Consider the following 461,373-nt stretch of genomic DNA (forward strand, 5'->3'; position numbering starts at 1 on the left):
CGAATTTTCTTATGCGGCATGCGAGGTCCTTTTTACGAAGTCTTACGATCATAAACTGAGTTTTTATGCTCGCTCATGGTCTTCTTACGTGATCAATGAGAGTGGATAAATCAAGATTTTAGCAAAGCTAATACACTATTAGAGTATCTTAATAGTATACATCGATGATGGAGTTTACTTTAATAGTAACTAAGGGGTTGCTACACTTTTTTAACAACAGTGTAAGAATAATGATATAGACAGAAATCTATCATTTTGCAGGTGCCATTTATAAAACAGCATTTTATAAAACAACGTCGTGTTATTTTTAAATTAAATTTTAGCACCCATAAACTGAGCCACATAATCATCAGCTGGGTTGTGGCGCAATTCACTGGGTGTATCCGTTTGTACCAAACGCCCACCATTTAAAATACTAATCCGCTGACCGACCTTAATCGCTTCATCGATATCATGAGTGATAAAGACGATGGTTTTATTTAGCCGTGCTTGTAGCTCAAGTAGTTGGTCTTGTAATTGGGCACGAATGAGGGGATCAAGGGCAGAGAAAGCCTCGTCCATCAGCAATATCGGATTATCGGTTGCTAAGGCACGCGCCAGCCCGACACGCTGCTGCATCCCTCCTGACAGCTCATCAGGGTAACTTTTCTCCAAATTTGCTAGCCCAACTTCATTGAGCCAATGCCGAGCAACCTCGTGGCGTTCTTTGATACTCATTTTTCGCACTCGCAAGCCGTAAGCGACGTTTTGCAGCACCGTCATATGTGGCACCAAACCAAAATGCTGAAAAACCATACTGAGTGTCTGCTGGCGATAATGCTGTAGCGCTTTATCATTTAGCTCTAAGATATTAATAGCAGGCGATGATTTTCCATTTTCTAATAAATCAGCAGAGGGTTTAGCATTAGTCGAGGGCTTAGTACTAGTAGACGGCTTAGCATTAATAGAAGTATCAACCCATATTTTACCGCTGGTTGGGTCAATCAAACGATTGATATGGCGTATCAAGGTTGATTTTCCTGAACCTGACAAGCCCATAATACAATGCAGCTCACCTGCTTTAACGCTTAAATTGATGTCATAAAGCCCGACCGAATAGCCTGTTTGTTCCTTTACCTGAATACTATCCATACCTTGTGCTAGTAATGCCAATGCAGACTTTGCTTGCGAGCTATTGGCATTATAAATCTTGCTGATATTTTCCAATTGAATATGATTCATGATGGCTCTCATTTTTATTTTTCTAGTTATCATTATGATTAGGGCGTGTTGAACATTCGACCATGGCATTGATAATTAACCAATAGGATGCCTGCCAGCATCGATGGTTTTTTGCCGAGCACGCTTGCCTTGACCGAACGCTTGGGTGATACGGTCAATGATAATGGCAACGATGACAATCGCCGTGCCTGCTTGCAAGCCCTGACCGATATTAAGCGTTTGAATCGATTGCAACACATCTTCGCCGAGCCCCGGTGCGCCAATCATAGACGCGAGCACCACCATAGAGAGCGACATCATCACTGCTTGATTCACGCCCGCCATAATACTGGGTAATGCTTGCGGCAATTTAATCCAAATGAGCAGCTGCAAGTGTGTGCTACCGAACGAGCGCCCTGCTTCGACCATCTCATGATTGACTTGGGTAATCCCCAATGTCGTCAGCCGAATCAGTGGCGGCAAGGCATAAATAATAGTGGCAAATAGCGCAGGCACTTTGCCAATCCCAAATAACATCAATACGGGTATCAAATAGACAAAACTTGGCATGGTCTGCATCACATCCAGAATCGGCGTCACAACCTTGCGAAGAACTTTACTGCCCGACATAGCAATGCCTATAGGAATACCAATCACGACGGTCACCAACACTGATACGATGAGCAGTGCCAAAGTATCAATTAATGCGCCCCATAATCCAAATGCGCCAATGAGAAACAATCCGGCGGCGCATGCCAGTGCAAACCAGATTTTACGGATGCCAAACCATGCCAATACGGTCACAAGCGCAATGATGAACCAAGGCGGCATAGTGGTTAATAGACGCTCAATCGGTAGCAATAGATAGGTTAACGCTATGGTACTGACAGTACGAAACACATCGCCATAATTTTGGACAACGCTTGCCAATGTATTATTAAGCGGCGTCTCAAGTGACCAAGAAGGAAAGCTCGATAATGAGGTCGCTCGATTAGTGCTAGAGGCGGTTGCATCTGCAGTGATAGCCTCGCCCGTTAAGCTGATGCCTAGCTTAGCCGCAAGGTTACTGGCTGCTTCATCAGACAACCATGCTTGCCAGACGCTCGGATATTTATGCAAAAATGCTAGTGCTTGCTCATCACCACTGCGTTTATTTTCACTCATCTCCAAGATAGCGCCATTGAGCTCATCGGAGCTAAACTGAACTTTTTTAAAAACATCAGCAAGCTCTGGATTGGATTCAATAAAAGGGGTAGATACTGCGATACCTAAAGGTGAGATAGGGAATCCAGACACACAATCGGCGGTGCCATCCGCTCGTAATAAGTCTTGCCAACAGGCATCTTTATGATCTGGAAACGCCAGAGGCGCAAAGTCATATTTTGCCATCAAGCCCGTAGGCTGCCAGTAATAAAACAGTAGTGGCTTATGTTGCTCAAAAGCAGAGGCAATCTCGGCGTCGAGCGCCGCCCCAGTGCCGGGATGGGCATTATTAAAGATACTGTCCAAACCTGTATTCTTCAGCAAGCGAGTATTGAAAATCTCACACGTCCAACCAGACGGACAATTCATAAAGCGTGATTTGCTAGGGTCTTCGGGATCTTTAAACAGCTCAGCATATTTAGGCAAGTCTTGATAGCGGCGTAGACCTGGGTTTTCTTCTAATACATATTCGGGTACATACCAACCTTGAGTTGCACCGCCTTTGAGCGTATCGCCAATGACCGCCACTTTATTCTGCTCGATGGCTTGTTCCATGATTGGCGAGCGTCCAACCCACTGCTCCCCAATCACTTGAATGTCGTTTTGTGACAATGCCGTTTCGAGAGCAGGACCAGCACCCGGCACCTCTTCGATCGCACAATCGTAGCCATCTTCAGCGATGTACTTAAGCACCCCAGAGATAAACTGACCGCTCTCCCATGTCAGAGCGCCAAATTTGATTGGTGATTCGCAGGCTGCTGATGCCGATACTGGCAGTAACAACACGCTCATGCATAGTAAACTTAACGCAATCCATTGGCGCATAAGATGTCCTATTTATAATTTTTATTATGGAAATTAACGCCCAAGTCAACAATATTATTGCTTTACGCCAAGCGTGTACTACTTATGACTCATTCAGTCGTTGAAGACTAGGCAACGTCTTCATCTAAAACTAATACTACTATCGTTTAGGCTCACTACAAAGTGTAGCGATTTATAGACAAGATGACAAATGCTCATTAATTTTTTATGGCTTACTTTTATACAAAAAAATAGCACCTATTGAAATAGATGCTATTTTTTAGCGTTGCTTATATGATTGCTCACAATGATTAAGTATTTTTGTTTGCTTGAAAGAAAGCTATGTCAACTTTGCCCGCTTTAGCATTTGTTATTTTAAAAACATTGCCATGGCTTTTTTAAACAACCCGCCATAAGGTGGCAACAACAAATTCAACCCATTCAGCTTGGATTGTACAAATACTGGTTTCATATGACTAAGACGCTCGAATCCCGCTTTACCATGGTAAGCACCCGTTCCTGAGTCACCAACCCCGCCAAACGGTAAGTCATGCTGGGCAACATGTATCAGCACTTCATTAATACATAGGCCACCAGAGACCGTATTGTTACGTACTTTCTCTAGGGCGTTATAGTTATCACCAAAAACGTATAATGCCAGTGGGCGTGGTCGCTCGTTGACAAAATGAATGGCATCATCAAGCGTATCGTAATGCATCAATGGCAAAATCGGCGCAAAAATCTCGTCCTGCATCACATCACTATCAGGGGCAGGCTCACTCACGATGACAGGCGGCATTAGACGCGTTTCGATATTAGACTCAGCATCAGTAAGCTTATGGATCCCATCGCTCGATAATGCATCTAGATAGCCTTTGACACGCTTAAATTGCTCGCCATTGATAATACGTGAGTAATCTGGATTGCTCTCAATATTTGGATAGTGCTTTTCCATCCACTCTTTTGCTAAACGGATAAACTCTTCATGATATTGGCGCTGAATCAGTACATAATCAGGGGCAATACAGGTCTGACCCGCATTTAGTGTTTTGCCCATCATCACACGATTGACAGCGTTTTCTAAGTTTGCGCCCTCTAACACGACGACCGGTGATTTACCGCCCAGCTCGAGCGTGACAGGTGTTAAGTTAGGAGCTGCCGCCGCCATGACTTTTTTGCCCACAGCCGTAGAGCCCGTATAAAGCAAATGATCAAAAGGCAACTCACTAAAAGCAACCGCAATGTCTACCTCACCCAGTACGACACAAATCATGTCTGGTGAAAAATAACGAGCAATCGCACTGGCAAATGCTTGAGCGAACTGCGGTGCCGCTTCACTCATCTTGATCATAACTCTGTTGCCAGCAGTGAGTGCATCAATCATCGGTCCTACTGCTAAAAATAACGGATAGTTCCAAGGCACCATGATACCAACCACGCCCAATGGCTGAGGCTGGATTTCATTATGAGCTGGCATATACAGCGCTGAAATAGAAGCCCGCTGAACTTTCATCCATTTTTTACCGTGCTTTTTGGCATGACTGATACCAGTAAAGCTAGGAAACAACTCGGCAAACTGGGTCTCTGATTCGCTACGATAACCAAAGTCGGCACTGATCGCTTTGGCGAAACTGGCTTGATTATCGCTAAGCATGACTTCTAGACTGTCTAGTTGGGTTTCACGAGTGGCCCAGTCATTGATTGGCTGCGTGCGACTGAGTGTTTGTAAGCGTAAAAATTGCGCTCGCATCTCATCAACCGTATGAGCAATACTAGGCGATTTTGGCGCAGGTTGCTGCAACATATCCGTGTCGATTGAGGTCTGCTCATTCATGTTTTGATTATTATCTGTCATTTATCTTCCTTGTCATCTGCGTTGGAGTCAATATACTCTATTGGGTTAGAGACTCTGTATTTCTAGGGCTTGTCCTCATTTTAAAAATGGTGATAAACATGAGATAAATTGCCGTCAAACAAGGAAAGTAGCGCAAATAATATCGAGATATTAAGAAGCTATTTGACAATGTTTGGCAAAATTTAGCCATTTTTAGCCCATTTAGAAAGCAATCGATTGAATTGAGGACACGCCCTAGTCAGCGGGTTACATCGATGGTCACCCCTGAATATAAGTAATGCGATTCCATTCATTGCACTTTAATGTAGCGCATCAACGAATCAATGAACAGCACATTAAGTTGACTCCTGCGTCTGTATGAAATAAGTGTCTATAAACACGCATCACAATGCTAGAAATTTCATATTAAGCACTGAAAATTTTTGCTTATTATGGCTACTCCGTTAGGGCATTTATCAGTGTTTTGATTGTTGAGTTTTACAGCGTGACCAGAGATAATCTTGGGTACCAATCGCAAAAACTGCTACACTCACTATCGATATCACGACTAAATATCAGTGATACACCTCTTCGAACCAGACCACAATAAGACTGCGACTCTCATGCAAAACACCACGCAACAGCTTAATGACACACTGATCAGCAAATCTCTAACAACAGCCGATTACGTTCCCACTCTCGATGCGATGCTAGCACGTACACTTGCACGTATTGACTTAAAAAAACAGCAAGGACTGCGCACACCTGACGAATTATGGATTGTCGATCACAATGATGTGTATACTTTAGGGCAAGCAGGTAAAGAAGAGCACATCTTGCAACGTACCAATACGCCTATTATAAAAACGGATCGCGGCGGTCAAGTGACATGGCATGGTCACGGGCAGCTGGTTATTTATTGGTTGTTCGATTTGAATAGCTTGGGCTGGAGTGTGCGCAACTTGGTCTCGCATGCCGAGCAAGCAATCGAAGACGTTATCAATGACTGTTTGCAAAATTCTGCTTCATCAAACACAACAGCCATCAGCGCCCATGCGCGCCGTGACGCACCCGGTGTTTATCTATATGCTGATACTTCTGTAGCAGATGATAAAATTATGCTTGGAAAAATGGCATCGTTAGGCTTCAAAATTAAACATGGATTTAGCTATCACGGTATCGCGCTTAATTTAAATTGTGACTTGTCCGCATTTAATGCGATTAATCCGTGCGGCTATGCAGGGATGCAAATGTTACGGTTATCCGACTTTGTGGCTATGCAAAAAGAGTCAGATGAACAAACTGGTGAAGCCTTAAGCTATGAGCAAGTGACCCAAAAACTTATTGATAACATTGCTAAGCGTCATGCCGGACTCATTGAGCTACGTGCACTCGTACCCAAGTGAGTTCTTTGAGTCCATTTTTGCATAATCTTTTTTTGCATAATATCGTGCACGCTTAGACTTAAGCATTGTGAGAAAATTTAAGTCAAACTTGTTATAATCGCAGGCGGCACATATTGGGCACAGTGATAATATCGCAGTGCCGCGACGTTATTCTTTTATCATCACTTATTATTCAAGCACTTAAAACAAAAGCAAATTGGAGTACTTTATGGCAGATTTTAACAAAATTTTGGACGCAGGCGATGTAGACGGCGGCATTATCAACGTAGTAGTAGAAATCCCAGCTGGTAGCAGCCATAAAATTGAGTGGAATCGCGAACTGGCGGTATTTGAGCTTGATCGTATTGATCCACAGATTTTTGCCAAGCCTTGTAACTATGGTTTTATCCCGCAAACGCTTGACGAAGATGGTGATGAGCTTGACGTGTTATTGCTGACTGAGCAGCCGCTACCAACTGGTATTTTCCTAAAAGCCAAAGTCATTGGTGTGATGAAGTTCGTTGATGATGGCGAAGTCGATGACAAGATCGTCGTTGTACCTGCTGACGACCGTGATACAGGCAATGCTTATAACAGCCTAGCGGATCTACCAAAACAGCTAATCAACCAGTTAGAGTTCCATTTCAGCCACTATAAAGATCTGAAAAAACCAGGCACTACGGTCGTTGAATCTTGGGGCGATGTTGCAGAAGCAAAAGAAGTCATCAAAGAGTCTATCCAACGCTGGAAAGACCTATAGACCATCAAAAATTGGTAGAAATACTAATAAAGGATAGCTATTAAAATGCCGCAGTCATTATCGTGATTGCGGTATTTTTTTGATTGAATATTACTGCTGTAAAATGGTTATAATAATCAACACTATCGATGCCTATTTTTCATATCGCCATAAGGACAGTCATGTTTAACCCCGACCCTAGCTCAAAATCAGTCAATCCAAAGCTGCCAAGAGACGTCATCATGATGATCGAAAAGAATAATTTAGTGATGGCGATCAAAACTTTGGCGGCAGATGAAGACATTAGTATGGATGACGCCAAGAATAGGATTGATGCCTATGAGACACAACTAAAGGTGAATCAGCAGCAAAAACTCAACACTATCGCCAGCAAGCAAGGCATTCCTAACCATGCTATTAGCTTTGATAGAGAGCAAGGTGCTGAGGATGAAGCTGGACAGCTGATAAAAAATCGCGTCAAAACGACTAAGCAAAGTCGAGGATTCAAGAGCCTGCAAAATGGTGTGGACAGCCAGCTTAATGATTTAGGCTATAAAAAACCGCTGATGCCCTATTGGCTGAAACGGCTATTGGTGATTGCCATTATTATGGCTGGATTATTTTGGATATTATGGCAGGTATTTGGTTAACTAGGACAGGATATTGTCGTGTTAATTTTTTATAGTCTGTTATAGGTGGTTCCATTATAGCAGTCTATTTTAAGTAGTCTACTAATACGCATGAGGGCTGAAATAACTGGTTCCTTTGAGGTATACCTATTTTTTAAACTTACTACATCTTATAGTGCTTTTTTAAAATATCTATAATGGGTGCATACTCTTCTTTAAAGAATATATAGTTTTCTTCAGCTAGTGACATAGAGCTTCTCATCTGCGGTTGGCATTCTAGTACGCAGCTTACTAAGTCAATATCTCCTGTAATAACGCTCCTTTCAAGTAAGTTTCTACTATAATTATCTAAATTCTCAATATCATAACCCTGCTGTAAAGCACGCTCTAAAAGCTTTAAATCTTTTTTATCAAGAGCCTCATCCACGGTATTTTCATATACTGAAATATCTTGAAGGTCGAATAGAGAGCTGCGAAATTCTGAAAAGGATTGTGCCAGCTTGATACATTTAGTGCCTATAGTATCTTTATCATAGAAATAGACTTCTCCAAAACTATCTGCCGCTAGACTTAGCATGATGTCGTTACCTACATTGTCATCGGCTATGATTAAAAATTTTCGTCCTTCCTCATGATCTATGCTTTTTCCATTCTTGTACGAATTAATTAAATCAAAATAATCATTGTCATTGGAAATCCTACATACATGATGAATAATAGAGTATTCACCTTTAAATACCTCAAAAGCATTTTTCTCAAAACCCATACCATTATGCTCTAGCAAATAACCTCTATAGTCTTGAGGGAGTGTTACACCTAAAACATCTTCTAGGGTCGCTAATCTTTGCGTATCCAACGGGGAAGTAGTTTCAATCATTCAATCGATCTCTATTCATGTTAAAGAATATGACGTGTACTATTGATTTTATAGTTATCAAGTTCATATCTACCACTATCAGATCGACTCCTATATAGCGCACCAATCACGAGTAAATACAAATGAGCTTCAATTTTTACGCAGTATCTAGATTTAAGGATAGCGAAGCTATTTTTGATGCCAAATGGACTAACATCGCTAACTTTATCGAAAACATTGGTATCGAAAACATCAACGATTACTTAACTGTAGAAAACGATTTTATAGACTTTTTAAGAATGTTTTACACTGATAGCTCAACAATTCCTCAAGAGAAATATGGCTTAAGTTTACTGGGGTTTTGTATAAATGTGCATGATTTAAAAATTTTCAGTGAAAAGCATTTTTACGGTTTAAAGGATGTAAAAACAAGGCTGTATGCGTTAGCTAAATTAAACATTAGCTATATATCTGAAAATGATTTAACTTTCTTGCTTAGATGCTGGGTAAGAGATTTATGCTCGATTCATTTCTTTGATGTCAGTACAGGTAGTTTATTGAGATCATCAGACGAAAGTTTTACTTTTACTATGATTTTACGTGAAGATGTAGAGATTTCAGATATCTTTGAGCCAGTTGATAATGTATATATACATGAAGCTTTAGATCCAGATAGATAATAATCTGGATTGTAATACACTTAGCGATAAGTGCTATCCAAGGTTTCTTGAGCTTGAAAAACTAACGTTCTGTACACCATTAATTATACTGTGAATATTTCAGTGAGTTAAAACCTTAATATCATTAGCCTACAGCCAAAGACTCAAGTCCTCACTAGGGAACCAAAGCCTTAAATTTTTCTGAAACTATTTTTTTAGACACATGTTTTTTTAGACTGAAATATGCATAAAAAAATAGATAGGACTATATGTAATTTATTTTATTTACTCTGTTCAAGATCTTTTAGTATGGCACAATCGGCGTTTGCATCACCTGAGCAATGATCAGCAGAAACCTGTAATAAGCTCACCATATCTTGCAATTGAGCTATTTTTTGGTTCAAAGTTGCGATATGTTGCAGTGTCAACTGTTTAACATCAGCACTCTGCCGATCTGTATTTTTCCGCAAATCAAGCAACTCTTTCATGTGTTTGGAGGAAAAACCTAAATCACGAGCCTGTCTCAAAAAGCATAAGTCTTTTATATCTTGTGTAGAATAGATTCGATACCCTGAATTCGAGCGTTTTGCGGCAGCAAGCAACCCGATCTGTTCATAATAGCGTATCATTTTGGGAGAGATTCCTGATTGCTCTGACGCTTGACCGATATTCATAACTTTCCTCCTGATATAAAAAGGGTTAAAGCCAGACGGCTACTTTAACCCTATCTTAATACAATCTATGCTTTGATCACGGGCACCTGAAAATACTTTAAGCGTAAGGCATTACCTAGCACAAAAACAGAAGATAGCGCCATTGCCCCTGCTGCAAAAATAGGTGACAACAAAATTCCAAACGCTGGATATAAAATCCCTGCGGCAATTGGAATCAGAGCAATATTATAGAAAAATGCCCAAAATAGATTTTGTCGAATATTTTTGATGGTGGCCTTACTTAAAGCAATCGCATTAGGAACCCCTTGTAAACTACCTGACATCAACACCACATCTGCTGCCTCAATCGCTACATCTGTCCCTGTCCCAATTGCCAGTCCGACATCAGCTTGAGCAAGAGCGGGTGCATCATTAATACCATCACCAACAAAAGCCACTCGTCCATATTGTTGTTGCAGTTGACGTATCGCATCTACTTTTCCATCAGGCAACACTTCTGCGATCACTTGATCAATATGTAATTTTGCGGCAATCGCTTGCGCAGTATGGCGATTGTCGCCTGTAATCATTGCTACTTTTAAGCCCAGTTGATGTAAACCTGCAATAGCGGCATAAGTGGTGTCTTTAATAGGATCTGCAACGGCAATAATAGCAGCCAATTTCTGATCAATCGCGACATATATGGGGGTTTTAGCTTCTTGTCCTAAGTGCGCGGCTTCGTCTTTAAAGGGAGTAACATCAAGTCCTAATTGCTGCATATAACGATCAGCACCAATATGAACGGCTTGACCTTCAACTTCTGCTTTGATTCCAAATCCCGTCACAGAGTCAAAAGTGGTAATCGGTAATAAGCTAATATTCTGTTGCTCTGCGGCCTGAACAATGGCTAGGGCAATAGGATGTTCAGATTTTGCTTCAACCGATGCCACAATACGCAAGACTTGCTCACGTTCGAACCCTGGTTGGACATAAAATTCTGTCAAGGTTGGTTTGCCTTCAGTCAATGTGCCAGTTTTATCGACCGCAATGACTTGAACGTCTTGTAAAGCTTGTAATGCTTCACCTTTACGGAATAAGACGCCCATTTCTGCACCGCGACCTGTCCCCACCATAATGGATGTAGGGGTTGCCAAGCCCATTGCACAGGGACAAGCAATGATTAGGACGGCAACGGCGTTGACGAGACTAAACGTCAAAGCAGGTTCAGGACCAAAAATAAACCAGACTATAAAAGTTAGCATTGCCAAGAGCATGACTATGGGGACAAACCACATAGTGACTTTATCAACCAATGCCTGAATCGGTAATTTAGACCCTTGAGCCTGTTCAACCATGCGAATGATTTGCGCCAATACCGACGATTCTCCAATGGCAGTTGCCCGAAAATTTAAGTTTCCATTCTGATTAACCGTGCCTCCTACCACTTGATCACCGACTTGTTTTTTGACAGGAACGGGTTCACCTGTAATCATGGATTCATCAATATAACTTTGACCTTCAACGACTTCACCATCGACTGGAACACGCTCACCGGGACGAATCTCAACAATCGTTTCTGTGGTCACCTCTGCAATCGGCACTTCAACCACTTGCCCATTGTGGTGAACACGTGCTGTTTTTGCTTGCATACCCACTAGGTGTTGAATGGCTTGAGAGGTACGTCCTTTAGCTTTTGCCTCAAAATAACGCCCTAATAAAATTAAGCTTACAATCACAGCGGCTGCTTCGTAATAAACATTCACAGTGCTTTCAGGTAGAACTTGTGGAATAAATGTTGCGAATAGTGAAAAACTATAAGCCGCCAGTGTGCCCACAGCCACCAATGAATTCATATCTGGAGCAAAGCGCCATAATGCTGGAATACCTTTTTGATAAAAACGTCGCCCTGGAAAGATGAGTACCAGCGTGGTCAAAACACATTGAATCAGCCAGCTTTGTTGCGTGCCGATATTGTCCATGACCCACATATGAAAAGCTGGAATCATATGTGACCCCATTTCTAGAATAAAAACAGGCACGGCTAGAATTAAAGAGATCATTAAATCTCGTTTCAGCTGCTGCTGTTCCGTGGCTTTTTTATCCTGTTGAACACTCACACTTTGCTCAATCTGCTTAGCTGTATATCCCGCTTTTTTAACGGCTTGAATCAAATCGCTGCTCTGTACTTGAGCGTTGCCTTGTACCCATGCTCGTTCGGTAGCAAGGTTGACGTTTGCTTGTTGTACGCCCTCAACTTTTTTTAATGCTTTTTCTACCCGTCCAACACAGGAAGCACAAGTCATACCTTCTATCGACAGCTCAATCGGCTGAGATGCCAAGATCTTATAACCGGCTCGTTCTACGGCTTTGGTTACTGCGATAAGGTTTAAAGGTTGAGACGAGGAAATCATGGCGTTTTCAGTCGCAAGATTCACCTCAGCATTTTCAACACCTTCAACTTTTTTTAATGCTTTTTCCACCCGCCCCACACATGAAGCACAGGTCATACCTTCAATGGGCAATGTTTCATTGTAAAGATAATACTTACTATTTTCTGAGTTCATAACACCCTCTATCATGTTCAATCTGTTATCAACAGCATAGAGGTTGACATGATGGTAAGGTCAAGCGTGTTTTTTAAAAATGTGTTTGACCTTGCCATCATGACAAGGCTTAAGCTTAGTGATGAAATAAAACTTATTTGGAGAAAGATTATGAAACTATGGATTGGAAACATGAAATGTGGTGGCTGTGCTCGTGGTGTGACAGCAATTATTCAGGACATCGACCCAAATGCCAAAGTTGATATTGACTTAGCAGCCAAAGTGGTCAGTATCGAAACCATCGCAAATATTGAGCAGATAACGGCTGCTTTAGCAAAGGGTGGCTTCCCTGCACAAGTGCAATGAATGAGCCTGACAGACACGCAGCCTAGACGATTAACAGAAAGGACGATGGGCTTAATAATTTCGAGATTGTTAAGTCCTTGAAAAAGCTGGGGTGGGATGGGATACAAAAAATTGTATGAACAATGCTTAAGTAGGTAACGGCATCTTAATGATGTGTTTGCCCCTTAAGATGGGCTAGATGTCAAATTTTAAGTATGAAAAGTGGTGGTATTACCTTCATTCACCTAGATCGGGTAAGCAATCATCATTTAACTAAATTATTTGCTAATAAAGCCAGAAAAAACCTTTATCTATGACACGAATTATCGGCAAGCGCATGCAATATTCCGCAGGATTCAGCTAGCGCTTCACTGGCGCATTTTTGCCGCAACGCTAGTAGATGTTGCTTTAATTGTATCAGCTCTTCCATACGTGTCTCTACCGCATCTATATGCTCATCCAATAGTACATTGACTTCACCGCAGTTTTCATCAGGTTTGTCTCTATATTGAAGCAGGGTTCGTACTTCATCCAAAGTCATATCGAGCGTACGGCAGTGCAGGATAAATTGTAAACGCTCAAAGTGTGCTTCATTGTACAAACGATAATTGCTTTGGCTGCGCGTAGGCTCTGGTAATAACCTCTCTTTCTCATAATAGCGAATGGTTTCGACCGTCGCCCCTGTGCGCGTGGCAAGCTCGCCAATTTTGATTAGCATATGTATCTCCTTAAATAGTATTTTCTATTATCTAAAACAATAAAGTAACTATAAGGTTTACTGATAAAAAAACAAACCTCTTTGTCGTTAAAAGCCTTGACCCTGAAGCTACTATAGAGTTCATAATATCTTTAATAAGAGGATAAATAACTATGCAATATCATATTGAAGGTATGGACTGTGCCAGTTGTGTTGGCAAAATTGAGCGGGCGCTCATACGTATGCCAGGCGTCTCTGGTGTTCAGTTAAACTTTTCGACTCAAAAGCTAGAGTTAACTCTAGAACCTGATACAAGTACTGACGTTAAAGATATCGAAAAGACTATTAAGCGCTTAGGGTTTGGTGTATCAGCGTTAACAAGTCAACAAAATGAGATGGGTATTGATGGTAGTCAAGCAGCGGTAAACGATCAGCGCTGGTGGCAAACCATAAAAGGCAAACAGGTTATTGGTACTGGGCTTTTGATGAGTGCCGCATATATTTTGTCTTTAATTTTACCTGAATATGGCGCATGGGTTTTTATTGCCGCTGTGGCTATCGGAGTCCTACCATTTGCCCGTAAAGCTTTTGCACTGGCGTTAGTAGGTTCGCCTTTTTCAATTGAAATGCTCATGTCTGTTGCGGCTATCGGCGCCCTTATCATTGGAGAGGCAGAAGAAGCTGCTGCCGTGGTGTTCCTATTTTCGGTTGGTGAGCTATTAGAAAGCGTCGCAGCTGATCGTGCGCGCGCTGGCATCAGAGCGTTATCATCACTAGTGCCAAAGACGGCTATTTTATTGGACGCGCAAGGACAACAATGTCAGGTGGCAGCGACTGCATTACAGATTAACGATAAGGTGCTTGTGCGTCCCGGTGATAGAGTTTCTGCTGATGGGGTGATTATTCAAGGGATATCTAGCCTTGATGAGTCACCTGTGACAGGAGAATCTGTTCCTGTTGCCAAAACCATAGGCGCTGAGGTCTTTGCTGGATCTATCAACGTTGATGGGGTACTACAAATACGCGTAGAAAAAACAGCGGCAGATAATACGATTGCGCGTATTATTGAACTTGTGGAGCAGGCGCAAGCGTCCAAAGCACCGACTGCACGCTTTATTGAAACCTTTAGCCACTACTATACGCCTATCGTTATGGCGATTGCAGCGCTGGTCATTATTATCCCACCTCTACTGATGGGAGCAGAATGGGGAATATGGCTATATCGTGGTTTAGCGCTATTATTGATAGCTTGTCCTTGTGCCCTTGTGCTGTCAACACCTGCCGCTATTGCGTCAGGTTTGGCGGTCGGCACGCGCCATGGACTGCTTATCAAAGGCGGTAATGTCATGGAGTTGGTGGGTCAGGTCAGTACTGTCGCTTTTGATAAAACGGGTACTTTGACTGAAGGAAAACCACGCGTAACCGATGTTATTGGTTTTAAAACAGCGCATACCACTGCTGAGGGTCACGATAAACTACTGTCACTGTTTGCAAGTGTTGATGCTACCTCTAGTCATCCACTTGCTAGAGCTATTGTGGATCATGCCAAAGCCGCTAAGGTAACTATACCTGCTGCTTCTAATGCTTTCGCTACGGCAGGCAAAGCCGTTCATGCAACGGTTGCTGGACGCTCTTTGGCCATCGGCTCACCAGTCTACGTCGCTGAGAAAGTGATGTTGCCAGCTGAGCAGCAGATTCAAATTGAGATGCTACAAAATGATGGTAAAACGGTTTCTATTTTGTTTGATGAGCACACGAGGGAGGCGCTCGGATTGGTCGCTCTACGTGATGAGTTGCGAGAAGATGCACAGCAAGCTATTGCGCAGCTCAATAAGATGAACGTGCGCTCTGTCATGCTCACAGGTGACAATAGCCGTACGGCAAAAGCGCTTGCTAGTCAGTTAGATATAGAGTGGCAAGCTGAGCTGTTACCTGAAGACAAGCTACGTCTACTCAGAGAGATGCAAAGCAATAGTAAAATAGCGATGATTGGTGATGGTATCAATGATGCACCCGCTTTGGCAGCGGCAGATATTGGCATTGCGATGGGCAGTGGCACGGATGTGGCTATCGAAACGGCTGATATTGCCCTATTAAAAAGCCGCGTAATGGACGTTGCTAATCTTATTGCCTTATCCCGCGCCACCATGAGAAATATCCATCAAAATGTCATATTTGCACTTGGGTTAAAAGGCATATTTCTGATAACCACTGTGCTCGGCGTGACAGGACTTTGGATTGCTGTGCTAGCGGATACTGGTGCTACAGTACTGGTGACGCTGAATGCATTGCGTTTACTACGTTTTAAAGGAGTGTCTTCCCGTTAATGATAGTTAAAGAATAAAACGGTTATGGCTACATCAGTGGCCGTTTTATTACCTCTCTCTGACCTATAATCAGTCAATGTGCCTACCTTTAAAAAATCATTGCCTAAACCTATCACGCCTTATTCGAATTAAATCTACGTCGATACTCACTTGGTGTCAACCCAACAATGCGCTTAAATATCTTACGAAACGCACTGACATCACTATAACCAACTTTCCACGCAATTTGCTCAACAGGAGACGACGAGAACTGTAAAAAGTCTTTTGCCGCTCCGATGCGTAATCTCTGACCGTATTCTGTCGATGTCATACCCGTCGCCTTATGAAAACGACGCAGAAAAGTACGCTCCTCTAACTGCGCACAATTGGCTAGTGTGGACAAATCAATATCTTGCGCCTCTGTTTTTTGCAGCCAATGCTGTACTTTCAATATGGCTGCGTCACCATGGGTGAGTATTGGCGAAAACGCGCTGTAATAGCATTGTTCACGCCTTGAAGGGTCAATTAATAACATACGAGCGGTCTCATTCATCACCTGAGAACCAAGAAAGCGATCAATCATCCTAAGCCCCAAATCTGTCCAAGCCATCGCGCCACCAGCGGTCACAATATCACCGTCTTCGATAATAATACGATCCACATCAAGCTCCACATCAGGGAAACGCTGCTTAAAATCCTCTGCATAACCCCAATGCGTGGTTGCCTTTCGCTTGGAGAGTAGTCCTGTTTCGCCCAATAAAAAAGCACCGGCGCAGACGGACGACAGTATCATCCCTGTCGAATGCTGCTCTTTTAGCCATTCTAGCCAAGGTTCTGCCGCTTGCTTTGCAATCGGTGCTTCTAACGTGGGTGGAATGATGACGGCTGTTAATCTTCCTACGCTATCAAGATTGCTCGAAAAAGTGCGCTTAGGCTGCTGCTTAACGCCGCTAATCTCCCAGTGACTTACTTGTAGAGGCAGATCGGTTGTATCTTGACGTTTGGCGGCGAGTTTACTGGCAACCGTCAGTAAATCAGTCAGCCCCAGGACAGCCGCCATTTGTGCTTTCTCATAGACGACCAACCCAATTTCAATCGTATCTTTATGACTCATATGTCGTTATTAACCTCTTATGTGTCGATGTAGCCACTCGTTAGTGTAGCACAGTGCTTGTAAAATATACGCTTATACAGTCAATTCCATAAACAAAAAGGCATTATTATGAACACACAAGCACTGATCGTTGTCGACATTCAAAATGAGTATTTTCCACAAGGTAAACTTGCACTCGTAGGTATTAACGAAGCCGCTGATAATGCTGCTTTGGTGATTGCGTCTGCGAGAGAAAAAGGTCATACCGTCATTCATATCCGTCATGAAATGCCTGCTGACGCACCGCTCTTTACGCCTGGTAGCGATGGTGTAGCAATCAATGAAAAGGTAAAACCTGTAGAGGGTGAAGCCGTCGTTGTGAAGCATTACCCTAATTCATTCCGTGAGACCAATCTGAAAGAGTTATTAGATCAACAAGGTATCAAAGAAGTGACTGTGATTGGCGCCATGAGCCATATGTGTGTTGATGCAACGGTTCGTGCGGCAGTAGACTTTGGTTATACAACCACTACGGTTCATGATGCCTGTGCCACGCTTGATCTTGAATTTAATGGTACGAAAGTACCTGCTGCTCAGGCTCAGGCCACTATCATGGCCGCGATTGAGTTTCTATATGGCGAAGTGATTGATACTCAAACGTGGATTGCCCGTTAATCCAGAGTTGTTAATCAAATCATGATTTAGTCATGAAATAGACTTTTAAACCCTATTCCCATTAAGAAGAATTTCCTCAATAAGGTAACTATTATGAATATCGCAAAATCACTGACCGGCACCACACTGTTAAGTGGCGTCATGTTGTTAACGGCATGTACCACCTTTGCCAGTCCAGCAGCAAATTCTAACGCGGTAAAACAGACAGCTACCAATACCGTTCAATTTCAGCAAATCCGTAATGCCACGATCAAGCTTGATTATTCTGGCACCACGTTTTTAGTGGATCCGATGCTAGCAGCTAAAAACGCTTATCCAGGGTTTGATGGCACAGTAAATAGCCAAATACGCTATCCAATGGTGGATTTGCCGATGACTGTTGCCGAAGCGCTTAAGGCGGATGCCATTATCTTGACGCATCTTCATGCTGACCATTGGGATGATGCCGCACGCAACCTCGTGCCTCGTGACATGCCAATTTTCACCCAAGATGCAGCCGATGCGGCAATCGTACGTAAAGATGGTTTTACTGATGTTAGAGTATTAACCGAGCAAGGCGTTGTGTTTAAAGGCACTAAAATCAATAAAACCATCGGACAGCATGGCACTGATGAGATGTACAAAGTGGCACCATTAGCTGAACTACTGGGCAAAACGATGGGGATTGTATTCCGGAAACCAAACTATAAGACGGTCTATGTAGTAGGGGATACCGTTTGGAATAAAGACGTAGAGAATGCACTCACTCGCTATAATCCTGATGCCGTCATCCTGAATACAGGCTATGCCAAGCTGACTACCTTTGTGGATGACTCTATCATCATGGGTAAAGACGATGTATACCGTGCGTATAGATTCTCTCCTAACGCGCAGATTGTTAGCGTGCACATGGATACGGTGAATCATGCCACCCTCACCAAGGCAGAGCTGCGCCGCTTTATCGAAGAAAAGCACTTAGACAAGCAGCGTGCACTTGTCCCTAATGATGGTCAAACCTATAAATTTTAGTGCTTGATGGTTGGGTCTTTAAATCTTCCCTGTGTGGCAATACCCAAAGTGTGTTGCCATACATCATCAATACGGTATAACTGAGATCGTTTATGAATATGCCAAATCATTCAGGCAACACCCCTTTCGTTCTTTCGGTGCTCGACAACGCCTTCACCAGCGTTGGTCACACGGTAGAGGACACCTTTAAAGAGATGATCGCGCTTGCGAAATTGGCTGACAAAAGAGGCTTTCAGCGGTTTTGGATGTTTGAACATCATGCCATGCCTGGTGCTTCGGTGCCTTCACCGCAGATGATGGTGGCTCGGCTTACTGGGGAAACTGAGCGAATTAGACTTGGTGCAGGCGGCATCATGCTACCGAATCATGTGCCTTTGGTCATCGCTGAACAATTTGGTATGCTTGATGCGATGGCACCAGGACGAATTGATCTTGGTTTGGGACGGGCACCGGGTACGGATGTCGCAACCGCTTCAGCTTTGCGTCGGCATAAGGCAGCAAACGATGAATTTCCTCAGCAAGTTGCAGAATTGTTGGGCTTTTTAGAAAACAGCTTTCCAAAAGACCATCCTTATAGTGAGGTTCATGCGGTGCCAGGTCCGTGGCAAGCTGAGCAAAACCGAGTGCCACCATCAAAGACCGCTGCTGATGTTTGGATCCTGGGGTCATCGACCTATTCAGCACATATGGCAGCAAAACTTGGCAGACCTTATGCCTTCGCTTTGCAGTTTGGCAGTGCTGATGTTTTAAATGCGATGCGCATTTACCGAGAGAATTTCCGCCCATCACAATTTCTAGCTAAGCCATACTGCTTAGTCAGCATTGGCGCGATTGCAGATGAAGATCCTGTAGAAGCACGCCGCCAGTCGACTTCGTCTGCCATGGCGATGTTGAGAATGCTCCAGCGCAAGCCTTTTGCTTTACTGCCTCCTGATGAAGTGGCGGCCTTTCAAGGCAATATGCAAGAGCGCCAGATTATTGAGCAATATACCGATCAAATCATTCATGGTACTGCTGATGAGGTAGCAAAAGGTTTAGAGGATCTTCAGGAGCAGACAGGTGTCGACGAGGTCATGTTGGTTGTTCAAGGTTATTCGCGCCGCGCCCAATCGCGCACTGTTGAGCTAATCGCAGATCACTATGGTATGCCAAATCACTAGATCCTGTTGAGACTAGCAATATTCAAAGCTTAGCAAAGAGCTTAATGCCTAACTATTAGGCTTGATTGGGCTCGTAAGCTACCCAAATGCATTGCACCGATGTAATAACAGCAACATTCAAAAGACACCGATTCTCATCCAAATAGTAGCCCCTGTGTAGATAATGGCTTTTGAAGAAGTAGCGCATACAAGTGCGGTTAGCAACCAAGATAAGCCGTGATATAATGCCCCGATAATTGATATTTTATGAAAGGTTTACATTATGGCTCGTACAGCTAGCGCATTACACATTTTAGTAAAACACAAAGAACAGGCTGAAGACATTATTGCCAAGCTTCAAAAAGGCGCTAAGTTCGATGTGCTAGCGAAACGACATTCAACCTGCCCATCAGGTAAAAAAGGCGGCAGCTTGGGTGAGTTTCAACAAGGCGACATGGTACCGCCATTTGATAAAATCTGCTTTAGCGGCAAACTCTTCACCCCACATTTGGTAAAAACCAAATTTGGCTGGCATGTGGTCAAAGTACTTTACAGGACATAAGTGTTAAAGGCGGAGATTTAATGATAAGCCAACTGACATATGCCTTAAACATTATCCTGACTCATACAGGACCTAACATCATGGCAATCACGATTTTTGAGTTGAAGACACTTTAGTTCCCATAAAAGTGATGATGATAGACAGTTATAAATAGGTTTTGATCATAATAAAGCGTTAAGAACAAAAGGCTGCTACTGCCCTCTCCTCTTTTGTATCAACATTAATAATTTTTAAGGCATTAAAAAAGGACGCCTAAGCATCCTTTTCTCAATGAGTTTTTAAAAATTCTAATGATGCTCACCAGGAAGTATTCTGGCAAAGGCACGCTGAGCAAGGTTTGGCTTCTTATCGGTAGTCAGTCCAGCGCGGGTGCTTGGAAAAATACGATAACCCATCGACTGAATACCAACGTTGATTGCTGGTGCCAGTGAATAAGTAGCTGACGCAAATTTACCCATGTTGCTGGCAATACTGTTTGGTTTATGGACAATCGCTTTGGCAACCATTATCGCGGCTTCATCAGGCATTAACGCAGGCATGTAGCGGTACAACTTAGTAGGCTCAATCATAGGCGTACGCACCAATGGCATAAAAATATTGGTGATCGTCACATTATCGCCTTTCACTTCAGCAGCTAAGCAGCGGCTAAAAGCATCCAATGCCGATTTTGAGGCAACATAAGCGGCAAAACGCGGACTGTTTGCCAATACGCCAATAGAGGAGATATTCACAATTTGACCAGTCTGACGTTCAATCATCGTCGGCAAAAACCCAAGAACTATTTTGACCGCGCCAAAGTAATTGATATCCATAGTACGCTCAAAATCATGGAAACGATCAATAGACTCGTGAACCGAACGCCGAATTGAACGACCAGCGTTATTGACCAAGACATCAACATGTCCGAAATCTGCCAAAATTTGCGTGCTAACTTTTTCGATATCATCCATATTGGTCAAATCACAAGGGTAATAACTGGCATTGCCACCAAGCTCCTCGATACTTTCTTTAACGGCTTTTAGTTTGTCTTCGGTACGTGCTAATAAGATAACATGCGCACCGCATTCACTAAGTAAATACGCTGTACGCTCACCAATACCGCTTGATGCCCCTGTGATAATGATATGCTTATCTTTGACCGCTTTGTTGATTGCTTTTTTTGAGGGATTGGCCATAAAAAATCCTTTTTGTTGTTTCTATGCCTATGAATGTTCGATTACAGCATAGCAAAAAATTATGGCTTAAAGTGAACAAAACCGCCGTCTCAGCCAGATAATTTGCCGATCATAAGGATCGATAAACGTATAATCGCAGTATTTTTCAGACTTACGCTTTTCACCGAGCATCGATAAGGAGTATCTATTTTGATTGCAACTCTAGCTCATTACATTGATTTAATTGCTAAGATAGTCGAGGTCATTGGCGTACTTATTATGTTTTTTGGATTGTTTTTTGCTTTTTATCGAGGGATTCGCCTAACCAGTGGGTTTAACCATGAGACCTATATCGAAATCAGACAAACCGTCGGTAAATCTATTTTGTTAGGATTAGAAGTCCTCATCGCCGCTGATATTATGGCGACTGTCGTCACAGAACCGACGTTACGCAGCGTCCTAGTACTAGGTTTTATCGTACTCATTCGGACTTTTTTGAGCTTGTCACTACAAGTAGAATTAGAAGGCAAATTTCCTTGGCAAAAAGAAAATACAGTGTTCAAAAAAGAACCACATACCGCTAAAGTGGACGAGCTTTAAAGCTTTTTTATTATTTAACAGACGCTTAGCATGAACCCTCTGCTCACTTACTATTCGTGCGCCTGCAAAAAATCTTCGACCACGCGAAACTGTCCAGCGGTACTTTCTTCGCCATACATCGCTTGGCGAAAAGCATTAGAGTTTGGAATGCCCGTGGTATACCAAGCGATATGCTTGCGAGCGATACGGCAGCCAGAGTACTCACCATAAAAGTCATATAGCTCTTCTAAGTGTGCCAATACAATCTCTTTTATCTGGCTTACGCTAGGTGCATCGAGGTGCTCGCCAGTGCGTAAGAAATGCTCGATGTCACGGAATATCCACGGTTGCCCTTGAGCAGCACGCCCTATCATCACCGCGTCACAGCCTGTCAATTCATAGACACGCTGAGCTTTTTGCGCACTATCGATATCGCCATTGGCAATCACAGGGATACTGATGCTTTCTTTGACCTCACGTATCAGCTCATAACGTGCCTCGCCGGTATACATATCTTCGCGCGTGCGTCCATGAATAGCAATCGCCGCAATACCTGCTTGCTCAGCGCGCTTCGCCACACGTAAGATATTTTCACGACCATTCTCATAACCCAATCGCGTTTTTAAAGTCACGGGGGCATTTACGCTATTTACCGCCGCATCTAACAAGCGTGCGACCAAATCTTCGTCTTGCAATAACGCAGAACCTGCCAGTCTACGGCAGACTTTTTTGGCAGGGCAGCCCATATTGATATCAATAATTTGCGCGCCATTATCAATCTGATAGCGTGCCGCTTCTGCTAATTTATCAGGCTCAGCCCCTGCAATTTGCGCTGAAATAGGCGCAATTTCATTGTCAAAATTGGCACGATACAAGGACTTTTTGCGCGCGTAAAGCGCCGTATCAGCGATAATCATTTCACTCACTGCATGACCGGCACCAAAGGATTTACACAATCGCCGAAAAGGATTGTCCGTCACGCCAGCCATAGGAGCAACCATGAGGCGGTTTTCAATCGTCAAGCCGCCGATATTCAATGGCTGTAATAATGGATGGTCAGATACGGGCAAAGACGACGGTAAATCAGGGGAATCAGTAGACATAAAAAACGGCTTGCCATTAATTAAAATAAGATAATAAAAACAAGCCGTTATTCTAAGGAATCGTACGCATAATGCAAGCTATTAACATGAATAACTTGCATTAAGAAACACGACTCTTTCAACAGTGCACCCTTACTTATCAAACACACTGCCCTGCTCTAGTGTGATGTCATCATCATGCTCCTGCATACGCCACGGCAAACTATCTGGCGACACATTTAAGAAGTGTAGATATTTTTCGAACTGATCAATAATATCGTTAATCACCGACTCTGATTGATAGCCATATAAATCATAGGTTTGACCACCACGGCGCAAATACACCTCAGCACGATGATGGTGCTCTTGTAATAATTCATTGGCCATATCTTCCGTATAATAGTCAGGAATTTCATGCTCTGACAAACGAACTTCATACCAGAATTCTACATTATCACCGCGTCTTAATTCCAATACAGCACGGTTATTGACCTCATCATAATTTACATCAGGCAACCAGCCTGTTTCGGCAAACTTCTCTGCCACCTCATGCATCGATGATAAAACCGTACCTTTGATATAACCCAGCACTTTATCTCGCGTTGGTTGATTGGTGATATAGTCAATACGATCACGCCATGCGTCAAGCTTAAGTAGATGCGGCGGCAAATGATTGTCATTGGCTAGGCTTTGATTGCGATGTCCTTCAATACGTAGCGCGCGCCACATACCAAATGTCGAAATCAATATAATGATTGCAAACGGCAAAGCACTAACGATAGCCGCTGTTTGTAGTGCACTTAGACCGCCTGCGATAAGTAGAACCGCCGCGACCGCCCCCTCGGTGACCACCCAAAACGAGCGCTGCCACCAAGGCGTATCACTACGTCCACCTGCGGCGAGCGAGTCAATCACTAATGACCCTGAGTCCGATGACGTGACAAAAAAGGTAATAATTAACAGTACTGTCAATGATGAGACAATCTGCGTAAATGGTAAATTCTCTAGCAATTTAAATAAGGCAATCGCTTGGTTGTTTTGCACTTCGCTAATCAGCGCGTCGTAACCATCGACCATAATCATATGTAGTGCCGTATCGCCAAACACCGAAAACCAAAAGAAGGTAAATAGCGTTGGCACTAACATGACGCCCAATACAAACTCACGAATGGTGCGACCGCGACTGATTTTGGCAATGAACAGACCCACAAAAGGCGCCCAAGCAATCGTCCATGCAAAAATAAATAGTGTCCAACTACCGATCCAATCACTCGATTGATACGCTTGCAAGCTAAAAGTACGCTCAACGATATTGCCCAGATAGCTGCCCGTGTTTTCCATGAAAGCATTGAGAATAAAGATCGACGGACCAACGATAAAGACAAATAGCATGAGTGCCGTTGCCAATACCATATTTAAGATAGACAAGCGCTTGACGCCTTTGTCCATACCTGCCAACACGGACACCAAGGCAGCTGCTGTTACTAAAGCAATGATAATAACCTGCACGGTCGTATTAACTGGCACCATCTCTGGTAGCAAATAATTTAGTCCTGCATTAATTTGCGCCACCGATAGACCCAAACTGGTGGCGATACCAAACATCGTACCCACGATCGCAAACACATCAACAGTATGTCCGATAGGGCCATAGATTTTGTCACCGATTAATGGATATAGCGTTGAGCGTACCGACAATGGCAAGCCATGACGAAAAGAGAAATACGCCAGCGACAAACCTACTACACCATAAATCGCCCAAATATGAAAACCCCAATGAAAATAGGCAATTTGCATGGCTTCTTTAGCAGCTTCAATCGTCTGCGGCGTGGAAAGTGGCGGACTGGCAAAATGCAATACGGGCTCTGCTACGCCATAAAACAATAGCGCGATACCGTAGCCTGCGGAAAAAAGCATGGCAAACCATTCCAGAAACTTATACTCAGCCTCCGCATGGTCAGGGCCCAATTTAATACTGCCATAAGGCGAAAATGCCAAGGCGATGATAAACATCAAAAATATGGCGACTGCCAACATATAAAACCAGCCGAAAGTGTCAGTCGTAAATGCCAAAACTTTGCTGAACAGCTCGCCAGCAGCGTCAGGGTTGATGGCTGTGCCGATCACCAATAACAGCATAATCGCTGCTGCCGGTACAAAAACTGGCAACAAAATAGTGGAGCGAGGTAATTTACTCATAGAAAGTGATATCCCCAAAAAGTAGCAATGAAAAATAATCTTCGATATCAAGATTAATAATCAGAAGGAGCAGTGCCTTTTTTATAAAAAGTGACTCACAAAGGCGAAAATGCATCAGTTATTATTAAATAAATACAATTTTTATCACACTATTTGCAAAAACCCCAGACAAGCACCCAACTTGTAACATGACTTTAACGATTGTTACATGACTATTACCAAGTAATAAAAAAGGCCGCTTGTTAGCGACCTTTTTATTTTATTCTGGAACAATTTACGTTTTGCTTGTTAATTCGATAAACATCTCTTTTTTTTTATTATTAAACAGTAATGGCAGCAGCAAGTTGCTTTGCCGTTTCAGCCAGTTCTGTGTGAGCAGCTTGGGTCACTGCATGTCGACCGAGCTCATGAATACTCGATGGAATGAGATGCACGTGATAATGAAAAACGGTTTGACCCGCCTCGCTACCATTTAATTGCATCTGAATAATACCTTCACGCGCAAATACTTGACGCTGTGCTTGCATGACTTTTTTAGCGGTCATTAACACCGCGGCGGCATACTCTGGTTCAAGGTCCGCCAAATCAACGGCTTTTTGCTTAGGAATCACCAGCACATGCCCCTCTGCTTGTGGCATGATATCCATAAAGGCAAGGGTTTTATCATCTTCATAGACTTTGTGATATGGGATGTCACCGTTTAGCATTTTGGCAAAGATATTGTTATCGTCATACGCGGCTTGCTCATTGGCTTGGGTCATTGTTTTTTCCTTTACTTGTTTGATTATTGGTTGCTCGACAGCTTTTAGAAGGGATGGAATAGCCTGTAATATAGTGGACGAAATGTCGTTTAAGCACAAGTTGCGATAGCACTCGTTATTGAAAATTAGCGATACATAAGCTAATCACGATAGCTCACCAATTTGGTTGGCGAGTCAGGCGCTTTAAATGTTATATTAACCCTCTACTTTAACAACGCTACGTTTATGGATTCGTCTACTTTGCCGACTCAATCAAATATGAGTAACATTTACACAGAACCTGCTCAAGCAGCGCAAACGTCTGTCACAGCTGGCTCTGTATTCAATAATGAAAAACAACCAAGCAGCGCTGAGACTGAAAATGAGACTCAAGCCCCCACTCAAAGCATTGAGCCTAACGCGCTCATTCTGGCCGAAGCACTGAGCGACAAGACGATTGGTTGGAAGATACACAATTGCAAAATCACTAAAAAGACGGTCACACAGGATTTACCACTACCGTTTTTATATCATTACGACAGTTTAAATGATGCGATTAAGCAAGCAAATCCGCTCACACCTGCCCTCCTGTCACAGTTCAATACGCCCATGAGCGCTCATGAAGCAGCCAAGCTGATTGGTATTAACGAAGCACTAATCACCAGCCCTTGGCATGTCAAAATCGTGGGGTCATTGGTGGTTTTTAGCGAAGCGTTGCAGTTAGCCGTACGCTTGCATTGGACCAATACAGGCAAAGACACCCAACAGCTTTATACCCAGAATGAAGCAGATGCTATTACAGCCGCTTTTAAAGATTGGCAGTTTTTTGGTCGTATCGATGTACTCTACAAAAATAATAAGCAAACCTTAATCAGTATAGATGAACAAGCTGAAGGCAATGAGCAACTACTTCGTATTGAAGCAAACGCTGATTATCAATGCTTGCCAGCGACTCATGCGTTAGTGGTTATCGCTAAATTGGAAGCGGACAAAATAGAGCTACCTTGGTTCGAGGCGGCGATAGTAGAGCGCGTCGAATAACACCTTATCTTCCAAATACTTACGATGTTATGACTACTATTGACTTGGCATTATCAATGAATAGTTTTCAGTGACTCATATCTAATGGTATGGTAACGACCTAGTATTATTCACTAGTCCTCGCATTTTATAAAAAGCACACTATCAATATTAAAATTGAGGGTGCACATTTTCACAAACCTCGCCTATTTGTAAGGAATATCACATGGATTATCGCTCAAAAACCTCTACTGGCGGCCGTAATATGGCAGGCGCGCGCGCATTATGGCGTGCAACTGGCATGACTGATGGCGACTTTGGTAAACCAATCATTGCGATTGCCAACTCATTTACCCAGTTCGTACCCGGCCATGTGCATTTAAAAGACTTGGGGCAACTGGTCGCACGTGAAATTGAACAAGCAGGCGGCGTGGCTAAAGAGTTCAACACCATTGCAGTCGATGATGGTATTGCCATGGGTCATAGCGGCATGTTGTATTCGCTACCCAGCCGCGACCTAATTGCTGACTCTGTAGAATACATGGTCAATGCTCACTGTGCGGATGCGCTAGTGTGTATCTCTAACTGCGATAAAATCACGCCGGGTATGTTGATGGCAGCCATGCGCCTAAATATTCCAGTAGTGTTTATTTCAGGTGGCCCAATGGAAGCGGGCAAGATTTTAGCCAGCACAGTTGGTAAGAGCCATAATACCGATGGTAGTGACAGTAGTGCGATTCGTAAGCTTGATCTTGTCGATGCCATGATGGACGCTGCTGACGACAGCATTAGTGATGAAGATGTAGCCGCTATCGAAGCCTCTGCCTGCCCAACTTGTGGTTCGTGCTCTGGTATGTTTACTGCTAACTCAATGAACTGCTTGACCGAAGCGTTGGGCTTGGCATTACCGGGTAATGGCTCGTTACTCGCCACCCATTCGCTGCGTCGTGAGCTATTTTTAGAAGCAGGACGCACCATTGTCTCTCTTGCCAAACGTCGCTATGAGCAAGATGATGACTCAGTATTGCCACGCTCCATCGCTAGCAAAGCGGCTTTTGAAAACGCGATGACCTTAGATATCGCCATGGGCGGCTCAACCAATACTATTTTGCATCTGTTAGCGGCTGCTAACGAAGCAGAAGTCGATTTCAAAATGTCAGATATCGATCGTCTAAGTCGCGGTGTACCTTGCCTTGCAAAAGTCGCCCCTGCCTCGCAAAAATACCACATGGAAGATGTGCATCGTGCTGGCGGTGTCTTTGCGTTATTGGCCGAGCTTGATCGTGCTGGATTACTCAAAACTGACGTGCCGACCATACATAGTCCAACGATGAAAGCCGCTATTGATAAGTGGGATATCATGAACCCTGATAATCAAGAGGCTCGCGCACGCTTCCTTGCAGCACCGGGTGGCATACGTACCACTGAGGCATTTTCACAATCAAAAGAATGGTCAAACCTCGACGTCAACCGTGAGTCAGGTTGCATCCGTAGTGCCCAACATGCCTATTCTACAGATGGTGGTTTGGCCGTATTGTATGGCAATATCGCTGAGCGTGGCTGTGTAGTCAAAACCGCAGGTGTGGATGACAGCATCCTAGTATTTACTGGTCGTGCTCGTCTATTTGAATCGCAAGATGATGCTGTCGCTGCAGTATTGGCTGACGAGATCGTGGCAGGTGATGTGGTTATCATCCGCTACGAAGGTCCTAAAGGCGGCCCTGGTATGCAAGAGATGCTCTATCCAACGACTTACCTTAAGTCTAAAGGCTTGGGTAAAGAGTGTGCCCTACTCACCGATGGTCGTTTCTCTGGTGGTACCTCAGGCCTATCAATCGGTCATGCCAGCCCAGAAGCAGCTGAGGGTGGTGCGATTGGTTTGGTTGAAGAAGGCGATACCATCCATATCGACATTCCTAATCGTACGATTAACATGCAAGTCAGTGATGCCGATTTGGCCACTCGCCGCGAGGCGATGGAAGCTCGTGGCCGCGATGCGTGGAAGCCTGTAAGCCGTGACCGTCATGTGACCCCTGCGCTACGTGCCTATGCTGCCATGACTACCAGTGCCGATACCGGTGCGGTACGTGACGTGAGTCAAGTTGAGCGCTAAGCCTTAAACTATTAATCGTTAAAGTATATTGGTAAAAATCTATTAAGCCTGCGCTATGCAGGCTTTTTTTTCACCAAAAAACAACGCATATGTCGTTTTGATAACGATTTTTTGCGGTAATAATTATTTTTTAGCGTCATTATAATGGACTAGTAAATATGGCCTCACTCTAACTTTTTAAGATAAACATAACAGCGTGCACCTACCTTATGATTGAAAACTACAATTTATTTTTATTGGTCTGCGGTATCGCTTTTTTACTGGGGGCGTTGTTCCCCATTATATTTAAGCGCACGCCTATCTCTTTGCCTATGTTGCAGGTTAGCTTTGGGCTGCTGATGGGGTACTGGTGGACGACCTTATCATTTTTAGACCCTATGAATAACGGCTTAATTATCGAAAAATTAACCGAAATTGTGGTGCTCGTATCCTTGGTTGGTGCTGGTATCAAAATTGATACGAAGCTGTCTTGGCAATTGTGGCGACCGACCGTGCGTCTGTTGCTTATTACCATGCCGATTGGCATCTTTGCGATGGCGGTGCTAGGCTACTATGCATTTGGTCTCAGTCTGGGAGCTGCTATATTGCTGGGCGCAGTACTGGCTCCAACCGATCCCGTATTGGCTTCTAGTATTCAAGTAGGGCCACCCAATACAGGTCGCGAAGACACACCTCGCTTTACATTAACGTCAGAAGCAGGATTGAATGACGGACTGGCTTTCCCATTTGTTTATTTGGCCATAAAAATAGCGGAAGCTTTTAGCCAAGGAAATTCCTTTACTCTCGAGATGCTCTGGTCATGGTTCACTCATGATGTCTTATGGAAAATTGGTGCTGGGCTGGTGGTGGGGATTTTCGTTGGTAAAATTATGGCTAAGCTGGTATTTTCAAAATACGGCCAAAACACCACTATTTCTCAAGGCTATGTGGTCATTGCGCTAACGTTAGTGGCTTATGGACTTGCCGAATTTGTACATAGTTATGGGTTTATCGCCGTATTTATCGCGGCATTTGCCTTTCGCCGCTCAGAGCATGAGCACAGCTATCACCACAAGCTCCATGATTTTGCAGAACAATCAGAAGGCTTACTCATGTCTCTAGTGCTGGTCACTTTCGGCATGTTTCTTGGTCAAGGATTGCAGTCGGGCGTTGAGCTAACATGGCGTGTTTACATCGTCAGCTTCACCTTCCTCTTGTTGATACGTCCCATTGGTGGGTTTATTGCTTTATCAGGACTAAACCTACCACACACTGAAAAATATGCCATCTCTGCTTTGGGCATCCGTGGTATTGGTACGCTATACTATTTATCTTATGCGCTCAACCAAGGTTTTTTCGGTGATGAAGATGCGCTTAAACTGTGGGTCGTCTGTTCAATTGTCATTTTGGCGTCAATCTTTATCCATGGTCTTAGCGCCACAAGGTTGCTTAAAATGACGCCGAATAAATCACATTAACCTTATTGATAGAGCTATCTAGCGTTTTGAAAGCTCTGAATCGACTAAGTTAAGTACCGCTTCCGTTAGTGCAAACTGACGGACATCATTCAGCATCGTGGTGTCAAAATTATGGATAAAGGCAAATGACAACTGACGCTCTTGGTCACACCAAGCAACCGAACCGTTATAGCCCATATGCCCAAATCCTTGCTTGTTTACATCAACTTCTTCACTGTCTGTATGCTGACAAAGACTAAATAACCGATGATAACCCAAGCGCCAATCCATGTTTGCTGGCATAACAGCATCTAGCCCTGTGACTTGCGGTTTGGATAGTTGCTCAAAAGTGGCGCTATTAATAAACGTGTGTCCTTGCCATGTTCCGCCATTGGCTAACATGGCATAGATGGTGGCCAATGCCTGAGCTGAAGCGACACCATTTGCTGCTGGAATAATGGCCTGTAGTGTCTCACGACTGTGATAATCGATCGCTTGTTTGCCAGCAGGTATGAGTGCTGCCTTATAATTTTTTAGATTAAGCTGACTGGTATTGAAGTACAAACGATTAATATGAGCCGTGTCTAGTATCGGTAAAGTGTTTTGCTCATCATCTGACCTTAGGTCTGCCGCTTTGCCATCCATTAAAGCTTGCTGCTGCCAGCAAGCATAACTAGGCAGACTAGCATAAGTACGTAAAGTACTTTGTGAGTCGGCTTTTAGCGTTGGTTTATGACGTTTATTACGCAGTTGTGAGCCAGCCTCATTTGATGTTTCGAAGTCTTTGGCCAGTCTTGCTACTTGGTTGACTTTATTCTCTGGTACACCAAAATAGCAACTATCAGCAATACCTAAAGGCTCAGTGAGATAATGGCGCAATGCCTCAGCTAAAGACATTTCAGTAACGGCTTCTATCAGACCGCCCAACACCCAACCATAGACCAGAGCACTATAAGCGCTGTCATATAACTCGCCATGGTCTGGTGCTGTGATTGGCATGGCAGCAACTTTATTGAGCATTTGATCCCAATCAAGCAAAGTTTCGCTATCCGCAACGATACTCTGAATTGAGAATAAGTTGGCTTGATGCGACATCACGCTACGTAGCGTAATATTCCCTTTATTCTGTGCAGAAAATGCAGGCCAATAATGGGCAATAGGCTGGTCATAATCAAGCATCTGCTGCGAAACCAATATATGTACAAGCGTCGCCAATACACCTTTACCCGTCGAAAAATTAATCGCCAAAGTATCAGGCTGCCATGGCATCTCTGGGCGTACCATCCCCACACTCGCCTGTGCAATGCATTCTCCTGCCAGATAAACAACCACAGCACCACCAGCTGGTGCATCATCAAGCTGTAAGTCGGTGAGTATTTGCTGCAAACGTTGTTGCAACGTTAGATTTATCTGTTGATCAAAAATCTGTGTGGTTTTATTATTATTGTCGATCATGGCTACCCTGCTCCATTTCTATAAAACAGCTAAACGGTAAGAACTATTTAGCCCTTAATATTAAGTGTTCATATGATAAAAAATACATTATTTGCTAAGGCGTAACTGTTCAATATTAGCAAGTTATTTTTTCGTTTGCTTAGGGCGTGTCCTCATTTTAAAAATGGTGATAAAAATGAGATAAATTGCCGTCAAACAAGGAAAGTAGCGCAAACAATATCGAGATATTAAGAAGCTATTTGACGATGTTTGGCAAAATTTAGCTATTTTTAGCCCATTTAGAAAGTAGTCGATTGAATTGAGGACACGCCCTAGAACTTTTATCCTCATTTTAAAAATAACAACGCGCCTTAATAAAAAAGGCAACCTAGTGGTCGCCTCTCTGTCATGCAATGCTGCTTAATAATACGTTGTCATCTTTATGTCTTAGCGCGGTACCAACAGACGATTATGAACTTCTTGCTCAAGCTTCGTTAATCCATGACTGCGCCCACGTTCCATAGCGGTGTCCATTTTACGTCCACGTAACCATCCTGCGCGTAGCGCCATTGCGGCACCCACTCTATTGCCTGAGCCACAATGCACTGCCGTTTTTTTGCCATGATGTTGGCGCAATATATTATCAAATGCCAATATATTAAGCTGCTTTAAGTCTACAGCACCATTAATAGGCAGATGCTCATAGTGCATGCCAGCTCGCTCGACCGCTGCGGCCTCATCAAAGCTCAATTCATCATCTGGCTGTAAGTTAATCACTAGCTCAACCCCAGCTTTCGCTAAGGCAACCACTTTTTCGTCATCGAGTGCACCGCATACAATGGTAGTGTCATCAGGACGAAAATAAGGCTCAAGAATAGTACTAAGATCAACGCCATTGTCTAAAACGTTATTGCCAGCATTCGATACTGTGTCAATAGCTACTGAATGATTCAGTTGATCTGAGTTTGGTACGGCGGTATGTGAAGTCATAATTATAAATTTGTTCGTTATATTGACTATGGTCAATTCCAGTTAAAATAAGTACAAAGCAACCGCGTGTCGATGTATAAGCAATACTTCAAGCGAGGTTAGCGCTATCACTTTTCTATCATGAATCGACCATATTGAGATATTTTTTAGTTAAATGACAGTCGTTCTACTGGCTTTTACTCATGGCCACTCTGTAATTTAACCGTACCTGCCAAATGCGGCTTGTCATTTTTAGAGCTAAATAAGCCAAACTCACAGGTATCGTCTGTGTCTTCAAGTGCAGCCACCGGATCAGCGATAAGCTCTACTTCGGCTGGCAAAAAGATAGGCAGTTTAAATGACACATCAACCGTACAAGCATCCGGCAACTCGTCCATCATAGCAAGGCATTTGGCCTTTGACCACATGCCATGAGCAATCGCTTTAGGAAAGCCAAACGCACGCGCAGATAATGGATGGAGATGAATGAGGTTAAAGTCACCTGAAACAAAAGCATAACGACGACCGATATCTTCTGGCACTTCAAAGATACTATGCACGCCTTCTGGGTTGACTGATGGCTTGACCGTTATTGGACGTGGAGTGCTTTTTTTGTCTTTGCTGCTGATTGGTTTTTTGCTGCGTGACAGATACGTCGAAGTACCTTCCCAAATCACCTTATCTTCTGACTTGACCGTCGTCACAAAATCAAACTGCTGACCCTGAGCATGGTCACGCAAATTATCAAAGGTGACTGACATAGCAACCGTTTCACGCTCACCGATAGGACGATACTGAGTCACACTATTATCGACGTGCACTAGACCCAACATAGCAAATGGAAATGGCTCTTTGACCATCATATTCATTTGCAGCGTTTGAGACAGCACTGAAAAGTAAGTAATAGGTACTTTGCCATTATCTGCAAAACCACAAATTTTACGATAATCGTTTAAGTTACTTTGGTCAATGTGCAAATCGTCCACATAGTAAGTCGCTTGCGGCAATTGGTCTTTACTGATTTTGCCGTTATTACCAATAGGCAATAAACTTTTAACGATATTGGCATAGGTCGTATGCGCTTTCGGCAACGCATCATAATGTTTGTCTGACATAATAAATCCTAAGTGGGGCTTGAGCAAATTTTCTTGGTGTATCTAAAGATGCTATGACATTAGTGGTTACAGCCTATCATTGAGCAATGCCACCAGTATTATGCCTAAATTAGGCACAATCAATAGGCGTGGTTTTAGACAATGTAAGCAACTCTCACAGCAAAAAACAATTTGGCTACTGGTTCTCTGTGTTTTTATCATAAAAAAGCCACCCTTGGGCAGCTTTATTACGATTTATGAGCAATTTTTTCGTAAGTATATGTGAGGAAAATTAAAAATACTGATTAATATCAACCATTTATCATTATCTAAATCATCATTTACACTTACTTATAATTGACACTTACTTATAAAGTAATATTAAGCACCCAATAAGCTTTGACCACAAACGCGAACGATGTTGCCATTTAAGCCACCAGAAGCAGGGGATGCAAACCATGCGATGGTCTCAGCCACGTCTACTGGCAAGCCGCCTTGGCTCATAGAGTTCATACGGCGACCCGCTTCACGAATAGCAAATGGAATGGCTTCGGTCATTTGCGTTTCAATAAACCCTGGAGCAACAGCGTTGATCGTCATGCCTTTGGCGTTGTCTTCTAACTGCTTGGCAGTGGCATTCACCAAACCAATCACCCCTGCTTTAGAGGTAGCATAGTTGGTTTGACCCAAGTTGCCAGCGATACCTGAAATCGATGACACACAAACGATACGTGCATTGTCTTTTAATACGTCGTTGTCTAGTAAATAGCGGTTCAGCCTAGCAATACTAGCTAGGTTAATATCGATAACCATGTCCCACTTTTTCTCGTCCATGTTTGCCAATGTCTTATCACGAGTGACGCCAGCATTATGGATGATTGAATCTAATCCGCCACGCTTTTGTGCAGCTTCGGCGATTTGTTTGCCAGCGTCATCACTGGTGATGTCGACGGTCAATACTGAGCCACTAATTTCGCTAGCGACTTTTTGTAGGTCTGCTTGCTGCTGCGGTACATCAAGGCAGATAACGTGAGCGCCTTCGCGAGCCAATACACGAGCAATTGCTTCACCAATACCGCGGCTTGCGCCAGTTACCAGCATGGTTTTACCGCCAAGAGGCTGTGTCCAATCGACATCGACATTGCTACCCTTACTAACGCGTACGACTTGTCCTGAGACATAAGCTGAACGAGCTGAGGTGAAAAAGCGTAAAGTCGAATCTAGATTTTGCTCTGCGCCGTCTTCCACATAAATAAGCTGTGCAGTAATACCGCGTTTGAACTCTTTACCGACAGACTTTACAAAGCCTTCAAGCGCACGCTGAGCCAAAGCTGTATCAATGTCAGTGATATTCTCTGGTGGGCGACCAATAATAATGACGCGACCAGACTTTTCTACACGACGAGCCACAGTATGGAAGAACTCATACACTTCTTTTAATTGATCGGCATTGCTAATATTGCTGGCATCAAAAAACAAAACTTTAAATTTATCATCGCCGCCCGTATTGGCTTTTGCTTCCACGCCTGCATCAGCAAGGGCATCTTTGATATCATCACTGCTGTTTACATAAACATCAGCATGTACGTCTGACAAAATTCGCGCAACAGACTCACTGACGCTTTTATCATCGCCATTAGCACGACCAACCAATACGCTACCACGTACTAAAGGCTCACCGCTTTCGAAGCGATCAAGGGTAACAGGTAACGGTAAACCCAAATTTTTGGCCACTTTTTTGCCAATAGAAGACTGAACAAAATCACCATAACGGTCTGACATAATATAATCCCTATAACGAACGGTTAGAATAATAGTAATAAATGTAATGTGCCTATTATATAGACTCAACAACCTCATAATTATTGATATTTAGTAAATGAGTCTAAAGCTGGCCTAACTATACACTGCCATCTTAAACAAGTCCAAAAACCGATAATGTCTACAACAATCTGTAAACAACTCAGTATACAAGACGGTCACTTTTTCTGGATTTAAAAATCACCACATTGTGCTAAAATCAGACCTATAAGTTATAGCAAATGCAATTATCGATAACAATATATTATCAAATCTATCGTTATGCAATGCCAATAATTGATACTAGCCAGTCTACGAAAGTCATATTGATGTCTTTCAAAGCTGATACCGACCTTAGATAAGCGTCACATAGTTTGCCAAAGATATACAGTAAGGTCGTAAAAACGTCTTATCATAAACAGTTATGCTGCGTAATAAGTGATAATATTTGCTTCTTGTTTATTTTCGATTATTGAATTACTTAATATAATCATTTTTATTATTAGCTTTACTATTGTTACCCTCTTTTCTTCTGCCCATATTTTTTAAGGATAATATTATGAGTAATAAAAACAATCACCCTGATAGCCCTGTTGTTGAAAGTACAGTGGTAAAAGCCAGTGCGTCAAAATCTACTGATAATAAATCAGAAAACGGTAAAACAGAAACGGCTGTTAAAAAAGCTAAAAGCACGACAGCAACAGACACGTCTAATAAAGAGTCTTCTAGTAATAAAGAGTCTTCTAGCACCACAGAAGCAAATGATAAATCACCAGATTCTACTACGAAAAAGCCAGCATCTGCTGCCAAAAAAACCAGCAAAACCAAAGCCGTTGCTGGTCAAAATCGTGTGGCTATCTTAGGTGGCAACCGTATTCCATTTGCACGCTCGAACGGTTCATACGCTGACGTTAGCAACACCGACATGTTGACAGCTGCATTAGATGGCTTGATTGAACGCTATAATCTACAAGACGAAGTGTTGGGTGAAGTGGTATCTGGTGCCGTCATGAAACTAAGCCGTGACATCAACCTAACTCGCGAAGCCACGCTTAACACAGCGCTCAACCCACATACGCCAACTTACGATATCTCACAAGCTTGCGGTACTGGCTTGCAAGCGACTTTTGCTTCTGCCAATAAAATCGCACTGGGTCTTATCGACTCAGCCATCACTGGCGGCGTAGACACGACCTCTGATGCACCGATCGCGATTGGTGATGGTCTACGTAAAGTACTGATCAAACTGGGCGCGGCTAAAGACAACAAACAACGCCTAAAAGCGTTAATGGGGCTAAATCCAAAAGACTTAATCGATTCGCCACAAAACGGTGAACCACGCACTGGTCTATCAATGGGCGACCATCAAGCCATCACCACACTTGAGTGGAATATCAGCCGCGAAGCACAAGATGAGCTTGCTTTTAACAGTCATCAAAACCTAGCGCGCGCTTATGATGAAGGATTCTTTGACGACCTAATCACTCCATACAAAGGTCTGACGCGCGATAACAACTTGCGCCCTGATACCACTTTGGAAAAACTGGCTAAATTAAAGCCTGTGTTTGGTAGAAAGAACGCCAACCCAACGATGACAGCAGCCAACTCTACACCATTAACGGATGGTGCCTCTTGTGTCCTACTAGGAACCGATGAGTGGGCAAAAGAGCGTGGTCTTAAGCCATTGGCTTATATCGTTCATCAAGAAACGGCCGCCGTTGATTTCATTGGTAAATCTGGCACCACAGAAGGCCTATTAATGGCACCTGCTTATGCCGTACCGCGTATGCTTGAGCGTGCAGGTCTAACACTACAAGATTTCGATTTTTATGAAATCCATGAAGCCTTTGCATCACAAGTGTTATCAACACTAGCTGCTTGGGAAGATGAAAAATTCTGTGAAGAGCGCCTAGGACTAGATACACCACTAGGCTCTATCGATCGTAACAAGCTAAACGTTAATGGCTCGTCGTTAGCTGCGGGTCATCCATTTGCCGCAACGGGTGGTCGTATCCTAGCCACTGCAGCGAAGCTATTGGATCAAAAAGGCTCAGGTCGTGCACTAATCTCTATCTGTGCAGCTGGTGGTCAGGGCGTGACTTGTATCTTAGAGAAATAACTCTTTGACTGCTATTATTTGATTGGTATTATCAGTCAATAGTTGGCATTAATACTGTAAAGCACTCTTTAATCGATGGATTAGAGGGTGCTTTTTTATGCCCATTCACTACTCAAAACTGGATGTTAGTCATGGTCTTGCTAACAACACAATAATGAAACGTAGCCAACGCATAGCTCTATCGGTAGTTATGCTAAAGTAAGAGGATAACCAATAAAAATCATAACAACACTGATTAGGAGTTTTTTATGGGTAAGATACCTTCGTCCATCAATCCCAAATCCCTCACGCCACAAGAGCGTCAGGAACTTAGCTCACCTGAGCAACACAGTTTTATCGAGCGTATGGATAAGGAGGTTTTTAATGATCAGTTGCGTCGTAAGATGCACGAAGACCTCATCGATACTTATGATGAAGAGCTAGAAAACGAGATAGATGATTATGTGCGTGATTTTCGTTTTGATGGGCGCGAAATGAGTGAGCAAGAAAGACTTGATCGTCGTATGTACTTTCAAGAGTTGGTAAGGCTACAGCGCGAGCTAATTAAGTTACAAGACTGGGTCGTTGATCGCGGTGAGCGTATCGTCGTCATATTTGAAGGTCGTGACTCGGCGGGTAAGGGTGGCGCTATCAAGCGTATCACGCAGCGCTTAAACCCTCGTGTGTGTCGAGTGGCTGCCCTACCTGCACCGACAGAACGTGAGCAATCACAATGGTATTTTCAGCGTTATGTTGCCCATTTACCTGCTGCTGGTGAAATTGTGCTGTTTGACCGCAGTTGGTATAACCGTGTGGGGGTTGAGCGTGTGATGGGTTTTTGTACCGATGCACAGTATGAAGAATTTTTTCAGTCGGTGCCTGAGTTTGAACGCATGCTAGTCCGCTCAGGTATTCGCTTGGTGAAGTACTGGTTTTCGATCACTGATGATGAGCAGCATTCACGCTTTATGAGCCGTATTCATGACCCACTCAAGCAATGGAAGCTTTCAGCCATGGACTTACAATCACGCCGCCGTTGGGAAGACTATACCAAGGCTAAAGAGACCATGTTTGAGCGAACGCATATCCCTGAAGCACCTTGGTGGGTGGTTGAAGGTAACAATAAAAAACGCGCAAGGCTAAACTGTATTGCTCATCTACTCGAACAAATTCCTTATAAGGAAGTGCCACGTGATGAGGTAGAATTACCCGATCGTAAACGTGATGACGAATACTACCGTGAGCCTATTCCAGATGATATGTATGTGCCACCGCGCTATTAAAAGATATGGTGGTTTTACGTAGGCCGTGACCTCAGTTCAATCGATTGTCCTCTAAATTGGCTAAAAATGGTTACATTTTGCCAAACATCGTCAAACAGCTTATTGATATCTCGATATTATTTGCATTACCTTCATTGTTTGACGGCAATTTTTATCACTATTTTTAAAATGAGGACACGCCCTAGTCTTATGCTCATAAAAAAAAGCCACCTTATCGATATATAAGGTGGCTTTTTCTATACTGTTTATTTAAAAATAGTCGTCTAATACTTATCAAAACCATTATAAGTACAATAAATAATTACATGGTATACGTGGACTGCAAACCATCTATTTTACCCGCCAATAATCGCTCAACTTCGTTTTTAATTCTTTGACCTGCAATATCAGTTCCAATCTGTACCGCAAAACCTGCCGGTCGACCACCTTGCGTTTTGGCGTTAATCCAAACCACTTTGCCATTCATAGGCAAACGCTCGCTAGAATTGGGTAAAGTGATGGCGATAAATACCTCGTTACCTAGCTGCTGAGCGTCATTGGATGGCACAAATAATGCGCCATTACTGACAAAGGACAAGTAGCTGGCATATAACATTTCGATATTTTCAATGTGGCAGGTTAATATCCCGCCGCGTCCTGGCATGGCCATAGTCAGCTTCCTTCATTAAGTTTGGTATTTTTATTTGCTATCAAGGCAGATTTTCTTATAAACAAGCCAATTCTTGCATTAGCTTATCATAGGCAAATTTTTCTTGCACATTTTGTTGTAGGGCGATTTTTGTCTGCTGTAAGCTATTAGAAAAAAGTGCTAGACCATTATTATCAGGTGGATATTTTTCTAAGGCAGCGGATAGATTGACGTCTTTTTGAAGCTCATTAAGCCCTAAGCAAACACGGCGCATATCAAGTAGCATCAGCTCAGAAAGCTGAATAAATTCCGTGATAATCAGTTGGTTTTGCCAATAGTCACTGGCTGCCACACTACTACGTTTACCACTACGCAATGCCTGCCACGTCGTCAACCATAATGCACGTTTGCTATACCATGGCGCTTGTGCCATGGCTATTGCTGCCAAAGGTGCGCCATTTGCCAATTGGATAAGCTGCTCAATCGCAGCCGTTCCGACCGCTTCACGATTGACCGTAGAGCCAAGTGCCTGTGTCACATAGTCAACGGCGATCACAGGCTGAATGGTCTGTAATGGCAACTGCTGCACTCGACTTTTAATAGTGGGCAGTAATTGTGCTGGAGTATCGCTGATCAAAAATAAATGGACTTGAACTTGTGGTTCTTCCAAGGTTTTGAGTAGCGCGTTGGCCGCGGCAATCGTCATTTGCTCTGCATGGTCTAACACACAGATACGCATTCCTTGACCACCTTGGTAGATAAAAGGCTGCAAGTTACGGATATCATCCACTTTAATCTTAAAAGCACTGTTATTGGCTGTTTTGGGTGATTTTTTATCCTTTGCAGCGTTACTTAATTTCTCTTTATTATCAGCATTGTCTGCACTGATCGGCATACTGATCAGTGGCAATACCTGTAAGCTTGGATGCGTGCCAGATCTTAGCCATTGGCAACTTTCACAGGCGCCGCAAGCCCCTGTGGGATGGCTATCACGCTCACGGCATAATAGCCAAGCGACCAAACGCCATACAAAAGCCCGTTTGCCCATACCTTGCATACCAGCAGCTAATAGTGCATGTGGCAAAGATTGCTGTGATGTCAAAACTCGCTTGGTCAATTGCGACCATAGATTTTGCTGCCATGGCAATAACGCGGCAAAATATATGTAGTCTGTAGTATCCATTGTGCCTGTATTTTGCGTCTTATCACTCATAGCTAACGTCCTATCACTTCGCTTGATTATTCAGGATATAGCGTATTCATGACGCTTTAGGTGAAATATTTTTGCTTAGGCTATTCATCCAATGGGGTTCTGAAATTCAGTCAAACTCATGGCATTTAAGCGGTCTAAATCTTCTTGGGTATCGACCCCTGCAGGTAGATGACAAGCGGCAACTGCAATAGCAATCTGCGCTCCATTTTCTAAAACGCGTAACTGCTCTAGGCTCTCAAGTCTCTCAAGTGGCGTTTGCGGCCAATGCACAAACTGCTGTAATAAACGGACGCGATAAGCATATAACCCTAAATGACGATAAGCATTTTTTGGTGGGTTTCTATGACCATCATTGGACAATACGACATCACGATCACAAGGAATGGGCGCTCGACTAAAATATAGCGCTCGCTGCAAGTCATTAGAGTGTTGACTGACAACCTTGACCACTGATGGACGCATAAAGGTCTCATAGTCGTCGATAGACTCACACAAAGTCGCCATCACGCTGTCATTGTCTGCTACCAACAGCGCCTTCACCTGCTCTAATAATAGCGGCGGTACCAACGGTTCATCACCTTGCATATTGACCACGATATCATGGTCAGCCCACCCTTTGATGGCGGCAACTTCTGCCAAACGGTCAGTGCCTGAAGCATGCTCGCTACTGGTCATCACCACATCAAACCCTGCATCTATGCATATCTTGGCAATATCGTCATCATCCGTGGCAATACACATATCATCAGCGAAGTGCGCTGTTTGCGCCTTTTCAGCAACCCAAAGAATCATCGGCTTACCATGTATCTCTAGTAATGGCTTGCCAGGTAGCCGCGTGCTCTTAAAACGAGCAGGGATAACAATATGAGTTTTGGCGGGCATAATCACTGACGACATGGGGTTTCCTATAGCAATTTTTATACGGTTTAAAGCATCATCTATTATTTGCTTTGGTACTGTTATTGGTATTGTCATTATTTGCGATATCAATACCTAGCTTTTTTAGCTGCTGCTGCAGATTATCATAACAGCTGTCAGAGAGTTCAGCAGTTACTGGCAGCACCCATAGTCTGTTTATCAGCGTTTGATACTCGTCATTTAGCGCTTTATCAGTAGTGGCTTTCGATAGCAACGCTCTTATTTTTACCGCATCTTTACTGGTTACTACGATTGGATATTCGGTATACAGCAATAATTCCGCCAACTCAAAATCATAATGATCAGGATAAGCATGTCCAACGACATCGAAGCCCAGCGAACTTAAAGTATCAAAAAACCGCTGCGGATAACCAATACCGCTCACCGCATGCACTCTACAACCTTTTTTAGGCATATCAATTTGAGAATAAGATAAAGTAGGTTGCCATAAGAGTTGCAGAGCATCCGCCTCTAAGTGCATCGTCAAATGATTGGCTCGGTACAGATTGCTGTTATCTTTGTCGTTGTCCACTGAATCTGTTGTTAGTGGTTCATGGTAGATGACAGTTGCACCCTGCAACCGCGACATGGGCTCACGTAAAAACCCTGTTGGCAGGAGTTGCTGATTACCAAAGCCTCGTGCTGAATCGACCACAATCCATTCAATGTCACGTTGCAGTGCATAATGCTGCAAGCCGTCGTCGGCAATAATAAATTGCAAGTCAGGATGGGCAGCTAACAAGGTTATAATCGCCTGCTTACGATCAGGACATACTGCCATGGGTGCATTTGTCATATTGACAATCAAACAAGGCTCATCCCCTACCACGTTGGGCAAACTGGCGGCATCGACCAAAGCGGGCATTTGACTGGTGTCGCCACCGTAACCACGGCTGATAACCCCTACCTTTACTCCATGTTCTTTTAGATAATCAACCAAGGCAATAATCAATGGTGTTTTGCCACTACCGCCCACGCTAATATTGCCGATCACCATAACGGGAACAGGCGCACGATAACTTGCTAACAGCCCAGCTTTATAAGCTTGACGACGCAGCGTGGTGATAAGTCCGTACAACCAACTAATAGGTAGCAATAGCCATAGCCAAGCGGCTTGACGTTGCCAGGCACGCGTCACTGTCGTTTCAATACTCATGATAATTTGACCACTTACCTATTCAGCTAAACTTTAACTTAGCACGATTTGAACGTCAAAGCTGCTCAAAGAATAGTCCAATAATTTTATTCAAAGTCGCGTTCATACATTTGCGCATAATGACCTTGCAATTGCATAAGCTCATCGTGCGTGCCCAACTCGACGATTTGACCGCTGTCTAACACGGCGATACGATCGGCTGATTCAATGGTGGTCAGTCGATGTGCAATGACTAACGTGGTACGATCTTTCATCACATTATCAAGCGCTTGCTGAATGTAATACTCTGATTCATTGTCTAACGCACTGGTTGCTTCATCTAAAATTAAAATCGGCGCATCTTTTAATAGCGCACGAGCAATCGATAAGCGCTGACGCTGCCCGCCAGACAGCTGCAAACCTTCAGCACCAATTTCACTTTGATAGCCGTTTGGCATTTTCATAATAAAATCATGAGCAAAGGCATCTTTTGCGGCACGCTCAACCTCCGCTTGGGTTTTATTGGCTAAGCCACCATAAGCAATATTGTTAAATACCGTGGTATTGAACAGGACTACTTGTTGATTGACCATCGCAATCTGCGCCCGTAAGCTCTCAAGCTTAATGTCTTCAATCGGTATACCATCCAAGGTAATTTGCCCAGAAGAGGTCGACAAGGTGCGCGTCAATAAATTTACTAAAGATGACTTACCAGCACCACTTCGCCCTACCAATGCAACCGTCTCACCCGCTCTTACATCTAACGTAAAGTCACGCAAAGCGACCGTTGAGTCAGGATAAATCAGGCTGACATTATCCAGCTTGATTTCGCCCGTCAAAGTAGGGCTAAGCACACCAGTATCTGTTTCTTCTGGCTCATCCAACAAGGCAAAAATCGACTCACCTGCCGCGATACCTTTTTGTAGTTTTTGATTGATGTCAGTCAATGAGCGTACCGGCTTGCTGAGCAAACCTGCAGCCGCGATATATGAGATAAACTCACCCGCTGAGATATTGTCTATCACCGATGGGCGTAGTGCGAGCCAAACCACAACTGACATGGCGACAGCCATTAGCAGCTGTACTGCTGGCGTATTGATACTGTTGGTCACCACGACCTTCATGCCTTGGCGTAAGTTCTTTTTCGATGTTTTATCGAAGCGTGCGGCTTCGTATGCTTGACCGCCATAGTTTTTGACAACCTGATAGCCACCAATCACTTCATTGGTAATATGGCTGACATCACCCATCGTCTCTTGAATACCCTTAGACAACTTTAGATAACGCTTTGAGGCGATGCGAATAAGCCACAATATTGGCGGTAGCACAACGAATAAAATTAACGTCAAACGCCAATTGCTATAAAGCAAGAAACCTATCAAGGCGACGACTGTCAAACCATCCCGCAGTAGCGTCTTCATAGAGTCTGTACTAGCGGCGGTGACTTGCTCAACATCAAATATCAGCTTGGATGAAATGGTACCAGCAGGATTGGCTAAGTAAAAAGAGCTTGGCAGACGAAGCAATTTATTAAAGACTTCCACTCGCAGCTCATATACCAAATTACGTGAGACCAGAGCAGAATAATAATTACCCAAAAAGCTACCAACACCGCGGACAAAAAACAGACCAATGATCAATAATGGAAATAAATCCTGTTTGCTTTGATCGTTCTGATTAATGGCATCGGTGATGTATTGAAGTAATTTGGCAATCCAAATCTCTGTCGCCGCATTAATCGCAAAGCCCAACACAGTAAGCATTAATGCCCACCAGTATGGTTTTAAATAACTCAGCAAACGCAGCAAGGTCTTATGTTTAGGTATGTTTGACGGCTCTGCTGATAGTTTTTTAGCAGCAGTTTTTGCAGAGTCAGGTTGATATGCTTGGCTCATAAAAGCCTCAATTTGGGGGTCATCATATGAATGGACTGCGTTAAAATCACAGTTTTATAAGAGCATCTATCAATGGCATTAAAGTAGCTATAGGCTACTGCGGTAACGGCTGACCAAGTGGCACGACCGTACTGATATTAAGATTCAAAAATCCCAGTTTACCCGCAATATCCATCACTCGCACAACCGATTGATGGGTGGCATTGGCATCCGCAGCAATAACAAATAGCATGTCACGATTACTACCAGCTTCTTGTTGTAGCATACTGGTCAACTCTGCCTCATTGCTACTAGCAAGCGTAATACCGTTCACCAGATAACTGCCATCTTCTTGTACTGCCACTTCGATACTGTTTTTCTCTTCTGTCAGCGCGACACCTTCAGCTTCAGGAAGAATAATATTTAAACGACTAAAATGATTAAACGACGTTGCTAATAGCAAAAACACAATCAAAAACAACAAGCAGTCAATCATCGGGGTCAAGTTAATTTCGAGCGGCTCAACAGTCGGTTTTCTAAAGCGCATATCACTCTCTTTAATTTACTGAATACTCATGTGCTTGATGGATTATTAGAGCCTGCTGAACAGTCACAAATACTAAGAAATAAATGCTAAAAAATAAATACTAAGAAGTGACGGCAACACCATTATTTGAGCTTAATCCATCCACTGCATACTCGTGATCTACAACGTCAGCCGATGTCGCACGATGTGCAGGCACATTCAAGCCAGCAGTAGACGTATTTTCTAGCAAATGATAATCATACAACTCTTGAATCATTAGCCCCGCTTGCGTCTCAAACTGGGCATTAATATCGATAATACGGCGCTGAAAATAACGATAGGCAACCAGTGCTGGAATAGCCACGATCATACCAGCAGCAGTCGTAATCAACGCTTGTGACACACCAGCAGCAAGCATCGTTGGGTCTTGCATCGCCCCATCGGTAATCGCCAAAAATGACGAAATAATGCCTAACACCGTGCCTAACAAACCGAGTAGTGGCGCAATCGCTCCTATGGTCCCAAGCATATTGATGTTTTTTTCTAACTGATGCACTTGTACGCTAGCGCGGTTTTGCATATGCATCGTCATCGAATCTAAGCCATATTGACGATACAGCAGCCCTGTCGCTAAAATATCTCCCAAAGGTGTTTTTTCTTTGACATTCATCAACTGTGTACGACCAATATCCCCATTCTCACGTAAGCGCGTGATTAGCTGTTCGCGCAATCTACTCGGAGCAACTTTATTAAACTGTAAGGTATGACTACGCTCGATGATGATAACCAATGCCAATATTGAGCACACCACGATAGGTGTCATCAACCAACCACCCGCTTTTACCAACTCCCACATATTGACTCTCTTTTATATTTTTATAAAAATAGCGGCTATCAAAATATCTTAAATTTACAGCATCATGACAAACTCGTTAGCGATATCAAGCCTGTGCTTCTATGTGCTTAATCAAAGCTGCTAACTGATCTTGGTTATGGAAAAATATCTCAACACTACCCTGGCCATCTTTTTTGTGTTTGAGTTTGACTTCAGCCCCTAACATATCTGTCAGTCTTTGCGTCAAGCGCTCAACCTCACGAGATTGCGTTTGCTCAGCACGATTAGCTTTCGGTGCAGGCTGCAAGATCGATTTAACCAACTTTTCAGCATCGCGTACCGTCATACCGCCGTCGATAATTTTTTGCGCGATAATCGGCTGCTGCTCAGAGGATAATGCTAAGAGCGTGCGCGCATGACCCATATCTAGGGCGCTATTTGCCAAATGATCTTTGACTGTATCATGCAGCTGATTGAGACGTAGCAAGTTTGATACGGTGGTGCGCGCCTTGCCAACGACTTCGGCAATCATTGCATGACTCATACCAAATTCAGTATGAAAGCGTTGTAATGCGGCGGCCTGCTCAATCACAGACAAGTCCTCACGCTGGATATTTTCAATCAAGGCCAGTGCGATGGCAAGCTCATCAGATAAAGCACGTTCAATCGCTGGAATGACAGATTTTCCTGCCATTTTTGCCGCACGCCAGCGACGCTCACCAGCGATGATTTCATGGGTAACGAATGCTTCACTCTTGTCTTCATTGGCCAATAACGGACGGATAACAATCGGTTGCATGACACCGTGCTGCTCAATCGAAGACGCCAGCTCTGCAAGCGCCGTTTCACTCATATCACGGCGTGGCTGATACTTACCCGCTTGCAAACGCGTGACATCTATTTGCACCAAGCTGATTTGGTCTTCAGAGGCAATGGCATCTGTTCCATTAACACGACTCTTATTAACCGTACCTTTGTTTACCGTACGCGGCGACCGTGTGCTACGACTACTGGCCATGGTGTCAGAGGCGATAGCTTTGGTCGTTGGTTTTTCACTGGTCTCATTACTATCAGATTGAGCAGGCGTGCTAATATTTAATCTATCAGCGTTTAGCGTTTCAGCTGGCAAAGTACTCTCACGCGCCGCCATATCGTCTTGCAAGGCAGAGGCGGTGATTTGCTTTTCTTTTTTGATTGACCCCAATAAGGCATCTAAGCCTCGATTGGCAGCCAACCCTCTTTTCTTCGCCATGATTACCTATCCTCTAACGCTAAAATAAAAGCCAAATAATTATTAATACAGCTTACTCATTACTCATAAATACAATATTCAATATCTGTTTGCACGCTTGTGCTTACAGTCTATCATTGGTGCTAAAAAACATGCATACATGCGTATTAGTCACTTTGTTTCATGACTTCAGCCGCCAATTTTTGATAAGCGCGCGCACCTTTTGACCATCTCTCGTAAGCGATAACTGGCAAACCATGTGCTGGCGCTTCTGCCAAGCGAATATTTCTTGGAATATGGGTTTTATACATAATATCGCCAAAGTGCGCTTCAAGCTCGGCAGACACGTCGCGAGCCAGTGTATTGCGTGTATCAAATAATGTTCTCACTACACCACGAATGTATAGCTTCGGATTCAACTCGGTTAAACGCTCTATCGTCTGCGACAAATCAGCCAAGCCTTCTAATGCATAGTATTCACACTGCATCGGAATAATGACGCTGTCTGTAGCAACTAACGCATTAATCGTCAGCAAATTCAAGCTGGGTGCACAGTCTATAACCACATAATCGTAAGCAGGTTTGTTAGCAGCTAGCTGATCATTGACCAATGCCACCATTGCTGTCTTAAACAGCTCATGGCTATCGGTCTTATTCATTAGGGTGATATCCATGCCAGCCAAATCACGATTGGCGCCGATCACATCAAACCTCGCCGGACTAGTAACAATAGCATCAGATAACGACACCCCATCCAATAGCACGTCCGCTATTGTCAGTGCCAATTCATTCTTATCGACACCCGTACCACTGGTCGCATTACCCTGTGGGTCTAAGTCAATCAGCAGTACATGCTTGCGCTTCGCAGCCAAGCTGGCGGTCAAATTTACTGCCGTCGTGGTTTTGCCCACGCCGCCTTTTTGATTCGCAATTGCTATGATTTCCATACACTCACTCAATTTAATTAGGGTCTATTACTGTTATTTTACTTTTGGCTTACACAATCAATTTTTCGCTAAACTTTGCATAGCATCATACTCATAAGTGTAAACAGTACGAGTATCTCTATACAATTAGCACTATCTGTATCACCATATTTTGAATATCTTGCCATTCAGATATCAACAAAACCATGTGTCACCGACATGTATCATTTAAAAGGTGTTCATAGCTTAGACATTTTTATAGGACAATTCAATTAAATGACGACTATCATGTAAACGAGGCACTTTAAGCTTAATCGTCTTAATATGCCAGTCATTGTCTAGTGCTTGTAGTTCTTCATCGCTTGGCGCTTTGCCTTTCATCGCGCATAGGTAACCGTTATCTGCTAAGCGCGGCTGAGCCACTTCGACAAAATCGATCAAACTGGCAAAGGCTCTAGAAGTCACAACGTCATATCTGGCTTCATGCGCCTCGATACGAGAAGCAATTGGCTGCATATTATTCAAGCCAAGCTCACTGCTGATTTGCTTAATAAAACGAATTTTTTTCTGATTACTATCAAGTGCGGTGCATTGACGCTCTGGCTGACAAATCGCAATGATAACCGCTGGCATCCCTGCTCCTGTGCCAATATCTAACAGTGACCCTGACGGTAAATGCGTTATAATAGCCAAACAATCAATTATATGTTTGATTAACGCCTCTTCTGGATCAGTGATGGCGGTCAGATTATACGCTTTATTCCACAACAAAAGCTGGTCTAAGTACAATAATAATGTGCGCTGCTGCGTCTCACTCAAGGATAGCTTGAGCTCATTGACCGCTTGAGCCAAGGTATTCGCCAGCGCTGGCAACTGTGCGCCAAGCTTTACGAAGCCAGTCGGATCAATACGGATATTGCCCGTGTTAGCAGAGGATGAAGATGTTTTAGTAAAGTCTGACATACAACGAGTTATCCAGTTTTGACATGTGAACCGTCTATTTTATCATGCAGTCTGCCCATTGAATAGTTGCAGATTGCGCCAATGTGAGACATCTTATACTATCTGAGCCTATATTGAGGCGTTATTGTTCTTTAATCACGTTAAATGGATAATGAATGATTGCTTATATAGCCGTTTTTAACAGAGCCTGCTAATGATACAAAACTGCTTTTAATGATTTATTTAAAACACCGTTTTATCTTGTAAGATGTTTTTATGAACGATGCAAATTAACTAGAAAAAGCCAAGTATTAGCACTCATTAGTAAACTTAATAACACTTAATAACACTTAATAACTACGCCACTTTCTACAAACGATATAATTTATACCTATGACCAAACAGCCACACATCCCTACCTCTCAATTATCAAGAGATGCTAATAAAAAAGACGCTAATAATATGGCAACACCCATCATTGAATTAAAAAGCACCCAATCAGCAACAGCGGATGCACCGCATCCATGCTTTATTGATATCAAGCAGCGCTGCCTTGTCACCGCTGAGCAATTAAAACGCTATAGCGACCCTGATGAATTACCCTCGGATACCCGTACGGCACCAGATCTAGACGTGGGCTTTGGTCAGCAGCGTGCCCTAAAAGCCTTACAAACAGCTTTGGATATCAAAGCCAGTGGCTATCATGTGTTTGCTGCTGGTGAAAATGGTTTGGGCAAACGCACCGTCATCAGCCGCTTGCTAACGCGTATTGCCGCCGATGCACCCACACCTGACGACTGGGTATATGTGCATAATTTCACCGATCCACGCACCCCTTTAGCGCTGCGACTACCTGCGGGGCAAGCCTCTTTATTGCAGCAGCAAGTCAATCAATTATGGCAACAAGCCAAAAAACGATTGAGCCAACGCTTTCGTAGTGACCAATATCAAAGCAAAATCGAAGCCATCAAAAATGACACGCATCAAAAAGAAAGTCAGGCTTATGATGTGCTCAATGCGGAAGGCAAACAATATGATTTGGCGTTGACGTTTCGCTCCTTTGATAATAAAGCGGTGTTTGTCCATCCCAGTCAACTCGCGATAGAAACTAGTGGTGGTGGTGATAAATTATCTGCTAGCCATAAAAATAAATCCGTGAGCGATAATAGTAGCAAAGCGAGCATTTCTAGCACCGAGTATAACGATCCTATTAATGCAGAGCGGAATGAAAACAATACTGAATACGGCAATAGTGAATACGAAGCGGAGTTAAATAACTTTGTCCAAAAAAACCATATGCAAAAACGCTTAAGTCAGTTGACCATCGCGTTAGAGCAGTTAGAGGACGAAGCCAATGATGCGATAGAAGCCCTGCATCGCAATATTGCACGTCGTGCATTACAACCGTTATTTGCCCCTGTTTATGAGCAATTTGCCAGTCACCCACTGGTCGTTGATTATCTCAAGACCGTATTTGCCGACATGGTTACGCATGTCGAGCGCATCGTCAATGGCGATGACGAAGAATTTGTGACAGCAGTTTTGGCCACGACCCCAAGTCGCTATGCGGTCAACGTCATTGTCAATCACACCCCAGAAGATGGCGCACCTGTCATCTTTGAGGACTTACCGACGCACTTGAACTTGTTGGGTCATGTCGAGCAAATCACCCAATTGGGCACGGTCACCACTGATGTCAGTATGATTCGAGCAGGTGCTCTACACCGTGCCAATGGTGGTTATTTACTATTAGAAGCGAGTCACTTACTTGAGCATCCGTATGCTTGGCAGGGTCTCAAGCGCGCACTACAATCACGCAAAATCAAACTCTCAAGCCTTGAACAAATGCTGACCCTAACAGGCAGCTTATCGTTAGCACCTGCCCCCATTGACCTTGATGTTAAAGTGATTTTGCTTGGTGAAGCAGACTTATATTATGAGCTGTTAGAGCTTGAGCCTGAGTTTGATGCGGTATTTAAAGTACGTGCAGATTTTCACGATGATGTGCCTCGCAGCAGTGAGCACGAATTGGCGTTAGTCGCGAAAATGACTGATATCATTGACTATGCCAATCTCTATCCGTTTGATCGTAGCGCGCAAGCTGCCCTACTTGAGCATTTAAGCTTACAAGCAGAAGACCAAGACCGCTTAAGCTTGCACAGTGATTTATTAATCAAGCTGTTGCATGAGTCTAACCGCCACGCGCATTTAAGCGGAAAAAACATTGTCAATGCCTATCATGTCACACAAGCCATCGATGATATGGACGAGCGTTCAGGATACCTGCGTGACCTCTATTGGGATGAGCTAAAAAACGGTCAGCAGCTTATTCAAACCACAGGCAGCGCGGTCGGACAAGTCAATGCGCTGACAGTGGTCAGCTATGCCGATAGCGAGTTTGGCATGCCCGCCCGCCTGACTGCCGTCATTCAACCAAATATCGGTACCGGTGAGATTCTCGATATCGAGCGTGACGTAGATTTGGGCGGTAGTTTACACGCCAAAGGCATGCTGATTATGACCAGCTATTTGCGCGCATTATTTAGCCAACATCATGCGCTCAACTTTAGTGCTTCACTCGCTTTTGAGCAAAGCTACGCCCACATCGATGGCGATAGTGCCACCGTCAGCGAAGGCTGTGCGCTGCTATCTGCCTTAGCAAACGTCCCGATTGATCAATCATTTGCCATTACTGGCTCTATGAACCAATTGGGTGAAGTGCAAGCGGTTGGTGGCATCAATTCTAAAATCGCTGGATTCTTTGATGCATGCCGCGAGCAAGAATTGACTGGGCAGCAAGGCGTGGTCATTCCTATGGCCAATGTCAAACAGCTCATGCTGCGTGACGACATCATTGCTGCCGTTAAGGCGAACGAATTTCATATTTATGGTGTCTATACACTGAGCGAAGCATTGACACTGATGACTGGTTTACCTATCGATACCATGAACAAAAAAGGTCGCTATCGTAAAGACACGTTGTTTGGTAAAGTCTTAAGTCGTCTGATGTTATGGGATGAAAATCAAGATAACAATGACGATGGTATGGATGATAAAAATTCCAAAAAGAAAGATAAAAAGAAGCAGAAAACAAAACGTCAGAAAAAACAGGGCAAGAGAAAAAAAGAAAAATGTAAAGACAAGGCGGAGCATAACGAAGTCAGTATCAATGAGGATCAAGGTATCAACCAAAGCATCAATCAAGGTATCGATAACAATGCCACTAAAACGCCCATTGACGCCATATAAGCTGATTTATAGTGAAATTTAGCCTTGTCAAAACCAATCAATAAGTCAGTGTGCTAATTTAAGACATGCCCTAGACGCTACGATGCTTTTCTGCGATGATGAATGGTTAATACTCCGCTAAGCTATACAAAAGCCAACTCGTAATTTCATAAAGGTTATCGCTTAATGACTGTACATTCTACTGACGCCGACCACTCTCATGCTCAAACGAACTCTGTTGAGCAAGCTAATACTGTAGCGGCAGCGGACAGTCATGTCTCAGGAGATAGCCACGTCTCAGGAGATAGTAACGATAATCGCCATGGCGCGGCGACAACGGCGCGCCAGTGGCAAGTGCTATCGCAACTACAGCGCAACCGCTGGGTGGGCACAACCCATATATACGAGCAGCTGATGATGGCAGGCTTTGACATCAGCTTGCGCACTGTTCAACGCGACTTAAATGCGCTGGCAAAACGCTTTCCCATAGAAAAAAACAACGCCAACCCACAAGGCTGGCGCTGGCGTGATGACGCGCCACTCCAAAGCTTACCGCACATGAATCTATCGCAAGCAGTCGCCTTTAATATGGTTGAAGCCAATCTAACTCAGCTACTACCACCTGTTATTTTAGATGAATTATTCCCGTGGTTTGACTTGGCAAGGCGGCAGCTAAAAAACAGTAAAGTCACCCATTCATGGATCGACAGAGTGCGTATTGAGCCTGCCACTCAGCCACTAATCGCGCCGCATATTGACTTGGATAGCAAAGACAATATTTACCATGCGCTATTTTATCAATTACAAATCAAAGCCAGCTATACCCGCAGCAATAAATCACAGGCCAGTGAATATCTTTTGAATCCCATCGCTATTATCCAGCGCGGTGTGATTATTTATCTGCTGGCAACTCGTACTGATGATCCAAACTTTACCATTCGTACCTTTGCCCTACATCGATTTACTAGCGTTGATATTCTTGAAAGCGCCGCACAAACACCTGAGAGTTTCCAACTCGATACTTATTTGGATGCGGGTGGTATGGGCTTTAGCCACCCCTTATTCGGTGAGCTGCCTAATCATGGCAAAAACACCGCTATTGAGCTACAATTCACCAAACAAGCGGGCAAAAGCCTGACTGAAAGCAAGCTCAGTGACGATCAAACTGTTACGTTGGATGATGACACGCTGACCATTCAAGCCACTGTCAACCTAACTTCACAACTGGTTTGGTGGTTACGTGGTTTTGGCAATGGTTTATTGAATGCCAAACCAGCATTGTTACATCAAGCCGTATTGGATAAGTTTTTTGATCATAAATAATAACTGCGGGTAATGACGCTCAAATGTAACCGTATTCAGACGATTACCACTATTTAAAAATGAAGAACGAAAGTAGATAAGGAATGTTATGCCGACCACTGCCTCATTGCCATTATTGTCAGACAGTTTAAGAGAACTGGGCTTAGACGCGGGAACCTTATTTTTTGCGCTAAACTATGAATTTACCAAGATTGAGCCAAAAGGCATGTTTAAGCGCTTTAAAAAAAACCAGAGCGCTATTGATATTGATTTGGCTTGCGTACTATATGACGACAATTGCACCATCAGTGATATCGTTTGGTTCAAACAATTGCGCGATAAAGCGGAATCAGTGAAACATCAAGGCGACAGTCTCAATGGCAAAGATCGCGGCGAACAAGCGATGTATTTGGCACCTCTTGATCAAGAGCAAATCAGGCTTTACTTAGATAAAATTCCAGCACACATCACCCACATTGCTATGATAGCCAACTCTTACCACGGTCATCCGTTTTCAAGAGTCAAAAAAGGCGAGATTCATCTAAGCGATGATGAAGGCAATCGATGCTTTGAAGTCAATCTAAAGCAACTGCCACGTGATTGTACGACGCTGTGGGTGGCACATTTACGCCGAGAAGTGGATGATTGGCATCTCACACTGCAAAACTTACCCCTTCCTGCCGAAAATTTAGCAACGGCGGCGCAGCAAGTCGCCCATGAATTGGCACGTGCACTACCCATTCCACAAGCTATCTAAATACCATAAAATATCTGTTTATTGCTAATAAAAAGGGTGCAACGTTCTGATAACGTTGCACCCTTTTCTTACATATCCATTTTTTGAAACCTAAAGTAATCACTATAAAAGACTTACAGTGGCTCACCGCAATGTGGGCAAAAATTCTTTTGTCGTTCTTCCACTTCTCTTTCGCGGCGCTCAAGCTCTTGTTCGCGTAATACCTGTAATACGATATTTTGCGCCTGCTCTTTATCCAGTCCCAGCTCACGGCGAATTTTATCGATCATCATCTGATTTTTCACCAAATCAAAATCACTGTCAATCAGCTGCGCTCGAAAGTCCTGTTCAAGCTCTTCACGGCGCTGAGCAAGCTCATTTGCCAAACCAGTCGCTAAAATACCTGCAGGTAATGCCGCCAGACCCACACCTAATATGGTAATAACCGCACCCAATATTTTACCCGCATTGGTAATCGGCGTGACATCGCCATAGCCCACCGTCGTTAGCGTCACCACCGCCCACCACATCGCTTTAGGTATCGACTCAAACTCTTCTGGCTGGGCATGGTTTTCAACCAAGTAAATGCCGCTAGATGCCGTCACAATCATAATTATTAAAATAAAAATAACCGCTTGGAACGAGCCTTTTTCTTTGCTGATGACCACCAATAAGATGCGTAACGAAGCAAAATAGCGGGTCAGTTTGAGAATGCGGAATAAACGTAATATACGTAAGAAGCGTAAATCAATCGTAACAAAGAAATTCAGGAAAGCTGGCGCAATGGCGACTAAATCAATCAACGCAGAAGGACTTTTCAACCACTCCCAGCGCTGACGCCAAGTGGTGTCATCTGGTTTTTCCTCGGCCACACTCCACAAACGCAGCAAATACTCAATAGAAAACACTACGATAGAGAAATTTTCAAACCAAGTAAAATACTCCTGATAAGGGTAATACCAACTGTCAACCGACTCAGCAATGACCGCTGCTACATTGGTCATGATTAAAAATATTAAAAAATAGTCAACGCAACGGCTAAACAGCGTATCGTGCTCATCATTTTGCAGAATATTATAAACGAAAAGACGCAAGCGCCGTATAGATTGGAATAGCATGCCGTCCCTATGCGGTGAAACACCGGTCTTATATTAATATAATAAAGCAGTCATCACAGAATATGACATTAATGCTCGGTCACCATCAGTATTTCATACCCATCACTACTTAGCGATATAGTGCTCTTAGAGTATTACTAGTGATAGGACTGGCTTATTTAGTATGAATCATGATCGATGATTATACTAAATTTAAATAATACATGTAGGCAAACAAAATTAGCACCAGCACAATGGCGATGATAGCGAAGCGTAAGAATCGTTCATCAGCGCGTAATTGCTGACTGATATCTTGAGCAGGCAGCAAAAATAAGTTGCATTCAGGACAGCAAGAGTCCATCCGATCCAATATCGTTACAGAACGTGCGTTCGTGCAGCGTAGAGGAGAATTACTACAATAGCCAAGCATAATATATTACCCCTCTTTTCCCACTCTCATTATTCATTCGAAAAGTAATGAGACTATCATTACCGACTCTAAGTTTTTGACATTTTAACATTCTAAAAATATCAGCGAGAGTTTAGCATCATTGACTATCGACCAAATTCTAATGCCATACCTCTGTATAACATCAGCATGAAGGAATCTAAGTCTTGCTTCACAAATGCTAACTGTCCTAAGTAATGTTTAATTACCTCAACAAATATACCTTTTACGGTAAATTTATGCCATAAAAGCCATTAATGTGCGTTTAAAACCTTACAGTAAATATGGTTTTGTATTATAATAGCGTTGTAATGTTACAGGTTAGTCAATAATCATAACATTGTGTATCGGTACCTAATGTCATCCCTCGTTAGATAGCCACCGATAATCTTCTATCACGTTAAGGAATCAAATGATGAAACTACAATCCCTAGTTTTAGCCACTGCTGCTGCACTTACTATGACCACAGCATTTGCTGTACCAGCTGGTACTTGGTCTGTCGCTGCTGGCGCTCACATGGTTGACCCAAAGAGCGATAACGGTACTCTGGCAGATGGCACTATTGGTGTCGACGTAGACAGTGATGTTCAACCAACCATTAGCGGCGAATATTTCGTTGCCAATAACATTGGTATTGAATTACTAGCGGCTACACCATTCCATCATGACATTACCTTAACTGCTGGCGATGCTACTATCGATGCTAAAACTCAGCATTTACCACCGACTCTATCGGTACAATATCACTTCGATGGCTACAACATGCCTATGAATGTGAAACCATTTGTTGGTGTTGGTGTGAACTATACGACTTTCTTTAAAGAAAAAATCTATAGCGATGCTTTCGAAAAATTAGAACTTGATGACAGCGTTGGCGTTGCTGGTCACATCGGTCTTGACATACCTTTTGCCCCAACTGAATACTTCCGTATTGATGCTCGCTATATGGACATCAAAACAGACGCCAGCGTAAAAGCTAATGGTGAGACCATTGACCTTGGTGAAGTTGACATCAGCCCTTGGGTATATGGCGTTGCTTTTGTTAAGACTTTCTAATATAACATAAAGTAATGTGAATAAAAAAAGCTGGCTTAATCGCCGGCTTTTTTGTGCTTAAAGCTTAAGCGGCAATGATTATAGATAAAAATATTATAGATAAAAACGATTGTGCTACAGTCATTAACTGCTAAAAATCTGGTGACTATTAGTATCAAATTTTAATCATAAAAAAAGACCATCCTAAGATAGTCTTCTTTTTTCAGATCCTTTTAGTACAAACGATTCTTACAGCAAAATACGGCGCGGATCAGCCAGCAACGTTGCGATATAGCGGGTAAATACGGCAGCATCTGCGCCATTAATCACACGGTGATCGTAAGACAATGATAATGGCAACATGAGACGCGGCTCAAAGCTTTGCTTCTTAGCATCCCAACGTGGCTGCATACTTGCCTCAGACACGCCTAAAATACCCACTTGAGGCCAATTTACTAATGGCGTAAAGGCAGTGCCACCCAAGTTGCCTTGGCTTGATATGGTAAAGCTTGCGCCTTGCAAATCTTTAGTAGTGAGTTTTTTGTCACGCGCTTTTACCGCAAGCTCACCAATTTCAATGGCGATTTGCTTCAGGCCTTTATCCTGCACATTCTTGATAACAGGTACGATGAGACCATCATCCGTTGCCACCGCGATGCCCATATTGACGCTTTTACGTAAGATAACTTGCGTATTGTCGTCGCTTAAATGACTGTTAAAACGTGGATGCTGTGTTAAGGCATAGGCCGTCGCTTTGACCACGAACGCTAAAATCGTGAAGCCGATACCTTCAGCTTTCATGCTACCTTTTAACTCGCCGCGCAGTTTTTCTGTCTCAGTGATATCAGACAAATCAAACTGGGTCACTTGTGGCAACAAGGTATTGTAGTTGAGCTGCGGTATCGAGACTTTTTGTAGACGGCTAAGGTCTTGGGTTGTTGTTTCACCCCAAATCTCAACGTTACTCATATCAGGTAAGCTTGGCAGGCTAGCGCTGGCTACATTGCCACTGGCAGGTGCCGCTTTTTGAGTGCTTAGGCTTTCTTTAACATGCGCAAACAAGTCTTCTTTTAGAATACGATCATTTAGCGCCGAACCATTCACTTGGGTGATATCGACACCTAACTGACGCGCCAGCTTACGTACGGCTGGACCTGCATATACGTCAACCAACTTTTCATTGACCTGTGCTTCAGTCAACTTATCAGCTGGCTTACTAGCGACCGCATTAGGCGTTGTAGATTTTTCTGCCTGTTTTGGCTCACCCGTTGTTTTAGCAGCAGAGTTCTCTTCTGCTTTGGCTGGTGCTGAAGGCTTTGGCTCAGCGCTATCTGATGTAGACTCACTTTCATCAGCAGCATCTGCACCACTACTCATGATAACGATAAAGTCTTGACCATTAGCAACCATGTCACCTGTTTCAACCAGTATTTTTTCAATCTTACCAGCGACTGGTGCGGGTACTTCTACCGATGCTTTGTCAGATTCAATCAATAGGATTGATTGATCCGCAGTCACGATGTCACCAACACTGACCATGATTTCAGAAACTTGCGCTTCATCAACACCTAGATCAGGTAATGCATAAGTCGTGGCTTTGCCAGCGTTAGACGCAGGTTTTGCACTAGGCTCTAATAGCTTTGACTCAGTTGCAGCAGGCTCAGCCTTTGTTTCTGGCTTAGCATCTGCTTCTTTCTTTTCATCAGCAGCGCTATCGTCATGATTATCTACATTGCTTTCTGCACTATCTTCTACATTGTCTTCTGCACTTTCAAGCTCAATCAGCACCATACCTTCACTGACTTGATCACCAACAGCAACGCTGATTTTGGTGACTTTCCCAGCAGCGGAACTTGGTACTTCAACCGAGGCTTTGTCAGATTCTAATAGAATGATGTTGTCATCTTTTGCGATGACATCACCCACTTCTACCATAATTTCGCTGACTTCGGCGCTATCAACACCCAAATCGGGGGCTTTAATATCCATGATTTATCTCCTAGTCTTATGATTATTATTCTTTGACATCACCGTTATTAAGTAAAGTCGCATCCGCTTGATCTTCAGCCCGACCCTCATTGCTGATTTCATCATCATCTTCAGCGACAAATTCAGGGACAGGATTTGGATTGACATTACCAGGTGCTGGTGCATCGGGAGAATGATCATAATAAGGCTGTTGTTGCCATGCAGGTGGCTGATCCACATCGATGCCTAAACTTGAGATGGCATCTTTCACCAAACGCATCTCGACTTCACCCTCATCCGCTAGGCGTTTGAGCGTCGCAACCACGATATGTGCGGCATCAACGTTGAAGAAACTACGCAAATTTTCACGAGTATCAGAACGGCCGTAGCCATCAGTCCCTAGCGTCGTGTAAGGACGATTGTCTGGCAACCAAGCACGGATTTGCTCCGAATAATTGCGCATATAATCCGTCGCGGCAACTACGATACCTTCGTGCGGTGCCAATTGCTCAGTCACCCAAGGCACTCTCTCTTCATCCATTGGATGTAAGCGATTGTAATCATCACAAACCATACCGTCACGCGTCAACTCGTTAAAGCTGGTCACGCTCCAGACGTTGGAGGTAATATTAAACTCATCTTTTAGAATCTGCGCCGCTTTTTGTACTTCACGTAAAATAACGCCAGATCCTAATAGCTGCACTTGGGTTGAACCATTGTCTTCGAGCAAATACATACCGCGCTTGATACCTTCTTCGGCACCTTCTGGCATCTCAGGTTGCTCGTAGTTTTCGTTCATTAGCGTTAAGTAATAATAAACGCGTTCGCCTTCACCATACATACGGCGTAGACCGTCGTGCATGACGACTGCTAGCTCGTAACCGAAGCAAGGATCATAAGTCACACAGTTAGGCACAACGTTAAATAGAATCTGTGAATGACCATCTTGATGCTGCAAGCCTTCGCCGTTCAAGGTGGTACGACCAGCTGTTGCGCCTAGCAAGAAGCCCTGTGCTTGACAATCGCCTGCCGCCCAAGCCAAATCACCCACACGTTGGAAACCAAACATCGAGTAATAGATATACATCGGAATCATTGGTAGCGCGTTCACAGAGTAACTGGTTGCAAGCGCAATCCACGTACTCATTGCGCCTGCTTCGTTGATACCTTCTTCTAGCATGTGACCGTCGATGGCTTCTTTATAGCCCATTAAAGCTTCACTGTCTTCTGGCGTATATTTTTGACCAACAGCTGAGTAGATGCCCAATTGACGGAACATACCTTCTAAACCAAAAGTGCGTGCTTCATCAGGTACGATTGGCACGACGCGATCTTGGATGTCTTTGTTTTTTAGCATGGCTGACAATAAGCGCACAAATACCATCGTCGTTGATTGCTCTTTACCATTGCTGCCTTTTAATACCCGATCAAACATTGACAGTTCAGGAATATTCAATGGGATATGCCCACTGCGGCGATTTGGTAAATGACCACCTAGCGCTTCGCGGCGACCTTTAAGGTACTTCATCTCCGCTGAACCTTCTTCAGGGCGATAGAATGGTAGCGTCTCTAGCTGCTCGTCAGTAAATGGCAAATCAAAGCGATCGCGGAAATACATCAACGCTTCTTGATCGAGTTTCTTAATCTGATGTGATTTATTAACCGCTTGTGTTTGAGCCGATAAGCCATAGCCTTTAACGGTTTTGACTAAAATAACGGTTGGCTGACCTTTGGTTTTCATCGCTTCACTGAATGCAGCATACACTTTCATTGGATCATGACCACCACGATTCAAGCGCGAGATATCCTCATCAGATAGCGCATCGGCCATCTCTTCTAACTCAGGATATTTACCAAAGAACTCTTTGCGAGTGAACTCAGCTGTACGGGCTTCGTATAGCTGATACTCACCATCGACCACTTCTTCCATACGATGTTTGAGCACGCCCGTTTTGTCATTGGCAAGCAAGCTGTCCCATTTACCACCCCAGATAACTTTAATCACTCGCCAGCCAGCCCCGCGGAACACAGACTCTAGCTCTTGGATAATTTTACCGTTACCACGGACTGGACCATCAAGACGCTGTAAATTACAGTTGACGACCCAGATTAGGTTATCTAGCTTTTCACGGCCAGCGAGAGAAATCGCGCCTAAGCTTTCTGGCTCATCCGTTTCACCATCACCCAAGAACGTCCAAATCTTACGACCTTCTTTCTCTAGCAAACCACGGTTTTCCATATAGCGATGTACGTGGGCATGATAGATAGACATGATCGGACCAAGTCCCATCGATACGGTTGGGAACTGCCAGTAATCTGGCATGAGATATGGATGCGGATAGCTTGATAAGCCTTTGCCACCGACTTCACGACGGAAATTATCCAGCTGATCCTCAGTCAATCGACCTTCTAAATAAGAACGCGCATAAATACCGGGTGCTGAGTGACCTTGATAATAAATCATGTCACCACCGAAATGATCGCTGGCAGCACGGAAAAAATGGTTAAAACCTGTCTCGTATAGCGTGGCACTAGAAGCGAACGTCGCTAAGTGACCACCCAAATCGTCGTCATTTTTATTCGCGCGCATGACCATGGCCAATGCGTTATAGCGAATCAAAGCACGGATTTTTCGCTCAATGGTTAGGTCGCCAGGGTACATCGGTTCATCTTCAACGGCGATGGTATTGATATAAGCGGTATCAAGACGATTGAACGGCAGGCCTTCTTGAACTGCCATATTGTATAAAGCTTTTAGCAGAAACTGAGCACGATCTTTGTCTGCATGTTTGATAACAGATTCAAACGCTTCCAGCCACTCTTGGGTTTCGGTGCTATCAGCATCCTTATAATAATTCATCACTATTGTCCTTTTTTATCAGTCAGTCCTGCCCGAAGACAGGATATTATTAAATCAAAGTGTTACTTCAATATTGTCGTGCGGGAATAATTTTCTCAATGACTTCCTTGTTAATTTTAAGAAGTGAGATTTATAGTAGGGTGCGGTTATGCAGCAGTATTTGACCGACTCATCATCTGGAGCAGCCTCACATAGCCAAAATAAAAACAGTGCTACTATCCATCGCATATGAACTGAGTATTTAAAAGTGGTTAGATAATAAAATGCTAACCCAACTTTTATAGTCAATTATCAAATGATAATAACTCTTTATTATAGGCTCTTATGCTGCAGTTGTTTATAGCTGTAAAGAAATGGTGATATGACAAGTATTTTTGAAATAAATAATCATTAGATTTTTTAGAAATGTTTCAAAGAAATATAAGGATTGTTTGCTAACGAGCTAACATCTATAACCAGATACTGTAGCTGGTCATGAAATATCTGCCATTCATCCATTTCGTAGGACTTTTACGAAATTATTGCTTAATATGTTAAGTTACGTAATATATACATTAGTTTAGTTAGTGAAATAATTAAGAACTAGTTAAACGCTTATAGCAAGTTTTAGCTTCTTATAGGGATAACCATATGCATAAAATGCCATACGTTCTAAATTCAATAATTTCACAACTATTCAGTGAATACATATATCGGGTACTGGCATTGATAGCCGCTATGAGCTTAATGTTGGTTAGTAATGTATCTTCTGCTTTTATGATATACCACACTGCTAACGATATGCCTTCATATCGTAGGCACTTGCAACAAATGTTAGTTATAGTAGGAGTTTTGCTGTTTTCTTTGGCTAGTGGGTCTGCTTTTGCTTTTGAAAACAACCCTGGCTCTAATGCTGTTTGTCCAGCAGGATCCACCAAAGGCTTTTTGAGCAGTGGTAGTTATAGTGATGTTTTGAATAGTTTTAATTCAAAGGATTATAAAAATGTGTCAAGTCAAACTACATTTTCAGGTAATACTACAGCAAACATCTCATTAAAAATAAAAATGAGCATCGACGATATTGGGATAGAAAACTCTGGTAATAACACGACTATTTCAGGAACTACTACTAATCCTGCTATTGACATTAATAGAAATTTTAACAGTCCGGCATCTTACTCGAATATTACTTTAGAGTTTCAGGACAGTAAAAATGGTAAAGTTACTTATCTAGATAAGGTAGCATTGAGCGTATTTGATATTGATAAAAGTGTATCAAGTCGTACAGGATGGGATGATTTAATAAAGATTACAGGAGTCACTGAAAACGACGGTATCATTGAAGGTACACTTCAAACCATACCTAATTCTATTGTAACCAAACTCACAAATGGTTTGCAGACATCTTCTACTAGTAACAGCTATAACTGTACTTCTTCTCTTCAATCAGCCTGTCAAGGATCTGTATTATTTAACAAACCTGTTAAGTCAGTGACTTTAATATACGGTAACACGAACAATGTAACAAGTCCCACTACTCAGAGAATTCAACTTCGCTTAGATAGCTATTGTTATACTCCTCAGTACACTTTCACTGGTTTTGTATTTAATGATAACGGTGGAATTCCTGCTATTGAAAACACTAGACAAGATATTACTAGCACCTTCACTAGCAACTCTAACTATTTTAATGGTATTTTTGACAGCAGCGGTAACAATAGAGACTCAGGTATTGGTGCTACTGGGTTACAGGTGCGGTTGACAAACTGCGGACCCAATGGTGGCACCAACATTACTGGTACGACAGCACAAAATATATTGGAAACATCAGTACCTTTGGGTCAATATAAATTCATGGTGCCCGCAAGTTTATTAGTAGGCGTAGCGAAAATTTGTATCGTACAAGTAGAGCCAAATAATTGGGAATATAATGTCGATACTACCTCTAATGTTCGCGAAGTAAACTTAGTAGCTAATGTGTTTGACTACAAAACAGAAAGTGATGGTTCACGCAACTTAGACTTTGGAGAAGTTCAAGCTAATAATGCTTCATTAGTCTTAATTAAGTCGCAGTATGGTCATAGCTGTAATATTAACTCCAATTATAATGGCACTAGTGGTACTTCTTCACAAATACCTGTATTTAGTATTGCCGAGATAAAAGAAATAGATTCTGGTAAATGCATAGCTTATAGAATTGAAGCTTATAATCGAGGCCATATTGATTTAAAGGATATTCAGATCACTGATACCTTGCAAACCGCTCCAATTAAATCTGTATTTGTTTCACCTCTTCCTTTAGGAGATCCAATTACTATTAACAATAACGTCAATACATTGCCAGTAGACAAAATAGTGTCAAATAAATTCGACTTATTAAAGACTACTAGCTCATCTCCCACAAAAGCTACTCTGTATTTCAACACCAAATACGGCACTACTGTGAATCCTTAGTAAATATTTCCCCTTGCTATATTATCAACTCTAAAGAATATTTTTTACTGACAAAAGCCCTATCTCTGTAGATAGGGCTTTTACCGTTTGTGTACTCCAAAATACCATTTGTCATTTTTGTGGTGAATATTTGTATTGTTTGCGTGACAATCACATTAAGGAACAATTCTAACTTTATCAGCATCTCTTATTCATAGTTGATTGCAGTTTTTATATTGCATGGGACGAAGTCAAGATTGACTTGATAATAATGGTTTAAGCAAGGAATACGATATGAAAGGTTTTAATTTTTTACGCAGTGCCATATTAGCAAGCTTAGCGTCGGTAATAGCACTAAGTGCTGCTCACGCCAATGATGCTTTAAAAATGGATCTAACAGCCAATCAAGTCACCAAAAACGCCGAAGGTAAGATCTCTTATCTACCAGTTCGTAATGCTCCAGCGGGTACGGTCATTCAGTACAAGGCAACATACAGCAATATTATTAACAAAGATATCCAAGATCTGGCGGTCGTATTGCCTATCCCTGCCAATATGGCTTTCACTGGTGAAGCTAACCCTACCAGTGCTCAAGCCAGTATCGATGGCAAGAACTATGCCGATATGCCACTGATGCGTAAAGTCGATGGCAAAATGGTCAAAATTCCGTTTTCTGAATATCGTACCCTGCGCTGGAATATCAAGTTATTACCAGCACAGAAATCTGCCGCCGTAGCGCTTAACACGATCGTCAACTAGACCTCTCCTTCAACTCACAAAATCTTGCTCTTCTAATTTTAGGATATCTATATGAAATCAAATAATTTTAATTATAGCCTGTTAGCCGTTGGTGTTGCTGCGGTAATGGGTATCTCTACTGGGGCTAATGCTGCCGTTAGTGGCACATCAACGAAATCTCCTACTATTGTTAACGTAGCTGAAGCTACCTATTCTGTTAACAACGTTGAACAGCCTAAAGTCAAATCTAATGCTGTTACTGTTAATATCTCAGAGCAGATTTCATTCTCACTTTTGGCGCAAAATTCTGGTAATGCGGATGATATAAATTCTGGTGGCAACGTAACTCCTGAAAAGGTGGTAGCGTTTGTACATAGATTAGAAAATACTGGTAACCGTACTGATGAATACACGGTCAATTTAAGCAATATCACTAATGGATCTGGTGATCAGGCTGATTACGACCTTGGTGCTTCTACAGTTTCATACCAGTTATTTGAAGCTGGTGGGACTGCGGCTACTGGTTCAGGGACATCTGGCACTGATATTCCTGTTAACTCAATACTTACTGGCACCAATAATGTCTTTACACTGACAGCTGGTCAGTATGTTGTATTCACTATCAATGCTAAGACGAAAGGCAATAAAGGCGGAGATACTCAAAAACTCACTTTGACCGCTACGAGTACGGCTCTATCAACGAATACACCAGCAGGCGTTAGTAAGACATTAACCAATACAGATACATCAAGTACAGTTTTGCCTGTTTTTGGTATCGTAAAGTCGATAACTGACACGCTTAACCTTAATGACTTAGATGATACCGCTACCTATAGTATCAAAGTCACTAACGATGGCCGTGCAACTTATGCTGCTGCTGCAACTGGTATCACCGTGCGTGATACATTACCTGCTGGTCTAATATTAGTAACAGGTTCTGTAAAATCAACGGATGCTACTAGTGGTGCTTCTGTTGTAGAAACCACGACTGGTACTAGGGCGTGTCCCTAATTCAGTTTGCAATGAATCATAGTACAAGCTAGATACAGCATAGACTTATAATTACGAGCCAATTTTTCGTATCTAGTCGCAATACTACGGAAGTGCTTTAGCCTTGCAAACGTGTTTTCAACTAAGTGTCGTAGCTTATATAAATAGTGATCAAACGCTACATCTGGTTGTTTAGCATTTTTTCTTTTAGGGATGACAGGGCTTATGTTATCTTGCTTTAGCCTAGTTCTAATGGTTTCAGAATCATAAGCTTTATCAGCAATAAAGTAGGTCGCATCCGTTAGCATCTCTATAATATCATCTACCGCTTGGCTGTCGTGGACGTCACCCCCAGTGATTTTAAAATCAATCGGGTTTCCATGCGAATCGACGGCGAGATGAATCTTGGTAGTGGTTCCACCTCGTGACTTTCCAGTGGCTCGAAGCTCTCCTCGTCTTGCGCCGCTTGAATGCTGATGACAGCGGATATAGCTTCCGTCTGCGAATACCCATTCTTCATCAATACTTGCTCGTAGGTCAAAAAAATTGTTCCCACAACCCCTTTTTTGACAACCTATTAAAACGGTTGTAGGCCGTTTTCCATGGGCATAGCTCACTCGGTATATCACGCCATGGCGCGCCTGTACGAAGTTTCCACAATATGGCTTCCATGACTTGTTTGTCGTTTTTCCAAGTATGACAGCCATGAGCCTTCATGGTACTTTGGAGTTGTTCCCATGTATTATCGGTGAGCACTGTTCTTGCCATAATTTAGAGAGCCCTGTTTGAAATAGTCTCTTTATTTTAAAGCCTTTATACTTACTTTTACAGATTAGGGACACGCCCTAATCAAGGCTTTGTGTATTCAGGTATTGATCTAGCTGTTGGGGCTAGTGTAACGATCACCTTTGATGTCAAACAAGACCCTAATGTAGCGCCTGTCAATGGTGTGATCAATCACGCGCGCGTTGAAGACACTTTAGATAGTGGTGTGACTATTATTGATAGTACCAATAAAGACGATGCTGCTGAAAATACGAAGACTTATTACCCTACCGATGATGATACAGAGTATACCAATACTGCTGAGCCCGGTACTAAAGGTGGCGATTCAGCTGCGGCTCTAGAAGTCAATAAACGTAGTTTAACGATCTCTAATGGTGTCGATAATAAAGGCACTTCTAAAGAGATTGCTGTAGACGGTACTACTATCTTCACTAATACCCTTACTAATACAGGTGATGCACCTGAGGGCGGCACCAATCGTCCTATTACCATTAAAATTACTGATCCTGATGGTAAGACACCCCTTGGCATCATAACTGACACAGCTGCCACTAATCGTCCTAGCTATAAATTAGCTAATGGCACAACAGGATATTTAGAACCTACTAGCACTGCTGGCGAATATCGTCTTCCAATTTCAGTGATTATTGCATCAAAGGGCACTGTTGATATTATTTATACAGTCAAGTCTGATGGCACAGGTGCGCTAAATAAGACTGAAAATAATATCGTCACTATCACACCTGCTGGTAATGATCCTTCAGCGCCAGCCATTGCTACTAATACCACAACCATCAAAGGCTTAACGCTAGCTAAGTTACAAGTACTTGATGCTAATTGTGATGGTACTGCTGAGGGTACATTTGTAAATACTGCTATCGATGCTGAACCAAACCAATGCGTTATCTATAAGATTGATGCTACCAACACATCCACTACCGCACTAGGCTTTGATATTACAGGATTGACCATTTTAGATCCTAAATCTAAATTCGCAGCCGCGGCAGACTATGTAGCAGGATCTGCTACCACACCTGGAGTGCCAGCCACTAATATCACCACAGCAGCAAATGATGATGGTACTAATATCAATACAACAATCACTACTTTGTCACCTCAAAGTACTGCAACTCTTCAATTTAGAGTCAAGATAAAGGACGCTCCTAAATAATCTCAACCTTAATAAAAATAACTATTTATCGTTCCACTGATTCTACAAGTACATCAAGTGCTTGTAGAACTACCCTTACCCTCACTGATATTTTATTGGATAAGCGACATATGACTCTATCTACCATGACACCGTCTAATCGTACTGCATTGTGTTCAGCGAAGATCTCTGCGCTGTCATTGGCAATGTTGCTTATGCAATCAAATATCGCGATTGCAGCTGATGCAGCAAACCCTAATCTGCAAATCATCAACAATATTGCAAATGCTAGCTATAACGTCAATAACCAGACTGACGTCACAATATCTAGCATCTCAAACCAAGTACAAGTCAAAGCCTCAGACCTTCCTGAATACGGTATTGAACTCACTCAACAGCCGTTACTCACCGTTATGCCTAACGCCTTGGTTAACTGGGTAAATGTCCTAAGCAATACCAGCTATAGCAACCAGACTGTTGAGCTAACATTAGCTGTATCTCCAACGCTCTCAAACTTAAAAGTCTATCAAGATCTAAATAGAAACGGCGTCGTTGATAATGGTGATACTGAAGTTATTTTCGATAATTTAAGCGCACAAATCAAACTTGGACACAGTGAAAGTATCCAGTTTATCGTGCAAGCTTTATCAGATGTTAACGGCAAAAGTGGCGATACTGCAGATATTAAAATTGGCGCTGTCGTTCTGGAAGACCCATCCGTATCGAGTGTCAACGCAACGGATAGACTAATCATCGTTGAGCCTGAAATCAAATTTACAACGCCTAAGTTTGACGAAAACAAAACCACCTCGCAAATCGAGGAAAACGTCTATATCGATGCCAGCTATGCGCAGTGTAACGTTCAGCTAGATAAGCCAGATCAAGTATGGGTCACGATTACCTCTTTGTTGACGGGTGACAAATACGCATTGAAAGCGATTGAGACGGGCAATAGTACTGGTAAATATCAGCTATCAGCACCAACACAAAACAATGCCAACGCTATCAATGACAAATTTATTCAGACTCTAGCAAATGACACGTTGACTGCAAGTCTAGATGCCTGTATTGCGCCTTCTGTCGGTACTGGCGCTGAGCAGCTACCAAGCGAAGGTGACTTCACCGTACGTATCGATGACTTAGATACACAAATCAATATCGTCGATGATAGCCCAAGCTTAGTCGTCACCAAAGAAAGCGACGTTAAAAGCGCTGAATTTGGTGATTATGTTAGCTACACCATCAATATCACCAATAGTGGCAACTCTACCGCTTACGATGTACAACTAAAAGACGCCCTACCACGTGGTTTTGCTTATGTAGATGGTAGTGTACGTATCAACCAAACTGCTGATATCAATATCGACCAAGTACAAACCACTGAGTTTAAAGCTGATGGTAAATATCAGGTGCTAAATTTAGGTAATATGGCAAATGGCGAAAGTAAAAAAATTACTTACCGTGTCTTAATTGGTGCCTCATCATTGGGCGGTGATGGCATCAACCGCGCGACTGCCGTCGCTAGCAATGAGCAAGGTAAAATCTTAGTTTCAAGAGAAGCACAGTGGAAAATTGAAGTAGAGCGCGGCGTCATGAATACTGATGGCATCATCATCGGTAAGGTCTATCACGATATCAACCGTGACGGCATTCAACAAAAAGAAGATGGCGAACTTGGCGTTGCAGGCGTGCGTATCTACATGGAAAACGGTAACTTTGTCGTGACTGATCCTGAAGGTAAATATAACTTTTATGGTGTCAGTGCCAAAACTCACGTCTTAAAAATTGACCGCACCACCATCCCTCACTCAACCGAGATGGTCACCCAAAGTAATCGCAATGCGGGCGATGCTGGCAGCCGTTTCGTTGACTTAAAATATGGCGAATTACATCGTGCCGATTTCGGTATCGTGGTCGGTATGGGCGATAGCACTGAGCGTTTGAATACAGAGCTTGTCGCTCGTAGCAAATCAGTGAGCGCTAAGAATGATAGCCTTGAGCAAGCAGTAAAAACCGAGCTAACCCTAGACCCTGACTACAATCGTGACTACGATGATAATGTAGACGCCAGTGGCTGCAACATCAATGGCGACTTAGATCTGGGCAGCAACTGTGACTCTGCTATCGTCAATGAGATGATCAATCCAGCCGCCAATCGTGTTGATATGACCGTCACTACGGTAGCACCGCCAGTAGAAAAAGAGCTGGAAGAATATCTCAAAGAAGTGGCTAACAATGACGTGGCTTTTATCAATTTAAACGAAGGTCAACAGCTCAGCACTTATAAACAAATGGTACAGGTGCAAGCGCCACTGGGTTCAATATTTACACTATATGCCAATGGAAAAGCAGTACCAGAACAACAAATCGGCAAAACTGCTGAGCAAGAAAAACAGAATGTGACTGCCTTTGATTACTATGCCGTCGACTTAAAACGCGGCAACAATATCTTGCGCGGTGTCGCTACTGACGTGAATGGCAAAATTATCTCTGAGCAAACCATTAAAGTATCAACGCCAGACAATTTACAAGCCATTGACTATCGCACTCAAGCGCAGCTAGTACCAGCAGATGGCGTTAGCGATTATCAAGTCGTTATTAGCCTAAAAGACCGTGATGGCCGTCCTTATATCGCCTCAACACCTATCACTATCGATACCAATATCGGCCGTATCAATCTTAATGACAGCAGTAAAGATCAAGCTGGTACGCAAGTTATTGTCTCAGGTGGCGAGCTACTCATACCCGTGACTGCACCAAGTGTACCGGGTAAAGGTGACTTGGTCATCGACACTGGTAGCAGTAAACAGATTATCCCGTTACAATTTACCGCGCAATTACGTCCTCTCATTGCCGTCGGCATCGTCGAAGGCGCAATCTCACTTAAAGACTTTGATGGCAGCAGCATTACTGACGCCCAAGGCGCTTTTGAGCAAGAGCTCAATGATTTCGCTGGTAACGATGACTATACCGCTTCTGGTCGCGCCGCGATGTTCCTTAAAGGCAAAGTACGTGGCGATTATTTGCTCACTTTGGCTTATGACAGTGACAAAAAAGGCGAGCGTCTGTTCCGTGATATCGAGCCTGGTGAATACTATCCTGTCTATGGTGATTCATCAGCCAAGGGCTTTGATGCGCAATCTACCAGCAAACTCTATGTGCGCTTGGACAAGGGCCGCTCATTTGCTATGTATGGCGATTTAAAAACTCAAATCGATAACGATGAAGGTATTAAATTAGGTCAATATAACCGTACGTTGACTGGCCTGAAAGCCCAGTATGAAGATAGCAATACTCGCATTACCGCCTTTGTCGCGGAGACGAGTACCAGCCAGCGCGTCAATGAGACTCGTGGTCTTGGTATCTCAGGCCCTTATCCATTGGCTGAAAACTTTGATGCCGTATTAGAAAACTCAGAAACTGTCGAAGTGATCACTCGTGACGCCAACAATCCAGGCTTGATCATTAGCCGTGAGACCCTTACCCGCTTTGCCGATTATGAAATTGACCCTATCAGTCGCAGCTTATTTTTAAAAGCCCCTATCGCTAGCCAAGACATCGATGGCAACCCTATTTATCTACGAGTCACTGTAGAAGTCGATGAAGGCGGCGAAAAATACTTGGTCGGTGGCATTGCTGCCAAGCAGCAGTTGACTGATAAAGTCGCCATCGGTGGTAGCTATGTCAACAGTGCTGATCCTCTTAACAAAGAAGAGCTTGCTAGCGTCAACAGCGTTATCAAGTTTAACGATAAGCTAAAACTGGTCGCTGAATACGCGATGAATAAAGCTGAGAATCCAAATTTTCAGCCAAGCAATCAAATCAATGCGACAGAGTTAGACGGTCAGGACGCAGAAGGTAATGCCTTGCGTATCGAGCTTGACTTTGATAACCAGAAAAACACTCGTGCCAAAGCTTATTATAACGATACTGACGAAGGTTTCGTGACTGGTGCCTCGCCGCAGACTGCTGGGCGCGCTGAATCGGGCGTCGAAGTCACTCATTTAATTAATGATAAAAAGACCGCGCTAAAACTAGAAGGCGTACGTACAAAAGATCATACCACTGATGCTAGCCGCCAAGGTGCCTTAGCCAGTATTGAACAGCGTTTGAGCACCAACATCGTTGGCGAGATTGGCTTACGTTATTATAAGCAAGATGCGACGGCAGCTTCACGCAATATCCAAGCGGTAACAGACGTCGTAGATGTGACTGATAACACTCTCTTTAATGACGATATTATCAATCAATCGGCGCTAAATAATGTCAGTGATTCTGAAAAAGATATTGAAGGTACTACCGCCCGCGCTCGTATCACGGCACGGTTACCCAAGCTCAATGACTCTTTAGTATTTGCAGAATATGAGCAAGATATTGATAACAGTAATCGTAATGCCACCTCCATCGGAGGCGAGACGCCGCTAGGTGGTTTAGGTCGCCTATACGCCCGTCATGACTTGATCAACAGTCTATCTGGTAGCTATGGTCTTGATGATACTGAAGAACGCCAGCGTACCGTATTTGGTTTTGATGCCGCTTATATGAAAGACGGCAAAGTCTATAGCGAATACCGCATGAGCGATGCTATCAGTGCCCGCGAAGCTGAAGCGGCCATTGGTCTTAAGAACAAATGGTATGTCCAGCAGGGTTTAACCATCAATACTTTATTTGAGCGTGTTGAATCATTAGAGGGCGATACCGAAAATACCGCAACGGCAGCTGGCATTGGTGTAGAGTATCTTGCGAAAGAAGATTACAAAGCCTCGGCGCGTTTTGAGAAGCGTTGGGGTGAGACCAGTGACACATTGCTAGGTAGCGCTGGTATTGCTTATCGCTATACCGATGATGTGACTCTGTTGGCCAAGGACATCTACTCACGCGTCGATTATGACGATGGCAATCGCACGATTAATCGTTTCCAGCTAGGAGCTGCCTATCGTGATTATGATAGCAATCAGTTAGACATGTTAGCCAAGCTTGAGTATCGCTTAGATGATAACAGTACTGGCGATGACGCCTATCAAAAAGATGCCGTTATTTGGTCATTGAGTGGTAACTATCATCCAACGCGTCCGTTGACGTTATCGGGCCGTTACGCGGGTAAATATACTCAGTTTGATGCTGATAATATCAGTAGCGACAATACAGCCCATGCGCTTTATGCTCGCGGTCTATATGACATCAGTGAGCGCTGGGATGTGGGCTTGCAAGCAGGCACTTATTGGAACAAACAAGCAGATGATATGTCTTATATGCTGGGTGCGGAAGTAGGCTATAGCCCGATGACCAATCTTTGGTTGTCACTAGGTTATAACTTCATGGGCTTTGAGGATGAAGACATCGCTTATGACGATAGCACTATGGAAGGCGCTTACTTTAGATTACGTTTCAAGTTTGACGAAGACCTATTCAAACGTGATGATCCACGTAAGAACCAGCGTTTGACGACTCACTCTACATTGTAATTTATCCCCATTGTCGTGTTATCATCTGACGACAATGCGGGCGTTATCGCGCTGTTCATCATATTATATGACAGATATATTTTAATAAGCGATGAGATCAGCGCCGAAAACCGCAAGTACCAATACTAATATTGATACTGATCCGCTTAATATGAGGTTTTGCATCATGCCTAATCCTGCCAACAAAGCAGCCTATTATAAACAGCCTATAAAAGCTTTATTATCAACCGCTTTCTTCCTGACAATGACCTCGGTTGCATCGGCGAGTCATCATACGCCTAAAGTGGCAGTAACCCATGACGCTACTCACTGTGCCAATGATGTTCAAACTCAGTCTCACCACTCAAAATACCAAAGTACGCGCCAACGTGCTATGAACTGTATGTTGACAGAGTTACAAGCGTATCAACAAAAAAACATGAGCGCACGTCAACAATACTTTGCCTATAAAGCTCAGGCTTGGCTCAACTATGCCCTCCATCAAGACAGCATGAATAGTCGTTCACCTGCTGGACAGCAAGCAGCACAGGCAGCAGAGACGATTTTGACTACCTTAAAAAATGGCAAGGAACAAGATCTCAACCTTATTCAAGACATACCATCAAACTCTGCTCTCATGCGCCCCGATCTATGGGCAACCTTAAGCGCGCTAAAAGATAGCGGTGGTATCGAGTCAGCACCACGAGAGATAGCTTTCAGCGAGGTCGCTTTAATTTGGGCTGCTACGAACCAATGCGAGCGCGGCTGGCGGGAATCAGGCATCCATTTTCGCATGGCAGATCGTTGGCTTGAACAAGCCCGCGAAGCTTACGTCAATACCCATGATTCACAGACCAACGTCGCTTTGGAAGAGCTGATCTTCAGCTATTATAAGCAATATGAGACATTAGATACGAGTGCTGATAGTTGCCGTGGGCAAGTATTAACGCCTATCCGTTAAGTCCATTATTACCACTGCTCATCAAGGCAGTAAATACAAAAAAGCCGACATATGATGTCGGCTTTTTTGTATTTACTTAACAGATATTAGAGCATGTTAACCATGCCCTAATGTCTATATATCATCTAAATAGCGAAAAAACTAGCGATTCTTACGCGGTAGCTTTTCTGGTAGATAGCAACGCAAATAAGCGATAAACGCAGTGTTTGCTTCTTGGATGTATTCATTGGTAATGCTTTGGTGACGACGATAAGACAATGTAAATATCGCATTGATAATGCTATAAGCAATCAATAGTGTGTCTTGAATATCGTGGAAACTCGGCATCTCATAGCGCTCTGATAAACGCTTATAAACCAAATCGACGATTTGATGATCGATATCTTCACCAAAACTATCACCTTCAAAATCAGGCGTGTTCGTGTCATAAATGAGCTTAGCTTTGGTTTCGTCGTTATGGAATATCGTCACACAATTATCAATAAGTGCCGTTAAATAGCCCTGCCATCTGTCATAATTACCAATATCGACTGTTTCTACTATTTCTAATATTTCGATAGCATTCAAAAAACGCAATGCTAAAAATATCGCTTCGATGTTAGGAAAAAAGTGATAAGCAGAAGCTCTTGGAATGCCTGCTTCTTCACATACAGCCGCCAAAGTAATGTCATTGATAGGTTGTGTTTCACTTAACTTCTTAGCACCAGCCAAAAGTTTTTGACGGCGCGCACGGCCTTGTTGGCTGGTAAACTTAAACTTATTCGGGACCAGTTTTTTTGCCAGTTCCGAATCTACCAACACATCTTCAATCTTTTCGTCTTTATTTTCGCTCATCATAAGTCTCTTAATGTTACACCCTATTTTATAAATATAATCTTCAATAGATAGTATTCGCCCTAAATTGAAGAATTACATCCTATTAGCTAATAATGTAGCACTGATATTAGCGCTACTATGTCTAATGGAGAGGCATCATAAACGCTTGTACACTATCAAGCAAGGGAGATAAATGGGTTAAAAAATAATGTATAGGTCAACCATTTAATAGCGTTAACCACGTAATGTAAAAAATTTAATCTTTGAGTTTAATTTTCGCTCTTATAATACCATGATCGATGACCCTATCTGTATAGTCCCACTTTAAATGGTCATTGAAATAGTCTACTCTTTCAACCTGACCCAGTGAAAACTTGCTATCAGGAAGAAACTCTTCTGAAACAAATAACTGATCAATCACTTCTGGCATACCTTGATATATATGGGTATATGCCACATCTTTCATCCAACCATAGCGTGCTTGGATACGCGCAGCATCGAATAATGCAACATCGCGCATACCTTTGTCATAATTAACTTCACCAGTCTCAGCCATCAATTGGGTAGTGACGCTACCAGTGACATCGTTCATATCACCTAACAAAATCAATGGCTCACGAGTATGACGTAAGCGCTCTATAATAGACATGCGAATAGAAGCTGCTTCTGCGGCGCGCATACATAAGCTACGAAGCTTGGCACGGACTCGAATATTTGGATCGTCCATGTCTTCTAACAAATTGCCACTTTCATCACGCAAGAAAAATGCCCGTTTACTTTTTAGATGCGCCGTAATAATCGTTATCGGTTGACCAAAGGCATCGACCCGTACTACTAATGGTGGACGATTAAAGCGCTGGTAAGGACCAATATCAGGGATATCAATCACCGCTTTTGGTGCAATCTCTTCAAGCAAGCGGCTTTCTAATTGCTCAAAGCGACTAATAATACCAACGGCAGGAGTATTTTGTGCCCCTTTGCCATGGGTATAAGGGCTTGAACGGTCGTTGCTTGCCAACGGAATAACAACATGCTCGGGCTTAAATCCCAACGACACCGCCAACGCTTCAAGCGCATTACTATCCCAGACTTCTTGCACCGCAATAATATCAGCATGTGCTTTTGCTAATAAATCGGTGATGCCGCTTAGCTTGTGCTCGTATTCATCGTTACTGTAAGCTGGCGCATTGTCATAATAAATTCGGTTAGGGTTGGCAAAATTGAGCAAGTTAGCAGTGGCGATATAAAATTGTCTGGCGCTTTTAGCTTCCGCATTATTGTTCATAGATTACCTATTATTTTTATTCTAGAATATTGCTTCCAAAGATGATTGGCTATTTAATATATTCATACTTAGTAATATACAGCAAAAAAGCCTCCAAAGAAATCTTTGAAGACTTTAAAATAGCATAAATTGAAAGTATTTAGTCTATCAGCAGACCCAAGTCTACAATCAGACTAAGCCCAGTGATAAGGTAGTAAGCTTATATACTGTCTACTTACTTAAATAAAATGTGCTGTTAGTTTCGCTTATTACGATACACGATTCCATGCGTCATACGATGCTTTGCGTGCTTCTTCCCACTCCATGCGTGATTCACCTTTTACTTCATGCCATGAGCGCTCTAATTCAGCTTCATGGTCTTCAAAACGTGCATCCGCAGGATAACGAGCACGGTTGGCGTAACCTACTGCATAAGCTGGATGTAGATCACGGTCGAAGTCATAACCTTCTTTGTAATAATCAACATTTGCATATTCTGCACGCCAGTAAGCTTCTTCACGTGTTGGATCAATCGCTTCTGCTGCTGCATGTCCTGCACCGCCACCAACGATAGCACCAATCGCACCACCAATGAGTGTACCAAGTGGTCCTGCCATTGTACCGATTGCTGCACCCGCTGCTGCGCCGCCAAGACCACCAATGGCTGTACCTACTGGATGCGAACCTGGCTCACCTGTGATAATGTCAGCATTCAGATCCTGCTTAGCTTCTTTTGACATATGCTTTACTTCACTGCGATCAATACCGTCATAGTTACTCATAATTTTATCCTTAAATTAATTTGTTATATTTTAGATTTATTAAGTGCTAAAAATTAGCGGTCTTACTCGATTCATGTGTTACTTGAGTCGCCTAAAGTATAGAAATTTATGGATAACAACAGATAGATAGGTTGTGTAAATTGTGTCCAGATTGCGATTGTCTTGCGTTACAGCCTGTATCTTTATAATGATTTTGTAGGACAGTGAAGCGTTTTAAGTAATTTTTCATTGAGTTGTTACAATATTTTAATGTGTCTGTTCAATACTTATAAGGATGTCAATGCTCTATCGATGACTCGTTGCCACTTATTAAGATGTTGTTCACGGATATCACTGGACATTTGGGGCTCAAAAACGCGATCGACTTGCCATGATGCTTGCATCGTCCCTTCATCATATAGCCCCGTTTTTAAACCTGCGAGCAATGCTGCACCTTTGGCAGTAATTTCTGTATCTCTCGGACGCAGGACAGGCACATCGAGTAAATCAGCTTGAAACTGCATCAATAAGTCATTGTTAGCCGCGCCACCATCTACTCTTAGCTCAGTTAATGGATGAGGGCTGTCTTTTTGCATAGCAATGAGCACATCATAAGTTTGATAAGCAACCGCCTCTAACGCAGCACGAGCAATATGGGCTTTAGTCGTGCCGCGGCTCATACCAGTAATACTCGCGCTGATATCGGAGCGCCAATAGGGTGCTCCTAGTCCTGTGAATGCAGGCAGTAACACCACCTCTTCACTGCTATCAACTTGGCGGGCTAAATCTTCGACTTCACTGCTGTGTTGAATCATACCTAGATTGTCTCGTAACCATTGGACAATAGCACCTGCCATAAACACACTACCCTCCAAGGCATAAGTGACTTTCTTTCTGGGTGGCTGCAACATGCGTTTGCCTGACTCTACAATTTGATCGAAAGATAAATTGTCTGGACGAGTCGGTGTGGATTTTCGTTGCCAAGCGATTGTCGTTAGTAGTTTATGCTCGCTCAGTTTGGGTTTTTGACCAATATTCATCAGCATAAAACACCCAGTGCCATAAGTGTTTTTGGCCATGCCCGCATCGAGGCAGCCTTGTCCAAAAAGTGCCGCTTGCTGATCGCCCAATACCGCTTGAATAGGAATTTGTTTGGCAAATAGTCCTTTTTTGGTTTTACCAAAGTCACCATCAGATGCTAGGACTTTAGGCAAAATATTCATGGGTATCGCAAAACGGGCGCACAGCTCTTCTGACCACTCAAGCTTGTGGATATCATATAATAAAGTACGGGAAGCGTTGGTCACATCAATGACATGCTCACCACCAGTTAGCTTATATATGAGCCAACTGTCTATAGTACCAACCGCTATTTCTCCTCTACTGGCTCGTACGCTCAATTTCGGATTGTGCTCTAGTAGCCAAGCGATTTTGCTGGCACTGAAATATGGATCTAAACGTAGGCCTGTAATACGTTGCACTTCGCTTGTCACATCATCATGGCTGCCATTCATCATGCTACTGGTACTCTCAGCTGCGAGTGTTTTACAGTAGACCGCCGTACGGCGATCTTGCCAAATGATGGCAGGGGCTAAAGGTTTACCCGTTTGCTTATCCCACATGACAATAGATTCACGCTGATTGGTGATCGCGATACTGGTGACGTCGGTAGCAAGCAGCCCTGCTTGATTAATCACATCATGGGCACAGCTAATCTGCGTTTGCCAAATTTGTTGCGCGTCTTGCTCGACAAAGCCCGCTTTTGGGGTTTGTAAAGTGGTGGGCTGCTGTGCCATTTTTATCGGACGCGCACGATCATCGTACAATATCGCTCGACTCGATGTCGTCCCTTGATCCAAAGCCAAAATATATCCTGCCATTACTCACATCCTATTTTGTCGCATTCATTTTTTACATTTATATTTTATAGCCGAGTCTTTATTGATAGCACGTACTTTTTGCGAGCAACGCTTATCACAATAGCCAGTTTTATTTACATTAGCACTGCGCCAATGAGCAACTGCCGACGGTTAAAATAAATGCCGTTCATTTTAATCTTGCTCAATGCTATAAGGTGCTGAAATATAGCACACACCACTATTATGTATAGTTTATAAACTGCTTTGTAGTACAACAATCATCACTAACCATCATTATCGCTGACAGCTTTTAAAAGTGATCTAAAATCGATTTAAGTGCTAATGACTTGATAAACCTTTTATTATTAATTAACAAATGATGTTATTATTTGTCTTAACACCCGACCTCTAACATAAAATCATGGCTTATTCAACGCACAGTAAGCAAATACTGAGCATTGACCCGTCACTATTGTGCCACTACAGTGTAGCGCTTGTTATCCATAACAAAATATTGGTTTCTGTTAATGGTTGACCATATTGAACTGTTTGAACAGGGTTTGACCATAACAGTTGATATTTTTGATACTTTTTTGCCTGACTCTAAAATACTTTGCATTCTAATTAATGGCTTATGTGACTTATGAAATTTGCTTTATCGACTCTGTCTACTGCGGTGATGACGATTACGTTCATGGGTTTAGCGGCGCCTGTTTTTGCAAGCGCTACGGATCATAATATCGAGTCACCGAATGAGGTCACAGCCGTTGCAGTGACGCAAATTATCGACGCTGACACTCAATACAGTACTCAAAGCAGTATTCAAGACATCGCTCAAAACAACGCTCAAAAAAACGAGATTCAAAATAAAAGGTCAACGATAGATACAGATATGGGTCAAGCCGAACAAAAAACTGGCTTAACAACGCTTATCGATCCCATTACCCATAAAAGTATTGATAATAGTTATCCATTAGCAGTATCTAGCCTGTTAAGCCTTGAGCAAGCTCAAAATATCTTATTACAAGTGTCACCGAAACTGGCCGCCAATCAAGCGGCGATTGCGGCTAGTGAATATCAAACGGATGCGCTCAAAACCTTAGACAATCCATTGGTGTTTGCCCAATTATCAGCCAACGCTTACAACTTAGACGCGGATCTTGACTTATCATCATTGAAAAACGGTATTGTTAATGACGTTAACAATGGTGTCGATAATGTGATTCCGCCTATTCCACCGCTACCAGATTTGCCGAATTTTGGTGAATTGGTCGGCGAGCGTATCCCAGATTCTTATGAGTTAAAGCGCTCAGGCTCAACGGCTGGTGCAGGTCTGGGCGTGGTTTGGCCCATCTATACTGCTGGACGTACCAACGCTTTGACAGGTGCTTCCAATGCCCGTACCCAAGAAGCCGTCGCAGACAGTCTATTGGATAAAAACGAGCTTTATAACACCCTGATTGAGCGTTATTTTAAGGCACAGCTGGCCATCATTGCCGCTTATTTACGCGAAGATGCTTATGATACCTTGCAGCAGACTGACCATATGGCGCAGCGGCTTTTTGAAGAAGGTTTTATCTCACGTGTTGATCGCTTAGAAGCACAATCTGCGCTTGCCGATGCAAAAAGTGAGTCCGTCAATGCCAATAACGATGCTCGTCTTGCGATGATGGCTTTACAGCGGCTATTGCGTACCGACTATCGTATCAAACCCACGACACCGTTATTTGTCTCTAGCCGTCCTTTACCCGATGTAAACTATTTTCAAAATTTATCACTCACCAATCACCCAGGTCTACAAAAAGTCGCCGCCAAACGCGCACAAGCTGAGCAGCTACATGCGCTATCAGATACTGGTCACAAGCCTACCGTTATGCTCTATGGCTACGGGCAAATTGAAAAAGACCCCAGTTGGGTAGCCGGTATATCAGCCAGCTGGAAGCTGTGGGGTGGTCTTGATAAAAATGCGTCACTCGCGTCGAGCAATGCCAAAATACGCCAAGCGGATCTGTCTGAAATCGAAGTCAGTGACAATTTATTATTACTGGTCGAAAAAAACTGGCACGATGTTAATAATGCCCAATCTCGTTATCAGGCATTACAAAGTAACGTAGATCTAGCCGCAGAAGTCTTACGTTTGCGCCAGTTGGGGCTACAAGAAGGTGTAAATACACCGATTGAGGTAGTCCAAGCACAAACGCAGTCGCTTAAAGCACGTACTGAACAAGCGCAAGCGGCGAACAGCTATGTACAATCGCTGGCCGCACTCATGCAAAGCTGTGGTACGCCTCTTGCCTTTAATGCCTATCTTAATGCTGCTGATATTCGATTACCGACTTTGTATACTGAGTAATGATTTAATTTGAAAATGATAGATAGTGTGGATAAGCGTTTATATAGTCGATTCGATTTTAAAGTATGACAAGGAAGCTGAGCGAAGAGGTATATTTGATACCTCAAGCGAGGTTAACGCCACAATACTATTACAGTAGCCTGACCATACTAATTATCATGAAGCTGCCATTAACCATACTATTGCTAACTCTATTGCGAATACTGTTTTATGAAAAACCCGACTTCTAAATTAATAAATAACTGGCTGCAGCCTTCATTAAAGACGTGGCGTATTGCGAACAACTCTAATGTTTGGGCACACTGCGCGAGCGTGGGATTTTTTGGTTTTTTATCAATTTTTCCAGTAATGGCGGTGTTTGTACTGCTTTATGGTCTCGCGTTTTCACCAGCTGAGATGCAAGAGCAAATCTCGGTTTTGCGTCCGTTTATACCTGATACGGTGTATGAAGTCCTCAATTCACGCCTAAGCGCATTGGTCTCTAATACCACATCCGCGCTCACGTTTAGTCTTGTCTTATCGACCTTACTCGCCCTATATGCTGGCTCTAAAGGTGTTAAATCTTTAATTATTCTGATCAATCTTGCCTTTCATATCACTCAAGAGCGAAGCTTCATACAAGGTAACATTTTAGCAGTCAGCTTAACCTTTGGCGCGGTAGTAATCTTGATTATAGCGGTCTCTTCTATTGCTATTATTCCTGTAGGGGCAGCCTATTTCCCCTTCCCGCAAATAGCTAAAACGATTGCGCTTTGGAGCAGGTGGCCTATATTGGCTGGTATCATATTTTTAAGCTTTTTAAGTCTCTATCGCCTAGCCCCAAACCGTGACGCCGTCGCGCTAAAAAAACTGGTGCCAGGAGCAGCTCTGGCGACCATTCTTTGGATTGTATTGTCTGTGCTATTTTCGATTTATGTGCAAAACTTTAATAACTATAGCGCTGAGTTTGGCGCGCTTTCAGCTGCCGTGGTCATTATGCTTTGGCTTTATTATTCAGCATTTATCGTCGCTTTTGGTGCGATTTTTAATTCTGAAGCCTTAGAAAGCGCCAAACCTTATGCTGTCCGAATGTACTAATAACATACCCTTTATCCTCAATTTTGCTGCTTTAGGAATCTCACTGTCATGACTGAATCTACCAACGAATCAGACGACTCGCGCAAGTTAAACGACTCAGAGCAATCTACCGACTCAGTCAATAACCATAACGATCAAGAAACTGATGCTGAAAATGAGCAAGCAGTGCCTACTTATAAGCGCCATGCAGAAAAAGCGGATGAATCTGCCATGATAAAAAAGGCACTTCTGGCGCTATTGGTTCTGATTGTATTAGGTGTTATTGCCTATGGTCTATATAAAAGCAATCAGCATAGCGAGCCTGAAGTCGTGACTTTGCAAGGGCAGATGCAGATGCAGCAAACCTCCATCGCGGCAAAAGTGCCGGGACGTATTGCCAAAATTCTGGTCACAGAAGGTGATGCGGTGACGGTCGGGCAACAGCTGATTGAAATGGACTCGCCTGAGATTAACGCAAAGATTAATCAAGCGCTGGCTGGCAAGCAAATGGCACAAAGTCAGTTAGATAAAGCCGAAAATGGCGCCCGTCCACAAGAGATCGCTCAAGCAAAAGCGGCGTGGCAAGCCAACAAAGCTGCTTCTGATTTGGCAGAGAACACTTACCAGCGTGTCAACCGCCTTTATGAAGAAGGCCTTATGGCACGGCAAAAACGCGATGAGGCATATGCGCAATATCTAGCCACTCAGGATCAAACTGAAGCGGCGCGCTTGCAATACGATTTGGCAAAAGAAGGCGCACGCAGCGAAGATAAATCAGCGGCGACAGCGCAAGTAGCACAAGTCGATGCCCAACTAGAAGAAGCACTGGTGGCAAAAGAAGAAGCCAATTTAAAAAGCCCTATTGCAGGCATTGTGGACAATGTCATTGTCAGCGCGGGTGAAGTCATTGGACAAGGCGTGCCTATCTTGACGTTGGTCAATACCGATGAGCAGTGGGTCGTACTTAATGTCACCGAATCCTACTTAAACCAGTTTGCGATTGGTCAGCAATTTACTGGTACGATTCCTGCGCTGTCATCAGCAAATAAGCCTTATACCAAACAGTTTACCGTTTATGCTACGTCAACATTGTCTGACTTTGCCACTTGGCGGCCGACCAATAATGATGATGGATTCGATGTACGTACCTTTGAAGTAAAGGCACGTCCGACGACTCCCGATGCACGTATTCGCTCAGGTATGAGCGTTATTGTACGCGTCAATCCAGCACTTACTAATGCAAGCCAAGAGTAAGCCATGCACCCGATGAAGTTAAGTAAGGCTTTTTTGCGTAGTGCTGCCTATGAGCGACGGTTTTTGACCAAAAATCCGTGGGACTTCAGTATGGTGGTCTGGATACCACTGGCAACGGTTTTACTGATTTGGTGGATATTTTCACAAACACAGATTACGGATTTGCCCATTGGGGTGATAGACCAAGACAATAGCCCGATTGCCAATACCGCGGTACGCTATTTGGAAGCCAGCCCTACTCTAACGGTTAGACAGCTTTATTACTCAGAGGCTGAGGCAAAAGCGGCTATTTTGCAGCGTGATATTTACGCTATTGTCATTATCCCTGAAGATTTTTCTCGGCATATTTTATCTGGTAAGCCTGCTCCATTAATTTTACAAGTAAATGCTCAGTACGGCACACATTCGGGCATTATCCAAACCAGCGTTCAAGCGGTCGCTGGGACGTTATCGGCAGGCGTTGAGATACAGCGTTTAGTCAAACAAGGCATGGCACCGTCGCAAGCTGCGATTGCTTACTCACCGATTGGCATACAGCGTATCAGCCTGTTTAACGCGGCCACCGATTATCAGCAGTTTTTGGCTTCAACCGTCATACCCGCGCTGCTGCATATTTTAGCGATGGTGATCGGTGCAACGACGATTGGTCGTGAGCTGCGGGATAAACGACTCGGCCACTGGTATCGCTTTATCAGTACAGGTCATCCTGATTTGACGCGAACCACGCAAAACGAGTCAACATCAGGGAAAATATTAAATGCCGTAGAAAACAACCAAGACTTGAGCAAAAACGATCAAATCTCAGTCTCTAGCCATGCGAATGAAGATATGACGGAAAGTGCAAACGTTTTAGTATTATTGTTTGGTCTGTTAGGCAAATACTTTTGGCCGACATTGGCCTTTAGCATGTGGGCGATGTTGGCTCTATGGCTTGCCACGCCGCAAGAATCCATTGCCATGAGCTCAGTGCTTGCAACTTATGCTGGTTTGATATTATTAATAATGCTATCGTTTTGGCTGGGTGCTATCTTTACCTTAGGCTCATTTTCATTACGCATGGGCTTGTCTGCTACTGGTTTTATTTCAGCACCTTCTTATGCCTTTGCTGGTGTGACCTTTCCTTATATTGCTATCAGTGACAGTGCTCGGCATTGGTCAGATGCACTGCCACTCACTCACTATCTAAAACTACACATTGCACAATTACAGATGCAAGCGCCTGTTGCTGTGTCATTACCGATCGTTTATGGTCTGGCTATTGCCACGACGATTGCGATGACCCTGACTACTTTATTAACCAAACGCGCGCTGGCGCATCCTGAACGTTGGGGGGCGCGCTAATGTCATTACCACCAAAAGACCATTTATCTTCGACAACGTCAGATTCAACCAAGCAGTCTTCAACACCAAGTTTCTTAGCTAGTTTTTTACAAACTATTAAGGACATCTTTTCTGATAAAGGTGTGCTATTACTCTTACTGATTGCCCCCATTATTTATGGCTTCTTTTATCCTTGGCCTTATTCGACAGAAGTGGTCAACCATGTACCTGTTGGTATCATTGATAACGACAATAGTAATCTATCACGAACCATCGTTCGCTATGCGAGTGCCAGTCCGCAGTTAGACACACAGCTTTTTCTCAACGAGCAGCAGGCTAAAGAGGCCATGTGGTCAGATGAAATCGCTGGATACATGGTCATTCCAAGTGGGCTTGAGCAGCAAGTACTATCAGGAAAAGCGGCGAGCGTCAGCGTATTGGGTAATGGCGGCTACTTTCTATTAAATAAAAACGTGCAGATGGGGTTTTTAAAAGCAGTCAGTACGGTATCAGCAGGGATTGAAGTCAAAAAAAATGTGGCACAAGGTGCTTATTCAGCAACAGCGGCTGCTAATACTCAAGCAGTACCATTAGTGATTGTCCCTCTATACAATCAAACAGAAGGTTATGGCGCTTACGTGGTGCCAGCGGTCTCTATTCTAATTTTGCAACAAACCTTATTAATCGCCACAGCGATGCTGATTGGTACGTGGTATGAGCAGCGGCGACATGCGACGAGTATCCGTGGTTGGCTTGGGCGAATTGCTGCGCTCAGTATGTTCAGCTTCATTATTGGCTGCTTTTATTATGGCTGGACATTTGAGCTCCACCACTATCCGCGCGGGCAAAACATGCTTGGCAGTTTACTGTTCCTTCTGTTATTTTGTCCAACCGTAGCGACACTTGGTTGCGTGCTTGGACTCTGGTTTCGCCAGCGCGAACGTAGTATGCAAATCCTGATTTTTAGCTCACTACCGATGTTTTTTGTCAGTGGTTATCCGTGGCCAGCAGATCAGCTGCCCACATTTTTACAAATCATACGTTGGTTCGTACCCACGACACCGGGTATCAATACCTCCGTCCAGCTTAATCAAATGGGAGCTAGTATCTCCCAAGTTTCTACTGGATTTTATGCACTAGCCGCCTTATGGGTGTTTTACTTTGCGCTACTTATGTGGGTGCGCTGGCATGACGCGAATAAAGCACTTAAAACAGTGTCCTAAAGCAAAAGACGATTGCATGTCATTAGCGACTGCCATCAATAAAAGCCAAATCAATAAACCTGAATCAAAAAAAGCGCCTGCTAAATAGTAGGCGCTTTTTTATTTATAACGTTTTAAGATTCTATCACTTAAAAAACACGATTAAGACCATTTAGTGCCGCCACGCGATACGCTTCTGCCATCGTTGGATAGTTAAAAGTAGTATTCACAAAGTACTCAAGTGTATTATTACTCTTACACTTCATCACGGCTTGACCAATATGAATAATCTCTGAAGCATGGTTACCGTAACAATGGATCCCTAAAATCTCCAACGTATCACGATGGAACAAAATCTTGAGTACGCCTGAGCGTTCACCAATGATTTGTGCTCGTGCCAAATGCTTGAAGAATGCTTGACCCACTTCGTATGGGACTTTTTCGTCGGTTAGCTCTTGCTCAGTTTTACCGATACAAGAAATTTCAGGAATCGTATAGATACCAGTTGGCACGCTTGACACTGGTTCCGCATCGCTATCACCAACCATAAAGGCCGCCGCACAGCGTCCTTGGTCATAAGCGGCAGAAGCCAAAGATGGCCAACCAATCACATCGCCTGCGGCATAGATATTTTCGATTTCAGTACAATAGGTATCATCAACTTTTAATTGACCACGGCTGTTTGCTTTTAGACCAATCGCTTCTAAGTTTAAACCTTCCGTATTACCTGAGCGACCATTTGACCAAAGAATGGCATCAGATTTGATGCGCTTACCACTCTTTAGATGCAAGACGACATAATCGTCATGCGTTTCAAGATGATCAATCTCTTCATTACTACGAATCAATACGCCAAATTGTCTAAAGTCATGCGCGATAGCATCGCTAATCTCGCTATCGAGATAACTGAGCAATTGATTTTGGTTATTAATCAAATCAACCTTATAACCAAGACCCGTAAAGATAGAGGCATATTCACAACCAATCACGCCCGCACCATAGATGATAATTTTTTTGACCACATAATCCATTTGCAAAATTTTATCAGAATCAAAAACGCGCGGATGGTTAAAGTCTAAAATTTCAGGGCGATAAGGACGACTACCAACCGTTACGATGGCTTTATTAAAGGTAATGGTTTCAAAGACATTGTCATCGGTTTCAACACGCAAAGTATGAGCATCAATGAAACTTGCCCAACCTTGAATCACTTCAATGCGATTGCGTTCATAGAATCGGGTGTGCGTACTAACCTGATTGCGAATGACTTTTCGGGCATTGGCAAGCACTCTATTTAGAGGAACTTGCTTGTACTCCATCGCCTTGGTAAACATAGGATCACGGCGAAAGTTAATGAGGTTAAATACCGATTGGCGCAGTGCTTTACTTGGAATCGTACCCACATGGGTAGAGTTACCACCTACCTGATCACGTGGATCAATGACCACCACTTTTTTGCCAGATTTAGTCAGTTTCATAGCTGCCGCTTCGCCAGCAGGACCTGCTCCTAAAACGACCGCATCATACTCATACTCGTGATTATCGCCTTTTAAGCGACGTGAATCTTTCGTATAACCAGACTTGATATCGATTCGCGTATCATCGAGCGGATTAATAAGATCAGGATGGTGCATGACATCATCAGTGACCTGCTCATGGGTTTGTTCAATATTTTGTTTTTTATTTTTGCCTTCAGTATGTTCAGGATTCGGCACGCGACCGCTTTCTTTATTCGATACTTCGGTATGAATGTCTTTACCAATATCATTGGTCGCGTCGCTTGGTTTTTTAGTTCCCATCGTGTCCTCTTTACATTTACTTATTTATTTGATTTTTAGACTGTGTATGAATCAATAATTGCTTGAGTCAAAATCACACGACTAAGGCGTGCCCACCATACGTTGTGACACAATATTTTGTAGTGTCCAATGCCCAGTCGCGCTTTTCTGTCCCTCGTCAATCTGCGGACGCGCGCTAATCACATATTCTGTGCCAAGGCTTGGTTTAAAGTCATCAATCCAATCATAAGGTACCTGAAACACGCTGCCATCTTTACTTGATTTGGCCAGTAAACACTGCATCGGTAATGCCGAGGCGCAGGCCACACGATTGGGCATGATTGTTAGCGTTTGCGCTTCACCCAATACAATGGTTGGGATATAACGTGGCTCAGGCACTGGCTCACGTGAAAAAGGTGACGTTTGGCAAGCACTCAGTAAACTGACCGCACTCAGCAAGCTGGCCAATAATAAAGGGGTCTTGCTAGACTTATAAGATGAACTCATAATATTCTCTATGTGATAATGAGATGGTATTAAATGATGATTATTAATAGTGATGCTTTAAATAATGGTTCTTTTTTGAGCAATCGTTATTGCTAAATCGTTATTGCTAAATAATTAATTGATTCAAGCAATTCATTGATAGCTCATATTTTATTAGCCGATACGGCGTTTGAGACCCGTCATCTGCAAGATGCGCGTAGCGATTTCTTCAACGGACATCTCAGAGACATCAAGGCTTGGAATACCATGCGTGATATAAATCCCTTGTATTGCCCGCTGCTCTTGCTGACATTGCTGATAGCTCGAATAACGACTGCCCGCACGGCGCTCTTGACGGATTTTCACCAAGCGATCAGTATCAATCAATAGACCGAACAGCTTGTCTTTGTGCTCGCGCAATGCTTTTGGTAATTGATTATCGTACAAGTCATCTTCGGTCAAAGGATAATTTGCTGCTCGAATACCGAACTGTAAGGCTAAGTATAAAGAAGTCGGTGTTTTGCCTGAACGTGATACGCCCACCAAAATAATATCGGCCGCATCATAATGACGCGTACGCGCACCATCATCATTGTCTAAAGCGAAATGCACCGCGTCGATACGTTCTTTATAAGTCTCAGAATCCACATCGTCGTGTGCATGACCCGAATGTCCGTCAGGCTCCACACCCGTTTCTTCAGCGACGCGACCTATCAAACCCTCATACATATCCAAGTTACAGCTTTGGGCAGAATTGATCTTTTCACGAATATCAGGGTTAACAATCGTATCAAAGACTAATGGCAACAAGCCATCTCGCTGATACGCCATGTTGATTTGCTCAACGGCGTCTTCTGCACGCTCTAAGCTATCGACATATGGCAACACTCGTGTTTCAAAAGGTACTGAAGCAAACTGACTCAAGATAGCGCGGCCAAGCGTCTCCGCCGTAATCGCTGTGCCATCTGAGATAAAAAACGCGGTTCGAACGGCTTGAGAGCTGTCTAAGTTTAACGCGTTGCGATTTTGAATAGTGGGATTCAGTTGTTCAGCTGGATTACTTGAGTACATAACGTTGGCACCTCGATTGAAAACACAATGGTAATCTTCATTTGGCTTTTATTTTTGATCGGCTTTAGACTTGATTTTCAGACGTAATTTTCGTTTTGTATAAGCGCTAATATTGCACATTTATATCAGGATAAACCGCTACTATTTATGCTCTACATTATACGCATAATAGCGGCCTAATAGAAATCAATGTTACAGGCGTACACTTAGAAAGCCACAGTGCCCTTAATCTTATCATGCCGATTAATAACCATTATTGTGCTGACTGGTTACTCATACTAGCGCAGCATTACCTGCTATATATAAAAGGCAAATATTATAAGAATACCCTAAAGTTCTTCTGCTATTTATTTTAAATCCTCTATTTATCAGCCGACTTATAGGTATATTTTGATAATTATAGTTATCTTTACTCGCATTTTTACGTCATCTCAAAAATAGAAAAATGAATAACCTTCTATTAATTATGTAGCAAACCCCACAATTTGTATCTTTTTGACAAAAATATTGGTTCAACCCCTCGAAATTCTCCAAATATAGCGGTATAATTCACCGTTATAATCTTTACTAAATAACCTTATTTTCTGGAGTTATCATGGCAGCGCAATCTACAGCACTTGTAATCAATCTTGATCAGCTAGGAAAAGACGACATTGAAATGGTCGGCGGCAAGAACGCATCATTAGGTGAAATGATCAGCCATTTGTCTGATTTGGGTGTTAGTGTTCCAGGCGGCTTTGCCACCACATCAAATGCATTCAACCGCTTTTTGAATGAAACTGGCCTGCTTGACAAAATCAACAGCGAACTAAAAACGCTAGATGTTGATGATGTCAAAAAACTTGCAGAAACGGGTAAAAAGATTCGTACTTGGATTATTGAGCAAGAGCTGCCAAGTGATCTTGAGCAAGAAGTGCGTCAATCGTTTGAAACGATGAGCGGCGGCGAAGACATCGCGGTTGCTGTCCGTTCTTCTGCGACTGCCGAAGATTTGCCAGATGCGTCATTTGCGGGTCAGCAAGAGACTTTCTTGAACATTCGCGGCATTGATAACGTCCTAATTGCAATTAAAGAAGTATTTGCATCACTATATAATGACCGTGCCATCTCTTATCGTGTCCATAAAGGTTTTGAGCATGAAGGCGTTGCCTTATCTGCTGCTGTACAGCGTATGGTTCGCTCAGAAACTGGCGCGGCGGGTGTGATGTTCACGCTAGATACCGAAAGCGGTTTTGATCAAGTGGTATTCATCACCTCAAGCTATGGTCTAGGTGAAATGGTTGTACAGGGCGCGGTTAACCCAGACGAATTCTATATTTCTAAGCAATTGCTAGCCAATGGCAAACCATCGGTGATTCGCCGTAACCTAGGCAGCAAGCATAAGAAAATGGTTTATGGTGATGAAGGTAGCACTACTAAATCAGTAAAAACTGTTGATGTTGAGAAACAAGATCGTATGCAGTTCTCATTATCAACTGAAGAGCTAACCTCTCTTGCTAAACAAGCCGTAACAATCGAAAAGCATTATGGCCAAGCGATGGATATCGAATGGGCAAAAGACGGCGACACTAACGAAATCTTTATCGTTCAGGCACGTCCTGAAACGGTTAAGAGCCGCCAAGACAGCAATGTCATGGAACGTTATATCATCGACACCACTAACGCTAAAGTATTGTGTGAAGGTCGTTCAATCGGTCAACGTATCGGTTCAGGTAAAGTCCGTATCGTTAGCAACTTAAATGAGATGGATAAAGTACAAGAAGGTGATGTACTGGTATCAGACATGACGGATCCGGATTGGGAACCAGTCATGAAGCGTGCTTCTGCTATCATCACTAACCGTGGTGGTCGTACGTGTCACGCAGCGATTATCGCTCGTGAGCTAGGTGTTCCAGCCATCGTTGGTTGTGGTAATGCGACTGAGCTATTGGTTGATGGTCAAGACGTAACTGCTTCTTGTGCCGAAGGTGATACTGGCTTCATTTATGAAAGCCAAATCGACTTTGAAGTACAGACTAACTCTGTTGAGTCTATGCCAGAGCTTGCATTCAAAGTAATGATGAACGTTGGTAATCCAGATCGTGCCTTCTCATTCACGCAAATGCCAAACGAAGGGATTGGTCTTGCGCGTTTAGAATTCATCATCAACCGTATGATTGGTGTGCATCCAAAAGCACTACTGAACATGAACAGCTTGCCACGCGAAATTGCCCAAGCCATCCAAGAGCGTATCGCTGGTTATGCCTCACCGGTAGATTTCTACGTGGATAAGTTGGTCGAAGGTATCTCAACCCTAGCCGTTGCCTTTATGGATCAGCCAGTTATCGTTCGTATGTCAGATTTTAAATCAAACGAATATGCTAACTTGCTTGGTGGTAAATTATACGAGCCATCAGAAGAAAACCCAATGCTTGGTTTCCGCGGTGCCAGTCGTTATGTGTCTGACAACTTCCGTGACTGCTTTGAGCTTGAGTGTAAAGCACTAAAACGCGTACGTGATGAGATGGGCTTGACCAATGTCGAGATTATGATTCCATTCGTTCGTACCGTTGGTGAAGCCAAAGAAGTCATCGAATTACTTGAGAAAAACGGTCTAAAACGTGGCGAAAACGGTTTACGCGTTATCATGATGTGTGAGCTACCAACCAACGCCCTATTGGCAGATGAATTTCTAGAACACTTCGATGGTTTCTCAATCGGCTCTAACGACTTGACTCAGTTGACACTTGGTCTTGACCGTGACTCAGGTATCGTCTCACATCTATTTGATGAGCGTGATCCTGCGGTTAAGAAACTATTGACCATGGCGATTGATGCGTGCCGTAAAGCAAACAAATATGTCGGCATCTGTGGTCAGGGTCCATCAGACCATCCAGATCTCGCGTTCTGGCTCATGGAGCAAGGTATCAGCTCAGTGTCGTTGAACCCTGATTCTGTACTAGATACTTGGTTCTTCTTAGCTGGTGAAGAAGCGAAGTAAGCCCTAACGTTCAGTCACAGCAGTAATTCACACAGTCATTAAAGAAACAATGATCAGGGTCTATTTGAAAAATGTTAAATAGACCCTAATATTATGTATCATATATAGTGACTTAAGATATGACTAACTATGCAGGCAATTATGCAGATTTTCCTTGCTCGAAATAACGTACAAGCTGGTCCCTACAATTTGGAGCAGCTAAATATCATGTTGGCATCTGGTGAAGTACTGCTGGATGATTTGATGTGGCATGAAGGCTTAGACCAATGGCAGCGTGTCGGTAACTTGACCAACAATCAAACGGTTTATAGACCTACCAACCTTGTCAAGCCTCAAGTTAATGACTCTATTATCAATAATGTAACTGTTTTTTCTGAAGACAATGCTAGCAATAGCTCGGATAGCAAATCAGTTTCATTAGATAGATTGTATGGCAAGCCTGAACGTCCGAAAGACACGGATAAAAATGTGAAAGCTGACATGACAACCAATCGTCAGCACACACCGCACAATAATGTGTCACTAAACAAGTCTAATAGCAATAAGGCTGCGTCTAGCAAAGACAAAGTCGTCGGCAATGTGGTACTTGCACCGATTATGTCGCGAGTATTAGCAACGGCCATCAATGGACTACTCTATCTACTCGCTATCTTTCCGCTAGTGATGGCATTGACAAAAATGGATGTGGATTATACCAAATTCCAAAATATCCAAGACATGGATGCGGCTTATCAGTATTCAATGACACTGATGGAGAGTCTTCCTAGTAGCACATTGATGATGTCGCAAGTGATGGTATTTGGCTTATTTGCGCTGCAATTGGTATTTATCACACTGCGTGGTCAGTCACTCGGTAAGCTGATTACGGGTATTCGCGTGGTGGATCAAACCACTCATCGGTTGCCCTCTTTTACCAAGCTTATTGGTGTGCGTACTTTGTTATTGTTTATTATTTATAACTTATTGTTTTCGTTTACTAGCTTCTTAGGGTTCGTGATTATTGCTATTCACTATTACATGGCATCGAAAAGCCCTGAAAATATCGGCTGGCATGACAAATTGGCCAAAACTTTGGTGGTAAAAGCAGATAGCAGTCAGCTAGTGAAAGAACCAAAAATAAAATAGCTTGTTTATTAACAATCCATCTTATTGTTTTGATAAAAAAGCAGCGTGATATCGCTGCTTTTTTATGGACCGAGCATTTCTAATTATTGTTATAATTTATTAACGGTGGCTCAGTGATTAACCTTTGTGTTAGTTGCTAAGTACTGTTATAATACGGCGCTTTATAAACTAAGCTTATTTCTTATTATTTTTTATAATAATAGCTAGAAATCGGGCTTACCTTATAAATCTCCTTGCTATTAACATAGGGTTAATAGCTACTAATCCGTAAGGAGTCATAATGCGACATTACGAACTGGTGTTACTTGTACACCCAGACCAAAGCGACCAAGTGGTCGGCATGGTTGAGCGCTACATCAAGTTAGTTCAAGACAACAACGGTGTTATCCATCGTTTAGAAGATTGGGGCCGCCGTCAATTGGCATATCCAATCAACAAGATTCACAAAGCTCACTACGTTCTTTTCAACATTGAAACTGACGGTGAAACTTTAGCTGAACTTGAAGAATTATTCCGTTATAACGACGCGATCATTCGTAGTCTAGTTATGCGCCGTGACGACGCTGTCACTGAAGAGTCGCAGTTAGCCAAGAATGCCGATGAAAAACGCGCACGCAAAGCAACTACTCGTCGTCCAGACAGTCGTGAAAACGATAATGACGACAACGACAACAGTGAAGACTAATTAAAGGAGAATACTCATGGCACGTTTCTATCGCCGTCGCAAATTCTGCCGTTTCACTGCTGAAGGCATCACTCACATCGATTATAAAGATGTTGAATTGCTAAAACAGTACATCAGTGATAATGGTAAAATCGTACCAAGCCGCATTACCGGTACATCTACTAAATATCAGCGTCAACTAGCTACTGCTATCAAGCAAGCTCGTTATTTATCGCTACTTCCATACACTGATAACCATCAGGGTTAACCGTTAATTTTAACTAGGAATGACTCATGCAAATTATTTTGTTACAGCGTATCGTCAACCTTGGTAAACTCGGTGAAACTGTCGATGTGAAACCAGGTTACGGACGTAACTTTCTTATCCCTTTGGGTAAAGCACTACCTGCTACTGCAGCTAACATTGAAAAGTTCGAAGCACGTCGTGCTGAGCTTGAAGCTGAAGAAGCCAAAGAAGTAGCTGTTGCTCAAGAACGTGCTGATGCGCTAACTGACGTTAATGTCATCATGCGTGCTAAATCAGGCGACGAAGGCAAGCTATTCGGCTCTATCGGTACACGCGATATCGCTGAAGCATTGACTAACTCAGGTCTAGAAGTAGACCGTGCTGAAATCAAGCTTCCTGAAGGCACTTTACGTCAAGTTGGCGAATACAATGTTGATATTCAGCTACATCATGACGTCACCGCTACTATTCTAGTTACCATTCTTTCTGAAGATGGCGACAACGAAGAGTCAGCAACAGAAGTAGAAGACGAGAACGAAGATTATTCAGAAGAGTAATTTTTTGAATATCTAGATCTAGTCTAAAAAAGCCAGTAACGTCATGTTGCTGGCTTTTTTGCGTTTTGCTATTGCGCTTAATTGATGATTTTATCAGGTATCTTGTGCAGTGATATATTCTAGCAACTATTTGTAATAAATAGCTTGGAAAGCCTATACTTAACAATAAGATACTACCTATAAAGTCATCTTTATTATTGTCACCTGAGTTGATATGCTCGTTGTATTTGATTGATAGATTTTATTTAGATAACGATAGGCTGCAATGACATGATAAATACTGACGACAAATTACGCTGTACCCAAGGCAATCACTTTTATAGCGAAGGTGAAATTTATAAGGTGGGTAGAATCGTTAATAATAAATACTTTCAAATCCTAACCGATAACGATGCAGACCATTGGTACGCAACACTGGATGTTAGAGGCATTTATGTGAGCTTTGATTCGAACCTAGGATTAGCAGAAAACGAGAGAGCCTACTTTGAAAAAATCGATGAGCTACAAGCTGAAAGCTAGCAGCCTCCTAAATTATTCAAAAGCACTCAAAAGCATTCAAAATTTGAGAACGGTCAACATAAGGGCCGTTTTTTTAATTAAATATCAATACGATTACAGGACAGATATGCGACAGAGCGCGGCCACTCAGCGGCTGTTTTCGGCACTTCTTGGTCAGCAGCCATTATCTTGGCGGCATTTATCCAGCCTGCATGACCGATGACTAATACTGGGCTATCTTCTTGTTCAGCTGAAACCTTAACCAACCAACCTTCAACACGCTCAAATAGCTGCTGCAAGCTCTCTCCATGACTGGGCGCAAAATGGGTAAAATTGTTACACCACTCATCAATCTCTTGCTTGGTGATTTGCGCCCACCGACATCCATCCCATTCGCCAAAATGAATCTCAGCCAATTCAGGCGCGACTCGACACTCAAAACCACATTGCGCTAATATTTGCCCGACCTTTAGTGAACGTTGTAAGGGGCTAACCCAAATTGTTTTTGGTAATTGATGCAAACGCACAAAGCGCTCGATTTTATTGGCAAGACGTTTCAACTTACGTTTATCGACGCCGATATCCGTTTGTCCAATACAAATTCCTTCAGTATTCATCGGTTTGGGATGACGCCAAATATAGAGAATCATGAATGAGTATTGTCCTTGTTGACGATTTGATTTAAATAAAGGGTATAGAAGCAGCCAGTCCGATATAAATAGCAATTTCACTAAGCTGCTGCGTCGCGCCGAGCCCATCGCCCGTGTAACCATCCAAGCGCCTGCGCAATAAACGTCGCATGTAGTCAGTGGCTATCAGCGCCAGTATCATGGCTAACAACCATCGAGCAAGCCCAATCTGCTGCAGCGTATTGGGGAATATAAGGGCGACTAAAATAATAGCCAATATTAGCCAGCCACTGCTATATAGCCCTTGTATTGGCGTCAACTGCTGCGCCATCGGCTTGGCTTTTGCGTGTTCAATCTCGCCGCCATAAGGCAGTAAAGACAGCAGGCTAATGCAAAGTAAACGCGACGCGGTATGTCCTATGATAAGCGCGATGACAGCTATCGGTATGGGCATCGAGGCAAGTAAGCTGATTTTGAGTAATAGCGCCGACACCAAACCTAATACACCATAAGTACCTAGACGTGAGTCTTTCATAATAGTCAGTGTGCGCTCGCGAGTCAGACCACCGCCGAGACCGTCACAGCTATCCGCCAGACCATCTTCATGAAAAGCGCCCGTCAGTTTAATTCCAAAAGCTGTGCTCAGCGCTGCAGCAACTAGGGGCGTAAATAAGAGACTGCCCAGCCAAAACAAGCCAGCACAGAGTAAGCCCACCAGTAAACCGACTGCGGGAAAATGGCGACTGCTTTGATGCAACCATTGCGGATCATAATGCTTAAATGACGGTACAGGTATTCGGGTTAAAAATTGAACAGCAACCAGTAACAATATCCATTCATGCTTTATCAATTGAGCAAGGGTTCGTCTAGGCGAGGATGGCTGATTTGATGGTTTGTTTAATGATTGTGACATCAGTTGTTTTGCTCACTGATACCGGCGTCACTAAAGCTTGCCATCTCATTGATAATGGCGCAAGCGGATTGCAACAATGGATACGCGAGCGCAGCCCCGCTACCCTCGCCTAAGCGCATGCCCATATTAAGTAAAGGCTCAGCATTTAGTGATTTCAATAAATGCGCGTGCCCCGGCTCAACAGAATGATGAGCAAAGACCGCGTATTGAGCAACACCGGGCGCTAGGCGTTCAGCCACCAATAATGCGCTACTGGCAATAAAACCGTCAATCAGGAGAATACGCCGTTCACTAGCAGCCTGAATCAGCGCACCCGCCATCATGGCAATTTCAAGCCCGCCCAATGCAGCGAGTACATCAAACGGTGCTTGTGCCTGTTGATGACGCTCTAATACTTGCGTCAAAATATCCGTCTTATGCTCTAATCCTGCATCATCAAGACCGGTACCGCGACCGATACAATCAGCAATAGATAAGTCGCCCAGTCTTGCGAGCAAAAGACTCGCTGCTGAAGTATTGCCTATGCCCATTTCACCAACAATCAACAGATTACCCACTAGATTCTTAACGACTTTCATGCCGTTTTCTAGCGCTGCTAAACACTCTGCTGCTGTCATTGCAGGCTCTGTTAGCGCGTCTCGGCTACCATGGCGAACTTTATAATCTAGCAATTTCGGATGAAGAGCAAAGTCGGCATCCACCCCAGCGTCAACAACCTTTAACTCAATATTATGCTGGCGTGCCAGTACGTTGATGGCAGCGCCGCCTTGCAAAAAGTTATGAACCATTTGCGCAGTGACAGCACTAGGAAACGCTGAAGTACCATGCTTAGTCAAACCATGGTCTGCCGCAAACACTCGTATTTGCGCTTGCTCAATATGCGGTGTGATCGTTCCTTGAATCATGCCCAACTGCACAGCGAGTGCCTCTATTCGCCCAAGCGCGCCCAGCGGCTTGGTTTTTAGGTCTATAATCTGCTGTAGCTGCAGACGTAATTCATCATTTTCTATATTGGCTATAGTAGGCGCGGTAAATATGGTCAAGGTAGGCATCCTGATAATAGTACGTGTGAAGCAAAAAGCACATACTAGCAGAGTATCTAAGCTTTACCATGAATAAAATCAAATATGAGCCGAATAGATTCCCTAGCAGCTTGGATTTACTATAGAATATGCCCCTTTAAAAATCCATATACCTATTGATGCTGCTATTAATGAAATAATAGCTCAGTAGCAGCATCCACAATTATCGCTATCAACCCTACATGTAGAGACAGTAATGATCGTATTTTGGCTTGTGCTGACCATTCTTTTTATTATTTTTGCCACAGCAAAGTTAAAGTGGCATCCTTTTTTAGTATTGATATTATCAGCCTTTTTAGTAGCGCTATTTTACCAAGTACCGCTTAATACCGTTGCTAAAACCATCTCTGATGGCTTTGGCGGTATTTTAGGTTACATCGGTCTGGTTATTGTCTTTGGTACTATCATCGGGCTAATCCTTGAAAAAACAGGTGCCGCCATTGTAATGGCAGAAACGGTCATCAAAGTTTTGGGACCACGCTTCCCTACTTTGACCATGTCTATCGTTGGTGCTGTGGTTTCAGTGCCAGTATTCTGTGACTCTGGTTATATTATTTTAAACTCATTGAAAGAAACATTGGCCGAGCGTTTACACGTATCCAGTGTGGCGATGAGCATTGCCTTAGCGACAGGCTTATACGCAACTCATACCTTTGTACCGCCAACCCCAGGTCCAATTGCCGCAGCAGGTAACTTAGGACTAGAGTCCAATTTAGGTTTGGTCATCATGTTCGGTGTGGTGGTGACAGCGGTTGCTGTACTGGCTGGCTGGTGGTGGTCTAATCGCTTCTTGAATGTCGCTCCCGACAATATCGATGCACTGGATGCGCCAGCAGCGACTTTGCCTGAAAACATGAAGACACGCGACGACTATAGCAACATGCCATCCGCAACAATGGCGTTTTTGCCTATTATTGTCCCTATCGTATTGATTTGCTTATCGTCTGTTGCTAACTTCCCAAGTGCACCATTTGGCAGTGGCACGTTGACAGATATTTTAGTGTTTATCGGCAATCCACTCACGGCATTACTGATTGGTTTATTCTTGTCTTTCTTATTGATTAATACTGAACAAAAAACGCAGCAAATTAGCGACAGCATCTCACAAGGTTTGGTTGTGGCAGCGCCTATTCTCTTAATCACTGGCGCTGGTGGTGCATTTGGTGCCATGCTAAAAGTGACACCAATCGGTGACTATTTAGGCACGACATTGTCTGCGTTAGGGCTTGGTATTTTTATGCCATTCATTGTCTCTGCTGCTCTAAAAACGGCACAAGGCTCAACCACAGTCGCCTTGGTCACCACCTCTGCGATGATCGCGCCGTTATTGGATCAAATTGGTCTCGACAGTGAGCTTGGTCGCGTATTTTGTGTGATGGCCATTGGTGCAGGTGCCATGACTATCTCGCACGCCAATGACAGCTTTTTTTGGATTGTCAGTCAGTTTAGTCGTATGAGTGTGGCGCAGGCTTACAAAGCCCATTCTATGGCAACGGGTATTCAAGGCGTGACCAGCATCGTCTTTATCTGGCTATTAACCTTGGTATTTATTTAAAGAGATTCAAAGAGACATTCATGAAAATTTTAATTGCTCCCGACTCATTTAAAGAAAGCTTAGACGCACTGGATGTTTGCCGCGCCATTCAATCTGGCTTCAGCCAAGTGTTTCCAGAGGCTGATTATAAGCTACTGCCGATGGCTGATGGCGGCGAAGGCACATCTGCGGTACTGTCTTATGTATTGGGTGGGCGCTGGAAAGAAGTAGTGGTCAATGATCCACTGATGAGACCGATAACGGCAAAGTATTTGTTATTGCCCGACGCTACGGCTGTCATCGAAGTTGCTCAAGCGTGCGGATTACATCTACTGACAAGCGATGAACGCAATCCTGTGATTGCTAGCAGTTACGGTGTCGGCGAGCTGATTGCTGATGCGTTAGAAGAAGGGGCTAAACGTATCGTGATTGGTCTAGGTGGTAGCGCAACCAATGATGCAGGTCTTGGCATGCTAATGGCATTAGGCATCACATTTCACGATATCAATGACACTCTACTCACTCATGGTGGTGGCGCACTTGCCAGCCTACATAGGCTTGATAATATAAATCTTCATGCAAAGGTATTAGACACAGTATTTGAAGTCGCTTGTGATGTGACCAATCCATTATGTGGTCTTTTGGGTGCGAGCGCAGTATTTGGTCCACAAAAAGGCGCTTGTCCAGAGCAAGTAAAAGCTTTAGATAAAGCACTCAGTCACTTTGCCACCATGTGCGGTCATCACGGTTATGAGGACTACCAACATGTCGAAGGCGCTGGAGCAGCTGGTGGTCTTGGCTACGCGATGATGACATTCTTTCAAGCTAAGCTAAAATCAGGTTTTGACACAGTTGCTGAGGTGGCTCATTTGTCGCAGCATATTGCAGAGGCTGATCTCGTTATCACTGGCGAAGGTAAGCTCGATGCGCAAACAGCCATGGGTAAAGTGGCAGGTGGTATCAGTCAAGTCGCCAAGGCTATCCATACACCTGTTATCGCTATCTGCGGCAGTGTTGACGGACTCAAACCTGCGCAAACCAGCCAGTTCGAGGTCATCATGCCCAGTATTCAAAAAGTAGATACCATCGAAAACGTACTGAGTCAGGCTTATGGCAATATTGAAACCACAGCTGTCAATATCGCTGCGAGTATCAAACTTGGGCAAAACTTGAAATAACGATAGTCTATTAAATAAGCGGCTTCTATTAAATGCACAGCTATTTAACCTTTGATAGCTTTGATAGCTTTGATAGCTTTGATAGCTTTGATAGCTTTGATAGCTTTGATAGCTTTGATAGCTATGCATTTATCATTCATTTTCAAAATATCTATAGCCATTTCGTTACTTCATCAATGACAGTATGCAGTCTATTAGAGAGTGCATGCCGTCGTCTTACCGCAAGATATAGCGTCTCGCTAACGGCAACAGGCAGATGATGGCTTTTAATCAGCTCAGGCTTTGGATAAGCAGCCACTGCATGTGCAGGTAGCACGGTAAAGCCTATACCCCTACTCACTGGCTCTAAGATTAAACCAATCTGATTAGAAAAGCCTTTTTTCTCAAAATCATTGATATGCTGGAATTGCTCATAATTGGCAGTCAGTAGCATACCTGCATGATGTGCACCATCTGGATGATCAATAAAACCAAGCTCGGTGAGATGCTCCCAGCTAGGCTCTACCTTAGTTGCAGGTGTCACTAATATTAGCGCTTCTTGCGCCATAGGTTTGCAACTAACCGTTTCATCATCTGAGACATCCGTCATAAAACCAATGTCAATCTCATGATTGGCAAGCGCCTTCTCTATATCAGAATTTGGGGCAAAGCGATAATCAATCACTAGCTTTGGATGCTGCTGTTGTAAGGTCAAAAGCTGCGGATATAGCTTGAGTCCCACACTACCCGGTGACATCAAACGCACCAATCCTTCGTAAGGCGGATCTTCACCGATACGCTGCTCCAGATTTGATAAGCGCTGCAATATCTCCCCTGCTTCTTTATAGAGCTGTTCACCTGCATTGGTCAGTGAAAACTGCTTTCCTTGACGAATCAGTAAGTCTGTGTCCAACTGATCTTCTAGCTTACGCATATGCTGACTCACGCCAGATTGGGTCATGTGTAAGCGTTCAGCCGTACGAGTGAAGTGCCCGAACTCGGCAAGCGCACAAAAAGTGCGCAACCATGTGATATTTATCATTACGATACATAATTATTTATATAATATTTGATAATTTTACATAATAATCGTATGTTTGTATACTGGCCTCACGTTAAATAAGAGTACAACTAACAGGAGCAAAAGCTATGAACAACGTTTATCCAAGGAGTTTTTCGCACATCGGCCTTTCAGTTCCCGACCTAGAAGCCGCCGTAAAATTTTATACTGAAGTGATGGGTTGGTACACCATCATGGAGCCTACTGAGATTGTTGAAGATAATAGCCCGATTGGTGAGATGTGTACTGAAGTATTCGGTTCAGGTTGGGGCAGTTTCCGTATTGCTCACCTATCTACTGGTGACCGTATCGGTGTTGAGATTTTTGAATTTAAAAATCAAGAAAACCCTGAAAACAACTTTGAGTATTGGAAAACAGGTATCTTTCACTTCTGCGTTCAAGATCCAAATGTTGAAGAGCTGGCTGAGCGCATAGTTGCAGCAGGCGGTAAAAAACGTATGGCAAAACCACGCTACTACTACCCTGGTGAAAAGCCATATCGCATGATTTATATGGAAGACCCGTTCGGCAACATCGTCGAGATTTATAGCCACAGCTACGAGCTTATCTATAGCGAAGGCGCGTACTAAGCTTAAGATAAATACAGCTTAATACAGCCTTGACTTGTATCTAACTGATAAACCAATAGCGACCTCAGAATATGAGATCGCTATTTTTATTTGTCTGCTTTCTACATGAGCAACCTATTATATAAGAGGTAAGCCATGCTACTATTTAGGTAGCTATACATAGCATCTACCAAACGAAACAACCCATTATCAAGGATGATAAATGACAAACTCTGACGTTGCCTTAGACATGGATGACTTTCCCGTTATTAGAAAAGACGATAGAAAAAGTGGCGTGGTCACTCTCACCTTAAACCGACCAAAGCAATTCAATGCCTTATCCGTTGAGCTACTCTCTGCGCTACAAGCGGAACTGGACAGTATCGCTCAAGATGACAATATCCGTGTAGTCATCATTGCAGCAAATGGTAAAGCGTTTTGTGCCGGTCACAATCTAAAAGAGATGCGCGCACATTCAGATGAAGCCTTTCAGCGCGCCCTATTCCAACAATGCAGTCACATGATGCTCACTATTAATCGTATGCCGCAAGTCGTGATTGCAAAAGTGCAAGGCATCGCGACAGCAGCAGGGTGCCAACTGGTTGCCGCCTGTGATTTAGCCGTTGCCGCTGATGAAGCCAAATTTGCCACTTCAGGGATAAACGTTGGGCTTTTTTGCTCTACGCCTGCCGTTGCAGTCAGTCGCAATCTACCTCGTAAGCAAGCGTTTGAGATGCTAATTACTGGTGAGTTTATCGATGCACATACTGCTTTACAATATGGCTTAATCAATCGAGTAGCCCCAGCGGAACAATTAGAACAAGTCTTGCAATCGTTGATAACGGCGATTACTACCAAATCTCCAGTAGCAGTAAAAACTGGCAAAGACATGTTTTATAAGCAATTGAATATGAGCGTCGAAGATGCTTATGACTATGCCAGTGAAGTGATGACTTGTAATATGATGGCAGACGATGTGAGTGAAGGTATTGACGCCTTTATTGAAAAGCGTCAAGCCGTATGGAAAGGATGCTAACTGTTTGACGAAAATACTCTGACTAAAGAAAGATGACGTTGCTATTATTATGAAGCCATCAAAGCGCCCACAATCATAAATGCAACGGCTATGAGTGATCTCAAAAATGGTGAACTGCACTCTGCCCAGCGAGTGATAATAAAGTATAAATTGGCAAATGGAAGAAATAGATATAACAGCCCACAGAGTACCGACTCTTGGAAGGCTATAATAATTAACTTAATGCTATAAATAATGCACATGATACTTGCGATGACAAGTAAAATAACACCTATGAATTCCACGTGAATTTCCTCAAAATGTTCAATAAGAAACAAACTATTATTAATTTAAAAAGACATTGAAAATATAACTACCAGCAGTTTGCTTAGCCATCAATGCTAAAAAATGATGGTTTTGAGAGGCTGTTTATTATCTCAGAACTGTTGCTGGCGTATAATAACAGGTAACGTGAGAAACACATAATATTATAAACATAAGTTGAATAAATATAGCTTAATCTACTTTGATAGCTTATAAAAATATACTCACAACCAATCTATGAGAAAACAGGAAAACAAAAAAAGGCCATGATAGCGATATCATGGCCTTTTTTAAACAACTACTACCATCAATCTGTTACTTACTCAGCGGCGATAGCTATCATCTCAACCAACAGCTCAGGACGTGCCAATGCAGACTCGCCACAAGCACGAGCTGGCGGCTGAATACCTTCAAACCACTGGTCATAGACTTCATTCATAGCAGCAAAGTCAGCCATGTCTTTTATCCAAACCGTTACTGATAGTAGTTTTGATTTATCGCTACCCACTTCTTCTAACAACGTTTGGATTTTTTCCAAACAAGTCAATGTTTGCGCTTTGATTTCGTCTTCTGCATTACCTACCTGACCACATAAATAAATAGTCTGATTATGGATTACAGTTTTGCTCATACGTTGATTGCTATGCAGCTTCTTTATCATGTTATATACCTTCAATTTATTAATTTAAGTCTGTGCTAAATCTGTCAAATGCGCTGTTAATTAGAAAAACGCTGGGCACTGAATGGCGCAACATCTACTAATAATGGCTTGTCATGAATCATCTCTTCAACGAGACGTCCTGTCATAGGCCCTAAAGTAAAGCCTTGATGACTGTGACCAAAGGCAAACCATAGTTTTTCATGCTTGTCTGCAGGACCAATAACTGGCTTCATATCAGGCATACAAGGACGTGATCCTGCCCATGCTTCACTCTCAACCGCATCTTCTAATGGTAAGATTTTTCTTGCCAGCTTCAGAACCGTTTTTAATTGACCAAAGTTCTTTGGTGCATCCATCGTAGTCATCTCAGCACCAGTCGTGATACGGATGCCTTGCTGCATTGGACCCATCACAAAGCCTTTGTCCATATCGAACATGCTGTGATTGATGGTATTTTTTTCTGTTACTTTGAAATGCTGATGATAACCACGCATTGGGAACAATGGCAGATTGTAACCCAGTGGTCTGATCAAGTCATTCGACCATGGACCCGCTGCAATGACCAACTTATCACTATAATAAGTGTCATTATCAGTGATGATTTTCCAACCTTCACCATCTTGTACGATTTCTTTTACATCGCTCTCTTTAATTGTACCGCCCATCTCTTGGAAATTTTTCGCATAGGCTTTTACGAGGGAGCTTGGGTTTGACACTTGCCAAGAGTTTTTCCAATGAATCGCACCAACGAAACCTTCAAAATTAGCGCTAGGCTCCATGGCTTTTAGCGCTTCAAGGTTTAGTACATTATGCTCCACGCCTTGATTGCGCGCATCAATGGCTGATGCTTGTGCTTCTTTGAAGGTGTCTTCAGAACGATGCAATTGCAACCAGCCATCACGAGTAATTAGCTCGTCAGCACCAGAGGCTGAAATCATCGTTTGATGTTCACTGGTACAATGCGCGATCAACGTCTGCCATTCTGATTCTATTTTTTTGACCGAAGCGGGCGTAGAGTATTTCCAGTACTGTAGCAGCGCTTGGTGATAACGCAAAATTGCTGGGATACGATAGCGAATATCAGTGCCTTGGTTCGGCAATACTCGGATCATCTCAGTCAGTTGACGAGGAAAAGGATGGGTATGAATGGCTTCGCGCTGAATCAATCCTGCATTGCCATACGAGGTCTCTGACCCTGGCAACTTCTTGTCTAACATCAGCACTTTTGAATTATTTTTTTGTAAATGCCACGCGACTGACGTGCCAACCATACCTGCACCGATAACGATCACTTCATAGCGCATAACCTATCCTTTTCTTATGGTGTTAATACAAAGTATCAAATATGAGGGTCTAACGGAATAAGGTGGTAATAGTAACGCATTGAGCTGAATATTAAACCCCAATCTCATAAATATTTTTGCTATTAAATACTTTTGGTTATGGGGTTTTTGAAAAGGTATTTTTGATAGGAATAATGAGAGTTTGGTTGATAAAATAGTAATGATTAGCCATCATTTTTAAAAATACTAGATGCGACTTAGTGCTATCAATTTCTGTGCTATAGTTTGGTCTTTTTTTAATTTAGAAATGATCAGCCGCCTAAGCATTTTAATTATAAAATTTGATAAACAGTATTTATGATGTGCCAGTGAGGTCAGGGCTAATATTTTGATGATTTAGAAGGTTTAACAAATGAGTATTTACGCACAAAGACTGGCCTCTCAAATTGAGTTCATCAAGCAGTGTGCTTTGATGAAAAAAGCGCCTACTCAAGATTTTGCTAAACACAGTGATTTCACTTGTACTGAGGAGCAATTATTAGGCTTGCCGGGTATCAACCTTAACATCGCCGACGATACCTCAGAGGACGTTTGGCTTCGTTTAGAGCGATTGCGTGAAAACTCAGCACCTAAACCTAGTAGCTCACTGTTAGCACATTGGTTAGTATTTCCAGCCAAATTTAACGAACCACCGTCACTAAAAGAAAAGACATCTGTGCAATCATTCATAGATGATGGTCTGTTGTCCTCGGGCGCTACAGACGTATTCACTCCGTTTGAAGTTGAAAATAATTATACAAATGAATCATTAGAGGTAGAGGAGCCATTACAAGCAGAGATTTATTTAAGAGATTTTCCTGCAAGAGATGCTGTACGAGATGAATTCAATACATACCTCAAAGACGTTTGGAAACCTTGGCTAGCAGAAGAGAAACTCGTTCGCCAAAGCATTGCTTTGTATTCCAGTCTATTCATGCTTAACCAACAGCTTCAGGGCAATCTCGCTGATGCACAGTTAGAGTTGGTGTGGGGTGTGGGTATTGCCATACAAAAAAGCACGGACGATGAGCAAAGTAGTAAACAGATAAAGTATCCACTATTGACGCAATCTGTTGAAATCACATTAGATCAAAAGACAATGGCATTACTCATCAAGCCTACCTTATCTGCTCCCACGCTTGAAACGGAGCCTTTTTCTATAGAAGAAAATCAGGGTTTGGCTAAGTTATTAAAGAACAGCAAAGATTTTTATGATTCAGAAGATGTGTCCTTAAGTCCTTTTTTGCCAAGTAGCTATGAGCCTATCTTAAAGTCAGCCGTTACTTTGCTTGATTCCTCTGGCGTTTATCAACCAGATCATACTAGTGCAGATGATCGAAAAATCCCTAAAGCGCAAAACAACCTGATTGTTACTGACACATGGGTCATTATGGCGCGTCCTAGAAGTAACAATATCTTTTTGCAAGACTTAAATAACTTATCCATTCAGCTAGAATCCGTCACTGACATTGATTTACCGAGCGCCCTTAAGGCAATGCTGACAGAGCCTGCTACAGAAAACAAAGAATATATACTGCCTGCTTATCGTGGTTTGTCTATGGTGAGTGGCAGTGATAGCTATATCGGCACGCCAGCCGAGCTATATTTCCCCAAAGCGTTCAACGATGAACAAGTACAAATCATACAGCAGCTAGATGTTCACGATGGGGTGGTCGTTCAAGGCCCGCCCGGCACAGGTAAGACCCACACCATTGCCAATGTCATTTGTCATTACTTAGCGCTGGGTAAGCGAGTATTAGTCACGTCGATGAAAGACCCCGCGCTAAAGGTACTACAAGGACAACTGCCTGAATCTATTCGCCCGCTCGCCGTTAGCCTACTGACCAGTGAAAACGAAGGGTTAAAGCAGTTTGAACATACCATCAAAAAAATATCGAGCGAAGTATCTAGTATCAATCGCGAGGCCTACAAAAAAGACATTGTCATGTTTGACAATCAAATTGACACCATTCATGCACAGCTCGCAAGCACTGATCATAAAATCACGGCTTGGGCACGGTTAAACCTTGATGACATCACTATCGACAATGAAACGATCAAGCCCATAGATGCTGCGACTGAGGTTGCTCAAAACAGACAGCTTACCGAAAGCTTTCCCGATAAGTTGGGTATCGAAGAGACCTTTAAACCTCGATTTACTCATGCTGATATCACAGCGCTAAAAGATGCAAGAGTAAATCTCCGCAATGATTTGGGTTATCTTAATAAAAAAATTCCTGACATTGCAGACATGCCGCCTACCAACGCTATCAAGCAACTTCATAAGGATTTGAGCTATCTCAATGAGTCGCAAGCAGCTGAACAGCAAGGAGCGCTACCAAGCTTAATCAATGATAGTGCTAGTACGATAAATATTGCTCAGGAAATCACTGCTAGTACATCTCGTTTGACTGACCTGCTACAAAAAATTGTCGCGGCTGGGCAGGGCTGGACGACGGATATTCAGCAGCATCTAGCTAACGAGACTAAGCAAGACATCATCGCTCATCTCACTATACTGAACGATGAAATCAAAGTGCTTTTTGATGAGAGAACCATTTATTTAACCAAACCTATTACAATGGCTGATGCTTTTGATAAAAATCCAGAGCTCGTTGACGCGGTGAAAAATTTATCTGAAGGCAAAAAGCCATTTGGTCTCGCTGGGATTTTTGGCAAATCTGCTGAAAAGAAAAGCCTTGAGTCTATTACGATAGTCTCGTCAGCACCATCAAGTACGGCAGACTGGCAGTATATATCTAGCTTTATAGCGTTTAGAAAAAAATCTCAAGCACTTATCCTTCGATGGAACGCCCTATCAAATGAGCTTTCCTTACCAATATTTGAGGTATTACCTAATAATCTGTCTGCGTTACATTCAGCCGTTCATCTATACGATGAAATCATTGATAGTAACAACTTACAACACAGTATCAAACAGGCCTTAAGCACTATATTCACAGATTGGAGTGTTATTTCTGCAGCATCTTATGACACAGGTATTTTGGCTGAGATTGAAATTGTTCTTACACAACATTTAAAAAGACATAGTCTGGCTGAAAGTCTCACGTTAAAAGAGACCTTACTTAATAAACTCGCTGACTGTAAAGGCAATATTAGTGAAAAAATGACGGCTTTTGTCACTCAAAATATTGGTGATCCGAGTTTATCTGACGATGAATTACAAACAGACTATCAAGAGCTGCTGAATGAGCTGCAACGCGTGAATAACCTTGCAATAGACTTACAGACAGTCACTGCTGTTACTCAGCTTATAGAAGACAGTGGTGCGCCACTTTGGGCAAAGAAATTGCGTTATGAACCTTGTCATAACCCTCAAGACACATATATGTCGGATAACTTGCAACCTGACGACTTACTGCCTGATAACTGGCAGCAGATTTGGCGAATTGCTAGATTGACCAGCTTTATAGACAGAATCGATGGTCGCAAAGAGTTGGTTCAACTGGCCAAAACTCGTGGCAATTTAGAAGTAAACTTAACTAGACTCTATCAAGAAGCAATTACCAAAAGAGCATGGCTAAAAGTTGCAGAAAATGCGACACCAAACGTGAGAGCCTCTTTAGAAAAATACCGCTCTGCTATTATGCGTATCGGTAAAGGAACCGGTAAAGGAGCGCACTATTATCGCAGTGAAGCGCGCGAAGCCTCTGCAGGAGCAAGTGCTGCTATCCCGTGTTGGATTATGCCGCATTATCGCATTTCTGAATCCTTGCCAGCAGAATTTGGCAGTTTTGACTTGGTTATCATCGATGAGGCCTCTCAATCTGACTTAACGGCATTGCCAGCCATTATGAGAGCCAAAAAAGTGCTAATCGTTGGTGACGATAAGCAAGTGTCGCCAGAAGGCGTCGGTCTCGATATCGAAAAAATTCGTAACCTGATGGCACAGTATTTGAGCAATCAAGTCCCTGTTTATCGCTCACAAATGTCACCTGATCGTTCAATCTACGATTTATTCAAAGTCGTTTTTGCAGATAGCAGTGTGATGCTAAAAGAACATTTTCGTAGTGTGGCACCTATTATTGAGTTCTCAAAACGTGAGTTTTACAATCATGAGCTGATACCTTTGCGTAAAGCCAAGCCCTCAGAGCGCTTAGACCCACCATTGATTGATGTTTATGTCACTGACGGCTATCGTCTCAAAGGCTCTGATATTAATCCTTCAGAAGTCAGATTTATTGTCGATGAAATCAAAACCCTCGTCTCTGACCCAGCTTACAAAGGTAAAACCATCGGTGCTGTCTCATTGCTAGGCAATAAGCAAGCACATAATATTATGGAAATACTCAACAAAGAACTAGATGAAGCGGTAATGACGGCTTTTGATATTGCTTGCGGTGATGCCAGAACCTTTCAAGGTAAAGAGCGCGATATCATGTTTTTGTCATTGGTAGTGGCACCCGGAGCTGCCCATGCACAAACGAGAGATACCTTCGCCCAGCGTATGAATGTCGCTGCCTCAAGAGCTCGCGATAGAATGTATTTGGTGCGCAGTATTGAGTTGGATGAGCTTAGCCAAGCTGACCATTATCGCGCTGAACTCATCAAACATTTTCAAGCGCCATTTATGCAAAATGAAGAGCAAGTAGCTGACTTGCGTGATAAATGTGAGTCACCCTTTGAAACGGAAGTCTTTGATCTTCTGGTGGAGAGAGGCTATCGAGTGGTTCCACAGGTTAAAGCAGGTGCATACCGAATCGATATGGTTGTCGAAGGTGAAAACGACAACAGCCTAGCCATTGAATGTGATGGCGATAGATATCATGGGCCTGACAAATGGGACAGCGATATGCAACGTCAGCGTATTTTGGAGCGTGCTGGCTGGAAATTCTGGCGCTGCTTTGCATCCACTTTTGTCACTCGTAAAAGTGAAGTCGTCCAAGATTTATTAGCAGAATTAGAACGTTTAGAGATTTATCCAATCACTACCGACACGGCATATAGCAGCTCGTATGTTGAATCTAGAATCGTCACGACTGTTGATGCACCACAGATCGATATTGAAGCCGAGACCTAAACATTTATAGCCTGCTAGATACTCAGTTCATAGCGACTATCATAATTATCTTAAGAAAAATCCGTCTTTTATCAAAGCACGGATTTTTCTGTTCTTAACTATACTTAAACTTAAAGAATCACCATTCACTACAAGCCACTATTTTACCTAGCTTATTAATACAGACAGACGTACCATCACTTTTCTCTTCTATCTGCGCTGTACCATTATTAAAATTGAAATACGTTGCACCAAAAGAAGTAACGCTCATCCTCTGTACTTTATCGTCCGAGAACTTGAAAGGAATGACAGTTCTATTGGCACCATCTATGAAGCCCCAACGATTACCTTTACGCACGCCAGCGAGCTGCTCACTAAAAGGTCTTATTTCATCATAAATGAAAGGGACAGCAACAGCTCCCGTCTTGGTAACAAATCCCCATTTATCATCTTTAATTACACCGAGCAGACCTTCATTAAAACCATAGTGCCCACCCAAATGACCATCCAGACCGTCGTATTGCGGGGCAACAACTTCTTTACCGTTAGTGTCTATAAGACCCCATAACTCCGTATTAAAGTCATAAACAGGAGCCCTATCATTGCTAAAAGAATCCATCATGGCGTAGTTATTTTCAAAACTGAGAATAACTTTATTGTTAGTATCGATGACACCATATGCACCATCTTTTACAACGACAATTTTACCTTGATAAACAGGGTTTGCCCAAACCTCATTATATTTATCATTAGGATCTATTAAGTTGTCGTAAATAGTAGGTACGACCAGTTTACCTTGTTCGTTGATATAGCCGACTTGATCGTTTTTTAAAACAGGAAAAAATCCATCGCTGTACAACCACGCCTCAACTTTATCAAAATCTTTGAGACTAGCTGTTACTTTACCTTTTATATTGAGTAACGCTTGTGGACGATAATCGTCATCATAAGCAACAAATAGATGCTTATTATCAGTACATTGAATATTTCTATAGTGACTCTTCGGCGGCATACAATCCTCAGCAGCTAAAGCAGGCAAACTACTTATTGAAGAAATAATTGGGACTAATAAAGCTTTAGCTATTTGCTTATACAAAACCTAATACCTCGAAATATTATTACTGCGAATTCGATAAAGCACTACCACCACACTGGATCATCACTCTCATCTATAGGCCGTTTATTGGTTTCGACCGTTACCTTATCTGCTGCTAGCTCCGCGATAAACCGCGATGGCTTGTCAAAATACCCTGAATAACTGGCAAAGTAATCAGGTGCCGTTAGATACAGTCTGCTCTTGGCGCGACTACAAGCAACATAGAATAATTTTCGTTCTTCTTCTAGCTCTTCAAAGTCATCCAAAGAGCGATAGTGCGGCGTGATACCATCGACCAATGAGTTAACAAATACCACTGGCCACTCTAGCCCTTTGGCACTATGAATGGTCGAAATCGTCACTTTATCTGTGTCATTATCCTCTGGTTTATCCATGGCTGCGACCGAATCACTGGGCGGATCGAGTGCCAAATTTTCTAAGAAGTTATCAAGGCTACTGTGTTCTATTGCCAAATTTTTGAGTACACGAAAGTCCTCATTGCGCTCTCGCCAATTTTCTTCAATCGTTTTTAAGACAGGAATATAGAACTCTAAAATATGCTCAATGACTGTATCGACGGATTCCGCCTGATTTGCCTTAGTCAGCGTGTTATATAAAGGCTCAAGCTGTGTACTTTTTTTAGCAAACTTCGCTGTTAGTAGTGGCTCAAAGGAATTATTATCCGCATTAATCGCTTGGGTCAAACGCGTCGCGGTAACTGTCCCCACGCCTTGGAACAAGGTCAAAATACGGTGCCAAGCAATCGTATCATTCGGGTTATAGAGGACTTTGACAAAAGCCAAAACATCTTTGATATGTCGCCTTTCAATGAATTTGATACCGCCCACCACAATGAATGGAATATGACGCTCCATAAACTCTAGCTGGACATAGTTAGACTGAAAAGATGTGCGGCACAGTACCGCAAAATCATTGTAATCATGATCCGATTTTAGCTCGATGATTTTATCGGCGATATATTTCGCTTCTTTCGTCTCATTGCTTAGGCGGCTAAACACTGGCTTATGCCCACTTATCGATGCGCCAGAGTACAATTGTTTTTGATAGCCTAGCGTAATTTGCGCGGACAAAGCATTGATATAATCCAAAACAGCAGGCGTACTGCGATAGTTTTGTTCGAGCTTAATCAGCTTGGCATCGGGATAGGTCTCACCAAACAACAGAATGTTTTCGTAATTGGCACCGCGAAAAGCATAAATACTTTGATTGTCATCACCTACCACCATCAGCGATACCGACTCAGATGCACCAATCAAATCTATCAGCTGCTTTTGCGGGATATTGGTGTCTTGGTACTCGTCAACCATGATGTAGCGATATTGGTTTTGTAGCACTTGGCGAAAGGTATCATTGGTTTTTAAGTGGCGCACGACCTGACTAATAATATCATCAAAGTCGTAGAGATGATTGGCCCGCTTATACTCATGAAAATCGACTGCCAATTGCTCAATAATAGGAATATGTACGGCGATATCAGGATAACTGCTTTCGATTAAATCACGGATATGAATACGTCTATTCCGAGAGCTAGAAATGATATTTTGCAGTGTCTTTTTGCGCGGGAATGCTTGGCTCTTATTTTGCGCGGGATACTTTTTTTCTTTGTGAATTAAGTCGATGGCATCTTCGCTATCGCCCGTGTCTAAAATCGTAAATCGCGGGTTAATGCCCAATAAACCTGAATATTGACGCAGCAGCATATTGCAGAATGAGTGAAAAGTACCACTGGTGATATCGTTGAGCCGTTTATCAGTTGGCAGCTTATCCTTTACCAAGTCTTCATCAGACTGTTTATCAAATAAGGTATTCGCAAGTAAGGTTTTGGCGCGACCTTTGATTTCATTCGCTGCTTTACGCGTAAAAGTCAGTAGCAAGATGCTTTTGGGCGTGACCCCGTTCTCTAATAAATAACTGGTACGGTACGTGAGCGTTTTGGTCTTGCCGGAGCCTGCACCAGCAATGACTAGCACCTTGCCTTCGATAGTTGTGGCTGCTAATAATTGGTCAGGATTTAACTCACGGGCATAGTCTATTTTTAACCCTAATTCACCATTCAGCCTTTCAGTTAACAGCTCAATATTTACAGCATTATTAGCATCGATTAAATTTGCCTCTAGCTTTTTAATTGCCTGCTCAAGTCGTGCCAGCTTAGGCTTAATCTCGATGAAGTTTTGCGGATAATTGTAGTGGCGCGTGTCAAAGATCGTGGGTGTCATTATAGGAATTTGCCTTTCATTTTATTTTAGCGGCCTTTATCAATACGGCGCATTTATACATAGTGGTTTGAAGATTTGACTGAGAGCGCTTGGTGTTCATAATGAAGATTACTCGTACAGTGTAACGAGTCGTAGGCGCTTACCTGTCATACGCCTACAAGCCAAACTATCATTTTATAACACAGCTTACCATAATCGATAAAACAGCAAAATTACCATTCATGACCAAACGCAAAATCTCAGTATACAACACAACAACCTCACCCCTATTCAGGTAAATTTGCTACAATGTGCCCAATTTTGATTTATCATTTAACCAATCTTTATACCAACTGATTTTATTAATATATTGAGAGAATGTTATGGGTTTTAATTGCGGCATCGTCGGCCTACCAAACGTGGGTAAATCTACCTTGTTTAATGCGTTGACCAAAGCGGGAATCGCCGCTGAAAACTTCCCGTTTTGTACCAAAGATCCCAACACAGGTATCGTACCAGTACCTGACCCACGCCTTAAAAAACTGGCTGATATCGTTAAGCCTGAGCGCGTATTGCCAACGACGATGGAGTTTGTGGATATCGCAGGTCTAGTCGCTGGTGCTTCAAAAGGCGAAGGTATGGGCAACCAGTTCCTAGCCAACATTCGTGAGACTGATGCGATTGCGCACGTCGTACGCTGTTTTGATGATGACAACGTCGTCCACGTTGATGGTCGCGTCAGCCCTATTGATGATATCGAAACCATTAATACTGAATTGGCATTGGCAGATTTAGAGGCCGTTGAGCGTGCCATTCACAACCAAACCAAGAAGGCTAAAGGTGGCGACAAAGACGCGCAAGCATTGCTTGATATCTTTAAAAAAGTTGAGCCTTTATTAGCCGAAGGTAAAGCGGCACGCGCAGCGAACCTAGATGCTGATGAGAAAAAACTCATCAGAAGTTATGGTTTAATCACCCTAAAACCAACCATGTATATCGCTAACGTCAGTGAAGATGGCTTTGAAAACAACCCTTACCTTGATGCGGTACGCAACTATGCGACTGGCGAAGATTCTATCGTTATCGCTCTATGCAACCAAATCGAATCTGAAATCGCTCAGCTTGATGAAGACGACAAAAAAGACTTCTTAGCTGAGATGGATATGCTCGAGGCCGGTCTTGATCAAGTCATTCGCGGTGGTTATGATTTGCTAGATATGCAGACTTACTTTACTGCTGGTGTTAAAGAAGTGCGCGCTTGGACGGTTGCAGTTGGCGCAACGGCTCCGCAAGCAGCTGGCGTGATTCATACCGATTTTGAGCGCGGTTTCATTCGTGCCGAAGTCATTGCGTATGATGACTTTATCGAGTATGGCGGTGAAAAAGGCGCAGCTGCCGCTGGCAAATCACGCTTAGAAGGCAAAACCTATATCGTACAAGATGGCGATATCATGCACTTTAGATTTAACGTGTAACGTTAAGCGGTACATCCTGACTGATAGTTAATAAGCCGATGTTGGAAATTCTCCATCATCGGCTTTATTTTATCTTAACATTGTTATATTATAACATATCTTTATTTTACTATTTGAGGACTTATACTGTGACTGACTATTTCTCTTTTTCTAGATTTGCCAGTGTTGCGCTTGTAGGAAGTATCATGACAGGCTCTTTATTGGGCTGTCAGCCTAATGCAGAAAGTGATACGGTAGTATCCGAAGAAGTAACACCCGTAGACGATCACGCTGAACATGCTCATGAAGAGCACGAAGGGCACGATGCTATGGAACAAGGTCATGAAGGACACAATCATGAAAGTCATAGCCACGAGGAAAGCGCGCATGCAGGACACGATCATGCAGAACATGCCAGCAACAGCACACCATTCTCTTGTGAGCCTACTGCTACTATAGGCGTGTCTTACCATGATGATGCTCCATTGCAGACAGTGTACCTACTCATCGATGGTATCGAATACGATTTGACCGCTACCTCTGATAGCGACGCCAGTACTGAAAAAACCATCTATACCAGTGATATCGGCCTAGATGATACCCATGGCATCATATGGCAAGTAAATGGTGACAAAGCAACATTGCTCAATAAAACATTGGACAGCAATGTGGCTATCGAAAAGGAAGAAGTGCTTTTTAACTGCCAGAAATCTTAATGTCGTTCTCTGACTATATATCTGTACCAAGGGCGCTATTTTGCTATGCTAGAGGCTCCCTTGGTTTCGGATGTTTCAATATGCTAAGTACACCAACCTCTTTGCCGTCCCCTACCACACAATGGTCTCATCTCCTCAACTCACAACGTCTTGGTGCTGCCAAAAAGTTTAACGCCAATACAAGTACTCGCTCTCAGTTTCACAAAGACTACGACAGACTGGTATTTTCGCACTCCTTTCGGCAGTTGAATCAAAAAACCCAAGTCCATCCATTAACCAATCAGCTCGGTATCCATACGCGTCTGACTCATTCGCTTGAGGTCTCCTCTATTGGACGCTCTTTAGCAATGATGGCAGCAGAAAAGCTCCATGATAAATTGGCCAGCGGTCTACCAGCAGGCGTATCGCCAGCCGATGTCGGTGTCATTGTACAAGCAGCGTGCCTCGCTCACGATATTGGCAACCCGCCTTTTGGTCATGCGGGAGAGTATGCCATTCGAGATTGGTTTAGGCAACCTGACCCTCAAGCGATATTACAAAATTTAAGTAGCAACGAGCGCTTGGACTTGCTGGCCTACGAAGGTAATGCACAAGGGTTTCGACTGTTGGCGCGTAATGAGCACCATCCTGATAAAGGTGGTATGCGTCTCACTTGTGCAACGCTAGGCGCTTTTATGAAGTATCCGTGGCTTGCCTCTCACAGCAACGATGTCAATGATAAACACCACCATCAAAATGTACAAAAATTTGGCTGCTTTTATAGTGAGTCAGCACAATTAGAAGAGTTGGCAGCCTGTTTGCATTTACCACGTTCAACACAGCACGACGGTTTTGCGCGTCATCCGCTGGCTTATTTACTAGAAGCGGCAGACGATATTTGCTATGCCTTGATAGATTTAGAAGATGGTATCAATCTCAATATGCTGACCTATAGTGAGGTTGCCGCCATATTTTATGAGCTGATTGGTGAGCGCCCTAGCAGTATCAATCTGCCCATACACATGTCTGTCAGGCAGAGCTTAGCGTCATTGCGAGCCCGTGCGATGATGCGCTTGGTCAATACCGTGACCGATGCTTTTGTCGCCAACAGTGATGCATTGCTGGCTGGTACACTGCAAGGCAGTTTATTTGACCACTGTGGTATCAGTGTGCAAAGTGGCATCTTGCAGGCCAAACAGTTGGCACGTGAGAAAATATTCAATCACCCAAGCAAAGTACGTATGGAGCTAATGGCCAATCAATGCTTGCATCGTTTATTAGATGCTTTTATGCCATTGGCTTGGACAGGTAGTAGAGCAACATCTGATCCTCAATCCATGTCCTTTGAGCAGCAGCGCCTACTAATGTTGTTACAGCCACATCTCGATGAGCATCGGCGGGTATTATCAGATAATGTCTATCACAATATCTTAAATATATTGGACTTTATCACTGGGATGAATGATCATGAGGCGTATCGATTGGCACAAGAGTTACAAGGCCATTGGGGTACAATGGTTTAAAAGACCCGTGCCGGTCTAGTAAATTAATACAAGTTGCGTATTTCAGTCGTATTTTTACGCTGAAATGAGTATGATAAACCCTTATTGGACAATTTTGAAATATTATGAGCAGTCGCGAACAAAAGAAACTTCAAACTCGGCACGCCTTTTTTAATGCCGTGCTTGATTTATGTATGACAGGGCAGTCTTTTAGCTCAATCAGCCTCCGGCAAGTAACGCGTGAGGTTGGCGTGGTGCCGACCGCATTTTATCGGCATTTTGATGACATGGAATCGCTTGGTCGAGCATTGGTGGTAGAAGAGCTAGGCGGTACGCTGGCGATCCTAAGCGATAGCTTACAGATTGGTCGCAAACGTAGCTTTGATCGCCAAATTGCTAAGAGCATTCAGCTGTTCTTGTATATGGTCAGTGATCAGCCTTATTACTGGCAATTTTTAGTCAGTGAGCGCTACGGTGGCTCAGAAGCTGTACGCAAAGCCATTAATGAACTTGTCAAAAAACATGCTCAAAGCTTGGCTGATGATTTAGCGCTACAGCCTGCTTTTACTCATATCAATGCCTATGACCGTCGCCTACTGGCTGAAGCTGGGGTAAATATGTTCTTTTCTTGGATTATCGATTGGTTGGAGCTGACTTATACTGAAGACCATGATGATGAAATCGATCTGAATGAGATTGAAGAAAATAAACAGCTGATGCTCCATAATTGCACTCGCCAAGCACAGATGCTGTTTTATGGGGCTTATAACTGGAAATCTACGGAAGAGACGCACTTAGGAGATTAGGTGACGTCAGATATTCTACCTCGGCACTGAGCAAGACTCTTTTTAGGTGGCTCAACGTTAGAAACTGGGTCTAAATGCCCATAAACGCTGTGTCACCACTTTAATTTCTTTGGCTTGTTTATTATTGCCATTCTCATTATTGCCATTATTATTGTTAGACGTGCTGTTATTCGCATTATTCCCTACTGCCGCGCTAGCGTCAGTCGCAATTTTACTAATCAATACGGTTGCAAATCTTTGTCTTTGTTGACCAAGGCTTGCACTATCCGTTGCGGTAATAAGCGCCATAAAGGCTTGGCTATCGACTGCAAGCATTGGTTTTAACGCCTTTCGCTGATCATCATTTAAAACGCTCAACATCGGCAATTTCCATACATCATCGATAGAGGCTAACGCCTGCTTTGCCCGCATATCGACCAATCCCTGCATATGTTGGCTGGTTGCGCCATCTATCAGTGCAGCCAGCAAAACTGGACTGGCCGTATTGACATTAATAGGCACATAATAAGGAACCGCCGTAATATAAGGACGTAGTGCCGCTAGTACTTCAGCATTTACCCCTCGAATCTCTTGCAACTGATCGACACTGACCAATGCTTGATTGGGCAAAGTCTTACTCGCTGAGCCACTTGATTGCTGAGAATAAACCACATTCTCATCACCACCATCTTGATAAACGTCGCTATCCGTATCTTGATAATCAAGAACAGCAATGGCAATATCAGGTTCCAAATTTAATTGTGTCAACAGTCTTTGAAATATGGCTACAGCGGCGCTATCAACCGCGCCATTCTGATATAAATTATTAATATTAAAACGACTGGCTTCATCGCGCACTTCAATACTGATGCTATGATTGGCTAAAAGATAAGGCGGTAGTGGCTGCGCCCAAATGTCTTGCTCACTATCTGTGTCATTCAGCTTATCGTCAGCACGAATCATCGTGATGGCCAATTGCTGACCAGCATTGATATCTTGTGACAGCTGATTTTGATCAAACAATAAGCCGCTACGCCTAATAGCAATCTTTTGACTGGCAAGCATCGCCCCCGCCACCACGGTAATACTGACCACCAATAGTAAGATAGTGAGCAGCGCTACTCCGCGCTGAGAGTTTGCTGTCATTGACTTAAGCCGCCTTTATTATTGACCCAGTGGTACATTTTAAATATTACTTCCTGCATTGTTATTTACATTGTTATTTACATTGCTATTCGGGTCGTCATTATTAGTCTTATCACTACTATCGTTATTGCTACCATTGCCATTATTAGCAGCATTGTTATTGCTTTTATTGGTATTGTTAATTGGTATTGGTTGGGGAGCAAGCGCCCACTGCCAAGTGATGGGCATATCCTGATAAGTAAAATTGACAGCAATGCCTTTGGGCAATAAAGCCACTGCTGGCTTGGCGCTTATGGCATTGGCCATTTGCCCAGAGGTTGTCTTTGTATTGCTATTGCCGTTATTACTACTGTCTGCATCAGGGAATTTGGTGCTCAGTTCAGGTAAATATGCTTGCCAACGCCCTGCGGTGACGCCTTTTAGCAATACACTGTCTAGGCTGATGCTATCGCGCCCACCATCGATGCTGGTATATTGGCGGCGAATTAAACGCTCATCTGCAAAAATGTATTCAATATGCTGGACACTCATGTTACTTTGATAACGTGGATCGGGGTCGGCAAAACGAACAAAGCTGACATGCTCACCATCCAAGCTCATAAAAGGCTCAGGCACTGTTTCATTGGCTTGGGCGCTATTGTTTGTGCTATCACTGGCATTTGTACTGTTATTTGTCACACTGATATTTTGAGTATTTGGTATTTGATAAGGGATAATTTGCCCCATATCTTGCTGTAGCTGCAAATAAGCATATTGCAAAACAGCTAAATTATCAGCATGAAATTGTGCACGTTCTCGGGCGCGGTTGACGCTATCAAACACCTGCCAGCCAGCCACCGCCAGCATCGCAAATATTGCCATGGCAACCATCAATTCAAGTAGCGTAAATCCACGCTGCGACTTCACGGATTGCCTCCAGACTGCCCTGCAATATCAGCGCCCAAACTGCTTAAGTCCAAACTACCAATGTCTTGCTCCGCATTGCTCAATATTACGTTGATATCAGTCACGGCGGTACGCGTCTGTCCATCTATAATGGGTGCGACAGCAATATTCACCTCTTTTAAAGCAGGCGTAATGGCATCACTGACCGTCATCACGACTTGCCAATCACGCCCTTGAGCATTGATTGTTTGTGTGCGATTGGCCGTCAGCCATGTCTCTTGGATACGCAAATCAGCGGCCGTATTCTGTGCGACAAAATGTGCCAATGTACGTGTGCGTAAGACATCCACTGAGCTGAGATAAGCACTACTGGCACGGCTAGCAGCCACAGCAACAACTGCTAAAATCGCTAACGCCACCATTACCTCAATCAGAGTAAAGCCGCTTTCATGCTTTGATAGCATTGGCTTTTTGTTTATGTCAGCAGATATAATGTCATCCTTATCTATCATCAGCTACATCCCTTGTCCGATCGTCATACTACCATCAGGCATAATGGTAATGACCTCGCCCACCAGACGCGAATTGTGCAGCACCTCAATGGTGACAGGCGTTGCTTGCCCTGTACCAAACCATAATATTTGTGGGACTGCTTGATCGGCAAACCAAGGCTGCAATGTTTGCCCCTGTTCAGGCATTGATAGGTTGCCAGCCTCCAAGCTTTGCACCCTTAAACTAACCCCAGCAGGTAACTCCGGCAAACTGACTTCTGGCTCAATCTCCCAGCTAGGCACTGGCTGTTGCTTTCCCATCGCCCCCGACATACCTGTCAGGTCAGCAGACAATTCCATCGAATTTTTAGGCGTGCTGTCCATGCTATTTGACGGGGTATCATTGGTCTGATGGGCAATATAAGGATTTGATAAAGTAACAATCACAGGAGCTACTTGACCTTGTTTATCTGCTTGTAAACTTAAACCCATCGGCTGCATACGCTCAGCAGACAACAACCGTACATAGCTCAGCGAATCCGTTAAATGCTCATAAAAAGCACGGTTTTTACGCGATTCACTACTACCCACCGACAAGCTCATCATGCCAGCAAAGATAGATAGAATAACGACCACCACTACAATTTCGACAAGGGTAAAGCCCTGCTGTGCCTGAGCAAGGCTTGAGGATTTATAAGGGGAAACGTGAGCGTTTCGTACTGGAAAGGATTTATGCTGATAAAACAGAGATAAGAGATATCTATCCGTGTTTTTATATTGCAAATATTGATGACTTAAGTGTGAATAGCAAGTGACCGCTGAGCTGGACGGAATCTTGGCAGTGACCGGCATATTGCACCTATAAACCTATGAGCAGGTTGTGGTATGAAGAATAAAACTATGATTGGGCGCTAAAGCTGGTAAGCATGTATCCATTTTTAGCATGGATGCACCGTGCTGCGATAACGAATATAGCAACACGAATTTAAAAAAATTGGGTTAAAAGACCATAAGTTAAACAAAGATATTAATAACTGGTATTACGGTGCTCTTCTGACTCAGTATCGATTTGCTCGACCAACTCCTGCATATCTTCATCCATCACCTCATCGTCGGCCGCAGGATAATGGCTCGGCAACTCAAGCATTTGCTGAACGAAAGCATAACGTAGGGTATCACGGCGACCCAAATACCGCTGGTAAAAGCTTGAATTTAATAGTCCAGCACCGCCCTGACCCATCGCCCAAATCGAGGACAAATAGTCGCGCGTGCTCAAACTACTGTGCTGCTCTTGTAAATACGCGCTGATAATGTCAATCAAGCGTTTCATACGCTGACGGCGAATATCATATAGCTCACCAAACAAGCGATTGAGACCCGTCACTGATGCCGCCAAACGCTCTTCGATTTGATTGAGCAACATAGCTTTTTGTGGGTTAAATAACTGCTGAAAGATCATACGAGCAACGCCTGCTGATGGACAATCATCAATACGATTAATCTCAAACAGTTGTTCTTCATAGCGGATAATAATACGCAAATATAGTTCATCTTTACTGGAGAAATGCTTATACAGTGTACCTTTAGCCAGATCCAGCTGGTCTGCCAAACTGTCTAAAGTAATATCACCATCGCCTGACTCAAGTAGCAATTGCTCTGCCATCGCTAAGATATTCTCTTCTCGTGCCTTGAACTGATGCTGACGACTCATAATCTCTCCTAAAACCTGACAAGATTAAGCATATGACCATCGTGTGGATGAATGCATCGGCGACAAGCGTATAACATCATACAAAGTCTGCTCGAAAACCACCAAAGGAGATATGCTTATGTTTGCTAAATAGTCATTGATAATCATAGGCTTACGCTCCACATCATAAATACAAATAACGTAAAGCAATAGGACTGTATCATAAATGACTGAGTGGTCATAGCATAACCATTTTAGTGATACTGTGCCAGTAAATTCTCAAAGTTTTTTGCAGTTAATGCCCCAACATCATTGCTACTACAGCCATACATCTCTGCCAGACAACTGGCGACATACGGTACGTAGGCAGGCTCATTCGGTCTACCACGCTTGGGCACCGGTGCTAGATAAGGGCTATCGGTTTCGATAAGCAGTCTATCTCTAGGCATGTTTTTTGCTGCATTTTTAATCATTTGAGCACTCTTAAAGCTAACAATGCCCGAAAATGAGATATAAAACCCTAAGTCAAGTGCACGCTTGGCCGTCTCCCAATCTTCGGTAAAGCAATGAATAATGCCATGTTCAGCGCCTTCTGATTTTAGTATATCAATCGTATCTTCTTTGGCATCACGCATATGAATGACGAGTGGCTTTTTCAGGCTTTGACTGGCATGAATATGGCGAGCAAGACTGGCTTGCTGCTCTTTTTTATTTTCCGTTGACCAGTAATAATCTAATCCTGTCTCCCCAATCGCCCATACATAGTCAGCATCAGCCGTTTCGATCAAACGCTCAACTGTCGCTGATTGCAAGACACTGATATCTTCACAAGGATGAATACCGACACTCATGCCAAGATTTAGCGCCTCATCACCATAAGTGCTGACAATATGAGCAATCTCATCATATTCGGCAAAATCACACATAATCGCCATTGCGCGGGTGACATTAGCAGTTTTCATCGCGTCAATCGCGCCAGACAATTTACCATCATACTTGGTTAAATCTAAGCGATTAAGATGGCAATGGCTATCAGTAAACATAAGTAATCTCGTTATTAAAAATGAATGAATAAAAAATATTGGGTTTAAAACCTTAGAGTATTGATTGCTCCAAAGGCAGCTGTTTTCAAGCAAAGTTTAGCGGTACACTATCAACACGCTCCTCAACCATATTTAAAACAGCCAATCAATCATAAAAGTCATCGCTAGTAAAAACATTACACCTTCTACTCACTTTTCATAAGCCCATCATTATGAACCATAAAAAAACCATCAGCCTTTCTCCGATTATAAAAACATTATTACCCAAACAGCTCTATAAAAAGCGGTTTTTATTACAAGACAAAGGGCTCAATAATCATATCAATATTGCCAAAGATGCACGCATCATTGGCAATTCGACCATTACCATTCGTAAAGGTCATGACAATCAAATTACTATCGGTAAGGGCGGCAAATTTAATCAGTTAAAAATTGACATCAACGGCAATCACAACCAAGTCACGATTGGAGAGCACGTTAAATTCTCGGGGCAATTATTGGTTGTCGGTAATCATCTGCATATTTATATCGGCAATCATACCACCGCTATTGATTGCTATATTTTGGCGCGCGATAAAAGTGTGGCCATTGGTCAATCATGTATGATATCACGTGGTATCGAAATTCGAGCGACTGACGTTCACAAGGTCTATGATATAGACACTAACGCGCGAGTGAATAAGGCACATACAGATGTCAGTTTAGGAGACCATATTTGGATTGCAGCCAATGTGACCATTTCTAAAAACGTCTCTATCGCCAGTGGTTGTATCATTGCAGCAGGGGCATTTGTCAATAAACCAGTTGAGACGCCGAACTGCATGATTGCTGGTACACCAGCCAAAATTATTCGCCAAAATGTACGCTGGGAGCGTTAAAGAGTTAAGTTACAAGGCAACGTTTTACTACAGCGAGCATTGGCTATTTAAAGTCAATGCAATGGCACCACTCGCATTACTTCTTCTATGGTCGTCAGCCCTTCACTAATACGCTTTGCACCCGATAAGCGCAATGGCTGCACACCTTCGCGGTACGCTTGCTGCTTAAGCACATCTAAATTGGCATCGGCGGCGACCAGTTTTTTTAGCTCATTTGACAACGGCATGATCTCGTACAGACCAACGCGACCTTGATAGCCCGTATGGCGACAATGCTCGCAGCCTTGCGCCGTATAAATTTGCGCTGGAGCGGGCGCACGCCAAGGCTGAACCAATTCCTGCCACTGCACAGCAATTTCACTGTCTGGGATCACGTATAGGGCTTTTTTGCAATGCGGACATAACGTTCGTAGCAAACGCTGCGCCATGACGCCTAATATCGTCGCTGAGGTTAAAAACGGCTGAATGCCTAAATCATGCAAGCGAGTAAGTGAGCTTGGTGCATCATTGGTATGCAACGTCGAGAGTACCAAATGTCCAGTGAGTGATGCTTGTACTGCCATATTGGCGGTTTCGGCATCGCGAATCTCACCGACCATAATGATATCTGGGTCTTGGCGCATCAAAGAGCGAATACCGTCTGCAAAGTGCAAATCAACCCCTGGATTGACCTGCATCTGATTGAAAGCTGGTTCAATCATCTCGATAGGATCTTCAATCGTACAAACGTTAACTTGCTCGGTGGCGAGCTGCTTAAGCGTACTGTACAACGTCGTAGTCTTACCTGAACCAGTCGGACCCGTAACCAAGATAATGCCATTTGGATGCGCGGTCAGCTCATGCCAAGTATCGAGCTGCTTACCTGACAAACCAAGCTGAGCAAACGAGCGCACCAGCACTTCAGGATCAAATACCCGCATCACCAGCTTTTCGCCAAAGGCAGTCGGCATCGTCGATAGGCGTAGCTCAGTTTCTAGACCCTTTGGTGTACGGGTTTTCAACCTGCCATCTTGTGGTTTGCGTTTTTCTGCCACATTCAGTCGTCCTAATATTTTAATCCGTGCCGTCACCGCGACAATGATTGCCAATGGCATCTCATAAACAGTATGTAGCACGCCATCGATACGAAAACGGACTTTACCCGTCTCACGGCGAGGCTCTAAATGGATATCACTGGCTCGCTGCTCAAAAGCATATTGCAACAACCAGTCGACAACTCTGACAATATGTTGATCGTTGGCATCAGGGTTGGTATTGTCGCCCAGTTGCAGTAATGCCTCAACATTGGTGACATCAGCCGCCGCCCGCTTGTGGACACTATTTGCTCCTGCAATTGCTTGAGTTACTTGGTAAAACTCTTGGCGGTAGCGATTGATTTGCTCAGGATTGATATAAACCGTACGATAGCTTTTAGACTTGATTAATTTTTCGATACTTGTCTGCCACTCCGTACAAAACGGCTGGTCTGTACCGATGACGACTTCATCATTCGTCACTTCAATGGGCAAAATATGCTGTGAGCGGGCATATTCAAAGGACATCAACTGAGTGACGGCTGGGACATCGACTTTTAACGGATCAATACGGACAAGTGCCATGCCTGCTTTGGCCGCTAACCATTGATTCAACCATACCAAAGTCAATTTGTGCTCAACATTTTTATCCAGTGCATGACCGTTTGGCAGACCAAACTCACTGATGGTCAGGAGTGGATGCTGCGCTTTATCACGGCGGCTCGTCATCACTAAATTGTAGCCACGCTGATCAATCACCTTATCTGCCAATAGTTCATCTAAGCACCAACGTAAATCAATCACGATTGAATATTTCTGAGCAGACATATTTTTCTTCTTTTATTATTGATACGTTATTTATTGAGGAGTGATTGATGGATAATTCATGCGGCAGTAATGGCGTCACTGGACATTATAAGCTCACTTTGACAACAGCCATTATCTGCAATTGCCCTGATTCTATCAACTGGAAGCTCACATCAACAGACTTATAACGCATGACAAACGGCGTATTGATCTCCGCGCGACGATAGGCTGGACGCGGGTCTTGCGCAATTAATGCTTTAATAATCTCGATATCGGAAATAAGCAATTGCTCTTGCATTTGTTGAATAAGCGTCGCTACACTATTATTTTTTGCATGAATAGCTTTCTTATTATTTTTATTCTCAGTCTCAGTCCCATTGTCATTGTCATTTTTATCGCATCGTCCAGCGTCAACCAACGTCATAAATTGCTCGTAAGCAGACTCCGTAATAATTATCTCTAATAAATCTGGCGCAGTTGGCGCAAACCCGCTTTTTGCATTGCTGAGCGCATCGCTATAAGCGACATAGGGCTTAATATCGATAATCGGCGTACCATCTATCATATCCGCACCGCTAATAATAAGTAACACGCGCCCATCACAAACCTCGATACTTTCAAGCTTGACGACAGATAACCCAAGCGCTGAGGGTCGATACATACTGCGACTGGCGAATACCCCTATTTTTTGATTGCCACCGAGCCTTGGTGGGCGGACTTGCGCACGAAAGCCAGTGCCGCCTTTGCCAATATGAGTGTCTTTATTGGTATAGTTATGATGAAACTGCCAACTGATCCAGATATGGCTGAACGCGTCTAAACCGGCAAATGCTGCTGGCGAGTCATAAGGCGCTATCATCTCAATGATACTGGTGAGCGCAACCAAATTCGGCTGGCGTGGCGCACCAAATTTCTGTGATAGCGGCGCACGATGGTAGCCAATCATTGGCGCATGGTGGTAACCCGCCAAAGAGATATTATCATCGGACATCATGTTTCTCCAAAAAACCGTTCAATAGTAAGCATCTGCTTTTATGAGTGCGTTTAGCGCATATTATCCAGTGATACAAAATTACTCACTAACGATATTCCATTTTATCATGCCGCATCGTCGCTGCCAGACGGATTTTTATTTTAAATTTTGGTATTATGAGCCATAAATTCGATGAGAGCCTTTATTTTTCAACCCTTATAAGCCATCTACAGCAACAGCCATTGTCGTGATGTTACAGGTGACAGATTAAATCATATCTATCCTTAGACTTTATCAGTCCCTCTCCTGATTTTAAATGCTCAATAAGGTGTTAGAATATCGCCCCATAACATTGGTTAAAACATCGGCTATGCTACTTACTTTGCGTGACAGAGGTTTTAAACGATTGGCTGTTCCAATAGTGATTGAAAATTTACTACCCTTCTATACCCTTTTTCATTGAAAATTTTAATTTAACACTCATTTAAACTTAATAAAACCGATAGCAACTTATTAACGAGGACTTTATGTCAAAACTTCGCACCGAAACGGTCACAGAGGTTCATCACTGGAATGACGCTCTATTTAGCATCAAGACAACTCGCGACGATGGCCTGCGCTTTCGTAATGGCGAATTTGCGATGATCGGAATCGTTGTCGATGGCAGACCGCTATTGCGCGCTTATTCGATTGCTAGCCCGAACTACGAAGATCACTTAGAATTCTTTTCTATCAAAGTTCAAGATGGCCCATTAACCTCGCGCTTGCAGCATATCAAAGTCGGTGACGAGCTGTTGGTCAGCAAAAAACCAACGGGAACTTTGGTACTAGATGATTTACTGCCTGGCAAAAACCTTTATATGCTCTCTACAGGCACTGGACTGGCGCCATTTTTATCGTTGGCACGTGATCCTGAAGTCTATGAACGCTTTGAAAAAATCATCTTGGTACATGGTGTGCGCCATGTCGATGATTTGGCGTATCGTGATATGTTTGAAAATGAGTTACCTAACGACGAGATCTTTGGTGAATGGTACCGTGAAAAATTCATCTACTACCCAACAGTGACTCGTGAGGATTTCAAAAATCAAGGTCGCGTGACTGACTTAATGACCTCAGGAAAGCTCTTTGAAGACATTGGCTTACCACCGATGAATAAAGAAGACGACCGTGTCATGATCTGCGGTAGCATGCCATTTAATGCTGAAGTTTCAGCGATTTTGGACGATTTTGGTTTGACCGTTTCACCACGCATGGGTGTCCAAGCAGATTATACCGTTGAACGTGCTTTTGTAGGTTAAACCATTTTTTTGATTTAATTGAAAATTATATCAAATAATTCTTGACGGATAAAAATAGGCTGCTATAATACGCAGCCTATACAGAGTTAACCCTGTAGCCCAATTCGATAATATCTATCTAATAGACCTTATCTTCTAACATGCCAGTGTGATGGAATTGGTAGACATGACGGATTCAAAATCCGTTGCCTAATAAGCGTGTCGGTTCGAGTCCGACCACTGGTACCAATATTAGTAACAAATCAGCCTCCTCATTAGGAGGTTTTTTTGTGCCGGTAATATTATTGCTATACTTACTTCTCTATTTCAGATTGCAGCACCGCAATTATCTTAATGGGCACAGCAAACTCCCACGGCATACCAGCATTACAATAAAAATGTCCGTCACGAAATGACACGATATAAGCCGTAAAATCATTACCACAATGATCCATCATTGCTTGCTCATCACTATCATCACAAACCGCACACCATACTTTTTTATCGCCGCGTGCTAGCATCGCTCTTGTTAAATCGCTCCCTTTTAGTTCATTATTCATCATCAGCTCCTTAGTCATTCTAAACTCTCTACTATCAAGTCCTTAAAGAGTTAATTTTACCAAAAATCCATTTTCGATCTTGGCATGAGCGATAAGCAATGTCTTTTTTACATGGTCATAGAGGCACACAAGGCATTACTTATTGTTTTACAGTCATCCATTAGCGCGGATACTATATTGTAAAACACCAGAATCAAAACTGTAACATCTAAATGTGAGATTTATGACAAACGGTGAGCTTGATACGACAGGTGGTGCAAGAGTACAAATGAGTTTGATTTACAGTAGACCTAAACAGTTTAATAGCAAAAATATGTTTGCTAAATACGATTTTTTTGAATTAATACTACTGTTTATCATTAACTAACTCTATGATATATAAGATTTATGACATATAAAATTATTCATATACTGTTGCTAGCGTCCTGCTAACCTAGCAAAGGAGTCTATCGATAAATTTAAATTTTGATACTCAATCAAAGCGCTTGAATCAGGTAAAATAGTGAGTATGACAACTTCTATAAATGCTAGCCCCCGTAAAATCATTCATATAGACATGGATGCTTTTTATGCCAGTGTGGAGCAGCGTGACTTTCCTGAACTGCGCGGTAAGCCACTGGTGGTTGGTGGCGATCCAAGTGGTCGCGGTGTGGTCGCAGCAGCCAGCTATGAAGTACGTAAATTTGGTGTACGCTCTGCCATGTCTTGTTATGAGGCGCGTAAACGTTGCCCAGAAGTCATTTTTGTTAGGCCACGCTTTGAGGTTTATCGCGCAGTTAGTAGCGATATCCGCCAGATTATGTACCGCTTAACGCCACATGTTGAACCATTGTCTCTAGATGAGGCGTATCTCGATGTTACAGGGCTCCAAGTCCATAAAGGCTCAGCGACCTTGATGGCGAACTGGCTAAGGGCACAAATACTAGCGCATACTGGATTAACGGCCTCAGCAGGTGTGTCGTTTAACAAGATGCTGGCTAAAATTGCCTCTGATATCAATAAGCCCAATGGTACGGCAATTATCACGCCGGCGGACGCTGATGTTTTTATCAGTACGCTACCTATCGAGCGCTTTCATGGTATTGGTAAAGCCACTGCCAAGCGCTTACATGCGATGGGTGTAAGTACTGGCGCGGATCTCAAGCGAATGCAAGCGGCTGTCTTGGTGCAGGAGTTCGGCAAGCGTGGACAGTTTTATCACGATATTGCCCATGGGCGTGATGAGCGTGCTGTCAAATCTGAGCGCGCGCATAAATCTGTGGGTTCTGAGACCACATTCAAAGACAATCTAAGTAATAACCATGAATTACGTATACAAATTTATGAACAGAATGCCGATGCCTTTCATCAACTACAACAAAAACAGTTGGTCGCCTATACCATTACTTTAAAAGTTAAATACGCAGACTTCACTCAAATCACCCGCTCACACACGCTATCGACTGCCTTTAACAGTGCTGATTCTGCCCATTATTGGTTGGACAAACTGTTTTTAGACATTCCTCGTGAGCTACCTATCCGCTTAGTCGGTGTTACTTTCTCTTCATTAACACCTGCCACCCAATTGTTGCCGCAGTTAAATTTGTTTGAATAACATACTGACGCTCATTGCTTTTGTTAATTATTCATTCTAACAATTAATGGTTTAGGCTATTTAATATACAAACCGTTTTGTGCGCATGAGTCGTTACTAAACTGTCCTTTCATGACATCGTTTCTGCTACAATTACGCCAAAATTTACATTCATTTAAAGATTAATTATGACCGATTTTCACACTGTAGATTCTACTACTGCCGCCTCAATTGATGCCGAAAAAAACAACAATGATTTGAATTATTTGAGCGTCGATGACTATGATTATGAGCTGCCAGATAGCCTGATTGCACGCTATCCTCTCTCACAGCGTTCTGCCTCAAAACTTTTGTATTTGCCCGCCAATAATCAAAAAGACCCTGCGCTTGTAGAAGATCGCTTATTCACTGAGTTACCTGAGTTATTAAATGAGGGTGATTTGATTGTATTTAATGATACAAAGGTGATGAAAGCACGTCTTTTTGGACAAAAGGATACTGGCGGTAAGCTTGAAGTATTGATTGAACGTTTGGTTGATATCTCAGATTTAGAGACAGCGACTTTATATGTAGAGGCTGCAAATGACAAAGCCGTGAATCAAGAACATATTGCACTTTGCCATGTTAAAGCCAGTAAAGCGCTCAAACTTGGACAACACTTGCAGCTTGCTGACGGTCATATGAAGGCGGTGATGATTGGTCGTCAAGACAACTTATTTATTTTAGCGTTTGATGCGCCGATCTTGCCGCATTTAGAGCTTTATGGTGAGCTGCCTATTCCCCCCTACTTTGAACGCCATGCGGATGAGACAGACAATACTCGTTATCAAACGGTCTTTCATGATCCAACCAAGCTTGCGAGTGTGGCTGCACCGACTGCAAGCTTACACTTTGATGAATCGGTACTGAGCAAACTTGCGGCAAAAGGTATTCGTACGGCTTTTGTGACTTTACACGTTGGCGCTGGTACATTTGCGCCAGTAAAAACGGACAACCTGCTCAATCACACCATGCATAGTGAATATGCACATTTACCACAAGCAACCGCTGAGCTCATCAACCAAACCCATGCGAATGGTAAACAAGTCATCGCTATTGGCACCACGGTCACACGCGTGCTCGAAACGGCATATCAAAAAACAGCCGTTAATGGGCAGCCTCTCTCCAGCTGGTCAGGTGATACCGATATATTCATTTACCCAGGGTTTAAGTTTGGTGTGATAGATCGACTATTGACCAATTTCCATTTACCCAAATCAACGTTATTAATGCTGGTGTCGGCATTTTCGGGTAAAGATGCCATTGAGCATGCTTATCAACATGCGATTAAAGAACACTATCGCTTCTTTAGTTATGGCGATGCAATGCTGCTCGACAGAAAGCCGTATTGAACAATACTTAAACATTTTTTGTATTGTCCACAACAGTTGTGAAATAAACTGGTAAACTAAATGGTATTTTGTTATAACAGCACAGATAACTTATATCTTAAAGGTCTGCACATGTCTTGTCATTTATCTCATCGGTTGACTACGGTACATCGCGCGGTCTCGATGGCACTACTTTGTTCCGTAGGCTATGCGGCTCTCGTATCGAGTGCACAAGCTGCAACGATTGGCAAGACTGTTGTGACCTCTGCCCAGCATGAGCCGCTAGCTGCGAGCATTGTGGTCAGTGATATTCGAGCCGCTGACTTTTCAGCAAGTTTGGCAAACTCTACTATTTATCAGCAAATGGGCTTAGCCCAAACTGATTCGATGACCGTACGCTTTAAACCTACCTCAGCGACCAGCGGTCAAGTATTTATTACTACTTCACAACCTGTATCTACACCTTTTGCTGATGTGGTTTTGAACATAAATGATAAGGGTCAACGCAACGTCATTCCCAAGACATTGTTGATGCCGCTCAATAGCCGTTTGCCCATTGACACGCCTAAAAATATCGTTACTGGCGCAAAAAAACCGAATCTACCCAGTGTGTCCTCTAATACGGCTAAACCGTTGACTGTTAGAGAAGGTGCACCGCCGCCATTAACATTATCGCCCATACTAGCGACTACTCACTCGTCAACGAGCGAGTTGGTGGCGTCTAAATTGCCAGCACCTAATATCCAAGCACCTACAACGACTCCTACCTCGCAAGGCAACAATCTTGCTTATGCGCCTAGCCGGCTAGATAACGGTCGTTTAAACAACGTTAACACTACTCTTAACGCTAACGACAATGCTCGTAATCCAACCAGTCGATTAGACAATGGTCGCTTGAGTGCAAATGGCAACGTTACCACAATGGGTAACAGCAATATCGACCTCAATTCTGCTAAGAATGTAGCGAATGATACAGCCCTAGTCAATAACAAGACCATGCCAATAGATAATAGTCTATCAGCGACAACTATCACTGATAAACAGCTCGATATTCTGAATATTCAAGTCACTCGCCAGATACAGCCGAGTAGCAAATCAGAAGCTGGCATGATGACTGCTTCTCCTATTATGCCAACGCCGAGTGACAACAAAGCAAGTACACCAAAAGCCAGTCTTGGCACCAGCAATACGGCTGTCGCCACTGTCCCATCTAGTGTCACCAACAACGCCTCTATCAGTACGGCTGCCAGCACTACTACTGCGTCCCAATATCAAGTACAGCGCAATGATAGTCTATGGGTTATTGCACAGCAAATTGCGCAAGAAAATGACTTAGACATTCAAACAGTAATGAAGCAGATTCAGACGCAAAACCCTGATGCCTTTATTAATAAAGACGCGGGTCAACTCAAAGCAGATGCCAAGCTTAGCTTGCCCAGTTACGATGTTGTACCATCACAACAAAAACTAGAAGCGGCGATTGAGGCGCAAAGACAATATAGCCGCAGAGCAAACACACCTGTGGTAAAAAAGGCCGCAAAAGCACCCTCTAAAAAACCGTCTGAAACAAATCAAGTCGCTAAACAGCGTAAAAAACCCATGATTACTAAAACACAAACGCTGCCAAAAGCACAATTTTCAGTGCTCGCACCTGGCCGTAATGGCAACGCAGATGGCACCCAAGCAACATCAGCAGCGGCAACAGGCAATGGTCTCAGCACAGATATATTAGCCACGCTCAAGGCCTCAAGGCAAAGTACAGCAGCTCAAGCTCAGCAGCTGTCAAAAACCAGCAGTGCACTTGATAGCTATACAAGAAAAATTCAATTACAAAACCAAAAACTGGCTGAGCTCCAAGCTCGTCTCAAAAAATTACGCAATCAATAATTGCCTAACTGATCAACGCAGTGTGCTGTGATCATAGGCGTGGGAGTAACTATGGACAATATGCTATATATCATCGCCGGATTGGTACTTATTCTAATAGTAGCCGGTTTACTATTGTACAAAAAGAAAGCGCAAAAGCCCTCAGCGCAGCCGGGCATGAGTACCGCTACGCCAGCTGCGATGCCAAAAACGGATCACAAAACTCCTGCCCAAAGCCACAAAGATGATGACAATAAGTTTGATCATATTACGATTGCCCAGCGCTTCATGGATCAACAGCGTTATGACAAAGCTATTGAAACCCTCAGTCGCGGCCTAAGCGAAAAACCGAATGATGGTCAATTATCTGTTAAATTACTCAGCATTTACGCGACTATTAATCAGCCAGAGAACTTTAACAAAGTTTATGATGCCATCAAGACGCAAAACGACTCAAAAAGTCTTGCGCTAGCTGATGAGTTAAAAGCTTTATTTTCGGAAGAGCAGAATCAAGTCGCAGCAAAAGAGGCACCCGTAGAAGATAATAGCCATTTTGAAAGCATAGATTTTGACTTACCGATTAATCAAATTGATAGTAAGAACGCGCTATCTGATCAGCCAGCAACCTCTGAAGACAACCGTAGTACGCTGATAGATGACAGCATGTCTAATTCGGCAGTAACAAACACATCTTATGAGTCCAGTCTTACTAGCGACAATGTAGAAGATAACTTTGATCTTACGCTGAGTGATTTAGAGAGTAATATTAGCGCATCTGAGGCGACTGATACGGCGCCAGTCACATCACCATTAGAGATGATGGACGATGAAAGCCTGAACACTGCCAATATCGACAGAACTGATAATGATGTCGCGGTGTCCGCAGAAGATAATGATCTTAGTGATCTTAGTGATTTTGACTTCAGCTTTGATTCATCTGAAGAAACTGATGCGCAGGCAACGGATTCTGTCATTCCAGACCGCCCTGATAGTATCAACGATGAAATGACGCTAGAAGATGACGCGTTCATTTTAGACTTTGATGATCTAGCAACTGATGTCGATAAAGGTGTTGACGAAACTGCTGAAGCATTGTCTATCAACACTGTCCAAAATGACGAAGAAAATGATTTCACTTTGTCTTTAGACAGTCTCGATGCACCAAACAACATAGAAACATTAACAGAAAGCGAAGCGCCTGTACTTGAAGAAAATAGTGATACTGATAACTTCATTATTGAAGAAGATCGTTTTGAAACTGAGAGCTTTGAAACTGAAGGCTTTGAAAATATTAATCTCGAAGCACAATCGCTTGATAATAATGATTCAGAATATGCTCTTGCTGAAGAATCTAGTGTTACACCGACAGCCCCGTTGCTATTCGATGATAACTCTTTATTAGACAATGAATTCGATACTCACTCTTCAACAGCACTCAGCCCAGTTGCTCCAATTGAGGACGAGTCTACCCTTACCGCCGAAGATGCTGCTGAAACAGCAGAAGACTTCTCCTCGCGCTTTGCGGCTGACTTTGACTTTGTCAAATCATTAGATAGCACTCAAGTTACGCTAGATTTGGCAGGCCAATATTTACAATTGGGTGAATACGACAGTGCCAAACGCTTATTGAATGAGGTATCAATTCAGGGCACTAGCGAGCAACAGAACCAAGCAAAAGTATTACTAGATCGTACTGCGTAAAAGCCCCATCGTTCTTTTGTCAGCAAGTATTCTATAACACTAAGAATACTTGCTGATTTTTTTTGCATTTAACCTTTATACTATTTATTATTACTAAGCGCTATTAGCATCCAACCTTAAACTCTCTTTTTTATCACATACTTCTTTATTACGGCTCATACTATGCCATTTTCTGCTATGACAAATACATTATCCAATCCTGTCCAACTCATTTATGCTGGCGGTACTTTTGGTAGCTATGGACGACCCTTAGCACCGTTATCAGCAGAAATATTCTTACCGACTTTACAAAAGCTATTGACTGACCAAGATAACGCTAACCACTTGCCTCAAATCTCATGGCTGGATAATGCCTTAATTAAAGACAGTAGCCAACTTACCCCTAACGACTTTGTACATTTTTATCAGCTTTTGCTAGCAGCCTATGCACAAGGCGACAGGCGTTTTGTGCTCATCACTGGTACAGATACTTTGAGTTATTTGGGTGCGTTTTTAGCAGAAGCGTTTGCTGGCAGTGATATTTGTATAGTCGTCACTGGTAGTATGCGCCCACTGTTAGACAGCGAGGTGATACATTCCTATGATATCGATGACCATAGCGACGCATGGGATAACCTCAGCGATTCATTAAAACTGGCTGCTGCTGGTGAGTCGGGTGTGAAGATTGCTTTTGGCGGTGAGTCTTGGCCTGCGCAAACGGTACAAAAAATTCATAGCCATGATTTGATGGCATTTACGGGTCACTCCAGAGCCGCCTATCCTGCCAATAGTTATATCAAAAACTTACCGGATACCCTCCGCCAGCATTGGCTCGATGATCAGCAAGCAATGATTGACCATATCGAATCTCGAGCTGAGCAAGCACGCATTCATGCTTTATATTGCTTGCCAAACGACACTGAGGTAATGACTAGCCAGCTACAGGCATTATTATCACAGCCGCCATGTGGCATTATCCTATTAGGATTTGGCGCAGGTAATGTTCCTTATTCGCAAGCGCTAGCAGAGGCACTAGAGCTTGCTTATAAAAACGGCCACATGGTGATATGCGCTAGCCAATCTCCATTTGGCGGTGTCAGTGACAGCTATGCGGCTGGTAGTTGGCAATATGAGTATCATGTGATTGCTGGCGGACGCTTAACGATTCCCGCTATCTATGCACGATTATTATGGCTATTGCTGCGTTATGACAATCCCACTCGGCGCAGACAACGTTGGTTGAACAATGTCAATCAGGCGGGCATCACTATCAAAAAACGTTAGACTATCGTTAAATATATTCACTTTATAAGCGCCAATACGAAAATATTCAATACCAATCATGTCCGAGATTAACATGTCCGAGATTAACAGCAGCAAAGCTGAAACGCCCACAACCTATACATTAGCCATTGCAATTGAGTTTTTGGGGACGCGCTATCATGGCTGGCAGCGACAACGAGAAGTATTAGGCGTACAAGAAGCGTTAGAAACCGCTATCGGTAAAGTTGCAAATGAGGCGGTAGAGGTCGTCGCGGCTGGTCGTACCGATGCAAGCGTCCATGCCAGCAATATGATTGCCCACTTTACGACACGTGCCTATCGTCCTACTCATAACTGGCTGCGCGGAGTAAACAGTCTATTGCCTGATGATATCGCCCTGCGGTGGATTCAACCAATGCCTGACGACTTTCATGCGCGTTTTGGTGCCATTGCCCGTCGCTATCGCTACATCACGCTGAATCAAGCACAGCGCCCTGCTATTTTGAATCACCAAGTCACTCATATCTATGAACCGCTCGATTTAGCAGCGATGCAACTGGCGGCGGCTGAGATCGTCGGTACTCACGATTTTAGTAGCTACCGCGCCGCTGCTTGCCAGTCTAATCAGCCGGTACGCTCAGTCAGTCACGCAAGACTCTTTGCCCATGGTCAGTTTATTGTTTTTGATATTCAAGCAGATGGATTTTTGCATCATATGGTTCGTAACTTAATGGGTACCTTGTATGCCATCGGTCGACACGAATTGCAGCCAGAAGCCTTTTTAGATATTTTAGCCAAAAAAGATCGTACTATCGCACCGCCTACTGCCTCTGGTGATGGTCTATACTTTATCAATGCTTACTATCCTGAGCATTTTCAACAACGACTGCCAAATGCTCCTTTAACCCCTATTTGGCTAAATTTACCTGACTGAATAAATAGAAGTTGGCATACATAACGGTTACAGGCTGTCAAGTAAAAACCTAGTGCTGTATTGCTTTAATCCGCTAACTTACGTATAATATGGGCTTATTTTTAATTGATTGATACCAACTATGGCAAAAGACGATATTATTGAATTTGAAGGCGAAGTCATTGACACCCTTCCGAATACCCTGTTTAGAGTTCGTTTAGAAAACGGACACGAAATCATTGCTCATATCTCAGGTAAGATGCGTAAGCATTATATCCGTATCTTGACAGGTGATAAAGTTAAGGTCGAAATGACACCTTATGACCTATCAAAAGGTCGTATTACTTATCGTGGCAAAAACTAATTTCTTATACACTAAAATGGTTATAAAAGCATTTATATAAATACAGCTGGTTGCTAAATGGCTTCTTTTCGCTGATAGCTGATATAGACGCTTGGGTGGTTTAACTGATAATAATAATGAAAATGCTAACCTGCTCATTATTGCCTATCAATATTTTAGTTATTCAGTCTTAGTTATTTGTTTTTATCATAAAAAATACCGCTAAATTTCAGCGGTATTTTTTTGTCTAAATTTTATGAGTTGACTTACTTTCAAATTTTTAAATCATGATTAATAAGTAGCATGATTAAGAAGTAGTGAGGCACTATTTAAACTCAACAGTCGCACCGTTTTGAATCACCCCTAGCAAAGCAAGTGCATCCCAATTTGTCAGGCGTATACAACCCGCTGAGGCTTGACGGCTGATGCGGTCAGGATCTGGTGAGCCATGAATACCATAAGAAGGCTTACTAAGCCCAATCCATACCGAGCCCACTGGATTATTAGGGCCAGGTGGAAGAATAGACTTGCTACCGTCTTTAGCAGTATAAGTATAATTAGGCTCATGCACCTTCACCTCTACCGTATGTGTCCCTGTTGGTGACGGTGTTGCCGTACTACCTACTGTGGTCGGGTAGCTGGCAACTAAGTTGTCTTTATCATCATAGGCATATAGCGTTTCAGTGGCTTTATCAGCAACGACTCGACTGACAGGCTTGGTATTTGGATTGCCCGGATTATAGACTGTGATGGTTTCACCCGCCGTAAAGCTAGCCTTAGGGTTTAACGCTTTGAGATAGCTTTCACTAATATGGAATTTTTCTGCTAGCCCTTCCGTGATGCTCTCGTAATACAATCCCTCAAGTTTGGATTTGGCTTCAGCACCAACTGGTATTTCTGTCATTTTAATATTAACATCCGCATCAGTTATCTGATAGCTGACTAGCACTGGCTGCACCGTGAGTTTTTCATTCTTTGTCAGCGCTTGCCATGTTTCGTTGTTTAGCGTGTCAGTGACTGCCAAATCATTTGCTTGTTGAAACGCTTGCATGGCCTTGCGGGTATTTTTGCCCCAATAACCATCAACAGGGCCTACACCATTGTGATGCCAATTTAATAAGGCTTGCAATTTAGTACCGATGATACGGTCGATATTCATCCCCTCTTTCCAAGTGGCATTATTCACCTTTTGCGCAGCAACTGATAAATTGTCTGTCGTATACTTGATAGTAGGTAAAAATTTGTTCGAAGCATTTGCGGTTTTGCTATCACGTACTAGCTTTTGGCTAATGCCATTGGTCACGGGGCTGACCTCTTCAGCAGCATTCGCCTTATTAGCATTATTTTTGCTAATACTGGCTTCATCGTTATTGGTCGGTGCTTGGTTGTCAGAGTTATTGATCAGTGCTTGATTGTTAGCATTTACACTATCCAGTGGTGCTGCAACGCTCTGCCCCATGAAAACTGCCGTAGAAAAACCGATCATCGCTACTGCTGTGCTGATTTTTTTTAATTGATACACCTCATGCTCCTAATTTTTTATAAAAATAATAAATTTTATTTTGTTATGTTGTCATCAAGGCTTGTTATTTTGAGTTGTAACGCCTTCATAACCAACTTTACTCAAACACCTTTTCATCAGCTCTCTTCTAACGTGAAAGTCTGCGATTCTAGTGGTTTGTAAGCTGTTAATAGTGTCATATTACCTTGTGAGCATATAACAGCTTTATGTTAATAAAGCCCTTGTCCTGCGGTGTCTGTGTTAAAACAAGTACTTTTTTACAACTATCTGGTTTAGTGTGTTACCGCTAGAAAGTGATTAAAATAAACATAAAAAAAACCCATAATTTGCTGAGCAAACTATGGGTTTAGAACGACGATGAACGATAAAGATGAAAATTGTCCCCTATCAAAATAAAACAGGGGAAAATTTAATCCATATCACTATAGTGGGACTAGAGTAATTTAGCCAATACTGCTTGACCCATCTCTTGGCACCCTACTTGCTTCAATCCAGCTTCACTACTGTCTAAGATATCAAGCGTACGCAAACCGTCATCAAGGACATCACTCACTGCTTGCTCAATCGCTTGTGCCGCTGCTTCTTGCTTAAAGGTATAACGCAGCATCATCGCAACCGATAAAATAGTCGCCAATGGGTTGGCTTTGTCCTGCCCAGCAATATCAGGCGCTGAACCATGACACGGCTCATACATCCCTTTGCCTGCTTCATCGAGACTGGCTGATGGCAACATACCGATAGATCCAGTGAGCATAGCAGCTTCATCAGACAAGATATCACCGAACATATTGCCTGTCACCATGACATCAAACTGCTTAGGATTCTTGATCAATTGCATACAGGCATTGTCAGCATACATGTGCGATAACGCCACGTCGCTATAATCTGCTTGCTGCATTTGGGTCATCGTTTGCTTCCACAGCTCGGTGACTTCTAATACGTTTGCCTTGTCCACTGAGCAAACTTTCGCTGCTGTGCCTGCTGCTTGCGCACGCGTTTTTGCCAATTCAAAAGCAACTTTGCCGATACGCTGAATCTCGCTTGTGCTATAGACCATGGTGTTGTAGCCTTGCTGTTCACCATTCTCTAGTGTGCGGATTCCACGTGGCTCACCAAAATAGATACCACCAGTCAACTCACGAACGATAAGCAAATCCAAGCCTGAAATAATCTCAGGTTTGATACTAGACGCATTGACTAACTGTGGGTAAAGCTTTGCCACACGTAGATTAGCGAACAAACCAAGCTCACCACGTATTTTAAGTAAACCACGTTCAGGGCGCTTGCTGCGTTCAATACCATCCCATTTAGGACCACCGACCGCCCCTAACAATACCGCATCTGCTGCACGGGCACGGTCTAGCGTCTCATCTGGCAAAGGCTCACCCGTTGCGTCAATGGCCACACCGCCAATCAATCCAGACTCAAGTGTCAAATCTAACGCAAATTTCTTATTGACCGCATTCAGTACGTCAATGGCTTGAGTCATGATTTCGGGACCGATACCATCGCCCGCTAATGTTAAAATCGTTGCCATACTAATCCTTGTGGGTAGGTAGTTTTTTATTTATGTTGGGGCATGTTCTCATTTTGAAAATGGTGATAAAAATTGCCGTCAAACAAGGAAAGTAGCGCAAATAATATCGAGATATTGATAAGCTATTTAACGATGTTTGGCAAAATTTAGCCATTTTTAACTCATTTAGAGGATAGTCGATTGAATTGAGGATATGCCCTAATACTACGAATTTACGATATTTTCCTAAAAACGATTTTTAGTGCCTTCAATAGCACAAAAAATCGTAGTCAATTTACTATTTTTGAAACTCAAATAGGCTTTAAGCTTTGGCTTTTACTTTCGATGATGCAGGCAATGCTTTTACGATACGAGTTTCTACAAACTCTCCTTGATGCTCAGCAGACAGCTCTTTACAAAATCGGCGCTGTACAGTGTTGCCTTGATACAGATCAACACATAGCGGCTGTGGTGAAGCGGTGTCTAATAAACTGCCAGAATTATCGTTAGACTTTTTCTGATAAGCCCGTAATTGATAAGTATCAGCGTCAATAAAATCGTGAATTAAAGTAAAACGCTCAACATAGCCCAGATTGTTTTCTGGATAGAAATTCACCTGTACTTCGCGTTTTGCAGGTTTTACCCGCGCATAATAATTGGTTAGACCCAGCATGCCTGAGGCAGACAAAGGTACAATCTTAATCTCATTTTTATGAGCGAGTGGTGTCATATCTATGTTTGCGTGCATTGATGTTTGTGCATGCTTATTGTTAGTATGACTGCTGGTATGACTTTTGCCCTTTGCACTCATATCTTTCATCGCGACCAGCATGGCAGGATTGATAGGCTCATGCGTATCAGCCCCTATCACTCGTGTCTTATCTATCCGTGCAATTTCACAATGATAGGTTCCTATACAGGCAATATTGACTTCACCCGCAATCGGTTGAATTTTGCCTGCCCATGCTTTGGCGTTTTCTGCCTCATCTATTTTCTGATACCCAGTCAATAGCTGACAGCCTGACAACAATAAGCTTGCGGCAACAACCGTACTTGTCCATAAAGCATAACGTTTTTTATTCATAATGGCGGCTACTATTTATGAGAGAAATAATAAAATATCGTAAAAAAACTACCCTTCATTTTAGCCAGTTCACCGCCATAACTCAACGTTACATTATTACTGTTCGGCAGTTTTATAAGTAATGGCTTGCAGATTCATGATTTATGCTCGTACATCGTTAAATATCCATGGTGTTTTTTGCATCATCTTATGCTCATAATCTTTAATGGCATCGCTTTGCTGCAAGGTTAAACCAATATCATCAAGGCCATTTAACAAGCAGTGTTTGCGAAACGCATCTACGTCAAATGCATATTCTTCACCTGTTGAGGTGACGACGACTTGGCGTTCAAGATCTGCGGTTAGCTCATAGCCTTCATTAGCAAGCGTGTCTTTCATTAATGTATCTACAATTGCCTCGTCCAAGACAATTGGTAGCATGCCATTTTTAAAGCAATTGTTATAAAAAATATCTGCAAAGCTTGGCGCGATTACCGTACGAAAGCCATATTCAGACAACGCCCAAGGCGCATGCTCACGGCTCGAGCCACAGCCAAAGTTGCGGCGTGCCAGCAAAATAGTCGCGCCTTGATAACGCGGCTTATTTAGCACAAATTCTGGATTGATAACGCGTGTGCTATTGTCCTGCCCCGGATATCCTTCGTCAAGATAACGCCAATCATCAAACAAATTGACGCCAAATCCTGTGCGTTTAATAGACTTTAAAAACTGTTTTGCAATAATTTGATCGGTATCGACGTTTGCGCGATCTAATGGGCAAACGATACCCGTTTGAGTGTTATAAGCTTGCATGGTTTTTCCTTAAAATATCGATTACTAACGTAAATTTTTTTGACGGTCTAATGAATCTTAAAAGAGCGTGCCATTTGTTTAACAATACTGGTCATTTTAGTTTTTTCACTTTCAGGATAATTCAGATGTAATACTGCTTCCTGACCATCCTTAACTTTAATAACATGATAAAAAACTTGACCGTCTTTTCTATAGCCGCTTGCTGTATAGGTTTTATCTTTTAACCGCTCGTAAGTAACTGTCATGCCTGTTTTATATCGATGCTGCTTCTCTTTTAGATAATCGCTATCGGTATAAAAGAAAACAGTTGGTGTATTACTCCCAAAGACCAAAATAGTGGCATTAGAATTGGGTAACTTAAAATGACGACCATCACCATTATCTGCCTCAGGCAACCATGTCAATTGATTTGGAACATCGACACAATAGGCAAATCTTCCATTACAGTAATCACGAGCCATTGCTAGCTGAGAGCTACCCAATAAGCAAAATAAAACAAACAGCATTTTCATTTTTATGCTCTATAGAAATGCAAAGTTAAAACGTTCTTACATCGACAAAGTGACCCGCCAATGCGGCGGCAGCTGCCATTGCTGGGCTTACCAAATGGGTACGACCACCATTGCCCTGACGACCTTCAAAGTTACGGTTAGACGTTGAAGCGCAGTGTTCTTGTGGCTCAAGCTTATCCGCATTCATAGCAAGACACATCGAACAACCCGGCTCACGCCACTCAAATCCAGCCGCAGTAAACAAGGCATCTAAGCCTTCTGCTTCAGCCTGCAACTTCACTTGCCCAGAACCTGCCACAACGATGGCTTCTTTGATATTGTCCGCGACTTTACGACCTTTAATGACTGCGGCGGCATCACGCAAATCTTCGATACGCGAATTGGTACATGAACCAATAAAAATGCGATCAAGCTGGATATCCGTAATCTTTTGCCCAGCGTCTAAACCCATATAGGTATAAGCACGTAACCAGCCTTCTTCTTGTGCTTCATCTGCCGCTTGATCAGGTGTTGGTACAGATTGAGTGATATCGACAACCATTTCAGGAGAGGTTCCCCAAGAGACTTGTGGTGCTATTTGGCTACCATCCAACTCAACAACAGTATCAAATACCGCGTCATCATCTGAATATAAGGTACGCCAGTAAGCTTCCGCTTGCGCCCATTGCTCAGAGGTTGGCGCATAAGGACGACCTTTGACGTACTCGATGGTTGTGTCATCGACCGCAACCATACCCACGCGAGCACCCGCTTCGATCGCCATGTTACAGACGGTCATGCGACCTTCCATACTCATCTCTTCAAATACTTGCCCAGCAAATTCGATAGCATGCCCTGTCCCACCAGCCGTGCCAATCTTTGCAATGATAGCAAGTACCACGTCTTTTGAAGTCACGCCAGCACCAAGTTTACCAGTGACGCGAATTTGCATATTTTTTGATTTCTTTTGAATCAAACACTGCGTTGCCAATACATGCTCAACCTCTGATGTGCCGATACCGTGCGCTAAGCAGCCAAGCGCGCCATGAGTAGCAGTATGCGAATCACCGCAAACAACTGTCATACCCGGTAACACCAAACCTTGCTCAGGGCCAACGACGTGTAAAATGCCTTGACGAGCATCATTAATCGTAAACTCAGCGATATCAAATTTGGCGCAATTTTCATCCAATGTCACTACCTGCAAGCGTGATACTTTGTCCTTGATACCAGGCACGCCTTCTAAACGCTCTTTAGTGACTGTGGGTACGTTATGGTCAGGACTGGCGATATTAGCCGACAGGCGCCACGGTGCTCTATTGGCTAACTCCAAGCCTTCAAATGCTTGCGGACTGGTCACTTCATGCAACAGATGGCGGTCGATATAAATCAGGCTCGAACCATCGTCACGCTTGGTGACTTCGTGAGCATTCCAAAGTTTGTCATATAACGTTTGACCTGCCATGTTGCTATCCTTTATTGGTTGCTAATTACTGGTTTTTTTACTTGCTTATAGTCATTCCACTATAAAGGTATTACTGCGTTAACCTCGCTTGAAGTATTAAATATACATCTACACTCGGTTGCCTTGTACTACTTTTAAATTGACTCGACTATAGCCTATGGTAAAAATTTTCTTTGAATTTTATACGTCGCGATACTTTATTATCAGCGGCATCGTCAGCGGCGCTTGTATCAAAATCGATATTTTTATATTGGCGATTTTACATTGATGACCATTATCAGCGCTTAAAACGTGCGATGAGCTGAAAATAGTCAATTTAATAGAATAAATATGTCACAATACGTCTTGATGTCTTGTGATTATAGCAGGCTAATCCTATAATAATAATTGATGATTTTTGCCCAGACGCAAACTTTTATTTCTAATACATTGTGATTGGGTCAGCCAACTTTTATTTATAGCTCGCAAAGTAGCTAAGGACATCCGTTTGAACACCACAAACTTGACGACATTCGTTACCGTTATGCACACTGGCAGCATCTCAGGTGCCGCAGAAAAACTGTTTATCACACAGCCTGCCGTCAGTAAACGCATCAAAAATTTGGAAGATGAATTCAACATTACTTTGTTTGATACGGTGGGACGCGGCATTGTACCGACCCAAGCAGCCAATGAAATGCTGCCGCATGCCAAGCGTTGGCTAGAAGATTATGAGAATTTTAAGATTAATCTGCAACACTCTCAGCATATCGTATCTGGTAAATTAGTGATCGGCACCAGTCATCATATTGGCTTGCATCATTTAGCGCCTGTACTTAAGCATTTTATCCAGGCTTATCCTGCCGTACAACTAGAAGTACATTTTGTTGATTCAGAAAAAGCGCACAAAGCCGTACTCGATGGCGATTTATCATTAGCATTTTTAACACTGCCGCCCGTTTATGATAAGCGCTTGACCTATCATACGCTATGGTCAGACCCTCTTTACTTTATGACAGGTACGCTATCGCCTTTAGCGACCAAATCTAATGTGACACTAGAGCAATTGGCACGCTATCCTGCTATTTTACCGTCTGCCAACACCTTTACCAGTCAAATTACCTTGGCTGAATTCGCCAAGCACAATCTGAAACCCTATGCCACGATGAGCACCAATCCTCTTGAGTCTATTCGCATGCTGGTTTCTGTTGGTCTGGGATGGTCTGTATTACCGCAAACCATGATTAGTCAAGATTTAGAACGTATCGATATGGCAGACAATATAGAGTTACAACGCTATTTGGGTGTGGTTATCAATCCGAAATTGACGCAATCTAGCAGCGTTACTGCTTTGTTAGACTTGTTAGCGCCTATTGAATAAGATTCCCCCTTGATGAGGATTAGAGCGTGCTATGGAATCCAAAAAGCACGCTATTCGCATTTACGACCCTCATGCGTTATAATACACTTGACGTTGTTTTCATAACAAAAATTTACTATAAGAACACTGATAGTCATATATTGAACACTTCGAGTAATATATGATGATTAATAGTAGGTTTAATGGTTTTAAATGATTGGTTATATAGATATAGGTGGCCGATACTGATAAATGAGTCGCAAATGCGAGCAATCGATATGATGTAATATGAGATTCTTATTGATCTCTAAGCACTGCGAATTCGTATTAGCCCTAGAACAGCATCAATCATATAAAACTAACAGCAGATATTGAATAAAAGCCATTATGTCCTACTTAATGGCTTTTTTCGTCTTTAGATATTGTTTGGGACATCGTCTTATAACACTTAATCTTTATAGTTAAAATAATTACCGCCAACCATGTTGGTTAAGGACAATTTATATGAACGGAGTTTCTAGTGGCGTGCTGGTATCACTTGGCGCCTATTTTTTAGTGATGATTGGTATTGGCATTTACGCTTACTTTAAGCAAGCCAATGATACTGAAGGCTATATGTTAGGAGGACGCAGTTTAGGTCCAGCAGTCACTGCACTATCGGCAGGTGCATCAGATATGTCAGGTTGGTTACTACTTGGCTTGCCCGGCTATATGTATGCTGACGGTGTCGTGAGTATATGGATCGCACTTGGTTTGACACTTGGTGCATTTTTAAACTACCTTATCGTGGCACCTCGCCTTCGCGTTTATACCGAAGTGGCTGACAATGCCATCACTCTACCCGATTATTTCGCCAACCGCTTTGAAGATAAGTCGCACATGCTGCGTGTTATCTCAGCCGTGGTTATCATTTTATTCTTCACGGTTTATACTGCTGCAAGCCTAGTAGGCGGTGGTAAACTCTTCGAAAGCTCGCTCAACCTTTCTTATAGCACTGGTCTATGGGTCACCGCTGGCGTTGTTGTCGCTTATACGTTATTCGGTGGTTTCTTAGCCGTTTCAATGACTGACTTTGTACAGGGTATCATCATGCTATTTGCGATGGTCATTGTTCCTGTCGTCGCTTTCACTGATCTGGGTGGTATTTCAGCCACCACGCAAGCGGTTAGAAATATCGATCCAAGCTTGCTTAACATTACTAATGGTATGAGTATCCTTGGTATTGTGTCATTAATGGCATGGGGTTTGGGTTATTTTGGTCAGCCCCACATTATTGTACGTTTTATGGCCATTCGCTCAGTCAAAGATGTCCCTACTGCCCGTAACATCGGTATGAGCTGGATGATTGTCAGCCTTATTGGGGCACTGATGACAGGTTTTGCTGGTCGTGCTTATGTGCAAAAGACAGCGATGACTTTAGATGATCCTGAGACCATCTTTTTAGTATTTACGCAGTTTTTATTCCATCCATTGGTTTCAGGCTTCTTATTAGCTGCAATTTTAGCTGCGATTATGAGTACCATCTCATCACAGCTATTGGTAGTATCAAGCTCATTGACTAAAGATGTCTATAAGTTGTTTTTTGATCAAGATGCACCTGAGGCGCGTCAAGTATTGGTCGGCCGCATTTCCGTAATCATTGTCGCCGTTGTTGCCATTTTACTGGCGTCTAATCCAGAAAGCTCAGTATTGAATTTGGTTTCTAACGCTTGGGCAGGGTTTGGTGCAGCATTTGGACCGTTGGTTATTTTCAGCCTAATCTGGCGCGGTATGAACCGTAACGGTGCAGTTGCTGGTATGGTGGTCGGTGCATTGACGGTTATCCTATGGATTTACGGTCCTTTCCAGATGAATGGCATGGCACTCAATAGCTGGTTATATGCTATCGTTCCCGGCTTTATCTTAAGTACAATCGCCATTTTTGCGGTAAGTATCATGACAGGCGGTCCAAAAGCCTCTGTTACTGCGAAATTTAAAGAAATGGAACTCAATTTAAATAAATAAGCTTATCGATATAATTATCACTATAAAAAAACCTCGCCATCATTGGTGAGGTTTTTTATTGATGACTATTAAATATAATACCTAGGACATTGGTACATAAGTAAGCTATGGTTATTTCTATTAGAGATCTCATACTTAGCTAATAGCGCTATAACATTTCATAATTCAGGTGTTAACTTTTCACTCAATCATCACGCTTGTAGCCACTTATGCTATGTCATTAATCATCTAACTTGTTAGTGTAAGATATACTACTGAATAAATTTATAATGCACCTCAAATATCAAAGATAAATGGATAAGCAGAACTACCTCAGCGAGGCTAAAGAGTTAGAGATATGGCGGTTATGATATCCATTAGCGCTGGCACAATACCGAGCACCATAGGGTCATCGATATATAAGATCATCTATAAGAAAAGATACTATTAGCGCTTAGAGGTCAATGAGTCTTGGATTTAAGTGTGTTTCAAGAAGCGTATATTTCAGCTAAAATATACTTATGATCGTAATAACTCAATGATGTTGTGGCTTATGTTTGAAGCAAATATCGTTTAATTGCGGGCAAGAAACCAATCACTGCCGTCTTAGACATCGTCTAAAAAAAGCTGTCAAATAAATTTATTATTTTGCTAAAAACCTTTATGCACACTTTAAAGTCGTTGATTTAATGTTCTTTTATATCAATTTCTATTTCGAACACCGATAAAAAAAAGCGACCCATCACGGATCGCTTTTTTTATGTATTAGTACTGCTAAATATGCGTATTATTTAGTGTCTTGGTAAGACAATTTCACACCGAAGATATATCCATCATTGTCTTGAAAGTCACCAACAATTTTGTCACTTGGCAATACACCTTGGGCATCGCCGAACCATAGGTATTTGCCACCCGCTGATACTGCCCAGTTTTCTGTCACGTTATACTTTGCACCCAAACCAGCGCTGTAATAGCCTTCGATAGGACCTAACGAGGTAACAGGGTTACCAGCACCACTATCCCAACCAACGGTACCACTAATTGCAAGTGCTGGCGCAACACGCTTGGCTAGACCAAGCTCTACTTGCCATTGATCCTCTTCGTACTCAACCAAGTTCAAACCATCAGGTCCATAAGATCTTTTACTAACCTCATTATATAGTGGCGGCGTAATCTTAAAGTCACCCCAAGGTACCCAGCGCACTTTTGCAGTTGCTAAAGTCGTTGGGTTAATACCGGTCTGAAAATCAAAGTTTACGGATTTAGGAGTAGTAATTTCCATATTACTGGTGCGATTGGCTGCAGCTGGATCACCAGCTAAAGCACCTGCAATGGGGTAGTTTTCAGCAATCTTCATGTTGTGGTCAATTTCAGAGCGATAGGTCAGCGCTGCTTTTAAGGCAATTTCAGGTTTGCTATAGGCAATACCAGCTATATAACCATAGTCCATATCAGGGCTGTTACGTGAGGTATAGCCAGTAGCAGGACCATAAGCCAAACCTCGTAATTTCACTTCAGACTCAATACGTTGAGCGACTGGACCACCGTATACTTGAAACTCTTTGTTGGCACCAAATTTTGCGCCAAGAATAGCTGTCAGGCTGTTACTACGTACTTCAACATTAGTACCTTCCCCTGCATTAGCTGCTTCAGCATTTGCGATACCTACTGCTCCACGCAAACCATCTAACTGCGCTTGCTGTTCATCTGTCAAGACTCCAGCCGTTTCTCCTGGCGTGAGCGCACCTATTCCAGCCAAAGCTGCGGCATAAGTGGGAGCTTGATTGTTAGTAATAGCAGCGACAGAAGCATCAAGATCGCCTTTCGACACAAAATTGTTGTCGCCAGTATATTGCGCTGCTGCGCCAAAGGGCTCATCATATAAGATACCAACACTAAAGGTTTCATTGATATCTGTTTTTACACCATAACGAAAGAAATCATAATATTCAGCGATATCGCCAGTCTTATCACCTCTAACATAGGTGTTATTCGTAGGAACGTTATTGGCGCTATCATAACCACTAACATCAGCATCGATATAGGTGTAAACAGCTTCAGCATAGGTGCCATCTTGGAGGAAGGCTGTGACATCCTGACCTGAACGGTCAAGACCAGCAGCATTGGTTACGCTAGCTACAGAAAAAGCGGCAATCGCTACTGCAAGGGTTTTTAAATGAAAAGTATTGCGCATTGTGTATCTCCAAACGTCCTTGTTGTTTTACTACTTAAATAATCAATATTTAGCATTGCTGCGCATAACTTTATGATTATAAAAGTCGTGTCCTGAGATGAATACTAATGCCTTTTTGACACTAAAACAACAATTAAAGTGCTTTATTTCCCAAATATGACTGGACAGTACAAATAAGATACACGTACAAAACTAATATCTAGTTTTTCATTCTGATATTTTTTAAATTGCTCTCAGTATTTTTTAGAGATAGCAGGCAGATCCCTATCTGTTGTAACTTAATAATCCTAAAATACTCTAATCTTTTATTAAACTTAAACACGCTGGCATAAAAAAGCGACCCAATCAGGATCGCTTTTTATTATTTAGACTATGGATTTATAAGTTAGCAAATTACAACTTACATTAGTTTGCTTGGTAAGAAAGCTTCACGCCAAGTGCAAAACCATCGTTGTCTTCAAAGTTACTCACCACGGCTTTAGTCGGAATTTGGCCTTTAGCATCACCGAACCATAGATATTTACCACCCGCTGATACTGCCCAGTTTTCTGTCACATTGTACTTGGCACCCAAGCCAGCACTGTAATAGCCTTCGATAGGACCTAGCGAGGTTACAGGGTTACCAGCACCACTATCCCAACCGACAGTGCCTGTTACTGCTAATGCTGGCGTCATGCGCTTAGCGAGACCTAGCTCAACTTGCCATTGATCTTCATCGTAACTAACTAATGCCAAGCCTTCATCATCTTTTGTCGATATTTTACTGACATCATTGTATAGTGACGGTACGATAGCAAAATCACTCCAAGGCACCCAACGGACTTTTGCAGTAGCTAGCATGGTAGGATTGATACCCGTCTGGAAATCAAAGTTGACTGATTCTGGCGTATTGATTTCAATATCAGAATGTCTGGTAGTCGGCAACGCTAGACCAGCGGTAGCACCTGCAGCCGTAGCAATTGGAAAAGTCTCAAAAGCCTTTGCATTATGCTTGATTTCAGAGCGATACGTCAAAGCAGCTTTAAGTGCAATTTCAGGCTTGCTATAAGCCATACCAGCGATCCAGCCATAGTCTTGGTCATTACTGATGTGAGTGGTATAACCCTTGGCTGAACTGTATGCGTCACCGCGCAATTTTACATCTGCCTTTACGCGCTGAGCCACTGGACCACCATAAGCTTGAAACTCTTTGTTAGCGCCAAATTTAGCACCAAGAATACCAGTAATACTCTCAGTACGTACTTCTACTTGCGTCGCTTCGCCCGCTACTGCTGCTAGACCTTTAGCGGCTTCAAGACCAATAAGCTGACCTTGAGCGGCTTGTAATTCTTCAGCGGTTAAACCACCTGGATTACCTGGAGCAAGCGCCCCTTGCAATTGTGGTATTAATACGTTATCGACGTAAGCTTCGGTAATATTAGGGTTTTTTGTAAAGTCTTGAATGATAGCGTCACGATCACTTTCGGTAACGAAATCGTTTTGACCGTTATAATCAGCGGCGGCACCAAAAGGCTCATCATATAAAATACCGATGCTAAACGTGTCGTTAATATCTGCTTTTACACCATAACGGAAAAAATCATAAGACTCTGCGATATCATTGAGCTTATTGCCTGACAAGTCTTTACCACTCACATCGGCATCGATATAAGTATAAACAGATTCGGCGTAGGTGCCATCTTGTAAGAATGCAGTGATATCTTGACCTGAACGATCAAGACCAGCAGCACTAGCAACGCTAGCAATAGAAAGAGCAGCAACAGCTACTGTTAGAGTTTTCAAATGAAAATTTGCGCGCATTATGTATCTCCAAACGTCCGCATTGTTTTACTACTTTACTTAATTTTAATAAGCAAGCAGCATCCGAGGTGGAGGATAGTAATGATTTTCGAACATTAAAACAACTGCAAAAACACATTATTTCATGATTATGACTGAACAGTATCTGTATCTCACAATGCGGATATAATAGTTATAAATTTTCAACCATTTAGTTTCTGCAGATATTAATAATGAGGGGGTCTTTCTGCCATTACATCAAAAGGTGCAATGCCGCCTTCAGGATCCTGACTTTCCACTTGTTTATAAATCAGCTGCAACTGTCGTTGTAATGTCTGAATATCTTTATCTTGCCGCGCAATCACCTCATCGAGTCGCTCTACTGTCATCTCTAGATGCGCCATACTCATCTGTAAATCAATGATTTGTTGCGTTTGTAGATCAGCATGCACAGCTAAAGCCTCGTTCTGAGCCTTATCTTGAGGATTAAATTGATTCATATTTTTCTCTGAATTATCATAAACATAAGACTGCTAGGATTCATTAATAAAATGGCTCGATGACCGATAAAAAGTAGCAATTAGATGACGATGCTCTTTATAAAATAGCAGCCGTTAATAAAAGCTATAAATAGTGCGGATAAAATCATTTACGCTCACTACAGTCACGTGATGGCATGTTATACTGCTCGCAATTTTGCAGCAACCCCTACCTCACTATTATATAAGCTTAAGATATTCTATGGCTCTGATACATTTAAAAGATATCCACCTTGCTTTTGGCGTCGCTCCTGTTCTTGATGGCATTGATTTTGCTATTGAAGCAGGTGAACGTGTCTGTTTAATTGGCCGTAATGGCGAAGGCAAATCCACCTTATTTAAGCTAATTAACGGCACCTTACAACCTGATAGCGGCGAAGTCATTATCAATAGCAGCGTGCGCGTGGCGATGCTAGAACAAGACGTTCCTGAGACAAGCGGACGTATCCTAGACATCGTTATGGGTGGTAGCAGCCGCACGGCTGAGCTGCTTATCAACTACAATGCCCAAACTGACTTATGTGCCAATGGCGACATGGATGCTTGTGAGCGTATGGCCGATTTGCAGCATGATATCGATGCGGTACACGGTTGGGATTTAGAGCGCGAAGCCACCCGCCTGATCAAAACCATGGGGCTGGATCCAGATGATGATTTATCTTCATTATCAGGTGGTCGTAAGCGCCGTGTACTACTAGCACGCTCATTGGTCACCAAACCTGATGTACTGCTGCTCGATGAACCAACCAACCATTTAGACGTTGATAGTATTGAATGGCTAGAGCGCTTTTTATTGGATTGGCAAGGTTTGACCCTACTATTCGTGACCCACGATAGAGCATTTGTCAATAAACTATCGACGCGCATCATTGAGCTAGATCGTGGTCAATTGACCAGCTATGACGTCACTCAAGGCGAAGGTGGCTATGCACGCTATCAAGAGCTAAAAGAGCTGCAGTTACTCGCTGAAGAAAAAAATAACGCCAACTTTGATAAAAAACTGGCGCAAGAAGAAGTATGGATTCGCCAAGGTATCAAAGCCCGTCGTACCCGTAATGAAGGCCGTGTCCGTGAGCTAAAAGCTTTACGTGAAGAGCGTAGTGATCGCCGTGAGCAAGTCGGTAACGTTAATATCACGATGGGTCAAGGCGAGAAAAGCGGTAAACTTGTCTGTAAAGTCAAAAACTTACATCTTGAGTATGATGGCAACGTATTGGTTGATAATTTTACAACCACTATCATGCGCGGCGATAAAATCGGTATTGTCGGACCCAACGGTGCGGGCAAAACCACACTGATTAAAGCCCTACTCGATATGTCTGATGACGAAGTTACCAAGACTGGTAGTGTTGAATTAGGCACTAACTTAAAAATCGCTTTCTTCGACCAGTTGCGCGATCAGTTAGACCTTGAAGCCAGTGTGGCGCAAAACGTCTCTGAAGGCTCGGATTTCGTCGAAGTGGGTGGTCGTAAGACACACATCATGAGCTATCTACAAGATTTCTTATTTGCCCCAGAGCGTGCGCGTACCCCAGTCAAAGCATTATCAGGTGGTGAGCGTAACCGCGTGCTACTTGCCAAGCAGCTATTAAAGCCTGCCAACATTCTGGTACTTGATGAGCCAACCAACGACTTGGATATGGCGACACTTGAGCTACTAGAAGAGTCCGTCGCCAGCTTTGGCGGTACGATTTTGCTCATCAGCCATGACCGCTCATTTATGGACAATGTCGTTACCTCTACTTGGGTATTTGACCAAGATGAAGACGGCAAAGGTATCGTTAAAGAGTATGTCGGTGGTTATCAAGAATACTTGGTACAGAAAAACCGTGAGCAAGCAGCACACGCGGCTAGAGCACCAGCCAATAATGCAAATACTGCCAGTAAAGTTACCAATAATACAACCGCAGCAAAACCTAACAAAGCTGCCAAAAAGCTCAATTTCAATGAACAGCGTGAACTGGACAATTTGCCAAAAGAAATCGCTGCATTAGAAGCTGAGCAAGCCCAATTGCAAGAGAAACTGGCTGATGGGTCATGGTTCACCACTGACGTTAATGCAGCGACTGCCGCAAGTGAGCGCCTACTGACGATTGAAGATGAGATGATGAGTAAGCTTGAGCGTTGGAGTGAGCTTGAGAGCTAACGTTAGCGACTAAAGCGATGTTTTATAAAACTTGAAGTTTGATAAAACATAAAAAGTAATGAAATAATCACCGTTTTGTTCTTATAAAGCGGTGATTATTGGTTTACGACTACTTACATAGCAGTTAGATAGTGAAAGTTAGTGAACATTACCTTAATTTCGAGTATCATTCGCTATTGCAAAATATCCTTATTAATTATAAGGTCATCACGCTTATAATCCTTGCCAAAAAATCTATGTGAGACATTGATAATGCAGCTATTTTGCATCAATTCTCCTATTCAACCTTAGAGTATGTTCTATCAAGGTTGCTTTATTTTTAACGCAATAATTTATTTTATCACCGAAATAGCTTAGAATAGCAACAATTAGCAAAATTAGGCACAGCCAAAGTGGCTTGATATTGTACATTTTCTAAGCCACAAACCCAGTGTGGGATAATCCCATTTCATTCACCTGGAGGAAGTATTAATGAGCCAAGCCGAAGGCGTTAACGTACAACGCCGTAGAGTTCTTATTGCCTCGACTGCCGCGATTGGTGCAGCTGGGGTAGCTGCTGTGGCAACACCTTTTGTCCGTTCTTGGTACCCAAGCGCTAAAGCTGAGGCTGCAGGGGCTGCAGTGACCCAAGATATTGGTTCTATCGAAGCAGGACAGATGATCGTTGTCAAATATCGCGGTAAACCCATTTTTGTGGTCAAACGCACAGAAGACATGCTAGCGACTTTAGCGTCAGTAAAACCTTTACTGTCTGACCCTGAATCTGATGCGTCATTACAACCTGAATACTGTAAAAATCCAGAACGCTCTATCTCACCAGAAGTCTTGGTAGTAGAAGGCGTCTGTACACATTTAGGTTGTGCACCAAACTACCGTCCTGATGTTGGCGCGGCTGACTTGGGTGGTAATGATTGGTATGGCGGATTTTTCTGCCCATGCCACGGGTCTAAATATGACTTGGCGGGTCGCGTTTATAGTGGCGTTCCTGCACCGCTTAACTTACCTGTCCCAGATTACAACATGGATGGTACCATCTTGACGATTGGGGAGGCTTAATATGAGCATGGGTAAAAAGTTAATGCATTGGGTGGACGCACGCTTTCCAGCGACCGAAACCTATGAATACCATATGTCAAAGTACTATGCACCAAAAAACTTTAACTTTTGGTACTTTTTTGGCGTGTTATCAATGGTGGTATTGGTTAACCAATTGGTAACAGGTATTTGGCTGACCATGATGTACAACCCAAGTGCCGAAGGGGCATTTGCATCTGTTGAATACATCATGCGCGATGTCAAAGGTGGTTGGCTCATCCGTTATATGCACTCAACTGGCGCATCTGCGTTCTTTGTGGTCGTATATCTGCATATGTTTAGAGCACTGCTATATGGTTCATACCAGAAACCACGTGAGCTTATTTGGCTCATCGGTATGGGTATTTACTTAGCATTGATGGCAGAAGGTTTCTTCGGTTACCTACTTCCTTGGGGCAACATGTCATTTTGGGGTGCACAGGTTATCTTGAACCTTCCTGCTGCTCTACCTGTGATTGGTGATGGGCTTGCAGAATGGGTACGTGGTGATTATATTATCTCAGGTATCACCCTAAACCGCTTCTTTGCTCTACATGTGGTTGCTATCCCGCTCGTACTTGTGGGCTTAGTATTCATGCATATTGTAGCGCTACACCATGTGGGTTCGAACAACCCTGATGGTATTGATATCAAGAAGCTAAAAGATAAAAATGGTGTGCCGTTAGATGGTATTGAATTCCATCCGTACTACACAGTGCATGATATGATTGGTATCGTGGTCTTCTTTATCTTGTTCTTTGCAGTGGTATTCTTCTTCCCGGAAGGCGGCGGATTCTTCCTTGAGCCACCAAACTTTGAGACAGCGAATTCATTGAAAACGCCAGCACACATTGCACCAGTATGGTATTACACGCCATTCTATGCCATTTTACGTGCGGTTCCTGACAAGTTAGGTGGTGTGATTGCGATGGGTGGTGCGATTGCCGTACTATTCTTGATACCATGGCTAGACAGATCGCCTGTACGCTCTATACGTTATAAAGGCATTTTATCTAAAATTGCTTTAACCGTGTTTGCGATTAGTTTCTTAGTTTTAGGTTACTTAGGCGCGACGCCAACGACTCCAACAGCAACATTGATGGCTCGTATCTTCACTGTCTTGTATTTCTTGTTTTTCTTACTGATGCCAATTTATACCTCTATTGAGAAGTGTAAACAGCCACCAGAACGCGTTACCGGAGGTCACTAATGAACACGCTAATTAAATCCCTAGCGGGTCTAGGCTTAGGCGCGGCATTAACCTTGACGGCTGGTACTGCACTGGCAGCTGGTGGCGGTGGATGTGGTACATTCACTAATGCTGAGGGTGTTGAAGAACACTTAGCTTGTAGTACTGCTCCTATTGATTTTACCAATAAGGGCTCGCTACAAAACGGTGCGAAAATCTTTATGAACTACTGTGCTGGTTGTCACTCTGCACAGTATGTTCGTCACTCGCGCATTGCTAAAGATTTAGAGATACCACCTGAGTTGGTCGAAAAGTATTTGATGGTCACTACCGATCAAATCGGTGATCATATCAATGCTGAAATTGATCCTGAAGTACAAGCATCATGGTTTGGCGCAGCGCCTCCTGATCTATCACTTGAAACCAGACTACGTGGCGATGACTGGGTATATACTTACCTGTTATCGTTTTATGAAGACCCAAGCCGTCCTTGGGGTGCCAATAACTTAGTACTTGCCAATGCGGCGATGCCTCATGTATTGCATAATATGCAAGAAGAGCTGAGTGCTGAAGAGTTTGAATCTGAAGTGGGTGATTTGGTTAACTTTATGGCGTGGATGGCAGAGCCTAACCGTCATGACCGTCAAGTGATTGGCTTCTTTGTGATTTTATTCTTATTAGTATTACTCATTCCAGTTTACTTATTGAACAAAGAATTCTGGAAAGATGTAAAATAATTAAGTATTAAAAAATATATTTTTATCGAAAAAAAAGGCACTACTCTGGTAGTGCCTTTTTTTGTCTCTTAAAAGACCATAAAACACTGAACCATTATTTAAAACAAGGCTCACCCGCAATGTTTACGTACCTTGCCTTGATAATCAGGGCAACTTTGTTTACGATGATAGGCTTTACTATTAACATTAGGCTTTCATGATTGATGCGAACGACATTCCAAGTAGTCAGCTGATTTTATACGCTGATGACGGCTACGACAGTCATGTAGTGCGCCTATTGCTTGAGGAAAAAAAGCTTGCCTATTATCTATCACGCTTGCACTCTGAACGGCCTGAAGATTTAACCGAGCTGAATCCCTATCACACCTTGCCTGTTCTGCAACAACGTGAAATCGCACTGTATGAGATCAACGTTATCTTTGAGTATCTTGAAGAGCGTTACCATACAAACAAGCTACTGCCGGATACCCCGCAAGAGCGTGCCCAATTTCGCCAATTGGCTTGGCGTATTCAGCACGATTGGCTGGTACTCGGTAAGCGTCTACTCATGCACCCTAATAGCTTTAATAAAGCACAAGCTGGTATTGCGAAAAAACAGTTAAGCGATTCTTTGATTACGTTGTCACCACTGTTTGCTCATAAACCTTATTTTATGGCAGACGAGTTTGGCTGGTGTGATGTATTGTTAGCACCTTTGTTATGGCGACTTGAAGAAATGGGAATCGAGCTGCCACGTGCGATTAGTCGCCCCTTATTTGACTATCAACAGCGGGTCTTTGAGCGTACTAGCTTTCAAAAAAGTGTGCGTTAATTAGGGTGTATCCTAAATCTGAGCATTAAACCTTAAATGGGCCAAAAATGACTAAATCTTTGTCAAACTGTGTCAAATAGCTTGCTTATATTTAGTTATTATCAGTACTATTTTCCTTGTTTGGCTGCAATTTTTATTACCATTTGCAAGAGCAGGACACACCCTAGACAATGCTTAACCGCTGTCTTAAAATAGAAAACAACAAAATATCTTTAGATTATTATCTTCAAATTATCAGTATAGGAAACCCTTAGATGAGCGAAACCACCTCTATTACCCCAACACGTCCTTATATGGTGCGCGCGCTTTATCAGTGGATAGAAGACAATCAACTAACGCCTTACCTGATGGTTGATGCCACTGCCGAAAACGTACAGATTCCAAGGGAACACGTGCAAGATGGTCGTATCGTATTGAATATCGCCAGCCGTGCGACTGGTAATATGAGTATGGAAAATGATTATATTCATTTTAGTGCGCGTTTTGGCGGCGTGTCACAAGAGATTTGGGTACCAATGACATCGGTATTAGGTATTTATGCAAAAGAAAACTCGCAAGGGATGTTTTTTGACCCCAATGAATATGACAACTATCAACCTGAAGATGATGCGATAGTAAGCTCACAGAAGAGCCCTACTGCGACACCTAAAGCCAAACGTGATAATAAAGCAGGTTTAAAAGTATTGAAATAGTCAATTTTTCGTTATAAAAAAGGCTGGTCGTATCATATACGGTCAGCCTTTCTGCGATTAATCTAAAATATTTATTGTTGTGCACTTTTAGTTAGCATATAAGATTACTAGGTTCTTGGCAATGTCACGCCGCGCTGACCTTGATACTTACCGCCGCGATCTTTATAGCTGGTTTCACATACGTCATCAGCATCACTTTGGAAAAACAGCATTTGTGCCACCCCTTCGCCTGCATAAATACGCGCTGGTAGATTGGTCGTGTTACTAAATTCCAAAGTGACATGCCCTTCCCACTCAGGCTCCAGCGGCGTCACGTTGACGATAATTCCGCAACGGGCATACGTTGATTTACCAAGACAGATCGTCAATACATCGCGTGGAATACGGAAATATTCCATAGTGCGTGCTAGCGCAAACGAGTTTGGTGGAATAATGCACTCGTCACCGATGACATCAATAAAGCTTTTTTCATCAAAGTTTTTTGGATCTACAATCACTGAATGAACATTGGTAAAAACTTTAAATTCAGGCGCGCAGCGTACATCATAACCATAGCTTGACGTACCGTAGCTAACCAAACGCTCGCCTGCATCATTAAAACGTACTTGACCCGCTTCAAACGGCTCAATCATGCTGTGTTCTTCAGCCATTTTACGAATCCAGCGGTCAGACTTGATAGACATTGTTGTTCCTTAGCAGCTATAAAATAAAATTTACGATATGAAGGGTATTTTGATAGCGACGATTATACGGAATTGAGCGCTTAATTTATAGGCTTGCCTACGTTTAATATAAATCTACAATCAATACGACAACCGCCTACCATTTTGCGAAATGATCTTCAGCTAAGCCCATTATCTTATCGATTTTAATCACGTCATCTTTTAGACGTATCTCACCACTGTAAAAACCAAGCCATTGCTCAAAAATACTGGCAAGCACACCAAAGTTATCCGTCTTTTTATAAACGGTTATCGGCGTGAAGGTTAAGTCAATATCAACATTGCTCCAGCCTAGGTTTTGATGATAGATGCGCCAAGGCTGTCGCGTATTATCTATGATTTTAGCAGTATCATCTTGCTCATTAGCTGGCAAATTTAAACCATCACGGACAAACATCACAGGCGGTAAATAATAAATCTGCCCATTCAGCCAGCACGCATTTTCGCTAACCCCTGTTTCATTGACGCCCATCGCTAGATTTAGGGCAAAATGACGACCGTCTGGCAAATAGCTATTGATACAACTCCAAAACCAATTGGTCTTGTGACGCATATAACCAAGCGTCCAATCGAGATTGGCGATAGTCGTTTTGGAAAAGTTAATTTGTTTGGCTTGAGTATCAGTGTTAAATTTTGAATGGGCTTTAATAAGTAAATGACCAGATATACCCGTCAACGGTTCTTTTTGGGTGAAAGTCCAGCCGCGCCTGCCCGTTGGTGTGCAGACTGCTAATGGCGCTGCTTGCCGCTGTAGCGTCGCATCAAGCGTAATGTGTTTACTGTCCAATGCTACTGCGACTTGTGAGGGCATAAAATCCAATGTTAATGTGAGATTACTATGGGTAAATGCCATTTGCCCTTGATAGCAATCGCCTTTTAACTGTGTTTGATGCGTCAAAGGTTGCAATGCTTCACAAACCTCTAGCTCATCCTTCGCTTCGTTATAAATATAAACAAAGGCACTGGTTGCCAACTTAATCGTTGCCAATGCCAGACAAACCCGATAAGGCGGCTGGATAATTTGAATAAAGCAAAATTGATTGGCTTTTAACTCTTTGCGCCAGTTTGGCAGCGTCTTTTGTGAGATAAGGTGGCTATGATAGTCCAAATAATTGATATTTTTAACGTGAGCAAAGATGCCAAAAGTAGGCTGACCGTTTTTAATCAGCTCATTGAGAGCAACTGGCTTACTGCTGGTAGATAATTGTTGCTGATCTTGGCTGTTAAAGTTTTTATTCATAGTCATGGTATCCTAGCCAAATATCATTGTGAGATTAGCTGTCCTTGGTAGCTGACTGTGCTGCTAACTATTCTTCTTTTTGTCTTTGCGGACGCCGCCCAAATTGCTTCTCTAATCGCTTTTATTTATATCATCGTCAATCCGTCTGCCAATTCTTCAGAGACATTGACTACTGCAAAAGCACTTATTCCAAACAGATGATTAGGGAATTTAAGTAGTAGATAAGCTAACGCTTGTACCGCTTTTAAAAGATCAGCAATCACTATGCGGCGATTACTAAAGTCATCATTAACTTGATGCCGTTTGCTACTCCCATCTTTATAGTAGCAAACGCCATCAGTTGATTGTTTGAGAGCTCAACCACGTATATCGGCGGGCGCAATAATTTCAAAAACATATACTGCATGGGAATATCGTCTAAATGTCCTTGATAAATCGACAAGCTCACAATATTCCTTTTTTAAAACCCAAATCCTTGCAAGTTTTTATACTTAGGCTATTTATCTATCGCTAAAAATCATCGAGAACCGTTATAACACTATTAAAAAATACGCTTATCATCGACAGGCTTGGCGAATTTATTAATAGTGGCTTCGATATTTTTAGCAATGCTAAGATAGTACGGCGCAAACTCATCATCGGCTAATACGCTTGGCTCACCTTTATCCACTTGTGCACGAATACCGCTGGCCAATGGCAATTGCCCTAACAGCGGCACATGGTATTGCTCAGCAATTTTTTCGCCGCCACCTGTGCCAAAGATAGCTTCGGTATGATTACAGTTACTACAGGTATGCAGTGCCATGTTTTCGACCACGCCAAGTACTGGGATGTTGGTTTTGTTAAACATCTCAATGCCTTTTTGCGCATCAAGCAAGGCAATATGCTGCGGCGTCGTGACAATCACCGCGCCCGTTACGGGAATACGCTGCGCTAGTGTTAACTGAATATCGCCCGTACCTGGTGGCATATCAATGACTAAGTAATCTAGCTGCGGCCAGTTGGTTTGGTTATACAGCTGCATCAGCGCACCAGTGGCTTTTGGTCCGCGCCACGCGACAGGCGTATTTTCACCATCGAGCAAGCTACCAATCGATAGCATTGCCATGCCGTGCGCATTGATAGGAACAAACTGCTCGTTTTCCAGCTCAGGTTTGACATTATCGACGCCCAGCATCGTTGGCATGCTAGGACCATAAATATCGGCATCCAGTACGCCAACACGGTTGCCTAGCTTTTGTAATGCCAAAGCAATGTTGACCGTGGTAGTGGATTTACCAACACCGCCTTTACCCGATGCCACGACGATAATATGACGAATGCGCGGATGCGCGGCGAGTGACGCTTGTGTCGGCGCGGCTTTGGTAATTGGTGGTTCAACAGTAGTATTGCTATCAGTATTTGCCGCTGGTTTATGTTGATTGTCCATGGCATTAGTGGTTTTTGGCATTGCTTTTGGCAGACTTGACCCCGAGCCTTTCGTCGGTGCGGGCAGACGAACATTCATATGAATAGTCTTGATACCGTGCGGATGTAACAGTTGCCCAAGTTCTTGTTGGATAATTTCAGGATTACTATTTACGGGTAGACGCAAATCTAAGGTGAGCTGGTCACCATCACGCTCGAGCCCCGTTACCATGGTGGCAATACTGACAGTACCTACCTCATAACCAAGCAGCACCTTGTCCACGGCACTATCGCGCTCTGCTCGCTGCTCTGGTGTTTCTGATTTTTTGGTGGAGGTTTTCTTCATAAAGTTAAACATAGCGACTATTACTGCCTATACAAGTGGGTGGGCATGGCAAAAACTCAGCGAATACTGTCGTGAACAATACCGCTCGTGAACGTGTTAGCCAGACCTTTTATAGTGACAGTGTAGCTGAATTACCACTATAAAAAAACCACAACGCTAGTGGGACTAGGCTTTATAGCAGCATTAACCGATAGACAAAAACTGTGAAGCAATAAACAAATAAATAAGTACACCCGAGGCATCACAGACAGAGGTAATCAAAGGCGCACTGGCAGTGGCAGGGTCAAAACCCAATTTATTAAGCACAAAAGGTAAGCTCATACCAATCACACAACCAATCATCACCACCGACATCATACTCAGTGCCAGCACTAACGATACCACTGCATCACCACGTACATAACCGATGATTGAGATAGCCACCGCCATCGTCGCCCCAAGCATCAACGCAACCACCGCCTCTCGACCCAATAATGAAAACCAGTCACGCATGACCACATCGCCAGTCGCCAAAGCTCGCACCATCAAGGTCGCTGACTGCGAGCCAGCGTTACCACCACTGTCGACCAATAAAGGCAAAAAGAACACCAATACCAAATTGGCAGCAATCACATCTTCAAAATTGGAAATACTCAACCCTGAGAGTAAGTTACCAAACACTAAAAACACCAACCAGAATACGCGCTTACGGTATAACACTCGAACGCTGACGTCTTTTAATTTGCCAACCATGGTCGAGACACCGCCCGACTTATGGAAATCATCGGTTGCCTCATCACTCGCCACATCCATCGCATCATCGTGGGTAACAATACCGACCAAAGCACCACTATCATCGGTAATAGGCAGCGCAATTAAATCATAGCGAGCCACGACTTTCGCAACGTCTTCTTGATCATCATTGACATTACAAGACACTACTGTGCTCATCATAATGTCATTAATCAGCTGCTCAGGAGCCGCTAAAATAAGTACTCGTAAAGAGACAACACCTAATAACTTACGCTCGTCATCAATCACATAAGCATGATAAATAGTTTCGGCATCAGGTGCTTCTAGGCGCAGTGCTGCCAATGCCTCAGAGACAGTCATATGAGCAGCTAAAGTCGCATAATCAGACGTCATCAATGCACCAGCAGTGCGCTCCTCATAGGCAGATAACTTACGAATATCTTCACGTTGTGCCTGTGCCAATGCTGGTAACAAAGCATCCCGCTGCTCCTGATTTAGGTGCTTATATAAATCGGTACGCTCATCTGCGGGCATCTCGCCTACTATCTTTGCTAATACAGCCCGAGGAAATACATAGGCAAGTGCAACCTGAATATCCGTTTCTAAATAGGAGAACACGGTAGAACGATTTGGCAGATGCTCAAGTAGCTGCCACGCAAGATTTGGCTCCATGAGTGCCAGAACATCGGCAATATCAATCGGGCGCAAATTTTGAAGTTGATTGATTGATTGCTCAAACTGCTGTTGCTCGATAGCACGGCTTACTGTTACTGCAAGCGTTTTTGCAAAATCCTTATCATTCATTATACTTACTCCGTGCGACCCGAAACGGTATTCAAGCGCTCATAAAAAAGAGCCAATCTAATTGGCTCAAATTAATATAAAACTAGATGCTAATGGATTGATCTTTTATTAGCAAGCCCATGATTCTTAAACCAATCAAACAACCCGCAAACCCATTAATTCACCACTCAGTTAATTCATAAACCAACCGTGACTGGCAACGATAGACTGACCTGTAAATACATTGCTCGGGAATGCTGCTAAAAACAATGCCAATTGGGCAATATCATCGACGGTCGTGAATTCTTTGTCTACCGTATTGACCAACATAATATCATTGACTACAGATTCTTCACTGATGCCTTTTTCAGCCGCTTGTTGCGGAATTTGCTTTTCGACCAATGGCGTTTTAACAAACCCTGGGCAAATCACATGCGCGCGTACATTATGCTCAGCGCCTTCTTTAGCCAATACACGGCACAGCCCAAGTAACCCATGCTTTGCCGTGACATAAGGCGCCTTAAACATGGATGCTTCATGCGAATGTACCGAGCCCATATAAATGACCGTACCGCCTTTGTCATCTTTATACATGTGCTGTATCGCCGCTTTAGTGGTCAAAAACGCCCCATCTAAATGAATGGCAAGCATTTTTTTCCAATCCTCAAACGCCATTTTATGGATCGGATCGATGATCTGAATACCAGCATTGGAGACAAGAATATCAATACCACCAAAGGTATCAACTAATTGCTGCATGCCAGCGTTTACCGCCTCCTCTGAAGTGACATCCATGGCAATGGCAAATGCGCGTCCGCCTGCCGCTTCAATAGCATCAACGGTTTTCTGAGCGGCTTCAAGATTAATATCAGCAATACCAACCGATGCGCCTGCTTTGGCATAAGTTTCAGCGATATCGCGTCCGATACCGCTGGCAGCGCCAGTAACCAATGCCACCTTGCCAGTCAAATCTTGTTGTAATGTGGTTGCCATATTTTATAGTCCTTTATTAAATAGCTTTATTACAGGCTTCTACTGAGCAATGCTCACTGGCGTTTTTTCTTGTAGCTCATCAAAGTTAACACCTTCTGCCAGCTCAACTAGCTTTAGACCGTTGTCAGTGACGTCTAGTACAGCAAGTTCGGTAATAATCCGATCAACCACCCCTTTGCCCGTCAATGGTAGCTCGCAATTGGCAAGGATTTTTGGCTCGCCGTGTTTATTGACTTGTTCCATCAAGACAATCACGCGCTGCACGCCAGCGACTAAATCCATGGCACCGCCCATGCCTTTGACCATTTTTTTGGGAATCATCCAGTTGGCCAAATCGCCTTTTTCTGACACTTCCATTGCGCCCAATATCGCAAGATTAACATGACCGCCGCGAATCATCGCAAACGACTCTGAGCTACTAAAATAACTGGCACCCACTTCGGCAGTGACGGTTTGTTTACCCGCATTAATCAAGTCTGCATCGACATTTTCTGCCGTCGGAAACTCGCCGATACCTAATAGACCATTTTCAGACTGTAGCCAAACATCGACATCTTTGGGGATATAATTGGCGACTAGGGTTGGTAGTCCAATACCTAGGTTTACGTAATAGCCGTCTTGTAGCTCTTGTGCGGCACGCTGTGCCATCTGCTCTCTTGTCCATGCCATGATAACTTCCTTATTTTTATAACGACCCCAAAAAATATGATGAGCGGTGTCAAACTCGCTTAGTCTACTAAATGTAGCACTTTCACTCGTTTTCCTTGCCACTCAAATTTTTAGGAATAGTATTACAATATTCTATTATTAATTTAACACTTTGAAAAAACCCTATAAAGCCTTTAACTAAGCGCCTTCAACGGCCTTAATCGTGGTTTTTTCAATACGCTTTTCAGGATTACTATTCAAGACGATACGCTGCACAAAGATACCCGGCAGGTGCACGTCATCAGGATCAAAGGTGCCCGTCTCTACGATTTCTTCGACTTCAACAATGGTAATTTTGCCTGCCATGGCGCAATCTGGATTGAAGTTACGCGCCGTCTTATTGAAGATTAAATTGCCCGCTTTGTCCGCTTTTTGCGCTTTGATTAATGACACATCAGCGCGTAATGAGTGCTCAAGTATATAAGTACGACCGTCAAAATCACGGGTTTCTTTGCCTTCAGCGACCAGTGTGCCGACGCCAGTGGCGGTGTAAAACGCAGGAATACCAGCACCGCCCGAACGCAGTTTTTCCGCTAAAGTCCCTTGCGGCGTTAATTCAACTTCTAACTCGCCTGCCAAGTATTGACGCTCAAATTCTTTATTTTCACCGACATAGGATGAAATCATTTTTTTAATCTGGCGCGTTTGCAATAGCAATCCTAAGCCAAAATCATCGACGCCTGCGTTATTACTGATACAGGTCAAATCCTTAACCCCGCTATCACGTAACGCTTCGATGAGCGCTTCAGGAATACCGCACAGACCAAAACCACCGATAGCGAGCGTTTGTCCATCGCTGACGATACCTTTTAGCGCTTCTTCGGCACTGCTATATACTTTTGATTGACTCATGCTTATCTCCTTGCAAGTCTATTTTTTGTTATTAACTTCTATCATCAATGATTATGAGTAGGTGACATCACTCAATACTTCCATATTTATATTAATACAGTTTCTATCGATATATCATAATTAAAAATCTTGTGCTAACTTACCATATTATTCTCGTAGCGAGAAGAGAATAACCATAGGAATATACAAGCCAGCGCAGTAGCGGTATATATGATGGGTCAATATCTTATTAAGACAAGATTTATGTTTAATAAAATATCAAATATTGCCTATTTTAAGTAATTTTATTGACCAATATCACTATGCTCTGCATACTCGCTGACTGAACTTTGCCAAGGAGGGCGATCATGTTTAGTACCTTTGCTATTGTCATTACTTTATTATTATTGATGTTTTTTGCTTATCGCGGTTATTCCGTGCTGATATTAGCACCGATTATGGCGACATTAGCCGTAATATTATCAGGTGATTTTTTAAGCACGATTCCGGCCTATACCGATGTGTTTATGGGCGCATTGAGTGGATTTTTACTTAAGTTTTTTCCTATATTCTTGCTGGGTGCATTATTTGGGCGTTTGATGGCAGACTCTGGTGCGGCGACCGCGATTGCCAAAACCGTGGTCGAAAAGCTTGGTGCCAGCAAAGCCATCTTAGCCGTTATCTTAGTTTGTGCCATTTTAACCTATGGTGGCGTCTCTTTATTTGTCGTGGCATTTGCTATTTACCCAATCGCCAAAGACTTGTTTAAAGCCGCTGATATTCCTAAGCGCTTGATTCCAGCAGCGATTGCCTTAGGCTCATTCACCTTTACGATGACGGCATTGCCAGGTACGCCTGCCATTCAAAACGCCATTCCGATTCCTTATTATAATACCAACGTTTTTGCCGCGCCTATCTTGGGTATTATCGGCGGTACCATCATGTTTATTTGTGGTTGGTTATGGCTACAATCACGCGCCAGAAAAGCCAATGCAGCAGGCGAAGGCTATGGTCAGCATGACGAAGAGGATGTGGGCGGCGTTGGCGCAACCAAAAAAGAAACTGAGGTATTAAATACGCATCACACCTCATTTACTATTGCTATTATTCCACTGGTGTTGGTCATTGGCTTAAATGCTTTATTAACTTACGCTGTCTTTCCATCAGTGGATTTTAGCGGCTTACAAGCTCAGTTTCCTGATCTAAATATCGCAGGCTCACTGGGTTTATGGTCAATTATCATCTCGTTAGTCGTGGCTTGTGCGGTGTTAATTTTGCTACGTATCGGTCATTGGAATAATCTGCAAAAAACCATCAACCGTGGTACTTATGATTCGATGTTGCCGATTTTTAATACCGCCTCAGAAGTTGGTTACGGCGCGGTTATCGCCTCGTTAGCAGGCTTCCTTATCATTCGTGATAGTATCTTAAATCTAACGCCTGACAACCCTTTAATCTCAGAAGCAGTGGCGATGACCACGCTTGCTGGTATTACTGGCTCATCGTCTGGAGGTTTGAGTATTGCCTTATCGACGTTGGGTGAAGACTATTTAAGAATGGCGGTCGCAGCGGGTATTGACCCAGAGCTCATGCACCGTGTTGCTGTGATGGCAGCAGGTGGTTTGGATACGCTACCGCATAGTGGCGCTGTCATCACCTTACTGGCGATTTGTGGTTTGACCCATAAGCAGTCCTATCTAAACGTCGCCATGGTAACGATGGTGATTCCTCTTATTGCTGTGGTCGCCGTTATCATTTTAGGGACGATGTTTGGCTCGTTCTAACGTCCTGAAATGAGGCATTTATTAAACCTTAAAGATAATTAAATTTAACGATTGTTGCTTGATACCGAAGAGCCCACTAAGCGATTGCTTGGTGGGTTTTTTATGGGCACTTTCTCATTACTACCTATAAATACAACCGACTATTTATCTCTCATAATTGATTGACACTCTATATACCATATAGAGTTAATCGCTTTATTAGCGACTATATTAATTACTCAGGTAATGTCACAAATTTGGCCGAATTACGGTATCATAGGCACACTTTTTTAAATTTTTATTTGCTTAATATGTTTTAGCATTGATAGTTTGATATTAATAGTATCGCGTCTAATAGCTCAAAACCGCTTAAGACGTTTGATAACCAACCCGTTTATATAAAAATATAGGTGATAAAAGTGCGTGAGATTCTAGTAACCAGTGCCCTGCCCTACGCCAATGGCTATATCCATTTGGGGCATCTTGTAGAATATATTCAGACCGACATTTGGGCGCGTGCCATGAAAGCGCAAGGCCATCAGGTCACTTATGTCTGCGCAGACGATGCACACGGTACGGCAATCATGCTCAAAGCAGAAGCCAATGGCGTCACGCCAGAGGAGCAAATTGCCTCGGTGAAAGCGTCGCATGAAGCAGATTTTGCTAAATTTTTGATTAACTTTGACAATTATCACTCCACCCACTCAGAAGAAAACAAGCATTTCTCTGAGCTGATTTATCGTCGCTTGAATGATGCTGGGCATATTAGTACAAAAGATGTCGAACAACTATTTGACCCTGAAAAACAGTTGTTTTTAGCCGATCGTTTTGTCAAGGGTACTTGCCCTGAATGCGCAGCGGCAGACCAATACGGCGATAACTGTGAAGTGTGCGGTACCACCTATGATGCAACGGATCTTAAAGACCCGCATTCAACGCTATCAGATGCCACGCCTATTCTAAAAACGTCCAAGCATTACTTCTTTAATTTGCCTGAATTTGAGCAATTCTTGAAAGATTGGACGCGTAGTGACAATCGCTTGCAAACATCGGTCGCCAATAAGCTACAAGAATGGTTTGAAGCAGGTCTGGCAACGTGGGACATTTCCCGTGATGCACCCTACTTTGGTTTTCAGATTCCAGATACCCCAAGCGATGAGCCAGACAAATATTTTTATGTTTGGCTCGATGCGCCAGTCGGTTACATGGCGAGCTTCAAAAACCTCTGCGATAAACGCGCAGGTACAGACGAGGCGCTTGATTTCGACCGTTATTGGATGCAAGAAAACGAGCATAAAACCGAGGTGTATCACTTCATCGGTAAAGACATCGTTTATTTCCATGCGCTATTTTGGCCTGCCATGCTTGCCGGTAGTGAGTTCCGTACACCAACGGGTGTTTTTGCTCATGGCTTCTTGATGGTCAATGGCGAAAAAATGAGTAAGTCACGCGGTACTTTTATTAAAGCCGAAACGTATGCTGATCACTTACATCCTGAATACTTGCGTTATTATTTTGCTAGTAAACTGTCTGATAAAGTCGAAGATATCAACCTTGATTTAGAAGATTTCATGCAAAAGGTTAACTCTGATCTAGTCGGTAAAGTGGTCAATATCGCCAGTCGTAGTGCTGGATTCTTGGTCAAAAAGTACGATGGCATGCTCACAGAAGTCTGCGCTGAGCCAAGTTTATTAGAAGATATTACCAAAACGGGTGATGAGATTGCTGCCGCTTACGAGAACCGTGAGTTTTCTCGCGCCATGCGTTTGATTATGCAATGTGCTGATAAAGCCAATGAATATATCGATGAGAAAAAACCATGGGCACTTGCTAAGGTCGAAGGCGCAGAGCGAGAAGTTCAAGATGTTTGCTCGGTCGCGATTAATATCTTCCGTCAATTGATGGTTTATCTTGCACCAGTATTGCCTCAGCTAACCGCCAATGCCAAAGCGTTTTTGAACATTGACGACTTAAGCTTTGCCAGCCGTAATGAGTGGCTATTGGGTCATAAAATCAATAAGTTCAAGCCTTTGATGCAGCGTATCGAAGAAAAAGACGTTGCCGCGATGGTTGAGGCCTCAAAAGACTCTTTGGCTCAAGCTGCTGCTCCAGTGGCTAGCAAAGCCGTTGCTAAAAAAGATAATAAGCCCGCAAAAGAAGCTGGTACTGATATAGATGCTGAGACAAATACTGAGCAAACTGACTATATCGGTATCGAAGACTTTGCCAAAGTTGAGATGAAAGTCGCTCACGTTTTAGCCTGCAATCATGTCGAAGGCGCAGATAAGCTTTTACAATTTACCTTGGACGTTGGCGAAGACAAACCGCGCAATGTGTTTAGCGGCATTCGTAAGTTCTATGAGCCTGAGCAATTGCTAGATAAAAAGGTCATTTGCGTGACCAATCTTGCTCCGCGTAAGATGAAGTTTGGTGTCTCAGAAGGGATGGTGCTATCAACTGGCAATCCCAAAACCCAGCTGACGGTGGTTACTTTACCTGACCACTGCGTGATTGGCGATGTGCTTGCTTAATAGTTAGGCTTACTCAACAAACAAAAAAGATGTCCAACTGGGCATCTTTTTTATTGTCCCAAAACTATCGCTGGTCAATCGCCAAAATCAGTGCTTATATAGAAGATAATATCGATACACATTGACTCAGCACGTTCTTTATAGAGGTAATGACAAACGCGTTTTAATTTCTTATTGCCATAAGTTACATTACTGTCATAATATGGACGTAATGATCAATGGATTGATTACTTTGATGTTAGCCCGTTATCTCAGCATGCACATAACATTGACTCGGGTAACCTGCACTCTCTAACCTATGAGCCCCAATAAAATGACCTTTGCTACTACTTTACGCTTCAGCCTATTCGGTGCTGCTATGAGCGCCGCGCTTGGATTAATTGGCTGCTCAAACACGACCGACACTGCTGCAACGACAGATACAAGTGCCGCCGCAGATTCTGACAAGCCTGCCAAGACATTAGCCATCACTCAAATCGTCGAACATCCTTCGTTAGATGCGATGCGCCGCGGCATTATTGATGAGTTGGCAGATAATGGCTATGTTGAAGGCCAAAATCTAACCATTAATTTCCAAAGTGCTCAAGGCAATACAGCGACAGCAGGTCAGATTGCGAAGCAGTTTGCAGGAGACAACCCAGATGCCATCGTGGCAATCTCGACGCCATCAGCTCAGTCTATCGTTGCGTCAACTAAGACGGTTCCGGTTATTTATACGGCTATCTCAGACCCTGTAGCGGCAAAGCTCATTAACGAGAACAATACGCCTATCCAATCTAATGTGACAGGACTGTCTAGTGAGCTACCTATCGAGCCACAACTAGACAATATTCAAAAAATTGTACCTAATGCAAAAACCATTGGCTATGTTTATAGTCCAGGTGAAGTCAATTCGGTGGTGGTACTCAATCAACTTAAAAAAGCTGCGCCTGCACGTGGGCTTAAGATATTAGACGTAACCGCCAATCGCCCGACGGATGTGGCCATGGCGACTCGTAGCCTTGCTGGTCGTGTTGATGTGATTTATACCTCACTAGATAACAATGTGGTATCCGCCTTTGAAGCGATGGCAGGTGCTGCCAATGAGCTTGATATTCCTGTCATTGCCTCGGACGAGTTTAGTGTGCGACGTGGTGCAACTGCGGCACTTGGTGTCAATGATTATGACTTTGGTCGTACCACAGGCAAAATGGTGTATCGTGTGTTAAATGGCGAAGCAGTTAGCAGCGTCAAGCCTGAAGTGATGAATACCTTAACCTTATATGCAAGCCCGAAACATGCTGCTGAGCAAGGCGTCAGCCTGACTGATGAGCTGCTAAAAAATGCCATTAATGTCGACAAACAAGCGCAGAGTGCGGATAAATAATACGGATAAATAGTTTTGACAAGTAGCACTGAAAAATAACATTTAGCCTTCTATACAGATAACTGCTTTACCCTTTATCCATCTATACCTTTTATCTATAAATTAAATAATGTACGGACACATTATTATTTTCAGGAGTGAGACCCATGTTGTATCAAAATCGTTTTGGTCATTTTAACTTTAGTAAAGCACTATTATTAGGTGGCGTTTGTACTGCCATCTTGACTGGCTGTAATCAATCAGCACAAGATACCAGCACTACTGATACAGCTGCTACTGGCGATGCAGCCACAGCGATGAAGACCGTCGCTATTACGGCTATCGTCGAACATCCAGCGCTTGATGACGTTCGTAAGGGCGTTATCGACGAGCTCAATGAAGCAGGCTTTAAAGATGGTGAAAACTTAACGGTTAATTTCCAAAGCGCACAGGGTAACACTGCCACTGCTGGACAGATTGCTAAGCAATTCGTCGCAGACAATTCAGACGTTATCGTTGCGATTGGTACTCCATCAGCGCAGTCAGTAGCTGCTGCTACTAGCAGTATCCCTTTAGTATTCTCAGCAGTCACTGACCCAGTTGCCGCCAAACTAGTGACAAAACTAGATGGCTCTGGCACCAATGTCACTGGCGGCTCTGATGCACTGCCTTATGAGCCACAAATTGAGCTGATGCGTCAAATCATTCCTAGTCTAAAAAATGTCGGCTATGTTTATAGCCCAGGCGAAGTCAATTCAACGATTATCTTGAAAAACTTAAAAGAAAAACTGACACCACTAGGTATCAATGTACTCGAAGCGCCTGCCCAGCGTAGTACTGATATTGCGATGGCAGCACGTAGCCTCCAAGGTAAGGTCGATATGATCTACACCTCAACCGATAATAACGTCGTATCGGCTTACGAATCACTATATCAAGTCGCTAAAGAGAGCAAAATTCCACTGATTGCGTCTGACACTAGCTCAGTTGAGCGTGGTGCCGTTGCTGCATTGGGCGTGAATTACTACGAGCTTGGTCGCGAAACAGGCAAAATCGTGGTACGTATTTTAAATGGTGAAAAAGCAGGTGCTATTCCTGTCTACACCCCGCAAATGTTGGATCTATACGTTAGTCCAAAGCATGCCAAAGAAGAAGGTATTACTTTGTCACAAGCGGTTATCGATAAAGCAAAAGAAGTGGTAGAATAACGCACTTTTATAGCTAGCTCATTACAGCTATCATAAGGTAGATACCGAGTTTGATGGATTTGGTGTCAGCCGTCATCTACCTTTATGCGATGAGGCTAAATGTTTAACATCAGAAACCCAGCTATGAATCAGTAGGCTGGGCTTCTTATTTAAACCACATTGATTAAATATAAAGTATTTGCATCATTTCTAAATTTGCCCTTTTTTTAATCAAAGCTTTGAACCTAGGTAGCTTATGATAGCTGTTGATCGTGACATGTTTTGGTTTACCCTAACCGCAGATTGTTTAATCTGTTAAATTCACCGCTTAGTCGTTTAGCTAAAATTGACGTATAGATGAGACAGCGCTGATCTATATCACGCACTCATTCTATAAATCGATATTAGAACGTTAGTTGCTAAACGCTTGGTTATGACTTACTGATCTCTTATGTCTTTAATTGCTTTTTTTGGTGCACTTGAAAGCGGTCTGATTTATGGCCTAGTAGCACTTGGTGTGCTGATCTCATTTCGCACCCTCGACTTCCCCGACTTGACCGCTGACGGTAGTTTTCCACTAGGGGGCGCTGTCGCCGGTATTTCTATCATCGCTGGTGTCAACCCATGGCTTGCCTGTGCTTTTGGTATGTTGGCAGGTTCCGTTGCTGGTATTGTTACGGCATGGCTACACGTCAAACTTGGCATCCTGCAACTACTTGCCAGTATCTTGGTAATGGTCGCACTATATTCTATCAATTTACGGATTATGGGTGCACCGAACTTGCCATTATTGGGTGAAACCACGGTCTTTAGCACCTTGGTCACGGATGGCAACGGTTATTGGATGCGCTGTCTAATTATTGGTGTCGTGGTGATAGCTGCCATGTTATTTTTAAACTGGTTCTATAGTACCGAAACGGGTCTTTCGATGCGGGCGACGGGTTCCAACCTCCGAATGGCACAGGCGCAAGGCATTAACACCTCATGGATGACCATCATTGGTATGGCGATTTCTAACGGTTTGATTGCTCTAGCAGGTGCATTGTTTGTGCAGACTCAAGGTGGCGCAGATATCTCGATTGGTATCGGTACCATTGTCATCGGTTTAGCAGCGGTCATCATTGGTGAAACCATCATTCCTGCCAAGCGTATTTGGCTGATTACCTTTGCCGTGGTCGTCGGTGCGGTGCTATATAAGCTATTTATTCAGGTGGCGCTATCGAGCGATACGCTACGTAGTATTGGTTTTGGCCCGCAAGATTTAAACTTGATTACAGCGCTACTCGTCGTATTTGCCTTGGTATTGCCAAAAGCTAAAAATAAATTTTTAAGTCGTAAAGTTCGGGCTTAATGTCAATGTGCAACCATAAGGAATAATTATTATGATGCAAGCTACAGATTTGCGGTTGACCTTTAATCCTGGAACGCCCATTGAAAACCCTGCCCTACGCGGTATCAATCTCAACATCGCTGATGGTGAATTTGTCACTGTCATCGGTACCAATGGCGCGGGTAAATCAACCTTTTTAAATGCGGTCAGTGGTACCACGCGCGTCGATAGCGGCTCAATCTTATTAAATGGTATCGATGTCACCAAAAAGACCGCGCACCAACGCGCCCATTGGGTGGCACGTGTGTTCCAAGACCCGATGGCGGGGACTTGTGAAGCATTGACCATTGAAGAAAACATGGCGCTGGCTTATAAGCGCGGCGGCAAACGTGGTTTGAGCTTTGCACTCAACCAAAATAACCGTGATTTATTTCGCGAAAAATTATCAGTATTAAAATTGGGGCTAGAAAATCGTTTGACCGACCGTATGGGTCTGTTATCCGGTGGTCAACGTCAAGCCGTCAGCCTATTGATGGCTTCACTGCAACCTTCCAAAATTTTATTGCTTGATGAGCACACTGCTGCCCTTGACCCTAAGACTGCTGCTTTCGTTTTAGAATTGACCGATAAGATTGTGACGGACAATCAGCTCACAACCATGATGGTTACCCACTCGATGCAGCAGGCATTGGCGCATGGCACCAGAACGGTGATGTTACATCAAGGACAAGTGGTATTAGATGTGGCTGGCGATAAACGTCAAGGCATGACTGTACATGACTTACTTGATATGTTTGAGCAAACGCGCGGCGAAAAAGTCGAAGATGATAGCTTGATATTGAGTTAAATAACTTAGCAAAACTCTTCAACTCTTGAAAAAATAGAACGTCTGTTTAATATCAGGCGTTTTTTTATGACTGCTTTAATTGATACGACTGTCTTAATTTTTAAGCATCAAGCATAACCAACTTTTGAATCAACTCACTGACATGTTGTGACTGCATTTTTTTCATCACTTGTGAACGATGCACCTCTACCGTACGGACGGAAACGTCTAGATGTTCAGCGATATTTTTATTCAGATTACCTTCTAACAATTCATTGGCAACCTGCTTTTCTTTATCGGTCAGCTGCGCATAAAGCTTTTTAATATCATAAAGCGTGGCGCGCTTTAGAGTGAGGTCTTGCGCACATGCAAGCGCTTCTTGTAGCCGGCGGCTATTAATCGGTTTTTCCAGATAGTCAGCCGCACCTTGCTTCAGCATATTGACAGCATCAGCAATCTCGCCATTTCCCGTTAGCGCTATCAATGCCATAGGGCTGTCCTGTTGACTAAGGTGCACTTGTAGCGCTTGACCACTCATCTCTGGCATCATCAAATCACTCACAATCACTGCTGGACGATAGATATTAACTTGTTGCAAAAACGTTAGCGCACTTGCCCACACTTGGGTCGATAGCCCTAAGCTGCTAATCAAAAAATCACAGGACATGCGCACACTTTCTTCGTCATCAATGATATGAATGATAAGCGATTCTGGCGTAATGCCTGATAAATCGTCAGACAGATGACTGCTTTCATCTTGCCAGCACGTAGGCTCATTTGAGAGTTGATTAGACGTCATATGTGACCTTATGGCTAAATATATTATTGATATTCATTAGAGTTTTTCGTCATTATTCGCTAAAGATAATGGCAGATAAAAAGACATTTGTGCGCCCACCATGTTTGACAGCTGATAGTTAGTATTGGTTTGTAGCAGCTGAATTTTACCATTTAAGCTACGTTTAAAGCGGTGCTGCTCGCTGCTCATTACTTGGTAAATTTGCTCAATTTCACGTTCGGCATCAATATTATATAGCTGCATCATACCGTCCAGCGACTTGCATAAGCGCTGACATATCATCAGTCCTAAGCCTAGACCGCCTGCTTTCGTTGATTGAGTAGCATACTGACTGGGTAGGTTCTCTGGTAAATACTGCCCCTGCAACTGAGCTTGATCAAAGCCGCCAGCATCATCGCTTAGATGCAGTACCAACCATTGCTTGCCATCGTGTTCCTCTGCCTGACAGCGTAGCATGATATTGGTCGCCCCTTGCTGCGTAGCATTGGTCATGCTATTTATCAGTAACTGATCTAATAATAAATTTGGCAAGGTTAAATGCTGATAATCACTTGCCAGCCAAAAATTGACACCTATTGCTTGCTCACCCAATAATAAGATGCACTGTTGATAGATAGCTGCGATATCGATACGAGTTTCATTTGCTTGCGACCGTCCAGCCCAGCGGCGAATATTAGTCACTACAGCAGCGACGCGTTCTGTTTCGTTGACAATTTGCTGTAGAGCATTCTCTGTTGCCGCATTATCAAGTGATGCTGCCTCGACCGTCTTTTTGGATGAATGCGCTTGTTGACTGCGTATCAATAACCCTTGCGCATAATTTTGAATGGTTGCCAGCGGCTGATTGATTTCATGAGCGATAGCACCGCTCATCTCACCGATGACCGCAAAGCGCTCTGATTGGTGTAACTGCTGATCATAATCACGGATTAGTCTATTTTGCCGCACTATCTTTTTTTGCCGCCGCCATGCCAGCCAGCTCATCCAAGCATAATTTACTGTCGATATCAGGATAACCAAAATAATCACAGCCATCCATAATCGATGCGCCTTTATCCAGTCGACCATATACGCGCTCAGCTGCTTTTGGGCGGGATGGCGATTCATCTCATAAAGAATGCGCTCAGCATCGCTACTCGATTCTGCTGGCAGCCAACGCTGCTCTGCTTGATTCTTGCCAAATAAATGTTGATTGATCTGGCGCACCAAAGCATCTGGCGCTTGCTCGGTCGCTGCCAATGTCCAATTTGGGTATATTTTCGTTGAAGAGTGGCAGCTGGATACAGTGGCGACTGGATGAATGAGACGGTATTGCTTGTCATTGATTTGACCGCGCCTTGCCATCTCCTCCATCAAACAAAGCGGCGTAATGGCAGCGTCTACCTTGCCGCTAGCCAAGGCATGCAAAGTGCGCTCTATCGGATAACCGACAAACTGTGTTTGATAGTGGCTTGGCATAATGCCATTTTGCTGTAATAAATGCGCGCCCAATAAATAACCGCCAAATGCGTCAGTGTCGACGGCAGCAATATGCCGTTGCTCCAAATCCTGCAAACGATAAATATCACTGTCGGCAGCGACCCATAGAGCACTGGCGACCTCTTCCATCGCACTCGGCTGTTTTAATGGCGTATATTCATTTAGCTTATTAAATTCATTGGCGAGGGTGACTGTCGTCGATAGCTGATTTTGGGATTGTTGCCCATTAACACCCTCAGCATCAAATCCTTGATTGCTAAAAATTTTATCACGAGAACTTTTATCACGAGCGTTTTGCGCATTGCTATTTAATTGAGCCGTCTCTGTTTGTAAGGTAGCCAGCCAGCGCCACCTGATGGTATTCATTTTTATAAACTGTACTTGCGGGCCAAGCACTAGCGCAAACTGCTGTGCCTCTATTTGCTGTTGCCAATTCTCCAGCGCCAAAGGTACCAATATCACGGTGTCATCTGACAACTGATCATTAAGCTCGTCAAGCCATGGCTGCCAGCGATTTTGCGCGGCTGTCTCGCCCTGAGGTGCCAGCACACCCAAATAGTAAGTCTGTGCGGTTGCCTTAGATAGCGGTAACCAAGCAGCCGAGGCTACAACGATAATAAAACAAGTCTTTAAAGCAGCCCAAATTTTAGACTTTTTATGCATACACCTAGCCTTATATTTGACCTACTAAACGTACATTATAAGTAAAAACCTTAATTATAATGTGGTTTTCCACAATATCACAATATTACCCGCTACCCTATACTATATGACAGTTGTGTAACTTTTAATTCGCTGAGCTTAAATCACAAATATTCGATTTCAATTTTGATTTGAATTTTGATTTCAATAAGAATGATTAATACACCTCATGAAATATGGGTGATGAATTATAAGCTTAGTAAAAATATCTTATGGAGGGCGGGCTTATGAAAAAATGGCCACTGATTATAATAATAGCAGCCATCATCGGGCTGGTGGTTGCCTTTATTATTGGGCAATTACTGCCAAATATGCGCACCAGCAGTAACGATATCGAGGTCAATATCACTGATCCTGCTCTCATCAAGCAGGGCGAATATATCGCGCGCACTGCTGACTGTGTCGCGTGTCATACCACGCTCGATGGCGAGACTTATGCAGGCGGTCTGCCTATGCTAACGCCACTTGGGGCAATTTACTCGACCAATATCACACCCGATAAAGAAACTGGCATCGGCAACTATAGTTTCGCCGACTTTAAAAATGCCGTTAAGCATGGGGTACGCAGTGATAATAAAGCCTTATATCCTGCTATGCCGTACCCCTCTTACCAGCTCATGCCAGACGAAGACTTAGCCGCGATGTACGCTTTCTTTATGTCCGATGTCAAAGCCGTCAAACAAGCCAATCTAAAAAGCGAGCTACCTCCGATAGCAAACTGGCGCTGGCCCTTGGCATACTGGCAGGTCTTATTTGATCGCAAGCGTGACTTTGTCCCTGAGACAGACGACGCACTATTGACTCGTGGTCAATACTTAGTCGAAGGTCCTGGGCACTGCGGCTCTTGTCATACTGGGCGCGGTATTGGCTTTCAAGAAATCGCTCTAAGTAATGCAGATTCTAACAAGTATTTGAGCGGTGCCATCATCGATGGTTGGCGCGCCAAAAGTATCCGCGGTGAGCATCGCGGACTTGGCACTTGGACGGTTGCAGAATTAAATGACTTCTTTAAAACTGGTCGTACTGATACCACTGCTGCCTTTGGTGCCATGGCCGAAGTGGTTGAGCATAGCACCCAGTATATGACCGACTACGACATCAACGCCATGTCATCTTATCTAAAAACATTAACGCCAGCACCAAACAAAGAAGCCACACTGCCTGCGAAAAAAGACCTCACTACGCAAAAACTGCTAGATGGCGACTATGATTCGCGCGGTTCGATTTTGTACGCCGAATATTGCCAAATTTGTCACCGTGTCGATGGTAAAGGAGTCGCGCGTATTTTCCCAGCGCTTGATGGCAATAGTGCGGTTTATTCTAACAATGCCGATTCGGTACTACAGATTACCTTGAGCGGTGGTCGTATGCCTGAAACTCCACATGACCGTATGGCGTTTACTATGCCTGAATTCAGCAATCTTAGCGATGCAGATGTGGCAGAAGTGGTCAATTATGTCCGCAATAGCTGGACCAACCAAGCGCCTGAAATCGATGTCGATGATGTGGTAAAAATGCGGGCTTTCCTCGCCAAAAAACCAAAAACCAGTACGGATATTGCCCCAGACTTAAGTATTGATGCGCAAACAAAAGGAGCAGAATAATGAAAAAATCTCCACTCAACTTGCCTACTATTGCTAGCGTTGTCTCTCAAAAAATGCCCATGGGCAAATTAACTACTGCTATCCTTACTGCTTCAGCGTTTAGTGTCGCCGCTATCAGTAGTGGTTGCTCGCAGCCCGAGCCTATCGAACAGAATGCGCCTGAGTACGGCTTAGTCACTGCTGATGATGCCAACGAAGATATCGGCACTTATGTGCTGCCGCAAGATACGGCTATCTTGGATGAACCAAATGCTGATGAGATATTTTATGGTAAACGCTTATTAAACGAAACCAAGCGCTTACTGCCAGAGCATGTGGGCGCGCAAATGAACTGTAACAGCTGCCATATTTCACAAGGTAAAATTCCACTGGGTGATCCGTACATCAATAGTTATAATTTCTATCCGCGCGTGATGCCACGATCTGGTAAGGAAGTTGATTTAACCAAGCGCATTAATGGCTGCTTCCAGCGCTCAATGAATGGCAAACCGTTGAAACCTGAATCCCCTGAAATGCTGGCAATGTTGGCTTATATGAAGTGGCTGTCGCAAAATACCCCAAAAGAGCAAAAGGTCGATATCCAAAATGCAGGTAAAGTGGATGAATCATTAACCCCAGACCCTGTCCGCGGCGAACAAATTTATAAAGCTCAATGTGCAACTTGTCATGGTGATAATGGCGAAGGCATCAAAGACAGTCGCGGCGATATCGTGTTCCCGCCATTATGGGGCGATGAATCCTTTAACATCGGTGCTGGTATGGCACGTACTTACAAGGCGGCGGCCTTTGTAAAATACAACATGCCGATGGGTATTCAGACCAAAGGCTTATGGGGTCACGGAAATGTGCTGAGCGATCAAGATGCCGTCGATGTGGCGCACTTCTTTACTCATCAGCCGCGCCCTGACTTTGCTGGTAAGGTCAATGATTGGCCAAATGGTAAAAAACCTAAAGACGCGCGTTACTGATATATTAAGAAGACGGTATTTATAAAGACTTCACTTAAGAGGACTTCACTTAAGAGGACTTTACTTAAGCAAACATCATTCTATGCTCGCTTGTGAGCGAGCATAGACACGATAAACCTTTAAGAAAATACATTTTTCTTAAAGGTTTTTTTGTTATCTATAGTTAATGCTTCTACAAACTTCTCGCTCGTCACTATATAGTTGCTGTATATCAAAGTTCGCTACCGCCATTTACTATGAGGTCTGTCATGCGCAAAATTCCTGTCTACTCCCACCCTGCTGCCGGTTGGCCTGCGCTGATTTCCTCTACTCGTAAATTGATGGATTATCAGACTTTTTTACGTGGTGGTTTGAGTGTGTTAAAAAGCAATCAGCCCAAAGGCGGGTTTGATTGTCCAGGTTGCGCTTGGCCAGATCATAAGTCACATAAAGCCATTGATGTCTGTGAAAACGGCATCAAAGTCATCGCCAGTGAGACCATGACAAAAAAAGCCGATGCGCAGTTTTTTGCGCGACATAGCGTCACCGAGTTACAAGGCTGGTCGGGCTATGAGCTTGAGCATAGTGGTCGTTTATCAGAGCCTGTATATTATGATGCCGCGCAAGACCGCTATCTACCGATCTCTTGGGAAGCCGCTTATACATGTATCGCTGAGCAATTAGGACAGCTTGATTCGCCAGATCAGGCGCTATTTTATACCTCAGGGCGTGTGACCAACGAGCCCGCCTTTATGTATCAGCTGTTTGTGCGCTGTTTTGGCACCAATAATTTACCAGATTGCTCCAATATGTGTCACGAACCAACGTCGGTAATGCTCGGTAGACAGTTGGGTATTGGCAAAGCGACCGTGAAATTGGAAGACTTTGAGCAAGCCAAACTGATATTGATGTTTGGACAAAATCCTGCGACCAATCATCCGCGCATGCTTGAAATGCTTGCTCATGCTCACGAGCAAGGCTGTCGAATCCTCTCAATCAACCCTATGCGCGAACAAGGCTTACGTAAATTTAGAAATCCGCAAAAGCCCACGCATATGGCGGCAGGTCAAAATGATGAGATGGTCGATGAGGTCATTCAAATTCAGATCGGCGGCGATGCAGCGCTCTTAACCGGTATCGCTAAGTGGCTGACTAAAAACAATAAAATCGATCAAAGCTTTATCGATGAGCATACCTCAGGATATGAGGCACTCGACGCGTGGCTGCGCCAACAATCATGGCCGGATGTGGAACGTGGGTCTGGTATCAGTAAAGAGGAAATCATTAATATAGCAAAACTGGTAGCGGCGAGTCCTGCGACCATTTGCACGTGGGGCATGGGCATCACTCAGCACGTCCAAGGCGATGACAATGTAGCGATGATTACCAACCTATTATTATTAATGGGGATGATTGGTATTGATGGCGCAGGCGCGTCTCCTGTTCGTGGTCACTCTAACGTACAGGGCGACCGTACCATGGGCATCCATGAGCGCCCTGCACAAAAGCTACTAGACAGCCTTGAGCGTGTGTTTGAACGTCCGATGCCGCAAGAAAATGGCTTTGATGTGGTCTCTGGTGCGAAAGCATTGATTACCGGTAAGCTTAAGGTCTTTATGAGTATGGGCGGTAATTATGCCGTGGCAGCACCTGATACCAGTGCAATTCAGCAAGCTTTAACCACCACTCAGCTCAATATTTTTGTCGGTACTAAACTTAATGAAACTATGCTGTATCCGGGCGCGAACAATCTTATTCTGCCTTGCTTAGGTCGTACCGAACGTATTATCACTGCCAAAGGTGAGCAATTTGCCACTATCGAAGATTCCATGTGTCAGATTGTACCCACTCGAGGCAACCTGAAACCCGTCAGCGATACGTTGAAATCTGAAGCACAAATTGTGGCAGATATCGCCACTCATGTGCTTGGTGCTGATTCATCCATTCCTTGGCAAGCAATGAGTGAAGACTTTGACATCGTTCGTGATTATATCGCCCAAGCGATTGACGGTTTTGAAGACTTTAATCAGCGTATTCGCGAAACCGAGCGTGGCTTTCATTTGTACCATTCTGCGCGTCATCGTGTATGGAATACTGATAGTGGCAAAGCGCAATTTGAAGTACCACAATACCCTATCACCTACATTGCAGCACAAATGGCAGAGACCTCCTTAGCCTTTCACCATGACAAAAAACCCGCTGATAATATTAATAGTGCGCCAAACAATGAACAAAAAATTTGGCAATTGACCAGTGTCCGTAGCCATGACCAATTTAATACCATGATTTTCGGATTTGAAGATCGCTATCGCCAAACCAATCGCCGTGATGTGTTGTTTATGCACCCAGATGAAATGACTCGTTTGGGTTGGCAAGCAGGTGACCGAGTAATGGTATCCCGTCATACCACCTCAAATGATTCAAATAACACAGACGATACCGTTCAGCCACGCACGCTAGGGCCGTTAGTATTGACTGATATGGATATCGCCGCTAACGCTGTCGCAACTTATTATCCTGAATGTAATGATTTATTTGATTTAGACACGCATGCACCAGACTCTCACATACCAGCGTATAAATCGACGACCGTTGTTTTGCAACGCGTTGAGGCAAATGCTGGTACGACCGATCACGCATAGTCAGCAACGGGCGAATCATTGAATGATGCATATATTTAAAAGAGATGATAACTTTGGCAATGACCATACGATATAACGAGGTATTATGATTGCCCAAAGTGATACTGAAACTGACGCAAAATATAGCGATATTTTTTCGGTAAACACCCTAACAAATAAGACATCAGAAACTCTAAAGTCATCTGCAACGCCGCTTGCACGTAATCATTGGGCGCAAAAGCATCATTATCCGACAGATAAATATAACCCTAACAACATTATTGAGACCCGTGTTGCTAAGACTAATATTGCACAGACCCATATGCAGCAAATCAGTATCGATTGCCAATCAGCGAGCTTAGCAGTGGAAGCTGCGGTTGCTATCGTTATCAATGGTATTCACTATGCGGTATTGATGGCAAGCCCTCACCAGTTAGAGTATTTAGCCGTCGGATTTTTGTTTAGCGAAGGCTTAATTCAACATAGCCATGAGCTGCTTGATTGGGAAGTTACCCAACTGAATGATATCGAAAATTATCAACAATTCACGCAAGACTCATTTATGCAGGACTCGTTTATAAAGGATTCTACGAATGAAAGTTTTGAATCTGCAGCATTTGAACAAAGCTTATCGTCACTGCAAGATTATGACATTTATGTGGTGGAGCTAGTACTAAACCAGCGTTGCCATCAGCGTATCCAAGCGCAAAAACGTCAGCTAGCAGGGCGTACAGGTTGTGGCATGTGCGGCATCACAGGGCTAACACAAGCACTGCCTGACTTGAGTATCTATCGTCAAAACAGACAAAAGATAGATACACCAAGTCTTGACTGTCTATTAGCAATACGCCAGCAAGTCGATGCCATGCAGCATACGCACCAATTGACCGGTGCCGTACACGCCGCTGCGACGATGTATAATCAGCAGCTATACCTATTCGAAGATGTAGGGCGCCATAATGCGCTTGATAAGCTGATCGGTTGGCAACTGCGCAATAAAGTAGAGATTAGCTGCGTCCTTATGACCTCACGCCTATCGATTGAGCTGGTACAAAAATCCATTCGTGGGCGCATCCCTTGGCTAATCGGTATGTCTGCACCTACCAGTACCGCAGTGCGTGTCGCTGAGCGTTATGGCTTAGGATTAGCAGGTTTTTTGCGTGATAACAGAGTCACTTACTATTCAAATTATTCAGACCTATAAAGTTTTATGCTCGACTTTCTCATTAAGCGCACTTATTCACAAACTCTCATTTGCAGCGCTTTAATGACAGACATATAACCCTGATTTTTCGATTATAAATTGTCTCCTTTTTAGCTCAATCGAAGCCTTTTTAAAACACTATCTATTTCCTATCTCGTTTTATCAAACACACAACGAAATAATGAAGATATTATTTCGTACATTATATTCGATGGTTATGATGTTTTTTGACGAACCATCTCTGATTTTTAAGCTTGATAATGGCTTAATTTGACCTCCTAATACTTTGAATAGCCATTAATTTATGGTCAAATAAGGAGAATTGAGTAGATAATTCGCATTTAGCGAAAAAATAACTTGTAATTTAAATTATATTTGCTAATATAGGCGTCCTTGATTGGCTGGGTGGCAGAGTGGTCATGCAGCGGACTGCAACTCCGTTAACGCCGGTTCGATTCCGACCTCAGCCTCCAATTATTTAGGTTAAAATTTTATTCATATTATATTAATTTTAGCTTGCTTTATTAATATAAATGCTTATAATAGCGACCACTATCTAACAAGTAGAAAGCTTACTTTTAGATTATACAAGTTTTGCCCGGGTGGTGAAATTGGTAGACACAAGGGATTTAAAATCCCTCGCTAGTAATAGCGTGCCGGTTCAAGTCCGGCTCCGGGTACCATTATATTAAAAGGCTTCCAAGCAATTGGAAGCCTTTTTCTTATTGTGCACTTTATCTTATTAAACTAAATTTTTTCCACTATTTAGATAATTTACTAGTAATGACCTGCTAGCTTTACTGTTAAACGTCCTTCTCACGTTTAGGGTAATAAGCTATATCAATTGTATATAATCAATAGTTAGCCACATCCTGTTATCCCATTCTGAAAAGGCAAACCTTGTGTCGTAATAAAAAATAGATAGAACGATCCTAACATGATGAAAAAAGCAGCCACTCTCATAGTACTTAACGGCCTATTGGTAACACTAGCCAGCGCAAGCATTAATTTGGAATCAGTGAGCATACATAAACACAGCGCCTGCATAAAGATAGCCTTTAATAACTGCTCATAGATAGTGGCTCCACAGTTTTGTTTAACAAACAGCAGAATCGATATATTGACGATGACTATAGTAAAAAAGGCATGTTTAACATAATTATTTAGATACGCATTTCCATTGTGCCATTTATAAGCTTTAGGTCGCCTGGCTCTTTTCCTTTTTATATAACTCGTGGTAGGTTGAATATTCATCGGATTGGTTTCGTTAAAATACCAAATGGTTTCCCACCTTCCTTTAGTCATGTCTGGCATGATCTCTTCTGCTTGAAAATGTTGCAACTCCTGACTGGCAGGTGACCACCAATATCCTGTCTGCGGACAAGGCTGATTTGCCTCACAACGTGAAGATTCCAGTACTACATACTGCCACCACCGCTATCCGCGATACGTTCAACAAGCATCCAAGTAACAGGAGCTCTGCCGACAGCGTGTGTCGTATCAGGGTCATAACCGATATTAGCTTCATTTGCTAACATGCCATCCAATAGCACTTGAGCACTGGCATCTGCTCGATTTGGTACATAAATGCCAGCGACAGGGACGACTTCATCTACCTTAACGCTATATTGTTGGTTGAGACTATAGATAGGCCATGATTCAGGCGCATTAAGCGCTCCTCTTGATTCGATGCTGTAATTTTCTATTAAACTGTATAGATACCGTCCAAAATAACTGGTTATTTTCATATTAAAAGCACGTAAGCGTGCTTCTCTTTCCCATTTCTCATAATCCAACTGTTGCTGTTCTGGCATCCAGTCGATATCGTAATCCATACTGATAGCCCGAAAATCACTCTCAACATTACCGCCGTAGCCTATTGCCGCTAGATCCCCTTTTAACAGCTCTCGATAACCGACGTTAAGGTTGTCTAAAGTGCTACGTAGGTTTGGCAATACCAGCTCGCCCCAGACGATATCAGGTTGTCTATTAATAGGACGCATGCGGTAATTAAAGGGCAATTCATTGACGAATAGCTCCAATGCATATTCAGCATATTCGCAAAGGCATCGCGCATCTCTTTAAAGTAAGCGAGTGAACTGTAGCGCTCTAATAGGTAAATCTCTTGCGGTCTTATGATGTAGTTGTTCATTTTTAGCGGTTCTCATACTGCTTAATTGACGTTGGCTGATAAGTTTTTATCTAAGCAATCACCAGCATCACATACAGTATCGAGCCAATAAACCATGTTGCATTCACAGCCATGCCAGAATACCATTTCCGCTTAACCACTTGGTTTTGATTAGCAAAGGCTGCTTGTCGCTCTGCGGTGACAGGCAAGATATTATATGGGTTGTTTGTTCCATCCCACATGAGCCGTCGCTGCACTTCAGGGTGCGAGGCAGGATTGGCACTGGACTGGTATATATTACCTTCGGCAAGGTCTAAGTAGCTAACGATACAGCACCTAATCCAGTCAACAGGACGAAACTCATGAGTAGGATTCTTATAAGAAAACTCTTTGGAGGTTTGAGCGATATCAGCACAAGCAAATAATGACTGACTCATGTCCGTTGGGCACGCTTGAGCGTATTCTGTGTTTAAAGGCAGCCCTTCTGCGGGACGCTCCATGTAGGTGCGAATGAATGCCCATTGATCGTAGGGGTTGAGTCGCATGTCATCAAATTTAATTGAATGAATCATTTCATCTGTTGTTTTATCAATAATATGCAAGTTAAGAGACTCAAGATTCGTACCTTCATTACCTCTGACAGAGGCAATAATATCTTTATAATTAAGAAGATGAAAAACAGGTTCTTGCTTGCGATTGTGCTCGTAGTAGCCAATCTGTTGTGTTTGTTTTAGTAACAGAATTTTATAATAGCGGGACTTTTTTGTTTTAAGTTGCTTAAGGGTGAGAAAAGGAGCGAAACCAAGTATCGATAATAAAATAATGAGCATTCCAATCGGAAATAAAGATAACAACTCAAACTCTTCAATCACAAAATATTTAACTGTTACTACAATGAAAATAAAAAAACTTTGCCCAAATAACCAAGCCGCCCCATACGATGCCAACAAGGATACATTTTGAATAGAATTAATAGAAGGATGAAACAGAAGATAGTCTGGGTTTATCTCATGTATAATATTACTTAGTCTATTGATGCTGTAATCTTTCTCTATAAAACTATCAATTTCACCTTGATAAGGATTTCCAATAATCTTACCAATAGGAAGTATTTGTGGCACTGGTAGTATCATAATAGAACTCAACTTAAATATATTGTGTAGTCACTGGCTCAGTATTTGTTATTATCCATGTAAGCAAAGTCATACAATGGATAGACAGGATTTTGAGTGACATCAGCAATATACTTAATGATCACTCTGCCCTTTTGAATGCTATCTGCACTATAGACGCTGTTTTTGATATAGATATCCTTGACAGTGACCACAGTATTTTTATCTTTGTTTTCTATAACAACTTTACTGTGATCAAAATATGCGCCATTTCCAGTAGGTTGTAGTGAGCCATTGGCAGATGATAAGGACATATTGAATAAATTGCTCAAAACCTTGCCATCTTTCGTAACTAGCTCAATAGAAATATGCAACTCACTACTGTCAATAAACTGACCCATTACGACTTGGTTGTTAAATTTGATACCATGTATGCCAGCAACAGCACCTCCTAATATCCCATTTGTTCTATCTTGGTTTTTACTTAACGCACTTTTCGTAAAAAATCCTGAACAGGCAGTGATAAAGCCGCTAATATCCTCTGCTAAGCTATTAAAATCGGGCTTTGACTGGAACGGATTTATTAAAGAGTAGTCTTGTGTGCGCATGGCTTTATTACCGAACACGCTATTGTCTAGCCAATATTCTATCAATACGTTTCGTTTATCATCATACTTATAGGCTAGGCGCTGGAAAGTATAGCTTAGTGTCATGCCTATCATCATAATACCAAGTAGTGCCGCACCAGGAATAGCTGCCGCGCCACCAGTTGCAGCGTTTGCCACGCCATAACCATAAATCAATCCCGCCACTGCTGAAGCAGTTATTGATACACCTGCACCAACTGTATAACCTAAAGAAACTAAGTTTCCATCGTGGGCTTTACGATAACCATAAATAGCCAAGCTCCCCACCTCAAACGTCGCGCCGACCACTCCTATCAATCCTGCTCGGTAGACCAGCTTGTTTGCAAAGCTAGTCTTACCTAGTACGCTAGCTCCTGAAGCAGTCATATCCATACTTGCTGTTACTAGAGCCAAGCCACCACTTGCTACACCGAGTTGCTTTTCCGTTAACAATAGCTTATCGCCTACATACTCTAGTCTTGCAAGCTCTGGCATGCTTTCGAGAAGTGAATTTAATTGAAAAAAAGCAACCACACCAGACACTAAACCAGCACCAGCATTCATTCTTCTGTTATGCCACTTCGTTGCATGAGCCGCTAACTCATCTACATTAAGCACAGCTAAATTAATAGGCTTTCCATTATGCAGTGGCCCAAGTGCACTAGCACCTTGCTTGCTTTGATTAACTTCTTTAACATGATGGAGTACATAGGTTTTAGCTTCAGCCTCTGTACCAAAAGTAGGTTGCTTAACCACTTTAAGACCTGAGAAATCTTCAAAAGTACTTTTAATACCAGCCTTTATTTTAGATGCTCTTTTATTGATGCCATTTTTAATAAATTTGGGCGAAACAAAATCTGCAGCCATATTTGCATAGGTCGTTATAGTCTCGACCCTCGCTGTCACACTCTCTCCAACAACGTAAAGACCATAATGATGAAAGATGCTCCTTTCTAAATCAATATGTAATTGTTTAGCTGCTTCTGGATTATTTTTATAAATCTTAAACAAGTTGTGACTAAGAGTATTTATAAGTATTGTTTTGTTGGCAATAGTACTTGTAATTCGATTAAATTTAGCAGTACTGGCTCTATCACTGACATAGCCAATACCTGCACCAGCTGCTTCAGAGCCTCTATCCTTCTTCTTAAAGTCATAGAGTTCGTTGACAAATTCTTTGTCTAAGCCACCAAGCGCCTTTATTAACCAACTTTCGTTTATTTTAAGACTACGATCTAGCTGAGGTAGTAATACTTTTTTAAACTCTTCGTTAGTGGTTTCATCACTCTTAGGCGGATTAGTCTCAAAAGCATCTAAGATACTTTGGGGAACACCAAGGTTACTATCATCAGTACCGCATCCTGCGATACAACGAGCAATCATAGACTCAAAGCCTTTGGCAGTTTTTGCGTAATGAATCAGCTCAATATTAAAGTCATTCTCTAAAATGTATTTAAAATCCTCGCTACTGATAGCTTTAATAAAAGCTTTATGAGCACTGACAATCTCGTCCTTAAGATCAATTATTTTTTTAGAAGTTTGTAAGTAATGCTGATAATTCGGCTCATCAATATGCTTAAATATCAAGTCATCTGGACCAGTATCTGAGAATACTATATTAAGTGCTGTTCCTAGAACATCGTTATCCCTCCCGTTAAATAGGGCTTTCCCTTTAAATTCAGTTATTTTTATACTTGATTTTACAAGGTTTTTTATAATCAAAGCATTAATAAGTTTATGACTATAATCCCTATCTTCCGATATTTCACTGAGCTGGCTAATTAAGTAATTCCGTTTCTCCGCGGCTGCCAACACCTCTCCTACGGGATCTGGTAGAGCGACCATCATGGGTTTGAATGATTTTTAAAAATTGGTAACTGTCTATCTAATGACCTATCATAATTTTCAATGCTGCCTTGATTTTTTTCTTATATCATGTGTTTTATCAAAATTTTTTATTAAGTATTATCTTTTTATCGCATGACCCCCCTTCTATTCCCTTAACTTCAGTATAAGTATCATAAATATCAATTTCGTAGCTGCAAAAACCTTTTTCTGAGATATTGAAAGCCTTTCCCTGACTTTTGTACATGGGTTTTCCTTCAATATCCTCATCAGTAACATGCCAGCCAATATCAATATCAACTGGAAAATCTGCTAATAGAGCGTAGTTACTAATGTAATAGTAATCTTTTTCATCAACATCTAGAACCATACGTTCTGCTGATTCCATCTCATCTAAAGTAATCTCAGTATCACTAACTTTAACTTCATATTTAGAAGCATAAAGCATGTAACTTGTTTTATTATTTAAACTTACTTTGTTTGAAGAATTCATATCATTGCATGCGGAAAGGCTTACAGTGAAAAACGACATACTAAAAAATATTATGTATTCTTTTATAGGTCTATTTAAAAACATACTAATTCCATTTTATATTTAACTATTGGTAGCAGACATGAATCTGTTTAGAGTAGGGTAAATCAGAAGATGGCGTAGAATCTAATATTTTCAATATTAAATATTCAGTGACATATGTTGCAGGATAAAAATTTTCAAACAAATCTATACCTATTTGCATAGCTATAATATCGTCTTTCGTATCCGCTTTAAGCTCCATATCTTTTATGCTTTTGTCACCATTTTTGATCTTTATCACCTCATCAACTGCTTCCTTACCGAATTGTTGTAGATATGAACCCGTTAGCAAAGTATTTGCATCAAACCCAACATACCTACCTACATAACCATAATGAATGTTTGACCAAACATCATAAAAATAATCGTAGTTTTTATATTTATGAAAAAATGATTGCGATAGGTTTCTACTATTAGGTCTGAGCTTCTTTTCAACAGCTAGATATTTAAGCTCAGAATTATCTCGAATCTTGGGCTTATGATCCCATGGTTTGCCAGGGGCAACTTGCATATACCAATTATAAAACCCCAAAGCTTTTCTTGCTGCTATTATAGATGATAGCTGAGACTTTATTTTTGCAGCCTCACTAGATCTAACGTTCTTCTGTATTTCCTTAACAATATATTCCGCTACTTGAATCGCACCATCAGGATATTTGCAGGTCTGGGCGTTCACTTTTCTTTTGGCTTCTCGATTATCTATAGTTACTTCAACTGTAGACCTAATACGAAGCTGATTAACATTACTATTTATTATCTGAGCTTTACTGCTACTTGAAGCATTTAAAGTACCCTCATCTACTTTTAACTCTCCAATAAATAGTCTATAACTTATAATTAGTTTATTCACATCTACCTCACCGCTATCATACCTAAAATCTATTCTTTTAATTCCTTTATTACCTACTATGTCATTAGCACCTATTAATCCACTAATTGGATTTTTAGACAATATATCGTTACTATTGATTTTTATTTCATATCTACAGCCCGTTACGAAAACACCACCTGAAATAGATAAATGAATATACCCTGTTTTCTTAGCCATTATCTTGTCCCTCTACAACATGTATTTCGATATTTGCTGGTTCTTCGGTTATAAATTGCTCGGTGTAGCCTAGATTATCTGTCTTACCTGTTATCATTTCTTCAGTTGTATGGTTATAGGCGATATAGTCACGACTCCTAAGAATATTGCCTTGTTTATCTTCAGCCTTATATTTCAAATAGAACTTCTCACCCTCTATGATTCGAGATTGCCTTAAAGCAATTATTTTGGCAATACCCCCACCCCCACTTCCCCAATCCACCTTACTCGCCTTATAGCCCACTTGACTTGGCGTGATAAACGTCACATTGCCACCCGATATCTCAATACCACTGCCCGCCGCTTTTAGGGTTAGCGTATCAGGCGCGATAATCTCAATACTATCTCGGCTATGGAGTCGCAATACTTGCTCGCTATCTAGACGCATCTCGTTCTGATGTGCTTGTATGGTCACATCGCCATGAGCGGCGGTATGAGTTTGGGCTTTATTGCTGTAGTAGTAAATATCACCTGCCACCAATTGATTCATCTGGGTTTGACTGTGATGATGGGTGTTGTCTGTCGCATGCGCATGAGTATTTTTAGTACTGGTATGTTGGCTGTGCTTTCCGCTTAGCATGGCGAGATGACGCTGGGAATCGATCAGCAGATGGGCTTGTTGCCATTGTCCTGCTTCGTTTAATGTCGCGTCATTGGTGTCTTTGCTAAATTGGGAAAATGGCGTTTGGGATTCTTCCTTGTTACTCTTATCTTTGCTTTTCTTATTATTAGTACTGCCCTCTAATCCCACTGGCTGATGAGTCTCGGCTAGCTGGCCGTAAGCTTGCTGGTGTTGGTCAGCATTTTGTAGTTTGCTGTGGCTGTCATGACTCATATGAGGATTTGATAAGGGATCTGATGCTTGGCTACTGATATGAATACCCGTACTACCTTGCACATTAGCGGCGGCTTGGGTCTCGATGCTAATACCTTGTCCACGGGCTTGCCCTCGGGTGTGGTCGGTATGCTGATACAGATGTCCGATGGTTAAGCTAGACTGGAAGCTGCTGCTATAGACGTTAATTTGTGGACTATCAGGATAGGCGTCAAACACCAGCTGGTTATAGCCGTTAATAAAGCTGTCTTTGGTCGCCTCGCCTGTTCGACTGCTATCGATACTTTGAGTCTTAATGCCATCTATGGGATAAGTATGGCTTTGATTGATAAACCAAGCGGGACTGGTGGCGTCAATAGTGTCGGTATCACTGACGATACTATTATGCTGAGCATCAGTATTGCCTTGGCCGTTATGGGTGCTGCCAATGATGATGGGATGAGTAATGTCACCGCCGATGAAGTCGATCAGAACATGTTGCCCATGACGTAGCGGATGGGTCTGTCCCATGTGATCGGCGACGAGGTGGCTGGCGATGGGTATCCAGTGTGCGCTATCGTCACCTTCGCTTTGCCAGTGATATCTAATATGGGCACGGTGATTGCGGTCATGAGTGATAGCGCTGCTATCGGGGTCTATGACACTGGCGCTCATCAGACCTGACAGACTCGGATGAGGTTGTCCAAGTGTAGCAAGCTGTTCACCATATGGGATGTGATAGTGGTGCGGAAACGGTAGGTAGCAAGCATTGATATGATGGACGTTGTCGTCATTGTCGTCATCATTATCATGGTCGGTATTTGGCTGTAAGGTAAAGGGATCAAAAGGTGCTACCCCCAACCAATCTGCTGGAATATGATTATTAATATGCTGATGAATAGACACTAGACTGATCGGATCCGTTAAATAAGGATTACCATCGATATAGTGGCTACTTGGCAAACTCAGATGACGGATGTTACCGGTTAGGCTGCCTAGATTGGCACGCTGCTGTTTGTTCTGCTGGTAGCGGGTGGCAAGCTTATCGAGACTGTCATCATCAAAACGGCTATGACTGTGTAAAAAGCGCTGATGCGTGCTGTTTGATGAGTCGATCGGTTGCTCGCTACTGCTACTGCCGGTATAGGTACTCATCAAGCGACTGTCATAACGATGTAGATCGCTTTGCTGAGTATGCTGAGCAATACGCGGACGAATGGCAGTAATGCGGTCTTGTCTATCAGCAAGGTTGGCAGGATTTTGACTGAGGATGCTTTGAATATCACTGACATCAGGACGCAATTCTTCTCCATCACTAGGTAGTAAGACTAGAGTGTGCTTGTCGATGTCATGACGGTAATAGCCTGTGATGCCATAGAGATCAAGGTATTGGGTTAGATAAGCCAGATCGGTTTGGTTGTATTGGACGCTATGCTGTATATGATAGTTGCTGTCATCACTAAGACGCTCGTCAATCTCCACGTTCATATCGTACGGGCTGATGATTTGGGTAATTAGCTCACTGAGACTGAGATGATGATGACGGCGGTTATGGCTGTTTAGGCGTAACTGACTCAAAGCAGGTTCGCAGATAATGCGATAGGCGGCCATGCCACTGTTACTACCGAGAGCAACGGCTTCGGTGATGATACCGTGACGGGTTTGGCTTGGCAGTAGCTTGTCGCCCGTATGCCAATGTATCGAGAGACTTTGCCCTAACCATTGCTTTATATCCAGTCCTGCTCGTGGATGCAGTAGAGTAATGCTAATACGATAGCCACAATAGAGGGCTAGTTGGCGCTCTTGATAAGACTGCGCTCGTTGGTCGTGATGATACGGGCTTGGATAAGCGTCAGGCGTTGGCATAAGAGCGGGCTTACTCCAAACGCTGTCGGGCAATGGCATCCCGAGTAAGCTTTCAACCAAGTCAGCCTGTTGAATGAGACTGGTGGCAATATCAGGATGGGCACTACTCAGTTGCACATGCCGCTTTGTTTGAGTCCATACCATGACAAGCCCTTCTCTATCAGTCCAAAGGTGGAAAGTTTAATATTGCAAGATCACAAATAGTGTATAAATTGCCCGTTAACCAAGTATTCATTTGTCGTTGATTCAATTAATAACCATCGTCAGATGAATCACGTTTGGGTTTGATTCCAATCATGTCAGAGAGTATCGCTAACTGATCTTCGTTTTTGATGATATGAGTGAGCCATTGGTCGAGCGGCATATCAGCCCAATCAATCGCCCGACCGAGTAAAAACGTCACCGGGCTGTGCGGCTCATTGGTCGCAAAATAATCTTGAATTTGACCTAATAATTTAAGCGCTTGCTGACGATTGCTTTGATGATCACGGTTGCTAGGATTAAAACTGGTTGAGCCAATATTTTTTGTGCTAGTAGCTTGTCCACCATCCGAGATCGCACTGTTACTATCACCCATACTGTCCATAGTATCGGCTACGCTTTCTTGAGCGGAAACACTACTAGTGGTATCGGAATATTCTGGTATCAACGGTCGCAAATGCTGGGTCAGGGCAACCAATAAATCCGTGACTGGTGCGAAGACTGGCGCGTCCATGCCCATCAAATCATTTAGCTGATCAGTCAGCGCCTGCCACTGATCAGTAATTTTTTTGAGATTGCTCATCAGTGCCTGTTGCCAAGTCTCACTACTGGTTTTTATAGCGTGATTATAATCACTTAGTGTTAATTGGTTAGACGATTCGTTATCGGGGTTTTGCTGCCGCTGCTTGTCATGATCACGCGCAGTTAGATAGTAGTTATAATTGTAACTTCCTGCTTTGCTATCAGCGAGCGATAGCTGTTTGATATCATCAGTGAGTGCCTTGACGAACCATGAAAGCAGCCCTGCTCTGATATCCATGCTATCTTCCTCGCCATCTAGCGGCGGATACATAGTGAGCCAATACTCATCATTGAGTGCCTGTAGCAGACTTAACCCCTGACTAATACCTGCTAAATGGTCGGTATGACTCAACGCATCGACATACCAAAGTGCCAGCTTCATATCTTTACTAGTATGGCTGAGCAAATCGGCACATTGGTTTTTGACAAAATCCCAGTCAGCCACCTTTAGTTCAGTGACCCAATTGCCTTGTGCCAGTAATGGGTCATCTTCTTGACGAGCGGCCACAATGGCATCAATACGTGGATCGAATATTAAGTCTTCACCGACCCCATGACGACTGCCTTCAATCGGCGCAATAAGAGCATCAATATTATTTACTAAAGAGTTATCGTTACTCATTATAATGACTCCTCTTTAATAGCCTTTTTAGTAGGTTTTTTGCTGGCGACTTTTTTCACTGTCGGCTTTTTAACGGCAGACTTTTTAGCTGAAAGGGGTTTGCTTGGTGACTCCTCAACTTGATTTTCAGTTTCATCTTCGCTGTATTGAGCCATTTGATTGAGCGCCACAACGGCATCAGTATCCAGACGATAAGCAAAATTATCGTCCGCATCGACAAATACGGTAATTTTCCTTAGCACACTCTGACTGTCATCATGAGCCAATAGTTGACCTGCCAGCTGCGGTAGCAAGGTATGACTGATAATAGCATCGGCGTTACGTGCACCAGAATCAACCTCATGACAACGCGATAAAATCATCTCAATCACCTCGTCATCAATGACACAAGGCACATCATAATTGTCATGAATACGACCTGTGATTTTGTCCAGCTTAAGGCGAATAATTTCAGCGAGTGCATCATCCGTCAACGGATAATAAGGAATGACCGTTAAGCGACCCAAAAACGCGGGCTTAAAGGCTTTATACAAATGCGGATTAATGACTTGTTTTAGGCTATCACTGTCTGGCAGGCTAAAGTCAGTGACGGCTGTATCTGTATTGATACATGCCTGCATGATCGCAGACGAACCAACATTACTGGTCAATAAAATAAGCGTGTTTTTGAAATCAATTAAACGCCCTTCACTGTCTTCCATCACCCCTTTATCAAAGACTTGATAAAACAAATCTAATACGTCTGGATGGGCTTTTTCTACTTCGTCAAGTAAGAGCACACTATAAGGACGACGACGAATCGCTTCGGTCAACACACCACCTTCACCATAACCCACATAACCTGGCGGCGAGCCTTTTAATGAAGCAACGCTATGCGCTTCTTGATACTCTGATAGATTAATAGTAATAAGATTACGCTCACCACCGTACAACACCTCTGATAGCGCCAATGCTGTTTCTGTCTTACCCACACCACTTGGCCCGACGAGCATAAATACCCCTTGCGGGCGATTAGGATCGTCTAGGCGTGCTTTCGCCGTATGAATACGCTTGACGATAGCAGCCACCGAATGGTCTTGACCAATGACTCGCGATTGCAAGGTGTCAGCCAAACCCAAGATATGGTCTTTTTCATTGCCTGCCATATCGTTCAGTGGAATCCCTGTCCAATCTGAGATAATCTGTTTAATGACTTGTCGATCTAATACCGCATGGATCAAGCGCTGCGTCTCTTGCACCTGTTTTAGCGATTGCTCAATACTCTGATACTCAGCTTGTTTGTCTAAGCGTGCTTTTGCGCTAAGGGCATCAGCGCCATCTGCTTTACCGTTCAATTGTTGATTGAGCGCGTCAAGCTGGTCATTAAGCTGACGCTGTTCGTGCCAGCGGTTGGTCATATCAGCAATGCTTTGCTGATTGGCTTGGCGCTGCTCATCAAGCACGGCAATTTTTTGGCTAACCTTTTCTTTTTCATCGACGCCGCCGATACGCTCGAGCTGCTGACTGAGATTACTGATATGCTGCTCTAACTGCAACCCTTTGGCGTTTAATCTGTCGAGCTGATTGGGTATGGCGGTCTTAGATAAGCTCACCCGTGCCGCCGCCGTATCTAATACACTGACCGCTTTATCAGGCAGCTGCCTATCGCTTATATAACGTGCGGATAGCTCAACCGCCGCTTGTAGCGCATCGTCATCGATTAATATGCCAAAATGATCCTGCATCTTGGCACTCAACCCACGAATCATCGCCACTGCCGTATCGATATCAGGCTCATCGACTTTGACCACTTGAAAGCGGCGTGACAGCGCTGCGTCCTTTTCAAAGTATTTCTTATATTCTGACCACGTTGTCGCCGCAATGGTTCTAAGCTCACCACGAGCCAACGCTGGCTTCAGTAAGTTCGCCGCGTCATTTTGACCCGCTTGCCCACCAGCACCAATCAAGGTGTGCGCTTCATCGATGAATAAGATAATGGGCTGTAGCGAGGCTTGTACTTCTTCAATGACTTGCTTGAGACGGTTTTCAAATTCCCCTTTGACGCTCGCACCTGCTTGCAATAGTCCCATATCGAGACTACGTATCGTCACCTCTTTTAGCTGATCAGGCACTTGACCAGCGACTATCTTTTGCGCCAATCCTTCTACCACTGCTGTTTTACCAACCCCTGCCTCACCGGTTAAAATAGGGTTATTTTGGCGGCGACGAATCAAAATATCGATCAACTGATGAATTTCAAACTCGCGACCGATGACTGGATCTATTTGCTCAGCGCTGGCTTTAGCCGTTAAGTCATAGGTATATTTATCTAGCGCGGGTGTGGGCTGTGTAGTGGCTTGCTTTGCGTCTAAAAACGCCTGCTCGTCTGTGTTATTGGCTGCACTATTATCTGCATTAGCCTCATGATCTCTATTGATGGCTTTATTTGTGCTTTTATTAACGTTGGTCGAGCTGCTACCCTCAGTACTACCGAGACATTGACGCTCATAATCATCTTTTAGGGTAAAACGATCAATATACTGTAGTGGCTCAGGGAGGGTTTTAAGCAATGGCTGATAACGCTCATACGCCAATAGCACCAGCAATATATGACCAGAGCGGATTTCTAGTGGACTGTTATTATCAGCACTTTGATTATACTGGCTACTGGCTAGCTCCCACGCATCTTCTAGTAACGCCATCAAACCTTGACTAAACACTGGCGTTGAGCCTGTTGCCTGACCAAAGATATTTAGTAAATCGGTGATGTCTGCTAGTAATGACTGCTGATTAATCTTATTTACTTTTAAAATTTGAGCCACATCATTGTGCGGCGTCGCAATCAGTTCGTGCAGCAGATGAACAGTGTTCACTTCACGATGTCCATTATTAATACAAAGCCTAGCAGCCTGCTGCAAACACTGTCGGCAACTCGGACTCAAGCGGGTAATTACAGCTTTTAACTGGCTCATAAATCTTTTCCTTTAGCATTCTTATTAGACTTAATACCAAACCCAAAAAATAAGATTAGCTGTGTCAAACTCGCTTAGCCTACAAGACGTAGTACTTTCACTCGTTTTTCTTGCCACTCTAATTTCTGTGAATGGTATAAAATTATTTTTATTAAACAGCAATATAAAATTGATGCATGGCTCTTCATAATAGGTAAAATCTGTCTATTAACCATGAAATACTTACTGAATCGGCAGCGCATAGCGAGTGTCATCATGATGCTGCGTCGCAGGCTGCGATATCAAAAACCCACCCTGACCCAAACCACCAAAACTGCTCTCTGATAATGACAACGGGGTGATGTATTGCTTGTCTAACTCGAGTTGCATCTCGACCGCCAAGCAAACACCGCACCATTTACGGATAAAATCAATAATGACTTGATACATATCCCCTGCTGGTAACAGTCTTAAATAGCGTTTGGCATCCAACTGATGAAACACAATTCTAATCTTGCTATCAAACTGTACGACGCGCGCACCGCAAAATGCGGACAACCCAAGGGCAGCATGCTGACCACCAAGTGCTGTCTGTTCACTGGCTGGTAGATCAAACCACTCCGGTACGAATTGCTCGACACTGACGGTGCTATCTAAAAAATGCGACAGTACATGTGACAACTGATCGGCTGTCAGGCGTCCTGGGGCGATCATGCCAGCATAAGCAATCAAGCTATCGATGGCGGTTAGCTTCTTCGGCTGACGCGCCAATGCCCGCAAGCTCAGTAGATAGTTGTCTTTTTTATTATTTATCTCATACTGTAATGGCAAGTTATAAAACCAACTCGCTTGCACGTACAAATCCGTCAATCGATGGTTAAATAAATCTAAAAATGCTGGTGCCGCTTTATCTTTTGCATGATTGACTCGCGAGGCTAGATGGTCGGTATACATCGCTGGCAAGGCTGACAACGGGCCAGTTAATCCAATAACTGCGGGGCAAACCTCTATCCGTCTAATTTTTAATGAACTAGCCTTTACTTGACCATCCTTTAATGAGCTGCCACTGTCTTCCATATTATCCTGAGCAATGAGCGCCATCGACTCAATTTCAGCTTGCGGATAGGCCAATGACAACGAGGCACGGTAACGTACCTCAATAGGTGCATACCCCATACTGACTTCATGCCGAACCAAACGTAGTGCTTGTAATAACTCATAAGATTGCGGCGCCGCCATTAAAGCCGTTAAATAAGAGGACTGAGACCGCTGCGTGGCTGACATCTGTATATCTCCTCTTTGGTTACGGCATCACTGATGGCCAACTCGACGAAGCTATTTAAGCTAGCGTGATAGCCAAACACATGCGCCAATAAATGGGCAAACTGGCGGATACTCACTCCAGCAAAATTCTTTTGGTTGATTTGAATATTGATCAGTGTACCGCGCACAAAACCAGGCTGTGGCAAGCGCTGAATACGTCGAGCTTCGATACTGGTTTCGACAGACACAATACCTTCGACCAACAGTTTGTTAGAAGCAGACTGGGTAATGTCGTATAGCGATAAATACTCTTTCATCAGCTCCGCATCTTGGGCGGCAAGCGATAAAAAATTCAGACTAATCAGCGATATCAAGCGCCAACGCTCCTCTCCGGTATAGTCAAATCTTGCAGTTCGGGTTGGCTGCTTTAGCAACGATAAGCTGCTAAAGCCAGTCATCCCTTCGCTAAACAAATCGCCACGGCTTTGACCGAATACCACTTGAGCCGGCAAATCTCTATTGGTACACAATAAAGACGCACTCATGCTCACCGCACCTGATAAATCTTCGCGATTTTTTTCTACAAACATAATCTGATATTCAAAACCCTGTTTGAACTCAGCCATATCCTTATCACGTTTGATATGGTAATAACGACCATCATCTTGCTGCTCATAATGATTGAGCGCATAAAATGGATGATATTCACGTTGTATCAAACGATTGTCACTTTGCTTGGACTCTATGACTTTATTAACCTCATAGATTTCATGTTGAAACAGCGCACGAGTATCGGGCACTAAATCGTAATAGATCGAACGATGGGTCACTTGAATAGGCTTGGCAGCCGCCTTGAATAAATTGACAACGGGCGTACAAAACAGCTTGATACTGCTGGCACTGAGCTGCTGCAAGTTTTTTAGGCGGATGGTATTTTTTTTATCAAATCTAAAGTAACAGCGAATCTCAAAGCCATTGCTATCGATCTTTAAATTTGGACAAACCTTACCAAGATTAAGGCGCAAGAAATTGAATTTTTCAGGGAAATAGAAGTATTCCTTTAATAAGGCAGAGGCAGCATTACTCACTCGATGACTCGGAAGAATTTGCTGCTCAGGATCGAAGCCTATAATCTCAAACGGACTACCCGTAATCTTATTGACCTGCCTACCATGCAGATGCGTTTGCTTGACATCACACCCTAGTAAATCCCATAGACTAGTACCCTGACTGGCGTCCTCGTCTATATACAAATCTAACGAGTGGTTTAATAAGGCTTGATAGTCAAAGCTTGAATTAAGCCCCTTAAATTTGATACTGATACAGCCATTCAGCAGTCCATGCTGATTGTCATACACCTCTTGACGAGTTTCAAAGTCGACGCTATCTATCTGTAGCGGCAGCAAGGTCACATCTTGGGTTGACTGAAACTGGCAAGGCGTGCCATTTATTTTTTGGCTGGCGAAAGGGCTGTTTTTAGGGACTAAGACTGCCTCGCTCATCGCATTGCCCTGTACGCCTAGATTAAACTGTGCAATAGAGACCGATGGAAAAGGTTTGAGATAATCGGGATAAACGACTTCTAATAGAGATTCGGTAAAATCAGCGTATGAATCGTCCAATTTTTTATTGATGCGCGCACTGATGAGCGAAAAAGCCTGTATCAACCGCTCTATATGCGGATCATCGACGGTATCGTGCCCCATCAACAACCGATTGGCTATTTTGGGATATTTTTTGGCAAATTCTTTTGACTGTTTATTAAACAGGCTAAGCTCATGCTCAAAGTAAGGAAGTAAACTGTCCATGACGCCTCAATATATTGATCGCTGCTAACTGTATAAATTGAGCGGTAGTAGTAGTTATTTCATTAATGGGATAATGATTATTTTATTAAGTAACGCTGAGAGCTTGGCTCAAAGAACGCATCGAAGCTGACCAGCTCTTGTGCTGGATAAACCTTTAATAATGCTTCAATAGAAAAACACAGTTGATTGACATCAACAGCGCCAATATCTAGCGATACGCGAACGTTTTTTAGCCGGGTATCTTGTTGCTCGACTGTTTGGGCTATTTGGCGACAGATATAATCACAGTCAGTAGGATTGGCACTGCTGAGTCCCACAAAATCTAATATGCCAAAATTCAATATCGATGAGCGCACGTGTTGATAGGCCTGAAGCTTACTTGACACCACACAACGCGTATTTAATAAAGCTTCAAGGTCTCGTGCGACCGAAGACTTTAGCTCATCGATATTAAGACGACGAACCACGAGCTCATGCGACAAATGACGGGGCTGATCATCAAATAACTGCTCGAACAAATTTGGACGAAAGCCAATTTCTTTGTTAGAGGCGTTAGTGGCGTAATTCATTGATATAATCATTCCTATTTAACAAACAAAAAAGAAAGGCCTAGATATAAACCTTTCTTTTTCGGTACGACACAATAGATGACACCTGATACAACCTAAATTAGGCGGTATAAGTAGCAGTGTTGTTGGCTAGTGACCATTTTTTAGTCACAGCGCCTTTAGCAGTACCATCGATATCTTGCTGGGTGTAAGTCCACTCAACAGCAGCATATTTGATACCGACTTTTTCGATTGGTACGCCTTCAGAACGTACCGTTGGCTCGACACTTGCGATCAGCGCATGCTTAAGTTTTACTTCAAGATATTTAACGCGTTTGTCACCGTTGGCACGATAAAAATCAATTTGAATCTCATCAAAAGTATAACCAGCAGAACACGCTTCCCATAGTTTAGGACTGGTTGAGTCCAAATCTTTCATAAACGTCATGTCAGCATGCTCACAACGCTCAGAAGTATGGCCACCAACGCTACTTGCTGTCGCTGATTTTGGCTGACGGATCAAGTGATCCCAAGTATTTACTTCAAGCCAACCTTTATGCTCGCTATCACGAGACTCGCCATCAATTTTATATTTACCGCGGAACTGAATATAAATATCTTTCATATCACATACCTTTTTTTAAAATTTAAATTTCACGTTAGTTTTTAATAAACGATTAGCTGTTGCTAGATTGCGGCAGTTGAGTGACCAGACGCAAAGAAACAGACAATTCGTCAAGTTGAAAGTGTGGTCTCAAAAAGACCACGGACTTGTAGACACCAGGCTTACCCGGCACTTCTACAACTTGTACAGAAGCTTCGCGCAGTGGGTACTGGGCTTTTGCTTCTTGTGAGGCGCCGTCATCTAGCAAGACATAACGAGAAATCCAGTCATTTAAAAACGACTCAACATTACCAGGTGCTAAGAAGCTGCCTACCTTATCGCGCATCATTGCTTTTAGGTAATGGGCAATACGTGACACCGCCATAATGTATTGGATCTGCGTCGATAGCGCAGCATTGGCATTGGCATCATCGTTTTGATAAGTTTTGGCTTTTTGTACTGACTGCGCCCCAAAAAAAGCAGCGTAATTGGTATTTTTGCAATGGACTAACGGGATAAAACCTAAGTCGCTCAACTCTTTTTCTCGGCGATCGGTGATAGAGATTTCCGTTGGACATTTAAGCGCCAAATCCCCTTCATCAGTCTTAAAAGTATGAACAGGCAACCCTTCAACCAAGCCACCACCCTCAACGCCACGAATGGCAGCACACCAACGATAGTCAGAGAAAGCAGCCGTCAAGCGTGAAGCGAACGCATAAGCCGCGTTCACCCATAGATAATCGTCATGATTATTACCAGAAACTTCTTCCGTAAAGTTAAACCCTTCGACTACTGTGCCATCTTTAGGATCGTAAGGCAGACGACCTAAAAAGCTGGGCACGGTTAACGCAACATATCGCGCATCTTCTGACTGTCTGAACGCGCGCCAGCGTATATATTCAGCGGTTTCAAATATCTTTGATAAATCTCGCGGGCGACCAATATCGGTAAAGGAGTCGAGACCAAACATTTCAGCGGAAGCAGCCGACACAAAAGGTGCATGAGAAGCGGCCGCAACATGAGACAATTGCTCAAGCAGATACATGTCTGAGTTTTGGCGAGTAAATTCAAAGTCACCAACGATAGCGGCATAAGGCTCACCACCGAAGCTACCGAACTCTTCTTCATATATTTTCTTAAACAGCGTGCTTTGATCAAAATCAATTGACGATTGAAAATCTTTAGTCAGTTCGCGCTTCGTAGTATTCATCATACGAATCTTTAGCATGGATTCCGACGGAGTCTGGCTACATAAATAATGCAAGCCACGCCAGCTGGACTCTAGCTTTTGAAACTCGGGCGCGTGCATGACGGTGGTCAGCTGCTTGGAGATCAACGCGTCAATTTGGGCAATACGCGCGTCAATCGATGCGGCCAAATTATCTGACAACGTTACGGTGCCTTGCATGACTTCATTGGCAAGCTCTGCAATTTGCGACTTGGCACGATTTTTTTCGTCATCAGACTTGGCAACGTTACTTTTATTGACGATTTCTTCGAGTAAGTCGTAACTGTCATTATTTAACGCATCAGGTGCTAGATTTTGCTGGGCTTCGGCACTCATCGTTTAATCCTCACCGTCGGTTTGATTTTGTTCCGCCATTTTTTTGACTTGCTCAGTGTTCTTAAGCACGTCATCTAATAGGTCTTCAAGTTTTTCGTTGGCCGATATTTTGTTGCGTAAATCTGCTAAGCGATCTCGTGCTTGTACCAATTGCTTTAGTGGCTCAATCTGATCAGCAACCGCTTCAGGACGAAAATCGTTGATACTATTGAATGCCAAATCAACCGCGAATTCGCCGCCTTTATCACTCAAGTCATTGCTTACTCGAAAGGTCGCACGCGGTGCTAGACCTGACATCACCTCATCAAAGGTATCTAAATCTACTTCGACAAACTTTTTGTCTTTAAAGCGTGGTTGTTCAAGGGTTGAATCTCCTGAAAACTCTCCCAAAACGCCAACGACAAAAGGAATTTCTTTGGTTTCGATCGCATCGCCTACTTCAACGTCATAAGTCAGATGCACCCGAGGCGCACGTACTTTTGCGAGTTTCTTTTGTACACTGTCTTGCTTTGCCATAATAAGTTACCTCAGCAATGTCTAGTTTGAACGCAATATACTGAATGGATCAGTCGATTTGGCGTTACTTTTTTTGGTAGGTGAAGGTTTAGTAACAGGCTTAACTTTTGGTGGTCGTGGCGGTTTTTTTACGGCTGGTTTTTTCATAGACTTCGATGCTTTTTTTACAGACACCTGGGGCTGAGGTTTTGATTTAGTGCCTGATTTACCGCTTCTAGGCTTGACGACTGGCGCTGGTGGTTTCGGCAAAGACTCATCGTAATTGAAAACATAGATATCACCATATATTTTACTTAAAGCGTACTGATACTCCTTCAAAAACGCTGCGTCCACTTCATCAGTGAGATAATCTGACTGCAGTTGGCTTTGGGAGACGATAGCGCTGCTATTGAGTAGTATCTTTTTTAGCTTAGCAGTGCTTTGACCCAGATCAATGGCTTCACTGGCTGCATAAACAGCATAAGCATGATAGCCATTGTTAGAATAAATCTGCGCCAAAATCTCCCATGCTAGCGAGTCATTAGGATTACGAGATACTCTTTGATTCAAATCCGTAACCAGTTGATGCAGTTGCGGTGATTTTGCATCAGCATTTTTGAGTGCCGAAAATTGATTTATGATGCTAGAACCGGGGTCTTTCTCTTGTATGACAAGCTCACTATGGGCGGTAGTCATTGCTGAACCCATGATGAACAGACCTGCCAAAAACGCTTTGGATAGCCTAAAACTGACTCTAATATTGCTTCTGATACTGGTCATTGTAAGTCGGTGCTCGCCATTATTGGTGTGAGATAAATACATGTGCCTGCTCAAAATTATTTTAATTAGACGCGTTAACTAAAGTGGTGATATTGGTGAGCGTTTCATTCAGTGTCGCCTTATCACCACTATTCATTAAACTATTATCGTGATAAGCATCAATATTACTTTCCATCACTTTAACTGCTGAGAGCATGGCAAGCTGACGTGCGTCAAGTCTTTCATTATCAACGCTTAGAGCTTCATTAGCTGCTCTCAATGCCCGTGCATAGCGTTTTTTTTCATAGTTATTTTTGGCAATAGTCATCCACGCTTCACTGCTAAGCTGATTGCCGTTTGACAAATAGGCAAGCGACGGCTCACTCAACTGCTTCACTATTGGTTTGCTGACCGTGGTTTGTACATTTTTTTTAGCAGTGGTGCCACAACCCGCTGTCAATAAAGACGCGCTAAGTAAGACTGATAGCAGACCTGCGGTGGCAAGTTTAGTACGATAAATAGGATTCATAACAACAGTATCATCACTAAAAATATAAAAGGATAGATTTTTTAAAAGAAATAAATATAACTAAAGTTCATTAATCATAAAAAATCAATGAGGTTGATTATACATATACTTGACAATATTTCAATAAACTCTATACTTTTCTTAATAAATAATTTAGTAAGCCACCCATTCAAGCCATTTTCTTGGTATAAAATAAGCAGTAACGGTACCCTTCTTATGCCTCCTAAGACCAATCGTCTACATAATATTACCGTTCATACTGATAATTCAACGATAAACACCTTTTACCCTGTTGCGTTTTGCGGTGCAAGTAGTATTAATCGAACCGATATTATTGACATACTAGTGTTTGGTTATAATTTTATCGAATCGAACGCTTGTTTATCATTAATCAATACTCCGATATGCTTAACCACGTTTTCCGCTGATCGTACCGCTAGCTGTCGTACTGGGCTGATACGCGGCATCCGTTATCAGCAATCTGATGGCGCGATGCACTTTTATACTTTAGAAGTTGTTAGCCCCGATTGGCAGTTGGCACAGTCGATACATACCCGCAGTTTTATCAATCAATCGACGCTCGATATTGTTACCCTCATCCTTAGTGATTACGATCTAAATTGGCAAATATCTGAGTCTCTTTTGTCATCAGATAATGAATCATCCGCACGTTTATCGGCACCTTTATACATGCGCACCCAGTCGGATGCCAGTGACTATGAATTTGTTACTGGATTGCTTGCTGATATTGGTATATCGACTTTATGGGTATCAGGGAATTCCGTCGATGAGCTTGGCACGTGGTGGTTGGTTGATGGTTTAGACACAGGCGAGCTCATACCGCTGACCTATAGTTATGCCCAATCATCCGTACAATTAGGTCAAGATAGTGTCCATACGCTACAAATGAGGTCGCAGCAACTTGGCAGTGATAGGGTAATAGTACGAGCAGATGGGTTAGCGGCTGATACCATTTATGAAGGTCAAGCGGTAGATGAGTCGCCGCTTGCGACAGATGACACGACGGTATTAATTGGTGCGCCGTCTCGCGTGCACAGCGATGATGCCGCCGCTCATCTTGCACAGCAATGGATATCTGCCAATCACTGTCAGCGCGAAACTTATCAAGCGACTGGAGCCATGCGTGGTCTAAGTGTCGGTAGCCCAGTGAGTATCAATAACCTACCCTCTATTGGCAGCTTATCGACGCATTGTATCGCGGTTACCTTAATCGGCATTGAGCCTGACAACGATAGCGTGTCATACCATCATCAAGTATTTATCAAACAGTGGTTACAGCGCACTGCTCATTATATGCAGCACAATACTACAAACGCCATTCATCTGACTGTACCCGATCATGGCTTTGATATCGCCCGCGACACTGGAGTTTGGGTATCAGCGACGTTACTTGACGCTGCTATTCCTTATTGCCCTTATCCCAGTTCTTTATCCTTTGCCAGTAGCACTTACACGGGTCTCGCCCAAGCATGTACTGGTGACACAGGTTTATCAGCTTCCCCCAGCTATGACTCTAGTGTCAGCACTGACAATCTACAGCAAACCATCACCACGCCTGTCTGGTCAGGTATCAGCCCTCATGATGATGGCACTACCCCGCCCCTGCGCTCATTGCAGCTGTCATCGGGTAGCACTCATGGTTGGCAGTTTGCGCCAAGGCTGGGACAGTCGGTACTGCTTAACCATTGGTACGGTGATATAGACAGTCCTGTGATTAGCAGATCGCTTTATGACGGTATCGGTATGGGCGATGTCGATGACAAAGACATCACCACTCGTGACGCAGGCTTATCGAATAGACATAACTTGCAAGGCGGATCTTCTCCTAGATGGCATGGTGGTGGCCTCGGACATTCGCAAATCAATGACGATGATGGACACAGCGGCTGGATATCAGGTATTGCTCAATATGGACTGACTTCTGAGTCTGAAGTGACCATGAGCTTTGATGATACGCCGAACCAGATAGGACTGCAGTGGTCAGTGAATACTGGGGCACGTGCCAATGCTGAGACGCCAACCATCACTTCTAGCACGACCTTTGCCCCTGATGAGCACGTGCTTGAGCTTGGCGTGCTACGTCATCGTTATAGCAATCATCAATCATCAATCAGTGGACAAGGTATTAATCTAGCAACCGACCATGGACTACAGATCAGTGGTGATTCCGGTGTCCTACTCTCCACCTTTGATATCAGACATAGTCAAAGCGAGCACGAGTCTGCTTGGGTCAATGATGCAGGACAACGTCAGTTAAAAATGGGCACTGAGCTGAGCGAGACCTTTCAAGAGGCCAAGCAGGCACATTTGCAATCCACGGCAGCCATGCAGACCGCCAATCAATCGATAGAATCCTTTAAGACCAGCGCACAAATCATCGATGAGACGCTAAATACGGAAGTGTTAGGCGCTGCTGATGTGCTACTGGTTAGTAAAGATAGTATATTAGCCTCTGCAAGCAATACGCTATGGACAGCAAAAACAATCGTTAGGCAATCAGGCGCAACTCAGTCGGATGTGGTGGCAGGCAATTATACGCTGACGGCAAATACGATTGAGTCGCTCTCAGGGGTCGGCGGTCAAGTCGATCTATCAGGCTTACATATCAGCGCCAATAGAGAGCCGCTAGCGATACAAGCCCAAGGCGGTGAGCTGCAATTACACAGTCAGCGAGGTATGACAATTGGTAGTGAGTCGGGACAGGTGAATGTGTCGAGCCCTAAGCGTATTAAGCTGCAAACTAGTGCAGGAGCATCGATTACAATCGATGACAGCGGGATTAAGCTGGTGTGTCCGGGGACGATTACCGTGAAGGCGGTGAAGAAGAGTTTGGTTGCGGGCGGCCAGGTTAATGCACCAGTGATTGCTTTACCAACTTCAGGACTCTTTAGCCGCCGCTTCGATTTTAGCCAATTGTTAGAAGAGGGTATATTAACAGTAGGTAGAGAGTACAAAATTATTAACCATACTAAAGGTACTGAGTTTAACGATATATTACCAGAGGATGGTAGAACACCTAGAATATATGGAACTGAACAAGACCAAATTGAAGTCATTATAATTGGTCATGAGGATGCTGAAGAGCTACTGATGATAGAAAATGAAATTGACAACAGTGACCATGATCATAAAGATGAAGAATGCTGTGCTCCTGAAAAGACTGATGATAATAACACAGCTGAATTTGATTCAGAAACTATCATAAATGACGATTTAGAGGAAGACTACTATGCGTTTGGTAATTGATACTTTATGTAAAACGGTACTCTTGCCTTTAATGTTAGCTGCCAGCTCTATCAGCTGTGCAAGTGCCAAGCCTTTGTCCAAAGTTTCGACAGCACCTGCAATAGTACATACAAATCAAAATGTGCAGTTAGAGTTCGATACCGTTTACGGGTTTGCTGAAATATGTAATCGAAGAAAATCTGTTGTCACATGGTCTACTGTGGAGGAGGATCTAGCGAAATATGGTATAGGAATGGATAAAGTTAACTGGTTATTTTCCTCTGACACCTGTACTAAAGTAGTTGATCCAAAGTTCAACTACTTAACTATTAGAGAACTCAGAGACAAAAACAGCTCTTTATATGTCTATTATATTCACCATACCAAAGAGAATAAACGAATTTTAGTAAAAATTATTCGCAACAGTGGTATCCAGCCAATGTCTCAAGGTAGACGTGAATATTTTGGGGATTTTGATAGCTTTCTAGACGGAAAGTTTATCCTAGATAAATTTATAGATACACAAATTGATTTTTACTAGAATTGAAAAGTAGAGGATAATATCTGTGAATTTCCCAAGACCTAAAACAAAACCAATTAAAGATATAGAATTCGAACCAACTAGAGAGGGATTTAGAAATGCTTTATCTCGTAGAGAGTCTTCTTCTAACCTAAAGCTTTCTCATGATCATAAAATCAACTTAGCTGCACAAATTGATATTAACTTTATTGGCTTTGTTGGTTATTTCCAATTTGGTGAAAATGCTCTTATTGACTGTGGTTACTATAATCCTAGAATAAAAAACTCAGATAAAAGCTCAAAAAATAACTGGATAGGAACTTGGACTGGTAAAGACGGAATCACTTCTTTAGAGAAATTTAAAAACTCGCCTAGAGTCCAAATCAAAGCATTTGAAATTTGGGTTGATATTTTGTGCAATAGAATGCGCAATAAAAATATAAATGAGTTTTATGGTAAAACTATAGATAATGTAGAGATAACTGAATCAGGATGTATCGCTGCTGCTCACTTAAAAGGAACACAGGCTGTTTTAGATTATCTCACTTCAAATGGGACAATAAATGGAAAGGATGCTCTTGGTACTGGCGTTGCTGAATATATAGCGCTTTTAGCCTATTACGACCTTGAAACATGTTGCAAACGTAAAATTTATATTAGTGTAGAAAAAGATGGTAAGCCAGTACCTAATATTGATGTTGGAATAGAAACGGTATATTTAAGCGGAAACCACTATAGTAAGGTAGGTACAACCCAAAATACATATACCACCAATAAAGAAAGTAAAATTCTTGTTATCGTTCGTCATCCAGATGCGGTAATCAAAATTACTGTCAATGGCAAATCACAAACCATAGTTCAAAAGGCTGATCAAAGACAGAGTTATACCATAGATATAACAGGCAGCATCAAAACAACTGGCGTGCTTAATAAGCCTGACACGCCCAAACCGCGCCCCGTACCAGACAAATCACCTCAAGATGTCCGTAATGAACAAAGCAGCAAGCCACAAGCACCACCTCCATCCTCGTCTACAGAACTAAAAGAGGTCACCTTTAACATTACAATCGTTGAAGGCGATACTAAAAAGCCCATTACTAATTTGCGCTACTACCTTATCTACAAAAGCAAACCCAAAGAGCATCGTACCGATAATCAAGGTGTAGAATCTAATATCACAGCCGAAGTCGGTCAAGATATAGAAGTCTGTGTGGCTGGTAATGGAAAATTACAAGCAGTAGCCCACTTCAAAGTTGATAGCAGTCATCAAGGTAAAACAATAAGAGCTTTACTGCCAGTGCAAGCATTCAATATAGAAATAAAAGATCATAATAAAGCGCCCGTAAAAAATACTAAATTTATAATTTTTTATAGAGGACAAGAAATTGTCAAACAGACCAATAGTCAAGGTTTGATCGGGGTCAAAATGCTAGTTGGTTTTGTCTACAAGTTTGGTCTAATGGGTAGTAAACCATTAGCGACACTACGCTGTATCAAAGGAGCACAGACTCAAACTATTAACATAAACGAGGCAGCAAAGAACAAAGCGCAGGGAGTAAGTAGACCTCCGACAACGACTACTAAAAATCCTACCCCACCACCAAAACTAGAAAACAATCCACCACCAATTAACCCCATAGCAACTAAGCCCAAACCCAAGCCTGGAACGGAAGAAAGTCATACTGAAAGTAATGGTCGTCCAGTTACTAGTGTAATAACGGATAAAGCAGCAAGCGACACCACACGCTATCACATCTACCATAACGGTAAGATAAAAAGACAGAATGCCGACGCTACTGGCTATGCTGAATTTATTTATTATGATGAAAATGGGGGTAAGCATAATCTGGGCAAGTCGAAGTATAAAACTGGACAAAGATGGCAATCTAAGGGTAAGCCAGATGGTAATAATAGGGTTTATCTTATAGATATTAGGTATTTCTTAAACTATAAAAAGGGTCAAGTGCATTACAAAATAGAGAAAAATTCGGAAAAAAACGTTAGATATTTTTTAACTGGTCTTGCTCTTGCAGCTTATCTAGGTACTTTATGCAAATTAAGCTATGACGATATATCCTTTAATGGATTTAGTACTGCAAATGGAGATCCTGGGGAAAGCTCTTCACATATAAATGGTGCTGTAGGAGATATGAGATATTTAAGAAAAGATTTTAAAGCTAGTGCTGTAACAGTTTTTGACAAAGTATACAGCCATGAAAGAAGTCTAAAGTTAGTGGGAACACTTTATAACTTTGGATTTGGTAGGACTAGAGATATGTACACAGAGAGATATAGCAAGCCAGAACTAAACTTAAAAAACTATACATTACCACACTGTGAACATTTTAAAACAGCGAAAGTCAGACATCATCATCACCTACATATTCAAGGATTTAAACCCAATTTAGAAGATATTTAGTGTATTACGTTGTTTGCTAAATTTATCTTAATAACTTTAGCTTTTTTAGAATTATTTGAAAGTTTATAACATTATAATTAAAGACACATAGAATAATTTCCAATAAACAGTAATACAAAATTGAAGGATTGCTTTATTATGAATTTAAATATTATTGTTTTTTTCTTTTTAGCTACTGTACTAGCTTCATGTACTATGGAATCTCAACCAACCCCTGATAAACCTCAATTAAAAACTAAAGAAACAGCACATAAAAAACCTCTTCTTGAGGTTAAATCTCAGAGTTCAACTAAAAAAACTGACTCAGACAATAATATAAGCGTTTCTATAATAGATAATTCTATTATAGTACAAGATGCGAATATTGTACTGGGTAATTCTTTTAACAAAGTTCAGGACAAACTTAATATGCAATTGCTTAAAGATCCAGTATCAGATAACTGTTTTTTAGTGACAGTAGATAACTCATTATCACTTGAATTTTTTAATGATGAATTGATATTTATGTCAGTTTCTAGCGGTGGTGATATTATTACTGATAAAGGCCTTTCACTAGATGACACGTTTGAGACGCTTAATAGTATTTATCCAGATTTGATAAGGTCTGAAGTACCAGCTATAGGTGGTGATGAGTCATTTACCCCTATCACTATTACTTATTCAACCAATCATAATCTTAAAGGTGATTATATGGTTTTCATGCTGACAGATGATAATAAAGTTGATGATATTGGTGTTTATAACATTAATAAAGATAATGATGTTTGTGAAATTTATTAATATTCAACCTCTACTAACTGCAGTAGCATAATCATATGAAATATTTATCATTACCCTTGATTTGTATTGCATTAATAGCATGCAACGTAAACAACCAAGCCAATACCGAAGTCGATAGCGGTGATGCTATTAAGGTCAATGCTATCGATACTGTAAAGAACGATATTGATGACACTATTAAAGTGAACCGCCCCGAGTATATCGGAGAGTGATTTACTTGAGTTAGGCAGCGATGCCTGACAGGATAAAATTATCATAATACCGCTTTTCAAATTCTAAAGGTGGCATATAACCAATCGTGCTATGCAATCGTGTTTTATTGAACCAGTCCACCCATTCAAGGGTTGACAGTTCAACATCATTTACACCGTTCCAGTTCTCTTTTAAATACTAGATTACTTCAGTCTTATAGAGGCTATTGACCTTTTCAGCTAGTGCATTGTCGTATGAGTCACCTGTGGTGCCGACCGAAGCAATCACACCGCAGTCAGCCATCTTCTCAGTGTAGCGAATGGATAAATACTGAACGCCTCGATCACTGTGATGAATGACATCTTTGGGATTTTTTCTGTCTGCTATTGCTTGGTTCAATGCCGCCATTACCATATCGGTGTTCATGCGATTAGAGACTTTCCAGCCCACAATAGCGCGAGCAAACACATCAATAATAAAAGCAGTATACACCCAACCATTCATTGTCTTGATATAAGTGAAGTCCGCCACCCAGAGCTGGTTAGGACGATAGGCATTAAAGTGGAGAGAAGACAGAGTTTGCTTTTGAGATCACCCCTACTCTCGGGTGGGTAAGTCTAAAACAAGGTGACACAAAAGATATAGCCACTGGGCTCGAGGATAGAAAGTTAGAATTATTTTTTGCTTTCCAAGAAATTAAATATATTGATATGGAATACAACAACGATAAACCCTTATTTGACCGCTGCGTTAAAAAGTTTGGCGCACTTGGCTATGATGAGATGTTTGGCTTCGTTCCCGCCCTTGCGATTAGTGACAATGCATCTATCAAGAATGTTGATAAGATGAATATCTTTGTCCATCTCAATCTTTTACCCGACTTGATTGAAATTCAGTACATCGACTTCAAACGCTTAGGACAAATGGCTTTTGGTGTTGAAGGTTCATCAAACTTGCCTGATTTAGATAGTTTAGAGTGATTAATTACGACTTAGCCACCTTCGGGTGGTTTAAACAAAGATATATTATCCTAGCAAGCCTTGCTCATATCAATGGCGTACCTGAGAGACTTAAGCTTTTAAGGCTTACGGTCGACAAAGGTGGCGACGTGAATATTGATACAGGCACTAGCGAAATTTTAGAAAAGATTAAAAAATATAGAGCAGAAGAAGCAGTACCTTAAGAAATATAAGACACTGCTTTTTATCTAAAATACATCCATTCTTAAGCACTCGTTATTTAACTATTATGCTTGGCTATCCAGTTTTGCATTTGCTCAATTTCAGCCTGCTGCGCGTTAATTACTTGTTGTGCCAATTGACGCATTTCTTCATTTTTGCCATACTTTAGCTGTATTTTTGCCATATCTACTGCGCCAATATGATGCGGCAACATACCACGAGCAAATGCCATATCTGGGTTAGGGTCAGCGATACCTGCCATCATTTCACTATGCATCGTATCCATATCTTTAGCATAAGCTGTCTGCATGGCTTCAGTATCAGACGTTGGCTCAGCAGCATCAGGATGGTTGGCAAGCCAGTTCTGCATTTGCTCAATTTCAGCTTTCTGAGCGTCAATAATCTCTTGTGCCAACTGACGCATTTCTGCATCCGTACCATACTTTAGCTGAATCTCTGCCATATCAACAGCACCTATATGATGACCAAGCATTCCTTGAGCAAAGGCAGCATCGGGATCGTTGTATGCCATGCCTGCCATCATCTCATCATGCATCTTAGTCATAGAGTCATTATACTCTCCATGCATGCCCGTCATCGCATCGCCTGACATATCATGACCTGCATGAGCATCCATCGCTCTAGTGTCTGTTGTAGCATTATTAACGGGAGCCGCCTCGTCTTTGACAGTAGCCTCTGTTACATCATTCGTCGGCTGACAAGCGCCAAGCATCATCATGGCACTGATACTAACTGCAAGCATGGCAAGACGTGAGTTTCTTATCATTTTCATAGTAGGTCCTTAATTACGATCATTTGGTAGTTATGGTTCATATAAAAACTGGCAAATCAGCTAAGATCCACCAGTTGGAAAAATCATTTAATTTATATACTAAAAGCAGTGCGTTTTAAGGCTATTTATTCTAATGCTTCGATCAGTGCCTGCATCTCTTGGATTTCACGTTTTTGTGCTTCGATGATGTCGTCAGCAAGTTGTTGTACTCTAGGGTCTTCTATATCGGCTCTTGAGCTGGTTAAGATCGCAATTGAATGATGCGGTATCATAGCCTGCATCCAATCCACTTGATCGACGGTTGCTTGAGATCTGACGCCCCAGATACCCACGGCAAACATCAGCACACTAAGACCATAAATCATTAAATTGACCTTAGTTTTCTTGTACATATTGCTCATAAAGGCGAGCATAATCACTGCCATGCCTGCGCCCATATATAGCGCCATATAGGCTCTGGTCTCACTAAAATAAATATGATCCCACTCATAAGTATTGAAGTACATCATGATATACATCACCACGGTAGACGTCAGAATCATGAGGGTGAACTTTACATAAGGGTTCATCTGTTTTTGCTCTGTATGATTCATCAGTCAGTCTCCATCAATGCTGCTATCAGTACTACAATGAGTAGCTGAAATTTAAAAAATCTATCTAAAGTATTAACTTATAGCTGCTGCTCTGCGGACTCAATCTCAGCGTATACTTGGTTTGTGCCATCTTTATTGATTTGCATAATTTGGTATGGCATAAACTTATCTTGATATTCCATACCAGGGCTACCGACGGGCATACCCGGTACCGCCAAACCAATGGCTTGCTTTGGTGGATTTTGCAAAAACTCAGCCACATACTTAGCAGGAACATGACCTTCGATGACATAACCATCACTGGTAACGGCGGTATGGCAAGAACGCATCTCAGCAGGTACACCGTAACGCTCTTTAAATAATGACAAGTCTGCAACATCATGGGCAGTTGTCGTTAACCCATTATCTTCTGCGTGCCCTATCCATTCTTTACAACAGCCACAATTGGCATCTTTATAGACAGTGGCTGACACGTTCTTGAGCAGGTCTGGATTGTTGGCTGGTGTCTCTGTTACTGTTTGCCTACTCTGTATAGCGTTTGCCTCACCACTGCTGGCGTTAGCGGCATTGGCAGTAGAGGGGCTAGCATTAGAAGCATTGCTGTCAGATTGCCCGCATGCTGATAATATGGCAGCGGTTAATAAGACCGCTGACCCTCGAACAAACTTAACGGTAAAAGGCTTCATAGAGGCTTCTCATAGTGTTGAATATTTCATAGTGTTGAGTATTAAAATTAGGATGTACTGAAGCCAAACTAGCATAACCACTCTGACAGTCAGATGACGCCAAGATGACAATTTTGTCATCTTCTAGACTGAGCATAGGTTTATTACCAGTATTCCTCTATGATTGATAATAATAGAGACATTTTATATTGATCTCATCCTAAATAATTGGCGCGAGTATGCTATGAAAGTATTGTTAGTCGAAGATGAGTTATCGCTTGGCGACTACATCAAAAAAGGTTTAAGCGAGGCAGGTTTTATCGTTGAGCATAAAACCACAGGTTTAGATGGTTATCATGCTCTGATGACTGAGGACTTCACTGTCGTGGTGATGGATGTGATGCTGCCTGATGTGAGCGGATTTGAATTAGTCAGTAATTATCGCGCTGCTGGTAACACCACCCCTGTATTATTTTTGACCGCAAAAGATGACCTTAGCGACCGCATAAAAGGCTTTGAGATTGGCGGTGACGATTATCTCACTAAACCTTTTGCCTTCGCTGAGCTGTTGGTCAGAATCAAAAGCTTACTACGCCGTGCCAATCAAGCAGATTACGCCAGCACAGTGCTTCAAATGGCTGATTTAAAAATGGATATCGCCAAACGTAGCGTGCATCGAGATAAAGGTTCTATCAAATTGACGGCCAAAGAATTTGCGCTATTGCAGTTTTTACTTGAGCATCAAGGCGAAGTATTGCCCCGCTCTGTCATCGCTTCACAAGTATGGGATATGAATTTTGATAGCGATACCAATGTGATTGATGTGGCGATAAGACGCTTACGCAGTAAAATCGACGATGGCTTTGAAAATAAGCTCATTCATACCGTACGCGGTATGGGCTATAAACTAGAAGCGGACAATAGCGCCGTTACAGTCAATAATAAAACCAACATTGATATGAGTAATGAGGCTAATACGGTTTCTAAACTCAATCACGTTGAAGTGAAATAGCATGGCATATAAATCAGAGCATCGACGCTTGTCATTACTGTGGCGCACTACCCTAGTATTAACGGTATGTGTGCTGATATCTCAAGCTTTTTTGTACATATGGATACAGCGTTCGGTTAATGATCATTTTGAACAAATGGACTCAGAGATCCTGACTCACGCTGCGTTTAATTTACGACAGTACATGACAGAGGTGACATCGGATGATCAGCGCTCTGACAACCTTGCCGACCCTGATCATCTCGCCAATACAGCATCATCCGTGATAGATATCTTTCGACCAGATTATGAAGTCAAAACAATTATTACTGACCATAATGGACAAGTCATTAATAGTCAGCCAAAGGATTTTATTGATAAACTCAATGACTCCCAATTGGTCGAAAAACTATGGCAGCAGCACCGCGATCAACCCTTTGACTTGCAGCTTAATCATCGTCATTATCGCGCGCTGGTCATTGAGCACTCTAATCGCTTGGCATTAATCGCGCTACCGATTGATGTGCATCATCAATACCTTGCCCAGTTTAATCACCATCTTATCCTGATACTTATTGCGATTACTTTTATCTTGGTATCAGTGGCGGCTTTTAGCGTCTATTTAGGATTCGCCCCCTTAGCGACCATCAGTCAAAAAATGGCACGTATCAACGCCGAGCAGTTAGACGATAGAATCATCGTCTCTGAAATGCCAAGCGAGCTGCGACCCTTGGCTGACGCTTATAATGCCATGATGGATAAACTCGAACACAACTTTGCCTCATTATCACAGTTTTCAGATGACATTGCTCACGAACTGCGCACACCACTGGCAACGTTAAGCACTCAAACTCAAGTGATGCTCAGTAAACCTAGAGACCATCAAGAATATGTCGAGCAGCTACATCATCAACACGACACGCTCAAGCAACTATCCCTGCTAATTAACAATATGCTATTGCTGGCAAAAACTCAAAAAGGTCTTTACGATTCACAACGTCATCTTGTCGATACTGACTCACTGATAATTAAGCTCATCGATTATTTTGAGCTGATAGCCGAAGAGCGCGGTATCTCTTTTGAGAAAAAAGGGGCATTTGATATGGTATTAGGGGATGAGAGCTTGTTACAAAGGCTGTTTGCCAACTTGATATCCAATGCGGTTTACTACGCCGCCAGCGACAGTATCATTACTATTACCGCCGTTTCTAAGACTGCTAGCCTCATAAAACATAACGCTCACGCCCTTAGAGAAACGGCTCAGCAGCCATCGCTAAACATCACCATCACTAATCGCTTGCAGATGCCTCTAACTCAGGCGGAAGCAGATAGACTGTTTGAACGCTTTTATCGTCATGACAAATCCAATAATCAGCACTCGGGCACAGGACTGGGATTGGCCATCGTACAAGCAATCGTCAATGCCCATAACGGCAAAGTCAGTATTACCATTAAGGATGAGTATTACTTTCAAGTTAACGTACAGTTATTAAAAGAATCATAGGACGTGTTTAATCGAGAATAGTCACCGTTTGGTCACCGAGCAGGTGGTCAGCAAGGAGGTGATCAGCGATTTTCAAAAGATAGAATGTATGCAACCAAACTTATAGAGAATACTTTATCTAAGATAGACTAGTCCCTAAGAGTTGATAAGGGAAAAAAAGCCAACCTTTATAGATAAAGGCCGTAAGAAGAATTTTAGACACAAAAAAACCCCAAACAAAATTATGTTTGAGGCGAAACTTGCTTAAACTCGAAAGTTTAAAATTTGTTTTAGCTTTTTACTAAATATGGCGCAGCGGACGGGACTCGAACCCGCGACCCCCGGCGTGACAGGCCGGTATTCTAACCAACTGAACTACCGCTGCTTAGGTCGTCTTAGCATCTTCTCTTATTACAGAGACACTCGCTAAAAAGAGTGGTGGGTGATGACGGATTCGAACCGCCGACATTCTGCGTGTAAGGCAGACGCTCTACCAACTGAGCTAATCACCCTGAGAAGCGTTAAAAAATTGCACTGCAATTTTAGCTTCGCAAGTTAAAATTCCTTAAAAGGAATTTTATAGAAAGTTTAATCTTTAAAGTTGTCACGCTTTAAGTCAGTAAAAATTCTAACAACATTGAACTTAATTAAGTCCCCTTGCTGTGGGTGTGTATTATATAGATTTACACATGGCTGTCAAACAGTATTTTCAGTTTTTTAACCTATTTTATAGGTTTTTATTTATTAATCTGACAAGCCTATGTTTTCATTGGATTTATATTTTTATAAAAAACCAATAAATTTTCAAGCATGACCCTATTTACTGGCTAATGCTTGTTCGATATCCATTTTTATGGCATCTGGTTTGGTGGTTGGCGCATAGCGGTCAATGACCTGTCCATCTTTACCAATTAAAAACTTAGTAAAATTCCATTTGATACCATCTGTCAATACACCACCCTTTTGCTCTTTGAGCCAATCAAAAATAGGATGAGCGTCTTTGCCATTGACATCAACCTTCGCCATCATTGGAAAACTGACACCATAGTTCTTTTGACAAAATGCGCCAATCTCCTCATTACTGCCTGGATCTTGCCCGCCAAATTGATTACAAGGGAAACCAATAACGACCAATCCTTGATCTTTATATTGCTGATATACTGCCTCTAGGCCTTCAAATTGCGGCGTAAACCCACATTTGCTGGCGGTATTGACGATTAATAACACCTTACCTTGATAATCAGCAAAGGCTTTTGCAGTACCGTCCATACGCTCAGCAGTAAAATCATAAATAGTACTCATCATTTGTCCTTAAATTGATTAATTTATTATTTTGGTTTTTTTAAGCCGTGCTCATGTCTCAATAACATTGAAAACATTCATAATGCTAATAACTGGCAAGGCAGCATCTCGCGCTTCCCTGCCATTATTCTAAAATACTCTAAGCAATTTTTTTAACAATTACTTTTCAGATTTATCTAAATCAATAGACACAGAATTGATGCAATAGCGCATCCCCGTCGTCTCGCTTGGGCCGTCAGGGAAGACATGACCTAAATGTGCGCCGCAGTTACTACAGGTCACTTCTGTCCGCGTCATGCCAAGCGAATTATCCACATGCTCCTCGATAGCGCTGTTATCAACTCCTTGGTCAAAACTTGGCCAACCACAGCTGGCATCAAATTTATTGCTTGAGTCAAATAAGCTCGCACCGCAGCCTTTGCAGCGATAAATACCATCATCAGTCGCATCGTTATAGACGCCCGTAAATGGGCGTTCTGTACCCTTTTCACGCATCACGTGATATTCATCAGCACTCAAACGCTCTTTCCAATCAGCTTCTGTTAATTGGCTAATTTCTTCTTGGCTCAGTTGATTGTCTTGCATAATGTATCCTTAATTTGGGTATGTATTATCTCATCCATTAGCATTAGCTTTTATCTGCTATAAACTAACACTTTATCGCCATATTTTTATAAAAACGATGGGCCTTATCTATTGTTTATCCACTCAATATTCAAGGCATACATTACAAGAAAACCATCATAAACAAGTGATAGCGTAAGGTATTGAAAAAGCTATGATGAATAAAATACAGCAAATTGTCTTAACATATCAATGAATACAGATGTAGCCATGATAATAACTCTCTGAAAGAAGTTTGATATCTAAGGCCTGTCCTCAATTCAATCGATTATCTTCTAAATGGACTAAAATGGCTAAATTTTGCCAAACATCGTCAAATAGCTTATCAATATCTCGATATTATTTGCGCTACTTTCCTTGTTTAACGACAATTTATCTCATTTTTATTACCATTTTTAAAATAAGGACACGGCCTAGTAGAGCAGCAATGAGGCAACGATAATACTATCAATGCAAGTTATTCTTGCATTGATAAATATATCTTCCTTAAAAACAGCTTGCATTGATACTGATAATGCAATAATATCTTGCATTAAGGCTTAATTAAAACAAATGCCTGCTTTCCTTCTCTCCATTACCAACTAATGAATAAAGGCTTGAATGACTATGGCTGATGACAAAAATAAAAGCACACAAGCCGAAAGGCTGGTACAGCTACGTCGTGATAAAGGGCTGACTGCTGAGCAATTAGCGCAAGCCATGACCGCAGCAGGCGCAAAAGTCAGTCGCGGTGCTATCTCGAATTGGGAGCGTGGTACTAATGGCATTGTGTCATCTAAACTACCAACGCTAGCACACATTTTAGGCTGCAGCGAAGGCTACCTGTTACGCGGCGAACTAAAAAACGACAGTGATAATAATAAAGAGGTGAGTAAGAGCGCTCATTCTCATAATAAGAATAGTCAAAACACGTCATCTGCTCAAACTGACAAGATACATGACTCCCAAGCCAATCAAACGACTACAACTCCTACTATAGATACAAACTCACAAAATAACCCTATGAGTGGTCACACTATGAACACAATAAAAAAATCAGATAAATTACAAAATGTTTGCTATGACATTCGCGGCCCGCTACTACAAACAGCCAATAAGATGGAAGCCGAAGGCAAACGTATATTAAAGCTGAACGTCGGTAACCCAGCCCCCTTTGGTCTAGAAGCCCCGCATGAGATTTTGCGCGATGTGGCGATGAACCTACCAGACGCGACCGGTTATTCCGACTCGCAAGGGATTTTTTCAGCGCGTAAAGCTGTCCTACAGTACTATCAATCAAAGGGGTTGCTATCGGCAGTTGATGTCCGTGACGTCTATTTGGGCAACGGAGTTTCTGAGCTGATTGTAATGACCATGCAGGCTTTGATGAATGATGGTGACGAAGTGCTTATCCCAATGCCAGACTACCCGCTTTGGACGGCAGCGGCGAACCTAGCTGGCGGCACAGCGGTACATTATCGCTGTAATGAAGACGACAATTGGCATCCTGATATCGAAGACATTAAATCTAAAATCACCTCTAAAACCAAGGGTATCGTGGTGATTAACCCTAATAATCCAACAGGTTCACTTTATAGTGATGAATTACTCAAACAAATTATTGAGGTCGCTAAAGCGCATGATTTAATCATCATGGCCGATGAAATTTATGATCGCATTCTTTATGATGATATGGTACACACCCCAATGAGCACGTTGACTGATGATGTGCTGGTGCTCTCATACAATGGCTTATCAAAATCGCATCGTATCGCGGGATTCCGGGCAGGTTGGATGATGGTATCTGGCAAAAAGCACCATGCCACTGACTTTATCGAAGGCTTGGACATGTTAGCGTCTATGCGCTTGTGTTCCAACGTCCAAGGTCAGTATGCCATTCAAACCGCGATGGGCGGCTATCAAAGCATGAAAGAGCTCACGTCAGAGCGTGGGCGCTTATATAAGCAGCGTGAAATGGCTGTGTCACGGCTTAATGCGATAAAAGGTATCTCTTGTACCATGCCACAAGGCGCGTTTTATTGCTTTCCAAAGATGGACCCTGATGTTTACCCTATCGAAGATGATATGGCATTTATGATGGATTTGCTTGTTGAGGAAAATGTCTTAATGGTGCAAGGAACAGGCTTTAACTGGGATAAGCCCGATCATTTCCGCTTGGTATTTTTGCCAAACCTACATGATTTAGAAGATGCCATGGACCGCTTAGATCGCTTCTTTGCCAAAAAGCGCAAACAATTTGGTACCGAATAGACCTTAATTTGACATAAAAAAACGCTTATCGGCATGATGCTGAGAAGCGTTTTTTATTTGAAATGTGCTTATAAATAACGTTAAATAAGACTTAATAAGCGTACATTTTAAAAAATATTGACCAAAATGATATAACTGATTGCAGACATTGCCGCTGCTGCAGGAAGAGTAATGATCCATGCCAAACCGATAGGTTTCATCAACGCCCAATTGGTGTCTCTATTGACAATACCGATACCAAGTACCGCGCCAACTAGCGTATGCGTACTTGAGACGGGCAGACCCATGGTTGATGCGCCCATAACCACTGCAGCCGCAGCCAATTCAGCTGAAAAACCAGAAGCGGGATGCATTTTTGCCAAATTTGTACCAACCGTTTGAATGACTTCTTTACCAATGAACCAAAGACCAACGATAAGCGCAACACCAAAGGTCAGCATGACCGCAGGCGGTACAGCGGCTTCAGTTGCGATGCTATTGGTACGGATAACATCCATAATCGCGGCAAAAGGACCGACTGCATTGGCAATATCGTTTGAGCCGTGGCTAAAGGCAAAAGCAGAGGCGGTAAAGACTTGCATCCAGCTAAACATAATAAACGTCGCTTTGGTCAAATCCTCTTTATGTTTACCGCGGATACTCTTGGTATAGATAAAGGTCGCAAGCCACACCAGCGCCGCGATCATACCCATGATTAAAAAGCCTTGCAGCGTCGTCATGCCATTATTGACATTCTTTAGACCCTTAAAGATGACCAAAGAGGCCATGACCGCGCCGCCTGCAGCTGCAATGATAGGCACCCATTGCTTCAACGCTTTTAGCGTATCAAGGTTGCTGCGTTCATTTTCAATCTCATAAAGCTGTTTATAGTAGTCAGTCTCTAAATCTTCAACATCGCAATCATCATCTTTGTAGATTTCTTGATCACGTAACATCGCTGACGTATAAGCCAGCTGTTCTGATTCTGTTAAACCGTCCAAAAACTCTTTGTGGTTTTGTTTTAAGGTTTTTTTGTCGCCTTTCAAAGTCGCAATGTGCGCCTCTGTTCTATCATTATACTCAATGATGTTTTTCTTAATCTGTCCATATAACACATAGGACAAAACGCCGCCCAATAGCGGTGATAATACCCAAGAAATCGCGATGGTGCCAATCGTACTCCAATTCACCGTTGATAATGCCATTTCAGTACCACCTAACGTGATACCTAATACAATAGAGCTACCAACAACGCCGCCAATAATGGCGTGCGTGGTCGAAACGGGCAGACCCTTTTTGGTGGCAAATAACAGCCAAAATGCGGCAGCGATGAGCGCTGACAGCATGACATAAATGAATTGGTTGGGCGTTACTGAAAGACCATCTAAATCGACAATGCCGCTTCGAATGGTATCGGTGACTTCACCACCTGCCAGGACGGCTCCGGACACTTCAAATATCGCTGCGATACCCAGTGCCTGTGGGATAGTCAACGTCCCTGCACCTACTGAGGTACCAAAGGAGTTGGCGACATCGTTACCACCAATATTGAATGCCATAAAGACACCAAAAGCAGTGGCCACAATAAATAGCGTCGTCTGTTGACGCATCGTGTAATCTAGACCCCACCACAAAAAGTAGGCGGTCATCGCAATCAGTAAAATGGCAAAAAATAGATTTATTCTCATAGAACCGACTGATTTGACTGGCTCTGTAGAACTGTTGCTAATACCCATACGTTGATACGTCCTGCGTAAGCTGATTGAAATTATAGGCGGTTGATGACATTGCGCGGCTATTAATAATGCTCGTGATAGCTTCTGACATTAATATAACGTATATGAAACGCGCAATATGCTTGCTAAAAAACGGTTTTTCTTACTGCTATCTTGGTGCTCTACCCTAGCGCTTACCTTTTATTTACTCGTATTTTATTTTACGTAAAGGCAGTAAATAAGATAAAACACATCACTCAATATGTCACAAAGCCGCAAGGAATATTGCCAAATCGTCTGATTACAGCAGCTTGCGGCTTAGAGATGTCGTAGTCATAATTTTGGTTCTAATAACTGCTATTGTAAGAACCTTTGCCAAACTTATTAACCAGAGTGATTAAAATGTCTGTGTCAAAGGATAAAAACACGCTACTCACTCAGTGAGTTTCGTGCACAGCAGGAGCTATTACGCGCCTATTATATTAAATATAAGCGCATAATGCATGATGATATTGCAAGATTTGTAACTGCCAGCATATGTGTTAGAAAACATCCTGCTGTAACGCCGCATTATACTCTCTTTCCCTGAATTTATTTAACGTTAAATATATAATTATGGCGCTTTGTAACCAGCTACCTAATTGAATGACCAATCACATATCAGCTGCCACACACCGCTGATAGTTGCTTAATCGCATGATCTAAAACATCCAAACGTGCTTGACGCTTCTCATTGGTCGCGATGACGCACCACGGTGCGTACTCTGTATCGGTACGTGCCAGCATATCCGCCGCAGACTGCACATAATCCGACCATTTATCACGGTTGCGCCAGTCATCGTCCGTCAGCTTAAACTGCTTGTGCGGTGTCTTTTGACGTGCCTCAAAACGTTTAAGCTGTTCTTTTTTATCGATAGCCAACCAGTATTTGATAACGATTGTCCCCGCCGCGGCTAAATCCGCCTCAAAGCGATTGATTTCATCGTAAGCACGCTGCCATTCCTCATCCGTGGCAAAACCCTCAATGCGCTCAACCAAAACGCGCCCATACCAAGTCCGATCAAAAATGGCAATACGGCTAATACGGTCGGTTTGCTCGTTCGGAAGTTTGGTCCAAAAACGCCATAGATAAGGATGTTGCAGCTCATACAGCATTGGCGCACTGACATTATAAATTTGATACTCGCGTGGGTCGAGCGGCGCAACCAATCTTTTAATCGCGCCACCTTTGCCAGCAGCGTCCATTCCTTCAAAGGCAAAAACGATATGACGCCCTTTGCGCGCACGCAGCAATTGGGCAAGGCGAACTTGTTTTTCTACTAACGCATCACGGTAGTCCGACTTATCAATCTCTGCCTCATCGATATCTTTTAAAAAGTTAGGAATTTTTACAGGTTCAAACTTTGCTGATTTGAGTGCTTGCTGAACTTGCTTCTTAGCCTTTGACTTATCAGAGGTTTGTACTGTATTTCTTTTACTACTCATTAGCGCGGTTTGCATCGCTTGTAGCACTTCATGGCAAAAATGGTCAGCCGCATCTGACTTGTTATCACCATCAATGATGATCCAATCATCTTGCTGGCGTAGCAGAACGGTAGCCACTTGATTAAAGGTTTCGATAACTTTTTTACTATTCCAGTCAATTTGGTATAAAAACTGCGGATCGGCTTCATCGTCATTCAATCGCGCTTGCAATGTTTCGATATCGACATGGAACCAGCATTTAAGCAGTCGGGTTTGATTGGCAGCTAGGTCTTGTTCGAATGCTTGTAGCTTAATAAGCTGCTGCTGTAAATATGCTTGCCATTGCGCAATCGGCAACGTCTTGTCGTTGTCTGACGTTGCCATACGCATGACGTTATAAAGCAGGTCAGCATACCAGTTGCCAAAATAAACCATCACATCGCCATGACGGGGTAATGCCTTGGTATGTGCCTGCCAAATCGGCTGATACGCTAAGGGACAATCACCAACGGTTGCCTCAACTTTAAGTAGTCGAGGATCTACCCATTGGCGCAATTGCTTAACAGCAGTGCCCTTGCCTGCCTGCTCCATACCATTGACCAATACCAATAGCCCTGTTGGTTTATTGAGGGTTGGCGGCGTCTGTTGCCGCGTTGCTCGTAGAGCATATTGGGCCGTGACCAGTGCCAATCTCAGTGCATCTTTGTCCATAGAAAACTGGCTTAAGGGATTGGGGGTTAGGCGTTCATCAACAATCTGCTCACTAAATCGCGCACTTAGCGCTTGTGGTGCGGTGGATTCAGTCGTCTTATTATTTTTGCTCATAACTGTCATCATCCTATGATTGAAAGCGTGTTAGCGTCATCATAGCATTGCAGCAATTCGGTAAATAACGCTGCTATGTAACAGTTTGACATTTGTATTCTGCTTTATTTTCTTTTAAGGTGAACACAATCTCAGACACATGCTGTAATCACGCTCTATAAATACAAAAACCAAAAGTATAAAACACGGTTTATCCTGAGCTTTTTATTCGCAACCTTTTAACCCTCTTTACTTTTATGCAGGTTTACTGACCATGGCCTCTTTAGCCGACTTACAACAACATTTGAACCGTTTTTGGGCACTGCCTTATCATGAAAATTTGCCATTAAATGCCAAACTTAGTGAGGTGCAATCTTGGCAACGAGATCGTATTCAGAACACTCACAAAGACTTGTTCGAGCAACCTCAAAATCAGCTCATGGCAGATTATTTTTTGACACAATTGTATGGCGGCGATGAGTTTAAATTGTTGGCCAAACAGTTAGAACGCATTGTACCCAAGGCACAAAAAGTTGAGCGTTTTGCGCCAGCAGCGGCTTTAGAAACCGGCAGCATGGCGATACAAGCAGCTATCTTAGCGATAGAGCTGGATTTGCATTTAGCAGAATGGCTATTGGCTCAAGATTTAGCCGTTAATGAAGACAACATGCTGACCGCCTATCGTGCGGTCAATGAAGCCGACACTCGACGTATCCAAATTGGTCATTTAAAAGAGGTGTGCTATCGTACTGATAAATATATAAACTCTTTTATGTTGCAAAAAGCCTTTGTCTTAGCAAAAGGCACCGCCTACCGTTACAACTATCAGCCTTTGTATGAATTTATCGATTCAGGCTTTAAAGCGATGAAACCACTAAAAAGTGTCAGCGGCTTTATTGAACCGTTTTGTGAGCGTGAGCTTGAGATTATTGACCGTGTTCATGAGACGGATAATGGCGGTAAGCCAATGACGTTTGGTGTATGATAGACGCATCATTTGCTTGGTTAGCTGCTATTTTATACCTTGCAAACAAATAACCATAAAAGTGAATAACAGGATAATGCTATGACCGATAACATCCATAATAACAACGCTCATCTCGATCAAAAACCTACCATCAATGGTCACCTGCAAGATAAATTGGTCAGAGATAGCATCTCCCACAATCAAAATATTACGTCACAGGTGCAAGCACGTCAAAGCTATGAAACTAATACCACGCTTAATACGGGTATTAATGCTGGCGTCGAAAACAGCAAGAAAAATGACTTTACACAAGTCCAAGACCTACCAACGGGAACGCCACAAGGCCAACAAACCACTATGCCAAATAATACTACCAGCAACAACGCCAATAACAACACTGTAGACAATGCATCTGCACAAATACAAACCGCCAAACAAACACTTTTTAATCAGCGTGATGACATCAATAATCCACATACGCCTGATACTGACGGTAATGAAGAAACGCATTTTGGCTACAAGACCGTCAATAAGGCTGAAAAGCAAGCACGGGTCGCCGATGTTTTTACCTCAGTTGCCAAAAAATACGACATCATGAACGACTTAATGTCATTTGGTATTCATCGCCTATGGAAGCGTTATGCCATCAGCTTATCAGGCGTACGTGCGGGTCAACATGTGCTTGATATCGCTGGCGGTACGGGTGATTTAGCCAAAGTATTTAGCCGTGAAGTCGGTAGAAATGGCCATGTAGTGTTATCAGATATCAATGCCGCCATGCTAGAAGTCGGTCGTGAACGCTTAATCAATGCTGGCTGCAACAACGTCGATTTTGTACTTGCCAATGCAGAAACACTCGCGCCATTCGATGACAATAGCTTTGATTTGGTCACTATCAGCTTTGGTCTACGTAATGTCACGGACAAAGACGCAGCGCTCAAATCGATGTACCGTGTGCTGAAGCCAGGTGGACGTTTATTAATTTTGGAGTTCTCAAAACCTGTATTTGAGCCATTGTCTAAAGCCTATGATTTATACTCATTTACCGCCTTACCTATTATGGGCAAGCTGATTGCCAATGATTCTGAGAGTTATCAATACTTGGCCGAATCGATTCGTATGCATCCTGATCAACAGACGCTAAAGCAGATGATGGAGCAAGCGGGCTTTGAAAATTGTGATTATCATAACTTGACGGCTGGTATTGTCGCTGTCCATCGCGGCTTTAAAGCGTAATATTAAGTTAAAAACCATCGTAATAGACATGCCATCACGTAAAATGGTGGCAACTGACCTTTACAAATGATGCGCTATTTTAAGGCGCTCAACTGACTATGCGAGAGCCTTATGCTGACTGTTCTACTTTTGGCGGGTGCCGAAAAGCTGATTAACCTTGCTATTGCGAGTGATGAAATTACCAAATCAGGATTGGCACCGCTTGCTGGCAAAGTGTTGCGACTCAATATGGCAATGCCTGATATTCGTTTGGATATTTTATTCACTCATGAGCGTTTGCGTTTTGAGCCGGTGACAACCGAGAGTGTGTTTGAGCAAAGTGGCGCGATGAACGAGCACCAACAAGCCAGTATGGAGCGCGCACGGATTGGTCATAGTCGCCCAGACTGTACCATTACTGTAGATAACCCAGCGCAACTGCTGAATCTGATGCGTGGTGCCGAAGGCAATTTACCTATCGCGGGTGATTATAAGGTGCTCATGCAGCTCAAACAACTGGTCGCAGGTTTCGATCCAGATGTTGCAGGACAGCTTGAGCCATTTATTGGTAAGCCGATGGCCAGTCAGTTGCATCTGCTTATATCACAGCTAAAAGGTAGCTGGCGCCATAGTGCCAAACGCGCTTTTGATGACGTCAGCGACTGGGCTAATGAGGTGGCAGGTAATAGTGCTCCTGATCCTATCGAGACAGCAGAAGTAAACGATCTTAAGCAGCAACTGTTAAAGCTGCGGGCTGATGTCGAACGTGAAGAGGCCAAACTTGCTGCTATCAAAGATGAACAGGCACGTTTTCTCAATAACTCATTTCATCAATAACTGTTGTCGTCGATGATCGCTAAATCCTATTATCGACAGCACTGTTTATAGATAAGTGCAATTTATAGACAAGCACAGTTTATAAATAAGTGCAGTGCCCACCCTATTTTCGACTTTCTTTAGAGTACCCATACCTCATGCTATTATCTCATCGCGCCCGTTTACTTGAGCTTTGGCGTATCGCCGCAACTTATCGCATCGATACTCATCTTTCTATCGAAGACGCGCCACAGCTGCAACCTTTGGCGCGTTTGATTCGCCTACATCCAGCGGCGTGGGGTAAAAAACACCAACCCAATGCGATTAAATATGCGCTTGAAGACATGGGCACGCTGTTTTTAAAGCTTGGCCAACTACTGTCAACGCGTCGCGATTTAGTGCCGCCTGAGATTATCGAGCAATTGGTTCAACTACAAGATAAAGTCAAACCTTTCAATTCTGATGTGGCCATTACCCAAATCCAAGACCCCAAACACGGTCTTGGTCAATCGATTGGCACCTTGTTCGCACGCTTTGATGTCAAACCTCTAGCGGCGGCTTCTATTGCCCAAGTACATACTGCTGCATTGCATGATGGTCGTGAAGTGGTGGTAAAAGTGGTGCGTCCTGATATCCGTACCACCATCATTGCTGATTTTGAGCTACTACGTGAGCTGGCCAATTGGGCATCAGCGCGTATTGAAGCGGCACGTGCCATCCATATCGTCGATATTGTCGAAGACTATCGCCAAGTGATGTTAAACGAGCTGGATTTGACCTTAGAGGCAGACAATACCACTCAGATGCGCAACAACTTCTTGGGTTCCGCATTGATGTATGTACCAGAAGTCTATGATTCTGCCAAAAATGTGATGGTCATGGAGCGTATCCAAGGCGTTCCTATCTCGCAAGTTGCAGTGTTTGATAAGCTAGGTTATGACCGAGCAGCACTAGCAGAAAAAGGCTTAACGATATTTTTTACCCAAGTATTCCGCGATAACTTCTTCCATGCCGATATGCATCCGGGTAATGTGTTTGTAGAGACGCCGCCGGTTAAAACACTCACCGCAGATATGGCAGCGGTTGACTTAGGGCATGAACCACGCTATATCGGACTTGATTGCGCCATCATGGGTACGCTATCAAAAGACGATCAGCTTATCGTCGCGCGCATGCTGTTGGCGGTGATGAATAACAACTTTACGGCGATGGTTGATATCGTCAGCCGTGCCGGTTGGATTCCACCAAATACAGACAAGCATGCCCTGATGCGCGATATGAAACGCACGGTTGGTCCAATGCTACAAAAGTCTATCAATGATATCGACTTTGCTGGTGTCTTAATGCAAATTTTAGATATCGCACGTCGTCACCATATGAGTATTCCGCCGCAACTCATGCTGCTATTGAAGACCTTGGTTCATGTCGAAGGACTCGGTCGCGACTTGTATCCTGACCTTGATATCTGGTCACTTGCCAAGCCGATTTTAAGCAGTTGGATTAAAGAGCAGCTTGATCCGATGCGTAATTTACAACATTTACGCCAGCAGTTACCAGAGATTTTATTATCTACGACTGATATTCCAAAGCTATTGGATCAAGGCTTACAAAGCCTTGCCTCACAAGGATCACGCCAAGACAGTCAACTGCGAGAAATACAACAAATTCGTGCGGATATGCTTAATGATCGCCGCCGAGATTGGCTAGCACTGTCAGGTTTTGCCATTTTCATTGCCATTGCAACACAGGTTGTTGGCTGGCTCTCGCCTATCTTTTATATATTGGCTATTTTGGTTGTCGTTTGGCGTATTTTAGCCTAACGCTTTGTTATTTTTAATAAAAATAAGTATTGGTTAATAGCCATTACTATCTAGGGCGTGTCATCAATTAGATTGTGAGGCTTAAAATGAGAAAAATTGTAGATAAACAAGGAAGAAATTGCCGTTAATATGAACATATTGACAAAATTACTGACGATGTTTAGCAAAATTTAGCCATTTTAAGGCCACTAAATACATTAATGTGCTAATTGATGACACGCCCTAGTATTTATTCAATAGGCCTCCACTCACTTTTATTGCTTTCTAGCGACATTTAAAGTGAGTGAGAGCTTAATCTTTACATTGCCTCATTTCTCATTGTGTCGTTAAAAAAGACGCCCTGTATAGGAGTCACCCATGTCTACCGCTAAAATATCAATTGCTAAAAAAGACCACAGCGAGGCTATTGCTGCCTTACAAACTCGTTTCGGTAAACAACTTACTACCAATATAACGGTACGTGAGCAGCATGGGCATACGATGACGTGGCTTGCCAATCAGCCACCCGATGCCGTCTTGACAGTACAAGATAAGCACGAGGTAGCAGCTGCGGTGGAGATTTGCAATCAGTATCAAATGCCAGTGATTGCATTTGGTATTGGCTCATCCTTAGAAGGTCAATTAAATGCGCCATATGGCGGATTATGCATCGATATGCATGCGATGGATGCAATATTGCAGGTACATAATGAAGATCTGACAGTGACCGTACAACCAGGTGTCACACGTGAGCAGCTCAATCACTATTTACGTGATACAGGACTGTTTTTTCCAATAGATCCGGGTGCCAATGCCAGTATCGGCGGTATGGTCGCCACTCGCGCTTCAGGCACCAATGCGGTACGCTATGGCACGATGAAAGATGTGGTACTGGCGCTTGAGATAGTCACCGCGAGTGGAGAGATTGTCCGCACTGGTACCCGTGCCAAAAAATCTGCCGCGGGTTATGACTTGACGAGATTAATGATCGGCTCAGAAGGGACACTTGGTATTGTTACTGAGGTGACGCTTAAACTATTCGGCATCAGCGAGTGTATTGGTAGCGGTATTTGCCATTTCCCAACGATTGAAGATGCCTGTCAGGCAGTAATGCTGACCATTCAAATGTGCTTGCCGATTGCGCGCATTGAGCTACTTGATGCCATGCAAATTAAAGCCTGTAATCAATATGCCAATCTTGATCTGGATGAGACGCCTACCCTATTTGTAGAGTTTCATGGCACAGATGCCAGCGTCGCTGAACAAGCTCAAATGTTTACGGATATTATCGAAGAATTCGGCGGTCGTGACTTTGCTTGGGATACCAATGAAGCCGAGCGCAAACGTCTGTGGCAAGCACGGCATAACGCTTATCATGCCAGCTCTGCTCTACGTCCTGAAGCCAGCGCCTTATCGACGGATGCTTGTGTGCCTATTTCACGATTAGCAGAATGCGTCAGTGCAACAGCAAAAGATATCGAAGCATCGGGTATGATTGGGCCTATCGTCGGTCACGTTGGCGATGGTAATTTTCATGTTTTGTTATTAGTCGATACTGAAAATCCTGAAGAAATCGCTACCGCTGACGGCATTATCAGCCGCTTAGCTACCCGCGCTATTGAAATGGATGGTACTTGTACAGGTGAGCATGGTATCGGGCAAGGCAAACAAAAATATATGCAGCAAGAACACGGTAACGCCTTAGTGCTGATGCAAGCGATTAAATCAGCCCTTGACCCTAAAAATATCTTAAATCCGGGTAAAATATGGCCTGAGCCTTTACCCATTGTTTAACTGTTGAATAGTGCTTATAAGAGATCAAAGCCTAAAAAATACGCCTACGTTTAACTAGAGTATTAAACGTAGGAGCATTTTTTAGGCTAATTTCATAACATCTGGTCAATCGCCATCTGGGTCAGTACGCGTCCACGTGCAGTACGTAATACGTAGCCTTGCTGAATAAGGTATGGCTCAATCACATCCTCAAGCGTACCACGATCTTCAGCCATTGCTGCTGCTACCGCTTCAACGCCAGCTGGACCACCATCAAAACGTTCGTGCAATATCTCAATATAACGTCTGTCCAAATGATCAAGACCACGTCTATCAACGGCCAGCATATCGAGCGCACTGCCCGCAATCGCGCCATTGATACTACCGTCGCCTCTCACTTCAGCATAATCACGTACACGGCGTAATAAACGATTGGCAATCCTTGGCGTACCACGCGCACGGCGAGCAATCTCCACCGCGCCATCTTCACTCATCGGTACACGCATCAAACGTGCGGCACGACTCACAATCGTGGTCAGGTCAGCAATATTATAAAATTCGAGCCGCTGCACAATGCCGAAACGATCACGCAGTGGTGAGGTCAATAATCCTGCTCGCGTGGTTGCCGCGACTAAGGTAAACGGCGGTAAATCCAGCTTGATAGAGCGTGCCGCAGGCCCTTCACCAATCATAATATCCAGCTGAAAGTCTTCCATGGCGGGATAAAGTATTTCTTCAATAACGGAACTCAATCGATGAATTTCGTCGATAAATAGCACATCACCCTCTTCTAGATTGGTCAGCATGGCTGCCAAATCACCGGGGCGCTCAAGCACAGGTCCTGAGGTAGAACGCAAGTTACCACCCATTTCACGAGCAATAATATTGGCAAGCGTCGTTTTTCCAAGACCGGGCGGACCAAAAATCAAAGTATGATCTAATGCCTCACCCCGACCACGCGCTGCGCCAATAAATACTTCCATCTGCTCACGTACCACTGGCTGACCAATATATTCAGCCAATAATGCCGGTCGAATATTAGAATCAGGCGCATCGCCTGCCCCTTCAAATGGATTAATCAAACGATCTTGCATCATAGGTTTTATCATTATATTAAATCATTATTTTTAAAGAATAGGTATAAATAGCATAACCAAACGCTACGTATAAGTCATGCAAAACATCATAAAGCAGCTACTAAATAAAGCACAGCCTAAAACGAAAATAAGCGACAATGAATGTCGCTTATCTGTTTAAGAGTTATTGATACTTATTGATGGTAGTGAGCTGAATGAATCAAAATCCTGACAACTGTTGCAATGTGGCTTTTAGTAAACCTTGCGTATCGGCAAAGGTATTACCATTACTCTTAGCGGCTTTAATCGCTTGCTGTGCCTCTCTTTCTTTATAGCCCAAGCTAATCAACGCGCCTTCTACCTCAGCGATGATGCTGCCCTCGTGAGATACCTCAGCAGGTTGCATGGCAAACTCTAAATGACTGCTATCGACTTCGATATTTTTCAGCTTATCTTTTAGCTCAATCAATAAGCGCTGCGCTGTTTTTTTACCGATACCGGGAATACGGGTTAATGCCGTCTCTGACTCTTGCTCGACATGCATCTTTAACTCAGCAGCTGACATCGCAGATAGCATTGCTAACGCCATTTTTGCGCCAACGCCATTGATCTTGATCAATTGCCGAAAGACGTCACGCTCTTTGCGATCGATAAAACCATAAAGCAGCTGCGCATCTTCACGTACATGAAAATGCGTCCAAATACTCGCCTGCTCATTGAGACGCAACTGGCAAAATGATGGCAGCGGCAGCTCTATATCGTAGCCGACACCAGAGGTAGTCATGACACAGGCAGTCGGTGCCATCAAATACTGCACTTGACCACTAATCAATCCAATCATAATCCACTACCTTTATTAGAGCTGATATAAAAAATGAACTGAGCTGCTATTTAATGATAAATGCTACTAAATAAGCATATCTCACCGACATGCTTATTTATAAAAATCGACCATACCTTCAAGGCTGATTGGACGAATTTTATGTGCCTGACCCGCAGAACCAAAGGCCTCGAAACGATTGGTACAGATATCTGACATCGCAACCATAGACGCTTTAAAGTATTTACGTGGGTCAAATTCGCTAGGGTTTTCTGCAAGGAATTTACGAATAGCGCCCGTTGATGCCAAACGTAAATCGGTATCGATATTTACTTTACGCACACCATGCTTAATCGCTTCAACGATTTGCTCAACCGGTACACCATAAGTCTCACCAATGTTACCACCATTTTCATTGATAACTTTTAACCACTCTTGCGGCACTGATGACGAGCCATGCATGACCAAATGCGTGTTAGGAATACGGGCATGAATCTCTTTTACACGCTCAATCGATAGGATGTCGCCTGTCGGTGGACGGGTGAATTTATACGCACCATGACTGGTACCGATAGCAATGGCTAACGCATCGACGTTGGTGTCTTTAACGAACTGTTCTGCTTCATCAGCACTGGTCAATAGCTGCTCGTGATCTAATACGCCTTCTGCGCCAGAGCCGTCTTCTTCACCAGCCATACCAGTCTCAAGGCTACCTAAGCAACCAATTTCACCTTCTACTGAAACACCGCACGCATGTGCCATCTTGACAACTTCGCGAGTCACGCTGGCATTGTAATCATAATCCATTGGCGTTTTACCATCTTCACCGAGCGAGCCGTCCATCATTACTGATGAGAAGCCAAGCTGAATTGAGCGTTGGCAAATCGCTGGTGACATACCATGATCTTGATGCATAACGACTGGAATATGTGGCCACTCTTCGATAGCAGCAATAATCAGATGACGCAAAAACGCAGAGCCTGCATAACTGCGTGCACCAGCACTAGCCTGTACGATAACAGGAGAATCACAGGCGTCGGCTGCCATCATGATTGCACGCATCTGCTCTAAATTATTAACATTGTAAGCAGGGACACCGTAGTTATTTTCGGCGGCATGATCTAGAAGTTGACGTAACGATATTAAAGCCATAAGACGCTCTCTGATTAAATTTTGAATATGATATTAAGAAATCATTCTTAAAAATACGATGTTGCAACAATTGCCCTAAAACCCTAGCCTGATAATAGTCAGACCAGCAAAAAACTGGTATTTTTTGATCGTAATTATTACGCCGTGATTATAGCAAAAATTGCCAGCGCTTCGTAGCGGTTAACCGACTATTTCTTTCTTTGCTTGATTCATAAAACAGAATGATAGCGAGTTTCATAAAACAATTTGATAAGTTCCATATGATACGCAGCTAATTGAAAAAAATGGATAAACCTTGTGCACCATATTTTTGACTGACTAGGGCATGCCCTCAATTCAATCAATGGATATTTAAATGCGCTAAAGATGAGGACACGCCTTAATCTCTAGATTATGATTTTAAATACAAAAAAGCCTTGGCTATCACCAAAGCTTTTTAAATATTTTGAGGACTTATACAGTAATCAATACCTGCAACCAACAGCTTAATAAGCTATCCATCAATCGATAAATTAGTAGATCAATGGCTTAGGTTCAGTTGCTTATGTATTGATGATTAGTACTGTTGTTCTGCTTCTACTGCGTTTTCACTGGCTTTATTCTCAACAGCAGATGCGCCATCGGCAACCACTTCAGCAGTTTTAGCAACGGCTTCATTTGCGCCTACCACAACTGCTTCACCAGTGTTTTTTAGTGCATCTGTAGCAGCAACACCGGCAGTTTCAGCGCCTTCGGCAACTTCAGTACCAGCATTTTGTGCAGCAACTTCAGCTTCAGCAGCAGCGGCTTCTGTTTCAGCAGCGGCAGTATCAGCGTTAGCAGCAACATCATCACCAGCAGACTCAACAGCAGCTTCGGCGTTCTCTTCTGTTTGTTGGCTACATGCAGTGATTGCAAAAGTACCAGCAAGTACGCTAGCAAGTAATAAATGGCGTTTTAACATAATAAATCCCTCATAAATAAAGCATGTCAAATACATGATTTGCGCTATTTTATAGAGTGCAAATTAGACATGCAATCATAATTTTCAGTATAGAAACAAATAATTACTACTTAATAATAATGAGTGGCCACTGACTCTTATTTCTCTTAAAACAATAACATAAGAATAGTAGCCAAAATATTATTGATACAGCGTACATGAGATGGTGAGGCTAAATTGTACGGCTAATGTTACTCATCTGCTAAATATCGTTAAAGCGTTACGCATCAATCTGTAGAGCAGCAACCGCAGGCAATACCTTGCCTTCTACAAACTCTAAAAATGCGCCACCACCTGTTGACATGTAGCTAACGCCATCTGCCACTTGATATTTATCAATTGCAGCAAGCGTATCACCACCACCAGCGATCGAAAATCCTTCGCTGTTTTTAACGGCATTTGCTATGATTTGTGTGCCCTGACCAAAAGCATCGACTTCAAAAACACCGACCGGACCATTCCATAAAATGGTTTTTGCATTGATAATAGCATCCGCTAATTGCTTAGCACTTTTTGGAGCGATATCCAATATCATGTCATTTTCGCCAATCGCATCGACAGATTTGATGGTCGCAGTGGCTTGTTGTAATGAGCCTGTGAAGTCAGCAAAATCAATCTCATTTTTATCAGCAACGACAACATACTCAGGTAATAAAATCTCAGTCTTGGTCATAATGTCACGAGCTGTCTCAACCAAGTCCGCTTCATAAAGTGATGCACCAACGCTATGACCTTGCGCGGCTAGGAAGGTATTCGCAATACCGCCACCAACGATAATCTGCGAACATAATTCAGACAAACTGTGCAGCACTTCTAGCTTTGTCGATACTTTTGAACCACCAACGATTGCCAACATTGGCTGTGCTGGGGTTTCAAGTGCCAAGCTTAACGCATCAAGCTCAGCCGCCAATAAAGGTCCTGCACAAGCTGCTTTTCCTGCTCGATGCATAGCTTGGGTAACGCCTTCTGTTGAGGCCTGCGCACGATGTGCGGTGCCAAATGCATCCATCACGAATACATCGCATAAGTCAGCGTACTTCTGTGCTAAATCCGCATCGTTTTTCTTTTCGCCCTGATTAAAGCGCACGTTTTCTAATAGCACGACCTCGCCTGCTTGAATTGCCACGCCTTCAGTAAGGTAGTCATTGTTTAAGCTAACGGGCTTTGATAACTCTGTGGCTAATTTATCGCTTAAATACTCAGCAACTGGTGCTAGCGAATATATCGATTCAGGACTGCCTTCAGTTGGACGACCTAAGTGTGAACAAACAATAACGGCCGCGCCTTTTTCTAACGCCATCTTAATCGTAGGCAAACTGGCTTGCAGGCGTGCATCACTGGCGACTTTACCGTTTTTAATAGGCACATTGAGATCTTCACGAATTAACACCACTTTATCCGTTAAGCTCAGCTCACTCATACGCAAAAAATTCATTACCTGCTCCTATGCATCATCTCTTGTTAATCTATCGGTTGGCTTTTTAGTTATTGCTGAAAATATTTATCAAATCGGCTGCTCTTGTCTGTGGCTTTATAAAAGTAACCAAGCAAGAATTTGAGGCGGTGTATTCTAGCAGTTTTCTAGCAAGTGCTCATAAAGAACGCACTATTAAATTTTACTCAGGCGTATTCTTATTTTAAAAATAGGGATAAAAATAAGACAAATGGCTAAACTTTAATAAAAATCAGTAACATTTCGTGGTGGCACTTAGTAATAAGGCTGTTTAAGATGCTATTAGCACTGATAATGAATAATACCCACAATAAAAATAACCCATTAGGAGAACCCAATGAGTATCGACCTTCAAGCTGCCAAACAAAACCTACTGACACTTAAAGAAGAATATGAGACTCGTATCGATAAAATTGAAGATCATATCCAAAACCCGCAAGACGACCTCAATGAGCATTGGGAAGACCAAGCCATCTCTTATCGTCAAAACGACATGCGTACAAATTTGATGGTTGAAGCCCGTCAAAGTTTGATCTATGTCGAAAATGCATTAAGCCGTATTGAGAACGGTACTTATGGTAAATGTGAAGTCTGCGGCGAGCAAATTGAAGAACAACGCTTACAAGCACTGCCTTACGCTACCCTATGTATGGAACATGCTGAATAACGACTCATTTTACTCTAAGACATCCATTCCAAGTCAAAGTTCTAGTGATCAAGTAGGCGTTTTCCATTGAGAGAACGCCTGCTGCCATTGTTTACAGCGCGCAGCGATTTGATCCACAGGTAAATCCATAATATCCCCAACGACCGCCACGTAAGTAATGGGAAAACCTGCCAGCTCGGTGACATTTTCTGCCGTCAAGCCACCGATGACACATATCGCTATATTTTGCTGACAGCCATCTATGAGCTGCTGGCGCGAGATAATATTGGCGTTAGGTTTTGTATTTGAGGTAAAAATCGCACCCATAGCGGCATAGCTTACGCCCTCGTTTTTTGCTTCTTCAACCAGTTCTATCTTGCCATGACAAGTGCGTCCGATCACTTGATTTGGTTGGATTTCGTCCTTAGCATCAGTGACTTCGCCATCTTGTTGACCCAAATGCACACCAACGCCGAGCTTGGCAGCCAATTTAATATTGTCGTTGATGACGACTGGTACGTTGTACGCTTTCGCCAACTCAACTATTTGTCTAGCCTCTTCGTATAGACGAGACTCACCATCAGGTAGCGCCAATATCTGCTTGCGACGAATTTGTAATAGCGCGATGAATCCTGTTGCTAGTGCTGCTTCTAATTTGCGATACAGCAGCGCAAACTCATCGTCATTGGTCAGTAAATATAATTTTGGCGCTGATATAACAGTCGATGTTTGAGTCATATTATTTTTCCTAGAGTGTGTCCTCATTTTAAAAATGGAGATAAAAATGAGATAAATTTTTAGCCCATTTAGAAGTCCATTGATTAAATTGAAGACACACCTTAAATTCAACACAATAAAAAGGCTGTTATATCGAATAACAGCCTTTTTTATAAATGCTAAAACAGTAAAGTTATACCGTGCGGCGTGTCGCTAAACTGTTTAGAATATTTTTGGCATCACCCCAACGTGTGGCTGAGCTGTTCGCTCCTAAGATGACGATAATTGCTGGGCGGTTATTCACACGTGTTTCCATTACTACACAACGACCAGCTTCATTGATGAAACCTGTTTTTGAGATACCAATTGGATAATCACCGGCACGAACCAAGCTACTGGTGTTATTGGCTTTATAAGTACGGTTACCACTTGAGTAGTTAGAAACATAAAAGTCATAGCTCTTAGTGGTCGAGAAACGACGAATTACGTCATAGTTACCCGCCGCACGAACCATTTTAACCAAGTCATTTGATGAAGCGACGTTGCGCTTATCAAGACCCGTTGGATCACCAAAGAAAGCCGTGGTCATACCCAGATCTTGAGCTTTGCGATTCATGGCACGTATAAAGGCAGTATAGCCACCTGGATAATTACGCGCTAAACTCTTTGCTGCTGGATTTTCTGATTTCATCAATGCCATCAGCAACATCTCAGCACGATTCAAACGATCGCCTGATTTAAGGTTAGAGCTGGCACGCTTAGGGCCGACGAAATCTTCTGGATCGAGTGTGAGCTCTTCACGCATATCGAGACCGGCGTCCAATACGACCATGGCCGTCATCACTTTAGAGATACTGGCCATTGGGCGCGCAATGTCAGCATCTTTTTCATAAATAGATTCGCCCGTTTCAGCATCGATGACCGCAACACTACGCGAATCAGTGCTGATTGGTATCATGTTACTGCTGCCAAATGAGCCACGATACGTTGTATTGTAGCTATTACTGCTATTGTAACTGTTATTACTACTACCGAAGCTATTGGCGTTGGTGATACTGGTCGTACCATTGCCACTATCAACTTTCTTGATAGCTGAACCTTTGGATTTGTACATAATATTGCGTGCTTCAGATAAACTATCAGCACCGCCCCAACTCATGCGAGCACTAGAGCTAGTGTCAGCGCTACCATTAATAGTAAGTGCGGCTTGTGCAACACTGCCCAAACTCAATGAAATCATAGCAGCGATTAATTGCTGTTTGGTTAATGGTAGTTGCTTCATTATGCCTCCTGCTGTCACGATGCTGTTAATTAGAGAATCAGTTACATACTAACCTATAGCAACAACGTACGTAGCGTTTATGAATGGGTTTATAAGTACTCGTATAGAGTTTTTGTATTTTTAGTGTATCATGGTTTGCATTTAAGTTTAATGTATCAAGCTGATTTAATAATTTATTTTGGTGTAATTCAAATTTTACTACAACCACTTTATATTACAGAAACATTGACTCACATTGCAGCAATATATCTTAACTTTGAACACTGTGATTATTCGCTTTTTGTTATATTAAACAATGGTATTTATCTAAAAGATTAGCAATATTTTATTTTTTCAAAAACTAAAAAAACGACTCTAATGATTTTATTTTTTGTCATTTAGCGTCAATAAAAGCCTTCATTCTGACAAACAACAAAGAGTATCGTTATGATTAAAGTACTGGTAGTAGATGATCATGATTTGGTGAGAATGGGTATTAGCCGCATGTTGTCAGATAGTATCGATATCGAAGTAATCGGCGAAGCGGACAGCGGTGACATGGCCATCAAATTGGCCAAACAATTGCGCCCTGATGTGGTTTTGCTTGATGTCAATATGCCTAATATTGGTGGCCTTGAAGCAACCAAACGCTTAATTCAGCTGGATATGGGTATCAAAATATTGGCCGTCAGCAGTATGTCAGCGCAGCCGTATCCTTCGATGCTTATCAAAGCGGGGGTCAATGGCTATATTACGAAGGGCACGCCGCTCGATGAGATGATTCGCGCTGTCAAAAAAATCTATCAGGGTGGTCGTTATTTTAGCCAAGATGTCGCTGAGCAACTGGCTGATGTTTTGCTGTCAGATAATGCCAACTCACCCTTTGACTTACTGAGTGATCGCGAAAAACAGGTGGCAATGATGGTCGTTAACTGTCAAAGCCCGCAGCAAATCGCTGACCAACTATTTGTGAGTGTCAAAACCATCAACACTTACCGCTATCGTATTTATGAGAAAGTTGGGGTTGATAGCGATGTGAAGTTAACACATTTGGCCATTCGTCATGGTCTAATTCAGCCATAACTCATTAGGGCGTGTCCTCAGTTCAATTGATGGACATTTACATGGGCTGAAAATGGCTAAATTTTATCAAGTATCGTCAAATATCCCGATATTAATGGCGATATCTTCCTTGTTTGATTGTAATTTATCTCATTTTATCCCTATTTTTAAAATGAGGACACGCCCTAGCAACTGTTCCCTTATTGCGGTCAATCTATGAAGCCTGCTACTAATATCGTCTCTGCTGTTACTCACTATTTGCATCGTGATGACACGCTATCTCTACCTCAATTGCGCAGGTTGGGGCTTATTTATAGCAGTTACCGCTTTGCTGTTAGTCTGTTTTCTTTACTGATGGTGTATATCACCGCTCACTCTGACAACAGCCTCTCTCTACCAAGCTTTTTACAACAAACAACCCTTAGCTTTTATTTCCTGCTTAGCCTTATTTTACTTGGCTTGTTTTATGTCGTTAATCAGCAAATGCGGCGACAGTTAGCCTTTGGTTTAGTATTAGACGTCATTATATTAAGCTTATTACTATATACAGCGGGTGCGCCTGATTTACAGTTGACCATGTTATATATGGTGGTCGTCGCAGCGAGTTTTATGTTGCTACACGGCTCACAAGCCTTAATTATTACCCTACTCGCTATTATTTTTGTCATTTATCAGCAATTCTTTTATGCCATTGCCAATAGCATGAGCTTAGCAAATTTAGGGGACGCATTGCTCATGTCAGCCAGCTTTTTGGCGGTTGGTGGTTTGAGCTGGTCCATCTCACAGCGTTTGGTACAACTTGAAAAAGTAGCAGCGAGTCACGCTAAAGAAGTTGAACGATTAAACGTCATCAACCAAGAAGTCATCACGCAAATGGTTAATGGTGTCATCGTCATCGATAAACAGCATATCGTTTTAGCAAACCTTGCCGCTCACCAATTACTTAGCCTTTCACACAGCCCTTCCGCATCATTGCACAGCACCTCTATTGATACAAAAGATACTCGAAACAATACTCGCAGTGCACTCTTATCTAACTTTCAGCAGCAGCTTGGCCAACAACATACTCAGCTATTTAAAGCCTGTTTGTCAGTAGCGGTAGGCCAATCACGCACCTTTATTTATGATTTGCCTGCAGTCGCAAACGCTTCCATATTCGGTAAACTGCGCGTACAAATCATTCCATTGAAAGATGACAGTAAATTGATAATGTTAGAGGATTTACGCCGCGAGCAAGCCAGCGCCCAACAATTGAAACTGGCTTCTTTAGGGCAATTGACGGCGAGCATCGCCCATGAAATAAGGAATCCTTTGGCAGCGATATCACAAGCCAGCCAATTATTAATGGAAGATGTTATAGAAGCCAATCTAGAAGTCGATACAGCAGATAATACGATAACGCCGACTATTTCAAGTGATGATATGGCAGCGAATCATGAGCTTTATCAAATAATATTTTCACAAACAAAACGCGTGAATCGCATTATCGAAGATGTACTAAAATTGTCTCGCCAGCAAACTGCAAACCAGCAAGCGATTATATTGGCAGACTGGATGCCAACATTTTTAGAGAATTACTTTCAAGGACACGATGTTTTTCTACACGTAAAAACACAACCGACCATATCATTCGACACACATCAACTAGAACAAGTCTTAATCAATTTAATTAACAATGGCTTGCGCTACAGTAGCTACGCCCACCCTCATGCCTATGTGGAAATCGAGATTTATTGTGCGGATAACGATGTTATAATTGATATCTTGGATGCTGGTCGTGGGGTTAGCACCAAAGACTTAGAACATTTATTTAATCCTTTTTTTACGACAGACCAAGCAGGGACAGGCTTGGGGCTGTATTTATCACAAGCTTTTTGTGAGGCCAACCAAACTCGCTTGCTTTATATTCCTGAACATGAGAAAACCTGTTTTCGCTTGATAGCACCTGCTATTGGTGCTGATACTCATGTAAATAAAACTGAACATAATGTTAATACCACTATTTTATAAATATTAACGTTACCAAGTATTAACATTACATAGAATACTTTGCCATTAAGGCCTCTTGGTTTTTACCATTTTATAGCTATTGAATACGATGAGATGATGTATGACAACAACCGCGCTAGTCGTTGATGACGAAGTGGATCTGTGCCGATTGATGCAAATTACTTTGACCAAAATGGGTATTAAAAGTGATGTAGCATATACTCTGTCACAAGCAAGATCATACTGGCAAGACAATGATTACGATTTTTGCCTGACCGATTTAAAGCTGCCTGATGGGTCAGGACTAGAGTTGGTAAAAGAAATCAGTAATAGCTCTAGTACGCCCATTGCCGTGATTACTGCTCACGGCAGTATGGATCTTGCCATTGAAGCCTTGAAACTTGGTGCTTTCGACTTTGTGAATAAACCTCTTGAGTTACCGCGCCTACGTCAACTGGTGGAAAATGCTTTAAAAGTTATTCATCAAGATAATGAAGCAAAAGCCACAGCCGAATGCTCACCCGAACAAAAACTGCTGGACAGTAGACTCATTGGTGATTCTGCGGTGATGCACCCACTGAAAAATACTATTTTAAAATTGGCACGCTCACAAGCACCTGTATTTTTGTCAGGCGCTTCGGGTACTGGTAAAGAAGTGGTTGCCCGATTGATTCATGATTTAAGCCCACGCCGTGATGGTAGCTTTGTACCAGTAAACTGTGGAGCAATACCATCAGAGCTAATGGAGTCAGAGTTCTTTGGTCATAAAAAAGGCAGCTTTACGGGAGCTGTCGCTGACAAACAAGGGCTGTTTCAACAGGCCAATGGCGGCACATTATTTTTAGACGAAGTGGCAGACTTGCCTTTAGCCATGCAGGTAAAACTACTGCGCGCCATTCAAGAAAAAACGGTGAGAGCCATTGGTGATACCAAAGAGGTTCCCGTAGATATTCGTATCTTGTCCGCCACCCACAAAAACTTAAACCAATTGGTACAAGACGGTGCGTTTCGACAAGATTTGTACTACCGTATCAATGTGATTGAGTTAAAACTGCCGACGCTCAATGCACGTCGTGATGATATCCCTGTATTAGCCAAGCACTTTTTAGCATTAATTGCTGATGAATGGCAGTTAGAGAATCCACCGATACTCACTGTTGAGGCATGCGAGCGTTTGCAAGATCATAACTTTGCGGGCAACGTTCGTGAACTGCGTAACGTCCTTGAACGTGCAGTAACCCTAGCAGAGACACCGCACATTGACATCAGCCACTTGGGTTTGCCTGATATTGATATAACCCATCACCGCGCAGTCTCTCAAGATCAGAAAAGTGAGCCAGCAGTTGTCAATAATACTCAACATTCTGAGCGTCAAACAAACCATCAAATGGTCGCTCAATCGATAGAAAATAGAGAAAAAGTCATTCAATCTATGGATGAGACAATAGCGCCACAGGTCAAGCAATTGACGACCAACTTGCATCCTTATCGTACTAACGCTCAGCACTACCCTTCTATGATACAGCGTTCAGAAAGTCATCATGCAGAAAGCCCAAACCATACAGCCCGTCACAATCACGAAGAATCTGTCACTCATCGATCTATTCTGCAAGAAAGTGATGAAAAAGCAATTCTAAGCAAATTAAAGGATGGTCAGTTACCCTCTCAAGGGTTGGAACACTACCTACAAGAACAAGAAAAACAGTTGATTATTACCGCGCTAAAACAAACGGCTTGGAATAAAACGCAAGCAGCTGAACTACTAGGTACCACTTTTCGCTCGTTACGCTATCGCATGAAAAAACTAGAGATAGCTGAGGATCAATTTGAGCCATAGCATTTGCCATTTTTGAATAACGACAAATGATATTTTAACGTTGATATATTGCGATAGCCTGTCTTTAAGCGAGCATTACTGAACCCTTTTGCCTGCCACCGCTTGATCAACTTTGGCAGGTTTTCGGACAAAACGAATACCCGAATCAAGTGCTTTTGTTTTTAGTAAAGCAAGCGCTTGCTGCTCCCATGTACTTTCACTTCCTGACAAGGTCATATCAGGCTCTACCCCGATTCCATCGATCTTATTGCCTGACGCTGTCATATAGTTAGCGACGGTGAGTTTGACAGCCTGCTCATCATTCAGTGGGATGACCGACTGTACAGACCCTTTACCATAGCTAATTTCACCAACGATTGTGGCACGTTTTTGTGCTTGTAAGCTACTGGCCAGCACCTCTGCCGCTGACGCAGAATAGCGATTTTGCAGCACCACCACTGGCAACGACTCAAGTATCGCCAGACCTTGAGTGGATAGCGTACGCGTATCACTTTGACGACCCTTTACTTGTACCACATCAGTGTCGCTCATAAACAAACTGGCTACACTCACCGCCGACGTTAGCACCCCACCTGGATTATCACGCATATCTAGCAAGATACCTGTAATAGGTGCGTCTAGATCTATCAAGCCTTCCAATAGTTTTTCACGGCTATTATTTTGAAAGGCAGGTAACTTGATAACAGCGATACCGTCAATGAGACTTGCCTCGACCGTTTGAGGGTGGCTGTTATTACGCTGCAAGGTCGTGGTATGTTTGCGGCGACCAGCTTTTGAGGTGACAACATCTACTTGCGTCCCCGCAATCCCTGTCAAAAGTTGCTCGATATCGTTACTTTCTTTGTCTTCATCAAGTTTGAAATCACCGACTTGATGTAAATAATCGCCAACCGCAATGCCCTTTTTATCTGCAGGCGATGCATCAATAACTTCTGTAATCACCCAATAGCCATCTGTAGGCTGATAATTGACTTTGATACCGACGTCGCCCACATCACCTTCGGTAAAGGCACGCAGGTTTTCATAAGCCTCAGCATCTAAAAATTCAGCATGACTATCTAGCTTAGTCAACATACCACTCAACGCATTATTGAACAGCTCTTCATCATTGACCGCATCTACATATTCACGGCGTACCAAATCCACTACCGCAACAAACGTCTTGAGCGTTTCTGGAGAAATGGCATTCAATGATACTTGCGCAACCTCAGGTGGAATACTGACATCGATCTCGTTCGTATCATCGGTCAAGGCACTCTCATCTGCGACACTGTCTATCGAATCGTCAACTTGGTCGGCCGACTCAAGCATATCAGCGACATCTGATAAATTATTAGTGTCATCTTCTGTGACTATCTCATCAGCATTTAAGCTAATCAGTTGTAGACTGGCGGTGGGATTATTGATGGTCGCATTAGCTGGTGACCTCGCTGCTTGTGCGTACATACTGGCAGTGCTGAGCCCAAGCAGACCTATCATCAATGCAGGTTTAAAAATAGTCGGCGCAGTGAATACCTTCATTGCTTGTTTGCCCAATCGCTTCGTCACTGGTAAGCGCATAAAATAAATAGAACGCATAAGAGAACTCGTTTAATAATAGAATTATTTTTATAGATATATGGATAAATATTTATCTCATAAGATAGCATCAAGAGCCAGTCTAAGACTAGGAGAGTATTGCAAGTAACATTCACGATAACTGATATGATTTCATCAAATGATGAGTAGCGGTGTCAAGTTTGTTTAGCAGGCGAAATATCATGCTTACCCTTATTTTTCTCACTATCCAAACATTTAAAGATAATAAAGTCAGCCAAATATCTCTTAAAAAACAGATCAAAAAAAGGAGAGACAATAAATATCTCTCCTCTTTCTATTACTTCTAACAACGCTAGTAAGTTGTCAATATAATAGTATTAAATGCCTGACTTACAACGCTGGAACCAGTAAGCTTTCGCCCGTCATTTCAGCAGGCTGCTCAATATCCATCAGCGCCAAAATAGTCGGTGCGACATCGCTCAACTTACCACGACTACGTACTTGTAGCTTTTTCTCACCCACATAAATGAGTGGCACATGTTCAGTGGTATGTTGAGTATGTACTTGACCGCTTTCGTAATCTTGCATCTGCTCACAGTTGCCATGATCTGCTGTGATAAGCATATCACCGCCAGCAGCGCGTACCGCTGACTCAATACGGCCAACACAGACATCTAGCGCCTCTACTGCTTTTACAGCCGCATCAAAAATCCCTGTATGCCCGACCATATCACCATTGGCATAGTTGACAATTAACACGTCATATTTGCCTGATTCGATGGCAGCCACTAATTTATCAGTCACTTCAGGCGCACTCATCTCTGGTTTCAGATCATAAGTCGCCACATCTGGAGAGGGTACGAGAATACGTGTTTCACCCTCATACTCTTCTTCACGACCACCGCTAAAGAAAAACGTCACATGTGCGTATTTTTCAGTTTCAGCGATACGCAGCTGAGTTTTACCATTGTCTTGCAAATACTCGCCAAGCGTATTGGTCAACGACGTAGGATAATAAGCAACGCTAGTTTTGGGATTGTCTGCTAAAACATCAGAATATTTGGTCAGCATCACAAATGCCGCAAGTTTTGGCTGCTTATTGCGGGCAAACCCTGAAAACTCATGATCTGGTAATACAAAGGCTTGCGCCAGCTCACGGGCACGGTCAGCACGGAAGTTCATAAAGATAAGCGCGTCATTGTCATCAACGGTATAAGGCACTTCATCACGGCCAATCACTACGGTCGGGTTAATAAACTCATCAGTCTCGCGTGCCTTATAAGCAGCTTGTACTGCGCCATCTGCACGCGTAGACAGACGATTGGCTTTACCTTCAGTGATAAGCTCATAGGCTTTTTGGACGCGATCCCAGCGATTGTCACGATCCATTGCATAATAGCGCCCAATGATACTGGCAATCTGTACGCGGCCGCCTTCATAATGAGCATTAAGCTTATTGATATGATCGCGCAGACGATTAATATACTTATCCGCCGACTTAGGTGGGGTGTCGCGTCCATCCAAGAAGCAATGTACAAAGACATTTTTGGCGCCGTGCACTAACGCCGAGTGGCACATCGCTTCTATGTGATCTTGATGCGAATGTACACCACCATCTGACAGCAAACCCATGATATGGACGTTACCACCCAACTCGTTCGCGGCTTTTACCGCATTGACTAAGGCTTCGTTTTTATAAAATTCACGATTGGCTACTTCACTTGAGATACGAGTCGAATCTTGATACAGAACGCGACCCGCACCTAAGTTCATGTGCCCAACTTCTGAATTGCCAAACTGCCCATCTGGCAAACCAACATCTTCTCCAGAAGCAGAGATCAATCCATGCGGATATTGCTGATAAATCCTATCCAAATTTGGCATATTGGCGGCAGCAATCGCATTATCCTTATCGTCTTCACGATGCCCAAAACCATCTAATATCATTAAGACATGCGGCACTTTTTTATTTTGATCGCCATCTTGCTTACTATTGAGCTGAGCCTGATTATCATCGATAAATGCTGATTGTTGCTGGGTATTGGTCATGGATTACCGCTCCTCAAGTGAATGAACGCCTATAATGCTATATTAGGATGTTTAAAGCCCTCTATATTAACACACATCTTAAAATAGCTGAAAAATCGTCATTTTACGCCCACTCTTAAGCGTTTAAAGCATACTTATTTAAGGCACATTTATACAGTAGAAAAGGCGGTTAAAACTTAATAGCAATAATGCCACTCTCTAAATCTACGTATTAATCTGTAAATCATACTTGCAATCATTCAAACCATTCGTTAAGATAATTATATTCTGAAGTGTTGGCTAGTAGATGTTTATTCCCTGAGCCGATAATGCTTTACCAGGATGTGGTACCTATTGCTTCATTGTGTATGCCTGCACCGCTTGCGGTGTATCAGGAAACCTGCAGAGGCAGTGACGCATCCGCCCTGAACTTCACGGTTCATGGGTCACCATCTTACAGCGGCACTTCGGTTGTTCTATTCGGTTAATTACTATTCTAATAATATTTGGTAGGTTTACTTATAATCCACCATTTCATAAAGACTTAGTAATAACCATTAAAAAGCCCCTTTTATCATTGATGAAAGGGGCTTTTCTTATGCTTGCCTATTAATTTAATTATTCGTCATTGGCAGATTTGGTGATTTTTTTCACATCCTTGGGAATGGTTTTTGCTGTCCCATCAATCGTTGTATGCTGTTTAAACCCATCACCAAACGGGTTTTGTTGTTGACCGAACGGATTTTGATTATTCATACCACCTGCGCCGCCAAATGGGTTTTGTCCGCCCATGCCACCAAACGGATTTTGTCCGCCGCCCATCTGTCCACCCATTTGCTTGGCCATCATTTCCATCATTTTTTGCTGATTATTCATGACATAATTATTAGCAAAGTCTTTGAGCTTCTTTTGCACGGGTGGCAATATCACCAATAATGCGAGTAAATCGCTCAGCACACCTGGAATGAGTAGCAAAATACCAGCCGCTGCCATGGCCACACTTTTCATCATGGTTGATTCTTGCGGACGCATTGATGGGTTCATCATGCCACCTGCTTTCATTTGCTGCGCCATTGGATTGAGGGCAGCCATCCCTTTACGCAAGAGGGAGATACCGATGACTGCGGCGATAATAAACCACATAAATACCCACCAACCACTCATAAACTGAGCAAGCAAATACCAAAGTAGCATTTCGATAATAAACCAAACAATGGCAATACCAACTATCTGACCCATAAAGTGTCGTCCTATAAAATAAAAACCAATAAATTGAGCGCCATGCAAATTAAGATGGCTAACATATGATGTATATGGGGATTGATTGCTATACTATCAAACTTAAGGCTGATTTTTAAGCCATATAGTCGGTACAATATAATTTGGATACAAGGAAGATGAGTAAAAGTACTACGAGTAGTAGGCTGAGCGAGTCTGACACCGTATCTGATTTATATAGGATTGAAAATAAAATGTAAGCAAGATGGGATATTATGGCAATTATTATTGGAATTGATCCTGGTTCGCGCATGACCGGTTATGGCATCGTCCAACAGACGGGCGACAAACTCACCTATATCGATGCAGGTACCATACGTACCGATACCAAAGAGATGCCTGAACGTCTAAAGCGGATTTTTAATGGCTTAACGCGCATCACACAGCATCATTTGAAATATGCTGATGAGCCTATCTATACTGCCATTGAGCAAGTGTTTATGGCAGAAAACCCTGACTCAGCGTTGAAACTTGGGCAAGCGCGAGGTGCTGCTATTGCCGCCATGGTTGCTCTAGACTTAGAAGTATCAGAATATACTGCACGCCAGATTAAGCAAGCTGTTTGCGGTTATGGCGCAGCGGCAAAAGAGCAAGTGCAAGAGATGGTCTGCCGCATATTATCTTTGGATGTCGTGCCACAGCAAGATGCCGCCGACGGTCTTGCCTGCGCCATCTGTCATGCGCATTCAAGCCATTCCATGAATAAATTAATATTAAACAGCGCCATGCGTGGGCGCGGTGCGTCTAAGAAAAAAGGTCGCTGGCGTTTAACAGAAGAAGATCTGGGGAACTTGCGTTAAGAACGCTTATAAAACAAGCATAAAAAAACACGCGTCTAAATGGCGCGTGTTTTTCGAACTGTCTAAGTTATTTACACTATCGTTTTGCTATAAAATCGCTTTACTATAAAAATGCAACGGCTTAAACCGACTACTCTGCGACGGCACTTTCAATCACTGCATCCAACACATAAGCATATTCTTCACCTTCTGTACTATTGCTATCGTCACTGTCTAATGGGTAGCGCTGTAGACGTAATACTTCATCGTGCATGCCATCATGCTGATAGCCATCGATTTCACCCGTAAAGACTGCCCACTTGCCTTCGCTCGTTTTAATACCTTGGTCATCATAGGTAATGGGTTTCACTTGTAGACACATCTCTGAGCCATTATCGGTGCAAGGTATCATTTTCGAGCTTACTGCCCAAAATACGGTCTCGCCTTTACTATTATACTTGGCTTGTGAGGTAAGCCTACCTTCCCAAATCAACGTTGCTCCATCACTGGTGACTTGGGTTAATATGGGCTTATCACCCTTGAGACTATCATCCTGAGAGTTGTTGTCTTTAGCGTCGCCATCTTTAGTACTGTTAGCTTTCATTAATGTTAACTGGCTTTCACCTTGCATCAGCTGACTTAAACTATTTTCAGCCTTATCAAGCTCACCACAAGACATTTTCGTACTCATACCCTCTTCAATAGTCAAAGTATGACCTTGCAATTGGTAGCCGGCGCTCATGGTATTACAGCCAACACTATAACTTAACGTATTCTCACCTTGGTATTGATTAAAAGACAAACGCACTTGGTCTTTAATATCCGTCAGCATGTTTAATGGCTGTGCGCCTTTGTCCATTACAGACAGCAATGTCCAACGATAACGTGAAAGATTGGCAATCATTTTCTCTTCAGCGCTCATCTTATCCATCTGAATATCATCCGTTACTGCATCAGCGTTCATATCTATGCCATCACCATTTATTGCATCAGCGCTTGTCTGAGTGCCTTCTTGTACATCACTTTCATTGGGCAAAGAGGTATCTTGGCAAGCACTTAAAACAACGCTTAGTGCCAACAAACTTGGTAGTAAAGTGAATCGAATTGGCCGTTTTTTAACAGATGAGGTCATAGCAGTCATACCTTGTGGTTATCCCTTTTTTAAGTCCAAGTATTTGAAAAATCAGGTTAAATATTTAACAATAAGGGGCTGATGATATCCACTTTATTAAAGCGTCACAATTCACCACTATAGCGCCGTTGATTACCATGGTTGTAACAAAGTGTTTATTTTTATGGATTCATCGTAACTGCTATTTTAATATTTAAAAGTACCATAAAAAATCAATGGTCTCAGATAATTGGAAATTTCATCAATTATTCAAGACCATCAATGATGTCACCTTTTTAATTTTTCGCGCTAGTCTTACTCGTTTGTATGAGCAATTTTGGCTTTTGCCATATTTTTAATACTGAAACGCTCATTCATCATTTGATAAAAACGCGCAAGATTTTCGCCCTGCTCATTCGGATTTACGTTCAGGACTTTACCAAAATCCAAACCGAGATATAGGACGATATCAGCAAAGCTTAATTGTTCACCAACCAAATACTCACGACCTTCTAAAATATTCTCAAAATAAGCAAGGGCTTTAACAGCCCGTGCAACAGATGGCGCGACAAACTCTGGGACTTGCTCAACACGTTGGGCTTTGGACGGATGGCTGTGCTGAAAAGCCAGCATAAAATTATATAATACTTCAAACTCAGCAATGCGGCGCATAGCGCACACTTGCGCACGTTGTATTACATCATTCCCCATCACCGAGCGCTCACCATAGACACGGTCGAGATACTCACATACAGCCTGTGAGTCATTAAGTACCGTGCCATCCCCTAGTATGAGAACTGGCACGGTCTGCATTGGATTTATTTTGGTGAACTCGTCTGACATTTGCTCATTGGCAGCAAAATCAATATCAATCACGTCTACATCATCCATATCATCGACATCGATGCCTTTTGATGCTAACAAAATAAGGGCTTTACGTGGATTGGGCGCAGTACGGGTGACGTATAGTTTTTTCATGGCAAACTCCTTGTAAGATTAGACAAAAGCGACTCAACGCTATCTGGTTTTATTATGGTTATTACACTGTTGATGATAGATAAAGACTGGCCATCCTTTATACAACAGTTATATCCTACTCTGCTCATCATAGCAAAGCCTTATTAGGCTTGCTTTTTTGATCAGAGACTCAACAACAAAAAGCCCCACAACGTTACGTCATGAGGCTTCATTTCATTCATCCAGTCATGCTACTTATTTATTGGGTGCAGGCGTCGTACGTAAATAAGGCTTAATTTCTGTATAACCTTTAGGGTATTTAGCCGCGATATCTTCGTTTTTGACACTTGGTGGAATGATGACATCATCACCATCTTTCCAGTCAACTGGCGTCGCAATGTTATATTCATCAGACAGTTGCAGAGCATCAATGACACGGATAATCTCGTCAAAATTACGACCACAGCTTGCAGGATAGGTCAGCGTTAAGCGTATTTTTTTATTTGGATCAATAATGAAGACACTGCGTACCGTATGCGTGCTATCTGCATTTGGATGCATCATGTCATATAGCTCAGCGACTTCTTTGTTCGGATCAGCAATGATTGGAAAATTTAGCTCAGTACCTTGCGTCTCACCAATGTCTTTTGCCCACGCATGATGGTCATCGATACCATCAACAGAGATACAGATTGGCTTGACACCACGCTTTTGAAATTCGCCATTCAGTGCCGCAGCACGACCAAGCTCAGTAGTACATACTGGCGTAAAATCAGCTGGATGGGAGAAAAAAACGACCCAATTATCGCCTGCCCACTCATGAAAGTTGATATTACCCTCTGTGGTTGCAGCGTCAAAATTCGGTGCGGTATCGCCTAAACGTAAATGTGCCATGCTTAATTCCTTAGCTATGTTAGTGATGAGCACTAATATCCAAAGATATTTGCGTGCTCTATTATTATCAACGTACTTTTTATTATCAACGTGCCCTGTCAGATATTACACAATAACTCAAAGCACGTCAGCAAAAATTCTATTTTATCTTAGCAAACTGGTTATGACTGTCTTGTGAAGGATTGTAATGCGGTTATTCTGTTTATTACTAAGTAATTTAGCATAGACTTAACGAATGAATCAAATCACCATCCCAGAATCCCACAAACAAAAATCACCGAATTTACCTTTTTTACTGGTACCACCTGCTGCACGCCCAGCATCTGTTAATGTAAGCTCACCTTCTTGCTCTTGTAAATATCCCGCTGCAAGCAACTTATCATTTAACTCTTGGGTCTTAAAACCCAGCTCTTTGGCAAGCTTTGCTGTGGTCAGCTTAGAGTAATTAGGCGTTGCCGCTTCTATAGCAGTAGGTGCGACCGTTGTATTAGCATTATTGCTGGGCATTGTATGACTGGCAGTAGCAGTATTATCAGTCCTACCATCAGATTCGGTCACTTTTTCAAGCGACATGCGCACTTCATCGCTGATACGAATAATGCGCTGTGCCTCCTCATAAGTATCGGCATAAAGCTTACTATCTTCATTACGATAAATCAGCACGCCCATTTCATTATTATTGACTTGGCTAAATTCATAAAGGTTCAAACTGGTAATAATGCATTCGTTTTCATTCAGATAACACTTTGCATGCAAGTTTTTGCAAAAGCTGGTGCGAATAAAAGTCAGATTTTTTAGCCAGTTTATTTCTTCTGGGTGCAAATCATTCTTGCCATAAACGATTCTAATATCAATTTTGAGGCGATTACGGTCTTCTAATAGCTCTTTAATACGCTCATTCAGCTTTAAATAGGGACTGATGATAATCAACCTATCAGACGCATTTTTAATCAATTCTTCTAAATGGTAAGTCGTGCCACTGCTGTTTAAAAATTTTGCCATTATTATTTCCTCAAATCTTACGATCAATCACTTTATAATCATGCACAAAAAAGCCCATCCCTAGCGTACTAGAAATGGGCAAGCTTGCAAACCACTATTGTTCAGTAGTTTTTCAAATAAGCGCTAATGCCGTTAATAGTGATAAATTAAGCTGGCTTATAGCTGTCACGCAAGCTGACGATTTGGTTAAAGACTGGTTTGTCAGTGTTATGGTCTTCGCTATCAGAGATAAAGTAACCTTCACGCTCAAACTGGAAACGTGTGCCTGCGTCCGCATTCACCAATGACGGTTCCACCACGGCATTGAGTTCAGTCAACGAGTTAGGATTCAATGCTTGATGAACGTCAGCGACGCCACTTGGGTCTTCGACACTAAATAACTGCTCATACATGCGCACCGTTGCTGGGATACCTTGGCTAGCCGATACCCAATGAATCACGCCTTTAACCTTACGACCTTCAGGATTATTACCCAAAGTCGCCGGATCAATCGTCGCTTTTAGTTCAACGACATTACCTGCGTCATCTAGCACATGTTCGGTCACTGCCAACACATAGGTGTTACGCAGACGAATTTCTGGCTTTTCTGGCGATAGACGCTTATAGCCTGCTGGCGGCTCAATCTCGTAATCGCCTTGGTCGATATATAAGGTTTCAGTGAAAGGAATCTCACGCTCGCCCATATCGACATTTGGATGGTTTGGCTGCGTTAACCACAAGGTTTGCGCTTCATCATCAAAGCGAGCATTAACGCTGTCCGCTTTTTGCGACTCCCAACTGCTGACCGCTTCTGCAAAGTTGGTAATGGTCACTTTTAATGGCTTAAGCACTGCCATACCGCGACCTGTGGTCGTCTCTAATGATTGGCGAATACTAAATTCTAATAAGCGAAAGTCAACGACGCTGTCTACTTTAGTTACACCAACACGCTCACAGAAATCACGTAAACCCTCTGGTGTGTAACCACGGCGACGCATGCCTGCGATCGTCGGCATACGCGGATCATCCCAACCACTAACGATATTTTCGTCAACCAACTGTTTAAGCTTACGCTTGCTGGTCAAGGTATGATCGACATTTAAGCGGCTAAATTCATATTGGTGCGGTGGTACATCAAAGCCAATTTTGTCAATGACCCAATCATAAAATGGACGATGATCTTCAAACTCCAGCGTACACAATGAATGGGTAATGCCTTCGAGTGCATCAGAGAGCGGATGGGCAAAATCATACATTGGATAAATGCACCATTTATCACCCGTTTGGTGATGCGCTTGATGCATGACGCGATAGATGACAGGGTCACGCATATTCATGTTTGGGCTTGCCATATCAATCTTGGCGCGCAACACCGCTTTACCTTCCGCAAACTTGCCTTCTTTCATGTCGTTAAAGAGGCTCAAGTTTTCTTCAACACTGGCAGAACGATGTGGTGACGCTGTGCCTGCCTCATTGAATGAGCCTCGGTTTTCTTTAATTTGCTCAGGTGACTGCAAGTCTACATAGGCATCACCCTGTTCAATCAACTTCACAGCCCATGCATACAACTGGTCAAAGTAGCCTGACGCATGGTGCGCCTCTCCTGCCCACTCAAATCCAAGCCATTTGACATCATTTTCGATATTATCGATGAAGTCTTGCTTTTCTGCGGTTGGGTTGGTGTCGTCAAAACGTAGGTTACAAACACCACCAAACTCTTCGGCCACGCCAAAGTTTAGGCAGATAGATTTTACGTGCCCCAAGTGCAAGTAGCCGTTTGGCTCTGGCGGAAAACGCGTCACGATTTGTGGGTATTTTTGCGCCTTGACATCATCACGAATGATATTGCGAATAAAATCGTTTTTTTGTTCGTCTTTTTGTGCATTGTTGCTTGAGTGCTCACTCATCGGGCATTGCTCCTAACGCAAATTGTCAGTTCATGCTACGTGCCATCACGCAGCATGGAAAATTCAAACCAAATCATTAAAAACAAGTTATTAAAAATGATAATAAAAAGCTAAAGTTGCGTTATTCTATCAGCTTTTGCGAACGCATTAACAGCCTGATACATGACACGAGATAAAAAAGCCGTTAGACTAGCCATAACTTTTTAACCACCAACTTTTTAGCCACCACTTAACAGCGTCATTTTAGGCGTTGCAATCAAAGAGGAATATCACATGGTAGACATGCCACCAGTAGTAGAACTAGACACCAATATGGGTGCGATCGTTATCGAACTCAATGAAGAAAAAGCACCAAAAACCGTTGAAAACTTTTTAAACTATGTAAAATCTGGTCATTATGACGGTACGATTTTCCATCGCATCATTGACGGATTTATGATTCAAGGCGGCGGAATGGACGCTGAAATGAATGAAAAAGCGACCAATGCACCAGTTGAAAACGAAGCAGACAACGGTCTAAAAAACGACGCTGGTACGATTGCGATGGCGCGTACGCAAGATCCGCATTCAGCAACCAGCCAGTTTTTCGTTAACGTAAAAGACAACGATTTCCTAAACCATTCTGGCAAAAACATGCAAGGTTGGGGCTACACCGTATTTGGAAAAGTAACAAGCGGTATGGACGTCATCGAAAAAATGCGCGGCGTACCTACTGGTCGTTTCGGCATGCATGCTGATGTGCCAAAAGAGCCAGTAGTTATCAACTCAGCGACTATTATTACTAAGTAACTGCTACTAAATAACTGTCTCTCAGTAATCATTCTTCAATAGTTATTACTCAGTAGCGATGAGTCTGTAAAAGCTTATGAGTCGTTGCTGTTTAAAATTACGAGGATAAGGATAAATGCAAAGTTTTGACCACCTAATTACCACCCGCCCTCATGAGGTGCGGCAAGTATTGATTAGCGATTTGCATTTATCGCCTGAAGAGCCTGCCTTGGTGCAGGCTTTTTTGGCGCTGCTTGATGATTGCCTGGCTCTGCCTGCGCTCAAACGCTTGTTTATCTTAGGTGATTGGTTTGAAGTTTGGCTCGGTGATGATTTTTATTTGTCTTTATCCGAAGAAGAACGACAAAGTCATTGGCTCACTCCGCTTATCGTTAAATTAAAAAAACTACGGGTAGCTGGTTGTGAGATTTTGGTCATGCATGGCAACCGTGATTTTTTGTTAGGTCAGCCATTCTGCAATCTATTTGGTGGCGAGCTTATTTATGAGCCGTATACTTTGACTGTCGGTCAGCAAAATTATCGTCTAGAGCACGGTGATGCCTTGTGTACTGATGATAAAAAATATCAGTTTTTTCGCAAAATCATGCGTAATCGGTTAACCCAGTGGTATTTGCTCAATAAATCACTAGAAAAACGCTTGGCTATCGCAGATAAAATGCGGCAAAAGAGCCAGCAGAATAATGCCAATAAAGCGGCGCATATCATGGATGTCAATAAAGATGCAGTGATACAAGCAGTGGCTGATAGCGATGCATTACTACATGGTCACACCCATCGTCCAGATATTCATCAGGCTACCACTGATAAAAAACGCTACGTGCTCGGCGACTGGCGATTGCTCGATAGCAATACACGCCAGCCAAAAGTAAGTGCGGTGATTGGCGCAGTGACAGGCGACGAGCATTCAAATGACAGTTTTAGTAGTAATGCTGCTGAATTTAGATTGATTGAATTTAAATCGCTCATTTAATGTCATTTTTTTTGAGCGCCTCTGAACAATAAAAAAGGTCTGTTGAATTATCAACAGACCTTTTTTTATATAAATGACACTGCATGATTGACGCGAATCTAAGTGTCAAACTATTGATCGCTCAACTCTTAATTTACGGTATTAATTTAAAGAAATGCTGACGATAATGCTTTAGCTCACGAATAGAATCACGAATGTCATCTAACGCTAAGTGACTGCCACCTTTTTCAAAGTTTCTGAGAATATCAGGACGCCAGCGGAAGCAAAGCTCTTTGATTGACGACACATCCAGATTGCGATAATGGAAGAATTTTTCTAATTCCGGCATTTGACGCGCCATAAAGCGGCGATCTTGGCAGATGGAATTGCCGCACATTGGCGACTTACCACTATCGACCCATTTATTGAGAAACTTAATGGTTTCAGCTTCGGCCTCTGCCAATGTCACGGTACTACGGCGGACACGGTCGACCAATCCTGACTGACCATGCTGCTTGGTATTCCAATCATCCATTTTATTTAACGTTTGATCCGATACTTTTATAGCGAACACTGGCCCTTCGGCAAGGACATTCAAATCTTCATCAGTGACAACGGTAGCAATCTCGATAATCTCGTCATTCAAGGTATCCAGCCCGGTCATTTCTAGGTCAATCCATACCAGCCCTTTTTTGCCTTGGTTTCTAATTTTAATCTTGTTGGGGTGGTCACCGGTACTCATAAAACATCCTATGGTCAATAAAGTTTAGAACAACTTTGGAGCAATATTAATTAGATAAATCGCCTGTCAATGTTCATGCCTAAGTAGCAAACTGTAGCAAAACGTTGCATCTACTGATTTATAACCCTTAAAACGTTACAAAATCTCTGTCTGCAGCAGGCGCTTTAGGCTGTATGTTATCAAACTTTCACGCTACACTTAGCAATATTTTTTTAATAGGTTCAAAACCCATGGCATTAATTCGGCAACGCAAACTGACTAAGCAACAGATTCGTCGCATCGACAAACAACAGCTGGCAAGTCAAGACAGTATCGATGACAGTTTGATGGATGGCGTGGTCATGGCGCATTATGGCAAGCAGTTGGAAGTACAAGTGACCAGCTTGCCTGCGGTGATACCCGTGCAACCGGAGATTGCACCCGATGATCCTGAACCGTTTTGGCAAGAGCTGGCATTAGGCGATATTTGGCGTTGTCATGTGCGTACCAATTTACCGATGCTAGCTGCTGGCGACCAAGTACGCTGGAGTGCTGATCCTAATACTGGCTTTGGACGTATTGAATCGGTCAAGCCGCGTACCTCTTTGGTCTCGCGTCCTGATCGTTATCATAAACTTAAACCTGTCGCCGCCAATGTCGATATTTTAGCCATTGTCTTCGCGCCGCTACCTGCTGCCGCGCCAACCCTCATCGATCGTTATTTGGTCGTCTGTCATCATGCTGGCGTAAAGCCGCTGTTGGTGCTTAATAAAGCCGATTTATTGGCAGAAGAAAACGGCGTCGATACCAAAGAATTACTCGCACAATATGCTTCTCTCGGTTATGAGAGCGTCTTGACCTCAGTCGACTGCCCTGAAAACGTTGCGGATAGCGATGAGCAAGAAGGGCTGGATGAATTAAAACGTTATATCGATAAAAAACTGGTTATTTTTGCGGGGCAATCTGGTGTCGGTAAAAGCAGTTTAATCAATGCACTACTCCCTGAATCGGCACAAAGCGTCAATATCATCTCTGATAACTCAAAACTTGGTCAACACACCACCACCACCAGTCGCTTATTACCATTTAATCCAGCCGACTTGACCCAAGGCGGTATCGTCGATACGCCAGGTATCCGCGAGTACGGCATTTGGCATCTCACACCCGATGATATCATTTCAGGATTTGTGGAGCTTGCACCGTTATCTGGCAACTGTCAGTTCCGTGATTGTCGTCATACTCACAACAGCAAAGGCTGCGCATTATGGCAAGCGGTTGCTGACGGCGTGGTATTGCAGCGCCGTGTGGAAAACCTCGTTACCCTAAGAGAAGAGGCAGATACTAAGCCCTATTAATATTGGCATTATTAGTATTCGCCTTATTAATCGCTGCCTTATGGGTCGTTAATCGCTTGGTTGACCATCGCCCGTTTACTATGGATGGTCTAATCGGTATAATAGCGCCTTGTTCAGTATCGTTAGGCTGTCTTCTCAGCTTAACCGAACACTTATTTTTTTGGAGGTATGGTTTGGATCGTGCGCTGGAATTTGTGGGCAACCACCCGTTTTTATTTGGTATATTAGCCGTACTTGCCGTGCTATTTTTTACGATTGAAAACAAACGTAGTGGCAGAAAAATATCGCCCAATACCTTGGGTATGATGGTTAACTCGCAAAACGCGCAGCTAATCGACATTCGTGCCAAAAAGAAGTTTGAGACTGGTTACATCCAAGGCAGCCGTAACATACCGTTCACTGAGCTCAAAGACCGCTTAGAAGAAATCCGTGCAATTGAGCAGCCAGTAATTATCATTTGTGATATGGGTGTGCAAGCAGGCGCGGCGATTCAGATGATCGGCAAGGACAGTGTCTATCGCTTAGAAGGTGGTATCGGCGGCTGGCAAGCAGCGGGCATGCCATTAGTTGGGTTAAAAGACGCAAAGCCTAAAAATAAAGGCAAAGCCAAACCAAGTCTACATAAGTAGTCCGCTATACTGCTGTTTAAAAAATATTTAGCCCATATCAATTGACATATGATTGAGGCGCGTTGAATATTCACAAATAAAAAAGACACCTTATCGATAGGTGTTTTTTTGTTTGTGGCATTTGTGCTACTGTCAGCGCTTTTATACTCAAACATCTTGAATTTGCTCTGCTCATCCCCACTTTAATAACGAGCATTACCTAATCTATCTTCAATTTACTTGCTGGTAACGGATTATAAGAATTTTTATCAAATAATTATTTATAATACTTTTTATAATAAAACGATTACCTTCTAAACTTATAAATAAGGATTTACCATGACTGTCGCTGTTAAAGTTTATACGACGCCTATCTGCCCATATTGCTCAAACGCCAAACAACTCTTAAAAACTAAAGGCGTTGACTACGAAGAAATTGGCATGCACGATATGAGCCGCGAAGAGCGTCAAGAATTAATGAAAAAAACCAATAACTATCGCACTGTGCCGCAAATTTTCGTCGGTGAGACCTTTGTCGGTGGTTTTGATGAGCTCAATCAAATGAACCAACAAGGCAAACTTGACGAGCTATTAGCAGGTTAATCTGCTACTTTTCGTTGCTGTCTGTCTTTGCCTGTGCAATGATAGACAGCGGCAAAGATAAAAGAGAGTAATAAAAACATCCAGATTTTGTCTCGATTTATATTACAATGAACTTTTATTAAAATGACAGTTTGTCCAACTACTTGATCAACTTTTAGAGGATTTATCATGGCTGAAGAACAAGCACAACCACAACTGGCACTAGAGCGTATCTACGTAAAAGACATGTCACTTGAAGTCCCAGGCGCTAGTGTGTTCACCAAAGAGTGGAACCCAGAGCTTGATATCAATTTGTCTAGCAACGCTGAAAAACTGGATGACGATCATTATCAAGTCATCTTAACCGTGAGCGTTACAGCAAAAAATGCGGAAGAAGCGGCATTTATCGCTGAAGTGCATCAAGCGGGTATCTTCTTATTGAAAGATATCCCAGAAGACCAAATCGGTCAAATCTTAGGTGCATACTGCCCGAACGTTTTGTTCCCATACGCTCGTGAAGTCATCAGCGACATCGTAACGCGTGGTAGCTTCCCGCAGTTATTGCTAGCCCCTGTGAACTTTGACCAAGCTTATGCGCAAAGCCAGCAACAAGCACAAGTTGATGCTGAAGGTAATGCATAAGTTTTAAGCAAAAATGTGCTAGCTTTATTCGCAGTATATTTTGACAAAATAGCCGTTTACTCATTACGAGTGAGCGGTTTTTTTGTGGATGTTGTTTAAGCGCTTACTCACAAGAATCGTTGAGCAATGAGAGTTCTGTTTAGTAGTATTGTAAGACATACAGTTAAAACCGTCAGACATAAAAAAAACCCTGCTAATAAACAGGGTCTTCAATCGCGTCATCAATTATTTAAAATCGATGATTAGCCTTTTAACGCTGATAAGATTTGTTGCTTAACCTCATCGATGCCTTGCGTGCCATCAAACTTATCATAATTAGGGGCATCGGCACCTTCTTTGGCCTTGTCTTGATAAAAACCAACAAGCGCTGATGTTTGCTCATGATAAGTCGCTAGACGATCACGAATGGTAGATTCTTTATCATCTTCACGCTGGATTAGCGCTTCACCAGTCACATCATCGATACCCTCAACCTTGGGTGGATTGTGATCAACATGATAAACGCGACCTGAACCAGGATGCTGGCGACGACCAGATAAGCGCTTGACAATCTCGTCATCCGGCACGCTGATTTCGATTACATGATCGATAGCAACATCAGCATCTGCAAGTGCTTGAGCCTGTGGAATCGTACGCGGAAAACCATCCAAAATACAACCATTGGCACAATCAGGCTTAGCGATACGTTCTTTCACTAGGTTAATAATGAGGTCATCAGAAACCAAACCACCAGCATTCATGATGTCTTTGGCTTTTTTGCCAAGCTCGCTGCCTTCTTTGATTGCTGCACGCAGCATATCGCCAGTTGAGATCTGCGGGATATCATATTCTTTAGAAATAAACTGGGCTTGGGTACCTTTACCGGCGCCTGGTGGACCTAGCAAAATAATACGCATCATTACACGATTCTCCTTAATAGATAGGATTTTGGGACTAATAAAACTCAGGGATTGGTTGTTTGCCAAGCTACCTTACCTTGTGGCTTGGCAAAGCTCAAGTATTTTCATTATTTGCAGTGATAAGTTGTCATGACTTATCTGTTCATATAATGCTGTTGCGCGCTGCTGTATCGGACAACAGCGCTTACGTCAGAGGTGCTGACAGCAACAGATATAAATACTATGGAATTTGTTGATTAATTTCAACATTGACCTGATTTTGTTCCGCACTAATCACCACTGGATTACCTGACAAATCCCCTGACTCTGCACTGGCAGTACCACTATGGCTGATACGAGCGATGACAGCCAACTGAACTTTATCCGCTCTCGCCGATTTCAAAGTACGTTCAGGCATCATGGCATCCAAATCGCTTAGGCTAATGCTGGCTTCACCTTGCTTGATAACACTGATAGGTAACCGTTTGGCAGCAAATGGTGGTCCACCATTGACATCACGTATGGCGACAAACAACACATCGTCGGCTTTCACTAACGGCAGCAGGCTAGCATTAATCGTAACAGTCACTTCAACACCTTCAGAGGCTTGCTGTTGCTGAGCGGTGACATTAGCACTTAGCTCATCTAGACTCGCCAATGCTTTGGTATGATCACCAGGTTTAGCCGCAATACTGTCACGTAGACGCTTAATCCAGCCTTGTGCTTGATCGAAATTACTACTCCGTGCCTCACCCATTGCCATGAGCATTTGCGCGCCCTCATGCTCTGGATTTTTAGCCAACACGTCTTGTAGCACTCGGCGACCATTAGCGTCTAATTGGCCTTTATTGGCAAAGAAGCTAATCTGTGCATAGGTGGTTGCAATCTCTTCATTGTCTGGTGACAAACGATAAGCACGCGACAAGGCTTCAATTGCGGAGTCAGTGGCTTCTAATGATAAGAATAATTCTGATAAACGCATCCAGCGATCTGGATCATCAGCATGACGATAGACATTGGTTTGCATGGCACTAATCAGCTGTTGACCATCTTCAATCGCCCAAGCAGGCGGCTGATCAATCTTACCCGTTAATAAGTCATCAGCCACTTGACCCACTTTGTCTTCAGCTGCCCAAAGCTCGAACACAGGCGTACGATCGCCGACCATCAAATACGCCATCGCCGCGAGGACTGGCACCCAGACAGTAATAATCAATCGGCTTTTGATGCCAGGCGCGACCATCGGTGTGACTTCACGCTGAGCATCCAATAACTGGCGTTCAAGCTCCAGTTTTTGGTTCTGGTAATGGCTGTCATCGATAGTGCCATTGTCTTTATCTGTTTTTAGTTCTGCTAGACGCTCACGGAACACAGCAACGTTGATATCCAACAGCTGATTGTCCATAAGCTTTTCTGGCGAGCGTGATGCTCGCAGCCAAGGCATGATAGTAATAACAGCGAGTATTAGGGCGATGAGTAAGCTTAGAGCAATAAATAAGCCCACAGTAGAGAATATGGTCATTTTTTGTCCTTGAGGCTTGTAATATCATGGTCATTTTTGTCATCGCTCGAAGCACGTGATAACAGACGATCAATCTCGGCTTTTTCGGCAGCAGATAGAGCAGTAGCCGTACTATTGACCGTTACCCCGCTTTCACCACTAGCGACAAGCTGACGTCGTTTGCTTTGCCAGAACCAGCCTATGAGTAAACTGATGAGTAATAGTGGCGGAAAAAACCACAAAATCCACGTTGATGGACGGACAGGCGGCTTATAAGTGATGAAATCGCCATAACGTTCCTGCATATAAGCACGAATCTCGCCATCACTACGACCATCTTTTATCAAATCATACGTTTTTTGCTTTAGATCTTGGGCAATGGGCGCATCCGATCCTGCAAGATTTTGGTTTTGACATTTTGGGCAACGCAGCTCTTCGATGAGACCACGATATTGGGCTTCTTGCTGCACAGAATCAAAGTCATAGACCTCAATAGCAGCATAGCTTGCCATACTTATTAGACAAGCTATCAGTAAGCTCGCTACTTTTAACGTAACGGTTGTTATTTTATTGGCTATCATTTACACGCCTCCGCAACCTGAGTCGGATCTGGACTGACGTCATTATTATTGGCTTCATTGAGCACCATCAAGCAAGGCGTAATACGGCTTTGCCAGTTGCTTTCATTGATCTCACCAATGATGTGCTGACGAATAATACCATTACCATCGACTACGAAAGTCTCAGGAGCACCCGTCAAACCTAAGTCCAAAGCAAACTGACCAGATAAATCCTGAATAGACATCGAGAACGGATCGCCACCTCGGTTTAAGTAGCCTAGTGCATCGCCAATGTCATCTTTATAGTTGACCCCGACCAGATTGACACCGCGCTCCTCTAATTGCATAAGAAAAGGATGCTCAATAATACAAGTTGGGCACCAAGAGCCCCAAATGTTCATCAAAAAAGGCTTATCAGGTAGATTCTCATTGGTCATGATACGACTGGTATCTGATAATAAAGGCAGCTCAAAAGCGGGCACTGGGCGCTCAAGTGCCGTATTGGTAACGATATCCGTCGGCTTACCCAAACGCAGATATAGCATGATGATTAAGCCAATGAAAACGATCAGTGGAATCAAAAACCATAGCTTAAGTTGCTTTTTATTCATGGTTTTCGTGCCACCTACCTTATCTTGCTTTGCATTTTGCTCAGGGGATTGCTTTGATGTGCTCATATTAATTATCCCCTGTCTTTAATGCTGACGCATCCAAATCGGCGACGGTGGTAAAGCCTGCTTTATTCGCTGCAATTTGTGCAGGTGTCTTGGTTTTCTTAATACGATAGCGATGATCAAGAATACTCAATACTGCACCAAACGCCATAATCAGAGCGCCTAGCCATATCCAGCGGATAAGCGGTTTCACATAAATACGTACTGCCCATTCGTTGCTATCTTCGGCGATAGGTTCGCCCAGTGCCACGTAAACATCACGCATGAGGCTAGCATCAATCGCGGCTTCTGTGACTGGCATCATACTAATGATGTAATTACGTTTTTCAGGATACAAAGTAGTCACAGCATGGCCATCTTTGCTGATTTCAACCTCAGCTTGGGTGGCATCAAAGTTACTGCCTTTGACTTCACTAAAGCCTTTAACGGTAAAGTCATAGCCTTGGACATGAACACTATCGTTTGGTCCAAGTGCGACATCACGTTCAATACTTAACGTACTGGTAAATGCGACGCCGATGACGGCAATAATGACACCAACATGAGCGGTCTGTTGACCCCAATAGCTCAGACGTAACTGGCGTAACCCTTTAACAAAATTGGGTGCGTTTTTGGTTTTGTCTTTGAAATCAACCACCATCCATAGCAGTACCCAAAAACTGACCGCCAAGGTAACGCCAATATTAAGCATCGCAGACGGGCTCACAAAATACGTGATAACTGCTGCAAGCACTAAACTACTGGCTGCAATGACCATACCAGCGCCCAATAGCGGACGGCTGTCTTTTTTCCAGCGAATGTTCGAGCCCATACCCATTGCTACTAATATCAGCCACGTTAGCGGTACAAACAGCGCATTAAAGTAAGGAGGGCCGACAGACACCTGACCTAAATTAAAGGAGTCAGCAATGATAGGATACAGCGTGCCGAGTAATACGACCAAAGTCGAAATTAAAATAATAACGTTGTTAATGACTAAAAATGACTCGCGTGAGATCAGTTGATACTGACTTTCGACCGTTAAACGCCAACCACGTACCGCAAACATCAACAAGCCACCACCGATGATCACACCGAGAATGACTAGAATGACCAGACCACGCGTTGGGTCAGCGGCAAACGAATGCACCGAGGTAATAACGCCAGAACGCACGAGAAAGGTGCCCAATAGACTGAGTGCAAAAGCAAAAATCGCCAGCATAATCGTCCATGCTTTAAAAACACCACGTTTTTCTGTGACGGCAAGCGAATGTAGCAGCGCGGTACCAGCCAGCCATGGCATCAATGAAGCGTTCTCTACTGGATCCCAGAACCACCAACCACCCCAGCCAAGCTCGTAATAGGCCCACCATGAGCCAAGCGCAATACCAACGGTCAAAAAGCCCCAAGCCGCCAATGCCCACGGACGCGACCAGCGTGTCCACACTGCATCTAAACGACCTTCCCACAATGCCGCCATACAAAAGGCAAACGGCACGACCAAACCCACATAGCCCATATACAGCATCGGTGGATGAATAATCAAACCGAAATCTTGTAGCACAGGATTTAGATCCGCACCATCAACAGGTAAGTTTGGCAATGTACGATCAAATGGCGACGAGGTAAAAATCAGCATCGCTAGCATCATCATCTGTACGCCAGCCAAAATTACCAACACTCGCGCACGCATAGACAGTGGCAAACCACGGCTAAAGTAAGAGACCAGCGCACACCAAGTAGCCATGATGGTCATCCAAAGCAGCAATGAACCCTCATGACCACCCCAAGTTGCCGACAGCTTATAATACCAAGGCAACAGCGTATTAGAATGCTGAGTGACATAGACGAGGCTGAAGTCATTGTAATAAAAGCCTGCCATCAGCGCGGCAAATGATGTGATCATGGCAGCAAATTGTGCCCACGCCAGACTTGGTGCCAAACGCTGCCACGCAACGTGGTCACGCATGATACCGACGGTTGGTAATACCACCTGCAAAATCGCCAATATAAAGGCGGCTAGCAAGGCAAAATAACCCAATTCTGTGATTAACATACGGTCTAACCTTGTTTACCTTAATACGGTCATTGTTTATTTTAGGGATTGGTTTTTTAGGATATTCGAAAGTATCCAGTAATCGTTACTACGAGTATTTATTAGTGTTATTTATTATAAAAGCGCCGTTAGCCATTGCAGCTGAGGGCGCTTACAGCAAGGTACATTAGCGTCAACTTGTCACGTTTCTGTATCCACTCTGTATGCGATGTGTATAAAGATATAAAAAATATGTCATTACTGAATCGCAGGAAAAAACACTAAGACCAAATGCAACCAGCCTGCTAAAAACCCTGTCAAACCACCCAACACGATTAATGTCATCTCATCTTCACGAAAAGCGGGACGTAATAAGTTCTGAAACTCATTTGGCGTCAGCGCGCGAATACGGTCACGAAACAGCCCAAATATTTTACTGGCACGGCTTTCATTGAGCTCAGGATCTCGCAATGGCACCATTGTCGCAACAATCGACTTATCAATGATGGTATTTTTTAGCTGTCCATATTCGCGGCGACCCAAGCCTAGGCGTAGTGTCGTACTAATCACTGGCGACTCTAGCACTTTATATAAATGCGACTTCATCAACTCACGCGTTTGCGCAGCACGGTCACCATACATCATCTCATTCATGATGTTCTCAAGCGTCACCAAATCTTTTACCACAATCTCAGCAAAAACCTCAGAAACTTCCTCTTGGCGTTTCATAAAACCGCCTTGCAAACGATACTGGGCGATATGTGGTAATTGCGGTCTAATAAATGGAAAGCGACTCTGGACAGCAAAAAACTTCACATAAGGAATAAATCGCGGCTCTACAGGATTAAACACCATCCAAATAGCAATCCAATTGGTAAGAAAACCCCAAATCGCGGCAAAAAACGGCACTGTCCAATGCTGCGGCACCACCAAAAATATAAACATTTGGATAATACCGAAGACCAAACCAATCAAAGCACTGATATGCCAAATAAAATCGATCTCTTTTTGACCAACCTTCAAAAACATATTGACCATTAAACGACGATCACTTTCCATCGTGTTAACAATCATTTTGCGCATATCAACCAAGTCTTCGACGTTATGGGTCAAGTCAGTCACCAAAGACTGCATGATATTAGGCAGCTCTTGATGCGCTTGAGCGTAGACACGGCGCTTCAACGCATAAGGCAGATTACCCCACAGCGCTGGCGAATGGTCCAACATGATTTCATCAATCAATGCTTCAAGGTTTTTGTCCACGGTATCCGTGATAAATACCGCCATCTGCTCAGGCTCCATCGCCTGAAAAAACTCATCAAGCGAGCCAAGCTTTGACAGCGTTTGATCCACGATAACGCCTGATATCTTGCCAGCCTTTCGTGGGACGATACCTTGCCAGCCAATACCCGGCAACCCAAAAAACGGGAAGTTTGGAATACGAATACCCCGAAACTTAATCGGATAGAACAGCATTTTAAGCGCCATCCACACGTGTATCCATGTGACAAATGCGGTCACAGGCGGAATAGTCAGCATGGCAAAAAACTCTGGGTGTTCAGCTATTGTCTGCCACAATGAAGTTGCATCCATGACTTATCTTGCCCCTGACAGGTTAATTGTCGCCGCTAATTAAAAAGGATTAGCAAATTAGAACGCTTAACAAAAAGCCGCTCTGCCCATGATAATTATTATCAAATAAATCGCCTGATTTTAGCATACTTGCCATTCATTAGCACACGTCGAGCCTAGGTAAGTTGTGACTAGGGATGACACGTTTTACTATTACTTTCGATAGTAACAATATTAATATCATCTACAGGCGCTTTAGATAATAACGACCACAAAATAAATGGCGGTGTACTGCGGCGGCTCATTTGTTCTGTTATAATTTGTGATTGTATGACCACACATCGCTGTATATAGATTTAGGGATTATTATTTCAACTCATCTCAGTCCATGTAATTGAAATTCTTATTATTATCCTTTATGCTCGCCGCACTTTGGTGAACGACCCTGCCCTTTTCCTCTCTTTTATTGACTCACTGACCGTTTGGGCTCTTACTTTCTATGAATAAACCGCTAACCCCCAATACTGAACAGGTCAATCGTGTTTTCACCAGTCGTATTATTATCCTTGGAATTCTGATATTCATTGGATTAAGTGGCTTGATCGTGCGTTATGGTTACCTGCAAGTCTATGCGCACGATAAGTATACGACGCAAGCAGACAATAACCGTATTAAGCTGATCTCTGCACCGCCCAGCCGCGGCTATATTTATGATCGCAATGGGATCATATTGGCAGACAACCAGCCCGTATTTACGGCCATGTTAAGCCCTGATGAAGTCGAAAATCCAGAGCGTACGCTAAATTTGCTTGCGCCTATTTTTGAGCTAACAGATGAGAATATTACCGATATTTTAGCGCGACTGAGTAAAAGCAAAAACGATCCTGTGACCATTAAAATTGACTTAACCGATGCCCAATTGGCGCAGTTTAGTGAGCGTAAACCCTTTTTTCGCGGTGTAACCATTCAAAGCAAGCTGACACGTTCATACCCTTATGACGAGCTATTTGCACACGTCATCGGCTATGTTGGGCGTATCAATGATAAAGAAACCAAACGCATTGACAAAGATCGCTACGCTGGCACTGACCTTATCGGTAAAATCGGTATCGAAGATTATTACGAAGATATATTGCTAGGGCAACCGGGTTATCAGTCGGTAGAAACTGATGCTCTTGGCAATATTTTGCGTCAATTAGACACTAAACCACCCGTAGCTGGTAATGACATTACGCTGAGCTTAGATTATGGCTTACAGCAAGTCGCCCAGCAGCAGCTAGACGGTCGTCGCGGCGCTATCGTGGCAATCGATCCAAAAAATGGTGATGTATTGGCGTTTGTCAGTAATCCAAGCTATGACCCCAACCCTTTTATCTCAGGCATCTCCTTTAAGGATTATGGCAATCTGCGTGAAGATTTGGATCAGCCGCTCTATAATCGTGCGCTACAAGGGACATACCCACCCGGCTCTACGATTAAACCTTTTGAAGGCTTAGGCGGCATTCATTATGGGCTGCGCAATTGGGAAACCACTATCTATGATCCCGGTTACTTTAGCTTACCAGGAGACTCACATCGATTCCGTGACTGGAAGCGTGGTGGTCACGGTACGGTAGATCTTAAAAAATCTATCGTGATGTCAGTGGATACCTATTATTATAAATTGGCTTATGAGATGGGCATCCAGCGCCTACACGATTGGATGGCACGTTTTGGATTTGGTGAACCAACAGGTATTGATTTGCCCAATGAAAAATCAGGAATTATGCCGTCACCAAAATGGAAAAAAGACACCTATGATAAAGGCTGGTTGCCGGGCGAAACCATCTCAGTCAGTATCGGGCAGGGTTATTTCTTAGCCACACCATTACAGATTGCAAATGCAACCGCCATGACAGCGAACAAAGGCTATCACATTACTCCGCATCTACTAAAAAGTAGCGATGGTGCAGCACAAGTTAACGTAATCACCAAACCTGATGGTAAAATCGAATATAACGGCAAACCGTCTGACTGGCTACGTATGCACGATGCGATGGAAGAAACCGTCAAGGCAGGTACCGGACGTGGGATTTATACGCCGCGCTATCGTATTGCGGGTAAAACGGGTACTGCGCAAGTCAAGTCCATTGCGCAAGGCAAACGCTATGATAAATCTGCCATAGACAAACGCCATTGGGATCACGCGTGGTTCAATGGTTTTGCACCCGTAGAAAATCCTGAGATTGCGCTTGCAGTACTGGTCGAAAATGGTGGCGGTGGTAGCGTGGTAGCTGCACCTATCGGTCGCGCACTATTTGACTACTGGATATTACAGCGCAAAAACGACCCTATCTTGCCACCAACGGCTGATCAATTAAAAGTCATCAAACGCCAAAAAGCTTTTGAAAAATTGATGCGTAATGCTCAGCGTGAAAAAGAAGAAAAAGCGCTAGAAGAAAAGGCAGAGGTGGAAGCAGCCACAGCCGCCACGACCTCTGAGTAAAAATACGCTAAACGAGATACGGTACATATAAATATTATGAAAAAATCTATAAGCAGCCGCGAGCATAGGAACAATCATAAAAGCAAAAATATAGCTGCGGGCGACGTGCGGATCATTGGTGGTCAGTTTAAACGCCGTGTTGTACGTTTTATTGACGCAGAGGGTCTACGTCCGACCCCAGATCGCTTGCGAGAGACACTGTTTAGCTGGTTACTTCCTGATATTCATGGCGCTTATGTGCTTGATAGCTGTGCTGGTAGCGGTGTCTTAGGTTTTGAAGCACTGTCTCGTGGTGCCGCGCACGCCACCTTTATCGAAATAAATCCTGCGCAAAGTAATATGCTGCGTCAAAGTGCTGAACAGTTGCATCTGAGCACTGATACCCATCAAATTATCCAAGGCACTGCAGAAAGAGTATTGATGCAAGAGCAGATTGTTCCGCGCCCTTTCAATATTGTATTCATCGATCCACCGTATGCTCAAGATCTGTGGCAACCTATTTTAATGGCATTGATTACCCAGTCGTTAATTGATAGTGAAACCCTGATTTATCTAGAAGCGGATAAAGATTTAGAGAGCCAATTAAAGCAAATGGAAGAGACGCTTAATAAAAATCCAGATATCCAATCAGGTACTATTCAGCAAATAATCCGCTTTGAATGTGTGAAACAGACTAAGGTTGGACAAGTTGTTGCTGGACTTTATCGTTTATCATCGTCATAATTGTCGGGTTAATGCCTGCCATTAACAAATTTTACAAATGTTTAGAACCGCTAAAAACTGGCCAACGCTGCAGTTTAATGTATATAAGGCGAAAATAAACCCCAATGCAGCTTGCAAGCGTAGGCACTACTGCTTATAATGTGCAGTCTGTTTTTTGAGAGCCCCGTTCCCAGCTAAACTCTCAACGAATTCTAATTTTAAGGTTTTATCATGAAAACACTTAGTGCAAAACCAGCTGAAGTGACCCATGACTGGTATGTCGTAGATGCTGACGGCAAAACCCTTGGTCGCTTAGCCACTCAAATCGCTAGTCGCTTACGTGGCAAGCATAAGCCTTCTTTTACGCCGCACGTTGACACTGGTGACTTCATTGTTGTCATCAATGCTGATAAAATCACGGTAACGGGTAAAAAAGCGCAAGATAAAAAATACTATCGTCACAGTGGCTACCCAGGTGGTATCAAGGAAACCAACTTCAGTAAGTTGCTTGCACATAAGCCTGAAGATGTTCTACACAAAGCAGTTAAGGGTATGCTTCCAAAGGGCCCTCTTGGCTATGCGATGATCAAGAAGCTGAAGCTATATGCGGGTACTGAACATCCACATACTGCACAGCAACCTAAAGAACTAGACATCTAAGGATATACTTATGGAACGCAATTACGGAACTGGTCGCCGCAAGACGTCTACTGCTCGTGTCTTTTTAGCTAAAGGTACTGGTAGCATCGTTGTTAACGGTAAGCCACTTGATGAGTATTTTAGCCGTGAAACTTCACGTATGGTTGTTCGTCAGCCTCTAGAATTACTTGACTCACCTACTACTTATGACCTTTACATCACTGTAAAAGGTGGCGGTATTAGTGGTCAAGCTGGCGCAATCCGTCACGGCATCACGCGTGCATTGATTGAGCTAAACGAAGCCAACAAACCTGCACTAAAAGCAGCTGGCTTTGTTACTCGTGACTCACGTCAAGTTGAACGTAAGAAATTGGGTCTACGTAAAGCACGTAAACGTCCACAATTCTCGAAACGTTAATCAAAGCTATCTCTTATCTTTTTGCGGCTGTTGTCTTTATCTCAGAGCGACAGTCACAATATTAAAGAAAAGAGTAGATTTGCAAAACCTTATAAGCTGTCCGCAGCTTATAAGGTTTTTTTATGGCTGATGACTTTTGCATTTACTCGTGATTTTGTGCGTAACTCACCTTGCAAAGCAATGCTGACTACCCCATCATGATGATAACTTTTCATTCTTAGTAACAATTTTATGAAAGCGCCTGAACAATACGATCCCAGCAAACCATCTACCAAAATCAGCCTGCCACCATCAAGTACGCAGCAGCCTGCTAAGTCCCCAGCGATACCTGCTGGCATGCCAACGATTACCCAAAATCATAAGCGCACAGCACCCATAGAAAAAAAGCCTTTTCAATGGCAGTTTTTGTTGCCTAAATATTGGGGCATTTGGCTATTGGCAGCAATGATCTTACCCATTATATATTTGCCGCTACGTTGGCAGTTTTGGCTGGGACGTCAGCTGGGCATATTTATCTATAAAGTAGCAGGCTCACGTCGGCGTGATACGCTTATCAACTTGAAACTGGCGTTTCCAGAAAAGCCAGACGTCGAGCGCGAATTGATGGCAAAACAAGTCTTTGTCAATCAGGGCATTGGTGTGTTTGAAACCTTATGTGCTTGGTATCGTCCAAATGTTTTTACTCGTACCGTTTCAATTTCGGGATTACAGCACGTTGTCAATGCACAGAATGAGGGTCGTCCTGTCATTTTACTGGGCGCTCATTATACGATGCTTGATCTGGGCGGCATGCTCTGTACGCAGTTTTTTCCGATGGATGGGATGTATCGACCGCAGAATAACGCGCTACTTGATTGGTTTGTTTATAATGGTCGTGCCAGTATTCTTAGCAAGCAGATAGCCAGTCGTGACATGCGCAGTTTTGTTGAATCAATTAAAGCCGGTCACGTGATTTGGTACTCACCTGACCAAGATTATGGTCTAAAACAAGGCGTCATGGCACCATTTTTTGGTGTGCCAGCAGCGACTATTACAGCATCACGGCGCATGGCAAAATTGGGCGACAAGACACATTCACCCGCATTAATGGCGCTGCATACTTACCGGCAGACACCAGACAGTTTACCCAAAGGCAAACGCCCGCACTATCATCTAACGATTACCCCAGAAATTCAAAACTATCCAAGTAACGATGAGTTGGCTGATGCGACGCGAGTCAATGAGTTGCTAGAGGGGTTGATTCGTATTGATCCCACTCAGTGGATGTGGTTCCATCGTCGTTTCAAAAATGGTCCTGATGGTCGTACTGATATCTATAAGTAAGCGTGTATTGCTACGAAAAATGGCCAGAAAATTTGCTATACTTTGCAGCTTATATTACCTACATATAAATAACAATTAATTTATAATAAATTGAAAAACAAAACTTTTATAAATAAAACCTTGATGAACCAAATAATGGATTTACCATGAATAACACTCATATTTCTGATAACCAAAATTCTGACAACCAAGCTCCTGATCACTCAACGCAAGTCAAACGCATTTTGACGGGCATTAAACCGACGGGTACCTTGCATTTAGGAAATTACGTTGGCGCGATTCGTCCAGCCATTCAGTCTATCCAAAACAGTGATGACGAAGCATTCTTTTTTTTAGCAGATTACCATGGCATTATCGGCTGTTATGATCCTGCTATTATTCACGAATCGACCAAAGCCATTGCAGCGACTTGGCTTGCCTGTGGTCTTGATCCTGAGCGCGTCACTTTTTACCGTCAATCAGATGTGCCGGAAATACCAGAGCTTGCTTGGATTTTAAACTGCTCATGTGCCAAAGGTTTAATGAATCGTGCTCATGCTTATAAAGCAGCTGTTGATATTAATATGAAAAAAGAAGACGTCGATCCTGATCAAGGTATTAATATGGGATTGTTTGGCTACCCTGTACTCATGGCAGCAGACATATTGATGTTTAATGCCACACATGTACCTGTCGGTCGCGACCAAATTCAGCATGTCGAAATGGCACGTGATATTGCTGGTACCTTTAACCATCGCTATAAAAAGCTCTTTACCTTACCATCTGCCGTTGTAGATGACGATATCCCATTACTAACGGGTTTGGATGGTCGCAAGATGAGTAAGAGCTATGGCAATACCATTCCGCTATTTGGTGACTCTAATCCACAAGTTAGCGCCGAAAAGCAGATGCATAAAGCCATCATGAAAATTGTGACCAACTCACAACTGCCTTCTGAGCCAAAAGACCCTGACGATTCGGCTATTTTTGAGATTTACAAAGCCTTTGCTACTCCTACAGAAATTGCCGATATGCGCGCGCAGTTTGCCGCTGGTATCGGCTGGGGCGATGCCAAACAAGCGTTGTTTGAGAAAATAAATACGGAAATAGCACCCTTCCGCGCGCGTTATGAGCATCTTATGGCTAACCCAAAAGAGCTAGAAGAAATCTTACAAATGGGTGCAGAAAAAGCCCGTCGTCATAGCCGTAAGCAATTAGATAAGACTCGTCGTGCCATTGGTATCCGTCCACTTGCCAAACTTAAATAATCATTTGATTATGTTAACCAAGATGGATGCTAAGCGTGCAGACTGAGCTAAAAAAGGAACAAGCGGTTTTACCAAAAGCCGCTCTTCTTCTAACTGTGCCTCAAGACTCTGATTCTTTAGATACTAAGCGCGCGCACAACGGCTCAGCTATCAATGATATGTCTTTACGCATTTACCAGACATCCGTACAACATCTACCAGAAGATCTCTATGTGCCGCCGCAAGCCTTTGCCATTTGGCTTGAGCAGTTTGCCGGACCATTAGACTTTTTATTATATTTGGTCAAAAAAAATAACGTTGACCTGACCCAAATGCCGATACTACCCATAACGGAGCAGTATTTGGCTTACATCAGTGAATTAGATACCGAGCATTTTGAATTGGCAGGCGATTATCTGTTGATGGCGTCCACGTTGATTGCCATTAAAACCGAGCTGTTGCTGCCCAAGCCTGAAACTCCGAGCGATGAGCGTGATCCAAAAGCAGAACTGATTGAGCGCCTTGAAGAATATGCGCAAATCAAAGTAGCCAGTCAACGCTTAGATAATCTGGTGCGTCTTGAGCGTGATGTGTTTTTAGCCATGGTCAGTATGCCCGGTCAAGACGTCATGAATGCGGAATTACCTAGCTATTCGCCAAACCTTTTGATTGACAGTCTATTTAAAATGCAACTGCAGCCCGATTATCAAATGCATACCATCAAAGTCGATGCTGTTCCTCTTGCTGATCGTATTGCCAGTATTAGCCGACAGCTCAGTACGGATGGCGAGCGCTCTTTTTATGAGCTACTAGATAAAACACAAGGTAAAATAGGTGTGGTTGTCAGCTTCGTCGCCATACTAGAGCTGATAAAACGACAGTTGGTTGGTATCGTAAATACTGATTTAAAAAGTCATCCTACTACTGACAATAATGATGCTGAAGACCGTCATACTAAACCCTTAACGTTACAGTGGTTGGCATAGTTATTATCCACCTGTCTATTCCTATAAATATCGATACACATCATCATTTAAAAAGAGTCGCTTTCTAATGACAGATACTGACAATACCAAGCAAGATCATGACAAACCATCCTCATTATCTAGCGCTTTACTGTCATTGACCGATGAGCAGCGACAGCATCTAGACGACTTAAGCAAGCATATCGAAGTGCTATTACATGCGTCAGAAGCGCCCCTCTCCGCCACTGTCTTAAGAAAACACCTGTCTTTAACGGCTAAAGAGCTAACACAGGTTTTGGCGCTGCTAAGACAGCGCTTGGATATGGGTGTGCTAAGCTTGCACGAAACTGCAAGCGGTTATCGACTGCAAATCGCGAATAATTATAGTGCCTTAATTCAACGCGTCTTCCCGCAACGCCAAGAACGCCTGAGCCAAGCCTTACTTGAGACACTTAGTGTGATTGCTTACAAGCAGCCAGTGACTCGTAGCGACATAGAGCACGTGCGCGGTGTGACGCTATCAAGCAATATACTGCGTCAACTATTTGATAAAGGCTGGATTGAAGAGAAAGGTTACAAAGAAACCTTGGGTCGCCCAGCATTGCTACAGACCACGCCACAATTTTTAGATGCCTTTGGACTGAGTGAGTTGAGCGAGTTGCCACCGATGCCAGATATCAGCGCCATCAAAGCGATGTCTTAAGCCTTTAGAGCGTGAAGCCTTTAAAAATCATTAAGCAATTAAAACATAGTATAGAAGAGATTTAGCAGTATTTTCCAGAGAATCTTTATTCAAAAAAAAGACAGACCGCATAGGATCTGTCTTTTTTATTTAATCAATAAAGCCGTTGATTAGCCATCAATAATTGGCTCTTGCTAACGGCCTATTATTGATTGATAACATCAACGCCTTTTGGTGGCGTAAACTTAAACTGACTGCTACTGATGCTTGGGTTTAGTTTGATACTACTGAATTTGATGGAAGTGGTTTGACCAAGGCTGTCATTTAGCACCATCATTACGGGCTTCCCACCGCTAAAACTCATTGATAAGCTCTTAAAGCTGGCACTGTCTGATTTTGGGTACAGCACGTAGTAATTTTTATTATCATATGGCTGGGTAATTTTGAAATTCTTGTCAATTTGGCTTGGGTCGCCTGATAACAGCAGTGCTGGCGTATTGCCAACTTGGCTATCAACGTTTTGCTTGGTCGCTTGCTCTAAATCCTTGTCATAAACCCACATGGAGTTACCATTAGCGACGATCAGTTGCTGTGATGGCGACTTTGTTTCCCAGCGGAAATTATTTGGGCGTTGTACACTCATCGTACCCGTAAAAGTACCACTGTTGGCACCTTTGGTCGTTTGGCTAAAGTTAGCCGTCATGCTCTTGGTATTTGTCAGCAGCTTGTTTAAACGTTTGGCAGCGGTCAAATTATCAGCTGGTGCAGCAGTAGCTGATTGTGTCAATACCATCATTGGGGCTGCGACACCAAGCGATGTCATTAATACACCAGCTAAAGCACCGCTCATCATTTTTTGTTTTAAAGTTGTTTTGTTGGTTAATAAAGTCATCATAAATCCTCTCTAAAAATGCATAATCGCTTAAAAATTGTCGCTTTAAAATGAGACATCTTATTAAAATTTTTGTTTTCCATAAATGTTTATCTAGCAGCCATAAAACGGGTGCTCATAAACAATGACAACAGTGTGCCAGTTTTTTTATTACACGCCTAGTCATGATTTGCAATCTTTACTACCGCCGCCATACACGCTTGTAACTACTCTTTTGACCATTATTGTGATCATAAGTGGCTACACAATAATAAACCGCATGGATGGTGAGTTTTTTGACTATTCATTATTTCCTAACGTTATTTACTAATATTGTTTAGCAGCATAAAGCCAATTTAGCATCCTTAACCCCTACGAAAATAACTAAAAAAAAGCCCCTACTACCAAACGGTAATAGAGGCTTTTTAGTCATCGGATTATTTTAGTCTTTGACTAAAACAACCTAGATGGGCAATTATGCGCTTTCAACCATTACATAACGACGGTTGAACTTACCTTTGGTCGCAAACTTTACCACACCGTCATTCAGTGCAAATAAAGTATGATCACGACCCATGCCAACGCCTTCGCCTGCGTGGAATTCTGTACCACGTTGACGAACGATGATGTTACCAGCTGTGATAGCTTGGCCACCAAAGATTTTAACGCCTAGCATTTTTGGGTTTGAATCACGACCATTACGGCTTGAACCGGCAGCTTTCTTATGTGCCATGGGAAAATCTCCTTGTTAATTTGACTTATCGCTGATGCGATAACTCTTAAGCATTTAGTGCACTATTTAGCAGTAATTGCTAAGTGGATAATTAGGCATTAATAGCTTTGATTTTTAACAAGGTATACCATTGGCGGTGACCTTGCTCTTTGTGATAATGCTTACGACGGTTGTGCTTAACGATACGGATTTTTTCGCCGCGACCATGTTCAACCACTTCAACTTCAACGCTAGCACCTTCAACGATAGGCTGACCGATTTTGACAGTTTCGCCGTCAACAATCATCAATACATCTTCGAATTTAATTGTTGCGCCAGTTTCTGCTTTTAGTAGTTCAACTTTAAGCAACTCATCGACAACTACACGGTGCTGTTTACCACCAGTTTTGATTACTGCGTACATTGTATGACTCCGTTTAACCCGTGTGCCGTGGCTGATGTTATACCAACGCTTTTACGACGAACACGACAGGGAAAAATTAAAGGCAAGATTTTACGGCTTTTTGCTCATAAAAGCAAGCCGTCTATCTCACTTGTTTGACTGGTTTTTGTAAGGCAGTTACACGAATAACCACCTCACTTTTTATTATATCTACTGCTGATTAGGAGCGCATCTAAGATGCTACTCCAACAAAAAAACACTATATAATAATAGCGGCTATTATAACTTATATAATCAGCGACTTACAGCCTTTTATACATCTCTTAAATGACCTTAAATACCGCCGATAAATGACCATTAATTATAGTGAAATTTCAGCCAATTTTTACAGTTTTTATGTCAATTTCTATATATAGTAAATCTTATATAAAAGATAGGCGCGATGTTTTAGGCACTTTTTAACCCACAATCTAAAGGCATAGCTATGCTATTATAGAAAATAATGCCTTACCTATCTATAAAACTAAGGCTATAAAAAATTCTCTTTATTCTTATTAATATGACTATTTATTATGACCAGCATCCCTTCACATAAAACAGATTCAATGACTCAATCAACGCCTAATTATGCTGATATCCAAAGTATCGTGGCGGATGATTTTGAGATTATGGACAAGCAAGTATTCGGTAGTCTTAATTCCAAAGTTCAACTGGTAATGAGTGTCTCACAGCATGTAATCAATGCTGGTGGTAAGCGCATGCGCCCGCTGATTACCTTGTTATGTGCACGCATGTTTGAGGACAAGCCCTCAGAAAAAGCCATGCATCTAGCCGCTATTACTGAAATGCTGCATACAGCGACCTTGGTTCATGACGATGTGATTGATGAGTCAGGACAGCGCCGTGGTAAGCCGACTGCTAATGCCACTTGGGATAATGCCACCGCGGTACTGGTCGGTGACTATCTGATTGCTCGCGCCTTTAATTTATTAGTTGGCTTCCAAAGCCTGCCACTGTTGCAAGTATTCTCAGATGGCACCTGTGATATCGCTGAAGGCGAAGTATTACAGCTCCAGCATCAGCACAACCCTGCCGCGACAGAAGAGGATTACTTGCGCATTATTGATGGTAAAACCTCGCGGCTGTTTATGATGGCGACTCAAGGCGCTGCAATTTTACAAGACAGAATAGAGCATATGCAGGCTTTAGGCGATTTTGGTCAGCACTTTGGCAATGCTTTTCAAATTATCGATGATGTACTCGACTATAGTGGTGATAGTGAGATAATGGGCAAAAATTTAGGAGACGACCTCGCTGAAGGTAAGCCAACCCTGCCAACCATCAAAGCGCTTGAGCTGCTAAAAGACAGTGACATCGAAGGCTATGAGCAGTTGCGTGTCGCTGTACAAACTGGAAAGACACCAAATGCTGAACAACTTATTGAGTTAGTGCGCCGCTCAGGATCATTAGATTACTGTAAGCAACGCGCTTGGGAAGAAACCAAGCTGGCGCAACAAGCACTGAGTACGCTACCTGACAATCGTTATCGCACAGGTTTATATCAATTGACTGAATTGGCTAGCGCACGCTTGCTGTAGTCAGTATCGTCATAACAGTTGTCAATACTTGCGGATAGTAGCCATTAGCTGTTGATAAAGACCATTAATGAGTAATTGTGTTAATGGTCACAGTTAATAGTTGCTAAAGTTTTTGTTTTGTTGGCAAACCTTATTTATCATTCATTAAAGACCTTACAATCTATATGGTTATGCTATTTTCACAAAAGTTTACAATTATTTCTCATTGACCGTTGTATGACTGTACATTAGCTGTTAATGAAGATGGCGCTTGCCATGACAGCATTTAATGCATTCACAAAAGCTGATATTACGATTTCTAACCATAAATCCTGCGCTCAACTACTTGACTGTGGGGTTATCCCGATAGTTTATAATTACTCGTTAACTTTACTAATCAAGGTTGTGGTTTGGCTACAGCTTTGATGCTTAAGATTCTTACACCGATACTTGATACTTATATTGCTATTAGAGGTTCTAATAGTGATGTTTGGCTAAATTCATATTATTAAGAACAAATTTAGCCGAGAAAGTAAAGATCATTAGAATCAATACTCATTTTTATATTCAATACGCTTAGATTTATTGATAAACTTTTTATACTGTCATTACTTATTTTATACCTATTGCCGAGGACATTGATGAAGCACTCTACTCTTGCGCTTGTAATAGCATCTGTACTATCTGGAGCTGTACTGATTGGCTGTGACAAAAACGAGGACGCCGCTGGCGCAGATGCCGCACAGCAGCAGATGCCGCCTGCGGTTGTTAACGTCCAGACTGTCACGCTCGATACTGTACCCCAAGTACAGACTTTTTCTGGACGTACCACGGCTTATCAGACTGCCGACGTCCGCCCACAAGTTAATGGCGTTATTGACGAAGTATTGTTCCGTGAAGGCGGCAACGTCAAAAAAGGCCAGCCACTTTATCGTATCAATACTGATAACTACGCTTCTTCTGTCACCAGTGGTCAAGCAGCAGTGCAACAAGCACAAGCAAATTACCAGACAGCACAAGCAAATAATGCCAATGCAAAAGCCGAGCTAGCCAGCCGTCAAGCATCATTAGCACAAGCGCAAAATGATTTACAGCGCTTACAAGGCTTGGTCAGCATCGACGCCATCTCAAAGCAGCAGTATGAGCAAGCACAAACACAAGTACGTACTGCACAAGCAGCGGTACAAAGTGCGGCCGCCGCTGTTGGACAGACACAAGCAGGCATCGAAAGTGCAAAAGCAGGCATTCAAACTGCTCAAGCGGGTTTAGATGCTAGTAACCTAGATCTTAACCGTACCATCGTACGTGCCCCGCTGTCAGGTCGTACTGACCGCTCTAGTGTCACCGCTGGTACTTTGGTCAGCGCAGGTCAGGCTGATCCGCTGGTGACTATCTCACGCTTGGATCCTATCTATGTTGATATCAGTCAATCATCCTCTGAGCTATTAAAACTGCGTCAGCAAATCGCTGAAGGCAAAGCACAAGCAGGAATGAATTCGGTTGAGTTGGTATTAGAAGATGGCTCAGTCTACCCAGCACGCGGCAAGCTTGCTTTATCTGAAGCAAAGGTTGATGAATCAACAGGCGCTGTGACCTTGCGTGCTATTTTCCCCAACAGCAATAATATCTTGCTGCCTGGTATGTATGTAACGGCGCGTTTGACACAGAGCGTGATTACCAATGCTGCATTGGTACCGCAAAGCGCCGTAATGCGTACACCGAAAAGTGAGACGCAAGTTTACATCGTTGATGAAAATAATAAAATCCAAGTACGTCCTGTCACTATTAATGGCACTTATAAAGGCCAGTGGGTTGTCACTGACGGCTTACAAGCAGGGGACAAGATAGTTGTTATCGGCGGCTCAAAAGTTAAGCCTGAACAAGAGGTGGTCGTTAAGCCATTAGAGAATCCAAACCCAGCACCAGCTAAAGAAGGTGCCCCTAATGCCCAGACGCCGCCGCAAGCTGCTAAAGCGATGGATAAGCCAGCTAGCAAAGATGCCACTGCTCAGAAACCAGCAGAGTCTACCGCTAACTAATTCCATTCAAAGATAGGAAGACTAGGAATATACTATGTCACGTTTTTTTATTAATCGCCCTATTTTTGCATGGGTTATGGCTATTTTAGTCATGCTCATCGGGGTGATATCGGTCATTAACTTACCGATTGAGCAGTATCCACGTATTGCACCACCGACGATTTCAGTCAGCGCAAGCTATCCTGGTGCTAATGCTCAGACGGTTGAAGATTCAGTCGTTCAGATTATTGAGCAACGCATGAAGGGTCTTGATGGTCTGATGTATATGTCGTCATCGAGCTCCTCGAATGGTGCTGCATCCATTACGCTCACTTTCGAGAATGGTACAGATTCTGATACTGCACAGGTACAGGTACAGAACAAACTCCAAGCCGCCATGAGCTCACTACCCGAGTCGGTACAGCGTCAAGGCGTCAACGTTAATAAATCCTCTAGCAGCTTTTTGATGGTGCAAGGTTTTATTTCTGAAGATGGCAGTATGGATCGTGCGGATATCGCCGATTATGTCAACTCAAACGTTGTTGACCAGTTAAGCCGTGTGGAAGGTGTTGGTGAAGTACAAGTTTTCGGTTCTGCTTATGCCATGCGCATTTGGTTAGATCCGGCGCGCTTACGTAGCTATAACATGGTACCAGCGGATGTGGTTGAGGCAGTACGTGCACAAAACGCCCAAGTATCTGCCGGTCAGCTAGGTCAAGCACCTGCTGATACCAGTCAACAGGTTATCAATGCGACTGTCACGGTTCAAAGCTATCTACAAACGCCTGATGAATTTAAAAACATTCTATTAAAAACCGATACTGCTGGCGCAAAAGTGCGTTTAGGTGATGTGGCAGAGGTTGAGATTGGTAGTGCAGACTACGGCGTAGTGTCGCTATACAATGGTAAAGAAGCAGCTGGTCTTGGTATTTCATTGGCGGGTGGTGCAAACGCACTGGAAACTCGTGAAGCCGTTGGGGCTCGTATGGCAGAGCTGGAAGCAAACTTCCCAGCAGGTCTAACATCCGTTATCCCTTATGACACCACACCATTTGTGCGCTTGTCTATCGAACAAGTAGTTATGACACTGCTTGAGGCAATTGTTCTCGTATTTATCGTCATGTTCGTTTTCTTACAGAACTGGCGTGCGACTATCATTCCTACTCTTGCCGTACCTGTCGTACTACTTGGCACCTTCGCTGTACTTTACATCGCTGGTTTTAGTATTAACGTCTTGACCATGTTTGCCATGGTACTATCCATCGGTCTGTTGGTCGATGATGCGATCGTCGTCGTCGAAAACGTCGAGCGTATCTTGGAAGAAGATCCTGATATCTCTATTAAGGATGCTACCGTACAATCGATGGGCGAGATTAGTAAAATCGTTATCGGTATTGCGCTGATTCTATCCGCCGTATTCGTACCGATGGCATTCTTCGGTGGCTCAACAGGTGTGATTTATCGTCAGTTCTCTATCACCTTGATTACCAGTATGGTGCTATCGGCCTTAGTAGCGCTTATCTTTACCCCTGCCCTTTGTGTGACCTTACTCAAGCGTAGCAAGAGCCATGATAAAGGCAATACAGAAGAGCAAAAAGGCTTCTTTGGTTGGTTTAACCGCTCGTTTTATAAAGTCAGTCGTAGTTACGAGAATTTAGTTGGCAAAAGTTTCCGCTTGAAGTGGCTATACTTAATTCTTTATGCTGCCATTATCGGTATTATGGCAGTGGTATTCTTACGTATTCCCGGCTCGTTCTTACCAGAAGAAGATCAAGGTATTATGTTTACCTTGGTTCAGTTACCTGCTGGCGCGACGCTTGATGAAACGCAAGAAGTGCTCGATAAAGTCAGTGATTATTACAGTACCCAAGAAGGCGATAATATCGCTTCAGTCTTTACGATCGCAGGCTTTAGTTTTGCAGGACAAGGGCAGAATATGGGACTGGCCTTTGTGCGTTTATCGGATTGGGCTGATCGTCCCGGTGAAGAAAACACTGCACAGGCTGTCGCTGATCGCGCCATGGGTTACTTCTTTACCCAACTAAATGAAGCACAAGTATTTGCGATTGTACCGCCAGCCATTACCGAACTTGGTAACGCCAGTGGTTTTGACTTAATGATTCAAGACACCGGTAACCTTGGACATGAGGGTCTACTCGAAGCACGTAATATGCTGCTTGGTATGGCTGCGCAAAACGACAAAGTCGCAGGCGTTCGTCCAAATGGTCAAGAAGATGCACCGCAGTTAAAAGTAAATATTAATCAAGAGCAAGCTGCTGCTTATGGCTTGTCACTTGCTAGCATTAATAGCGTTATTTCTACCGCTTGGGGCTCAAGTTATATTAATGACTTCGTCGATCGCGGGCGTATTAAACGCGTCTTTGTTCAAGGTGAACCAAGCAGCCGTACTAATCCTGAAGATATTGCTAAATGGTATGTACGCAACGATGTAGGTGAAATGATTTCATTTGATGCGTTCTCTAGCAGCGAATGGCAATCTGGCTCACCGCGTCTGACCCGTTATAACAGCTTACCATCGATGAATATTCAAGGTAGTGCTGCACCCGGTCTAAGTACGGGTGAGGCGATGAGTTCGATGGAAGCAATGATGGAGAATCTGCCTGAAGGTGTGGGCTATGAGTGGACGGGTATGTCACTTGAAGAGCAAAAGTCAGGTGCACAAGCGCCGATGCTATACGCGCTTTCAATCTTGGTGGTATTCTTATGCCTAGCAGCCTTGTATGAAAGCTGGTCCATCCCCTTCTCTGTGCTATTGGTCATTCCACTTGGGGTATTAGGTGCAGTCATCTTTACTTGGCTACGTGGTTTTAATAACGATATTTATTTGCAGGTAGGTCTACTCACAGTCGTTGGTCTATCCGCTAAAAATGCTATCTTAATCATTGAGTTTGCAAAAGAGCACCAAGAGGAAGGCTATAGTCTGAGAGAAGCCGTTATGACAGCAGCGCGTCAACGTTTGCGCCCGATTATCATGACCTCGCTTGCCTTTGGACTGGGTGTTGTGCCATTATTTATCGCCACAGGTCCTGGTTCAGGCAGTCAAAATGCCATCGGTACCAGTGTACTAGGTGGCGTCGTGACCGCGACATTGTTAGGTATCTTCTTTATTCCCATGTTTTATATTTGGGTACGTAGTATGTTCCCGTACAAATACGAGAATAATAAACCAAACGATAAAGATGATGGTCATGGTACGCCTGACCCGCAAAACCCAACGCCTTCTGAGAATTATCAGCCTGCAAGCTTTGGAGACAATACACAATGAGTGTTCAGAAAACATATAACACCAACTCAGCAGCGGTAGCAAACATTGCTATCACTGCGCAACCAGCGGGCTCCCATATGCGCAGAAATGCTGGTCGCCTAATCGGCTTGACCGTTTTAGCGATGAGCATGGCTGCTTGTAACACGATTCCAAAAGCAGATATGCGCCCTGTGCTTGCTGAGCCAAATATCCCTATCGAACAAACCTATGGGGCATTCGATAAAGAAACGGTTAGTAGCGCTGATCAAGCAAGTATTGCGGGTCAACGCTGGCAGAATTTTTATAGTGACGAGCGTTTAAAGGGCTTGATTGCTTTAGGGTTAGAGAACAACAAAGATTTTGAAAGTGCTCGTTTAGCAATCGAGAAAGCACGCGCACAGTATCAAATTACCGATCTTAATGATCTACCAGTGATTAATGGTAATGGTGGATACACGCGTCAAGCACAAAATAGAACCGACAAAAACCCCAATAGTAGCTATAACGTCAACCTAGGCTTGGCTAATTACGAGTTGGACTTTTGGGGCAAAATTGCTAGCTTAAAAGATCAAGCGCTACAGAATTTCTTAGCCACTACAGCGGCCAAAGATTCGACCCAAATCAGCTTGATCAGTAACATCGCTCAGAGCTATGCCAACTTGAGCTATAGCTTGGCGCAGTTAAAGTTGGCAGAAGCCACAGTTGAGAGTCGTGAAAAGTCCTTGTTTATCGCTGATAAACGCTTTGAAGCAGGCATTGATCCGAAGCTGCCATCTTTGCAAGCCAGTGCGTCATTAGAAAATGCCAAACTTGCTGTCCTACGGGCACAAAGCAGCATTTTAAAATCACGTAACGCCTTGCAGTTCTTGGTGGGTGGACCGATTCCAACCAATCTAATTCCAACACCAGCAGTCAGCAACATCACTAGCCAGCAGATATTTAGTGCAGGCTTACCAAGTGAGTTGCTACGTTATCGCCCAGATGTACTGCAAGCAGAATACAACCTAAAAGCCGCTGGTGCCAATATCGAAGTGGCACGCGCGTCTTATTTCCCGTCTATCAGCTTAGCCAGTAGCATTGGGGTTAGTAGCGGCAGTTTAGATGACTTATTCAAAAGCGGCGCTGTCGGTTGGTCGTTTGGCCCAAGCATTAGCGTGCCTATCTTTGACGCTGGTCGCTTAGACGCCAATTACGATGTGGCTAAAATTGAGCGTGAACAAACGCTCGCAGGCTACGAGAAATCTATCCAAACTGCGTTCCGTGAAGTGTCAGATGTACTCGCGACACGAGCCACATTGGGTGAGCAGCTCGAAGCACAATACCGTCTACAAGATAACTTTGAACAAACATTCCAGATAGCAGATGCACGCTTTAAAGCAGGTATTGCCAACTATCTAGATGTGCTAGATGCACAGCGTTCATTGTTCTCAACGCAACAAGGTATTTTGGATTTAGAGCTACAAAAAATTGTGAGCCAAGTCGAGCTATACCAAGTGCTGGGTGGCGGTGCCAATCTGGATGTACCAACGGCGATTCCTGTACCGCATAAAAACTTAGTGCAACTAGTGAATCTATCGGCCAATAGCAATAAAGCAAAAGCGGCGAATGCTATCGATGCGGCTAGCTCAGCGCGAGTTGCTTCTGCACAAGAAGCGAACGCCATTAAACAAGCGCAACCATCGGAAACGGCTACATTTGAGCCGACCGCTGTCGTTGATGTCAATAACGATGGTAAAAAAGATGCTGCCGTGGGAGTCGTTACCAAACAGACGACGTATAACGAAACCAGCGTTGAGCAAGTACCGGTCACGCAGATCGTTGAGCCTTAAGCACTCATAAATAGTGTGAGGTGATTTCCTTCACATTGATAGTCGATAAGTACAAAAAGCCCTACCGACTTGGTAGGGCTTTTTGCTTTTGTAAGGCGCTTTTAGTTATAGTAGAGAAATTAGCTTACACATACTTTTATCCACTTATTAATGTCCGTTCTATAAAAAAATATGCTTCAAAACAGCTTATTTAATCAAGCTGATAAATAACAATGACTAAAATCTAATGAGGACAAATCATGACTTATACCTTTAACCGTCAATTCCCTGAAACTCGTCTACGTCGACTACGCTACAACGATAACGTACGCGCGATGATTCGTGAAGTTGAGCTGCATCCTAAGCACTTTATCGCTCCTGTCTTTGTACTAGAAGGCAAAAATAAGCGCGAAGCAATCGCTAGTATGCCAGGCGTCGAGCGCTTATCGATTGACCTGCTGATCAACTATGCCAAAGAATTATTAAGCGAGGGCGTCACTACCATCGACATCTTCCCTGTTATTGATAATTCCTTAAAAACACCCGACGGTAAATCAGCTTATGACGAAAACGCCCTTACTGCTCGTACCGTAAAAGCGATCAAAGATGCTGTGCCTGAAATGGTGGTAATGACCGATGTGGCGTTAGATCCTTATACCTCGCACGGTCAAGACGGTCTGCTCGATGACAGCGGCTATGTGGTCAATGATGAAACGGTCGAAGTCTTGGTCAAGCAAGCGCTTGTACATGCCCGCGCAGGCGCTGATATCATCTCGCCAAGTGATATGATGGATGGGCGTATCAAAGCTATGCGTGATGCCTTTGAAGCTGAAGGCTTTGTCAACACCGCTATCATGGCCTACTCTGCCAAATATGCTTCTGCTTACTACGGTCCGTTCCGTGATGCCGTTGGCAGTGCCGGCAACTTAAAAGGCGGTCATAAAAAGCAGTATCAGATGGACTTTGGCAACCGCGCCGAAGCACTGCACGAAGTTGCCATGGATATCAATGAAGGCGCTGATATGGTGATGATTAAACCGGGTCAGCCGTATTTAGACCTTATCCGCGAAGTCAAAAATACCTTTGGCGTACCGACCTTTGCTTATCAAGTGTCTGGCGAATATGCCATGCACATGGCTGCGATTCAAAATGGTTGGCTAACCGACGCGGTGATTTTAGAATCGTTGATTGGTTTCCGCCGTGCAGGCGCTGATGGCATTTTGACGTATTTTGCGCTAGAAGCCGCTCGTCAGTTGAATAATGCCTAATATAAATTAAGCAGCTTTTTATTTATACCATCAATCTATCGCGCCAACTGTGATTAATCAGCTGGCGCGATTTTTATTACCTTATTTTAATACCTCAATAGAACTTATAAACGTGTACGCTCGTGTGGCTCATTAAAATCAAGCACTGGACCAACAGGAATGATACGCGTGGGATTGATATTGGCATGGCTAGTATAATAATGCTGCTTAATATGCTCGATGCTTACCGTCTCTGCAATACCTGGCACTTGATATAAATCACGCAGATAACCCCAAAGATTGGGATAATCAACAATGCGGCGAGTATTACATTTAAAGTGTCCGACATATACCGCATCAAAACGCACCAGCGTAGTAAATAAGCGCCAATCCGCCTCAGTTATCGTATTACCCAGCAAATAACGCTGGTCTGTCAAACGTGCCTCTAGTGTCTCTAATGCATCGAATAGCTCCGTCACCGCTTCTTCGTAAGCCTCTTGTGTGGTTGAAAATCCTGCTTTATAAACGCCATTATTGACCGTAGAATAAACGAGCTCATTAACTGCATTAATTTCTGCTAATAACTCGGTTGGTAAAAAATTACCTGCTAGCGCCCCAACCTCATCAAAAGCTGAGTTAAACATACGAATGATCTCAGAGGACTCATTACTGACGATGGTATTGGTTTTTTTGTCCCATAATACTGGCACCGTCACCCGTCCTGTATAGTCAGGCTTTGCCGCCGTATAAATCTCATATAAGTAATTCGCATTTACAATAGGATCAGCAATCACGCCCTCGCCCTCTACAAACGTCCAACCCTTATCGCCCATAAATGGATGCACCACTGACAGCGAAATCAGGTCTTGCAAACCCTTTAGCTGACGGTAAATAATGGTACGATGTGCCCAAGGACATGCAAGCGAGAGATATAAATGATAGCGATCAGCTTCGGCTTTAAAACCGCCAACACCTGATGGGCCTGCGCTGCCATCGACCGTGACCCAATTTCTAAAACCGGCATCTTCTCGCTCAAAGCGTCCACCGCTCGCCTCTGTGTCATACCATTTGTCTTGCCATTGACCATCAACCAATAGACCCATATCACTCTCCTCAACATTCTATTTTGATATAATTTTTGTGAACTATGAGTACTGTGAAACTATTATCACAATCCTCACTTTATTTTGAGAATGATGATACCAGTTATATATCACCTAGCTATCAAGGTTTGTAGTTCTACTGACAATAAAAAATAAACCAATTTCAATCACTATTTAATATAACTACATAAAAAAATATTAAAAGTCACTTAATATAAAGTGTGATAATCATTATTATGCTAATAAAAAAATTTATTAGAAATAAAGCTTGCAAAGTCTCAAAAACTTGATAGAATACTCAACCTAAATAGGCGTATAGCTCAGTTGGTTAGAGCGCTACCTTGACATGGTAGAGGTCAGCAGTTCGAGTCTGCTTATGCCTACCAAATATTTAGAAAGCCCCAATCTTACGATTGGGGCTTTTTTTGTTGGTAAAATATAGGCTGTAGAGGAAAAGAAAACTATACGTCGATTCAAATCTCCTCTTTTCTCACTTTCAGTAAACGTCATCAAAAAGTGTGTGTGCCCAAATTGTGCCTAAGTTGCGCCTGCTCTCTATTTCACCTTTCTTTCAGAGTAGCATTTTCGACCTCTACCCTAGATTATCTAAAACCACTTTAAAATCAATTTACTTCTCTTTATCTAGCGGCTCGTTAGGTACATAAGTAAATAAATCACCTACCTCAATATCTAGTGCCTCACAAATTTTATCCATAGTGTCAAAATCTATTCTTGAAGTCTGTTCGTTATATATCTTGTGCACTGTTGACTTGCTAATTCCTGTCATTCTTATTAGATCTGCAACCTTCATACGTCGTTCAGCTAGTAGCACTGGTAAATTACATAAAATCATTAATAATTCCTTAATAGACTAAAAAAGTACTTGTATCGACTAACGATAGCTAGTAAAGTACTTCTATCGAACAACAAATTACTTTTATAGAATTATTTGTTATTTTGATAAAATAACCTAGTTATTTAATTGGCTTACAAGGAATTTATTATGTCACATACCTACCTAACTACCCAAGAGCTTTCTGAGCTCATCAAATATAACCCTCGTACTATCCGTAATGAGCTCAAGGATAGCGTGCTTATCGAAGGCATTCATTATATACGCCCGTTCGGTGGTCGTAAGATTTTGTACATTTGGGAAGAGATTGAAAAAGATATGCGCACTGGCATCGCCGGTAGCATCAACGCCATGGCACTACAATAAGGAGAAATAGGATGGCTAGTATTAGAACCCGCAGAGGTAGCAATATGCTATTCGTCGATTTTTATTATATGGGTATACGCTGTCGGGAGACGACAAACCTGACGGACACGCCAGCGAATCGCAAAAAGCTTGAAAAAGTGATTGAGAAAATGGAAGCAGAAATCATCCTAGGTTTATTCAACTACGCTAAGTACTTTCCAAAAAGTGACAAAGCGGCAGAAATGGTAGCGTTGAACGATCGCAAGGAATGTATCAACACTAATACACCTTCCTTTGAGCAGTTTGCAAAATTATGGTTTTCTGAAAAAGAAATTGAATGGCGTGATACTTATAAGCGCAAAATAAAGGAGATTATTGATATGTACTTGATTGTTAAGTTTGGGACTAAGCCCATTCATCTCATAAAAAAGACAGATGTATTAGCCTTCCGTTCATCGCTCGCCAAAGTAACGTACGGAAAAGCTAACAAACATCTGTCAGCGGCACGCATCAATTCGATCATGGTACCTTTAGGTATGATACTAAAAGAAGCAGCTAAACGCTATCAGTTTGACAACCCTTACTACGATATCAATGCGCTCAAACAGCCTAAAACGGATATTCAACCATTCACACTGAATGAGGTTTGGACGTTTATTAATGGTGTGAGAGCAGACTATCGCAATTATTATCTGGTACGTTTTTTTACAGGGATGCGTACGAGTGAGATTGATGGGTTGACGTGGGAGAACATTGACTTTGATCGACGTGAGATTGTGATCAAACAAGCTTATGTTAAAGGCAAAATTGTTCCTCCTAAGACTCAAGAGTCTTACCGTGCGATTCAAATATCACCTTGGGTCTATGATGCTCTAAAAGAACAGCAAACTATTACTTATGGACGCTCTGATTATGTGTTTTGCGCACATACTGGTGAACCACTTGATTATAACAACGTGAATAAGCGTGTTTGGCACCCTACTCTTAAGATTTTAGGTCTCAAGAAGCGCAATGCTTATCAGAGCCGTCATACCGCAGCGACGTTATGGTTAGCTGCTGGCGAAAGTCCTGAGTGGATAGCCAGTCAAATGGGACACTCTACGACCAAGATGCTATTCAATACTTATAGTCGCTACGTACCGAACATGACTCGGCAGGATGGTAGTGCATTTGAAGCATTGGTCAACCGAAGTCAGATTGCTCAGGTATCTAATGACAAGGAGGCGTCAAAATGAAAATCATTGATTACGATAAACTGCATGCGACGTTTAAACCTAGTGGCTATATCAGTAATGATGCAAATAATATGGCTAACTCTCTAATTTGTGAGCTCTATATTCAGTCAGGTAGTGGTTTGGCTCGTTTCTTAAATGTGGATAGCTGCTTTGATAATCATATGGCAATGCGAGTATGGGTACAGAAGCGCTTAGATGCCAATTCTGACTATGTACTTGATGAGATGCGTGGTCAGCTACAGAGTGCGCTTTACGAGCTACTACCACACACTGGCTATGGGTACTAAGGAGAATACTATGAGTGTTAAGCTTCAGCCTAGTATGACTCAAAATGCTCGAGATCTAAGAGTTTGTGCAGACTATTGGGCATATTCAAACAATGACGGATATGATGGCTATATTGAACATGTAAATGCACTTTGTTGCCAATATGAGATCAGCTTACACGTTTTGTTTGAAACGATAGGTCAATGTTTTGCTTATTTAGATGATGTGCTATGCGAATACTGTGGCTATATTTGTCCTTTAGAGGTACCAGCAGATATTCCTTACATGCGCTCAAAACAGAGCTGGTGTTGTGAGGTATGTGAGCACGCTGCATGGCGTGAGCATAATAACCGATAAATATTTAAAGCCAAACAGTTTATGTTGTTTGGCTTTTTATTGTCTGACGACATCTGTTGTCATAAAGACTTTTATATATATTGTTTTACCAACATAGTTCGGTTAAAGTAAATTGGTATTAAACTCTACAATAATTCCAATGGACGGAACTACTATGGCAAAACCTAGCAACTCCTATACTGACAATAGTTTCGCGTCCTCTGATCTAAAGACTATTTTGCACTCTAAACGTGCCAATATTTACTACCTTTCTCATTGTAGGGTAATGCAAAAAGTGACTTAGAAATGATTACTTCCTTGGTGATTATAAACCCTAGTCTTCATCACCGCTCAGGTGACTTAGAAAATCTATCAACGCCAAGCTCTTAGCATCCTGATCTTCATCACCGCTCAGGTGACTTAGAAAAGTGATGGACTGATAAAATCTTTAAGTGGCTTCTTCATCACCGCTCAGGTGACTTAGAAATATTAACGCAAGAACACTGCGTTGACTTGATTCTTCATCACCGCTCAGGTGACTTAGAAAAGTTAAAGGGCTTTTCGTTAGGTGAGCTAGAGCTTCATCACCGCTCAGGTGACTTAGAAATTGTAAGATAGGCTCATCATCTGCGCTGCTAACTTCATCACCGCTCAGGTGACTTAGAAACATATCAATCACCCATCTAAGTAAGTTGAGCTCTTCATCACCGCTCAGGTGACTTAGAAATTACGAACATCAAGACAGGCAAAGAAATGCGGCTTCATCACCGCTCAGGTGACTTAGAAATGCTGCACCAGGGTCGCCCGAATAAGGCACAACTTCATCACCGCTCAGGTGACTTAGAAACAGCAGCAGCAGGGAAAGGATGGGCGCAAAGACTTCATCACCGCTCAGGTGACTTAGAAAGTCCATATGATATAAATATATCTCCCAAATACTTGGGAAGGTATTAGTAGTTATAGTTGTAGTGAGCTAATAGTAGCAGGGCAAATATATCAAACTAACCATTGTTTAATGACAGAGCACTATCAAAATAGTGTAACATTTGTTTATTAAAATGCTGGAAGATAAAAAGATGAGTTTGTTTCAAACCTTTATCCAGAAAATAGGCATAGTAGTCTTAGTCTTGGGTATAAGTGGTTCAGTATTAGCGGCAGACTTTAAGTCTATTCAAGCATCTGCAGAATCAGGAGATGTCAATGCTCAGCTTGAGCTTGCTGAAAGATATGAAGCGCTAGAAAAGTCAAATCGTAAAGTTGTCAACTTTGAACCTCAAGAATTATATTATGAAGGTAAAGCAGTAGATGAAAATGCTAAAGAAGCTTTGAGCTGGTACCTAAAAGCAGCTAACCAAGGTAACGCTGTCGCCCAAGCGAAGGTTGGCGGTATTTATCATGATGGTAGATATGTCAAACTAGATTATTCCAAAGCATTTGAGTGGTATCAAAAAGCGATCAAAGAGAATGTAGCCGAAGCACAGTTTGGCTTAGGGCTGATATATGCTTACGGTAATGAAGTACCTAAAGATCCAGAAAAATCACAATATTGGCTTACAAAAGCAGCAGAACAAAACTATGTTCCCGCTTTGTTTAATCTTGCATATGAGTATCATGGTCACTACGACGATCATGAAAGTCAAATAAAAGCGCTTGAGCTATTTAAAAAAATGGCTAATGGAGATGACCCAAACGATGAGTATGTTGTTCGTTCTCAGTACGCATTAGGCTCTATGTACTACGATGGTTATGGTACTGAAGAAGATTATCACAAGTCAGCATACTGGTATCAAAAAGCGGCTGAGCACGGACTTACTAGCGCGCAAACAGAGCTTGCTAGGATGTACTCTAGAGGTGAGGGTGTAGATCAAAGTCATGATGAATCTATAAAGTGGTATAAAAAAGCAGCGAATCAAGGGAGTTTGCTGGCGCAGACGGGACTAGCAATGATGTACTACGATGGTGAAGATGTCGCGCAAGATTATACTCAAGCGTTTAAATGGTTAAATAAAATAGTAGAGAGCGGTAAAGATGACTACTCTATTCAATTGATGCTTGCTTCGTTATACCTCAATGGCGATGGAGTCACTCAAAACGATGCTGAAGCGACCAAATGGTATGCTAAAGCTTGTCAAAACGGTAATCGCTACGGCTGTATTCAATATCGAGAATTAACCCAATAATAGAACAAATCCATATGAAAACAGTCACATTCTGTCTACTAGCCAGCCTAGTTTTAAGCGCTCACGCAGCGGAGATAAAAACCAACTCATCGCTCGATGATACCGATCAAGTGGTGAATCAATTTCCGGTAGAGACTGCCTTACTCAATATCTATACTAAAGAAAGCAGTAGAACCTTATCAGCTATGGTGTATGGTCATAAAGAGTCAATTGAAATCAAGGTAACACCAAAAGGAAACCTGACATTTGAAAACATACTTGTTCAAGGTGCCGAGCAACGCTTCACCTATAGGTACGATGATGAGGTCATCGAAGAATCTATCGGCATCAACTACTTCACCCTTAATCCTTTAACTTTTTACGGTTTTGATAAGCCTTCAGGCAAGTATTCATTAGCGACGCAGACAGCGGTCATTCCTAAAATGGCGAGCATTGGTGATTCAAATCAGTTTGTCACTGAACGTATCTACTTAGATAGTAGCAAAAATACACCAGTTGATTTTTACAACTTAACTTGGTCCCTATCACGTGCCAGCGCAAATACTGCATGGCTCTGTATAGATATTGATATCTATGAAAATTCGTCCGAATGCTATCAGATCGATGGCAGTGGCAATATATTGCAGAGCAAAAAACGTTTGCAGTATTGGGCAGAAAATAGCTTTGAGATCATAAACTATATGAGTGAATAATGGTGTCAAAACCACCTTCAGTACAAACCACCTGTCTTTGCCACCAAATTTATATGATTTAGACACACAGGCATTCGCGTTTATGATCAACATTTCTTTCATGTCGATAATTAATCGAGTGTGTCATGCATGTGTTCATTGAACAAAAAATAGCTTGAGCTATATGAATTAATAATGAAAATTATTATAAATTTTAAGAAGTGATTTGAAATAATCATCAAACCTTATTTTGACATCTTAGAATTACAGGTCAATCTGTATCAAGCATCTAAGCCTTACTCTTCTATTAATGGAACATTTTCGCTCTACTTTCCACTCCCAAGCTATCACCCTAAACTGCTTTTCTAGTGATCTTATCCATTCATGCACCTACAAACTCTAGCTACACTCCTAAACTACCTCAGATAAGATCACCATAGATTGTCTATAAAAGCTCAAAAGCATAGCAAGACGTCACCTGCTGTCGTGTATTTCATGATTTTTCCTCAAAGCCTCACAAATTGGCTTTCAATTGTTTGCTAATCCTCGTAAATTATTAGTAGAGGTCAATACACAGGATATAACGACCAAACCATCAACTCGATATCTCAGTGAGAAAGATATGAAATCACTATCGATTGCTAAGCTACAAACACTCAATGTGCTTGTATATCCAGAAATCGTTGGTTTATTTGATATTTATACCTGCCATATTAGACCGCTGCTTGACAGCAAGACTATCGAACTTGAGCAAAGTAATGCTTGCTCGAAACTTACCCGCTTTATAAAAGAGGATAAAAAGTGGTTCTTGCTGAACAACTTTGAGCTATTTCATATAGTAAAAAGCCCTTATATTGATTTTGATGTATTAAGACAAGAAGTGGCTGTGAAATATACCTCAAAGAGTCAGTTTGATTTTGGCATCAGTTTTTACGAGCTTATTGACCTCATTGCTCAACATAATAAAAAGATAGATATTAAGCTCGTTTATACGCAGCTAAATGAGCTCTTGAATCAAGAAATAAACCAAAAACTATTTGGCAAAACTATTTTTGCTATTACTACATTTTGTCGGCTTATAAAAATAAATGAGCAGACTTATCATAAACGTCGTCCTACTGGAGTATTGTGATGGCTCAAGATAATGACACCTCACCCAATGAGGAACAATGGCTGTCTGCAAAGACCATTGATTATTTAAAAAGTGAGGAAGCGTTTGTTTACCCAGAAGCTATTATAGATGCTATCTCCACCATCATTATCGCAGTACATGACAGTTATAAACCCTCTAATAATTCTATTGAACCTTTATTAGAGATGACTGTACTAATACTACAAGATGAGCCTATTGCCTCTAAGTATATGCAAATCAGTCGTACTCATTTAGCAGAAAAACCACTGATGATGCAGCTGTTTATCCTAATGCAGAATATTGTCACCAAACAACAATTAGGCCACTCATTGCAACACCTAGTTTGGTTAGCAATAGCAATGCACACTGCAGCTTTACTTATCATTCAAGATAAGAAAACTCATACCAATAATATACTGATGCAGTTTAAGATGGCACAATTCTCAGCATCTTCTAGGCGCAAATGGCTTTGGAACGCACTTCCTGACATCTTCCACACTGAGATGAGTATAGAGCGTATATTATCGGTATTTAATAGTCTATTAGATCAGCAAAAAAGCGAACTTGTAGCACTAATCAATGGCCAAGCTACTCATACAGAGAAAGTAAAAAAAGACAAGTCTGACATAAAAGCCAAGCTGAGCCAGATAGATAAAATAACGACTGCCTACCAACACGCACACGACTTGCATGCACCAAAACCTGAACGCAAGAAGCCACCAAAAAATAACAGCATTAAACCCATAAACCTATCCGATGATAAACCAATATATCCTCTCGATTATGAAGCTACAAACTCTAACTGGAATAGTGAGCCTGATAAAGACAATTGGAACACCACACCTGATGATGTCGAACACAGCTCTACCACCATAGACCTAGCATTTCTGGAAGCTAATACCGAAACCTATGAAGGGTTAATGACGAGCTTTGAAGAGTACATCGATCACAATGAATTGCCCTATATCAGCTACGACAACTATCCAAACCCTCTAGTTAGAAACTCTATACCGCTGCAAACTATCGACTTATCGCTGCAGCAAAACTATATGTCCCAGCGTAATCTCGCGCTCAACTCTAACACACGCTTACTTTCCGTTGCTGGTTATCAAACCCTATTTGCAGCACTACACCAAGATGCTAAATCTTTACCAGAGTCAGATAATAATAAAACCTGCGCTGGCATTTTATTGCTATCAATGCTTACTGGCCTTCCAGTTAAGTCCTTAATAATACCAGGCTATATCGGTCATCCTAGTATTTTTAGCATCCATGACAAAAGAGCTTATATTAAACATAGCCTTGGTATTACTAAACGATCTGTTAGCCAAACGTTAACAAAGGAAGATTACGAAAATCATTCTGACACTATTAAAATTCCACTGCCATTATGGCTAATTGATAACCTGCTGGCTTGTCAGTTGCCTATAAAAGAAGAGTTTACGACTTACCTTGCCAACTTGCGTAATAGCCTTGGACTGCCCTATCTTTCGGTCAATCGAATAGAAACAGTATTACATGTTGTACTCTCTCGCTATACGCCAGATTGTCATGCACATATTGCCGATATCATTTGCCGCACGCCAGCGCCCCATGCTCCAGCGATGTACTATAGCAGCCATACTAGTGAAGGGATCATCGCTCACTATAAGTCGGCGCTAAGTGTACTCAGCAATATAAGTAGTTTTGACTTAGCTTATATCACCCCTTGGCATAAATACACCATAGGCTCTGGGTTTGCACTCAAGCTCGAAACCGTTCGTAACATCATAGATGAGATAAAAACTTGGGTAGATCAAAGTACAAATTATGATGAGCACTTTAATAGAACCAGTATTTTTATATGGTTTATCTTTTGCCTTTTAACGGGCGTGCGACCGAACAACGGTCTTGGCAAGATGTACGATATCGATCTTGATATGGGGTGGCTAGAGATCAACGATAAGCCCGTTAAGAAAGTAAAAAGTGATCGTCTGATACCACTATGCCTCACCCTTGTACGCCATTTGACAAAATATAGAGACTATATAATTGACTATCAGGCTAAGCATCAATTGAAGCATGACATCAGCACTACCATTGATGATATTCGCTTAGGTAACGATGAAGCGTTATTGAAAATTTTGTCTGCAAGTGTAAGTAACCTAAAAGATATTAAGCGCGGTGACACCTATAATTTTACCAAAAACGTTATTGATGCCAACCCTTACTGGACTCGTCACTTTGTGCGTACTCAGCTTGAGAAACGTAGTGTTCAGCTGCCACTCATCAACACTATTATTGGTCATGAAAAATCTCGTCAAGAGGTATTAGGACGTTTCTCATCGAGCAGTAAAAGAGATATAAGACGTGTAGCACCTGTATTTGAGCAGATCGCTGAACAGTTAGGGTTAAACCTTATAGAGATAAACAACTATTCTAAGATAAGCCATATTGAAAGAATATATGCGGGAGTAGACCATGTTGATAGATAATATTCACCTGCCCAAAATCATCGATGGCTTGGCAAATTTTGATGGCAGAAAAAGACGCTACGTGCCTTATCCTTCTGAACTCAAAGACGATAGCCCTAAAAAATACGACATACAGCTACTGGCCGATCTACAGACTGAGTGGGATTTCCTGCAAAGAACTCATCCTGGTAATATTAGGTTCACCAAATCTTTTGACAAATATTACGAACAAGTACTTTGGCCAAGTAATCGCACCTTTTTAGTTATACCGAGCCCTGTAAGTTTTGCTGATGAGTTATGGTTATTACAGAGTCAAGAACTAGACCAATTTCAGCGTGACTTTAATAATAAGCTAAAACCCTTGTCTAACGAAGGGTTCGATAAGTTTCAAGTTGTTGTTCAAGACAAAATTTCTAAAGCCTATAAAACAACCAAAAAATTAACACAAGCATGGCAGACTGTTAGTCAATTTATTGATTATCAAAATCAACATTACATGCTTGCAAAACACTATTACCCTAAGGTAGTCGCGCCGCAGCCCACAAAGTTCAATCCATTGATTATTAATAACGACTGGGTCAAAAATGGCAAGTCACTGGTCAAGATTATTCGTGTCGCACAAACACACTGGAATCAAACAGCTAATTATAGCCAAGATCAGATTTTAGGCTGGCTGATATTTTCAGGGATTGTGTATGGTGGTATTAATGAAATACAGATGCTCCAAGGGTGGCTTACCTCATTGCTCGCCAAAAAACATCAGCCATTCATCAAAGAAAGGATAATAATCTCACCGTGCTTTGTGCAAAAGGGCTTTGGTAATGAACGAGAAGAAGAAAGTGACAAGCTTTATAACACCAAGCAAATCGTCGTAGATGTAGTCAGTCAGTGTTGGCTGATGCGTTACCATAAAAACAGCAGTCAAACAGATATCAATCATATCATTGACAAGCTGTCAGCAGATAAGATTGAGCTATACTTGACCACTGTTTTATCTGACCTAATCAAGCCTTTAAATATTAAACCCCTCTCCTTTTCAAAATTTTTATATTACGCAAGCTACCACTGGGAGATGCTCGATGGCGCTGATATTGATCATGCTTCAGTTGGTATACTTCGAGGTATGCATAACACTGCTGGACTGAGCACGCAGGATTTTGATAATTTTTTGAACCAAAAATATCAACATAAAGTTGAGCACTATAATCTAGAACATATTTTAGCGCTATCTATCAGTAAAAGCTCTATTGCTCAAAAAGATACGACCAACATTTCTACCAAAAAAATAGAGGTTAGAAAGTCTGATTTGATTATGAGTCTCACTAAAGACTTTAAAATAGATAAAAAATATGCAAAGAAAAAATCCAATAGCAATCCGTACACAATTATCGAAAGAGTACAAAAACGCTATAAGCAATATGATGACTTAAGTGAAAAGATTTTATTAGATTGGGTGCTCAGTTTACTCAATCGAAAAGAGTCAAAATCACTTAGTAATGAGTCTATTTTGAAATATATTAGAACCATAGGCTATGAGTGGTTGTATTTCACAACAGCGCAACCGCTTGATATTTGGTCAGAGGAAGAGTTTGAGGAACTTTATGAAGATATTTTAGAGTACAAAGCTGTCGTACGGAACAATACTGACATTGGATACTCTGCCAATTTATTGAAGAGTATGCACAACTTTGCTAAGAGCAAATACAATTTACCCTCCGTGAACTTTCAACAGTCGAAAAACGGTCGGCGTGTACGTGCCGAGCTGATATCACCGCAAGCGTACCAAACCATTATCACGCAAATACTGAGTTCTGTAGATATACTAGAGCGGGAGATATTCGCACTTTTATTTATCTTAGTCTATCGTACTGGCATGCGCAAAAAAGAGCTGTTGGGACTTAAGTATAATGACATCGAAGGCTTAAAAACAGCTGTACCATCAGTGATAATCAGGCCCAATAGCTATCGTCCAACCAAGACTCAAAGTAGTATTCGCCGCGTTCCCTTATTTGCCTTCCTCAAACCTAATGAACTGAATTTTTTTATTAACTTTGTGCAGAGTAATATTGGCGACAGTTCAAACAAATTTATCTTTACCTTATCATCGGATCAGCGCCCTATTGATGACCATGTTCCGTTGCAGTTACTCAAACGAGTTTTAAAAGACATATCGGTAGATGATAATGTCGCAACGCATACCTTTCATGGTTTTAGGCATACGGCAGTGAGTAACCTATCTTTAGCGCTATTAGGTCATCCAGATCTCGTAAAAGCCCTCACCGATTATGACGAAAAAGACATATTGCGTATAAAAAAAGGCCTACTTGGGGAGCATATAAATGCACAAGATCGTTGGTACGCTCTATCGGGTATTATGGGGCACTTATCGCCTGAGCGTAGCTTTGAGTATTACAATCACTTTGCTACTTTGATGGCTACTTATGCGTTGAGTGTTGTTGACATCGGACTACCCAAGCAAACACTGTGCAACATTACCGAATTCCCTCCTAGAAGGATTGAGGATAATGCTGACATTACTGCTAATGGCATAGTCAGCATACCTAGCATGCGTACACTTTTATTTAAAAATATTATAGAAGGCAAACGCAAGTCACCGAAATTCACGATCGAGAACTGTGATAAGCGATTTCTCTTGAGTACAAATACGCCAGCCACTGATGAACTGTTTGGTCGTTATGGTCTAAACCGAGTACAGCTGCTACTACAGACCTATGATAAAGAGATGCCTTTAAGTAAAGCAGCCCAGTTAGCAAATATTTCTATTCATGATGCAAACATTTTAATAGAACGTGCGAGCGAGGTTGCCGCTATCACTACCAAACGCGGCAAACCTCGCTTTGTAAAGCTATCCGATTCAAATAATTCCGTACTGAGTCCACTGAACATTCAATACCAAAGTGATTTAAGATTACTATCGCTTTTGTTAAGTAATGCCTACCGTCTACGAGAAAAGTCAGGGGCTGACTGGACTTGGTTTATTGAGATATGTAGTCAAAAACTGTCTAGTAGCAGAGCATACCTACCATTTAGAAAAGGAGATGAGAAAGAGTTGCAACGTTTCATTGATATTGCTAAGAAACTGCTGCCTCTGAAACGTTGGCTAATGAGTAGCAACGAAGCCTTGTTGATGAAAAATATGTCACCTAACGATTATCAAGATATTAAGCAGCAATCTAACGACTCGATAGAAGCTATTCATATTGGTATTGCTAGCCGAGATCCTAGAGATCAAACCAACAAATGGCAGTATTCGCCCCTACTACGGTTTTTTGTGCATATGATGCTAATTACTGATGAGAGGCTAGTTATTAATGATAGTCAGACACAATCATTATTGAATAAGCGCACTCAATGCTTTACAAAAATTGACTAAAACCCTATATCCTGACACCTATTATTTTTTATCATCACCGCAATGACCTTATATCAGAGTTATTCAAAACGATAACGAAACCATTCCATCCATCATCGTCTCCACACCTCCTTTAATGATCTATGCGGTCAAATCCGTAGACATTAACTTGGCAGATTTTAGTTATCCCACCTAATATAATAATAAAAAAAACGCTACCCGATAATTAATCAGATAACGCTTTCCTTATTACTTGTCTAAACTATGTTAAACACTAACGCTCACCCAAGCCTTCAGAAAAGGTTTTGGTTAATGGCTTAGTCAGATAGGACAGCACTGAACGCTGTTGCGCTTTGATATCGACTGAAGCAGTCATACCAGGTCTAATGATAATTTCATCGCGACGCGCAGCAAACTCAGCACCGGTAATTTTTATTTGTACGCGATAATATGGCTCCTCTCCTTTGGGTGTTTGCTCAATCAAAGTATCTGGACTGATATAGGTCACCTTACCCGTCATAGCACCAAAGATAGAGTAATCATAAGCATCAAGCTTAACGCTAGCGACTTGATTCTCTTTGACATAAGCGATATCCACTGGACTAACTTTAGCTTCGACGATCAGGTCGCTACTGGTGGGCAATATCTCCATAATAACCTCACCAGGTTTCACAACGCCGCCAATAGTGGTAATTAAGATATTATTTACCTTGCCCTCAGTTGGAGCAAATAGCTTGGTCTCTTCCAATACTTGTGAATGATCACGCAGCTGCTCAAGCTCAGTATCCAGCTCTTCTTGTGCTTTGGTCATTTCCGATTGTGCTTCTTCAAAGTACTTGTTTCGCTTATTGGTAATTTGTGCTTGGATCTCAGCAACTTGTCGGCGCAGTTTAATCACGTCAGCTTGGCTGACATCACCATATTCTAACAGTGGTTCATTCATACTGAGCTCTTGCTGAGCCAGTACCATCATATTCTGTAGCGAGCTGACATCTTGATCAATGGCTTGCCGACGGCGGTTATATAGTTGGGTTTGGTTTTCTACGTATTCGCTATAGTTTTTGATTCCATCTGGAAACTTAAGCGGCTTTTCAAATATTTCTGCTTCAAGGCGAGATAACTTGGCTCTTAGCGCGGCGATCTTCGAACTTGAATTAGCGAATGCCGCTTGCGCCCGCTCTTCTTCTAGTGTGACAACCAGTTGTCCCTTAGTGACATCCTCTCCTTCTCGCACTAATATTTCAGTCAATACACCACCCTCAACTGCTTGAATATCCTGCGTTCTAGCACTGGCGATAACCGTTGCTGTGGCACGGGTTACTTGATCAATTTGAGCAAAATAGGCCCAAACTACCAAGACGATTACCCCTATAAGTGCACCCCAAATAATAATACGGGTACGCCCAACTTTAGGATCATGAGACTTATGCTGATAGTTATTCATTATCTTGTCCTACATCATCTGGGTTATTGCGAACATCGGTGGCTAGCGAGGTATTAGAGGTATTGCTAATGACTTTAACTTTAGACTTACTCACCTTAATTGAGGTTTTATTTTTATTTTCTTGATCATCATTACCTTTTAGTTGTTTAAGCACTTGCTCTTTTGGTCCATCCATCACTATTTTCTGATTGTCCATGATAATAATACGATCGACCAATTGTAATAACGGCATCTTGTGAGTAGCTACAATGAGAGTCGAGCCTTGTCCAAACTCTTTACTAAGCACATTGATACATTGCAACTCTTGACGGTTGTCCATCGATGCCGTCGGCTCATCCATCAATAAAATCGTTGGCTTGGTCAGCAGTAAGCGAGTGAAAGCGACCAGTTGTTTTTGACCACCAGATAGCCCTTTACCACCCTCACTAATAGGTAGATCCAAACCACTGGAGTGGCTAGCCACCAGCTTAATCAACCCCGTCTTTATTAGAGCGTCACGCATCACATCATCACTTGGCGCAGGTAGCCCAATCAATAGGTTTTCTCTTAGCGTGCCCTCAAACAGACGATGGTCTTGTTGTAAGTAGCCGATCTGTTCACTAAGAGACTCGCGGCTAATCTGTTGAATATCCAGTCCATCTAGCAGTATTCGACCCTGCGTTGGGGCATATAACCCTGACAGTACTTTTAATAACGTCGACTTACCTGAACCAATAGCGCCCAAAATTGCAATACGCTCGCCCGCTGTGATATATAGTTTATTAATGGCTAATGCTGGCTGCTCATTGTCTTGGTAATTAAAAGTCACTTTTTCTAAGTCAAAACTACCAGCAATATGACTGGGCGACAAGGGATGCGCCACGCCATGATTGTCTTGTTGTAATGAAAAAAGCTGTTCGATATTCAGTTTTGCAGCTTTCGCATGTGAATGCTGTACCAGTAAATTGGGGATACTCATGACAGGTGCTAAGATACGCCCTCCTAAAATAGAACAGGCAATCAACCCGCCCATAGTCATATCACCTGACATCACTACGAACGATCCAACAATAACAATGCCGACATAGCTTGTCTGCTGAACCATCTGTGACAGATAGCTTAAGTTGTCATTGGCATGCTTCATATCCAAATCATTTTTGGTCGTAATATTCATTACATCAAGCCAACGGGATAAAAACTTCCAATTACCCGAACCAGCCTTAATGGTTTCAATACCCTCGACTGTTTCAACCAAAATACCAGTTTTACGATAAGAGGCTGAGGCACCAACGGCCGCGATACTATCAATTTTTTTGCGTGCAGCAAACCCCAATGCAATAGCAATAATCGCCGCTACAATAGGTACTAAAGCCACTAAAGGATTACCAATAACGATGATCAAGGCTACAAAAATGATTGCCATCGGAATATCGACCAATCCAAACAAAGTACTCGCTGTATAAAAACCACGAACTTGCTCGTAACCCCGGAGCTGCGCGGCCATTGAACCCACCGACCCTGGCATTTGGTCAATCCGAACACTCAGAAGCCGCTGAAATACTTCTCGAGACAAGTGTTGATCAAGGTTGACCACTACTTTATCCATAATCTTTGAGCGCGCAAACTTCATAAATGTTTCAAATAAAATAACTAAACCGACACCACTTGCCAGAATGATTAAAGTGTATTCACTGCGAGTTGGAATGACTCGGTCATAGACCTGCATCGAAAATAGTGATACTGCTAACGCTAGCATATTAATCAAAAGTGATGCGACTACCGCTTCAATAACAATACCACGATAGTTTTTTAAATCTTTTTTAAGTATTTGATCAAATGATAACTGTTTGCGTTTGCTCGGCTCGCTTTCTAAGCGGATACGCAATAATTGTGTAAACGCATCACTTGGATGAACACTAATTTGCTCAGACTGACTAAACTGCCATAATCCTTGAGGGTTTTGTTGTTCAATGACCCCCCAACCTTGCGACGAATGTAATGCCAATAAGGGTAAAAAGGCAGCATCTGGCATCGGTAATGATTCTGGTAGCTGATCCACCCCTAACTGTTCTAGCACCTTTACAATGCTTGCCAGTGTCATTAGTTCTGTCTGCTGATGAAGCACCCCGTAAAGACGCAACTTATCAATGGGATAACCTTGCTGAGTGAGCAAAGTGTGCAGCGAGAAAGCCAATTGCTCAATCTCATTACTGACTTGCTCTTTCACCTGTTCATCAGTTTCAGGCGTCAAAAATTGCAAAGTAGAATTTTCCATCAGCTCACTATCAGAGGCTTGGTCACTCGAAGCTGGAATAGGGTTATTCATGATAAGTACATCCTACTGATTAACGGGTTTTTAGATAAACAAGTGCAAAAAATACAAGACAGCTTATTTATTCATAGAGGCTTTGCGATAGGCTCAAGGGCTCTCTATCAGCAAACCTGTATTGGAATCAATCATATCAGGGTCATTAGAGATGGTATTCGAAAACCCATCAGATGCATCTTTAATAGAGTAGGTCACCATCTCTTGATTTTTCATACCTACAGGTTGAATCACCGCTCTATTGGATGTTTGCTGCGCAACATGCTGACCATTAAGCCATTTCTTTACGGGATCTATTGGGTGGAATATAGGTTCAGGCTGGCGACTTTGGTTAAACTGTTGCCATGACATCATGCCAAAATCAACTTGCAGTTTATAATAAGCAGCAATGATAGATGCTCGGGTGTCAACCAATTGTGCCTGATACTGGGAGTGCTCACGAACCGCATTCAGCACCTCAAGCCAAGACTTACGACCAGCGATGAATTGACGACGGTACGAGCTGACCACAATCTGAGCACCTGCAACTGCTGCTATCAATGAGCGCTCTTGATCTTTAGCACTGGCAAACTGTTGATACTGGGTCTGTATGGTCTCAAGCACCAAGCGCCTAGAAGCCTCTTTTGATTGAACAAGACTATTGACGCGTGATTCTGATGCTTTTGCAAGGGCTAAGTTAGATAGCCCTGCCCCTGGATCATAACTGAGCCCTACTGAGAACTCTCCACCATTATCCTTATCTTTATCACTCTCATGATAATAATCATACTCGTATTGTGCGTATATTGTCGGATAGCGAGAGGACTGCAAAGACTTCAGCCCTTGCTTGGCCGCCTCAACTTGATAACTCTCTTTTACCACAGTAGGATTATAAAAACTGGCTTTATCAAAGGCTAGCTTCTCAAAAGTTTGGGAATAACTTCTGGCGCGTGCAACCATTTCACTTAAGTTTGGAACGGGTAGTTCTATCGCTGACACCTTACGACCGGTAATTTGCTCTAAACGAGCCATAGCGATACGTTGCTGCTCGACAGCAGACTGATAGGAGTTTTGTTCTTGCAAAATACGGTTAGTCACCAAGTCCATCTCAATGCGAGCGGAGACTCCTTGGCTAACACGCCGTTGCATCATGGCTTCAAACTCAGCAAGCAACTGCAAATTGTCATAATAGACTTGTTGTTTTGATAAAGCCGTAATATAGCTTTGCCACGCCTCTATCGTCGTTTTAGCCACTTGGTTTTGTTGCTCGTAGACATATTCTGTCGCCGCTTTATCATCAAATATCGCTTGATTAACATTGGCGGTCAGCTTGCCTCCTGTCCATAATGACTGGCGGAGCTGAAACTGGGAGACCATGCCGTCATCACGATCATAACCTGATGAAAAAGTAGGAGCAGGCAACAAATTAAGCTTCGCTGCACTAATGCTTTCAGTGGTCGCCTGTTGCTCTGCTCTTGCTGAACCCACCATAGGGTGAGTTTGAATCGCTTGATTAATAAGTGCATCCATATGCGCATCAGCGCTTGCTAACGCAGCACTGGATACCGTCATAAGTAGCAAACTTACATGTATACTATGGCATATTTTTTTTATGATATAACACCTCTTAGGCAACATATTTTTTGACAAGTTATTTTGGTAAACAGTCATCCAGTTACCTCAGTTTTATTTTGAGAGAATAAAAATTTTAGATGTTATATAGTAAGGTATGAAAATACTATCGTTAAATTTAGACATATTAAATACACGCTCTGTCAAAGCCTTAACTCATGATTGTAAGACAACTAAATCTAAGCATAAATTTAAAAATATTTCCAACTAACTGCCAACATAGATTCTTTTTTTATATTGATAGTTGAATACTCGCAGACAGCGTTAATGATTATAATCGCTGAAAAGGCCCTGCTCGCACATCCACAAACTACGAGTATGTGTTTAATTAATGGATTAAAAACTAGTGATGCCTTCATTACCACCTATTTCAGCTAAAAAACAAAAAAACAGGAGTATGATAGCAATTGTGATGGCTATCATGCTCCATATTTTGATTGCAGTTATTGTCTATTTCAGTGTTTTTGATAAAAAACCTTTATCAACACTAGGGTCTGTATCAGATACTAATAGGCACCCTATATTAAAAGCTACAGAAGTAAAGCCACAAATATTACCTGCACTAATAGAAAACAAAAAGTCGCAAGCTCCCCAGTCTTCTGAACCGATAAGTAACTACGATACAACCAACTCTTATAAAGTAGCAACTGATACTCAACGTAAATCAATAAGTACAGCTGTGGAGATAGCCACTAAGGAAGCAATACCCGTAAATAACACTCAAAGCCAAGCACAAGAAAAAAAATCAGTAGTGAGTCCGACAGACGAATCATCTATAGGGTCAATACCTGACAATCAAAACAATCGTGCTGAGTATACGCTTAAGCAGACTAAAGAATATGAAGCTCTAGATGCTGAGATCGATAAAGACAATGAACAGCTCTCAAAGTTGATCAATGAAGTCAAAAAGCATAATCAAATTCAAATTCAACAACATCAGCTTCCTAGTGGTAATATTAATAATCAACCAACAGTTAAGTACGGTTACCCTATTACTCCCATCACCCCCTAACTTTCAAAAAAGAACTCGGCTGTTGAGGCTTCAAACGCAGATATATAAAAGTTTGCATCATTCACCCTAAAAGCCTTGATTATCTAAAGCTTTTAGGGTGAATGATGCCATATTAATGCAGGAATTAATAATATAAGGTGCGCTTTGATAGCCGCACCTTATATCCATATTTTCAAGTTTCAGTCATCGTTTATAAAATCGTAATGTCGGTCTGAATCAATAGCTCATGAGTGCCATTGGTATCAGAGAAGCTATAGACATTGTAACTATTGCCCCCTTGAGCGGTAGTGCCGCTGTTCGTCCAATCGTTACCAGTTAGACTCACGCTATCAGCACTATCACCGTTGATGATCAAGCCTTTATTGGTCATCAACGTGTCATTGATTATATCTAGCACATCACTGGTACTAAGGTTGGTCAGCGTCTGCGCACCGTTACCAGTCATATCGATGGTTTCAATACTCTCAAATACAGTCGCATCAAAGCTGCTAAAGTCGATACTGGTATCAGCAACGTTAATGAGGAGCGTATCATTACCAGCACCACCATCCATTAAGGCGTTATCTACAGAGAATACAATTTTATCGTTACCTGCACCACCTTTCAGCGTATTGACACCAGTGCCACCATCGATTAAGTCATTACCGCTACCTCCAATCAAGATATCATCACCAGCGCCGCCTTTATAATTCACAGCTACAGACTGTCCAGAGGCATCAACGATATCATTCTCTGCTGTACCTACAAAGGTTTTGCTAAAAGCAATATCGACAGATATAGACGGCAATTCACCATTGTTAACTGTATAAACGCCAGACGTATCCGTCACAGTCCCTACGGTATCGGTAGTACTAAGAGCGAAGTCCAGATCGCCTTTTAGCGGTATGGAAGACTGAATTTGTAAATCATTGATTTGCTCAGGGGTGATACCAGCTATAGTATAGCTGTTAGCAGCATCATCCCACACGGCAGTCAACATTTCACCTGTACTTTTTACTCTAAAGCGTAAGACATCATCGGTCAAGCTAACGCCATCATCAGTGATGACCATATTAACGGTCTCACTACCATCCGTGTCTTGCATAACTGCGTTTAGATTAAGTGTGGTCCACTTACCCTGATTACCGAGGATAGTAGAAGGATTAGCTGTTACCCCATCAGCGACTGGCGTCACATCGAGATTAATCACTAGAGGATCACTGATCATACCGCTGTCATTAACCACCTTCATCTCGATCCCTGTTACTTTATCACTGCTATTTTCAGGTGGCATAATGAATATATTAGGCGTTTCATTCGCTGCGCCACTGTTAATATTATTCAGTTTAGAGGTGTCGATAGACCATGAGTTATTACCACCAGAATTACCATTATTGCTTGCCAACACTGTATTACCATTGGTATCAGTATAATAAACTAGATAGCCATTAGGGATATTGTCTAAGGTAATAGCGCTTGCTATATCACCTTCATCGATATTGGAGATTTTATAATCGATAGCAATCATGCTATCTTCGTCACCAATAGCTGTGGCTATTGACTCACCACTATTACTAGTGATATCTAGATTATCCGGCTGCGCTGAGACTTCAACGGTATATTCATGCTCATAGGTTAGCGTACCACTGTCATATCCTGCCTCATCTGTCATTTCTTTGTGAGCAGCTTTTACGGTGATAGTGGCATTACCATCGGCGTTTTCGGCAGGCGTGTATTTGACCGTGACGCTATCAGGAGGGTTAGTACCAACCTCTAGCTCATAGTAAGTGCCAGCAGGAATATCACCGACTTCGTTATCATTCAATACCACCTCGTTTAGGGGATTACCATTGGCATCAGTCAGCACTCCAGCAGGACCAGTACCTGTCAATAAACTAGATTCATCTACTTGAATGTAGAGCTTGCCATTGATTAGTAGGACGTAATCACCATCAGCACTGTTTTTTAGGTTGATATTGATATCGATGCTAGTATCTTCATCCGTTGCCACCGTGGTTGATTTGCCATCAGCATCCATAGGATCAGTAACTGGCTTGATTTCGACATTGACGTCACTGACCTGCTCCCTTTCCTCGCCACCATCTTTATCCAAGACGGTAAAGTTGGCATTAAAGGTAAAATCTTGGGTGCCATCTGTCACGTTGGTACTAAAGTCTTTCGGCGGAGTCACTGTCACTCCATTAAGTGCTGCTTCTGGATTAAGATTACTGGCATCATTCACGCTAATAATCCATTTACCACCAATCTGCTGCACACTCACCGCTGGATTGGTACTCTCTAATACAGTACCTGTTGGCAGATCAGTCAATGAGAAAGTATAGGAGTCGACAGTATCAGCGGTCGCAGGGTTCAGAGTCGCATCTAATATATCGCCAAGAGTGAAACCAATATCCTCTAACTGTGCTGGTATTTCTACCTTACTAGTAAAGCTATCTATTAAGTCAGGCTTGACAGGCGCATCACCCCCGCCCGTTCTGTCTAAGGTAATCTCAAAGTTCCCCTCTACACGCGCTTCGCTACCGTTACTACCTTGACCATTAATATCCTGCGTAATACCCGTCACTTTAATATTGAAAGAACCTTTAGGTATATTGACCGTGCTGTCATTACGCTCAAGCACTAACTCATAAGTCGGCGCCATAGTAGTGATGACTGGGTTATTGGGCACATCAACGTACCAGATACCATCTGATAAGATACCACCCACTACATTCAGACCCTCTGGAACATCAGTAACTTCTAGGCGAGTAAAGCTCTCTGAGCCATCTTGGTCAGGTGACGATAGTGATACGGTGACAGAAGCAGTATTATCCGTACCGCTATTATTAATAGTGCCATCTGTCATATCAAAGGTCATGCTTGGTGCATCAGTGACCGCTTGGAAGGTCACATCTACCACTGCACTGCCTGTGTTAGAAGTGCTAATCTCTGAACCATCAGTCAGTTCAGTGGTGTCAGTATAAGTGTAGTCAAATTCTATACTGACATCATCATCGCTATGGCGTTTATCGTCATCGTACATAATTTCGATTGTTTGATCGGGCGTAAATTTCAAAATTGGTGGTGGATTAGTTGTTAAGTCCACTTCAATACCGTCGACACGTAAAATGACGTCTTTAGCCATTAGATCAGTTACTGATAGCGTGATACTCTCAAGTGATTCTGTTCCTGTCGCTGAGTCACCCTTATCTGTCGTTGTAAAGGCCGATTCAAAGTCCATGGTCGCCCATAGATCTTCAGTAGCAACAACTTGAGGATCATTCATATTGCCATCAGCAGCATCAGGGGTCACTAGAATAGAAACGTCTTTACCATCATGAGTCACACTGTCACCAGATGCTGTCTCTGTAGTGGTACCCGTAATCGTAAAGTTAATTTCACCAGCGAAGTTATCTGGTGTTTTTAATTGTGCAGTATTATTCTGTAGCGCCTCTAGGGTCACTGACCATACTCGATCAGAACCACTGCCACCTAAGAAGGTAACCCCTGCACCAGTTAAGTTGAAACCAGTAGGTAAGTTTTCAACTCGATACACTATCTGCTCAACAGCTGGGCTATCACCATCATATGCCTCGATATCCGCAACAGTAGCAAATAGGCTGAATAAGGCAATCTGATGGTTGCCCGTACTATCTAGCGTTGCCTCGTCAGTGACATAAGTATAGTCCTTACCATTGATAAGAGCTGTGTCGGTTGCTAATTTGTCATTTATTATCAGATCTGCCTTGCCAATGACCTTAACAGGTAGGTTGAGCATAGGACTTGCAGCACCGGTAGTTCCACCCTCTTGACTTACTGCCTGTACTTTTAGATTTACCGTACCGCTGAAGTTCTCGGCAGGCACAAAGTACAACCCAGTTACGCTATTATTGTAATCTTCAATCACTACCGTACCACCAGTAGTATCAAGCAAGAGTGTATCACCGTCTTTATTGGTGTAATAAAGCTGCCCATCTGCTGGTATCTCTGAGATGGTCACATCATAAGTCTCAGACCCGTCGTTATCACGCGAGCTTGGGCGGATATTGAGTGCAATGCCGTCGGTAGGAGTGACATCAGTTGTCATGTCCGCAGCAGTATCACGATTATTACCACCGGTTATCGCCTGATCTTCGACCCCTTCGGCAGGATCAACGGCTAAGGTGGCTGGGTCGGCTATGCCTGTCACCTCAAAGGTCAGGTAGCTCTCACCGCTAGTGGCTTCAACCATAGCGTTAGTATTTTCATCAAAGTCTTGGGTCTTTGCTTCGACCTTGACTGCTGTCTCAGCACCACTGGCAAGGTTGTAGTCGCTATAGTCTTGCGGTGGGGTTACGGTGACGGTATCTAGGTATTCCATAGGAATATCGACGCCATTACCATTATCAGTCATTCTAACTAGACCATTGCCATCATTATAAGTAAACACCGCCCCCTCAACTGAACTAAAGTCACTACCATTCTTATTACCAAAGGTCATATGGGCGTAAGTATCTTCAGAAGTGTCTTGGTTGCTCCAAAAACCTTTTAGGTTAAAACTATCACTATTAAGATCAAAAGGAGTATCTTCTTTTGCTTTGGTCGTGTAATTTTTATCTGGATTAATGGTTAAATCATCTGTTAAGTCACCGTCAGTATCTGTACCAACTTTTTCAGCAACTGGAGTAACTGTTACTTTTTGGGTTAATTCTGCTGTACCTGTAACGGTGTTACCACCATCGTCATCAGTGTCTTGGCTGGTCACTGTAAAGGTAATATCAGCATCTTTAGATGAATGAGGTGGTGGAATGACTGTCATTTGACTTAGATCCGCTGATGGATCAGTCATATTAATGGTTATGGTACTGCCAGTTATGATTGCAACACCAGTAGTATCTTCAAACCTCCAACCCGCTGGTAATTCAAAACTAATCTCGGTGATGATTTCTGCACCAGCGCCATTCTTATCATCCAGCACTTTAAAGCCAAACTTATCAAGGGTGACAGCAGTGTCCTCTTTAGTGCTAGCGTCATTAGCAGTCACTTGACCAGCAACTGGAGTGACGGTTAAGTCTACTTCAACTGTATCTATCAGCTCAGGTACAATCACACCACTTGAATCAGAATCATGATCCTGAGTATATAAAGATACTTTAATGTTATTCATATCAAGAGAATTATGATCATTCGTTTTGATACTAATCTGCGGCGTTGATCCGCCATCAACTAGCAAGGTGGTTTCAGTAGGTGTAGCCGAATCAATGCCGATCAATACTTGACCGCTACTATTGGCAGTAAACTCTTGTACTGCACCACCACCAGCTGGGGTAAACTCGATTACAGTACCTGGAGCCAGACCCTCAATAACAAAACCATAGGTTTCTCTGTTACTGTCATTACTATAGACCAAATCACCGAAGGCGGTGGAGATTGGCAAGGAAACGGTACTGCCTTCAGCAACATTAGCGATTACATTATTACCAGTAATCGATGTAATACCATCTTCAGGCGTAATCACATAATTTTCATCAATACCAAACTTACTGGCGTCGTCGTCACCTTGGTTGTCATTACCATCTGTTGTCGCTTGGACATCAATGTCGATAGTGACTGTAGTAGTTGCTCCAGCCACATTGTCACCATCCACCTGTGCAATATTGCCACTGCTATCAACTTCATACTCCGTGACTGACATCTCAAATGAGATGTTGGTAGCATCATCTGCAGGTGGCGTTAGGGTTATTCCTTCGAATTCAGCACTACTCATACTGACCGTATGTGTACCGTCATCGATTAAGTCACCTGTATCGTTTAACTGAATAACGATGTTACCGTCTGCATTTGGAGTAAGGATATTACCTGAACCATCTTTCAGCACTGCACCTTCAGGGATACCGGATAGAGTGATATAGCCAAGACGCTCTGGCGTATCATCATCACTGCTCGTATCAAGATCAGTCTTATCAGTAATCGTAGGTACTTTTAGACCTAGTAAAACGGTGGTGTCTTCTTTGGTCACGACTGAAACACTCCCTAATCCAGGTTTATCTGATACTGGATTGACTGTGATGGTTAGAGTTTCAGTGCCAGTCTGTAGGGTAGTCGCATTAGGACCATTCGAGACGTTAATAGTAATGTCTGGTACTTGGCCACTATAATTGTCAGCAGGCACAAAAGTATAGCTGCCATCACTATTGATAGTGATATTGCCAATAGAATTTGTACCATCAACTAAGATATCGACACTGTCACCCGCATTTTTGATAATGGTTGTACCATTAGCAATAAAAGTATAACTGTCAACAGTAAGCGCTTCACCATCATCAGCGTCATCGGTATCGTTATCAAAAATATTACCCATTACGTCAGTATCTTCAGGGGTGAATACTTCATCACCGACCAGTACAAACTCATTGTCTGTACCAGTAATGGTTACTTCTACATAACGGATTTCACTATTACTAAGCTCATTACCGTTGCCTGCGCTATCAACATCTGCATTGTCTGAAACCTGTACGGCATAACGAATAGTGATGGTTTCGCCAGCAGGGATAAAATCAAGCGCATTTTTTGGTGCGTTAAATGTCCAGTCGGCGCTGTTACCTGCTGCATCGACAGCATTGAGAGCGTCATCTACAGAAAATAATTTCTTTAATGCTTCCTTTTGATCATCGGTAAGCGTGTAGCCGCTAGCACCATTGACTGTAACAGTAGTAAAATCAATTACGTGTTCAAGTTTTACTTTATCATTAAGGTCAATATCTTCAAAGGTTACAGTTCCAGTCTTTGTTACTTCCTCACCTGGGGTTGGCTCATCGAAAGCTTCTGAACCAATCACATCATTAGTAGCTCCAGAGACAGCGTTAGTAATCACTGGACTATCGTTAGTTCCAGTTATGGTGATAGTTAAGGTTGCACTGCTGCTATCACCATCAGCATCAGCGTCAGTGATGGTATAGGTAAAGGTTTCGGTGAGCTCTTGACCTTTACTCAGGTACTGCACATTATCATTATCAACTTTATAGCTGTAGCTACCATCAGCGTTTAGGGTGAGTTCGCCATAATTACCTGTAGTGCTACCATCAACGGTTCCATCTGTACCACCCACTACTTTTACTGCTGTTACCGTAGTTGCATCTGCTCCTAAATCATCTGCTTGGTCAGGCGCAGTACCCGTTATTACGTTACCTGATGCTGTTATTTCGTTTGATACAGCACCTACATCTTCAGTGATGCTGTTGGCATCAGGCTTGGCAGTCGGTACGGTGTCGATAATTTGAATATCTAAGATATCATTGATGGTACCGCCAATTGTGTTGGTTAATTCAACATTGAAATGGTCAATCACTGAACCACTACTGTGATCCTCTGGATTACCATTTTCGATATATTTGTAGGTGAGAATACCTGTTGCTGCATCATAACCAGTGATTACCAGCTCACCTAAACTAGTATTAATAGTGACCGATGTATTGGAAGCATTAGTAACGTCTAGACCGCCAACAGTTAGATCGGTGACGCTTTGTGGGTTGGTGATATTAATGGTGCCAGTTATTGTGTTACCCGTACCTTCGATGACGCTGTTGTCAGCAGGTGTTAATGCTGCGTCTTCATCGACGATGTTAATGGTTGGTGCCGTATCGTTGTCTTCGATGGTACCCGTGGCACTACCATTCGGTCCAATAGCCGCATTGCTTGGATTACTGATATCCAGTACTAGGTCTTCTGACTTTTCATAGATGGCATCATCAGCGACGTTGATGGTGATGACTGGGGCTTCGGTACTGCCCGCTTCTATCTTGACGCTGACGCCATTGTCTAGGAAGTCTTGAATCTCAGCTTGGGTCGTTAAGGTGATCTCAGTGCCCGTCGCATCTGTATAAACAATGCTGTCGATGTCAGCGGCATCAATGTCGCTAGCACCGCTATTTAGTTTAACGTCAACGGTGGTGTCAAAGTTACTTTGGTTGTTCTGAGAGACGGTGAATTCTAAGGCGTTGTTACCCGCCTCGCCTTCAACGGCTTGTGGTTTGGTCGCAATAATGCCAACCACAGGTTTGTCGCCATCAACCGGATCAGGGATCATCTGGGTTGTTCGGGTTATCGACGTCATTGTCAACTTGGTCTTCATCGAAGATGGTACCCGTGGCACTACCATTCGGTCCAATAGCCGCATTGCTTGGATTACTGATATCCAGTACTAGGTCTTCTGACTTTTCATAGATGGCATCATCAGCGACGTTGATGGTGATGACTGGGGCTTCGGTACTGCCCGCTTCTATCTTGACGCTGACGCCATTGTCTAGGAAGTCTTGAATCTCAGCTTGGGTCGTTAAGGTGATCTCAGTACCCGTCGCATCTGTATAAACAATGCTGTCGATGTCAGCGGCATCAATGTCGCTAGCACCGCTATTTAGTTTAACGTCAACGGTGGTGTCAAAGTTACTTTGGTTGTTCTGAGAGACGGTGAATTCTAAGGCGTTGTTACCCGCCTCGCCTTCAACGGCTTGTGGTTTGGTCGCAATAATGCCAACCACAGGTTTGTCGCCATCAACCGGATCGGCAGGATCATCTGGGTTGTTCGGGTTATCGACGTCATTGTCAACTTGGTCTTCATCGAAGATGGTACCCGTGGCACTACCATTCGGTCCAATAGCCGCATTGCTTGGATTACTGATATCCAGTACTAGGTCTTCTGACTTTTCATAGATGGCATCATCAGCGACGTTGATGGTGATGACTGGGGCTTCGGTACTGCCCGCTTCTATCTTGACGCTGACGCCATTGTCTAGGAAGTCTTGAATCTCAGCTTGGGTCGTTAATGATCTCAGTGCCCGTCGCATCTGTATAAACAATGCTGTCGATGTCAGCGGCATCAATGTCGCTAGCACCGCTATTTAGTTTAACGTCAACGGTGGTGTCAAAGTTACTTTGGTTGTTCTGAGAGACGGTGAATTCTAAGGCGTTGTTACCCGCCTCGCCTTCAACGGCTTGTGGTTTGGTCGCAATAATGCCAACCACAGGTTTGTCGCCATCAACCGGATGGCAGGATCATCTGGGTTGTTCGGGTTATCGACGTCATTGTCAACTTGGTCTTCATCGAAGATGGTACCGTGGCACTACCATTCGGTCCAATAGCCGCATTGCTTGGATTACTGATATCCAGTACTAGGTCTTCTGACTTTTCATAGATGGCATCATCAGCGACGTTGATGGTGATGACTGGGGCTTCGGTACTGCCCGCTTCTATCTTGACGCTGACGCCATTGTCTAGGAAGTCTTGAATCTCAGCTTGGGTCGTTAAGGTGATCTCAGTGCCCGTCGCATCTGTATAAACAATGCTGTCGATGTCAGCGGCATCAATGTCGCTAGCACCGCTATTTAGTTTAACGTCAACGGTGGTGTCAAAGTTACTTTGGTTGTTCTGAGAGACGGTGAATTCTAAGGCGTTGTTACCCGCCTCGCCTTCAACGGCTTGTGGTTTGGTCGCAATAATGCCAACCACGATCATCTGGGTTGTTCGGGTTATCGACGTCATTGTCAACTTGGTCTTCATCGAAGATGGTACCCGTGGCACTACCATTCGGTCAATAGCCGCATTGCTTGGATTACTGATATCCAGTACTAGGTCTTCTGACTTTTCATAGATGGCATCATCAGCGACGTTGATGGTGATGACTGGGGCTTCGGTACTGCCCGCTTCTATCTTGACGCTGACGCCATTGTCTAGGAAGTCTTGAATCTCATGGGTCATCTCAGTACCCGTCGCATCTGTATAAACAATGCTGTCGATGTCAGCGGCATCAATGTCGCTAGCACCGCTATTTAGTTTAACGTCAACGGTGGTGTTGCCTTCAACGGCTTGTGGTTTGGTCGCAATAATGCCAACCACAGGTTTGTCGCCATCAACCGGATCAGCAGGATCATCTGGGTTGTTCGGGTTATCGACGTCATTGTCAACTTGGTCTTCATCGAAGATGGTACCCGTGGCACTACCATTCGGTCCAATAGCCGCATTGCTTGGATTACTGATATCCAGTACTAGGTCTTCTGACTTTTCATAGATGGCATCATCAGCGACGTTGATGGTGATGACTGGGGCTTCGGTACTGCCCGCTTCTATCTTGACGCTGACGCCATTGTCTAGGAAGTCTTGAATCTCAGCTTGGGTCGTTAAGGTGATCTCAGTGCCCGTCGCATCTGTATAAACAATGCTGTCGATGTCAGCGGCATCAATGTCGCTAGCACCGCTATTTAGTTTAACGTCAACGGTGGTGTCAAAGTTACTTTGGTTGTTCTGAGAGACGGTGAATTCTAAGGCGTTGTTACCCGCCTCGCCTTCAACGGCTTGTGGTTTGGTCGCAATAATGCCAACCACAGGTTTGTCGCCATCAACCGGATCAGCAGGATCATCTGGGTTGTTCGGGTTATCGACGTCATTGTCAACTTGGTCTTCATCGAAGATGGTACCCGTGGCACTACCATTCGGTCCAATAGCCGCATTGCTTGGATTACTGATATCCAGTACTAGGTCTTCTGACTTTTCATAGATGGCATCATCAGCGACATTGATGCCGCTGACATCATCAGCGACGTTGATGGTGATGACTGGGGCTTCGGTACTGCCCGCTTCTATCTTGACGCTGACGCCATTGTCTAGGAAGTCTTGAATCTCAGCTTGGGTCGTTAAGGTGATCTCAGTACCCGTCGCATCTGTATAAACAATGCTGTCGATGTCAGCGGCATCAATGTCGCTAGCACCGCTATTTAGTTTAACGTCAACGGTGGTGTCAAAGTTACTTTGGTTGTTCTGAGAGACGGTGAATTCTAAGGCGTTGTTACCCGCCTCGCCTTCAACGGCTTGTGGTTTGGTCGCAATAATGCCAACCACAGGTTTGTCGCCATCAACCGGATCGGCAGGATCATCTGGGTTGTTCGGGTTATCGACGTCATTGTCAACTTGGTCTTCATCGAAGATGGTACCCGTGGCACTACCATTCGGTCCAATAGCCGCATTGCTTGGATTACTGATATCCAGTACTAGGTCTTCTGACTTTTCATAGATGGCATCATCAGCGACGTTGATGGTGATGACTGGGGCTTCGGTACTGCCCGCTTCTATCTTGACGCTGACGCCATTGTCTAGGAAGTCTTGAATCTCAGCTTGGGTCGTTAAGGTGATCTCAGTGCCCGTCGCATCTGTATAAACAATGCTGTCGATGTCAGCGGCATCAATGTCGCTAGCACCGCTATTTAGTTTAACGTCAACGGTGGTGTCAAAGTTACTTTGGTTGTTCTGAGAGACGGTGAATTCTAAGGCGTTGTTACCCGCCTCGCCTTCAACGGCTTGTGGTTTGGTCGCAATAATGCCAACCACAGGTTTGTCGCCATCAACCGGATCAGCAGGATCATCTGGGTTGTTCGGGTTATCGACGTCATTGTCAACTTGGTCTTCATCGAAGATGGTACCCGTGGCACTACCATTCGGTCCAATAGCCGCATTGCTTGGATTACTGATATCCAGTACTAGGTCTTCTGACTTTTCATAGATGGCATCATCAGCGACGTTGATGGTGATGACTGGGGCTTCGGTACTGCCCGCTTCTATCTTGACGCTGACGCCATTGTCTAGGAAGTCTTGAATCTCAGCTTGGGTCGTTAAGGTGATCTCAGTACCCGTCGCATCTGTATAAACAATGCTGTCGATGTCAGCGGCATCAATGTCGCTAGCACCGCTATTTAGTTTAACGTCAACGGTGGTGTCAAAGTTACTTTGGTTGTTCTGAGAGACGGTGAATTCTAAGGCGTTGTTACCCGCCTCGCCTTCAACGGCTTGTGGTTTGGTCGCAATAATGCCAACCACAGGTTTGTCGCCATCAACCGGATCGGCAGGATCATCTGGGTTGTTCGGGTTATCGACGTCATTGTCAACTTGGTCTTCATCGAAGATGGTACCCGTGGCACTACCATTCGGTCCAATAGCCGCATTGCTTGGATTACTGATATCCAGTACTAGGTCTTCTGACTTTTCATAGATGGCATCATCAGCGACGTTGATGGTGATGACTGGGGCTTCGGTACTGCCCGCTTCTATCTTGACGCTGACGCCATTGTCTAGGAAGTCTTGAATCTCAGCTTGGGTCGTTAAGGTGATCTCAGTACCCGTCGCATCTGTATAAACAATGCTGTCGATGTCAGCGGCATCAATGTCGCTAGCACCGCTATTTAGTTTAACGTCAACGGTGGTGTCAAAGTTACTTTGGTTGTTCTGAGAGACGGTGAATTCTAAGGCGTTGTTACCCGCCTCGCCTTCAACGGCTTGTGGTTTGGTCGCAATAATGCCAACCACAGGTTTGTCGCCATCAACCGGATCAGCAGGATCGTCTGGGTTGTTCGGGTTATCGACGTCATTGTCAACTTGGTCTTCATCGAAGATGGTACCCGTGGCACTACCATTCGGTCCAATAGCCGCATTGCTTGGATTACTGATATCCAGTACTAGGTCTTCTGACTTTTCATAGATGGCATCATCAGCGACGTTGATGGTGATGACTGGGGCTTCGGTACTGCCCGCTTCTATCTTGACGCTGACGCCATTGTCTAGGAAGTCTTGAATCTCAGCTTGGGTCGTTAAGGTGATCTCAGTGCCCGTCGCATCTGTATAAACAATGCTGTCGATGTCAGCGGCATCAATGTCGCTAGCACCGCTATTTAGTTTAACGTCAACGGTGGTGTCAAAGTTACTTTGGTTGTTCTGAGAGACGGTGAATTCTAAGGCGTTGTTACCCGCCTCGCCTTCAACGGCTTGTGGTTTGGTCGCAATAATGCCAACCACAGGTTTGTCGCCATCAACCGGATCGGCAGGATCGTCTGGGTTGTTCGGGTTATCGACGTCATTGTCAACTTGGTCTTCATCGAAGATGGTACCCGTGGCACTACCATTCGGTCCAATAGCCGCATTGCTTGGATTACTGATATCCAGTACTAGGTCTTCTGACTTTTCATAGATGGCATCATCAGCGACGTTGATGGTGATGACTGGGGCTTCGGTACTGCCCGCTTCTATCTTGACGCTGACGCCATTGTCTAGGAAGTCTTGAATCTCAGCTTGGGTCGTTAAGGTGATCTCAGTACCCGTCGCATCTGTATAAACAATGCTGTCGATGTCAGCGGCATCAATGTCGCTAGCACCGCTATTTAGTTTAACGTCAACGGTGGTGTCAAAGTTACTTTGGTTGTTCTGAGAGACGGTGAATTCTAAGGCGTTGTTACCCGCCTCGCCTTCAACGGCTTGTGGTTTGGTCGCAATAATGCCAACCACAGGTTTGTCGCCATCAACCGGATCAGCAGGATCGTCTGGGTTGTTCGGGTTATCGACGTCATTGTCAACTTGGTCTTCATCGAAGATGGTACCCGTGGCACTACCATTCGGTCCAATAGCCGCATTGCTTGGATTACTGATATCCAGTACTAGGTCTTCTGACTTTTCATAGATGGCATCATCAGCGACGTTGATGGTGATGACTGGGGCTTCGGTACTGCCCGCTTCTATCTTGACGCTGACGCCATTGTCTAGGAAGTCTTGAATCTCAGCTTGGGTCGTTAAGGTGATCTCAGTGCCCGTCGCATCTGTATAAACAATGCTGTCGATGTCAGCGGCATCAATGTCGCTAGCACCGCTATTTAGTTTAACGTCAACGGTGGTGTCAAAGTTACTTTGGTTGTTCTGAGAGACGGTGAATTCTAAGGCGTTGTTACCCGCCTCGCCTTCAACGGCTTGTGGTTTGGTCGCAATAATGCCAACCACAGGTTTGTCGCCATCAACCGGATCAGCAGGATCATCTGGGTTGTTCGGGTTATCGACGTCATTGTCAACTTGGTCTTCATCGAAGATGGTACCCGTGGCACTACCATTCGGTCCAATAGCCGCATTGCTTGGATTACTGATATCCAGTACTAGGTCTTCTGACTTTTCATAGATGGCATCATCAGCGACGTTGATGGTGATGACTGGGGCTTCGGTACTGCCCGCTTCTATCTTGACGCTGACGCCATTGTCTAGGAAGTCTTGAATCTCAGCTTGGGTCGTTAAGGTGATCTCAGTGCCCGTCGCATCTGTATAAACAATGCTGTCGATGTCAGCGGCATCAATGTCGCTAGCACCGCTATTTAGTTTAACGTCAACGGTGGTGTCAAAGTTACTTTGGTTGTTCTGAGAGACGGTGAATTCTAAGGCGTTGTTACCCGCCTCGCCTTCAACGGCTTGTGGTTTGGTCGCAATAATGCCAACCACAGGTTTGTCGCCATCAACCGGATCAGGATCATCTGGGTTGTTCGGGTTATCGACGTCATTGTCAACTTGGTCTTCATCGAAGATGGTACCCGTGGCACTACCATTCGGTCCAATAGCCGCATTGCTTGGATTACTGATATCCAGTACTAGGTCTTCTGACTTTTCATAGATGGCATCATCAGCGACGTTGATGGTGATGACTGGGGCTTCGGTACTGCCCGCTTCTATCTTGACGCTGACGCCATTGTCTAGGAAGTCTTGAATCTCAGCTTGGGTCGTTAAGGTGATCTCAGTACCCGTCGCATCTGTATAAACAATGCTGTCGATGTCAGCGGCATCAATGTCGCTAGCACCGCTATTTAGTTTAACGTCAACGGTGGTGTCAAAGTTACTTTGGTTGTTCTGAGAGACGGTGAATTCTAAGGCGTTGTTACCCGCCTCGCCTTCAACGGCTTGTGGTTTGGTCGCAATAATGCCAACCACAGGTTTGTCGCCATCAACCGGATCAGCAGGATCATCTGGGTTGTTCGGGTTATCGACGTCATTGTCAACTTGGTCTTCATCGAAGATGGTACCCGTGGCACTACCATTCGGTCCAATAGCCGCATTGCTTGGATTACTGATATCCAGTACTAGGTCTTCTGACTTTTCATAGATGGCATCATCAGCGACGTTGATGGTGATGACTGGGGCTTCGGTACTGCCCGCTTCTATCTTGACGCTGACGCCATTGTCTAGGAAGTCTTGAATCTCAGCTTGGGTCGTTAAGGTGATCTCAGTGCCCGTCGCATCTGTATAAACAATGCTGTCGATGTCAGCGGCATCAATGTCGCTAGCACCGCTATTTAGTTTAACGTCAACGGTGGTGTCAAAGTTACTTTGGTTGTTCTGAGAGACGGTGAATTCTAAGGCGTTGTTACCCGCCTCGCCTTCAACGGCTTGTGGTTTGGTCGCAATAATGCCAACCACAGGTTTGTCATCACCCACTGTTGGATCGTTAGGATCAACAGGCGTGTTGCCATCAGTGGTGCCATCGTCATAAATAGTGGTATTGACGCTGTTGTCAGGACCAATCGTGGCGGTACCTGAGGTAACATCAGTAACGGTGACGTCAAAGTCCTCTGGGCCTTCAAATAGGTTGTCATCCACAATCGGTACAGTGATGTCAACGGAGGTTTGACCCGCTGGAATCGTCACATCTTGGGTGACAGGCGCGGTATAGTCAGCCGACCCCTCGGTGCTGCCATCACTAATCGTGATAGTCACGACCGTATCTTCAGTGCTTGGGTTGCTGATGCTGACCGTATAGGTCGCTTCATTGGCACTGCCATCAGCCGCGGTTTCATTCAAGCTTGTGGTACCACTAATGCTTACTATTCCTGGATAGTCAACGGTAATAGTCGCTTGGTTAGATTTCTCACCCGTTTTATCAGACACCACATAGTCTACTGGTGTTGGATCCGCTGTAAAGCCTGACTCTGGCGTAAAGGTCACTTTGCCTGTATTGCCATCAACGGACCAAGTACCTTCGCCATCTACCACTACATTGGTGACTTCATTACCTGTTACAGGGTCGATTAGCTTGACTGTCGTTGGGTCTAAGTCGTTTTCAGGATCGCTGTCATTCGCTACTACGTCGATGATAACAGGCTGACCTGTTTCACTTTTGACTGTATCGTTTTCAGCTACTGGCGGATTTTGTGGATAATCAACGGTGATCGTCGCTTGGTTAGATTTCTCACCTGTTTTATCAGACACCACATAGTCCACTGGCGTTGGATCCGCTGTAAAGCCTGCTTCTGGCGTAAAGGTCACTTTGCCTGTACTACCATCAACGGACCAAGTACCTTCGCCATCTACCACTACATTGGTGACTTCATTACCTGTTACAGGGTCGATTAGCTTGACTGTCGTTGGGTCTAAGTCGTTTTCAGGATCGCTGTCATTCGCTACTACGTCGATGATAACAGGCTGACCTGTTTCACTTTTGACTGTATCGTTTTCAGCTACTGGCGGATTTTGTGGATAATCAACGGTGATCGTCGCTTGGTTAGATTTCTCACCTGTTTTATCAGACACCACATAGTCCACTGGCGTTGGATCCGCTGTAAAGCCTGCTTCTGGTGTAAAGGTCACTTTGCCTGTACTGCCATCAACTGACCAAGTACCTTCGCCATCTACCACTACATTGGTGACTTCATTACCTGTTACAGGGTCGATTAGCTTGACTGTCGTTGGGTCTAAGTCGTTTTCAGGATCGCTGTCATTCGCTACTACGTCGATGATAACAGGCTGACCTGTTTCACCTTTGACTGTATCGTTTTCAGCTACTGGTGCCTCATTAACAGGAGGAGTGGTTGACGAGCTATTACTACTGCTACCGGCTACTATACCTATCAGTCCTAGACCAGCAGCAGCAGGCATCCACCAAGGTATAGCAGCAGCATACTCTTGGCCACCCAAAGCCTGCCCTTCAACCGCACCTTCTTCTAGCTGCGTTACATAGTCATAGGTTTCGCCAGTATCTGGTATATAATAATAATACTCTCCATCTTCAGAAATTCCAAGCAGCGCACTATCTGCACTATCGTAGAAACCTTCTATAATAAGGTCACTCTCTTTACCGTCTTCTTCAAATGAGACGTGTAAATCATTTTTCAAACGTTTAGTGATAATGTGGTTTGGTGCACGGCCTATAGCAGTATCATGAAACTCGTAATTCACTTTATCCATAGCTGTGATAATTGTAGGCTTTCCATTCTTAGTCACTACTTGTACTTGATCTATGGTCTTAGTCGCATCATTGGTTTTCACTGTAATCGTATTCATTTTCTTACCTTCTATTTTTTCAAGTCAAATAATACAGATTGGCATATATTCATATTAGGCAGCTTTATTTGCCCGCAGATAGCATTATTAGTTATTTATGTACGCGCTCTTCAACTACGGCAACAACTCGACGATTGAGCTGGCGACCTTCTACAGTATCATTGCTTGCTCTCGGCTGCGACTCCCCATAGCCAACTGCATTTAAGCGCTCAACTGCCATACCGAATTGAGTAATTAACACCTCTTTTACTGCGTTTACTCGGCGTTGGGATAGGGCCTGATTATAAGCATCTTTACCGCGATTATCGGTATGACCTTCTATAACCACAACTGTGTTGGGGTACTTTTTCATAAATTCTGCTACTTCAATGATTTTTGAGTAATATTCTGGACGCACGATAGCTTTATCGGTTTCGAATAATACTTCGAGATCAATAACAATCTTTTCGGTTAAAACTGGCGGTTGCGTTTCTACAATAACTGGAGGTACAATTTTGAGTTCTTCAGATACGATAGGTAGTGCACAGTTTGGAATAACTCGACTGACTTGATGATTTTGATAACGCTTATTAGCTAGGAATGATAATGCACTTTCAGAGGTAATTTGCTTTAAGGTACTTTGTCCTTCTTTATTCATACTAATATGAAAAAAATAAGTTTGACCACCTGTTAGCTCATAGTCTTGTTTATCTGCTAATAAATTATTATTTTTAAAACCTGTTGCATGAGCACTTAGCTGGTTCATACCAACACATGAGTTAACAACGGTATAGTTGTCTGCATGTAAACTGACTTGGAATCTATTATTGACAGAAACATTAGCACTTGTTTGTTCAGAATAATCATCATTACTTCGAATGAATACCAACCGAGTTTTGTCTTTAGCGACTTCTTTTTCTAACACTTCGTTGATATCGGCTTTGACTTGATTGTTCCACACAACACCATCGACACGACGTGTGTCTCCTTCGTTTTGGACACCACTAACGGTAATACAAGAAGACATACTGAATAAGGTGATTGGGACAATCATAGCAATAATATTTCTCTTAACTACTTTCTTCATAGTATTATCCTGACTTCTAGCATTATTTAGTGGTTGATATTTTTTAATTAGAGATGATGTAAATCAAAGTTTTAATAATTTTTTATGAAATCTTATAAGCTTCACTCTAGTCATGTCTTTATCGTATCTTTACTATAATTATATTACATGATTTCAGTAACTTTCTGTAACCGCTCATACCTTGTTTCCGACCACTTATCAAACTCAGTCGTAATGACTTGTATAAATCACTTGAAAATTTCTTGGCAGTATATAGAAGATACTATTACTGAATATTTTGTAAACATAAATTAACTCTTAAGCGAACACGGCAACATAATACTGACCCAAAATGCAACATAACAACCGAGAAACTTGAAATCATCAAATATGATAATGGAGCTCATGTGAATCATACTTTTCATTTATGATGCAAGTAGACCTTTTTAGCATAGCTCAAACCATTAAAAAAGCCACTTAGCTTTAAGTGGCTTTTTTAATGGTTTGAGCTATGCTTCAATTTTAGTAAACCAAGCCGGCCTTGATATGAAGATACTACCTATATAAGTAGCCAATTTAAATTATCGCTCTACATGAATAGTAAGATTTTGATAGGTTTTCGGTGTCATACCGAACCAAATTTTGAAAGCTTTGAAAAACTGACTATGAGATTTGTAGCCTAGTAAATGTGCAACATCCGTTGTTGATAATTTTTTTTCTATCAAATACAATTTGGCTAGTCGCTTTCTAATGTCCTCTAAAATCTCTTGGAATGAAGTACCCTCTTCACTAAGCCTCCTTTGTAGAGTACTCACACTCAGATTCATTGAAGTTGCTACATGAGTACGAGTTGGTGGGCTTACACCCATCACTGTATCAATGATAATCTCACAGCGGTGTCTGTAACTAAGCCCAGAAAACTGTGTGGATAGCATGTTAAATAGAGGGTTAATAAAAAACCTTCTACCAAGCTCTTCTTCAGAGTTTATCAATAAGCCCATGGCATTTTTATAGTGCTCTCTACACTTTAGGTCATATATTAAACTCGTTGTACTAGTAAGCTCAACAGGCACACCAAAGATAGATTGATAGTATTCTAATTCGTAGGATGTCTTCCGATGTGCAACAGTTACTCTTTTTAATACACCAGGGCAAAAATCCTCTACGATTCTATAAAATAATACCATAGCACCATCAATTTGATTTTTATTCATAATTTCTGGTGCACTGGATATAAAGTCAAATCGAACCAAGCCTCTTTCTGCAATGAGTTTAAGATTGACAGACTGTGTAATCATAAAGAAAAAATGAAATACGATTCGGCTAACTAATAAGAAAGGCAATTCATTATTGGTATTGGAAAAAGGTCTTACACATTCACTAATGGCTTTATAAAAAGGCAAAGATTCAATATTTACCAGCATATTTAAATTTAAGCCTAAATAATTATCTTGTAATGCATCAGATAAGGCTTGAACTTCCTTAATGACCTCTGCTGTAGGCACTCTTTCACCTTGATAATCGTCCAAAGATAAAAAGACCGCTGCAATTTTAGGGATGTCTTTTTCACGGTTTCTATCGAATAGGTATAAAGCGGCTGCTTCTCTTATGGCAAACAGTATACTTTTATGTGTACTTTTTTCAGCTTCTATCATTTTTCTTAACTCAATTACGATCAACGGTTACTTATTTTTGCTGACCTTCAAATGAATAGATTAAAAGGAGTTATTCTAGATAACTGGTTCAAACATGGAGATTTTACTACGCTTAAGCTAGCTGAGCTTCCTACTATTCTAGCTATGTGTTGTGCAAAAATTAGTTCAATTAATTTATCTATTTAGAAAAATCTATCTAACAATTTATATTAACTCAAATAATTAATCATTACGAGTTTTATTGAACCAGTCTACCCATTCAAAGGTTGCCAGTTCCACATCATTAACACCAGTCCAGTTCTGCTTTAAGTAATGAATTATTTCAGCCTTATAAAGCCCATTGACCGTTTCAGCTAGTGCATTGTCGTATGAATCGCCTGCTGTACCAACAGAAGCAATCACGCCGCAGTCTTTCATCTTATCTGTGTAGCGCATAGATAAGTACTGAACCCCTCGATCACTGTGATGAATGACATCTTTAGGCTTATTCCTATCAGCTATTGCTTGGTTTAATGCCGCCATCACCACATCGGTATTCATACGATTGGATACTTTCCAGCCGACGATAGCGCGAGCAAACACATCAATAATAAAAGCGGTATACACCCAACCATTCATTGTCTTAATGTAAGTGAAGTCCGCAACCCAAAGCTGATTAGGGCGATGGGCATTAAAGTTACGATTGACTAGGTCATCAGCGCATTTTTGGTCATCACGGCTGTTGGTAGTACTCTTACCCTTACCCTTACTACGCCCAGAAGCCTCAGACTTTTTCAGCACCCCCTTCCCTACTAAATTATTAATATCACGCAGTGCTGTGTCTATAGAGCACTTAGTCATCACTGACCATTTCTTCGTAGTTAGTTTGCCATAAAAGTCCGTTAGCAAAATATTGAGCATAGTGACTTGTCTGGTGTTCAAAGCATGCTGTCGATGCGTCTGCCAAAAACCTGATTTACTGATAATTTTATCTGTGGTTTCTTGAGCCGCAACAAGTGATTGCTCTAACGTTTGTAAAAACCACACCAACCAATAAGTGATATCAGTATCGCCTTTTTGCGTGCGCTCCAGTATTTTGTAGTATTCATTGCGCTGTTTAAGAATCTGCGCTGACATACTATAAAAGCGCTGGGCACTTTTATCGCTTTGCGCTAGCATTCGTTCTGTGATTGCTCGTGTTAGTCGTCCATTTCCATCATCAAATGGATGCAAAGTCACAAACCATAAATGAGCAATACCTGCTTTTATGACCAAATCTATATCGTCTTGCTCATTTGACGAAGTATTAAACCACAATAAAAATTTGTCTAACTCATCTGGCAACCTATTCGCACTCGGGGCAACAAAATGAACCCGCTCGTGACCATACCCACCAGACACTACTTGCATTGGCCCTTTACTATCATCACGGGTACTAAATGCTTGAATGCGATATAATCCACTATATCCATCTGGAAATAATGCTCGATGCCATCCAAGTAAATCATCTAACAATAGCAGCTGTTGATAACGATAGGTAGCACTTAGCATCATCTTTACCACTGCATCGATCTAACGAGTAGTGGTTGGCATACTGGCGTTATCTAACCCTAAATGCCGCGCAACTGAGGAACGCACTTGCTCGTTATTTAGCGTCTCACCTTCTATTTCAGAAGTTTTTATAATCTCCAAGGTCACCGCATCTAACTGTGCCTCAACATTCAGATCAAACCCTATTGTTAGCAGCTTTCCTAGTAAATGGCCTTGTAATATCCGCACACGACTCACCAATGGCAATAGTTTTTTATCTGACCATTGCCACTCAGTCCAGTCTTTATTTTCATGAATATAGGTAATATGCTTCATATTCTTATCAATTACATGCAGAGAAAAAACAAATAAGACAATTCATGCCAATTGAAAGAAGAAGAAAGCACCTTGAAAAACAGAATTAAAGAAGAGTGTTTTGGATAGAAAACGCACTGATTTTGTCATAACCGAAGCTAAAGTGGAGGTAAAAATACTATAAAATCATAGTGCCCAAATACGTGCTAAACTTTATCTTATACTCATTCACCTTGCCCTTTTTTAATTATAGAATAGCTAAAAGCAAATAGAATCAATACATGTAAGATAATGTCATATCATGATATTTGGTTGACCTACCTTGACATGGTAGAGGTCAGCAGTTCGAGTCTGCTTATGCCTACCAAATTTAGAAAGCCCCAATCTTCAGATTGGGGCTTTTTTTGTCTGTAAAATATTGGCTCTCCACCCAATAAAAAGATCACCATGAATAGTATTAGATTTTGCAGTAGCGTCATGACGGAACCGCCCTTGACCCATGTAAGCAATCCAACGCCTCACCATTCCCCAGTTGCTCGGTGGAATATTGAATACATACTTCCTGAGTAATGATCATAAGTCCATCACAGCGGTAGCGCCAATACCGATTAATATTATAAAAACGACGTTATCCATGATGACTCTCTTACTGGTTTCAGTATAAATATGATGATTGCATACAATTTTAAGTCCAGAGGGCATTATGGATATTTCGCAGGGTGCTAAACAGTCTGGTGTTCCTGCTTCAACGTTACGATTTTATGAGAAAAAATACCTAATTCGCTCTGTTGGTCGGCACGGTATCCGCCGATTTTTCAGCAAAGATATATTAGAGCGCCTGGTCTTAATTGCTTTAGGACGTGTTGCAGGGTTTTCATTGGATGAGATTGCTGGGATATTAGGGTCTGAAAAAACCTTAGATGTTGATCGAGATTTGTTGCTGAATAAAGCCTTTGAACTGGATGAAACGATTCAAAAATTAAGCGCTATGCGTGATGGGCGGCAACTTACACAGCGCCTAGCCACTTGGAGTGTCCGAGGTTTCGACGTCTAATGAATCTAGCAGCACTGGCGCTATTAAAGGTAACACCTTGCATTAATAAGCAATAGAGCTGATTCTATTAGGTGATTAGGTCACTCAAATAATATTGAACTGCTTAACAAATACACTGCGATTATCCAAAAAATCTAGATTACTGATATTAATAGCCTACAGCCAGCTATTCAATTGCGCCAAACGTATAGAGTAGCATTCGTAAATAAAGACAAACCTACTCTAAGGCCTGCCCCCTCATACGATGTTTGTTTTTCGCAACTGTCGTTAAAGCTAAACTAGCTATTTTTTATTCAAGTTATCACTCAAAGTTGGTTTTAAACTTCCAAAATATAACACCTTCAGCCATGTGAAATCCTAAACTCTAGTGCTGAATTCCTGCAAACTGTCATTAGACCAGACGATCTATTATTGATTTATTGCCTACCATTTCTTATTTCTTCAGAGACTGGTTTACAAAGTGCTCTATATTTCAGACGTGTCAATTCATTGACCAGAGATCTATAAGGCTTTTTATGATTGATATTCTCCTGAACCATAGTCCTTAACACATTCATTTTTCTAACTTTCGACATACTCATCATTATCTCAGTACCAACACATTCATTGAATGACCGTGACATTTATCACTCACAAAGAAAGTCAAATATTGAAGTTACCTTGTGTAAGCGTAGCTAATATGCACACCTTACTGAAATATAAAGTTTGTATATCTTAATGTTATATTATAACATAACTAAAGTATTTACTCTTATCGTTATTTATCCCTATATAACTTCTTATTTTGGTAATCTCATGTCTCCAATTTTTCATATCAACAGATTAAGAGAACCTGATTATACTTCTGTGTCTTCAGTTAATTTTAGTATTCGCCGGGTAACGACTGTATTCTCAGTAACGACAGCTTTAGGTATGGCAAGTTTGTCAGTAAATGCGAAGGATACGATGGTAGATATCAAACCTATGACATCCTCATCTTTTCACCTAAACTCTCCTGATACGACCCACCCTTCGGTGACTCTAGACACCATAGTGGTGACGTCTAACCCTTTATTACCACAAGCGAATGAAATGGCAACCGCAACCAGTATTGTTATTGGCGATGCGCTCACTACTCAGACAAGCAGTACGCTTGGTGATGCACTAGCAAATGAAGTTGGCGTGTCTACTGATAGTTTTGGACAAGGTGCGAGCCGACCCATTATTCGAGGACAAAGCGCACCGCGCGTCCAAGTCATGCAAAATGGTTTGAGCGTACAAGATGCGTCACAAATCTCACCAGACCATCAAGTGGCGGTACCTATACTAGGTGCCAAACAAGTTGAAGTAATCAAAGGCACGTCAGCGTTGATGTATGGCGGCGGTGCTATAGGCGGTGTGGTCAATATCGTCAATGACACTATCCCTAAAGAGAAACGACAAAAAAACATCAGCGGAAAAGTGGCATTGATTGGTCAACAAGCCACAGACGGTTATTTGGGTTATGCAGAACTCAATGGCAGTATCGGTGAAAACTGGCTATGGAGTGGGTATTACCAAAAGACGGATAAAGGCAATATCCAAGTGCCACACTTAGATACCGATGAGATTGCCAACAGTTGGTACACGCAAGACAATGGTAGCATCGGCTTGTCTTATGTAACTGATATGGGCTATATCGGTGCATCATATCAGCGCCTATCCTCAGAATATGGCTTGCCCTTTCATGTGCATAATGAATGCTCACCTGATAGCGCACTGACTAACCAACTGAGCTGTGAGGCGGATCACGAACATGACCACGATCATGGTGAAGCACCCTATGTCGATATGACGTCAAACGTCTATCAGCTCCATGTAGAGCGAAAATTACCCATGATAGGCGTCGATAGCATCAATACGAAACTCAGCTATACAGACTACCGTCACGATGAAATAGATGAAGGTGCGGTGGGCACAACTTTTGAAAACAAAGCCATTAGTGCTCAAGCTCAAGCCACACACAGCACGTATAAAACAGGCAATCTAGGTTTTATGAAAGGTGTGGTCGGTCTAGATTACACAAACAGTCGGTTTTCTGCTATTGGGCTAGAAGGTTATTTGCCGCAAACTGATCGTACACAGGTCGGTTTATTCTTCATTGAACGACTCACGCCAGATTATTTTGGCGCAAAAATACAGAATGCTGATAAATTTGCAGGTCAATCATTATCTGCAAGTGATGCCCATGCTGGTCATAATCATGGTGAGATGACGGCTACCACCAGTGCTCCTCTCGATACGTCTAGTATTTTAAGAAAACAAGGCAAAAGTCCTTGGTATATTCAGTTTGGCGGTCGTCAAGATTTTCAAAGCCTAATAGATAACGACAATAACATCGAAAAAACACATGCCGGAACGTCTGTCAGTTTAGAAGGTGGCAAATATCTTACGCCTAATACGCAGTTGTCAGCCAGAATCAGTCATTCTGAAAGATTGCCTTCTCCACAAGAGTTATTTTCTAATGGCGCCCATCTTGCAACCAATACTTGGGAGCGTGGCAATGGGCAATTAGAGGAAGAATCTACTGATGGCGTAGAGCTCACTTTGCGTTACGACAATGGCAATCGTTTTGATAGTAGTATTTCTGTCTTTTATAACGACAGTACAAATTATATTTATGCCAAAACTCAAGACATTGCTACTGAAGGAGAATCTGCAGGTTTTCGTTTAGTGGATTATGTCCAAAGCGATGCCAAACATTATGGTGGTGAAATTCAATCACGCTATTATCTTAATGACAATATTAGTATTGGCAGCTTTGCCGACATTGCACTCATCACGCTAGATGATGCGAGCCTTACACGGAAATACGCGCCAAGATTGGTAGCGCCTCGTATTGGTGGTGATATTACCTCTCAATTTGGTCAATTTGACTTGGTGCTGTCTGGATATCATCGTTTTGAGCAAGATCACATTGCTGATTTTGAAACCAATACGCCGAGCTACAACATGGTTGATGCCAAGCTTGTCTATCACAGTTCGAGCGCTCATGATTACACCGCTTTTTTTCAACTCGAAAACATTCTAAACGAGCTTGCTTATAATCATGCCTCTTATTTGGCTGAACAAGTGCCAATGCCAGAACGCTCGTTAAACGCAGGTATCACCTATAACTTCTAACAGCTTACTCTCTTTTCATTAGTCACCAGTAACTAGCAATCCGTAATCAATTGTCATAAGCCTCATAACTTATGACTGGAGTCCTTTATGAATCAAATAAATCCTTTGAGCCGTGCCATCGCGCTCGCTTTCTCTTCTTTAATCGCCGTTTCAGCACTTAGCGGCTGCGGGTCATCAGATGATAGGAAAACACCAATCATAGATTCAGAACACGACCACGACCACGACCATGGAGACGATCATGACCATGATGATGAATCTGCTGTCAGCACTGAAATGGAACAAGGTCGTTTATTCATCACTGCAAAAGATGGCAGTCAAGCTTACATTTATAGCCTTGCTCAAGATAAAGTGATACAAACCCTACCTTTGACAGGTCAAGCCGATGCCGTACAAAGTAGTCCAGATGGTCATTACGCCGTCATCATGGATCGTACTAATAACACAGTCAATTTTTATCATAGTGGGCTTGAGATTGAAAACCATGGCGATCATGATCACCGATATGCTCGTGATGCGGCAAAAATGCCATTACAGCTAAACTATACCCGTCCTGTACATTTTCAAACTTTTGGAGAGCAAGCAGGGCTGTTTTTTGACGGCTTAGGTGCGACAGGCAATCCCATAGAAAACCCTGTACAAGAAGCTGGATTTGTACTTGTAACAGATACCGGTATAGCTGACGGTACACTGCCTTATCAAAAGCTTAATACCAGCATGCACGGTACAGCGGAACCTAGAGGCAATTATGTGATTGCCTCGCAGCGTTATCAGACAACTGGTAGCTCACTGGCTGATACGCTCTCTGTATTTGAACAGCATGGTGATCACTATCATATAAGCCAAACCTTTGAGACAAAATGCATGGGGTTGCATGGCAGTGGCAGCGTCACAGATTACAGTGTCTTTGCTTGTAGCGATGGCGTTTTAAGCGTCAAACAAACCGGAGACATTTTCAGCGCCGAAAAAATTGCCTATCCCAGCAGCCTAATCAATATTCAATGTGATGGTACAAGCAGTAGTCCTGCTCGAATTGGCTCATTCATCACTAACCACCATCATAATTATGCCATTGGCAGCGCTTGCGGTCAGCCTTACCGTGTCGATCCTGTCAGTAAAAACATGACACCGATTGTCTGGACCACAGACAGCCGTCGCCGTGTTGTCAGCTATGATTTTGATGCCCATGGAGAGCACCTGATGCTACTCGATGATACCGGCAAGCTGTATATCCTTGATGTTGCACAAAATTATAAGCAAACCGCCGTATTAAATGTTTTCCCTAATGGCATCGAAGGCAAAGCGGTTCCCTCATTTATTGTTAACCCAAACACGCAAATGGTTTATATGATGGATGACTCAAACCAGCAAATTATCGAGATTGATCCTCATGATGGTAAAATCGAGTCAAAAATAACACTGAATTTCACACCCTCTCATGTGACTTGGTTTGGTATGAAAGCTGGGCATGATGATGAACATAGCCATTAGCGCTTAGCACCTCATCTAATAAAGATAGTTTAATGACTGCTGACAGTAATTGGCTATTAAATATATTTATAAATGCTAGTATTCAAGATAACCCTTAATCCGACGCTTTTTAAATTCCGAAGCATCCGATTAAAGCGCTCGATGATCTTGAATTCTTCTATAGGCATATCTTAAACAACTGGGCTAGTAGGATTTACTACATTAGTTATAGTCTGCTATAAAATCATATTATCCCAGTTTATAATTATAAAAAAACCAATGAAACCGCTACGATATTTTCATAGCAGTTTCATTGGTTATACGGTCTTTAACGCTAAAAATTATTTACCGAATACTTTCATACGTTCATCAATTGGCTGAAATGCTTTTTCGCCTGCTGGCTGCTCAATAGCGCCGAATACCATTTGAGCATTTAATTCCCAATCATCAGCGATGTCCCAAGCATCAGCAACTCTCTGATCAATGACAGGATTATAATGCTGCAAGTTAGCACCGATATCTAAGCTAGCCAATGCCGTCCAAATTACATATTGATGCATCGCGCTGGTTTGATGTGCCCAGATTGGGAATTTATCCGCATATAAAGGGGCGGCTTCTTGCATGTTTCTCACGACGCCTTTGTCCTCGAAAAACAATACTGTACCCGCACCCGCTCTAAAGCCTGCGATTTTTTCTTTAGTACCTTGGAACTTCTCGTCATCGCTGACGATAACCTTGAGTGTCTCTTCAGTGATGTCCCATAATTTTTTATGATCTTCACCAAATAACACCACGATACGCGTCGATTGTGAGTTAAAAGCGGATGGCGTATGCAAAACCGCATGCTCAACTAACTTAACGATTTCGTCATTTGATACTGGCAATTGATTACTCAATGCATAGATAGAGCGACGTTTTTCTGCCAATTGCTGTAATGTTTTTAGGTCTGACATTGTTTTCTCCAGTGATTATTGATAAATTTAAGTAATTAAGAACTAAGTTATAAAGCTAAATGGTAATCAACCTTTAACCTTTAAAGCCTTGCGGTAATTCAGGTGCTGGCAAACGTTTCATATCAGAGTCGACATTACCGAAACGCTCATGACCATTATTCCAGTCGATAATAGATTGCTCAATCTCTGCTTTATTGTCCGCAACAAAGTTCCACCACAGTAGCACCTGGTTATTCAATGGTTCACCACCGATAAACATCACACGTGTGCCTTTTTTGGCGACCAGCTTGATGCTTTTGTTATTAGCAACATCGCTATCGTGGAAACGAAAGAGTTGATCTTGCTTACATACCTTTCCTTCAGATTCTATCTCACCCTCTGAGACTAAGATGCCGTATTCAAAGCCCGATTCTAAAGTCAGTGTAGCCTCGCCATCTTCGGTAAAGTACACGTCGATACCGACCAGCTTGGAGTATTGGATGGTAGGCGCTTCAAAGTGCTGACCTGAGGCATTGGTATAGCTACCGGTGGTCAGAATCATCTCAACACTATCTTCCGTCCACGTTGGTAGCTCAGGATAATGGTGAAAACCGCGCTCAATCTCTTGATCCGTCGGTAGCGCAATCCAGAGCTGTACCATGCTGAGGGCACGCGCTGCGTCTGGTGAGCCACCAGTGTCTGGAAACACGCTTTGTTCCGTATGACTGATACCTTGATTCAAACCTGTACCGGCTGTCATGACGTTGACTTGGTTCTTAGTAATGACTTGCTCGTTACCTAAGCTATCTTTATGCAGTACTTCACCATTTAACATCCAGCTAAAGGTTTGCAGATTAGTATGCGGATGACGACCAACTTGCATACCGGTTTCATCTTCACCAAAGTCAGCAGGACCAGCGTGATCCAAAAAGCACCAGGCTCCGATAGGTTTTTTGCCAGTGTTAGGTAGCAGACGGGCAATAGGAATACCGCCAACATCAGCCAACCTTGGCTCTAGGGTTTGAACACTCATCATTCACCTCTTATTATAGATAGTTATAGATTATTGAATGCTTACTGGTAAATTAGTACTACTTTTTGTATGGATTGATACTGCTGTTGACTGTATAAGTGTTTAATATAGGATTATTCAATAAATAGGTACTGAATAATTAGTTACTTAATACATAGGTACTTAATACATAGGTACTTCCATTAACAATACTCTAGAGTTCTCAGTAGCATCCATCGTGAAGCTTTTGGTGTCTGAGATACCAAGACCATCTCGAGTATCAAGTACGTTACCGTTGATAGTCACTTTACCCTCTAGTACCAAGACATAAACACCGTTGTTGACATCTTTTAAATCATAAGTCTGAGTCACGCCTTTATCGAAATAACCCATATGAAACCAAGCGTCTTGATGAATCCAAACCCCAGCGTCGTCCGCGTTTGGCGAGAGCACTTGGTTAAACTCATTAGCTTTCATGTGCTCATCCATACGTACTTGCTGATAGCGCGGCGTCACACCCATTTTATTGGGAATCACCCAAATTTGTAAAAACTTGACAGGTTCATTGGCATCGCCATTCATCTCACTATGAGTAATACCCGTACCCGCTGACATGACCTGAATCTCACCCGTTTCGATGATGCCTTGGTTACCGATATTATCGCCATGAGCTAACTTCCCACTTAGAGGAATACTGATAATTTCCATGTCGCGGTGTGAGTGCTTGCCAAAACCTTGACCGCCAATAACAAAGTCATCATTGATGACTCGTAGCGCGCCAAAACCCATACGCTCTGGATTATGATAATTGGCAAAGCTAAAAGTATGCTTACTTTTGAGCCAGCCATGGTTAGCATCGCCACGAGAATCTGCTGCATGATAGATCGTTTTCATAAGTTATCCTTTATTTTTAATTGGCTTGTTTAAGCTATGGTCCTATTATAATTGTTGACCATATATAGATAAACAGTGCTTATTGCAAATGACTATTCTTATTTATAGAACAATAAGTGCTTAGAATTAACGTACTATGACTTCAGTGCGATAAATGTCAGATGTTATTATAATTTGGCGTATTAAATCCTAACGATAAAGAGAGAACAACAATGTCAAATCAGCATACAACGCATTACGATGTGATCGACAATAAAAGCCAAAATCGCTTTGAGATTCATATTGATGATCAAATTGCTTTTGAAGACTATGAGTTTTTTACCACCTCACAAGGTGAGAAGGGTATTGAATATAAGCACACTTTCGTGCCAGAAGCGCTTAGTGGTCGCGGTATTGCAGGCTACTTAGTTAAGGTTATCTTAGATTGTGCAGCCGCTAGAAAACTGCGCGTGAAGCCAACTTGTCCTTATGTGAAATCTTATATTGATAAGCATCCAGAATACCAAGCCAATTCGGTGTTTCATGGTGCGAAAGCCTAAGACAATATGCATAAAAAAAGCCATGATAAATTATCATGGCTTTCTACGATTAATGGCATTACTCAATAACGGTAGAACTTTTATTAGCTAATATGCTGTAAGAACTCTGAATTACGCGCTAGTAGTGATAAGTACAGCACAGGAATGACAAACAAACCGACTGCCCAATAACTGAGATTGACGTACAGTATCGCGCCGAGTAGCGCGCCAATCACAAAACTGATAACCAATGCCGCGCTATGCCCCAATTTTTTGGCATTATCAGCGCTACGGTTGGCAATATAATCTGACAGACCAATACTCAGTTGGGTCGTATTACCCGTCATTAATACCGTAGGACTCATATGTTTGATGACTGTTTTACTAGCCGTATTACGAATGGCAAGTGCCGTTAAGCCCAAACCACCAGTGATGGCGACGGTTATATCGCCTGCTTCAGTGAAAGGTTGAAAGGACAATCCTGCTATCATAAATGCGCTCAAAAATAGCGCTTCTGCTAAAAACAAATGACTGAGTACTAACGTTTGCTTTCGGCTTTTATCAATGTATATTTTGGTAATAACCACCGTTATTATAAAAAGTGGCACCGATGCCAGCTTGATCCACAAGCCATCTTCACCTTTAACCAAACCGCTACCAGCCAGTACTAAGTTACCCGTGACATGAGCGGTAAAGAAGCCAAATAAAGTGATGAAGCCAATGGTATCAATAGCCCCACCAACTATCGTTAATAGTATAGGCGCTTGATAGCGTTGCCAGAAGCTTGGTGTCTTACGATCTAGAGTGTTGTTATCAGCGACAGCTTTAGGCACTGGTATTCCCTGCAAAATCCACAAAATCAGTCACAAAGCGCTGTAAGAATTTCTGTGTGCGCGGGCTAACACTGCCATCATCATTTAAGCTATCAGTTGCGCGACTTAAATGAATTTCAGGATCAATCATCATTTGTGCCGACAGCATTTGCATGCTTTTTCTGAAATCAAGGCCACTATTGATACCGCCAAAACTGCCTGGCGAGGCCGTCACTACCGCAACTTTTTTATGGGTCCACACGCTTTCTTTATAAGGACGTGAGCCGATATCTACGACATTTTTCAAGGCGGCAGGCATAGTGCGGTTATGCTCTGGCGTCACAATCAAGACCGCATCAGCGTCTTTTAACTGTTGACGTACGCGCTCATAGCTATCAATGGTTTTATCATCATAATCTTGATTATAAAGGGGCAAGTCTGCGATATGGACTTCCTTTATAGTGACGCTGTCAGGCATCTGCGCCGCAATAAACTCTGCAAATTTACGATTGATAGATTCTTTTCGCAAGCTGCCAATAATTAAGGCGATGTTTATGGATGCGCTCATAGCGGCTCCTTGATTATGATGATAAGTCGATATTTTCTAAGCCATTTACTCTACTATATTCTGCGATGATTACTGTTATCAATTGAATAAGCACCTGCTCCATGAGCAAATATCATCAAGAAACCACCCGCCATCGCAATGTTTTTCATGAAAGGGTTCATCTGTGATTCATCTATCCAGAATTGATGGAAAAGCAGCGCTGAGACAACGCTAAAACCAGCCATTAAAATCGCTACTAAGCGCGCTTTAAAGCCTAATAAAATAGCGATACCACCAAGCAGCTCAACAGCAATAACCAAAGGCAATAGCATCCCAGGCACACCCATTGCTTCCATATAACCTTGGGTAGCGGCGTAGCCGGTAATTTTAGTAAAGCCTGAAAAGATAAAAATCATTGATAAAAACAGGCGTCCGATAGGAGCGCTTAGCTCTTGTAGTTTATCCATGGGTTTTCTCCAGTAATAGAATGTTTTTTAAGCTTTTATTTGATTATGTGACAGGACTATTGTATTCGTTGCTTATAACTAGATAAACCGTGATAATTACAAATGTAAGTTCTTATTTAAAGAACAATTAAGAGGTGGTTTACATGGGACAATTAGAAGATATGGCAATGTTTGTGCGTATTGTCGAAGCAGGCAGTATTACCAAGGCTGCCGAGCAACTTAATATCGCAAAATCTGCGGTAAGCCGGCGTTTAAAGGAGTTAGAGACGCGCTTGGGCAGTCAACTGATTAGCCGAACCACGCGTCAATCAAGCTTAACCCAAGCTGGTGAACAGTATTATCAAAAGGTGCACCATATACTCAGTGAAGTGGATGCGCTGAATGAAGAGACGAGTGGTACTCCGACGCGTATCGAAGGAACATTAAAGATGACAGCACCATTGTCCTTTGGTTTGATGCATTTAAACGATGTCATCGATGAATACGCCAATCAGCATCCTGAGTTAAAGTTTGAGCTGGATTTTTCTGATCGGCATACTGATTTGATTGAGGAAGGGTTTGAGTTAGCGATTCGTATTAGAGAGTTGCAAGACTCCAGTTATCAAGCCAAACGTCTAGCACTGATTCGTTATGCATTATGCGCCAGTCCCGAATATTTAGAGAGAATGGGTACGCCAAAGACTTTTGACGATCTGTCAGAACATGAGTTTTTACAATATGGTCTGAGCAAATCTAGCGCGATAGAACTGATAGATGAGCAAGGTAAGAAGCATCAAGTCGCCGTAAACGGTAAAATAAAAGCCAATAATGGGGACTTTTTGCGGGAGATGGCAGTCAAAGGTCATGGTATTGCTTTTCTGCCAACTTTTATTACGTATCAAGCCTTAATCAGCGGCGAGCTTGTGCCTATCCTGCAGCAGTATCAATTACCCACTTTAAACGCTTATGCAGTCTATCCCAAAAATCGATTTTTATCGCAGCGTTGTCGTTATTTGATTGACTTTATTGCCGAGCGTTTTGGTGATAATCCGTACTGGGATAAGTTTTGATACGGTCTGATTTAGCGAACTCGGCAGTATTTTAAATTCGCTATAAACCTTAAAACAATACTGTTAATATTATTTTAAGACATCCATCAGTCATAAGGAGATGCAACATGGATCTAACATCGCTCGGCATGAAAGCCATTCACGACTTTGATAACGTTCGCCAAAGCCCGTTACCACAGGAGCGCTTGAGCGCTGCACGGAAAACAGCCAGTGCATTTAGAGAGCGCTTTATGGATGAGCCGGAGGTACAATTTTATCAAAGCGCGGATATGGTCAGAGTGCCTTATCCGACTTGGTACGCTTATAGTGGCGTATACACTCAAAGTACTTATAAGTTCCCTTATCTACACATTTTGAATCGTATCTTTATCATTCAGTATCACAACTTTTTAGGCGAATTAAAGACCTTGTTGTTTTCCCCATCAGATATTGAAGCTGACCGCGAGACCCCATTTTTTAAACGCTTAACAGACAAAATGCCAAACTGGTCACCGCTTGAGAGTGTTGTGGCTCCTATTATCCGTGATGTGGCTGTTGCCTTAGCAGAAATTGGCTTAACGCCCGCTGATATTGACTATATCAGTTACGACCACCTGCATACTCAAGATGTACGTCAATGGCTTGGCAGCACAGACAGAGACCCTTATTTCCCAAACGCTAAACTGTTGGTACACGAAAAAGAGTGGCAAAGTGTACAAGGGTTATTGCCCGTACAAGCAGAGTGGTATTGTCCAAATGGCATTGACGGCGTTGATCCTGATAAAGTCATTACTTTCACCAGCAGCCTTCATTTAGGGGAAGGCTTGGCTTTGATTCATACTCCGGGGCATACCGAAGGCAATCATTCATTGGTTGCTCGCGTACCCGATGGTATTCGCGTCACCTCAGAGAATGGTGTTGGTGCAGACGCTTATGCACCGAAGAACTCTAAAGTTAATGCCATTCGTCGATATGCCAAGCAGACAGGAATGGAGGTCATCTTAAATGGCAATACGCTAGAAGATAGTACCGATCAATACATCTCTATGGTGATAGAAAAAACCATTGCTGGTCCTTCAAAGAACCCCGATTTCCCCAATTGTGCCTCAAGTAGCGAAGCGACGCCTTATTGGTTGATTCCTGGGCACAAAGTCAGTCATTTGATAGGGGAGGCAAAATTTGGCAGCTTGAATGCAGGCTCGTTGAAACATAGCTCCTTGCAGAAGGAAAACGCTTGATGGATTATTTTTCTAATAGCTATTTTGCTAAAAAGACGGTTTATATTACTGGCGCCGCATCAGGTATTGGCTTTGAGACTGCTAGGCAACTGATTCAACAAGGTGCCAATTTGGTATTGTTTGATGTGCAAGCGCTTGATGAAGCCGTGGTAATACTAGAAGACTTGAATAAAAATAACGCTTCCATTGTCAGTCATCAGTTAGACGTCACCGATGCCGATATGACAGCCAAGCAAATGGCCGATGCTGCGAGTAAGCAGTCGCCTGATATCTTAATGCATTTTGTCGGGATTACAGGACCTTGGACGTTTGATGATATGAGTCAAGCGCAGTTTGAGCGAGTGATTAACATCAATTTATTTGGTACTCGTAATGTACTGGCAGCCGTAAGACCTTTTTTATCTCGTGGCGATCAAGTCATGGTTACCGCTTCGATGGCCTCTTTCACTGGCAGCTACGGCTACAGCTCTTATAGTGCCTCAAAATTTGCCATTTGGGGCATGATGCAATCCATCAGTTTTGAGTGGCAACCTCACGGTATTGATATCACTGTTTTTGCCCCACCGCCAATCGATACGCCGTTGACTCAAGCTGAGGTAGGCGTGATGGCAAAAGCTGGGGTCGGCATGAAAAAGCTGGCAGGCGAGTTGAAAATTGAAGATGCGGTCAAATCTATGTTAAAAGGTGTAGAAAAACGACAATTTTTGGTCGTTCCTGGCGTCATGGCAAATATAATACGACTGCAATTGCGATTTTTTCCAGTCAGCTGGGTCAATTGGATAGGCAACAAAACTGTGGCTTTTTCGCTAAAAAAGTAACCTCTTCAAAAAATTTAGGTAAGCGAAATATAAATCATGATCCCTATGCCTGTCACCGTACCTGCCATTAATAAAATTTGTGCCCGCGATCCCAATGAGCCATATCGGGCCTCAACAACGCTTGAGTTATTATTTGATCTGGTCTATGTCATTGCCGTTTCGGCAGCCGCAAGCGGGCTACATCATCGTTTGCTTGAGCGTGACTTTTTAGGGTTTTTGACCTTTATCATCGCCTTCTTTATTTTATGGAATGCTTGGACGAGCTTCACATGGTTTGCTTCCGGCTACGATCCTGATGATTGGTACTATCGTCTCTCAGTATTGCTGCAAATGTTTGGCTCATTAATGATTGCAGCCAACATCAATCAATTTTTCGAGCAAGGGCTAACATGGATAGGAGTCACTGGTTACGCGATCATGCGATTGGCCAGCTGTAGCCAGTGGTGGCGTGTCTATCGCCAAGTAGAAGGTCACAAAAGGGTGGCTGGTCGCAGTATTATTGGCTTATTAATGCTACAAAGTGTTTGGATACTTTGGTTGTTTCTACCTGCTTCGGTACAAACGCCTGCGTTGTTTTTATTTATAGCAGCTGAATTACTGATGCCAATATGGGCGCGTGCCGCACAGAACATAAATTGGCATCCTCATCACATGGCTGAACGTTATGGTCTGTTGACCATTATTGTTTTAGGCGAAGGCGTGCTAGGGGTCAGTAACAGCATTCGAACCTTTTTAGTCAATTCCGAGTCTGCTGCTAGCGCTATTATATTACTAGGTTCAAGCCTTGTGGCATTGGTTTTTGCCTTATGGTGGCTTTATTTTACGATCCCGTTTGGTACTATTTTGGACAAGGAGCGTCGCCGTTATGATTTATTCTTATTCGGCTATGGGCACTTTTTTGTTTTCGCTACGCTTGCAGCGTTAGGCAGCGCGCTTAATTTAGTGACCGATGCTTGGGCAGATACTCTGAATCGTACGGTCACCCAGCCTTATGCTATGGGATTATTGATGATAATGCTATTTGGCTTTTTAGTGACCCTAACTTTACTTCGAGCCTTGATGTGCCGCAAATCAAGTCATAATATGACCGCTCTTATTCTTGCCACCTTTATTATTTTGCTGAGCTATACCATAGTAGCGCAAGGGCTATCGATTACTTATGGTATTTGGCTAAGCCTGCTCGCGCCTATAATAATGACGTGGTACTTTCATCAAGACAATAAGCAATGGCAAGTATGACCTCTGCCGTCAAATCCGTAGACTTAAACATAGGATAATATTGATTTTAATAGGTACAAATACGATACTGGATATATTTCTAAGGTTTTGCCCTTCTCTCCCGAAATGGATATTGAATTTCCTATATAATGTGAGCCATCTCTTTGTTGATAACCCCTTTAATTTAGGCTTTTTTCTTAGTAAAAAAATGCTGCTTATCAGGTAAAACGGTGCTTTATGCTTAACGCTTCCTCAACTCGTTTAAATAAATACATCAGCGAAAGCGGTATTTGCTCCAGGCGAGACGCTGACCGCTTTGTTGAACAAGGTAATGTATACATCAATGGTAAGCGTGCTCAAGTAGGTGATCAAGTGGTTGCTGGAGATACGGTAAAAGTCAACGGGCAACTCATTGAGCCGCGAGAGGCGGATGATTTTGTGTTTATTGTCTTGAATAAACCCGTGGGTATTGTGAGCACTACGGAAGCTTCAGAAAAAGATAATATCGTTGATTTCGTTCGACATAGTACACGTATTTTTCCGATTGGACGGTTGGATAAAGACTCTCAGGGTTTAATCTTTTTGACCAGTAATGGTGATCTGGTTAATAAGGTACTTCGTGCTGGTAATAACCACGAGAAAGAATATTTGGTGACGGTGAACAAGCCGATAACAGATAGTTTTATTGAAGGTTTAGCTGGTGGCGTGCCAATGCTTGGGAAGATGACCAAGAAATGCCCAGTTACTAAGGTGGCACCCACCGTGTTTAACATCACGCTAGTGCAGGGTTTAAACCGTCAAATTCGTCGTATGTGTGAGCATTTTGGCTATGAAGTGGTGAAGCTTGAACGTACGCGGATTATGAATGTCAGTCTTAAAGGTACTCCCGTTGGAGACTGGCGAGATTTAACCGAAAAAGAGTTGTCTGTTTTACTTAAGTCCATAGAAGGTTCTTCTTCAGATGCCAGTAATCCGGGCAAGAAATCTCGTAATGCGCCACGAAAAAACGCTCGTACTGATGATTCATCAAAGACAAAAACGTCTTCGAAATCAGCGGGGGCAGCAAAGGGCAACAAGAAACACGCCAAGGATGACGCTAGAAAACCAGCGGGTTCTAAAGGTAAAGATAGACGTCCTTTTGGTAATGGCAAGAAGTCTGTGGGCAATGGCAAACCTGCTGCAAATGGTAAGCGCCCTGCAAAAGGTCGAAGTTCTAAGCGGTAGCAGTATCGCGACTATAGATTAATGGTTAATGGTTAGCTAATTAGGATAGCTGATAAAAGATTCTGCACAAAAAGCCAGACAATTTCAGTTGTCTGGCTTTTTTGTGGTCTGCAGATTTTCTCAACCAAATAATTTTTATTATAAAGCCAACTCATAACTCGTAATGCGCCCCGAAGCTTGAAATTTTTGCGGCATCCCCTGCTCTACTAAGTCATTAATCTCTCTTAATACGGTATCGATAGAACACTTGGTCTTAATTGCTGCGGCGCTGCCATACTATAAAATCGTTGGCTACTATTATCGCTTTGTACCAAGACTCTCTCAGTAATCTCTCAATAACTTCACGAAGTACCATTGGTATGGGCGGACTAAAAATAGCAAAGTCTAAGACAGTTAGCAGATGTCATTGTTTAAAAATTCGATTATAGTAGATATCAAATCATACATTTAAAAGTTGAGGACAGAATAATGAAGACACTAAGTTTATGTATTGCAGCAGGACTGGGTTTAAGCGCTTGTGCTGGTGGAATGACAGGGAATACGGGTCAAAACAACAATGTCAATGGCATCGTCACTCAATACCCTGTTGAGACTGCCATGCTCAACATCTATACCAAACAACGCAGTGATAAATTAGTTGCGGTTGTCGGCAGTCAAAGCGTGTCAGCAGAGATTCAAGTGACGCCTAAAGGTAGTATGGTATTTAATAATAAGTCTGTACAAGGTACCGAAATAAATACCATCAATAAGATGAATAATCAAATCACCAATCAATCAGTCGCTATCAATTACTTCACCCTGAATCCACTGATATTCCATGGTTTTACAGACGGTACAGGTAAATACTCATTATCTAACCAGACGACCACCATTCCTAAAATGGCGACGGTGGGTGCTTCTAGTAAGCTGCTGACGGAAAATGTCTATGCCGATAGCAGCATGCGTAACAGGATAGGGACTTATAACCAAGACTGGTCTTTATCGCGTGATACGAATAATACCGCATGGTTCTGTATAGAAACCTCAGGCAATCTATTACTCAGCTTTGACCCTGCAGGTACTTCATCAGAATGCTACAAGATCAATGCCAAAGGCGATATCTTAGCAAGCAAAGTGACACTGAGTCAGCCTAGTAGTAATGGTAGTACTAAGACGGTTACTTTAAACAGTCAGTAGTGATTATCTTTGTGACATGCCCTTTATCATATAGCCTTATTACATATAGTAGAGTTCAGATAAAACCGATACAACACATAAAAACTAATCAACTATTTAGATAAACCATGACTTATTCAATCGACTATCGTAAACAGGTTCTTTCTAGCATCGATAATGGTCTGACTGTTAGAGAAGCTGCTGCTTTTTACACGCTTAGCACCAGTACTATACATAGCTGGAGACAGAGCTTAGAGCCTAAGAAAGGGCGAGATAAAGCCCCGACTAAAATACCTGATGACGCTTTGCTTCAGGATGTCAAAGCGTATCCTGACGACTATCAATATGAGCGTGCAGGTCGATTAAATTGTAGTAAGACGGGCATTCATCATGCTTTAAAACGATTGAACATCAGTCAAAAAAAAGATACTAGAACATCCAAAGGCCTGTCCGATAAAAAGAGCTAAGTATCTCAATTATTTGAGTGATTATATGATTGAAGGCTATCCGATTGTTTATATGGATGAAAGTGGCTTTGAGCATGAGAGCATCAGGCCTTATGGCTACGCACCGATAGGTAAACCTTGTATCGATCGCTACAATTGGCAAGGTAAAAAACGTACCAACGTCATTGGTGCCCTGTACGAAAGAGTACTATTTGCACTTGATTACTTCGAGAAAAACATCAATGGAGATGTATTCTATAATTGGTGCAAGTACACGCTAATACCGAGCCTGAAAACCAAGTGCGTAATCGTAATGGATAATGCAAGCTTTCATAAACGCGTGCAAAAGCTACTTAATAGACACGGCCATCGCCTGTTATTTTTACCACCGTACAGCCCTGATCTGAACCCTATTGAGAAAAAATGGGCACAGGTGAAGTTTCTACGACAAGGGTGGATGGAGAATAATCTGCCTAAACTGTTTCATGATATGGGCTGTATCGATTTTATATTAAGCTGACTATAGCTTTCGTCACATAGCATTTATTACATAACAACGAAACAAAAAAATAGCGCCTAATATGGGCGCTATTTTTATATCAGTCAGCTGAACGATTAAGAACGATGTCCATGAGTATGCTTAGCTTGATATTTGCTTTTTGCTTTGAGATGAGCCGCTGGTTTTTTTGATTGATGCTTTGACACTACTACCTTTTTCTTAACATGCTGATGTTTATTACCAAACTTTGCATTGACCTTTTGATGCTTCACTTGAGCGGCATGATGCTTAGCAATTTGCGGTGCAGCACTTGCTTGGCTAACCATTGTGAAGCAAGCAGTAATGGCTAATATTGAACTTATCATTATTTTTTTCATTATTTTTTCTCGTATAAAGTCATATTGGTTATGAGTTGTAGTTGAAACTGCCTCACTCAATATCAAGTAAAGCATTCACGTGATAAAAAGCATCGTGATAAAAATTTGCTCTATCGACAACGAGAATGATAAATGATTCAAACGTTAAGTAGATTTATGAAGATTAAAGAAAGGTAACCTTAATGAGGGAAGGTTTCTTAAGTGGTACGCTATAAGCGTCATATTGGCGCTTTTCTAGACGGGCAAGTAATAGCGAATGAAAAGATATCTTATATATAGATTAGGATGACTGGCTTTGGCATATTTTTTATAAAACGTAGACGTTGTCACGATACTTTCATTTTCACCCTATAAAATGCGTTGATTATTCAAAGCCATTGACGATATGCCGCATCACAATAAAGACTTTTAAAGAGTAAAGAGTGAAGACCAAACTAAGCAGGCTAGATAAGTATTTTGCAAGAGTCGCTGGGTTTGGGGTTTTTTTAAAGTAGCCACACTTATGGTCTTCTGAATAGCAATTTTGAAATAACTGAGAATCAATGTAATGAACCATTACTTATGTTTGACAGATTATGAAAAAAACTTGATTGATAGTGCTTTGCTCATTCTAATGAAAAAAAACATCCAGTATAGCGATCAATCAAAAGAAAACTCAGTGCAACAATACTATCAAGATTTTAATCTCACACTTTTTGAGCTATGTGCAAAAATAAAAGCACCTGATTTTGATAAGCAAATAGATTTATCCTCAAGAGAAATCAAAGCAATTAAAAAAGCCCTAACCTCACTGTACAACCGTATCTATCAAAGAACCCTTAAGGACATAGAGGGCAATCAAGAAGATCACTATAAGAGCTATAAGTTACAGATTATAGAATTAGAGAGAAAAATCGATATTATCGAGAAAAACAATATAGAGAGCAATAGTTGTTAAATTGTCCTTTTTTAGCGAAAAATTTCACTATTTTTAAGTCGCTAGCACCATCAGCATTGGTCACGTACAACAAAAATCATATTCTGCATTACATTAGCCTATCTTTTCCGCTGGGTTTTATTAGCTCTTTCCCGTTTGCTTGGTTATCGTCTAGCTACTTTAGTCATATAGCATTCTTAGTACAAGATGGATAGGTACAGCATAGGATAATACGGCAAATAGCAGGCTGAGCAAACATGACGACGCTGTGACCGATTTCTCTAGAATGCCCGATATATCTCTATACAAGACTTGTAAAGAGCATACCCCTTGTCTTAGAATGGCATTGTTAATGATAATGTCTATTTTGTTAAGTATTCTTTCTAAAATGCTTTAAACTGACGTTTTAAGTTAGCACACCTCCTTACTTATAAATGTTACCTATGCATCATCAGCATGCTGGTAATACGATGACCCTATCATGTCTACTAAGCGCCGCAAGCTTGTTTTACGATATTCATCACCGGTAACGATGTGGTTCGGTATGTTGGTCGCGTGTTTTGCTTGGATCATGCACATTACGCTGTTGCTCACACCTCTATGGGACGATAATGCCCACTTAGGTCATGGTATCTGTGCAGAGCTTGCACCGATTGTATCGGCAGCTAAGCAGTATGAGCAAATACAGACTGATATTGCGCAAACGAATCACAACATACCCATTGATAGTGCCGCTCGTCATTTCCTTCATCATAATGCATCCCTATCTTTAGCATCGCCTGCGACCGTTGAGCCAGTCATAACGGTTGACGCCGCACCTTCACAGGAAGCTTTGTATAGCAAAGATAAGGTTGCAAGCTCTGAATCTAACCCTGATGCCGTAAAATACACTGGCTGTGACCTTTGCACTGCCATGTCTGCGGCACTATTGCCAGTCGCTTTTACACATACTGACTCGGCTTTGATTGAGCTGTCTACTGTCTCAGTCACGTTTTTGTATCGCTCACATACCTACTCTCCTAGTAATTTTTTACGACCCCTAGCACGCGCTCCTCCAGTCATACTCACATAACTATCTACATAATTATCCAAATTTATAGTCCAATATTTTTAGGGCGTGTCCTCATTTTAAAAATGGTGATAAACATGAGATAAATTGCCGTCAAACAAGGAAAGTAGCGCAAATAATATCAAGATATTAATAAGCTATTTGATGATGTTTGGCAAAATTTAGCCATTTTTAGCCTATTTCGAAAGTAATCGATTGAATTGAGGACACGCCCTAGAGCATTAGTGACAATGCTCTCAATCAACGCGCTCATTTGAGCTCTGATTGAGGCACTTGTATGCGTTTGCCTAAAACATTGCGCTCAAAACTGTGCTCAAAACTGTGCTCAAAACTGTGCTCATAATATTGTGCTCAAAATGCTATCTATTTATATCGGAAAATATTCGGCAAGTGCTTAGTCTAAGTCCATAAATGGCTTGGCTTACCTTGGCTGACATTGCCTCTTGGTAAAAACTGAATAACCGATTTCATAAAATATTTTTGCGAATTTCTAGGAAAGTAAGATGTCATCTTCATCAATGAATGCTGTACCTATTTTAAAACTAAGTGTTTTAGCTTTGTCTTTATTGCATATCAGTAGCGCTTATGCGGATTCCACAACCGTAAAGGCGCACCTGCCTACTACGGATGATGAGCCACATATTCAATTGCCAGAAATCGTCGTTTATGCGACAGCAGCGGATAAGCGCTCTAGTACCAATGCACTTGGAACAGCCGCCACCCTTGATCAAAAATTTATTAACAGCAAACAAGTGGCAAGCAGTGATACGGCCACCATACTGACAAAAATACCCGGTCTAAATGTCCAAAGTGCCGGTGGTATCTCAAACTTGCCCGTGATGAGAGGCTTGGCGGACAACCGTCTGCGTATCTTAGTGGATGGCGTTGACTCAATCGCCTCCTGTCCAAACAGTATGAACTCACCCTTGTCTTATATTGCGCCAAGCGCTATAGAGAAGACCACCGTCTATGCAGGTGTGACGCCTGTGAGTGTCGGTGGTAATAGTATTGGCGGCACCATCGTCGTCGAAACAGCAGAGCCTATGTTTTCAACGGATAGCGACATACTAACTTCAGGTGAAATTGGCACATTTTATCGTAGTAATGGTGACGCTTATGGTGCCAATTTATCTACCACAGCGGCAAACGATCAGCTTAGCCTCACCTATAAAGGCAGCTTTGCGCAGGCGGATAATTATAAAGCTGGTGGTGATTTTAAATTTTATACAGAGACAGGAAACGCTGGTAAAACCTTAGCGAAGGACGAAGTTGGTTCAACCGCCTATGAAAGCAAAAACCAGTCAGTAGATGTGGCTTATAAGAATGGCAATCATCTACTACAAGGCACTTATTTGTGGCAAAACGTCCCAAAAGAGCTATATCCAAATCAGCGGATGGACATGCTCGACAATCAGCTTGACCGCATTAATTTGCGCTACAAAAGCGAGTTAAATTGGGGACAGTTAGAAGCACAGGCCTATCATGAAGATGTCGATCACTATATGAATTTTGGGGAAGACAAACAGTTCTTATATGGTAATGCCAAAGGTATGCCGATGTACACCAGTAGCGAGACCATCGGTGCCAATCTTAAAGGTATTATTGATTTAACCAATCAAAGCACGCTCAATATAGGTGCTGAATATCAAGACTACACGCTCGATGACACGTGGGCGGCATCTGGCGACGGTATGATGTCGCCAAACGACTTTCAAAATATCAACAATGGTCAGCGTCAGCGCATCGGTATCTATGGCGAATGGGAAAAAGACATCTCGCCTGACTGGAGCACCCAGCTTGGCGCTCGCTATGAAAACGTACGTACCAGTGCTGATGAAGTACATGGCTATCAAATCGATGGTCAAAACAATATGACCAATCAGCTGCGAGATAGCGCTAACTTTAATGCCAGTGACCGCCGAACCACTGATAACAACTTTGATATTACTGCACTCGCACGCTACAACATTGATTCACAAAAAAATCTAGCCTTAGGTCTGTCGCACAAAGAGCGTACGCCAAGCTTATATGAACGCTATACCTGGTCCACTTGGAAAATGGCGGCCATCATGAATAATACTGTTGGTGACGGTAATGGCTATTTTGGTGATCCTAATCTACGCCCAGAAAAATCTAACACCCTATCTGCCACCTTAGACTGGCGCGGTGCTGATGATAGCTGGGGCGTTAAAGCCACTCCTTACTATTCAAAAATTGATGACTATGTCGATGCCGTACAGTGGAACCCCATGGCAAACACAGCAGCTAGCACTCAAACAGCGAATCAATATAATGTGCTGCACTATACCAACCAAGATGCTGAGATATATGGCATAGATATCTCAGCCAATCGGGAGCTGGCAACAAATGCTTGGGGGTACTGGAATATGGTAGGCTCCTTAAGCTATACCAAAGGGAAAAATAAAGACAGCGGCTCAGACTTATATAACATCATGCCATTCAATGGCAGTGTTGCCCTGAATCGGGAAAATAACGGTTGGACAAACCAAATCGAAGTGGTGGGCGTCGCGGCTAAAAATGATATCTCAACCCCTCGCAACGAAATTAAAACGGCGGGTTATGGTCTCTTAAACCTCAGTACAGGCTATCAGTTTAAAGAGGTAGCGATTGAGGCTGGTATCGATAACGTATTTGATAAAAACTATGATCTACCTCTAGGGGGCGCATACATGGGTCAAGGCAAAACCATGTCGATGAATGGCGAAATAGGTAGCGGTTCTAACTGGGGTACTGCCGTCCCTGGGGCGGGCCGATCATTGTATGTGGGTGTCAACTATAAGTTTTAGGTGTCATTAAGATAGGTCATTAACTGACTAACATAACGATTAAACCTTCAACGGATTTTATTTATCTTATATTTTAGGAAGCACCTTCATGACTATGGCACTATTAATTGCAGCATTCTTAATGGGATTTTTTGGTTCGCCGCATTGCTTAGGTATGTGTGGCGGTATCGTCACCGCATTCGGACTATCGATGAAAGAAACCAGTCCAGCAAAAAAACGCGGCCTCATTGCGACTTACCATTTGGGGCGCTTACTGAGTTATGCCCTATTGGGCTTAATTGCTGGCGTAATTGGCACCACGGTATTAACCCCTCTGATGGTTGGCAATAGCACACCTCGCATTCTACTAGGATTGGTCTTGGTATTTGTAGGATTAACCATGCTAGGGTTGCCTTTTTTAAACAAGCTTGAACGTCTTGGTATGCATTTTTGGCAAGCTCTATCACCTCTTCGGCAGAAAGTATTCCCCTTAAACACCTTTCCTCGAGCATTGACGGCAGGTTTATTATGGGGGTTTTTACCCTGTGGTCTCGTTTATGGCGCATTACTTATTGCGGTCGTCGGTCATGACCCGCTCACAGGTGCCGTGTTAATGTTTGTCTTTGGTCTAGGAACCGTACCCATGCTCGTCGCTACGCACGGAACGGTCAACTGGATGCGCAATCAAATCGGGCGTTTGCGCTTAAGGCAAGTGAATGGCGTAATCATGATATTATCTGGCTTAGCCGTCATAGCGGTGCCGATGATCATGGCCAATATGCATGGTGGACACGGGCAAATGAACCACGAGCAAATGAATCATGAGCAAATGAATCACGAGCAAATGAATCACGAGCAAATGAATCACGAGCAGATGAATCACGAGCAGATGAATCACGAGCAGATGAATCACGAGCAGATGAATCACGAGCAAATGAATCACGAGCAAATGAATCACGAGCAATAAAAACGTCTCTCATGTACATAGGAGGCAATGATATTTTAAATTATGGATAGGGCATTTTTAACGTGCCCTATTTTTTTATCTGCTAATGCGCCAACCTCTGAATTTAGCAAAGAAACCTTTTAGCCTTTCAGAAAAATTAAAAGCCTCTGACTCCGGCACTTCTTCAACATGATGACGAGCTGCCAGTATCGGCTGCTGCACCAATCGTTCGTGATGATCGAAAGCCCGATCAAGACTGATACTCATGATAGAGAAGTTAGTCGGACGTGGTAGACAGCGATATACCTGACCCTTATTAATTAATTCAATGACCATATGGGCATCTTTGAATTCAGTCAACATCAGCACCATCAGATCTGGCTGGATATTTTTTAAGGCATAAACGATGGGGGTAATATTTTCTTTATTGAGCGTCGAATCTGTAATCGTGACACCAAAGCGTTTTTTTTGTAATAACTTTGCGGCCTCTTCAAGGTTACTCGCCCAGCTCACGGTATAAGCGCTCTTAAAATGACTTTTTATTTGTTGATAGACACTCTCATCATCGTCTAATACCAATATATTGCGATTGCTAACCGTGCCACTATTAACACAGTTTTGAGTTGCATCATTTTCCATAGTATTTTGTGTGATTTCTTGCGTTTGCTGAGCAATTTCTGTGGCTTTATTAACAATTTTTTTGAGTTCATCATTTTGCCATGGCTTAGTGATATAGCGATAAATTTCGCCCTCATTCACAGAATCCATCACGGCATTTAGATCCGCATAACCAGTTAACAAGATACGAATAGTATTTGGTGAAGCTGCTTTGATGTCACTCAATACTTCCGTACCTTGCTTATCTGGCATGCGTTGGTCGCTGATGACCACTTGTACTTCATTCTGGCTAACATATTCCATTAGCTCAGTGGCATCGGTAGTAATAAATACGTCATGTGACTGGCGAAAATGCATTTTTAAGCTGCGCAAGATACGCGGCTCATCATCGATAAAAGCGATTTTTGGTTTTTGCATGACGCTCTCTTTAAATAAATGGTTGGAAATCTCTCAACTTTCAAATAAGGCTTGCGAAGGTTTCTTTTCATGAACGATAGACTGTATCGGTAGCATGAGGGTAAACGTCGTGCCCGCGCCAACGACTGAGCTAACCTCAATGCGCCCACCATGTTGTTCAATGATTTGTGCCGTAATGGCCAATCCTAACCCTGTGCCATCGCCTGCTTTTTTAGTGGTAAAAAACGGCTCAAAGATATGCGTTAAAATATGCTCTGCGATACCGACACCATTGTCTATAATGCATACAACGATATATTGCTGCGCCTCATCGACAGACGAGCTGACTTGCAATGTCCCTTTATGATCTGGCGGCATGGCTTGGGCGGCATTATTAAATAGGTTTAGTAATACTTGGTTAATTTGTGAAGGATTACATTGAATCGGCGGCAGCTCGGCTAGATTGGTATTGACATCTAAGGTTTTTAAATTATTGCGAGCCATAATCAATGAGGTATTGATGCACTCATTGATATCGACATCTTTTACTTTGGATTCGTCCAGTCGAGAAAAGTCGCGCAAGCTGACGACCAGTTCAGCAATTTGGTCGACGCCATACAATCCATCTTTGATTAAATCTGCCAAATCTTCACTGACTTCATCTTCTTTAATCTCTTCACAGCATTGTAAAGTCTCTTCTATCAGTATCTTGACTTGCTCTTGATTGATAATTGGCGCTTTTAACGCCTGCAATAATTGATCGGTATGCTGTAGCAGTTCATCAAAACGCACGAGATTATCGCCGACCAGCTCCATGTTACTACGCACATAGCCTAGCGGCGTGTTGACCTCATGTGCCACGCCTGCCACCATCTGACCTAATGTAGCCATTTTTTCGGAGCGCACCAGATGCACTTGTGAGGCTTTTAACTCATCCATGGCTTGCTGCAAGTCTTGCGTACGGGCGGCGACTTGTTTTTCTAGATGAACATTGATTTCAGCAAGTGCGCCTTCATTTTCGACGACGCGGTCGATCAATTGATTGGTCTGCTCGCTGATGATTTGAATCTCGCTGACATTTGAATGTGGCAGTTTAAGCGCGCTTAATTGTTGATATTTTTTTTGCTCAATTAATGCACCCATATCAGCCACTGCTAGTGCCATGTATTTTAGTGGTCGTGTAAAGTAGCGACGGAACACCCACGCGGTCAACAACAGAATAGGAATAAAACCCAGTAGCATGGTTTGAATCAGCTGGTTTGACAACGCATTTGCCACGCTCATCATGTCATTATTGGGCTTGACGATGACCATCTTCCAATAGGTAAATGGCATGCGAAACACAAAGGCGGTGGCGGGCTGCTGCAACACAAAATCATTGGGCACAGCGATGGTCTCAATCAAGTGACTGTCTACCAGATTAAACGTTTGGTCAATATTCAATAGCAGCAATGCTGACAGCAACTTGGATTCTTGTTCGCTGATTTTATTCAGATTGGTCGTACTCAAAATACTACGTGCCGCGAGCGTATAACGACTTTCATCTCTGGCAACTGCCTCATCGATGAGTGTTTGATTAATGCTATATAGGCTGTCCGCAATAGGGGCAAAGCTTGAATGTTTCTCGGCCAATTGATGTGCGGTTACCATTTCGCCTTGCGGATTATCTTCAGTCGCTTGCGTGACCATAGATTGATCAGGAAAGGTCAAAAATCGATTGTCCAAATCTACCAAAAAGACATAACCACCCAGCTTATCTTGCCACTTTTTCATGGCTTCATCGAGGTTATCTAATAGCAGATTAAAACTCACTACCCCATCAAAAGCCTGATTGCGACTGTCATACAATGCCTTGGCACACGTCATCATCGGCTGATTGCTTTGCGGATCGACATACGCACGGCTCCAGACACAGTGGTCATGACGTGCGTACATCGCAGGAATGTACCACCAGTCTCGATAATAGGGACTCGGCGTTTGGCGCACTTGATTATACTGCTCTAACGGTTGCATGTTGCCTGAGTCATCCCGCGCCCACACAAAGGACTGGCGCTCTCGGTTTTGAGCGTACATATTTGGATCAAACCACACGCCACCGCCCACAATCCGTGGATCGGTCTGTTGCATGAGATTACCAAAAGTTTCTCTATAAAGGCTGTCTTCTTTTGGCAAGCCGCCCGCCATCGCACTGGTTGCCTTTGCCAGTCCGTCGACATGGCTGATATTCGCCATAATGCTATTAATGGCTTCGTTACCCGTTTCAACCACTGTCTCTGAAGTCATCTCCAGTATACGAGGCTTAGCTTGAGTCTCAATAACCCAATACACCATCAGGATAATTAGTAAAAAAGCCAATGCTAAAATAATCAGCATGCGTGTGGAAATACTACCAAGCCGACCAGCAACACTCATAGATAAACCTTATATTGATGCGTCTACCATCATCAATGAATCACTTGATGAATAAAGACACCAGTGATACGAAACCACCATTTATAGTGGGCTCAAGGATACGATGCCGTCATGACAATATGATGACAAAAGTTTTGTTTTCTTATCTGTTGACCAGTATCTTTTAATTAACAACAATTAGCTTGCGCTAAATAAATACAACCTTGTACTTATTTAGCGCTGCTCTCTTTTTATCATCAATAACATCATGCAGCTTATTGAGCGCATATAGTCAGAGCACTTTTAAACCGCTACGGTGTTACCCGCCCTATATGTACTCAGTGTACTATCTGCGGTCGGTCGCCTTGTAGCGATTCTAAAATTCCTTGACTATAGCTGTACTATCAGCCATTGCAAGGCACAAAAAAGCCACTTATTGTTTAAGTGGCTTCTTCATATTCAAGTCAGTCGCTAATTTTTTTATTTATGTCATCAATATCTCTATGATTATAGAGTCTGCCAAGTTTATCTTGTTCTGTACTGTGAAATTTTATACATATGTTATATTAATAATACTAATATAGAGGGTATGTTTGTATTTTATATAATATCGCGGATCACCGTCACTTATCACTGATTGCAAAGCCTGTCTGCTGTACACTCAGAGCTTGATATCACTCGCTCATACAGCTATTCAACTAACCCTAAAGAAAGGCGCTCACAAAGTCTTTCTCTTTTAAATATTAAAGGAAAAGCGATGCGTCCTTTGTTTTTTAGTACTTTGTGCTTAGCAAGCAGTCTTTCACTAATGGCTTGTAGTAGTCATCAACCAACCACGGCAAAAGAATCAACAGCTATCATTAACAACACGGCAAAAGAGAACGCTGACGAACAGCTAAGCATGGAGCCGTCCAGCCCCGAAGAACCGTTATCAGCGTTCACCGCTTTTGGTAATACAGAAAAAAGTTGGCGCACAGTAATTGATGGCAACCAACTCAGCATTGAAGCAGATTTTTTGAAACCAACGACCATCGTTGTCTCTCGTTCGACCTATGCCGAAGGTGTGGAATACGTGAGTACCGTTAGCGGCAAACCTATTATCATGAATATAAATAGCCAGATTTGTACCGATGATAATGGCTATCAAAATGAATTTACGGTGACGTTAACTTATGATAATAAAAGCTATCAAGGTTGTGCCGTTGCTGGAGCGTATGAAACAGCGCCTACGTAATTGCATAGAATTTATTGTGGTTAGCAACCATCATAAATAGCCAGCCATTAGCCAATGGATAACGCATAATTTGGCAAATAAGTACTTATATTACTTTCAACCGATGTCATTATTATTTAATAAAAACACCCTATAGTCTGTCTATAAACCCTTCATTTTAGTCAAATAACCTTTTATATCAGTCTTACTAAATAAGGATGAACCTATGAAAATTATAAAGACTCAAACCAATAATCCGGTAGACCACGACACATTTATCCATCAGCCTGATGCCAGTAAAACCCGTGTAGCAAACATACCAGGCAAGCGCTTACCCTTCCCTGATCAAGTTGGTAATTATCAGCGCAATATTGGGACGCCCACTGACGCTTATCAGGACAGTAAGGTTTATATCGTTGGGGGCGGTATTGCAGGTTTGGCCAGTGCTTATTACTGCATCCGAGATGGCAAAGTACCCGCTGAAAATATTACCATTTTAGAGCATCTTGACGTGGCAGGTGGCTCCTTAGATGGTAGCGGCAATCCTGAGACGGGTTATATGGTGCGCGGCGGTCGTGAAATGGATTTCACTTACGAAAACTTTTGGGATTTATTCCAAGATATCCCCGCTCTTGAAATGCCTGCGCCTTATAGCACCTTGGATGAGTATCGCATAGCAAATGACACCGATCCCAATTACTCTATTGCACGCCTGATCCATAAGCAAGGTGAGATAAAAGACTTCAGTCAACTGGGATTGAGTAAAACCAACCAACTCGCTTTAATTCGTCTGCTATTAAAACCCAAGGAAGAGCTAGACGATATCACTATTGAAGAGTATTTTGATGACAGCTTTTTGAGTAGCAACTTCTGGACGTTTTGGCGAACCATGTTTGCTTTTGAAAACTGGCACAGTTTACTTGAGTTTAAGCTTTATACGCATCGCTTTTTACACGCATTGGACGGTCTAAACGACATGTCTGCGCTGGTATTCCCAAGATACAATCAATTTGATAGCTTTGTTATGCCACTACAAAACTATTTAAAAGATAAAGGTGTGCAGTTTCAGTATGACACGCTCGTTACCGATTTAGACATTGAATTTGAGCATGCTGATAAAGTAACAGGCACCAAAAAGGTCAAAGCCATCATCACGGAGAAAGCGAGTGAGCAAACCACCATTCCTATGGGTAGCAATGATTTCGTCATCGTGACGACTGGCTCCATGACCGAAGATACCCGCTATGGTGATGATAATACTGCGCCGACGCTAGACTTTACAAAAGACAGCATGGGACAATCGTCTGGTTGGAAAGTATGGAATAATCTGGCTAAGCAATCTGACGTCTTTGGTCACCCAGAAAAATTTAATCAGCATGTGGATAAATCTGCTTGGATGTCGGCGACGTTGACCTGCCAGCCGTCTGCCTTTATTGATAAGCTCAAAACGCTGTCTGTCAACGATCCTTATATGGGTAAAACAGTGACCGGTGGCATCATTACGATTACGGATTCAAACTGGCTGATGAGCTTTACTTGTAACCGTCAACCGCATTTCCCTGATCAGCCAAAAGACACGCTAGTCGTATGGCTATATGCCTTGTTTATGGATAAAGAAGGCAATTATGTCAAAAAACCCATCCCAGAATGTACCGGCAAAGAGATCTTGAGCGAACTCTGTCATCACCTTGGCATCCTAGATGATATAGAGAATATCATGGCCAATACCATCGTCAGAACGGCTTATATGCCCTACATTACCTCGATGTTTATGCCCCGTGCTAAAGGCGATCGTCCTGAGATAGTACCTAATGGTTGTGTCAATATGGGTCTAGTGGGTCAGTTCGTCGAGACACATAATGATGTGGTATTTACCATGGAGAGCTCTGTTCGTACTGCTCGTGTCGCAGTTTATGAGCTACTAAATGTGCAAAAACAAGTCCCCGATATTAACCCATTACAATACGATATCCGTCAATTACTAAAAGCCGCGAATACACTCAATGATGGTAAAGGTTTCATCGGCGAAGGTCTATTAACTAAGCTTCTTAAAGGTACTTATTACGAGCACATATTGCCAAAAGCCAATCAATCCACCAACGCTAACGACTCAATATTTACTCAGCAATGGGAGGCAATCAAAGGGCTTTGGCATAAGTAGGTCTGGCATCAGTAATGTTAGTTTTGATAAAAGCGATAACGCTCTAGGGGATGCATTCATTTTAAAAATGCAGATAGAAATGAGATAAATTGCCGTTAAACAAGGAAAATAGCACCGTTACGAATACTAACAGTGCTATTTGACGATTTTTAACAAAATTTAGCCATTTTTAGCCCATTTAAATGTTCATTGATTGAACTAAGGACATGCCCTAGTCAGACTTGGATAACTGCTGTAACTGCTCAATCAGCCAACGGTGTATACCACTGTGACTGGTACGTGGGTGCCATGCTGCTATCACCTTAAATGTGGGTGGCAGGGCTTCCACTTTAAGCTCTTTAACTCGACTGTTTGGCAATAAACGCGAGGGATAAAATGCGATCATATCGGTTGTATAAAGGATATCTGGCACCGCAGAAAAGCTAGGAACGGACATAACGATGTTTCGTTTAAGACCTTTTTCTGCAAACCATTGGTCATGAGAACCACGCAAGTTAGCGCGTGAAGGTGACACCACCAACTGCGAGTGTGCAGCAATTTGCGCCAGTGACAGCGGCTCTGTTGTAAAATTATTATTGCAACCAGTAATGCAGAAATGTTGTTCTTCAAGCAGCGTCACATAAGCCAAGTTATCAGGGATAAATTCTGGGAAAGTAATCAGCAGATCAAGCTCGCCTGCCGTAATAAGCTGATTGACATTGTCTGAGGCAAAATCACGCACGATTAACTTCAAATCAGGCGCGTCGCGGCGCGTTATATGAAACAACTGCGGTAATAATGCCTGCGTCGCATAGTCGGTCGCGCTAATCGTAAATACGCCTTTATACGTCTGCGGCGAAAACACATCTGGCTCTAACAGTGCTTCTAACTGCTCTAATATGCGACTAATGGGTTGCTGCATCGATAGCGCTTTGGGGGTTGCCACCATGGTATTGCCTTGACGAATAAACAAACGATCATCAAACAAATCACGCAGCTTACGTAACTGTTCGCTGATTGCCTGCTGTGTCAGCCCTATTTTGCGCGCGACTTGTGAGAGATTTTTTAAATCAAGCAACGCATGTAGCACTCTAAGCTGCTTGATATCGAGTCGGTTAATTCCATTCATAATATATACCATTTATAATTGTATCTTAAACAACAAAATCCTGTTTCCGATTGTATCCATAAAACTCTATGCTTACCAACCTTACTTACGCAGTAATAAAGCATCAAAACAAGCTCAGTGGTTTAAACAATAACCCCGTCCATTTGTTTTAAAAGAGAGTTTTATGGAACCATCTAATATCGATACCAGCCCGTTATTTGCATCTGTCACACTTGGACCATATACGTTAAAAAACCGTATTGTCATGCCACCGTTGACACGCTCTCGCAGCACGCAACCGGACAATATTCCTAATGAATTAATGGCAAGCTACTATGCCCAGCGCGCCTCTGCAGGTTTTATGGTCACTGAAGGCACGCAAATTGAGCCGAGGGGTCAAGGTTATGCGTGGACGCCAGGCATACATTCGCATGCCCAAATCGAAGGCTGGAAAAAGGTCACTCAAGCGGTACACGCAGCAGGTGGTATCATTTTCGCTCAGCTTTGGCATGTGGGTCGCGTGTCTCATACCAGCTTACAACCACAAGGCGCTCAGCCAATTGCACCATCAGCTATCACTGCTGACAATGTAAAAGTATTTATAGAAACAGCACCAGGTGCAGGCGCGTTAGCCGATCCTAGTGAGCCACGCGCACTCAGTACTGATGAAGTTAGTGAACTGGTCGCTATGTATGCGGCAGCCGCACGCAATGCATTGGAGGCAGGTTTTGATGGCGTCGAGCTGCATTGTGCCAATGGCTATTTGGTGAATCAGTTCATCTCTGAGCATAGCAACACACGTGATGATCAATATGGCGGTTCATTGACCAATCGCTTGCGTTTCTTAAAAGAAATCGTGGCTGCCGTTAGTGAAGTGGTTAGTGCTGATCGCTTAGGCGTACGTTTCGCACCGCTGTTTGCTAGCACAGATGAGACTCGCGTGTATTTAGGGCTAGTGGAATCAGATCCACATCATACGTATATTGAAGCGATTAAAGTACTTGAACAAGCGGGTATCGCTTATTTATCTATTGCAGAAGCTGACTGGGACAATGCCCCTGATTTACCAGAGACTTTTTATCAGGCCGTCAGAGCTGAGTTTTCAGGACGTATTATCTATGCGGGTAAATACACGACGGAAAAATCGGTGCATATGCTAGCTAAAGGTTATGGCGATTTATTTGCTTTTGGGCGTCCTTTTATTGCTAATCCCGATTTACCTGAGCGCATCGCCAATCATTGGCCACTCAATGAGGCAGAGCCTACCACGATGTATGGTGGCACCGAAATTGGCTATAATGATTATCCTTACTATCAAAACTCTTAATACAATAAGGCCATTCGTGGCCTTATTTTTTTGCTTATAAATAGGATATTTTTAATAGCAGATTCATATATATAGCCCTTATGATTCATCCGACTGATCAAACAACTTTTCGATAGGCTTGCTGTGTATCTTTGAGCTATTGAACAGCGATTTATTACCAGTATCCGCTTCTGTCCAAAAATTAATATTAAATTGGGCATCATCACTTAATTCTACGCGGTGCCAATATTGAGGCGGACTGACAGCGAACTGCCCTGCTTTAATAACAATGGTTTTTTCAGGTTCAGTAGCGGCTTCATCAGCAAAGCCATAAAAGGTTACCGTGCCTTGCATGACACAAATTTGGCCGTATACGCCCTCTGCTGTATTGTGATGAGTCAACAAGGCTTTTGGGACTTTATCTTTAGTAAAAAAGTGGGTCGAACGCTTTATTTTCCAATGGCTGGGTATGATGGGGTTTGAGGCGACAGTATGACTCATGGTAACTCCTTGGCTAATTTGATGGGTGTATCCCAATCCTGTTTATTAACAGCTTACTTGTGAATAAAATTCTATTAATAAACGAGAAAAGCACGCACAGTAATGGTTCTTATTACTATAGCGCATCATATTTTTAAATGTATTGCTATCCTCATATAATCTTAGTTAACCATCAATATATAGGATATTAAAGCCACTTTTTAATCCCCATTAAGTAGTATGTGAAATGACATTCATACTGCTTTCGCCTAATGGTTAGCGAGCTTACTTATTGCTACATTAACTCCATCTAAACTATCCAGTTCGACGGTGGAGAATACTTGTCATGCATGCAAAAGAGCTACTTGAGGTTGAACGCCGTGATATAAGAGCGCTCCACTATACGTGGATTGCTTTTTTTCTGACCTTTTATGTCTGGTTCAATATGGCGCCACTAGCCACTTCTATGCTAGAGGCCGAAAGCTACTTAACTTCTGAACATATCAAATTATTTCTCATTGCCAACGTTGCTTTGACCATTCCAGGGCGAGTGGTAGTCGGCATGGCATTGGATCGCTTCGGTCCGCGTCGCGTGTTTTCCATACTGATGGTCGTCATGGCGATACCGACATGGTTCTTCGCGTTTGGTGATTCCGCGATGCAGCTGTTCGTCGCTCGCCTATTTATGTCTATCGTGGGCGCAGGGTTCGTCGTTGGCATTCACATGACTGCCCTTTGGTTTAAGCCAAAAGACATTGGCTTTGCCGAAGGATTTTATGCCGGCTGGGGTAATTTTGGTTCAGCTGCCGCAGCGATTACCATTCCCACGGTTGCGCTACAGTTCTTTGGTGGTGATGACGGTTGGCGCTGGGCAATTGCATTATCTGGCTTACTGATGGCCGCTTACGGGGTAGCCTATTGGTTTTTAATCACCGATGGTCCTACACAAGATACCCATAAAAAAGCACGTAAGGCGGGTGCTTTAGAGGTATCGAGTTGGAGAGATTTATTATTATATTGCCTATTTATTATTCCTTTATATGGCGTATTGGGTGTATTGGTTTATCGTACCAAAAACATGGGATTCCTGAGCGAAACGGGCGCTTGGGGGTTTTATACTCTCATCGCTGTGGTGGTTATTTATCAAATTTATAAAGCCATCAGTGTCAATGTACCCATGCTCAAAGCGGGTATCCCTGAGGATGACAAATACCCCTTTACCTCTGTTGCCGCCCTAAATGTCACCTACTTTGCTAACTTTGGCGCAGAGCTGGCGGTCGTCTCTATGCTACCGATGTTCTTTGCCGCAACGTGGAAGCTCGACCCTACCGTCGCAGGCTTAGTCGCATCGACCTTTGCTTTTGTTAACTTATGGGCGCGACCACTTGGCGGCTATATCTCTGACAAGGTCGGCAATCGTCGCTTGGTGATGTTGGTATACATGTTCGGTATCGGTATCGGTTTTGGATTGATGGGATTGCTGAATGCAGAGTGGCCATTGTTTATCGCGGTCGTCTTTACGATTCTATGCTCAGTCTTTGTGCAAGGGGCAGAAGGTGCAACTTTTGGTATTATCCCCTCAATTAAGCGGCGCTTAACGGGTCAAATTTCTGGTATGGCGGGGGCTTATGGCAACGTGGGCGCTGTGTTCTACCTATTTATATTTACCTTGGTCGAACCAAATCAGTTCTTTTTTATCATTGCGATAGGTGCATTTATCGCTTGGGTACTTTGTTTCTTCTGGTTGAAAGAGCCTGAAGATGCCTTTGGTGACGAATACAAGATGTCCTCGGTCGATCGTCAAATTGCCGCTGAAGAAGGCTAATTTGATTACCTTATAAAATAAAAAAGCCACCCAGCATCACTGCTGGGTGGCTTTTTTTTGACTGATATAGAGAGCTACCCAGACATGTAATAGGGGTTATCCAGATGACCCATGATTTTTTATAAAAAGTAGATATTTCAAAAAGTAATATTTTCAAAAAACAACCACTTCGATAAATAACCATTTTTACAAACGACTACTTTGATAAATGATTCACGGTCCACACCGCCGCCTCTACCCGTGTGCGTAGTCCAGTTTTGTTCAAAATATGCTTAACATGCACTTTTACTGTGGATTCTGCGATATCCAGTTTGTTGGCGATCATTTTATTACTTAAGCCTTCAGCAATCATTTGAATCACTTGCAACTCTCTAGTGGTGAGATTGCCAGCGATATCTTCAATGCTTGGTGTACGTAATGTTTGCGCCAATATTGAGGCCAAATTGGGACTGATAACCAGCTCACCGCGCAACACTTTTCTAATATCGACGATGATTAACTCAGGCTCCATGTCTTTTAGCAAATAACCATCCACCCCTAATTTCAACGCTTCTTGCACGTCTTCTCCGCTGTCAGAAACTGTAAATAGCAAGGTAGCCACGTCAATATTTCTGGCTTTGATTTCTCTTAAGGTTTCAATACCAGTCAACACTGGCATTTTATGATCTAGAATGACCAGATCGACCGGATTGTTTGCCAAAAAATCCAACGCTTCTTGTCCGTTATTCGCCTCACCAACGACCGTTACATCACTTTCGAGACTGAGCAGTTCTGCGACACCGCGGCGCAGCATAGGATGGTCATCGACCAATAGTAGCCGAGCCGGAGAAGCAGACGTATAAACCTTAGTAGTCATAAAATACTCACAAATTGAAAAATGGTACAAAAAATACAATGCAGTGGTTAAGAGCGTTTACTAAGCCTATTCACTTAGTTTTGCTCAGCCATATAATCCGTAAAGAAACTGGGTACAAACCTGACGATGACACTGGTACCTGCGGGTACATTATTAGAGATAATCAAATCACCGCCTAATTTATAGGCACGCTCTTTCATAATCATTAAACCATGATGCTGGGTCTGATTGACAGTCCCTGATATGCCAACGCCGTCATCATTGACCATCATCGCTACATAATTACTTTCATCATCATAAACCAAATCGATAGTGACGCAGTTAGCATGAGCATGGCGACTGATATTCGACAGCGCCTCCCTTATAATTTGAATGAGATGCACTTGTTCGGTTGCCGTTAGATTCAAGGATAGAATTTGATTGTTGACCTTTATGTCAAACTGCCCTTTTACAGCAAACTCATCAGCCGCCTCATACAAAGCTTCATCAAAATTGCCGCTATCAATCGTCAAGCGAAAAGTCGTCAATAAGTCTCGCAGCTCATGATAAGCAGAATTCAGACCCATTTTTATTTGACTGATATGCTGCCCAACCTTGATTTGACTTTGCGCATCAAATACCACCAGCCCACTGTCTTTATCAGTAGACAGTTGCAGATGTTTTTCGAGCACGCTGACTTGTATTTTTAGATAAGACAATGACTGTGCTAAAGAGTCATGCAACTCCCTAGCAATGGTCGAGCGCTCTTCAAGTAGAATAAGCTGATGGTCTTGCTGCCTTTGTCTGCGTAGCGATAAGGCAGTGCTGACGAGATTGGTCAGCACAACGATCAATTCATTGTTTTTAGCAATCAAATAACTACTATCTACCTCTACTACCTTGATACGTGTTGAATCTTCCTCGCTTTTTTTCTTATCTTCTGCATAAGCTTTATTGGTCATTAAGACAGATTTCGGTCTTACCTTTAGCTCACCAAACTCTATATCTTGATGAATAATCGGAAACGTTTTGGTATAAACGTCTTCTTTAATAGAGCAGCTGTCACAAGTGAGTTTGGTACATAGCTCCTTCATCCTATCATCGTGCAGGGCTATAGAGTTTTTATTGGTTAGAATATTGCTTTGAATACACAGCGTAAAATCTAAATATGGGAATATACACCCAAAGCCAGTAATCAATTCATCAAGCCGATGTAAGCTCACAGGACTACTGGTCAATTGCTTTGAGAAATCATAAAACAATGATAAGGCTTGGTTGGCTTTTACCAGATGCTGAGTCTTTGTCTGTACCTCACTCTCAAGTGAGCGCTGATACCTCTCAATGGTACTGGCCATACCGTTAAAAGAATTGCCAAGCGCTTCAAATTCTCTATAACCGCTGATAGACACTCTCGTATCATATTTGCCTTCTTTAAACGCCCGATTGGCTTTAATGAGTTGTTGAATAGGCGTTAGCACTGAGTTCTGTAATCTCCGTACGCCTATCAGCATGATAATCATGCTCAGTATCAGTGAGAGTATTTGTAGGTTTTGCTGCCATGTCTGACGCTGCTCATTTCGATCCTGTAACGCGCCAACAAAACGATTAACATCGTCAATATACTTGGTTGAATCACTATAAAAACCTTGCTTGTCTTGTGCCAACAATGCTGGTTTTAAATCACGAAACCATTGTGATTTTATCTGGCTCCATTGATCACTGATGACCTTATCTCTGTTGGCACTGGTCAGTTGATACGCTTGTAATTTGTTGAGACGACTCTCCATGTCTTCAACCAGTATGTCTATTTTTTCAGACTCACTTTTATTGGAGAAATCCAGTCTGTCTTGCTTTTCTACCTGCGGCGTATTGTCACTAGCTAAGCCATCTTGTTTGATATTTAGGCTTGAGCTAAAGGGATGGTTATCCGCAAAGTCAGTCGCGAGCTGAAAGCTAATGCGATACGTTGCCATGCGTATCGAGCCTGCGGTATTAATCGCCTCAGCATCAGACTTTGCTACCCAAGCGAGCGCACCACTGCCTATTGCTGACATCAAAAACAAAGTAGCAATGATCGTAATAGCAATCCAAGTATGAAGGAACAAAGACTGCCGTCGTAGATTAGACATGATTAATAGCGCTCCCATCAAACACTTTCTGCACAAAAGATTTGATATCTTAAAATTGAACGTCGCAAAGGCAAAAAATACACAGCATAAAAAATACTACAGCATACTTATCCGTCCATCGACAAGCAAAACCTTAGTGATAAACCTGCCCGTAATATACCCCTTTTAGTCATCAGTATACCACTATGTATGAATACTCTTCATCGGGATAACACAGTACCGTGAGTTATCATTTTTTGAAAGAGCAAGTAATTCATAGCGCTCATAAGCCAATACGGCGGCTCTTTGTTATCAACATTAACAAGAGTAAGCGCTACGGTTTATTGTAAGTTTAGACAGCCATTTGATGATAAAAAATACTGAATATAACTAGGCATAGCTGATACTAAGTGAGGAATAACATGGGCAATAATTACAACTTCAAAGGTGGTAAGCTCATCACTGACTGGCGACCTGAAGTAGAAGAGTTTTGGGAAGGAGGCGGCAAAAAAGTCGCTCGTAGAAATTTATGGATATCCATTCCATCGTTGCTATTGGCATTTGCAGTATGGATGGTATGGAGTGCCGTCATCGTCCGTCTGCCAGAGATTGGTTTTGATTTTGATGATGGACAGTTGTTTTGGCTCGCAGCGTTACCCGGACTATCAGGTGCAACGCTGCGAATTTTTTATTCTTTTATGGTGCCTATCTTTGGTGGGCGACGTTGGACAGCGATATCTACCTTATCCCTGTTAATTCCAGCATTATGGATGGGCTTTGCGGTTCAGAACCCTGATACCCCATTTATGATATTTGCCATCATTGCCCTACTTTGTGGCTTCGGTGGTGGTAACTTTGCCTCCTCCATGTCCAATATCTCGTTCTTCTTTCCAAAAGCAGAACAGGGCACTGCTCTTGGGCTAAACGCGGGTTTGGGTAACCTTGGCGTGTCGGTGATGCAATTCGTTGTACCGATGATTATATTGGTAGCAGCCTTTGGTAGCTTAGGCGGCGACCCACAAGTCTCTGCAAGCGGTCAGCTGTTTTATCTACAAAATGCAGGCTTTATTTGGGTACCCTTTATTCTGCTATTTTCAGCACTGGCATGGTTTGGCATGAACGATATTGCCACTGCTAAAGCTTCCTTTAAAGACCAATCCGTCATCTTTAAACGCAAACATAACTGGATCATGTGTATCCTTTATATGGCAACCTTTGGCTCGTTCATTGGTTTTTCAGCCGCGTTTCCGATGCTGATTAAAAACTCATTTCCTGCCATTGATGCGCTTAAGTTTGCCTTCTTGGGTCCTTTAGTTGGTGCGCTATTTCGCCCTTTAGGTGGCTGGATATCTGATAAAACCAGTGGCGCAAAAGTGACTTTTTGGAACTATATCGTGATGGTATTGGCGGTAGTGGCGGTGATGTATTTCCTGCCTAGCGAGACTCATGAGGGCAGCTTTGTCGGATACTTCATCTCCTTTATGGTGCTGTTTATTACCACAGGTATCGGTAATGGCTCTACCTTTACCATGATTCCCGTTATCTTCAGAACCTTTCATGAACGCCTTGAACCTCAAAAAGCAGGTACAGAGGACTTGTTTGTCGAGATACGTAAAGAATCAGCAGCAGTGGTTGGCTTCACGTCAGCGATAGCGGCCTATGGCGCATTCTTTGTCCCAAAAATGTTTGGTTCAGGACTGGGTGTTGATGGTACTTTTATCGCTTTAATTGTCTTTTATGTTCTCTGTATTGTGTTGACATGGTGGTATTACAGTCGCCCTAATGCTGAGATTCCTTGCTAAAGCAGCCTTGTATAAATCATTCTTTGGAAACAGATTTTCAAATTAAAAACATCTCTCTTTATAGTGCTACTTGCCAGCGTAAGTAGCACTTTTTTTATTTTCACCAATTCATGTTTTGCTTGTAAATAAGCCCGACTTATAAATACTTAATGATTTTTTAAGAAAATTTTATCATTTACTGCTACTACTAAGGTGGTAGTGCTCTGCTCATGTTAGCGGATAGCAAGAGGGCGATGGCTTACTTAAAATAATACCATCGAAAAACATTTACAGCTTGGGCAAAGGGTTGTTTTTACCACGCCATTCAGCTTTAGATACCCCATAGGCAATAATACAGAGGATAGCGAAATGAGCCATTTACTCGACCAATTCCGTTTTTTTAAACGTAAAAAGGGCGAATTCTCCGATGGGCATGGTGAGACGCGCGATGAGTCTCGTGACTGGGAAAATGTGTACCGTAGCCGTTGGCAGTATGACAAAGTCGTGCGTTCAACGCATGGGGTCAACTGTACTGGCTCTTGCTCATGGAAAATTTACGTAAAAAATGGCTTGGTGACGTGGGAAACGCAGCAAACTGACTATCCTGAAACCCGTCCAGATTTACCAAACCACGAACCGCGTGGCTGTCCTCGTGGCGCAAGTTATAGCTGGTACATGTATTCAGCGAACCGTGTGAAATATCCTAAAGTACGTAAGCCGCTTCTAAAATTATGGCGTGAAGCCAAAGCGCAGTATCCTGATCCAGTCGATGCGTGGGGCAGCATTGTCCAAGACCCTATCAAAGCAGAACAGTATAAATCCAAGCGCGGTTTGGGCGGTTTTATTCGCTCAACGTGGGCGGAAGTTAATGAAATTATCGCCGCTAGTAACGTCTATACCGCCAAAACTTTTGGTCCTGACCGTATCGTTGGTTTCTCTCCGATTCCTGCGATGTCGATGGTCAGTTACGCGGCAGGTAGTCGCTATTTATCACTTATCGGCGGTGTTTGCTTGTCATTCTATGACTGGTATTGTGACCTGCCACCAGCCTCGCCAATGGTTTGGGGTGAGCAAACCGACGTGCCAGAATCAGCTGATTGGTACAACTCTGATTATATTATTGCGTGGGGTTCAAACGTTCCGCAAACGCGTACACCAGACGCGCATTTCTTTACCGAAGTTCGTTATAAAGGCACTAAGACAGTCTCCATCACCCCTGATTATGCTGAGGTTTCTAAGTTAACTGACTTATGGCTAAACCCAAAACAAGGTACTGATGCGGCTGTTGCGCAAGCATTCTGTCATGTCATTATCAAAGAGTTTTATCTTAAGCAGCCAAGTGACTATTTCTTAGATTACGCCAAACGCTATACCGATTTACCAGTACTTGTGATGCTAGAAGGTGAAGAAGGCGCACGCCATGCGGGTCGCTATCTACGCGCTTCTGACTTAATCGATAATTTAGGTCAAGAAAACAATCCTGAATGGAAAACCATCGGTCTAAACAGTGATGGTGAACTGGTCTCTCCACTCGGCTCGATTGGCTATCGTTGGGGCGAAAAAGGCAAATGGAACCTTGAGCAAAAAAATGGTACGACAGGCGCAGAGATTGACCTAACATTGACTTTAAAAGACAGCAATGAGACCTGCAAAGTCGGCTTTGATTACTTTGGTCATGTGGATCATCCACATTTCACCTCCGTACCGGGCGAAGCGATACAGCAAAAAACCGTTCCTTGTAAAACCATTACCCTTGCCGATGGCAGCACCGCTATCGTTGCGACCGTCTTTGATCTAACCGTTGCCAACCTTGGCGTGGATAATGGTGTTGGCGGCGAGCATGTCACCGATGACTATAACGATGCCACCGTACCGGGCACGCCTGCTTGGCAAGAAGTCATCACTGGTTTGAGCCGTGAGCGCGTCATTCAAGTCGCGCGTGAATTCGCTGAAAACGCCCATAAGACTCATGGTAAATCGATGATTATCATCGGCGCGGGTATGAACCACTGGTATCACCTCGATATGAACTATCGCGGCGTGATTAACATGCTGATGCTTTGCGGTTGTATCGGTAAATCTGGCGGCGGCTGGGCGCATTATGTTGGGCAAGAAAAACTGCGCCCTCAAACGGGCTGGCTGCCATTAGCCTTTGCGCTTGATTGGCATCGTCCGCCACGTCATATGAACGGCACGAGCTTCTTCTACAATCACAGCTCACAGTGGCGTCACGAAACCATTTCTGCCCATGAAATCCTCTCGCCTCTCGTCGATAAAAAGTTCTTCCCTGAGCATATGCTTGATTACAACATTCAAGCAGAACGCGCAGGCTGGTTGCCTTCAGCACCACAACTCAACCGTAACCCACTGACCATCGCTGCCAAAGCCAAAGAAAGTGGCAAAGGTGTGGAAGAATATGTGGTCGATTCTCTCGAAGATGGCAGCTTACGCTTTGCTTGTGAATCACCTGATAACCCAGCCAACTTCCCTCGCAACATGTTTATCTGGCGCTCAAACCTATTGGGCTCGTCCGGTAAAGGTCATGAATATATGCTGCATTATTTCTTGGGCACCAAAAACGGCTTGCTCAATAAAGAAAATGCAGAAGGTCACCTGCAACCAAAAGAAGTCGATTGGGTAGAAAAAGGACCGACTGGTAAATTAGACTTGGTTGTCACCCTGGATTTCCGCATGTCTTCCACCTGTTTGTATTCTGACATCGTACTACCGACTGCAACTTGGTACGAAAAAGATGACATGAATACCTCAGACATGCATCCATTCATTCACCCATTAACCGCCGCGACTGACCCTGCGTGGGAATCTAAGACCGATTGGGAAATTTATAAAGGCATTGCCAAGAGCTTCTCTGAAGTCTCAAAAGGTCATTTAGGTGTTGAAACTGACGTTGTCACTTTGCCGATGCAACATGACACCCCAGGTGAGTTGGCACAACCATTTGGTGGCACTGACTGGAAAACAGCGGGCGAAAAACCTGTACCGGGTAAAAACTGCCCAATGATTAAAGTGGTTGAGCGTGACTATCCGAGCACTTATAAAAAGTTCACTTCTATGGGTCCTGCCTTAGAAAAACTGGGCAATGGCTCGAAAGGCTTGAATTGGGACATGAAAACCGAGGTCAAACAGCTGGGGGATTTAAACCACCGCGTGACTGAAACGGGTATCTCTGAAGGCAGACCACGTCTCGATACAGCCATTAATGCTTCTGAGATGATTTTGATGCTCGCGCCTGAGACCAATGGTCATGTCGCCGTAAAAGGATGGAGCGCGCTCTCTGAATTTACTGGTCGCGACCATACTCATCTTGCCAAATCTAGCGAGCACGAAAAAATCCGCTTTAAAGATATCGTTGCGCAGCCGCGTAAAATCATCTCAAGCCCGACATGGTCAGGTATTGAGTCGGATCAGGTCAGTTATAACGCCGGCTATACCAACGTCCATGAGCTGATTCCATGGCGTACGATTACTGGTCGCCAGCAGTTTTATCAAGACCATCCTTGGATGCAGGCGTTTGGTGAGCAAATGCAGCAGTATCGTCCACCTATCGATACCAAGACCACTGAGCTGCTCAAAGACGCCAAACCAAATGGCAATAAAGAGATTGTACTGAACTTCTTAACACCGCACCAAAAATGGGGCATCCACAGTACCTACTCTGAAAACTTGCTGATGCTGACCCTAAGTCGCGGTGGACCTTGTGTCTGGATGTCAGAAGTCGATGCACGAAAAGCTGGCATCGTCGATAACGACTGGATTGAGCTGTTCAATGCCAATGGGGCTATCACTGCCCGTGCCATCGTCAGCCAACGCGTTAAAGAAGGCATGACCATGATGTATCACGCCCAAGAAAAACTGGTCAACATTCCAGGCTCTGAGCAAACAGGCACGCGTGGCGGTATCCATAACTCGGTCACTCGGACGATTTTGAAGCCGACACATATGATTGGTAGCTATGCCCAGCAGTCTTATGGCTTTAATTATTATGGCACCGTTGGTTGTAACCGTGATGAATTTGTCGTGATTCGTAAAATGTCAAAAATCGACTGGCTAGAAGATAAGCCAGATAACGAATTGCCACGTCCATTACCAACCAGCATTGAAGGGTAAAGCTGTTTCTTCTATCGAAAAGATATCCTGATTTCAGGATATCTATGAAGAACATAAAGCTGCTTTTTTACTATTATTTGGAGCACAGATCCATGAAAATTCGTTCGCAAGTCGGCATGGTGCTTAACCTTGATAAATGTATCGGTTGTCACACCTGCTCAGTCACCTGTAAAAACGTCTGGACCAGCCGTGAAGGTATGGAGTATGCGTGGTTTAACAACGTTGAATCAAAACCCGGTATCGGCTACCCCAAAGAGTGGGAAAACCAAACCAAATGGAAAGGCGGTTGGATACGCAATGCCAATGGCACTATCAATCCGCGTATCGGCGGTAAGTTCAGAGTACTCACCAATATCTTTGCTAACCCTGACCTGCCAGAGATTGATGACTATTACGAGCCATTTGATTTCGATTATCAGCATCTACATACCGCCCCTATCAGCAACCATCAACCTATCGCCCGCCCGCGCTCAGCCATCACTGGCAAGCGTATGCAAAAGATTGAATGGGGTCCTAACTGGGAAGAAATCCTCGGCTCAGAGTTTGAAAAACGTCGCAAAGATAAGAACTTTGACAACATTCAAGCGGAGATTTATGGCGAGTACGAAAACACCTTTATGATGTATTTGCCACGTCTGTGCGAGCATTGCTTGAATCCAACTTGCGTGGCGTCATGCCCAAGTGGCGCGATTTATAAGCGTGAAGAAGACGGCATTGTCTTGATTGACCAAGAAAAATGTCGCGGCTGGCGCATGTGTATCTCAGGCTGCCCGTATAAAAAGATTTACTACAACTGGAAGTCGGGGAAATCTGAAAAATGCATCTTCTGTTATCCCCGTATTGAAGCCGGCTTGCCGACCGTTTGTTCAGAAACCTGTGTTGGTCGTATCCGCTACTTGGGCGTACTGCTTTATGACGCGGACAAAATCGCTGAAGCAGCAAGCACACCTAACGAGCAAGACCTTTATCAAGCACAGTTAGACGTATTTTTAGATCCAAATGACCCTGCTGTTATCGCCCAAGCATTAAAAGACGGTGTACCGCAATCGGTCATTGATTCAGCCCAGCGCTCACCAGTTTATAAGCTGGCGATGGATTGGAAGCTTGCGCTACCACTACATCCTGAATACCGCACGCTGCCGATGGTTTGGTATGTACCGCCATTATCACCGATTCAAAATGCTGCTGAAGCAGGCAAAGTCGGTATGGATGGTTTGATTCCAGATGTCGACAGCTTACGTATTCCACTGCGCTATTTAGCAAACATGCTTACCGCAGGCGATGAAGAGCCAGTTCGTCTAGCATTGAAGCGCCTACTTGCTATGCGTAGCTACAAGCGTATGCAATTGGTTGAAAAACAAGAAGTCCAAAGTATTTTGGATGATGTGGGTTTGACCAAGCTGCAAGTGGAAGAGATGTACCGCTACTTGGCTATCGCCAACTACGAAGATCGCTTTGTAATTCCAACGGCGCATCGTGAAGAAGCATTGAGTGATGCATTCGCTGAGCGTAATGGTTGCGGATTCACCTTTGGCGAAGGCTGTTCAGGACATTCGGACAATAGCATGTTTGGACAACGCAAAACCAATCGCCGCGATTTCATCGATACTGTCCAAAAGTGGGAGTCATAAGATGCAAACTACTCAACTTAATAACAGCACTTCAGTGCATGAGCCAATTACCCAACCAACCATCGGCAACTCGGATTTAAAGCTACTCAAGGTACTCAGCCTACTTATCGATTATCCAAGTAATGAGCTGTTTCTCGGTGATACGCTTGCCGATTGCACAGAGATTGTCGCCAAATCAACACTGATTAGCCCAGAAGTACGGACACAAATCATCGACTTGATTGAAGATTTAATCGATACCGGCTCTCTTGAGGCGCAAGCGCGTTATGACGGTCTGTTTGAGCGCGGGCGTTCTTTATCACTATGGTTATTTGAGCACGTACATGGCGAATCGCGCGATCGTGGTCAAGCGATGGTCGATTTGATGGGTCAGTATCAGGAGGCTGGCTTTGAGATTAGCGTCAAAGAGCTGCCTGATTATCTGCCTTTGTATCTTGAGTTTTTAGCGTATCAAGCAACCATTATCGAAGACGACATTCAAATTCGTATGGATATCGCTGATGTTAGCCATATTCTCGCTTTGCTTGCCGCCAGATTAGAGGATCGCGGTAGCCTGTATAAAGGCTGCTTTAATGCGCTATTGCAAATCGCTGGTAAACCGCTCGATATCGTTGAAGAGTACCAAGAAAAAATCAGTAAAGAAAAGCGTGATGACAGCTTTGAGGCATTAGATAAAGAATGGGAAGAAGAAGTAGTGACGTTTTTGGATGCGCAACAAGAAGAGCGCTGCCCGTCACAGACAAGTACCCAAAATCTTGCAGCAAAAGCTGGTATAAAAAATGCCTCTGCTACAAATGCGGTCGATGCTCCAGTGCACTGGGTAGATTTTAAAACCAACCAGCCGGTTAAATCATAATAAGGAGAAAGGACATGAATATCGCAGATCCTAGTGTGCAGTCTTTAGCCAACCTAAACTGGCTACAAATTTTCCTTTTTGGCGTTTATCCGTATGTGGCATTGACCATCGCTATTATTGGTACTTGGGTACGTTTTGATTTATCTCAGTATTCATGGAAGACAGGCTCGACGCAAATGCTCAGAAGCAAAAACATGCGCCTTGCCAGCAACTTATTCCACGTTGGCATTATCGTGGTGCTCCTCGGTCATTTATTTGGCATGTTGACACCGCATTTTCTTTATGACAGATTTATCAGCGCCGGACATAAGCAGATCTTAGCGGTGGTCGTTGGGGGTATCGCAGGGGTGTTTTGTTGGTTCGGTTTGGTCATGCTTATGTGGCGACGCTTTACCGATGACCGTATCTCAAACACCTCATCGTTCTCAGACAAGCTGGTACTGGTGCTGTTATTTATCCAACTGAACTTAGGTCTGCTGTCCATCTTTACGTCAGTGAAACATTTAGATGGCTATACCATGATGAATTTGGCAGGCTGGGCACAGGACATCACAATCTTAAGACCTTTGCAGGCAGCGGCGCGCATTGAGCAAACTGACTTAATTTATCAGCTGCATATGGCGCTCGGCATCACCCTGATTGCGATATTTCCGTTTACACGGCTTATTCATATCATTAGCGCGCCAATTTGGTATTTCGGGCGTCGCTATCAAATTGTCAGACAAAAGAACTCTCAGTAAGGCTATAGAGCCGTATCTAAATGGAATGGCATTTTTAACCCTATCCTCACCTAGATACTGCTCTTGACCCTACCTTTAACGATGAATCAACACGCCCTATATTTTAGAATTTCTATTACCAGAATCCTTAGTGGAGCAAAGCCATGACTGTCAGTACCTACAATCCAGCCGACCATGCGACCAACCAAAACGCTCATGTGCACAGTGGTAATCATCACAGCCATGATAATGACAGTCACAGTCACAGTCACAGTCACAGTCACAGTCATGCCGATCACACCTCTACTGGTCGCGGTGATGATATTCTTAGAGTAATGCCAACCTTGTCTGATTTGCAAAAACCGCATTCTGACCAAGAGTTCATCGAAAAAGCAATGGCAGAAGAGCGCAGTAACCATAAAAACCTGATTGCCTCTAGCCGTGATGAGCTGCCTTCAGTGACGGTCAATGGGGTGATGATAGATAGAACCAATATCGCTCAAGAGCTGCAATATCATCCAGCAGAAAATAAAGAAGACGCGGTATTTTTAGCGACACAAGCGTTGGTTGTGCGCGAATTACTGAGATTGGCGGTTTTAGATGAGCCAAGCCTTGGTGAAGCGGCATGGGAAAACGACGAAGAGCAAGCTATCTCTACTTTAATAGACAAAAACGTTCAAGCAACGATGCCAGATATGGCAACTTGTGAGCGCTATTATAAGCAGAATATGACTGACTTTAAGACTGACCCCATCATGACTGTACGCCATATTTTATTGGCATGCCCGCCTGAAGATGGTGATGAGCGCCTAAAGCTCAAAAAGACCGCTTACGAGCTTATCGAACAAATCAAAAATAACACCAATCCTGATGCCGAGTTTATCCAGTTAGCACGCCAGCATTCTGCTTGCCCTTCAAAAGAGCAAGGTGGCGAACTGGGTGTGATTAGCAAAGGTCAAACCGTACCAGAATTTGAAGGTGTATTATTTAAGCTCGATAAAGGACTTGCGCCAAGCCCTATCGAAAGCCGTTACGGTTTTCATATCGTTGAGGTGCTCAATAAAGAACCTGGGATACAGATGACTTATGAGCAAGTCAGTCCTGCAATCCATAATAAATTGAGCCAACAAGCCTTTCACCAATCATTATGCGATTACTTGTTTACCTTAGCGCATGAAGCTGATATCCAAGGTATCGAGATGACGCTTGAGCAAGAGAATATATTCCGCGGCTAATCAGTCCGCTGTCGGTCACTTAATTCTTATGTTATAAAGTAGCTGCTATGGTATAAAGGTTCTTGTGATACAACACCCTTTTTATGCTATGTGTCGTTCAATATCAATAACACAGTTCAATATTAATAAAATGAGTAGACGTTTATGATTACGGTTGCAGGACTTATCTCTGAAATACAGCAGCGTATAGAAACTTATAATACTAACGACTATCCGCTGACCAAAAGACAAGTCGCAAGCTACGACTTATTAGACAGCCGTCATCATATATTGGCAGAAGATATTGTCTCGCCTTTTGCTATACCAAGACAAAATCTATCGGCGATGGATGGTTATGCGATCGCTAAAGACAGCCTACTCTCAGCAGACAGCACGATTGATATCGTGGGTGAATCACAAGCAGGCAGTCCTTATAGTGGCGACATTTCAGCAGGACAAGGGGTGCGTATCTTTACCGGTGCGGTCGTTCCTGATAGCTGTGATACGGTCATTATGCAAGAAAACACCAACTTTACCGCCATAAAAGACAGCATTGACAAATCACAGCCCTATGCCGTTACTCTCAGTCAAGACGCTAAGCATGATGACAATATCCGTAAACAAGGCGAAGAGATTGAAGCTGGCGAAGCGGTTTTGTTAAAGGGTAAACGCCTAAATCCTGCTGATATTAGCTTACTGGCTAATTTGGGCTTTGGTCAAGTGACGGTATATCAGCCTTTAATCGTTGGTGTACTCGCAACAGGTGATGAGCTAGTGGCGATTGGCAATGAGCTTACCAGTTTGGCGCAAATCTATAACTCGAACACGCCTACCCTAAAAAGCTTACTCGCTGATTTGCCGGTGACTATTCGTGATTATGGCATTATCCCAGATGACCTAAATAAAACCACCGCCGCCGTAACCCAAGCCATGCAAGAGTGTGACGTCCTTATCTCTACCGCTGGGGTATCGGTTGGCGACTATGATTTTTTAACCACGGTTATTGAGCAGCTTGGGCAGATTAACCACTATAAAGTCGCGATGAAACCCGGTAAGCCGTTTGTCTTTGGCGAGCTGACTAAAGATCTTGCCAAGCCCGTGCTATATTTTGGCTTACCCGGCAATCCGTTATCAACCATCGTTGGTAGCCTACAATTTGTGATCCCAGCCTTGTGGCAAATGGCAGGCGCTGCGCCACAAGAGCGACCTATGCAGTTAAGTCTCACTGCAACGCTTAAAAATGATATTAAAAAATCAGCGGGACGGATGGATTTTCAAAGAGGCATATTGTCCCAAAACGAACTTGACGATTTCCAAGTTGAAAGCTTTACCAAGCAACAATCGCACCGTATCAAACAACTAAGCCACGCCAATTGCTTTATTGTCTTGGCACAAGATTCTGGCAATGTAGCCGCTGGTGAAACCGTAAAAGTGCAGCCTTTCCCTTGGTTGCATTACTAAATAATCGCTAAACAACAGCTAAATAATTGAATCATTAATAACGGTATAGCTAAAAAGCTGCATGGCTAATCAAGGGTATAAAGCGTTACACAGTTAATCATTCTTTATACTGTTGATTAGCCATGAATCATGAGAAACTGCTTGGGGCGTATGTTGATTTTAAAAATCACAACCAAGTAGCATCTACTACTTTAGTGGTAGTTTTTGGGTCACTTACGGTGAATGGTTATTTGTGTGTAAACTGTCATAATCGTGTTTAAATAGAACTTCCCACTCACAACCTGAGGCAACGCCTAAAAGTACACACTATACTTAATATTAATGGTAATCATCTATGAACCATCTTGCCCCTACCCTAGGTAATGCGCAATTGTATTCGCCTGCCGCTGCACCCGTTATTTTTGATGGTGACTCATCATCGAACGTTGCGACAAAAGCTGCTAGCACGTCGACGTATTTTCCGGTCACGCTCTCTCAACCATTAACCGATGGTTTCGCACGACGTCTCACCTATTTGCGTCTATCGATTACCGATTTCTGTAATTTTCGCTGTGAGTATTGCCTGCCAGATGGCTATCAAGGCAAACCCCCACAAAACGAGCTTAGCGTCACTGAAATTGCCACGTTAATCCGCGGCTTTGCCGAAGTTGGTACTAAAAAAGTCAGGATTACAGGCGGTGAACCCTCTATACGCCGTGATGTGGTCGATATTATTAAAACCATCAAAAACACTGAAGGCATTGAAACCGTTGCCATGACCAGTAATGGGTATAAGCTTGGTAAGCACTTAGCCAGCTGGCAAGCCGCTGGGCTGAATCAGCTGAATATCAGTATGGACAGCTTTGATGCCGCGACCTTCCATAAAATGACTGGCTTTGATATGTTGCCGCAGCTCTTGGCTGACATGGATACTTTGCTTGCGACCACAGATATTAAGCTAAAAATAAACAGTATTTTAATGGCTGAGACTGCCTTTGAAAATTTGATGAATGCCATCGAATACATCAAAGATAGAGCGGTCACTTATCGCTTTATTGAATTTATGCAGACCAGTGATAATAGCGATTTATTTTTTGCGCAGCATGCACAGTCCGATATTATTACCAATTACTTATTAAAAAATGGCTGGCAAACTCATATACGTGGCAGCAACGATGGTCCAGCAATAGAATACAGCCATCCTGATTATCAGGGGCGTATTGGCATGATTGCCCCTTACGCTGCTCATTTTTGTGATAGCTGCAATCGCTTACGGGTCAGTAGTCAAGGCAAGGTTCATTTGTGCTTGTTTGACCAAGGTAATTACGATATTCGTCAGCATCTAGCACACGATGATGTCACAGGACTCGTTAATACCCTGCACAGCTTCATGCCGATTAAACCTGAGCATCATCATCTTCACGAATCAAACAGCGGCATGATGAATAATTTGTCGATGATTGGTGGATAAAATCAATAATGTATCAATAATAAAAACTTTTATTTCCATAACAAGCGTATTTATTAAGGATTATTCATGAGTAAGCTGCAAGCCCCATTTACCCCGCTTAATATCGCCATCTTAACGGTTTCTGATAGTCGTACTCTTGCAGAAGATACCTCAGGGCAATATTTAGTTGACCAACTGACCGCAGCAGGGCATCAACTTGCCGATCGTCAGTTGATTATTGATGATATTTACAAAATCAGAGCCGTCATCAGCGGTTGGATTGCCGACCCAAATGTGCACGCTATTATCACCACTGGCGGTACTGGCTTTTATATCCGCGACAGTATGCCAGAAGCGGTCGGCGTATTATTTGATAAATCGGTTGATGGTTTTGGTGAGATGTTCCGCTTAATCTCAAAAGACGATATCGGCATGTCTACCATCCAATCTCGCGCTGTGGCTGGTATGGCAAACGGTACAGGCATTTTTTGCTTACCCGGCTCATCAGGCGCTTGCCGCACTGCTTGGGAAGGTATCTTACAAGAGCAGCTCGATAGCCGCACACGCCCCTGTAATTTTGTGCCGCACTTTATGCGCACCAACCCAGGTCATGATTAATTGATGGTTGAAGTTGCGGATAGCTTAATAAAAATAGATAAATGCAATCGCTTAGCAGGTATCGTAATTTTGGCGGGCGGTGCGTCCAAACGTATGGGAACGCCAAAAGCTGAGTTGATACTCCCGACAGGCGAGTGTTTGCTTGATTATCATGTTAGACAAGCGCTTGAATTGAGTGCTGCATTGACAAGCAACTTATCTATTATGATTGCGGATAATGGGCATGGTTTTAGCATCACTCCAAATTTGATTAAGAGTTCGAAGTCATCAATTTTTCATATTAGGGATTATCTATCTGTTAACAGTCTTTCTAACAAGATTCTGTCAAACAATGATGATAAGCCGATTGAAACAGGTGGCGCGTTGATAGCGATTGAGTCAGCGTTGCAATCATTAAAGAGTTTGGCAAGTTCAAACCAATTAACGACAGGCACAAGCCCACATATATCTTGGTTAATGGTTATCAGCTGTGACAGCTTAATTCCTGTCACTGATTTATGGCAAAAACTGCAACCTTATATTACGCAAGCTGATGGTAAATCTGTCATTTGCCTAACCGATAAACATCACTTATACCCACTGTTAGGTATATACCGTTTGAGTATTGAGCCTGATTTAAAGGATTATATTGACGATGGACAGCGGCAAGTGATGAAGTTTATTAAGCCGCTTGTGCAGCCCGTCCCTTTCGCAAGAGATTGGCAGTATTTGACCAATTTTAATACGCCTAAAGATTTTGAGCATGCCTGTTTAGCTTTAAATGACTTATAAACTAAACGACTTATAAAAAGGTTTATTGAGAGAAACTAGCTTTCAGAAAAACTGACCATTTAAGAGAAATGAAAATGAATAGCGACCAAGTAAACAACAATAATAAAAACAATCAATCCGGCTTATCGCATTTAGATAGCGACGGTGATATCACCATGGTCGATGTGAGTGGCAAAACGGCTAGCATCAGAGAAGCTTGTGCTCTCGGACAAGTGGTTTTTCCCGCGGACATTTATAAGCAAATCAAAGCCGCTGACGGCATGACCAAAAAAGGCAGCATCACTCAGACTGCTCATATCGCTGGCATCATGGCAGCCAAACGCACCCATGACCTGATTCCACTTTGCCATCCTCTGCCCTTAGATAAAATCAGCTTAAGCTTTGCATACGATGATGACCAAAACAGTATCACTGTGACCGCTACTGTGAAAGTCACCCATAAAACTGGGGTAGAAATGGAAGCATTAACCGCTGTCAGTGTCGCTTGCTTGACCATTTATGACATGACCAAAGCCATCTCGCATGACATTGTGATTGATAATATTCATTTAATGAAAAAAACCGGCGGTAAGTCCGACTATCAACATACCTGAAAGTAATTTGAAAACTATAAAGTTAAGCAGTTCATAAATAAGGGAGATTGCTATGAGCACTTTAATAGAAAGCAATACAAATTCTAAGCTAGACACCACGATGAATATTAACGTCTTATATTTCGCTAGCTTAGCCGATGAAGCCAATTGTCACGAAGAAAAAATCACTGTGCCTCAGTCGACTTCATTGACCGAACTGTACGAACAACTACGCCAAAAACATCGCTTCAGTCGTCCGCAGTCGGAGCTACGCGTGGCAGTCAATGATTACTTTGCTAAGTGGACAGATGAGATTTATGAGGGTGATAGTGTGGTTTTTATCACCCCAGTGGCTGGTGGTTAAAACCATTTAAATATCATTTGTATCACTAAGAATCTTAAAAACAATAAGAGAAAATGGTTATGACAGACAATGTACACGGTCAATCGATGAGCATTAAACGTACCATTGATGAGGCATACCTCATCGCTGAACGTGATGGTTTTGCGCTGTTAGATACCGATATTAATGAAAGTCGGCTTAAAAGCATACTTGATAATGACAGCTGCGGCGCGTTTGTCTGCTTTGAAGGACGGGTACGCAATCACAATAATGCCAGTAGCGTCAATCGTTTGACCTATTATGGTTATGAAGACCTTGCCATCAATCAAGGTCGCGCCATTATTGAAGAAGCCAAAAAGCGCTTTGAGATTACCCATGCCATTGCCATCCATCGTATCGGTGCATTAGAGATTGGTGATGTCGCTATTTGGGTTGGCGTGGTTTCCGCCCATCGCTATCCTGCCTTTGATGCTTGTCGCTGGATATTAGATACTATTAAAGCCGACATTCCAGTTTGGAAGCAAGAATATTACCAAGATGATTCCTCTAAATGGCTTAGTAATAATGGGTAAGAATGCGCTTCAAATGACTACTCAAAGCGCTAGCCAACCTTTAGCAATAACAGTGAGCGACACTGGCGAGCAATAATAAGAAGGTTTTATAATAATGATTAAAATAATAACAATATCATCAGCTTGCTTAGCGTTAACGCTAAGCGCTTGTAGCAAAGAGCAAACCGCTGAGCTTGTTCAATCAGATACCGACAACGCCACTGAGCAAAGTCAAACACTGCGCATCGCAGCGGCTGCCAACTTATCAGATGTATTGCCTGAAATTATTGCTGCTTATCAAGCGGATAAAACCCCGCCTGCACAAGCAATTGACGTGACTTATGCCTCTTCAGGTAAGTTATATGCGCAGATTACCTCTGGCGCACCTTATGATATATTTTTATCCGCCAATCAAGAATTCCCTGCCAAACTTGCCAAAGAAAAACTAGATAACGCAAAATCTGCTGACGAAGCAACCCACGAGCCCTTTACTTATACCCAAGGTCAGCTGGCACTTTATAGTGTTAACAAATCCCTTAAAGGACTCAATACTACTACTTTAAATGCATTATTGATGTCGGAGTCTGATAGCAAAATCACCATTGCCAATCCAGAACTTGCCCCTTATGGCAAGTCGGCACAAGCCTATCTACAAACACAAAAAATCTTTGACACTCTCACTGAGCAAAGTCGCATTATTCAAGCTGAAAATATCGGGCAAGCGTTTCAATATGCGCACACTGGCAATGTCGATTATGGCTTTGTCGCTCAATCACAACTGACAGCGATTAAAGCCACGCCTGAGCAGTTCTATACGTTAGCACCAGACGCTTATCCCCCTATTTTGCAAGACGGGTTGGTGATTAGTGACACTACTGCCGCGACCGATTTTTCAAACTATCTGCGCTCGCCTGCTGGACAACAGTATTTTTCTGACGCAGGATATCTCGCTATAGAGTAAGGCAACTTTGATAAAAAATGCGCTCTAGCGGTTCTCATCGGAGCGTTTGATACTGTCTGGACTGGCATCATAAATAGCCTCTAATTCTTCTGTTGTCAGATAGCGCTCAACGATAGGAAACAATTCTCGTTCTTCAAAACGAATATGATCGTATAGCAAGGTGGCGAGTTTTTTGACTTGTCCAACGGTGACGTGATTGCTTTGAGAGTGCGGCAAATCTTGAACCTCTGCCATGAGTGCATGCAGGGACTTGTGCTGCGCATCAAGTGTATTCAGTACCGATGCCACCTCAGGTTTGGAGCTGCGATGAGGCTGTAAGGCATGAGCAATTAGATTGTCTTCAATCTGAAAATGCTGTTGCATCTCGTTAATATAAGACGTGATATTTAGCCAATGCTCGGCAATTGCGTTAGGTTCATCAGCACACTCTTTAGCATGGCGAGATAGATTTAGACCTAGATGATGTTGACGAGATAATGGTTGTAATTGTGCGGCGCGTTTCATGATTAAGTACCTCAGTTAATCGACATAAAGCTCTATATCAGTGGCATTTAAGGATTGTTATCTATGCTTAACTATATACTCATACTACACTTGTTAGGCGCTACTGTCTGGACAGGTGGTCATCTGATTTTGACCTTGGTGGTCTTACCAAAAGCGCTATCATCCCGAAATATTGATGGTCTGATGCAGTTTGAGCAGCTGTTTGAAAGGGTTGGAATGCCAGCTTTGGTGCTGCAAATAATCACTGGACTTTGGATGGCCTACCAGCTATTACCCAACATTGCTGCATGGTTTAAACTTGATAATGATTTTAGTATTCTTATTAGTCTCAAATTACTATTATTGCTAATGACTGTTCTGGTTGCCCTGCACGCTCGTTTCTATCGAATACCCAGATTGTCTATTCACACCCTGAAAGGATTTTCAATCAATATCATATTGGTCACTTTGTTTTCTGTCGCCTTTGTTGTCGTTGGCACGCTCTTTCGCACAGGTTTAAATTAGGATGTGTCATCGTTTAGGTTATTAGGGTCTGTTGAACATTCGACCACGGCACTGACAGTGACTATTTTTTAGTCGATTTTAGATTAAAAATATCTAGTTTAGTCGTTCTAAGAGGATGTTTTTAATGACGAAGCGGCAAAAAAGAGTCTTGTCTCTTTGAGCTGATGTTAAAATCGCTTCATACTGTGTTGCAAGTCTAGCTAAGGCACGAGCATTATCTTCAATTTGCGCCTTGTCTGAAACGATTTGATCAATCAGCAGTGCCTATTTGTGAATGTTCAACAGACCCTAATATGTCCTAATATCTTATTGAATTCAACCACCTTAACATCTTCTTAACAGCATACTTGTTACTGTAAGGCATTACACTCCTTACCATCCTGTTGAGAAGTACTTGTATGTCAATATCTCAAGCCGCCAAAATCGATGCGCCTAAAGCTAATAAAAAAAGCCGCTCCCTAAGCAAGCTCTATAATCGCGAGATTAATCTCAATCATCTGATCATAGTTGTTGCTCTGTACTTAGTAGCGACGGCGAATATTGGCTTTTTTGAGCAGGTACTCAGCGTTTATCCATTGAGCACAAACGCGGGCTTCATTTTTTCCATCATAGGCTTATTATTTGGGCTGATGTGGTTGGTGTTGTCACTGCTGTGTTATCGCTCAACGGCAAAAGTAGTGCTTATCATAATGGTGCTGATTGCAGCTATCTGTGGTTACTTTACCGACGCCTACGGGACAATATTTAATCGTGATATGCTCATTAACGGCTTACAAACCGATCAAGCAGAAGCCATGGGATTAATGGCGCCCAGTCTATTTATTCGCCTGTTTTTATTAGGTATAGTGCCTGCTTTTATGATTGGTAACATTCGTCTAAAGCGATTGTCTTGGCAACAAGCAACCCTTAAAAAATCAGTCACCCTATTATTATCTATCGTATTGATAGCGGTGTGTCTGGTACCATTTGGTGACCAATACGCCAGCTTTTTTCGCCAGCACAAAATAGTCCGTAGTTATGTCAATCCTATTACCCCTGTTTATTCTGTCATCAAACTGGGTACTGATTATATCGCTGAGCGCCGTCGTCCCGATACGCTAATTCCTCATGCCACAGATGCAAAACGCAGCATTTCGTTTAACACTAGCAACAGCGCTGTAAAACCTAAGTTGATGGTATTTGTAGTAGGAGAAACCGTTCGCGCTGACCATATTGGCTTAAACGGTTATGAGCGCAACACTACGCCTTTGCTTTCAAAACAATCAGACATCTACAGCTTTAAAGACGCCTCGTCATGCGGCACATCCACCGCCTATTCAGTACCCTGCATGTTTAGCTACGCCAATAGAGAAAATTATGACCCTGATAGCGCTAGCTATAATGAAAACGTGCTCGATACGCTACACAAGCAAGGCGTCAATGTCGTTTGGCGAGACAATAACTCTAGCGCCAAAGGAGTGGCTGACCGCGTAACTTTTGAGGATTATAAAACAGTCGCGCTCAATCCAGATTGTGATATTGAGTGTCGAGATATAGGTATGCTTGATGGTTTTGATAAACTGGTTAAGTCAGGCAGCTCACAGAAAGAGACATCTAAAGACACACTTATTTTGCTGCATCAAATGGGCAATCATGGACCCGCCTATTTTAAGCGTTACCCTAAAGATTTTGCAGAATATCAGCCCGTCTGTATGACCAATGAGCTATCAAAATGCGACAACCAATCGGTTATCAATGGTTATGACAATGCCATTCGTTATACAGATTATTTTTTAAATAGCGTGATCGACACCTTAAAACCCTATGAGCAAGATTATGAGGTGGTGATGGTATATATTAGTGATCATGGAGAAAGTTTGGGCGAAAACAATATTTACTTGCATGGTCTGCCATACGCTATTGCGCCAAATGCACAAAAGCACGTGCCAGTGATTATTTGGTCACCGACTGGCAACGGCATTGATAGCAGCACTATTGCTAACAGTAGCCTAGCTAACATGATTGATCAGCCCGTATCACATGATTTTATTACGCCAACCTTGCTTCAGTTTTTTGGTATCACCACTGACGAAACCAAAGCAGCACCCACCTTTTTTAAAGTGGATAATTGAATTCTTTATCATCGCTCCGCCTTTTTAGGTAATAATACTCATGTACAAGATACTCATCATTGAAGACAATCCCGATATCGTCGCCAATATTTATGCTTTTTTTGAGCCGAAAGGCTTTGAGCTAGACAATGCCCATAATGGCATTAGTGGCTTAACGCTCGCATCGAATAATCGATATGACGTCATCTTGTTAGATGTCATGCTGCCGGGTATGGATGGCACTAAACTGTGCAAAAAGCTCAGGGAAGAGCTGCATGACAAAACGCCAGTATTGATGCTGACCGCTCGTGATACGATTTTAGATAAAGTGGCAGGCTTCGATAGTGGCGCTGACGATTATCTAGTTAAGCCTTTCTCATTAGTGGAATTAGAATCTCGTATTAAGGCTCTCATACGCCGACATAAAGATGATCATTTTGAGCATGGTTTAACTGTTGGCACGTTGTCTTTAAATCATAGTGAGCATACGATTACACGTGAAGGTAAGTCGCTAAAACTCACACCAACAGGCTTCAAAATACTACATACCTTAATGAGTGCGGCGCCGCGCGTGGTTAGCAAAACCGAGCTGGAAGAAAAGGTGTGGGGCGAAGACATACCAAGCAGTGATGCACTGCGCACTCACATGCATGGGGTCCGTGCGCAGGTAGATAAGCCGTTCGATAAAATCATGATAGTCACGTTGCCCGGTGTCGGTTATCAGATTATTGATCCTGATAAAGCCTAAAAAATCATCGTCTGATGTCCTTATTTGACTTTCACTGTCTTTCATATCGTCTTTCACAACGAAGTAAACACCATGTTTAATATCGACTCCATCGCCAATAAGTTTCGACTCTCCTACTTGTTATTTGCCCTATTACTGTGTGCCACTTTCGTCAGTATTTTCATGTATGCAGAAGTCAGAATGGAGCAACAGCTGGTCAAAGCTCGCTTATTGCAACAGTTAGAGCTTAGCCAAGAAAAAGAAGGCGATCAGCCTATTTATAGCGCTGAACCGGGTATTAAAATTTATCGCTTCGATAACGCACCGAGCAATCTGCAAAAACTGGCCACCCAAACCGTACAAGAGATGCCCGTCACTGTCACCACTAAAAATGGTCAATCGACGACAGAGTTACATTTTTTTAATTATAAAAAAGACAAAGAAAACTACATTTTAACTTACTTAGAAAATACTGAAATGGTGATGGGGAATTACCCTGTTTTGGCCATATTTGAGCATTTAGAAGACATATTTGCCAACGCCCTAAAAGTAGCGGTCATTTTGAGCTTATTGATTGCAGCGATATTTTCATCGCTGTCCTCCAAGCAAATCATTAAACCTTTATTAGACTTAAAGCAAGCCGTAGAAACAGATCATCGCAACTTGACGGAATTGACGCATCTGCCCTCCGAGGTCGGCGTGTTAGCACGCGCAATCGATGAAAAAAACCACAAACTTGAGCAGTACCTAAAACGCGAGCAGCTATTTACTGGTGATGTCAGTCACGAGCTGCGCACGCCTTTGACGATTATCATGGGGGCATCAGAAGTATTGTCCTCACAACTAGAAAACGATCCTCACTTGAGCGCATTTGCCACTCGTATCAGTACGACCGCCAAAGAAACCTCGGAGATTATCAGCGCCTTATTATTGCTGTCTCGTGCTCCTGAAAAACTGGATGCACCGCCAACGTCTATCAATGACATCGCGTTAAATGAAGTACAGCGCTTAAATTACTTGCTTCGCCATAAGTCAGTCACCTGTAAAATAGTCGCAGAACAGCTGTATGTCGCACACGTACGACCTGAACTGCTAAAAATGGCACTGGGTAATTTGATAAAAAATGCGTTTCAGTACACCGATGAGGGTGAGGTCATCATCACTATCGATGCTGAAAAAATCACCGTCACTGATACTGGTCTAGGTATTCCTGAGGTGATGATGCCGCTGCTATATGAGAGATTTGAGCGTCTAGAGCAGCAGTATAAAGACATCTCATTGGGTACAGAATCGTCATCGGCAGCTGACGCCCATTATCCAGTAGAAGGCACAGGCTTGGGACTCAGTATCGTACAGCGCATCATGACACATATGGGCTGGCAGCTTACCCATAAAGTCAATCCGTTAGGTGGCAGTACCTTTATCATCAATTATCATTAGAGAATATCTCTATTTTAAAAAAGCTTAACGTTTTCTTAATGCCTGCCCGCTTATACTTAGGGCATGTTGAACATTCGACCATGGTTAAATAATTAAATTATTAACATTTACAGCATACCTTGATATTAATAGACTGTGAAGCATTTGATATGAATAAAGCAAACCCTATTAATCTTGAAGACCAGTCGGCCAGTCGTGGGGTTTTAAGCCCAATAACAGGCAAAAAACAACTGCTATCCCATAGCTATGCCAGTGAGGCCAAGGGTAAAACAGGATTTTACCGCATTATAAAAGCCGCTGGTTACTCTCTGGATGGCTTCAAAGCAGCTTACAAATTTGAGGCGGCTTTTCGACAAGTATTTTGGCTCAATCTCATATTATTCACGGCTATTATATTGTGCCCTTTTACTATCAGCATCAAAATGCTGCTGGTCGTCGCCTCTTTCTTATCGTTAATTGTCGAACTCATTAACACTGGAATCGAAGCCAGTGTCGATCACACATCGACCGCCAAGCATCCACTGGCAAAGATAGCCAAAGATGTTGGCTCTGCGGCGCAATTTTTGGCATTAATGCTGCTATTTATCTTGTGGATGATGGCATTATTGAGTGTTGTATTTTGAAAACATATTCAGCCAATGGAGTCTGGCTTAAACTCCTATGCTTGACCATCATAGCGACACTGCTGTTTGAGCACAGCCAATTAGACATTCATATTAGTGAGCTTTTTTACACTAATGGACACTGGCTACTAGAAAAAGGCACACAACCTTTTGCCTTTATTTTTTATGACTTGCCTAAATTGCTACTCATCTTGCTTGGCATTTATCTCATAGCCGTTCTAATTCTGAGACATAAACAGAATTCAGACATCAATCTGGTAATAAAAAATGCTCAGTACGATAAATTGCTCACGCCTTTATCCACGCGTGAAATAGGTTATCTACTGCTTGTTTTAATTGCCGTTCCCAGTATGATTGCGCTACTCAAAGGTGTCACTCATGTCAGTTGCCCCAATCATTTAATACTGTTTGGTGGCGACTTGCCTTATCTAAATATTTGGCAAAATATAGTCGCTAACACGCCTGCTAAGTGCTTCCCAGCAGCTCATGCCAGTGCAGGATTTTCTCTGTATGGCTTGACATTTTTACCCACTCTGCATCAGTATCGCTATAGAATATTTGAAATAGTCACGGTCGTAGGATGGACGATGGGACTGTATAAGATGCTGTTTGGTGATCACTTTTTTAGTCATACATTAGTATCGATGCTACTGTCATTGACCATAACCTGCGCGCTTGCAACGCTATTTTTTAAATCTCCAGTAGCGAATAAAGCCAACAGTATCAATGCTAATGGCAAAAAAACTGATGCGGCAAGCTTTCAAAAATCGTCGAAAACCCAATCTTAGCTGTTGAATAATAGCCAAATTAATAATGATATTGTTATAAAAATAAAGCTACTAAGCATTTGATAAATAATGTATAAATAGTTATTGCTGACTGACTTAACATTGAGTAACAGCATGGATTGCGCTCGTCGACGACGTTCTTTATTTATCAATAGAACGCAAAGGAATGTAGCTATGAGCATCCTATCTTTTATTCTAAAAAAATCACATCTCTACCCTTCACTGACATTGACATTGGCACTGCCATTACTAATAATAAGCGCTGCACATAGCAGCCATGCCGCCAGTTATACCATCAATCCTGCTGGCACCCATGTGCGCTTTGCCATTGAACGCTTCCAATTCCCTGCTACTGCCGGTGGCTTTTATAATGTTCAAGGTCAACTGCAATATGACTCAAGTTTAAAAACTGGCAATATCTCCTTGGTCATTCCGATCAGCTCTCTAAATACGGGAAATAAAGCATTTAACCAGACTTTGACAGGCCCTAGCTTCTTTGATATGCAACGCTTTCCGTTGGCACGCTTTGATTCTAACAAATGGTATTTTAGCCAAGACAAATCACGCCCAATGGTCACAAAAGTAGACGGTCATCTAACGCTGCATGGCGAAACCCACCCTATTAGCTTAACAGCGACTAAGTTTGACTGTTATCTACACCCTACGCTCAAAAAAGATATTTGTGGTGGGGATTTTACGGCGATGATTGATCGCACCAAATGGAATATCGATAAATATGCGTGGTTTGGCGTTACTAAAAACCTTCACTTAAACATTCAGGTCGAGGCAACCAAACAGTAGCAGTCCTTATCAGTATTAATTTTATGACATTAATTTTTATAGAACTGCTTTTTTAGAGCCTATCCTCATTTTAAAAATGGGCTAAAAATAGCTAAACGTGCTGAGGCGGTACGGAATACGTACCAACCACATGAGCCACCATGTCGCGAGAGCCTTCAGAATAAAGCGCAACCTCGCCAACGATTAGCGTGCGCCCAACTTTCATCAACGTACACTCAGCGATAATACGTGCTTCTGCTGAGGGTTTACGCAAGAAGTTAATGGTCAAGCTCGTCGTCACCGTTAATGGCACAATACCTATTTTACCAAGTATCGCCACATAGAGAGCCACATCAGCGATGCTCATCAATACTGGTCCAGAGACCGTACCACCGGGACGCAATTCATTGATACCAATATCGTGTGATAAAGTCGAGCGATTGTCACCGACTGCCTCGATGACACATTTGGTTTGTGGAAATTCCAACGCCATAAAGGCGACAATTTCTTCTTTGGTTGCAGACATATCCCTTCCTTGGATTTTATTATCCTTAATCAATGCACCACTGGCGTACCTTCTGTACTAAATGCAAAGCCTTTATTGCTAAAATTACCAATCATCACCGCCTCAATGACAGGCTTGACCGTCTCGTCTATCCCTTCGACTTCGATGATAAAGTTGGCGCCCGATCCGCCTTTATCCTCTTCTTTTTCGACGATATAATTGAGCGTGGCCATTGCTGGAAGCTCAATCGGTTTGTTTAAATAGGATTTGATAAAGGTTCCATCAGTGCCATAGTAGTCAATTTTATTGATATACAGTGATTTTTTTAGCGTGATATTGCGTACACTCAAAGTCGCTGATAGCAATACTTTACGATTGTCTCTGTCGGTATAAATGTCAGAATAAATGGGCACATAAAAGGTTTGTTTATAGGCAAACTGGCTACGATCAACCGCTGTTGTCATCTCCAGCTCTTGAATGGGGTCTTGATGTTTTTCTGAATACAACACGTTCGGGTCTTGCGGCGTCTGATCACAGCCTGACAACAACGCCATCGTCGCAAGCAACAAGATGGATATAGTGCGCTTACTCATAAGTTTCCCCTTTGCCTTTTCATGTCACGGCTGTTGCAAATGTTTATTTGATTTTTACACCGACACTACGCAGAAACTCGTTGATATGCTTGTTAGCACCGTAGATGACCAATACGTCTTTATCTTGCAATACTTGCTCAGGCGCCGCCAAACCTTTAATACTAGGCTTACTTTGCGTACGACCAAAGCTGTCTTCATAATACTCATAGCGCAGGGTACTAAGCAATCGAATATTAAACTTTTGCTCCAATTGCAAGTCATCAACAGTCTGACCAATCAACGACTTGGGAATACTAATCTCTACCATACTGAAATGATCACTCAGCTCAAACGAGTCGACGAAATAACGTAGCGACAGCCGTTTGGCCCAGCGATTAGCCGCCTCTTTTTCAGGGTGAATAAGGTCGTCCACACCGATAGCTTGCAACACTTTTTCGTGCAGTGGATTGATACTGCGACTGATCAAACGTTTCGCTTTTAGGGTTTTAAATAATGCCGTCGCCATGACGTTTGCGCCTTGGTCTTCACCGATTGCGACAATAACGATATCGGTGTCGACAATCGGTAAACCATTGACGGTATATTCATCTGTGGCATCCATACATATGGTGTGAGAGATGACTTCCTTATACGCCTCAACCTTTTGCATGCTACTGTCAATGGCAATCACTTCGTGCCCCTGACGGGTCAACGCCATGCCTAGCGATGAGCCAAAGTTACCTAACCCTACGATGATATATTTCATAACCTTATCAACCTTTTTCAGTATTTTTTAATGATGAAATGGCTTATTTACGACCATTTAATTGATCGTGATTTCTTCAGTTGGATAGCGATAATTGCGCTGGCGTCTATTTTTAAGTAGGGCAATAAAGATGGTCAACATGCTGACGCGCCCAACAAACATAATGACTGACACCACCATTTTGCTAAAATCTGATAACTCTGTCGTCAAATTCAGACTTAATCCCACCGTGCTGTAAGCTGAAAAACACTCAAAAACCACCTTGATTAAATCAAGCTCCGGTTGATCATAGCTGATGAGCGTCACGCCCATACCGATGACCAACAAGGACAGCCACATAATAGAAAATGCACGGCGAATCGAGATGTCAGCAATCTGGCGCTTAAAGACCTCAACATTGGTCTGACCACGTGCCAAACTCAAAGTATTTAATAGTGCAATCGCAAACGTACTGGTTTTGATACCACCGCCCGTCGAGTTTGGCGAGGCACCAATCCACATCAAAAATATCGTCAACATCATCGTGGGAAACGCGAGTTCACCCATGTCGATGGTATTAAATCCTGCAGTTCGCGGCGTGGCAGCAGTAAACAGCCCTGTGACAAGCTTACCGAAAAAACTGCGATGGTCTGCCAGCACATTGTTATATTCAAATATCATCACACCGATGAGACCTACCAACAATAAAGCGCCCGTCGTAATCAAGGTTATGCGGCTATTAATATTGAGCAACCATGGTCGATAAATATAACGCTGATCATGGCGATATATCAGGCGCTCGGCACGATCACGTAAATAACGCAGCACATTGACCACAATGACAAAACCCATGCCACCAAAGATAAAAGTAGTGGCGATAATCAGTTGTAATGGATAATTAAAACGTAGCGCGTCATCATACATGCCAGCGCTAAATGTAGAAAATCCAGCATTACAGAACGCAGAAATCGCATGGAAAACAGAGAAGAATAACTGCTCAGACCAATCCATATCCGGTATGTCATAAATGCTAATGTAAATGAGTGCCGCAGCCGCTGCCTCAACGGCAAACGTCACATATAAGATGGATTTGAGGGTCGATACCACATCACCCATGCCGCGCATGTAAGACATCTCACTGATGCTCGCCTGCGTCTCATAACTGACACCGCCCTTAAAGAAATAACTAAAATACGTCACAAAAGTCAAAATACCCAAGCCGCCGATCTGTATCAGCCCCATGATAATGACTTGCCCAAAAGTTGTGAAATAAGTCGCCGTATCTACCACGATGAGACCAGTCACACAGACAGCACTGGTCGCGGTAAAGAGCGCATCAATGAAAGACAGCGGCTGCGTCGTTGCATTGGGCATCATCAGTAGCAATGCACCGACCAATACCAATGACAGGAAGCTTAAGATAAAAAACTGTGCAGGGTTTAGAAAGGTACGATTGAGATTAAAATCGTGGTCAGATATTTCACGAATAAAGGTCACAAAGACGGCAATTTTGATGGCAACGAAGCCATCAACAGCGACCGACATCCCAGAGCGCACCAAATCAGTGAAATGCGCTACCAGTAAAATGACAATCGCGATACTGGTCAGTAAGTCAAAGACCGCGACTTTATTTAGGGTCAGTGGCTTTTTGCTATAGAGGTAACGCCCTGCCGTCACAACAAAGCCTAAAAAAATAATCGCCAGATAAAAAATATGGAAAACCTGTTGTAGCCACATCGGCAGCGTGAAACCACTGTCTAATAAAGCAATGGCTACGCCGATAATACTAATGACAATCGTGACATTATTTAACAATCGATAACGCTTGGCTGCATGCATTGCCCTAATCCATGATAGGAATAACCACGATATTTATACTCCTTTTTTGTGTTACTCACAAAAACTGATTTCAGATAATCGTAACCAATTATGATGCGCTGTTGAACACTCATACCTAGCCACGCTGATTGCTAAAATGGCTGTAGATAAATTATATAGTCAAAGAAACATAAAACCGATACGATTGTATTATGGTGCTACTGGTACAAATTTTACTTGCTTGCTGTATTCACAGAGGCTGCGAAAATTTTATCCCAGCAGCACTGTAGCGATTTAAAAATACTTTGACTATAGATTGGCAGTAACGGTAATATTTACGTTCTAAAGAGGTTTTGTGAGGTTGGATTAGATAAAAAATGATTATTGTGAGGGTTGCATAGTGGCATTTCTACATAGCGACATTTCTACATGGCTACATTTTTGGATAGTTGCAGTGCAAACATATGCTCTAGTAGGGTCATTAGTCTATAGGTTGGCGTATTTATGAGCGCTATATCCCAATAATCATCTTTACGTAGTTTCTGTCGATGTGGTCGCCATTTTCACCCCGCCCCATGTCACCAAACCAACGCCCAGTGCGATCAATGAAGCACCCAAAAACAGCCCTTCTGGCGGCATCTCACCCTGCAAAAAAATAGCCACTGGCACACCGACAATTGCACCAACCGAGCCTAATAAACTTAATAAAACAGGACCACCGGTTTTTTGTAGTAAAAACAACAATAAGAATTGACCTGCAAATACGGCGGCTTGTATGCCAATCAAACCTAGCGGCACCAAGTCTAGCGGCATATCAACTGAAAAATTAGGCAATACACTAAATGACAGCAGCAACAGCGACGCCGCGATTAGCATACCTGGCGCGAGTGCACTAGGCGACGCTTTATCAGGCCAGCGTAAGGTGCGATATATATTACCAATAGCCAGTAATACTGGACCGCAAAGCGCGATCAAAATCCAAAAAGTACTGGCGTCTGGCGTCGAAAACTTACGCGCTGCCAATACTCCTGCGCCAAGAAGCGCCGCGGCCACACCCAAAGCGCGGACGATATTAAATCGCTCCATCCTCAGTGCCAATGCGCCAAGATAAGTCAGCAATGGTGGAAGCGAGATAATGAGCGCGACGAAACCTGCACCCACATGTGGAATAGCAGAAAACAGTAGTAAATTAGAACCTGCAACACTGATGAGCGCGGCCACAAAATAGTATTCAAAGCTACGCGCATTTAAGGGAGGTAATTCGTGCCGTATGAAGGCAACGATCAATAAAATAGCAGCAGCGCCCGTGATGGACCAAAAGAGAAATGCCAGTGGTGTAATACCTATCTCACCAGCATATTTTGCCAAATTGGTAGAAATACCAATCAGACCTCCTCCGCCTAACAAGCAAGCAAAAGGGATGAGCCATGTGCTGGTGTTGCGAGAAGCTTGCTGTTCTGAAGACTCACTCATCAACTATCCTATTGGATGGTGACGCTGATGACGATACCGCATCAGACAAACCTAAATCTAAACCTTGTACTGCCTTATGTGCTGCGTCAATAGCACCAGCAATATAACCGGGGAATGACTCTGACCATTCACTAGCGCTGCCCGTTAGGCAGTCTTGCCATACCCCTCTATTTGGCTTGGCGTTCGGTGCGACAGCATGTTGACCTGAGCCACTGGCATCAGCAGGCGTCGCGGTCAATGAATCTTGCGCCCAGTCTTTCAAATATTCAGCCGTTGGCGTCTCTGCCTGTGCGCCAAATAAACGTACCAACTGCGCGCGGCAATGGGCTTTTAGCTCTGTTTCTGAGACGCTTTGACGGACGTGAGCAGGAACACCAAAGAAGCCAAACAATGCACCTTCGCCCTCTACCAATGAAGCATCATGAATCTCAGTAAGTGGCCCTATTGCACTTCGCGCTGACCCTGATAATCCTTGATTGCGCCAAAAGGGTGAATCATAAACCGCCACATATTTGGCATGTGGCGCCATCCATGTCGCGGTCTCTTGCCATTCTGTTATCAACGGCTGTGGTAAAGCAGGTTCAAACTTGATGTTACTCGCCGCCAAACGAGGCGGTAGCGCAAGGAGCACATGTTGCGCGTGATAAGTAGTTATTTGACCAGCTGTCATCTGTTCAGCGCTGTATTCGCTCTCTATGTCGATATAGTGATCAGTCTTGATTACACGTTTTACAATTTGCCCCGTGATAATGCGCGTAGGATTTAAACGCGCATACAGAGCATCAATGAGCGATGCCATACCACCGACGAGGCGCATAGACGGTGGCGAGCTTTGATAGCCTTGGGTACGGATAGGCAGCTCATTGGCAGCACGTTCAACCATCATGTCGCCGTCCTCGAACTGCGCAAAACGTGGTAAATTCAACATTTCAATAAGGCTGCTCAACTGCGGCTGATACTCTAGCCAAAACCACGATGGCCCTAAGTCGAAGCCATCGTTTGATTTTTCATTATCGACACTTTGATTACTAGCATTCTGATCTACTGATGATTTCGCAACAGCGATGCGCCCGCCCAATCTATCACGCGCCTCAAGCAATATATAATCGATGCCTCGTTGCTCTAACAAAAACGCTGCATATAAGCCACTCAAGCCACCACCGATAATTGCAATAGGTAGGTTTTGCATAACAAATCATTCCTGCTTAGTTGAAGCTATTCAGTATTGAGATTATTCAGCCAACAACTTGGTAAGCAGCTCGTCTATCTCAACCTTAAACTCTTTATCTTCAATCTTATTAGCCGTGATTTTGGCATTTTGTAGACTGGTGATGGCAGCGGCTTTTTCGCCCATTTCCATCTGTAACACTGCCATAGAAAAAGCAATCGACGACAGATGATCTTTTGAATTGATCGCAGTCGCTTTGGCTAAGGCCTTGTCATAAATAACTAAGGCTTCGTCTAAATCTTCGGTAAAGTCAGCCAATGTTTCCCACTGTTCTGGATGGTCTTTATCGGTGTTTTCATTATCATTACAAATGGCTTCTAATTCGGCATAAAACCCATCAAATGCTGCTTGATTGCCTATACGATCAGCTTCCAATAACTCTTCAGCTAAGGTATAAATTGCTTTATAAATTTTGGTATTAATCATTGCTCATAACCTTTTATGAATTAGGATCTATGGTACTTGTTTTTCAGCCAATAGTACTTGGCGAATATTACTTGGTAAACAGTGCTTAGCTGGGATTATAACGCAATTCCACTAGCCAAAATGACTGACACAAAAAAAGGATGCGATAGTCGATATCACACCCTTTTTATTCATCAAACTACTAATTGTTTTTTATCTGCCTAAAAGCTCATTATTTTGGTGGTTTGATCGACCATTAACGCCCCGATGTCAGCAGGATCAGCCGCACTCACGCCGTCAATCAGTGCCGATTGGTCAATACCCTTACCCGGTAGATAAAGTGCACAAACCTCAACCTTGGTATTGGTATTCTTCATGACCATTTGCATCAAACCCTGTGGGCTCATATTTTTAGGCGGTTGCGCTGTGGTCACACTTTTGGGTGCGTCACGGAGTGCCATATCACCGGCTGGACCGCAGAGTAACACTCGAATATTGGCACCTTGCTGTGCGGATTGCATAGTTAGCACCATCGACATGAGCTGCACTTGAGCATCGTCTGATGTCACATTAATCAACACCGATGGCGTCGGTTTTTTATTATCTGGAATGACGTCACTCTTTTGTGACATAGCATTGGTCGCTGTACAGCCAACCATCAGTGAGGCGGCGCTTATAGCAAGTGCAGTAGCAACTATCCGTTTCATCATCTTCTCCATTTATCAACAATCATTAAAATCATCGTCATTAAACTATACACTAAAATATATTAATAAAATGTATAATATTATTTATGATAAGAAAGTTATGATAAGAAATACAATCTGTGGCGTGTCCTCATTTTGAGAAGAAAAGAATACAGCACTGCGATCAACTCAATTCGCGCCAGTGCAACCACAACCGCGTATCAAGCTCAAACTGATGATACTCAGGCTCCATATGACAGCATAATTGATAAAACGCTTTGTTGTGCTCATGCTCTTTAAAATGCGCCAACTCATGCACGACAATCATGCGCAGAAACTCAGGCGGTGCTTCTTGAAATAAGCTCGCTACCGTGATGCTGTTATGCGATTTTAGCTTACTGCCCTGTATGCGAGACTGGGTGGTATGAATACCTAGCGCATGTTTGAGAACCGTTAATTTACTGCTATAGCTGACATTCGATAACTGTCCCACTTTGCGCATATATTGGTTTTTTATCTCATTGATATACTGATAAAGCGCCTTATCACTTTTTATTTGGTGCTGAGTGGGATACTTTTTTTCTAGATATGCGCCTAATTTACCATCGCTAATCAGCAATGCCGCTTGGGTCTGAACTTGCTCAGAATAATGAGCGATGTACTTTAATGTGGTCACAAACTTATCCTTTGCTAATATTTCGAAACTGATAACCCGAAACGTATCTTTATATATTTTACCCTATATCTACTTATTTTATTTTTCATAAAACAACCCCATAAGCTGCATTCAACTTATGGGGTTGTTTGTTACGATGTTTTTACTTAAGTGTTTTTACTTAAATATTCAGGACGCGTTGATAAATCAATTAACGCTCTAAATGTAGATACTGCAAATGGCGCTCGTACTGATTTAAGATATCGACCAACACTTGCTCTTTGGAGTAACCTACCAAGTCATACTCTTGTGAGCCTTCACTTAAGAACACTTCCGCACGATAATAGTACTCTGCATTCTTAGTTGATGTGCTCAATGTAAAGTTAGGACGCTCCGCTTTAATCAAATTCACTTCATAAATAAAGTCGTCTTCATCACCGTGTCCAACCCGTAATTTTAGACCATCTATTTGACCGCTACTCTCATCCATGCCTTTATCTATATCTTGTCCGATATGTTCAGGGTTACGGATGTCCAAAGAGGTTTTTAGACCGCCTGCCGCAAATTCTTTTTCAACTTCCGTCATGGCAGGTCTAACCACATTTTGTAAAAAGCGTTCAACTTGTGCATGTCTAGGGAAACTGACAATACGTTGCAAGCGTGCTTTCCAGCTCTTACCACTATCAAGCACATTAGCCGTACCAATCGTACTGGCTTTGCGTTTATTGCCTTCTTCTTTTAATGATCTCCACATCGACACCATATAGAGTACAAGAATGAGCGAGAATGGCAAACCTGCAATGACAGATACTGACTGCAATGACGCAAAGCCACCTGCAAATAATAATCCTAAAGTGATAAGACCCGTTGCTGCTGCCCAAAACAGGCGCAACCAAACAGGAGCATCAGTGTCATTGGTCATGCCGCGTGAGCTCAAGTTCGCTAATACTAAAGCACCCGAATCCGCTGAGGTCACAAAGAATACTAAACCAATGACCACACCAGCGAATGATAAAACGTCACTGTAAGGAAAATACTCAAACAAGGCAAACATACCCATGGCGGCGTCATTAACAGCGATTTCACCAAGCTCAGTGGCACCATTAGCAACCAAATCTATCGCTGAATTACCAAAGATAGAGAACCAGGCAAAAATGAAACCAAGCGGAATAAACATCACACCAAAGACAAACTCACGCAAGGTACGACCACGGCTAATACGTGCGATAAATAGACCAACAAACGGTGCCCAAGCGACCCACCATGCCCAGAAAAAAATTGTCCAGCCTGATTTCCAGTCGGCACCAGCAGTACCGTCATAGGCATATACATCAAAAGTTTTAAAGAGAATGGTTTGGAAATATTGACCGATATTTTGGGTAAAGGTATTCAGCAAATACACCGTATTACCCATCACCAATATGGCGATTAATAGTAATATCGACGATAGCATATTAAATTCAGATAAGCGGCGGACGCCCTTTTCCACACCTGTCATCGCCGAAATAGCTGCAGCAGCAACGACACCTACAATAATAAGCGTCTGGACTGTTTTGCTAGATTCAATACCGAAAACATGGGTCAATCCAGCATTGGCTTGCAATACGCCGATGCCTAAGCTGGTCGCAATACCCATCAAGGTACAAACAACACCAAAGGTATCAATACCATCGCCAAGCCAGCCTTTGATCAAGCGCTCGCCAAAGATAGGCGTCAGTGGTGAACGCAGCGCCAATGGCATGTTTTTACGATACGCAAAGTACGCCAATGCCATACCGATTAAGGCATAAATACCCCAACCATGTAGCCCCCAATGTAAAAAAGTTTGCGCAAGTGCTTCACGCATGGCTTCTGCACTGGCAGGCTCCAGCCCCGTATGCGGCGTCAAATAATGCATCAATGGCTCAGAGGCACCAAAAAACAATAAATCAATGCCGATACCCGCGGAGAACAGCATCGCCGCCCATGCTAGGAAAGGAAACTGGGCTTTTTCGTGGTCTTGCCCAAGCTTGATGTCGCCGTATTTAGAAAAACCAACAAATAGTGCAAATATACTATAAGCGGCAACCACCAGCATGTAATACCAGCCAAAACTCTCTGATACCCATGCCATGCTTGAGCTTAATAATGTCTCACTATAATCTGGAAACGCAATCGTCCAGATAATTAATAAAATAGAAATAATAGCTGAACCTAAAAAAACCGTCTTGTTTAGAGTCAGGGGTTTCGTCGCATCTTTTGATGGCGAGCTGTACATAAAAGACCTCAATAGGTAAATTAAACAGGGTCTGATATTGATTTGTCCGTCATAACTTAATGACTGTATGACGCACAAAGCAGTACCAATAAATGAAAACTGCGATGTAAATAAAAATTTAAATGACAATCAAAGGCAGCCACAACAGTATTAAAAATACTTAATACATTAGCGCTGATGAAAAAGACCTTTGCGTGGAAAGGTCTTCTTATTGGAATTGCTTATATATTTCATTGCCTAATAGCTCATATAGCTCTTTAGACAGTAGAGTGGTAAGCGCGCATCGGCTCAGTTCTAAGCGGTGCACCATTGGCAACGTAATAATCTACGGTCGAGCGTGGTAGCTGCTTGCCGCGCATCTTATCGACGATTTTTTCGGCAAGCATAATGGTGGTGGCGTTTAGATTGCCACTGATGATATTTGGCATAATCGACGCATCAACGACGCGCAAGCCATCGATGCCGTGTACGAGTCCTTCGCCATTGACGACTGAATCATTACCTTCACCCATCGCACAGGTACACGACGGATGATAAGCCGTTTCGCTATGATTACGGACATATTCGTCTAGCTGCGCATCAGTCACCAAATCATCGGTTGGCGCAATGGCGCGACCACGATAAGGATCGAGCGCTGGCTGATGCATAATTTCACGGGTGATACGCATTGCCGCACGGAACTCGTGCCAGTCTTGGTCGTGAGACATATAGTTAAATAAGATACTCGGATGCGCGCTTGGGTCTTTTGAGGTCAGCTTGACGCGACCACGACTTGGCGAGCGCAATGAGCCCACATGCGCTTGGAAACTGTGCGACTTCACGGCACTACGACCATCGTAGCGCACTGCTAATGGCAAGAAGTGGTACTGGATATTAGGATGGGTAAACTTCTCATCGGTACGAATAAAACCGCCACCTTCGAACTGGTTAGAAGCCCCAAGCCCTGTACCATTGAATAACCATTCCGCGCCAATCGCTGGCTTATTCCACCATTTATTGGCAGGCGCAATCGACACTGGCAGCTTACATTCATACTGCATATACAGCTCTAGATGATCTTGTAGGTTATTACCAACGCCGGATAAATCCAGTATTTCTGTCACACCCAAATCTTTGAGCCATTGACCAGGACCAATACCAGAGCGCTGCAACAGTTGCGGCGAGGCAATAGCACCCGATGAAACAATCACTTCACGAGACGCATGAAAGTTCTTAGTCTGACCTTGATGCTCGACTTTGACACCGACAGCACGTTTGCCTTCGAATAAAATAACATCAGTAAGCGCACCCGTTAAAATGGTGATATTGCTACGTGGTTTGGCACGGTCGAGATAACCACGAGCCGTTGAGGCACGGCGACCATTGGGCGTGACGAAACGATCCATTGGCCCAAAACCTTCTTGTTGATAGCCGTTTAGGTCTTCGGTACGCGGATAGCCCGCTTGCACGCCCGCTTCAATCATGGCTTGAAACAGCGGATTAACCCCAGGCTTTGAGGTGGTCATCTCAACAGGACCGCCCACACCGTGATAGTCATTTTCGCCAGCGTCACAATTTTCTAACTTTTTGAAATACGGTAGGCAGTCCGAATACGTCCAATCTTCTAGGCCTTTTATTTTTGCCCAATCGTCAAAATCTAAAGCATTACCACGGATATAGCACATGCCATTAATTAGTGATGAGCCGCCAAGCCCTTTGCCGCGACCACAGTCCATGATGCGATTATTCATATAAGGCTCAGGGTCGGTTTTATAACCCCAGTTATAAGTCGTTCCTTGTAACGGCATCGCGAGTGCCGCTGGCATCTGCGTGCGAAAGTCTAAGCGATGGTCCGGACGACCCGCCTCTAACAGCAACACCTTAATGTTGGCATCTTCGGTCAAGCGTGTAGCCAGCACATTTCCTGCTGAGCCTGCGCCGACGATGATGTAGTCATATTCAGGTGTGGTTGATGTCATAAAACGCTCCATAATATTAAAAAAATCCATCATTTCATATCAGTAAGGTGGTGCCAAAAGGACAAATTATCCTTAATACGCCAACCTTACTGTTTTAAAAATTTTTACCGTACAACTGCTTAAAATACCGATTCAAACGCGCCCAATTCGACTTGGATAGATTTAGTTTGAGTATAATGCTCAAGAGCTTCAATACCGTTTTCACGACCAATACCCGAATGCTTATAACCGCCAACTGGCATTTGCGCAGCTGACTCGCCCCACGTATTTAACCAGCAAATACCGGCTTCAATCTGCGCAATCACGCGATGCGCGCGTGTTAGATCCGCAGTCACAACTCCTGCAGCCAAACCATACTCGGTATCATTGGCGCGGCGAATCACTTCTTCTTCAGTCTCATAAGTCAATATCGACATCACTGGACCAAAGATTTCTTCGCGCACGATGGTCATATCGTCGCTGCAATCCGTAAACACAGTCGGTGCGACGAATGCGCCATTTGCCAATTTGCCTGTTGTGATACGTTCACCACCCGTCAATAGACGTGCACCGCTAGCCTTACCTTGCTCGATATAACCAAGCACTCTTTCCATATGTGGGAAGCTGACCAATGGACCCATATTAATATTTTCGTCCATCGGATCGCCCAATTTAATACGCTCGACACGCAATAATATGGCTTCTTCAAACTTGGCTTGTAAGGCATTAGGGATAAACACGCGCGTGCCATTGGTACAGACTTGACCACTGCTATAGAAGTTCGCCATCATCGCAATATCAGCGGCGGTATCGATGTCCGCATCATCAAATATAATCAAGGGCGACTTACCGCCAAGCTCCAAGGTCACGTCTTTGAGCGACGAAGATGCGGCACTTGCCATCACTTTTTTACCCGTTGGTACGCCGCCCGTAAACGATACCTTTGCGATATCAGGATGCTGAGTTAACGCTTCACCGACTTTATAATCGCCTTGCACAACGTTAAAGACGCCATCTGGCAGACCCGCTTCTGTCAATATTTCTGCCAGTTTTAGCGCAGTTAGAGGCGTGATTTCAGAAGGTTTAAAAATCATCGCATTCCCAGTGGCTAAAGCTGGTGCTGCTTTCCACATCGCGATTTGAATCGGATAGTTCCACGCGCCGATACCTGCGACGACGCCGAGCGGCTCGCGGCGAGTATAGACAAAGCTAGTATCACGCAATGGAATCTGACGACCTTCAATCATCGGCGCAAGCCCTGCGTAATACTCAACGACATCAGTACCAGTCACGATATCGACATATTTGGTTTCAGAGAGCGCTTTGCCCGTGTCTTTAGTTTCAAGTAACGCGAGTACATCGTTGCGCTCACGTAATATCGCAACCGCCTTTAACAATATACGACTGCGTTCAACCGCGGTCATCGCCGCCCAAACTTTTTGACCTTTTTGTGCTGCTTTTACCGCTTCATTAATCTGCTCACTGGTCGTTTGCTGAACGGTAGTTAACACTTCACCCGTGGCTGGATTGATGTCTTCAAAGGTGGTTAATGAGTCATCGACAGCCAAATAACAGCCATTAATATAAGCGGTTTGAACCTTCTCTAAATTAATGATGTCTGTTAAGTTGCTTAGGTCTGTTTTTGAATCTGTCATGCGGTGCTCCTATTAACGACTGGCAAAAGCCTTATAAACAAGCTAATGCTAAATAATGTCGTCATGGGTTAAATGTTTAAAATGAATTTATATAGCCTATTGCTACAAGCCTGTCTTTCTATGCTTTTTTAATAAAAAAGCTTATTTAATCAATCATTTGAGAACAGCGTTTTACTCATTCTCAGGTTGCGTCATTTTTATCAAACGCTTATGAATAGAGGTCTTATCTGAGATACTAATCCCTGAAAAATCAGAGAGCCAAATACCATCAGCCACCAGACGCACCATACATAATGTTTCGGTATTGTCGGTTGCTTGATGTTTCTTTAATTGTGCATTTGCCCACTTGGCCCACAACTCACGTAACTCGCTATCGCCTAGCATCAATGCATATAAGGTTGCTTGACTATCGAGCTCTTCCTGCCCCTTTTCGCCTAAGCTAATCGTGGCATTGATATAAGCACGAGTAAAAGAGCCGTAACGCACAGGGTCTTCTGCCATGGCTTGATTGACTTCTGCCTCAAATCTAGCCATCGCATCATGAAACACTTCAAGGATGAGTGCATTTTTAGTGGTGAAATGATGCATCACCCCGCCTTTGGTCACCCCGACCGCATCAGCGACCGCCTGAAAGGTCACTTTTGATAAGCCCTGCTCTAACGTGATTCGCGCTGCCTGATCTAGTAGCGCACGACGGACAACTTCGGGCTGTTTTTTACGTTTGTAAGCGTTTTCCATTTCCATATCAGTGCACCACAGAATTAGAGAATAAGTTCATCACCACGACACCGCCCACAATCATAGCGATACCAACCACAGCTGCCGTATCAAGACTTTGCTTAAAAAAAATCAAGCCAACGAGCGATGTCAGCACAATCCCCAACCCGCCCCATAGTGCATAAGCAATACCAAGCGGTATGGTTTTGATGGTTTGTGTTAATAAGTAAAACGAGATGGCATAAAGCACACCCATAATCAGGGTCGGCACCAAACGCGTAAACTGCTCTGACTTGACTAAAAAGGTCGTGCCAACCACTTCGCAAATAATGGCGATGGCTAGATAACCGTAGGCAATAGTGGTGGGACTCATAATTAGGTTACCTGTCTCAGATTGATCACATATTAATAATGTATATACATTAAAGAAACCATACGGTCGGTATTCTATAGAAATATTCTAGTAATGTGAAGGGCTGTTTCTGATTTTTTTGTTTCGAAGAAGGTACAGATTGTTTTACTATTCAAAAAGATAGCCGACTTGTCTAATCAAATTACCGCTAGATTTTATATCCAACCTACATGAATAAGGGTTTTAAACACTTTTAGCTCATTCTTTAGCCCATTTAGAGATTTATCGATTGAATTGAAGACACGCCCTAGTCAGCAAATAATATTTTAGCGGTCAAAATTTGCCAAAACAGCCCGCTTTATAAGGGATTGCTGGTTATTTTTGACAGATAACAACAATATTTATAATTAATGGCATAATAAGGTTGACAGCCTATAACAACTTGGCTAAAATGTGCCCCACATAACGCAAACAAGACAAGCAATAGCGCTTATCTAACTTATCGTTATACCAACTTATTCTCCAATAGCTCAGTTGGTAGAGCAACGGACTGTTAATCCGTGTGTCCCTGGTTCGAGCCCAGGTTGGAGAGCCATATACTAAAAACCTTCATCATTATTTGATGAAGGTTTTTTTATGGTTGCCGTTTTCAATTAAGAGGATAGCCGCAATCTTAGGGCGTGTCCTCATTTTAAAAGTGGTGACAAAAATGAGATAAATTGCCGTCAAACAAGGACAGTAGCACAAATAATGTCGAGATATTAATAAGCTATTTGACGATGTTTGGCAAAATTTAGCCATTTTTATCCCATTTAGAGGTTAATCGATTGAATTGAGGACACGCCCTAGTGCGATTGGCATGCTACGGTGTTCTTTTAGGCGTTTTTGTTGTATGGTAAGGATAGTTTTGATTGGGTTAGTTTTTGTCTGAGTGCTTTACTTCTACTCACTAAAAATAATGGTTTATTATGATACCTGTACGTGTGAAAAATAAGTTTTCTGATCATCCGCAAAAAATCATGCGCCCGATCAGTATTCGTTTGTCTGAAGAGATGATTTCGCTATTAGAAGCCACTTCAAAAGAGTTGGGGTTTAAACGCATCCAAGGGCTTATTCGTTTATATATTCGTCAAGGGCTTGACCGCGATCATCAAGACTACACCCTAGCCCATGACGAGGTGTTCATCGAAAGCCTGCGTAAACGCGGAGTCAGCCAGCGTATTATTGATGAGGCCATTGTGGTGACCCACAATAATAATATTACTCACTCACTATCTGAGCTGCAAGAAAATGACCAGACTCATGACTAACCATTCAAACAGTCGTTAGGTGTTACTACTGTTAATAAAAAAGACTGAGTTTGCTTAACAGCACTCAGTCTTTTTTTGTGGGCGTAACAAAAATATGCCTATTTTGCTTGCGATACAGCATTTAGCGATAATTAAACACAACCTCTCATCAAACGAGGTATATTAAGAAAACGCTCATTATTTTGTTGTCATTCTTTATTATCCATAAAGATTTTTAAGGAGGTGTACGATGGCGAGTTTACATCAACGCTTGAATAAAGCTTTGTTATTGACGATTGCCTTAGCGATACTACCAATCGTTTCTGGTTGCTCACAGCCAACCGCGGATCCAACCAAAAAAACCATACCGACCAACTCTGACCAGTGGCAGAAAAAACTCGGCACTACTTTTGAGCAGTTACCTGAATCTGAGCAGCAATTACTCAGCCGCTACATGTTGCGAATGAAACTCAGCGGTGCCTATGAGTCGGGGGCGATGCCGCGTACCACTATCAAGCAAGCCCTTGTGCAACAGCGTGAATACGAACGACTACATCCAAACAATCCAACAGGTAAAAAAAGCCCCATCGTCAGCAGCCAGCCAGCTTATAGTGCCAATGCGCAGAACTACCCTGTCGCTCTACTACCAGTCAAAACCAGCGATAGTGACAGCTTAAATCAAGTAAAACTGCAGTTTATGCTCTCTAATCACGGCAAGGTCGCCATTCGAAGCTTTAAGGGCACACTGACCATGCAAGATGCTAACTTGGCGCAGGGCAAAAGCTTTAACGTACCACTAACACAGTTTGACCCGCCTATTAAACCAGAGCAGTCTGGCAAGATCATCATCGAGAGCAGTATTGAAGACATCAACGTTATGCGTGCCATTAAAAACACCAAAGACTTGACCATCATGATCAGTAAAGGCACATTGATATTGGAGAATGGGCAGGAAATTAAGTTTGATGAGTCGTTAATGAAATAAAAAAACGCTACAGAATATTTATAAAATAATAGGATAAATATCCAGCATAAAAAAGCCCCAATCATCACTGATTAGGGCTTTTTTTGAATTTGGAGGAGACGGAGAGATTCGAACTCTCGAAGGGCTACAAACCCTTGTCGGTTTTCAAGACCGGTGCATTCAACCACTCTGCCACGTCTCCATTTGTGCATTATTATAACGATATAAAATAAAAATGCAACAAAAAAAGCCGCAATCATTAATAATGATTGCGGCTTTCGAATTTGGAGGAGACGGAGAGATTCGAACTCTCGAAGGGCTACAAACCCTTGTCGGTTTTCAAGACCGGTGCATTCAACCACTCTGCCACGTCTCCATTTGTGCGTTATTATAGCGATATAACATAAGAATGCAAGCAATTAATTGCACGAATTTAAATTATTTTGATGCTATCGTTGATTCAGTTTAAAAAAGAGTCAAGGCAACTGCATGCAGAGGTATATATGATACTTGCAGTGAGGTTAGCGCGGTCACTCTATTATAGAGAATTGACGATAGGTTTTTTATGAGAAGCCAGATGTAGACACATATCTAGTAATCTATTGGCATAACCCCATTCGTTGTCATACCATGCAAAAACCTTGTACTGGCTACCCACTTGCATGAGCTGCTGACCATCAATGATCAAAGACTCAGTCTGATGGATAAAATCGCTAGAGACCAGTGGCTCATCCGTATAAGCCATGATGTCACGCAAATGTGCCTGACTGGCAGATTTGAGTGCCTCGCGGACTGCCTCGACAGACACATCGGGCGTATCAAAAACAAAAGTCACATCAATAGCGGCTACATCAATGGTAGGCACTCGTATCGAATGCCCATTTATCTTGCCTACCATAGCAGGCAGCACACGCTCTGTCGCCGCGATACTGCTAGAGGTGGTTGGGATAATATTATAACCAGACGCGCGCGCGCGTCTTGGGTCACGGTGGGCTTGATCAAGCACTGTTTGATCAGCGGTAACCGCATGAATCTCTGTCATCATCGCTGACTTTACCCCAAATGCGGTATCAAGCGTCGCAATCAAGGGAACCAAGGCCTGCGTGGTACAAGAAACGCTCGATATAATCGGCAGCTCACGTGTTAGCTCATCAGTATTAACGCCCATAACGATACAAGCATCGACATCATCGAATGGTGCCGCACCGATAATCACCTGCTGCGCGCCAGCCACTATGTGCAGTTGTGCTTGCTCATAAGAGCGAAAATGTCCGGTACATTCTAGTACCACATCGACACCCAGCGCCTGCCAAGGCAACTGCGCAGGGTTAGGTTCTGAGAATAAATTGATACAGTAGGTATAATTGTTTTTTGTCAGACAAAGCTGTGTGGCGCTGTCATTGTTACCGTCATCGCTCGCTTCATCGTTGCTACTTGCCACAATATCAGCACTGACCCCAAGGCGACTTAGGCGACCATGCGTGCTGTCAAACTTTAATAAGTGCAACAGAATGTCAGCAGGGGCTAAATCATTAATTGCCACCACATGGATGGCACGACCTAATACCTCAAAGCGCTCTAGCAATGCCCGCAAAACGTTGCGCCCTATACGTCCAAAACCATTGATAGCAATCCTCAGTGGCTGTGTGTGCTCACTAGATGCATGAAACGCCGCTGCTGCTATTGGGTCAGACGTTAATTGATAAGTGGCGCTCGAAAAATCAGGCATAAAAAGATATCGCTATAAAGGGATAAAAAATTGAGCACTACAAAGTCAGCGCTACAATGAGACAAAACCAACAAGTTGTTAATCGGCTCTAGAGATTGTTATATAAAAGCTAAATGGCTTTGGTGAATGCTTTAACCCTGAATTGTCATACTCAGTATCAAGACGCCATTGGGCATTAAGGCGTTATAAAAATCAGTGCCAAACGAATAGCATTGTAATCAATACTTTGCTTAAGATGATCGAATATTGGACGCAATTTAATACTGCCATCATCATTGAAATCATTTGGATTATTGGCGACTTTAATCGCGACATAGGCATTACCAACCGCCGTCATCACCTCATCCTCTGGCCGCAAATGATCACAAGCGAGACTTGGATCTTGAGATTTTAGGTCAGCAATATGACGCATGATGGTCGATTGTGACAACTGGCGTGCTTGTGAGATTTCTGCAATCGACAAGCTTTCCTCTAATAATAATCGCGTCGCAAGCAAGGTACTGTCCGACTTATCTGAAACTTGATTGCCCAGTTTCTGTTTTTTGTCTATTTGCGCCTGTTGTTGCTCGCGGCGCTTTTTTTGCAAAGTGGAGTAAGCGTCAATCACTGACTTACTCAGCGTTCCGCCTGATTTCAAGATAAACTTCTCATGTGCCTGCGTCATGCTCTCTTCATCAAGCATCGAATAATTGGCATCAGCTTCATCAGACAATACTAAAAAGCGCTTATCTGCACCGCGTGCTAGCGGATCAAGCTGCAAGCTCATGTCGTTCATACCCAGCAACTGCAAACCTGCCAGCGACTTTAATCGTGATAATGCCACATAGCCCTGCCCCAACTCAAAAGTACGTGATAAGTCAATCTCAGCAGCTTCAAGCGTCATGCCTTGCGACTTATGAATGGTAATCGCCCAAGCTAGACATAATGGCACTTGCTCATAGCTTGCGAGCACATCGCCCGTCTCATCTTCGATGATCCATTCTTCAGGCTCAGCGACAACTTCACGCCCTGAATTGAGCCGAACCACGGGCATTTCTTGCGTCGTTGGCTTTTTAGATTTTGGTTTTTCTTTTATGGCTTTTTTACTTTTGCCTTTTACATTCTTATCATTCTCACTTTCAGCACTGTCGTCATCGTCTTCGATTAAATCGTCACTACTGTCTTTGCTATCATCGATTTTAACAGCGGCAAAACCAATCAATTCACCCATCGTACCGTTGGACACGCCAAGTTCGGTATTGTTTTTGATAAACATTACCTTGGCACCGACTTTTAATACCAAATCATCTTGGGTACGGACGGTCTTTTTAAGGGTCTCAACCAGTTTACTGTCGCCCGTAGATGTGGCGGTAAAGCGCATCATCTCGCCCTCTAACGCCGCAAGCTCTTTATCATTGATACTATTAACGTTGAGATTGTGGGTATAAAGACGGGTACGTTTGATATCGACATTTTGATCAAAAGTCGCCTCCAGCGCGGCAATCGATTCAAAAGTGACTTCCTGACGGCGAATTTGGTTGAGAATATCGTCCAAATCAAGCCCGCCATTTGCCGCTTCACTAACCTGCCTGTGTTGCTCAGACAGATAGCAAATATGGAACTTGGCATCAAGCCACGCTTCAGACATAAAGGCAAATTTTTCACGGTTGGTTTCACCCTTACTACCAATCGGTGGCAGCTGGAAAAAATCGCCCGCAACGACGACCTGAATACCACCAAAGGCTTTGTCATTTTTGCGGACATGCTTGAGTACTTGGCTGACCAAATTGAGCTGCTTAGCATGCAACATCGATATCTCATCAATGACCAATACCGCGGTGTCTTTTAGTCGGTCTGCCAAAAACTGCTTGCGTGATAACGTAGTCAAGTCGCGGTCGCTTAACTCATCTTTGATACCGATGCCGGACCAACTATGAATCGTTGTGCCATTCATGTGTGTGGCAGCAATACCGGTACTCGCAGTGACGGCGACAGGCACACGGCGCGCACGCAGGTAGTCGATATATTGATTGAGAGTATAAGTCTTACCTGAACCTGCTGAGCCAGTCAAAAAGACATTTTGACCCGTTTTTAAGATATCAAGAGCAGAAGATTGACGCATATATCTAAACCAATTAAGTTAATAGTAATAAGAAAAACAGCTTAAGAGCAAACAATAAGAGAAAAAGCTGCCAACAATTATAACAGCTACATCTGTTTTGCGGACGACTTTCACCCTGATAAGCCACATAACTTAAAGTTATACGATACGAAATATATCATTATAAAAAGTCATTATCGCTCATCGCTAAAGCTCAGTACGATAGGGTCATAGCTTGGTCAGGATGGCCAAATATTTATGCTTAAGTCGTTTGTTCTTAACTAGCCATAATACACAACAAGGAGTCGTTAATGTTATACGCCTATCCCAATACTGAAAATAGTCCCGTCCAATTCCGCAAAAAATATGATAACTTTATCAATGGTGAGTGGGTCGCGCCAATCGATGGCGAATACTTTGACAACTCAAGTCCAATCGACGGTAAAGTATTCTGTCAGGTCGCACGCTCAAAAGAAGCAGATGTTGAAGCTGCACTAGATGCCGCTCATGCTGCCAAAGACGCTTGGGGCAAAACGAGTGTCACTGAACGCTCTAATATGTTGCTCAAACTTGCCGACGGTATCGAAGCCAATTTAGAGGCAATCGCTATCGCTGAAAGCTATGAAAACGGTAAACCGGTACGTGAAACCCTCGCTGCTGATATTCCAATAGCAATGGACCATTTGCGTTACTTCGCTGGCGTTATACGCGCGCAAGAAGGTGGCATTAGCCAAATTGATGAAGATACCGTTGCCTATCATTTTCATGAACCTTTAGGCGTTGTCGGTCAAATCATTCCTTGGAACTTCCCTATTCTAATGGCGATCTGGAAAATTGCTCCAGCGCTTGCAGCGGGTAACTGTGTCGTCCTCAAGCCTGCTGAGCAAACCCCTGCTTCTATTTTATACATGCTTGACTTAATAGGCGCGGCGGATATTTTACCTAAAGGTGTATTAAACGTTATTAACGGCTTCGGTGTAGAAGCTGGTAAGCCAATCGCTTCTAACCCACGTATCGATAAAGTTTCCTTTACTGGTGAGACCACCACTGGTCGCTTAATTATGCAATACGCCAGTGAAAATATTATTCCAGTGACTTTAGAGCTAGGTGGCAAAAGTCCAAACATCTTCTTTGCCGATATCATGGATGAAGACGATGACTTCTTAGATAAAGCCGTCGAAGGCTTGGTGATGTTTGCGCTGAACCAAGGCGAAGTCTGTACTTGCCCATCACGTGCGCTCGTGCACGAAAGCATTTATGATGAGTTTATGAAACGCTGTATCGCTCGCGTTAAAGCCATCAAAATGGGTAATCCGCTCGATACCGATACCATGATTGGTGCTCAGGCCAGCTCAGATCAGTTAGAAAAAATCCTATCTTATCTTGATATCGGTAAAAAGGAAGGTGCTAAAGTCTTAGTTGGTGGTGAGCTCGCCAAACATGATGGCGATATGGCAAACGGATATTATGTGCAGCCAACCATCTTTGAAGGCACCAATGATATGCGCGTGTTCCAAGAAGAAATCTTTGGTCCTGTGCTAGCCGTCACTACTTTCAAAGACGATGAAGAAGCGATGGCGCTAGCCAATGACACTTTATATGGTCTTGGTGCTGGCGTCTGGACGCGTAATGGTACTCGTGCTTATCGTTTCGGTCGTGGCATTAAAGCGGGTCGCGTTTGGACAAATTGCTATCACCTCTATCCTGCGCATTCAGCGTTTGGCGGTTATAAGCAGTCTGGTATCGGTCGCGAAAACCATCTGATGATGCTTGATCATTATCAGCAAACCAAAAACATGCTGGTATCTTATAGTCCTAAAGCGATGGGCTTCTTTTAATTCTGTTTTTCAAAGCACTTTATGGCAAAACTGTAAAGTGCGACCTCGATGCTCGCCGAGCATCTTAATGTAAAGAACGATGACAAGGAGTTACAACGTGAGTAATAAAATGAAAGCGGCCGTGCTGCATGAATTCGGACAACCCTTAGAAATTGAAGAAGTAGATATTCCAACCGCAGGTGCTGGTCAAATCGTTGTAAAAATGCAGGCATCAGGTGTCTGTCATACCGATTTGCATGCCATTGAGGGCGATTGGCCAGTGAAACCTAGCCCACCGTTTATCCCAGGTCACGAAGGCGTTGGTCTTATCACCGCCGTTGGTGAAAATGTCCACCATGTCAAAGAAGGCGACCGAGTCGGTATCCCTTGGCTCTACTCTGCTTGTGGCCACTGTACCCATTGCTTAGGTGGTTGGGAAACCTTATGCGAAAGCCAACAAAACTCTGGTTACTCGGTAAACGGCAGCTTTGCAGAATACGTGCTAGCAGATGCCAACTATGTCGGTATCATTCCTGAAAGCGTTGACTCTATTGAAATTGCACCAGTGTTATGTGCAGGTGTCACGGTCTATAAAGGTCTTAAAATGACCGACACTAAGCCAGGCGATTGGGTTGTTGTTTCAGGTATTGGCGGACTCGGTCATATGGCAGTTCAATATGCCATTGCGATGGGATTGAACGTTGCTGCTGTTGATATTGATGATGAAAAACTGGCATTCGCTAAAAAACTGGGTGCCAAAGTCACTGTCAATGCGAAAAATACTGACCCTGCTGAATATCTACAAAAAGAAATCGGCGGTGCTCACGGTGCGCTCGTGACAGCAGTATCTTCAAAAGCCTTTGATCAAGCACTAGGCATGTTACGACGCGGTGGTACTTTGGTCTGTAATGGTCTACCAACGGGCGAATTCCCAGTATCCATTTTTGATACTGTTTTAAACGGTATTACCATTCGTGGCTCAATCGTTGGTACGCGTCTCGACTTGCAAGAGTCGTTAGACATGGCAGCAGCAGGCAAAGTAAAAGCCACCGTTGCCGCTGAGCCACTAGAAAATATCAATGATATCTTTGATCGTATGCGTGATGGCAAAATCGAAGGTCGCATTGTCATTGACTATAGTCTGTAGCAACCATTACGTAGCCACATGCTTTATGATATTTTGAGACTCGTAATACCGTCTCAATGACTGGCTAGAGTAATCATTAGTAAAGGGTCGTATCGTTTTCAACCACATATGATAAATCATGTGAGTGAATATGATGCGACCCTTTATTTTCTATTCAGTATGATTATGAAAGATATCCGTTCGGGTCTAACGATAAGGAAATCATTATGAACGTCACAGCGACAGAGTCCTGCAAAGCATTAATCGACTTACTAAAATCTAAGCACGGTGAGCTGATGTTTCATCAATCAGGCGGCTGCTGCGATGGCAGTTCACCCATGTGTTATCCATTGGGCGAATTTAAAGTAGGCGGACAAGACGTACTCATCGGCGAGCTGGTTGGCTGTCCATTTTATATGGGTAAAGCTCAGTATAAGCTCTGGCAACATACCGATCTAACGATAGATGTGGTCGATGGACGCGGAGCCAGTTTTTCGCTTGAGATACCTGAAGGTAAGCGCTTTATCGTACGTTCAGAGATATGTGCTATATAAGTTTAAATAGCCTATACCAGCGGTTTCACGTCCTAGTATTGTTTTGCCATGCCATATATTGATTGATAAGTACCCCTTAGTCATTTTTATTTTATTATTCCAGCAAAATAATAGATACTGTAATGCGTACCCTATTTCAATAAACGCGTTTTAACGAGCACGTTTTACTCAGCATGGATGCTAGAAGGAATGTAAAATGGAATTTGATAAAAAATTTGATTACGTCATCGTGGGTGGTGGTTCAGCTGGCTGCGTACTTGCTAGCCGATTAACAGAAAACCCAGACATTAGTGTCTGCTTATTAGAATATGGCGGTGAAGGCAAAGACCTTGCTGTCCGTGTCCCTGCCGGACTGATTTTGATGGTGCCAGGCAAGCCGCTGAAACTGAATAATTGGTGCTTTCAAACTACGCCGCAAGCGCATCTGAACAACCGTCGTGGCTTCCAACCACGTGGTCAATGCTTGGGTGGCTCATCTGCTATCAATGCCATGATTTATACGCGTGGTAGTGCGCTCGATTATGAACGTTGGGTAGAACAAGGCTGTACTGGCTGGGGATTTGATGATGTACTGCCCTACTTTATCAAAGCAGAAAACAATATTCATGGTAGCTGCAAGCTGCATGGTGATAGTGGTCCGCTGCATGTCAGCAACTTACTGAGTCCACGTGATATCTCCAAAGCTTTCGTAGAAGCCGCCATTACTAATGGTTTAGATCATAATCAAGATTTTAATGGCGAAAAGCAAGACGGTACAGGGCTATATCAAGTCACCCATTTTCATGGCGAAAAACAAGGTCAACGCTGCTCTGCGGCGGCCGCTTATCTACATCCAGTACAAAACCGATCAAATCTGACCGTCATCACCCACGCCCAAGCCAACCGCGTCATTTTTGAAGACAAACAAGCCGTTGGTGTCGCTTATGAAAAAGATGGCGTCGAGCATGCGGTGATGGCGCGTCATGAAGTGATATTATCTGGGGGCACTTTTGGCTCACCCAAAGTCCTGATGTTGTCAGGTATTGGACCTGCTGAGCATCTACAATCACATGGCATCGACGTCGTGGTAGATGCGCCCGATGTTGGTGGTAATCTACAAGATCACTTGGACGTCGTTTTTGATTACGAGGTCAATACCACTGACGTCATCGGTATTGGTATGGCGACGATTTCGACATTGACCAAAAGTATTCGGCAGTGGAGAAAAAATGGTACAGGCCTCTTGTCTACCAACTATGCTGAAGCGGGCGCGTTCTTTAGTGTCGGTGATGATCCAAAAGAGTGGCCAAATACCCAACTGCACTTTGTGATATCCCGCGTGATTGAGCACGGTCGTGATCTCAGACGTGGCTTTGCGGTCTCTTGTCACAGTTGCTACCTACGCCCTGAAAGCCGCGGTACGGTCAGACTGGACTCCGCCGACCCCTCAGACGCGGTATTGATTGATCCAAACTACCTCTCGCACCCAAAAGATGTGGAATATATGATTGCAGGCGCGGAGCGTACGCGCGCCATCATGCAAGAATCACCCATCGCCAAATATATTACTGAAGACTACCCTGCCCCCTATATCGAAAAAGACGGTATGCTCGGCTATATCCGCAACAAGTCAGATACCATTTATCATCCTGTCGGCACTTGCCGTATGGGCTCAGACAGCAATTCAGTCGTCGATTTGCAATTAAAAGTACGCGGTGTAAATGGATTAAGGGTCATCGATGCCTCAATCATGCCGACTTTAATCAGCGGTAATACCAATGCGCCAACGATTATGATTGCTGAAAAACTCGCAGACCTTATTAAAGCAAATCACGGTCATATCGAACGAATCACGCCATAAAACATGGGAAGATATGCGTCTTATAATTAGTATTTTTATTTAAGAAGCTTATATATTAAAACTTTATATTCAATAAAATGAAAATAAGCGAATTATATAAAAGTTTAACCCATATTTTTTCGTGGTTATTTTTATCAGCATTTCTAAAATAAGGAGAGACTCTAACAAATTCGGCAATAAAGATAGTAAAACAGAACGTTTCCTATCAAATTAGCTTACGGATGTCTTGCATTACCACTGTTGAACAGAGTATATTTAAACTACTTATTTATATCGGTATTTTTTGCAAATCTGAATAATGGTTAATATAACCTGAAATATTTTTTATTTTGCATATTAGAAACGCGATATAAATAATTGCTTTAAAGGGAATTAAAAGCACGCTCATTATATTTATGGGTCAAAAACGATCTTATAAATATATTGGCGACTATTTATCATTACATAGGATGTAATAATGCAAAAATCACTCTTCAAACTGACGATGTTGGCGACAGTTATTCTAGGCATCAGTGCCTGTAGCGGCGACAACAAAACCACCGATGAATCTGCTGCCAGCTCAGATGCTAAAGCAGCCAAAACCTTACTTTATTGCTCAGAAGGTAGTCCGGCTGGATTCGATCCAGCACAATACACTGCAGGTACAGATTTTGATGCGAGCGCCTTTCCCATCTACAACGGCTTAGTGGAATTCAAAAGAGATGGTACTGAGATTCAGCCAGCCTTAGCCGAAAGCTGGGATATTAGTGAAGACGGCAAGACTTATACCTTTAACCTACGTAGAGGGGTTAAATATGGTAAGACCGATTACTTTACCCCAACCCGTGATTTCAACGCAGATGACATTGTCTTTACCCTGGAGCGTATCACCAATCCAGACTTTGAATTTAATAAAGCCTATCCTGCTGAGTTCCCCTATTCGGTCGGTATGGGGTTACCTGATATTATCTCCAATATCGAAAAGGTTGATGACTCTACCGTCAAAATCACGCTCAGCGAGACCAACGCGCCATTTTTACAGAACCTAGCGATGCCCTTCGCTTATATCGATTCTGCTGAGTATGCAGAAAAGTTAATGGCTTCTGGTAATGCTGCTGATATCAACACCAAACCTGTGGGTACAGGACCTTTCGTCTTTACTTCTTATCAAAAAGACGCGCAAATTCGTTATACCAAAAATCCAGACTACTGGAACAAAGACGATATTCATATCGATAATCTCGTGTTTGTTATCACCAAAGATTCGGCGGTTCGTGCGCAAAAAGTGCAAGCAGGCGAATGTCATGTGTCCGCTTATCCAAAACCTGCCGAAATTGACTCTGTTAAAAAATCTGGTAAGGCCACCGTTCTCGATCAACCCGGCTTTAACGTCGGTTATGTCGGCTATAACGTTGAAAAACCGAAGCTTAGCGACCTTAAAGTTCGCCAAGCACTAGATATGGCCATTAATAAAGACGCTATTATCAATGCGGTTTATCAAAGCGAAGGATTAAAAGCCACCAATCCTATGCCGCCCACACAATGGGGTTACGACAAATCTATCAAAGATGCACCTTATGATGTGGAAAAGGCCAAGTCCCTTATAAAAGAAGCAGGCGCGGACAAACTTGCGATTAATCTATGGTATATGCCCGTTCAACGCCCATACAATCCTAATGCCAAACTCATGGCTGAAATGCTACAAGCAGATTGGGCAAAAATTGGTGTCGATACCAAGCTTGTGACGTATGAATGGGGCGAGTATCTAAACCGCGCTGCTAAAGGTGAGCCTGATGTCATTCTAGCGGGCTGGACTGGTGACAATGGGGATCCTGATAACTGGCTTGGTACGCTACTATCTTGTGATGCGGTCGGTGGCAATAACTACTCACGCTGGTGTAATAAAGACTTTGACACTTTGGTGACTAACGCCCGTCAGATTACCAATCAAGATGAGCGCGTCAACGACTATGTACAAGCTCAGCAGATATTCAAAGAGCAATTGCCTTGGACGACAATGGCGCATTCGGTGGTCACGGTATTCACCGCACCAAACGTCGTCGATTATAAAATTAGTCCGCTTGGCTCAATACGCTTCGATGGTGTAAAGGTTGAATAACCTGAGCTGATGACGTCCGGTAAGACATGCATGATTGTTTAATTTATATTCGGCTGGGTCAGACACTCTGCTCCAGCCGTATTTATATGAGTTAAGCGCCTTATTAAGCATTTTGTCACCGACTCTCTCATCTCTGCCAACATTCTACTCATCGATCTAAAACGATTGAACCACAACTATTGAATTGAGCAGCCCATGCTACTTTATATTTTGCGTCGCATTGCCATTCTAATTCCTGTCTATCTTGGCTTAACGCTATCGACATTCACCCTAATTCGGCTCGTCCCTGGAGATGCCGTCGAGATTATGATGGGTGAGCGTATGGTCGATCCAGAGCTACATGCTCGCGCGTTAGAAAGACTTGGCTTAGACAAACCACTCATTGTCCAATATTGGGATTACTTAACCGGAATATTGACCGGTGATTTTGGTCAATCCTTTCGTACTCGTACTCCGGTATTACAAGATTTCTTTGCTCATTTTGTACCAACCTTAGAGCTGGCTTTGTGTGCCATTGTCATTGCCAGTGTTGTCGGTGTGAGCTTAGGTATCTTTGCCGCGCTACGACGTGGTACATGGATTGACTACACTCTAATGTCAGGAGCGCTGGCTGGCTATTCTATGCCCATCTATTTATTGGGGCCTATCCTGACTGGTATATTCGCCCATTATCTCGGCCTATTGCCCGTCGCTGGTGTCATATCTGTCGCGCAGTTTTTAGACGTCAAACCTTTATATGGATCATGGCTACTTGGCTCTTTAACATCAGGAGAACCTGGCGCATTTTGGGATGTGGTCAAACACTTTATCCTACCGTCTATTGCCTTATCGACTATTCCGCTTGCCATGATTGCACGGATGACGCGCTCGGCGATGCTAGAAGTACTGGATGAAGATTACGTGCGTACAGCGCGTGCCAAAGGCCTATCGCCGCGCCGCGTGATATTGGTACACGTCATGCGTAATGCCTTAATCACTGTGGTGACTGTAATTGGCTTACAGATGGCGACCTTGCTCGCGGGGGCTATTATCACTGAGACTATCTTTAGTTGGCCAGGTGTTGGTAATTGGCTGCTCGATGGGTTTTTCACTCGTGATTATCCTATTGTGCAAAACGGTATTTTATTGGTCGCCACCGCCCTGATTTTGGTTAGTTTATTTATTGATATTTTGTATGGTCTGATCAATCCACGTATTCGACATACTTCTTAATTTAACATTGATAAATACTCATATTATAAATAGTGGTTATTGGTGTTTGTATGGTCTTGAGTGAGTTTTAGCACATTTTAAATGCTTGCTAGAAATGGAACTCTACATACTTGTAACGCGCTAGCCACTATAGGAACTGCTCATGAAGCCTTCTGTTCTTCCCTCTGATGTCAATCTTATGGCCGCCACACCGCCGTCATCTTGGCAGCTATTTTTATCGACGTTTTGCCGAAATAAAGGTGCGGTGCTTGGTTTTATTGTGCTGGCATTGATGGTCATTATTGCCATCCTTGCGCCTGCCATTGCGCCCCATGACCCTTACGAGTTATTTACTGGTCAAGAGCAGTTGCCGCCTGCCTTTCTGGATGGCGGCAATACCATGTTTTGGCTGGGCACGGATGATGCTGGACGAGACACCTTGTCTCGGGTGATGTATGGCGCGCGTTATTCTCTATTTATCGGTCTGAGCGCGACGACTCTTGCCATGTTAGTCGGTGTTTCATTAGGACTTAGTGCTGCATTTTGGCCCAAGGTTTGGGGCAAAGCGGTCATGCTGGTCAATGATATTTTGATGTCTTATCCGAGCTTGCTATTGGCGATCATTATCGCCGCCATCCTAGGCCCTTCTATGACCAATACGATTATTACCATCGCCTTGGTCTGTACGCCACCTTTTATTCGGCTGACTCGTGCTACTGCAATGGTAGAGCTACAGCGTGAGTATTTTATCGCTTCGCAAGTGATGGGCGCTGGTGTGCTTAGATTGTTATTTATCACCATTTTGCCCAACTGTATGGCACCGCTCATCGTGCAGGCGACGATGATTTTCTCGTCTGCTATTTTAGAAGCAGGTGCAATTGGTTTCTTAGGCTTTGGTGTTCAGCCACCCGATGCTGAATGGGGTGCAATGCTTGGTACGGCGCGTCAATATATTCAAAGTAATGTTTGGCTAGCGATTTGGCCCGGTGTCGCTATTTTCTTAGCCGCATTGTCGATTAACTTGACTGGTGATGGCCTACGCGATGCGCTAGATCCCAAATTAAAGCAGGTGACCTAAGATGACTGAACCATTAATTAAAACGCCTACCACTCACACTTCTATGAATGGCGCATCAAAAAAAGAATCACCATTGTTGTTAGATATTGAAAATCTTTCAGTGACTTTCGGGCAAGGGGTGCGCGCTTTTCGTGCAGTCGATGATGTGTCGTTAAAGATTACACAAGGCGAAGTCATCGCAGTCGTGGGTGAATCTGGATCGGGTAAGTCAGTTACGATGATGGCACTGATGGGGCTACTACCACCCTCTGCAACTGTCCGTTCCAAGCGCGTTATGTTCGATGATAAAGACATGCTCAGTATGTCAGCCAAAGAAAAACGCGGCATCATTGGCAAAGACATCTCAATGATCTTTCAAAATGCCATGTCTTGTCTAAATCCAAGCTTCACGGTTGAGATGCAACTGGGCGAAGTATTACGTAAGCATCTAGGCTTGCGTGGCTCAGCCGTACAGGCGCGTATCCTAGAGCTGTTAGAGCTGGTCGAGATGCCCGATGCCAAAAATCGACTCAAGGTTTATCCGCATCAGCTATCAGGCGGTATGAGTCAACGAGTTATGATTGCGATGGCAATTGCTTGTGAGCCCAAACTACTCATCGCCGATGAACCTACCACCGCGCTCGATGTCACAGTACAAGCGCAAATCATGGACTTGCTAAGCCGATTGCAACGCGAAAAACAAATGGCGATGATACTGATTACCCACGACTTGGGTTTGGTCGCGCAAAACTCGCGTGATGTCGCGGTCATGTATGCCGGACAAGTGGTCGAAACCAGTACCGTGCCGGAGATTTTTCAAAAGCCTGCTCACCCTTATACGGAGGCCTTGCTGCAAGCCATTCCAGAGCTGGCTATCGGTCAAGACCGTCTGAACAGCTTACCCGGTGTCGTACCCAGCCAATACGATCGCCCGAGTGGTTGCTTATTGTCTCCTCGTTGTCCGTATAAAGAAGCCGCTTGTGAGGTTCCACCGCCCATTTTAGATACTCCTAATGGCAAAGTGCGCTGTATTCATCCAGAATTACCGAGCGCACCTTCTCATCTATCCACCTCTCACGCTGCTACATTGGAGTCACAAGTATGAGTAATAAAGTGGTCCTAAAAGCAGACAATCTACACAAGCACTACCCAGTATCACAAGGTCTGGGCAAAGCAAAAGCGTACGTGAAAGCGCTCAATGGTATCTCATTCGAGCTTGAAGCTGGCAAGACACTGGCCGTCGTCGGTGAATCAGGCTGCGGAAAATCTACCCTTGCCCGCCAGTTGACATTGATCGAAGCGCCTACACATGGTGAGCTATTTATCAATGATGAAGGCACCACTGGCTATAGTAGAAAAGCACTCAAAGAGTTGCGTACTGAAATTCAAATGGTCTTCCAAAACCCTTATGGTAGCCTCAACCCGCGCCATACTATCGGCTATCAGTTGACGGAACCATTGGATATCCATACCAAATTGTCCAAAGAAGAAAAGCGCGACAAAATCAACGAGATGATGAGACATGTCGGTCTACGACCTGAACATGCTGGTCGTTATCCGCATATGTTTTCTGGTGGTCAGCGTCAACGTATTGCCCTCGCCCGCGCGATGATGCTCAATCCGAAAATCGTCGTCGCTGATGAGCCAACTTCCGCCCTTGATGTATCAATCCAAGCGCAAGTCTTAAATCTATTTATGGACTTACAGGATGAATATCGCACCGCTTACGTCTTTATCTCACATAATTTATCCGTCGTGCGCCACGTCGCTGATGATGTGATGGTGATGTATTTAGGTCAAGCTGTTGAGCACGGTCCCAAAGAAGCGATTTACAACGCGCCAAAACATCCCTATACCATCGCGCTACTGGCTGCTGCACCAACGGTAAATGGCCATAAAAATGATTTGACCCTACAAGGTGAGCTACCAAGTCCACTAAATCCACCAAGTGGCTGCGCCCTACATAAACGCTGCCCCTATGCCAAACAGCAATGCAGCGAAGTAGAGCCGCAACTGCGAGAGTGGGACGGTCGATTGGTGGCTTGTTTACGTTTGGAAGAAATATATGGATAAGGTGACTAAGGTTAAGATGGTTAACGATTAATCAATACTCACCACGCCCCAACACCTAGGAAATTTGCTACAACCAAAAAAGGCCTGACCTTGATTCAGGCCTTTTTTTGCTACTCGCTTGATCATCTCACCGTTACATCTCGGGCAGGTTGGTGTTTAAATCAAATAAGCTGTATGGTCTATCGCCTCACCTGTCGCAGAGGAACTCGTTGCTAATTCAAGCTCTACAACCTCAAACGGTGTAAGAAATACTTTATCGGCAATATCATGTGAAATACTGTTATACGAAGTGACTGTCTGCTGAGTATTCAGGCTGTCAGTTGGTAACTCGCTAGATTCAATCTCAGTTTGACCAGACCATCGCAGCACTTCTCGGCTTTTCAGCGTGGCTCGTTTAGCAGTTTCTTTTATTACCGGCTCGAGTGTAGGCTTACTGGCAGTTTTAGCAATTGTTTTATCAGTAGCGTTACCGCTAGGCTGCTGATTAAACTGGCTATGCTTGTCTTTTAGATAGGCTTTATGCTCTCTATTGGTGCGTCAAGATTTGCTAAATCTGTTGCTATTAATCTGCTCAACGATAGACTTGACCTCGTCTTCAGTCAGCATCTCATCTTGTTTCTTCTTCACATAAGAGACCATCCCACCTGTTAATACGTGTTCGGGCAACTCATCACGGGTTTTCAGCTCACACTCACCGATGAAAGCAATCATCGAATGGAAGTAGCTCAGCTCCAAGCCCAATAAATCTGCGAGCGTCTTAATGTGCAAGTAGTTTTGACGCAATGGATTTTGGAATTTGAATTTACTTCCATTCGGGAAAGCTTGTGTCCACTGCTTTTGCTTTTCGCTACCATATATCCAGCCTTTATAATTCTTGGTTTCGATGACAAAGATGCCGTATACAGAGACGATAATATGATCGATTTGGGTACTGCCACCATTGGCTTTTGGCAAGGTGATACCGTTTAAGCGATGATAGACATTTTTTTCTAGTTTTAACCACATGGCTACATTGATCACAGTTTCACCTAGGAAACCTTTAAAGCTGGATTTTAGGGACATGGTTGCTCTTATATTTTCAAGTAATCAGAAAGTACGCTTCGCATATAAAATTTAAGGATCCTCATAATTTTCATGCAACAGACCTCCTAATAACATTCTAAATACAATAAAAACAAACAACATATTTACTGAAGAAATAGCTATTACTATAGAACTAAATAAAGCCGTAATACTAGAACTTTCTAAGATAATGATTTCACTATAAGAATTCAATCTAGATACAAAACTAAGTATCAAAATAGAAACTATTGAAAAAAGAGACCAACTCCCTGATACTAAAAAATATTTATATACAACAACGTCGTCCGTATACTTACTTACAACCATATTAGTACTTTTTAATCTACTCATGTACTTTGAACCAAATAAGGTACTAATAGTAGTAAGATAAAAACCAAAAAATATAGCGAAAGCTGTAATAAGATTTTGCGCTGTATAATTAGTAATAGGTAACGCAAAGATATAACTAACAGCAAATGTACAAAGAAATATTATTAATCCTATGTAAATGTGTATTTTCCTCATAAACAATCCGTTCTTTCAAGTTTTTTCAAGAACTCTTTAGTTATATCACTAGGATCAAAGAGTTTAGTCTTCTTATCTTGATTTACACTTACATCTATCTTCTTCGTCATACTATCTAATCTAAAAATAGTATCTAAGTGATTCTTATCTTTTCCTATGCATACTAAATCCCTAAATAAACCATCCTTACGCATTCCCACTAATTTTTTAAATTTCTCTAAAAAATCTTTTGTTACATTAGCCTCTTTCATTTTTATACTTAACTCATATTCCATGTCATTACTAGGTGCTAAGCCTAATAACTCTTTAGGTTGAGGAAGCATATCAAAAGCTCCTAAAGTTATAGTATTGAATAAATCTTCTCTGTACTTAAACTTAACTTGATTAACTAATGCTATTGTTTCAATGAACCTATCTGGGTTTGAAAAAACATTACTTATACTTACGGTACTTTGTTTTTCTAAATAATCTAGCTTTCTTTGAAAAAAGCTTTCTACCTTGCCCTTTAAATTCAAATTATTTATGAATAGAAGCTTAGTTCTATTATCATAGAAGCAAAACAATTGCTTATTAGGCTCTAATAAATCTATCTCTCTAGGATTCTTCATACTTTCGTAAGTTTTAGTATCAACAACATCTTCTGAGTAAGGAGTTGTACAACCAATTTTTGCATAAAACCAATATACATCATCTGTTAGTTTTCTAATTTCATCAAATAAATAATAAGTATCTTTATCTTGATAGCTTTGCTCTGAATTATCAAATAGTACTTCTAAATCCGCATCCTTAACTAAGCTTCCATCAATCAATACCTGAAGTGTTGAGAAATTTACAATCATACTTTACCCTTTAAATAATAAACTTATGTTTTGATACAATCATTTATAATAACAGACTTGTAATTAAAACCACATAAGTTCTAAGAGCATACATATAATAGATTATGTACAGAGCAGTTCATCGACTCTTCGACAATAGCTAGTTATATACTTAATGGTATATAGAGTAGCAGAAGACTTACCGATGTAGTATGAAGTAACTCATATTTACGTCATCTACTGTCGTGTCATATTCATCCAAATAGTGAGCTCCTACCCTCCAAAAATCATGAGTTAGAAACACAAAGAGAAGCTCAAACAATACAAAAAAAAGCCACTAGATTTCTCTAGTAGCTCTTTTTTTATTTAAACGCTAACTAAGTTAGGTTTATTACACCAAACTATTTACTGCTTCAACCACAGCGTCAGTCGTAATACCAAACTCTTTGTACAAGTCACTTGCAGGAGCAGATTCGCCATAAGTGGTCATACCGATGACTTTGCCGTCTAGACCAACGAACTTATACCAGTAATCTACATGCGCCGCTTCGACTGCGACGCGTGCACGGATATTGGCAGGCAATACGGCTTCACGATAGCTAGCATCTTGCTCTACGAAGATCTCAGCACATGGCATAGAGACTACACGGACGCCAACACCATTTGCGCTCAACGCTTCATACGCTTCCATCGCTAGGCCGACTTCTGAACCAGTCGCGATGATGATGGCTTGTAGCTCGCTTTGTTCTTTCGCCAATACATAACCACCTTTGGTGATGTTGGCTACTTGCTCATTATCGCGTGCTTGATGTGGCAAGCTCTGACGGCTAAAGATCAATGCTGATGGATTGTTTTCTGATTTGATTGCTTCTACCCAAGCACTAGCAGATTCAGTCGCATCACACGGACGCCATGTGCGTAGATTTGGCGTGGTACGTAGGCTAGTCAATTGCTCAACTGGCTGATGCGTTGGGCCATCTTCACCCAGACCGATAGAGTCATGCGTATAGACATGGATGACGCGCTGCTTCATCAATGCGCCCATGCGTACCGCGTTACGTGCGTACTCCATAAACATCAGGAACGTTGCGACGTAAGGGATAAAACCGCCATGCAATGCAATACCGTTGGCAATCGCGGTCATGCCGAACTCACGTACGCCATAATAGATATAGTTGCCGTCAGCGTCTTTTTCGATGCCTTTAGCGCCTTTGAATAATGTTAGGTTTGAGCCAGCTAGATCTGCTGAACCACCTAGCAATTCTGGTAATAATGGCTGTAAGGTATTGATGGCGTTTTGACTGGCTTTACGGCTAGCAACATCGCCGCCCACTTCTTGCGTTTGCTGAATATAAGCTTGTGCTTGGCTATCAAAGTCAGCAGGCAAATCACCATTTAGACGGCGTAATAACTCAGCTGCCAGTTCAGGATAGGCTTTTTTATACGCGTCAAAATCAGCATCCCAGTTCTTCTGTTGGACGTCACCTTTGGCTTTAGCATCCCATGCTTCATAGATTTCATCATCTAATTCAAACGGGGCATGTTTCCAAGATAACGCATCACGAGTCAGAGCGATTTCGTCATCACCTAGTGGCGCACCATGACTGGCTGCAAGACCCTGTTTGTTCGGGCTACCAGCACCGATAGTAGTTTTGCAAATCAAAAGACTTGGTTTGGCAGTCTCTTTAAGCGCTTGTTCAGTTGCTTGAGTAATAGCATCGGCATCATGACCATCGACCTTGATAACTTGCCAGCCGTATGACTCAAATCGCGCCTCAGTATCATCAGTGAACCAGCCTTCGACATTACCATCGATAGAGATGCCATTGTCATCATAGAAGAAGACCAGCTTACCAAGACCTAACGTGCCAGCCAGTGAGCACACTTCATGACTGATACCTTCCATCAAGCAACCATCGCCTAAGAACGCATAGGTATTATGGTCTACGACGTTATGACCGTCACGATTGAACTGTGCCGCTAAAGTTTTTTCAGCGATCGCAAAACCAACGGCATTAGCAATACCCTGTCCTAATGGACCGGTAGTCGTTTCAATACCTGGTGTGTAGCCAAGCTCAGGATGGCCTGGAGTTTTTGAATGCAGCTGACGGAAACCTTTCAGATCATCAACGCTGACATCATAACCAGATAAATGCAGCAATGAGTAAATAAGCATTGAGCCATGACCGTTCGATAAGACAAAGCGATCACGGTTGTGCCACTGTGGATCGGTTGGGTTGTGCTTCAAAAACTTGCGCCACAAAACTTCGGCAATATCGGCCATACCCATTGGCGCGCCTGGATGTCCAGAGTTGGCTTTTTGAACCGCATCAAACGACAGTACACGGATGGCATTGGCTAATTTACGTTCGCTAATTGGAGCTGGCATAGAGTGTCCTAGTATTGGGCTAAGAGGAGAGTTTACTCAAAGGAGTATAAGCATAAGGACGCCAAATGCGTCCCTAAGTTATAGACTATAAAATCAAAGTGTAATATTAACATATTTGCTATGAGGCTAGCCAAGAAATGGTATGACAGAATCGTTTGTGTTTAATAATTATTCATATCAGTTTTATCAAACTACCCTATATTAAAAAGCTGTGAGTCATCTTAGTAACTCACAGCTAGTACAAGCAATATAGATATTAAACTGAAATCGTCTCAGCACCGCCCATAAACGGACGCAATACTTCTGGAATCGTGATACTACCGTCAGCGTTTTGATGATTTTCCATCACTGCCAATAGTGTACGACCCACTGCCAAGCCTGAACCATTTAGCGTGTGTGCCAAGCTGGTTTGTTTGCCATCTTTGACACGTGTTCCCATACGGCGCGCTTGGAAATCACCGCAGTTAGAGCAGCTTGAGATTTCACGATAGGTATCTTGGCTCGGTAACCATACTTCGATGTCATAGGTCTTTTGTGCTGCAAAGCCCATATCACCCGTACATAACTGAACGGTGCGGTATGGTAGGTTCAACTGCTGCAAGATATATTCGGCTTGTCCAGTCATTGCTTCTAATAAATCATCAGATTGCTCAGCGGTAGCAATATTGACCATCTCAACTTTTTCAAACTGATGCTGACGGATCAAACCACGAGTATCACGGCCATGTGAGCCTGCCTCACTACGGAAACAAGGCGTATGCGCGGTAAACTTAAGTGGCAGCTCGCTAATATCCAAACGCTCGCCACGTACCAAGTTGGTCATTGGCACTTCGGCAGTAGGGATAAGATAAAAATCCATGTCTTCATTGTTTGTATGATTTTTGAGCTTAAACAAATCATCTTCAAACTTAGGCAACTGCCCCGTACCTTTTAGGCTGTCTGAATTCACAATATAAGGCACGTACGTTTCAAGATAGCCGTACTTCATGGTATGGGTATTGAGCATAAATTGAATCAGGGCGCGATGCATTTGTGCCAACTGTCCTTTTAGTACATTAAAGCGGCTGCCAGTCAGCTTGGTCGCGGCTTCAAAGTCGAGCATACCAAGTGTCTCGCCAATATAAGTGTGATCTTGAATTTCAAAATCAAACGTACGAGGCGTGCCCCACTTGCGCACTTCTACGTTATCCTCTTCTGACGTACCCACTGGCACATCAGCTGCTGGAATATTTGGAATTTGCATAGCAGCTTTGTTGATACGCTCTTGTAGAGTGCGCAGCTCGTCTTCGGCTGTTTTAATCTCACCACTGACATTCTGCATCTCAGCCAATAGCTCACTGGCATCTTCGCCTGATTTTTTCAAAGCACCCACTTGCTTAGCACCCGCATTACGGCTCGACTGCAACTCTTCGGTTTTGATCTGCAAAGATTTACGTTCTGACTCAACCGTTTGCCAAAAATCTATGTCAAGTGCATAACCACGAGTGGCCAACTGCTGTTGTAAATCGCTTAAATCGCCGCGTAAGAGTTTTGGATCAATCATAATAGTTGCCTGTAACGCTAGAAGTGAGGAAGAGGTTCGAAAGTGTTATTTTTAAAGATACTGTTTTCAAAGGTGCTGATTTTATCAAAATAAGTGATAGCCGCTATAATACCAAGACACAGCAGATTTGACCATGTTTTGACCGCTGCTGATTGAATTTTCATTTATTACTTTCATTATCCGTAGCCAGTTATATTTGCTTTAAATGCATCTCTCAAAGTTCAGCTTACCTCAATAAGCCTCGCCCATCCTTATTAAAACCATTAATATCACCTCTATCAACGAACAGAGCGGCTTATATGTTTCATTTAGAGGTGCTTTTCGGTAAGATAAGCGCATACCTTTTATTCGACTTCTAGCCAAGTACGACGTAGCTGCTACGTTTTGTCGATTTAAACCCAACACTTTCAATACAAGTATTTGAGAAACCTTTATGGCCTTGTACCCCTATACGCTACAACCTGTCGCCTTAAACCTAACTGAGGCAGAATTTCACCAAGCACAATACGAGCTATTTGCCAGTGCCAGCCCTTCTTTCGGTCTAAAAAGTATCAAAATGAAAGAATGGATCATTATGGCGGTAACCGTGGTACTAGCGATCGCAGGGTTGGTTTTTGTGACAGGCTACTCAACCATTATCTTTTGGCTGATGCTGGTGTCAGTAATGATTTATTTACTGGTTCGTACCCTTGGCTTTAAATGGTATGTGAAAAGAGAGTTTGACAAGCAAGTGGCCGATCAAGAAATGCCAGACGAGATGCGTCAGATGAAATTGGGCGTACAAAAGCATGGCCTCGTCATGGCGATGCCAGTGAACCAGCCTGACACATTTAATAACAACCAAATGCGCGGCATGCAAATGCGAGCAGGCACGACCCAGCAAGCCGTCATTCCATGGTCAGCTGTCAAAAGCTGGGATGAAACGGACGACTATATCTTTATGATGTTTGAGATGAAAGGTCAACAAGGCAGCCAAATTGTGCCAAAGCGCTTAGAAGCACAGAAGTTTCCGATCGATACGGTACGTCAGCATTTGCAAGAAGTTATCCCCATTAAAGGCTTAAACCCTGAAAACTTACAGCCGCCAGCATAAAATAGTAGAAGACTTCTTTATTGCTTACTATATGAGCGATAAAGAAGTGATCAATAAAGAAATGATTAATAAAAAATAATTTTTACAAAATCAATCGTAATTATAAATTTATTGAAATTAACTTATCGATGGTGCTCTGCTATTATAATAGCTATCAGAAGAAAGGTGACAATTGCTCTAAATTATATGAATGTATAGTTATGATTTTAGCTTAAGCTGACTCCATTCTATATGGCAGTTTTATCATACTATTTTCTAAGATTGTTACTTTTCAAGGCTGAAAAGCGTTAATATATTAACAAGCATAGTAATGCAGCACACGAGTTGCTACACTTCTCATCTTCTTCATTTAATGTTTTATCTCAACACTCAAACTATAAGGATAATATTATGAGTAACGCTACTAATCAAATCGGTCTAGAAAAAGCTGACATGAGCGAAGTCATTGCACAACTAAACAATTTATTGTCAACTTACCACGTCTTTTATTTAAACGTCCGTGGCTATCACTGGAATGTAAAAGGTGAGCATTTTTTCACCTTGCATCCAAAATTTGAAGAATTGTATACTGCGCTACAGTTACAAATTGATGAAATCGCTGAACGTATCTTAACTTTGGGCGGCACACCGCTGCATGCTTATAGCGATTTTACTCAGCATACTAGCATTCAAGAAGATAAAAACGTCAAAGATGGCAATGCTTGTGTGAAAGGTGTGGTAACTGGTTTACAAGCTTTAATTACAGAGCAGCGTAAAGTATCTACTCTAGCAGCAGACAGTGAAGATCAAGGAACAGCTGACCTCGTAGATGCCTATGTACAAGAGCAAGAAAAGCTCATCTGGATGTATAACGCCTTTTTGGGTTAATCATTACTAATGAAACAGTACATCACTAGGGCGTGTCCTCATTTTAAAAATGGTGATAAAAATGAGATAAATTGCCGTTAAACAAGGAAGATAGCGCTGTTAATATCGAGATATTGATAAGCTATTTGACGATGTTTAACAAAATTTAGCCATTTTTAGCCCATTTAGAGAGTAATTGATTGAATTGAGGACACTCCCTAAAATCTAGATCATAAAAAAGCACCTACTTTAGGTGCTTTTTTTGTGCTTGCTGTTGCTAATGAAACCTTATTTTTGCATCCATTGACGCATTTTTTCGCGCTCAGCAGGCGTGGCTTGTAACCAAATTTGCATAAATTGATCTAAGGTATTAGCAGATGAATTAACGCTAGTGGTTTGCTTAGTAGTCGCTACCGTACCCGTATTCACATTTGGTTGATCTAATGCGGCAATCGCACGCTGATTCTGTAGCTCTGCATCACCTGCTCCGCCAAACACACCGCCGAACGCCTTGCCTAAGCCTGACAACAAGCCACCTTGGTTACCAGCGATACCTTGCTGACTTGCAACCACAGTATTGTTTTTCTCTACTGCCAGTATTGGACGCTTGGCATATTCTTTAGCTGCTGCATACTCTTCTGGCTGATTCGGCATGGTCAGACGATAGGTTTGATTGTCAGCCAATTCTGCCGTCACGCTCACATTACCCGAACGTAAATAATCATGCTCATCACGGCGCAAATCATATAAGCGATCATACTTCGCAGTAATCGCATGTTGACCCGGCTGAAGCGTAAACTTTTTAGTCAATGGTTGAAAAGCGCTCTGCTGCACTTCTTGCCCATTAATAGCCGTGACTTTGATATGGTCATCAACCAGTAGCGTTACTTCAGCATGCGACAGCATAGAGACAGAGCCTGCACCAATAAGCAACGTGCTGATGGTCAGTTTTTTTAGCAAAGAAGCATTGGATTTCATAAGTGATTCCATTAATAGTGAAAACGTTTTGGCAATAGTAAAAGCGCTTTGGATAAAAGACTTTAGTTTTGAATGCTAAAAATCCAGTGGCATCGTATGTTGATCTTGTTCCGCTGAATCGTTATCTACTTGTGTCTCTTGCGCAATATCAGCAAGCTCTGCTGCTAGTGTCTGCTCATCAATGGTACGCAATGCGTCAGTGATGACTGCTTTGGATATATTGCTACGCCCAAGGTTCGAAAACATCGGCTGAATATAATTGAGTACTTCCATCATCGCACCGATGCGATGTGGTCCCTCAGTAAGCAAATAATCAATAATTCGATCATCAAACTGCCAACCACGTCGACGCAAGATAGATTGTAATAACGCCTGACGGTCAGCTAAGTCATGACCATTAGGTACTTTAAACGTAGGTGCTTGTGCCAAACGAGTCAGCAAATCCCTCAATTGAAAGGGCAAATCACCAGCAGGCTTATTGGCTGCAAACAACAATTGACGCTGGCCTTCACGACTGCGATTAATCAAATGAAATAAGGCTTCTTGCCATTGACTGCTTTGCTCCAGCACCTCTAAATCATCGATCGCGATTAGATCGAAGTTTTCTAGAGAGGAGAGGACGTGCACATCGGTATGAATCAACTCATTGAGTGACAAACAAATCGCTGACTTGTCCATCTCAATAAATGACTCACAGATAGCAGACAATAAGTGCGACTTGCCCGTAGCAGGACTGCCAAATAGGTACAGCTGACCAATCAGGCCGACATGTAGTTGCCGCACTGCATCAATAATCGACATCCAACCAGGACCGGCGAAGTCACTTAGACTTGCATCATGCTTAATGTCCAGATTGAGACTTAGCTGTGCTTCTGCCATGAATCATCAACTCGTTTTGCGTAATGCAATAAATAAAAAGATAAATTATTAATAACTGTCTTTGAGATGCTCTTATACTACCTGATATAAACTTACTGCGTTAGCATCTCGTTGTTTTAATCGAGAGTATATCTGAGAATTACTTACTTAATAAAAGCCATCTTGTTAACGACCAACTGGATAACGGCTGATACTGTCAATACTGCGCCTATATATAACATATTTGCAAAATGACTGACAAGTCTTTTACCTATTAAGCCTTATCCATCACTGTTTATCCCTCACACCATTTACTATTAATTCCCCATGGCTCTATCAATTTAACGATAAAGTTATTATCTCTTCTCAAACAAAGCCAATTGCTTACGACCTTTATAAAAATCTGTCGAACGATAGTAGATGTATAAATGGCGAAACAGTACATTAAGCACGGCAGACACTGGCAGTGCGATGAGCATACCAACAAAACCCAATAAGCTTGCGCCTGCCAATACGGCAAAAATCACCCAAAGCGGCGATAGACCTATCTTATCACCCAATAGTAACGGCTGTAGAATATAACCTTCGGCGGCTTGCCCAACTAAAAACGCTCCGACGATCAGCGACAAATACGTCCAATTTAGCCCAAACTGGAACAGGCAGGCGATAATGGCAGCGATAAAACCAATGCCAAAACCCAAATAAGGAACAAAGCTAGCAATACCGGCAACCATACCAATAATAAGCCCAAGCTCAAGCCCAATAAGCTGTAATTGCACCGCATAAATAGCACCCAATAATACCATCACCAATAGCTGACCTTTGATAAATGCCATCAATGCAAGGTCACACTCTCGAGCAATCTGAATGACTTTTTTACTATACGCAGCGGGAATCGCCAGCTTCCATGTTTGCAGACGCTGATCCCAATTAAATAAGAAATAAAAGGTAAGAATCGGTACTAGCACAATGAGTCCTGCATTATTGATGAAGTTCATGCTCGACACCAATATTTGGTTCATCATGGTACTGGCATCTTCAAACTTATAATTGGTCTGCATGTATTCAACCAATGTCTCAGAAAACCCTTTAGACTCCAACTCTGGCAGATTGATACGACTGTTGTTAACGAACCATTCACGTACGACTTCATTATACCAAGTTAAGACCTTAGGCAGGTACTCCCACGCCGCTTGCAACTGATGCCACAAGGTCGGTATCAACCACCATAGCAGTAGCACCATTCCTAAAGTGATGGTGGAGTAGACAATGATAATCGCCACCCAGCGTTTGATATACTTCGATAAGCGTTTGACCAGCGGATTGAACAAGTAAGCCAGTACGAAAGCAAAGACAAACGGTATAATGACTGGCATCATCAAATACAGTAACAATATACCCACCACCATCGCAACGACAATAAATAAGCGCCGAAAAAAAGGATCTATTGGTTGGTTCATCATGACAAGGAATCCTATGATAGGCTGATTTAAGATGGGAGTATAATTGAAAGAAATGATACGTCTTATCGTACAACAACGGCGTAATAGCGAACTGTTATCGACAATAAATTTAGCGTTCCATTATCGCAGAGTACAGCAAAAAATCCGTCATTTTTTGTTTCTTCACTTTTTATTTACCACTTAAAGTCAGTCTTCGTGAAATATCCGCCAAATATCCGCAAGTTGCTTTGCGAGTAAGGGTCATTTTTGGGTATAATGCGCGCACTATATTCAGAATTAACACGACCAACTCGATTTTCTACTGACAGACCTTCATTCCCTATAAAATTTGTGAGATGACCATGAGTAACAAGCCTTCTTTAAGCTACAAAGATGCTGGTGTTGATATTGATGCTGGCGATGCGTTGGTACAACGTATTAAATCAGTGGCAAAAGCCACCTCGCGCCCTGAGGTTGTAGGCGGACTTGGCGGCTTTGGAGCACTTTGTCGTATACCAACTGGTTACACTTCTCCTCTACTCGTGTCAGGCACTGACGGCGTCGGTACTAAGCTCAAGCTGGCATTACAGCTAAACCGTCACGACACGATCGGTATCGACTTGGTCGCCATGTGCGTCAACGATTTATTGGTGTGCGGTGCAGAGCCATTATTTTTCTTAGACTATTATGCAACTGGCAAGCTTGATATTGATGTAGCAGCGACTGTGGTCACTGGTATTGGTGAAGGCTGTAAGCTATCAAACTGTGCTCTGATCGGCGGTGAAACGGCTGAGATGCCAGGCATGTATCAAGACGACGATTATGACTTGGCAGGCTTTTGTGTCGGTGTGGTTGAAGAAGCGGAAGTCATCACTGGCGAAAACGTCGCGGAAGGCGATGTATTGATCGCTCTTGCCTCAAGTGGTGCACACTCAAACGGTTATTCATTGGTACGTAAAGTCATCGAAGTCAGCGGCATTGATGTGACTAGCAGTGATGAGCAATTAGACGGTCAGCCTATCCAAGATGCGTTAATGGCCCCTACTCGCATCTATGTTAAAGCGATTAAAGCGCTACAAGATACTCTTGGTAGCTCAGCGCTGCATGCAATGTCACATATCACTGGTGGCGGCTTAACCGATAATTTACCACGTGTATTACCAGAAAATTTAGCTGCTAGTATTGATACCAATAGCTGGCAGTTCTCAGAGCTATTCACTTGGTTACAAACCCAAGGAAATATCGAGCAAAGCGAGATGTACCGCACCTTTAACTGCGGCGTTGGTTTTGTCATTGTCGTGCCTAAAGATAAAGCAGATGCGGCTATTCAAACTTTGAACGATGCTGGTGAAAAAGCATGGAAATTAGGCGAAATGGTGAAGCGTGAAGCGGACGCAGTGGTGTACCGTTAATGTTAGACAGTCAAAAAAAAATTGATAACAACCCTTTACGGATTGCTGTACTGGTATCTGGTAGTGGTAGCAACTTGCAAGTACTGATAGATGCGATGCAAGCTGGCGCACTGCCAATTGAGATTGTTGGCGTCATTAGTAACCGTGAGGATGCTTATGCCGTCACCCGTGCAAAAGACGCTGACATTCCTGTGGCAGTATTGTCACATGTTGCTAGCGGCAAACGCATGGGAATCAAGACTTTTGAGACTCATGCCAGCAGCCAACTAGCATCATGGCAACCAGATCTCATTGTGTTAGCTGGTTTTATGCGTGTCTTGAGTGCAGATTTTATCGATAATGCACCAGCGCCGATGATTAATTTGCATCCCTCTTTGCTACCTGTCTATAAAGGCCTTGATACCCACCAGCGTGCGATACAAGCAGGTGAGCGACATCATGGCTGTAGTATTCATGTGGTCACTGCCGAGCTTGACGCGGGTACTGTTTTGACCCAAGCGCTGTTAGAGATACATCAAAGAGACACTGCCGATAGCTTGCAAGCACGTGTGCAAAAGCTTGAGCATCAATTGCTCCCTTGGACGATTTTATTATTGGCCAAAGGCGCACTTTCGCTGGACCATGCTCAAGCATCCAATCAACAAAGTATGTCTTTACCAACGCTACCGTTAAAACTATATTTGAACGACTGAGTAAATAGCGACAGTCACAAATTATCAGGCACCAACTATCAAACTTAAACTCTTCGCATAAAAAAGCCCAGTCACTTAATGAATGACTGGGCTTTCTAATAGCTACCTTTAAAATCTTCTAAAGCATATTAATCCCGAAGACGTCAGCTATTATTGACTTTTATGAACGTGTAACCCTTTAATATTTACAAATTCTTTGATACCAAAGCCGCCATGCTCGCGACCATGACCTGAGTTCTTCACTCCACCAAATGGCAACCCTGGATTTGCAAGACCGTAACCATTGATATAGACCATACCCGTATCAAACTCTTCGCGCGCTAGGCGAATGGCTTTGTCTTCGTCTTTAGAGAAGATAGCACCGCCCAAACCGTAGCGACTGTCATTGGCAATGCGTAATGCATCATCTTGGTCTTTAGCTCGTATTAATGAGGCGACAGGACCAAATAATTCGTCATCATAGGCAGGTTGTCCTTTTTCGACATTCTCCAAGATAGTTGCTGGATAAAAACTGCCTTTACCTTCTGGCAATTGACCACCAACAGCAATCGTTGCGCCTTTTGCTACACTGTCTTCTACTTGCTCATGCAATTTTTCTTGTAAATCTTTGCGGGCTAATGGACCAAGATCAGAGGCATCATCCATCGGATCGCCAGATTTAGCGTCTGCAAATTTTTTGACAATGCGTTCACGGAAATCATCGTATAAGCTATCAACAACGATAAAGCGCTTAGCGGCGACACAAGTTTCACCATTATTAATGAGACGCGCTTGGGTACAAGTTTCTACCGCTAACTCTACATCAGCATCTTCTAAGACAATAAAGGCATCGTTTGAGCCTAATTCTAGCACCACCTTTTTAATGGCTTTTGCTGCTTGCTGACCCACAATGCTACCAGCACCGTCGCTACCTGTCAGTGTGACACCGCGCACTTTGTCATGACCGATTAATGCTTCTGATTGGTCGTGATCGATTAAAATCGTACGGAACAAATCGTTTGGTAACTCTGACTCATGGAAGATTTTTTCGATTAACAAGCCTGAACCAGTCACGTTTGACGCGTGCTTGAGTAAAATACTATTACCTGCCATCAGATTTGCGATGGTATAACGGAATACTTGGTAAGCAGGAAAGTTCCATGGCTGCATGCCATAAATGACACCGATAGGCTGATAGGTCACAATACCTTTCTTCAAGCCTTCAATATCACGTTCATCGTCAGCAAGTGCAGCCACCCCTTTTTCTGCGGTATAGTCGCAAATTGCTTTACACAAATCTATTTCTTGCAAACTCTGACTATAGAGCTTACCACGCTCCTCAGTCATAAGTTTAGACAACTCTTCTTTGTACTTGAGCAATGTCTCACCGATAGAATTGATGACTTTTGCACGCGCTTCGTGGCTGGTTTTACGCCACTCAGTAAATGCTTGGTGCGAGGATTCAACAATCTTGTTCACCTCATCATTACTCATGTAATCGTATTCTTTGATCGCTTCACCTGTTGCTGGGTTTATAGTAGTAATATCTGCCATGATTATTATCCTTATTTATTAAACTATTTTATTGGTTTAAAAATTGATCGCTTCAATATCTGAAATCTTAGAAACACATAAACCTTAGGAATACATAAACCAAGAAGGGTCATTTTTATAAACGTATCTGGTTAAATTGGACAACTTCATCAACGATTTTATGAAATCCGATACTGTCGTATAACTTAACAATACGCTATGTATTTGTCTTTTTTCTTAAGTGGGATTTATCATAGCAAAATGTACAACGAGTAGTTTTACAAGTTATGAAGAAGTGTTCGTAAGATGTTAAGAATGTGACTGACTGATTTATTAGGTCAAAATCTTGGACGATATTTTTCAGTAGAATTACGCCAATAAAAAACCAGCGCTTGGGCTGGTTTAATAAATAAGCAATCGATAACCAAAAACAAATGGCTTAAAACAAATGATTCATCACAGGAATTTCTTGGGGTGGATTCTCTTCTTCGTCAACAATTTGACGAGCCACATGCATGATAAGCTGACGCAACCAACGATGGGCGGGATGATGCTGCAACAAAGGCGACCACGCCATCGTTAGCTCAAATTCAGGGATAAAAAATGGTGGCTCGACCATCATGATACTGTCGTTATTAGCCTGCATTTTTGCTACACGCGTAGGCAAAGTTGCAACCAAATCTTTATTGGCTGCAAGCATGGCTGGCATTTGATAGTGGCGGGTAAAAACACTGATTTGACGTTTTTGACCTAAACGTTGCAGTGCTTGATCAATTGAACCTAGGCCACCAGATTTTTCTGGATTGACACCAAATCCCACACCCATACCAGTTTTAGAGACCCAAACGTGCTGCGCCTTAAGATAATTTTTGAGATTAAAGCGATGAGCATAAGGACTGTCAGAGGACAATAGGCAGCTAAAGGTATCACGCCAGACCAAAACTTGGTGGAAACTTTGCGGAATTTCATTAAAGCGGTTGATCGCCAAATCCACTCGCCCCTGCTCCATATCACGATATGAGACGTCCGATGGCGTTAAGAAATCTAAGATGACATTTGGTGCCTCTGAGCGCAATGCTTTGACCAATTTTGGTACCAATGTCGCTTCAGCATAGTCTGAGGTCATGATACGAAAAACGCGCGAGGTACTATAAGGACGAAACTCTGTGCGTGGCTCTAATACTTGTGTCAAATCCGCCAGTATTTCACGAATGCGTGGTTGCAGCTCAAGCGCACGCTCAGTTGGCGTCATGCCTTCGGATGAGCGTACCAGCAACGGATCATTAAATAGCTTACGCAGCCGGCGCAAAATATTACTCATGGCAGGTTGGGTAATGCCAAGCTGCTCAGCTGCACGAGTAACGTTTTTTTCTCGTAGCAACACATCTAGATGTACCAATAAATTTAAATCTACCCGCTGCAAATTCATATATGTCTCTTTACCTTAAAATAAATACCACTACAAACGCGGCGTTTTTTGCCCTGTTATTTAGTATAAATCATCTATAACAGCATGAAACAAGGACAATTTTATATTAATTATTTTGATATACGCTTATTATAACTGAAATCATTCATCATAAGTCATTGTTTTATATATACTATCATAAAATTAAATACCCAAGATAATAATCATAAACTAGATAAATCAAGGCAACCTAGCTATAGTGGCTAGCAAGCTCTTAATCAGTCCTTGTCTTTAATGTTAGGCAGTCGCCGTGCGTTTTGATGGATTGACTACCATAGGTATTTTATCGCATTTTCATGCGGAAATACGGACATAACCTTTATTACGCAAACTTAATTTTTTGCTCTCATTTGTTTTTAAGCTTGAATGAGTAGTTGGCACTTTTTAGGGAAATAAGCACTTTAACAGTCAAAAAAGACTTATAAAAAAGCGCATTCAACCTAAAACGAAAGACCCAATAATAAAAGCTGACCAATTCGACAGGTTTTATTTGCTTTTATCATAATTTTCTTATAGTTTAGTAGAGATTGCTAACGCACAAGGTTTATATTTTAGATTTTCACTTCTGCCAGCATCTTTCTACATATATTAAAATTACCTCAATACTTGTAATTTTCTAAGTTACTAATTTTCACCACCCCAAGGAGACATAGATGTCAACTGCATATAAATCAGCGATCGACTTAGTACGTGAATTAAAGCAAAAGCACGGTAACTGGCAGAATATCAGCGAAACCGATGCGGCACGTATGATGTCACAAAACCGTTTTAAAACGGGCTTAGATATCGCCAAATATACTGCAAAAATCATGCGTCAAGACATGGAAGACTATGACAATGATACGTCTCAGTACACGCAGTCTTTAGGTGCATGGCATGGTTTTGTGGCTCAACAAACTATGTACGCTAAGAAAAAATATTTTGGTACGACGTCTAAAACTTACATCTACCTATCAGGTTGGATGGTTGCAGCCCTTCGCTCTGAGTTTGGTCCTCTTCCTGACCAATCTATGCATGAAAAAACCTCTGTACCTAAGCTAATCGAAGAAATCTACACCTTCTTACGTCAAGCTGATGCTAAAGTATTGAACGACTACTTCCGTGAGCTAAACGCTGCAGAAGAAGCGGGTCAAGATACCTCAGCCATCCTAGAAAAAATCGAAAACTTTGATTCACATGTTGTGCCAATCATTGCTGACATCGATGCAGGTTTCGGTAACGAAGAAGCCACTTACTTGCTAACTAAGCAAATGATCGAAGCTGGTGCTTGTGCTATTCAGGTTGAAAACCAAGTATCTGACGCGAAGCAATGTGGTCACCAAGCGGGTAAAGTCACTGTACCGCATGAAGACTATATCGCAAAAATCAACGCTATTCGTTATGCATTCTTAGAGCTTGGTGTTGAAGACGGCGTTATCGTTGCTCGTACTGACTCTGAAGGCGCGTCACTCACGCAAAAAATTCCAGTATCAAATGAGCCAGGCGACCTTGCTTCTCAGTACATCGATTTTATCGAGATGGAAGAAGTCACGCTAGAAAACGCCAAAGAGAACGACAGCTTGCTTAAGCATAACGGCAAATTAGTACGTCCAGTTCGTCTTCAAAATGGTCTATATCAATTCCGTGAAGAAACGAACATCGACCGTGTCGTACTTGACTGTGTAACGGCTCTAGAAAATGGCGCTGATCTACTATGGATCGAAACACCGACTCCAGACGTCGCACACATCAAAATGATGGTTGATCGTATTAAAGAGCAACAGCCAAAAGCCAAGCTTGTATACAATAACAGCCCATCGTTCAACTGGACACTGAACTTCCGTAAGCAAATCATCGCTCAGTGGGAAGAAGAAGGCAAAGACCTATCTGCCTACAATAAAGATGACTTGATGAGTGCTGATTACGATGGTACTGAACTTGATACAGCAGCTGACGAAGCGGCTAGAAACTTCCAACGTGATGCATCACGTGAAGCAGGTGTATTCCATCACTTAATCACGCTACCTACTTATCACACCACTGCGCTTAGCGTGCATGAGCTTGCTAAAGGCTACTTCGGTGAAGATGGTATGCTTGCTTATGCAGCTGGCGTACAACGTAAAGAAATCCGTGAAGGCATCGCTTGTGTGAAGCACCAAGCAATGGCTGGTTCTGACCTTGGCGATGATCACAAAGAAATCTTCTCTGGTGAAAATGCCCTTAAAGCTGGCGGCGGCAAGAACACAATGAACCAGTTCTAATCACCGACCACTTATAAGTACATCTCGTAAGTACCAGTCATAAAGAAAGCCGTCCTATATTGTAGGGCGGCTTTTTTATGTCTGCTTATTTGCACTCTATTATTGTAAAATTTTGAGCATTGTGAGCTTGTTAATTCTTAATTTGAGTGCTTATTATCCTTACTATCAGCCTCTTTCATATTATTGCTATAATCCTCTTCCTGACTACTCTGTATACCGACTGAATCGTGACTTTTTGGATTTTCACCCATTAGCTCACGCTTCATATTTTTTATACGGGGATCATGTTTAAAAAATTTACGATAGATTGCTTTTATCATTCTGTAAATTAGATAAAAAATACCGCCAAGTACAAGCAACCACCACAGTTGTATCAATCCAAGCGCTACTGATCTAAGTATCTCCCAGCCATCTTTAAATGCTTGACTCACTTGACTACTAAAACTTGGCTGCTCAGCATCTAATAGCACATCTAGATTTTGTGTGGTTTCTTTATAACTGATATCTGGCTGCATAAAGGTCAGGTTAATGGTGCTATATTGAACTTTATCAGCGATAGCCAGTTGCTCAAGCTTGGCAAGCTCTTGCTGACGACGTGCCGCATAAGTCGCGGTAATAGCATCAACATTGCTGCCCTGGTCTTTATCATTTTTACTACTCAGGCGTTCTTGGCTAAGCTCGCTTGCCATATCACTATTTAACTGGCTCGCTAGCTGTTCACGATAAATATCTAATGTCACATCTTGAGCACTAAACTGCTGCCCATTTAAAAATGCGACTTGCTGTTGTAATTGCGCTAGGAACTTACTGACATTGGCGCGAGGGATACGAACCGTCATGTCAGCTTGACGAGTGTAGGTTGTAATCGTGATATTTTTATTGCCTTGTACAAAGGTTCGACTATCACGTGGATGATTGCTAATATTGCTCAGTGCCACATAACCAGCCTGTTGCCGTGTCAAACTCTCAATAGCATCACTAGTTTTGACGACATCTTCAACTTTAAAATCAGCACTGGCAGTTATCAATAGCGCTTTTCCCGCAATTTTAATGTCTGCTGCCTGACTACCAAGGGTCTGTTCACTAGTGCTCGATAGATTTGCAACCTCTAAGCCATTGGATGCGTTATCAGCTGCCACATCGGACATGATGCCAACCATCTCACTATCAGCAACCTCCTCCGTTGCAGACTGAACCGACTCCATACCAGCACTACTCTCTGCATATTCAGAAGAGCTATCGCAGCCGCCTATCAATAACACAGACCCAAGCATTATTGGTAGACATAAAACTGATGGAAACAAGGCTTTAGGCAGTAATATTGAATGAGATTGATGAGTGTCATACTTCTGTTGATTGCATTGCGTCATTATTTTATAATCCGGCATTTTATGAGATATGGTAAACATATTGGATAAAAATATTTTAGCTTCTATTGTAAAGCCAACCACCTTTATCCTACTTTTGTTTAATAATTAACATTAATTATAATGATTACTTACTAAAAGTATATCTCTAATATTGACTCAGATTATTTATAGAAAAAATTTTGCTTGTTATTCGCCGATAGCTTTCATACGATGGTAGTCATTCAAATTTATTAAAATAATCGGGAGCCATCATGCAAGAGATAGAGCTAAAGTTTTTGGTACCAGAGTCGCGACTAAAAGGTTTGATGCGCCAAGCACGAGTCAAGTCTTCTGAGGTGACGCAACTGGCTGCCCATTATTATGATACCCCAGACCAACAGCTTGCAGAGGCAGGCATTGGCTTGCGTATCCGTAAAGAAGGCGATGCTTGGGTACAGACCATCAAAGCGGGCGGCGATGGCATTGCAGCACGCCTAGAGCATAATGCGGTACTGGATAATGAACAAGTACAAGCGATGCTCGATAATAATACGCTCATGCCTGATTTAACTATTTATAAAAACACCTCTGTTTCCCCTGCCCTGGCTGAATTTAAGCTAAAAAAACTGGCTAAAAATCTCACACGGTTATATGTGACCGATGTAGAGCGCACCACACGATTGCTAGTGGGTGATAGTGGTGCAAATAACCATGTCGAGATGGCGTACGATTATGGAGAAATTATTCACGGTAATGATGATACTCAGCGTGATGCTATTCAAGAGATTGAGTTTGAGCTAATATCAGGAGATATCGATTTTTTATTTGCAACCGCCAAAACTTGGTGTAAGCGCTACAAGCTTTGTTTGTCTACGGTAACCAAGGCTGAGCGCGGTGGTTTACTCATCACAGAACAGCAGCATAGTCCAGCTGTCCACGCTGACCTTGATCAGCTAAATATCGATAAGAAAATCAGTATGCCTGCCTTTGTGCGCGCAGCGGTACATAACTGTCTGTTGCAAATACTGCCCAATAGCAGCGCCATCGTCGCTGGCAGCGAAGAGGACGACCATGCATTACAACTATACATTGGTATTGTCCGCTTGCAAGCTGCCCTACAAGCATTTGCCAGCTATTCTGATGAAATCAATCCAGACTGGCTGCCAATACTAAAACAAACAGCCACATTATTGGATGAATATCGAGAGCTTGCCCATCTTGCCTCACATATAGAGCCTAACTTACAACAGCATGGTGCACCTACTGTCAATTGGGCAACAGATATGGATGCGCTGAAGATTACTCCGAAAGATGCCGTCAGTGCCAACGATTTTCAGCTGACCTTACTTGAGCTGATCGCCTTTACCATGAGCGACCCAAGCCTTGAACCGCAAGCTGATCAACTCGCCATCGATAAACTGGCAAAAACCTTATCCAAACAGCAGGCAAAGCTTGGCAAGGCAGTACAAGAGCTACAGAGTAAAAAAGACGTTGGCTCAAATAACATTAATATAGAAAGCAATGATTTAAAAGGTGACGACTTACAAAGTGTTGACTTAGACGATAGTGACTTAGAAAACGTAGAGTCAAAAAGTGACGATATAAAAAATATTGATCTAGACGATAATAATGCAGAGCACGAGCTGTATGAGCAGTTAACCACCTTACTTTATATCAGTGAGTTTGCTACGCCATTATTAGATAAGAAAAAGTCAAAAAAGAAAAAAGCCAAGAAGGAAAGTAAACGCTGGCTAAAATACTTAGCAAAAGCGCAAAAGACTTTGAATAAATATCATAATCATAAAATGTACCAACAGCGCTATCAATTAAAATCGAAGACAGATAGCAGTGCGTTGTATGGCGCTGGGTGGTTTGCAGCCATGCTAGTGAGAGACCTTAAGCGCACAGAAAAACGCTTGGCGAAAGTGACAGACAGCTCTGTATTGCGGTAAAAATGCTCTTATAGTCATTCGACTATAAAAGCATTACAGCGTTAGCCTCGCTTGAAGTATTTAATATACATCTACACTCGGTTGCCTTGTACTACTTTTAAATTAAATCGACTATAGCAGCATGAACCAAGTTTAAAATAAACTAAGCTTAGAATAAAAAAGACAGCTCACTTTATATGGGCTGTCTTTTTTTAAGCGTTTTCTTTGAGGTGCTTTTTTTGATTGAATGCTTAAACTCAACCATTTGAAAAACGTAATACTTCAACTGAGTTAAGCATATTTCAAAAATCACTATCCGTTTTCTACATCTAGCGCGTTTATAAGCTTAAGTATTTTATAAGCTTAAGTATTTTATAAACCTAGCACTTTCATACGCTCACTAACTGGCTGATACGTTTTCTCGCCAGCAGGCGCAACAATGTTGCCAAATGGCATTTGTGCCACCAATTCCCAACTATCTGGGATAGCATAAGCCTTAGCGGCGTCTTCATCCACAAGCGGATTGTAGTGCTGTAGGTTGGCACCAACATTTAAAGTGCGTAGCTCTGTCCACATCGCATACTGATGCATGGCTGAGGTTTGCTGAGCCCAAACTGGAAATCTATCTGCATATAACGCAAACTGCTCTTGCAGTGACTCAGTCACGTTTTTATCTTCATAAAACAGCACTGTACCCGCTGCCGCACGGAAGCCATCTAGCTTTTGCTTAGTGCCAGAAAAGTCGCCATCGCCGACGGCTGCACGCAGTTTTTCTTCAGCGATATCCCACAATTCCTGGTGCTCGGCACCAAACAGTACGACCAGACGCGAAGATTGTGAATTAAAAGCAGAAGGGGTATGTAATAAAACACGCTCTGCCATATTGACAATTGCTTGTGGCTCTACTGGCAGCTCATTGCCCAAAGCATATATTGACCGGCGTTCATCAAAAGCTTGTTGTAAAGTAACTAGGCTTTCTTTAGACATCGATATTATCCTTATAATTATCATAAAATATAGGTCAAACGAGCCATGTTTAGTATGGCAAGTCGATCATTCATAAGCAAGCTATTATATCAATATACTAAATAATATCTAGACTCTATAAAGTTTATTTTACTAATCACTCTATAACATTATTCTGTTTTACTTAGGGCATGTCCTGAGCCTGAACGAAAGTACCTAAATGGGCTAAAAATGGTTAATGAGCAACAATCGTCACCGATATGCCCTCTGCAATTTGGTCGAACAATTGCATAATATCCTCGTTACGCATACGTATACAGCCATGCGAGAGTGGCACACCCATCGGTTCACTGTCTGGCGTACCATGAATATAAATATAACGCTGATAAGTATCACAGCCACCTTGACTATTACTGCCTTTATTAAAGCCCTCTTCCACACCACTTAGCCAAAGAATACGGCTTAATATCCAATCGCGTTCAGGATGTCGTTCACCAAGCTCAGCACTATATCTCTCGCCCGTAGGGACGCGTCCAATGAACACGGCATTTATGGGTTCATTTGCGCCAATCTTTTTAGCGATAAAGTGTTTGCCAAGAGGTGTGCAGCCGCTATCTTGTTGACTGCCAATGCCATTTTTAGCAGTAGACACCGTATATTGAGCCAATTCTCTATTATGCTGGTAGAGCGTTAATGTTTGCTTAGCAATATTAACCACCAACTGCACATCAGAACTTTCGTTATTTTTCTCGTTATAGCTTTCGTTATTTTTCATAGAATGTTTCCAACGGTCATTTACCCAATAGATATCATTATTGACCGCGTGATAAGTAAGTTGATTGATTTTTTCTATTATTAAGGGATTGTATCAAGGCTTTTGGCACCGTAATATAGGGGCACACTTTTTGATGCTAGCAGATTATGACGACTATTTCACCGACACGTGTGTCGATGTATGATTTTCTCTATCAAGATACCAAGCCAATGGTATCTTTATTGGCAGATGCCGCCAAGCTTTCATTACCACAAGCTCGATTGGCAATGGATGCCAGTTTGCAGGCCATTATCAGTGCCTTGCTTGCTTACCAGCAGCACAATGACGGACAAGCGGTGAGCAAAAAGCTATTTAGTCGAGGCGCTGTTAAAGAGCTACGCCAATATAATTCGATGAATTTTTCGACCATGAATGCGACGTTATATCATCGCCATGAAGCGGCGGATGCGATATTTTATGATAATGCTCGCGTGATTAAAGCGAGTGACTATATTGCTCAGCAGATTGACGCAACAACGCAGCAAGTACAGATACTCCTCACGTCCTTATGTGTGATTGTCTTACGTGAACTGGCTATTTTAGCCGACTATAGCCAACTTGATAACGACGAGATGGATAAGTGGTTCGCTTTACAGCCACAGTTTTTATCAGCTGCTCGCTTTGCCATCAATGAGCCAGCGTCTGTCTCTGTTAAATTGAATGAGGTAAATGAAGATAACAGTCTAGTCGCAGCATCAGAGGTCAATTTAGACTCGACAGTAAAAACAAAAGCAGCAGCCGAATCCGAAAACCATCCTAATACAGAACGTGCCTTATTAAGTACAGAGCAACTCGCTGACACCCCACCAGCTTTCAATCCTTACTGGCATGAATTAACGACATTCAAGCCTGAAAATCAACAGCCTGTGCAAGACATGCAACTGGCAACTGGCAATTATTTAAAAGCCATTGGACGCTCACCTGATAACTTGCAGCAAGGTCGCCATAACGACATGCTAGTTTTTACAGAAATACAAGCCATTGCCCTGCCACACCAACGCTGGCTATTACAGCTCGCCAAAATCTCAGATATCTACCTCAGTCGTAATCGCCTACGTATTACCTCCGAACCTGCCAGCGCACCCAAACCGCCTTTGGTAAGCTTAGGTTTAATTGGTGGTAATAACGACAATACGCCGACCACCACCAGCGAAAAGCCCATTGAATACGAGGCATCCATACCCCTCTGGAAAAATCCGGTTATCCTGATTATTATTGCTGTCATCGGAGTGCTTGGCGGGCTTGCAGCGCTCAAGTATCAAAGCCAAAAATCTGACGGTGTGTTACTGGCGACAGAAGAAGTCATAGAACAAGATATTATCGAAGAACGTCAACAGCAGGATGTGGCTATCGTCATGGTTGACGATGATGAGCCTGATGACAAAAAAATAAAAGCGGCTCAATGATAAATAAAAGCTCTGAATACAGACCTTCTTAATTAGCAAAAAATTATCGTACAAACCTTCAAAAAATCCACAAAAAAAGGCGCTATTCATATAGCGCCTTTTTTTATTCATGTATCTTATTCATGCTTTATCTAGCACAATCTATTAAGACCGGCTTACTTCGATAAATCACGACCACGACTGGCTTCAATCGCCAAACGTAGACCATTTAGACGGATAAAACCTTCTGCGTCTTTTTGATCGTAAGCGCCCGCATCATCTTCAAAAGTCGCGATTTTTTCGTCAAACAACGAATCATCTGACTTACGACCAACAACGCTCACAGCACCTTTGTATAACTTCACACGTACTGTGCCATTGACATATTCTTGTGACTTATCAATCAATGCTTGTAGCATCATACGCTCAGGACTGAACCAATAGCCGTTATAAATCGTTTTAGCGTAGCGTGGCATCAGCTCATCTTTTAGATGTGAGGCTTCACGATCGAGCGTCAATGACTCAATACCGCGATGCGCTTTTAGCATAATGGTGCCCGCTGGCGTCTCATAGCATCCGCGTGATTTCATGCCAACATAACGGTTTTCTACGATATCCAAACGTCCGATACCATGCTGACCGCCAATCTCATTTAGCTTAATCATGACTTCGTACGGCTTAAGTACTTCACCATCGATGGCAACGATATCACCTTTTTCGTACTCTAATTCTAAGTATTGTGCTTCATCAGGTGCTTCTTCTGGGCTTACTGACCAGCGCCACATATCATCTTCTGCTTCGGCGTATGGGTCTTCTAAAATACCGCCTTCATAAGAGATGTGTAGTAAGTTGGCGTCCATTGAGTACGGAGATTTTTTCTTATTGCCCGCATAATCAATCGCAATGTTATGCTCTTTGGCATATTCCATCAAGCTCTCACGGCTAGACAAGTCCCACTCACGCCATGGTGCAATGGTAACCACGTCAGGCGATAAAGCAACGGCGCCAAGCTCAAAACGGACTTGGTCATTCCCTTTACCAGTAGCGCCATGACTAATAGCATCGGCGTTGTGTTCTTTAGCAATCTCAACCAAGCGCTTGGCGATTAACGGACGCGCGATAGAAGTCCCTAGCAGATACTCGCCTTCATAGATAGCGTTAGCGCGGAACATCGGGAATACATAATCACGGGCGAACTCTTCACGTAAGTCTTCGATATGGATATGTTTGATGCCCATGGCTTCGGCTTTGGCGCGGGCTGGCTCAACTTCTTCGCCTTGACCGATATCAGCAGTAAAGGTAATCACTTCTGCATCATAGGTTTCTTGCAGCCATTTAGCGATGATGGAGGTATCAAGACCACCTGAATAGGCCAAGACGATTTTATTAATATTTTTTGGATCAAGCTGAGCCATGAAGAACTCCTATTGTGAGCATTTAGTGTTAGGAAAAGCGCTAATATTCAATCAAAAGATAAATTACTTGCTCAGTGTACATCATATTTACTATAGGCAAAAGTGCAACTGCCCCATGGCATAAGCTTTTGATTTAAATTTTGGGTCGATAGATTTCAATTATTCACATGTAAGTGACAGTTAACTGCCGCAAATTAAAAAACAACCCATGTATTATGTACAGATATTTAGTCGCATATTTAGTCAAGTAGGCAAATCTGTTATGATAGCAGTACAGTATCCCTTCCTTTTATTTCCGTATATGACGATATAGAGCGCGACGACATTATGACTGATTCGATTAGAGAATTGACCATCCTTCAGCCAGACGATTGGCATATCCATTTACGTGATGGCAAAGCATTGAGCACTACTGTATCGCACGCAGCAAACAGCTTTAACCGTGTCATATGTATGCCAAACTTAGTGCCTCCTGTTAAGAACACTGACGATGCGCGTGCCTATCGCGACCGTATCATGGCGCACTTAGTAGCCAGTGAGCTGAGTGCTGAGCGCAAAACTGCATTTGATCCACGTATGACTTTATATCTCACTGACAAAACCACTGCCCAAGATATCGAGATGGCAGCACAATCAGGTATCGTCCAAGCGGTCAAGCTTTATCCTGCTGGCGCGACTACCAATTCGGCTGATGGCGTCACCAATATTAACGCCTGTGTCGATGTTTTTGAAGCATTAGAAAAGTACAACCTACCACTATTGATACATGGCGAAGTGACGCAAGATCATGTGGATATCTTTGACCGTGAGAAGCGCTTTTTAGACGAGGTGTTGGCGCAAATCATTGTCAAATTCCCTACATTAAAGATTGTCGTCGAGCATATTACTACCAGTGATGCCGCTGATTTTGTCTTAGCACAAGGCAATCACATTGCCGCCACTATCACCCCGCAGCATTTAATGTTTAACCGCAATCATCTATTGGTTGGCGGTATCAAACCGCATTTTTATTGCTTACCTATCTTAAAGCGTGAAAGCCATCAAAAAGTATTACTAGATGTAGCGACCAGTGGCAATCCAAAGTTCTTCTTAGGTACTGACTCTGCTCCACATGCGACGGATAAAAAAGAAGCCGCTTGTGGTTGTGCTGGTTGTTATAGCGCTGCGACTGCCTTGCCATTGTATGCAACTGCCTTTGATAGCGTTGGCAAAATAGACAAGCTAGAAGGTTTTGCCAGTCGTTTTGGTGCTCAGTTCTACGGGATGCCACTGAACGAGAGTACGATCACACTTGTCAATACGCCTATGCAAGTGCCTGTCGCCTATCCTTACTTTGATGGCTCATCATTGACCCCGCTTATGGCAGGCGAGACACTGCCTTGGTCTATCAAAGCATAAAACGCACTAAGCAAAACCATCTGTATTCTATTTTAACTTGAGAAGTTTAGCCCTATGATAAGAATGACATCTGCTAACCAGCAGTGTGATTTGTATCATAGGTTATTTACTTTTCACTTAATGTCTTAATTCAATATAACAGTACGACTGATAAAAGCGATTTAACCAGATATGACCACTCCAAACGATGCCGCCTTACCTGACGAAAACCCATCAAACCCTATAGATAATAGCATTAAGAGCCCAGCAAATACTCACACAGAAGATGCCGCAGCAGACGAGCTAGCACCAATGCGTCTAAAAGACCGATTTCGTAAGTTTCTGCCTGTCGTCGTTGATGTAGAAACTGCCGGCTTTAATGCGCAAACCGATGCTTTACTAGAGATTGCCTGCATTCCTGTACTACTGAATGAGCAAGGTGTGTTTTATCCTGGGGAAGCATTCAATGCTCATATCGAACCCTTTGAAGGCGCGAATCTTGAGCCAAGTGCCCTTGCCTTCACTGGCATTGATCCCAACAATCCAATGCGTAAAGCCATTGCTGAAGACGAGAAAACAGCACTACGCCGTATCTTTAAGGGGTTAAAAGAAGTACGCCGTACTGAGGACTGCCGCCAGTGCGTCTTAATTGGGCACAACGCCCATTTTGACTTAGCATTTTTGAATGCGGCAGTGCTGCGTACCAATAATAAAAGTCACAACCCGTTTCATAACTTTTCAGTTTTTGACACAGTGACTTTATCTGCGCTGGCATTTGGTCAGACAGTACTAGCACGGGCTTGCAAGGCAGCGGGGCTTGATTTCGATGGTAATGATGCACATTCTGCCCTATACGATACACAAAAGACTGCTGAGCTGTTTTGTCATATCCTAAACCATTATCCTATGCTGGCTAATGCGATGCATACTGAAGAAAATAAAGAGGATTCGACTGAGAGTAGTCACAAATAATCCATTTATCACATATCCTATATTGCCAACTACCCATAATAGTGCTATTTGTAATACTTGATGACTTTAACATCTTGGTTTTACAATCAATAGGGATATGATTGATATCACAATAAATCAGCAACTTGTCTAACCGTTGAATATCATATTGTGTAAAACAATTCAAAAACCAGACAACTTGCTGTAATTACTCACATTAGAACGTCTCGTTATATCCTATAGATGGTTTAAGTTGCCCACATTGTCTCGATAGCCAGTACGATTCATGCTATCGAGGCGTAATAGGAGGGACTCTCTTATGGATCCACAGCTTAAGTTATGGGGAACCATCCTCGGTTATATGCTGCTCGCATTGACTATTAGTGCTTGTACTTCTCTATGGATTCGCTATCATTTGAAGCGTAATGACTTACATCCTCGCCGTGCGATCAAAAAAAGATACTTAATTTTAAAAAGAAGAAGAAAAAGGCTTGACAGCAAGCGCAGACGCTATTAGAATACGCACCACTTCAGCATAAAGGTGAAAGCAGCTGAGGTGTTGTGTTACTAGTCCCCATCGTCTAGAGGCCTAGGACACCGCCCTTTCACGGCGGTAACGGGGGTTCGAA

363 protein-coding genes, 10 tRNA genes, 1 other RNA gene, 4 pseudogenes and 1 CRISPR repeat array (2 of these 379 running past the window's edge) are annotated in these 461,373 nt (G+C 42.8%); of the genes and pseudogenes, 191 read left to right on the top strand and 187 right to left on the bottom strand.

Translation table 11 applies throughout. The features are described 5' to 3' along the window. The 4 genes from msrAB to JMY05_RS05910 form a co-directional block, all read right to left on the bottom strand. Positions 1–20 carry the 5' portion of a bifunctional peptide-methionine (S)-S-oxide reductase MsrA/peptide-methionine (R)-S-oxide reductase MsrB gene (msrAB, locus tag JMY05_RS05895; protein WP_201614470.1) on the bottom strand. 1,795 nt of this gene lie to the left of the window's left edge, so only the first 20 of its 1,815 coding nucleotides appear in the window; the start codon lies at positions 18–20; the stop codon falls past the left edge of the window. A 292-nt stretch (positions 21–312) separates the two neighbouring features. Continuing rightward, the gene (locus JMY05_RS05900) at positions 313–1,221 is read right to left on the bottom strand and encodes an ATP-binding cassette domain-containing protein (RefSeq protein WP_201614472.1); all 909 of its coding nucleotides are present in this window, start codon (positions 1,219–1,221) and stop codon (positions 313–315) included. A 75-nt stretch (positions 1,222–1,296) separates the two neighbouring features. Beyond that, positions 1,297–3,228, bottom strand: coding sequence for a glycine betaine ABC transporter substrate-binding protein (locus JMY05_RS05905; RefSeq protein ID WP_201614474.1), 1,932 nt, complete (start codon positions 3,226–3,228; stop codon positions 1,297–1,299). A 349-nt stretch (positions 3,229–3,577) separates the two neighbouring features. Then, on the bottom strand, positions 3,578–5,062 hold the full coding sequence (locus JMY05_RS05910) for a coniferyl aldehyde dehydrogenase (protein WP_201614476.1): 1,485 nt from the start codon (positions 5,060–5,062) through the stop codon (positions 3,578–3,580). Between the two features lie 602 nt (positions 5,063–5,664). Here JMY05_RS05910 and lipB point away from each other — a divergent pair. The 3 genes from lipB to JMY05_RS05925 all read left to right on the top strand — a co-directional run bounded on the left by lipB (position 5,665) and on the right by JMY05_RS05925 (position 7,815). Then, complete coding sequence (lipB, locus tag JMY05_RS05915; protein ID WP_045446116.1) at positions 5,665–6,447, top strand: lipoyl(octanoyl) transferase LipB; 783 nt, start codon at positions 5,665–5,667, stop codon at positions 6,445–6,447. A 208-nt stretch (positions 6,448–6,655) separates the two neighbouring features. Then, a complete protein-coding gene (locus JMY05_RS05920) occupies positions 6,656–7,186 on the top strand; it encodes an inorganic diphosphatase (RefSeq protein ID WP_010198287.1) in 531 nt (176 codons plus the stop codon). Positions 7,187–7,347: 161 nt separating this feature from the next. Further along, on the top strand, positions 7,348–7,815 hold the full coding sequence (locus tag JMY05_RS05925; protein WP_201614478.1) for a hypothetical protein: 468 nt from the start codon (positions 7,348–7,350) through the stop codon (positions 7,813–7,815). A gap of 142 nt (positions 7,816–7,957) precedes the next feature. Here the strand turns inward: JMY05_RS05925 and JMY05_RS05930 are convergent, their stop codons facing one another. Continuing rightward, positions 7,958–8,671 (bottom strand): SMI1/KNR4 family protein, encoded by a 714-nt coding sequence (locus JMY05_RS05930; RefSeq protein ID WP_201614480.1) that lies wholly within the window; start codon positions 8,669–8,671, stop codon positions 7,958–7,960. Positions 8,672–8,793: 122 nt separating this feature from the next. On the opposite strand from JMY05_RS05930, the gene JMY05_RS05935 reads away from it, so the two are divergent. Next, the gene (locus JMY05_RS05935) at positions 8,794–9,330 is read left to right on the top strand and encodes a hypothetical protein (protein WP_045446109.1); all 537 of its coding nucleotides are present in this window, start codon (positions 8,794–8,796) and stop codon (positions 9,328–9,330) included. A 260-nt stretch (positions 9,331–9,590) separates the two neighbouring features. On the opposite strand, the gene cueR is transcribed toward JMY05_RS05935, so the two are convergent. Beyond that, on the bottom strand, positions 9,591–9,983 hold the full coding sequence (gene cueR, locus JMY05_RS05940) for a Cu(I)-responsive transcriptional regulator (RefSeq protein ID WP_045446106.1): 393 nt from the start codon (positions 9,981–9,983) through the stop codon (positions 9,591–9,593). Positions 9,984–10,048: 65 nt separating this feature from the next. Next, complete coding sequence (locus JMY05_RS05945; protein ID WP_201614482.1) at positions 10,049–12,526, bottom strand: heavy metal translocating P-type ATPase; 2,478 nt, start codon at positions 12,524–12,526, stop codon at positions 10,049–10,051. A gap of 150 nt (positions 12,527–12,676) precedes the next feature. Here JMY05_RS05945 and JMY05_RS05950 point away from each other — a divergent pair, with 150 nt between their 5' ends. Further along, complete coding sequence (locus JMY05_RS05950) at positions 12,677–12,871, top strand: heavy-metal-associated domain-containing protein (RefSeq protein ID WP_045446103.1); 195 nt, start codon at positions 12,677–12,679, stop codon at positions 12,869–12,871. A 286-nt stretch (positions 12,872–13,157) separates the two neighbouring features. Here JMY05_RS05950 and cadR read toward each other — a convergent pair whose 3' ends face one another. After that, complete coding sequence (gene cadR / locus JMY05_RS05955) at positions 13,158–13,568, bottom strand: Cd(II)/Pb(II)-responsive transcriptional regulator (protein ID WP_045446100.1); 411 nt, start codon at positions 13,566–13,568, stop codon at positions 13,158–13,160. 152 nt (positions 13,569–13,720) lie between these two features. Here cadR and JMY05_RS05960 point away from each other — a divergent pair, with 152 nt between their 5' ends. Beyond that, positions 13,721–15,874, top strand: coding sequence for a heavy metal translocating P-type ATPase (locus JMY05_RS05960; RefSeq protein WP_201614484.1), 2,154 nt, complete (start codon positions 13,721–13,723; stop codon positions 15,872–15,874). Between the two features lie 112 nt (positions 15,875–15,986). Here JMY05_RS05960 and JMY05_RS05965 read toward each other — a convergent pair whose 3' ends face one another. Further along, positions 15,987–16,967 (bottom strand): GlxA family transcriptional regulator, encoded by a 981-nt coding sequence (locus JMY05_RS05965; protein WP_201614486.1) that lies wholly within the window; start codon positions 16,965–16,967, stop codon positions 15,987–15,989. Positions 16,968–17,075: 108 nt separating this feature from the next. On the opposite strand from JMY05_RS05965, the gene JMY05_RS05970 reads away from it, so the two are divergent. From JMY05_RS05970 to JMY05_RS05985, 4 genes are all read left to right on the top strand, one after another. Then, positions 17,076–17,621, top strand: a complete 546-nt coding sequence (locus JMY05_RS05970) for a cysteine hydrolase family protein (protein WP_045446097.1) — start codon at positions 17,076–17,078, stop codon at positions 17,619–17,621. Between the two features lie 93 nt (positions 17,622–17,714). Beyond that, positions 17,715–18,629 carry an MBL fold metallo-hydrolase gene (locus tag JMY05_RS05975; RefSeq protein WP_201614488.1) on the top strand — a complete coding sequence of 305 codons (915 nt, stop codon included), beginning with the start codon at positions 17,715–17,717 and terminating at the stop codon, positions 18,627–18,629. A 92-nt stretch (positions 18,630–18,721) separates the two neighbouring features. Beyond that, positions 18,722–19,789 carry an LLM class flavin-dependent oxidoreductase gene (locus JMY05_RS05980; protein WP_201614490.1) on the top strand — a complete coding sequence of 356 codons (1,068 nt, stop codon included), beginning with the start codon at positions 18,722–18,724 and terminating at the stop codon, positions 19,787–19,789. Between the two features lie 262 nt (positions 19,790–20,051). Continuing rightward, on the top strand, positions 20,052–20,330 hold the full coding sequence (locus JMY05_RS05985; protein ID WP_045446094.1) for a peptidylprolyl isomerase: 279 nt from the start codon (positions 20,052–20,054) through the stop codon (positions 20,328–20,330). A 287-nt stretch (positions 20,331–20,617) separates the two neighbouring features. Here the strand turns inward: JMY05_RS05985 and JMY05_RS05990 are convergent, their stop codons facing one another. Beyond that, positions 20,618–21,505 (bottom strand): SDR family NAD(P)-dependent oxidoreductase, encoded by an 888-nt coding sequence (locus JMY05_RS05990; RefSeq protein ID WP_045446091.1) that lies wholly within the window; start codon positions 21,503–21,505, stop codon positions 20,618–20,620. Between the two features lie 189 nt (positions 21,506–21,694). Between JMY05_RS05990 and JMY05_RS05995 the strand changes: the two genes are divergently transcribed. Next, a complete protein-coding gene (locus JMY05_RS05995; RefSeq protein ID WP_045446088.1) occupies positions 21,695–22,084 on the top strand; it encodes a DUF1622 domain-containing protein in 390 nt (129 codons plus the stop codon). A gap of 50 nt (positions 22,085–22,134) precedes the next feature. Here the strand turns inward: JMY05_RS05995 and dusB are convergent, their stop codons facing one another. From dusB to JMY05_RS06010, 3 genes are all read right to left on the bottom strand, one after another. Beyond that, a complete protein-coding gene (gene dusB, locus JMY05_RS06000; protein WP_201614492.1) occupies positions 22,135–23,166 on the bottom strand; it encodes a tRNA dihydrouridine synthase DusB in 1,032 nt (343 codons plus the stop codon). A 132-nt stretch (positions 23,167–23,298) separates the two neighbouring features. After that, on the bottom strand, positions 23,299–25,344 hold the full coding sequence (locus tag JMY05_RS06005) for a BCCT family transporter (RefSeq protein WP_045446085.1): 2,046 nt from the start codon (positions 25,342–25,344) through the stop codon (positions 23,299–23,301). Positions 25,345–25,664: 320 nt separating this feature from the next. Continuing rightward, positions 25,665–26,105: an HIT family protein gene (locus tag JMY05_RS06010; protein ID WP_045446082.1), complete on the bottom strand. Its 441-nt coding sequence runs from the start codon at positions 26,103–26,105 to the stop codon at positions 25,665–25,667. A gap of 258 nt (positions 26,106–26,363) precedes the next feature. On the opposite strand from JMY05_RS06010, the gene JMY05_RS06015 reads away from it, so the two are divergent. From JMY05_RS06015 to JMY05_RS06025, 3 genes are all read left to right on the top strand, one after another. Beyond that, positions 26,364–27,125: a hypothetical protein gene (locus JMY05_RS06015; protein WP_227678118.1), complete on the top strand. Its 762-nt coding sequence runs from the start codon at positions 26,364–26,366 to the stop codon at positions 27,123–27,125. 205 nt (positions 27,126–27,330) lie between these two features. Next, positions 27,331–29,217: a dihydroxy-acid dehydratase gene (gene ilvD, locus JMY05_RS06020; RefSeq protein WP_045446079.1), complete on the top strand. Its 1,887-nt coding sequence runs from the start codon at positions 27,331–27,333 to the stop codon at positions 29,215–29,217. A 209-nt stretch (positions 29,218–29,426) separates the two neighbouring features. Next, positions 29,427–30,674, top strand: coding sequence for a cation:proton antiporter (locus tag JMY05_RS06025; RefSeq protein WP_045446076.1), 1,248 nt, complete (start codon positions 29,427–29,429; stop codon positions 30,672–30,674). Between the two features lie 18 nt (positions 30,675–30,692). On the opposite strand, the gene JMY05_RS06030 is transcribed toward JMY05_RS06025, so the two are convergent. From JMY05_RS06030 to JMY05_RS06045, 4 genes are all read right to left on the bottom strand, one after another. Continuing rightward, a complete protein-coding gene (locus tag JMY05_RS06030) occupies positions 30,693–32,108 on the bottom strand; it encodes an EstA family serine hydrolase (RefSeq protein ID WP_045446073.1) in 1,416 nt (471 codons plus the stop codon). 426 nt (positions 32,109–32,534) lie between these two features. Then, positions 32,535–33,077 (bottom strand): beta-lactamase hydrolase domain-containing protein, encoded by a 543-nt coding sequence (locus tag JMY05_RS06035; RefSeq protein WP_045446069.1) that lies wholly within the window; start codon positions 33,075–33,077, stop codon positions 32,535–32,537. Between the two features lie 176 nt (positions 33,078–33,253). Then, positions 33,254–34,171, bottom strand: a complete 918-nt coding sequence (locus JMY05_RS06040) for a MaoC family dehydratase (protein WP_045446066.1) — start codon at positions 34,169–34,171, stop codon at positions 33,254–33,256. 360 nt (positions 34,172–34,531) lie between these two features. Beyond that, positions 34,532–35,932: a 3-oxoacyl-ACP reductase gene (locus JMY05_RS06045; RefSeq protein ID WP_045446055.1), complete on the bottom strand. Its 1,401-nt coding sequence runs from the start codon at positions 35,930–35,932 to the stop codon at positions 34,532–34,534. Between the two features lie 577 nt (positions 35,933–36,509). Between JMY05_RS06045 and JMY05_RS06050 the strand changes: the two genes are divergently transcribed. Both JMY05_RS06050 and ppk2 read left to right on the top strand, forming a co-directional pair. Continuing rightward, on the top strand, positions 36,510–38,069 hold the full coding sequence (locus JMY05_RS06050; protein ID WP_201614496.1) for an acetyl-CoA C-acetyltransferase: 1,560 nt from the start codon (positions 36,510–36,512) through the stop codon (positions 38,067–38,069). 248 nt (positions 38,070–38,317) lie between these two features. Then, positions 38,318–39,331, top strand: a complete 1,014-nt coding sequence (ppk2, locus tag JMY05_RS06055; protein ID WP_228139068.1) for a polyphosphate kinase 2 — start codon at positions 38,318–38,320, stop codon at positions 39,329–39,331. A gap of 301 nt (positions 39,332–39,632) precedes the next feature. Here ppk2 and JMY05_RS06060 read toward each other — a convergent pair whose 3' ends face one another. The 10 genes from JMY05_RS06060 to rsmG form a co-directional block, all read right to left on the bottom strand. Then, positions 39,633–39,980, bottom strand: coding sequence for a PilZ domain-containing protein (locus tag JMY05_RS06060; RefSeq protein ID WP_045446052.1), 348 nt, complete (start codon positions 39,978–39,980; stop codon positions 39,633–39,635). Between the two features lie 55 nt (positions 39,981–40,035). Continuing rightward, positions 40,036–41,172, bottom strand: a complete 1,137-nt coding sequence (locus JMY05_RS06065; RefSeq protein WP_045446049.1) for a DNA polymerase III subunit delta' — start codon at positions 41,170–41,172, stop codon at positions 40,036–40,038. A gap of 84 nt (positions 41,173–41,256) precedes the next feature. Continuing rightward, a complete protein-coding gene (gene kdsB, locus JMY05_RS06070; RefSeq protein ID WP_045446046.1) occupies positions 41,257–42,069 on the bottom strand; it encodes a 3-deoxy-manno-octulosonate cytidylyltransferase in 813 nt (270 codons plus the stop codon). 37 nt (positions 42,070–42,106) lie between these two features. Beyond that, on the bottom strand, positions 42,107–43,246 hold the full coding sequence (gene lpxK, locus JMY05_RS06075) for a tetraacyldisaccharide 4'-kinase (RefSeq protein WP_045446043.1): 1,140 nt from the start codon (positions 43,244–43,246) through the stop codon (positions 42,107–42,109). 86 nt (positions 43,247–43,332) lie between these two features. Beyond that, positions 43,333–45,120 (bottom strand): lipid A export permease/ATP-binding protein MsbA, encoded by a 1,788-nt coding sequence (gene msbA, locus JMY05_RS06080; protein WP_227678119.1) that lies wholly within the window; start codon positions 45,118–45,120, stop codon positions 43,333–43,335. Positions 45,121–45,214: 94 nt separating this feature from the next. Continuing rightward, on the bottom strand, positions 45,215–45,646 hold the full coding sequence (locus tag JMY05_RS06085) for an ExbD/TolR family protein (protein ID WP_025651795.1): 432 nt from the start codon (positions 45,644–45,646) through the stop codon (positions 45,215–45,217). Positions 45,647–45,746: 100 nt separating this feature from the next. Next, complete coding sequence (locus JMY05_RS06090) at positions 45,747–46,481, bottom strand: MotA/TolQ/ExbB proton channel family protein (protein WP_045446040.1); 735 nt, start codon at positions 46,479–46,481, stop codon at positions 45,747–45,749. Between the two features lie 85 nt (positions 46,482–46,566). Next, positions 46,567–47,712, bottom strand: a complete 1,146-nt coding sequence (locus tag JMY05_RS06095) for a ParB/RepB/Spo0J family partition protein (protein ID WP_201614498.1) — start codon at positions 47,710–47,712, stop codon at positions 46,567–46,569. A gap of 146 nt (positions 47,713–47,858) precedes the next feature. Beyond that, positions 47,859–48,638, bottom strand: coding sequence for a ParA family protein (locus JMY05_RS06100; RefSeq protein WP_045446038.1), 780 nt, complete (start codon positions 48,636–48,638; stop codon positions 47,859–47,861). 225 nt (positions 48,639–48,863) lie between these two features. Further along, positions 48,864–49,580, bottom strand: coding sequence for a 16S rRNA (guanine(527)-N(7))-methyltransferase RsmG (gene rsmG, locus JMY05_RS06105; RefSeq protein WP_045446034.1), 717 nt, complete (start codon positions 49,578–49,580; stop codon positions 48,864–48,866). 372 nt (positions 49,581–49,952) lie between these two features. On the opposite strand from rsmG, the gene JMY05_RS06110 reads away from it, so the two are divergent. The 3 genes from JMY05_RS06110 (at position 49,953) to JMY05_RS06120 (ending at position 54,846) form a co-directional block, all read left to right on the top strand. Then, complete coding sequence (locus tag JMY05_RS06110; RefSeq protein ID WP_045446031.1) at positions 49,953–52,808, top strand: ATP-binding protein; 2,856 nt, start codon at positions 49,953–49,955, stop codon at positions 52,806–52,808. Between the two features lie 165 nt (positions 52,809–52,973). Beyond that, positions 52,974–54,110, top strand: a complete 1,137-nt coding sequence (locus tag JMY05_RS06115; RefSeq protein ID WP_045446028.1) for a helix-turn-helix transcriptional regulator — start codon at positions 52,974–52,976, stop codon at positions 54,108–54,110. 88 nt (positions 54,111–54,198) lie between these two features. Next, entirely contained in the window at positions 54,199–54,846 is a 648-nt protein-coding gene (locus JMY05_RS06120; RefSeq protein ID WP_045446026.1) for a TerD family protein, read from the top strand. A gap of 113 nt (positions 54,847–54,959) precedes the next feature. On the opposite strand, the gene JMY05_RS06125 is transcribed toward JMY05_RS06120, so the two are convergent. Then, the gene (locus tag JMY05_RS06125) at positions 54,960–55,943 is read right to left on the bottom strand and encodes an ion transporter (protein WP_045446023.1); all 984 of its coding nucleotides are present in this window, start codon (positions 55,941–55,943) and stop codon (positions 54,960–54,962) included. 842 nt (positions 55,944–56,785) lie between these two features. Between JMY05_RS06125 and JMY05_RS06130 the strand changes: the two genes are divergently transcribed. After that, positions 56,786–57,427, top strand: a complete 642-nt coding sequence (locus JMY05_RS06130) for an OmpW/AlkL family protein (protein ID WP_055124235.1) — start codon at positions 56,786–56,788, stop codon at positions 57,425–57,427. A gap of 228 nt (positions 57,428–57,655) precedes the next feature. On the opposite strand, the gene JMY05_RS06135 is transcribed toward JMY05_RS06130, so the two are convergent. Then, on the bottom strand, positions 57,656–59,395 hold the full coding sequence (locus JMY05_RS06135) for a 2-oxo acid dehydrogenase subunit E2 (RefSeq protein ID WP_201614500.1): 1,740 nt from the start codon (positions 59,393–59,395) through the stop codon (positions 57,656–57,658). A gap of 25 nt (positions 59,396–59,420) precedes the next feature. After that, positions 59,421–62,234, bottom strand: coding sequence for a pyruvate dehydrogenase (acetyl-transferring), homodimeric type (gene aceE / locus JMY05_RS06140; protein WP_201614502.1), 2,814 nt, complete (start codon positions 62,232–62,234; stop codon positions 59,421–59,423). A 630-nt stretch (positions 62,235–62,864) separates the two neighbouring features. On the opposite strand from aceE, the gene JMY05_RS06145 reads away from it, so the two are divergent. From JMY05_RS06145 to JMY05_RS06155, 3 genes are all read left to right on the top strand, one after another. Further along, entirely contained in the window at positions 62,865–64,667 is a 1,803-nt protein-coding gene (locus JMY05_RS06145; protein ID WP_045446021.1) for a hypothetical protein, read from the top strand. 273 nt (positions 64,668–64,940) lie between these two features. Further along, positions 64,941–65,405: a hypothetical protein gene (locus tag JMY05_RS06150; protein WP_060490843.1), complete on the top strand. Its 465-nt coding sequence runs from the start codon at positions 64,941–64,943 to the stop codon at positions 65,403–65,405. Positions 65,406–65,456: 51 nt separating this feature from the next. Beyond that, positions 65,457–66,395 carry a DUF11 domain-containing protein gene (locus JMY05_RS06155; protein ID WP_201614504.1) on the top strand — a complete coding sequence of 313 codons (939 nt, stop codon included), beginning with the start codon at positions 65,457–65,459 and terminating at the stop codon, positions 66,393–66,395. On the opposite strand, the gene JMY05_RS06160 is transcribed toward JMY05_RS06155, so the two are convergent. Next, positions 66,392–67,142, bottom strand: a protein-coding gene (locus tag JMY05_RS06160) for an IS5 family transposase (RefSeq protein ID WP_145990073.1) whose coding sequence is annotated in 2 segments (ribosomal slippage) — positions 66,392–66,920 and positions 66,919–67,142 — 753 coding nt in all. Because the reading frame shifts where the segments join, the coding sequence is not laid out codon by codon here. The genes JMY05_RS06155 and JMY05_RS06160 overlap by 4 nt on opposite strands. Before the next feature lie 91 nt (positions 67,143–67,233). Here JMY05_RS06160 and JMY05_RS06165 point away from each other — a divergent pair. From JMY05_RS06165 to JMY05_RS06175, 3 genes are all read left to right on the top strand, one after another. After that, a complete protein-coding gene (locus JMY05_RS06165; RefSeq protein ID WP_045446925.1) occupies positions 67,234–68,331 on the top strand; it encodes a hypothetical protein in 1,098 nt (365 codons plus the stop codon). Positions 68,332–68,441: 110 nt separating this feature from the next. After that, the gene (locus tag JMY05_RS06170) at positions 68,442–73,775 is read left to right on the top strand and encodes an SdrD B-like domain-containing protein (protein WP_201614506.1); all 5,334 of its coding nucleotides are present in this window, start codon (positions 68,442–68,444) and stop codon (positions 73,773–73,775) included. 166 nt (positions 73,776–73,941) lie between these two features. After that, positions 73,942–74,715, top strand: coding sequence for a hypothetical protein (locus tag JMY05_RS06175; protein WP_045446922.1), 774 nt, complete (start codon positions 73,942–73,944; stop codon positions 74,713–74,715). A 141-nt stretch (positions 74,716–74,856) separates the two neighbouring features. Here JMY05_RS06175 and JMY05_RS06180 read toward each other — a convergent pair whose 3' ends face one another. From JMY05_RS06180 to glpK, 4 genes are all read right to left on the bottom strand, one after another. Then, complete coding sequence (locus tag JMY05_RS06180) at positions 74,857–75,549, bottom strand: TetR/AcrR family transcriptional regulator (protein WP_055124242.1); 693 nt, start codon at positions 75,547–75,549, stop codon at positions 74,857–74,859. 238 nt (positions 75,550–75,787) lie between these two features. Continuing rightward, positions 75,788–76,816, bottom strand: a complete 1,029-nt coding sequence (locus tag JMY05_RS06185; protein WP_201614508.1) for an endonuclease/exonuclease/phosphatase family protein — start codon at positions 76,814–76,816, stop codon at positions 75,788–75,790. Between the two features lie 248 nt (positions 76,817–77,064). Then, a complete protein-coding gene (locus tag JMY05_RS06190) occupies positions 77,065–77,577 on the bottom strand; it encodes a hypothetical protein (RefSeq protein ID WP_045446919.1) in 513 nt (170 codons plus the stop codon). Between the two features lie 266 nt (positions 77,578–77,843). After that, positions 77,844–79,436, bottom strand: a complete 1,593-nt coding sequence (gene glpK, locus JMY05_RS06195) for a glycerol kinase GlpK (RefSeq protein WP_201614510.1) — start codon at positions 79,434–79,436, stop codon at positions 77,844–77,846. Positions 79,437–80,058: 622 nt separating this feature from the next. Here glpK and JMY05_RS06200 point away from each other — a divergent pair. From JMY05_RS06200 to JMY05_RS06220, 5 genes are all read left to right on the top strand, one after another. Beyond that, positions 80,059–81,768 carry a TolC family protein gene (locus tag JMY05_RS06200; RefSeq protein WP_201614512.1) on the top strand — a complete coding sequence of 570 codons (1,710 nt, stop codon included), beginning with the start codon at positions 80,059–80,061 and terminating at the stop codon, positions 81,766–81,768. 210 nt (positions 81,769–81,978) lie between these two features. Next, positions 81,979–82,845 (top strand): YihY/virulence factor BrkB family protein, encoded by an 867-nt coding sequence (locus JMY05_RS06205; RefSeq protein ID WP_045446916.1) that lies wholly within the window; start codon positions 81,979–81,981, stop codon positions 82,843–82,845. 48 nt (positions 82,846–82,893) lie between these two features. After that, positions 82,894–84,078, top strand: coding sequence for an HlyD family secretion protein (locus JMY05_RS06210; protein WP_201614514.1), 1,185 nt, complete (start codon positions 82,894–82,896; stop codon positions 84,076–84,078). 3 nt (positions 84,079–84,081) lie between these two features. Then, positions 84,082–85,419: an ABC transporter permease gene (locus JMY05_RS06215; protein ID WP_201614516.1), complete on the top strand. Its 1,338-nt coding sequence runs from the start codon at positions 84,082–84,084 to the stop codon at positions 85,417–85,419. Further along, positions 85,419–86,621 carry an ABC transporter permease gene (locus JMY05_RS06220; protein ID WP_201614518.1) on the top strand — a complete coding sequence of 401 codons (1,203 nt, stop codon included), beginning with the start codon at positions 85,419–85,421 and terminating at the stop codon, positions 86,619–86,621. Before JMY05_RS06215 ends, JMY05_RS06220 begins: the two co-directional genes overlap by 1 nt. 128 nt (positions 86,622–86,749) lie before the next feature. On the opposite strand, the gene sthA is transcribed toward JMY05_RS06220, so the two are convergent. From sthA to JMY05_RS06235, 3 genes are all read right to left on the bottom strand, one after another. Next, positions 86,750–88,399 (bottom strand): Si-specific NAD(P)(+) transhydrogenase, encoded by a 1,650-nt coding sequence (gene sthA, locus JMY05_RS06225; RefSeq protein WP_045452107.1) that lies wholly within the window; start codon positions 88,397–88,399, stop codon positions 86,750–86,752. An 81-nt stretch (positions 88,400–88,480) separates the two neighbouring features. Next, positions 88,481–88,885 (bottom strand): DUF4377 domain-containing protein, encoded by a 405-nt coding sequence (locus JMY05_RS06230; RefSeq protein ID WP_045446913.1) that lies wholly within the window; start codon positions 88,883–88,885, stop codon positions 88,481–88,483. A 153-nt stretch (positions 88,886–89,038) separates the two neighbouring features. Continuing rightward, positions 89,039–89,935, bottom strand: coding sequence for a pyruvate, water dikinase regulatory protein (locus JMY05_RS06235; protein WP_045446910.1), 897 nt, complete (start codon positions 89,933–89,935; stop codon positions 89,039–89,041). A 595-nt stretch (positions 89,936–90,530) separates the two neighbouring features. On the opposite strand from JMY05_RS06235, the gene ppsA reads away from it, so the two are divergent. From ppsA to JMY05_RS06265, 6 genes are all read left to right on the top strand, one after another. After that, entirely contained in the window at positions 90,531–92,915 is a 2,385-nt protein-coding gene (gene ppsA / locus JMY05_RS06240; protein WP_055124250.1) for a phosphoenolpyruvate synthase, read from the top strand. A 129-nt stretch (positions 92,916–93,044) separates the two neighbouring features. After that, positions 93,045–94,040: an RDD family protein gene (locus JMY05_RS06245; protein ID WP_201614520.1), complete on the top strand. Its 996-nt coding sequence runs from the start codon at positions 93,045–93,047 to the stop codon at positions 94,038–94,040. A gap of 280 nt (positions 94,041–94,320) precedes the next feature. Then, entirely contained in the window at positions 94,321–94,725 is a 405-nt protein-coding gene (gene rpsF, locus JMY05_RS06250; protein ID WP_045446907.1) for a 30S ribosomal protein S6, read from the top strand. A 16-nt stretch (positions 94,726–94,741) separates the two neighbouring features. Then, positions 94,742–94,972 carry a 30S ribosomal protein S18 gene (gene rpsR, locus JMY05_RS06255; protein ID WP_010198808.1) on the top strand — a complete coding sequence of 77 codons (231 nt, stop codon included), beginning with the start codon at positions 94,742–94,744 and terminating at the stop codon, positions 94,970–94,972. Positions 94,973–94,998: 26 nt separating this feature from the next. Beyond that, positions 94,999–95,508: a 50S ribosomal protein L9 gene (gene rplI / locus JMY05_RS06260; RefSeq protein WP_045446903.1), complete on the top strand. Its 510-nt coding sequence runs from the start codon at positions 94,999–95,001 to the stop codon at positions 95,506–95,508. A 270-nt stretch (positions 95,509–95,778) separates the two neighbouring features. Next, the gene (locus JMY05_RS06265) at positions 95,779–96,027 is read left to right on the top strand and encodes a hypothetical protein (RefSeq protein WP_045446900.1); all 249 of its coding nucleotides are present in this window, start codon (positions 95,779–95,781) and stop codon (positions 96,025–96,027) included. A 77-nt stretch (positions 96,028–96,104) separates the two neighbouring features. On the opposite strand, the gene JMY05_RS06270 is transcribed toward JMY05_RS06265, so the two are convergent. The 3 genes from JMY05_RS06270 to cobT are packed head-to-tail and all read right to left on the bottom strand — an operon-like array spanning position 96,105 to position 98,600. Next, positions 96,105–96,656, bottom strand: a complete 552-nt coding sequence (locus JMY05_RS06270; protein ID WP_045446897.1) for a histidine phosphatase family protein — start codon at positions 96,654–96,656, stop codon at positions 96,105–96,107. Between the two features lie 31 nt (positions 96,657–96,687). Further along, positions 96,688–97,548, bottom strand: coding sequence for an adenosylcobinamide-GDP ribazoletransferase (gene cobS, locus JMY05_RS06275; RefSeq protein WP_045446894.1), 861 nt, complete (start codon positions 97,546–97,548; stop codon positions 96,688–96,690). Next, complete coding sequence (gene cobT / locus JMY05_RS06280; protein WP_227678121.1) at positions 97,548–98,600, bottom strand: nicotinate-nucleotide--dimethylbenzimidazole phosphoribosyltransferase; 1,053 nt, start codon at positions 98,598–98,600, stop codon at positions 97,548–97,550. The genes cobS and cobT overlap by 1 nt, the downstream gene beginning before the upstream one ends. Positions 98,601–98,826: 226 nt before the next feature. On the opposite strand from cobT, the gene JMY05_RS06285 reads away from it, so the two are divergent. After that, positions 98,827–100,185, top strand: a complete 1,359-nt coding sequence (locus JMY05_RS06285) for a GntP family permease (RefSeq protein ID WP_045446891.1) — start codon at positions 98,827–98,829, stop codon at positions 100,183–100,185. A 20-nt stretch (positions 100,186–100,205) separates the two neighbouring features. Next, positions 100,206–101,342, top strand: coding sequence for a glycerate kinase (locus JMY05_RS06290; RefSeq protein ID WP_201614524.1), 1,137 nt, complete (start codon positions 100,206–100,208; stop codon positions 101,340–101,342). 151 nt (positions 101,343–101,493) lie between these two features. Here JMY05_RS06290 and JMY05_RS06295 read toward each other — a convergent pair whose 3' ends face one another. Further along, positions 101,494–102,363: a LysR family transcriptional regulator gene (locus JMY05_RS06295; protein WP_201614526.1), complete on the bottom strand. Its 870-nt coding sequence runs from the start codon at positions 102,361–102,363 to the stop codon at positions 101,494–101,496. Positions 102,364–102,470: 107 nt separating this feature from the next. On the opposite strand from JMY05_RS06295, the gene JMY05_RS06300 reads away from it, so the two are divergent. Together JMY05_RS06300 and JMY05_RS06305 are read left to right on the top strand one after the other, a co-directional pair. Beyond that, positions 102,471–102,971, top strand: coding sequence for a lactoylglutathione lyase family protein (locus tag JMY05_RS06300; RefSeq protein WP_045446885.1), 501 nt, complete (start codon positions 102,471–102,473; stop codon positions 102,969–102,971). Between the two features lie 202 nt (positions 102,972–103,173). Next, positions 103,174–103,986 carry an enoyl-CoA hydratase gene (locus JMY05_RS06305; protein WP_045446882.1) on the top strand — a complete coding sequence of 271 codons (813 nt, stop codon included), beginning with the start codon at positions 103,174–103,176 and terminating at the stop codon, positions 103,984–103,986. A gap of 622 nt (positions 103,987–104,608) precedes the next feature. Here the strand turns inward: JMY05_RS06305 and JMY05_RS06310 are convergent. Next, positions 104,609–104,947, bottom strand: a complete 339-nt coding sequence (locus JMY05_RS06310) for a RidA family protein (protein ID WP_045446934.1) — start codon at positions 104,945–104,947, stop codon at positions 104,609–104,611. A 59-nt stretch (positions 104,948–105,006) separates the two neighbouring features. Beyond that, complete coding sequence (locus tag JMY05_RS06315) at positions 105,007–106,254, bottom strand: NAD(P)/FAD-dependent oxidoreductase (protein ID WP_060490823.1); 1,248 nt, start codon at positions 106,252–106,254, stop codon at positions 105,007–105,009. 391 nt (positions 106,255–106,645) lie between these two features. Here JMY05_RS06315 and JMY05_RS06320 point away from each other — a divergent pair, with 391 nt between their 5' ends. After that, positions 106,646–111,313 (top strand): AAA domain-containing protein, encoded by a 4,668-nt coding sequence (locus tag JMY05_RS06320; RefSeq protein WP_201614528.1) that lies wholly within the window; start codon positions 106,646–106,648, stop codon positions 111,311–111,313. 118 nt (positions 111,314–111,431) lie between these two features. Here the strand turns inward: JMY05_RS06320 and JMY05_RS06325 are convergent, their stop codons facing one another. Beyond that, positions 111,432–112,388: a WG repeat-containing protein gene (locus JMY05_RS06325; protein WP_045446879.1), complete on the bottom strand. Its 957-nt coding sequence runs from the start codon at positions 112,386–112,388 to the stop codon at positions 111,432–111,434. A 44-nt stretch (positions 112,389–112,432) separates the two neighbouring features. Continuing rightward, positions 112,433–114,625 (bottom strand): ATP-dependent helicase, encoded by a 2,193-nt coding sequence (locus tag JMY05_RS06330; protein WP_201614530.1) that lies wholly within the window; start codon positions 114,623–114,625, stop codon positions 112,433–112,435. 362 nt (positions 114,626–114,987) lie between these two features. Here JMY05_RS06330 and ychF point away from each other — a divergent pair, with 362 nt between their 5' ends. The 4 genes from ychF (at position 114,988) to JMY05_RS06350 (ending at position 119,061) form a co-directional block, all read left to right on the top strand. Continuing rightward, on the top strand, positions 114,988–116,079 hold the full coding sequence (ychF, locus tag JMY05_RS06335; RefSeq protein WP_045446876.1) for a redox-regulated ATPase YchF: 1,092 nt from the start codon (positions 114,988–114,990) through the stop codon (positions 116,077–116,079). Positions 116,080–116,264: 185 nt separating this feature from the next. After that, positions 116,265–116,774, top strand: a complete 510-nt coding sequence (locus JMY05_RS13965; RefSeq protein WP_201614532.1) for a hypothetical protein — start codon at positions 116,265–116,267, stop codon at positions 116,772–116,774. 80 nt (positions 116,775–116,854) lie between these two features. Beyond that, positions 116,855–118,276 carry a deoxyguanosinetriphosphate triphosphohydrolase gene (locus JMY05_RS06345; RefSeq protein ID WP_201614534.1) on the top strand — a complete coding sequence of 474 codons (1,422 nt, stop codon included), beginning with the start codon at positions 116,855–116,857 and terminating at the stop codon, positions 118,274–118,276. A 104-nt stretch (positions 118,277–118,380) separates the two neighbouring features. Next, a complete protein-coding gene (locus JMY05_RS06350; RefSeq protein ID WP_045446867.1) occupies positions 118,381–119,061 on the top strand; it encodes a TetR family transcriptional regulator in 681 nt (226 codons plus the stop codon). A 57-nt stretch (positions 119,062–119,118) separates the two neighbouring features. Here JMY05_RS06350 and gspK read toward each other — a convergent pair whose 3' ends face one another. The 6 genes from gspK to JMY05_RS06380 all read right to left on the bottom strand — a co-directional run bounded on the left by gspK (position 119,119) and on the right by JMY05_RS06380 (position 124,295). After that, complete coding sequence (gspK, locus tag JMY05_RS06355; protein WP_201614536.1) at positions 119,119–120,186, bottom strand: type II secretion system minor pseudopilin GspK; 1,068 nt, start codon at positions 120,184–120,186, stop codon at positions 119,119–119,121. 39 nt (positions 120,187–120,225) lie between these two features. Further along, positions 120,226–121,092: a type II secretion system minor pseudopilin GspJ gene (gene gspJ / locus JMY05_RS06360; RefSeq protein WP_045446863.1), complete on the bottom strand. Its 867-nt coding sequence runs from the start codon at positions 121,090–121,092 to the stop codon at positions 120,226–120,228. Then, positions 121,089–121,583, bottom strand: coding sequence for a type II secretion system minor pseudopilin GspI (gene gspI / locus JMY05_RS06365; RefSeq protein WP_045446860.1), 495 nt, complete (start codon positions 121,581–121,583; stop codon positions 121,089–121,091). Before gspI ends, gspJ begins: the two co-directional genes overlap by 4 nt. Positions 121,584–121,586: 3 nt before the next feature. Then, positions 121,587–122,414, bottom strand: coding sequence for a prepilin-type N-terminal cleavage/methylation domain-containing protein (locus JMY05_RS06370; protein WP_227678122.1), 828 nt, complete (start codon positions 122,412–122,414; stop codon positions 121,587–121,589). 175 nt (positions 122,415–122,589) lie between these two features. Beyond that, complete coding sequence (locus JMY05_RS06375) at positions 122,590–123,273, bottom strand: TetR/AcrR family transcriptional regulator (protein ID WP_045446854.1); 684 nt, start codon at positions 123,271–123,273, stop codon at positions 122,590–122,592. Positions 123,274–123,506: 233 nt separating this feature from the next. Beyond that, a complete protein-coding gene (locus JMY05_RS06380; RefSeq protein ID WP_045446851.1) occupies positions 123,507–124,295 on the bottom strand; it encodes a TatD family hydrolase in 789 nt (262 codons plus the stop codon). A 212-nt stretch (positions 124,296–124,507) separates the two neighbouring features. Here JMY05_RS06380 and JMY05_RS06385 point away from each other — a divergent pair, with 212 nt between their 5' ends. Beyond that, the gene (locus JMY05_RS06385) at positions 124,508–125,173 is read left to right on the top strand and encodes an acyltransferase (RefSeq protein ID WP_045446848.1); all 666 of its coding nucleotides are present in this window, start codon (positions 124,508–124,510) and stop codon (positions 125,171–125,173) included. A 53-nt stretch (positions 125,174–125,226) separates the two neighbouring features. Here JMY05_RS06385 and JMY05_RS06390 read toward each other — a convergent pair whose 3' ends face one another. Beyond that, a complete protein-coding gene (locus JMY05_RS06390) occupies positions 125,227–127,014 on the bottom strand; it encodes a GspE/PulE family protein (RefSeq protein ID WP_201614538.1) in 1,788 nt (595 codons plus the stop codon). 85 nt (positions 127,015–127,099) lie between these two features. After that, positions 127,100–127,984, bottom strand: coding sequence for a tRNA (N6-threonylcarbamoyladenosine(37)-N6)-methyltransferase TrmO (tsaA, locus tag JMY05_RS06395; protein WP_201615366.1), 885 nt, complete (start codon positions 127,982–127,984; stop codon positions 127,100–127,102). A gap of 509 nt (positions 127,985–128,493) precedes the next feature. Between tsaA and JMY05_RS06400 the strand changes: the two genes are divergently transcribed. Then, positions 128,494–129,267: a ferredoxin--NADP reductase gene (locus JMY05_RS06400; RefSeq protein ID WP_045446845.1), complete on the top strand. Its 774-nt coding sequence runs from the start codon at positions 128,494–128,496 to the stop codon at positions 129,265–129,267. A gap of 142 nt (positions 129,268–129,409) precedes the next feature. Continuing rightward, a tRNA-Leu gene (locus tag JMY05_RS06405) sits at positions 129,410–129,495 on the top strand. A gap of 65 nt (positions 129,496–129,560) precedes the next feature. Here JMY05_RS06405 and JMY05_RS06410 read toward each other — a convergent pair. Next, on the bottom strand, positions 129,561–129,806 hold the full coding sequence (locus JMY05_RS06410; protein ID WP_045446843.1) for a hypothetical protein: 246 nt from the start codon (positions 129,804–129,806) through the stop codon (positions 129,561–129,563). Between the two features lie 508 nt (positions 129,807–130,314). Between JMY05_RS06410 and dinB the strand changes: the two genes are divergently transcribed. The 7 genes from dinB (at position 130,315) to infA (ending at position 138,835) form a co-directional block, all read left to right on the top strand. After that, on the top strand, positions 130,315–131,400 hold the full coding sequence (gene dinB / locus JMY05_RS06415; RefSeq protein WP_045446840.1) for a DNA polymerase IV: 1,086 nt from the start codon (positions 130,315–130,317) through the stop codon (positions 131,398–131,400). 167 nt (positions 131,401–131,567) lie between these two features. Beyond that, positions 131,568–132,770: a tRNA preQ1(34) S-adenosylmethionine ribosyltransferase-isomerase QueA gene (gene queA, locus JMY05_RS06420; protein ID WP_045446837.1), complete on the top strand. Its 1,203-nt coding sequence runs from the start codon at positions 131,568–131,570 to the stop codon at positions 132,768–132,770. 111 nt (positions 132,771–132,881) lie between these two features. Further along, positions 132,882–134,636 carry a FimV family protein gene (locus JMY05_RS06425; protein WP_045446834.1) on the top strand — a complete coding sequence of 585 codons (1,755 nt, stop codon included), beginning with the start codon at positions 132,882–132,884 and terminating at the stop codon, positions 134,634–134,636. Between the two features lie 51 nt (positions 134,637–134,687). Then, positions 134,688–136,316, top strand: coding sequence for a FimV/HubP family polar landmark protein (locus tag JMY05_RS06430; RefSeq protein ID WP_201614540.1), 1,629 nt, complete (start codon positions 134,688–134,690; stop codon positions 136,314–136,316). Between the two features lie 177 nt (positions 136,317–136,493). Further along, the gene (locus tag JMY05_RS06435) at positions 136,494–137,579 is read left to right on the top strand and encodes an asparaginase (RefSeq protein ID WP_045446931.1); all 1,086 of its coding nucleotides are present in this window, start codon (positions 136,494–136,496) and stop codon (positions 137,577–137,579) included. A 73-nt stretch (positions 137,580–137,652) separates the two neighbouring features. Then, positions 137,653–138,492, top strand: a complete 840-nt coding sequence (gene truA / locus JMY05_RS06440; protein ID WP_045446831.1) for a tRNA pseudouridine(38-40) synthase TruA — start codon at positions 137,653–137,655, stop codon at positions 138,490–138,492. A gap of 121 nt (positions 138,493–138,613) precedes the next feature. Continuing rightward, positions 138,614–138,835: a translation initiation factor IF-1 gene (infA, locus tag JMY05_RS06445; RefSeq protein ID WP_045446828.1), complete on the top strand. Its 222-nt coding sequence runs from the start codon at positions 138,614–138,616 to the stop codon at positions 138,833–138,835. Positions 138,836–139,139: 304 nt separating this feature from the next. On the opposite strand, the gene JMY05_RS06450 is transcribed toward infA, so the two are convergent. The 6 genes from JMY05_RS06450 to leuC form a co-directional block, all read right to left on the bottom strand. Then, complete coding sequence (locus JMY05_RS06450) at positions 139,140–140,336, bottom strand: L,D-transpeptidase family protein (protein ID WP_201614542.1); 1,197 nt, start codon at positions 140,334–140,336, stop codon at positions 139,140–139,142. 433 nt (positions 140,337–140,769) lie between these two features. Continuing rightward, positions 140,770–141,873 carry a 3-isopropylmalate dehydrogenase gene (gene leuB, locus JMY05_RS06455; RefSeq protein ID WP_055124339.1) on the bottom strand — a complete coding sequence of 368 codons (1,104 nt, stop codon included), beginning with the start codon at positions 141,871–141,873 and terminating at the stop codon, positions 140,770–140,772. A gap of 301 nt (positions 141,874–142,174) precedes the next feature. Further along, positions 142,175–142,936 (bottom strand): hypothetical protein, encoded by a 762-nt coding sequence (locus tag JMY05_RS06460; protein WP_201614544.1) that lies wholly within the window; start codon positions 142,934–142,936, stop codon positions 142,175–142,177. 141 nt (positions 142,937–143,077) lie between these two features. Then, positions 143,078–143,728 (bottom strand): 3-isopropylmalate dehydratase small subunit, encoded by a 651-nt coding sequence (leuD, locus tag JMY05_RS06465; RefSeq protein ID WP_055124341.1) that lies wholly within the window; start codon positions 143,726–143,728, stop codon positions 143,078–143,080. 47 nt (positions 143,729–143,775) lie between these two features. Beyond that, positions 143,776–144,240: a hypothetical protein gene (locus JMY05_RS06470; RefSeq protein ID WP_045446825.1), complete on the bottom strand. Its 465-nt coding sequence runs from the start codon at positions 144,238–144,240 to the stop codon at positions 143,776–143,778. A 25-nt stretch (positions 144,241–144,265) separates the two neighbouring features. Continuing rightward, positions 144,266–145,684 carry a 3-isopropylmalate dehydratase large subunit gene (leuC, locus tag JMY05_RS06475; RefSeq protein WP_055124342.1) on the bottom strand — a complete coding sequence of 473 codons (1,419 nt, stop codon included), beginning with the start codon at positions 145,682–145,684 and terminating at the stop codon, positions 144,266–144,268. A gap of 487 nt (positions 145,685–146,171) precedes the next feature. Here leuC and JMY05_RS06480 point away from each other — a divergent pair, with 487 nt between their 5' ends. Both JMY05_RS06480 and putP read left to right on the top strand, forming a co-directional pair. After that, complete coding sequence (locus tag JMY05_RS06480) at positions 146,172–147,044, top strand: LysR family transcriptional regulator (RefSeq protein ID WP_045446822.1); 873 nt, start codon at positions 146,172–146,174, stop codon at positions 147,042–147,044. 483 nt (positions 147,045–147,527) lie between these two features. Further along, entirely contained in the window at positions 147,528–149,027 is a 1,500-nt protein-coding gene (gene putP / locus JMY05_RS06485; RefSeq protein ID WP_045446819.1) for a sodium/proline symporter PutP, read from the top strand. Positions 149,028–149,793: 766 nt separating this feature from the next. Here putP and JMY05_RS06490 read toward each other — a convergent pair. The 3 genes from JMY05_RS06490 to JMY05_RS06500 form a co-directional block, all read right to left on the bottom strand. Next, complete coding sequence (locus tag JMY05_RS06490) at positions 149,794–151,200, bottom strand: hypothetical protein (protein WP_201614546.1); 1,407 nt, start codon at positions 151,198–151,200, stop codon at positions 149,794–149,796. Between the two features lie 405 nt (positions 151,201–151,605). After that, positions 151,606–153,000 carry an outer membrane protein transport protein gene (locus JMY05_RS06495; RefSeq protein WP_045446816.1) on the bottom strand — a complete coding sequence of 465 codons (1,395 nt, stop codon included), beginning with the start codon at positions 152,998–153,000 and terminating at the stop codon, positions 151,606–151,608. Between the two features lie 206 nt (positions 153,001–153,206). Beyond that, positions 153,207–153,479, bottom strand: a complete 273-nt coding sequence (locus tag JMY05_RS06500; protein ID WP_045446813.1) for a SlyX family protein — start codon at positions 153,477–153,479, stop codon at positions 153,207–153,209. Positions 153,480–153,720: 241 nt separating this feature from the next. Between JMY05_RS06500 and JMY05_RS06505 the strand changes: the two genes are divergently transcribed. The 6 genes from JMY05_RS06505 to JMY05_RS06530 all read left to right on the top strand — a co-directional run bounded on the left by JMY05_RS06505 (position 153,721) and on the right by JMY05_RS06530 (position 160,167). Continuing rightward, positions 153,721–155,664, top strand: coding sequence for an ATP-binding cassette domain-containing protein (locus JMY05_RS06505; RefSeq protein ID WP_045446810.1), 1,944 nt, complete (start codon positions 153,721–153,723; stop codon positions 155,662–155,664). Positions 155,665–156,135: 471 nt separating this feature from the next. Further along, entirely contained in the window at positions 156,136–156,720 is a 585-nt protein-coding gene (gene petA / locus JMY05_RS06510) for a ubiquinol-cytochrome c reductase iron-sulfur subunit (protein ID WP_045446807.1), read from the top strand. A gap of 7 nt (positions 156,721–156,727) precedes the next feature. Beyond that, positions 156,728–157,948: a cytochrome b gene (locus tag JMY05_RS06515; RefSeq protein ID WP_372815435.1), complete on the top strand. Its 1,221-nt coding sequence runs from the start codon at positions 156,728–156,730 to the stop codon at positions 157,946–157,948. Next, positions 157,948–158,664: a cytochrome c1 gene (locus tag JMY05_RS06520; RefSeq protein WP_045446804.1), complete on the top strand. Its 717-nt coding sequence runs from the start codon at positions 157,948–157,950 to the stop codon at positions 158,662–158,664. Before JMY05_RS06515 ends, JMY05_RS06520 begins: the two co-directional genes overlap by 1 nt. Positions 158,665–158,860: 196 nt before the next feature. Continuing rightward, complete coding sequence (locus JMY05_RS06525) at positions 158,861–159,475, top strand: glutathione S-transferase N-terminal domain-containing protein (RefSeq protein WP_201614548.1); 615 nt, start codon at positions 158,861–158,863, stop codon at positions 159,473–159,475. Between the two features lie 254 nt (positions 159,476–159,729). Continuing rightward, complete coding sequence (locus JMY05_RS06530) at positions 159,730–160,167, top strand: ClpXP protease specificity-enhancing factor (RefSeq protein WP_045446801.1); 438 nt, start codon at positions 159,730–159,732, stop codon at positions 160,165–160,167. A 107-nt stretch (positions 160,168–160,274) separates the two neighbouring features. On the opposite strand, the gene dcd is transcribed toward JMY05_RS06530, so the two are convergent. From dcd to JMY05_RS06570, 8 genes are all read right to left on the bottom strand, one after another. Continuing rightward, positions 160,275–160,850, bottom strand: coding sequence for a dCTP deaminase (gene dcd / locus JMY05_RS06535; RefSeq protein ID WP_045446798.1), 576 nt, complete (start codon positions 160,848–160,850; stop codon positions 160,275–160,277). A 136-nt stretch (positions 160,851–160,986) separates the two neighbouring features. After that, positions 160,987–162,129: a DUF2804 domain-containing protein gene (locus JMY05_RS06540; protein WP_201614550.1), complete on the bottom strand. Its 1,143-nt coding sequence runs from the start codon at positions 162,127–162,129 to the stop codon at positions 160,987–160,989. A 262-nt stretch (positions 162,130–162,391) separates the two neighbouring features. Further along, positions 162,392–162,577: a hypothetical protein gene (locus tag JMY05_RS06545; RefSeq protein WP_201614552.1), complete on the bottom strand. Its 186-nt coding sequence runs from the start codon at positions 162,575–162,577 to the stop codon at positions 162,392–162,394. Positions 162,578–162,670: 93 nt separating this feature from the next. Beyond that, positions 162,671–163,894: an iron-sulfur cluster carrier protein ApbC gene (apbC, locus tag JMY05_RS06550; protein ID WP_201614554.1), complete on the bottom strand. Its 1,224-nt coding sequence runs from the start codon at positions 163,892–163,894 to the stop codon at positions 162,671–162,673. A 171-nt stretch (positions 163,895–164,065) separates the two neighbouring features. Beyond that, positions 164,066–165,418, bottom strand: a complete 1,353-nt coding sequence (gene mgtE / locus JMY05_RS06555; RefSeq protein WP_201538913.1) for a magnesium transporter — start codon at positions 165,416–165,418, stop codon at positions 164,066–164,068. Positions 165,419–165,589: 171 nt separating this feature from the next. Beyond that, the gene (locus tag JMY05_RS06560) at positions 165,590–166,390 is read right to left on the bottom strand and encodes a 3-hydroxybutyrate dehydrogenase (RefSeq protein WP_201614556.1); all 801 of its coding nucleotides are present in this window, start codon (positions 166,388–166,390) and stop codon (positions 165,590–165,592) included. 39 nt (positions 166,391–166,429) lie between these two features. After that, positions 166,430–167,059, bottom strand: a complete 630-nt coding sequence (locus JMY05_RS06565) for a CoA transferase subunit B (protein WP_201614559.1) — start codon at positions 167,057–167,059, stop codon at positions 166,430–166,432. A 177-nt stretch (positions 167,060–167,236) separates the two neighbouring features. Beyond that, entirely contained in the window at positions 167,237–167,950 is a 714-nt protein-coding gene (locus JMY05_RS06570; protein ID WP_045446795.1) for a CoA transferase subunit A, read from the bottom strand. Between the two features lie 347 nt (positions 167,951–168,297). Here JMY05_RS06570 and JMY05_RS06575 point away from each other — a divergent pair, with 347 nt between their 5' ends. The 6 genes from JMY05_RS06575 to JMY05_RS06600 all read left to right on the top strand — a co-directional run bounded on the left by JMY05_RS06575 (position 168,298) and on the right by JMY05_RS06600 (position 176,932). Further along, positions 168,298–169,713, top strand: coding sequence for a GntP family permease (locus JMY05_RS06575; protein WP_201614561.1), 1,416 nt, complete (start codon positions 168,298–168,300; stop codon positions 169,711–169,713). A gap of 398 nt (positions 169,714–170,111) precedes the next feature. Continuing rightward, positions 170,112–172,223, top strand: a complete 2,112-nt coding sequence (gene metG / locus JMY05_RS06580) for a methionine--tRNA ligase (protein ID WP_201614563.1) — start codon at positions 170,112–170,114, stop codon at positions 172,221–172,223. Positions 172,224–172,536: 313 nt separating this feature from the next. Next, positions 172,537–173,589 carry an ABC transporter substrate-binding protein gene (locus JMY05_RS06585; RefSeq protein WP_201614565.1) on the top strand — a complete coding sequence of 351 codons (1,053 nt, stop codon included), beginning with the start codon at positions 172,537–172,539 and terminating at the stop codon, positions 173,587–173,589. 146 nt (positions 173,590–173,735) lie between these two features. Continuing rightward, positions 173,736–174,776, top strand: a complete 1,041-nt coding sequence (locus JMY05_RS06590; RefSeq protein WP_045446792.1) for an ABC transporter substrate-binding protein — start codon at positions 173,736–173,738, stop codon at positions 174,774–174,776. Positions 174,777–175,206: 430 nt separating this feature from the next. Beyond that, entirely contained in the window at positions 175,207–176,106 is a 900-nt protein-coding gene (locus JMY05_RS06595; protein WP_045446789.1) for an ABC transporter permease, read from the top strand. 31 nt (positions 176,107–176,137) lie between these two features. Beyond that, positions 176,138–176,932 (top strand): ABC transporter ATP-binding protein, encoded by a 795-nt coding sequence (locus tag JMY05_RS06600; RefSeq protein ID WP_045446787.1) that lies wholly within the window; start codon positions 176,138–176,140, stop codon positions 176,930–176,932. Positions 176,933–177,032: 100 nt separating this feature from the next. Here JMY05_RS06600 and JMY05_RS06605 read toward each other — a convergent pair whose 3' ends face one another. Together JMY05_RS06605 and JMY05_RS06610 are read right to left on the bottom strand one after the other, a co-directional pair. Next, positions 177,033–177,710: a response regulator transcription factor gene (locus tag JMY05_RS06605; RefSeq protein WP_201614567.1), complete on the bottom strand. Its 678-nt coding sequence runs from the start codon at positions 177,708–177,710 to the stop codon at positions 177,033–177,035. A 36-nt stretch (positions 177,711–177,746) separates the two neighbouring features. After that, the gene (locus JMY05_RS06610) at positions 177,747–179,852 is read right to left on the bottom strand and encodes a PhnD/SsuA/transferrin family substrate-binding protein (RefSeq protein WP_201614569.1); all 2,106 of its coding nucleotides are present in this window, start codon (positions 179,850–179,852) and stop codon (positions 177,747–177,749) included. 266 nt (positions 179,853–180,118) lie between these two features. Between JMY05_RS06610 and JMY05_RS06615 the strand changes: the two genes are divergently transcribed. The 6 genes from JMY05_RS06615 to JMY05_RS06640 all read left to right on the top strand — a co-directional run bounded on the left by JMY05_RS06615 (position 180,119) and on the right by JMY05_RS06640 (position 186,950). Further along, on the top strand, positions 180,119–181,495 hold the full coding sequence (locus tag JMY05_RS06615; RefSeq protein ID WP_045446778.1) for a cytochrome c: 1,377 nt from the start codon (positions 180,119–180,121) through the stop codon (positions 181,493–181,495). Further along, positions 181,495–182,463, top strand: coding sequence for a c-type cytochrome (locus JMY05_RS06620; RefSeq protein ID WP_265089052.1), 969 nt, complete (start codon positions 181,495–181,497; stop codon positions 182,461–182,463). The genes JMY05_RS06615 and JMY05_RS06620 overlap by 1 nt, the downstream gene beginning before the upstream one ends. 248 nt (positions 182,464–182,711) lie before the next feature. Next, positions 182,712–185,084, top strand: coding sequence for an FdhF/YdeP family oxidoreductase (locus JMY05_RS06625; RefSeq protein WP_201614573.1), 2,373 nt, complete (start codon positions 182,712–182,714; stop codon positions 185,082–185,084). A gap of 85 nt (positions 185,085–185,169) precedes the next feature. Beyond that, positions 185,170–186,267 carry a formate dehydrogenase accessory sulfurtransferase FdhD gene (locus tag JMY05_RS06630; RefSeq protein WP_201614575.1) on the top strand — a complete coding sequence of 366 codons (1,098 nt, stop codon included), beginning with the start codon at positions 185,170–185,172 and terminating at the stop codon, positions 186,265–186,267. Between the two features lie 399 nt (positions 186,268–186,666). Then, a tRNA-Cys gene (locus JMY05_RS06635) sits at positions 186,667–186,740 on the top strand. A 123-nt stretch (positions 186,741–186,863) separates the two neighbouring features. Further along, positions 186,864–186,950, top strand: a tRNA-Leu gene (locus tag JMY05_RS06640). A 178-nt stretch (positions 186,951–187,128) separates the two neighbouring features. Here JMY05_RS06640 and JMY05_RS06645 read toward each other — a convergent pair. The 17 genes from JMY05_RS06645 to JMY05_RS06725 form a co-directional block, all read right to left on the bottom strand. After that, complete coding sequence (locus JMY05_RS06645; protein ID WP_201614577.1) at positions 187,129–187,581, bottom strand: hypothetical protein; 453 nt, start codon at positions 187,579–187,581, stop codon at positions 187,129–187,131. Between the two features lie 104 nt (positions 187,582–187,685). Next, on the bottom strand, positions 187,686–188,270 hold the full coding sequence (locus tag JMY05_RS06650) for a hypothetical protein (RefSeq protein WP_201614579.1): 585 nt from the start codon (positions 188,268–188,270) through the stop codon (positions 187,686–187,688). 199 nt (positions 188,271–188,469) lie between these two features. After that, entirely contained in the window at positions 188,470–189,531 is a 1,062-nt protein-coding gene (locus JMY05_RS06655; protein WP_201614581.1) for a hypothetical protein, read from the bottom strand. Positions 189,532–189,569: 38 nt separating this feature from the next. Next, positions 189,570–191,948, bottom strand: coding sequence for a hypothetical protein (locus tag JMY05_RS06660; RefSeq protein WP_201614583.1), 2,379 nt, complete (start codon positions 191,946–191,948; stop codon positions 189,570–189,572). A 133-nt stretch (positions 191,949–192,081) separates the two neighbouring features. Then, the gene (locus tag JMY05_RS06665) at positions 192,082–192,558 is read right to left on the bottom strand and encodes a hypothetical protein (protein ID WP_045448179.1); all 477 of its coding nucleotides are present in this window, start codon (positions 192,556–192,558) and stop codon (positions 192,082–192,084) included. Positions 192,559–192,580: 22 nt separating this feature from the next. Beyond that, the gene (locus JMY05_RS06670; protein ID WP_201614585.1) at positions 192,581–193,603 is read right to left on the bottom strand and encodes a polymorphic toxin type 44 domain-containing protein; all 1,023 of its coding nucleotides are present in this window, start codon (positions 193,601–193,603) and stop codon (positions 192,581–192,583) included. Continuing rightward, positions 193,596–196,466, bottom strand: a complete 2,871-nt coding sequence (locus JMY05_RS06675) for a type VI secretion system Vgr family protein (protein WP_201614587.1) — start codon at positions 196,464–196,466, stop codon at positions 193,596–193,598. Before JMY05_RS06675 ends, JMY05_RS06670 begins: the two co-directional genes overlap by 8 nt. A 106-nt stretch (positions 196,467–196,572) precedes the next feature. Next, complete coding sequence (gene tssA, locus JMY05_RS06680; protein ID WP_045448191.1) at positions 196,573–197,727, bottom strand: type VI secretion system protein TssA; 1,155 nt, start codon at positions 197,725–197,727, stop codon at positions 196,573–196,575. Then, on the bottom strand, positions 197,727–200,678 hold the full coding sequence (gene tssH, locus JMY05_RS06685; RefSeq protein WP_227678124.1) for a type VI secretion system ATPase TssH: 2,952 nt from the start codon (positions 200,676–200,678) through the stop codon (positions 197,727–197,729). Before tssH ends, tssA begins: the two co-directional genes overlap by 1 nt. A gap of 222 nt (positions 200,679–200,900) precedes the next feature. Beyond that, positions 200,901–201,941, bottom strand: coding sequence for a type VI secretion system baseplate subunit TssG (gene tssG / locus JMY05_RS06690; RefSeq protein WP_045448193.1), 1,041 nt, complete (start codon positions 201,939–201,941; stop codon positions 200,901–200,903). Continuing rightward, positions 201,905–203,728, bottom strand: a complete 1,824-nt coding sequence (gene tssF / locus JMY05_RS06695) for a type VI secretion system baseplate subunit TssF (RefSeq protein WP_045448197.1) — start codon at positions 203,726–203,728, stop codon at positions 201,905–201,907. Before tssF ends, tssG begins: the two co-directional genes overlap by 37 nt. Positions 203,729–203,805: 77 nt before the next feature. Further along, positions 203,806–204,297, bottom strand: coding sequence for a type VI secretion system baseplate subunit TssE (tssE, locus tag JMY05_RS06700; protein WP_193009440.1), 492 nt, complete (start codon positions 204,295–204,297; stop codon positions 203,806–203,808). Positions 204,298–204,397: 100 nt separating this feature from the next. Then, positions 204,398–204,901, bottom strand: coding sequence for an Hcp family type VI secretion system effector (locus JMY05_RS06705; protein ID WP_025651832.1), 504 nt, complete (start codon positions 204,899–204,901; stop codon positions 204,398–204,400). 52 nt (positions 204,902–204,953) lie between these two features. Further along, complete coding sequence (gene tssC / locus JMY05_RS06710; protein WP_201553635.1) at positions 204,954–206,444, bottom strand: type VI secretion system contractile sheath large subunit; 1,491 nt, start codon at positions 206,442–206,444, stop codon at positions 204,954–204,956. Between the two features lie 3 nt (positions 206,445–206,447). After that, on the bottom strand, positions 206,448–206,960 hold the full coding sequence (gene tssB, locus JMY05_RS06715) for a type VI secretion system contractile sheath small subunit (RefSeq protein ID WP_045448203.1): 513 nt from the start codon (positions 206,958–206,960) through the stop codon (positions 206,448–206,450). Between the two features lie 21 nt (positions 206,961–206,981). Then, positions 206,982–207,761, bottom strand: coding sequence for a hypothetical protein (locus tag JMY05_RS06720; protein WP_045448205.1), 780 nt, complete (start codon positions 207,759–207,761; stop codon positions 206,982–206,984). Between the two features lie 19 nt (positions 207,762–207,780). Further along, a complete protein-coding gene (locus JMY05_RS06725) occupies positions 207,781–208,227 on the bottom strand; it encodes a hypothetical protein (RefSeq protein ID WP_045448207.1) in 447 nt (148 codons plus the stop codon). 216 nt (positions 208,228–208,443) lie between these two features. On the opposite strand from JMY05_RS06725, the gene JMY05_RS06730 reads away from it, so the two are divergent. The 5 genes from JMY05_RS06730 (at position 208,444) to JMY05_RS06750 (ending at position 215,404) form a co-directional block, all read left to right on the top strand. Beyond that, positions 208,444–211,494, top strand: coding sequence for a contractile injection system protein, VgrG/Pvc8 family (locus tag JMY05_RS06730; protein WP_201614589.1), 3,051 nt, complete (start codon positions 208,444–208,446; stop codon positions 211,492–211,494). Further along, positions 211,478–212,014: a hypothetical protein gene (locus JMY05_RS06735; RefSeq protein WP_045448215.1), complete on the top strand. Its 537-nt coding sequence runs from the start codon at positions 211,478–211,480 to the stop codon at positions 212,012–212,014. Before JMY05_RS06730 ends, JMY05_RS06735 begins: the two co-directional genes overlap by 17 nt. 25 nt (positions 212,015–212,039) lie before the next feature. Next, positions 212,040–214,412: a hypothetical protein gene (locus tag JMY05_RS06740; RefSeq protein ID WP_201614591.1), complete on the top strand. Its 2,373-nt coding sequence runs from the start codon at positions 212,040–212,042 to the stop codon at positions 214,410–214,412. A 138-nt stretch (positions 214,413–214,550) separates the two neighbouring features. Continuing rightward, on the top strand, positions 214,551–215,192 hold the full coding sequence (locus JMY05_RS06745) for a hypothetical protein (RefSeq protein ID WP_201614593.1): 642 nt from the start codon (positions 214,551–214,553) through the stop codon (positions 215,190–215,192). Positions 215,193–215,227: 35 nt separating this feature from the next. Further along, positions 215,228–215,404 (top strand): hypothetical protein, encoded by a 177-nt coding sequence (locus JMY05_RS06750; RefSeq protein ID WP_201614595.1) that lies wholly within the window; start codon positions 215,228–215,230, stop codon positions 215,402–215,404. Positions 215,405–215,414: 10 nt separating this feature from the next. Here JMY05_RS06750 and JMY05_RS06755 read toward each other — a convergent pair. Next, a pseudogene (locus tag JMY05_RS06755) lies at positions 215,415–215,948 on the bottom strand (IS3 family transposase); the annotation flags it as partial. Positions 215,949–216,025: 77 nt separating this feature from the next. On the opposite strand from JMY05_RS06755, the gene JMY05_RS06760 reads away from it, so the two are divergent. Further along, a complete protein-coding gene (locus tag JMY05_RS06760) occupies positions 216,026–216,364 on the top strand; it encodes a T6SS immunity protein Tdi1 domain-containing protein (RefSeq protein WP_227678212.1) in 339 nt (112 codons plus the stop codon). A gap of 259 nt (positions 216,365–216,623) precedes the next feature. Here JMY05_RS06760 and JMY05_RS06765 read toward each other — a convergent pair whose 3' ends face one another. The 3 genes from JMY05_RS06765 to JMY05_RS06775 form a co-directional block, all read right to left on the bottom strand. Next, positions 216,624–217,358, bottom strand: coding sequence for a DUF305 domain-containing protein (locus JMY05_RS06765; RefSeq protein WP_227678125.1), 735 nt, complete (start codon positions 217,356–217,358; stop codon positions 216,624–216,626). A 125-nt stretch (positions 217,359–217,483) separates the two neighbouring features. Continuing rightward, the gene (locus JMY05_RS06770) at positions 217,484–217,951 is read right to left on the bottom strand and encodes a DUF305 domain-containing protein (RefSeq protein ID WP_226950292.1); all 468 of its coding nucleotides are present in this window, start codon (positions 217,949–217,951) and stop codon (positions 217,484–217,486) included. Between the two features lie 77 nt (positions 217,952–218,028). Next, positions 218,029–218,637, bottom strand: coding sequence for a DUF411 domain-containing protein (locus tag JMY05_RS06775; protein WP_045448228.1), 609 nt, complete (start codon positions 218,635–218,637; stop codon positions 218,029–218,031). Positions 218,638–218,860: 223 nt separating this feature from the next. On the opposite strand from JMY05_RS06775, the gene JMY05_RS06780 reads away from it, so the two are divergent. Then, positions 218,861–219,628 carry a heavy metal response regulator transcription factor gene (locus JMY05_RS06780; RefSeq protein WP_045448230.1) on the top strand — a complete coding sequence of 256 codons (768 nt, stop codon included), beginning with the start codon at positions 218,861–218,863 and terminating at the stop codon, positions 219,626–219,628. A 1-nt stretch (position 219,629) separates the two neighbouring features. After that, entirely contained in the window at positions 219,630–221,111 is a 1,482-nt protein-coding gene (locus JMY05_RS06785; RefSeq protein WP_201614597.1) for an ATP-binding protein, read from the top strand. Between the two features lie 287 nt (positions 221,112–221,398). Here JMY05_RS06785 and JMY05_RS06790 read toward each other — a convergent pair. The 4 genes from JMY05_RS06790 to msrB form a co-directional block, all read right to left on the bottom strand. Continuing rightward, a tRNA-Asp gene (locus JMY05_RS06790) sits at positions 221,399–221,475 on the bottom strand. 51 nt (positions 221,476–221,526) lie between these two features. Further along, a tRNA-Val gene (locus tag JMY05_RS06795) sits at positions 221,527–221,602 on the bottom strand. Between the two features lie 304 nt (positions 221,603–221,906). Further along, complete coding sequence (locus JMY05_RS06800) at positions 221,907–222,392, bottom strand: glutathione peroxidase (protein WP_045448232.1); 486 nt, start codon at positions 222,390–222,392, stop codon at positions 221,907–221,909. A gap of 159 nt (positions 222,393–222,551) precedes the next feature. Beyond that, a complete protein-coding gene (gene msrB, locus JMY05_RS06805) occupies positions 222,552–222,977 on the bottom strand; it encodes a peptide-methionine (R)-S-oxide reductase MsrB (RefSeq protein WP_045448234.1) in 426 nt (141 codons plus the stop codon). A 645-nt stretch (positions 222,978–223,622) separates the two neighbouring features. Between msrB and JMY05_RS06810 the strand changes: the two genes are divergently transcribed. Then, on the top strand, positions 223,623–225,266 hold the full coding sequence (locus tag JMY05_RS06810; RefSeq protein WP_413786567.1) for an aminotransferase class I/II-fold pyridoxal phosphate-dependent enzyme: 1,644 nt from the start codon (positions 223,623–223,625) through the stop codon (positions 225,264–225,266). Between the two features lie 107 nt (positions 225,267–225,373). On the opposite strand, the gene JMY05_RS06815 is transcribed toward JMY05_RS06810, so the two are convergent. Together JMY05_RS06815 and JMY05_RS06820 are read right to left on the bottom strand one after the other, a co-directional pair. Continuing rightward, complete coding sequence (locus tag JMY05_RS06815; RefSeq protein ID WP_045448242.1) at positions 225,374–226,981, bottom strand: inorganic phosphate transporter; 1,608 nt, start codon at positions 226,979–226,981, stop codon at positions 225,374–225,376. A 639-nt stretch (positions 226,982–227,620) separates the two neighbouring features. Next, the gene (locus tag JMY05_RS06820; RefSeq protein WP_201614601.1) at positions 227,621–229,249 is read right to left on the bottom strand and encodes an ATPase; all 1,629 of its coding nucleotides are present in this window, start codon (positions 229,247–229,249) and stop codon (positions 227,621–227,623) included. Between the two features lie 253 nt (positions 229,250–229,502). On the opposite strand from JMY05_RS06820, the gene JMY05_RS06825 reads away from it, so the two are divergent. From JMY05_RS06825 to JMY05_RS06845, 5 genes are all read left to right on the top strand, one after another. Further along, positions 229,503–230,213: an FFLEELY motif protein gene (locus tag JMY05_RS06825; protein ID WP_045448245.1), complete on the top strand. Its 711-nt coding sequence runs from the start codon at positions 229,503–229,505 to the stop codon at positions 230,211–230,213. Between the two features lie 81 nt (positions 230,214–230,294). Next, complete coding sequence (gene ubiE / locus JMY05_RS06830; protein WP_045448247.1) at positions 230,295–231,431, top strand: bifunctional demethylmenaquinone methyltransferase/2-methoxy-6-polyprenyl-1,4-benzoquinol methylase UbiE; 1,137 nt, start codon at positions 230,295–230,297, stop codon at positions 231,429–231,431. A 111-nt stretch (positions 231,432–231,542) separates the two neighbouring features. Next, entirely contained in the window at positions 231,543–232,247 is a 705-nt protein-coding gene (locus JMY05_RS06835) for an SCP2 domain-containing protein (RefSeq protein WP_045448250.1), read from the top strand. Positions 232,248–232,384: 137 nt separating this feature from the next. Beyond that, positions 232,385–234,046, top strand: a complete 1,662-nt coding sequence (locus tag JMY05_RS06840; protein ID WP_193008290.1) for an ABC1 kinase family protein — start codon at positions 232,385–232,387, stop codon at positions 234,044–234,046. A 357-nt stretch (positions 234,047–234,403) separates the two neighbouring features. After that, entirely contained in the window at positions 234,404–235,819 is a 1,416-nt protein-coding gene (locus JMY05_RS06845) for an FAD-binding oxidoreductase (RefSeq protein ID WP_201614604.1), read from the top strand. Positions 235,820–235,911: 92 nt separating this feature from the next. Here JMY05_RS06845 and ruvB read toward each other — a convergent pair whose 3' ends face one another. The 5 genes from ruvB to JMY05_RS06870 all read right to left on the bottom strand — a co-directional run bounded on the left by ruvB (position 235,912) and on the right by JMY05_RS06870 (position 241,263). Continuing rightward, positions 235,912–236,892, bottom strand: coding sequence for a Holliday junction branch migration DNA helicase RuvB (gene ruvB / locus JMY05_RS06850; protein ID WP_045447074.1), 981 nt, complete (start codon positions 236,890–236,892; stop codon positions 235,912–235,914). A 202-nt stretch (positions 236,893–237,094) separates the two neighbouring features. Beyond that, positions 237,095–237,715 (bottom strand): Holliday junction branch migration protein RuvA, encoded by a 621-nt coding sequence (gene ruvA, locus JMY05_RS06855; protein ID WP_045446946.1) that lies wholly within the window; start codon positions 237,713–237,715, stop codon positions 237,095–237,097. Positions 237,716–237,808: 93 nt separating this feature from the next. Further along, a complete protein-coding gene (gene fba / locus JMY05_RS06860; protein ID WP_045446949.1) occupies positions 237,809–238,846 on the bottom strand; it encodes a class II fructose-bisphosphate aldolase in 1,038 nt (345 codons plus the stop codon). 556 nt (positions 238,847–239,402) lie between these two features. Continuing rightward, positions 239,403–239,789, bottom strand: a complete 387-nt coding sequence (locus JMY05_RS06865; protein WP_045446952.1) for a hypothetical protein — start codon at positions 239,787–239,789, stop codon at positions 239,403–239,405. A 259-nt stretch (positions 239,790–240,048) separates the two neighbouring features. Continuing rightward, complete coding sequence (locus JMY05_RS06870; protein ID WP_201614606.1) at positions 240,049–241,263, bottom strand: phosphoglycerate kinase; 1,215 nt, start codon at positions 241,261–241,263, stop codon at positions 240,049–240,051. Between the two features lie 355 nt (positions 241,264–241,618). Between JMY05_RS06870 and JMY05_RS06875 the strand changes: the two genes are divergently transcribed. Next, positions 241,619–241,948, top strand: coding sequence for a TraR/DksA family transcriptional regulator (locus JMY05_RS06875; protein ID WP_045446956.1), 330 nt, complete (start codon positions 241,619–241,621; stop codon positions 241,946–241,948). 48 nt (positions 241,949–241,996) lie between these two features. On the opposite strand, the gene JMY05_RS06880 is transcribed toward JMY05_RS06875, so the two are convergent. Together JMY05_RS06880 and JMY05_RS06885 are read right to left on the bottom strand one after the other, a co-directional pair. Further along, positions 241,997–242,665 carry a thiamine phosphate synthase gene (locus JMY05_RS06880; protein ID WP_201614608.1) on the bottom strand — a complete coding sequence of 223 codons (669 nt, stop codon included), beginning with the start codon at positions 242,663–242,665 and terminating at the stop codon, positions 241,997–241,999. Positions 242,666–242,837: 172 nt separating this feature from the next. Next, positions 242,838–243,926: a serine hydrolase gene (locus JMY05_RS06885; RefSeq protein WP_045451193.1), complete on the bottom strand. Its 1,089-nt coding sequence runs from the start codon at positions 243,924–243,926 to the stop codon at positions 242,838–242,840. A 426-nt stretch (positions 243,927–244,352) separates the two neighbouring features. Here JMY05_RS06885 and JMY05_RS06890 point away from each other — a divergent pair, with 426 nt between their 5' ends. The 3 genes from JMY05_RS06890 (at position 244,353) to JMY05_RS06900 (ending at position 248,793) form a co-directional block, all read left to right on the top strand. Continuing rightward, positions 244,353–244,988: a response regulator gene (locus JMY05_RS06890; protein ID WP_055123802.1), complete on the top strand. Its 636-nt coding sequence runs from the start codon at positions 244,353–244,355 to the stop codon at positions 244,986–244,988. A gap of 195 nt (positions 244,989–245,183) precedes the next feature. Beyond that, the gene (locus tag JMY05_RS06895) at positions 245,184–246,977 is read left to right on the top strand and encodes a sensor histidine kinase (protein WP_045446962.1); all 1,794 of its coding nucleotides are present in this window, start codon (positions 245,184–245,186) and stop codon (positions 246,975–246,977) included. A 100-nt stretch (positions 246,978–247,077) separates the two neighbouring features. Next, positions 247,078–248,793, top strand: a complete 1,716-nt coding sequence (locus JMY05_RS06900; protein ID WP_201614610.1) for a sigma 54-interacting transcriptional regulator — start codon at positions 247,078–247,080, stop codon at positions 248,791–248,793. 75 nt (positions 248,794–248,868) lie between these two features. Here the strand turns inward: JMY05_RS06900 and JMY05_RS06905 are convergent, their stop codons facing one another. Both JMY05_RS06905 and gpmI read right to left on the bottom strand, forming a co-directional pair. Next, positions 248,869–250,371, bottom strand: coding sequence for a S41 family peptidase (locus tag JMY05_RS06905; RefSeq protein WP_201614612.1), 1,503 nt, complete (start codon positions 250,369–250,371; stop codon positions 248,869–248,871). A gap of 351 nt (positions 250,372–250,722) precedes the next feature. Beyond that, on the bottom strand, positions 250,723–252,381 hold the full coding sequence (gene gpmI / locus JMY05_RS06910) for a 2,3-bisphosphoglycerate-independent phosphoglycerate mutase (RefSeq protein WP_201614614.1): 1,659 nt from the start codon (positions 252,379–252,381) through the stop codon (positions 250,723–250,725). Between the two features lie 261 nt (positions 252,382–252,642). On the opposite strand from gpmI, the gene ssrS reads away from it, so the two are divergent. Continuing rightward, a non-coding RNA gene (gene ssrS, locus JMY05_RS06915) (6S RNA) lies at positions 252,643–252,838 on the top strand. Positions 252,839–252,978: 140 nt separating this feature from the next. On the opposite strand, the gene JMY05_RS06920 is transcribed toward ssrS, so the two are convergent. Then, positions 252,979–253,599 (bottom strand): FxsA family protein, encoded by a 621-nt coding sequence (locus tag JMY05_RS06920; RefSeq protein WP_055123798.1) that lies wholly within the window; start codon positions 253,597–253,599, stop codon positions 252,979–252,981. A gap of 254 nt (positions 253,600–253,853) precedes the next feature. Here JMY05_RS06920 and ruvC point away from each other — a divergent pair, with 254 nt between their 5' ends. Beyond that, positions 253,854–254,438 (top strand): crossover junction endodeoxyribonuclease RuvC, encoded by a 585-nt coding sequence (gene ruvC / locus JMY05_RS06925; RefSeq protein ID WP_045446965.1) that lies wholly within the window; start codon positions 253,854–253,856, stop codon positions 254,436–254,438. A gap of 130 nt (positions 254,439–254,568) precedes the next feature. Here the strand turns inward: ruvC and JMY05_RS06930 are convergent, their stop codons facing one another. The 5 genes from JMY05_RS06930 to JMY05_RS06950 all read right to left on the bottom strand — a co-directional run bounded on the left by JMY05_RS06930 (position 254,569) and on the right by JMY05_RS06950 (position 260,267). Continuing rightward, a complete protein-coding gene (locus tag JMY05_RS06930) occupies positions 254,569–255,549 on the bottom strand; it encodes an META domain-containing protein (RefSeq protein ID WP_201614616.1) in 981 nt (326 codons plus the stop codon). 294 nt (positions 255,550–255,843) lie between these two features. Continuing rightward, positions 255,844–256,506: a glutathione S-transferase family protein gene (locus JMY05_RS06935; RefSeq protein ID WP_045446968.1), complete on the bottom strand. Its 663-nt coding sequence runs from the start codon at positions 256,504–256,506 to the stop codon at positions 255,844–255,846. A gap of 234 nt (positions 256,507–256,740) precedes the next feature. After that, the gene (locus tag JMY05_RS06940) at positions 256,741–257,379 is read right to left on the bottom strand and encodes a peroxiredoxin (RefSeq protein ID WP_045446971.1); all 639 of its coding nucleotides are present in this window, start codon (positions 257,377–257,379) and stop codon (positions 256,741–256,743) included. 240 nt (positions 257,380–257,619) lie between these two features. Next, the gene (locus JMY05_RS06945; RefSeq protein ID WP_201614618.1) at positions 257,620–258,381 is read right to left on the bottom strand and encodes a phospholipase D family protein; all 762 of its coding nucleotides are present in this window, start codon (positions 258,379–258,381) and stop codon (positions 257,620–257,622) included. A 146-nt stretch (positions 258,382–258,527) separates the two neighbouring features. Continuing rightward, positions 258,528–260,267, bottom strand: a complete 1,740-nt coding sequence (locus JMY05_RS06950) for a glutamine--tRNA ligase/YqeY domain fusion protein (protein WP_201614620.1) — start codon at positions 260,265–260,267, stop codon at positions 258,528–258,530. A gap of 273 nt (positions 260,268–260,540) precedes the next feature. Here JMY05_RS06950 and JMY05_RS06955 point away from each other — a divergent pair, with 273 nt between their 5' ends. Next, positions 260,541–261,056, top strand: a complete 516-nt coding sequence (locus JMY05_RS06955; protein ID WP_045446977.1) for a peptidylprolyl isomerase — start codon at positions 260,541–260,543, stop codon at positions 261,054–261,056. A gap of 115 nt (positions 261,057–261,171) precedes the next feature. Beyond that, positions 261,172–262,026 carry a UDP-2,3-diacylglucosamine diphosphatase gene (locus tag JMY05_RS06960; RefSeq protein WP_045446980.1) on the top strand — a complete coding sequence of 285 codons (855 nt, stop codon included), beginning with the start codon at positions 261,172–261,174 and terminating at the stop codon, positions 262,024–262,026. Positions 262,027–262,159: 133 nt separating this feature from the next. Here the strand turns inward: JMY05_RS06960 and orn are convergent, their stop codons facing one another. Next, positions 262,160–262,747 carry an oligoribonuclease gene (gene orn, locus JMY05_RS06965; protein ID WP_045446983.1) on the bottom strand — a complete coding sequence of 196 codons (588 nt, stop codon included), beginning with the start codon at positions 262,745–262,747 and terminating at the stop codon, positions 262,160–262,162. Positions 262,748–262,977: 230 nt separating this feature from the next. Between orn and rsgA the strand changes: the two genes are divergently transcribed. The 4 genes from rsgA to secB all read left to right on the top strand — a co-directional run bounded on the left by rsgA (position 262,978) and on the right by secB (position 265,913). Next, positions 262,978–264,081 (top strand): ribosome small subunit-dependent GTPase A, encoded by a 1,104-nt coding sequence (gene rsgA / locus JMY05_RS06970; RefSeq protein ID WP_055123794.1) that lies wholly within the window; start codon positions 262,978–262,980, stop codon positions 264,079–264,081. A gap of 173 nt (positions 264,082–264,254) precedes the next feature. After that, positions 264,255–264,710, top strand: coding sequence for a rhodanese-like domain-containing protein (locus tag JMY05_RS06975; RefSeq protein WP_045446990.1), 456 nt, complete (start codon positions 264,255–264,257; stop codon positions 264,708–264,710). Positions 264,711–265,028: 318 nt separating this feature from the next. Beyond that, positions 265,029–265,292, top strand: coding sequence for a glutaredoxin 3 (gene grxC, locus JMY05_RS06980; protein WP_045446994.1), 264 nt, complete (start codon positions 265,029–265,031; stop codon positions 265,290–265,292). 168 nt (positions 265,293–265,460) lie between these two features. Continuing rightward, entirely contained in the window at positions 265,461–265,913 is a 453-nt protein-coding gene (secB, locus tag JMY05_RS06985) for a protein-export chaperone SecB (protein ID WP_045446997.1), read from the top strand. Between the two features lie 242 nt (positions 265,914–266,155). Here the strand turns inward: secB and adk are convergent, their stop codons facing one another. From adk to JMY05_RS07015, 6 genes are all read right to left on the bottom strand, one after another. Beyond that, positions 266,156–266,812, bottom strand: coding sequence for an adenylate kinase (adk, locus tag JMY05_RS06990; protein WP_045447000.1), 657 nt, complete (start codon positions 266,810–266,812; stop codon positions 266,156–266,158). Between the two features lie 220 nt (positions 266,813–267,032). Continuing rightward, entirely contained in the window at positions 267,033–268,313 is a 1,281-nt protein-coding gene (gene ccmI, locus JMY05_RS06995; protein WP_201614621.1) for a c-type cytochrome biogenesis protein CcmI, read from the bottom strand. Next, positions 268,310–268,873 carry a cytochrome c-type biogenesis protein gene (locus tag JMY05_RS07000; protein ID WP_201614623.1) on the bottom strand — a complete coding sequence of 188 codons (564 nt, stop codon included), beginning with the start codon at positions 268,871–268,873 and terminating at the stop codon, positions 268,310–268,312. Before JMY05_RS07000 ends, ccmI begins: the two co-directional genes overlap by 4 nt. Continuing rightward, positions 268,870–269,529, bottom strand: a complete 660-nt coding sequence (locus JMY05_RS07005) for a DsbE family thiol:disulfide interchange protein (RefSeq protein WP_201614625.1) — start codon at positions 269,527–269,529, stop codon at positions 268,870–268,872. Before JMY05_RS07005 ends, JMY05_RS07000 begins: the two co-directional genes overlap by 4 nt. 1 nt (position 269,530) lies before the next feature. Beyond that, on the bottom strand, positions 269,531–271,561 hold the full coding sequence (locus tag JMY05_RS07010) for a heme lyase CcmF/NrfE family subunit (RefSeq protein WP_045447003.1): 2,031 nt from the start codon (positions 271,559–271,561) through the stop codon (positions 269,531–269,533). Between the two features lie 237 nt (positions 271,562–271,798). Then, positions 271,799–273,133, bottom strand: a complete 1,335-nt coding sequence (locus JMY05_RS07015) for a hypothetical protein (RefSeq protein ID WP_198329272.1) — start codon at positions 273,131–273,133, stop codon at positions 271,799–271,801. Positions 273,134–273,611: 478 nt separating this feature from the next. Here JMY05_RS07015 and mrdA point away from each other — a divergent pair, with 478 nt between their 5' ends. From mrdA to scpB, 8 genes are all read left to right on the top strand, one after another. After that, positions 273,612–275,597: a penicillin-binding protein 2 gene (gene mrdA / locus JMY05_RS07020; RefSeq protein ID WP_201614627.1), complete on the top strand. Its 1,986-nt coding sequence runs from the start codon at positions 273,612–273,614 to the stop codon at positions 275,595–275,597. A 36-nt stretch (positions 275,598–275,633) separates the two neighbouring features. Further along, positions 275,634–276,320 (top strand): 16S rRNA (guanine(966)-N(2))-methyltransferase RsmD, encoded by a 687-nt coding sequence (rsmD, locus tag JMY05_RS07025; RefSeq protein WP_045447006.1) that lies wholly within the window; start codon positions 275,634–275,636, stop codon positions 276,318–276,320. Between the two features lie 210 nt (positions 276,321–276,530). Continuing rightward, complete coding sequence (gene rplM / locus JMY05_RS07030) at positions 276,531–276,959, top strand: 50S ribosomal protein L13 (RefSeq protein ID WP_045447009.1); 429 nt, start codon at positions 276,531–276,533, stop codon at positions 276,957–276,959. A gap of 10 nt (positions 276,960–276,969) precedes the next feature. Next, a complete protein-coding gene (gene rpsI, locus JMY05_RS07035; RefSeq protein WP_045447011.1) occupies positions 276,970–277,356 on the top strand; it encodes a 30S ribosomal protein S9 in 387 nt (128 codons plus the stop codon). Between the two features lie 231 nt (positions 277,357–277,587). After that, complete coding sequence (locus tag JMY05_RS07040) at positions 277,588–278,679, top strand: lipid A biosynthesis acyltransferase (RefSeq protein ID WP_045447014.1); 1,092 nt, start codon at positions 277,588–277,590, stop codon at positions 278,677–278,679. Between the two features lie 146 nt (positions 278,680–278,825). Next, positions 278,826–279,926, top strand: a complete 1,101-nt coding sequence (locus JMY05_RS07045; RefSeq protein WP_045447017.1) for a tryptophan--tRNA ligase — start codon at positions 278,826–278,828, stop codon at positions 279,924–279,926. A gap of 158 nt (positions 279,927–280,084) precedes the next feature. Then, positions 280,085–280,891: a segregation and condensation protein A gene (locus tag JMY05_RS07050; RefSeq protein ID WP_201615369.1), complete on the top strand. Its 807-nt coding sequence runs from the start codon at positions 280,085–280,087 to the stop codon at positions 280,889–280,891. Between the two features lie 136 nt (positions 280,892–281,027). Continuing rightward, on the top strand, positions 281,028–281,573 hold the full coding sequence (gene scpB, locus JMY05_RS07055; protein ID WP_413786581.1) for an SMC-Scp complex subunit ScpB: 546 nt from the start codon (positions 281,028–281,030) through the stop codon (positions 281,571–281,573). A gap of 184 nt (positions 281,574–281,757) precedes the next feature. Here scpB and lolA read toward each other — a convergent pair whose 3' ends face one another. The 3 genes from lolA to rplU form a co-directional block, all read right to left on the bottom strand. Next, a complete protein-coding gene (gene lolA / locus JMY05_RS07060) occupies positions 281,758–282,444 on the bottom strand; it encodes an outer membrane lipoprotein chaperone LolA (RefSeq protein WP_045451149.1) in 687 nt (228 codons plus the stop codon). A 454-nt stretch (positions 282,445–282,898) separates the two neighbouring features. Further along, a complete protein-coding gene (rpmA, locus tag JMY05_RS07065; RefSeq protein WP_055123782.1) occupies positions 282,899–283,156 on the bottom strand; it encodes a 50S ribosomal protein L27 in 258 nt (85 codons plus the stop codon). Positions 283,157–283,247: 91 nt separating this feature from the next. Beyond that, positions 283,248–283,559, bottom strand: a complete 312-nt coding sequence (rplU, locus tag JMY05_RS07070; protein WP_010199185.1) for a 50S ribosomal protein L21 — start codon at positions 283,557–283,559, stop codon at positions 283,248–283,250. A gap of 551 nt (positions 283,560–284,110) precedes the next feature. Here rplU and JMY05_RS07075 point away from each other — a divergent pair. The 5 genes from JMY05_RS07075 to hemB all read left to right on the top strand — a co-directional run bounded on the left by JMY05_RS07075 (position 284,111) and on the right by hemB (position 293,474). Next, positions 284,111–285,136, top strand: coding sequence for a polyprenyl synthetase family protein (locus JMY05_RS07075; protein WP_227678126.1), 1,026 nt, complete (start codon positions 284,111–284,113; stop codon positions 285,134–285,136). Positions 285,137–285,756: 620 nt separating this feature from the next. After that, positions 285,757–287,154, top strand: coding sequence for an efflux RND transporter periplasmic adaptor subunit (locus JMY05_RS07080; protein WP_045447023.1), 1,398 nt, complete (start codon positions 285,757–285,759; stop codon positions 287,152–287,154). A 34-nt stretch (positions 287,155–287,188) separates the two neighbouring features. Beyond that, entirely contained in the window at positions 287,189–290,419 is a 3,231-nt protein-coding gene (locus JMY05_RS07085) for an efflux RND transporter permease subunit (protein WP_045447025.1), read from the top strand. Next, positions 290,416–292,227 (top strand): efflux transporter outer membrane subunit, encoded by a 1,812-nt coding sequence (locus tag JMY05_RS07090; RefSeq protein ID WP_201614631.1) that lies wholly within the window; start codon positions 290,416–290,418, stop codon positions 292,225–292,227. Before JMY05_RS07085 ends, JMY05_RS07090 begins: the two co-directional genes overlap by 4 nt. Before the next feature lie 239 nt (positions 292,228–292,466). Next, positions 292,467–293,474, top strand: a complete 1,008-nt coding sequence (gene hemB, locus JMY05_RS07095) for a porphobilinogen synthase (RefSeq protein WP_045447027.1) — start codon at positions 292,467–292,469, stop codon at positions 293,472–293,474. A gap of 104 nt (positions 293,475–293,578) precedes the next feature. Here the strand turns inward: hemB and JMY05_RS07100 are convergent, their stop codons facing one another. Next, on the bottom strand, positions 293,579–294,556 hold the full coding sequence (locus JMY05_RS07100) for a glutathione S-transferase family protein (RefSeq protein ID WP_045447029.1): 978 nt from the start codon (positions 294,554–294,556) through the stop codon (positions 293,579–293,581). Positions 294,557–294,865: 309 nt separating this feature from the next. Between JMY05_RS07100 and JMY05_RS07105 the strand changes: the two genes are divergently transcribed. After that, positions 294,866–294,942, top strand: a tRNA-Val gene (locus tag JMY05_RS07105). A gap of 242 nt (positions 294,943–295,184) precedes the next feature. On the opposite strand, the gene JMY05_RS07110 is transcribed toward JMY05_RS07105, so the two are convergent. Then, the gene (locus tag JMY05_RS07110) at positions 295,185–295,409 is read right to left on the bottom strand and encodes a helix-turn-helix domain-containing protein (protein ID WP_020443849.1); all 225 of its coding nucleotides are present in this window, start codon (positions 295,407–295,409) and stop codon (positions 295,185–295,187) included. Between the two features lie 150 nt (positions 295,410–295,559). Here JMY05_RS07110 and JMY05_RS07115 point away from each other — a divergent pair, with 150 nt between their 5' ends. From JMY05_RS07115 to JMY05_RS07155, 10 genes and pseudogenes are all read left to right on the top strand, one after another. After that, positions 295,560–295,775: a hypothetical protein gene (locus JMY05_RS07115; RefSeq protein WP_045447035.1), complete on the top strand. Its 216-nt coding sequence runs from the start codon at positions 295,560–295,562 to the stop codon at positions 295,773–295,775. A gap of 11 nt (positions 295,776–295,786) precedes the next feature. Continuing rightward, complete coding sequence (locus JMY05_RS07120; protein ID WP_045447038.1) at positions 295,787–296,989, top strand: site-specific integrase; 1,203 nt, start codon at positions 295,787–295,789, stop codon at positions 296,987–296,989. Beyond that, positions 296,986–297,276 (top strand): hypothetical protein, encoded by a 291-nt coding sequence (locus JMY05_RS07125; protein ID WP_045447041.1) that lies wholly within the window; start codon positions 296,986–296,988, stop codon positions 297,274–297,276. Before JMY05_RS07120 ends, JMY05_RS07125 begins: the two co-directional genes overlap by 4 nt. Positions 297,277–297,286: 10 nt before the next feature. Then, entirely contained in the window at positions 297,287–297,613 is a 327-nt protein-coding gene (locus tag JMY05_RS07130; RefSeq protein ID WP_045447044.1) for a hypothetical protein, read from the top strand. A gap of 154 nt (positions 297,614–297,767) precedes the next feature. Further along, positions 297,768–297,887, top strand: a pseudogene (locus JMY05_RS14060) (subtype I-F CRISPR-associated endonuclease Cas1); the annotation flags it as partial. A gap of 44 nt (positions 297,888–297,931) precedes the next feature. Then, positions 297,932–298,499: a CRISPR direct-repeat array (repeat unit 28 nt; unit sequence CTTCATCACCGCTCAGGTGACTTAGAAA). A gap of 139 nt (positions 298,500–298,638) precedes the next feature. Continuing rightward, on the top strand, positions 298,639–299,772 hold the full coding sequence (locus JMY05_RS07135) for an SEL1-like repeat protein (RefSeq protein WP_201614633.1): 1,134 nt from the start codon (positions 298,639–298,641) through the stop codon (positions 299,770–299,772). Positions 299,773–299,786: 14 nt separating this feature from the next. Beyond that, positions 299,787–300,464, top strand: a complete 678-nt coding sequence (locus tag JMY05_RS07140) for a hypothetical protein (RefSeq protein WP_045447047.1) — start codon at positions 299,787–299,789, stop codon at positions 300,462–300,464. A 601-nt stretch (positions 300,465–301,065) separates the two neighbouring features. Then, on the top strand, positions 301,066–301,575 hold the full coding sequence (locus tag JMY05_RS07145) for a hypothetical protein (protein ID WP_201614635.1): 510 nt from the start codon (positions 301,066–301,068) through the stop codon (positions 301,573–301,575). Further along, the gene (locus JMY05_RS07150) at positions 301,575–304,049 is read left to right on the top strand and encodes a site-specific integrase (RefSeq protein ID WP_201614637.1); all 2,475 of its coding nucleotides are present in this window, start codon (positions 301,575–301,577) and stop codon (positions 304,047–304,049) included. The genes JMY05_RS07145 and JMY05_RS07150 overlap by 1 nt, the downstream gene beginning before the upstream one ends. Next, positions 304,036–307,422 carry a tyrosine-type recombinase/integrase gene (locus tag JMY05_RS07155; protein WP_045447058.1) on the top strand — a complete coding sequence of 1,129 codons (3,387 nt, stop codon included), beginning with the start codon at positions 304,036–304,038 and terminating at the stop codon, positions 307,420–307,422. Before JMY05_RS07150 ends, JMY05_RS07155 begins: the two co-directional genes overlap by 14 nt. A gap of 253 nt (positions 307,423–307,675) precedes the next feature. Here JMY05_RS07155 and JMY05_RS07160 read toward each other — a convergent pair whose 3' ends face one another. The 3 genes from JMY05_RS07160 to JMY05_RS07170 all read right to left on the bottom strand — a co-directional run bounded on the left by JMY05_RS07160 (position 307,676) and on the right by JMY05_RS07170 (position 312,701). After that, positions 307,676–308,845: an HlyD family efflux transporter periplasmic adaptor subunit gene (locus tag JMY05_RS07160; RefSeq protein ID WP_060491563.1), complete on the bottom strand. Its 1,170-nt coding sequence runs from the start codon at positions 308,843–308,845 to the stop codon at positions 307,676–307,678. Further along, a complete protein-coding gene (locus JMY05_RS07165; protein WP_227678128.1) occupies positions 308,838–311,150 on the bottom strand; it encodes a type I secretion system permease/ATPase in 2,313 nt (770 codons plus the stop codon). The genes JMY05_RS07160 and JMY05_RS07165 overlap by 8 nt, the downstream gene beginning before the upstream one ends. 93 nt (positions 311,151–311,243) lie before the next feature. Continuing rightward, on the bottom strand, positions 311,244–312,701 hold the full coding sequence (locus JMY05_RS07170) for a TolC family protein (protein WP_201614639.1): 1,458 nt from the start codon (positions 312,699–312,701) through the stop codon (positions 311,244–311,246). Positions 312,702–313,110: 409 nt separating this feature from the next. On the opposite strand from JMY05_RS07170, the gene JMY05_RS07175 reads away from it, so the two are divergent. Continuing rightward, positions 313,111–313,773: a hypothetical protein gene (locus JMY05_RS07175; protein ID WP_045447060.1), complete on the top strand. Its 663-nt coding sequence runs from the start codon at positions 313,111–313,113 to the stop codon at positions 313,771–313,773. A 190-nt stretch (positions 313,774–313,963) separates the two neighbouring features. Here JMY05_RS07175 and JMY05_RS07180 read toward each other — a convergent pair whose 3' ends face one another. The 9 genes and pseudogenes from JMY05_RS07180 to JMY05_RS14070 all read right to left on the bottom strand — a co-directional run. Continuing rightward, on the bottom strand, positions 313,964–321,844 hold the full coding sequence (locus JMY05_RS07180) for a VCBS domain-containing protein (protein ID WP_201614641.1): 7,881 nt from the start codon (positions 321,842–321,844) through the stop codon (positions 313,964–313,966). Beyond that, positions 321,807–322,574: a Calx-beta domain-containing protein gene (locus JMY05_RS07185; RefSeq protein WP_201614643.1), complete on the bottom strand. Its 768-nt coding sequence runs from the start codon at positions 322,572–322,574 to the stop codon at positions 321,807–321,809. The genes JMY05_RS07180 and JMY05_RS07185 overlap by 38 nt, the downstream gene beginning before the upstream one ends. Next, positions 322,537–322,752: a hypothetical protein gene (locus JMY05_RS07190; RefSeq protein ID WP_201614645.1), complete on the bottom strand. Its 216-nt coding sequence runs from the start codon at positions 322,750–322,752 to the stop codon at positions 322,537–322,539. The genes JMY05_RS07185 and JMY05_RS07190 overlap by 38 nt, the downstream gene beginning before the upstream one ends. A 13-nt stretch (positions 322,753–322,765) precedes the next feature. Further along, positions 322,766–330,853, bottom strand: coding sequence for a Calx-beta domain-containing protein (locus JMY05_RS07195; protein WP_201614647.1), 8,088 nt, complete (start codon positions 330,851–330,853; stop codon positions 322,766–322,768). Between the two features lie 91 nt (positions 330,854–330,944). Next, on the bottom strand, positions 330,945–331,919 hold the full coding sequence (locus JMY05_RS07200) for an OmpA family protein (RefSeq protein WP_201614649.1): 975 nt from the start codon (positions 331,917–331,919) through the stop codon (positions 330,945–330,947). 560 nt (positions 331,920–332,479) lie between these two features. Continuing rightward, on the bottom strand, positions 332,480–333,553 hold the full coding sequence (locus JMY05_RS07205; RefSeq protein ID WP_201614651.1) for a helix-turn-helix transcriptional regulator: 1,074 nt from the start codon (positions 333,551–333,553) through the stop codon (positions 332,480–332,482). A gap of 222 nt (positions 333,554–333,775) precedes the next feature. Then, a complete protein-coding gene (locus JMY05_RS14065; RefSeq protein ID WP_413786568.1) occupies positions 333,776–335,086 on the bottom strand; it encodes an IS3 family transposase in 1,311 nt (436 codons plus the stop codon). Between the two features lie 18 nt (positions 335,087–335,104). After that, positions 335,105–335,398: a DUF4172 domain-containing protein gene (locus JMY05_RS13840; RefSeq protein ID WP_227678129.1), complete on the bottom strand. Its 294-nt coding sequence runs from the start codon at positions 335,396–335,398 to the stop codon at positions 335,105–335,107. Between the two features lie 366 nt (positions 335,399–335,764). Further along, positions 335,765–335,935: pseudogene (locus tag JMY05_RS14070) on the bottom strand (DUF2938 family protein); the annotation flags it as partial. A gap of 145 nt (positions 335,936–336,080) precedes the next feature. On the opposite strand from JMY05_RS14070, the gene JMY05_RS07225 reads away from it, so the two are divergent. From JMY05_RS07225 to JMY05_RS07235, 3 genes are all read left to right on the top strand, one after another. Beyond that, positions 336,081–336,431: a MerR family transcriptional regulator gene (locus JMY05_RS07225; RefSeq protein ID WP_265089053.1), complete on the top strand. Its 351-nt coding sequence runs from the start codon at positions 336,081–336,083 to the stop codon at positions 336,429–336,431. Between the two features lie 795 nt (positions 336,432–337,226). Beyond that, on the top strand, positions 337,227–339,572 hold the full coding sequence (locus JMY05_RS07230) for a TonB-dependent receptor (protein ID WP_201614653.1): 2,346 nt from the start codon (positions 337,227–337,229) through the stop codon (positions 339,570–339,572). An 87-nt stretch (positions 339,573–339,659) separates the two neighbouring features. Continuing rightward, the gene (locus JMY05_RS07235; RefSeq protein ID WP_045447106.1) at positions 339,660–341,063 is read left to right on the top strand and encodes a YncE family protein; all 1,404 of its coding nucleotides are present in this window, start codon (positions 339,660–339,662) and stop codon (positions 341,061–341,063) included. Positions 341,064–341,383: 320 nt separating this feature from the next. Here JMY05_RS07235 and JMY05_RS07240 read toward each other — a convergent pair whose 3' ends face one another. The 3 genes from JMY05_RS07240 to JMY05_RS07250 form a co-directional block, all read right to left on the bottom strand. Then, positions 341,384–341,995 carry a nitroreductase family protein gene (locus JMY05_RS07240; protein ID WP_045447109.1) on the bottom strand — a complete coding sequence of 204 codons (612 nt, stop codon included), beginning with the start codon at positions 341,993–341,995 and terminating at the stop codon, positions 341,384–341,386. Between the two features lie 73 nt (positions 341,996–342,068). Beyond that, positions 342,069–343,010, bottom strand: a complete 942-nt coding sequence (locus JMY05_RS07245; protein WP_265089054.1) for a pirin family protein — start codon at positions 343,008–343,010, stop codon at positions 342,069–342,071. 159 nt (positions 343,011–343,169) lie between these two features. After that, a complete protein-coding gene (locus tag JMY05_RS07250; RefSeq protein WP_045447115.1) occupies positions 343,170–343,880 on the bottom strand; it encodes a pirin family protein in 711 nt (236 codons plus the stop codon). Between the two features lie 212 nt (positions 343,881–344,092). Between JMY05_RS07250 and JMY05_RS07255 the strand changes: the two genes are divergently transcribed. Next, the gene (locus JMY05_RS07255; RefSeq protein ID WP_045447117.1) at positions 344,093–344,419 is read left to right on the top strand and encodes a GNAT family N-acetyltransferase; all 327 of its coding nucleotides are present in this window, start codon (positions 344,093–344,095) and stop codon (positions 344,417–344,419) included. A gap of 83 nt (positions 344,420–344,502) precedes the next feature. On the opposite strand, the gene JMY05_RS07260 is transcribed toward JMY05_RS07255, so the two are convergent. Genes JMY05_RS07260 through JMY05_RS07270 form a run of 3 tightly spaced genes read right to left on the bottom strand, consistent with a single transcriptional unit; the run spans position 344,503 to position 346,224 of the window. Beyond that, positions 344,503–345,231, bottom strand: coding sequence for a YoaK family protein (locus tag JMY05_RS07260; RefSeq protein WP_045447120.1), 729 nt, complete (start codon positions 345,229–345,231; stop codon positions 344,503–344,505). After that, entirely contained in the window at positions 345,224–345,778 is a 555-nt protein-coding gene (locus JMY05_RS07265) for an NADPH-dependent FMN reductase (protein WP_045447123.1), read from the bottom strand. The genes JMY05_RS07260 and JMY05_RS07265 overlap by 8 nt, the downstream gene beginning before the upstream one ends. Positions 345,779–345,831: 53 nt before the next feature. Then, positions 345,832–346,224, bottom strand: a complete 393-nt coding sequence (locus JMY05_RS07270; protein WP_045447126.1) for a DoxX family protein — start codon at positions 346,222–346,224, stop codon at positions 345,832–345,834. Positions 346,225–346,367: 143 nt separating this feature from the next. On the opposite strand from JMY05_RS07270, the gene JMY05_RS07275 reads away from it, so the two are divergent. The 8 genes from JMY05_RS07275 (at position 346,368) to JMY05_RS13850 (ending at position 353,871) form a co-directional block, all read left to right on the top strand. Further along, entirely contained in the window at positions 346,368–347,273 is a 906-nt protein-coding gene (locus JMY05_RS07275) for a LysR family transcriptional regulator (protein ID WP_045447129.1), read from the top strand. Between the two features lie 107 nt (positions 347,274–347,380). Continuing rightward, positions 347,381–348,490, top strand: a complete 1,110-nt coding sequence (locus tag JMY05_RS07280) for a hypothetical protein (RefSeq protein WP_201614655.1) — start codon at positions 347,381–347,383, stop codon at positions 348,488–348,490. Beyond that, a complete protein-coding gene (locus JMY05_RS07285) occupies positions 348,490–349,308 on the top strand; it encodes an SDR family NAD(P)-dependent oxidoreductase (RefSeq protein ID WP_201614657.1) in 819 nt (272 codons plus the stop codon). The genes JMY05_RS07280 and JMY05_RS07285 overlap by 1 nt, the downstream gene beginning before the upstream one ends. Before the next feature lie 36 nt (positions 349,309–349,344). Continuing rightward, the gene (locus JMY05_RS07290; protein WP_227678130.1) at positions 349,345–350,547 is read left to right on the top strand and encodes a low temperature requirement protein A; all 1,203 of its coding nucleotides are present in this window, start codon (positions 349,345–349,347) and stop codon (positions 350,545–350,547) included. A gap of 216 nt (positions 350,548–350,763) precedes the next feature. Continuing rightward, positions 350,764–351,750 (top strand): 23S rRNA pseudouridine(2604) synthase RluF, encoded by a 987-nt coding sequence (gene rluF / locus JMY05_RS07295; protein WP_045447132.1) that lies wholly within the window; start codon positions 350,764–350,766, stop codon positions 351,748–351,750. Positions 351,751–352,218: 468 nt separating this feature from the next. Further along, positions 352,219–352,926, top strand: a complete 708-nt coding sequence (locus JMY05_RS07300; protein ID WP_045447136.1) for a hypothetical protein — start codon at positions 352,219–352,221, stop codon at positions 352,924–352,926. A gap of 107 nt (positions 352,927–353,033) precedes the next feature. Further along, entirely contained in the window at positions 353,034–353,372 is a 339-nt protein-coding gene (locus JMY05_RS13845) for an IS630 transposase-related protein (RefSeq protein WP_045447139.1), read from the top strand. Beyond that, on the top strand, positions 353,359–353,871 hold the full coding sequence (locus JMY05_RS13850) for an IS630 family transposase (protein ID WP_238050077.1): 513 nt from the start codon (positions 353,359–353,361) through the stop codon (positions 353,869–353,871). Before JMY05_RS13845 ends, JMY05_RS13850 begins: the two co-directional genes overlap by 14 nt. A gap of 95 nt (positions 353,872–353,966) precedes the next feature. On the opposite strand, the gene JMY05_RS07310 is transcribed toward JMY05_RS13850, so the two are convergent. Next, complete coding sequence (locus JMY05_RS07310) at positions 353,967–354,227, bottom strand: hypothetical protein (RefSeq protein ID WP_201614659.1); 261 nt, start codon at positions 354,225–354,227, stop codon at positions 353,967–353,969. A 547-nt stretch (positions 354,228–354,774) separates the two neighbouring features. On the opposite strand from JMY05_RS07310, the gene JMY05_RS07315 reads away from it, so the two are divergent. The 4 genes from JMY05_RS07315 to JMY05_RS07330 all read left to right on the top strand — a co-directional run bounded on the left by JMY05_RS07315 (position 354,775) and on the right by JMY05_RS07330 (position 359,965). Further along, positions 354,775–355,164 (top strand): hypothetical protein, encoded by a 390-nt coding sequence (locus JMY05_RS07315; protein ID WP_201614661.1) that lies wholly within the window; start codon positions 354,775–354,777, stop codon positions 355,162–355,164. 460 nt (positions 355,165–355,624) lie between these two features. Next, positions 355,625–356,215, top strand: a complete 591-nt coding sequence (locus JMY05_RS07320) for a hypothetical protein (protein ID WP_201614663.1) — start codon at positions 355,625–355,627, stop codon at positions 356,213–356,215. 500 nt (positions 356,216–356,715) lie between these two features. Continuing rightward, positions 356,716–359,019 (top strand): TonB-dependent receptor, encoded by a 2,304-nt coding sequence (locus tag JMY05_RS07325; RefSeq protein ID WP_201614665.1) that lies wholly within the window; start codon positions 356,716–356,718, stop codon positions 359,017–359,019. 88 nt (positions 359,020–359,107) lie between these two features. After that, positions 359,108–359,965: a sulfite exporter TauE/SafE family protein gene (locus JMY05_RS07330; protein ID WP_201614667.1), complete on the top strand. Its 858-nt coding sequence runs from the start codon at positions 359,108–359,110 to the stop codon at positions 359,963–359,965. 75 nt (positions 359,966–360,040) lie between these two features. Here the strand turns inward: JMY05_RS07330 and JMY05_RS07335 are convergent, their stop codons facing one another. Both JMY05_RS07335 and JMY05_RS07340 read right to left on the bottom strand, forming a co-directional pair. Then, entirely contained in the window at positions 360,041–360,979 is a 939-nt protein-coding gene (locus tag JMY05_RS07335) for a response regulator (RefSeq protein WP_045447149.1), read from the bottom strand. A gap of 33 nt (positions 360,980–361,012) precedes the next feature. Continuing rightward, positions 361,013–363,370 carry a PAS domain-containing sensor histidine kinase gene (locus JMY05_RS07340; RefSeq protein ID WP_201614669.1) on the bottom strand — a complete coding sequence of 786 codons (2,358 nt, stop codon included), beginning with the start codon at positions 363,368–363,370 and terminating at the stop codon, positions 361,013–361,015. A gap of 736 nt (positions 363,371–364,106) precedes the next feature. Here JMY05_RS07340 and JMY05_RS07345 point away from each other — a divergent pair. Then, the gene (locus JMY05_RS07345) at positions 364,107–364,583 is read left to right on the top strand and encodes a hypothetical protein (RefSeq protein ID WP_201581725.1); all 477 of its coding nucleotides are present in this window, start codon (positions 364,107–364,109) and stop codon (positions 364,581–364,583) included. A 205-nt stretch (positions 364,584–364,788) separates the two neighbouring features. Then, positions 364,789–366,723 carry an oleate hydratase gene (locus JMY05_RS07350; protein ID WP_201614671.1) on the top strand — a complete coding sequence of 645 codons (1,935 nt, stop codon included), beginning with the start codon at positions 364,789–364,791 and terminating at the stop codon, positions 366,721–366,723. A 211-nt stretch (positions 366,724–366,934) separates the two neighbouring features. Here JMY05_RS07350 and JMY05_RS07355 read toward each other — a convergent pair whose 3' ends face one another. Beyond that, a complete protein-coding gene (locus JMY05_RS07355; protein WP_045447211.1) occupies positions 366,935–367,831 on the bottom strand; it encodes a LysR family transcriptional regulator in 897 nt (298 codons plus the stop codon). Positions 367,832–368,009: 178 nt separating this feature from the next. On the opposite strand from JMY05_RS07355, the gene JMY05_RS07360 reads away from it, so the two are divergent. Then, positions 368,010–369,137, top strand: a complete 1,128-nt coding sequence (locus tag JMY05_RS07360) for an alkene reductase (protein ID WP_265089061.1) — start codon at positions 368,010–368,012, stop codon at positions 369,135–369,137. A gap of 78 nt (positions 369,138–369,215) precedes the next feature. Here the strand turns inward: JMY05_RS07360 and JMY05_RS07365 are convergent, their stop codons facing one another. After that, the gene (locus JMY05_RS07365; RefSeq protein WP_198329297.1) at positions 369,216–369,617 is read right to left on the bottom strand and encodes a DUF1971 domain-containing protein; all 402 of its coding nucleotides are present in this window, start codon (positions 369,615–369,617) and stop codon (positions 369,216–369,218) included. Positions 369,618–369,942: 325 nt separating this feature from the next. Between JMY05_RS07365 and JMY05_RS07370 the strand changes: the two genes are divergently transcribed. Beyond that, complete coding sequence (locus JMY05_RS07370; RefSeq protein ID WP_045455078.1) at positions 369,943–371,421, top strand: MFS transporter; 1,479 nt, start codon at positions 369,943–369,945, stop codon at positions 371,419–371,421. A 196-nt stretch (positions 371,422–371,617) separates the two neighbouring features. Here JMY05_RS07370 and narL read toward each other — a convergent pair whose 3' ends face one another. After that, positions 371,618–372,277 (bottom strand): two-component system response regulator NarL, encoded by a 660-nt coding sequence (gene narL / locus JMY05_RS07375; RefSeq protein ID WP_045447151.1) that lies wholly within the window; start codon positions 372,275–372,277, stop codon positions 371,618–371,620. Between the two features lie 74 nt (positions 372,278–372,351). Then, entirely contained in the window at positions 372,352–374,385 is a 2,034-nt protein-coding gene (locus JMY05_RS07380) for a histidine kinase (protein ID WP_227678131.1), read from the bottom strand. 401 nt (positions 374,386–374,786) lie between these two features. Between JMY05_RS07380 and JMY05_RS07385 the strand changes: the two genes are divergently transcribed. From JMY05_RS07385 to modA, 14 genes are all read left to right on the top strand, one after another. Beyond that, a complete protein-coding gene (locus JMY05_RS07385; protein ID WP_055125085.1) occupies positions 374,787–376,166 on the top strand; it encodes a NarK family nitrate/nitrite MFS transporter in 1,380 nt (459 codons plus the stop codon). Between the two features lie 348 nt (positions 376,167–376,514). Continuing rightward, entirely contained in the window at positions 376,515–380,273 is a 3,759-nt protein-coding gene (locus tag JMY05_RS07390) for a nitrate reductase subunit alpha (protein WP_201614677.1), read from the top strand. A gap of 92 nt (positions 380,274–380,365) precedes the next feature. Beyond that, complete coding sequence (narH, locus tag JMY05_RS07395) at positions 380,366–381,904, top strand: nitrate reductase subunit beta (RefSeq protein WP_201614678.1); 1,539 nt, start codon at positions 380,366–380,368, stop codon at positions 381,902–381,904. Between the two features lies 1 nt (position 381,905). Continuing rightward, positions 381,906–382,760, top strand: a complete 855-nt coding sequence (gene narJ, locus JMY05_RS07400; RefSeq protein WP_201614680.1) for a nitrate reductase molybdenum cofactor assembly chaperone — start codon at positions 381,906–381,908, stop codon at positions 382,758–382,760. Between the two features lie 14 nt (positions 382,761–382,774). Next, entirely contained in the window at positions 382,775–383,500 is a 726-nt protein-coding gene (narI, locus tag JMY05_RS07405; RefSeq protein WP_045447153.1) for a respiratory nitrate reductase subunit gamma, read from the top strand. A 314-nt stretch (positions 383,501–383,814) separates the two neighbouring features. Further along, the gene (locus JMY05_RS07410; RefSeq protein ID WP_413786582.1) at positions 383,815–384,714 is read left to right on the top strand and encodes a peptidylprolyl isomerase; all 900 of its coding nucleotides are present in this window, start codon (positions 383,815–383,817) and stop codon (positions 384,712–384,714) included. Between the two features lie 144 nt (positions 384,715–384,858). After that, on the top strand, positions 384,859–386,154 hold the full coding sequence (gene glp, locus JMY05_RS07415) for a gephyrin-like molybdotransferase Glp (RefSeq protein ID WP_201614684.1): 1,296 nt from the start codon (positions 384,859–384,861) through the stop codon (positions 386,152–386,154). A gap of 334 nt (positions 386,155–386,488) precedes the next feature. Beyond that, on the top strand, positions 386,489–387,604 hold the full coding sequence (gene moaA / locus JMY05_RS07420) for a GTP 3',8-cyclase MoaA (protein WP_201614686.1): 1,116 nt from the start codon (positions 386,489–386,491) through the stop codon (positions 387,602–387,604). 66 nt (positions 387,605–387,670) lie between these two features. Then, a complete protein-coding gene (gene moaB / locus JMY05_RS07425; protein WP_045447155.1) occupies positions 387,671–388,201 on the top strand; it encodes a molybdenum cofactor biosynthesis protein B in 531 nt (176 codons plus the stop codon). Between the two features lie 3 nt (positions 388,202–388,204). Continuing rightward, positions 388,205–388,972 (top strand): molybdenum cofactor guanylyltransferase, encoded by a 768-nt coding sequence (locus JMY05_RS07430; RefSeq protein ID WP_045447157.1) that lies wholly within the window; start codon positions 388,205–388,207, stop codon positions 388,970–388,972. 74 nt (positions 388,973–389,046) lie between these two features. Next, positions 389,047–389,565, top strand: coding sequence for a cyclic pyranopterin monophosphate synthase MoaC (gene moaC, locus JMY05_RS07435; RefSeq protein ID WP_201614688.1), 519 nt, complete (start codon positions 389,047–389,049; stop codon positions 389,563–389,565). Between the two features lie 52 nt (positions 389,566–389,617). Continuing rightward, complete coding sequence (locus JMY05_RS07440) at positions 389,618–389,908, top strand: MoaD/ThiS family protein (RefSeq protein WP_045447159.1); 291 nt, start codon at positions 389,618–389,620, stop codon at positions 389,906–389,908. A 59-nt stretch (positions 389,909–389,967) separates the two neighbouring features. Further along, positions 389,968–390,459, top strand: coding sequence for a molybdenum cofactor biosynthesis protein MoaE (locus JMY05_RS07445; protein ID WP_201614690.1), 492 nt, complete (start codon positions 389,968–389,970; stop codon positions 390,457–390,459). Between the two features lie 94 nt (positions 390,460–390,553). Beyond that, positions 390,554–391,399, top strand: coding sequence for a molybdate ABC transporter substrate-binding protein (gene modA / locus JMY05_RS07450; protein WP_201614692.1), 846 nt, complete (start codon positions 390,554–390,556; stop codon positions 391,397–391,399). A gap of 24 nt (positions 391,400–391,423) precedes the next feature. On the opposite strand, the gene JMY05_RS07455 is transcribed toward modA, so the two are convergent. Continuing rightward, a complete protein-coding gene (locus tag JMY05_RS07455; RefSeq protein WP_045447161.1) occupies positions 391,424–391,903 on the bottom strand; it encodes a hemerythrin domain-containing protein in 480 nt (159 codons plus the stop codon). A gap of 63 nt (positions 391,904–391,966) precedes the next feature. Here JMY05_RS07455 and JMY05_RS07460 point away from each other — a divergent pair, with 63 nt between their 5' ends. The 7 genes from JMY05_RS07460 (at position 391,967) to JMY05_RS07490 (ending at position 398,876) form a co-directional block, all read left to right on the top strand. Next, a complete protein-coding gene (locus JMY05_RS07460) occupies positions 391,967–392,407 on the top strand; it encodes a CopD family protein (protein ID WP_045447163.1) in 441 nt (146 codons plus the stop codon). Between the two features lie 398 nt (positions 392,408–392,805). Further along, positions 392,806–394,518, top strand: coding sequence for a phosphoethanolamine transferase (locus JMY05_RS07465; RefSeq protein ID WP_201614694.1), 1,713 nt, complete (start codon positions 392,806–392,808; stop codon positions 394,516–394,518). Between the two features lie 40 nt (positions 394,519–394,558). Beyond that, complete coding sequence (locus tag JMY05_RS07470; protein ID WP_045447165.1) at positions 394,559–395,245, top strand: response regulator transcription factor; 687 nt, start codon at positions 394,559–394,561, stop codon at positions 395,243–395,245. 72 nt (positions 395,246–395,317) lie between these two features. Beyond that, positions 395,318–396,664, top strand: a complete 1,347-nt coding sequence (locus tag JMY05_RS07475; protein WP_201614696.1) for a sensor histidine kinase — start codon at positions 395,318–395,320, stop codon at positions 396,662–396,664. Positions 396,665–396,813: 149 nt separating this feature from the next. Further along, a complete protein-coding gene (locus JMY05_RS07480; RefSeq protein WP_201614698.1) occupies positions 396,814–397,287 on the top strand; it encodes a diacylglycerol kinase in 474 nt (157 codons plus the stop codon). After that, positions 397,284–398,075 carry a PAP2 family lipid A phosphatase gene (locus JMY05_RS07485; RefSeq protein WP_227678132.1) on the top strand — a complete coding sequence of 264 codons (792 nt, stop codon included), beginning with the start codon at positions 397,284–397,286 and terminating at the stop codon, positions 398,073–398,075. The genes JMY05_RS07480 and JMY05_RS07485 overlap by 4 nt, the downstream gene beginning before the upstream one ends. Positions 398,076–398,249: 174 nt before the next feature. Beyond that, positions 398,250–398,876, top strand: coding sequence for a YceI family protein (locus JMY05_RS07490; protein WP_045447168.1), 627 nt, complete (start codon positions 398,250–398,252; stop codon positions 398,874–398,876). Between the two features lie 91 nt (positions 398,877–398,967). Here JMY05_RS07490 and JMY05_RS07495 read toward each other — a convergent pair whose 3' ends face one another. The 14 genes from JMY05_RS07495 to JMY05_RS07560 all read right to left on the bottom strand — a co-directional run bounded on the left by JMY05_RS07495 (position 398,968) and on the right by JMY05_RS07560 (position 413,881). Then, positions 398,968–399,381, bottom strand: a complete 414-nt coding sequence (locus JMY05_RS07495) for a PaaI family thioesterase (protein WP_045447171.1) — start codon at positions 399,379–399,381, stop codon at positions 398,968–398,970. Positions 399,382–399,410: 29 nt separating this feature from the next. Next, entirely contained in the window at positions 399,411–399,953 is a 543-nt protein-coding gene (locus JMY05_RS07500; RefSeq protein WP_045447174.1) for a DUF3124 domain-containing protein, read from the bottom strand. A gap of 43 nt (positions 399,954–399,996) precedes the next feature. After that, positions 399,997–400,698, bottom strand: coding sequence for a potassium channel family protein (locus JMY05_RS07505; protein ID WP_045447178.1), 702 nt, complete (start codon positions 400,696–400,698; stop codon positions 399,997–399,999). Positions 400,699–400,755: 57 nt separating this feature from the next. After that, on the bottom strand, positions 400,756–402,516 hold the full coding sequence (locus JMY05_RS07510; RefSeq protein WP_045447180.1) for a TrkH family potassium uptake protein: 1,761 nt from the start codon (positions 402,514–402,516) through the stop codon (positions 400,756–400,758). A gap of 510 nt (positions 402,517–403,026) precedes the next feature. Next, positions 403,027–403,968, bottom strand: a complete 942-nt coding sequence (locus tag JMY05_RS07515; protein WP_045447183.1) for a DMT family transporter — start codon at positions 403,966–403,968, stop codon at positions 403,027–403,029. Further along, positions 403,961–405,157 carry a flavin monoamine oxidase family protein gene (locus tag JMY05_RS07520; protein ID WP_201614700.1) on the bottom strand — a complete coding sequence of 399 codons (1,197 nt, stop codon included), beginning with the start codon at positions 405,155–405,157 and terminating at the stop codon, positions 403,961–403,963. Before JMY05_RS07520 ends, JMY05_RS07515 begins: the two co-directional genes overlap by 8 nt. Positions 405,158–405,199: 42 nt before the next feature. Next, complete coding sequence (locus tag JMY05_RS07525; RefSeq protein ID WP_045447186.1) at positions 405,200–405,622, bottom strand: hypothetical protein; 423 nt, start codon at positions 405,620–405,622, stop codon at positions 405,200–405,202. Between the two features lie 200 nt (positions 405,623–405,822). After that, positions 405,823–406,311, bottom strand: a complete 489-nt coding sequence (locus tag JMY05_RS07530) for a hypothetical protein (protein ID WP_201614702.1) — start codon at positions 406,309–406,311, stop codon at positions 405,823–405,825. 160 nt (positions 406,312–406,471) lie between these two features. Further along, positions 406,472–406,963: a M48 family metallopeptidase gene (locus tag JMY05_RS07535; RefSeq protein WP_045447188.1), complete on the bottom strand. Its 492-nt coding sequence runs from the start codon at positions 406,961–406,963 to the stop codon at positions 406,472–406,474. 190 nt (positions 406,964–407,153) lie between these two features. Next, a complete protein-coding gene (gene betT / locus JMY05_RS07540) occupies positions 407,154–409,199 on the bottom strand; it encodes a choline BCCT transporter BetT (RefSeq protein WP_201614704.1) in 2,046 nt (681 codons plus the stop codon). 257 nt (positions 409,200–409,456) lie between these two features. After that, the gene (gene betA, locus JMY05_RS07545) at positions 409,457–411,157 is read right to left on the bottom strand and encodes a choline dehydrogenase (RefSeq protein ID WP_201614706.1); all 1,701 of its coding nucleotides are present in this window, start codon (positions 411,155–411,157) and stop codon (positions 409,457–409,459) included. A 119-nt stretch (positions 411,158–411,276) separates the two neighbouring features. Beyond that, the gene (betB, locus tag JMY05_RS07550; protein WP_201614708.1) at positions 411,277–412,791 is read right to left on the bottom strand and encodes a betaine-aldehyde dehydrogenase; all 1,515 of its coding nucleotides are present in this window, start codon (positions 412,789–412,791) and stop codon (positions 411,277–411,279) included. Between the two features lie 171 nt (positions 412,792–412,962). Continuing rightward, the gene (locus JMY05_RS07555; RefSeq protein WP_055125112.1) at positions 412,963–413,535 is read right to left on the bottom strand and encodes a TetR/AcrR family transcriptional regulator; all 573 of its coding nucleotides are present in this window, start codon (positions 413,533–413,535) and stop codon (positions 412,963–412,965) included. Between the two features lies 1 nt (position 413,536). Then, positions 413,537–413,881 (bottom strand): DMT family transporter, encoded by a 345-nt coding sequence (locus tag JMY05_RS07560; RefSeq protein WP_201539990.1) that lies wholly within the window; start codon positions 413,879–413,881, stop codon positions 413,537–413,539. Between the two features lie 498 nt (positions 413,882–414,379). On the opposite strand from JMY05_RS07560, the gene JMY05_RS07565 reads away from it, so the two are divergent. The 3 genes from JMY05_RS07565 to JMY05_RS07575 all read left to right on the top strand — a co-directional run bounded on the left by JMY05_RS07565 (position 414,380) and on the right by JMY05_RS07575 (position 416,134). Then, a tRNA-Asn gene (locus JMY05_RS07565) sits at positions 414,380–414,455 on the top strand. Positions 414,456–414,828: 373 nt separating this feature from the next. Next, on the top strand, positions 414,829–415,170 hold the full coding sequence (locus JMY05_RS07570) for a hypothetical protein (RefSeq protein ID WP_045447190.1): 342 nt from the start codon (positions 414,829–414,831) through the stop codon (positions 415,168–415,170). Positions 415,171–415,399: 229 nt separating this feature from the next. Continuing rightward, positions 415,400–416,134: a hypothetical protein gene (locus JMY05_RS07575; RefSeq protein WP_045447193.1), complete on the top strand. Its 735-nt coding sequence runs from the start codon at positions 415,400–415,402 to the stop codon at positions 416,132–416,134. A 90-nt stretch (positions 416,135–416,224) separates the two neighbouring features. Here JMY05_RS07575 and JMY05_RS07580 read toward each other — a convergent pair. From JMY05_RS07580 to JMY05_RS07595, 4 genes are all read right to left on the bottom strand, one after another. Beyond that, positions 416,225–416,315, bottom strand: a tRNA-Ser gene (locus JMY05_RS07580). 83 nt (positions 416,316–416,398) lie between these two features. Then, positions 416,399–416,489: transfer RNA gene (locus JMY05_RS07585), tRNA-Ser, on the bottom strand. 162 nt (positions 416,490–416,651) lie between these two features. Beyond that, positions 416,652–417,842 carry a type I glyceraldehyde-3-phosphate dehydrogenase gene (locus tag JMY05_RS07590; protein WP_045444577.1) on the bottom strand — a complete coding sequence of 397 codons (1,191 nt, stop codon included), beginning with the start codon at positions 417,840–417,842 and terminating at the stop codon, positions 416,652–416,654. A 175-nt stretch (positions 417,843–418,017) separates the two neighbouring features. Continuing rightward, positions 418,018–419,943 (bottom strand): AAA family ATPase, encoded by a 1,926-nt coding sequence (locus JMY05_RS07595; RefSeq protein ID WP_045444574.1) that lies wholly within the window; start codon positions 419,941–419,943, stop codon positions 418,018–418,020. A 290-nt stretch (positions 419,944–420,233) separates the two neighbouring features. Here JMY05_RS07595 and JMY05_RS07600 point away from each other — a divergent pair, with 290 nt between their 5' ends. The 9 genes from JMY05_RS07600 (at position 420,234) to JMY05_RS07640 (ending at position 431,678) form a co-directional block, all read left to right on the top strand. Next, entirely contained in the window at positions 420,234–421,760 is a 1,527-nt protein-coding gene (locus tag JMY05_RS07600; protein WP_045444571.1) for an aldehyde dehydrogenase family protein, read from the top strand. A 97-nt stretch (positions 421,761–421,857) separates the two neighbouring features. Next, positions 421,858–422,886 carry an alcohol dehydrogenase AdhP gene (adhP, locus tag JMY05_RS07605; RefSeq protein ID WP_201614710.1) on the top strand — a complete coding sequence of 343 codons (1,029 nt, stop codon included), beginning with the start codon at positions 421,858–421,860 and terminating at the stop codon, positions 422,884–422,886. A 206-nt stretch (positions 422,887–423,092) separates the two neighbouring features. Further along, positions 423,093–423,419 carry a DUF779 domain-containing protein gene (locus tag JMY05_RS07610; protein ID WP_045444568.1) on the top strand — a complete coding sequence of 109 codons (327 nt, stop codon included), beginning with the start codon at positions 423,093–423,095 and terminating at the stop codon, positions 423,417–423,419. 196 nt (positions 423,420–423,615) lie between these two features. Continuing rightward, positions 423,616–425,259 (top strand): GMC family oxidoreductase, encoded by a 1,644-nt coding sequence (locus tag JMY05_RS07615; RefSeq protein WP_201614712.1) that lies wholly within the window; start codon positions 423,616–423,618, stop codon positions 425,257–425,259. A 457-nt stretch (positions 425,260–425,716) separates the two neighbouring features. After that, complete coding sequence (locus tag JMY05_RS07620) at positions 425,717–427,357, top strand: ABC transporter substrate-binding protein (RefSeq protein ID WP_045444565.1); 1,641 nt, start codon at positions 425,717–425,719, stop codon at positions 427,355–427,357. Positions 427,358–427,552: 195 nt separating this feature from the next. After that, positions 427,553–428,569, top strand: coding sequence for an ABC transporter permease (locus JMY05_RS07625; RefSeq protein WP_045453107.1), 1,017 nt, complete (start codon positions 427,553–427,555; stop codon positions 428,567–428,569). A 142-nt stretch (positions 428,570–428,711) separates the two neighbouring features. After that, the gene (locus JMY05_RS07630) at positions 428,712–429,626 is read left to right on the top strand and encodes an ABC transporter permease (RefSeq protein WP_087814459.1); all 915 of its coding nucleotides are present in this window, start codon (positions 428,712–428,714) and stop codon (positions 429,624–429,626) included. Between the two features lies 1 nt (position 429,627). Next, complete coding sequence (locus JMY05_RS07635) at positions 429,628–430,710, top strand: ABC transporter ATP-binding protein (RefSeq protein WP_201614714.1); 1,083 nt, start codon at positions 429,628–429,630, stop codon at positions 430,708–430,710. Then, the gene (locus JMY05_RS07640) at positions 430,707–431,678 is read left to right on the top strand and encodes a peptide ABC transporter ATP-binding protein (RefSeq protein ID WP_045444559.1); all 972 of its coding nucleotides are present in this window, start codon (positions 430,707–430,709) and stop codon (positions 431,676–431,678) included. Before JMY05_RS07635 ends, JMY05_RS07640 begins: the two co-directional genes overlap by 4 nt. A gap of 27 nt (positions 431,679–431,705) precedes the next feature. Here JMY05_RS07640 and JMY05_RS13855 read toward each other — a convergent pair. The 6 genes and pseudogenes from JMY05_RS13855 to serS all read right to left on the bottom strand — a co-directional run. After that, positions 431,706–431,816 (bottom strand): annotated as a pseudogene (locus JMY05_RS13855) (DNA topoisomerase I); the annotation flags it as partial. A gap of 18 nt (positions 431,817–431,834) precedes the next feature. Next, positions 431,835–432,047 (bottom strand): hypothetical protein, encoded by a 213-nt coding sequence (locus JMY05_RS13860; protein WP_227678135.1) that lies wholly within the window; start codon positions 432,045–432,047, stop codon positions 431,835–431,837. Between the two features lie 168 nt (positions 432,048–432,215). After that, a complete protein-coding gene (locus tag JMY05_RS13865; protein WP_227678136.1) occupies positions 432,216–432,740 on the bottom strand; it encodes a nuclease-related domain-containing protein in 525 nt (174 codons plus the stop codon). A 521-nt stretch (positions 432,741–433,261) separates the two neighbouring features. Continuing rightward, positions 433,262–434,104, bottom strand: a complete 843-nt coding sequence (locus tag JMY05_RS07650) for a hypothetical protein (protein WP_045444554.1) — start codon at positions 434,102–434,104, stop codon at positions 433,262–433,264. Between the two features lie 370 nt (positions 434,105–434,474). Further along, entirely contained in the window at positions 434,475–436,472 is a 1,998-nt protein-coding gene (gene tkt, locus JMY05_RS07655; RefSeq protein WP_201614716.1) for a transketolase, read from the bottom strand. A 256-nt stretch (positions 436,473–436,728) separates the two neighbouring features. Beyond that, entirely contained in the window at positions 436,729–438,015 is a 1,287-nt protein-coding gene (gene serS / locus JMY05_RS07660) for a serine--tRNA ligase (protein WP_045444551.1), read from the bottom strand. Between the two features lie 433 nt (positions 438,016–438,448). Between serS and JMY05_RS07665 the strand changes: the two genes are divergently transcribed. Continuing rightward, positions 438,449–439,108: a YcxB family protein gene (locus tag JMY05_RS07665; RefSeq protein WP_201614718.1), complete on the top strand. Its 660-nt coding sequence runs from the start codon at positions 438,449–438,451 to the stop codon at positions 439,106–439,108. A 390-nt stretch (positions 439,109–439,498) separates the two neighbouring features. Continuing rightward, positions 439,499–439,975: a Dps family protein gene (locus tag JMY05_RS07670; RefSeq protein WP_045444549.1), complete on the top strand. Its 477-nt coding sequence runs from the start codon at positions 439,499–439,501 to the stop codon at positions 439,973–439,975. A 267-nt stretch (positions 439,976–440,242) separates the two neighbouring features. Here JMY05_RS07670 and JMY05_RS07675 read toward each other — a convergent pair whose 3' ends face one another. From JMY05_RS07675 to JMY05_RS07685, 3 genes are all read right to left on the bottom strand, one after another. Then, the gene (locus tag JMY05_RS07675) at positions 440,243–440,932 is read right to left on the bottom strand and encodes a DUF2057 family protein (protein ID WP_045444546.1); all 690 of its coding nucleotides are present in this window, start codon (positions 440,930–440,932) and stop codon (positions 440,243–440,245) included. A gap of 75 nt (positions 440,933–441,007) precedes the next feature. Beyond that, positions 441,008–441,811, bottom strand: a complete 804-nt coding sequence (gene hda / locus JMY05_RS07680) for a DnaA regulatory inactivator Hda (RefSeq protein ID WP_060491634.1) — start codon at positions 441,809–441,811, stop codon at positions 441,008–441,010. Between the two features lie 335 nt (positions 441,812–442,146). After that, complete coding sequence (locus tag JMY05_RS07685; RefSeq protein WP_045444540.1) at positions 442,147–443,253, bottom strand: AI-2E family transporter; 1,107 nt, start codon at positions 443,251–443,253, stop codon at positions 442,147–442,149. A 341-nt stretch (positions 443,254–443,594) separates the two neighbouring features. Between JMY05_RS07685 and purM the strand changes: the two genes are divergently transcribed. Together purM and purN are read left to right on the top strand one after the other, a co-directional pair. Further along, a complete protein-coding gene (gene purM / locus JMY05_RS07690; protein ID WP_045444537.1) occupies positions 443,595–444,644 on the top strand; it encodes a phosphoribosylformylglycinamidine cyclo-ligase in 1,050 nt (349 codons plus the stop codon). After that, positions 444,644–445,336 (top strand): phosphoribosylglycinamide formyltransferase, encoded by a 693-nt coding sequence (purN, locus tag JMY05_RS07695; RefSeq protein ID WP_045444534.1) that lies wholly within the window; start codon positions 444,644–444,646, stop codon positions 445,334–445,336. Before purM ends, purN begins: the two co-directional genes overlap by 1 nt. Positions 445,337–445,486: 150 nt before the next feature. Here purN and JMY05_RS07700 read toward each other — a convergent pair whose 3' ends face one another. Together JMY05_RS07700 and JMY05_RS07705 are read right to left on the bottom strand one after the other, a co-directional pair. Beyond that, positions 445,487–446,869, bottom strand: coding sequence for an NAD-dependent succinate-semialdehyde dehydrogenase (locus tag JMY05_RS07700; protein WP_045444531.1), 1,383 nt, complete (start codon positions 446,867–446,869; stop codon positions 445,487–445,489). A gap of 418 nt (positions 446,870–447,287) precedes the next feature. Continuing rightward, positions 447,288–448,277, bottom strand: coding sequence for a LysR family transcriptional regulator (locus JMY05_RS07705; RefSeq protein WP_045444529.1), 990 nt, complete (start codon positions 448,275–448,277; stop codon positions 447,288–447,290). Between the two features lie 692 nt (positions 448,278–448,969). On the opposite strand from JMY05_RS07705, the gene JMY05_RS07710 reads away from it, so the two are divergent. Continuing rightward, the gene (locus JMY05_RS07710) at positions 448,970–450,556 is read left to right on the top strand and encodes an isocitrate lyase (RefSeq protein ID WP_045444527.1); all 1,587 of its coding nucleotides are present in this window, start codon (positions 448,970–448,972) and stop codon (positions 450,554–450,556) included. 137 nt (positions 450,557–450,693) lie between these two features. On the opposite strand, the gene JMY05_RS07715 is transcribed toward JMY05_RS07710, so the two are convergent. Then, entirely contained in the window at positions 450,694–451,830 is a 1,137-nt protein-coding gene (locus JMY05_RS07715; RefSeq protein WP_201614720.1) for a DUF4349 domain-containing protein, read from the bottom strand. Positions 451,831–452,177: 347 nt separating this feature from the next. Between JMY05_RS07715 and JMY05_RS07720 the strand changes: the two genes are divergently transcribed. Next, positions 452,178–453,857, top strand: coding sequence for a CYTH and CHAD domain-containing protein (locus JMY05_RS07720; RefSeq protein WP_045444521.1), 1,680 nt, complete (start codon positions 452,178–452,180; stop codon positions 453,855–453,857). Positions 453,858–454,208: 351 nt separating this feature from the next. Here JMY05_RS07720 and JMY05_RS07725 read toward each other — a convergent pair whose 3' ends face one another. Together JMY05_RS07725 and JMY05_RS07730 are read right to left on the bottom strand one after the other, a co-directional pair. Beyond that, positions 454,209–454,823 (bottom strand): nitroreductase family protein, encoded by a 615-nt coding sequence (locus tag JMY05_RS07725; protein ID WP_201614722.1) that lies wholly within the window; start codon positions 454,821–454,823, stop codon positions 454,209–454,211. 214 nt (positions 454,824–455,037) lie between these two features. Next, positions 455,038–455,577 carry a L,D-transpeptidase gene (locus tag JMY05_RS07730; RefSeq protein WP_045444519.1) on the bottom strand — a complete coding sequence of 180 codons (540 nt, stop codon included), beginning with the start codon at positions 455,575–455,577 and terminating at the stop codon, positions 455,038–455,040. 146 nt (positions 455,578–455,723) lie between these two features. On the opposite strand from JMY05_RS07730, the gene JMY05_RS07735 reads away from it, so the two are divergent. Next, positions 455,724–457,022 (top strand): hypothetical protein, encoded by a 1,299-nt coding sequence (locus JMY05_RS07735; RefSeq protein ID WP_201614724.1) that lies wholly within the window; start codon positions 455,724–455,726, stop codon positions 457,020–457,022. A gap of 155 nt (positions 457,023–457,177) precedes the next feature. Here the strand turns inward: JMY05_RS07735 and JMY05_RS07740 are convergent, their stop codons facing one another. Beyond that, on the bottom strand, positions 457,178–458,416 hold the full coding sequence (locus JMY05_RS07740; protein ID WP_201614726.1) for an argininosuccinate synthase: 1,239 nt from the start codon (positions 458,414–458,416) through the stop codon (positions 457,178–457,180). 327 nt (positions 458,417–458,743) lie between these two features. Here JMY05_RS07740 and pyrC point away from each other — a divergent pair, with 327 nt between their 5' ends. The 4 genes from pyrC to JMY05_RS07760 form a co-directional block, all read left to right on the top strand. Next, entirely contained in the window at positions 458,744–459,814 is a 1,071-nt protein-coding gene (pyrC, locus tag JMY05_RS07745; RefSeq protein ID WP_201614728.1) for a dihydroorotase, read from the top strand. A 291-nt stretch (positions 459,815–460,105) separates the two neighbouring features. Beyond that, positions 460,106–460,765 carry a ribonuclease T gene (gene rnt, locus JMY05_RS07750; protein WP_201600334.1) on the top strand — a complete coding sequence of 220 codons (660 nt, stop codon included), beginning with the start codon at positions 460,106–460,108 and terminating at the stop codon, positions 460,763–460,765. Positions 460,766–461,063: 298 nt separating this feature from the next. After that, complete coding sequence (locus JMY05_RS07755; RefSeq protein WP_140412980.1) at positions 461,064–461,261, top strand: hypothetical protein; 198 nt, start codon at positions 461,064–461,066, stop codon at positions 461,259–461,261. Between the two features lie 53 nt (positions 461,262–461,314). After that, positions 461,315–461,373 (top strand) — tRNA-Glu (locus JMY05_RS07760) (it continues 17 nt past the right edge of the window).

Origin of the sequence: Psychrobacter sp. JCM 18902 (assembly GCF_904846615.1) — a bacterium.
Classification (GTDB): Bacteria; Pseudomonadota; Gammaproteobacteria; order Pseudomonadales; family Moraxellaceae; genus Psychrobacter.

Bases quoted from the DNA above. Each gene is read 5' to 3' on its own strand.
- JMY05_RS05900 (WP_201614472.1), bottom strand. From the start codon at position 1,221: ATGAATCATATTCAATTGGAAAATATCAGCAAGATTTATAATGCCAAT.
- JMY05_RS05905 (WP_201614474.1), bottom strand. From the start codon at position 3,228: ATGCGCCAATGGATTGCGTTAAGTTTACTATGCATGAGCGTGTTGTTA.
- JMY05_RS05910 (WP_201614476.1), bottom strand. From the start codon at position 5,062: ATGACAGATAATAATCAAAACATGAATGAGCAGACCTCAATCGACACG.
- lipB (WP_045446116.1), top strand. From the start codon at position 5,665: ATGCAAAACACCACGCAACAGCTTAATGACACACTGATCAGCAAATCT.
- JMY05_RS05920 (WP_010198287.1), top strand. From the start codon at position 6,656: ATGGCAGATTTTAACAAAATTTTGGACGCAGGCGATGTAGACGGCGGC.
- JMY05_RS05925 (WP_201614478.1), top strand. From the start codon at position 7,348: ATGTTTAACCCCGACCCTAGCTCAAAATCAGTCAATCCAAAGCTGCCA.
- JMY05_RS05930 (WP_201614480.1), bottom strand. From the start codon at position 8,671: ATGATTGAAACTACTTCCCCGTTGGATACGCAAAGATTAGCGACCCTA.
- JMY05_RS05935 (WP_045446109.1), top strand. From the start codon at position 8,794: ATGAGCTTCAATTTTTACGCAGTATCTAGATTTAAGGATAGCGAAGCT.
- cueR (WP_045446106.1), bottom strand. From the start codon at position 9,983: ATGAATATCGGTCAAGCGTCAGAGCAATCAGGAATCTCTCCCAAAATG.
- JMY05_RS05945 (WP_201614482.1), bottom strand. From the start codon at position 12,526: ATGAACTCAGAAAATAGTAAGTATTATCTTTACAATGAAACATTGCCC.
- JMY05_RS05950 (WP_045446103.1), top strand. From the start codon at position 12,677: ATGAAACTATGGATTGGAAACATGAAATGTGGTGGCTGTGCTCGTGGT.
- cadR (WP_045446100.1), bottom strand. From the start codon at position 13,568: ATGCTAATCAAAATTGGCGAGCTTGCCACGCGCACAGGGGCGACGGTC.
- JMY05_RS05960 (WP_201614484.1), top strand. From the start codon at position 13,721: ATGCAATATCATATTGAAGGTATGGACTGTGCCAGTTGTGTTGGCAAA.
- JMY05_RS05965 (WP_201614486.1), bottom strand. From the start codon at position 16,967: ATGAGTCATAAAGATACGATTGAAATTGGGTTGGTCGTCTATGAGAAA.
- JMY05_RS05970 (WP_045446097.1), top strand. From the start codon at position 17,076: ATGAACACACAAGCACTGATCGTTGTCGACATTCAAAATGAGTATTTT.
- JMY05_RS05975 (WP_201614488.1), top strand. From the start codon at position 17,715: ATGAATATCGCAAAATCACTGACCGGCACCACACTGTTAAGTGGCGTC.
- JMY05_RS05980 (WP_201614490.1), top strand. From the start codon at position 18,722: ATGAATATGCCAAATCATTCAGGCAACACCCCTTTCGTTCTTTCGGTG.
- JMY05_RS05985 (WP_045446094.1), top strand. From the start codon at position 20,052: ATGGCTCGTACAGCTAGCGCATTACACATTTTAGTAAAACACAAAGAA.
- JMY05_RS05990 (WP_045446091.1), bottom strand. From the start codon at position 21,505: ATGGCCAATCCCTCAAAAAAAGCAATCAACAAAGCGGTCAAAGATAAG.
- dusB (WP_201614492.1), bottom strand. From the start codon at position 23,166: ATGTCTACTGATTCCCCTGATTTACCGTCGTCTTTGCCCGTATCTGAC.
- JMY05_RS06005 (WP_045446085.1), bottom strand. From the start codon at position 25,344: ATGAGTAAATTACCTCGCTCCACTATTTTGTTGCCAGTTTTTGTACCG.
- JMY05_RS06010 (WP_045446082.1), bottom strand. From the start codon at position 26,105: ATGACCCAAGCCAATGAGCAAGCCGCGTATGACGATAACAATATCTTT.
- JMY05_RS06015 (WP_227678118.1), top strand. From the start codon at position 26,364: ATGAGTAACATTTACACAGAACCTGCTCAAGCAGCGCAAACGTCTGTC.
- ilvD (WP_045446079.1), top strand. From the start codon at position 27,331: ATGGATTATCGCTCAAAAACCTCTACTGGCGGCCGTAATATGGCAGGC.
- JMY05_RS06025 (WP_045446076.1), top strand. From the start codon at position 29,427: ATGATTGAAAACTACAATTTATTTTTATTGGTCTGCGGTATCGCTTTT.
- JMY05_RS06030 (WP_045446073.1), bottom strand. From the start codon at position 32,108: ATGATCGACAATAATAATAAAACCACACAGATTTTTGATCAACAGATA.
- JMY05_RS06035 (WP_045446069.1), bottom strand. From the start codon at position 33,077: ATGACTTCACATACCGCCGTACCAAACTCAGATCAACTGAATCATTCA.
- JMY05_RS06040 (WP_045446066.1), bottom strand. From the start codon at position 34,171: ATGTCAGACAAACATTATGATGCGTTGCCGAAAGCGCATACGACCTAT.
- JMY05_RS06045 (WP_045446055.1), bottom strand. From the start codon at position 35,932: ATGTCAGACCGTTATGGTGATTTTGTTCAGTCTTCTATTGGCAAAAAA.
- JMY05_RS06050 (WP_201614496.1), top strand. From the start codon at position 36,510: ATGAGTAATAAAAACAATCACCCTGATAGCCCTGTTGTTGAAAGTACA.
- ppk2 (WP_228139068.1), top strand. From the start codon at position 38,318: ATGGGTAAGATACCTTCGTCCATCAATCCCAAATCCCTCACGCCACAA.
- JMY05_RS06060 (WP_045446052.1), bottom strand. From the start codon at position 39,980: ATGGCCATGCCAGGACGCGGCGGGATATTAACCTGCCACATTGAAAAT.
- JMY05_RS06065 (WP_045446049.1), bottom strand. From the start codon at position 41,172: ATGAGTGATAAGACGCAAAATACAGGCACAATGGATACTACAGACTAC.
- kdsB (WP_045446046.1), bottom strand. From the start codon at position 42,069: ATGTCGTCAGTGATTATGCCCGCCAAAACTCATATTGTTATCCCTGCT.
- lpxK (WP_045446043.1), bottom strand. From the start codon at position 43,246: ATGAGTATTGAAACGACAGTGACGCGTGCCTGGCAACGTCAAGCCGCT.
- msbA (WP_227678119.1), bottom strand. From the start codon at position 45,120: ATGAGCCAAGCATATCAACCTGACTCTGCAAAAACTGCTGCTAAAAAA.
- JMY05_RS06085 (WP_025651795.1), bottom strand. From the start codon at position 45,646: ATGCGCTTTAGAAAACCGACTGTTGAGCCGCTCGAAATTAACTTGACC.
- JMY05_RS06090 (WP_045446040.1), bottom strand. From the start codon at position 46,481: ATGTGGGAGTTGGTAAAAGCGGGTGGTTGGTTGATGACACCTATCGTG.
- JMY05_RS06095 (WP_201614498.1), bottom strand. From the start codon at position 47,712: ATGGCGAAGAAAAGAGGGTTGGCTGCCAATCGAGGCTTAGATGCCTTA.
- JMY05_RS06100 (WP_045446038.1), bottom strand. From the start codon at position 48,638: ATGGAAATCATAGCAATTGCGAATCAAAAAGGCGGCGTGGGCAAAACC.
- rsmG (WP_045446034.1), bottom strand. From the start codon at position 49,580: ATGTCAGACTTTACTAAAACATCTTCATCCTCTGCTAACACGGGCAAT.
- JMY05_RS06110 (WP_045446031.1), top strand. From the start codon at position 49,953: ATGACCAAACAGCCACACATCCCTACCTCTCAATTATCAAGAGATGCT.
- JMY05_RS06115 (WP_045446028.1), top strand. From the start codon at position 52,974: ATGACTGTACATTCTACTGACGCCGACCACTCTCATGCTCAAACGAAC.
- JMY05_RS06120 (WP_045446026.1), top strand. From the start codon at position 54,199: ATGCCGACCACTGCCTCATTGCCATTATTGTCAGACAGTTTAAGAGAA.
- JMY05_RS06125 (WP_045446023.1), bottom strand. From the start codon at position 55,943: ATGCTATTCCAATCTATACGGCGCTTGCGTCTTTTCGTTTATAATATT.
- JMY05_RS06130 (WP_055124235.1), top strand. From the start codon at position 56,786: ATGAAACTACAATCCCTAGTTTTAGCCACTGCTGCTGCACTTACTATG.
- JMY05_RS06135 (WP_201614500.1), bottom strand. From the start codon at position 59,395: ATGGATATTAAAGCCCCCGATTTGGGTGTTGATAGCGCCGAAGTCAGC.
- aceE (WP_201614502.1), bottom strand. From the start codon at position 62,234: ATGAATTATTATAAGGATGCTGATAGCACCGAAACCCAAGAGTGGCTG.
- JMY05_RS06145 (WP_045446021.1), top strand. From the start codon at position 62,865: ATGCATAAAATGCCATACGTTCTAAATTCAATAATTTCACAACTATTC.
- JMY05_RS06150 (WP_060490843.1), top strand. From the start codon at position 64,941: ATGAAAGGTTTTAATTTTTTACGCAGTGCCATATTAGCAAGCTTAGCG.
- JMY05_RS06155 (WP_201614504.1), top strand. From the start codon at position 65,457: ATGAAATCAAATAATTTTAATTATAGCCTGTTAGCCGTTGGTGTTGCT.
- JMY05_RS06170 (WP_201614506.1), top strand. From the start codon at position 68,442: ATGACTCTATCTACCATGACACCGTCTAATCGTACTGCATTGTGTTCA.
- JMY05_RS06175 (WP_045446922.1), top strand. From the start codon at position 73,942: ATGCCTAATCCTGCCAACAAAGCAGCCTATTATAAACAGCCTATAAAA.
- JMY05_RS06180 (WP_055124242.1), bottom strand. From the start codon at position 75,549: ATGAGCGAAAATAAAGACGAAAAGATTGAAGATGTGTTGGTAGATTCG.
- JMY05_RS06185 (WP_201614508.1), bottom strand. From the start codon at position 76,816: ATGAACAATAATGCGGAAGCTAAAAGCGCCAGACAATTTTATATCGCC.
- JMY05_RS06190 (WP_045446919.1), bottom strand. From the start codon at position 77,577: ATGAGTAACTATGACGGTATTGATCGCAGTGAAGTAAAGCATATGTCA.
- glpK (WP_201614510.1), bottom strand. From the start codon at position 79,436: ATGGCAGGATATATTTTGGCTTTGGATCAAGGGACGACATCGAGTCGA.
- JMY05_RS06200 (WP_201614512.1), top strand. From the start codon at position 80,059: ATGAAATTTGCTTTATCGACTCTGTCTACTGCGGTGATGACGATTACG.
- JMY05_RS06205 (WP_045446916.1), top strand. From the start codon at position 81,979: ATGAAAAACCCGACTTCTAAATTAATAAATAACTGGCTGCAGCCTTCA.
- JMY05_RS06210 (WP_201614514.1), top strand. From the start codon at position 82,894: ATGACTGAATCTACCAACGAATCAGACGACTCGCGCAAGTTAAACGAC.
- JMY05_RS06215 (WP_201614516.1), top strand. From the start codon at position 84,082: ATGCACCCGATGAAGTTAAGTAAGGCTTTTTTGCGTAGTGCTGCCTAT.
- JMY05_RS06220 (WP_201614518.1), top strand. From the start codon at position 85,419: ATGTCATTACCACCAAAAGACCATTTATCTTCGACAACGTCAGATTCA.
- sthA (WP_045452107.1), bottom strand. From the start codon at position 88,399: ATGGGAACTAAAAAACCAAGCGACGCGACCAATGATATTGGTAAAGAC.
- JMY05_RS06230 (WP_045446913.1), bottom strand. From the start codon at position 88,885: ATGAGTTCATCTTATAAGTCTAGCAAGACCCCTTTATTATTGGCCAGC.
- JMY05_RS06235 (WP_045446910.1), bottom strand. From the start codon at position 89,935: ATGTACTCAAGTAATCCAGCTGAACAACTGAATCCCACTATTCAAAAT.
- ppsA (WP_055124250.1), top strand. From the start codon at position 90,531: ATGGCAGCGCAATCTACAGCACTTGTAATCAATCTTGATCAGCTAGGA.
- JMY05_RS06245 (WP_201614520.1), top strand. From the start codon at position 93,045: ATGCAGGCAATTATGCAGATTTTCCTTGCTCGAAATAACGTACAAGCT.
- rpsF (WP_045446907.1), top strand. From the start codon at position 94,321: ATGCGACATTACGAACTGGTGTTACTTGTACACCCAGACCAAAGCGAC.
- rpsR (WP_010198808.1), top strand. From the start codon at position 94,742: ATGGCACGTTTCTATCGCCGTCGCAAATTCTGCCGTTTCACTGCTGAA.
- rplI (WP_045446903.1), top strand. From the start codon at position 94,999: ATGCAAATTATTTTGTTACAGCGTATCGTCAACCTTGGTAAACTCGGT.
- JMY05_RS06265 (WP_045446900.1), top strand. From the start codon at position 95,779: ATGATAAATACTGACGACAAATTACGCTGTACCCAAGGCAATCACTTT.
- JMY05_RS06270 (WP_045446897.1), bottom strand. From the start codon at position 96,656: ATGATTCTCTATATTTGGCGTCATCCCAAACCGATGAATACTGAAGGA.
- cobS (WP_045446894.1), bottom strand. From the start codon at position 97,548: ATGTCACAATCATTAAACAAACCATCAAATCAGCCATCCTCGCCTAGA.
- cobT (WP_227678121.1), bottom strand. From the start codon at position 98,600: ATGCCTACCTTGACCATATTTACCGCGCCTACTATAGCCAATATAGAA.
- JMY05_RS06285 (WP_045446891.1), top strand. From the start codon at position 98,827: ATGATCGTATTTTGGCTTGTGCTGACCATTCTTTTTATTATTTTTGCC.
- JMY05_RS06290 (WP_201614524.1), top strand. From the start codon at position 100,206: ATGAAAATTTTAATTGCTCCCGACTCATTTAAAGAAAGCTTAGACGCA.
- JMY05_RS06295 (WP_201614526.1), bottom strand. From the start codon at position 102,363: ATGATAAATATCACATGGTTGCGCACTTTTTGTGCGCTTGCCGAGTTC.
- JMY05_RS06300 (WP_045446885.1), top strand. From the start codon at position 102,471: ATGAACAACGTTTATCCAAGGAGTTTTTCGCACATCGGCCTTTCAGTT.
- JMY05_RS06305 (WP_045446882.1), top strand. From the start codon at position 103,174: ATGACAAACTCTGACGTTGCCTTAGACATGGATGACTTTCCCGTTATT.
- JMY05_RS06315 (WP_060490823.1), bottom strand. From the start codon at position 106,254: ATGCGCTATGAAGTGATCGTTATCGGTGCAGGTATGGTTGGCACGTCA.
- JMY05_RS06320 (WP_201614528.1), top strand. From the start codon at position 106,646: ATGAGTATTTACGCACAAAGACTGGCCTCTCAAATTGAGTTCATCAAG.
- JMY05_RS06330 (WP_201614530.1), bottom strand. From the start codon at position 114,625: ATGACACCCACGATCTTTGACACGCGCCACTACAATTATCCGCAAAAC.
- ychF (WP_045446876.1), top strand. From the start codon at position 114,988: ATGGGTTTTAATTGCGGCATCGTCGGCCTACCAAACGTGGGTAAATCT.
- JMY05_RS13965 (WP_201614532.1), top strand. From the start codon at position 116,265: ATGACAGGCTCTTTATTGGGCTGTCAGCCTAATGCAGAAAGTGATACG.
- JMY05_RS06345 (WP_201614534.1), top strand. From the start codon at position 116,855: ATGCTAAGTACACCAACCTCTTTGCCGTCCCCTACCACACAATGGTCT.
- JMY05_RS06350 (WP_045446867.1), top strand. From the start codon at position 118,381: ATGAGCAGTCGCGAACAAAAGAAACTTCAAACTCGGCACGCCTTTTTT.
- gspK (WP_201614536.1), bottom strand. From the start codon at position 120,186: ATGACAGCAAACTCTCAGCGCGGAGTAGCGCTGCTCACTATCTTACTA.
- gspI (WP_045446860.1), bottom strand. From the start codon at position 121,583: ATGATAGATAAGGATGACATTATATCTGCTGACATAAACAAAAAGCCA.
- JMY05_RS06370 (WP_227678122.1), bottom strand. From the start codon at position 122,414: ATGCCGGTCACTGCCAAGATTCCGTCCAGCTCAGCGGTCACTTGCTAT.
- JMY05_RS06375 (WP_045446854.1), bottom strand. From the start codon at position 123,273: ATGAGTCGTCAGCATCAGTTCAAGGCACGAGAAGAGAATATCTTAGCG.
- JMY05_RS06380 (WP_045446851.1), bottom strand. From the start codon at position 124,295: ATGTTTACTGATAGCCATTGCCATCTTAATCGCTTAGATTTAACCAAG.
- JMY05_RS06385 (WP_045446848.1), top strand. From the start codon at position 124,508: ATGAACCATAAAAAAACCATCAGCCTTTCTCCGATTATAAAAACATTA.
- JMY05_RS06390 (WP_201614538.1), bottom strand. From the start codon at position 127,014: ATGTCTGCTCAGAAATATTCAATCGTGATTGATTTACGTTGGTGCTTA.
- tsaA (WP_201615366.1), bottom strand. From the start codon at position 127,984: ATGTCCGATGATAATATCTCTTTGGCGGGTTACCACCATGCGCCAATG.
- JMY05_RS06400 (WP_045446845.1), top strand. From the start codon at position 128,494: ATGTCAAAACTTCGCACCGAAACGGTCACAGAGGTTCATCACTGGAAT.
- JMY05_RS06410 (WP_045446843.1), bottom strand. From the start codon at position 129,806: ATGAATAATGAACTAAAAGGGAGCGATTTAACAAGAGCGATGCTAGCA.
- dinB (WP_045446840.1), top strand. From the start codon at position 130,315: ATGACAACTTCTATAAATGCTAGCCCCCGTAAAATCATTCATATAGAC.
- queA (WP_045446837.1), top strand. From the start codon at position 131,568: ATGACCGATTTTCACACTGTAGATTCTACTACTGCCGCCTCAATTGAT.
- JMY05_RS06425 (WP_045446834.1), top strand. From the start codon at position 132,882: ATGTCTTGTCATTTATCTCATCGGTTGACTACGGTACATCGCGCGGTC.
- JMY05_RS06430 (WP_201614540.1), top strand. From the start codon at position 134,688: ATGGACAATATGCTATATATCATCGCCGGATTGGTACTTATTCTAATA.
- JMY05_RS06435 (WP_045446931.1), top strand. From the start codon at position 136,494: ATGACAAATACATTATCCAATCCTGTCCAACTCATTTATGCTGGCGGT.
- truA (WP_045446831.1), top strand. From the start codon at position 137,653: ATGTCCGAGATTAACAGCAGCAAAGCTGAAACGCCCACAACCTATACA.
- infA (WP_045446828.1), top strand. From the start codon at position 138,614: ATGGCAAAAGACGATATTATTGAATTTGAAGGCGAAGTCATTGACACC.
- leuB (WP_055124339.1), bottom strand. From the start codon at position 141,873: ATGGCAACGATTTTAACATTAGCGGGCGATGGTATCGGTCCCGAAATC.
- JMY05_RS06460 (WP_201614544.1), bottom strand. From the start codon at position 142,936: ATGAATAAAAAACGTTATGCTTTATGGACAAGTACGGTTGTTGCCGCA.
- leuD (WP_055124341.1), bottom strand. From the start codon at position 143,728: ATGCAAGCTTATAACACTCAAACGGGTATCGTTTGCCCATTAGATCGC.
- JMY05_RS06470 (WP_045446825.1), bottom strand. From the start codon at position 144,240: ATGAAAATGCTGTTTGTTTTATTTTGCTTATTGGGTAGCTCTCAGCTA.
- leuC (WP_055124342.1), bottom strand. From the start codon at position 145,684: ATGGCAGGTCAAACGTTATATGACAAACTTTGGAATGCTCACGAAGTC.
- putP (WP_045446819.1), top strand. From the start codon at position 147,528: ATGAACGGAGTTTCTAGTGGCGTGCTGGTATCACTTGGCGCCTATTTT.
- JMY05_RS06490 (WP_201614546.1), bottom strand. From the start codon at position 151,200: ATGCGCAATACTTTTCATTTAAAAACCCTTGCAGTAGCGATTGCCGCT.
- JMY05_RS06495 (WP_045446816.1), bottom strand. From the start codon at position 153,000: ATGCGCGCAAATTTTCATTTGAAAACTCTAACAGTAGCTGTTGCTGCT.
- JMY05_RS06500 (WP_045446813.1), bottom strand. From the start codon at position 153,479: ATGAATCAATTTAATCCTCAAGATAAGGCTCAGAACGAGGCTTTAGCT.
- JMY05_RS06505 (WP_045446810.1), top strand. From the start codon at position 153,721: ATGGCTCTGATACATTTAAAAGATATCCACCTTGCTTTTGGCGTCGCT.
- petA (WP_045446807.1), top strand. From the start codon at position 156,136: ATGAGCCAAGCCGAAGGCGTTAACGTACAACGCCGTAGAGTTCTTATT.
- JMY05_RS06515 (WP_372815435.1), top strand. From the start codon at position 156,728: ATGGGTAAAAAGTTAATGCATTGGGTGGACGCACGCTTTCCAGCGACC.
- JMY05_RS06520 (WP_045446804.1), top strand. From the start codon at position 157,948: ATGAACACGCTAATTAAATCCCTAGCGGGTCTAGGCTTAGGCGCGGCA.
- JMY05_RS06525 (WP_201614548.1), top strand. From the start codon at position 158,861: ATGATTGATGCGAACGACATTCCAAGTAGTCAGCTGATTTTATACGCT.
- JMY05_RS06530 (WP_045446801.1), top strand. From the start codon at position 159,730: ATGAGCGAAACCACCTCTATTACCCCAACACGTCCTTATATGGTGCGC.
- dcd (WP_045446798.1), bottom strand. From the start codon at position 160,850: ATGTCTATCAAGTCTGACCGCTGGATTCGTAAAATGGCTGAAGAACAC.
- JMY05_RS06540 (WP_201614550.1), bottom strand. From the start codon at position 162,129: ATGAATAAAAACTTTAACAGCCAAGATCAGCAACAATTATCTACCAGC.
- apbC (WP_201614554.1), bottom strand. From the start codon at position 163,894: ATGTTTAACTTTATGAAGAAAACCTCCACCAAAAAATCAGAAACACCA.
- mgtE (WP_201538913.1), bottom strand. From the start codon at position 165,418: ATGAATGATAAGGATTTTGCAAAAACGCTTGCAGTAACAGTAAGCCGT.
- JMY05_RS06560 (WP_201614556.1), bottom strand. From the start codon at position 166,390: ATGGCAACCACATTACAACAAGATTTGACTGGCAAGGTGGCATTGGTT.
- JMY05_RS06565 (WP_201614559.1), bottom strand. From the start codon at position 167,059: ATGGCATGGACAAGAGAGCAGATGGCACAGCGTGCCGCACAAGAGCTA.
- JMY05_RS06570 (WP_045446795.1), bottom strand. From the start codon at position 167,950: ATGAGTCAATCAAAAGTATATAGCAGTGCCGAAGAAGCGCTAAAAGGT.
- JMY05_RS06575 (WP_201614561.1), top strand. From the start codon at position 168,298: ATGTTTAGTACCTTTGCTATTGTCATTACTTTATTATTATTGATGTTT.
- JMY05_RS06585 (WP_201614565.1), top strand. From the start codon at position 172,537: ATGACCTTTGCTACTACTTTACGCTTCAGCCTATTCGGTGCTGCTATG.
- JMY05_RS06590 (WP_045446792.1), top strand. From the start codon at position 173,736: ATGTTGTATCAAAATCGTTTTGGTCATTTTAACTTTAGTAAAGCACTA.
- JMY05_RS06595 (WP_045446789.1), top strand. From the start codon at position 175,207: ATGTCTTTAATTGCTTTTTTTGGTGCACTTGAAAGCGGTCTGATTTAT.
- JMY05_RS06600 (WP_045446787.1), top strand. From the start codon at position 176,138: ATGATGCAAGCTACAGATTTGCGGTTGACCTTTAATCCTGGAACGCCC.
- JMY05_RS06605 (WP_201614567.1), bottom strand. From the start codon at position 177,710: ATGACGTCTAATCAACTCTCAAATGAGCCTACGTGCTGGCAAGATGAA.
- JMY05_RS06610 (WP_201614569.1), bottom strand. From the start codon at position 179,852: ATGCATAAAAAGTCTAAAATTTGGGCTGCTTTAAAGACTTGTTTTATT.
- JMY05_RS06615 (WP_045446778.1), top strand. From the start codon at position 180,119: ATGAAAAAATGGCCACTGATTATAATAATAGCAGCCATCATCGGGCTG.
- JMY05_RS06620 (WP_265089052.1), top strand. From the start codon at position 181,495: ATGAAAAAATCTCCACTCAACTTGCCTACTATTGCTAGCGTTGTCTCT.
- JMY05_RS06625 (WP_201614573.1), top strand. From the start codon at position 182,712: ATGCGCAAAATTCCTGTCTACTCCCACCCTGCTGCCGGTTGGCCTGCG.
- JMY05_RS06630 (WP_201614575.1), top strand. From the start codon at position 185,170: ATGATTGCCCAAAGTGATACTGAAACTGACGCAAAATATAGCGATATT.
- JMY05_RS06645 (WP_201614577.1), bottom strand. From the start codon at position 187,581: ATGCCAGACATGACTAAAGGAAGGTGGGAAACCATTTGGTATTTTAAC.
- JMY05_RS06650 (WP_201614579.1), bottom strand. From the start codon at position 188,270: ATGCGTCCTATTAATAGACAACCTGATATCGTCTGGGGCGAGCTGGTA.
- JMY05_RS06655 (WP_201614581.1), bottom strand. From the start codon at position 189,531: ATGATACTACCAGTGCCACAAATACTTCCTATTGGTAAGATTATTGGA.
- JMY05_RS06665 (WP_045448179.1), bottom strand. From the start codon at position 192,558: ATGTTTTTAAATAGACCTATAAAAGAATACATAATATTTTTTAGTATG.
- JMY05_RS06670 (WP_201614585.1), bottom strand. From the start codon at position 193,603: ATGGCTAAGAAAACAGGGTATATTCATTTATCTATTTCAGGTGGTGTT.
- JMY05_RS06675 (WP_201614587.1), bottom strand. From the start codon at position 196,466: ATGGTATGGACTCAAACAAAGCGGCATGTGCAACTGAGTAGTGCCCAT.
- tssA (WP_045448191.1), bottom strand. From the start codon at position 197,727: ATGAGTAACGATAACTCTTTAGTAAATAATATTGATGCTCTTATTGCG.
- tssH (WP_227678124.1), bottom strand. From the start codon at position 200,678: ATGAGCCAGTTAAAAGCTGTAATTACCCGCTTGAGTCCGAGTTGCCGA.
- tssG (WP_045448193.1), bottom strand. From the start codon at position 201,941: ATGTCAGCCACGCAGCGGTCTCAGTCCTCTTATTTAACGGCTTTAATG.
- tssF (WP_045448197.1), bottom strand. From the start codon at position 203,728: ATGGACAGTTTACTTCCTTACTTTGAGCATGAGCTTAGCCTGTTTAAT.
- tssE (WP_193009440.1), bottom strand. From the start codon at position 204,297: ATGAATTACGCCACTAACGCCTCTAACAAAGAAATTGGCTTTCGTCCA.
- JMY05_RS06705 (WP_025651832.1), bottom strand. From the start codon at position 204,901: ATGAAAGATATTTATATTCAGTTCCGCGGTAAATATAAAATTGATGGC.
- tssC (WP_201553635.1), bottom strand. From the start codon at position 206,444: ATGAGTGCCGAAGCCCAGCAAAATCTAGCACCTGATGCGTTAAATAAT.
- tssB (WP_045448203.1), bottom strand. From the start codon at position 206,960: ATGGCAAAGCAAGACAGTGTACAAAAGAAACTCGCAAAAGTACGTGCG.
- JMY05_RS06720 (WP_045448205.1), bottom strand. From the start codon at position 207,761: ATGTATTTATCTCACACCAATAATGGCGAGCACCGACTTACAATGACC.
- JMY05_RS06725 (WP_045448207.1), bottom strand. From the start codon at position 208,227: ATGAATCCTATTTATCGTACTAAACTTGCCACCGCAGGTCTGCTATCA.
- JMY05_RS06730 (WP_201614589.1), top strand. From the start codon at position 208,444: ATGCCTCCTAAGACCAATCGTCTACATAATATTACCGTTCATACTGAT.
- JMY05_RS06735 (WP_045448215.1), top strand. From the start codon at position 211,478: ATGCGTTTGGTAATTGATACTTTATGTAAAACGGTACTCTTGCCTTTA.
- JMY05_RS06745 (WP_201614593.1), top strand. From the start codon at position 214,551: ATGAATTTAAATATTATTGTTTTTTTCTTTTTAGCTACTGTACTAGCT.
- JMY05_RS06750 (WP_201614595.1), top strand. From the start codon at position 215,228: ATGAAATATTTATCATTACCCTTGATTTGTATTGCATTAATAGCATGC.
- JMY05_RS06765 (WP_227678125.1), bottom strand. From the start codon at position 217,358: ATGAAAATGATAAGAAACTCACGTCTTGCCATGCTTGCAGTTAGTATC.
- JMY05_RS06770 (WP_226950292.1), bottom strand. From the start codon at position 217,951: ATGAATCATACAGAGCAAAAACAGATGAACCCTTATGTAAAGTTCACC.
- JMY05_RS06775 (WP_045448228.1), bottom strand. From the start codon at position 218,637: ATGAAGCCTTTTACCGTTAAGTTTGTTCGAGGGTCAGCGGTCTTATTA.
- JMY05_RS06780 (WP_045448230.1), top strand. From the start codon at position 218,861: ATGAAAGTATTGTTAGTCGAAGATGAGTTATCGCTTGGCGACTACATC.
- JMY05_RS06785 (WP_201614597.1), top strand. From the start codon at position 219,630: ATGGCATATAAATCAGAGCATCGACGCTTGTCATTACTGTGGCGCACT.
- JMY05_RS06800 (WP_045448232.1), bottom strand. From the start codon at position 222,392: ATGAGTACTATTTATGATTTTACTGCTGAGCGTATGGACGGTACTGCA.
- msrB (WP_045448234.1), bottom strand. From the start codon at position 222,977: ATGCAAGACAATCAACTGAGCCAAGAAGAAATTAGCCAATTAACAGAA.
- JMY05_RS06810 (WP_413786567.1), top strand. From the start codon at position 223,623: ATGGCTGATGACAAAAATAAAAGCACACAAGCCGAAAGGCTGGTACAG.
- JMY05_RS06815 (WP_045448242.1), bottom strand. From the start codon at position 226,981: ATGGGTATTAGCAACAGTTCTACAGAGCCAGTCAAATCAGTCGGTTCT.
- JMY05_RS06820 (WP_201614601.1), bottom strand. From the start codon at position 229,249: ATGAGCAAAAATAATAAGACGACTGAATCCACCGCACCACAAGCGCTA.
- JMY05_RS06825 (WP_045448245.1), top strand. From the start codon at position 229,503: ATGGCCTCTTTAGCCGACTTACAACAACATTTGAACCGTTTTTGGGCA.
- ubiE (WP_045448247.1), top strand. From the start codon at position 230,295: ATGACCGATAACATCCATAATAACAACGCTCATCTCGATCAAAAACCT.
- JMY05_RS06835 (WP_045448250.1), top strand. From the start codon at position 231,543: ATGCTGACTGTTCTACTTTTGGCGGGTGCCGAAAAGCTGATTAACCTT.
- JMY05_RS06840 (WP_193008290.1), top strand. From the start codon at position 232,385: ATGCTATTATCTCATCGCGCCCGTTTACTTGAGCTTTGGCGTATCGCC.
- JMY05_RS06845 (WP_201614604.1), top strand. From the start codon at position 234,404: ATGTCTACCGCTAAAATATCAATTGCTAAAAAAGACCACAGCGAGGCT.
- ruvB (WP_045447074.1), bottom strand. From the start codon at position 236,892: ATGCAAGATCGTTTGATTAATCCATTTGAAGGGGCAGGCGATGCGCCT.
- ruvA (WP_045446946.1), bottom strand. From the start codon at position 237,715: ATGATTGGATTGATTAGTGGTCAAGTGCAGTATTTGATGGCACCGACT.
- fba (WP_045446949.1), bottom strand. From the start codon at position 238,846: ATGGCTTTAATATCGTTACGTCAACTTCTAGATCATGCCGCCGAAAAT.
- JMY05_RS06865 (WP_045446952.1), bottom strand. From the start codon at position 239,789: ATGTTAAAACGCCATTTATTACTTGCTAGCGTACTTGCTGGTACTTTT.
- JMY05_RS06870 (WP_201614606.1), bottom strand. From the start codon at position 241,263: ATGAATTTTTTGCGTATGAGTGAGCTGAGCTTAACGGATAAAGTGGTG.
- JMY05_RS06875 (WP_045446956.1), top strand. From the start codon at position 241,619: ATGAGTATCGACCTTCAAGCTGCCAAACAAAACCTACTGACACTTAAA.
- JMY05_RS06880 (WP_201614608.1), bottom strand. From the start codon at position 242,665: ATGACTCAAACATCGACTGTTATATCAGCGCCAAAATTATATTTACTG.
- JMY05_RS06885 (WP_045451193.1), bottom strand. From the start codon at position 243,926: ATGAAGCAACTACCATTAACCAAACAGCAATTAATCGCTGCTATGATT.
- JMY05_RS06890 (WP_055123802.1), top strand. From the start codon at position 244,353: ATGATTAAAGTACTGGTAGTAGATGATCATGATTTGGTGAGAATGGGT.
- JMY05_RS06895 (WP_045446962.1), top strand. From the start codon at position 245,184: ATGAAGCCTGCTACTAATATCGTCTCTGCTGTTACTCACTATTTGCAT.
- JMY05_RS06900 (WP_201614610.1), top strand. From the start codon at position 247,078: ATGACAACAACCGCGCTAGTCGTTGATGACGAAGTGGATCTGTGCCGA.
- JMY05_RS06905 (WP_201614612.1), bottom strand. From the start codon at position 250,371: ATGCGTTCTATTTATTTTATGCGCTTACCAGTGACGAAGCGATTGGGC.
- gpmI (WP_201614614.1), bottom strand. From the start codon at position 252,381: ATGACCAATACCCAGCAACAATCAGCATTTATCGATGATAATCAGGCT.
- JMY05_RS06920 (WP_055123798.1), bottom strand. From the start codon at position 253,599: ATGGGTCAGATAGTTGGTATTGCCATTGTTTGGTTTATTATCGAAATG.
- ruvC (WP_045446965.1), top strand. From the start codon at position 253,854: ATGGCAATTATTATTGGAATTGATCCTGGTTCGCGCATGACCGGTTAT.
- JMY05_RS06930 (WP_201614616.1), bottom strand. From the start codon at position 255,549: ATGACCTCATCTGTTAAAAAACGGCCAATTCGATTCACTTTACTACCA.
- JMY05_RS06935 (WP_045446968.1), bottom strand. From the start codon at position 256,506: ATGAAAAAACTATACGTCACCCGTACTGCGCCCAATCCACGTAAAGCC.
- JMY05_RS06940 (WP_045446971.1), bottom strand. From the start codon at position 257,379: ATGGCACATTTACGTTTAGGCGATACCGCACCGAATTTTGACGCTGCA.
- JMY05_RS06945 (WP_201614618.1), bottom strand. From the start codon at position 258,381: ATGGCAAAATTTTTAAACAGCAGTGGCACGACTTACCATTTAGAAGAA.
- JMY05_RS06950 (WP_201614620.1), bottom strand. From the start codon at position 260,267: ATGAGTGAGCACTCAAGCAACAATGCACAAAAAGACGAACAAAAAAAC.
- JMY05_RS06955 (WP_045446977.1), top strand. From the start codon at position 260,541: ATGGTAGACATGCCACCAGTAGTAGAACTAGACACCAATATGGGTGCG.
- JMY05_RS06960 (WP_045446980.1), top strand. From the start codon at position 261,172: ATGCAAAGTTTTGACCACCTAATTACCACCCGCCCTCATGAGGTGCGG.
- orn (WP_045446983.1), bottom strand. From the start codon at position 262,747: ATGAGTACCGGTGACCACCCCAACAAGATTAAAATTAGAAACCAAGGC.
- rsgA (WP_055123794.1), top strand. From the start codon at position 262,978: ATGGCATTAATTCGGCAACGCAAACTGACTAAGCAACAGATTCGTCGC.
- grxC (WP_045446994.1), top strand. From the start codon at position 265,029: ATGACTGTCGCTGTTAAAGTTTATACGACGCCTATCTGCCCATATTGC.
- secB (WP_045446997.1), top strand. From the start codon at position 265,461: ATGGCTGAAGAACAAGCACAACCACAACTGGCACTAGAGCGTATCTAC.
- adk (WP_045447000.1), bottom strand. From the start codon at position 266,812: ATGATGCGTATTATTTTGCTAGGTCCACCAGGCGCCGGTAAAGGTACC.
- ccmI (WP_201614621.1), bottom strand. From the start codon at position 268,313: ATGACCATATTCTCTACTGTGGGCTTATTTATTGCTCTAAGCTTACTC.
- JMY05_RS07000 (WP_201614623.1), bottom strand. From the start codon at position 268,873: ATGATAGCCAATAAAATAACAACCGTTACGTTAAAAGTAGCGAGCTTA.
- JMY05_RS07005 (WP_201614625.1), bottom strand. From the start codon at position 269,529: ATGAGCACATCAAAGCAATCCCCTGAGCAAAATGCAAAGCAAGATAAG.
- JMY05_RS07010 (WP_045447003.1), bottom strand. From the start codon at position 271,561: ATGTTAATCACAGAATTGGGTTATTTTGCCTTGCTAGCCGCCTTTATA.
- JMY05_RS07015 (WP_198329272.1), bottom strand. From the start codon at position 273,133: ATGGATGCAACTTCATTGTGGCAGACAATAGCTGAACACCCAGAGTTT.
- mrdA (WP_201614627.1), top strand. From the start codon at position 273,612: ATGAATAAACCGCTAACCCCCAATACTGAACAGGTCAATCGTGTTTTC.
- rsmD (WP_045447006.1), top strand. From the start codon at position 275,634: ATGAAAAAATCTATAAGCAGCCGCGAGCATAGGAACAATCATAAAAGC.
- rplM (WP_045447009.1), top strand. From the start codon at position 276,531: ATGAAAACACTTAGTGCAAAACCAGCTGAAGTGACCCATGACTGGTAT.
- rpsI (WP_045447011.1), top strand. From the start codon at position 276,970: ATGGAACGCAATTACGGAACTGGTCGCCGCAAGACGTCTACTGCTCGT.
- JMY05_RS07040 (WP_045447014.1), top strand. From the start codon at position 277,588: ATGAAAGCGCCTGAACAATACGATCCCAGCAAACCATCTACCAAAATC.
- JMY05_RS07045 (WP_045447017.1), top strand. From the start codon at position 278,826: ATGAATAACACTCATATTTCTGATAACCAAAATTCTGACAACCAAGCT.
- JMY05_RS07050 (WP_201615369.1), top strand. From the start codon at position 280,085: ATGTCTTTACGCATTTACCAGACATCCGTACAACATCTACCAGAAGAT.
- lolA (WP_045451149.1), bottom strand. From the start codon at position 282,444: ATGACTTTATTAACCAACAAAACAACTTTAAAACAAAAAATGATGAGC.
- rpmA (WP_055123782.1), bottom strand. From the start codon at position 283,156: ATGGCACATAAGAAAGCTGCCGGTTCAAGCCGTAATGGTCGTGATTCA.
- rplU (WP_010199185.1), bottom strand. From the start codon at position 283,559: ATGTACGCAGTAATCAAAACTGGTGGTAAACAGCACCGTGTAGTTGTC.
- JMY05_RS07075 (WP_227678126.1), top strand. From the start codon at position 284,111: ATGACCAGCATCCCTTCACATAAAACAGATTCAATGACTCAATCAACG.
- JMY05_RS07080 (WP_045447023.1), top strand. From the start codon at position 285,757: ATGAAGCACTCTACTCTTGCGCTTGTAATAGCATCTGTACTATCTGGA.
- JMY05_RS07085 (WP_045447025.1), top strand. From the start codon at position 287,189: ATGTCACGTTTTTTTATTAATCGCCCTATTTTTGCATGGGTTATGGCT.
- JMY05_RS07090 (WP_201614631.1), top strand. From the start codon at position 290,416: ATGAGTGTTCAGAAAACATATAACACCAACTCAGCAGCGGTAGCAAAC.
- hemB (WP_045447027.1), top strand. From the start codon at position 292,467: ATGACTTATACCTTTAACCGTCAATTCCCTGAAACTCGTCTACGTCGA.
- JMY05_RS07100 (WP_045447029.1), bottom strand. From the start codon at position 294,556: ATGGGTCTATTGGTTGATGGTCAATGGCAAGACAAATGGTATGACACA.
- JMY05_RS07110 (WP_020443849.1), bottom strand. From the start codon at position 295,409: ATGATTTTATGTAATTTACCAGTGCTACTAGCTGAACGACGTATGAAG.
- JMY05_RS07115 (WP_045447035.1), top strand. From the start codon at position 295,560: ATGTCACATACCTACCTAACTACCCAAGAGCTTTCTGAGCTCATCAAA.
- JMY05_RS07120 (WP_045447038.1), top strand. From the start codon at position 295,787: ATGGCTAGTATTAGAACCCGCAGAGGTAGCAATATGCTATTCGTCGAT.
- JMY05_RS07125 (WP_045447041.1), top strand. From the start codon at position 296,986: ATGAAAATCATTGATTACGATAAACTGCATGCGACGTTTAAACCTAGT.
- JMY05_RS07130 (WP_045447044.1), top strand. From the start codon at position 297,287: ATGAGTGTTAAGCTTCAGCCTAGTATGACTCAAAATGCTCGAGATCTA.
- JMY05_RS07140 (WP_045447047.1), top strand. From the start codon at position 299,787: ATGAAAACAGTCACATTCTGTCTACTAGCCAGCCTAGTTTTAAGCGCT.
- JMY05_RS07145 (WP_201614635.1), top strand. From the start codon at position 301,066: ATGAAATCACTATCGATTGCTAAGCTACAAACACTCAATGTGCTTGTA.
- JMY05_RS07150 (WP_201614637.1), top strand. From the start codon at position 301,575: ATGGCTCAAGATAATGACACCTCACCCAATGAGGAACAATGGCTGTCT.
- JMY05_RS07155 (WP_045447058.1), top strand. From the start codon at position 304,036: ATGTTGATAGATAATATTCACCTGCCCAAAATCATCGATGGCTTGGCA.
- JMY05_RS07160 (WP_060491563.1), bottom strand. From the start codon at position 308,845: ATGAATAACTATCAGCATAAGTCTCATGATCCTAAAGTTGGGCGTACC.
- JMY05_RS07165 (WP_227678128.1), bottom strand. From the start codon at position 311,150: ATGAATAACCCTATTCCAGCTTCGAGTGACCAAGCCTCTGATAGTGAG.
- JMY05_RS07170 (WP_201614639.1), bottom strand. From the start codon at position 312,701: ATGACGGTATCCAGTGCTGCGTTAGCAAGCGCTGATGCGCATATGGAT.
- JMY05_RS07175 (WP_045447060.1), top strand. From the start codon at position 313,111: ATGCCTTCATTACCACCTATTTCAGCTAAAAAACAAAAAAACAGGAGT.
- JMY05_RS07180 (WP_201614641.1), bottom strand. From the start codon at position 321,844: ATGACGTCGATAACCCGAACAACCCAGATGATCCCTGATCCGGTTGAT.
- JMY05_RS07185 (WP_201614643.1), bottom strand. From the start codon at position 322,574: ATGCGACGGGCACTGAGATCATTAACGACCCAAGCTGAGATTCAAGAC.
- JMY05_RS07195 (WP_201614647.1), bottom strand. From the start codon at position 330,853: ATGAATACGATTACAGTGAAAACCAATGATGCGACTAAGACCATAGAT.
- JMY05_RS07200 (WP_201614649.1), bottom strand. From the start codon at position 331,919: ATGAAGAAAGTAGTTAAGAGAAATATTATTGCTATGATTGTCCCAATC.
- JMY05_RS07205 (WP_201614651.1), bottom strand. From the start codon at position 333,553: ATGATAGAAGCTGAAAAAAGTACACATAAAAGTATACTGTTTGCCATA.
- JMY05_RS14065 (WP_413786568.1), bottom strand. From the start codon at position 335,086: ATGATGCTAAGTGCTACCTATCGTTATCAACAGCTGCTATTGTTAGAT.
- JMY05_RS13840 (WP_227678129.1), bottom strand. From the start codon at position 335,398: ATGAAGCATATTACCTATATTCATGAAAATAAAGACTGGACTGAGTGG.
- JMY05_RS07225 (WP_265089053.1), top strand. From the start codon at position 336,081: ATGGATATTTCGCAGGGTGCTAAACAGTCTGGTGTTCCTGCTTCAACG.
- JMY05_RS07230 (WP_201614653.1), top strand. From the start codon at position 337,227: ATGTCTCCAATTTTTCATATCAACAGATTAAGAGAACCTGATTATACT.
- JMY05_RS07235 (WP_045447106.1), top strand. From the start codon at position 339,660: ATGAATCAAATAAATCCTTTGAGCCGTGCCATCGCGCTCGCTTTCTCT.
- JMY05_RS07240 (WP_045447109.1), bottom strand. From the start codon at position 341,995: ATGTCAGACCTAAAAACATTACAGCAATTGGCAGAAAAACGTCGCTCT.
- JMY05_RS07245 (WP_265089054.1), bottom strand. From the start codon at position 343,010: ATGATGAGTGTTCAAACCCTAGAGCCAAGGTTGGCTGATGTTGGCGGT.
- JMY05_RS07250 (WP_045447115.1), bottom strand. From the start codon at position 343,880: ATGAAAACGATCTATCATGCAGCAGATTCTCGTGGCGATGCTAACCAT.
- JMY05_RS07255 (WP_045447117.1), top strand. From the start codon at position 344,093: ATGTCAAATCAGCATACAACGCATTACGATGTGATCGACAATAAAAGC.
- JMY05_RS07265 (WP_045447123.1), bottom strand. From the start codon at position 345,778: ATGAGCGCATCCATAAACATCGCCTTAATTATTGGCAGCTTGCGAAAA.
- JMY05_RS07270 (WP_045447126.1), bottom strand. From the start codon at position 346,224: ATGGATAAACTACAAGAGCTAAGCGCTCCTATCGGACGCCTGTTTTTA.
- JMY05_RS07275 (WP_045447129.1), top strand. From the start codon at position 346,368: ATGGGACAATTAGAAGATATGGCAATGTTTGTGCGTATTGTCGAAGCA.
- JMY05_RS07280 (WP_201614655.1), top strand. From the start codon at position 347,381: ATGGATCTAACATCGCTCGGCATGAAAGCCATTCACGACTTTGATAAC.
- JMY05_RS07285 (WP_201614657.1), top strand. From the start codon at position 348,490: ATGGATTATTTTTCTAATAGCTATTTTGCTAAAAAGACGGTTTATATT.
- JMY05_RS07290 (WP_227678130.1), top strand. From the start codon at position 349,345: ATGATCCCTATGCCTGTCACCGTACCTGCCATTAATAAAATTTGTGCC.
- rluF (WP_045447132.1), top strand. From the start codon at position 350,764: ATGCTTAACGCTTCCTCAACTCGTTTAAATAAATACATCAGCGAAAGC.
- JMY05_RS07300 (WP_045447136.1), top strand. From the start codon at position 352,219: ATGAAGACACTAAGTTTATGTATTGCAGCAGGACTGGGTTTAAGCGCT.
- JMY05_RS13845 (WP_045447139.1), top strand. From the start codon at position 353,034: ATGACTTATTCAATCGACTATCGTAAACAGGTTCTTTCTAGCATCGAT.
- JMY05_RS07310 (WP_201614659.1), bottom strand. From the start codon at position 354,227: ATGAAAAAAATAATGATAAGTTCAATATTAGCCATTACTGCTTGCTTC.
- JMY05_RS07315 (WP_201614661.1), top strand. From the start codon at position 354,775: ATGAACCATTACTTATGTTTGACAGATTATGAAAAAAACTTGATTGAT.
- JMY05_RS07320 (WP_201614663.1), top strand. From the start codon at position 355,625: ATGTCTACTAAGCGCCGCAAGCTTGTTTTACGATATTCATCACCGGTA.
- JMY05_RS07325 (WP_201614665.1), top strand. From the start codon at position 356,716: ATGTCATCTTCATCAATGAATGCTGTACCTATTTTAAAACTAAGTGTT.
- JMY05_RS07330 (WP_201614667.1), top strand. From the start codon at position 359,108: ATGACTATGGCACTATTAATTGCAGCATTCTTAATGGGATTTTTTGGT.
- JMY05_RS07335 (WP_045447149.1), bottom strand. From the start codon at position 360,979: ATGCAAAAACCAAAAATCGCTTTTATCGATGATGAGCCGCGTATCTTG.
- JMY05_RS07340 (WP_201614669.1), bottom strand. From the start codon at position 363,370: ATGAGTGTTGCTGGTCGGCTTGGTAGTATTTCCACACGCATGCTGATT.
- JMY05_RS07345 (WP_201581725.1), top strand. From the start codon at position 364,107: ATGCGTCCTTTGTTTTTTAGTACTTTGTGCTTAGCAAGCAGTCTTTCA.
- JMY05_RS07350 (WP_201614671.1), top strand. From the start codon at position 364,789: ATGAAAATTATAAAGACTCAAACCAATAATCCGGTAGACCACGACACA.
- JMY05_RS07355 (WP_045447211.1), bottom strand. From the start codon at position 367,831: ATGAATGGAATTAACCGACTCGATATCAAGCAGCTTAGAGTGCTACAT.
- JMY05_RS07365 (WP_198329297.1), bottom strand. From the start codon at position 369,617: ATGAGTCATACTGTCGCCTCAAACCCCATCATACCCAGCCATTGGAAA.
- JMY05_RS07370 (WP_045455078.1), top strand. From the start codon at position 369,943: ATGCATGCAAAAGAGCTACTTGAGGTTGAACGCCGTGATATAAGAGCG.
- narL (WP_045447151.1), bottom strand. From the start codon at position 372,277: ATGACTACTAAGGTTTATACGTCTGCTTCTCCGGCTCGGCTACTATTG.
- JMY05_RS07380 (WP_227678131.1), bottom strand. From the start codon at position 374,385: ATGTCTAATCTACGACGGCAGTCTTTGTTCCTTCATACTTGGATTGCT.
- JMY05_RS07385 (WP_055125085.1), top strand. From the start codon at position 374,787: ATGGGCAATAATTACAACTTCAAAGGTGGTAAGCTCATCACTGACTGG.
- JMY05_RS07390 (WP_201614677.1), top strand. From the start codon at position 376,515: ATGAGCCATTTACTCGACCAATTCCGTTTTTTTAAACGTAAAAAGGGC.
- narH (WP_201614678.1), top strand. From the start codon at position 380,366: ATGAAAATTCGTTCGCAAGTCGGCATGGTGCTTAACCTTGATAAATGT.
- narJ (WP_201614680.1), top strand. From the start codon at position 381,906: ATGCAAACTACTCAACTTAATAACAGCACTTCAGTGCATGAGCCAATT.
- narI (WP_045447153.1), top strand. From the start codon at position 382,775: ATGAATATCGCAGATCCTAGTGTGCAGTCTTTAGCCAACCTAAACTGG.
- JMY05_RS07410 (WP_413786582.1), top strand. From the start codon at position 383,815: ATGCCAACCTTGTCTGATTTGCAAAAACCGCATTCTGACCAAGAGTTC.
- glp (WP_201614684.1), top strand. From the start codon at position 384,859: ATGATTACGGTTGCAGGACTTATCTCTGAAATACAGCAGCGTATAGAA.
- moaA (WP_201614686.1), top strand. From the start codon at position 386,489: ATGAACCATCTTGCCCCTACCCTAGGTAATGCGCAATTGTATTCGCCT.
- moaB (WP_045447155.1), top strand. From the start codon at position 387,671: ATGAGTAAGCTGCAAGCCCCATTTACCCCGCTTAATATCGCCATCTTA.
- JMY05_RS07430 (WP_045447157.1), top strand. From the start codon at position 388,205: ATGGTTGAAGTTGCGGATAGCTTAATAAAAATAGATAAATGCAATCGC.
- moaC (WP_201614688.1), top strand. From the start codon at position 389,047: ATGAATAGCGACCAAGTAAACAACAATAATAAAAACAATCAATCCGGC.
- JMY05_RS07440 (WP_045447159.1), top strand. From the start codon at position 389,618: ATGAGCACTTTAATAGAAAGCAATACAAATTCTAAGCTAGACACCACG.
- JMY05_RS07445 (WP_201614690.1), top strand. From the start codon at position 389,968: ATGACAGACAATGTACACGGTCAATCGATGAGCATTAAACGTACCATT.
- modA (WP_201614692.1), top strand. From the start codon at position 390,554: ATGATTAAAATAATAACAATATCATCAGCTTGCTTAGCGTTAACGCTA.
- JMY05_RS07455 (WP_045447161.1), bottom strand. From the start codon at position 391,903: ATGAAACGCGCCGCACAATTACAACCATTATCTCGTCAACATCATCTA.
- JMY05_RS07460 (WP_045447163.1), top strand. From the start codon at position 391,967: ATGCTTAACTATATACTCATACTACACTTGTTAGGCGCTACTGTCTGG.
- JMY05_RS07465 (WP_201614694.1), top strand. From the start codon at position 392,806: ATGTCAATATCTCAAGCCGCCAAAATCGATGCGCCTAAAGCTAATAAA.
- JMY05_RS07470 (WP_045447165.1), top strand. From the start codon at position 394,559: ATGTACAAGATACTCATCATTGAAGACAATCCCGATATCGTCGCCAAT.
- JMY05_RS07475 (WP_201614696.1), top strand. From the start codon at position 395,318: ATGTTTAATATCGACTCCATCGCCAATAAGTTTCGACTCTCCTACTTG.
- JMY05_RS07480 (WP_201614698.1), top strand. From the start codon at position 396,814: ATGAATAAAGCAAACCCTATTAATCTTGAAGACCAGTCGGCCAGTCGT.
- JMY05_RS07490 (WP_045447168.1), top strand. From the start codon at position 398,250: ATGAGCATCCTATCTTTTATTCTAAAAAAATCACATCTCTACCCTTCA.
- JMY05_RS07495 (WP_045447171.1), bottom strand. From the start codon at position 399,381: ATGTCTGCAACCAAAGAAGAAATTGTCGCCTTTATGGCGTTGGAATTT.
- JMY05_RS07500 (WP_045447174.1), bottom strand. From the start codon at position 399,953: ATGAGTAAGCGCACTATATCCATCTTGTTGCTTGCGACGATGGCGTTG.
- JMY05_RS07505 (WP_045447178.1), bottom strand. From the start codon at position 400,698: ATGAAATATATCATCGTAGGGTTAGGTAACTTTGGCTCATCGCTAGGC.
- JMY05_RS07510 (WP_045447180.1), bottom strand. From the start codon at position 402,516: ATGCATGCAGCCAAGCGTTATCGATTGTTAAATAATGTCACGATTGTC.
- JMY05_RS07515 (WP_045447183.1), bottom strand. From the start codon at position 403,968: ATGAGTGAGTCTTCAGAACAGCAAGCTTCTCGCAACACCAGCACATGG.
- JMY05_RS07520 (WP_201614700.1), bottom strand. From the start codon at position 405,157: ATGCAAAACCTACCTATTGCAATTATCGGTGGTGGCTTGAGTGGCTTA.
- JMY05_RS07525 (WP_045447186.1), bottom strand. From the start codon at position 405,622: ATGATTAATACCAAAATTTATAAAGCAATTTATACCTTAGCTGAAGAG.
- JMY05_RS07530 (WP_201614702.1), bottom strand. From the start codon at position 406,311: ATGATGAAACGGATAGTTGCTACTGCACTTGCTATAAGCGCCGCCTCA.
- betT (WP_201614704.1), bottom strand. From the start codon at position 409,199: ATGTACAGCTCGCCATCAAAAGATGCGACGAAACCCCTGACTCTAAAC.
- betA (WP_201614706.1), bottom strand. From the start codon at position 411,157: ATGACATCAACCACACCTGAATATGACTACATCATCGTCGGCGCAGGC.
- betB (WP_201614708.1), bottom strand. From the start codon at position 412,791: ATGACAGATTCAAAAACAGACCTAAGCAACTTAACAGACATCATTAAT.
- JMY05_RS07555 (WP_055125112.1), bottom strand. From the start codon at position 413,535: ATGGAAATGGAAAACGCTTACAAACGTAAAAAACAGCCCGAAGTTGTC.
- JMY05_RS07560 (WP_201539990.1), bottom strand. From the start codon at position 413,881: ATGAGTCCCACCACTATTGCCTACGGTTATCTAGCCATCGCCATTATT.
- JMY05_RS07570 (WP_045447190.1), top strand. From the start codon at position 414,829: ATGATACCTGTACGTGTGAAAAATAAGTTTTCTGATCATCCGCAAAAA.
- JMY05_RS07575 (WP_045447193.1), top strand. From the start codon at position 415,400: ATGGCGAGTTTACATCAACGCTTGAATAAAGCTTTGTTATTGACGATT.
- JMY05_RS07590 (WP_045444577.1), bottom strand. From the start codon at position 417,842: ATGCCTGATTTTTCGAGCGCCACTTATCAATTAACGTCTGACCCAATA.
- JMY05_RS07595 (WP_045444574.1), bottom strand. From the start codon at position 419,943: ATGCGTCAATCTTCTGCTCTTGATATCTTAAAAACGGGTCAAAATGTC.
- JMY05_RS07600 (WP_045444571.1), top strand. From the start codon at position 420,234: ATGTTATACGCCTATCCCAATACTGAAAATAGTCCCGTCCAATTCCGC.
- JMY05_RS07610 (WP_045444568.1), top strand. From the start codon at position 423,093: ATGAACGTCACAGCGACAGAGTCCTGCAAAGCATTAATCGACTTACTA.
- JMY05_RS07615 (WP_201614712.1), top strand. From the start codon at position 423,616: ATGGAATTTGATAAAAAATTTGATTACGTCATCGTGGGTGGTGGTTCA.
- JMY05_RS07620 (WP_045444565.1), top strand. From the start codon at position 425,717: ATGCAAAAATCACTCTTCAAACTGACGATGTTGGCGACAGTTATTCTA.
- JMY05_RS07625 (WP_045453107.1), top strand. From the start codon at position 427,553: ATGCTACTTTATATTTTGCGTCGCATTGCCATTCTAATTCCTGTCTAT.
- JMY05_RS07630 (WP_087814459.1), top strand. From the start codon at position 428,712: ATGAAGCCTTCTGTTCTTCCCTCTGATGTCAATCTTATGGCCGCCACA.
- JMY05_RS07635 (WP_201614714.1), top strand. From the start codon at position 429,628: ATGACTGAACCATTAATTAAAACGCCTACCACTCACACTTCTATGAAT.
- JMY05_RS07640 (WP_045444559.1), top strand. From the start codon at position 430,707: ATGAGTAATAAAGTGGTCCTAAAAGCAGACAATCTACACAAGCACTAC.
- JMY05_RS13865 (WP_227678136.1), bottom strand. From the start codon at position 432,740: ATGTCCCTAAAATCCAGCTTTAAAGGTTTCCTAGGTGAAACTGTGATC.
- JMY05_RS07650 (WP_045444554.1), bottom strand. From the start codon at position 434,104: ATGATTGTAAATTTCTCAACACTTCAGGTATTGATTGATGGAAGCTTA.
- tkt (WP_201614716.1), bottom strand. From the start codon at position 436,472: ATGCCAGCTCCAATTAGCGAACGTAAATTAGCCAATGCCATCCGTGTA.
- serS (WP_045444551.1), bottom strand. From the start codon at position 438,015: ATGATTGATCCAAAACTCTTACGCGGCGATTTAAGCGATTTACAACAG.
- JMY05_RS07665 (WP_201614718.1), top strand. From the start codon at position 438,449: ATGGCCTTGTACCCCTATACGCTACAACCTGTCGCCTTAAACCTAACT.
- JMY05_RS07670 (WP_045444549.1), top strand. From the start codon at position 439,499: ATGAGTAACGCTACTAATCAAATCGGTCTAGAAAAAGCTGACATGAGC.
- JMY05_RS07675 (WP_045444546.1), bottom strand. From the start codon at position 440,932: ATGAAATCCAATGCTTCTTTGCTAAAAAAACTGACCATCAGCACGTTG.
- hda (WP_060491634.1), bottom strand. From the start codon at position 441,811: ATGGCAGAAGCACAGCTAAGTCTCAATCTGGACATTAAGCATGATGCA.
- JMY05_RS07685 (WP_045444540.1), bottom strand. From the start codon at position 443,253: ATGATGAACCAACCAATAGATCCTTTTTTTCGGCGCTTATTTATTGTC.
- purM (WP_045444537.1), top strand. From the start codon at position 443,595: ATGAGTAACAAGCCTTCTTTAAGCTACAAAGATGCTGGTGTTGATATT.
- purN (WP_045444534.1), top strand. From the start codon at position 444,644: ATGTTAGACAGTCAAAAAAAAATTGATAACAACCCTTTACGGATTGCT.
- JMY05_RS07700 (WP_045444531.1), bottom strand. From the start codon at position 446,869: ATGGCAGATATTACTACTATAAACCCAGCAACAGGTGAAGCGATCAAA.
- JMY05_RS07705 (WP_045444529.1), bottom strand. From the start codon at position 448,277: ATGAATTTGCAGCGGGTAGATTTAAATTTATTGGTACATCTAGATGTG.
- JMY05_RS07710 (WP_045444527.1), top strand. From the start codon at position 448,970: ATGTCAACTGCATATAAATCAGCGATCGACTTAGTACGTGAATTAAAG.
- JMY05_RS07715 (WP_201614720.1), bottom strand. From the start codon at position 451,830: ATGCTTGGGTCTGTGTTATTGATAGGCGGCTGCGATAGCTCTTCTGAA.
- JMY05_RS07720 (WP_045444521.1), top strand. From the start codon at position 452,178: ATGCAAGAGATAGAGCTAAAGTTTTTGGTACCAGAGTCGCGACTAAAA.
- JMY05_RS07725 (WP_201614722.1), bottom strand. From the start codon at position 454,823: ATGTCTAAAGAAAGCCTAGTTACTTTACAACAAGCTTTTGATGAACGC.
- JMY05_RS07730 (WP_045444519.1), bottom strand. From the start codon at position 455,577: ATGAAAAATAACGAAAGCTATAACGAGAAAAATAACGAAAGTTCTGAT.
- JMY05_RS07735 (WP_201614724.1), top strand. From the start codon at position 455,724: ATGACGACTATTTCACCGACACGTGTGTCGATGTATGATTTTCTCTAT.
- JMY05_RS07740 (WP_201614726.1), bottom strand. From the start codon at position 458,416: ATGGCTCAGCTTGATCCAAAAAATATTAATAAAATCGTCTTGGCCTAT.
- pyrC (WP_201614728.1), top strand. From the start codon at position 458,744: ATGACTGATTCGATTAGAGAATTGACCATCCTTCAGCCAGACGATTGG.
- rnt (WP_201600334.1), top strand. From the start codon at position 460,106: ATGCGTCTAAAAGACCGATTTCGTAAGTTTCTGCCTGTCGTCGTTGAT.
- JMY05_RS07755 (WP_140412980.1), top strand. From the start codon at position 461,064: ATGGATCCACAGCTTAAGTTATGGGGAACCATCCTCGGTTATATGCTG.